This window comes from Ruegeria sp. BJ3, from assembly GCF_056535665.1.
On record NZ_JBQFIT010000002.1, the window covers coordinates 56,797 to 416,117 of the forward strand.

General features: G+C 61.6%; 302 protein-coding genes, 2 tRNA genes and 8 pseudogenes (1 of these 312 running past the window's edge). 145 read left to right on the top strand and 167 right to left on the bottom strand.

Annotated features, from left to right (window positions below; translation table 11 throughout):
- From ACR3EL_RS17710 to ACR3EL_RS17735, 6 genes are all read right to left on the bottom strand, one after another.
- Positions 1-397, bottom strand: the 5' portion of a protein-coding gene (locus ACR3EL_RS17710; RefSeq protein ID WP_480722491.1) for an SDR family NAD(P)-dependent oxidoreductase. 371 nt of this gene lie to the left of the window's left edge; only the first 397 of its 768 coding nucleotides appear in the window; it begins with the start codon at positions 395-397; its stop codon lies off the left edge, out of view.
- Positions 397-2,103: an IlvD/Edd family dehydratase gene (locus ACR3EL_RS17715; RefSeq protein ID WP_170341845.1), complete on the bottom strand. Its 1,707-nt coding sequence runs from the start codon at positions 2,101-2,103 to the stop codon at positions 397-399. Before ACR3EL_RS17715 ends, ACR3EL_RS17710 begins: the two co-directional genes overlap by 1 nt.
- A gap of 55 nt (positions 2,104-2,158) precedes the next feature.
- A complete protein-coding gene (gene melA / locus ACR3EL_RS17720) occupies positions 2,159-3,499 on the bottom strand; it encodes an alpha-glucosidase/alpha-galactosidase (protein WP_170341846.1) in 1,341 nt (446 codons plus the stop codon).
- 22 nt (positions 3,500-3,521) lie between these two features.
- Positions 3,522-4,370: a carbohydrate ABC transporter permease gene (locus ACR3EL_RS17725; RefSeq protein ID WP_093963150.1), complete on the bottom strand. Its 849-nt coding sequence runs from the start codon at positions 4,368-4,370 to the stop codon at positions 3,522-3,524.
- Between the two features lies 1 nt (position 4,371).
- Complete coding sequence (locus tag ACR3EL_RS17730; RefSeq protein ID WP_170341260.1) at positions 4,372-5,295, bottom strand: carbohydrate ABC transporter permease; 924 nt, start codon at positions 5,293-5,295, stop codon at positions 4,372-4,374.
- A gap of 91 nt (positions 5,296-5,386) precedes the next feature.
- Positions 5,387-6,646 (bottom strand): ABC transporter substrate-binding protein, encoded by a 1,260-nt coding sequence (locus ACR3EL_RS17735; protein WP_093963148.1) that lies wholly within the window; start codon positions 6,644-6,646, stop codon positions 5,387-5,389.
- 142 nt (positions 6,647-6,788) lie between these two features.
- Here ACR3EL_RS17735 and ACR3EL_RS17740 point away from each other — a divergent pair, with 142 nt between their 5' ends.
- From ACR3EL_RS17740 to ACR3EL_RS17765, 6 genes are all read left to right on the top strand, one after another.
- Entirely contained in the window at positions 6,789-7,583 is a 795-nt protein-coding gene (locus ACR3EL_RS17740; RefSeq protein ID WP_170341851.1) for an IclR family transcriptional regulator, read from the top strand.
- Complete coding sequence (locus ACR3EL_RS17745; protein WP_170341853.1) at positions 7,580-8,638, top strand: ABC transporter ATP-binding protein; 1,059 nt, start codon at positions 7,580-7,582, stop codon at positions 8,636-8,638. Before ACR3EL_RS17740 ends, ACR3EL_RS17745 begins: the two co-directional genes overlap by 4 nt.
- Positions 8,639-8,808: 170 nt before the next feature.
- Positions 8,809-9,768: a dihydrodipicolinate synthase family protein gene (locus ACR3EL_RS17750; RefSeq protein ID WP_480722492.1), complete on the top strand. Its 960-nt coding sequence runs from the start codon at positions 8,809-8,811 to the stop codon at positions 9,766-9,768.
- Positions 9,759-10,694: a 4-hydroxyproline epimerase gene (locus ACR3EL_RS17755; RefSeq protein WP_480722493.1), complete on the top strand. Its 936-nt coding sequence runs from the start codon at positions 9,759-9,761 to the stop codon at positions 10,692-10,694. The genes ACR3EL_RS17750 and ACR3EL_RS17755 overlap by 10 nt, the downstream gene beginning before the upstream one ends.
- Positions 10,691-11,929, top strand: coding sequence for an NAD(P)/FAD-dependent oxidoreductase (locus ACR3EL_RS17760; RefSeq protein WP_480722494.1), 1,239 nt, complete (start codon positions 10,691-10,693; stop codon positions 11,927-11,929). Before ACR3EL_RS17755 ends, ACR3EL_RS17760 begins: the two co-directional genes overlap by 4 nt.
- A gap of 7 nt (positions 11,930-11,936) precedes the next feature.
- Positions 11,937-12,962 (top strand): trans-3-hydroxy-L-proline dehydratase, encoded by a 1,026-nt coding sequence (locus ACR3EL_RS17765; RefSeq protein WP_170341861.1) that lies wholly within the window; start codon positions 11,937-11,939, stop codon positions 12,960-12,962.
- On the opposite strand, the gene ACR3EL_RS17770 is transcribed toward ACR3EL_RS17765, so the two are convergent.
- Positions 12,959-13,975 carry an Ldh family oxidoreductase gene (locus ACR3EL_RS17770; RefSeq protein ID WP_170369395.1) on the bottom strand — a complete coding sequence of 339 codons (1,017 nt, stop codon included), beginning with the start codon at positions 13,973-13,975 and terminating at the stop codon, positions 12,959-12,961. The two genes, ACR3EL_RS17765 and ACR3EL_RS17770, sit on opposite strands and share 4 nt — an antisense overlap.
- A gap of 132 nt (positions 13,976-14,107) precedes the next feature.
- On the opposite strand from ACR3EL_RS17770, the gene ACR3EL_RS17775 reads away from it, so the two are divergent.
- The 4 genes from ACR3EL_RS17775 (at position 14,108) to ACR3EL_RS17790 (ending at position 17,297) form a co-directional block, all read left to right on the top strand.
- Entirely contained in the window at positions 14,108-14,797 is a 690-nt protein-coding gene (locus tag ACR3EL_RS17775; RefSeq protein WP_170341865.1) for a GntR family transcriptional regulator, read from the top strand.
- 93 nt (positions 14,798-14,890) lie between these two features.
- The gene (locus ACR3EL_RS17780) at positions 14,891-15,433 is read left to right on the top strand and encodes an RNA polymerase sigma factor (protein WP_254920162.1); all 543 of its coding nucleotides are present in this window, start codon (positions 14,891-14,893) and stop codon (positions 15,431-15,433) included.
- Positions 15,430-16,161 carry a hypothetical protein gene (locus tag ACR3EL_RS17785; protein ID WP_170341867.1) on the top strand — a complete coding sequence of 244 codons (732 nt, stop codon included), beginning with the start codon at positions 15,430-15,432 and terminating at the stop codon, positions 16,159-16,161. Before ACR3EL_RS17780 ends, ACR3EL_RS17785 begins: the two co-directional genes overlap by 4 nt.
- Positions 16,162-16,217: 56 nt before the next feature.
- The gene (locus ACR3EL_RS17790) at positions 16,218-17,297 is read left to right on the top strand and encodes a helix-turn-helix domain-containing protein (RefSeq protein ID WP_170341869.1); all 1,080 of its coding nucleotides are present in this window, start codon (positions 16,218-16,220) and stop codon (positions 17,295-17,297) included.
- Here ACR3EL_RS17790 and ACR3EL_RS17795 read toward each other — a convergent pair.
- Entirely contained in the window at positions 17,270-18,160 is an 891-nt protein-coding gene (locus tag ACR3EL_RS17795; protein ID WP_170341871.1) for a LysR substrate-binding domain-containing protein, read from the bottom strand. The two genes, ACR3EL_RS17790 and ACR3EL_RS17795, sit on opposite strands and share 28 nt — an antisense overlap.
- A 106-nt stretch (positions 18,161-18,266) precedes the next feature.
- Here ACR3EL_RS17795 and ACR3EL_RS17800 point away from each other — a divergent pair, with 106 nt between their 5' ends.
- Entirely contained in the window at positions 18,267-19,145 is an 879-nt protein-coding gene (locus ACR3EL_RS17800; protein ID WP_170341873.1) for a phytanoyl-CoA dioxygenase family protein, read from the top strand.
- Between the two features lie 47 nt (positions 19,146-19,192).
- Here the strand turns inward: ACR3EL_RS17800 and ACR3EL_RS17805 are convergent, their stop codons facing one another.
- Complete coding sequence (locus tag ACR3EL_RS17805; protein ID WP_093963136.1) at positions 19,193-20,497, bottom strand: UDP-glucose dehydrogenase family protein; 1,305 nt, start codon at positions 20,495-20,497, stop codon at positions 19,193-19,195.
- A 161-nt stretch (positions 20,498-20,658) separates the two neighbouring features.
- Between ACR3EL_RS17805 and gmd the strand changes: the two genes are divergently transcribed.
- Together gmd and fcl are read left to right on the top strand one after the other, a co-directional pair.
- Positions 20,659-21,783, top strand: a complete 1,125-nt coding sequence (gene gmd / locus ACR3EL_RS17810) for a GDP-mannose 4,6-dehydratase (RefSeq protein WP_170341875.1) — start codon at positions 20,659-20,661, stop codon at positions 21,781-21,783.
- 10 nt (positions 21,784-21,793) lie between these two features.
- On the top strand, positions 21,794-22,771 hold the full coding sequence (gene fcl / locus ACR3EL_RS17815) for a GDP-L-fucose synthase (RefSeq protein WP_170341877.1): 978 nt from the start codon (positions 21,794-21,796) through the stop codon (positions 22,769-22,771).
- A 33-nt stretch (positions 22,772-22,804) separates the two neighbouring features.
- On the opposite strand, the gene ACR3EL_RS17820 is transcribed toward fcl, so the two are convergent.
- From ACR3EL_RS17820 to ACR3EL_RS17855, 8 genes are all read right to left on the bottom strand, one after another.
- On the bottom strand, positions 22,805-23,881 hold the full coding sequence (locus ACR3EL_RS17820) for a DUF2793 domain-containing protein (RefSeq protein ID WP_480722495.1): 1,077 nt from the start codon (positions 23,879-23,881) through the stop codon (positions 22,805-22,807).
- Positions 23,882-24,136: 255 nt separating this feature from the next.
- Positions 24,137-25,573 (bottom strand): mannose-1-phosphate guanylyltransferase/mannose-6-phosphate isomerase, encoded by a 1,437-nt coding sequence (locus ACR3EL_RS17825; RefSeq protein ID WP_170341881.1) that lies wholly within the window; start codon positions 25,571-25,573, stop codon positions 24,137-24,139.
- Positions 25,574-25,645: 72 nt separating this feature from the next.
- The gene (gene galU, locus ACR3EL_RS17830; RefSeq protein ID WP_093963131.1) at positions 25,646-26,539 is read right to left on the bottom strand and encodes a UTP--glucose-1-phosphate uridylyltransferase GalU; all 894 of its coding nucleotides are present in this window, start codon (positions 26,537-26,539) and stop codon (positions 25,646-25,648) included.
- Between the two features lie 218 nt (positions 26,540-26,757).
- The gene (locus ACR3EL_RS17835; RefSeq protein ID WP_170341883.1) at positions 26,758-28,563 is read right to left on the bottom strand and encodes an ABC transporter ATP-binding protein; all 1,806 of its coding nucleotides are present in this window, start codon (positions 28,561-28,563) and stop codon (positions 26,758-26,760) included.
- A 1-nt stretch (position 28,564) separates the two neighbouring features.
- Positions 28,565-29,494, bottom strand: coding sequence for an ABC transporter permease subunit (locus ACR3EL_RS17840; protein ID WP_170341885.1), 930 nt, complete (start codon positions 29,492-29,494; stop codon positions 28,565-28,567).
- A gap of 12 nt (positions 29,495-29,506) precedes the next feature.
- The gene (gene oppB / locus ACR3EL_RS17845) at positions 29,507-30,430 is read right to left on the bottom strand and encodes an oligopeptide ABC transporter permease OppB (protein WP_093963128.1); all 924 of its coding nucleotides are present in this window, start codon (positions 30,428-30,430) and stop codon (positions 29,507-29,509) included.
- Between the two features lie 68 nt (positions 30,431-30,498).
- A complete protein-coding gene (locus ACR3EL_RS17850; RefSeq protein ID WP_093963729.1) occupies positions 30,499-32,127 on the bottom strand; it encodes a peptide ABC transporter substrate-binding protein in 1,629 nt (542 codons plus the stop codon).
- A 418-nt stretch (positions 32,128-32,545) separates the two neighbouring features.
- Entirely contained in the window at positions 32,546-33,781 is a 1,236-nt protein-coding gene (locus ACR3EL_RS17855) for a lytic murein transglycosylase (protein ID WP_480722496.1), read from the bottom strand.
- 139 nt (positions 33,782-33,920) lie between these two features.
- On the opposite strand from ACR3EL_RS17855, the gene ACR3EL_RS17860 reads away from it, so the two are divergent.
- The 4 genes from ACR3EL_RS17860 to ACR3EL_RS17875 are packed head-to-tail and all read left to right on the top strand — an operon-like array spanning position 33,921 to position 37,918.
- On the top strand, positions 33,921-34,883 hold the full coding sequence (locus ACR3EL_RS17860; RefSeq protein ID WP_367646362.1) for a cytochrome ubiquinol oxidase subunit II: 963 nt from the start codon (positions 33,921-33,923) through the stop codon (positions 34,881-34,883).
- The gene (locus ACR3EL_RS17865; RefSeq protein ID WP_170369384.1) at positions 34,880-36,970 is read left to right on the top strand and encodes a cbb3-type cytochrome c oxidase subunit I; all 2,091 of its coding nucleotides are present in this window, start codon (positions 34,880-34,882) and stop codon (positions 36,968-36,970) included. Before ACR3EL_RS17860 ends, ACR3EL_RS17865 begins: the two co-directional genes overlap by 4 nt.
- Complete coding sequence (locus tag ACR3EL_RS17870) at positions 36,967-37,599, top strand: cytochrome c oxidase subunit 3 (RefSeq protein WP_170341891.1); 633 nt, start codon at positions 36,967-36,969, stop codon at positions 37,597-37,599. The genes ACR3EL_RS17865 and ACR3EL_RS17870 overlap by 4 nt, the downstream gene beginning before the upstream one ends.
- A complete protein-coding gene (locus ACR3EL_RS17875; protein WP_244952445.1) occupies positions 37,592-37,918 on the top strand; it encodes a cytochrome o ubiquinol oxidase subunit IV in 327 nt (108 codons plus the stop codon). Before ACR3EL_RS17870 ends, ACR3EL_RS17875 begins: the two co-directional genes overlap by 8 nt.
- Positions 37,919-37,925: 7 nt before the next feature.
- Here the strand turns inward: ACR3EL_RS17875 and ACR3EL_RS17880 are convergent, their stop codons facing one another.
- Entirely contained in the window at positions 37,926-38,288 is a 363-nt protein-coding gene (locus ACR3EL_RS17880) for a fluoride efflux transporter FluC (RefSeq protein ID WP_480722497.1), read from the bottom strand.
- Positions 38,285-38,656 (bottom strand): fluoride efflux transporter FluC, encoded by a 372-nt coding sequence (locus ACR3EL_RS17885; RefSeq protein WP_254429382.1) that lies wholly within the window; start codon positions 38,654-38,656, stop codon positions 38,285-38,287. The genes ACR3EL_RS17880 and ACR3EL_RS17885 overlap by 4 nt, the downstream gene beginning before the upstream one ends.
- Positions 38,657-38,880: 224 nt before the next feature.
- Between ACR3EL_RS17885 and ACR3EL_RS17890 the strand changes: the two genes are divergently transcribed.
- Genes ACR3EL_RS17890 through ACR3EL_RS17905 form a run of 4 tightly spaced genes read left to right on the top strand, consistent with a single transcriptional unit; the run spans position 38,881 to position 44,759 of the window.
- Positions 38,881-40,626, top strand: coding sequence for a thiamine pyrophosphate-dependent enzyme (locus tag ACR3EL_RS17890; RefSeq protein ID WP_170341895.1), 1,746 nt, complete (start codon positions 38,881-38,883; stop codon positions 40,624-40,626).
- A gap of 24 nt (positions 40,627-40,650) precedes the next feature.
- Positions 40,651-42,231, top strand: coding sequence for an FMN-binding glutamate synthase family protein (locus ACR3EL_RS17895; protein WP_480722498.1), 1,581 nt, complete (start codon positions 40,651-40,653; stop codon positions 42,229-42,231).
- 54 nt (positions 42,232-42,285) lie between these two features.
- Positions 42,286-42,831 (top strand): RNA polymerase sigma factor, encoded by a 546-nt coding sequence (locus tag ACR3EL_RS17900; protein WP_480722499.1) that lies wholly within the window; start codon positions 42,286-42,288, stop codon positions 42,829-42,831.
- Complete coding sequence (locus ACR3EL_RS17905) at positions 42,828-44,759, top strand: vWA domain-containing protein (protein ID WP_480722500.1); 1,932 nt, start codon at positions 42,828-42,830, stop codon at positions 44,757-44,759. The genes ACR3EL_RS17900 and ACR3EL_RS17905 overlap by 4 nt, the downstream gene beginning before the upstream one ends.
- A 17-nt stretch (positions 44,760-44,776) precedes the next feature.
- Here the strand turns inward: ACR3EL_RS17905 and ACR3EL_RS17910 are convergent, their stop codons facing one another.
- Genes ACR3EL_RS17910 through ACR3EL_RS17925 form a run of 4 tightly spaced genes read right to left on the bottom strand, consistent with a single transcriptional unit; the run spans position 44,777 to position 48,693 of the window.
- Positions 44,777-45,433 carry an ABC-type transport auxiliary lipoprotein family protein gene (locus tag ACR3EL_RS17910; RefSeq protein WP_170341903.1) on the bottom strand — a complete coding sequence of 219 codons (657 nt, stop codon included), beginning with the start codon at positions 45,431-45,433 and terminating at the stop codon, positions 44,777-44,779.
- Complete coding sequence (locus ACR3EL_RS17915) at positions 45,430-46,746, bottom strand: MlaD family protein (protein ID WP_170341905.1); 1,317 nt, start codon at positions 46,744-46,746, stop codon at positions 45,430-45,432. Before ACR3EL_RS17915 ends, ACR3EL_RS17910 begins: the two co-directional genes overlap by 4 nt.
- Before the next feature lie 5 nt (positions 46,747-46,751).
- Positions 46,752-47,567 (bottom strand): ABC transporter ATP-binding protein, encoded by an 816-nt coding sequence (locus ACR3EL_RS17920; protein WP_170341907.1) that lies wholly within the window; start codon positions 47,565-47,567, stop codon positions 46,752-46,754.
- 1 nt (position 47,568) lies between these two features.
- Positions 47,569-48,693 (bottom strand): ABC transporter permease, encoded by a 1,125-nt coding sequence (locus ACR3EL_RS17925; RefSeq protein WP_170341909.1) that lies wholly within the window; start codon positions 48,691-48,693, stop codon positions 47,569-47,571.
- Between the two features lie 197 nt (positions 48,694-48,890).
- Here ACR3EL_RS17925 and ACR3EL_RS17930 point away from each other — a divergent pair, with 197 nt between their 5' ends.
- The 12 genes from ACR3EL_RS17930 (at position 48,891) to ACR3EL_RS17985 (ending at position 64,116) form a co-directional block, all read left to right on the top strand.
- Complete coding sequence (locus ACR3EL_RS17930; RefSeq protein WP_170341911.1) at positions 48,891-50,426, top strand: sulfatase-like hydrolase/transferase; 1,536 nt, start codon at positions 48,891-48,893, stop codon at positions 50,424-50,426.
- 220 nt (positions 50,427-50,646) lie between these two features.
- Positions 50,647-52,332: an aspartate-alanine antiporter gene (aspT, locus tag ACR3EL_RS17935; RefSeq protein ID WP_170341912.1), complete on the top strand. Its 1,686-nt coding sequence runs from the start codon at positions 50,647-50,649 to the stop codon at positions 52,330-52,332.
- Positions 52,333-52,351: 19 nt separating this feature from the next.
- On the top strand, positions 52,352-53,968 hold the full coding sequence (locus tag ACR3EL_RS17940) for a bifunctional aspartate transaminase/aspartate 4-decarboxylase (protein WP_170341914.1): 1,617 nt from the start codon (positions 52,352-52,354) through the stop codon (positions 53,966-53,968).
- Positions 53,969-54,084: 116 nt separating this feature from the next.
- A complete protein-coding gene (gene bioB / locus ACR3EL_RS17945) occupies positions 54,085-55,065 on the top strand; it encodes a biotin synthase BioB (protein WP_170341916.1) in 981 nt (326 codons plus the stop codon).
- On the top strand, positions 55,062-56,192 hold the full coding sequence (locus ACR3EL_RS17950) for an 8-amino-7-oxononanoate synthase (protein WP_170369377.1): 1,131 nt from the start codon (positions 55,062-55,064) through the stop codon (positions 56,190-56,192). The genes bioB and ACR3EL_RS17950 overlap by 4 nt, the downstream gene beginning before the upstream one ends.
- Positions 56,189-56,809 carry a dethiobiotin synthase gene (gene bioD, locus ACR3EL_RS17955; RefSeq protein WP_170341920.1) on the top strand — a complete coding sequence of 207 codons (621 nt, stop codon included), beginning with the start codon at positions 56,189-56,191 and terminating at the stop codon, positions 56,807-56,809. The genes ACR3EL_RS17950 and bioD overlap by 4 nt, the downstream gene beginning before the upstream one ends.
- Positions 56,806-58,092, top strand: a complete 1,287-nt coding sequence (gene bioA, locus ACR3EL_RS17960; RefSeq protein WP_170341922.1) for an adenosylmethionine--8-amino-7-oxononanoate transaminase — start codon at positions 56,806-56,808, stop codon at positions 58,090-58,092. The genes bioD and bioA overlap by 4 nt, the downstream gene beginning before the upstream one ends.
- Positions 58,089-58,706, top strand: a complete 618-nt coding sequence (locus ACR3EL_RS17965) for a pimeloyl-ACP methyl esterase BioG family protein (protein WP_480722501.1) — start codon at positions 58,089-58,091, stop codon at positions 58,704-58,706. The genes bioA and ACR3EL_RS17965 overlap by 4 nt, the downstream gene beginning before the upstream one ends.
- Complete coding sequence (locus tag ACR3EL_RS17970) at positions 58,703-59,461, top strand: methyltransferase domain-containing protein (protein ID WP_170341927.1); 759 nt, start codon at positions 58,703-58,705, stop codon at positions 59,459-59,461. The genes ACR3EL_RS17965 and ACR3EL_RS17970 overlap by 4 nt, the downstream gene beginning before the upstream one ends.
- Before the next feature lie 77 nt (positions 59,462-59,538).
- Positions 59,539-61,437, top strand: a complete 1,899-nt coding sequence (locus ACR3EL_RS17975; protein ID WP_170341929.1) for a PAS-domain containing protein — start codon at positions 59,539-59,541, stop codon at positions 61,435-61,437.
- Positions 61,434-62,135, top strand: a complete 702-nt coding sequence (locus tag ACR3EL_RS17980; protein ID WP_170341931.1) for a response regulator transcription factor — start codon at positions 61,434-61,436, stop codon at positions 62,133-62,135. The genes ACR3EL_RS17975 and ACR3EL_RS17980 overlap by 4 nt, the downstream gene beginning before the upstream one ends.
- Positions 62,136-62,349: 214 nt before the next feature.
- Positions 62,350-64,116: an ABC transporter ATP-binding protein gene (locus tag ACR3EL_RS17985; RefSeq protein WP_170341933.1), complete on the top strand. Its 1,767-nt coding sequence runs from the start codon at positions 62,350-62,352 to the stop codon at positions 64,114-64,116.
- On the opposite strand, the gene ACR3EL_RS17990 is transcribed toward ACR3EL_RS17985, so the two are convergent.
- The 5 genes from ACR3EL_RS17990 to ACR3EL_RS18010 all read right to left on the bottom strand — a co-directional run bounded on the left by ACR3EL_RS17990 (position 64,117) and on the right by ACR3EL_RS18010 (position 73,597).
- Positions 64,117-65,427, bottom strand: a complete 1,311-nt coding sequence (locus ACR3EL_RS17990) for an HlyD family type I secretion periplasmic adaptor subunit (protein ID WP_170369376.1) — start codon at positions 65,425-65,427, stop codon at positions 64,117-64,119.
- Positions 65,411-67,558, bottom strand: coding sequence for a type I secretion system permease/ATPase (locus ACR3EL_RS17995; protein ID WP_480722502.1), 2,148 nt, complete (start codon positions 67,556-67,558; stop codon positions 65,411-65,413). Before ACR3EL_RS17995 ends, ACR3EL_RS17990 begins: the two co-directional genes overlap by 17 nt.
- Positions 67,555-68,937, bottom strand: a complete 1,383-nt coding sequence (locus ACR3EL_RS18000) for a TolC family protein (RefSeq protein WP_480722503.1) — start codon at positions 68,935-68,937, stop codon at positions 67,555-67,557. Before ACR3EL_RS18000 ends, ACR3EL_RS17995 begins: the two co-directional genes overlap by 4 nt.
- Positions 68,885-69,709 (bottom strand): SapC family protein, encoded by an 825-nt coding sequence (locus ACR3EL_RS18005; RefSeq protein WP_480722504.1) that lies wholly within the window; start codon positions 69,707-69,709, stop codon positions 68,885-68,887. Before ACR3EL_RS18005 ends, ACR3EL_RS18000 begins: the two co-directional genes overlap by 53 nt.
- Before the next feature lie 63 nt (positions 69,710-69,772).
- Positions 69,773-73,597, bottom strand: a complete 3,825-nt coding sequence (locus ACR3EL_RS18010) for an Ig-like domain-containing protein (RefSeq protein ID WP_170341941.1) — start codon at positions 73,595-73,597, stop codon at positions 69,773-69,775.
- 229 nt (positions 73,598-73,826) lie between these two features.
- Here ACR3EL_RS18010 and ACR3EL_RS18015 point away from each other — a divergent pair, with 229 nt between their 5' ends.
- Positions 73,827-75,866: a dockerin type I domain-containing protein gene (locus tag ACR3EL_RS18015; RefSeq protein ID WP_480722505.1), complete on the top strand. Its 2,040-nt coding sequence runs from the start codon at positions 73,827-73,829 to the stop codon at positions 75,864-75,866.
- A gap of 160 nt (positions 75,867-76,026) precedes the next feature.
- Here ACR3EL_RS18015 and ACR3EL_RS18020 read toward each other — a convergent pair whose 3' ends face one another.
- Positions 76,027-76,902, bottom strand: coding sequence for a MurR/RpiR family transcriptional regulator (locus tag ACR3EL_RS18020; RefSeq protein ID WP_093963099.1), 876 nt, complete (start codon positions 76,900-76,902; stop codon positions 76,027-76,029).
- 104 nt (positions 76,903-77,006) lie between these two features.
- Between ACR3EL_RS18020 and ACR3EL_RS18025 the strand changes: the two genes are divergently transcribed.
- The 7 genes from ACR3EL_RS18025 to ACR3EL_RS18055 all read left to right on the top strand — a co-directional run bounded on the left by ACR3EL_RS18025 (position 77,007) and on the right by ACR3EL_RS18055 (position 84,881).
- A complete protein-coding gene (locus ACR3EL_RS18025; RefSeq protein WP_170525855.1) occupies positions 77,007-77,792 on the top strand; it encodes an N-formylglutamate amidohydrolase in 786 nt (261 codons plus the stop codon).
- Positions 77,793-77,808: 16 nt separating this feature from the next.
- On the top strand, positions 77,809-78,327 hold the full coding sequence (locus tag ACR3EL_RS18030; protein ID WP_480722506.1) for a TRAP transporter small permease subunit: 519 nt from the start codon (positions 77,809-77,811) through the stop codon (positions 78,325-78,327).
- Positions 78,327-79,652, top strand: a complete 1,326-nt coding sequence (locus ACR3EL_RS18035; RefSeq protein WP_480722507.1) for a TRAP transporter large permease — start codon at positions 78,327-78,329, stop codon at positions 79,650-79,652. The genes ACR3EL_RS18030 and ACR3EL_RS18035 overlap by 1 nt, the downstream gene beginning before the upstream one ends.
- Positions 79,653-79,722: 70 nt before the next feature.
- Positions 79,723-80,754 (top strand): TRAP transporter substrate-binding protein, encoded by a 1,032-nt coding sequence (locus ACR3EL_RS18040; RefSeq protein WP_093963096.1) that lies wholly within the window; start codon positions 79,723-79,725, stop codon positions 80,752-80,754.
- Between the two features lie 85 nt (positions 80,755-80,839).
- Positions 80,840-82,192, top strand: a complete 1,353-nt coding sequence (locus tag ACR3EL_RS18045) for a glutamine synthetase family protein (protein WP_170341951.1) — start codon at positions 80,840-80,842, stop codon at positions 82,190-82,192.
- A 94-nt stretch (positions 82,193-82,286) separates the two neighbouring features.
- Entirely contained in the window at positions 82,287-83,669 is a 1,383-nt protein-coding gene (locus ACR3EL_RS18050; RefSeq protein WP_170341953.1) for an aldehyde dehydrogenase family protein, read from the top strand.
- Between the two features lie 66 nt (positions 83,670-83,735).
- Positions 83,736-84,881, top strand: coding sequence for an iron-containing alcohol dehydrogenase (locus tag ACR3EL_RS18055; protein ID WP_170341955.1), 1,146 nt, complete (start codon positions 83,736-83,738; stop codon positions 84,879-84,881).
- 43 nt (positions 84,882-84,924) lie between these two features.
- Here ACR3EL_RS18055 and ACR3EL_RS18060 read toward each other — a convergent pair whose 3' ends face one another.
- Both ACR3EL_RS18060 and ACR3EL_RS18065 read right to left on the bottom strand, forming a co-directional pair.
- Entirely contained in the window at positions 84,925-86,892 is a 1,968-nt protein-coding gene (locus ACR3EL_RS18060) for a RiPP maturation radical SAM C-methyltransferase (protein WP_480722508.1), read from the bottom strand.
- 6 nt (positions 86,893-86,898) lie between these two features.
- Positions 86,899-87,180 (bottom strand): Os1348 family NHLP clan protein, encoded by a 282-nt coding sequence (locus ACR3EL_RS18065; RefSeq protein ID WP_170341959.1) that lies wholly within the window; start codon positions 87,178-87,180, stop codon positions 86,899-86,901.
- Between the two features lie 151 nt (positions 87,181-87,331).
- On the opposite strand from ACR3EL_RS18065, the gene ACR3EL_RS18070 reads away from it, so the two are divergent.
- Positions 87,332-90,208, top strand: a complete 2,877-nt coding sequence (locus ACR3EL_RS18070; protein WP_170341961.1) for an ATP-binding protein — start codon at positions 87,332-87,334, stop codon at positions 90,206-90,208.
- A 51-nt stretch (positions 90,209-90,259) separates the two neighbouring features.
- On the opposite strand, the gene ACR3EL_RS18075 is transcribed toward ACR3EL_RS18070, so the two are convergent.
- The 14 genes from ACR3EL_RS18075 to ACR3EL_RS18140 all read right to left on the bottom strand — a co-directional run bounded on the left by ACR3EL_RS18075 (position 90,260) and on the right by ACR3EL_RS18140 (position 109,234).
- Complete coding sequence (locus ACR3EL_RS18075; RefSeq protein WP_170341963.1) at positions 90,260-91,018, bottom strand: maleate cis-trans isomerase family protein; 759 nt, start codon at positions 91,016-91,018, stop codon at positions 90,260-90,262.
- Positions 91,015-92,097 (bottom strand): pyridoxal phosphate-dependent aminotransferase, encoded by a 1,083-nt coding sequence (locus tag ACR3EL_RS18080; protein WP_480722509.1) that lies wholly within the window; start codon positions 92,095-92,097, stop codon positions 91,015-91,017. The genes ACR3EL_RS18075 and ACR3EL_RS18080 overlap by 4 nt, the downstream gene beginning before the upstream one ends.
- Positions 92,094-93,743 carry a hydantoinase B/oxoprolinase family protein gene (locus ACR3EL_RS18085; RefSeq protein WP_170341967.1) on the bottom strand — a complete coding sequence of 550 codons (1,650 nt, stop codon included), beginning with the start codon at positions 93,741-93,743 and terminating at the stop codon, positions 92,094-92,096. The genes ACR3EL_RS18080 and ACR3EL_RS18085 overlap by 4 nt, the downstream gene beginning before the upstream one ends.
- On the bottom strand, positions 93,740-95,839 hold the full coding sequence (locus ACR3EL_RS18090) for a hydantoinase/oxoprolinase family protein (RefSeq protein WP_480722510.1): 2,100 nt from the start codon (positions 95,837-95,839) through the stop codon (positions 93,740-93,742). The genes ACR3EL_RS18085 and ACR3EL_RS18090 overlap by 4 nt, the downstream gene beginning before the upstream one ends.
- A 226-nt stretch (positions 95,840-96,065) precedes the next feature.
- Positions 96,066-98,726 carry a molybdopterin-dependent oxidoreductase gene (locus ACR3EL_RS18095; RefSeq protein ID WP_480722511.1) on the bottom strand — a complete coding sequence of 887 codons (2,661 nt, stop codon included), beginning with the start codon at positions 98,724-98,726 and terminating at the stop codon, positions 96,066-96,068.
- Positions 98,726-99,058: a nitrite reductase small subunit NirD gene (nirD, locus tag ACR3EL_RS18100; protein ID WP_093963084.1), complete on the bottom strand. Its 333-nt coding sequence runs from the start codon at positions 99,056-99,058 to the stop codon at positions 98,726-98,728. The genes ACR3EL_RS18095 and nirD overlap by 1 nt, the downstream gene beginning before the upstream one ends.
- On the bottom strand, positions 99,055-101,490 hold the full coding sequence (gene nirB / locus ACR3EL_RS18105) for a nitrite reductase large subunit NirB (RefSeq protein WP_480722512.1): 2,436 nt from the start codon (positions 101,488-101,490) through the stop codon (positions 99,055-99,057). The genes nirD and nirB overlap by 4 nt, the downstream gene beginning before the upstream one ends.
- Positions 101,491-101,494: 4 nt before the next feature.
- Positions 101,495-103,174 (bottom strand): ABC transporter ATP-binding protein, encoded by a 1,680-nt coding sequence (locus ACR3EL_RS18110; RefSeq protein ID WP_170341974.1) that lies wholly within the window; start codon positions 103,172-103,174, stop codon positions 101,495-101,497.
- A 5-nt stretch (positions 103,175-103,179) separates the two neighbouring features.
- Positions 103,180-104,262, bottom strand: coding sequence for an ABC transporter permease (locus ACR3EL_RS18115; protein ID WP_170341976.1), 1,083 nt, complete (start codon positions 104,260-104,262; stop codon positions 103,180-103,182).
- A 72-nt stretch (positions 104,263-104,334) separates the two neighbouring features.
- Positions 104,335-105,702: a CmpA/NrtA family ABC transporter substrate-binding protein gene (locus ACR3EL_RS18120; RefSeq protein ID WP_170341978.1), complete on the bottom strand. Its 1,368-nt coding sequence runs from the start codon at positions 105,700-105,702 to the stop codon at positions 104,335-104,337.
- Positions 105,703-105,996: 294 nt separating this feature from the next.
- A complete protein-coding gene (locus ACR3EL_RS18125; protein ID WP_170341980.1) occupies positions 105,997-107,166 on the bottom strand; it encodes an ABC transporter substrate-binding protein in 1,170 nt (389 codons plus the stop codon).
- Positions 107,163-107,747 carry an ANTAR domain-containing response regulator gene (locus ACR3EL_RS18130; protein WP_170341425.1) on the bottom strand — a complete coding sequence of 195 codons (585 nt, stop codon included), beginning with the start codon at positions 107,745-107,747 and terminating at the stop codon, positions 107,163-107,165. Before ACR3EL_RS18130 ends, ACR3EL_RS18125 begins: the two co-directional genes overlap by 4 nt.
- A 192-nt stretch (positions 107,748-107,939) precedes the next feature.
- Positions 107,940-108,016 (bottom strand) — tRNA-Pro (locus tag ACR3EL_RS18135).
- 105 nt (positions 108,017-108,121) lie between these two features.
- A complete protein-coding gene (locus tag ACR3EL_RS18140; protein WP_170341473.1) occupies positions 108,122-109,234 on the bottom strand; it encodes a THUMP domain-containing class I SAM-dependent RNA methyltransferase in 1,113 nt (370 codons plus the stop codon).
- Between the two features lie 298 nt (positions 109,235-109,532).
- Between ACR3EL_RS18140 and ACR3EL_RS18145 the strand changes: the two genes are divergently transcribed.
- From ACR3EL_RS18145 to nqrF, 6 genes are read left to right on the top strand one after another with little or no spacing between them, the layout of a single operon-like run.
- A complete protein-coding gene (locus ACR3EL_RS18145; protein WP_480722513.1) occupies positions 109,533-110,876 on the top strand; it encodes a Na(+)-translocating NADH-quinone reductase subunit A in 1,344 nt (447 codons plus the stop codon).
- Positions 110,877-110,881: 5 nt separating this feature from the next.
- Positions 110,882-112,090: an NADH:ubiquinone reductase (Na(+)-transporting) subunit B gene (locus ACR3EL_RS18150; protein ID WP_480722514.1), complete on the top strand. Its 1,209-nt coding sequence runs from the start codon at positions 110,882-110,884 to the stop codon at positions 112,088-112,090.
- Positions 112,083-112,898, top strand: coding sequence for a Na(+)-translocating NADH-quinone reductase subunit C (locus ACR3EL_RS18155; RefSeq protein ID WP_170341479.1), 816 nt, complete (start codon positions 112,083-112,085; stop codon positions 112,896-112,898). The genes ACR3EL_RS18150 and ACR3EL_RS18155 overlap by 8 nt, the downstream gene beginning before the upstream one ends.
- Complete coding sequence (locus ACR3EL_RS18160; protein ID WP_170341481.1) at positions 112,898-113,551, top strand: NADH:ubiquinone reductase (Na(+)-transporting) subunit D; 654 nt, start codon at positions 112,898-112,900, stop codon at positions 113,549-113,551. Before ACR3EL_RS18155 ends, ACR3EL_RS18160 begins: the two co-directional genes overlap by 1 nt.
- The gene (gene nqrE, locus ACR3EL_RS18165; RefSeq protein ID WP_050603817.1) at positions 113,551-114,159 is read left to right on the top strand and encodes an NADH:ubiquinone reductase (Na(+)-transporting) subunit E; all 609 of its coding nucleotides are present in this window, start codon (positions 113,551-113,553) and stop codon (positions 114,157-114,159) included. Before ACR3EL_RS18160 ends, nqrE begins: the two co-directional genes overlap by 1 nt.
- Before the next feature lie 12 nt (positions 114,160-114,171).
- A complete protein-coding gene (gene nqrF / locus ACR3EL_RS18170; RefSeq protein WP_170341483.1) occupies positions 114,172-115,392 on the top strand; it encodes an NADH:ubiquinone reductase (Na(+)-transporting) subunit F in 1,221 nt (406 codons plus the stop codon).
- Between the two features lie 205 nt (positions 115,393-115,597).
- On the opposite strand, the gene ACR3EL_RS18175 is transcribed toward nqrF, so the two are convergent.
- The 6 genes from ACR3EL_RS18175 to ACR3EL_RS18200 form a co-directional block, all read right to left on the bottom strand.
- Positions 115,598-116,077, bottom strand: coding sequence for a polysaccharide biosynthesis protein (locus ACR3EL_RS18175; protein WP_170341484.1), 480 nt, complete (start codon positions 116,075-116,077; stop codon positions 115,598-115,600).
- 39 nt (positions 116,078-116,116) lie between these two features.
- Entirely contained in the window at positions 116,117-117,400 is a 1,284-nt protein-coding gene (gene tviB / locus ACR3EL_RS18180) for a Vi polysaccharide biosynthesis UDP-N-acetylglucosamine C-6 dehydrogenase TviB (RefSeq protein ID WP_170341486.1), read from the bottom strand.
- 22 nt (positions 117,401-117,422) lie between these two features.
- Entirely contained in the window at positions 117,423-118,436 is a 1,014-nt protein-coding gene (locus ACR3EL_RS18185; RefSeq protein WP_170341487.1) for a GDP-mannose 4,6-dehydratase, read from the bottom strand.
- Between the two features lie 113 nt (positions 118,437-118,549).
- Complete coding sequence (locus ACR3EL_RS18190; RefSeq protein WP_437342521.1) at positions 118,550-118,978, bottom strand: polysaccharide biosynthesis/export family protein; 429 nt, start codon at positions 118,976-118,978, stop codon at positions 118,550-118,552.
- A 194-nt stretch (positions 118,979-119,172) separates the two neighbouring features.
- On the bottom strand, positions 119,173-119,700 hold the full coding sequence (locus ACR3EL_RS18195) for a polysaccharide biosynthesis/export family protein (protein WP_170341491.1): 528 nt from the start codon (positions 119,698-119,700) through the stop codon (positions 119,173-119,175).
- Positions 119,660-119,935, bottom strand: coding sequence for a hypothetical protein (locus ACR3EL_RS18200; protein WP_480722515.1), 276 nt, complete (start codon positions 119,933-119,935; stop codon positions 119,660-119,662). The genes ACR3EL_RS18195 and ACR3EL_RS18200 overlap by 41 nt, the downstream gene beginning before the upstream one ends.
- A gap of 158 nt (positions 119,936-120,093) precedes the next feature.
- Between ACR3EL_RS18200 and ACR3EL_RS18205 the strand changes: the two genes are divergently transcribed.
- The 4 genes from ACR3EL_RS18205 to ACR3EL_RS18220 all read left to right on the top strand — a co-directional run bounded on the left by ACR3EL_RS18205 (position 120,094) and on the right by ACR3EL_RS18220 (position 123,615).
- Positions 120,094-120,894, top strand: a complete 801-nt coding sequence (locus tag ACR3EL_RS18205; RefSeq protein ID WP_480722516.1) for a metallophosphoesterase family protein — start codon at positions 120,094-120,096, stop codon at positions 120,892-120,894.
- A 116-nt stretch (positions 120,895-121,010) separates the two neighbouring features.
- Positions 121,011-121,532: a sugar transferase gene (locus ACR3EL_RS18210; protein ID WP_170341496.1), complete on the top strand. Its 522-nt coding sequence runs from the start codon at positions 121,011-121,013 to the stop codon at positions 121,530-121,532.
- A 330-nt stretch (positions 121,533-121,862) separates the two neighbouring features.
- Positions 121,863-123,293 (top strand): GumC family protein, encoded by a 1,431-nt coding sequence (locus tag ACR3EL_RS18215; RefSeq protein WP_480722517.1) that lies wholly within the window; start codon positions 121,863-121,865, stop codon positions 123,291-123,293.
- 40 nt (positions 123,294-123,333) lie between these two features.
- The gene (locus ACR3EL_RS18220) at positions 123,334-123,615 is read left to right on the top strand and encodes a tyrosine-protein kinase family protein (RefSeq protein ID WP_170341500.1); all 282 of its coding nucleotides are present in this window, start codon (positions 123,334-123,336) and stop codon (positions 123,613-123,615) included.
- 4 nt (positions 123,616-123,619) lie between these two features.
- Here the strand turns inward: ACR3EL_RS18220 and ACR3EL_RS18225 are convergent, their stop codons facing one another.
- Positions 123,620-124,144 carry a CBS domain-containing protein gene (locus ACR3EL_RS18225; protein WP_093963355.1) on the bottom strand — a complete coding sequence of 175 codons (525 nt, stop codon included), beginning with the start codon at positions 124,142-124,144 and terminating at the stop codon, positions 123,620-123,622.
- Positions 124,145-124,269: 125 nt separating this feature from the next.
- On the opposite strand from ACR3EL_RS18225, the gene ACR3EL_RS18230 reads away from it, so the two are divergent.
- The 7 genes from ACR3EL_RS18230 to ACR3EL_RS18260 all read left to right on the top strand — a co-directional run bounded on the left by ACR3EL_RS18230 (position 124,270) and on the right by ACR3EL_RS18260 (position 131,569).
- The gene (locus ACR3EL_RS18230; protein ID WP_093963354.1) at positions 124,270-124,455 is read left to right on the top strand and encodes a hypothetical protein; all 186 of its coding nucleotides are present in this window, start codon (positions 124,270-124,272) and stop codon (positions 124,453-124,455) included.
- A 66-nt stretch (positions 124,456-124,521) separates the two neighbouring features.
- Entirely contained in the window at positions 124,522-125,547 is a 1,026-nt protein-coding gene (locus ACR3EL_RS18235) for an FAD:protein FMN transferase (RefSeq protein WP_170341502.1), read from the top strand.
- Between the two features lie 15 nt (positions 125,548-125,562).
- Entirely contained in the window at positions 125,563-125,808 is a 246-nt protein-coding gene (gene nqrM / locus ACR3EL_RS18240) for a (Na+)-NQR maturation NqrM (protein WP_093963352.1), read from the top strand.
- Positions 125,809-127,476 carry a sulfatase-like hydrolase/transferase gene (locus tag ACR3EL_RS18245; RefSeq protein WP_170341503.1) on the top strand — a complete coding sequence of 556 codons (1,668 nt, stop codon included), beginning with the start codon at positions 125,809-125,811 and terminating at the stop codon, positions 127,474-127,476. It abuts the gene before it with no gap.
- Positions 127,477-127,568: 92 nt separating this feature from the next.
- Positions 127,569-129,086, top strand: a complete 1,518-nt coding sequence (gene gpmI, locus ACR3EL_RS18250) for a 2,3-bisphosphoglycerate-independent phosphoglycerate mutase (protein ID WP_480722518.1) — start codon at positions 127,569-127,571, stop codon at positions 129,084-129,086.
- Positions 129,083-130,216 carry a murein hydrolase activator EnvC family protein gene (locus tag ACR3EL_RS18255; RefSeq protein WP_170341506.1) on the top strand — a complete coding sequence of 378 codons (1,134 nt, stop codon included), beginning with the start codon at positions 129,083-129,085 and terminating at the stop codon, positions 130,214-130,216. The genes gpmI and ACR3EL_RS18255 overlap by 4 nt, the downstream gene beginning before the upstream one ends.
- A 6-nt stretch (positions 130,217-130,222) precedes the next feature.
- The gene (locus ACR3EL_RS18260; RefSeq protein WP_170525885.1) at positions 130,223-131,569 is read left to right on the top strand and encodes a S41 family peptidase; all 1,347 of its coding nucleotides are present in this window, start codon (positions 130,223-130,225) and stop codon (positions 131,567-131,569) included.
- A gap of 54 nt (positions 131,570-131,623) precedes the next feature.
- Here ACR3EL_RS18260 and ACR3EL_RS18265 read toward each other — a convergent pair whose 3' ends face one another.
- From ACR3EL_RS18265 to ACR3EL_RS18275, 3 genes are all read right to left on the bottom strand, one after another.
- On the bottom strand, positions 131,624-133,150 hold the full coding sequence (locus ACR3EL_RS18265; protein WP_480722519.1) for an MFS transporter: 1,527 nt from the start codon (positions 133,148-133,150) through the stop codon (positions 131,624-131,626).
- A gap of 110 nt (positions 133,151-133,260) precedes the next feature.
- On the bottom strand, positions 133,261-133,620 hold the full coding sequence (locus ACR3EL_RS18270) for a hypothetical protein (protein WP_170369316.1): 360 nt from the start codon (positions 133,618-133,620) through the stop codon (positions 133,261-133,263).
- Between the two features lie 11 nt (positions 133,621-133,631).
- Positions 133,632-134,393, bottom strand: a complete 762-nt coding sequence (locus ACR3EL_RS18275; RefSeq protein WP_170369314.1) for a DUF6478 family protein — start codon at positions 134,391-134,393, stop codon at positions 133,632-133,634.
- Positions 134,394-134,640: 247 nt separating this feature from the next.
- On the opposite strand from ACR3EL_RS18275, the gene ACR3EL_RS18280 reads away from it, so the two are divergent.
- Genes ACR3EL_RS18280 through ACR3EL_RS18295 form a run of 4 tightly spaced genes read left to right on the top strand, consistent with a single transcriptional unit; the run spans position 134,641 to position 140,896 of the window.
- Positions 134,641-137,721, top strand: coding sequence for an ABC transporter transmembrane domain-containing protein (locus ACR3EL_RS18280; protein ID WP_170341514.1), 3,081 nt, complete (start codon positions 134,641-134,643; stop codon positions 137,719-137,721).
- Position 137,722: 1 nt separating this feature from the next.
- Positions 137,723-138,622: a CPBP family intramembrane glutamic endopeptidase gene (locus tag ACR3EL_RS18285; protein ID WP_480722520.1), complete on the top strand. Its 900-nt coding sequence runs from the start codon at positions 137,723-137,725 to the stop codon at positions 138,620-138,622.
- 58 nt (positions 138,623-138,680) lie between these two features.
- Positions 138,681-139,625 carry an acetyl-CoA carboxylase, carboxyltransferase subunit beta gene (gene accD / locus ACR3EL_RS18290; RefSeq protein ID WP_170341517.1) on the top strand — a complete coding sequence of 315 codons (945 nt, stop codon included), beginning with the start codon at positions 138,681-138,683 and terminating at the stop codon, positions 139,623-139,625.
- Positions 139,622-140,896, top strand: coding sequence for a bifunctional folylpolyglutamate synthase/dihydrofolate synthase (locus ACR3EL_RS18295; RefSeq protein WP_170341518.1), 1,275 nt, complete (start codon positions 139,622-139,624; stop codon positions 140,894-140,896). Before accD ends, ACR3EL_RS18295 begins: the two co-directional genes overlap by 4 nt.
- A gap of 39 nt (positions 140,897-140,935) precedes the next feature.
- Here ACR3EL_RS18295 and zapE read toward each other — a convergent pair whose 3' ends face one another.
- Complete coding sequence (zapE, locus tag ACR3EL_RS18300; protein ID WP_170341982.1) at positions 140,936-141,994, bottom strand: cell division protein ZapE; 1,059 nt, start codon at positions 141,992-141,994, stop codon at positions 140,936-140,938.
- Between the two features lie 145 nt (positions 141,995-142,139).
- Between zapE and ACR3EL_RS18305 the strand changes: the two genes are divergently transcribed.
- Entirely contained in the window at positions 142,140-143,381 is a 1,242-nt protein-coding gene (locus ACR3EL_RS18305) for an MFS transporter (RefSeq protein ID WP_170341520.1), read from the top strand.
- A 2-nt stretch (positions 143,382-143,383) separates the two neighbouring features.
- Here the strand turns inward: ACR3EL_RS18305 and ACR3EL_RS18310 are convergent, their stop codons facing one another.
- The 6 genes from ACR3EL_RS18310 to mbfA form a co-directional block, all read right to left on the bottom strand.
- Positions 143,384-144,004, bottom strand: a complete 621-nt coding sequence (locus ACR3EL_RS18310) for an HAD family hydrolase (protein ID WP_170341522.1) — start codon at positions 144,002-144,004, stop codon at positions 143,384-143,386.
- Positions 144,005-144,077: 73 nt separating this feature from the next.
- Positions 144,078-144,533: a YaiI/YqxD family protein gene (locus ACR3EL_RS18315; protein WP_170341524.1), complete on the bottom strand. Its 456-nt coding sequence runs from the start codon at positions 144,531-144,533 to the stop codon at positions 144,078-144,080.
- Positions 144,530-145,999, bottom strand: coding sequence for a Si-specific NAD(P)(+) transhydrogenase (gene sthA / locus ACR3EL_RS18320; protein WP_093963338.1), 1,470 nt, complete (start codon positions 145,997-145,999; stop codon positions 144,530-144,532). Before sthA ends, ACR3EL_RS18315 begins: the two co-directional genes overlap by 4 nt.
- Before the next feature lie 3 nt (positions 146,000-146,002).
- On the bottom strand, positions 146,003-146,836 hold the full coding sequence (gene fghA, locus ACR3EL_RS18325) for an S-formylglutathione hydrolase (protein WP_170369306.1): 834 nt from the start codon (positions 146,834-146,836) through the stop codon (positions 146,003-146,005).
- A 101-nt stretch (positions 146,837-146,937) separates the two neighbouring features.
- Positions 146,938-147,867 carry an AEC family transporter gene (locus ACR3EL_RS18330; RefSeq protein WP_170341529.1) on the bottom strand — a complete coding sequence of 310 codons (930 nt, stop codon included), beginning with the start codon at positions 147,865-147,867 and terminating at the stop codon, positions 146,938-146,940.
- Positions 147,868-147,911: 44 nt separating this feature from the next.
- Entirely contained in the window at positions 147,912-148,886 is a 975-nt protein-coding gene (gene mbfA / locus ACR3EL_RS18335; protein WP_093963335.1) for an iron exporter MbfA, read from the bottom strand.
- Positions 148,887-149,013: 127 nt separating this feature from the next.
- Between mbfA and ACR3EL_RS18340 the strand changes: the two genes are divergently transcribed.
- The gene (locus ACR3EL_RS18340; protein WP_170341531.1) at positions 149,014-149,631 is read left to right on the top strand and encodes a TetR/AcrR family transcriptional regulator; all 618 of its coding nucleotides are present in this window, start codon (positions 149,014-149,016) and stop codon (positions 149,629-149,631) included.
- Between the two features lie 9 nt (positions 149,632-149,640).
- On the opposite strand, the gene ACR3EL_RS18345 is transcribed toward ACR3EL_RS18340, so the two are convergent.
- From ACR3EL_RS18345 to ACR3EL_RS18400, 12 genes are all read right to left on the bottom strand, one after another.
- Entirely contained in the window at positions 149,641-150,480 is an 840-nt protein-coding gene (locus tag ACR3EL_RS18345; RefSeq protein WP_170341533.1) for an EamA family transporter, read from the bottom strand.
- A gap of 175 nt (positions 150,481-150,655) precedes the next feature.
- Positions 150,656-151,291 (bottom strand): urease accessory protein UreG, encoded by a 636-nt coding sequence (gene ureG, locus ACR3EL_RS18350; protein ID WP_170341535.1) that lies wholly within the window; start codon positions 151,289-151,291, stop codon positions 150,656-150,658.
- On the bottom strand, positions 151,288-151,941 hold the full coding sequence (locus ACR3EL_RS18355) for an urease accessory protein UreF (protein WP_480722525.1): 654 nt from the start codon (positions 151,939-151,941) through the stop codon (positions 151,288-151,290). Before ACR3EL_RS18355 ends, ureG begins: the two co-directional genes overlap by 4 nt.
- Entirely contained in the window at positions 151,925-152,371 is a 447-nt protein-coding gene (locus tag ACR3EL_RS18360; protein ID WP_480722527.1) for an urease accessory protein UreE, read from the bottom strand. Before ACR3EL_RS18360 ends, ACR3EL_RS18355 begins: the two co-directional genes overlap by 17 nt.
- A 15-nt stretch (positions 152,372-152,386) precedes the next feature.
- A complete protein-coding gene (gene ureC / locus ACR3EL_RS18365; protein ID WP_480722529.1) occupies positions 152,387-154,096 on the bottom strand; it encodes an urease subunit alpha in 1,710 nt (569 codons plus the stop codon).
- Positions 154,096-154,401, bottom strand: coding sequence for an urease subunit beta (locus ACR3EL_RS18370; RefSeq protein ID WP_480722531.1), 306 nt, complete (start codon positions 154,399-154,401; stop codon positions 154,096-154,098). Before ACR3EL_RS18370 ends, ureC begins: the two co-directional genes overlap by 1 nt.
- Positions 154,398-154,556 (bottom strand): hypothetical protein, encoded by a 159-nt coding sequence (locus ACR3EL_RS18375; RefSeq protein WP_170341545.1) that lies wholly within the window; start codon positions 154,554-154,556, stop codon positions 154,398-154,400. Before ACR3EL_RS18375 ends, ACR3EL_RS18370 begins: the two co-directional genes overlap by 4 nt.
- Before the next feature lie 11 nt (positions 154,557-154,567).
- On the bottom strand, positions 154,568-154,870 hold the full coding sequence (locus ACR3EL_RS18380) for an urease subunit gamma (RefSeq protein ID WP_005976933.1): 303 nt from the start codon (positions 154,868-154,870) through the stop codon (positions 154,568-154,570).
- 1 nt (position 154,871) lies between these two features.
- Positions 154,872-155,639: an urease accessory protein UreD gene (locus ACR3EL_RS18385; protein WP_315901699.1), complete on the bottom strand. Its 768-nt coding sequence runs from the start codon at positions 155,637-155,639 to the stop codon at positions 154,872-154,874.
- Between the two features lie 311 nt (positions 155,640-155,950).
- Positions 155,951-157,930 carry a bifunctional 2',3'-cyclic-nucleotide 2'-phosphodiesterase/3'-nucleotidase gene (locus ACR3EL_RS18390; RefSeq protein ID WP_437342519.1) on the bottom strand — a complete coding sequence of 660 codons (1,980 nt, stop codon included), beginning with the start codon at positions 157,928-157,930 and terminating at the stop codon, positions 155,951-155,953.
- Between the two features lie 223 nt (positions 157,931-158,153).
- Complete coding sequence (locus tag ACR3EL_RS18395) at positions 158,154-158,873, bottom strand: glutathione S-transferase family protein (RefSeq protein ID WP_170341546.1); 720 nt, start codon at positions 158,871-158,873, stop codon at positions 158,154-158,156.
- Positions 158,860-159,468 (bottom strand): NAD(P)H-dependent oxidoreductase, encoded by a 609-nt coding sequence (locus tag ACR3EL_RS18400; protein WP_170341547.1) that lies wholly within the window; start codon positions 159,466-159,468, stop codon positions 158,860-158,862. The genes ACR3EL_RS18395 and ACR3EL_RS18400 overlap by 14 nt, the downstream gene beginning before the upstream one ends.
- A gap of 128 nt (positions 159,469-159,596) precedes the next feature.
- Here ACR3EL_RS18400 and ACR3EL_RS18405 point away from each other — a divergent pair, with 128 nt between their 5' ends.
- Positions 159,597-159,962, top strand: a complete 366-nt coding sequence (locus tag ACR3EL_RS18405) for a winged helix-turn-helix transcriptional regulator (protein WP_170341548.1) — start codon at positions 159,597-159,599, stop codon at positions 159,960-159,962.
- 4 nt (positions 159,963-159,966) lie between these two features.
- On the opposite strand, the gene ACR3EL_RS18410 is transcribed toward ACR3EL_RS18405, so the two are convergent.
- Positions 159,967-160,980 (bottom strand): LacI family DNA-binding transcriptional regulator, encoded by a 1,014-nt coding sequence (locus tag ACR3EL_RS18410; RefSeq protein WP_170341549.1) that lies wholly within the window; start codon positions 160,978-160,980, stop codon positions 159,967-159,969.
- A 246-nt stretch (positions 160,981-161,226) separates the two neighbouring features.
- Here ACR3EL_RS18410 and ACR3EL_RS18415 point away from each other — a divergent pair, with 246 nt between their 5' ends.
- From ACR3EL_RS18415 to ACR3EL_RS18440, 6 genes are all read left to right on the top strand, one after another.
- Positions 161,227-162,495 carry an ABC transporter substrate-binding protein gene (locus ACR3EL_RS18415; protein WP_480722538.1) on the top strand — a complete coding sequence of 423 codons (1,269 nt, stop codon included), beginning with the start codon at positions 161,227-161,229 and terminating at the stop codon, positions 162,493-162,495.
- Positions 162,496-162,596: 101 nt separating this feature from the next.
- Positions 162,597-163,442 (top strand): carbohydrate ABC transporter permease, encoded by an 846-nt coding sequence (locus ACR3EL_RS18420; RefSeq protein ID WP_480722541.1) that lies wholly within the window; start codon positions 162,597-162,599, stop codon positions 163,440-163,442.
- On the top strand, positions 163,439-164,278 hold the full coding sequence (locus ACR3EL_RS18425) for a carbohydrate ABC transporter permease (protein ID WP_170461371.1): 840 nt from the start codon (positions 163,439-163,441) through the stop codon (positions 164,276-164,278). Before ACR3EL_RS18420 ends, ACR3EL_RS18425 begins: the two co-directional genes overlap by 4 nt.
- Before the next feature lie 21 nt (positions 164,279-164,299).
- Positions 164,300-165,340, top strand: a complete 1,041-nt coding sequence (locus ACR3EL_RS18430; protein WP_170369287.1) for an ABC transporter ATP-binding protein — start codon at positions 164,300-164,302, stop codon at positions 165,338-165,340.
- 10 nt (positions 165,341-165,350) lie between these two features.
- Positions 165,351-166,628 carry an amylo-alpha-1,6-glucosidase gene (locus ACR3EL_RS18435; RefSeq protein ID WP_480722544.1) on the top strand — a complete coding sequence of 426 codons (1,278 nt, stop codon included), beginning with the start codon at positions 165,351-165,353 and terminating at the stop codon, positions 166,626-166,628.
- A gap of 44 nt (positions 166,629-166,672) precedes the next feature.
- Complete coding sequence (locus tag ACR3EL_RS18440) at positions 166,673-167,095, top strand: GNAT family N-acetyltransferase (protein ID WP_170341556.1); 423 nt, start codon at positions 166,673-166,675, stop codon at positions 167,093-167,095.
- A 17-nt stretch (positions 167,096-167,112) separates the two neighbouring features.
- Here the strand turns inward: ACR3EL_RS18440 and ACR3EL_RS18445 are convergent, their stop codons facing one another.
- The 4 genes from ACR3EL_RS18445 to ACR3EL_RS18460 are packed head-to-tail and all read right to left on the bottom strand — an operon-like array spanning position 167,113 to position 171,273.
- Positions 167,113-168,096, bottom strand: coding sequence for a glycosyltransferase family 4 protein (locus ACR3EL_RS18445; protein ID WP_170341558.1), 984 nt, complete (start codon positions 168,094-168,096; stop codon positions 167,113-167,115).
- 14 nt (positions 168,097-168,110) lie between these two features.
- The gene (locus tag ACR3EL_RS18450) at positions 168,111-169,097 is read right to left on the bottom strand and encodes a glycosyltransferase family 2 protein (protein WP_170341560.1); all 987 of its coding nucleotides are present in this window, start codon (positions 169,095-169,097) and stop codon (positions 168,111-168,113) included.
- Positions 169,098-169,117: 20 nt separating this feature from the next.
- On the bottom strand, positions 169,118-170,038 hold the full coding sequence (locus tag ACR3EL_RS18455; protein ID WP_170369283.1) for a glycosyltransferase family 2 protein: 921 nt from the start codon (positions 170,036-170,038) through the stop codon (positions 169,118-169,120).
- Positions 170,035-171,273: an oligosaccharide flippase family protein gene (locus ACR3EL_RS18460; protein WP_480722660.1), complete on the bottom strand. Its 1,239-nt coding sequence runs from the start codon at positions 171,271-171,273 to the stop codon at positions 170,035-170,037. The genes ACR3EL_RS18455 and ACR3EL_RS18460 overlap by 4 nt, the downstream gene beginning before the upstream one ends.
- A gap of 195 nt (positions 171,274-171,468) precedes the next feature.
- On the opposite strand from ACR3EL_RS18460, the gene ACR3EL_RS18465 reads away from it, so the two are divergent.
- Positions 171,469-172,698, top strand: coding sequence for a polysaccharide biosynthesis/export family protein (locus ACR3EL_RS18465; protein ID WP_480722548.1), 1,230 nt, complete (start codon positions 171,469-171,471; stop codon positions 172,696-172,698).
- Here ACR3EL_RS18465 and ACR3EL_RS18470 read toward each other — a convergent pair.
- From ACR3EL_RS18470 to ACR3EL_RS18485, 4 genes are all read right to left on the bottom strand, one after another.
- Positions 172,688-175,246: a hybrid sensor histidine kinase/response regulator gene (locus ACR3EL_RS18470; protein WP_170341567.1), complete on the bottom strand. Its 2,559-nt coding sequence runs from the start codon at positions 175,244-175,246 to the stop codon at positions 172,688-172,690. The genes ACR3EL_RS18465 and ACR3EL_RS18470 overlap by 11 nt on opposite strands.
- A 61-nt stretch (positions 175,247-175,307) precedes the next feature.
- Entirely contained in the window at positions 175,308-175,808 is a 501-nt protein-coding gene (locus ACR3EL_RS18475) for a putative pterin-binding protein (protein WP_254437822.1), read from the bottom strand.
- Positions 175,809-175,908: 100 nt separating this feature from the next.
- The gene (locus ACR3EL_RS18480) at positions 175,909-176,796 is read right to left on the bottom strand and encodes a UTP--glucose-1-phosphate uridylyltransferase (protein ID WP_170341569.1); all 888 of its coding nucleotides are present in this window, start codon (positions 176,794-176,796) and stop codon (positions 175,909-175,911) included.
- 21 nt (positions 176,797-176,817) lie between these two features.
- Complete coding sequence (locus ACR3EL_RS18485) at positions 176,818-178,191, bottom strand: WecB/TagA/CpsF family glycosyltransferase (RefSeq protein ID WP_170369275.1); 1,374 nt, start codon at positions 178,189-178,191, stop codon at positions 176,818-176,820.
- 253 nt (positions 178,192-178,444) lie between these two features.
- Here ACR3EL_RS18485 and ACR3EL_RS18490 point away from each other — a divergent pair, with 253 nt between their 5' ends.
- The 3 genes from ACR3EL_RS18490 to ACR3EL_RS18500 all read left to right on the top strand — a co-directional run bounded on the left by ACR3EL_RS18490 (position 178,445) and on the right by ACR3EL_RS18500 (position 181,936).
- Positions 178,445-179,059, top strand: coding sequence for a response regulator transcription factor (locus tag ACR3EL_RS18490; RefSeq protein ID WP_170341572.1), 615 nt, complete (start codon positions 178,445-178,447; stop codon positions 179,057-179,059).
- 115 nt (positions 179,060-179,174) lie between these two features.
- Positions 179,175-180,656 carry a GumC family protein gene (locus tag ACR3EL_RS18495; RefSeq protein WP_170369273.1) on the top strand — a complete coding sequence of 494 codons (1,482 nt, stop codon included), beginning with the start codon at positions 179,175-179,177 and terminating at the stop codon, positions 180,654-180,656.
- The gene (locus ACR3EL_RS18500; RefSeq protein WP_170341576.1) at positions 180,653-181,936 is read left to right on the top strand and encodes an O-antigen ligase domain-containing protein; all 1,284 of its coding nucleotides are present in this window, start codon (positions 180,653-180,655) and stop codon (positions 181,934-181,936) included. Before ACR3EL_RS18495 ends, ACR3EL_RS18500 begins: the two co-directional genes overlap by 4 nt.
- On the opposite strand, the gene phoB is transcribed toward ACR3EL_RS18500, so the two are convergent.
- From phoB to ACR3EL_RS18530, 6 genes are all read right to left on the bottom strand, one after another.
- Complete coding sequence (gene phoB / locus ACR3EL_RS18505; RefSeq protein ID WP_170341577.1) at positions 181,921-182,604, bottom strand: phosphate regulon transcriptional regulator PhoB; 684 nt, start codon at positions 182,602-182,604, stop codon at positions 181,921-181,923. The genes ACR3EL_RS18500 and phoB overlap by 16 nt on opposite strands.
- Positions 182,604-183,332 carry a phosphate signaling complex protein PhoU gene (gene phoU / locus ACR3EL_RS18510; protein ID WP_254432954.1) on the bottom strand — a complete coding sequence of 243 codons (729 nt, stop codon included), beginning with the start codon at positions 183,330-183,332 and terminating at the stop codon, positions 182,604-182,606. Before phoU ends, phoB begins: the two co-directional genes overlap by 1 nt.
- The gene (pstB, locus tag ACR3EL_RS18515) at positions 183,329-184,126 is read right to left on the bottom strand and encodes a phosphate ABC transporter ATP-binding protein PstB (RefSeq protein ID WP_093963750.1); all 798 of its coding nucleotides are present in this window, start codon (positions 184,124-184,126) and stop codon (positions 183,329-183,331) included. Before pstB ends, phoU begins: the two co-directional genes overlap by 4 nt.
- A gap of 19 nt (positions 184,127-184,145) precedes the next feature.
- Positions 184,146-185,450, bottom strand: a complete 1,305-nt coding sequence (gene pstA / locus ACR3EL_RS18520; RefSeq protein ID WP_170341579.1) for a phosphate ABC transporter permease PstA — start codon at positions 185,448-185,450, stop codon at positions 184,146-184,148.
- Between the two features lie 11 nt (positions 185,451-185,461).
- A complete protein-coding gene (gene pstC / locus ACR3EL_RS18525) occupies positions 185,462-186,838 on the bottom strand; it encodes a phosphate ABC transporter permease subunit PstC (RefSeq protein ID WP_254437823.1) in 1,377 nt (458 codons plus the stop codon).
- A 66-nt stretch (positions 186,839-186,904) separates the two neighbouring features.
- Complete coding sequence (locus tag ACR3EL_RS18530) at positions 186,905-187,942, bottom strand: substrate-binding domain-containing protein (protein ID WP_170341583.1); 1,038 nt, start codon at positions 187,940-187,942, stop codon at positions 186,905-186,907.
- Positions 187,943-188,245: 303 nt separating this feature from the next.
- Between ACR3EL_RS18530 and ACR3EL_RS18535 the strand changes: the two genes are divergently transcribed.
- Positions 188,246-188,908 carry a L,D-transpeptidase gene (locus ACR3EL_RS18535; RefSeq protein WP_093963303.1) on the top strand — a complete coding sequence of 221 codons (663 nt, stop codon included), beginning with the start codon at positions 188,246-188,248 and terminating at the stop codon, positions 188,906-188,908.
- 4 nt (positions 188,909-188,912) lie between these two features.
- Here ACR3EL_RS18535 and ACR3EL_RS18540 read toward each other — a convergent pair whose 3' ends face one another.
- Positions 188,913-189,185 carry a hypothetical protein gene (locus ACR3EL_RS18540; protein WP_170341585.1) on the bottom strand — a complete coding sequence of 91 codons (273 nt, stop codon included), beginning with the start codon at positions 189,183-189,185 and terminating at the stop codon, positions 188,913-188,915.
- Positions 189,186-189,433: 248 nt separating this feature from the next.
- Between ACR3EL_RS18540 and ACR3EL_RS18545 the strand changes: the two genes are divergently transcribed.
- The 17 genes from ACR3EL_RS18545 to ACR3EL_RS18625 all read left to right on the top strand — a co-directional run bounded on the left by ACR3EL_RS18545 (position 189,434) and on the right by ACR3EL_RS18625 (position 209,592).
- On the top strand, positions 189,434-191,944 hold the full coding sequence (locus ACR3EL_RS18545; protein WP_480722558.1) for a heavy metal translocating P-type ATPase: 2,511 nt from the start codon (positions 189,434-189,436) through the stop codon (positions 191,942-191,944).
- Positions 191,945-191,957: 13 nt separating this feature from the next.
- Complete coding sequence (cueR, locus tag ACR3EL_RS18550; protein ID WP_093963300.1) at positions 191,958-192,344, top strand: Cu(I)-responsive transcriptional regulator; 387 nt, start codon at positions 191,958-191,960, stop codon at positions 192,342-192,344.
- Positions 192,345-192,521: 177 nt separating this feature from the next.
- Positions 192,522-193,187 (top strand): Crp/Fnr family transcriptional regulator, encoded by a 666-nt coding sequence (locus tag ACR3EL_RS18555; protein ID WP_170441228.1) that lies wholly within the window; start codon positions 192,522-192,524, stop codon positions 193,185-193,187.
- A 96-nt stretch (positions 193,188-193,283) separates the two neighbouring features.
- Positions 193,284-193,499, top strand: a complete 216-nt coding sequence (locus ACR3EL_RS18560; protein WP_480722561.1) for a YgaP family membrane protein — start codon at positions 193,284-193,286, stop codon at positions 193,497-193,499.
- A gap of 1 nt (position 193,500) precedes the next feature.
- Positions 193,501-193,932, top strand: a complete 432-nt coding sequence (locus ACR3EL_RS18565) for a YeeE/YedE family protein (RefSeq protein WP_480722564.1) — start codon at positions 193,501-193,503, stop codon at positions 193,930-193,932.
- Positions 193,933-193,936: 4 nt separating this feature from the next.
- Positions 193,937-194,374 carry a DUF6691 family protein gene (locus ACR3EL_RS18570; protein WP_093963297.1) on the top strand — a complete coding sequence of 146 codons (438 nt, stop codon included), beginning with the start codon at positions 193,937-193,939 and terminating at the stop codon, positions 194,372-194,374.
- Positions 194,375-194,459: 85 nt separating this feature from the next.
- Positions 194,460-195,344 carry an MBL fold metallo-hydrolase gene (locus ACR3EL_RS18575; protein ID WP_170341794.1) on the top strand — a complete coding sequence of 295 codons (885 nt, stop codon included), beginning with the start codon at positions 194,460-194,462 and terminating at the stop codon, positions 195,342-195,344.
- A gap of 15 nt (positions 195,345-195,359) precedes the next feature.
- Complete coding sequence (locus ACR3EL_RS18580; RefSeq protein ID WP_170341596.1) at positions 195,360-197,042, top strand: bifunctional protein tyrosine phosphatase family protein/NAD(P)/FAD-dependent oxidoreductase; 1,683 nt, start codon at positions 195,360-195,362, stop codon at positions 197,040-197,042.
- 65 nt (positions 197,043-197,107) lie between these two features.
- The gene (locus ACR3EL_RS18585) at positions 197,108-198,844 is read left to right on the top strand and encodes a SulP family inorganic anion transporter (protein ID WP_170341597.1); all 1,737 of its coding nucleotides are present in this window, start codon (positions 197,108-197,110) and stop codon (positions 198,842-198,844) included.
- Positions 198,845-198,932: 88 nt separating this feature from the next.
- Complete coding sequence (locus tag ACR3EL_RS18590) at positions 198,933-202,493, top strand: AAA family ATPase (protein ID WP_170341599.1); 3,561 nt, start codon at positions 198,933-198,935, stop codon at positions 202,491-202,493.
- Positions 202,494-202,523: 30 nt separating this feature from the next.
- On the top strand, positions 202,524-202,781 hold the full coding sequence (locus ACR3EL_RS18595; protein WP_093963294.1) for a DUF4242 domain-containing protein: 258 nt from the start codon (positions 202,524-202,526) through the stop codon (positions 202,779-202,781).
- A gap of 105 nt (positions 202,782-202,886) precedes the next feature.
- The gene (locus tag ACR3EL_RS18600) at positions 202,887-204,302 is read left to right on the top strand and encodes an FAD-binding oxidoreductase (protein ID WP_170341600.1); all 1,416 of its coding nucleotides are present in this window, start codon (positions 202,887-202,889) and stop codon (positions 204,300-204,302) included.
- Positions 204,303-204,407: 105 nt separating this feature from the next.
- Positions 204,408-205,223 (top strand): ABC transporter substrate-binding protein, encoded by an 816-nt coding sequence (locus tag ACR3EL_RS18605; protein WP_170341601.1) that lies wholly within the window; start codon positions 204,408-204,410, stop codon positions 205,221-205,223.
- Position 205,224: 1 nt separating this feature from the next.
- Positions 205,225-206,058 carry an amino acid ABC transporter permease gene (locus ACR3EL_RS18610; protein ID WP_170341603.1) on the top strand — a complete coding sequence of 278 codons (834 nt, stop codon included), beginning with the start codon at positions 205,225-205,227 and terminating at the stop codon, positions 206,056-206,058.
- Entirely contained in the window at positions 206,058-206,789 is a 732-nt protein-coding gene (locus ACR3EL_RS18615) for an amino acid ABC transporter ATP-binding protein (protein ID WP_170341604.1), read from the top strand. The genes ACR3EL_RS18610 and ACR3EL_RS18615 overlap by 1 nt, the downstream gene beginning before the upstream one ends.
- Before the next feature lie 98 nt (positions 206,790-206,887).
- Complete coding sequence (locus ACR3EL_RS18620; RefSeq protein WP_170341605.1) at positions 206,888-208,732, top strand: amidohydrolase; 1,845 nt, start codon at positions 206,888-206,890, stop codon at positions 208,730-208,732.
- 41 nt (positions 208,733-208,773) lie between these two features.
- A complete protein-coding gene (locus ACR3EL_RS18625) occupies positions 208,774-209,592 on the top strand; it encodes a M90 family metallopeptidase (RefSeq protein WP_170341607.1) in 819 nt (272 codons plus the stop codon).
- Between the two features lie 7 nt (positions 209,593-209,599).
- On the opposite strand, the gene nadC is transcribed toward ACR3EL_RS18625, so the two are convergent.
- The 8 genes from nadC to ACR3EL_RS18665 form a co-directional block, all read right to left on the bottom strand.
- Positions 209,600-210,448: a carboxylating nicotinate-nucleotide diphosphorylase gene (nadC, locus tag ACR3EL_RS18630; protein WP_170341608.1), complete on the bottom strand. Its 849-nt coding sequence runs from the start codon at positions 210,446-210,448 to the stop codon at positions 209,600-209,602.
- Positions 210,421-212,013 carry an L-aspartate oxidase gene (locus ACR3EL_RS18635; RefSeq protein ID WP_170341610.1) on the bottom strand — a complete coding sequence of 531 codons (1,593 nt, stop codon included), beginning with the start codon at positions 212,011-212,013 and terminating at the stop codon, positions 210,421-210,423. The genes nadC and ACR3EL_RS18635 overlap by 28 nt, the downstream gene beginning before the upstream one ends.
- An 8-nt stretch (positions 212,014-212,021) precedes the next feature.
- Positions 212,022-213,074: a quinolinate synthase NadA gene (gene nadA, locus ACR3EL_RS18640; protein WP_480722571.1), complete on the bottom strand. Its 1,053-nt coding sequence runs from the start codon at positions 213,072-213,074 to the stop codon at positions 212,022-212,024.
- Between the two features lie 142 nt (positions 213,075-213,216).
- Positions 213,217-214,227, bottom strand: a complete 1,011-nt coding sequence (locus ACR3EL_RS18645; protein WP_170341992.1) for an endonuclease/exonuclease/phosphatase family protein — start codon at positions 214,225-214,227, stop codon at positions 213,217-213,219.
- Positions 214,227-215,267, bottom strand: a complete 1,041-nt coding sequence (locus tag ACR3EL_RS18650) for an ABC transporter ATP-binding protein (RefSeq protein ID WP_170341612.1) — start codon at positions 215,265-215,267, stop codon at positions 214,227-214,229. The genes ACR3EL_RS18645 and ACR3EL_RS18650 overlap by 1 nt, the downstream gene beginning before the upstream one ends.
- 10 nt (positions 215,268-215,277) lie before the next feature.
- On the bottom strand, positions 215,278-216,162 hold the full coding sequence (locus tag ACR3EL_RS18655) for an ABC transporter permease subunit (RefSeq protein WP_170341801.1): 885 nt from the start codon (positions 216,160-216,162) through the stop codon (positions 215,278-215,280).
- Positions 216,163-216,198: 36 nt separating this feature from the next.
- Complete coding sequence (locus ACR3EL_RS18660) at positions 216,199-217,080, bottom strand: ABC transporter permease subunit (RefSeq protein WP_093963282.1); 882 nt, start codon at positions 217,078-217,080, stop codon at positions 216,199-216,201.
- A gap of 63 nt (positions 217,081-217,143) precedes the next feature.
- Positions 217,144-218,451 (bottom strand): extracellular solute-binding protein, encoded by a 1,308-nt coding sequence (locus ACR3EL_RS18665; RefSeq protein WP_480722573.1) that lies wholly within the window; start codon positions 218,449-218,451, stop codon positions 217,144-217,146.
- Positions 218,452-218,670: 219 nt separating this feature from the next.
- Between ACR3EL_RS18665 and ACR3EL_RS18670 the strand changes: the two genes are divergently transcribed.
- Positions 218,671-219,684 (top strand): LacI family DNA-binding transcriptional regulator, encoded by a 1,014-nt coding sequence (locus tag ACR3EL_RS18670; RefSeq protein ID WP_093963281.1) that lies wholly within the window; start codon positions 218,671-218,673, stop codon positions 219,682-219,684.
- 22 nt (positions 219,685-219,706) lie between these two features.
- On the opposite strand, the gene ACR3EL_RS18675 is transcribed toward ACR3EL_RS18670, so the two are convergent.
- The 6 genes from ACR3EL_RS18675 to ACR3EL_RS18700 form a co-directional block, all read right to left on the bottom strand.
- Positions 219,707-220,480 (bottom strand): LamB/YcsF family protein, encoded by a 774-nt coding sequence (locus ACR3EL_RS18675; protein WP_170341614.1) that lies wholly within the window; start codon positions 220,478-220,480, stop codon positions 219,707-219,709.
- Positions 220,481-220,497: 17 nt separating this feature from the next.
- Positions 220,498-221,514: a 5-oxoprolinase subunit C family protein gene (locus ACR3EL_RS18680; RefSeq protein ID WP_170341615.1), complete on the bottom strand. Its 1,017-nt coding sequence runs from the start codon at positions 221,512-221,514 to the stop codon at positions 220,498-220,500.
- A complete protein-coding gene (locus ACR3EL_RS18685; protein WP_170341617.1) occupies positions 221,511-222,239 on the bottom strand; it encodes a 5-oxoprolinase subunit B family protein in 729 nt (242 codons plus the stop codon). The genes ACR3EL_RS18680 and ACR3EL_RS18685 overlap by 4 nt, the downstream gene beginning before the upstream one ends.
- Before the next feature lie 8 nt (positions 222,240-222,247).
- Positions 222,248-223,543: a TRAP transporter large permease gene (locus ACR3EL_RS18690; RefSeq protein WP_170341618.1), complete on the bottom strand. Its 1,296-nt coding sequence runs from the start codon at positions 223,541-223,543 to the stop codon at positions 222,248-222,250.
- A 9-nt stretch (positions 223,544-223,552) separates the two neighbouring features.
- Positions 223,553-224,104 (bottom strand): TRAP transporter small permease, encoded by a 552-nt coding sequence (locus tag ACR3EL_RS18695; RefSeq protein WP_306372397.1) that lies wholly within the window; start codon positions 224,102-224,104, stop codon positions 223,553-223,555.
- Positions 224,105-224,169: 65 nt separating this feature from the next.
- Entirely contained in the window at positions 224,170-225,141 is a 972-nt protein-coding gene (locus ACR3EL_RS18700; RefSeq protein WP_480722580.1) for a TRAP transporter substrate-binding protein, read from the bottom strand.
- Positions 225,142-225,323: 182 nt separating this feature from the next.
- On the opposite strand from ACR3EL_RS18700, the gene ACR3EL_RS18705 reads away from it, so the two are divergent.
- Complete coding sequence (locus ACR3EL_RS18705) at positions 225,324-225,845, top strand: winged helix DNA-binding protein (protein WP_480722582.1); 522 nt, start codon at positions 225,324-225,326, stop codon at positions 225,843-225,845.
- Between the two features lie 44 nt (positions 225,846-225,889).
- On the opposite strand, the gene ACR3EL_RS18710 is transcribed toward ACR3EL_RS18705, so the two are convergent.
- Positions 225,890-225,974 (bottom strand) — tRNA-Leu (locus ACR3EL_RS18710).
- 640 nt (positions 225,975-226,614) lie between these two features.
- Here ACR3EL_RS18710 and ACR3EL_RS18715 point away from each other — a divergent pair.
- The 12 genes from ACR3EL_RS18715 to ACR3EL_RS18770 all read left to right on the top strand — a co-directional run bounded on the left by ACR3EL_RS18715 (position 226,615) and on the right by ACR3EL_RS18770 (position 242,602).
- Positions 226,615-227,142: a hypothetical protein gene (locus ACR3EL_RS18715; RefSeq protein ID WP_254437824.1), complete on the top strand. Its 528-nt coding sequence runs from the start codon at positions 226,615-226,617 to the stop codon at positions 227,140-227,142.
- A gap of 2 nt (positions 227,143-227,144) precedes the next feature.
- Complete coding sequence (locus tag ACR3EL_RS18720) at positions 227,145-229,157, top strand: dynamin family protein (protein WP_170341625.1); 2,013 nt, start codon at positions 227,145-227,147, stop codon at positions 229,155-229,157.
- 7 nt (positions 229,158-229,164) lie between these two features.
- Positions 229,165-230,883 carry a dynamin family protein gene (locus tag ACR3EL_RS18725; protein WP_170341627.1) on the top strand — a complete coding sequence of 573 codons (1,719 nt, stop codon included), beginning with the start codon at positions 229,165-229,167 and terminating at the stop codon, positions 230,881-230,883.
- A gap of 126 nt (positions 230,884-231,009) precedes the next feature.
- Complete coding sequence (locus tag ACR3EL_RS18730; protein WP_170341629.1) at positions 231,010-231,411, top strand: hypothetical protein; 402 nt, start codon at positions 231,010-231,012, stop codon at positions 231,409-231,411.
- Positions 231,412-231,437: 26 nt separating this feature from the next.
- Positions 231,438-232,292 carry a hypothetical protein gene (locus tag ACR3EL_RS18735; RefSeq protein WP_480722585.1) on the top strand — a complete coding sequence of 285 codons (855 nt, stop codon included), beginning with the start codon at positions 231,438-231,440 and terminating at the stop codon, positions 232,290-232,292.
- A 71-nt stretch (positions 232,293-232,363) separates the two neighbouring features.
- Positions 232,364-234,406: a dynamin family protein gene (locus tag ACR3EL_RS18740; protein ID WP_170341633.1), complete on the top strand. Its 2,043-nt coding sequence runs from the start codon at positions 232,364-232,366 to the stop codon at positions 234,404-234,406.
- Positions 234,403-235,686 carry a dynamin family protein gene (locus tag ACR3EL_RS18745; RefSeq protein WP_170341635.1) on the top strand — a complete coding sequence of 428 codons (1,284 nt, stop codon included), beginning with the start codon at positions 234,403-234,405 and terminating at the stop codon, positions 235,684-235,686. The genes ACR3EL_RS18740 and ACR3EL_RS18745 overlap by 4 nt, the downstream gene beginning before the upstream one ends.
- 340 nt (positions 235,687-236,026) lie before the next feature.
- On the top strand, positions 236,027-238,168 hold the full coding sequence (locus ACR3EL_RS18750) for a serine/threonine-protein kinase (protein ID WP_170341638.1): 2,142 nt from the start codon (positions 236,027-236,029) through the stop codon (positions 238,166-238,168).
- A 207-nt stretch (positions 238,169-238,375) separates the two neighbouring features.
- Positions 238,376-239,386: an FHA domain-containing protein gene (locus tag ACR3EL_RS18755; RefSeq protein WP_170341639.1), complete on the top strand. Its 1,011-nt coding sequence runs from the start codon at positions 238,376-238,378 to the stop codon at positions 239,384-239,386.
- Between the two features lie 3 nt (positions 239,387-239,389).
- Positions 239,390-240,175, top strand: coding sequence for a PP2C family protein-serine/threonine phosphatase (locus ACR3EL_RS18760; protein WP_480722589.1), 786 nt, complete (start codon positions 239,390-239,392; stop codon positions 240,173-240,175).
- Between the two features lie 22 nt (positions 240,176-240,197).
- On the top strand, positions 240,198-241,448 hold the full coding sequence (locus tag ACR3EL_RS18765; RefSeq protein WP_170341643.1) for a transporter substrate-binding domain-containing protein: 1,251 nt from the start codon (positions 240,198-240,200) through the stop codon (positions 241,446-241,448).
- A 44-nt stretch (positions 241,449-241,492) separates the two neighbouring features.
- Positions 241,493-242,602, top strand: a complete 1,110-nt coding sequence (locus ACR3EL_RS18770; RefSeq protein WP_170341645.1) for a transporter substrate-binding domain-containing protein — start codon at positions 241,493-241,495, stop codon at positions 242,600-242,602.
- Positions 242,603-242,652: 50 nt separating this feature from the next.
- Here the strand turns inward: ACR3EL_RS18770 and ACR3EL_RS18775 are convergent, their stop codons facing one another.
- Positions 242,653-243,516 carry a polysaccharide deacetylase family protein gene (locus ACR3EL_RS18775; protein WP_170341646.1) on the bottom strand — a complete coding sequence of 288 codons (864 nt, stop codon included), beginning with the start codon at positions 243,514-243,516 and terminating at the stop codon, positions 242,653-242,655.
- Positions 243,513-245,288, bottom strand: a complete 1,776-nt coding sequence (locus ACR3EL_RS18780) for a carbamoyltransferase family protein (RefSeq protein ID WP_302476855.1) — start codon at positions 245,286-245,288, stop codon at positions 243,513-243,515. Before ACR3EL_RS18780 ends, ACR3EL_RS18775 begins: the two co-directional genes overlap by 4 nt.
- A 477-nt stretch (positions 245,289-245,765) precedes the next feature.
- On the opposite strand from ACR3EL_RS18780, the gene ACR3EL_RS18785 reads away from it, so the two are divergent.
- A complete protein-coding gene (locus tag ACR3EL_RS18785; protein WP_480722594.1) occupies positions 245,766-247,343 on the top strand; it encodes a carbamoyltransferase C-terminal domain-containing protein in 1,578 nt (525 codons plus the stop codon).
- Between the two features lie 12 nt (positions 247,344-247,355).
- Here ACR3EL_RS18785 and ACR3EL_RS18790 read toward each other — a convergent pair whose 3' ends face one another.
- Together ACR3EL_RS18790 and ACR3EL_RS18795 are read right to left on the bottom strand one after the other, a co-directional pair.
- Positions 247,356-248,516, bottom strand: coding sequence for a glycosyltransferase (locus tag ACR3EL_RS18790; RefSeq protein WP_480722596.1), 1,161 nt, complete (start codon positions 248,514-248,516; stop codon positions 247,356-247,358).
- 64 nt (positions 248,517-248,580) lie between these two features.
- Positions 248,581-249,897: a lipopolysaccharide biosynthesis protein gene (locus tag ACR3EL_RS18795; protein ID WP_480722598.1), complete on the bottom strand. Its 1,317-nt coding sequence runs from the start codon at positions 249,895-249,897 to the stop codon at positions 248,581-248,583.
- Positions 249,898-250,246: 349 nt separating this feature from the next.
- On the opposite strand from ACR3EL_RS18795, the gene ACR3EL_RS18800 reads away from it, so the two are divergent.
- Entirely contained in the window at positions 250,247-251,200 is a 954-nt protein-coding gene (locus tag ACR3EL_RS18800) for a sulfotransferase (protein WP_170341658.1), read from the top strand.
- A gap of 230 nt (positions 251,201-251,430) precedes the next feature.
- On the opposite strand, the gene ACR3EL_RS18805 is transcribed toward ACR3EL_RS18800, so the two are convergent.
- The 11 genes from ACR3EL_RS18805 to ACR3EL_RS18855 all read right to left on the bottom strand — a co-directional run bounded on the left by ACR3EL_RS18805 (position 251,431) and on the right by ACR3EL_RS18855 (position 265,794).
- Positions 251,431-252,624, bottom strand: coding sequence for a glycosyltransferase family 4 protein (locus tag ACR3EL_RS18805; RefSeq protein ID WP_217358650.1), 1,194 nt, complete (start codon positions 252,622-252,624; stop codon positions 251,431-251,433).
- 51 nt (positions 252,625-252,675) lie between these two features.
- Positions 252,676-253,809, bottom strand: a complete 1,134-nt coding sequence (locus tag ACR3EL_RS18810) for a glycosyltransferase family 4 protein (RefSeq protein WP_170341664.1) — start codon at positions 253,807-253,809, stop codon at positions 252,676-252,678.
- The gene (locus ACR3EL_RS18815; RefSeq protein ID WP_170369542.1) at positions 253,806-254,807 is read right to left on the bottom strand and encodes a glycosyltransferase family 2 protein; all 1,002 of its coding nucleotides are present in this window, start codon (positions 254,805-254,807) and stop codon (positions 253,806-253,808) included. The genes ACR3EL_RS18810 and ACR3EL_RS18815 overlap by 4 nt, the downstream gene beginning before the upstream one ends.
- Entirely contained in the window at positions 254,804-255,757 is a 954-nt protein-coding gene (locus ACR3EL_RS18820) for an NAD-dependent epimerase/dehydratase family protein (protein ID WP_170341668.1), read from the bottom strand. The genes ACR3EL_RS18815 and ACR3EL_RS18820 overlap by 4 nt, the downstream gene beginning before the upstream one ends.
- Before the next feature lie 215 nt (positions 255,758-255,972).
- Positions 255,973-257,187 carry a DegT/DnrJ/EryC1/StrS family aminotransferase gene (locus ACR3EL_RS18825; protein WP_480722603.1) on the bottom strand — a complete coding sequence of 405 codons (1,215 nt, stop codon included), beginning with the start codon at positions 257,185-257,187 and terminating at the stop codon, positions 255,973-255,975.
- A gap of 19 nt (positions 257,188-257,206) precedes the next feature.
- The gene (gene rfbG / locus ACR3EL_RS18830) at positions 257,207-258,334 is read right to left on the bottom strand and encodes a CDP-glucose 4,6-dehydratase (RefSeq protein WP_170341672.1); all 1,128 of its coding nucleotides are present in this window, start codon (positions 258,332-258,334) and stop codon (positions 257,207-257,209) included.
- Between the two features lie 7 nt (positions 258,335-258,341).
- On the bottom strand, positions 258,342-259,151 hold the full coding sequence (gene rfbF / locus ACR3EL_RS18835) for a glucose-1-phosphate cytidylyltransferase (RefSeq protein WP_480722606.1): 810 nt from the start codon (positions 259,149-259,151) through the stop codon (positions 258,342-258,344).
- Between the two features lie 106 nt (positions 259,152-259,257).
- Positions 259,258-260,880 carry a hypothetical protein gene (locus ACR3EL_RS18840; RefSeq protein WP_480722608.1) on the bottom strand — a complete coding sequence of 541 codons (1,623 nt, stop codon included), beginning with the start codon at positions 260,878-260,880 and terminating at the stop codon, positions 259,258-259,260.
- Positions 260,881-261,044: 164 nt separating this feature from the next.
- The gene (locus ACR3EL_RS18845) at positions 261,045-263,168 is read right to left on the bottom strand and encodes a polysaccharide biosynthesis protein (RefSeq protein ID WP_480722611.1); all 2,124 of its coding nucleotides are present in this window, start codon (positions 263,166-263,168) and stop codon (positions 261,045-261,047) included.
- Positions 263,169-263,642: 474 nt separating this feature from the next.
- On the bottom strand, positions 263,643-264,509 hold the full coding sequence (locus tag ACR3EL_RS18850) for a sulfotransferase family protein (RefSeq protein ID WP_170341678.1): 867 nt from the start codon (positions 264,507-264,509) through the stop codon (positions 263,643-263,645).
- A 64-nt stretch (positions 264,510-264,573) separates the two neighbouring features.
- Positions 264,574-265,794: a polysaccharide biosynthesis/export family protein gene (locus ACR3EL_RS18855; RefSeq protein WP_170341680.1), complete on the bottom strand. Its 1,221-nt coding sequence runs from the start codon at positions 265,792-265,794 to the stop codon at positions 264,574-264,576.
- A gap of 668 nt (positions 265,795-266,462) precedes the next feature.
- On the opposite strand from ACR3EL_RS18855, the gene ACR3EL_RS18860 reads away from it, so the two are divergent.
- From ACR3EL_RS18860 to ACR3EL_RS18925, 14 genes are all read left to right on the top strand, one after another.
- The gene (locus ACR3EL_RS18860) at positions 266,463-267,089 is read left to right on the top strand and encodes a sugar transferase (protein ID WP_217358651.1); all 627 of its coding nucleotides are present in this window, start codon (positions 266,463-266,465) and stop codon (positions 267,087-267,089) included.
- Positions 267,086-268,000, top strand: coding sequence for a methionyl-tRNA formyltransferase (locus ACR3EL_RS18865; RefSeq protein WP_170341682.1), 915 nt, complete (start codon positions 267,086-267,088; stop codon positions 267,998-268,000). The genes ACR3EL_RS18860 and ACR3EL_RS18865 overlap by 4 nt, the downstream gene beginning before the upstream one ends.
- Entirely contained in the window at positions 267,997-268,692 is a 696-nt protein-coding gene (locus ACR3EL_RS18870) for a PIG-L deacetylase family protein (RefSeq protein ID WP_170341684.1), read from the top strand. The genes ACR3EL_RS18865 and ACR3EL_RS18870 overlap by 4 nt, the downstream gene beginning before the upstream one ends.
- A 13-nt stretch (positions 268,693-268,705) precedes the next feature.
- On the top strand, positions 268,706-269,887 hold the full coding sequence (locus ACR3EL_RS18875; protein WP_170341686.1) for a DegT/DnrJ/EryC1/StrS family aminotransferase: 1,182 nt from the start codon (positions 268,706-268,708) through the stop codon (positions 269,885-269,887).
- A gap of 78 nt (positions 269,888-269,965) precedes the next feature.
- Positions 269,966-271,084: a glycosyltransferase gene (locus ACR3EL_RS18880; protein ID WP_170341688.1), complete on the top strand. Its 1,119-nt coding sequence runs from the start codon at positions 269,966-269,968 to the stop codon at positions 271,082-271,084.
- 12 nt (positions 271,085-271,096) lie between these two features.
- Entirely contained in the window at positions 271,097-273,043 is a 1,947-nt protein-coding gene (gene asnB / locus ACR3EL_RS18885; RefSeq protein ID WP_170341690.1) for an asparagine synthase (glutamine-hydrolyzing), read from the top strand.
- A gap of 129 nt (positions 273,044-273,172) precedes the next feature.
- Complete coding sequence (locus ACR3EL_RS18890) at positions 273,173-274,516, top strand: hypothetical protein (protein ID WP_480722618.1); 1,344 nt, start codon at positions 273,173-273,175, stop codon at positions 274,514-274,516.
- Positions 274,517-274,786: 270 nt separating this feature from the next.
- Positions 274,787-276,202 carry an ArnT family glycosyltransferase gene (locus ACR3EL_RS18895; protein ID WP_480722620.1) on the top strand — a complete coding sequence of 472 codons (1,416 nt, stop codon included), beginning with the start codon at positions 274,787-274,789 and terminating at the stop codon, positions 276,200-276,202.
- 106 nt (positions 276,203-276,308) lie between these two features.
- A complete protein-coding gene (locus ACR3EL_RS18900) occupies positions 276,309-276,749 on the top strand; it encodes a GtrA family protein (protein ID WP_093963237.1) in 441 nt (146 codons plus the stop codon).
- Positions 276,750-277,058: 309 nt separating this feature from the next.
- Positions 277,059-278,900, top strand: coding sequence for a GumC family protein (locus ACR3EL_RS18905; RefSeq protein WP_170341697.1), 1,842 nt, complete (start codon positions 277,059-277,061; stop codon positions 278,898-278,900).
- Between the two features lie 143 nt (positions 278,901-279,043).
- Positions 279,044-280,474, top strand: a complete 1,431-nt coding sequence (locus tag ACR3EL_RS18910) for a hypothetical protein (protein ID WP_170341699.1) — start codon at positions 279,044-279,046, stop codon at positions 280,472-280,474.
- A gap of 75 nt (positions 280,475-280,549) precedes the next feature.
- Complete coding sequence (locus ACR3EL_RS18915; protein WP_170341701.1) at positions 280,550-281,488, top strand: UbiA family prenyltransferase; 939 nt, start codon at positions 280,550-280,552, stop codon at positions 281,486-281,488.
- Positions 281,489-281,740: 252 nt separating this feature from the next.
- Positions 281,741-282,460 (top strand): class I SAM-dependent methyltransferase, encoded by a 720-nt coding sequence (locus tag ACR3EL_RS18920; RefSeq protein WP_170341703.1) that lies wholly within the window; start codon positions 281,741-281,743, stop codon positions 282,458-282,460.
- A gap of 42 nt (positions 282,461-282,502) precedes the next feature.
- On the top strand, positions 282,503-283,945 hold the full coding sequence (locus tag ACR3EL_RS18925) for a hypothetical protein (protein ID WP_217354954.1): 1,443 nt from the start codon (positions 282,503-282,505) through the stop codon (positions 283,943-283,945).
- 9 nt (positions 283,946-283,954) lie between these two features.
- On the opposite strand, the gene ACR3EL_RS18930 is transcribed toward ACR3EL_RS18925, so the two are convergent.
- The 5 genes from ACR3EL_RS18930 to ACR3EL_RS18950 form a co-directional block, all read right to left on the bottom strand.
- The gene (locus ACR3EL_RS18930) at positions 283,955-285,190 is read right to left on the bottom strand and encodes an O-antigen ligase family protein (RefSeq protein WP_170341705.1); all 1,236 of its coding nucleotides are present in this window, start codon (positions 285,188-285,190) and stop codon (positions 283,955-283,957) included.
- Between the two features lie 125 nt (positions 285,191-285,315).
- Entirely contained in the window at positions 285,316-286,203 is an 888-nt protein-coding gene (locus ACR3EL_RS18935; RefSeq protein WP_170341707.1) for an NAD-dependent epimerase/dehydratase family protein, read from the bottom strand.
- On the bottom strand, positions 286,200-287,234 hold the full coding sequence (locus ACR3EL_RS18940) for an ATP-grasp domain-containing protein (RefSeq protein WP_170341709.1): 1,035 nt from the start codon (positions 287,232-287,234) through the stop codon (positions 286,200-286,202). The genes ACR3EL_RS18935 and ACR3EL_RS18940 overlap by 4 nt, the downstream gene beginning before the upstream one ends.
- A 1-nt stretch (position 287,235) precedes the next feature.
- Positions 287,236-288,021, bottom strand: a complete 786-nt coding sequence (locus ACR3EL_RS18945) for a metallophosphoesterase family protein (RefSeq protein WP_170341711.1) — start codon at positions 288,019-288,021, stop codon at positions 287,236-287,238.
- 318 nt (positions 288,022-288,339) lie between these two features.
- Positions 288,340-290,553, bottom strand: a complete 2,214-nt coding sequence (locus ACR3EL_RS18950; protein ID WP_170341713.1) for an NADP-dependent isocitrate dehydrogenase — start codon at positions 290,551-290,553, stop codon at positions 288,340-288,342.
- 297 nt (positions 290,554-290,850) lie between these two features.
- Between ACR3EL_RS18950 and ACR3EL_RS18955 the strand changes: the two genes are divergently transcribed.
- Positions 290,851-293,157 carry a Tex family protein gene (locus tag ACR3EL_RS18955; protein ID WP_170341714.1) on the top strand — a complete coding sequence of 769 codons (2,307 nt, stop codon included), beginning with the start codon at positions 290,851-290,853 and terminating at the stop codon, positions 293,155-293,157.
- A 21-nt stretch (positions 293,158-293,178) separates the two neighbouring features.
- Here ACR3EL_RS18955 and ACR3EL_RS18960 read toward each other — a convergent pair whose 3' ends face one another.
- Entirely contained in the window at positions 293,179-294,453 is a 1,275-nt protein-coding gene (locus tag ACR3EL_RS18960; protein WP_170341716.1) for a replication initiation protein, read from the bottom strand.
- Between the two features lie 582 nt (positions 294,454-295,035).
- Here ACR3EL_RS18960 and ACR3EL_RS18965 point away from each other — a divergent pair.
- The 4 genes from ACR3EL_RS18965 to ACR3EL_RS18980 all read left to right on the top strand — a co-directional run bounded on the left by ACR3EL_RS18965 (position 295,036) and on the right by ACR3EL_RS18980 (position 302,213).
- Positions 295,036-296,421 carry an AAA family ATPase gene (locus ACR3EL_RS18965; protein WP_170341718.1) on the top strand — a complete coding sequence of 462 codons (1,386 nt, stop codon included), beginning with the start codon at positions 295,036-295,038 and terminating at the stop codon, positions 296,419-296,421.
- Positions 296,414-297,481 carry a ParB/RepB/Spo0J family partition protein gene (locus ACR3EL_RS18970; RefSeq protein WP_170369514.1) on the top strand — a complete coding sequence of 356 codons (1,068 nt, stop codon included), beginning with the start codon at positions 296,414-296,416 and terminating at the stop codon, positions 297,479-297,481. The genes ACR3EL_RS18965 and ACR3EL_RS18970 overlap by 8 nt, the downstream gene beginning before the upstream one ends.
- Before the next feature lie 509 nt (positions 297,482-297,990).
- The gene (locus ACR3EL_RS18975; RefSeq protein ID WP_480722627.1) at positions 297,991-301,137 is read left to right on the top strand and encodes an adenylate/guanylate cyclase domain-containing protein; all 3,147 of its coding nucleotides are present in this window, start codon (positions 297,991-297,993) and stop codon (positions 301,135-301,137) included.
- Between the two features lie 155 nt (positions 301,138-301,292).
- The gene (locus tag ACR3EL_RS18980) at positions 301,293-302,213 is read left to right on the top strand and encodes a hypothetical protein (protein ID WP_170341725.1); all 921 of its coding nucleotides are present in this window, start codon (positions 301,293-301,295) and stop codon (positions 302,211-302,213) included.
- 12 nt (positions 302,214-302,225) lie between these two features.
- Here ACR3EL_RS18980 and queF read toward each other — a convergent pair.
- The 6 genes and pseudogenes from queF to ACR3EL_RS19010 form a co-directional block, all read right to left on the bottom strand.
- Positions 302,226-302,533, bottom strand: a pseudogene (gene queF, locus ACR3EL_RS18985) (preQ(1) synthase); the annotation flags it as partial.
- A 168-nt stretch (positions 302,534-302,701) separates the two neighbouring features.
- Positions 302,702-304,165 carry an aldehyde dehydrogenase gene (locus ACR3EL_RS18990; RefSeq protein WP_170341727.1) on the bottom strand — a complete coding sequence of 488 codons (1,464 nt, stop codon included), beginning with the start codon at positions 304,163-304,165 and terminating at the stop codon, positions 302,702-302,704.
- 11 nt (positions 304,166-304,176) lie between these two features.
- Complete coding sequence (locus ACR3EL_RS18995; protein WP_170341728.1) at positions 304,177-305,214, bottom strand: LLM class flavin-dependent oxidoreductase; 1,038 nt, start codon at positions 305,212-305,214, stop codon at positions 304,177-304,179.
- 1 nt (position 305,215) lies between these two features.
- Complete coding sequence (locus ACR3EL_RS19000; protein WP_170341730.1) at positions 305,216-306,130, bottom strand: flavin reductase; 915 nt, start codon at positions 306,128-306,130, stop codon at positions 305,216-305,218.
- Positions 306,127-306,942 (bottom strand): alpha/beta fold hydrolase, encoded by an 816-nt coding sequence (locus ACR3EL_RS19005; RefSeq protein ID WP_170341731.1) that lies wholly within the window; start codon positions 306,940-306,942, stop codon positions 306,127-306,129. The genes ACR3EL_RS19000 and ACR3EL_RS19005 overlap by 4 nt, the downstream gene beginning before the upstream one ends.
- Positions 306,914-307,516: an amino acid synthesis family protein gene (locus tag ACR3EL_RS19010; RefSeq protein WP_170341733.1), complete on the bottom strand. Its 603-nt coding sequence runs from the start codon at positions 307,514-307,516 to the stop codon at positions 306,914-306,916. The genes ACR3EL_RS19005 and ACR3EL_RS19010 overlap by 29 nt, the downstream gene beginning before the upstream one ends.
- A gap of 102 nt (positions 307,517-307,618) precedes the next feature.
- Between ACR3EL_RS19010 and ACR3EL_RS19015 the strand changes: the two genes are divergently transcribed.
- On the top strand, positions 307,619-308,320 hold the full coding sequence (locus ACR3EL_RS19015) for a GntR family transcriptional regulator (protein ID WP_170341735.1): 702 nt from the start codon (positions 307,619-307,621) through the stop codon (positions 308,318-308,320).
- A 12-nt stretch (positions 308,321-308,332) separates the two neighbouring features.
- On the opposite strand, the gene ACR3EL_RS19020 is transcribed toward ACR3EL_RS19015, so the two are convergent.
- From ACR3EL_RS19020 to ACR3EL_RS19150, 27 genes are all read right to left on the bottom strand, one after another.
- Positions 308,333-309,835: a mannitol dehydrogenase family protein gene (locus tag ACR3EL_RS19020; protein WP_170341737.1), complete on the bottom strand. Its 1,503-nt coding sequence runs from the start codon at positions 309,833-309,835 to the stop codon at positions 308,333-308,335.
- Positions 309,835-310,608 (bottom strand): L-iditol 2-dehydrogenase, encoded by a 774-nt coding sequence (locus ACR3EL_RS19025; RefSeq protein WP_170341740.1) that lies wholly within the window; start codon positions 310,606-310,608, stop codon positions 309,835-309,837. Before ACR3EL_RS19025 ends, ACR3EL_RS19020 begins: the two co-directional genes overlap by 1 nt.
- Entirely contained in the window at positions 310,605-311,609 is a 1,005-nt protein-coding gene (locus ACR3EL_RS19030; protein WP_170341742.1) for an ABC transporter ATP-binding protein, read from the bottom strand. Before ACR3EL_RS19030 ends, ACR3EL_RS19025 begins: the two co-directional genes overlap by 4 nt.
- Before the next feature lie 10 nt (positions 311,610-311,619).
- Entirely contained in the window at positions 311,620-312,450 is an 831-nt protein-coding gene (locus tag ACR3EL_RS19035) for a carbohydrate ABC transporter permease (protein ID WP_093963212.1), read from the bottom strand.
- Between the two features lie 13 nt (positions 312,451-312,463).
- Complete coding sequence (locus ACR3EL_RS19040; RefSeq protein ID WP_093963211.1) at positions 312,464-313,330, bottom strand: carbohydrate ABC transporter permease; 867 nt, start codon at positions 313,328-313,330, stop codon at positions 312,464-312,466.
- A gap of 108 nt (positions 313,331-313,438) precedes the next feature.
- Positions 313,439-314,740: an ABC transporter substrate-binding protein gene (locus ACR3EL_RS19045; protein WP_170341744.1), complete on the bottom strand. Its 1,302-nt coding sequence runs from the start codon at positions 314,738-314,740 to the stop codon at positions 313,439-313,441.
- Positions 314,741-314,838: 98 nt separating this feature from the next.
- Positions 314,839-315,870, bottom strand: a complete 1,032-nt coding sequence (locus tag ACR3EL_RS19050) for a LacI family DNA-binding transcriptional regulator (RefSeq protein WP_093963209.1) — start codon at positions 315,868-315,870, stop codon at positions 314,839-314,841.
- Between the two features lie 112 nt (positions 315,871-315,982).
- Positions 315,983-316,882 carry an FAD:protein FMN transferase gene (locus ACR3EL_RS19055; protein WP_170341746.1) on the bottom strand — a complete coding sequence of 300 codons (900 nt, stop codon included), beginning with the start codon at positions 316,880-316,882 and terminating at the stop codon, positions 315,983-315,985.
- Entirely contained in the window at positions 316,879-317,397 is a 519-nt protein-coding gene (locus tag ACR3EL_RS19060; protein ID WP_170341748.1) for a nitrous oxide reductase accessory protein NosL, read from the bottom strand. Before ACR3EL_RS19060 ends, ACR3EL_RS19055 begins: the two co-directional genes overlap by 4 nt.
- The gene (locus tag ACR3EL_RS19065) at positions 317,394-318,215 is read right to left on the bottom strand and encodes an ABC transporter permease (protein ID WP_005977220.1); all 822 of its coding nucleotides are present in this window, start codon (positions 318,213-318,215) and stop codon (positions 317,394-317,396) included. The genes ACR3EL_RS19060 and ACR3EL_RS19065 overlap by 4 nt, the downstream gene beginning before the upstream one ends.
- Positions 318,212-319,105 carry an ABC transporter ATP-binding protein gene (locus ACR3EL_RS19070; protein WP_170341750.1) on the bottom strand — a complete coding sequence of 298 codons (894 nt, stop codon included), beginning with the start codon at positions 319,103-319,105 and terminating at the stop codon, positions 318,212-318,214. Before ACR3EL_RS19070 ends, ACR3EL_RS19065 begins: the two co-directional genes overlap by 4 nt.
- On the bottom strand, positions 319,095-320,351 hold the full coding sequence (locus ACR3EL_RS19075) for a nitrous oxide reductase family maturation protein NosD (RefSeq protein WP_170341751.1): 1,257 nt from the start codon (positions 320,349-320,351) through the stop codon (positions 319,095-319,097). The genes ACR3EL_RS19070 and ACR3EL_RS19075 overlap by 11 nt, the downstream gene beginning before the upstream one ends.
- Positions 320,352-320,354: 3 nt before the next feature.
- On the bottom strand, positions 320,355-322,262 hold the full coding sequence (gene nosZ / locus ACR3EL_RS19080; protein WP_170341753.1) for a TAT-dependent nitrous-oxide reductase: 1,908 nt from the start codon (positions 322,260-322,262) through the stop codon (positions 320,355-320,357).
- Between the two features lie 14 nt (positions 322,263-322,276).
- Positions 322,277-324,457 carry a 4Fe-4S binding protein gene (locus tag ACR3EL_RS19085; RefSeq protein ID WP_480722634.1) on the bottom strand — a complete coding sequence of 727 codons (2,181 nt, stop codon included), beginning with the start codon at positions 324,455-324,457 and terminating at the stop codon, positions 322,277-322,279.
- Positions 324,448-324,912, bottom strand: a complete 465-nt coding sequence (locus ACR3EL_RS19090) for a DUF2946 family protein (protein ID WP_254437826.1) — start codon at positions 324,910-324,912, stop codon at positions 324,448-324,450. The genes ACR3EL_RS19085 and ACR3EL_RS19090 overlap by 10 nt, the downstream gene beginning before the upstream one ends.
- Before the next feature lie 119 nt (positions 324,913-325,031).
- A complete protein-coding gene (locus tag ACR3EL_RS19095) occupies positions 325,032-325,295 on the bottom strand; it encodes a hypothetical protein (RefSeq protein ID WP_005977208.1) in 264 nt (87 codons plus the stop codon).
- Positions 325,252-326,787 carry a nitrite reductase gene (locus ACR3EL_RS19100; protein WP_170342003.1) on the bottom strand — a complete coding sequence of 512 codons (1,536 nt, stop codon included), beginning with the start codon at positions 326,785-326,787 and terminating at the stop codon, positions 325,252-325,254. Before ACR3EL_RS19100 ends, ACR3EL_RS19095 begins: the two co-directional genes overlap by 44 nt.
- A 43-nt stretch (positions 326,788-326,830) precedes the next feature.
- A complete protein-coding gene (nirJ, locus tag ACR3EL_RS19105) occupies positions 326,831-328,045 on the bottom strand; it encodes a heme d1 biosynthesis radical SAM protein NirJ (RefSeq protein ID WP_480722637.1) in 1,215 nt (404 codons plus the stop codon).
- Positions 328,046-328,050: 5 nt separating this feature from the next.
- On the bottom strand, positions 328,051-328,533 hold the full coding sequence (gene ahbB, locus ACR3EL_RS19110; protein ID WP_170341759.1) for a siroheme decarboxylase subunit beta: 483 nt from the start codon (positions 328,531-328,533) through the stop codon (positions 328,051-328,053).
- On the bottom strand, positions 328,530-328,982 hold the full coding sequence (locus tag ACR3EL_RS19115) for an Lrp/AsnC family transcriptional regulator (RefSeq protein ID WP_170359686.1): 453 nt from the start codon (positions 328,980-328,982) through the stop codon (positions 328,530-328,532). Before ACR3EL_RS19115 ends, ahbB (ACR3EL_RS19110) begins: the two co-directional genes overlap by 4 nt.
- Positions 328,979-329,968, bottom strand: coding sequence for a siroheme decarboxylase subunit beta (gene ahbB, locus ACR3EL_RS19120; protein WP_170359688.1), 990 nt, complete (start codon positions 329,966-329,968; stop codon positions 328,979-328,981). Before ahbB (ACR3EL_RS19120) ends, ACR3EL_RS19115 begins: the two co-directional genes overlap by 4 nt.
- A gap of 3 nt (positions 329,969-329,971) precedes the next feature.
- The gene (locus ACR3EL_RS19125) at positions 329,972-331,120 is read right to left on the bottom strand and encodes a cytochrome D1 domain-containing protein (RefSeq protein WP_170341766.1); all 1,149 of its coding nucleotides are present in this window, start codon (positions 331,118-331,120) and stop codon (positions 329,972-329,974) included.
- Complete coding sequence (locus ACR3EL_RS19130; protein WP_170369467.1) at positions 331,117-331,467, bottom strand: c-type cytochrome; 351 nt, start codon at positions 331,465-331,467, stop codon at positions 331,117-331,119. Before ACR3EL_RS19130 ends, ACR3EL_RS19125 begins: the two co-directional genes overlap by 4 nt.
- On the bottom strand, positions 331,407-332,219 hold the full coding sequence (gene cobA / locus ACR3EL_RS19135; RefSeq protein WP_480722642.1) for a uroporphyrinogen-III C-methyltransferase: 813 nt from the start codon (positions 332,217-332,219) through the stop codon (positions 331,407-331,409). The genes ACR3EL_RS19130 and cobA overlap by 61 nt, the downstream gene beginning before the upstream one ends.
- Positions 332,220-332,432: 213 nt before the next feature.
- Entirely contained in the window at positions 332,433-332,840 is a 408-nt protein-coding gene (locus ACR3EL_RS19140) for a cupredoxin domain-containing protein (protein ID WP_170369462.1), read from the bottom strand.
- Between the two features lie 54 nt (positions 332,841-332,894).
- Entirely contained in the window at positions 332,895-334,616 is a 1,722-nt protein-coding gene (locus ACR3EL_RS19145) for a NapC/NirT family cytochrome c (RefSeq protein ID WP_480722644.1), read from the bottom strand.
- 209 nt (positions 334,617-334,825) lie between these two features.
- Positions 334,826-336,502, bottom strand: coding sequence for a cytochrome D1 domain-containing protein (locus ACR3EL_RS19150; RefSeq protein WP_093963191.1), 1,677 nt, complete (start codon positions 336,500-336,502; stop codon positions 334,826-334,828).
- A 257-nt stretch (positions 336,503-336,759) separates the two neighbouring features.
- Between ACR3EL_RS19150 and ACR3EL_RS19155 the strand changes: the two are divergent.
- Positions 336,760-337,928: pseudogene (locus tag ACR3EL_RS19155) on the top strand (NnrS family protein).
- Positions 337,929-337,933: 5 nt separating this feature from the next.
- On the opposite strand, the gene ACR3EL_RS19160 reads toward ACR3EL_RS19155, so the two are convergent.
- Positions 337,934-339,040 carry a Hint domain-containing protein gene (locus ACR3EL_RS19160; protein ID WP_480722476.1) on the bottom strand — a complete coding sequence of 369 codons (1,107 nt, stop codon included), beginning with the start codon at positions 339,038-339,040 and terminating at the stop codon, positions 337,934-337,936.
- Between the two features lie 244 nt (positions 339,041-339,284).
- On the opposite strand from ACR3EL_RS19160, the gene ACR3EL_RS19165 reads away from it, so the two are divergent.
- The 6 genes and pseudogenes from ACR3EL_RS19165 (at position 339,285) to ACR3EL_RS19190 (ending at position 344,708) form a co-directional block, all read left to right on the top strand.
- The gene (locus tag ACR3EL_RS19165) at positions 339,285-339,734 is read left to right on the top strand and encodes a c-type cytochrome (protein ID WP_093963737.1); all 450 of its coding nucleotides are present in this window, start codon (positions 339,285-339,287) and stop codon (positions 339,732-339,734) included.
- A gap of 15 nt (positions 339,735-339,749) precedes the next feature.
- Positions 339,750-341,146: pseudogene (locus ACR3EL_RS19170) on the top strand (cbb3-type cytochrome c oxidase subunit I).
- Positions 341,143-341,957 (top strand): annotated as a pseudogene (locus tag ACR3EL_RS19175) (AAA family ATPase). Before ACR3EL_RS19170 ends, ACR3EL_RS19175 begins: the two co-directional pseudogenes overlap by 4 nt.
- Before the next feature lie 8 nt (positions 341,958-341,965).
- A pseudogene (locus ACR3EL_RS19180) lies at positions 341,966-343,884 on the top strand (nitric oxide reductase activation protein NorD).
- Positions 343,881-344,429, top strand: a complete 549-nt coding sequence (locus ACR3EL_RS19185) for a cytochrome c oxidase subunit 3 (protein WP_170341781.1) — start codon at positions 343,881-343,883, stop codon at positions 344,427-344,429. Before ACR3EL_RS19180 ends, ACR3EL_RS19185 begins: the two are co-directional and overlap by 4 nt.
- A gap of 153 nt (positions 344,430-344,582) precedes the next feature.
- Positions 344,583-344,708: a hypothetical protein gene (locus ACR3EL_RS19190; protein WP_480722646.1), complete on the top strand. Its 126-nt coding sequence runs from the start codon at positions 344,583-344,585 to the stop codon at positions 344,706-344,708.
- A gap of 58 nt (positions 344,709-344,766) precedes the next feature.
- Here the strand turns inward: ACR3EL_RS19190 and hemA are convergent, their stop codons facing one another.
- Positions 344,767-345,990: a 5-aminolevulinate synthase gene (gene hemA, locus ACR3EL_RS19195; protein WP_480722477.1), complete on the bottom strand. Its 1,224-nt coding sequence runs from the start codon at positions 345,988-345,990 to the stop codon at positions 344,767-344,769.
- A 175-nt stretch (positions 345,991-346,165) separates the two neighbouring features.
- Here hemA and ACR3EL_RS19200 point away from each other — a divergent pair, with 175 nt between their 5' ends.
- On the top strand, positions 346,166-346,867 hold the full coding sequence (locus ACR3EL_RS19200; RefSeq protein ID WP_093963736.1) for a Crp/Fnr family transcriptional regulator: 702 nt from the start codon (positions 346,166-346,168) through the stop codon (positions 346,865-346,867).
- A 10-nt stretch (positions 346,868-346,877) separates the two neighbouring features.
- Here the strand turns inward: ACR3EL_RS19200 and ACR3EL_RS19205 are convergent, their stop codons facing one another.
- From ACR3EL_RS19205 to ACR3EL_RS19230, 6 genes are all read right to left on the bottom strand, one after another.
- Positions 346,878-347,873 carry an ABC transporter ATP-binding protein gene (locus ACR3EL_RS19205; protein ID WP_480722478.1) on the bottom strand — a complete coding sequence of 332 codons (996 nt, stop codon included), beginning with the start codon at positions 347,871-347,873 and terminating at the stop codon, positions 346,878-346,880.
- Position 347,874: 1 nt separating this feature from the next.
- A complete protein-coding gene (locus ACR3EL_RS19210) occupies positions 347,875-348,903 on the bottom strand; it encodes a Gfo/Idh/MocA family protein (RefSeq protein ID WP_480722648.1) in 1,029 nt (342 codons plus the stop codon).
- Positions 348,900-349,739: a carbohydrate ABC transporter permease gene (locus ACR3EL_RS19215; RefSeq protein WP_170341791.1), complete on the bottom strand. Its 840-nt coding sequence runs from the start codon at positions 349,737-349,739 to the stop codon at positions 348,900-348,902. Before ACR3EL_RS19215 ends, ACR3EL_RS19210 begins: the two co-directional genes overlap by 4 nt.
- 14 nt (positions 349,740-349,753) lie before the next feature.
- Positions 349,754-350,668, bottom strand: a complete 915-nt coding sequence (locus ACR3EL_RS19220; RefSeq protein WP_170341793.1) for a carbohydrate ABC transporter permease — start codon at positions 350,666-350,668, stop codon at positions 349,754-349,756.
- A gap of 68 nt (positions 350,669-350,736) precedes the next feature.
- Positions 350,737-351,987, bottom strand: a complete 1,251-nt coding sequence (locus tag ACR3EL_RS19225) for an ABC transporter substrate-binding protein (RefSeq protein ID WP_170341178.1) — start codon at positions 351,985-351,987, stop codon at positions 350,737-350,739.
- Positions 351,988-352,019: 32 nt separating this feature from the next.
- Positions 352,020-352,913: an N-acetylmuramic acid 6-phosphate etherase gene (locus ACR3EL_RS19230; protein WP_254432959.1), complete on the bottom strand. Its 894-nt coding sequence runs from the start codon at positions 352,911-352,913 to the stop codon at positions 352,020-352,022.
- Between the two features lie 188 nt (positions 352,914-353,101).
- On the opposite strand from ACR3EL_RS19230, the gene ACR3EL_RS19235 reads away from it, so the two are divergent.
- From ACR3EL_RS19235 to ACR3EL_RS19265, 7 genes and pseudogenes are all read left to right on the top strand, one after another.
- The gene (locus tag ACR3EL_RS19235) at positions 353,102-353,947 is read left to right on the top strand and encodes a glucosamine kinase nucleotide-binding domain-containing protein (protein ID WP_480722651.1); all 846 of its coding nucleotides are present in this window, start codon (positions 353,102-353,104) and stop codon (positions 353,945-353,947) included.
- Entirely contained in the window at positions 353,944-354,708 is a 765-nt protein-coding gene (locus tag ACR3EL_RS19240) for a GntR family transcriptional regulator (protein ID WP_480722653.1), read from the top strand. Before ACR3EL_RS19235 ends, ACR3EL_RS19240 begins: the two co-directional genes overlap by 4 nt.
- Positions 354,709-354,716: 8 nt before the next feature.
- Positions 354,717-355,747 (top strand): annotated as a pseudogene (locus ACR3EL_RS19245) (SIS domain-containing protein).
- On the top strand, positions 355,744-356,100 hold the full coding sequence (locus ACR3EL_RS19250) for a hypothetical protein (RefSeq protein ID WP_480722655.1): 357 nt from the start codon (positions 355,744-355,746) through the stop codon (positions 356,098-356,100). The pseudogene ACR3EL_RS19245 and the gene ACR3EL_RS19250 overlap by 4 nt, the downstream one beginning before the upstream one ends.
- Entirely contained in the window at positions 356,097-356,894 is a 798-nt protein-coding gene (locus tag ACR3EL_RS19255; protein WP_480722657.1) for an N-acetylglucosamine-6-phosphate deacetylase, read from the top strand. The genes ACR3EL_RS19250 and ACR3EL_RS19255 overlap by 4 nt, the downstream gene beginning before the upstream one ends.
- A 150-nt stretch (positions 356,895-357,044) precedes the next feature.
- A pseudogene (locus ACR3EL_RS19260) lies at positions 357,045-357,959 on the top strand (dihydrodipicolinate synthase family protein).
- Positions 357,960-357,962: 3 nt separating this feature from the next.
- A pseudogene (locus tag ACR3EL_RS19265) lies at positions 357,963-359,321 on the top strand (aldehyde dehydrogenase family protein); the annotation flags it as partial.

Genomic DNA, 359,321 nt, shown 5'->3' on the forward strand with positions numbered 1-359,321 from the left:
GGCGCGCGGCCTGCTGGCAGGCAAAGTAATAGGCCTTGAGGTTGACCTCGATCATCCAGTCCCAGAACTCGGTCGTGGTTTCCTCGAGGCTGTGGCGCTTGTCATTGGCGGCATTGTTGACCAGTACGTTCAGCGGACCGTGGGCCTCGGCGGCCTTGGTCATGGTTTCGTGCAGCAGCGCAGTGTCGGTCATGTCGCCCTGCAGGAACAAAGGCGCGCGGCCGTGTTTGGCGCGCATCTCTTCGACGAACGCGCTGGCGTCCGACCGGCCGATAAAGGCGACATTGGCGCCCTGGGTCAGGAACCCGTCGGTCAGGGTCGCGCCCACGCCCGACCCGCCGCCGGTGATGAAGACGGATGCGCCGTTCAGGTCATGGAAGGTGGCTGGGTGGGTCATCAATGGCTCTCTCTGGTCACAAGGCGGGTGTCCTTGCCCACCAGGAAATCAAGGTCAGCGCCGCGGTCGGCCTGAAGGACATGGTCGATATACAGCTTGGCATAGCCGCGGGTGTAATGCGGGTCGTCGGGCCGCCAGGCCGCGCGGCGGGCAGCCAGCTCCTGTTCGTCGACCAGCAGTTCCAGCTCGCCCTTGCTGGCGGACACGCGGATGCGGTCGCCGGTTTTCACCAGCGCCAATGGGCCGCCCGCCTGCGCCTCGGGGCTGACATGCAGGATCACTGTGCCGAAGGCGGTGCCCGACATGCGTGCGTCGGAAATGCGGATCATGTCACGCACGCCCTGTTTCACCAGCTTGGCGGGGATCGGCATGTTGCCGACCTCGGGCATGCCCGGATAGCCCTTTGGCCCGCAGCCCTTGAGCACCAGGATGGTCTCGGGCGTCACCGGAAGGTCGTCGCGGTCGATATTGGCTTTCAGGTCCTCGATGCTGTCGAAGACATAGGCCTCACCTTCCGTTTCCAGCTGGCTGTCGGTGGCGGCCGAGGGTTTCACGATCGCCCCGTTCGGCGCCAGGTTGCCGCGCAGAACGCGCAGCCCGGCGGCCGGTTTCACCGGGTCGTCGAAGGAATGGATCACGTCGCGGTCAAAGCATTCCGCGCCCTCATAGTGGGCCGAGATGTCCTTGTTCAGAACGGTTCTGGCCGGGCGCAGATGCGATTTCAGCTCGGACAGGACCACCGGCATCCCGCCGGCATAGCAGAAATCCTCCATCAGGTACTTGCCCGAGGGCATGCAGTTGACCAGCAGCGGAATGTCCGAGCCGATCTCGAAATCCTGCAGGGTCAGGTCCACGCCCACCCGGCCGGCCAGCGCCAGCAGGTGCACCACGGCGTTGGTTGACCCACCCACTGCGGCATTGGCCAGGATGGCGTTCTCAAACGCCGCTTTGGTCAGGATGTCCGAGGGTTTGAGGTCCTCGTCCACCATCTCAACGATGCGCTTGCCGGTCATGTGCGCCAGCGCCATCCGGCGGGCATCGACGGCAGGCAGGGCGGCGTTGGTGGGCAGGCTCATGCCCATCGCCTCGACCAGCGATGCCATGGTCGAGGCCGTGCCCATAGTCATGCACACGCCCTTGGACCGGCTCATGCCGGATTCTGCGTTCATGAAATCCTGCAAGGTCATCTCGCCGGCGCGCACGGCTTCCGAGAACTTCCAGACATCGGTGCCCGAGCCGATATCCTGACCGCGATACTTGCCGTTCAGCATCGGCCCCGAGCTGACCACGATGGTGGGCAGATCGACCGAGGCCGCGCCCATCAGCTGGCCCGGCGTGGTCTTGTCGCAGCCACCCAGCAGCACCACACCGTCGATGCCATAGGCGCGGATCGATTCCTCGACATCCATGGCCAGCAGGTTGCGGAACAGCATGGCGGTGGGCTTCATCTGGGTTTCGCCCAGCGACATCACCGGGAATTCGACGGGAAAGCCTCCGGCCTCCCACACGCCGCGCTTGACGCCTTCGGCGAGGTCGCGCAGGCCCGAGTTGCACGGCGTCAGTTCCGACCATGTGTTGCAGATGCCGATGATCGGGCGTCCGTCGAACGCATGATCGGGAAAGCCCTGGTTCTTCATCCACGACCGATGGATGAACCCGTCCTTGTCGAGCTTGCCGTACCAGTGCTGTGAGCGGCGTTTCTTCATGTCTTTGTTTCTTTTTCGTATTGGGTCGTGGTTTTCTTGTGTGTTTGCCGGATGATCAGGCCGCGCGGGCCGGACGGCACCAATCCGGCAGCCAGTCGGCATGGGCGGTCAGCAGGTCACTTACCAGGCTGCGGATCTGGCGCAGGTCCAGTTCGGCAGCGGTGTGCGGGTCCATCATGGCGGCGTGGTAGATGTGTTCGGGGTTTTCCTCGACCAGGGCGCGCACGGTCAGTTCCTGCACGTTGATCTGGCTGCGCATCAGGGCGACCAGCTGCGGCGGGATGCCGGTCACGACCGAGGGCTGCACGCCGTTGCTGTCGACCAGGCAGGGCGTTTCGACCGCCGCGCCCAGCGGCAGCTGCGGGATCTGCCCGGTATTGGGCAGGTTGCCATAGGCGACATAGGGCGTGTCGGTGACGATTGCGTTCATAAGGTCGGCGGCGAATTCGTGGCTGCGGATCACTTCGATGTCGCGCCCGTCGGTCAAGGTCTTGGCCTGTTCCTTCCAGTTCGCGACCTGTTCCTCGCAGCGGGTGGGGTATTCGTCCAGCGGGATCTGGAACTGGTCGATCAAGTCCTGACGCCCGTCCTTGATGAACCACGGGACATACTCGGCCAGGTGTTCCGAGCTTTCGGTGCAGAAATAGCCCAGGTGATCCATCACCTCGTACCGCACCTTGTTCGGACAGCGCGGCATCAGCAGCGGCGCCTTGGGCAACTGGCCCGCGTGATAGCCAAGGCGCAGCGCCGGATACAGGTCGCGGCCCTGATGTTCCAGCCGCAGGAAAAACGCCACATGGTTCACGCCCGCAACGCGATAGCGGATTTCATCCTTGGGCAGGTCCAGGTCATGGGCCAGTTCCTCGACCGTGTTCTGGACCGAGTGGCACAGACCCACATGTTTCAGTGCCGGGAACCGTTCGGCCAGCGCCCAGGTGTTGATGGCCATCGGGTTGACGTATTGCAGCAGCGTGGCATCCGGGCACAGCTGCGCCATGTCGCGGGCCACATCCCACAGGACGGGCACGGTGCGCAGGCCGCGCATGATGCCGCCCACGCCCAGCGTGTCGGCGATGGTCTGGCGCAAGCCATATTGCTTGGGGATCTCGAAATCGGTGACGGTGCAGGGTTTGTAGCCGCCGATCTGGAAGGCGGTGATGACGAAATCGGCCCCGTCCAGCGCCGCGCGGCGGTCGGTATGGGTGGACACGGTCGCGCCGGTCCCGACCGAGCGGATCATCGCGCGCGCGACGGTTTCGCTTTCGGCCAGACGCTCGGGGTCGATGTCCATCAGGGCAAAATGGCTGTCGGCCAGCGACGGGGTCAGCAGGGCATCGCCCACGATGTTTTGCATGAAAATCGTGGAACCTGCACCGATGAAGGTGATCTTGGTCATGACTGTAAACCTTGACTAGGCGTTATTTTACGGCACCGAGGGTCAGACCCGCGATGAAGTGTTTCTGCATCAGAAAGAACATGGCCACCGGCGGCAGGGCCGCGACGATCGAGCCGGCACTCATCAAGTGATACGCTGCGCGGAACTGCGCGTTGAAGCTGGTGATCCCGGCGGTGACGGGTTGGCTCTCGGCCCCCTGGGTCAGCACGACGGCCCAGAAATAGTCGTTCCAGATGAAGGTGAAGATCAGCACGCTGAGCGCGGCGATCGCGGGCTTCATCAGCGGCAGGACGACGTACCAGAAGATGCGCCATTCGCTGATGCCCTCGACCCGGGCGGCCTCGATCAACTCAAAGGGCAGGGCGCGGATGAAGTTGCGCATGAACAGCGTGCAGAACCCCGTCTGGAACGCGATGTGGAACAGCACCAGGCCGGTTTTCGTGTTGTAGAGCCCCAAGTCCAGCGTCAGATCGCGCACCGGCACCATCAGGATCTGGAAGGGCACGAAGTTGCCCGCCACGAACATGAAGAAGATCCACAGGTTCGACTTGAACTTGTATATCCCCAGCGCAAATCCGGTCATGCAGCTGAGCGCCACCGCGCCGATTACCGTGGGCACCGTGATCAGGAACGAGTTCAGCAGATAGCGCGGCATGTCCGAGTTGAAGAACACCTGACCATAGTTCCTGGCGCCTTCAAAGCTGGAGGGCAGACCCCAGTAGTTGGCGTTGGTGAAATCCGCCTCGGGCTTGATGGAAAACAGGGCCACCGCCAGCAGCGGGCCGAGCCACAGCAGAAGGGCGACCGGCAGCATCGCCTGATAGGAAATCTGCGCCGCGCGGGGTTGTTTTTCGATCGGTTTGGGAAACATCTCAGTGCCCCTTTTCTTCGCGGTACATCGACCACAGGAAGTAGGCGATGAAGCACAGCATGATCAGGAACAGGATCACGGCGATGGCCGCGCCATAGCCCATGCGGAACCCGTATTCCGACAGGGCGACCTCGAACATGTAATAGGCTAGCACGCGGCTTGATCCGAACGGCCCGCCCTGCGTCATGATCGAGATCAGGTCGAACGAGCGCAGCGCGCCGATGATGGTCACCACGAAGGCGATGAAGGTTGCCGGGCGCAGTTGCGGCAGGATGATGTGCCACAGCATCCGTCCGCCCTTGGCGCCGTCCAGCCGGCCGGCCTCGATCTGTTCGGGGTCCACGGCGTTCAGGCCGGTCAGATACAGGATCATGCAATAGGCGGTCTGCGGCCAGAGGCCCGCGAAAATGATGCCGTAGGTTACGAACCGTTCGTCACCCAGGACGTTCACAGGGCCCAGCCCGACCAAGCCCAAAAGCTCGTTCAGCAGCCCGAATGTGGGGTCGTAGAACCAGGTGAAGACCAGCCCGACAACGACCTGGCTGATGACGAAGGGAAAGAAGAACAAGGATTTGTACAACCGGATTCCCCAGACAGTCTGGTTGAGGAACAGTGCGATGAACAGGCCTGCCGGGATCGCCAGCAGGTACATGATCAGCCAGATCAGATTGTTCTTCAGCGAGACATAGAAGGCGTCACGGTCGACCCATTCCCAATACAGGTCCTCATAGTTGCGCATACCGACATATTCGGCCGCGCCCAGCCCGTCCCATTCGTAAAGTGACAGGTTGAAGGACTGGAATACGGGGATGATCACGTAGACCATGAAGAACAGCACGCCCGGAGCCAGAAACAGCCAGGGTGCGATACGTTGCTGATTTCTGTGGAACCAGCTTTCGTGTTCGGTGACGTCGACAGCGGTCATGGTCAATCCCGGTTTGGAATGGGCAGGACGGGATCGTGCCCGTCCTGCGTTTGGCTACGGCGTGGCCGGGGTTGCCCCGGCCACCACCCGATCAGTTGTCGTAGATGCGTTGACGTGCGCGTTCCAGCTTGGCCAGGATGCTGTCCAGGTTGTCCGGCTTGACCATGAATTCCTGGAAGCCTTCCATCGACACTTTGGCCATTTCCGCCGGCGCGTCGCGGTCCCAGAACTGGGCGACGCCGCCAGGGCTGTTGGTCGACAGCATCTTGAAGCCTTCCTGCAGGAACTTGTCGTCATCCACCGAGGATTTGGCGTTGACGGGCAGTTGTCCGAGGTTCTTGCCGTTGTTGATTTCGGTCTGCTCGTCAGCCGAAACAACAAAACGCAGGAACTCGCGCGCGGCTTCTTTGTTCGACGCGTTCGCCGGGATGTGGAACGTGTCGGTTGGCGCATCCTCGGCCAGCTCGACATCGGGGTTGATCGCGACGAACTGGTAGAAGTCCAGCTGGTCGTCGGTCAGACCGGCCTCGCGCAGCGGCGCCACCGCGAAGTTGCCCATCAGATAAGCTGCTGCATCACCCTGAACCATGAAGGGCAGGGCCTCTTGCCAGCTGTAGGTCTGGTGGTTGTCGATGAAAGCGCCCATGTCGATCAGCTGCTTCCAGTTGGCGAAGGTCTGCTTGACCCGGTCGTCTTCCCAGCTGACTTCGCCATTGGCCAGTTGCTGGTGGAAGTCGAAGCCGTTGGTGCGCATGTTCAGGTAGTCGAACCAGCCGCCAGCCGTCCACAGGAACTTGGTGCCGATGGTATAGCAGGCGCGACCCGAGTCGACGATCTTCTGGCAGTTGGCCAGCTCTTCTTCCCAGGTGGTCGGCTCGGACAGGCCCAGCTCGTCAAAGATATCTTTGCGGTAGTAGACGCCCCACTGATAGTAGGTGTAGGGCACGCCCCACTGCTTGCCGTCGATGGTCATCGCGCCCTTGGTCGAGGCCAGGTTTTCGGCGATTTCCGGCTCGGCCCACAGGTCCGATACATCTTCGAACAGTCCGGCCTCGACATAAGGCTTCATGCGGTTGGCCGCGTACCAGGTCGCAACGTCGGGCGTATCCGCCGTCAGGAAGTTGCGGATCTGGGTCTTGTACGCCTCGCGGTCGATGACCGTGGTCTCGATTTCCAGACCCGGGTGCTGAGCCGCGAACCGCTCGATCATCGCTTCCATCGTCGCGCGCGGCGCCGGATTCGATGTGTCGAGGAAGATTCGCAGCTCGCCGGTCAGTTCTGCCGAAACGGGCGCTGCAAGTGCCACACTGGCCGCCAGAGCCGCCGCAGTGCGCTTGAACATGGAATGCATGGTTTCCTCCCTTAGCTTCCATTCAGTGGTTCCAAATAGTGAAACCAAGTTTTATATATTGAAAACTACACATCGAATCGGCTAGGCTTGTCAATACCCTCGCGGCCCGTCCGCAAGGGGAAGTGGAGGAGAAATCAGACCCGTGGCAGGTGACGGAACCATCGGCAAAGCATGTGACGTGCTGGAACAGGTCGCGGCGTTCGGCCGGCCTGTGCGGTTTGCCGAATTGCTGGAAAGCAGCAGCTTTCCCAAGGCGTCCCTGTACCGGTTTCTGCAGTCGCTGACCAATCAGGGCATGTTGTCTTACGACCCAGACCGGCAGACCTATTCGCCGGGGCTGCGGCTGGTGCGGCTGGCGCATTCGGCGTGGACGCAAAGCTCGCTCGCGCCGATCGCGCGGCCGATCCTGGATGGGCTGAGCCTGGAAACCGGCGAGACGGTGCACCTTGCGCAGCTTGATTCCAGTCAGGTTCTGTATGTGGACAAGCGCAATGCCAAAAACCCGGTCGAGATGTATTCCGAGGCCGGAAAAGTTGGCCCGGCTTATTGCACCGGTGTGGGAAAGGCGATGCTCGCCTTTCTGGATGATGACCGGCTGGACAAGGCGATCTCGCAGCAAAGCTTTCACCGCTTTACCGACAAGACGCTGACCTCGGAGGAGGTGCTGCGGGCGGATTTGGCCCGGATCCGCGAACGGGGGTTCGCCATGGATGATGAAGAGCACGAGCCCGGCATCATCTGCGTGGCCTGCCCGATCCTGACATCGGGCGGGCGGGTGCTGGGGGCGATCTCGATTACCGGATCGACCCAGCGCATGGATTTCGACCAGTTGAAGAAATGGGTCCCTCGGGTTCGGCGATCGGCCGACCAGATCGGGGCCGAAGCCGAAGCATGGCGGTTCCCCGAGGGCCGCAAGGACAGGATGCAAGCATCATGACAGGCGTTACCCTGAAGGGCGCAATCAAGCGTTATGGCCAGACCCAGGTCATTCACGGCATTGATCTGGAAATCGAGGACGGCGAGTTCTGCGTTTTCGTCGGGCCGTCGGGCTGTGGCAAATCCACCCTGTTGCGGATGATCGCCGGGCTGGAGGAAACCACCGAGGGCGAAATCCGTATCGGTCAGCGCGATGTGACCCACATGGACCCGGCCAAGCGCGGTGTCGCGATGGTGTTCCAGACCTATGCCTTGTATCCGCACATGTCCGTGGCCGAGAACATGGGCTTTGGTCTGCGCATGAACGGTGTGCCCAAGGCCGAGATCGACAAGAAGGTGGCCGAAGCGTCGGAAATCCTGAAACTGGACCCGTATCTCAAGCGCAAGCCCAAGGCTTTGTCGGGGGGTCAGCGTCAGCGGGTCGCCATCGGCCGGGCCATCGTGCGCGGCCCCGAGGTCTTTCTGTTTGACGAGCCGCTGTCGAACCTTGATGCCGAGTTGCGCGTGGAAATGCGGGTTGAGATCGCCCGTCTGCACCAGGAGATCGGCGCGACGATGATCTACGTCACCCACGACCAGGTCGAGGCGATGACCATGGCCGACAAGATCGTCGTGCTGCGCGATGGCCGGATCGAGCAGGTCGGCGCTCCGATGGATCTGTATCGCGACCCCGACAACCGGTTCGTGGCGGGGTTCATCGGCTCGCCCGCAATGAACTTTTTGGAATGCGATGTCGTCGATGGAACGGTGCGCCACCCCGCTCTGACGGACTCGATCCCCGTCACCAATGGCGTGCCGACCGATGCCAGGAAGGTGATCCTGGGGATCCGTCCGGAACATATTGCCGTGGATCGATCCGGCGACACCTGTACTGTCGATCTGACCGAGGCGCTTGGCGGCGTCTCCTACAGTTATTTGCTGACGCCCAACGGCGACAAGCTGATCGTCGAAGAGCGGGACGACCAGCGCAGCAAAACGGGAGAACGGATCGGAATCTCGGTCCGGCCTGAACGGGCCATGCTGTTCGACCCGGAAAGCGGGATGCGGTTGCGCTGAACCGCTGTTCAGTTGGAGAGTGTCAACGCGCCGGGCAATCTGCCTGGCGCGTTTTTCTTTTGTCAGACGAATCGGATGGATTTTGGATACAAAAACCGATACTGCGGGACTGAGACAGTAAATCTGACCGCCCGGCGAAGGACGCGGGCAACTTGGAAAGGATCGGCCACATGTCACCCGACGTCTTTACCGGCACCATGCCGGCGCTCATGACCCCTTGTACGCCCGACCGTCAGCCCGACTTTGACGCCTTGGTGCGAAAGGGTCGGCAGATGATCGAGGCGGGTATGTCCGCGGTCGTCTACTGCGGGTCGATGGGCGACTGGCCGCTGCTGACCGACGAACAGCGGATGGAAGGGGTCGAGCGGTTGATCGGCGCGGGCCTGCCCGTGGTGGTGGGCACCGGGGCGGTCAACACGCAATCCGCCGTGGCGCATGCAGCGCATGCGCAAAAGGTGGGTGCAGCTGGGCTGATGGTTATCCCGCGGGTCCTGTCGCGCGGCAGTTCGGTCACGGCGCAGCGCAACCATTTCAAGGCCATCCTGTCGGCGGCACCGGATATTCCGGCGGTCATCTACAACAGTCCGTATTATGGATTCGCCACACGCGCCGACCTCTTCTTTGCGCTGCGGGCCGAGCACTCCAATCTGATGGGCTTCAAGGAATTCGGTGGCAAGGACGATCTGCGCTATGCGGCTGAGAACATCACCAGCCGTGATGACCAGGTGACGCTGATGGTGGGGGTCGATACGGCGGTCTACCATGGCATCGTCAATTGCGGCGCAACCGGCGCGATCACTGGCATCGGTAATGTACTGCCCAAAGAGGTTCTGCTGCTTACTGCTTTGTCGAAAAAAGCGGCTTCTGGCAACGCCGAGGCCCGCCAGCGCGCACAGGAGTTGACAGAGGCCATCGACGTGCTGTCCAGTTTCGACGAAGGCCCCGATCTGGTTCTGTATTACAAGCACCTCCTGGTGCTGAACGGCGAGGATGAATACCGCTTGCACTTCAATGAAACCGACGCGCTGACGGATGCGCAGCGCCACTATTGCGAACAGCAGTACGGCTTGTTCCGCGCCTGGTTTGCAGACTGGTCAAGGCAAGGCGGGGTGATTGCCGCGTGCATGTGATCGACAGCCATACCGGCGGAGAGCCCACGCGCGTGATTCTGGACGGCGCGCCCGATCTGGGCAGCGGTCCTCTGTCCGAACGCGCAGGGCTTTTGGCGACCCAGCACCGCCCGTTCTGGCGCTCGGTCATGCTGGAGCCGCGCGGTCAGCCAGCGATGGTGGGGGCGCTGCTGGTGCCTTCGGTCGATCCGTCCTGCGTGACCGGGGTGATCTTCTTCGACGTGGATGCGGTGCTTGGCATGTGCGGGCATGGCACGATTGGGTTGACCGTGACGCTGGCCCATCTTGGGCGGATCGGTGTTGGCATCCACCGGATCGAAACCCCAGCGGGAGTGGTCACGGTGGAGCTGCACGATCCCAACACAGTGACAGTAACCAACATCGAAAGCCGGCGGGTGCATCAGGCCGTGACGATCGAGGTTCCGGATTTCGGGCCGGTTACAGGTGATGTGGCCTATGGCGGCAACTGGTTCTTTATTGTCGATCCCAGCCCGGTGCCGGTCGAGCCCGCGAACATCCGGCAACTGACCGATCTGGGCGTCGCCATTCGGCAGGCCTCGGTCGCGCAGGGCGTGGGCGGCGAAGCGGGCGAGCCGATCGATCATGTGATCTTTCAAGAGGCCGTGCCGGACCCTGACGTCCACAGCCGAAACTTCGTTCTGTGCCCCGACGACGCCTATGACCGCTCGCCCTGCGGCACAGGCAGTTCGGCGCGGTTGGCGTGTCTTGCGGCTGACGGGCGCTTGGCGCCGGGTGAAGAAATCGTACAGGCCAGCGTCATCGGCAGCCCCTATCGGCTATCCTATCAGCCGGGTCCGAACGGCGGGGTGATCCCCTCGATCACCGGTCAGGCTTTCGTGATGGCCGAAAGCCGCCTGATTTTTGATCCCGCCGATCCATTCCGTTCGGGTATAGAGATCACATGAAGAAAGATGTCATCATCATAGGTGCCGGCGTCGTCGGTATCAGCGCGGCACTGGAATTGCAGCGTCGCGGTTACACGGTTCAGGTACTGGACCGCGAAGGCGTGGCCGCAGGCAGTTCGGCGGGGAATGCCGGTGCGTTCGCCTTCCCCGAGGTCGAACCTCTGGCCACCCCCGGGATCATGAAGAAGGCCCCGAAATGGCTGCTCGATCCGTTGGGGCCGCTGTCGATCCCGCCCGCTTATGCCCGGCAGATCGCGCCATGGATGTGGCGGTTCTGGCGAGCCAGTCGCCCCAGCCGGTATCAAGCGCTGGTCGCCGCGCAGGCCAACCTGATGCGTCTGTGCCAGGCCGCGACCGAACGGCAGATCGCCGACACGGGTGGCGAGGCGATGATGCAGCGCGACGGGCAGATGCAGTTGTACGAAAGCGCGGCCGAGTTCCGCGCCGCCTTACCCACGTGGGAGTTGCGTCGCCAGCATGGCATCGCCTTCGATCTGCTGGAAAGCCCCGAAGCGATCGCCGAGATTCAACCCGGGCTCAGCCCGCGTTTTACCCATGCCGGGTTCACGCCGCATTGGTGGAATACCGTCGACCCCAAACGCTGGGTCGAGCACCTGGCGCAGGTGTTCCGCGACCGTGGCGGGGTGATCGAAACGCGCGCCGTGCGCGCGCTGGAGCTGTCGGACACGGGCGTCTGGGTGCGCTTCGACCAGGGTGCGGCGGATGCCAGCAAGGTGGTCGTGGCCGCCGGGGCGTGGTCGCACCACCTGACCCGCACGGTGGGCGACCGGATCCCGCTCGAGACCGAGCGGGGCTACAACACGACCCTGCCGCCGGGCGCGTTCGACCTGCGGCTGCACCTTGCCTTCTCGCGGCATGCTTTCGTGGCCACCAAGATCAACGGCGGTGTGCGCATCGGCGGCGCGGTCGAACTGGGCGGGCTTGACCTGCCACCCAATTTCAAACGCGCCGATACCTTGCTGAACAAGGCGCGCCAGTTCCTACCGGGGTTGAAGACCGAAGGCGGGACGCAGTGGATGGGGTTCCGCCCCTCGCTGCCCGACAGCATTCCGGTGATCGGACGGTCTTCGAAATCGCCGAACCTGATCTACGCCTTCGGGCACGGCCATCTGGGCCTGACCCAGTCGGCGGGGACCGCCGAACTGGTGGGCGCGCTGATCGACGGCACCGATCCGTCCATCCCGGTCGATCCCTTCGCCGCCACCCGGTTCTGAGCGGGGGATGCGCAGCAGCAAGACCATCCACGTGATCTCGGCCCATGCCGAGGGTGAAGTGGGGGATGTGATCGTCGGCGGTGTCGCCCCGCCGCCCGGCGACACGATCTGGGCGCAACGCAGCTTCATCGCCCGCGACCAGACCCTGCGCAACTTCATGCTGAACGAGCCGCGCGGCGGGGTGTTCCGCCATGTCAACCTGCTGGTGCCGCCCAAACACCCCGATGCCGACGCCGCCTTCATCATCATGGAGCCCGAGGACACACCGCCCATGTCCGGCTCGAACGCGATCTGCGTGGCGACGGTGCTGCTGGACGGGGGCATCCTGCCGATGACCGAGCCGGAGACCCACCTGACGCTCGAAGCGCCGGGCGGGCTGGTGCAGGTGCGGGCCGAATGCCGCAACGGTAAGGCCGAACGGATCTTCGTCCAGAACCTGCCCAGCTTTGCCGACCGCCTCGCCGCACCGCTCGAGGTCGAGGGGCTGGGGACCCTGACGGTGGACACCGCCTATGGCGGGGACAGTTTCGTGGTGGTCGACGCGGCGGCGCTGGGGCTGCGCATCACCGAGGACGAGGCCGCCGACATCGCCCGCCTGGGGGTGGCGATCACCGATGCCACCAACGCGCAGCTGGGCTTTGTCCATCCCGAGAACCCGGATTGGGATCACATCTCGTTCTGTGCCTTCTGCGGACCGTTGGCCGAAACCGAAACCGGCCTGACCGGCCAATCCGCGGTGGCGATCCAGCCCGGCAAGGTCGACCGCTCTCCCACCGGCACCGCCGTTTCGGCCCGCATGGCGCTGATGGCCGCGCGGGGGCAGATGCGGCCGGGCCAGAGCTTTGAGGCCGTCTCGATCATCGGTTCGCGGTTTACCGGCCGTATACTCGGCACAACCCATGTTGGCGACCGCCCCGCCATCCTGCCCGAGATCTCGGGCCGCGGATGGATCACCGGCATCCACCAGCACATGCTGGACCCCGACGACCCCTGGCCGCAAGGCTACCGCCTGCGCGACACCTGGGGGCGCTAGTCCAGAAGGGCCAGCAGGTCGTGATGCAGTTGCGCGGAAACCTCGGCATATCCCCGGGCGGTGTTGCGCGCGCGGGCGGCAAAGCGGCGCTGTGACGGCAGGCGCGCGCCCTGATCAAGGATATCGGCGAACAGGCGCTCGGCCCGCGCGTCGTTGGCCTGTCGCCGCCCGCCGCTGAACTGGTCGGGGTCGAAGGCGATGATGATGTCGCCGTGGTATGGTGCGCCGCCTGTTCCTTGGGCGAACTCCATGCTCTCGAGGCTGGTCAGGTCGTCGATCAGCGGGCCGGCCAGAAGCTCGATCATGATCGACAGGGCCGAGCCCTTGTAGCCGCCGAAGGTCAGCATCGCGCCGTCCAGCGCCGCTTGCGGGTCGGTCGTGGGGTTGCCGTCCTTGTCGATCGCCACGCCTTCGGGCAGGGGTTTGCCCGCGCGCTTGTACAGCTCGATCTCGCCGCGGGCGAAGGCGCTGGTGGCGAAATCGAAGGTGAACGGGTCCCGGCCCATGCGGGGCCAGCTGAAGGCCAGCGGGTTGGTGCCCAAGCTGCCGCGCGTGCCCCCCGCAGGGGCCACCCAGGAATGGCTGGGTACCATCGCCATGGCCGCAAGCCCCTCGACCGACAGGGCTTCGACCTCGGGCCACAGGGCGGAGAAATGAAAACAGCGGTTGATCGCCATGGCCGCGATCCCGTGGGTGCGGGTCTTCTCGATTAGATGCGGCAGGCCTTTCTGGAACGCCAGCAACGACATGCCGCCCTGCGCGTCGACACGGACGATGGCATTCTCCGAGGGGGCGACCTGGGGCTGCGCATGGCCGTCGATCTTGCCGGCCTGCATGGTCTGGGCGCACATGAACAGGCGAAACAGCCCGTGCGACTGGCAATCGTCCATTTGGCAAGTGGTCAAAAGTTCCGCGATCGCCTGAGCGTGGTCAGAGCCATAACCCACATGGGACAGAACCTTCAGGCTCAGGTCGGTCATTTCTTCGGGCGTCAGCCGTACCGTTTCGCTCATGGTCTGTCCCTCGGTTTGATCTCAGTTGCCAAATGGGTAGCGGGGAACCCTAGCCCTGTTCAACCCAATAGGCGGTTGGAAAAGCGGCACGGGGCGGATATTTGTATCCAAAATGCAAATGCGGACAGACCCTTGGCAGCAAAACGTGCAATCACCCGTCAAAGCCTTCCCGATGCAATCGCGTCCGACTTGCGTGAACGCATTCTCAGCGGTGACCTGGCGGAAGGCGAAACCATCCGTCAGGAGGCATTGGCCGAAGACTATGACGTGTCGCGCATGCCGGTGCGCGAGGCGCTGAAACAGCTTGATGCCGAAGGTCTGGTGCAGCTGACGAACAATCGCGGGGCACGGGTCACGCGCCATTCCCTGTCCGAAATCGGCGAGATCTTCGACCTGCGGTCGCTGTTGGAGACCGACCTCTTTCGCCGGGCAATTCCGCAGATGACCCAATCTGACTTCGCGCGCTGCGAACACTTGTTGGAGCAGATGGAGGCCTCGTACGACGCGAATGACGTCAGCCGGTGGGGCGCGCTGAACTATCAGTACCACTCGGCCCTCTACGCGGCCGCGAACCGAAGCCTGACCAACGAGCTGCTGCACCGCGTGAGCCTGCAGTCGGACCGGTACATCCGAATGCATCTCAGTGTGATGCAACAACGCGAACCGGCCCGCAAAGAGCATCGCGAATTGCTGCGCCTCGCCCGGGATGGGCAGGTCGAGCAGGCCTGCGCGCTTCTGTCCGCGCATATCGGACGAACCAAGGACCAACTGCTGGCGCTGGTGGCTGCCAAGCGAGCGTCCGAGGAGGCGGTCGGACGCTGAGGCCAAGCGACCGTAAAGAAAGCGTTTTCAATTCTTCTCTGTCTGTGCCAGTTCTGGCGTCGTGGGATGCGTGCCTTAACATGGATCGACCAAGTGCCCAGTGATGACCTCAACAGTTCGGAACAGGCCGTGCGTCAGGCGATTGGGGCGTATTCCAGACGCGTCTGGCGGTTTGCGCTCGCTCTGTCGGGGGCGCAGGATGTTGCCGACGACCTGACCCAGGCAACTTGCCTGCGCGCGTTGGAGCGAAGCCATCAGGTTACGCATACTGATCGGTTGGATTCGTGGTTGATGACGATCTGCCGGTCGATCTGGTTGAACGAGCTGCGGGCGCGGACCGTGCGCAAGTCCCAGGGGTTGGCCACAACGCCGGACGCCGAATTGATCGCGCCGGGTACCGACGCCGAAATGAATATTTTTGCGCGGGAAGTGTTTACACAGGTGATGCAACTGCCCGAGGCACAACGCGAAACGGTCATGCTGGTCTTTGTCGAGGGCTACAGCTATCGCGAGGCCGCCGCGTTGCTGGAGGTTCCGATTGGTACGATCATGAGCCGGCTTTCCAATGCCCGTAAGAAACTGCAAGCTGCGATGCCGCAGGATGCCGGTGCGTCCGACCGACGGAGGGACTCATGACCTTTTCCGACGATACGCTAAAGGCCTATCTGCAAGGCTCATTGGGGTCTGAGGAGAGCGATGCCATCGAGGCCGCTGTTGAGGATGATCCGGAACTGGAACAGCGCCTGATGGATCTGGATCCGATTGCGCCGGTGGTTGGCGAGGTGTTCCGTGACATTCCCGCCGCCGCGCCACAAGTTGAACTGCCGCCTAGGATTCCGGCTTCGGCGGGGCCCTGGCGCCTGTTGGGCGTCGCGGCTGCCGCGGCCGTGTTGGCCGTATCTCTGACATTTTGGCTGACCCGCCCACAACCGATGGGATGGGCAGAACAGGCGGCCTTGTATCAATCGCTTTACACGCCGGATTCGATTGCAACGCTCGAATACCCGCCGGCGGTCGTCGACGCCCAGATCTCATTGGCCGAAGAGAAACTGGGCCGCCCGTTGAACCGGGATTCGCTTGAAGGTTTGCCGGGGCTGGAACTGAAGGCCGCGCAGGTTTTGTCCTTCAAGGGCAAACCATTGGTTCAGATCGTTTTTGCCGACGCTGATGGCAATCCCTTTGCGCTGTGTGTGATCCGTCAGGGCGATGGCGCGCCGAATGCAGCGTTGAAACAGGAAGTCCTGAGCGGGCTTGCAACGGCCCGGTGGGCGAGGGACGGATACGGATACATGCTGTTGGGGAACCGGCCGGACAACGATTTGACCGTGCAGCTGGATTATCTGGCTCAGACATTCGCCGGCTGAGCCGCCTTGTGCGAAACCTCTTGTGAACCGGTGCGATTGGCCGAACAATGCATGGCATGACGACCAAGGCCACGAACCCGGACCCGGACGAGGACGATGTCCTGGACGGGCCGCGCAGTATCTATGACGTCGATCCGCCGGACGACGAAGACCTTTGGTTTCTTCCGCCCGAAGATGTAGTGGCGCCCGAGGACATGTTGCCGCCGGGTCCGCGTGCCGATCGGGGCGCTTTGTTCGACCCACGGGACTGGCGCGCCGCCCAAGCTGAAGTGGCGCAGGGATTGGCGGATCTGGCCTTGACCTTCGGGGCGCTGGACGAGCGGCTGCGCAGTGGTCCAAAGGGGTGGACCCACCGGCTGGCCCTGATGGACGTATCCGACCTGGGGTGGTGGACCGGTGACCGGATCAGTGTTGATCGGCTTGCCCTGTGGACCGGATTGCGCATCGGAGCCACCGGGGACGATGTGCAAGCATTGTTTCGGGCGGGTTGGGCGGTTCGGCGACTGACTTCGGGCGCAGGGCCGTCGGACGGCGGCTGGCAATCGGGACTGGCCGCCTTTCTGGACCGGATGGCTCAGGGGATAGACGAAGTTCCAGAAGCGGTCGCGGACTTGGCCGAAGTGATGGACAGCGCACAAGCCCTGCACCCTGTCACGCAGTCGGCCATTGCCTTTCACGCTTGGCGCGCGCTGTCGCAAGGAAATGGACAGGATACCGAAGCAGCGGTGATCGCTGCGCGGCACGCGGCCACGATGGGTCGGGGCGGGGCACTGTTCATGCCGCTGGCACTGTCGGGCCCCGGGGCGCTGCGCGGCATCGGCACGCCAGAGGAAAAACTCAACGCTTGGGTTCGGGGGGCAGGGCAGGCGGCCTTGGCCGCGCTGCTGCACCTGGATCGCGTCAGCGCGTGGGAGGCCCGGGCGCGCGAGGCCACCACGGATCTCAGCGGGCGGACGCCGCCGGTCCTGATCGATGTGCTGACCGCATGGCCCATGGTTTCCGCGCCATTGGCCGAGGAGTTGACGCAAGCCTCGCGTGCAGCCGTGCAACGCAATCTCGACAAGTTCACCGAACGTGGGTTGATCCGCGAAGTGACCGGGCAGGGCCGTTATCGGGTCTGGGCTGCCGCGCTATAGTCCAGCAACCACTCGCGGAACGCACGCGCGGGCGGCCGCAATGTGGCCCGTGATGGGTAGATCAGGTGGTAGGCATCCCGGCCCGGCACGGCCACCTCGGGCAGACACGGCACCAGGCCCGACATCCGCATGATCCGGTCAGACGCGGGCGCGCGGGCCAGGGCGATCCCGACCCCTTGCGCGGATAGCTCGGCCGCCATCACCGAGTTGTCCGCGAAGAAATACTGGGCCTGCCCGGCCGGCAGCCTGAGGGCTTCGAACACATGCGGCCAGCTGGCCCTGTGGGTCGAAACCTCGATCAGCGGAAACCGGGCCAGATCCAGTGGAGTGCGGATCTGTTCGGCAATGTCCGGTGGCGCCACGGGAAAAAGGGTCTCGGTCAACAGCATGTCACCCTCGGCCCCGAACAGCGTCGGGTTGCCGAACACGATCTGCAGGTCGGTAAAACGATTGGCGAAGTCGGTGATCCGGTTCCCGGTCGTCAGGGACAGGTTGATCTGAGGATGGGATTCTTGGAACTGGGTCAGACCGGCCGCAAGCACCCCTTGCGCGAACAACAACACGGATTGGACATACAGCCGTTGGTCCCGGGTCTGGCCGAACAGGCCAGTAGTGGCCGATTCCAGCATCACCAGCGATTGCTGCACGACCGGCAGATAGGCCCGCCCGGCCTCGGTCAAAGTGACGGCATGGGCATGTCGATGAAACAGCGGTGTCCCCAGACGAGTTTCCAGCGCCTTGACCTGCTGGCTTACAGCGGCGGCCGACATGTTCAACTGGGCGGCAGCACGGGCAAAGCTCTCGGTTCGGGCCGCGGCCTCGAAAACGCGCAGCCAGTTGAGAGAGGGGATGCGGGTCGACATGGCAACCAGGCTAAGCTGAACTTATCCTGACAGGCAAGGCTTTGCGTTCTCGTCGCAAGACCGGTTCGGCTAGGCTGTGCGTGAACCGATCCGAAAAGGTGCACCCATGCCCGACATCCAAGACCTGGCCCGGCACAAACTGACCCCATCGCAAGCAGCGCAATACTGGGAAGACGGCTTCCTGTTTCCGCTGGATATTCTGTCTGCTGACGAGGCCGCGCAGGTGCGCTCGGAACTCGAACAGATTGAACGCGACTGGATGGCCGCCGATCTGCCATTGCCGCTGAATACCTACAAGCGCGTGGATTCACACCTCGTCATGCCGCTGGCGGCGCGACTGGCTATGGATCCGCGTATACTGGATGCCGTCGAAGGCGTCTTGGGTCCGGACATCATGATCTGGTCGGCCGAGTTTTTCATCAAAGAGCCGCGCACCGTCCAGACGGTTGGCATGCATCAGGACCTGACCTATTGGGGGATGGGCGAGACCCCGGATCAGGTTACGGCCTGGCTGGCCCTGTCGCCGGCAACCGTGGAAAGCGGCTGCATGGATTTTGTCCGGGGCAGCCACAAGAACCCAATACTTCCGCACAATGACACCTATTCCGAAACCAACCTGTTGTCGCGCGGGCAAGAGATTGCGGTCGAAGTGGCCGAGGAAGACAAAACCCATATCGAACTGGCGCCCGGACAGATGTCACTTCACCACGGGCTGACCATTCATGGCTCGGGTCCGAACCGGTCGGACGATCGACGTATCGGGATGGCCATCCGCTATATCAGCCCGAATGCGAAGCAGTTGGTGGCGGACCGCGACTACGCGATGGTCGCGCGCGGAGAGGACCGGCAGGGAAACTTCATCCATGTCGATCCGCCCGTCACCCTGTTTTCTGACGAGTCGCTTGCCCTGTACGAACAGGTGCGGCGCGATCTGGGCAAGGCGCTGGCAGCTGGGGCCAAGGCCACCGTTCCGCTCTATGATTGATCCGGGTTCGAAACCCAAAAGCCAGGAGAGGCCAGGGGATTGGACGCTTAGCGTCCAACCCCGACGTAGGTTTCGAAACCGGATTTCTTGACCTTGTCGCGTGAATAGATGTTGCGCAGGTCGACCATGCGTGGAGATTTCATCTCAGCGGCCATCTGCATCAGGTTCAGCGCGCGGAACTCGTTCCATTCGGTCAACAGCACCACAGCGTCGGCGTCCTTGGCTGCGGCATACGGGTCTTCGACCCACTCTACACCCGGCAGCAGAGCCTCACCCTCGGACCGGCCCTGTGGGTCGACCACGCGAACTTTGGCGCCGCCACCGATCAGGGCGGGCACGATGGTCAGTGATGGAGCATCGCGCATGTCGTCGGTGTTGGGTTTGAACGTCACCCCGAGAACCGCCACAGTCTTGCCGTTGAAACTGTCGTCGCAGGCTTCGCGGATCTTTGCGATCATGCGTTTTTTGACCTCGTCATTCACGCGCATGACGGTTTCGGTGATTTGCATGGGGAAGGCATGTTCCTGTCCGATCCGCGCAAGCGCCGCGGTGTCCTTGGGAAAGCATGATCCGCCGTAGCCGGGGCCGGCATGCAGGAACTTGTTTCCAATACGCCCATCCAGGCCGATGCCGCGCGCCACTTCCTTGACGTCGCCACCGACCCGCTCGCACAGGCCTGCGATTTCGTTGATGAATGTGATCTTAGTGGCGAGAAAGGCGTTTGCCGCGTATTTGATCATTTCGGCGCTTTCCAGATCCGTCGTCAGGATCGGAAAATCACGCAGGTAAAGTGGGCGGTAGATTTCGGCCATCACCTCGGCGGCGCGGTCGTTCTCGACCCCTACAACGACGCGGTCCGGACGCATGAAATCGTCGATCGCAGCGCCTTCGCGCAGGAATTCCGGGTTCGAGGCGACATCAAAGTCTGCCTTGGGGTTGGCTGCTGCGACAACTTCCTGAACCTTACGGTTGGTCCCGACCGGAACCGTAGATTTGGTCACCACCACGGTGTAGCCATCCATCGCATGGGCGATTTCCTCGGCCGCTGCCATCACATAGGTCAGATCCGCATGGCCGTCGCCGCGGCGGGTTGGTGTCCCGACGGCGATAAAGACGGCATCCGCGCCCTTCACCGCATTCGCCAGATCGGTGGTAAAGCTCAGCCGGCCGGCGGCCACGTTCTTGGCCATCAGAACATCCAGCCCCGGTTCGTAGATCGGAACCTTTCCGGCCTGCAGCATCTGGATCTTAGCTTCGGCCTTGTCGACGCAAATGACGTCATGGCCGAAATCCGAGAAGCACACACCCGACACCAGACCCACATATCCGGTGCCGATCATCGCAATACGCATTATTCAAATTCCCTTGTTACCAATGCCACCTCGGGCGGCCACACATTCGGAGAAACTTCCGCCGGTTTCAATGCCTGACAGTGGCCTCGGGTTGCATTCCATGACATCTTGCTGTTTTTGGGGCGACAAATGGGCGTCCATGAAACTGGTGGAACAAACTGATGACCAAAAAAGCGCTGATCACCGGAATTACCGGACAGGACGGGTCTTACCTGGCCGAATTTCTGTTGGCAAAGGGCTATGAGGTTCACGGGATCAAGCGTCGGGCATCCTCGTTCAATACCCAGCGGATCGACCACATCTATCAGGACCCCCACGAGCCTGATCCGAAGCTGCGGCTGCACTACGGCGATTTGAGCGATACCTCGAACCTGACCCGCATCATCCAAGAGGTTCAGCCCGACGAAGTCTACAACCTGGGCGCCCAATCTCACGTGGCCGTCAGTTTCGAGTCTCCGGAATACACCGCGGATGTCGATGCCATCGGCACCCTGCGTCTGCTTGAGGCGATCCGGTTCCTGGGACTTGAGAACAAGACCCGGTTCTATCAGGCGTCAACTTCGGAACTTTATGGGCTGGTCCAGGAAACTCCGCAGCGCGAAACGACCCCGTTCTATCCCCGCTCGCCCTACGCGGTGGCCAAGCTGTATTCGTATTGGATCACGGTCAATTACCGTGAGGCGTACGGGATGTATGCCTGCAACGGAATCCTGTTCAATCACGAAAGCCCGCGCCGCGGCGAAACCTTTGTCACCCGTAAGATCACGCGTGGTCTGGCCAACATCGCCCAGGGCTTGGAGAAGTGTCTTTACATGGGAAATATCGACAGCCTGCGCGATTGGGGCCATGCCAAGGATTACGTGCGGATGCAGTGGATGATGCTGCAGCAGGACAAGCCCGAGGATTTCGTTATTGCCACCGGCAAGCAGTATTCCGTGCGCCAGTTCATCGAATGGTCGGCGGCCGAGCTTGGGCTCACCTTGGAGTTTTCGGGCAGCGGTGTCGACGAGGTCGCAACGGTGACGGCGATTGAAGGCGACAACGCCCCAGCGCTGAAACCCGGCGACGTGATCATGCGGATCGACCCGCAGTATTTCCGACCCGCCGAGGTGGACACTCTGCTGGGTGACCCGTCGAACGCCAAGGCCAAATTGGGATGGGAGCCGGAGCTGACCGTGCAGGAAATGTGCGCAGAGATGGTGCGGGAAGACCTCAAAACCGCCAAGCGCCACGCCTTGTTGAAAGAGCATGGGTTCGAATTGCCGGTCAGCCTGGAAAACGGCTGAGGAGGCAGAAATGCGCAAGATCTACATCGCCGGACATCGTGGCATGGTGGGTGGAGCAATCCTGCGTCAGCTCAAGGCGCGCCAGGCTGATGGTGAGGCGCTTGAACTGGTGACCCGAACCCATTCCGAATTGGATCTGACCGATCAGGCGGCCGTCCGCGCCTTCATGCAGGCCGAGCGACCAGACGTCGTGATCCTGGCCGCTGCCAAGGTGGGGGGGATTCACGCCAACAACACGTATCCTGCAGATTTCATTTACGAAAATCTGATGATCGAGTGCAACGTGATCCATCAGGCTTTTGCGGCCGGCGTACGGCGTCTTTTGCAGCTGGGCAGTTCCTGCATCTACCCGCGTGAAGCAGCGCAGCCGATGCGCGAAGACGCGTTGCTGACGGGTGTTTTGGAGCCGACGAACGAACCCTATGCGGTCGCCAAGATCGCCGGAATCAAGCTGTGCGAAAGCTACAACCGCCAGCACGGGGTCGACTACCGGTCGGTCATGCCGACCAACCTGTATGGGCCGGGCGACAATTTCCACCCTGAGAACAGCCATGTTCTGCCAGCACTGATCCGCCGCTTCCACGAAGCCAAACGCGACGGGTTGGGCGAAGTGGTGATCTGGGGAACTGGGAAGCCGCGGCGTGAATTCCTGCATGTCGATGACATGGCCGAGGCATCGCTGTTCGTAATGGATTTGCCGCAGGACGTGTATCAGGCCAATACGCAACCCATGCTGAGCCACATAAACGTGGGCTGCGGGCAGGACGTTTCGATTGCCGAACTGGCCGCACTGATCGCCAGAATTACCGGGTATTCCGGCCAGATCACGCAGGACACCACCAAGCCTGATGGTACGATGCGCAAGCTGATGGACGTTTCTCGGTTGGCCGAGATGGGCTGGAAAGCACGCATAGGTCTCGAAGATGGTATCCGCGAGACCTATGCTTGGTTCCTTGATCAATCGGCCGGCGACCTGCGGGCCAAATAGGCACCCGGCCCAAAGACCGGGTGCGTTCGGTGATCAGAACCAGCGGCCGATGGCTGCGACTGTCGGGCTTATCGCTGCCGGATCGGACACCGCCGCCAGAACTTGCCACGCTACCTGCGTTTCGGTCGGCAAATCGAAGCTGATGAACCGTCCCAGTGCATTACCGCTGCCGCTCAGGGTCGGAGTGCTGCCCGCAGCAAAAGGCGCGGGGAAAGCCCAAGTATTCTGAGGGCTTGCAAACAGTGGCCCCATGCCGGCGGTACAAGTCACCGCGCTCGCCGCGAGAGTGCAGATCTGAGTTCCGTCCGCGAAACGAACGAATTCGCCGTTCGCATTTGCGCCGCGCTCGATCACTGCGCCGGTAGGGGTCCCGCCAGACTGCGTCACCTGACCCAAGAGGTTGCCCGGGCCATATCCGTAGTCGGCTCGCATCAGCCGTCCGGGTGTTACATCTTCAGGGTTGGCTTGAATGGCCGCGCCACTGATCGTTCCCGATGTGGCATCTACGCGCACCGCCTCGGTCCAAGAGCCGCCGTCAGGTGAAACCTTGATCGAAAAATCGGTATTGCCCGCAAGGCCCATCTCGGCGTGACCGGTCCAGTTGGACTGAAACAGGAGTGAGGCGGTGTCAGTCGCGCTCGCCTTGTTGATCTTCAACTGATGGTCGCTTCCGTCATGGCTCAGCAATGTGGCTGGGCCCCGTACCGAAAGGCGGTTGGTCGAATCGTATCCGGTAGCGACCCCGACCCCGGCAAGGTTCGCTGTATTGACCGGAGGATCGATCCATCCCCCGTTTTCCCAGACCTTGAGCGCGGCGCTGGCTTGGTCCCAAACGCGCCATCCGTTTGCCGGAGTGACAAAGGCCCAAGCATTGTCCAACCATGCTGCGAGCTGCCCAGCGTTGCCCGCCCAGGCGCCTGTCGGGCTGGCCCCCAAGCCGTAGATGGCACCTTGATCTGGTGCCGCAGGCGGAATGGTTTCTTCCAGAGCCACAACACTCAGCTGCACGATCAGGTCCAGCTGCCGCAGCGCCTCGTTGTGGGTGACGTGTTTTTGCGCCTGTGAGGGTTGCAGAAACGGCAGATTCAAACGGGGGGTGTTTTGGGACACGGGCGGGAACCTCCTTGGGCCATCGATTTACGGAATTCGCTGCGCGCCACCCTGCCGCGGATGGGATGAATCCCCGCTTTCACGTGCGAACGGCACAAAAAGGATTTGGTTACTTATGGATTTCCAAAAAGGAAACAAAGCCGCCCTTTTGGGGCGGCTGTGTATGGTTTTACGATGGAGGTTGGCCAGCTGATTCTGTCCTGTTCGCCCAAAGCGTGAACAATTAGCGGCCAGAGCCGCGGTGTTCAGCCAGGATCAGCTGCGCGCATAAACATCCTCGTATCGGATAATATCGTCCTCTCCCAGGTAGGCGCCGGTCTGGACCTCGATCAGGACCATAGGCACCTTGCCGGGGTTTTCCATGCGGTGAACCGCGCCAAGGGGGATGTAGACAGACTGGTTTTCGCTGACCAGACGAACCTCGTCATCGACCGTGACCTTGGCGGTACCTTCCACGACGATCCAATGCTCGGACCTGTGGTGGTGGGATTGCAGGCTCAGGGCTGCGCCGGGGTTTACGTGGATCCGTTTGACCTGGAATCGTTCGCCCACGACCAGGCTCTCGAACCAGCCCCAGGGGCGATGGTCGACCGGCAGAGCTTCGGCTTGCGGTGCCCCTTTGGCCTTCAGGGCAGCCACGGCCTGTTTGACGTCCTGTGCCTTGTCCATGCTGGCCACCAGAACGGCATCCGGCATGGCCACAGCGATCATGTTCTCGAGCCCCATGGCCACGACTTCTTGGGAGGCTGACTCGGACCGGATCAACACGTTGTTGCAGTCGATCGTCGTCACCTCACCGGTGGTCGCAACGCCGTTTTCGTCGGGGCTGCTCAGCTCCTGGACGGCCGACCAGCTGCCGACATCCGACCAGCCGGCGGCATAGGGAACAACACTCAGGTTTTTGGCCCGTTCCATGACCGCGTAGTCGATCGAAATGTCTTCGACTTTCTCCCAGGCCAATGCGTCCAGTCGCAGAAAGCCAAGATCGGCCTTCGCGTCCTCGACTGCAGTCTGTACCGGCGGCAACAGGTTGGGTGCATGGTCCTGGAACGCAGCGATGATGTCGCGCACCGCAAACAGGAAAATGCCGGAATTCCACAGGTAACTGCCATCGGAAATCATGGCTTTAGCTCGATCCAGATCGGGCTTTTCAACGAAATGGTCCAATGCGACCGCAGCACCTGTCGCGTCGGGCGCAGCGCTTAGCTTCAGATATCCATATCCGGTTTCCGGCCGGTCCGGAGTGATCCCGAACGTCACCAGATTGCGGTCCCTCTCGATGGCGGTCACACCTTGCGAAACCGCCGCGTGGAACGCGGATTTTTCGGGAACGACGTGATCGGAAGGTGCCACCAGCATTAAAGCATCCGGGTCTACCTTCGACAGGTAAAGCGCGGCCGCTAAAACCGCCGGAGCCGTGTTGCGGCCCTCAGGTTCAATGAGGATCGGACCGGGGTCGACACCAATGGCGGTAAGCTGCTCGGTGACGATGAAGCGGAACGATTCATTGGTGAGTATCAGGGGCTTGGCGTACGGTGCGTCCTTGGGCCCTCGCATCCTGTCCGCACAGTTCTGCAACAGGCTGCTGCTTCCGACCAGAGGCACGAACTGCTTGGGATAGCTTTTTCGGGACAGCGGCCACAGGCGGGTTCCGGAGCCGCCGCACAGAATGACGGGATAGATGGTGGTCATGACGAATGGGCTTTTCGGCTGGTTTTCTGACGTTGTATCGCAGTCATCACAGGGTGGGTGAAGGACCGCCGCTTATTGGGCGGCCCGACCTGTGGCAACAATATCATTCAGATAGGCGCTCAGATCGTCGCGCAGGTCATTCCGGGCCAAGGCAAAAGCCACGGTGGCCTGCAGGAAGCCCGCCTTGGATCCGCAGTCGAACCGTTGACCATCGAAGCGGTATCCGAAAACCGGGACACCGTTGCCGATGTCTTCGGCGATGGCATCGGTCAGCTGGATCTCCCCGCCGCTGCCTTTCTTCATCTGATTGAGGTTGTACAGCACCGATGGCCCCAAAATGTATCGACCGATGACCGCCATGTTCGACGGAGCCTCGTCGGCCTTGGGCTTTTCGACCATGCCGCGGGCGCGGATCACCTTGCCGGAACTGTCGGCGGCGTCCAGTATCCCGTACGAGCTGGTTTTTTCGGGTGCGACCTCCATCGCGGCGACCATGTTGCCGCCGGTTTCCTCGTAAGCCTCGACCATCTGCTGCAGGCAGGGTTTGTCGGCTGCAATAACGTCGTCCGGCAGCATGACCGCGAAGGGTTCATCGCCGATCAGGCGGCGGGCGCACCATACGGCGTGTCCCAAGCCCAAAGCCTTGTGTTGGCGGATATAGGCGATAGCACCGCTTTCCATGTTGGTGTTCTCGAGAACCTCCAACAAATCATCCTTGCCTTTGGCCTTCAGTTCCTGCTCCAGCACGAGATTGTGGTCGAAATAGTCTTCGAGCGCCGATTTCCCGCGTGATGTGACGAATATGAACTCTGTAATACCCGCAGCGCGTGCTTCGTCGATGGCATATTGAACGAGGGGCCGGTCGACCAGCGTCATGATTTCCTTCGGAACGGATTTCGTTGCCGGAAGAAACCGGGTGCCCAATCCTGCGACAGGGAAAATCGCCTTGGTGACCTTGCGTGACATGTGACCTCTCAAATTCAAAAACTTAGCCGGCGGACGTGGTGCATCCGGGGCTTCCTCTTAGGCTGCGAAACCGGATCAATCAATGATGCCCGAAGAAACAGGCCGAAAACGACCGAAGGGTGCCATCTGGTCATGGCAAAGTCAAAATACCCATTTCCAATATCTCTGCCCTAACGGGCAAGCACCCCGAAGCCGGTTGCCCGGCTTCGGGGACTGGATCAAGCGCTCGCCATGATCGCTTCCAGCGGATCGTGTTCAGCCACGAAATGCCCGGGCGAAATCTCGCTGAGCGCGGGAACATAGTCGGTCTGACCCGCCGCCAGACGGCTGGGCAGGAACCGCAGCGCTGCCTTGGGATCCATCGGCGAGGGCAACTCGCCCGGCAATTTCAGCCGCTGGCGGCTGCGCTCGACATCCGGGTCCGGGATCGGAACCGCCGAGATCAGCGATTGCGTATAAGGATGAACCGGGTTCGCGCAGATCACCTCGCCATCGCCCAGTTCGACGATCCGACCTAGATATAGAACCATGATCCGGTTCGACACCGCGCGCACCACCGACAGGTCGTGGCTGATGAAGATCATCGACAGGCCGAACTCCTGCTGCAGTTCCTTCAGCAGCTGCACGATCTGCGCCTGGATCGACACGTCCAGCGCCGAGACCGCCTCGTCGCAGATGATCAGCTTGGGCTTGTTGATCATCGCCCGTGCGATGCCCACCCGCTGGTTCTGCCCGCCCGACAGCTCGTGCGGGTAGCGGTTGATCATGTTGGCGTTCAGGCCGACCCGTTCCATCATCTCGGCGACCATCTGCTTGCGTTCGCGCTCGGTCAGGTCGGGGCGATAGGTCTTCAGCGGTTCTGCGATCGAGGCGGAGATCGTCATCCGCGGGTCCAGGCTGGCCAGCGGGTCCTGGAACACGATCTGCAGATCCTTGCGGTACTTGTTCAGCTCGGCCCGTTTCAGCCCGACGATCGGATGGCCCAGCCAGCTGACATTTCCGGCGCTCGGCTCGATCAGCTGCAGCACGGCACGGGCGAGGGTGGACTTGCCGCAGCCCGATTCACCGACCACGCCCAGGGTTTCACCCTTGCGGATGTCAAAGCTGACGCCGTTCACCGCCTTCAACGGCACCTTGCGGCCGAAGATGCCGCCCGGAACGTGGATCGGGAAATGCACCTTGACGTCATCGACCTTCAGCAGCGGCGCCTCGTCGGTCTCTACCGCCTTGGGCGCGTCCCCCGCGTCGATGCGGGGCATGGCCTCGATTAGGGTGCGGGTATAGTCGTGCTTGGGCGCGTGAAAGATCTCTCGCGTGTCACCGGCCTCGACGAACTCACCCAATCGCATGACCTGCACCCGGTCACACATGCGGGCCACGACGCCCATGTCATGCGTGATCAGGGCGATGGCCGTGCCTTCGTCCTTTTGCAGACGTACCATCAGGTCCAGAATGTCGGCCTGAACGGTCACGTCCAGCGCGGTGGTCGGTTCGTCGGCGATCAGCAGCTTGGGATTGCACAGCATCGACATGGCGATCATCACCCGCTGGCGCATCCCGCCCGACAGCTCGTGCGGGAACTGGTCGAGACGGCGCGCGGCCTCGGGGATGCGCACGCGGTCCAGCCATTCCAGGCACCGTTGCCGCGCGGCCGAACCCTGCAGGCCTTCGTGCACCTGCAAGACTTCACGCATCTGCTGGCCGACCCGCAAATGCGGGGTCAGGGCGGTCAGCGGGTCCTGAAAAATCATGCCCACGTCATCTCCGCGGATCTGGTTCAGCTTGTTCACGGGCAGGTTCAGAATTTCCTGCCCGTTCAGCAGCACCGACCCGGTGGCCCGGCCCGCCGGCGGCAGCAGGCCCATCGCGGCCATGAAGGTCTGGCTTTTGCCCGACCCGCTTTCGCCGACGATGCCCAGGCATTCGCCCGGCGCGATGTCAAAGCTGATGTTCTTGACGGCCTCGACCACCCCGTCGGGCGTGTCGAACTGAACGCTCAGGTTCTTTACGGAAAGCAGGCTCATGTCAGCGGTCCTTCGGATCCAATGCGTCACGCAGGCCATCGCCGATGAAGAACATCGTGATGATGATGGTGACGTAAAATGCCAGGGGGTACATCAGTTGCCACAACGTGCCGTAACCCATGGTTCCGGCGCCCTCGGCGATCAGACGACCCAACGAGGTATAGGGCTCGGAAATCCCCAGCCCCAGGAACGAGATGAAGCTCTCCGTCAGGATCATCTCGGGCACCAGCAGCGAAGCATAGACGATCACAACGCCCAGCAGGTTGGGCAGGATGTGGCGGTACATGATGGTGAACTCGCTGACACCGGCGGCACGGGCGGCCTCGATGAACTCGCGGTTCTTCAGGGTCAGGGTCTGGCCGCGCACGATCCGCGCCATTGTCAGCCAGCCCACCGCACCCAGCGCGATGAACAGCATGAAGAACGACCGCCCCGCCACGACCAGCAGCAGGATGATGACCAGCGTGGCCGGAATGGCCAGCAGGATGTCGACGAAGCGCATCATCACGCCATCGACGCGCCCGCCGATGTAGCCGGCGGCGATGCCGTAGCAGGTGCCGACGATCAGCGCGGTGGCCGCCCCGATCAGGCCCACCAGCAACGAGGTGGTGGTGGCCTGGATGACCCGGCTGTACAGGTCGCGCCCCAGATCGTCGACGCCGAAATAGTGCCCTGTCTCGATGGATGGCATGCCCATGCCGGCCACGTCGCCCATGACGTTCCAGTCGATTTCCTCGTTGTTCCAGACGGCGAAGTAAGGCCCGATGATCGTGAACAGCACGATCAAGCCCAGGATGAACACGCTGGCCATGGCGGCCTTGTTGCGGACAAAACGCATCCGCGCGTCCTGCCACAGCGACCGGCCCTGAATGACCGTGTAATCGGTGATGTCTTCGGCCAGATGGGCGGCTTTCTGAGATTTTCCAAGCATTTGCCAGACCCCTCAGTAACGGATTTTCGGATCGAACCAGGCATAGGCCAGGTCGGTCAGCAGGTTCACCAGAACGGTCAGAACGCCATAGAGGATCGTGACCCCCAGCAACACCGCATAGTCGCGTGACAGGGCCGAACCCACATAGGCCTGCCCCAGCCCGCCGGTCGAGAAATAGATGTCAACGAAGACCGAACCGGTCAGCACATAGACGAAGACCGGGCCCAGATAGGACACTACCGGCAGCAGCGTGGGTTTCAGCGCGTGACGCCAGATCACGGTGCGGGTCGGCAGGCCCTTGGCCCGCGCGGTGCGGATGAAGTTCGAATTCAGAACCTCGAGCATCGACGACCGGGTGATCCGCGCGATCGAGCCCATGTACGATGTCGCAAGCGCGATGACGGGCATGATCAGGTATTGCCACTGACCCCCGTTCCAGCCGCCGCCCGGCAGCCAGCCCAGCCACAGGGTGAAGGTCAAAATCAGGATCGGGCCCATGATGAAGTTCGGCAGCGCCTGGGCGGCGATGCCCAGACCCACGGCGAAATAGTCGATCCAGCTGTTGTGGCGGATCGCAGCGGCGATGCCCAAGCTGACACCCACCAGCGTGGCCACGAGGAAGGACAGCATTCCGTAGGTCAGCGAAATCGGAAAGCCCTGCGCGATGATGTCGTTCACGTCGCGGTCCTTGAACTTGAAGGATGGGCCGAAATCGAAATGCACGACGATGTTGTACAGGTAATCCCACAGCTGTTTCCACAGCGGCTGATCCAGCCCGTAGCGCGCCTCGATATTGGCCAGAACCTGCGGCGGCAACGGCCGCTCCGAGGTGAAGGGCCCGCCGGGCGCGAAGTGCATCAGAAAGAAACTGGCGACGATCAGCAACAGGATCGTCGGAACGGCGATCAGCAGTCGCCGGATGACATAGGCAAGCATTTCATGCCCCCAATTATTGGCCCTGCCCCAGAGCATGTCCGGGGCAGGGCGCGATCAAAGGATGATGATTACTCGGCGATCTTGTAGAGGTTCTTCGAGTACCAGTTCTGCTCGACGTTGTTCACCGGCCAGTTCCCCACGTCGCTGTCCATCATGTAGACACCGGCATAGTGGTAGATCGGGATCACAGGGGTTTCCTGTGCGATGATCCGCTCAACCTCGGTGTACAACGGGGCCGGATCGTCCGAGGTTTTGGCCTGGGCCAGCAGCTCGTCGACCTTGGCATTGTTGTACTTACCGTCGTTATAGCCGGAATCCGACTGCAGCAGATCCAGGAAGGTCGAGGCTTCGTTGTAATCGCCGCACCATGCGCCGCGGGCCAGCTCGAAGTTCTGGTTGCCGCGCTCTTCCAGGAAGATCTTCCATTCCATGTTGGCCAGTTCCACCTGTGCGCCCAGCTTCTGCTTCCACATCTGGCTGAGAGCCACGGCGACCTTCTTGTGCGCCTCCGAGGTGTTGTAGACCATCGCGAAGCTCAGCGGGTTGTCGGGACCGTATCCGGCCTCGGCCAGCAGTTCCTTGGCCAGCTCGTCGCGCTCGGCCTGGGTCATCGACGCCATTTCGACGACCGGCGGGGTGAACCCAGCGGTTGCTTCGGGCACGAAGGTGTAGGCTTCGGGCTGACCGCCGGCCAGAATGTTCTCGGTGATGATCTTGCGGTCAACCGCCAGCGACAGGGCCTGACGCACGTTCGGGTCTTTGAAGGCCTCGGGGCCGCCGTCGGACAGGTTGAACGTGTAGTAGTAGTTGCACAGGCGCGGGAAGCTGATCGCCTCGTTCGGGTATTCCTTCTTCAGGCGCGGGAACTGGCCTGCGGGAACCTCGGTGCGGTCCAGCTCACCGGCCAGATAACGGGTCAGGGCCACATTCTCATCGTTGATGACCAGGGCCACGACCTTGTCGATGATGGTGTTGTCGTTGTCCCAGTACATCGGGTTGCGCTCGCGCACCGAGCGTTCGTTGGGCAGGTGCTCGGTCAGGACATAGGCGCCGTTCGAGACGATGTTGCCGGGCTTGGTCCATTCATCGCCGAACTGCTCGATGACCTTCTGCGGGGCCGGGAAGGTGGTCGAGTGCGTGGTCATCTGCGGGAAATAGGGCAGCGGCGCGCTCAGTTTCACTTCCAGCGTGTGGTCGTCGATCGCCTTGACGCCCAAGTCGTCGACCGGCTTGTCGCCTGCGATGATCTCGGCGGCGTTCTCGATCGACATCAGCTCCATGAACCAGGCATAGGGCGAGGACAGGGCCGGATCGACGGCACGCTTCCAGGCAAAAACGAAGTCATGTGCGGTGACCGGATCGCCGTTCGACCACTTGGCGTTGTCGCGCAGGGTGAAGGTGTAAACGTCCTTGGTCTCGTTGGTGGTATAGCCGGTGGCCACGCCCGGAACCAGGTTGCCGTCTTCGTCCTGGTTCATCAGACCTTCGAACAGGTCGCGGACAATCTCGGCGCCCGACACGTCCTCGACCACTTGCGGGTCGACCGAGCTGTGCTCATCCAGTACGCGGTAGACGAAGGTCTGGTCGTCGGCCAGCGGCTCGCCGGTGACTGGATGGGTGCCCGCGGCCAGCGCGGCACCGGTGATGAAGGTCGAGCACAGCAGGCCCGCCACCGAGTTTCGAAGGATGGTGTTCATGATCTTCTCCCAATTATTGTGGCGGCGGTCTGCGCATCCATATGGGATGGCGTCCGGCGGCCCTGGTTGCCCGACATCCGCTGGGACCCGGTTCTTTTCGATTTTGGGTTGTGCCAATTCGCAAGGAACACTGCGTCGCAGCTTTCTGGATTGCAGTCGGTGAAGTGGATGCAAGAGCTTCCTCTCGCTGGCCGAGACCGTGCCACTATTTTGGGCAGGGTTAAAGCCTTCCCATGAGTCCGGATCGCCTAAAGGTAGAAAGAAACTTCGTGACGCGTGGTCGCTGAAATTTTGTAACGATGGCGTGTATCGTTGCGATATTTTCGTGCCCAGGCCGCTAGGATTGCAGTCTGTGGCGCGGTCTGTTTCGGCAGAATTTCGCCGCCCGCTTTCGCCCAATCAGGCGAATCGCCAGCGGTCAGGGACGCAACCGCGATTTCATGTCGGCCTCTGGGAAACAGGTGGCGCGCTGGCCTGTTTCTTCCTGCCAGCGGCCGATCGACCGGCGGGTTTTGTATCCCGGAAGCCCGTCGGCACCACCCACGTCGTGCCCCATCGCGATCAACGCCTGCTGCATGGTCGCGATATCCGATCGGTACAGACCGCCCACCTTGCCCCAGCGCCCTTTGAAATCGCCCACGCCATACTGAATGCGATCGCCCACATGGCCTACGAACAAGGCGTAGAGATCGCTCATGTTGTAGTCTTTGAGAACGTAGAAATTGGGCGTTACGACAAAAGCCGGACCGTTCCGGCCAGCCGGCATCATCAGGTAGCCCTCGCCGCGCAGCTCGTGTTCGGGGAAGGGGCGGCCCGAGACGCGTGTGATGCCCATGGCAACCCAGTCGCGGATCGCCCGGCCCTGGTCGGGACCCTCAAGCGCGCAGGACACAGACGCCGGTACAGTCACCTCGAAGCCCCAATCGCGGCCGCGGACCCAACCGTGCCGCGCGAGGTAGTTTCCGATCGATGCAATCGTGTCGTCTGCGGACCCCCAAATGTCGGCCCGGCCGTCTGCATTGCCGTCGGCCGCGTGGTTCAAAAAGCTGGTCGGCATGAATTGCGGCTGGCCCAACGCGCCGGCCCAACTGCTTTTCATCGCGCGGCCATTCACGTGACCGCCCTCGACGATCTGCAGCGCGGCGATCAGTTCGCCGGTAAAATAATCCGCGCGCGTGCTCATGAAACCTTTGGTGGCCAGCACCTGGATCGCGTCATGCCGGATCGGAACCTGCCCATAGCCGCTTTCTCGGCCCCAGACCGCAAGGATGATCCGGGCGGGAACGCCGGTCTGTTCCTCGACCCGGCGCAGCGTTTCCGCATGACGCTTGGCCATACCCCGACCGCCGGTGGCGGCACCCTGAACCGAATTTGCGTTGAAATACCAGCCGGGGGACCCGAACTCGGCTTGCCTTTGCTTTTTGGGTGCCTGTGTAGGAGAGCCCGGCGGAACAAGATCAGGCAGCTCCCAATTCAGGCGAACCCCGTCGGTTGCGCTGTCAAACGTGCGGCGCGATACACCCTGTGCCCGGGCCAACGGCCACACCTGTTGCTGCAACCAGTTCTGAAACTGCCGCTCGACCACAGCTCGGTCCTGCGCGATCGCTGCGCCGGAAAACGCGATCAGTCCAATCAGAAAAAGCAGTAAACGCATGACACAATGACTGACCCGAGCCACTGGTCAAGTCAACTCGACGGTGACGTGGTTCCTGGCCGCCGGGGAAAAACCTTGTGAAATTTGCTGACTCTGCCGATAGTTGCACCAACCTGAGGTTTGATGAGGGCGATCCGGCGTGAGTGGAAACAGGACTATACCTGCGGTACTGACAGCGCTGATCGTGGTCGTATTGTGGTTGGGCACGGCGCAATCGGCTCTGGCCAGCGACAGTTTCATGGATCCTCAAGGTCCTATTGCGGCGGTCCAAAAAAAACACCTGGTGCGCGCAACCGCGTTGATCCTGATCGCGGTCATTCCGGTTTTGGTTTTGGTCCCCTTGATCGCTCTACGCTATCGGCGCGGCGCGCAAAGCCCGGCTGCCTATCGGCCCAAATGGGATTTCTCGCCCATGCTGGAAACCGCGATGTGGGGTGTGCCGGTGGTGATCGTGGCGCTGCTGTCCTTTTATCTTTGGAAAGCAACCCATCGGCTGGACCCTTACGCGGCCCCGTTCGGCGATGAACCGGCCCTGCGCGTGCAGGTGGTGGGGCTGGATTGGAAATGGCTGTTCATCTACCCCGACCTGGGCATCGCGACGGTGGGTGAGTTCGGGGTACCGACAAAACAACAGGTCGCCCTGACACTGACGACGGACACGGTGATGCAGTCGTTCATGGTTCCAGCCCTGGCCGGGCAGATCTATGCGATGCCGGGAATGACGACCCAATTGCATCTCGTGGCTGATGCCCCCGGACAAATGCAGGGCGAAAACACCCAGTACAACGGGCGCGGCTTCACCAAGCAGAAGTTCCAGACGGTCGCGATGCCGCCGCCGGATTTCGACTCATGGGTCGACCGTGTTCGGCAGAACGGTATCGTTCTGGACCCTTCAACCTACCGGACGTTGGCCATGCGGACGGACCGGGACGAAGTTCAGAACGCGCTTGGCACCGCGCAGATGCCGGACAATGCGCTGTATTTCCGTCTGGATGACGGCGACCTGTTCCACAGCATTCTGGGTCGGTATCACAACGGGCAACCTCTGCCACAGGATCAGCAACCGGGAACCGCTCAATACGGGCAGGAGGACAAGCAATGACATCTGCCGAGTCCGGTTTCTTCGGCCGTCTGAACTGGGATGCCTTCCCCATCGCCGGGCTGATCCAGGATCCCAATACGAATGAAATCGTGGCCAATGCCGCGGCGGGCGTCGTGATCGTCGGTGTGGTCGCGGTTCTGGGGCTGCTCACCTGGTTTCGCCTGTGGGGGCCGCTGTGGCGTGACTGGCTGACCAGCGCGGATCACAAGAAGATCGGCATCATGTATATCGTCTTTGCCATCGTCATGCTGGCGCGCGGCGTTCTGGAAGGCGTCGTGATGCGTGCCCAACAGGCGGCCGGGCCGGGCGAGGGGTTCCTCGAGGCCGAACACTTTGCCGAGCTGTTCAGCACCCACGGCACGATCATGATCTTCTTCGTTGCGGTGCCTTTCGTGTTCGGACTGGCGAATTTCCTTGTCCCGCTGATGATCGGCGCGCGCGACGTGGCCTTTCCGGTGATGAACCAGATCAGCCTCGGTCTGACGGTTTCGGCGGGGATGATGCTGATGGTCAGCCTGGTGGTGGGCGAGTTTTCCACCGGCGGCTGGACGGCCTATCCGCCCTATACCGGCGCGGCCTTCAATCCAGGCGTGGGGCCGGACTATTGGATCTGGGCGATCGTGGTGTCGGGCATTGGCACCACCCTGACGGGGATCAACTTTGCCGTCACGATCTACAAGCTGCGCGCGCCGGGGATGAAATTCATGCGGTTGCCGATGTATTGCTGGACGATCATCTGCAGCTCGATCCTGATCGTGTTCGCCATGCCGCCCCTGGGGGTGGCGGCACTGTTGCTGGCCGCCGACCGGTATCTTGATTTCCATTTCTTCACCAATGACCTGGGCGGCAACATGATGAACTATGCCAACCTGTTCTGGCTGTTCGGCCACCCCGAGGTCTATCTTCTGGTTCTGCCGGCCTATGGCATCTATTCCGAAGTCTTCGCGACTTTCTCGGCCAAGCGGCTCTATGGCTACAACTCGCTGGTGATCGCGACCATGTCGATCGCGGTACTGTCGTTCACCGTCTGGCTGCACCATTTCTTCACCATGGGCCAAAGCGCCCTGATCAATGCGGTGTTCGGCATCGCCACGATGCTGATCGCCATACCCACCGGCGTCAAGGTCTATGACTGGATGGCCACCCTGTATCGCGGCCGCATCCGGTTCTCGGTGCCGATGCTTTACGGGCTGGCCTTTCTGATGTTATTCGTGATCGGGGGGCTCAGCGGGGTGATCCTGGCCAACCCAACCGTTGACTATCAGGTGCACAATACGCTGTTCCTGGTCGCGCATTTCCACAACGTGTTGCTGCCAGGTGTCCTGTTCGGATTGCTTGCGGGCTACAACTACTGGTTTCCCAAGGCGTTCGGCTTCCGCCTGGACGAGGCTTGGGGGCGGATATCGGTCGTGCTGTGGACGGTAGGCTTCATGCTGACCTTCCTGCCGCTGTATTTCGTGGGCCTGATGGGTATGCCGCGCCGCTCCTACAGTTGGGAGGACCCGAGCTTTCACCCCTACATGATCACGGCCGTCATCGGCGCGCTGGTCATTCTGGCGGCCTTGCTGTCGGTCGTCGTGCAGCTGTGGGTCAGCATCCGCAACCGCGAACAGAGCCGCGTATCGGTTGGCGACCCTTGGGACGCCCGCACGCTGGAATGGTCGATCCCGGCCCCGCCGCCGCCTTACAATTTCGCGATCATCCCGCATGTCACGGACCGCGACGATTTTGCCGCCGCGAAAGAGCGTGGCGAGGCCTACCCGCACCCCGACCGGTACGAGGACATCACTATGCCACGCAACACCGGTATCGGTTTCGTGCTCTGCGTGCTCAGCGGTGCGTGGATGTTTGCGCTGGTCTGGTGGATCTGGTGGCTGGCGGCGCTGATGACCGTGATGATGATCCTGTCATTCATCCTGTGGACCTTTCAGACCGATACCGAAGAAGTGGTTTCAGCTGAAGACGTGCGCAGGCAGCACGAGGCCTGGCTGGACTTGGTTCGCAACGCGACCCCTGTGAACCGGGATCACGAAGGTGCGCCAGAAAACACCGGGCTTGCCCGACCGGATCTGGAGGCAGCGACATGAAGCCTGCACCAACCCACAGTTACCCAGGTCTGAACCTTGGGCGGCGTCATGCCAGCGCCCACAAGGCGACCGAAGTGGTGACCTTCGGTTTCTGGGTCTTTCTGATGAGCGACCTGGTCTATTTCGGGCTGATGTTCGGCGTCTACATCACCATGATCGACGCGCAGGCCGGTGGTCCTGGCCCGCACGACTTGTTCGATCTCTACAGCATCTTTGCCCAGACCCTGATCCTGCTGACCAGCAGCCTGACTGTTGGACTTGCCATGCTGGCGCTGAAATACAACCTGCCGCGCGGTCGGATCGTCCTGTGGTTCGGGGTTACGCTGCTGCTTGGGCTGAGTTTTCTGGTCCTCGAAATCCGCGATTTCATGTCGATGGCGGAAAAGGGTGGCATCCCGCAGCGCAGCGGTTTCCTGTCCGCCTTCTACGGGTTGGTGCCTCTGCACGGGCTGCATGTGGCGGCGGGCTGTGTGTGGCTGGTCGTTCTGGGCATTCAACTGCGGGTCATGGGGATGACCGACCTCGTGATTTCGCGCGTGGTGCGGCTGGCACTGTTCTGGCACTTCCTTGATCTGATCTGGATCGGCATCATCACCATCGTGTATTTCGGAGGGCTGACCTATGGATAAACGGTCCGAGATGCACAGGCGCGAGCGGCGCCGGTATGTGATCGGCTATGGCGGCTCGCTGTTGCTGACACTCACCGTGTTTGCGATCGCCTACTGGTTCGGCATCGAGACCAAGGGTGTCTACCTTGCAATTGGGCTGTTGGGTTTGGCGCAGCTAATCGTTCAACTGGTCTATTTCCTGCATATCGACCGTCGCCGCAGCAGCCGCGAAGATCTGGATTTGGTCCTGTTCTCGACGCTGGTTCTGCTGATCATCATTCTTGGAACGGTCTGGATCCTGGGCAATCTGGCCATGCGGATGCACATGCCGGGCATGTAGCGTCCGGCTAGCCCATCACCCACAGTCCCAGCCACAGGGCCAGCCAGCACAGTCCGAGGCTGAGCAGCATGTTTCCACCCGCAAGGACAATCGTCCGCTCGCGCTGCAGTTCAAGAGACTGGTAGGCAAAGCTGGAGAATGTCGTGAACCCTCCGCAAAAGCCGAAAACCAGGCGCTTTTCTTCTTCGGCCATCTCCACGGGCCCGCCCAGGTACCCGATCCAAAGCCCCAACAACAGGCTGCCCAATACGTTCACGACCAGTGTTGAGACCGGCAGGTCGTGGGTGATGGCCCGCGCGACCCAGTGGCGAAGGACTGCTCCCAGTCCGCCGCCCAGCCCAAACAACGCATGCAGATACAGATCGGTCATTCGGCCCGCCCTCCTGAGTGGCGGCGGCGTCCAATTGCCTCGCCCAGAATGGCCGCGCCCAAACCGCAGATGACTTCGGCCGCCAACGGCAAGATGACCGACCAGCCGTCGGTTTCGGCGATCCGTTCCAGTTCGGCGGCAAAGGACGAAAACGTCGACAATCCGCCGCAGAAACCAACGGCCCCGAGGTGCAGAACATGGGCATGCACCCGGCCCCGTATGGCGTAGAGCCATCCCAGAATGAAACAGGCCACGACATTGATGCCGAAGGTCGATGTCAGCAACGGCATCCCCGGGATTTCCAGCGCAAACAGTTCGCGCAGGATCGACCCAGCCGCCCCGCCGACAAAGACGGCGGCGTACATCATGGGCTTCCCCGAAACTGCCGCCTGAGTTTTGGCCAAGGACGCTTCTCCGCCTGTGGGGTTTGGATTTGGATAGCGGCTGTGCCGCCCGGGTTCAACCGCCGCAACTAAGCCACCGCAAATCCGCCCGATGCTTGGGGTGGCCGTACAAAGGCTTGCAATCAAAGGGCAACCTGCCCACGATCTATCGGGACAGGCCCGATGGGGTCGGAACCAGAGGGCAGGTCATGACGTCGAATTCCGTATGCAAGGTATTGCTGGATATTCTCTCGGATGCCGGAGGGCGCCAGATCTTTGGCGTGACGGGCGATGCGCTCAACCCCCTGCTCGAAGCCATGCGCGGGGATGGCCGGTTCGAATGGATTGGAGTCAGGCACGAGGAAAACGCAGCCTATGCAGCCTATGCCCAGGCGCATCTGACCGGCGGGATCGGGATTTGTGCCGGAACTGTCGGTCCCGGAGCGCTTCACCTGATCAATGGGCTGTACAATGCCCGGCGCGAGGGTGCAGGGGTCGTGGCGATCACAGGTCAGGTCGCCCATCGGGAACGCGGGACCGGGTACCACCAGGAAGTCAATCTTGAGAAAGTGTTCGAGGATGTCTGCGGCTATCAGGCCGTAATCAATTCGCCGGACCAGATGCCGCGACTGGCTCAGATCGCCGTGCAACGCGCCTTGATCAACCGCGAGGTCGTGCGGATCGAACTGCCCATCGACGTATCCGAACAGCAGGTGCCCAGCTTGCACCAACTGCACCCGATCCTGAAAACGCCATCAACGCTGATTCCGCCCGAATCCGAAATCGACCGTGCGGCCGAGATCATCAACGCGGACAAGAAAGTCGCCCTTTTCGCCGGCGTGGGATGTCGAGAAGCCAGGGAGAAGGTTCTGGCTCTGTCCCAGCGGCTAAATGCGCCGATCACGCATTCCCTCAAGGGCAAGGACATCTTTGACTATGATGATCCCAACGTGGTCGGGATGACTGGGTTGATCGGCAATCCCGGCGGGTATCATGCAGTGCGCGACTGCGATGTTCTGGTGATGCTGGGAACGGACTTCCCATACGAGTGGTTCCTGCCGGAAAAAGCAAAAATCATCCAGATCGATCGCAACGTAGAACATCTGGGACGCCGCGCGCCCATCGCATCGGGATTGCTGGGGGATGTGGGCGCGACGCTGGATCTGCTTTTGCCTAAGTTGGCAGCGAAGGATGACAGGTCGTTTGCCGATCACCAGGTCAAGCTGTGTACGAAATGGCTTGCGCAGCAAGACCGCGACTCCAGCCTCGAGCGCGACACCGAGCCACTCCACCCGCAGCTGTTCGCGCGGCAGGTCTCCGACCAGGCTGCCGATGACGCGATATTTGCAATGGACATCGGCGAATGCACGGTCTGGGTGGCGCGTCATACCCGGATGAAAGGCGGACGGCGCATGGTGGGGTCGTTCAACCATTCGTCACTGGGGTCCGGGTTGCCTTCGGCGTTGGGAGCCGCCGCACTGGATCCGCAGCGCGAGGTTTGGGCCTTTTGCGGGGACGGCGGCTTTGGCATGTCCATGCAGGATTTCGTGACTGCCGGGCGCTACGAGTGGCCCATCAAGGTGCTGGTCTTCAACAACCAGACGCTCGGCTTCGTGAAGATGGAGATGGAGGTGGCGGGCTATCCGCTGAATCCCGCTGCTACTGACCTGGTGAACCCGGACTTTGCGGAATACGCGAGGGTGTGCGGTGGGGATGGTGTCCGTGTGGAACATGCGGCTGACATCCCCGAGGCCGTCGCGCGGGCCAAAGCCAGCCGAAAGCCATTCATCATCGAAGCCATGGTCACGCCCGGCGAGTTGGTCATGCCTCCGCATATCGATACCAAGATGGCCTGGGGCTTCGGCATGTCGAAACTGAAAGAAGGCATCCTGCTGGCCAAGGGTGAACACGCGCAGTGGGACAACTGGGTCAAGGAACTCAAGGCCGACCTCTGACCGATTGGCCCAAGGGAGAGCAAGATGATCGTACGTCGAATCTATTATGTCGTGACCTATGTGGTTCTGCCTTTGACCGTGGTCTGGGGTTTGTACTGGCCGCCGGCATTCTGGCTGCTGATTTTGCTGGTCCCTTACGCGTTGGTCGGGCTGTACGACATGCTGACCACCAAACACAACGTGCTGAACAACTATCCGGTTCTGGGCCATTTCCGGTATATGCTGGAGTTCGTCAGCCCGGAAATCCGCCAGTATTTCGTGGAAACCAACGAAAGCGGGCGGCCCTTCAACAGGATCATTCGCGCGCTGGTGTATTCACGAGCAAAGGGACAGGTCGACACTCAGGCCTTCGGCACCCAGTACGATATCACCGAAGTCGGGTATCACCGGGCCAACCACTCGCTTGCGCCCAAGGATGTTCCGGAAAGCGAAGAGCGTGTGATGCTTGGCGGTCCTCAGTGTGAAAAGCCCTATCTCGCATCGCGGCTGAACGTCTCAGCGATGAGCTTCGGAGCACTCAGCGCCAACGCAATCCGAGCCCTGAACGGTGGGGCCAAGGATGGTGGTTTTGCACACAACACGGGCGAGGGCGGGCTGTCGCCGCACCATCTTGCCGAAGGCGGCGATATCATCTGGCAGATTGGCACCGGATACTTCGGTTGTCGAACGGCGGAGGGCGGCTTTGACAAGGACAAGTTCGCCCAGAATGCCCAGAAGGATGTCGTGAAGGCGATTGAGATCAAGCTGTCCCAAGGCGCGAAACCGTCCCATGGAGGTGTTCTGCCAGCGGCCAAGGTCGACGAAGAAATCGCGCTTATTCGCGGCGTACCGGTGCATCAAGATGTGATTTCGCCGCCAATTCACTCGGCCTTTGACGGGCCAACGGGATTGATGCATTTCGTGCAGCACCTGCGCGAAATGTCCGGGGGCAAACCCGTCGGTTTCAAGCTGTGCATCGGCAACCGGTCCGAGTTCATGGGGATCTGCAAGGCCATGCTGGAAACGGGCATTCTGCCCGATTTCATCACCGTTGACGGGGCCGAGGGAGGGACCGGCGCTGCGCCTGTGGAATTTACCAACCGTTTGGGCGTACCGTTGAACGAAGGGCTGATCTTCGTGAACAACTGCCTGCGCGGAGTAGGCTTGCGGGACAAGATCCGGGTGATCTGTTCAGGCAAAGTGGCAACCGGCTATGACATGATCGAGAAATTCGCGCTTGGGGCCGACATGTGCAATACGGCGCGGGCGATGATGTTCGCCGTGGGCTGTATTCAGGCCCTGCAATGCAATACGAACCGCTGCCCGTCGGGCGTGGCAACACAGGATCCCATTCGTGGCCGCGCGGTCAACGTGCCGCAGAAACGCAAACGGGTTCACCGCTTTCATGACGCCACCCTGGAAAGCTTTCGCGAAATACTGGGTGCCATGGGGAAAGAGCGCGTATCTGACCTTGGCCCATCCGATATCTACCGCCGAATTGCCAACGAGCGCGAGTGCTCATATGCGGAACTTTACACCTTAATCGAGCCAGGTGCCTTGTTGAAAGATACAGTGCCGCAGGAATTTGCGGCGGATTGGCAGAAGGCGTCGGCCAGCCATTTCTAGTTTTTTCTCGAATGGTCCAAGGATCCGCTCCTGTCCTGCGTCTGAATAGTCAGAATGAGCAAACTGACCTCGGATGAAGAATTAGCCCATGGGGCCGCCAACGGGGACGCGGAAGCGTTCGCGACGCTGCTTGGACGGCATTATGACCGCGTGTTCCGGCTGGCCTTTCGGCTGACCGGCAGCGCCGAGGTCGCCGAAGATCTGACGCAGGACATATGTGCAGCCTTGCCCGCAAAAATTGTCGGGTTTCGAGCGAATGCAAAGTTCACGACCTGGCTGTATCGGGTCGTCTGCAACGCGGCACACGATGCGCGGCGTCGAACGGCCAGCCGAAACCGGGCAGCAATCGGCTGGGGCGATGTGGAAAAGATGCGGCGCGCTGAAGCCGTCGAGGCGGCCGAGGCCCTGTCATGGCTGCAAAGGGCCATGCAGAGCTTGCCCGAAGATCTGCGTCAGACACTGGCGCTGACGCTGGATGAAGAAATGACCCATGCACAGGCCGCCGACGTGCTGGGCGTGTCCGAGGGCACGGTCTCATGGCGCCTGTCCGAAGCCCGAAAGCGCCTGCGCGCGATCAAACAAGAGGAGCTTGCCCGATGAGTGATGAGCTCGATGATCTGAAAACACTGATGGATGCCGCAACGCCTGCAGCGGATGAAAAGCGGCGGGCCGTCAATCTGGAACTGGCCAGAAAAAACTTTGCTGATCTCCAAGGATCCCGACCCGGTACGCGTCCCAATGTCAAGCGAGGCCCGTTGGCCCGCGTGACAGAAGGAACCAAAGCCATGTTGAATGCAATTTCGACCCGCGGCGCGCTGGCCGCCACAACAGCCATCGCTGCCGTGACGCTGATCATGATCGTGCCGCAGACACGGGACGGTGTGCTGTCCCCGAGTTTCGATACCGAGACCCGGGTAATCGGCCAGCCGCAGGCGGTTCGGCCATCCGGACAATCAGACGCTGAAACGGCTGAGATGGTTCTTGAGGAACCCGTTGTCGAAGCGCCGATAGTTGTGGAAGAAGCGCGGGAACCTCTAGCAAAACGCAGCCTTCTCTCGCAAGGCCACCTCGCTGACAGCACAGTGGCCCCTTCGGTTTCGAGTGACGCTTTTCGTCCGCCAGCGCGACCCGAGCAGTCGTCCGAAGAATTTGCAAACGCCGAAACCAACTCACTCAAGGTCACTGCGGAAGAACCGGTTTCGACGTTTTCGATTGATGTCGACACCGCATCTTACGCCATCGTCAGGTCCTCGCTTCTGGCTGGTCACTTGCCCCCGCGTAACGCGGTGCGGATTGAAGAAATGGTAAACTACTTTCCCTACACCTATCCGGCGCCGGACGGCGCGGTGCCGTTTCAGCCAAGCATCACGGTCATGCCCAGCCCATGGAATCCCGGTACTCGGCTGGTCCATATCGGCATTCAGGGAACGCTTCCGGTGATCGAAGAGCGCCCGGCGCTCAATCTTGTCTTTCTCATCGACACCTCAGGTTCGATGCAGGACGCCAACAAGTTGCCCTTGTTGAAACAGTCCCTGCGCCTGATGTTGCCCGAGTTGCGACCCGAGGATCAGGTATCGATCGTGACCTATGCAGGCAGTGCGGGCCAGGTTCTGGAGCCGACATCCGCAGCCGACCAGGCCAAGATCCTACGGGCGCTCGAACAATTGGACGCGGGCGGATCCACAGCGGGACAAGCCGGGCTTCAGCAAGCCTATCAGGTGGCTGAAAACATGGCCGCCGAGGGCGAGGTGACGCGGGTCATTCTGGCCACGGACGGGGATTTCAACGTCGGTCTGTCCGATCCTGAAGCTCTGAAGGAGTTTATCTCTGACAAGCGCGACAGCGGAACATATCTGAGCGTTTTGGGTTTCGGGCGCGGTAACCTTGATGACGCTACGATGCAGGCCCTGGCCCAGAACGGAAACGGACAGGCGGCTTACATCGACACGCTGAGCGAGGCCCGAAAAGTGCTGGTTGACCAACTGACCGGTGCGCTGTTTCCGATTGCCAACGACGTCAAGATTCAGGTCGAATTCAACCCTGCCCAAATCGCCGAGTACCGCCTGATCGGGTACGAAACTCGCGCTTTGCGCCGCGAGGACTTTTCGAATGACACTGTTGATGCGGGCGACATAGGTGCAGGCCACAGCGTGACCGCGATCTACGAAGTCACGCCGGTCGGCTCCAACGCAATTCGCAATGCACCGCTACGGTATGGAAACACCGCCCCTGCTTCGGGCAGTAATGAAATCGGCTATTTTAAGCTGCGGTACAAAACACCCGGCGACACGCGCAGCCAGTTGATCGAGCAACCGATCTTGGACGGGCAGGGCCGCCAGACGGATGACGTGAGGTTTTCGGTCGCGATTGCAGGTTTCGGCCAGCTGTTGCGCGGCGGCACTTACCTGTCCGACTGGAGCTATGATGATGCAATTGCGATGGGCAACACGGCCCGTGGGACCGATCCTTTCGGGTACCGGGCCGAAGCCGTGGCCCTGATGCGTTTGGCGCAATCCCTGTCAAAATAAAGGGCGGGCAATCCGCGTCAGTTCAACGACGGGCGCGGATTGTTGGCGGCGTGCGAATGGATCTTCCGCACGCTCCACTCAACCGCGTCGCGCATGGTTTTGCCCAAGGCGGTGTCAAAAGCGGCAACAAGATCCGGCGTTTCGTCGCTGGTCGAGACAACGGCTTCCTGAAACGAGCTTGAAGCGATGATCTTGTCTTCGAACTCGTCGATGATCTTGATGTTCATTCGCACTTCGATCTTTACGGTTTTCGAGTTTTCGGTTTCTCCGACGACAATCCCCTGGAACTCGCGCAGGTCCGGAACGATGACGTAGTCGGCGCGCAGGCCGACCGTCGAACGGCCCACGGCGGCGACGCGACCGCTGTTTTCAAAGCTTTCGACCATCAACGCCTGAACGATCAAAGGTGCTCGGTCCACCCAACGCGCGCGCGGCAGATACTGGACCTGCAGGGGCGTTGGCTGCACGGCAATCTGGTCGGTATTGACCGCAGCGGTTGCAGTGGGTTCCTGGATGACGATCTGTTTCTGCACCCGAGGCAAAGACTGCGAGAACGTACTCTTGGGGGTCAGCAGATACAGGTCGTTCGGTTTCGAGGCCTGTTTCAACGTGCCCAGACCGGCACATCCGCCCAGCGTCGTGATAGCAAGGGTCAGAAGAAGGGACCTGATCATTGACGGAACTCCGATGCTTGGGTGCCCAGAAGGAAACGCGCGGGGTCGCGCTCGACCTTGTCGACAAGACGGTCCAGACTGATGACAAGGCGTTGGGATTCTTCCACGAAACGAACGAATTGTGGCAGTCCGACCCGCAGGAAGTCCGAAACCTGCCGGCGGTTTTGTTGAACGATGCCGTCGATGGTTCCCAACAGGTCCGATGCCGATTGCGACGCGCTCAGAACGTCCGCTGAAATCTGGTCGATCTTGTCGGTCACGTTCGTTACCGTTTCGGCCACTTTGGTGGCGGCGTTTCGGATGTCGGCAACAACCTGTGCAACGTCTTCGTCTATCACGCGATTGGCCGAGTCGAACGCGCGTTCTGCGGATGCCAGAGTTCCTTTCGCCGTATCCATGGCCGAGGTCACCGAGTCGAGCGTTTGGTTGGCGTTGGCAAACGTGTTGTTTACGGTTGCCATGGTGACCGCGGCTTCATCCGACAACCCGATCAGGCGGTCCGCGAGTTGCGACCCGCGCTCGATGAAGGGGCGAACGTCGTCTTCGATGACCTTGTTGGCCGTGGCCAGCGTCTGGTTCGCGCTGTCCAGTGCGGTTTTGGCCGATTCCGAGGCCGTTTTGATGCTGTTCAGCGTATCAGTTCCGGTGGTCAGCGTGGTTTCTGCAGTATCGGCCAACTGATCCAGGCGTTTGGTGAAGGCCCCGATGTCCTTTGCCGCGCCGCCCAGATCGCTGGACAGGGATTCAAAATCGTTCAGGGTCTTGTCCAGCCGGCCCGAGGCCGAAGCCAGGTTGTCGAGGATGTCCGACACGGCCTTGCGATTGTTGTCATCCACCACCGCGTTCAGGTTTTCCAGCAAGGTCACCGCCTCGTCCAGGACCTTGGGTGCGCCTTCGAACAGGGATTGGATGGCGCTGCGCTTGCTTTTGATGACACTGTTCTGCGGCAGCCGTTCGGCATCGGGCGACCCGCCCGACAGCTCGACATAGCTGACGCCGGTCACCCCCAGCGACTGCAACTGCGCGATCGTGTCCGTGGTCACCGGAATGTCTGCATCAACCTCAAGCCGGACCCTTACTTTGGATGGGTCATCGTCATCCAGGTCCAGCGAAATGACCTGTCCCACGGGCAGGCCGTTATAGCTGACGCCACCGGCGGCTGACAGGCCCGACACGTTGTCGAACAGCACGTCATAGTACGCGTATTGGCGCGTGACTTCGAACTTGGCCAGCCACAGGAAGAAGCCGAACGCGCTCAGGATGCCCGCCAGTGTAAACGCGCCGATCAGGATATAGTTCGCCCGGGTTTCCATCGCCTTTACCTGTCCTGCCCCTTCTGTTGCGCCGCGCGGGCCCGGGGGCCTGTGAAGTACTCCTGCACCCAAGGGTGGTCGACCTTGGTCATGTCTTCAATCGGACCTTCCACCAGCACGCGCTTTTCTGCAAGAACCGCAACGCGGTCGCAGATGGCGTACAGGCTGTCCAGGTCATGTGTTACCATGAAAACGGTCAATCCCAAGGCCTGTTGCAATTCTCCGATCAATTCGTCGTAGGCCGCGGCACCGATGGGATCCAGTCCGGCGGTGGGCTCGTCCAGAAACACGATCTCGGGGTCCAATGCCAACGCTCGGGCCAGCGCGGCCCGCTTGCGCATCCCGCCTGACAGCTCTGACGGGAACTTGCCACAACTCAGCTGCGGCAAGCCGACCAGACCGATTTTCAGGCTGCCGAGCGCCCGCATCAAGCTCTCGCTCAGGCCGGTGTGTTCGCGCAACGGGGCCATGACGTTCTGAAGCACAGTCAGCGAGGAAAACAGTGCCCCGTCCTGAAAGGCCACGCCCCAGCGTTTCTCGATGCGGCGTCGGTCGGCCTCTGGGCCGTTCAGCACGTCGACGCCCAAAACTTCGATACTACCCGCAGCGGGTTTGTTCAGCCCGACAATGGTGCGCAGAAGGACGGACTTGCCGGTTCCGGACCCGCCGACAATGCCCAGCACTTCGCCGCGCCAGACATCCAGGTTCAGGTCGTCATGCACCACCTGTGGACCGAACTGGTTGCGCAGATTGCGCACACGGATCACCGCTTCGCGCTGCGCGTCCAGCTTGGCGGTCGATGTCTGAGCGGATCCATCCATGTCAGACACCGATCTCGGAGAAGAAAATGGAGAACAGCGCGTCAATGGCAATGACCATGAAGATCGACTGAACAACTGACGCTGTGGTGCGCTGGCCGACGCTTTGGGCGGAGCCCTTGACCTGCATTGCCTGCCAACAGGCGATTACCCCGATGACCATGGCAAAGAACGGCGCCTTGATCAGCCCAACCGCCAGATGCCAGACGCTGGTGTTTTCCTTCAGGCGCGTAATGAACATTCCGGGGCTTACGCCCAGGTCGATCCAGCTCATCAGGGCACCGCCAAAAAGGCCGGCGATATCGGCCACGAAGCCCAGGATCGGCAGCATGATCAGCAGTGCAAGAACCCGTGGAATGACGAGCACCTCGATCGGGTCTAGGCCCAGCGTGCGCATGGCGTCGATTTCTTCCTGCACTTTCATAGAACCGATCGAGGCCGTGAAGGCCGAACCGGACCGACCAGCCACGATGATCGCGGTCAGCAGGATGCCCAACTCGCGCAATACCGAGATCGAGATCAGCTCAACCACGAAAATTTCCGCGCCGAATTGTTTCAACTGGGTGGCCCCTTGAAAAGCCAGAACCACGCCGATCAGAAACCCCATCAGCGCCACGATGGGCAGGGCCTTGAACCCGGTTTCCTCCATCTGCGACACGACCGCGGCGCGGCGCAGGCGCCACGGCATGATCATCGTGCGGCCCAGCCGGTGCAGGGTCAGGCCCAGAAAGCCGAGGATCGACATGGTGTCGCGCCCGGCGCCCACTGTTGATTGGCCCAGGCTCTCAAGCCATGGCATGAAACCTTTTGGCGGGGCCTCGGCGGGAATGTCCTTGGGAATGTTCTCCGAGACGGTTTCCAGCAGCGCGGAATGTGCCGGTTTCAACCCGTCGAATGCCACGGTCGCCCCCATGGCAGCGCAGCGGTTTTTCAGGTCCGCGATCAGCCACGCGCCGCCGGTGTCCAGCGCATCGATGTCGGACATGTCGACCGTCACACGCGCCGCATCCGGACGGGTGGCGCGAAAGGCGTCTTCGACGGCGCTCAACGACTGTGTCAGCATTTCGCCAGACACAATCACGCGCGCTGTGCCGCCTTCCTGTTCGACTGCAATCGAGGGTTTCGTCATGCCGGTATCAGACGGGAAACCGTTCCGGGCCGCAATGGCTTTGTTCAACCGGGCGGCGATTTGGGTGCGGGGGTTACCGGTTTGCACGGCCCGGGTCGCCCTAGAGTCGAGAATTGGCGCAAAACCGGTTGCCTGCCCGAGGGAACCCCGACACAGTCCGCACCGTCGAACACCAGTTTTCCAATGGGAATCACGGCATGAGCCAAGCAGGAAATGTTCTTTTCATCATCATCGACCAATTGCGGGCCGATTGTCTGCGCGGTGCTCTGGCTGATCATGTCGACCTGCCCAATCTGCGCGCCTTCATGGACGAAGCCGTTTCGTTCGACCGGCATTTTTCCGTAACCAATCCCTGCGGGCCGTCCCGCGCCTCGATCCTGACCGGGCAATATGCGATGAACCATCGTTCGGTCCGCAATGGAACGCCGCTGCGCCATGACACGCCAAACATCGCCACCGAGATGCGAAAAGCCGGCTATCTGCCGATGCTGTTCGGCTATACGGACACCTCGGCCGATCCACGGGTTCATCATCCGAATGATCCCGCGGTGAAGACTTACGAAAACCCGATGCACGGGTTTCACGAAGTGCTCGAAATGCGACTTGAGGAGTCCTTTCCTTGGCGTTCCTACTTGATGCGCCAGGGATACGAGTTCGAAGACTACTGGGATCTCTACAAGCCGGTTTCGCCGGATGGGTCGGCCCCAAAACTGAACGACCCGGCCCCTTACAAGGCCGAGGACAGCGACACCGCATTTCTGACCAATAGGTTTCTGGACGGAATTGCCGCCTATCGGAACTCGGGATGGTTCGCGCATTTGACGTATATCCGTCCGCATCCGCCACTGGTGGCCCCCGCGCCCTACAACCGGATGTACGATCCCGACGCGTTGCCTTTGCCAAACCGTCTACCCAGCCCCGAGGACGAAAAGGCCGTGCACCCGTTCTTTGGACCCGCTCTGGACTCGAATACACCAAAAGACTGCGTGCAAGGTTTTTCCGAAGTTGGGCCGACGGATGAGAACACGCAGACCCTGCGGGCCGTCTATCTTGGATTGGCAACCGAGGTTGACCATCATATCGGCCGGGTCATCCGCTTTCTCAAGGACAGCGGCCAGTATGACGACACGCTGGTGGTGATCACTGCGGATCATGGCGAGATGCTGGGCGATCATTATTCCTGGGGCAAAATGTCAGTGTATGACGCGGCTTACCACACGCCGTTGATCATTCGCCTGCCCGGCAACGCTCAGATGGCCGGCCAGCGCGTCGAAGTGCCGACCGAGTCAATTGATGTCGCACCCACGATCCTGGACTGGGTTGGGCAAGAGGTCCCGAACTCGATGGATGGTCGATCCTTGCTGCCGCTGCTGCGTGGTGCCGTGCCAGAGGACTGGCGCCGGTATTCCTTCAGTGAGCTGGACTTTGCCGATCCACTGACGCCCACTCAGTTTCAGAGTGATCTTGGAACGGGTCACAGCAACTCGTGTCTGGGCATCCTGCGTAACGAGCGCTTTACCTTGGTCGAGTTCGCAGCTGACCTGCCGCCGTTGTTGTTCGACCACCACGGTCGGGGCGAAGCAGAGAATGTCGCCGCAAACCCTGACTACGCAGCTGATTTGGCGCGGCTTGGTCGTGAAATGCTGCGCCACCGTATGCGGAACATGGATCATTCCCTGTCCCTGCATTCCGTGACATCCCAGGGGCCGAAGTCGGTGCGCAGGTTCGATTGATCCAGGCGGTTGCCGACGATTTTTCACACCTGTGCCGCCGCTGGCGGACACAGTTCCGAGCGGCTCGGTAGCCAAACAAATCCAGATAACTCAATGGACAAACGGTCCTCGTGGGGTATCGTGACCTTGGAAATTCCTGCGCTGATCGCAATCGTCCGGGCCTCCGGACAGCTGACGTTCAGGGTGGACTGAGCGACGCAACAAACCCGAAAGGCGCAGTATGGTCGATTGGCTGGTGAATATCCTGCAAACCTATCCGGAACTGGCTGTCTTCCTCGCCATCGGCATCGGGTTTTTGGTCGGACCAATCAAGGTCATGGGGTTCAGTCTGGGTTCGGTAACGGGCACCCTGTTGGCGGCCGTCGTGATCGGGCAGGCACAGATCAGTATTGATTCAGCGGTGAAGTCCACCTTCTTCATCCTGTTCATCTTCGCAGTTGGTTACGGCGTTGGGCCGCAGTTCATTCGCGGTCTCAAGGTCGACGGCGCGCGCGAGGTGCTTTTTGCGCTGAGCGTCCTCGCCCTGTGTCTGATCGTGCCGGTCGTGTCGGCCAAGATCGCCGGGCTCGAGCTTGGCTACGCCGCGGGCCTTTATGCCGGCTCGCAAACGATTTCTGCGGCGATCGGAGTGGCGACGGACCAGATCAACCAGTTGGGTTTGTCGGCCGAGCAGGCCAAAACCTATTCCAACCAGATCCCGGTCGCCTATGCGGTGACATATATCTACGGCACGATCGGGTCGGCGATCATTCTGGCCAAGATCGGCCCGCGCCTGATCGGTGTTGACCTGGTGGCCGCCTGCAAGGAATACGAGGCCAAGCTGAGTGGCGGCGAAGATGTCGAGACCGGAGGCGGCATCGTTTCGGCCTATCGCGCGATCGAGGCGCGCGCCTTTGAGATTCCCGAAGGCAGCGAATTGCTCGGCCAGCCGGTCAAGGACCTTTTGCCCGGTGTTCGCGTCTATGCCGAACGCCTCAGCCGAGGTGGCAAGATCGTCGAGGTTGATGCGGACACGGTGCTGCAAGCGGGTGATGTCGTGATGTTCTCAGGCCGGCGCGGTGATCTTGTCGGAGCGCTCGAGCCCAGCCTCAAGGAAGCCGATGCGCCCGAGCTGCTGAGTATCCCATCGGAAAAACTGGACGTTTTGATCACAAGCAAGGACGTGCACGGCAAGACATTGGATGAGCTCAGCAAGATGCCTCAGGCCCGTGGCGTGTATGTGTCGAAGCTGACGCGGAACATGATTGATCTGCCGCTGCTGCCGGGCACGGTTCTGCATCGCGGTGACATTCTGACCATTCTGGGCAGCAAGCGCCATGTCGAGGCGGCCATCGCCGAAATCGGGTACGCCGACCGGCCCGTTGACACGACCGATCTGGCCTTTGTGGGCTGGGGCATTTTCATCGGGGGTGTCATCGGCACGCTTGCAATTACAATGGGCGGTTTTCCGATCAGCCTGTCTACCACTGGTGGCGCGTTGCTGGCCGGGCTGCTGCTGGGGTGGCTGCGCACCGTTCACCCGACCTTCGGTCGCATTCCCGCACCGTCGCTGTGGTTGATGAATACGCTGGGCCTGAATGTCTTCATTGCGGTCATCGGGATATCGGCCGGGCCCGGTTTCGTGGCCGGTTTGCAGCAGGCGGGTATCGCGCTGTTGTTATGGGGTATTGTGGCCACGTCTTTGCCGATGATTTTCTCGGTTTATGTCGGGCATTACATATTCAAGTTTCATCCCGCCATCCTGTTTGGCGCCTGCGCGGGCGCCCGGACCACGACGGCTGCGCTCGGCATGATCCAGGAGGCCGCGCAAAGCCGGATTCCGGCCTTGGGCTACGGCATGCCCTACGCGATCGGAAACACCCTGCTGACGATATTCGGGATGGTCGTCGTTTTGATCCTCAGTTGATTTGAAAAGGTCTTGAGTCATGGACAGATTAAAGCTGCACGATTACGAAGCCCTCAGCCCCTTTCAGATCAAGGACGAGCTGATCAAGCTGGCCTCGGTCGAGGCGCGCAAATCCAACAGCGCCTTTTTGAATGCCGGCCGGGGCAATCCCAATTGGGTCGCCACCCGCCCGCGTGAAGCGTTCTTTGCGCTTGGCCAGTTTGCCGTGACCGAGTCGCGCCGCGTCATGAATCATCCGGCGGGTCTGGGGGGGATGCCGGCAATGGCAGGTTGCCATGACCGTCTGTTGGAGTGGGGCAAGGCCAATTCCGAGATGCCGGGCGCCGACACGCTTTTGGATGTAGTCGACCACGCCATCCGGGCCTTTGGTTTCGACGCCGACGAATTCGTGCACGAGCTGACGGACTCGATCATCGGCGACAACTACCCTGTTCCCGACCGTATTCTGAAACACAACGCCGCCATCGCCCACGAATACCTGATGTGGGCCATGTGTGCCGGGCACCGTCCCGATGCGCAGTTCGACCTGTTTGCGGTGGAAGGCGGCACAGCGGCCATGTGCTATATCTTCAAATCGCTCAAGGCCAACCGGCTACTGAACCCGGGCGACACGATTGCCCTGTGCACGCCGATCTTCACGCCCTATCTCGAGATGCCCGAACTTGAGGATTACAGCCTCGCGTCCGTTCACGTTGAAACGGACGAGGAAGATGGGTTCCAACTGACCGATGCTGCAGTCGAAAAGCTGAAGGACCCCAAGGTCAAGGCCTTCTTTCTGGTCAATCCGGGCAACCCGTCGTCGGTGGCCCTCAGCGATGCTTCTCTGCGCAAACTCGCGGATCTGGTCGAGAACCACAGGCCGGACCTGATTGTCCTGACCGATGATGTGTACGGCACTTTCGTACATGATTTCACCTCGGTCATGGGCTACATGCCCCGCAACACTATCGGCGTTTATTCCTATTCAAAATATTTCGGCTGCACCGGTTGGCGGCTCGGCGTGATCGCCGTCGCCCAGGATAATATCTTCGACGAAAAGCTCGCCGCGCACCGGGCCGAGATCAAGCAGAAGCTCGACAAGCGTTACGGCACGCTCAGCCTGCACCCCAGCGAGATCAAATTCGTCGACCGGCTGGTGGCCGACAGCCGGGATGTGGCCCTGAACCACACCGCCGGATTATCCCTGCCGCAGCAAGTCATGATGACGTTGTTCTCGCTCTGCGAGTTGGTCGACACAAAGAAAGCCTATCAGGCCGCCTGTATCGAACTGGTGCATAGACGGTTCCACCTGCTGACCGAAGCCTTGGGGATCGAGGTCCAGCCGGGTGATCACTATGATGCCTACTACGGCATCATCGACTTCGAATTCTGGCTGCGAAAATACGTCGGCGAAGAGGTCGTGGACTGGATCAAGAAGAACGTCCACCCGTTGGACATCGCGTTCAAACTGGCCGAGGACTATGGGATCGTGCTGCTGAACGGCAGCGGTTTCGATGCGCCGAACTGGTCCGCGCGAGTATCTTTCGCCAATTTGCCGGATGAGGCATACACCCAGATCGGTCGCGCTGTCCGTTCGGTCGCGCGCGGTTATGTGCAGGCCTATCGGGCGGCGAACAACAAGCCACTTCACGGTTGAATCGCCGTTAGCGGTCACGGTCATTTTCTGCGCATGTGACATCGCGGATGTTGCGTTTTCCGGCTTTATTGATAAACCCGAGTAAATCTGAATCATCGGGAAAAATTATCTATAAAATGTCGGCTACATCGAACACTTGGACCCGCGAAACCGCTCAGGCCATCTATGACCTGCCGCTGATGGATCTTCTGTATCGGGCGCAGACCGTACATCGCGAGAATTTTGACCCCAACAAGGTGCAGATGTCGCGGCTTCTGTCGATCAAGACCGGCGGCTGCGCCGAGGATTGCGCCTATTGCTCGCAATCCGCGCGCAACGGCTCCAAGCTGAGCGCCTCGAAACTGATCGAGGTCGAACGTGTTCTGGCCGAGGCCCGCAAGGCGCGCGAGTCCGGCTCGACCCGGTTTTGCATGGGCGCCGCCTGGCGTGAGCCCAAGGCGCGTGACATGGATGCGCTGGTGGCGATGATTCAGGGCGTCAAGGCGATGGGCATGGAGACCTGCATGACGCTGGGCATGCTGGACGACACCCAGGTGGTGCAGCTGCGCGATGCCGGGCTGGATTATTACAACCACAACATCGACACGTCCGAGCGTTACTACCCCGAGGTCATCACCACCCGCACCTTCGCCGACCGGATCGACACGCTGAACCGCGTGCGCGAGGCGGGTATGAAGGTCTGCTCGGGCGGCATTCTGGGCATGGGCGAAAACGGCGAGGACCGGATCGACATGCTGGTGACGCTGGCCAACCTGCCCGAGGCGCCGGACTCGGTTCCGATCAACATGCTGATGCCGCAGGCTGATACCCCGTTGGCTGACGCCAAGCCGGTCGACCCGATCGATTTCGTGCGCATCATCGCGCTGGCGCGGATCATGATGCCGAAGTCCCACGTTCGTCTGTCCGCTGGCCGCAGCGACATGAGCGACGAGATGCAGGCCATGTGTTTCTTTGCCGGTGCCAACTCGATCTTTGCCGGCGACACGCTGCTGACCGCCGAAAACCCCGAGGAAAGCAAGGACGCGATCCTGTTCGCCAAGCTGGGCATCCAGCCGATGGAGGCGGAGTCCGAGGCCCGCGTGGACGCGGCCGAATGACAGCGACCGCAAGGCTGGGCAATGCGCTGAAGGTGCTGGAATCGCGCCATCGGCTGCGCAGGCTTGCGCCCCGCACGGGGCTTGATTTCGCGTCCAACGACTATCTGGGCCTGGCCGGGTCCGACGTTCTGAAACGCGCGGCGCAGGACGCGCTGGACCGCGGCGTTCCGCTGGGCTCGGGCGGGTCGCGCCTGCTGCGCGGCAACCACCCCGAGCACGAGGCGCTGGAAGCCGAGGCCGCCGCCTTTTTCGGCGCCGAGGCGGCGTTGTACATGGGCGGCGGGTTTCAGGCCAATCAAGCCATTTTTTCGACCCTGCCCGCAGCCGGGGATCTGATCCTGCATGACGAGTTGGTCCATGCCAGCGCGCATGAAGGCATGCGGCTGGGTCGGGCCGAGACCCGTGGCTTTGCGCATAACGACATTTCGGCGGCCCGCGCCGTGCTGGCCGACTGGCGCGCGCAAGGCGGTACGGGCCAGGTTTGGATCGCGGTCGAAAGCGTCTATTCGATGGAGGGCGATCTGGCCCCGTTGACCGCCCTGGCCGAACTGGCCCGAGCCGAGCAGGCGGTGCTGGTGGTGGACGAGGCCCACGCCACGGGCGTCTTCGGCTCGAACGGGCAGGGGCTGGCCCATGGGTTGGACGCCGAGGTGCTTACCCTGCACACCTGCGGCAAGGGGCTGGGCGCCAGTGGCGGGCTGATCTGCGGACCGCGTGAAATGATCGACACACTGATCAACCGGGCACGGCCGTTCATCTTTGCAACGGCCCCATCGCCGTTGGACGCCGCAATCGTGCGGGGCGCGCTGCGGGCCGTCGGACAGGACCCGGGCCTGACTTTGGCCGCGCGCGACCGGATGGCCCATGCCCATGCCGAGGCCGCGCGCCTGTGCGGGTTGACCGGATTTCACAGCCAGATCATGCCCGTCATTGTGAGCGAGGACGCGGCCACGATGGATCGCGCCGTGCGACTGCAACAGAGGGGCTTTGACGTGCGCGGCATCCGCCCACCCACGGTGCCGCGCGGCAGTTCGCGGCTGCGGGTGTCCATCACCGGCAACGTGGGCGCGCAGGACATCACGGCGGTGTTTCAGGCTATCGCCGAACAACAGGCAGGAACCGCATGACCACAGTGATCGTGACCGGAACCGACACCGGTGTCGGCAAGACCGTGTTTTCCGCCGGGCTGACCGCCGCCCTCGGCGCGCAGTACTGGAAGCCGGTGCAGTCGGGGCTTGAGGAGGAGACCGACAGCCAGATCGTGGCGCGCTTGTCCGGCCAACCAGTCCTGCCCGAGACCTATCTGCTGAACCTTCCCGCCTCGCCGCACCTGTCGGCCGAGGCCGAGGGCGTCGAGATCGACCTTGACCGGCTGACCCTGCCGCAGACCGATGGCCCGCTGGTGATCGAAGGCGCAGGGGGCGTCATGGTGCCGCTGACCCGGCAGGCCTATTACCTTGACCTGTTCGCCCGCTGGCAGGCACCCGTGATTCTGGTGGCCCGAACGGCCCTGGGCACGATCAACCACACGACCCTGTCGCTGATGGCGCTGCGCGGGGTCGGTTGCCCGGTGGTTGGCGTTGCCTTCATCGGCGACCCCGAACCCGAGGTCGAACAGACCATCATCCAGATGTCGAAGGTGCCCCACCTGGGACGCCTCGGCCAGATCGAGAGTCTGACACCCGACACCCTGCGCCATGCCTTCGAGGCGATCGACATGGACACGATCCGAGGTGCCCTGTGACCCCGCTGGAATTTGACGCCCGCCACCTGTGGCACCCCTACACGAACGTGGCCGATCCGGGTCCGATGCATCTGATCGACCGGGCCGAAGGCGTGTATCTGTACCGCGAGGATGGGGTGAAGATGATCGACGCCATGTCCTCGTGGTGGTGCGCCATCCATGGGCACCGTCACCCGGCGATCACTGCCGCCATGCAGCAGCAGCTGGACCAGATGCCCCATGTCATGTTCGGCGGTCTGACCCACCGGCCCGCCATTGATCTTGGCCGCAAGATGGTGGCCTTGCTGCCCGAGGGGCTGGACCGGATTTTCTATTGCGACAGCGGCTCGGTCTCGATCGAGGTGGCGATGAAGATGGCGGTGCAGTTCCAGATGGCCCATGGCCGCACCGACAAGGTCGAGTTCGCCACGATCCGCGGTGGCTATCACGGCGACACCTGGAAGGCGATGAGCGTCTGCGACCCCGTCAACGGCATGCACGGGCTGTTCCGCGGCGCGCTGTCGATCCAGCACTTCCTGCCGCGCCCGTCCGTCCGCCTGGGCGATGACTGGCCAGAGGACCCGGCGCAGAACGGGCTCGACGCCTTGGAACAGTTGCTGCGGGACAAGGCGCACAGGCTGGCTGCGCTGGTGCTTGAACCGGTCGTGCAGGGCGCGGGGGGCATGTATTTCTATCACCCCGAATGGTTGCGCCAGGCCAAGGCACTGTGTCAGGCCCACGACGTTCTGGTGATCTTCGATGAAATCGCTACCGGATTCGGCCGCACCGGAGAGCTGTTTGCCACCACCCATGCGGGGGTGACGCCGGACATCATCTGCCTGGGCAAGGCGCTGACGGGGGGGCATATCTCGTTCGCCGCGACCGTGACCACCGAACAGGTGGCCCATGGCATCGGCAACAGCGAGGCCGGCGTGTTCATGCACGGCCCAACCTACATGGCCAATCCACTGGCCTGTGCGGCTGGCATCGCCAGCCTGGGGCTGCTTGAAGACAGCGACTGGCAGTCCCGTGTACGGGCCATCGAGACGCAGATGAAGGCCGAACTGGAACCGGCGCGCAGCCTGCCCGGCGTCGCCGATGTGCGGGTGCTGGGCGCCATAGGCGTGATCGAGATGAAGGACACCGTCGATCCGCGCATCGCCCATCGGCGGGCGCCGGAAACCGGTGTCTGGCTGCGTCCCTTCGCGCGCAACATCTACTGCATGCCGCCCTATGTGATCTCGGGCGACGAGCTGAGCCGGGTGACGGCGGCCATGGTCGAACTGGCGCGAGGCGACGCATGAGGCGGCACTGGCTGACCCGTGACGGCGGAGCGCAGTTGACGCTGGTGTTCGGCGGTTGGGCGCTGGGGCCTGCGCCGTTTGCGCGCCTGACCGGGGCGGCGGATGTTCTGGTGGTGGACGACTATCGCAACCTCGATGACGCGTTGCCCGAAACCGGCGACTATGACACGGTCCGCTTGCTGGCCTATTCCTTCGGGGTCGCGTCGGCCGCGCATTGGCTGGCGGGTCGCGGGCTGATGTGCATCCGCAAGGTTGCGGTCAACGGCACGCTGTTTCCTGCAGATGCAGACCGGGGCATCGCGCCCGAGACGGTGGCGGCCACGGCCGATGGCCTGAGCGCGGCTAGCTTTGCCCGGTTCTGCCGCCGCGCCGGGCTGGAAGGCCCCGCGCCCGGGATCGATTTTGCCGCCGCGGCCGAGGAACTGCGGGCCATCGCGGCGCGCGGACCTGCGCCCGATCCCGGGTTCGACCGGGTCTGGATCTCCGCTTCGGACCGCATCGTTCCGACGGCTGCGCAGGAAATGGCCTGGGGCCAATCGGACACCGTGCGCCGCATCCCTGGCCCGCACCAGCCTTTCGCGGCGGGGCAGACCTGGGCGGAGTGGTTCGCATGAACGCCATGCCCACCGACCGCATCCGGCGCAGTTTCAGCCGCAGCTTCGGCAGCTATCACTGCGCCGCTGGCCCGCAGGCCCGGATCGCCCGCGCATTGGCGCAGCGGCTGGTCGATCTCGGGGCGCCCAGCCATTTTGGCACCCTGTTCGAAATCGGCTGCGGCACCGGCCATCTGACCGAGGCGCTGCACCAGCAGTTTTCGTTCACCCGGTCCACGCTCAACGACCTGATGGCCGAGGCCCAGGAAACTGCGCGGCGATGGGGCGCGGATTTCCTGCAAGGCGATATCCGAAATGTGACATGGCCCGCGCGGCCCGACCTGATCGCCTCGGCCTCGACGGTCCAATGGCTGGATGATCCGGCGGCCGTGGTCCGCCGCGCCATGCATCAGGTCGCACCCGGTGGCTGGGTGGCCATTTCGGGATTCGGCCCCGACCAGTACGCCGAGCTTTCCGCGCTGGGGTCGGCGGCCCGCGCGCCCGGCTTGCGCGCCCCCGATGATCTGGCCGCAGGCATCGGCCCCGATGTTGAAATCCTTGACCTGTGGCAGGACCGGCAACCGCTGTGGTTCGACACGCCTTTGGACGTGCTGCGCCACCTGCGTCAGACCGGGGTGAACGGCCGCGCGGCGCAGGTCTGGACCCGCGCCGATCTGACCGACTTCAGCACGCGCTATCGCGCCGCGTTTTCCGGCCCCGAAGGCGTGCGCCTGACCTATCACCCCGTCTGGATCATTGCCCGCAAACCCGCCTAGGGGCCAACCGGTCGCATCCGGCCCCTCTACACCTGCCCGAAAACTGGTGATAGGCCTGTGCCCAGGGGAGGATCGGCGTGGACATATCCGAACAGCGCATCAAAGAGATGACCACCGCAGGGCTGAACCTGATTGGTCAGGCCCTGTCGATCTATGACGACCAGTTGCGCCTTGTGGTCAGCAACAAGCGTTTTCAGGAAATGTTCGACCTGCCCGAACGCCTGGTGCAGCCGGGCGCGCTGTTCAGCGACACGATCCATTTTCTGGCCAGCCGGGGCGAATACGGTCACGACCAATCGGTCGAGGATCTGGTCAGTGTCCGGGTCGAACAGGCCTTGGCGTTCGAGCCGCACTACATGGAACGCGTGCGCCCCAACGGGCAGGTGATCTCGATCGAGGGCGCGCCGCTGCCCACCGGTGGCTGGGTCGCCGTCTATACCGACATCACCAGCACCAAACGGGTCGAAGAACTGCTGCGCAGCCGGTCCGAGGAGCTGTCGGACCAGTTGCTGAGCCATGCCGAAGAGCTTTCGGCCACCAACCGGCAACTGGCCGCCACGATCAGCGCGCTGGAAGAGGCCAAGCGCCAGCTGACCGAGATCGAAGCGCGCACCCGCATGACCACCGAGATGATGCCCGCACATATCGCCCATCTGGATGCCGAGGGGCGGTATGATTATTCCAACCGGCGGCTCAGTTCGGTCCTGCCGGGGCGGCCGTCGGACATCCTGGGTCTGCACATCTCGCAGGCCCTCGGCGCGCATGCTTACGAGCGGGTCCGGCCGCATCTGAAACAGGCCTATGACGGGCAGGCCTCGGTGTTCGAATTCACCGAGGATCAGGATTCGCGCCGTATCCGTGTCTCGTTCACGCCCGATGGCACGGGCGGCGTCTATATCATGTCGGTGGACATCACCGAGGAAACGCAGGCCCGCGTGGCCCTGCAGCAGACCCGACGCCGGGCGATGGCCGCGCAGATGACCAGTGGGCTGGCGCATGATTTCTCGAACCTGCTGACCATCATCCTGGGGATGCAGGCCAAGCTGGAAAAGATGGACCTGCCCGAAGACGCCGCCGAGCTTGTCGCGGCAACCCAGCAGACCGCGCGGCGCGGCGGGCAGCTGCTGAACCGCATCGCCGACATGACCGGTAACCGCACCCCGCAGCCGCAGGCCACCGACATGCGCGGCCTGCTCGAGGATCTGCGGGTGCTGGCTTCGCCTTCGCTCCCGCGTGGGGTGGGGCTGTCGGTGGTCAACACCCTGCCCGACGAGGCGCTGATGCTGGACCCGGGCATGGTTCAGGACGCGTTGCTGAATCTGGTGCTGAACGCCCGCGACGCCTGCGGCAGCAGCGGTCAGATCACCATCAGTGCCCACGCGATCGGCCGGATCTGGGTGGAAATCACCGTATCCGATACCGGTCCGGGGTTTTCGCCGGATGCGCTGGACAAGGCGCTGAACCCGTTTTTCACCACCAAGGGCAGCAAGGGGTCGGGGCTGGGCCTGCCGATGGTTTATGACACGGTGAAGCTTGCAGGCGGAGACCTGCAACTGCGCAACACGCCCTCGGGCGCATCCGTAATGCTGCGGCTGCCCTACCGGCCCGCGCCGCCCGTTCAGTCGGGCTTGGCGCTGCTAGTCGAGGACAGCGACGATCTGCGCCACCAGTTCCGCGACATGCTGGTCGATCTGGGGCTGTCGGTAATCGAGGCGACCTCGGCGGATGAGGCCCTGGTTCTGGCCAACAGCTTGGACGACATATCGGTGATCCTGTCGGACATCCGGCTGGAGGGCGCTGCCACCGGCATTGATCTGATCGAACGACTTGCTCTACCACTTCCGGTGATCCTGATGACCTCGTTGCCCTATGATGATCCGCTGCACCGTCAGGCTCTTGCCAAGGCGCCGGTCCTGCGCAAACCCTTCACCCGCGCGCAATTGTCCGCGCTGATCCGAACCGAGGCCGCTACATGACGCAACCCCTGGTGACCATTCTGGACGACGAACCCGAAATCCGCCGGATTCTGACTGAGGCGCTGGAGGATGCCGGGTTTAGAACGCAGAGCTTTGCCCGCGCCCGTGAATTCGAAGCGTCTCTCAAACGGGTCACGCCGGATGTCTGCCTTGTGGACCTGTCGCTGCCCGACACCGACGGGCTGGCGCTGGTGCATCGGCTGGCGCTCGAACAGGGGGCGGCGGTCATCATCATCTCGGGGCGGGCACAGGTGCAGGACCGGGTGACGGGGCTGGAATTGGGGGCTGATGACTACATCACCAAACCCTTTGACCCGGCTGAGGTGGTGGCCCGCATCCGGGCCCGTCTGCGCGCGCCCAAGGCGCAGCAACACCACTCGGACGTGGCCCGGTTCAACGGCTGGACTGCCTATTTTGATCGCTATGTGCTGGAGTCCGATACCGGCACTGAAACGCCGTTCAGCCATGCCGAAGGCGAAGTGTTGCGGTTGTTCCTGGAAAGTCCCAAACGCCTGATCAGCCGTGCGCAGATGCAGGAAACATTGGGTGGCGCGGCCGGTGAAAGCTTTGACAGGGCGATGGACGTGCGTATTTCCCGCCTGCGCACGAAGCTCGGCGAAGACCCAAAAAACCCGCGCCTTATCAAGACGATATACGGCGCGGGGTATATCTTTCTGGGGGATGTCGCATGGGATTGACCAATTCCGCGGGCTGGAATTGACCTACGCGACGCCGAACCAAACTACTGGTGAAGCGCTCCTGTTTCTTAGGCTGCCTCTGGAAATCCAGCTGAAGTGACCTTAACTTCTGCCGGCTGCACTTTTTCGGTGCAGTGTTGAAGCGCGTAGTTATGGCAGCTTGCAAACTCTGCGCTGACGCGCAAGAAAGCGTCAGCTTGATTTGGAGACCCTTATGATCAGGAAAACCTGGGCCAAGTGGCGATCCGGCCATATCGGTCGGCTGGTGGGCGACAGCTTGCGGGCGCAAGGCAAGAAATATGCGGTTGCCATGTTTGCCATGATGATCGTTGCCGCGACCACCGCAGGGACGGCTTGGATGATGGAAAACATCGTCGATGCCATGACTTCGCCTGACATGCGGTCTCAGGTTCATATCATCGCGTCAGCCGTAATCGTGCTGTTCTTGGTCAAGGCGCTGGCTTCTTACGTCCAGTCCGTGTTTCTGGCTCGCGCCGGCAACCGCATCATCGCCGAGCAACAGGAGAAGTTGTACAAAAAACTGCTTCGGCGTGGAGTGGATTTCTTTTCCAAAAGCGAGTCTTCGGACCTTCTGATGCGTGTGACCCGGGGCGCGGGTGCAGCGCGAACGCTGGTCGACGTGATCGTGACCACGTTCGTTCGGGATGCGCTGACACTCGTGGGCCTCATCTTTGTGATGGTCTATCAGCAGCCTGTGCTTTCGGCGTTGTTTTTCATCGTTGGGCCGGTTGCGCTGCTGAGTGTGCGCTATCTTTTGAAAAGCGTCCGCGCGATCATGCAATCCGAGTTGAGGTCTGTTTCCGAGATCATCCGCGTTCTGCAAGAAACATCCTCAGGGATTAAAATCATCAAGGTTTTCGCACTGGAAGACCGAATGACCGAGCGGATGACCGCAGCCGTGCGCAGCGTCGAAAAGCGATCGAACGAAATTGCCAAGCTGCAGTCCATTGCCAGCCCGATGATGGAATTCCTTGCCGGAGTTGCCGTTGCCGGCGTGTTGGTCGTCAGCACCATGGGAATTGCCGGGACTGAACCGCCGACCGCGGGTCAGCTGATGTCCTTTATCACGGCGCTTCTGATGGCCTATGAACCGGCCAAGCGGCTGTCCCGGATGCGGGTGACCATTGAGTCCACGTTGGTTCCGATCGAGATGATGTTCGAACTGCTGGATCAGGAAGACCCAATGCGCGAAAGTCCGCAACCGCAAGAGCTGCGGTCCGGTCCGGGCGAGGTACGCCTGCGGAACGTCACCTTTGGCTACAGCGGCGGCATGCCTGTGATCAATGGAATGAACCTGACCTTCGAGGCCGGAAAGACAACCGCTTTGGTGGGGCAGTCGGGTGGAGGCAAGTCGACCATCTTCGGGCTCATCATGCGGTTCTACGATCCTGACCAAGGCTACGTCGAGATCGACGGACAGAATTTGCAGGATGTCAGCTTTGCCTCATTGCGGCGCAAGATTTCTTATGTTGGCCAGGATACGTTTTTGTTCTCCGCGACGGTCATGGAAAACCTGCGATATGCCCGTCCCGATGCGACCGAGGACGAGATTCGCGATGCGGCCAAAGCCGCGCATGCGCATGATTTTATCATGTCGCTGCCCAAGGGATACGACACCGAAGTCGGTGAGAACGGTGCGTTTCTGTCTGGAGGACAGAAACAGCGTCTGGCAATTGCCCGCGCCATTCTTCGGAAGGCTGAAATTCTGCTGCTCGACGAAGCCACCAGCGCGTTGGATGCTGAGTCCGAGGCACTGGTGAAGCAGGCTTTGGATAAGCTGACGGAGAACGTGACCACGATCGTCATTGCTCACCGGCTGTCGACCGTGCTTGAGGCAGACAAGATCATGGTTGTCCAGGATGGTCAGGTGATCGAACAGGGCAAGTTGGATGAGTTGATGGAACAGAATGGTAGCTTCCGCCGCCTGTTCGATCAGCAATTCAAGACACCGGCTGCGTGATCAATCCCGTAAAGCCTGGTTTTTTACCTTGAGAACAGGCTGGATGAGATAGTCGAGAACGGTCTTCCTGCCGGCCAGAATGTCAACTTGTGCGATCATTCCCGGAATGATCTCTACCGCCAGTCCATCGGCGTCCAACAAGGTGCCGCTGGTTCGGATCTCGACCACGAAGACTTCCTCGTGCTGCCGCTCTGACCGTGTAATCGTATCCGCGCCGATGCGAACAATTTCGCCGTCCAGCGCGCCGTATCTGGCAAAATCGTAAGCGGTGATCTTGACCTTCACCTGCTGACCCGCACGCAGGAACGCGATGTCGTCAGGACGGACATAGGCTTCGACCAGAAGGTTGTCGTCCAACGGAACGATTTCGACCAGATCCTCGCCGCTGCGGGCCAAGCCGCCCAAGGTCGTGCGGTGGATTCGGTTGACGATGCCCCTGACTGGCGCACGAACCTGCGCGCGCGCCGCGCGGTTCTCCAACGCGGGCAGGGTGGGCTCAAGCGCCGCAAGCTGCGCAGTGGCAATGGCAAGATCGGTCAGTGCCGCGCTGCGAAACCGGCTTTTGGTGGCCGTGATGCGGTCATCGATTTCACTCAGCCCGGTTTCCAGACGGCTTGCAGCGGCCTCGGCCCTTACCTTGCGGCCCTTCCATTCCGCCTCGCTGCGTCGCAGGGCTAGCAGAGTTGTCGCAGGCTCCATCTTGCGGCGGACCAGCGGCTCCATCAAAGCGCGCTCTTCGGACAGGACCTTGAGTGTTTCTTCCGCAGTGACCCGGTCCACCAACCCCTCTTCCAATTCGCGCTGCTTCTGCTCACGTTGGCGTTCCAAAATGGCGATCTCGTCGGCCAATTCCGATTTTCGGCCGAGATACAGAGCCGTTTCCGAGCGAACGACGTCCGGTGCTTGTTGAACAAGCTCGGGCTCGAACCGCAAATCGGATCCGTCAATTTCGGCCTGCAACCGCTTAATACGCGCCCGTAGTCCCAATGCCCGTTGCCGCTCGGTGTCCAGCTCGCTGCCGATTTGCGTTGCGTCCAATTCCAGCAGCAAAGCGTTCTTGTCGACGATCTGACCCTCTTGAACATGAACAGCCTGAAGAACCCCAGGTTCGGTTGCTTCGATCACCTGAACGTCGCCTGACGGTACGACGCGACCGTCCGCGCGGACCACGTCGTCCAGTTCGGTGACGAAAGCCCATGCGCCGGCGGTCAACATGCAGCCCATTATGGCCAGCAGCAATACCGAGCCGCGAAACCCCGAGCCGCCGTTCATCTCGCGGGCCAATCTTGCAAGGTCAGGATGCCGCGACATTCATGTGCCTCCGCGCGTCTTTGGCTCGGTTGGTGAGAACTGACTTGACGGCGTCAACGCCCACTTTGCCGTTTTCGATCACGATGACCCGGTCGACCAGTTCCAGCAGACTTGCCCGATGGGTAACGATGACCATAGTCGTATCCGCAGCCGCTGCTTTCAGCCGCTGAATGATGTTCGCCTCGTTCGCGAGATCCATCGCGCTGGTGGGTTCGTCCAGCAACAGGACGGGCGGCTGCCCGATCAATGCCCGGGCTAGGGCGATCGTCTGACGTTGCCCGCCCGAGAGCCCCTCACCACGTTCGGCCAGCATCAAATCGTACCCGCTGGGATGCCGCGATACAAAGTCTTCAACGCCCGAAATACGTCCGGCCCGGATCAGATCTTCGTCGCGCGGGCGGACGGCGCCGGCCGCGATGTTTTCGCGGACCGAGCCCGAAAACAGCCAAACATCCTGTAGGACCGACCCAATGTTGCGCCGAAGGTCCCCCGGATCAATCTGGCGGATGTCAATCCCATCCAAAAGAACCGAACCGACACGGGGTTGATACAATCCCAGAAGCAGTCTTGCGATGGTGCTTTTTCCTGATCCGATCCGCCCGAGAATCGCAACTTTCTCCCCCGGTTTGATGTCGAAGGACACGCCTTTCAGTGTGTCCTCATCCTGGTCTGGGTAGGCGAAATACACGTTGTTGAACGTGATACGCCCTTTGAAGTTGGAGCGGCTGATCCAGGTGCGACCCGATGGCCGCTCGCTGTCGGCTTGCATCATTGCGTCAAGGTTCCGGTAAGCACTGCGCGCCTGGTTGAACCGAGTCAGCGTTTGAGACAGCTGGCCAAGAGGTGCCAAAGCCCTTCCGGTCAGCATCACTGAAGCGACCAAAGCGCCCATGCTGGTCAGGCCGTCCGCTATCAGAAAAACACCGTAAAATACGATTAGGACCTGGGCCGCCTGCTGCGTGAAACCGGTCAGGTTCAAGGCGAATTGACTGATGGCACGCGACCGAACACTGTTGCCGGATTGTCGTTCGATTGCCTCTTCCCAGCGTCGCCGCATCGTGCCGGCCGCAGTGGTCGTCTTGATCGTTTCCAGACCGGCCAGAGTTTCGATCAGCACGGATTGCTTTGACTGGCCATCAAAAAAACTGCGCTCCGCCAGGCGGGACAAGAGCGGCTGAATGGCGAGCCCGGCGATCAGCACGACTGGTACGGCGAGAGCTGGGATCAGAAACAGCGGTCCGCCAACCATGTAGATCGTAAGCAAAAACAGACCGATGAACGGCAAATCAACCACCATGACCAGCGTAGCCGACGTGAAGAACTCGCGGAGTGTTTCGAACTCACGCACCGTGTTCGCCATGGCGCCGGTTGAGCCGGTTCGGGACTTCATCTGGATATTCAGAAGTTGATCGAAAACACGCCGGCCCATCAACATGTCGGCATTCCGACCTGCCCTGTCGATGAAACTGGCGCGCAGGATCTTCAGCACAAAATCAAAAAACAGTGCGATGCCGACACCGATGGTCAGGGCGACCAGGGACTCGACGGCTTCATTTGGCAGAACCCGGTCATAGACGGTCATGATGAAAACCGAGGTTGAAAGCCCCAGGATATTCGTCAAAGCCGCGGCCAGAGCAACCTGCAAGTACGACCAACGATTGGCCACAAGCGCTGATCGGAACCAGTGACGGCTCGGCTGGCTTGGGTTGTTTTTGATTTCCTCGGAGTATGCTCGACGAAACAACATCGCATAGCCGGAATAGACGGCGTCGAGCTGGCATTCATCCATCTCACCAATGCTGTCTCCAAGCTCTGGGTCGTGGATCAACAGACGGCCAGACTTCGAACGGCCATGGTAAACCACGGCCCGATGGTCCTCGAGCAACAGTATCGCCGGTGCGAGGCTGGGATCAAACTCCGACAGCCGGCGCGGCCCGAAGCCCGCCTGCAATCCATGGTCATGGGCCAGTGCGATCGCGTCCTGCACCTTCAACCCACCAGAGACCGAGGATTGGGCTGCCAAAAGGCTGGCTTTGGTCAATGGCCGGTCAAGCTCTGCCGCCACATGCAGCAGACATGCCTCAAAGTTGGTGAGGGGCAGGGATGTAGGAGGCTGGCTGCGTTGGGTCATGGTCTGTTGCCCCATGTTCTGAGCTGGATGCCCAGCAGATCAATGATGTCGCCCGTAAGGCTGAGCGCGGCGTAGTTCGTTAGGAAGAAATTCTGCTCCGCCAGGATCAGGCGCTCCTGTGCGTTCACATAATCGCGCTGCGCGTCCAGGATTTCGACTAAGCTGCTGCGCCCGATGTGGAATTGCTCTTGAGTGGCGGCAACGCTGTCGGCATTTGCGGCAACTGCGATGCGGGCCTCGCGCAGACGCTGGGCGCCGGCCTTTTGGTCGGATCGAATGAAACCTAGCTCTCGCTGGATTTCCCGAACAAGAACCTCGCGGGCAAATTCTGCTTGTTTGACCCGCGCTTCGGCGGCGGCAATTGCCGCCCGCCGTTGACCGGTGCTGTCCAGCTCGTAGTTGACCGACAGGTCTACGCCGAAATTCGCGTCGCTGCTGTCGTCCTGGTTGGCAAAGGCCGAAACCCTCACGTCCGGCTGACGCCGCGCGATTGCGGCAGAGCGGTCTGCCTTTGCCGCCAGAACCGCCGCGTCTGCGCGTCGAACCTGCGGGCTGTCCATCACGATGACGGCGTCGCTTCTCGACAGGTTGGGCGCTGGGACAGGGGGATCCAGTTTGCCCGGCGGGGCCCCAAAAATTTCCTGGAATCGCGCATTGGCGCGATCAGCCTGAGCCCGGGAATCCGCCAACTTGGTCCTGGCATCCGCGACCCGAGAACGCGCCGTCAGGACATCGGCAGCGGAGCCGGCCCCTTGCGCGGCGCGGTCGGAGATCTGTTTCTCGATCTCCTCATGGCGGCGGACGTTTTCCCACGCGATTTCAACGATTTTCCGACGGTCGATGACCAACACATAGGATTCAATTGCGGCAAGGGCCGTCGCGGCTGCGGTTTGAAGCTGATCGCCGCGGCTTACGAGCACGCGGGCCCGTGCCGCTGCCAAGTCTCCGGCGGCAGCTCCCCCGTCGTATACAAGCTGTGATACCCGCAGATATGGCGATACATCCGCAATATCTGAATCCACCCGTTCCGATCGGGCATTTACGCCAAGTGACACCTGCGGAAGAAAGGCTCCTTCTGCCGCGTCCATATCTGCAAAGGCTGCGTCAACGCCGGTCTCGCTCTGCGCCAGGTTCGGGCTGGTTTCTACCGCGCGCCGTATTCTCTGGCCGAATGAACTGCGAGTCAGATGACCCGACGGCTTTGTCGCGCCGGCGCCCGTTGATCCTTCTAAAAAAGCCATCTCAATCGGGGCAAGATCCGGAACCGGCTCACAAGCCGCAGTGAGCACGGCCACCGAACCGACCAGTAGAGGCAAGATGAGTCGATCAAAGGCAGGCATATTTGGCCTCCGCGTCCGACAAGTCTCGTTCCGCGGCAATGGCATCCAAGAACCTCACAAGGTCGGAGTCCCTGCCGTTTGCGGGAGTGCTGATCACCTTGGGAGAATGCGTCTGGCAGTGGTGTATCCACAGAAGATGGTTGAGCGAGACTTGATGAGCGTAAATCAACTGCATCGCTCCGCTAGATTGCAGAACCGCTGTCTGCGCCGGCCCAAGTTGGTTGAAGCGTCGAAAGTCCACGCTCATCCAACCGTCGGGCAACTCCGCATCCTTAAAACGGGTCAATTCGACGAATAGGCCCAATTCCTTTATCAGCGCGCAGGCACGTCGGGTTGCGTTGCGATCGGCCAGAAAGCTCTTGAAGAAGCCCTTCAGGGCTTCCAGTTCAGAGGCGATCGAGCCGTCCTTTGCAAAGAACGGGCTGCCGGATTGGTCACAGGACACGAGTCCGGTGGTTTCATCTACAACAAGCTTGCCTGAGTTGGTGCGCGATCCTGCTTCGCCACCGACCATTTCGATTGAGAACGGATGGCATCTCAGCAAGGAAGGAACATAGGTGGCCCGCCAGCGTCCTTGGTCCGAAACAAATGGTGTTTCCGGAGAAGCTGCGGTCGCCAGAATAGCATGCGGCGATACCCCGCCCCCCGAGGATCGAAAAGCAATTGGAAAAGAGGCGGCTGCTTCTGAGACTTCCGCACTTACGATCTCGCACTCCAATCTGCAGCGCGCAAAATCGTAGGATGAAAATCTGTGCCACGAGCGATCGGAATGTCTGTCGAAAGTGACGGGTACTGGGCCGTTCTGTGCCATTGATGTCTCCGCTGGTCCGTTAGGAAGGGCCGGGGCGGCCCCACCTTTTCATGTTTGTCAGGATCAACTTGACGCGCCGGTCGGATCGGTATGCAGTATGTTGTCGCTGCTCAGACCGCTCAGATCACCCAGGCCGTCAAACTGCGCGACCGTGCTGACCGTGGCTGAGGTTGGGGCGGAATAGTCCACCTTGACCAGCACACTGTCAGTTCCATCGCTGGCCAGCAGATAGATCTCATCTCCGGCTTGAGCCCCGGTAAGCGTTTCTGCGGCGGCTTCCAGAGTATCGGTTGTCAGATCGGTGAGTGTGGTTGTCAGCCCTACAAAACCTGTGTCGGTCGCGATCATGTCGCCAATCGCGAGTGTTTCGACACTTGTTCCATCACCGCGAAGCGATGAGACATCCAACCCGCTGAACATAATGGCGTCGGCCATGTCGGCTGCAGGCCCCAGGGTGAAACCCGTTACGATATCGGTGCCGTTGGCCGTCGGGTCCGCTTCGAAAACGATAAGATCTCGGCCAGCGCCGGACAGATCGATCACATCGTCGCCGTCCCCACCGCGGATGACATTGTCGATACCCGTGGCCGCCAATGCGTCTGCGCCGTCTGTTCCCAATACCCAATGGGTCGGGCCACCGTCGGGCGTGTTGATCGTCAACTCGATCGGCTTCGTCGGGTCCAGCACCGTCATCGTGAACGTGACGACAGGCTGGGTCAGGTCGCTAAAGCTTGTCGCGGCCCCGCCAAAACTGATTTCCGCCGCCCCGTTCGGGTTTGCCAGAAACAGATCAAAACCGGTGTTTTCGACCTCGGATCCCATGTCATAGGTCACGACCGCGGGGTCAAAACCCAAGTTGGCCGTGAAAGCCAACCCACTGGATATGTCCCGGTCCGCTTCGGCATGTATTTCGAAAGTTATCGTCGACCCGCTCCGGCCTGCCTCGGAAATGAAATAGGCCGCTGGAACGTGAGCCGTCGCCTGTTCTGTCGCGGGTAGGGGGTTCGGTCCTCCGGCAACCGTCGCTGAAACCGAAAAATCCAAAAGGTCACCCGCCGTTGTGCCCGAAAACGCCGTGGCAGGTACGTTCAGGCTCCACGTGCCGTTGGCCGCGACCGTGGCTGTGCCGACAGAGACCGAGTTCAGCATCACCTCAACGGTTTGTCCCGCGCCGAGACCTATGGATGAACCGCTGACTGTCAGGCCGCTGGATTGCGCGTCACTCAGCGAAACCGCGTCGTTGGTTCCGACTTCATTCAAGGTCAGGATGGGTCGGTAGTCGGTGGTCACCGAGGCTGCCGCCTGAGAAGCGGGGTTGCCAGCGGTGTCCGAAACCGATGCGGTGATAGAATAGGTTGTTCCGTCAGAAAGCGCGTTCAGATCAGCTGTAGGTATGGTGGTCGACCAGACCCCACCCGAAGCGGTGGCTGTGTAGGTCTGCCCGTTCAGCCCTACAGTAATGGTTTGCCCATCTTCGGCTGTCGTTGTCCCCGATACTGTCAGGTCGCTGTCCTTCTCGGTGACGTCTAGAACCGATCCAGTTCCCAGGGGGGTCAGTGAGATGGTCGGGGCGCTGAAATCGGTGTTGAACCCAGTCGAAGTCGTCTGTGTATTTCCGGCTGCGTCGCTGACCGACGCGGAAATCGTGTAGGATTCGGCATCTTGCAGGCCGCTAAGGTCGAGGGGTGAAGCGGTGTAGGTCCACGCGCCACTCGTCACTGTAGCGGTGCCTGAGACATCCACAGTCCCGTCCGCTCGTTGAACTTGGATCGAGACGACCGTTCCATCAGGCGCGTCGGAAATGCCGGAGACCGTCATTCCGCCGGATTGCTCTGCCAGGTTCATGGTGCCCCCGGCCGATACCGTCGAGATTGACAGGGCGGGGGCCGTAAAGTCCGTGTCGAAGCTGCCAGTGGCCTGTGCGGCCGGGTTCCCAGCAAGGTCCGAAACATCGGCGGTCACGGTGACGGTGGCACCGTCGGAGAGGCCGACCAGATCGGCTGTGGGAATGCTGACACTCCAGTTGCCACCTGAAACGGTGGCGCCGTAGGTTTGACCGTTCATTCCAATGGTCACGACCTGGCCGTCTTCGGCGGTCGTCGTTCCGGATATGCTGAGGTCGGTTCCCTGTTCGACCGCGTTCATGACCGCGCCGTCCGAAAACGTGTCGATGCTTATCGTTGGGGCGGTCGCGTCTTTGGAAACTCCTGCACTCGCCTGTGGGGCCACGAGGCCATCGGCATCCGTCACGTCGGCGGTGATGGTGAAAGTTGCGCCGTCGGCCAGGGCAATCAAATCCGCGTTCGGCACGGTCACGCTCCACGTCCCTCCGGACACAGGGCCCGTGTAGGTCTGACCGTCCAAAGTTACCGTGACTGTCTGGCCATCGGTTACATTCCCGGTTGTGCCGCTGATCGTCAGATCTGCTCCGGCTTCGGCCGCGTTCAAGACCGCACCGACGGGCAGAGGCGAAATAGAGATAGACGGTCCGCTCAGGTCCACGGGCACCGAAACCGCAGCAGGCGTGGCCGGGTTTCCGGCGGCATCGCTGATCGTGGCACTGATGTTGATGGGGCTACCGGTGACCAGAACGCCGAGGTCGGCTGTGGGAACTGTCACACTCCAAACACCGCCTGAAGCGGTTCCGCTGTAGGTCTGGCCATTGAAAGTCAGCACAACCGGTTGGCCATCTTCGCCGGTCGTCGTGCCGGTAATCGTCAGGTCCGATCCGACGTCCACAAGGTCGATCTGGCCGCCTGCGACAGGGTCTATTGTTATGGCTGGGGCGAAAAAGTCAGTATCAAAGCTGTTGGTGGCTTGAGCCGCGGGATTGCCTGCGCGATCCACCACATCAGCGGTCACATTGACGGTCGCACCATCGGGCAGAGACGCCAGATCGGCGGCCGGAACCGTGACGCTCCAAGTGCCGCCGGACACCGTTGCGGTATAGATCTGACCGTTCAACCCCACAGTCACCATCTGACCATTTTCCGCATCGGTCGTACCACGGATTTCCAGATCTGACGCGCTCTCGGCCGCATTCATGACCGCCCCGTGGGAAAATCCTGTTATCGCGATGGCCGGAGCGATGGTGTCGATGTTGAACGTGGCTGTTTCGACAGCGATCTCACCTCCGGCTCCATCCAGGTGCCGGATCGTCACGGATGCGACCCCCTGAGGCAACCCTGCCGCCTCGATTTGGCTCAGCGAAACGCTCCAACTGCCGTCCGGCCCCGCTGATACGGTTTTGGTGACCGACCCGATGGTTACTTCGACCGAAACGGTGCCATCAGGTGCTGACGCCTTGGCGGTGGTGCTGTTCAGCGAATTTCCCTGCAACTGGGATAGGTTCAGGCTGGACGGGCTCGGCGACTCCGCGGGTGTCGCGGCATCTTCGCCGCCACCGCCGCCAGCGGCGGCCGCGCCGGCCAGACCCAAACCACCCAGCACCGCGCCTGCGGCTCCCATACCGCCACCACCAGCTGCCGCTGCTCCGGCGGCTTCAGCGGCCACTGCAAGCTGCGCGACTTCAACGGCCACGTCTTCGGCAATCATGATTGACCCGTTTTCCAGAACGTGCACGTTTTCCGCGGAAACCAGGACTGTGCGACCGTCCAATAGCTTCAGTTGAACGTCGCCGTTGAGCAGCAGTTTGACCGACTGGACACCGGGCAGGACATCGGCAAACTGAAATGTGCTCAACTCCTCCTCAGTGGCTTGGGCCAGCGCGGGCAAGGCCAGAAGGGCAGAGGCCAAACCACCGCCGACTCCCGATCCGGCCCATCGGCGCAGACGCGCTTTGACCCATTTGCGGACATGCTTCTCATGCCCTGCATCTGGTGAGTCCTTCTGGATGGAGACTTCGTGCGAAACAGGTTTCATCGTCATCATGTCCTCACAATCGGTGGCCGCGGATACCCGCGCGACAAGACCGAAGAAGCCAAGTTCTGTTCTTCTTTCCTGCTGCCGAGTTATTCATGCGGTCGGACCTTGAAAAATTGAGTTAATCTGGAGCCGAATTCCTCGTTTTCACCACAATTTCGTTCTCGTCTTTGCCTTGGCACCGCGTCACCCTCGAAAGGACTGCCAGCGATGGCATTGGGGGTGATCTGAGTTGATGCTTCAGTTCGAAAGAGTGGTTGCAACGGGGAGTCCGGCGCTCGATTCAGGTATCGGCGATACGGCTTTAAAAACGTTTAACGGTGTTACGTATCTGTACAGCACGACCCGGGCTGGCGGCGGCATCGTGGTCTGGCAGCTTGTGGATGGTGGGGCTCTGCAATTCCACGACGATCAATATTTCAGCGGCACCATATCGTTGCAGGTCGGCAGCCTTGGTGCTCTGGTCGCATTGGGCGCAAGCGATCTGTTGGCACTGGACGTCGATAACGCAACAGGCCTTGTCGGATACGAGTTGAATACGGATGGCACGATCGGGGCGCTGCAAGAAACGGCGGCGATTCCCGGAGGCGGTGATGTCACAGCATTGGTCCAATACTCGGTGGGTGCGGTCGACTACCTGACGGTGGCCCATCAGGACAGCGGGCTCATCGGCACCTACGTGGTGAACTCGAATGGTGCACTCAGTCATGTCGGCTCGGTCGCGGGCAATGCCGGGACGATGCAGACTGCGGCGGTGAGCAGCAACCAGTATGTCGTCACTGCCAATGCCACCGACAATGCGATCCGGGTGTTCAACGCCGATCAGGGAAGCGGGACGCTGATCGAAGTTGACAACACGACAACCCAAACGCTTGGGATCAGTTCTCCGACAGCGTTGGAAACCGTTGATGCGTATGGACACACGTGGGTTCTAGTAGCCGGGTCCAGCAGCAACTCCATCAGTGTGATGGAGCTGCGCGCAGACGGAACACTGGTTCCAAAGGATCATGCGTTGGACACGTTGGGTACCCGTTTTGGCGCAGTTCAGGACATGAAGGTCGTCGAGGTGGATGGACGCGTCTTTGCCATCGCCGGCGGCGGAGATGACGGGGTGACCCTGCTGACGATGACCCCTGATGGCAAGCTGATCTACCTGGACAGCTTTGCGGATACGCTGGATAGCGGTCTTCAGAATGTTGAGACCATCGAGGTGGCTCATGTTGGGGACGACCTTCAGATCTTTGTGGCATCGCAGCAGGATGCAGGGCTAACCCAGCTGACAGTGTCTTTGGACTCCTTGGGCAATGTCATCGAGGGGAATGGATTCGTAACCGGAACCGCTCAGGACGACATGCTGAGCGCCGGCGTTTTAGACACTGATTTGCAGGGCGGTGCCGGTGACGACATTCTGATTGCCGGTCGCAGTGAAACCACCATGCAGGGCGGTTCCGGCGCGGACATCTTCGTTATGCGGTTCGGCAGTGGATTGACGACGATCACGGATTTCGAGGCCGGAACCGATCGGTTGGATCTGTTTGACTACCCGATGTTGCGCAACCCCGGGCAGCTGACCGTGACGTCAACGGCACAAGGGGCTCGGATTGAGTTCATGGATGAAACCGTCGAGTTATTTTCGACCGACGGCGGCACACTCACCAGCGCCGAAATTTTCGGGTCCGGTTTCGAGGGGCCGGATCATATCCCTGTTGACTTTGGCGTGCTTGCGGGGCCCGAGGCCTCGGCCGGTGTGACGGGTCCAATCACGGTAGAGTCTTCCGGTTCGAACCCCGCGCTGAGCGATGCTGAGATCGTCTTCACGCCAGTTGGAAACAGCCCGATATCGGTACAGGCCGACGATCAGGGCCAATTCGATCTTGATTTGCCATCAGGTTCGTTGTCGGGTCACGTGGACATCATCAAATCGTATTCCCATGCCAGCGGAGAGATCACGGCCCTGGATGCGCTACAGGTTTTGCGGATAGCGGTCGGTTTGGGACCAACCTGGGGACCCGCAGCCCCCGAAAACCTGATCGCGGCCGATATCACCCGGGATGGCACCGTCAATGCACTGGATGCCATGGCGATCCTGCAGGTTGCCGTTGGGTTGCCCACCGCACACGAGCCGGAATGGGTTTATCTGGATCAGAACGCCGATCTTTCCTCAATCACGCCCACGAATGTCGACTATCAAACCGGCGCTGCGGTTACCGCCCTGGATGGGATGTTCAGTGTGGACATGACGTCGATCCTGCTTGGGAATCTCGAGGCGGTGTGAACTGGCTATTCGCGGAACGCAAAAGGTATCGTGCTTCCGCGCAGACGTAGGCTAATCTTAGCAGAACAGCCTAGCCCGGTTTTTTAGAGATTGCCCAATGGCTACCAAGCAGATGCGGCATTTCCAACCAAAATCCGGCGCACAGGCGATGGTTCGTTCGTCACGCCTCGTGGCTGCGGAAGATCCGTGTGGTCGAGAAATAGCGCTCCAACTCCTCGATACGCTCCTTGCTTTCTTCCCAGCGCGCCTCCTGAACCTCCGCAATCAAGGTTTCCGAAATGAGTTGAAGGGCGATCGTCGAATCCCAGCTTGATGGAGCTTCGACCAGAGCGTGAAAGGTATAGTTGGCCGATTTGCCGATGGGCGACCCCCATTGGTCGGTGAACAGCACGACGGTCACCCCGCGATCGGACGCAACTTGTGCCAGCTTTTCCAGATGCGCCTCGTAGCGGCGGATGTCGAAGATGACCAGAACCGAGCTTTCGTCCATGTCCAGCAGGTATTGCGGCCATACATTGGCCGAGTTGCCCAGCATGGTCACGTTGGGCCGGATGATCTGCATGTGGTTGAACAGATAGTCGGCGTTCGAGCGGGTGATGCGGCCGCCCACGACATACAAATGGCGCTCGGTATCGGCCAGCAACTGCGCCACCGCGTCGAACATCGACTTGTCCAGCCGCTCCAGCGTGTGGCGCATGTTGGTCCAGACGGCTTGGGCAAAACGCGTGATCGGATGTTCGGTTTCATCATCCACGATCCAGGCGTCGCGTTTCGAGATCGGCTTTTGGATTTGTGCCGCGACTTCTTCGCGTAGCGCCTCCTGCAGCGCAGGAAACCCATCGAAACCCAGTTTTCGCGCCATGCGAATGACCGTTGGGGTGGACACTTGCGCCGCCGCTGCCAGCTTGGTGATCGATTGCAGCCCACCCATCGGATAATCCTGCAACAGGACCGATCCCAGCTGCCGTTCCGAGCGGGTCAGGCCTTCAAGTTCGTCCTGAATGCGTTGTTTGACCGTTTTGGCGACAGAGGCCATCGGCGCCCTCATATTATTCAATTTGCTACAGGATATGAGTGATTGTAATTTTGTCTACAGAAATTTTCTTGACAGGCCCAAGGCCGCTGTAACAAATGCTACGCATGCAGTCCAAGACCGAGTCATCTCTGTTATCCCCTCTGGAAGTGCCCGCCGCACGTGTGTTGAACGCGCGTGGCGTGGCGCGCGCGGTTCTGGTGTGCGAACACGCAAGCCGGTTCATTCCTGCGGCTTTGGATGGGCTGGGGTTGGACGACGTGGCGGCCCGTTCACACGCGGCCTGGGATATCGGGGCACTGGAGGTTGCAGTTGAACTGGCCGGCGCCCTGGATGCGCCTCTCGTACACTCGCGGGTCAGTCGGCTGGTCTATGACTGCAATCGTCCGCCCGAACGGGAAGACTCGATGCCGCCGCGCAGCGAGGTGTTCGCGGTGCCAGGCAATCATGGTCTGACCGCGGAACAGCGCGCCCAGCGAGTTCGCGACATTTATAAACCGTTCCGGGGTCTCTTGTCGCAAACGCTGGACCGCCGCCCAGAACCGCCTGTTCTGATTACGATCCACAGTTTTACACCAATCTACAACGGCAAGACCCGGGCGGTCGAACTGGGGATTTTGCATGACTCTGATGACCGTGCGGCTCAGGTCATGCTGAACCATGCAGCGCATTGCGGGCTGAGAGTGGCGTTGAACGAACCCTATTCGCCAGAGGATGGTGTCACGCACACCCTGCGTGAGCACGGTATCGCGCGGGGCTTGCCCAACGTGATGATCGAGATCCGCAATGATCTGATCGACACGCCGACCGGGGTCAATCGGATCGTGGGGCTATTGACGCCAATTTTGGCCGCCACGGTCGAAACCTTTTCCGACGCAGGGCAGAACACATGAGGGCAGGGGTGCAGGTATGAGCTTCATGCGGGGATATATTGCGGTCATCGACCGCATGAACCGCTGGATCGGGCGGGTCGTGATGTACGGTATCTTCGTGATGATGGGCATCCTGCTGTGGTCGTCCATCTCAAAGACCTTTTTCCTTCCGTCGCTCTGGACGCTCGAAGTCGCGCAGTTCGCGATGGTCGCCTATTACATCCTAGGCGGGCCGTATTCGATCCAGATGGGTTCGAACGTGCGGATGGACCTTCTCTACAGCGAGTGGTCGCACCGGCGACGGGCCTGGACCGACGCGTTCACCGTTCTGTTCCTCATCTTCTACCTGGGCGTGATGATCTATGGCGGGTTCGACTCGCTCAGCTATTCCCTGCAATATGGCGAGCGCAGCCCGACCGCGTGGCGCCCCTATCTGTGGCCGATCAAGGTGATCATGGTCGTGGGGCTGATCCTGATGCTGCTGCAGGCCATTTCCGAGCTTTTCAAAGATATTCTGCGCCTCATGGGCGATGACATCCCGCGCGAGGTGATCTGATGTCGTATGAGTTGATCGCCATCCTGATGTTCTCGACCATGATGCTGATGCTGCTGACCGGTCAGCGCGTATTCGGCGCCATCGGTTTCGTGGCCGTGGTGGCTGCGCTTCTGCTGTGGGGCGACCGTGGCGGCTATGACATCGGGTTTTCGGCCGCGATGAAGCTGATGAAATGGTACCCGCTGCTGACGCTGCCGATGTTCATCTTTATGGGCTATGTTCTGGCCGAGTCCAAAATCGCCGACGACCTGTACAAGATGTTTCATATCTGGATGGGTGGACTAAATGGCGGGCTGGCCATTGGCACGATCGGGTTGATGGTGCTGATCTCGGCGATGAACGGGCTGAGCGTGGCAGGCATGGCGATCGGGGCCACGATTGCGCTGCCCGAACTGCTCAAACGGGGGTACGACAAGAAAATGGTCACAGGGGTGATCCAGGCCGGATCATCACTTGGGATACTTGTGCCACCCTCTGTTGTACTGGTTCTCTATGCGATGATCGCGCGTCAGCCGGTGGGGCAGCTGTGGTTGGCGGGCATCCTGCCGGGCCTGATGATGGCGGGCATGTTCATCCTGTACATCGTGATCCGCTGCCGGATAAACCCGGAACTCGGCCCGGCCCTGTCCAAAGAAGAGCGCGACGTGCCGATGGCGGAAAAACTGCGGCTGCTGCGCGCGGGACTGCTGCCGTTGGCGATCTTCGCGGCGATGATGGTGCCATTCGTTAATGGCTGGACCTCGCTGGTCGAAAGCTCGGCCATCGGTGCGCTGACGGCTTTTGCGGCCGCCGTGCTGAAAGGGCGGATGACGCGGCAGGTGTTCGAGGTTTCGGTGCGCTCGACCCTAGGCATCACCTGCATGTTCATGTGGATCATCCTGGCCGCGCTAGCCTTTGGTGCGGTATTCGACGGGCTGGGCGCCGTGCGCGCGATCGAGACCCTGTTCACCGAACGGCTGGGCCTGAACCCCTGGGTGATCCTGATCCTGATGCAGCTGAGCTTCATCGTCATGGGCACCTTTCTGGACGACACCGCGATGCTGGTGATCGTGGCGCCGCTGTACGTGCCGCTGGTGGGGGAACTGGGCTTCGACCTGATCTGGTACGGGGTGCTGTACACGATCACCACGCAGATCGCCTATATGACGCCGCCCTTCGGCTATAACCTGTTCCTGATGCGGGCCATGGCCCCGCCCGAGATTTCGCTGCGCGACATCTACGGTTCGATCCTGCCCTTCGTGATGGTGATGACGCTGGCGCTGGCCATCATCATGACCTTCCCGCAGATCGCGCTGTGGCTGCCCGACTACATCTACAACAAATGACCCCGGACATACCGGGGCACATGCGAGAGGATGGTCTCTCGCCCATCGAAACCGACAACGGAGAGAGAAGATGACGAACAGACGCACATTCCTGAAAGGGGCCGCCGCGGCCCCGGCAGCCGCGCTGGCCACCCCGGCGCTGGCGCAATCCACAATCCGCTGGCGCATGCAGACCTATGCCGGCCCCGCACTGGCCGAGCATGTGATCGACCCGGCCATCAAGATGTTCAACCAGATCGCCGGCGACCGGATGCAGATCGAGCTGTTCTATGCCGACCAGCTTGTGCCCACGGGCGAGCTGTTCCGCGCCATGCAGCGTGGCACGATCGACGCGGTGCAGTCGGATGACGACTCGATGGCTTCGCCCACCGAAGTAACCGTGTTCGGCGGCTATTTCCCCTTTGCCTCGCGCTACTCGCTGGACGTGCCGGTCCTGTTCAACCAATACGGTCTGAACGAGATCTGGGACGAAGAGTATTCCAAGGTGGGCGTCAAGCACATCTCGGCCGGCGCCTGGGATCCGTGCCATTTCGCCACCAAGGACCCGATCAACAGCCTGGCGGACCTTCAGGGCAAGCGGGTCTTCACCTTCCCGACGGCGGGCCGGTTCCTGTCGCAGTTCGGCGTGGTCCCGGTGACCCTGCCGTGGGAGGACATCGAGGTCGCCGTGCAGACCGGCGAGCTGGACGGCATCGCCTGGTCGGGCATCACCGAGGATTACACCGTCGGCTGGGCGGATGTGACCAACTACTTCCTGACCAACAACATCTCGGGCGCCTGGGCCGGGTCGTTCTTTGCCAACATGGACCGCTGGAACGAACTGCCCGAAGACCTGCAGACCCTGTTCCGCGTCTGCACCGACCAGTCGCATTACTACCGTCAGTGGTGGTATTGGGGCGGCGAGGCATCGCTTCGCGTGAATGGTGACAAGATGAAGCTGACCTCGATCCCGGATGAAGAATGGGCGCAGGTCGAAGCCGCCGCAGTGGCGTTCTGGGATGAGATTGCAGCCGAGTCCGAGACCAAGGCGAAGGTTGTCGAGATCATCAAGAAGTACAATGCCGACATGCAAAAGGCTGGCCGTCCCTACCGGTACGGCTAAGGTGAAACCGGCCTGCCCTCATACCGGGGCAGGCCGATGCAAACGTCAGTCCGGCAGGTGGCGCCGGCGCAGAAATAGGTGGCTCATGCTCAACTTCGACACGCTCAAGACCCAGGTTGCCGAAGGCTCGGTCGATACGGTTCTGGTCTGCATGGTGGACATGCAGGGCCGCTTGATGGGCAAACGATTCCACGCGGGCCATTTCGTGGCCGGGGCCTGGGAAGAAACCCATTGCTGCAATTACCTGCTGGCCACCGATCTCGAGATGGCGACGCCGGATGGCTATGCCTCGACCAGCTGGGAGCGCGGCTATGGCGACTATGTCATGAAGCCCGACCTCAGCACCCTGCGCCCGGTGCCGTGGCTGGAGGGCACGGTGATGGTGATGTGCGACGTGCTGGATCACCACACGCATGAAGAGGTTCCACACGCGCCTCGGTCTATTTTAAAGAAGCAGGTCAACCGGCTGAAGGCTATGGGCTATGACGCGATGTGCGCCACCGAGCTGGAGTTTTTCCTCTTTGAGAAGAGCTTTGACCAGATACGCAAAGAAGGTTTCCGCGATCTGGAACCGATCTCGGGCTACAACGAGGATTACCACATCCTGCAGACCACCAAAGAAGAGCATGTGATGCGGCCGATCCGCAATCACCTGTGGGATGCGGGCATTCCGATCGAGAATTCCAAGGGCGAGGCCGAGGCCGGGCAGGAAGAACTGAACATCAAATACGCCCCGGCCATGCAAACGGCCGAGTATCATTCGATCGCCAAGAACGCGGTCAAGGAGATCGCGTGGCAGCACGGCCATGCAGCGACCTTCCTGCCGAAATGGCATCATGACCGGGTCGGGAGTTCGTCGCATGTGCATCAGTCGTTGTGGGCGGACCGGCAACCGGCATTTTTTGACAAGGCCGATCCGCTGGGCATGTCGGACCTGATGAAAAACTACATGGCGGGCCTGCTGAAATACGCGCCCGACTATACCTGTTTCATGGCGCCGTACATCAACAGCTACAAGCGGTTCATGAAGGGCACCTTTGCGCCGACGCGCATCATCTGGTCGGTGGACAACCGCACCGCGGGGTTCCGGCTGTGCGGGGATGGCACCAAGGCGGTGCGGGTGGAGTGCCGGATTCCGGGTTCGGACATGAACCCCTATCTGGCCATCGCGGGCATGCTGGCCGCAGGGATCGCGGGCATCGAGGAGGGGCTCAAGCTGCAGCCGCCGACCAAGGGCGATGTCTATCAGGGGGATACGGGCATGATTCCGGGCAACCTGCGCGCGGCGCGGGATGCGTTGCATGGGTCGTCCATGCTGAGGGCGGCCATGGGCGATGACGTGGTGGATCACTATGTCCGCGCCGCCGAGGTCGAGATCGAGGAATTCGAGCGCGTGGTGACCGATTGGGAGATTGCCCGCGGGTTCGAGCGGGCGTAGAGGGCGGATGTGAGGGGCCAGCCCCTCACGCTCCCCGGAATATTTTTGGCCAGATGAAGCAGCGGGTCTGCTTTGCTTGAGGATGGAGTGACCAATGGGTCAGGTGTTGAAATGTATCTCGCCGATCGACGGATCGGTGTTTGCCGAGCGGAACACGCTGGATCGTGACGCGGCATTTGCCGCAGCGGGCCAGGCGCGGGCGGCGCAGGCGGATTGGGCAGCGCGGCCCCTGCAGGAGCGCATCGATCTGGTGATGGCCGGCGTTGCCGCCGTGGGTGCGATGAATGACGAGATCGTGCCGGAACTGGCCCGGATGATGGGGCGGCCGGTGCGTTATGGCGGCGAGTTCGGCGGTTTCAGCGAACGCGCGACCTATATGGCGGGCATTGCGCGCGATGCGCTGGCTGATATTGCCGTGGGCGAGGACGAGACGTTCAAGCGTTACATCAAACGCGTTCCGCATGGAGTGGTGTTCGTCGTGGCGCCCTGGAACTATCCGTACATGACGGCGATCAACACTGTGGCGCCGGCCTTGATCGCGGGCAATACGGTTGTGCTGAAACATGCCACGCAGACCCTGTTGGTGGGTGAGCGCATGGCGCGGGCCTTTCACTCGGCTGGCGTGCCCGAGGACGTGTTCCAGAACCTGTTCCTGAGCCACGACGTGACCAACGATCTGATTGCAGGCAAGGCGTTCGATTTCGTGAACTTCACCGGCTCGGTCGCCGGAGGGCAGGCGATGGAACGGGCCGCGGCCGGAACCTTTACCCCCGTCAGCACCGAGTTGGGGGGCAAGGACCCGGGCTATGTCATGGATGACGCCGATCTGGATGCGGCGGTCGAGACGCTGATCGACGGTGCCATGTTCAACTCGGGCCAGTGCTGCTGCGGGATCGAGCGGATCTATGTGCATGAGAGCCTGTATGACGATTTCGTCGCCAAGGCGGTCGAGATCGTCAAGGGTTACAAGCTCGGCAATCCGCTGGATCCGGAGACGACGCTGGGGCCGATGGCCAACGTGCGTTTTGCCGACGAGGTGCGCGCCCAGATCACCGAGGCCGTGGCCGCCGGTGCCGTGGCGCATATCGAGACCTTTGCCGAGGATGACGGCGGCGCCTATCTGACGCCGCAGATCCTGACCAACGTCACCCACGACATGCGCGTGATGCGCGACGAAAGCTTTGGCCCGGTCGTGGGGATCATGAAGGTGTCCTCGGATGACGAGGCCATTGCCTTGATGAATGACAGCGAGTTCGGCCTGACCGCCTCGCTGTGGACGCGCGATGTGGCGCGGGCCGAACGCATTGGCGACCGGATCGAGACCGGAACCGTGTTCATGAACCGGGCCGACTATCTGGACCCGGGTCTGTGCTGGACCGGCTGCAAGAATACCGGCCGTGGCGGCGGCCTTTCGATCATCGGATATCACAACCTGACACGTCCCAAATCCTACCACCTGAAAAAGGTGACGGGCTGAGGACGATTTGCCTGCCCCGGACCGACCCCCTCGCCGGGGCAGGCCTTAGACACAAGGAAAGCTGACATGAGTCTTGTTGGAAACTGGTCCTATCCGACCACGATCAAATTCGGCGCGGGCCGCATCAAGGAACTGCCCGAGGCCTGCGCGGCGGCGGGGATCAAGCGCCCGCTTCTGGTGACCGACCGCGGCCTGGCCGATCTGCCGATCACCGCCGCGACGCTGGACATTCTCGAGGCCGCCGGGCTGGGCCGGGGCCTGTTCAGCGAGGTCGACCCGAACCCGAACGAAAAGAACCTCGAAGCTGGCGTCGTCGCCTACAAGGCGGGTGGGCATGACGGTGTGATCGCATTCGGCGGCGGCTCGGGGCTGGATCTGGGTAAGATGGTTGCCTTCATGGCCGGTCAGACGCGGCCGGTCTGGGATTTCGAGGACATTGGCGATTGGTGGACCCGTGCGGACGCCGAGGCGATCGCGCCGATCATCGCGGTGCCGACGACGGCCGGCACCGGCTCGGAAGTGGGCCGCGCCAGCGTCATCACCAATTCGGAAACCCATGCCAAGAAGATCATCTTCCACCCCAAGGTTCTGCCGGCCGTGGTGATCTGCGACCCTGAACTGACCGTGGGCATGCCGAAATTCATTACCGCCGGGACCGGCCTGGATGCCTTTGCGCATTGTGTCGAGGCCTATTCCAGCCCGCACTATCACCCCATGAGCCAGGGCATTGCGCTGGAAGGGATGCGGTTGGTCAAGGACTTTCTGCCGCGCGCGTATGCGGACGGCACCGACATCGAGGCCCGCGCCCAAATGATGAGTGCGGCCGCCATGGGTGCGACGGCGTTCCAAAAGGGGCTGGGCGCGATCCACGCCATGAGCCACCCGATCGGCGCGGTGTTCAACACCCATCACGGCACCACCAACGCGGTCTGCATGCCACCGGTTCTGGAATTCAACGCGCCTGTGATCGCCGACCGGTTCGACGTGGCCGCAGCCTATCTGGGCATTTCGGGCGGGTTCGACGGGTTCCGGGCCTTTGTGCAGGAATTCAACGACTCGCTGGGCATTCCGCGCAAGCTGTCCGATCTGGGCGTGACCGAGGATGCAATCCCGGAGTTAGTCAAAGGTGCGATCATTGACCCCTCGTGCGGTGGCAACCCCATCGAGTTGACCGAGGAAAACCTGACCGGATTGTTCAGGGCCGCTCTTTGAGTGTCAGTCGGATCCGGGGCATCGAGAAGCTCCGGGTCCGATCTCATTCCGCCGGTTGCGGTCCCGGTACCTGTGCACTTGCGAATTCTGAGGGAAATTGAGCGGCGAAAGCACGTTCAGGCGCATTGCGGATCTCGGACCAGGTCGGCGCCCGCTGGAATCCTGGGGACCTGAGGGCGAGGGACAGTACGGATTTGTCCTCGACATAGATCAGCCCAAGCTTCTCAAGGCGGTCCATCGCGGCTTCAAACGCGTCCGCCCCGTACAAGTCGGACACCTGATCGCCAAGAAGCGCCCTGCCTATGATCACTGGGCTCAGGTCAAGGATGGCCCGAGCCGTCTCGTCCAATTGGTGAACAACTCTTTGTCCTGACGCCCGCAGGTCGATCACCGTGTCGCCCTCGACGTAGAGGGCTGACGTACCGGCCTCGTTTTGCCATGCGGCAAGCGCATCCAACGTCGACGCCGCGCGCTGCGCTGGCGGGCTTGGACCGTTGTCGACGATGTCGAAATGGTAGGCGAAATTCCAGACTTCTTCGGGCGGCAGGTCGAATATGAATGAATACGGCTTCGCTGGTTCGACCTCGACCCCAAATGCTTCGGGGTGTTCAAAATAAGGGCTGAACCGGTCCGCTCGCACCGGTCCTATCGAGCCGGGTGGTTGCAGGTGATGCAGCAGCGGAATGAGCTTTGCCATCCGTTCGAAGGCTGCTGCGCTTTCTCCGGGAAACCCGTAGAGGAAACACCATTCGACAAAAACCCCGGCCTCGGCACACAGCTTCAGCGTCTGGATGTTCTGAATTCCGCTGACCCCTTTTCTCATATGCGCAAGGGTCGGAGTATCGAAGGTCTCAATACCCGGCTGGATCTTTCGAACGCCGGCGTCGGCCAGACGGGCGATCACGGTCGGCGAAAGGTTCGATTTGACCTCGAAATGCATCAGGAATGGTCTGGTGTCCTGCGCAAGCTTCGGGATCAGGGTCTTGAGGTAGCGGTGATCCAGAATGTTGTCGACCACGACAAGATCCGGGCCATAGAGATCGGCAAGCGTGCAGAATTCGACATAAGCCCGCTCGGCGGACTTGCTCCGGTAGGTCATCGATTGGCCGTTCAGCCCGCAGAAAGTGCAATGGTGTTTCGCGCCCCACCAGCAGCCGCGCGATGTTTCGATCGTCGCAGATGGCACAAGGCGCTCTGATAGCCCCGGAGTGCTTTGAAATTGTTCAAAGAAAGCGTTGAAATCCGGGATGGGCAGCGTATTCAGATCCGTGGTCAGGCGCGGTCGAGACTCCTCCAGCGGGTTATCCAATTGGCTTTGGTTCAGAAACCCCTCGACCACGGGCAAGGGTCTGCTGGGCCCCAGGGCTTTCAGAAACTCGGGAAAAGCATGGTCGCCCTCGCCAATGCAAACCGCGTCCAGTTCAGGATGGGCCTGCAAAAGCGCGCGCCCGAGCGGCCCTTCGCAATTTGCGCCGCCCATGACGATGATCACGTCGGCTGACCGTCTCCGCACGGCCCGGGCCAGTGCGATCGAGGCCATGACCTGTTGGAACGAAGACGTAATCCCGATCACGGTCGGGTTTTGTTCCATCACCGCATCGGCGCAACGTTGGACGAATGCTCCGGCTTGCTTTCGGGCGGCAATGGCGTTTTGCATGAACGCCAGCCATTCGACACCCGACACATAGTCACCAAGAACCGTGGTCAGGTAGTCCATCGCGTCCAGATCGCTGCGCGGATAGATCAGATCGCTGAATATCCATTCACCCAGCAGCGCCTGATAGCAGCGGCCATCAGACAGCATGAAATACTCATCGAGGCCGATCGCCTCGGCATAGTCGAAGCTGAAGTACTTCTCGGTCGTCGCAAAGCCGTTGTCCCGTGCCAGCTGCGCAAGAAGAGACATCCCAAGCCCTGGATGTTGCAGGGAAGAAAACGGCATGGACACCAGACACAGCTGATGCAGGGCTGCGCCTTGGTCCTGACTGGAGACGGTCGCGCTTTCGCTCATGCGAAGTTACGCGCAGCGGGGCCGGATCACACCGTCGGACGTATCTTCATAGGCTTTCTTGATGTCTTGCATCGCCGACTTCAGGTCGGATTCACCGGAAAAGACGTTCCCAATCGCGGCCAACAGCTTGCGCGCCTCGCCATCCTGATCGAGCGAGATTCCCAAGCGGTTTACTACGCCTTCGGGGTTGTCGATGAATTCTTTTCGAAAGGCCTCGTCAAGGATGCCGCGGCCAATGATCTGCTGAACATCTTCCAGGGTCAAACCCCGAGTATGGTGGTCACTCATAATTGTTCCTTTCGCAATACAAGGCCAATTGTTAATAGTTTTTTTACTCAATATCAATGCCGTGGATGGTCCGCGCCACCCTTGCGTGGTGTCTGGAAAAAGGCCGGGATCAGCGACATACTGTACTCGGGCAGTCGGGGGGCGCTTGAACATGAGGAAACAGGTCCAGATCGAACCGACCGAGCGCAGAATGTGCACGGTTCTGTTCGCCGACATTGTTCGTTCGACCATGATGATCGGCAGTTTGGATCCCGAAGACGCCGTCAGCCATCTGGGCCCTGCCATCGAACTGATCATGTCGATCTGCGAAAATTTCGGCGCAACGACATTGTTCACCGGCGATGGAGCGCTCGCGGTTTTTGGATCACCGAACGCGGACGAGGATCACGCGGTCAAGGCAATAGCCAGCGCCCAGCGGATCATCGAACGCATCGGCAAGCTGGACGATCGGCAGTTGGATGTGCGGGTTGGCGTTCATTCCGGCGAATTGCTGGTGGGCCAGTTGCAACACACCCTCGGGGAAGAGCAGGCCTTTCTAGGACCGGTCATGAACATCGCCAGCAAGATCGAGGCCGCAGCCAGAAAGAACGTGGTCACGGTTTCCGGTCAGGTTTTGGAGAATGCCGGCGATCTGTTCGACCATACCCATGTGGGCGATCTCGAGCTGGACGGGGGTGCGGGTCCGATCAAACTGTTCGAAATCACCGGCCGCAAAGAACAGGTGTCGCGCTGGATGGCGCGGGCGCGCCGCGAACGTTCGCCATTTGTCGGACGCGAAAGGGAACTGGCCGAGCTTGTTGCGGCGTGGAACCAGGCGCGCGACGGCAAGGGCAACTCGGTTCTGTTGTTGGGGGCGGCTGGCGTTGGCAAATCTCGGCTGCTGCATGAGTTGGTCGAGAACTGGCCTCTGGGCGCGCACCAGGTTCTGGAGTTCAACTGCTTTTCGCTGGATCAGGAAGCTGCGTATCTGCCGATCACCCGCGTGATCAATGCCCGTTTGGGACTGTCGGACACCAAATCCGATGCAGAACTGGACCAAAAGCTGTCCGACGTTCTGGGCGGGACCAAGTTCCTGGATGCGCATACCCGATCGGCCCTGTATTCGCTGTTCAGCCGTTTCCAAATGGAACCGGCACTGTCGGCTGTAGACCCGTCTCGCCGACGGAGGCAATTGAACCAGATGCTGTCGCGGCTGGTTCTGTCGATGAAGCAGGACAAGCCCCTGCTTCTGTTGTTCGAGGATTTGCATTGGGCCGACCAGGGCACTCTGGACGTCATCGACAACCTGCTGGGTCAGGTGCGGGGAACGAATGTTCTGATCCTTCTGACCTCGCGCAACGCGAACCTGTTCACGAACGACCCGATGGGTTTGCTCAAGGTCGTTCCGGTCGCCCCGCTGGGCGAGGCGGCCTGCAAGGACCTGATCACGCGCTTGCTGGGCCAGAGCGACATCGATGGTCAGCTGGGCTCATACATCGAAGCCATGAGCGGCCGCACACCGCTTTTCGTTGAAGAATTTGCCCACCACATGCGGGACCGCATGTCGCAAGCCGGGTTCAAGGACGGAGCGATGGACAGCCTGGGCGACATTGAGATCCCCGCCCGGGTTCAACCGTTGATCGCATCCCGGATTGATGCACTGCAAAGCGAGGACCGCAAAGCTCTGCAGCTGGTTGCCGTCGGCGGGTTGCAGTGGACGTGGGGTGTTCTGGCCGACACGCTTCAACGGCTGGGCTTCGACGCCAAAACCCAGATTTCGACATTGGTAGAACGCGGTTTTCTTGAGCTGCCGGAATCTCAGGACGGTCAGCAGCTGCGGTTCAGCCATGCGTTGGTGCAGAAGGTTGGGTATCGCAGTATTCCCCGCCAGCGCCGCGCAAGGCTGCACCGTGCGATCTATGAAACTCTGCTGAGCCGCGGCACATCCGACGATCTGGACGTGGCACAGTCCATCGCCCGTCACGCGGACAAGGGCGAGTTATGGCTGGAGGCTGCCGAGGCCTATACGCGGTGCGGCGAGCTGTCGATCAAGCTGTTTTCGTTCGAGGCCGCCGTCTCATATTTCGAAAACGCCCTGCGGTGCATCGACCAAGTTCAAAAGCGGACCGGCACTCAGGTGGCTGTTGACCTCGGGCTACGCGCCCGGCGCGGTCTGCGCGTTTCGCTGGTGGCCAGCGGGAACTTCAACCGTATCCTGACCATCTCACGCGAGGCGGAAGCCTTGTCCGATGCGTTGGGGGACACATCCGCGCGCGTTGCGTTTCAGGTCGACCAGGCGATCATGCTGACGATCCTGGCGGATGTGCGGCAAGCTATGGAGGTGTCTGAGCGCGCGCTGCGGAGCGCAACCGACGCCGAAGATCCGCGCCTGCAGGCAAACGCGGCCTTTGCGCTGGCCCAGGCTGCGTGGTTTCACGGTAACTTCGCGGCCGCACGGTCGGCGATTGATCAACATGCGGACCTGTTCCAGACGGTGTTCCGTGTGGCCGAAGCGGGCACCACCGGGTCGATTTCGGTGCTTGGGCTTGCAACCCGTGCCAACGCCAACAGCATGATGCATCGGTTTGACGAAGCGGATGCCGGTATCCGCGAGGTCCTGTCGATCGCCGAAGAAACCGGCAAGGCCTATGACTTGAGTTTTGCGCTGATCGCGCGGGGGATCTGGTGCTGGCAGCGAAACGAACCGGCTGACGCCGCCATTGCGTTGCGTCGCGCCTTGCGCGTGTCGGACGATGCTGGAATCGATGTTCTGTGCTGTTTCGCAGCGGCTCCCCTCGCTCGGGTGCAGTCGGTTCTGGGTGAACTTCCGGATGCCCGGCTGGTCCTGAACCGAGGTCTCGAACTGGCGCGGGACATGGAGATGGAGGCCTTCGTCGCCTGGCTGCTGTCGGCCGAAGTGCAGGTTCTGGCGCAGGAAGGCAGAACGAAGGAGGCCAAGGAACTGCAATCCGATTTGAACGACCTGTGTGACCGCAACGGGTATTTCCAGCACGAGCAATCCAAGGCATTGAGGGCGTTTGAGACTTGAACACCCCGAAAAGTCTCGGCTGAAACGACTGCGCATTCTGGCGCTACGACTTCAGCGTTGCAGGTTCAGCATCAGCCGGCCAAATCCGGCCGGCGGCGTGGTGATCCCGGCCATTTCCATTGCCTGAAATGCCATCGCCTGATTTGAAGTGACAACGGGCTTGCCAACAGTTTTTTCAAGCCGGTCGATGATTTCCACGCTGCGCATGTCCGTACAGGACAAAACCAACACCTCGGCCTCGGGGCAGTCTGCAGCCAAACCCAGGTCAAACACTGCCTGTGGGGTCAGAGCACCTTGGCCGTAATTGTCCAGCTGGCCTGCTACTTCGGACCGCGACACGGTTGAAATGCCAGTCTCGGCCAGGAACCGGATTGCCGAGTCATTGATGTCTGCGACATAGGGAGAGGCAAAGCCGATGCGTGTCGCCCCCAGCGTACGCAGCGCATGCACCAGGGCGCCCGCGGCCGTAACGGTCTGCGCCCCGCTGCTGGTCCTGATACGATCGGCAAGTTCGCGATCGAAGGCCGGGCCATGGGTCAGCGTTGCCGAGGTACACCCGTAAAGAATGACATCCGGCCGGACACCGAGCAAAAGCCTGAGCGGCTCATCCAGATCGGCGGCGCCAAGACCGTGCATTTGGGCAGCATCGGGGATTTCTTCCTGATCATAGCCACCCATCCGGGCAAAGTGCAGTGAAACGCCCTCGGGCCGTAGCATCGTCATGTCGGGTTCGAGATTGGTGTTCGTGAACGGCACGAGAATGCCGAAACGGGACCGGCCTCTGGATGGGTGGAAATTTGGCTGTGTCATGGCTGAAGCTCCTCGGCCCAATGTTCCAGAACTGCGGCCATGAGTTCGAGGTCTGCAGTCTGACCGATGGTGGCACGTAGGCAATTGGCCAGTCCCGCGCTGGATTGCGGTCTCAGGAATATGCCTTTTTCCCGTAGGGCTTTGTCGGCTCTGGTCGCGGTGGATTGGTCCGCAAAGCGGATCAGCAGAAAGTTGGTATGGCTTTTGGGAACGTCGTACCCGGCGGACCGAAGGCGATTGGCAAACCGGTCGCGCAGCTCGGCAGTGAGGGCACATGTCTCGAGCATGTAGTCCTGATCGTTCAGAGCGGCCAAGGCGGCGGCCTGTCCGCACACCGACACATTGTTTGGGTTCATCACCTTGCGTATCTGGACCGCGATCTGCGGTGGGAACAGGCCCCAGCCCACGCGAAATCCGGCCAGCCCGTAGGCCTTGGACAGAGTTCGAAGAACGACAGTGTCCCCCCGCGCGACAAGGTCGAACATCGGCTCGTTCAGATCATCGGCGAACTCGCCATAGGCCTCGTCGATCACAAGCAGGGTGTTTTCACGCAACCCTTCACGAAGCCGCAGCAGATCGCGGCGGGAGGTACGGGTGCCTGTCGGGTTGCCGGGATTGGCCACAAATACCAACCTAGTATCCGGCTGCACGGCTGCCAGCAGCGCGTCGAAGGATACGCATCCGTCCACCTCGGCGGCGGTGTCGAAACGGGCGCGGGCCAACTGCGCCACGGTACGAAAAAACGGGTATGCGTTCGCAGGAGCAAGAACGGCGGCGTCTGGCCCGGCAAAGGCCTGCGCCAGACCCGCAATCAACTCCATCGACCCGTTCCCGCACAACAGACCTTGCTCGGGCAGATCATGAAGCTCGGCCAGTCGCGCACACAATGCCGTCCAGTCCGGGTCCGGGTAGAGGTGGCCGTTTGCGGCCGCCTCTGCGACGGCCTGTGCGATCAAGGGACTTGGCGGGCGCAGGCTTTCGTTTTGCGATAGCGAAACAAGGCGCTGTCCTGCCGGCGGATCCAGCTGGGCCAACGCGTAGGGCGACATGGCAGCGACATGGGAAACGGGCCGGATCATGGCTTTATCCCATAGACATGCTGCGCGGCCCGGGCGCTCACAAGCTCGTTCCGCACATCCTGTCGAACGGCCACGGGTGACCTTTCATTGGGTGGCCCAAATCCGCCGCCGCCCGGAGTTTGGAAGATCAGCGTTTCGCCGCCGCCAATCCGCACCTCACCTTTGCCCGGCAAGTCCGCACCGTCGGGGCCGAGACGGATGCGACCGGGCGCGCCCGCCAGTCCGCCGTGCCGTCCCTTGGCTGGGTTTGCGATGCGTTCGACCGAAAGGAACAGCATGAAATCCTCGCTGGTGGAGGAGCGTATTTCGATGTCCTGCCCCAATCCGCCGCGGAGGCGACCGGGGCCACCGCTGTCCTGGCGCAATTCGCGACGTGTGATCAGGACAGGCGCGACAGCCTCGGTTGTCTCGACCTGGCTGCCCCAAACACCCGAGGGGAAGGCCGTCGCCGACAGGCCATCCAGGCTTGGCCTGGCGCCGGTTCCGCCGCTGAACACCAGTTCCAGTGCAAACTGCGTGCCACCGCGGGAAACCGCCTCGGGTGCGTGGCGCAGAGGCAGGTCGTACATGCACGAGGCGCCTTCGGCCGGCACGGCGTCCGGCAGAGCCTGCGACAGGCAGCCATAGACCAGATCCGGGGTCATCTGTCCCAACGTATGGCGCATGGCCACCGGAGCGGGTGGCTGTGCATTCAGAATGCAATCCGGCGGGCCGGTCACGAGGAATGGCGCCAAAGAGCCTGCGTTGTTGGGGATGTCTGGGCCGATGAGGCATCGCAGGGCAAATACCGTGTAAGCCGTTGCATAGTTGAGTGGCACGTTGATGCCTTTGCGCGACAGGCCCGATGTGCCCGAAAAGTCGACCAGAACCCGGTCATCCTTAATGGTCAGGGCCGCGCGCAAGTCGATCTCACACTCGTACCCATCGACGGTCAGCACATTGTGCCAAGTACCCTTTGGCAGTGCCGAGATGGCCTCGATCGTGCCACGGCGCGAGGTTTCGATAATGTAATCGGCCAGACTGTCCAAAGTGTCGATGCCAAACTCGGCCATCATGTCGGCCAGACGCGCTGCGCCTGTTTCGCAGCACGCGATCAATGCGTAGATGTCGCCCTCATTGGCGATGGGCTCGCGCGAGTTGGCTTTGACGATATCCATCAGCAGCGCGTTCAACTGACCTTGGTCGACCAGTCTGCACGGCGGGATACGGAGCCCCTCATCAAAGATATCCGAGCCTTCGGGACCCATGCCCAAACCGCCAAGGTCGACCAGATGCGAGGTGCAGGCCGTAAACCCAACCACATTGCCACGATGAAAGACCGGCATCATCAGCAGGAAATCGTTCAAATGGCCGGATGCGATCCAAGGATCGTTGGTCAGAAAGATGTCGCCCGGCTTCATTTCGGAGCGGGAGTATCGCCCGCACAGGGTCTTCACCGCTTCGGCCATCGTGTTGATGTGGCCCGGCGTTCCAGTAACGGCTTGGGCCAGCATACGGCCGCGTACATCAAAAATGCCGGCGGATATGTCGCCGCATTCACGAACGATCGGAGAAAAGGCGGCGCGGATCAGCGCCTGGCCCTGTTCTTCGACCACCGCTAGCAGCCGGTTCCACATGACCTGCAGACGGGTATTCGTCGTGTTCATTCGGCGTCCTCCTGTATCCGGTTGAGCCAGAGATTGCCGCCGCCATCGACGCTGGCCTGAAAATCCGCGCTGACGAATGTGGTGGTTTGAGGCTCGGCAATCAGCGCCGGTCCGCGCAGCCAATCGCCGGGTTCAAGACCGGATCGATCGTAGATACTGGCGTCGCACCAATGCCCGCTGACATCACAAAGAATGCGTCGATGGTCGCACGGCCGCGCCGTGCGCTGTTGGGCTACGTCAGGAACCCGGCTGAGGGCAGGGGCGGGTGACGACACCTCGACGGACCAGTTGAGAATCTCGATCGCCATTCCCGGTACAGCGCGGCGGAACAACCGGCTGTACTCGGATTCGAAATCCCGGCGCAGGATTTCGATGTCTGCAGGCCCAAGTGCCCGATCCGGAAGCGCGATCTCGATCTCATGACCCTGGCCGTGGTACCGCATGAAGGCCTGTTTTCGGATCGACAACTCGGCTTCAGGTGCACCGGCGCGGACCACGGCCAGCGCCTCGGCTGTCATTTCGTCAAAAAAGGCGTTGAGGCCGTCGAGATCCGGCTGGTCCAGAGTGGCATAGCGCGACCGGACGATTTCGAAGGCGACCGGGGCATACAGAAATCCGACCGCTGACCCTACGCCCGGGTTCTTCGGGATCACGATTTGGTCGACCTGACACCGCCGGGCCACTCGCGTTGCGTGCAATGGCCCATTGCCGCCAAAGGCGATCATCACTCGGGTTGCCAACTCTTTTCCGGACTCGACCGCGTGCATCCGACCTGCGGCGGCCATGCTTTCGTCGACGATTTCGCTGAGACCACGTGCGGCCAGGTCCGGTGCCAGGTCCAGCGCGCTCCCGATTTCCACGGTGATGGCCTGTTCGGCGGCAGCTGTGTCAATCGTCAGTCGGCCTTCGGCAAACCGGCCGGGTTCGATCAGGCCCTGCACCACATCGGCGTCTGTCACGGTCGCCGCCCTGCCGCCATTGCCGAAGGCGGCAGGGCCTGGCTGTGCGCCGGCACTTTCGGGGCCAACCTGCAGGCGGCCCAGCCGATCGACCCTGGCAATCGAGCCGCCGCCTGCGCCGATTTCGATCATCTCGATCACGGGGACGCGCACCGGCATGCCTGAGCCTTTGATGAAGCGCGCGGCCCTTGCGATTTCGAACCTGCGCGCGGTCTGCGGGCGGAAAGTATCAATCAGGCACAGCTTGGCCGTCGTCCCCCCCATGTCAAAGCTGGTTACGGCGCGCGCACCGGTTTCAGCCGCGATCCGTGCGGCAAGGATGGCCCCACCGGCCGGGCCGGATTCGACCAACCGGATCGGCAGGCGGGCGGCCGTTTCCAATGTTGTCATACCGCCGCCGGCCGTCATCATGAGAATGGGACAGGTCAGCCCCTCTGCGGCGAAGCGGGATTGGAACTCGGCCAGATACCCGGCCATCTGGGGCTGGATATAGGCGTTGGCGATGGTGGTGCACAGGCGGTCAAATTCGCGCGCCTCGGGGCTGACTTCGTGCGAGAGCGAGATGGTCAGGTCGGGGAGCGCCCTGAGCAACTGGTCCCGTAGAGCCACCTCGTGCCTTGGGTTGGCATAAGAATGCATCAGGCATACCGCTACGGCCTGGGCGTCGCTATCCGCAATCTGGCGCACCAGATCGTCCATTCCGGCGACATCCAGCGGTGTCAGTTCGTCACCACGTGCATCCATTCGCCCGCCGATCGTGAAGGCACGGGCGCGCGGGACCAGCAGGTCGGGCTTGACTAGATTGATGTCATACTGGCTGTAGCGACGTTCATACCCAATCTCGAGTATGTCCCGAAACCCGTCGGTGGTTATTGTCGCAACCGGGGCACCCCGCCGCTCGATCAGGGCATTGGTGGCCAGAGTGGTGCCGTGAATGAACCCGGAAACCTGCGGGAAACCGGCATTGGCGTCATCCAGAACGCGCTTTGCACCAATCAAGGCGCCGACGGTTGGGTTGTCCGGTGTCGTCGGAGTTTTCGTCGTTGCGAGGATATTGGATTGCCCGTCCATCAGAACGGTATCGGTAAATGTGCCGCCAATATCGACGGCCAGCCGAAGCCCAGCGTGATTAAGCATAAAATGAAGCCATGGGCAGAAGTTTTAGATCGTTTCGGGCTGCTGGTTCAGCATCCGAAGACTGCGAAAAAACCCGTCCCTCGTCAGACGACGAGGTTGCAACCGGTTGCCCGGCGGCCTTGGGTATCTTTGGCGCAGTCAATCACGGCTTGATCACTCTGATTGTCGATCCGATAGAAAAATGCTGCCCATCGCGGGATCACCTGTCAACAGAAATGCGACCGGGCTAGGCGACGTCTCCCTGCAATTGTCGGCTCAGGTTGTCGGCGGCATCCGGGGAATACCGGTCGATCAGGGCACCCAATTCAGGCCGGCAAGACCCGCAATTTGTTCCGGCGCTCAACGCCGCGCCGATAGCGTCGACACTGATCGCTTTCCCGCACGAGATCGCGTCAACGATCGTCTTCAACCCGACGCCAAAACAGGCGCAGATGATCGGTCCGGTGTCCTTGGCATCTGCGGGTGCGCGGCCGGTCAGAAACTGTGCGGGTGGTATGTCCGGCATCGACGCAAGATAGTCCCGCATCAGGGGCAGCGGGCGCGGCGACACGAACAGTGCCGCTTGCAGGCATCCGTCTTGCGACAACGCAATGCGGAAAGACCCTCGGGCCGGATCACCTGCCGTGACCGCGTCCGCATCGGCCAGCGCAAACCATTCGCGGGCGGTTTGTTCCCAATCCTGTATCCGGGCATGATCAGCCAGCTCTGTCCTGTAACCGTTGTCCGTTCGGACCGTCGCGCGGTAGGCGACCGAGGGGGTCAGGGGTTTCCTGGAGACGGCAAAGGCGTACCACGCCGCCTGCATGACACAGATCGAAACGGGTGTGGCCTTGCTTTCAGGTTGTCCGGAAATCGGATCAGTGGTGCCGGGAACCAGCATGTCCACCCGGCCCGAAGGGGCCGTTTCCGCAGTCCAATGGATGGGGGCAAAGACGTGACCGATGCGAACATCTTGGGTGATGCGCGCGCGAAAAATACCACGCCCAGAGGGACTGGTGACTTCGACAAGGTCTGCGCTGGATATCCCCTCGCGGGCGGCGTCCTGGGGGTGAATGTCCACAAACGGCTCGGCCAGATGCGCGGACAGGCGGGCTGAAAGACCGGTCCGGGTCATGGTGTGCCATTGATCCCGTGTGCGTCCGGTGTTCATCACAAAGGGATATTGCTGTCCGGGCAAGGCTGCCGGAGGTCGATGGGCAACGGGAACGATCCGGGCCTTCCCGTCGGAATGAAAGAAGTGTCCGTCACCGAAAAATCTTCCACCTGCGCGCCTGCGATCCAATGGCCAGCGGGTGGGCTCCAATTCGGCATAGCCCGCCTCGTCAATGTCGGAGAAGCCCGAAATGTCGAAGTCTTTCCCGAACCGCGCGGTGATTTGGGACATGGCGGCGTATTCCCGGAATATTTCGGCCGGTGAAGCGTAGTCGAACGCGGTTTTCCATCCCATGCGGCGGCCAACTTCGGCCAAGATGTCCCAATCCGGGCGCGCTTGGCCCGGTGGCTGCAAAACGGCGCGTTGCCGGCTGATGGTTCGGTCCGAATTCGTGACTGTTCCGTTCTTTTCGGCCCACCCGGCGGCCGGCAGCACGACGTCGGCCAGACGCGCCGTGTCGGAGTGCAACGTCAGATCACTGACGACCGTGAACGGGCAGGCGGCGATTGCGTGGCTGACCCTGTCAGCTTCGGGCATGGTTGCCGCCGGGTTGGTGTGGATGATCCAAAGGGCCTTGATCTGCCCATCTTCGACCGCGCGGAACATGTCCACGGCCTTCAGCCCCGGAGACTGCGGTATTGAAGGGGATTGCCAAAACGCCTGAACCGCGGCGCGATGATCGGCGTTTTCGATGTCCAGATGGCAAGCCAGCGTGTTGGCCAGACCACCCACTTCGCGCCCACCCATCGCGTTGGGTTGGCCGGTGACCGAGAACGGGCCCATTCCCGGCCGCCCGATCCGACCGGTGGCCAGATGGCAGTTCAGAATGGCGTTTACCTTGTCGGTCCCGCTGGAGGATTGGTTCACTCCCTGGCTGAAGATCGTCACGACGCGCGGGGTATTGATCCATAGATCGAAAAAGGCGGCGAGTTTTTCGGCGGGCAGGCCGGTTTCCGAGATCTGGTCGTTTCCGGCCGTTTCCAGAGCGGCTTCCAGACCCGAGGTTTGCTTGACGAAGTCCGGGTCCACGGCCCCGCGCCGATGAATCTCGGTCAGCAGCCCGTTGAACAGCGCCACGTCGCTGCCCGGATTCAGCGCCAGATGCAGATCGGCCTGATCGCAGCTGGCGGTGCGCCGTGGGTCGATCACCACGATCCGGGTCCCGCGCGCCTGCCGGGCCGCCAGAACCCGCTGATAAAGAACCGGGTGGCACCACGCCAGGTTCGACCCTACCAGCACCACCAGATCGGCCTGGTCCAGATCCTCGTAGGTGCCCGGCACGGTGTCGGTGCCAAAGGCCCGCTTGTGCCCGGCCACGGTCGAGGCCATGCACAGCCGCGAATTGGTGTCGATATTGGCCGATCCGATGAAGCCCTTCATCAGCTTGTTGGCCACGTAGTAATCCTCGGTCAGCAACTGCCCCGAGACATAGAAGGCCACGCTGTCGGGACCATGCGCCGCGATCGTTTCGCGGAACCGGTCGGCCATCAGTTGCAGCGCCTCGTCCCAGCCCACGTCCCGGCCAAAGGCGCACGGGGTCAGCAGGCGGTGCTCCAGCCCGACCGTTTCTCCCAAAGCTGTGCCCTTGGAACACAACCGTCCGAAATTCGCCGGGTGGTCCGGGTCGCCCCGCACGGTCAGACCTCCCGCCCCGTCCGGGCGCAGCAGCACGCCGCAGCCCACGCCGCAATAGGCGCAGGTGGATCGCACCTCGGGCAGGTTCGAGCCGTCCATCACGCGGCGCTCCGCTCGGTGACGGCGCGGGCGTCCAGCAGGATGCGCCCGCCCTCCAGCCGAACCGGATAGGTGGTGATCCGGCCTTCATCCGCGCCTTGGGCCTCGCCCGTATTCAGGTCAAACACCCAGTTGTGCAGCGGGCAGGTCACCGACTGGCCATGCACGATGCCTTCGGACAGCGGGCCGCCCTTGTGGGGGCAGGCATTGCTGGCCGCGAACAGTTCGGCCTCGGCCGTGCGGAAGATGGCGATGCAGCCAAGACGGGTTTTCACCAGACGCGCGCCACGCAGCGGCACGTCGTCGATATGTCCGATGTCGATCCAGCTCATTCCGCGGCCTCCAGGGTGAAATCTGCAATCGGGGCATAGCTCGGCGCCTTGTCACGCACATGCTCGGCCCAGGGGTCCTTGCGATAGATGCTTTGCGACAGTTCGAACCGCGCGACCAATGCCCGCCTGTTTTCGAGGTCGTCGACCACATTGGCCCTGACCCAGTCCATGCCGACCTTGGCCAGCCATTTGTACAGCCGGTCCAGATACTTGCCGCCCTCGCGATAGGCCTGGGTGACGGCCATCACCACCTCGATCGCCTCGTCCTCGGTCGGGACCTGGCACAGCAGTTCGGTTTCCTTGACGTCCATACCGGCCGCCCCGCCGATGCCGATCTGATAGCCCGAGTCCACGCAGACCACGCCGATATCTTTGCAGGTCGCCTCGGCACAGTTGCGGGGGCAGCCCGAGACCGCGAGCTTGAGCTTGTGCGGTGTCCACGAGCCCCACAGGATCTGTTCCAGCTTGATGCCAAGGCCGGTGCTGTCCTGGGTTCCGAAGCGGCAGTGATCGGTGCCGACACAGGTTTTGACCGTGCGCAGACCCTTGGAATAGGCGTGCCCCGAGACCAGGCCGGCCCGGTTCAGATCGGCCCAGATGGCGGGCAGGTCCTCGCCCTTGACGCCCAGCAGGTCGATGCGCTGACCGCCGGTGACCTTGACGGTGGGCACGTCGTATTTCTCGGCCGCGTCGGCGATCGCGCGCAGCTCGGCCGGGTTGGTGATGCCGCCCCACATGCGGGGCACGACGCTGAAGGTGCCGTCCTTCTGGATGTTGGCGTGTTTGCGTTCGTTGACGAACCGGCTTTGCGGGTCATCACGGTATTCCAGCGGCCAGTCGGCCAGCAGATAATAGTTGATCGCCGGCCGGCAGACATGGCAGCCATTGGGCGTTTTCCAGCCCAACTCCTGCCAGACGGCGGCCTGGCTTTTCAACTCTTGCGCCTTGATCAGGCGGCGCACGTCCTCGTGGGTCAGATCGGTGCACCCGCAGATCGGTTGCGCCGCCGGCATCTGGAACTCATCGCCAAGCGTGACCTGCAGGACCTGTTCGACCAGACCCGTGCACGTTCCGCAGGATGCGCTGGCCTTGGTGCTGGCGCGCACGGCGGCCAGATCGGTGGCCCCGGCGGCGATCGCCTCGACGATGGTGCCCTTGCATACGCCGTTGCAGCCGCAGATCTCCGCCTCAGGCGGCAATGCTGCAACGGCTGAGAGAGGGTCCGCGGTGTCGCCTCCCTGATAGGCCGGGCCGAAGATCAGCGTGTCGCGCATCTCGTCGATGTCGGTGCCGTCCTTGATCAGGCCGAAGAACCAGCTGCCATCGGCGGTGTCGCCATACATGACCGCGCCGATCAGGCGGTCGTCTTCGATCACCAGCCGCTTGTAGACCCCGCGCGCCGGGTCGCGGAACACGATGTCATCGCGTCCCTCGCCCTCGGCGAAGTCTCCGGCGCTGAACAGGTCGCAGCCGGTGACCTTCAGCTTGGTGGCCAGTTCCTTGACCACGAAAGCATCCGGCTGGCCCAGCAGGGTATTGGCCACGACCTTGGCCTGATCGAAAAGCGGCGCCACCAGGCCGAACAGGTGGCCGTCGAATTCGACGCATTCGCCCACGGCCATCACATCCGGGTCCGAGCTTTGCATCTGCGCGTTCACCTCGATCCCGCGGGCAACGTCCAGCCCGGCATCGGTGGCCAGCCGGGTTTCGGGGCGGATGCCGACGGCCATCACCACCAGGTCGGCGGGCAGCGTCTCGCCGCTTTCCAGCAGCACCGCCTCGGCGCGACCCTCGCCCAGAATGGCCTTGGTCGAGGCCTGGGTTCGCACGGTGATCCCCCGCCTTTCCAGATCCTTGCGCAGCAGGTATCCGGCGGCCTCATCCAGCTGCCGTTCCATCAGATGGCCCATCAGGTGCACCACGGTGACGGTCATGCCGCGCTCGGCCAGCCCCGCCGCGGCCTCGAGCCCCAGAAGCCCGCCGCCGATCACCACCGCGTTGCCACCCTTGGCGGCCGCGTCGATCATCGCGTTGGTGTCGTCCAGATCGCGATAGGTGATGACGCCGGGCAGGTCCTTGCCCGGAACCGGAATGATGAACGGGGCCGAGCCGGTGGCGATCAGCAGCTTGTCATAGGGCACATGACCGTTTTCGCCCTCGACCACCTTCATCTCGCGGTCGATCTTCACCACATGCTCGCCAAAGCGGCAGGCGATGCCCCGCTGCGCGTACCAGTCGCCGTCATGGGTGACGATGTCCTCATAGGTCTTATCGCCCGAAAGAACCGGGCTGAGCATAATGCGGTTGTAGTTTCCGCGCGGTTCGGCGTTGAACAGGGTGATGTCGAACGCATCCGGCGCGGTCCCGGTCAGATGTTCAAGCACGCGGCCCGACGCCATCCCGGCACCGATCACGACAAGTTTCTGTTTCATGGGGTCACTCCGCTGCAATGGCCTTGGGGGCGGGCGATTTTGGCTTGGCGCCGTGTTCGTATTCTTCGAGGAAATCCAGCACTTCCTGCCGGTAGGCGTAATAGTCGGGATGTTCGAGCAACGCCTTGCGGGTGCGCGGGCGGGGCAGGTCGACGCGGGTGATCTTGCCGATCGTGGCCTGCGGGCCATTGGTCATCATCACCACCCGGTCGGCCAGCAGGATCGCCTCGTCCACGTCATGGGTGACGCAGATCGCGGTGACCTTGGTGCGCGACCAGACCTCCATCAGAACCTCCTGCAGCTCCCAGCGGGTCAGGCTGTCGAGCATCCCGAAAGGCTCATCCAGCAACAGCAGCTTGGGCGACAGGGCAAAGGCCCGGGCGATGCCGACGCGCTGTCTCATGCCGTTCGACAGGTCGCTGGCCTGCTTGTCCATCGCATCGGCCAGACCGACGCGTTCCAAGTAATACTCCACCACGTCCTGCCGTTCGGCCTGGCTGGCGTTCGGATAGACCTTGTCGACACCGATCGCCACGTTCTCTTTCGCGGACAGCCACGGGAACAGGTTGGGCGACTGGAACACCACCGCGCGTTCAGGGTCGGCACCTTCGACGTGGCGGCCATCCAGCTTGATCGCGCCTTTGGAAATCTCGTTCAGCCCCGCCGCCATGGTCAGCACCGTGGATTTGCCACAGCCCGAATGACCGATCAGCGAGATGAACTCGCCCTTGTCGATCTTCAGGTCGAAATCCTCGACCACGGTCAGCGGCCCCTTGGGCGTGGGATAGACCTTGTGCAGTTGCGAGAAATCCAGGAACCGGCTGTCGATCATGCCCTTCTGCGCCTCGGTCACGGCGGCGGGCACACCGTGGATCGGCGTGACCTCGGGCAGGATGCGGGTGCCTTCGACCTTGGCCTCGATCCCCACATCCATCAGGTATTTGGTGACCTCGGCGCGCAGGCGCTTGAAGGTTTCATCGGTGTTCATCGCCGCCCGGTCGCGCGGGCGCGGGATCGAGACGCGGAACTCCTGCCCCAGCGTGCCGTCGGGGTTCAGGGCGATGATCCGGTCGGCCAGGATGATTGCCTCGTCCACGTCATTGGTGATCAGCACGCAGGTCTTGCGGTCAGCTTCCCAGATGCGCTCGATCTCGTCGGCCAGGTTGGCGCGGGTCAGCGCGTCCAGCGCCGACAACGGCTCGTCCAGTAACAAGACCTCGGGGTTCATGGCCAGCGCCCGGGCCACGTTGACCCGCTGGCGCATCCCCCCCGACAATTCGGCCGGACGGCGCGACGCCGCGTGGCTGAGGCCGACCATCTTGACGTAATGGGCCACTTTCGCGGCCTTCTCGGCCTTGGGCAGGCCCGGAAAGACCGTATCGACCGCCAGCCCGACATTGCCGCTGACCGTCAGCCACGGCATCAGCGAGTAGTTCTGAAAGATCACGCCGCGTTCCGGCCCCGGCCCCTTGATCGGCGCGCCCTTGAAGGTGACCTGACCGCGGCTGGGCATGTCTAGCCCGGCCAACAGGTTGATCAGCGTGGTCTTGCCGGTGCCGGAAAAGCCCAGGATCACCAGGAACTCGCCCTCCTGCACCTGCAGGTCGATGCCGTTCAGAACATCGGTGTGCCCGGTGCCTTCGCCGAAGGATTTCGAGACGTTTTCGAAGCTGAGAATGCTCATTACGCTCACCGGTTGTTGGTAAAGGTAAACAGGGACTGCAGCGCGTACATCACTCGGTCCAGCAGGAAACCGATGATGCCGATGGTAAAGACCGCCACCATGATCCGGGCCAGCGAGCTGGACGAGCCGTTCTGGAACTCGTCCCAGACGAATTTGCCCAGGCCCGGGTTCTGCGCCAGCATCTCGGCCGCGATCAGAACCATCCAGCCCACGCCCAGCGACAGGCGCAGGCCGGTGAAGATCAGCGGCAGCGCCGAGGGCAGCACCAGCTTGGTGATCTTGGTCCAGGTGTTCATCTTCAGAACCTTGGACACGTTCACCAGATCCTTGTCGATCGACGCCACGCCCAACGAGGTGTTGATCAGCGTGGGCCACAGCGAACACAGCGTCACAGTGATGGCCGAAATCAGGAAGGATTTCGCGAACCAGCCATCATTGGTGACATAGATTGCCGAGACGATCATCGTCACGATCGGCAGCCAGGCCAGCGGCGAGACCGGCTTGAACACCTGGATCAACGGGTTCAGCGCCGCGTTTGCGGTGGGCGACAGACCCGCCGCGATGCCCAGCGGCACCGCCACGACCGTGGCGATCAGGAATCCGAAGAACACGGTTTTGATCGAGGTCCAGATCTGCTGGTAGTAGGACGGCGCGCCGGTATAGGCGACCTGCTTGACCTCGTCCGCGCGGCCGGCCTCGATCAGCTTCTGGTTCCGCTTTTCGACCATCGCCTCGAACTTGGCGCGTTTGGCGGCCTTGGCCTGAGCGTCCTGATTCAGGTTGACCAATTCCTCCCAGACCTGCGCCGGGCCAGGCACCGCCCCAAGCGAGGTCTGCACCTTGGGCGCCAGCGTAGCCCATAGCAGCAAAAAGGCGCAGATCGACAGGATCGGCACGATCAGCAGCCGCCAGATCTCGGCCATCTGGGCGCGGGGATTGTCGCCGGCGGCGGCCTTCAGAACCGGCGTGGCCCAGCTGAGGCCCAACACCTGGAACCATTTGTCGGCGGCGTTGATGCGGGTGAAAAGACGGGCGCGGCGCGCGTCCCGTGCGGCGTCTGCGTTGAATTCCGGATCGACCGTTGTCATCTGATGCGTCCTTGCGATGGCGGGGCGTTTCAGGGGCCCTGCCCGACCGCAGCCGGGCAGGGCGGTTCGGGGTCAGCCTTGGACTTCGGTCCCGACGACCTTCTGGTCGCCCTTCAGGCCGATCGGTAGGCTTTCGAGATAGGCGTTCGGCGCGCGGCCATCGAAGGGAATGCCGTCGATGATGTCCTCGGCCGGAGTGGGTGCCTTGTAGCCGTCGCTGTCCCAGGGAAAGTCGGCCTCGTCCGCCAGGCCTTCTTCGACCAGAAGGCGCGCGGCCTGCAGATAGATCTCGGGCTTGTAGACCGACTTGGCGACCTCGTCATACCAGTTGTCTGCCTTGGCTTCGGGGATCTGCCCCCAGCGGCGCATCTGGGTCAGGTACCAGACCGCGTCGGAATAGAACGGATAGGTCGCGTTGTAGCGGAAGAATACGTTGAAATCGGGCACCTCGCGCTTGTCGCCCTTTTCGTATTCGAACGTGCCGGTCATCGAGTTGGCGATCACCTCGTAATCGGCCCCGACATATTCCGGGCGGCTGAGGATCTCGACCGCCTCGGGGCGGTTGGCATTGTCGTTCTCGTCCAGCCACATCGCCGCGCGGATCAGCGCCTTGGTTACGGCCAAGGTGGTGTTCGGGTATTCCTCGGCGAATTCGGCGGTGATGCCGAATACCTTTTCAGGGTTGTTCTTCCACAGCTCGTAGTCGGTGATGACCGGAACGCCGATGCCCTTGAACACCGCCTGCTGGTTCCACGGCTCGCCCACGCAATAGCCATGGATCGTGCCAGCCTCGAGCGTGGCCGGCATCTGCGGCGGCGGGGTGACCGACAGGAACACGTCCGCGCCGATCTGGCCGGTCACGTTTTCGGGGCTGTAATAGCCCGGGTTCAGACCCCCGGCGGCCAGCCAGTAGCGCAGCTCGTAATTGTGGGTCGAAACCGGAAACACCATGCCCATGTTGAAGGGCTTGCCCTCGGCCCTGTACTTCTCGACCACCGGAGCCAGCGCCTCGGCGCTGATCGGGTGCTGCGGGCGGCCGTCGTCCATCACCGGGATGTTGGGTTTCATCTCCGCCCAGACCTCGTTCGATACCGTGATGCCGTTGCCGTTCAGGTCCATCGAGAAGGGCGTGATGATATGCGCCTCGGTTCCATAACCAATGGTCGCCGCCAGCGGTTGACCGGCCAGCATATGCGCACCGTCCAACTGGCCGCCGATCACGCCGTCCAGCAGAACCTTCCAGTTGGCCTGCGCCTCGAGCGTCACGAACAGGCCTTCGTCCAGGAAATACCCCTGCTCATAGGCCACGGCCAGCGGCGCCATGTCGGTCAGCTTGATGAAGCCGAAGGTCAGTTCGTCCTTTTCCAGCTCCAGCATTTCTGCGGTGGCCGGCGCAACAAGGGCTGTCGTCGCAACAAGACTCAGAATGAGTTTTTTCATCTTTGTTCCTTTCGGTCCGGCCCAAACCGGGCTGGGTGGCGACCCGAGCAACGTTCGGGCCAAAAAAAAGCCGCCGACACACACCGCCGGAAGGAGAAGGCGGTTGGTCGAGCGGCTTTGCTCAGAAGTTTTGCCCAAGACATCGGGCGAATTCCTACGGTGGGCGACGTTGCCTGCCGTTGTCCTGATAAACGCACCGGTGAGCAGATGAGTCATCCAAAATTGACGGCCATCAGGCGAAAATTCTGCAACGCAGCATTATTTGACGCTGCAGTGCAAAAAAATTAGGCGCACTTACTGGGAAGGCTCAAAAATCCGACTGTCGAAAAAGACATTTCGCGGCAACATCAGCTTTCCGCCCGGCCCGGCCATTAGCGTCGGGTCGTCGCCGGCACCCTCGGGCTTTTCAGATTCGATGGGCATGACAACACCGATTCCCTGCAGCTCGCGCCGATACAGGTCACTTTGGAACACATCGGCCGCCGTACGCTCGGCATTTGACGGATCAAGACCATATCTTCGCGCCATGTGATGCGCGATCCATTTGGCTTGACTGCGCCAAGGAAAGCCCGTTGCTCCTTCATGAAAAGTGACAAACCGGTCGACCTGACGCTGATCACCGCGCGCTGAAATCGCAAATTGACCGGTCAATGCCCGGTCGACCAGGTCCGCCGGAACATCCAGGTATAGCCTCTGCGCCAGCATCTCCGACGCCGTAGTCAGGCTATCGGGATTTGAAAGCCACCGGCCCGCCCGCCAGATCGCCCGCAGCAATGCGCCTGTCAGATGTGGTTCCGTCTGTGCCCAATCCGTTCGCACGGCCAGGACCTTTTCCGGGGCACAGGACCAGATCGCGTTTCCCGGCAGCAGGAGCGCACCCACCCGGTCATCGACGGAAAACGACCCCCAGGGCTCACCCACGCAGAAAGCATCGATCTCACCGGCGGCCAGGGCCTGGGCCATCAGCGGTGGGGGAACGGTGCGGATCTCAACCTGGGTCGAGGCGAGTTCCGTGCCGCTGACCCAATATCGCAGCAGTTCCACATGCATGGAAAACGGAAACGGAACCCCGAAGGTCAGCGTTCCACCGGCCGCTTTTGCCAATGCCGCTCCGGCCGCAGTGGCGTTGCTGAAATCGAAGGCATAGCCATTTTCGCGCAGCCGCGCCTCCAGTTGGCGGCCAACGCCGATCACGTTTCCATTGACCGACAGGACCGATACGGCCGAAAGGGGCGTGACGATCCCCCCAAGCCCCAGCGCCATGGCCACCGGGACAGGGGACAGCAGATGTGCCGCATCAACATGTCCGAAGGCCAGCATGTCCCGCAACGAGGACCAGGACGGGGCGGGGCGCAGGTCCAAGGAGATGCCCTCGGCCTGATCATATCCCATCTCGTGCGCCACGATCAGGGGGGCCGCATCGACCAACGGCATATAGGCCGCTCGGAGCGAGACCGCCCTCATGACAGCAGCCCCGAAGCGGTCACCAAAGCCTCGGCAACATCGGCCACCCGACGATTCTGATTCATGGCGGTTTTGCGCAGCAGGGCATATGCTTCATCTTCCTGAATGCCCTTTGCTTTCATCAACAGCCCTTTCGCGCGGTCGATCACCTTGCGCTCTTCCAATGCGCGTCGGGTTTCCGCCAACTCGGTCCGCATCTGGCGCAGTACTTGGAAACGGGCGATGGCGGTGTCGATGATGGGCTTGACCCTTTCGGGATGCAGACCGTCGACGACATAGGCCGAGACACCTGCTTCGACCGCAGCTTTGGACAGGCCGCCTGCAGCCCCGGATACGAACATGGCAACCGGCCGCTCCATCGGGCCGGAGGCGGTTGTCAGTTCTTCAAGCATGTCCCGAGATGGATTGTCGATGTCGATCAGAACGACATCGGGATTGTGGACAGCAATCTTGCGCGGCAATTCAGACACGCCATCGATCACGTGCGCCTCGACGCTCCCCGCCGCTTTCAGGGCCTCGAGGATCGCATCGGCGCGGTCCGGGTTCTGTTCGACTACAACAACGGTCAACGTTTGGTTCATAACATCGAACTGACCAAGCCGGCAGAGCGAGGCAATGCCACCCTCGGAGCGCTGCGCTCAATTCTCTGGAAAGCGCCTATCCAGATGGCAGATCGTGCGCAGATGCCGAATAATTGAGCACGTTGCTGCCCCGGACATATTTGGAGATACGACCAACCAACAAAAAAGGCGCCGCAGGGCGCCTTGTTTTATTGGTCGGAGTGAGAGGATTCGAACCTCCGACCCCTGCCTCCCGAAGACAGTGCTCTACCAGGCTGAGCTACACTCCGACCGTGGCGCGTGATCTATACCCAGTGGATTTGATGCGCAAGAGGGATTCTGTGTGCTTTTTGTCCGAACTGACTCTGCCGCTTGGACCCGCAGGAATTGGCCGGTCAGGGCAGGGCCTCGGTTTGATAGAGGCGGATCTTCGTGCCGCCATGATCGACGATCGGACCCGGAGGCAGCAACGGCAGGCGGGTGGCGCGCGCCAGGGACTGGTTGCTGGTGACGACCCCGACACGCCAGCCTGAAAACTTGGACAACATCACTTTGCCAAAGCTGCCATACAGCGACCGCAGGCGTTTTTCGTCGCCGATGCGTGCCCCATACGGTGGGTTGACGATTACCAGGCCCGGCCCGCCCATGGGCGGTTTCAGGTCAGCGACTGCGCGTTTTTGGAATCGCGTCCCGCCGTCCACCCCGGCGCGGCTGGCATTGGCCTGCGCGGCCGCAATCGCCCCGTCATTACGGTCCGAGCCATGGAACACGGTATCTGTCTGCGTCGCGACCCAGTCGGTGCGGAGTTCTGCCCAAGCCTTGGGGTCGAATCCGGCAAAGTCCTGAAAGGCAAAGGCTCTGTCGCGGCCGGGCGGCAGGCCCATCGCGATCTGCGCGGCTTCGATCACGAAAGTGCCCGAGCCGCACATCGGGTCCAGCACCGGCTCGGATCCGTCAAAGCCGCAATTGCGCAGAAACATCGCCGCCATCGTTTCGCGCATGGGGGCCTTGGCCACCGCTTCCTTGTGCCCGCGCTTGTGCAGCGCCTCTCCGGAACTGTCGAGGGAAAATGTGCAGATGTCTTTCTCGATTCGCAGCAGAACACGGACCGTCGCCTCGGACGAGATCGGGGCCCCCAACGTGTCAGAGATTGCGCCTTCAATCCGTTGCCGTGCTGCGCCGGCATGATAGATGCGGGATTTTCGGCTGGTGGCCTCAACCCGAACCGGGACGTCGGGTTTCAGAAAATCTCCCCACGGAAACTTTCGTGCCCGCTTGTCCAGCTGAGCCAGATGCACAGCCGGGAACGAACCCACCCGAACCAATACCTTGTTGGCACCGCGCAACTGGAGATTGGCACGCCAGACCTCGCGCAGGTTGCCACGAACCGTGACACCTCCGGGGGCGAGCCGGGCCTCTACGAATCCGGCCTCCTGCGCTTCGGCGAGGAGGGGAGCCTCCAGACCGGGTGTCGCGACCAGAAAAATCTCAAGATCGGTATTCTCCATTCCGGCTGCTTATATCAGCAGGGCCATCCGTGCGACACGAAATTTCCTACCAAGTTTTTGGTACTCCACCCGAGGTTTCGGTTAAAAATAGCTACACGGCACGCGATTTGGGCGGTAACAGGTTTGCGTTTGGCCGCTTCGCCGCGTAAAGGGGCCGTAATCAGAGAGACGCCCGCGGATTTCGGCCGGTCCTCGTCGTTTTTACGACGGGCTTTACGAAACTCCGCGCTATGCAGTGCCCAAAACAAAGGGCGCTGTATGACGGGCGCAAGAAAAAGGCTTGGAAGAACGTAGCGACATGCAAACTTTCAAACTGAAAAAGGGACTGGACCTTCCGATCGAGGGATCGCCTGAACAGGTCATTCAGCCAGGGCCAGCATATTCTTCGGTTGGCGTGCTGGGTGGAGACTATATCGGGCTCAAACCACGGATGCTGGTGCAGGAAGGGGACACTGTCCAGCGCGGCACGCCGCTGTTCTGCCACAAGGACGCGCCCGAGGCGATGATGGTGGCGCCGCTGACCGGCAAGGTCGTGGCCATCAACCGCGGCGCGCGGCGCGTGCTACAGAGCGTCGTGATCGAGGTTTCGGACCCCAACGACCCCGGTGTCGATTTCTCGGGCGTGGGCGATGCCGAGACCGCGCAGGGCCTCACCGCCAAGCTGTGCGCCGCCGGCCTGTGGACCGCGTTCCGCACGCGGCCCTATTCCAAGATGCCGCAGCCGGGCACCGCGCCCGCCGCGATTTTCGTCACCGCCATGGACAGCGAGCCGCTGGCCGCCGATGCCGCGCTGATCATCAATGACGCGAGCGAGGCCTTTGCCGCCGGTCTGGCCGCCGTGGCCAAGCTGACCGAAGGCAAGACCTATCTGTGCCAGAAGGATTGCGACACGATCCCCGGCGTCGATCTGCCGGGCGTCGAGGCCGCGGCTTTCAGCGGCCCCCATCCGGCGGGCCTGGCCGGGACGCATATCCACTTCCTCGAACCCGTGACCGCCGAGAAAACCGTCTGGACCATCGGCTATCAGGACGTGATCGCCATCGGGCGGCTGCTGCAGTCGGGGCATCTGGACCCGAACGTGGTGGTCGCTCTGACCGGTCCCGGCGCGCGTCAACCGCGTCTGGTCCGCACCGTCATGGGCGCCTCGACCGAGGATCTGACCCGTGACGAGATCAATGTTGATGGCGAAGCACGGGTCATTTCGGGTTCGGTCCTTTCGGGTCGTCACGCCACCGGGCCGTTCGCCTATCTGGGACGCTTCGCGCGCCAGATCTGCATCATCCGCGAGGATCACGACCAGATCCCGATGGGTTGGATCCGTCCGATGCCGTCGAAATACGCGGTGCAGCCGGTTCTGGGTTCGGCCTTTGCCAAAAAGCTGTTCGCCTTCACGTCAAACCTGAACGGCGGTCGCCGCGCCATGGTGCCCACCGGCACCTTCGAAGAGCTCATGCCGCAGGATTTCCTGCCGACGCAACTGTTGCGGGCGCTGTTGGTGATGGATACCGACACGGCGCAGGCCCTGGGCGCGCTGGAGCTTGACGAAGAAGATTTGGGCCTTGTGGGCTTTGCCTGTCCGGCCAAGTATGAATACGGGCTGGCGCTGCGCGACTGCCTGACCAAGATTGAAAAGGAGGGCTGATCCACATGGGTTTGCGCAGCTTCTTTGACCGGATCGAGCCGAACTTCACCAAGGGCGGCAAGTACGAGAAGTTTTTCCCCATCTACGAGATGGTGGAAAGCTTTATCTACACTCCGAAAACCGTAACATCCGTGGCGCCGCACGCGCGGTCCTACGTGGATATGAAACGGATCATGACCTATGTCGTGATCGCCACCATCCCCTGCATCCTGTGGGGCATGTACAATACCGGCTTCCAGGCCAACTCGGCCATCGTGACGCTGGGCCCGGAGTCGGCGACCGGGTGGCGCATCGCCATCCTGCAGGCCCTGGGCATTTCTCTGGATCCCTCCAGCATCTTTGCCAACGTGATGCACGGGCTAATGTATTTCCTGCCGATCTATATCGTGACACTGGTCGCGGGCGGCACCTTCGAGGTTATCTTTGCCACCGTGCGCGGGCATGAAGTGAACGAGGGCTTTCTCGTCACCTCGATGCTGTACACGCTGATCATGCCGGCCACCGCGCCGTTGTGGCAGGTGGCGCTGGGGATCATCTTTGGTGTGGTCATCGGCAAGGAAGTGTTCGGGGGCACCGGTAAGAACTTCCTCAACCCCGCGCTGGTGGGGCGCGCCTTCCTGTATTTCGCCTATCCCGCATCCATGTCGGGCGACGCGGTCTGGACCCCGGTCGACGGTTTTTCCGGCGCGACCGCGCTGGCCGTTTCAGCCGCCGACGGCTACCAGGCGCTGGCGGCCGAGGGCGTCACATGGTGGAACGCCTTCTTCGGCTCGATCCAGGGCAGCTTTGGTGAGACATCGACCCTGGCCTGCATGGTCGGGCTGGCCTTCCTGCTGATGACCAAGATTGCCAACTACCGCCTGATCGTGGGCTGTCTGGCAGGGACCATCGGCTTTACCCTGCTGCTGAACCTGATCGGATCGGACACCAACCCGATGTTCGCGATGCCGTGGTACTGGCACGTCGTGCTGGGCGGTTATGCGTTCGGTCTGGCCTTCATGGTGACCGAGCCGGTCTCGGCCAGCCACACCAACATGGGCCGCTATATCTATGGCGCGCTGATCGGGGTCATGGTCGTGATGATCCGGGTGGTGAACCCGGCCTTCCCCGAAGGCATGATGCTGGCCATCCTGTTCGGCAACGTCTTTGCGCCGCTGATCGACCATTTCGTCGTTCAGGCAAACATCAAACGGAGGGCGCGTCGCCATGTCTGATACGCAATCCCCTGAACCCAAAGGCGCCATCGCCCGGTTCCTGGCGGCCTCGCCGGACTCGGTTGGCAAGACAATTTTCATCGCGGTCGCCGTGTGCCTGGTTGCTTCGATGATCGTGTCGGCAGCGGCCGTCAGCCTGCGCCCGGTGCAAGAGGCCAACAAGCTCAAGGACAAGCAGATCAACGTTCTGCAGGTCGCGGGCGTTTATGAGCCGGGCATCGACGTGGCCGAGGCTTTTGCCGCTTTCGAACCGCATGTGCTGGAACTGGCGACGGGTGAGTTCGTCGACGACCAGTTCGACCCGGCCACGTTCGACGACATTGCCGCCGCCAGTGACCCCGAGTTGAGCGAGCCGCTTGCCGACGACCCTGCCGGCATCGGCCGCAAGGCGAAATACCGCGTGATCTACCTGCTGCGCGACGAAAACGGCGCGCTGGACAAGGTGATCCTACCGGTCCACGGCTATGGGCTGTGGTCTACGCTCTATGGCTTCATCGCGCTCGAAGCGAATGGCAACGACATCTTCGGGCTGCAATTCTATCAGCACGGGGAAACGCCGGGCCTGGGGGCCGAGGTGGACAACCCGCGTTGGAAAGCCCTCTGGAGCGGCAAGAAGCTGCGCGACGATACGGGTGATCTGCAGATCACGGTCGCCAAAACCATGCCCGCCGCAGGGCCTGACTTCTATATCGATGCGCTGGCCGGCGCGACCCTGACTACGGTCGGCGTCGACAACCTGGTGAAATTCTGGATGGGGGACGCGGGCTATGCTCCGTTCCTGGCCAAGCTGCAAGCAGGAGAGATCTGATGTCACAGACCAAGAAAGATCTGCTGGTCGACCCGCTTGTCGACAACAACCCGATCACGCTGCAGGTGTTGGGTATCTGCTCGGCGCTGGCGGTAACTTCGTCGCTGCAAGTGGCCTTCGTGATGTCGCTGGCCGTGATGTTCGTGACGGCGTTTTCGTCCTTCTTCATCTCATGCCTGCGCAACCAGATCCCCGGCTCGATCCGGATCATCGTGCAGATGGTCATCATCGCGTCGCTGGTGATCCTGGTCGACCAGATCCTCAAGGCCTATGCCTTCGAGATATCGAAAACGCTGTCGGTCTTCGTGGGCCTGATCATCACCAACTGCATCGTGATGGGCCGGGCCGAAGCCTTTGCCATGAAGAACCCGCCCGTGGCGTCCTTCATCGACGGCTTGGGCAACGGCATGGGTTATGGCCTGATCCTTATGCTGGTCGGCGTCATCCGCGAGCTGTTCGGCTCGGGCTCTCTGTTTGGGGTGACCATCCTGGAAACCGTGAACAACGGTGGCTGGTACGTCCCCAACGGCTTGCTGCTGCTGCCGCCGTCGGCCTTTTTCATCATCGGCCTGATCATCTGGGCCTTCCGTACGTGGAAGCCGAACCAGGTCGAGGAACGTGAATACAAGATCCAGCAGGTAGAGGCGCACTGATGGAAGGTCTCATCTCACTGGCCGTGAAGGCCATCTTCGTCGAAAACCTCGCGCTCAGTTTTTTCCTGGGCATGTGTACCTTCATCGCCGTGTCGAAAAAAATCTCGACGGCGCTGGGGCTTGGGATCTCGGTCATGGTCGTGCAGGCCATCACCGTTCCGGCCAACAACCTGTTGCTGAACTACCTGCTCAAGCCCGGTGCGCTGGCGTGGGCCGGGTTCCCGGATGTTGACCTGACCTTTCTCGGCCTGATTTCATATATCGGCGTGATCGCGGCGATGGTGCAGATCCTCGAGATGGTCTTGGACAAGTATTTCCCGCCGCTCTACAACGCGCTGGGGATCTTCCTGCCGCTGATCACGGTGAACTGCGCCATCCTGGGCGGCTCGCTGTTCATGGTCGAGCGCGACTACAACTTTGCCGAGGCCGCAACCTATGGCCTGTCCTCGGGCTTTGGTTGGGCGCTGGCGATCACCGCCATGGCTGGCGTGCGCGAAAAACTGAAATATTCCGACATTCCGGACGGGCTGCAGGGCCTCGGCATCACCTTCATCACCGCAGGTCTGATGGCGATGGCCTTCATGTCCTTCTCGGGCGTCAAACTGTAAAGGGGCAGGGGCATGGAAACTTTCTCGCTCGGCGTTGTCCTTTTCACCCTGATCGTTCTGGCCTTGGTCGCGCTGATCATGGCGGCCCGGTCTCGGCTGGTTTCATCGGGCAACGTCAACATCACCATCAACGGTGAGAAAACCATCTCGGTTCCTGCCGGCGGCAAGCTGCTGCAGACGCTGGCAGCCGAAAAGCTGTTCGTTCCGTCGGCCTGCGGCGGCGGCGGTACCTGCGCGCAATGCCGGGTGCGTGTACTGGAGGGCGGCGGGTCGATCCTGCCGACCGAAGAAAGCCACATCACCAAGCGCGAGGCCACTTGTGGAGACCGCCTGTCGTGCCAGGTGGCCGTCAAGCAGGACATGAAGATCGAAGTTCCCGAAGAGGTCTTTGGCGTCAAGAAATGGGAATGCACCGTCCGGTCGAACGACAACGTGGCGACCTTCATCAAGGAACTGGTGCTGGAACTTCCCGAGGGCGAGGATGTGAATTTCCGCGCTGGCGGATACATCCAGATCGCCGCCCCGGCGCACAAGGTCGACTACAGCGATTTCGACGTCGCCGAGGAATACCGTGAGGATTGGGACAAGTTCAATCTGTGGCAGTACAAATCCACGGTTACCGAACCGATCGAGCGGGCCTATTCGATGGCCAACTACCCCAACGAAAAAGGCATCATCATGCTCAACGTGCGGATCGCCTCGCCCCCGCCGGGGTCCGAAGGCATTCCGCCCGGGCAGATGTCGTCCTACATCTTCAACCTGAAGCCGGGTGACAAAGTCACGATCTCGGGTCCGTTTGGGGAATTCTTCGCACGCGAGACCGACAAAGAGATGGTGTTCGTTGGTGGCGGCGCGGGCATGGCCCCGATGCGCAGCCACATCTTCGACCAGCTCAAGCGTCTGAACACCAAACGCAAGATCACTTTCTGGTACGGTGCCCGGTCACGCCGCGAGATGTTCTATGTTGAAGATTTCGACCAGCTGGCAGCCGAGAACGAAAACTTCGAGTGGCACGTTGCTTTGTCCGACCCGCAACCGGGCGACGATTGGGATGGCTACACAGGGTTCATCCACAACGTGCTGTTCGAGGAATACCTCAAGAACCACCCGGCGCCCGAAGACTGCGAATTCTACATGTGCGGTCCGCCGATCATGAACCAGTCGGTCATCAACATGCTACTGGATCTGGGTGTTGATCGCGAAGACATCATGCTGGACGACTTTGGTGGCTAAGAAAAAACCGGCGCAATCTTGCGCCGGTTTCATTTTGTAACATCAAGACCCAGAGCGCTGCGTATTGCCGTCGGTGGGTCAACGCGGTTGTCCCGCATGTAGCGTGCTACCAACGCCAACGTCCGGTCGACTCGACGACGATACCAAAGACCCTGCAGCCGGTGAAACCGCCGCCCTTGACGGCTGTCCAAAAATCCCAGCCAGATCACGTATCGCAACAGGAAATAGGCCCAGGCCCTGAGCCCACCGGACGACAACGTGCTGCATTCCCCATCGCAATCAGCGCGCTGAGCGCGCCGTTCAACAACGAATACGGCAACACGGAAAGAACTAGCAGCGCAGTGGTGGCGGCGCCAGTCAGCGCTGACACAAAAGCAAGGACGCATAGCACCGCGGAACACGCACCGGCGGCCTGCAGGTACTTTTTGCAGACGCAGCTTCGATAGGCCGCCAACGCCCGCCGCTGCTCGGCCAGTGCGTACAATCGTGTTATGGCTTGGTTCAGACCACCGAAACCGGCCACCTGCCCAAAGCTGAAGACCGTCAAGGCCAAAGCCAAGTGCGCATAAACCGACGGCTCCAACAGGCCGGTCTGCACCCGGACCAGCGCCAGCCCGCCGGTCAGAAGGCTGAAATGGCCGGCGGCAACCCACAGGGCCTCGGACCTTGCGGACAGAGGTTTCACAGTCAGAGAGTGTCTCTCATGTCAGTGTGCTGGCGCGGGTCAGAGCCTCAGATCACTGGCGCTGCGCGGCAGGCAGGATTTGACGTCGAACAGGACATTCCGGGCCTTTCCGAACGCTCGGATTTCGGCCGGATCCATCGCAAGATATGCGTCATGGGCAACCGCAAGGACGATACCGTCATAGGTGCCGGGCTTGGGGTGCTCCAGCAGGTCGATCCCATATTCGTCACGTGCGGCTTGCGGGTCGGCATGGGGATCGTGCACGTCTACGATCACGCCGTAGCTCTGCAACTCGTGAACGATGTCCACGACCCGGGTGTTTCGCAGATCAGGGCAGTTTTCCTTGAAGGTCAGCCCCATGACCAGGACCCGGGCGTCCGTCATCTCGATCCGCTCGCGGATCATCCGCTTGACCAACTGGGCCACGACATATGCGCCCATTCCATCATTCAGGCGCCGCCCTGCCAGAATGACCTGGGGATGATGGCCAACGGCCTCGGCCTTGTGGGTCAGGTAGTAGGGGTCGACCCCGATGCAATGCCCACCGACAAGGCCGGGGCGGAAGGGCAGGAAATTCCATTTGGTGCCCGCCGCGCGCAGCACGGCATCGGTGTCGATGCCGAGGCGGCCAAAGATCATGGCGAGTTCGTTCACCAAGGCGATATTCAGATCGCGCTGTGTGTTCTCGATCACCTTCGCAGCCTCGGCCACGCGGATGCTTTCGGCCTTGTGCGTTCCCGCCCTGATGATCCGCGCATAGAGCGCGTCCACCAGATCGGCGGCCTTAGGCGTCGATCCGGACGTCACCTTGCAGATATCGGCGATGCGATGCGCCTTGTCGCCGGGATTGATCCTCTCAGGACTGTACCCGGCAAAGAAATCCACGTTGAAACGCAAGCCGGATTCCCGCTCGAGGATCGGGACGCAGTCTTCCTCGGTCGCGCCGGGGTAGACGGTTGATTCATAGATGACCAGATCACCAGGCTTCAACACCCGTCCAACCGTTTCAGAGGCGCGCATCAATGGTGCGAGGTCTGGCTGTTTTTGTGCTGTGATCGGTGTCGGCACCGTCACGATATACGTGTCACAGCCCGTCAGATCGGCGGGGTCGGTGGTAAATCTTAACCCCCCGGCGGCGGACAGCTCGTCTTCGCTGACCTCATGCGTGGCGTCCTTGCCTTGGCGCAACGCGTCGATGCGCGTGGGATTGATGTCAAAGCCCAGAACCGGTCCAATCTTTCCAAAGGCAGCGGCCAGCGGCAGGCCGACATAGCCCAGACCGATCACGGCGATCCGACGGGAATTGGGGTTCGTTTCAAGCATACGTCAGGTCCGGGTCACTAGATCATTTGCCGTGGTATTCGCGGAACCATTCGACGAACTGAGCGATTCCATCCTTGAAATCGGTCTGCGGACGATACCCGGTCAGGCGTTGGAGCAGGTCGGTATTGGCCCAAGTCGCCGGAACATCACCCATCTGCATGGGCATGTAATTCCGGATCGCCTTCTTGCCCACGGCTTCCTCGATTGCTTCGACGAAATCCATCAGACGCACCTTGTCACCATTCCCGATGTTGACCACACGATAAGGCGCGACCGGCGATAGGCTGTCACCCTCCTCGATATCCTCGGGGCTGTCCGGACGGACGGGGACCGCATCGATCAACAACCGGATTCCGCGCACCAGGTCGTTCACATTGGTGAAGTCGCGATACATTTCGCCGTGATTGTAAATGTCGATCGGGCGCCCATCCAGAATTGCATCGACAAACTTGTACAGAGCCAGGTCCGGACGGCCCCAGGTGCCGTATACGGTGAAGAACCGGAACATGGTCGTGGGCAGATCCCAGAGATGGGCATAGGAATGGCCCATCGCTTCGTTCGCCTTCTTGGTGGCAGAATAGATCGTCAATTGGGTGTCGGCCTTTTCCACCTCGGTAAAGGGCATGTCTTCGTTTGCCCCGTAAACCGAAGAGGTAGAGGCCATGAGCAGGTGCCCGACCTTGTGCTGACGGGCCACCTCCATCACGTTGAACGTACCCACAACGTTTGAATCGATATAGCTGCGCGGGTGTTCAAGGCTGTAACGCACACCCGCCTGAGCGGCGAGGTGAACGATAACCTCGGGCTGGAATTCGTCTGCAACCTGCATGAGGCGTTCGTGGTTTTCCAACAGATCCTCGGTTGCCGAGAAGCCGGGCGTCTGCAACAGCATCTGATGGCGGCGCTGTTTGAGAGTGACGTCGTAGTAATCCGTCATCCCGTCATAGCCATGGACCTGAAACCCTTCGGACAACAGCAGCTTGGCCAGGTGGAACCCGATGAAGCCCGCAGTGCCCGTAATCAATACCCGTTGCATAAAACCCTCGAACGCAAATCAACAATCCCGACCATCAGGGACCCTTTCGACCCGCCAAGGTCAAGGGGATTATCGGTCGGTGGGACCTCATATCCGATGCAGGGCAGGGCGCGTCAACCATTTGCCGCGTCCAGACCCGCATTGACCAGCGAGGGCAGGAATTGATCCAGCGCCCGACCCCAGGTCGTGATCGGCTGTTCCTGGATGAAAACAATATCGTTGGGACGCAGTTCCATACGGGCCGCGATCGACAATGCCGCGGGATTGCGCGCATCGAGGTGCCAGGCAGTGAACGCACCGATTTCCTCAGGTTTGGGAGAGGCACGCAGTACATAGATTTGCGACGCGTCTGCCGTTCTGGTGCTGTAACCGCCTTCGCCGAACAAAGCGTCGGCCAGGCTCAGGTGCTGGCCGTAGGGCAGGGGAACACGAGCATTCTTGCGGAACTCTCCCCCTAGATAGACATTTTCGCGCTGTTCGGAACCCAGTTGGCTGCGAACCGTGAAATTGTCACGTAACTCCGTCAGTTCGGCGCTGCGCAGATCGACCTCCTGCTAAAGTTCGGCCAAGGCGACCCCCCGAGCCTGCCGGTTCAGGCTGATGACGTCGATCTGATCGCGATAAATCGCAAGAGCCGGTCCAGGTCATAGCTGGTATCGGCAAACACGGCGTCCCCGTTCAAAAGGACCAGTTGCCGGAAGTCCGGTCGGGCCAGGTAGTTTCGCAACGGAATCTTTTACAAATCCCCACTACGGTAGATGCGGATCGTGCCCAGCTCTCGATCCCGGGTCGTCAGGCCTCCGGCCGCGGCAATCGCCTGACCGAGTGTCAAGGGAGTGACGGTCAGCGGCACCACGACCGGCGTTGCAACCAGCCCGCCTACTGCGACGTGTTTCGAGTTGTACGCCACCACCTCCAGCGACACGGTTGTTTCCGCCTCACTTATCGTTCGGCCGGGGACTTGCACCCGACCGGCGTCGGGGATCGAGATCGTGCCGTCATCGCGGACGGTGAAGGTATTCCGCTGAGCGCCCGCGCCAGCAAGTTCGGCAACCCGTGCGGGGCGTATGATCGCCACCATATCACCCGGTCCCAGGTGGTAGGGTGGAGCCTTCACTCGCGGAGGCGCGCGCAACTCAAGCGGCTCTGGGGTGAAATCCGGAACGGCAGGACCATCCGGCAGCGCAGCCAACCGAGAGTGGGCCGGTCCGGTGCTTGCGGTTTCATAGAAGGACTGCGGCAGACTGCGTGGCCGATAGGGCATCGTCACCGACCAGCCATAGGCGCTCGCCTGCTCTGATCTGCGTCGCAAAAGACCGCACCGGTTGAACCGTGTGACCCAAAGCCGCTTCCAATTCAGGGATGGCATCGTCGGTGGCGATTTCAAACCGGATCGATGCACCACCCACGTTTCTGAGAAGAATATCTTGGTCCGCGGCCGCATCGTGGCGGTTTTCGACAGACCACTGCGCGGCCGGTTTGTAAGTCATCGAATGCATCGAAAGCTCCTGTTGTTTTTCGGCGGCCACTCTAGTGCCGAGGACCCTTGCGTTGCGCGCCCGCCTCAATAACCTGTTGTTCACAACTACGGCAGTCGCGTCAGCCGGCCGTGTCCGCCATTGCTGCCTGGGCCACAGCGCGATAGGGAACAGGTCTGATGATAGGATCGTGGATCAAAAAACTCAGGCGAGGCACGAACGAGCCTGAGCAGGAATCGCTGCGGGAGACCCTGGCACCCGATCGGCGGTTCTATGTCGTTGGTGACATTCACGGACGGCTGGACCTGTTGCAGCAACTGCTGACCCGTCTCGATCCGGACATTCCTCTGGTATTTGTTGGGGACTATGTCGACCGTGGAGATTACAGTGCTCAGGTTTTGCATCACCTGCGGCATCTTTCGGAAAACGGCGAGCGTGAAGTGATTTGTCTGCTGGGCAATCATGAAGAGATGCTGCTTCGATTTATCGAGGAACCCAAGCGGACCAGTCGCTTGTGGCTGGGAAACGGTGGGCTTCAGACACTCGCGTCGTTCGGCCTGACGGGAATAACCGAAACGACATTGGGCGAAGATGCCGTCCAAATCTCGCATCATATGCGGTCTGTGATCGGCGACCCGGTTCTGACTTGGCTCGAAAACCGGCCACTGACCTGGTCAAGCGGGAATGTCTCGATCGTCCACGCGGCCCTAGATCCCGCCTTGCCAATCGATGTCCAACCGCGCCATGTCTGTTTGTGGGGGCACCCCAATTTCCCGTCCACCGCTCGAACGGATGGCCAATGGGTCGTGCACGGGCATACCATAGTCCCAGATCCAAAGGTCAGTGGCCGGGTGATTTCGATCGACACCGGCGCGTTTGCAACCGGTCGGCTCACGGCGGCAGACATCAGCCCGGGCACCGTCAATTTCGTATCAACAAGCCCCGAGAATGAAGCCTCGGACACCGCCAGTCGAGCATGACGGCTATAGTCAAAAGATGATCTCGTAATACTCCATTAACGCTAACTCGGCATTTACCATTCCGCAGCGAAACTCCCGCTGAGCCTACGCGGCATCAGACGCTCAAAAGGGGATGGATGAGTATCGATTTTGTTGGTTCCCAGACCACTTTTTCCGGTATTGCCGCGCCGCGCGTAAGTCTGACATTCAGTGTCGCCAAACGCTTCATGGATGTTGCTGTTTCTCTGGCCCTGTTGCCACTTGTGGCGGTTTGTGCAGTTCTGTTGCTGGTCATGAACCCCATTCCAAACCGAGGGCGCTTGTTTTTCCGCCAGATCCGTATGGGCAGAGGAGGAAGAGCGTTCGTCGCCTACAAATTCCGTTCAATTAAGCCCGGGCACGGTGAGATCAGTGGACCCTATGGCCCGGTCGAAACGTCGTGTATCACGCCCCTGGGTCGCGCATTGCGCCGATCCCGGATTGATGAGCTTCCGCAAGTCATCAACGTGCTGCTTGGTAACATGAGCTTGATCGGTCCCCGCCCAGATTGCATCCACCACGCGCGGTTTTATCTGCGAGATGTGCCCGATTACCGCGCCCGGCTTGGCGTCCGCCCCGAAATCAGCGGCTATGCCCAGACCGAAGTCGGTTACGCATAAAACCCAAAAGATATTCGGAAAAAAGTTTGGGCAGACCATTACTACATCAATAATCCGAGCCTTGCTTTCGAATTTTGGATTGTTCGGCGGACGCAGCAGGCGGTTGCCGGATTCAAGGACAATCGACGCTGAGAGACGTTGTCAGATCGCAAGCACTTGCAAAGGCCTAACAAAACTGACGAAAAACCTCATGGCGCGAACAGGCGCGAGGAAACCGTGGGCGGTTTGAACCTTCTGGCCTTTGTCCGGCTGTGTTGGGCGCACTGATACACAATCGCCGCCTGCGCGGGTCGCGGCCTTTTGCAGGGATTTGGGATCTCGACCTTTGCGATGAAACCCCGCTTCCGGTCCGAAACGACGCTGGTTCTGACACGCCCTGCGGGCTATTCCGACGTGCCGTCGCAGGCCATGACGGGGCTAGGCGGAGACATCTCCGGCATCAATACTCAAGTCGAAATCCTTGGCTCTGCTCGTATGATGCACAATCTAGATTTGGAGTTGGCCCTCCAGAATGATCCCGAGTTCAATCCAGCCATCCTCGCATCGCGTTGGACCGTACCTTGGCATAAACCGGCGGACCGGCCGGACAGCGAAGACCTGGGCATTGTCGCGGAAAACGTCACACAGGCGATATCTATCAAGAACGTCCGGAATTCAGATGTTATCCGGAGCAGCACAACAACCAATGACCCTCAGAAGTCGGCTGAGATTGCGGATACCTTGGCCCAGCTTTTTTGTTCGGGATCAGATCAACGGAAAAGCCGAAGGACTGACCGAAACTGTTTCATGGTTGTCGGACCGGGTGGCCGGGCTGGAGCAGGAAATCGCCCGGCAGGAGGACGCCATCAAGATCCTGCGGCCGCCAACCCCGATGCACTGGCCGCGCAGCTTTCGGAAACCCGAACAACGTTGGCCAATCTGCAGAGCCGTCTTCAAGAGCTTGACCAACTGGACCAGACACTTGTTGACTTGGACCCCGAACACTTCAGAGGCGAGGTTCCTGAAATCATTCATGATCGCATTCTCAGCAGCCTTTCAAGGCAGGTCGCCACGGGAGGCGCAGCCGCTAGGATAGCTCTCGCCGAACGTGTTTCAGAATTGATCGCCCAGAATGCCCGCGAACGCGCCGAACTCGATCACCAGTCCCGAACCCTGTCTCAACTGCTCACGACACTTGAGTTGGAATATGAAAAGAATGCCGGTGTGACGGCCGAATTACGCCAGTTCGAACGCGACGCCCGCGCAACCCAGTTGCTGCACGAAACCTTTCTTTCCAGGCTGAAGGAAGCCGCCGTCCAACAGGGCGCACAAACGCCGGACTGCCGCATAATTTCGACAGCCACTCCGGGCAAACAAGTTGCACCGCGTTCTGGTCTGACCATGTTTCTTGGGGTGATCGCCGGGGCGGCATTGGGGCTGGGCATCGTTCTTGTCCGACAAATCCGGCAAGCCGCGGTTCCGACGGGGTCCGATCTGGAGCTGACTACCAGCGTACCGGTTCTGGGCCATTTGCCATTGGCGACGATCCGCCAGCGCAGTCAGTTGGCCGGGTACGTGTCCACAAATCCGACGTCACCGCTCTCGGAGGCGGCCAGAAACCTGCGAACGTCTCTGCTGTCGCCAAATTCGGACGCTCCACCGCAGGTCATTCTGTGCACCTCGTCGGCACCGGATGAGGGTAAGACCACGATGTCGATTGCCTTCGCGCAAAGCCTGGCGGGGCTCGGTCGATGTTCTGATGGGCGAGCGCAGCACACATAGCGCTGCAGATACTTTTTCGTCTTCGCGCTTTCATGACCTCATGACGGGGTTGCGGGCAGACTACGAAAATATTCTGATCGACAGCCCACCGGTACTGGCCGTTCCTGACGCCCGGGTAATCGGGCAGGCCTGTGACGCGATCCTTCTGTCGGTTGCGCCGGCCATCACGTCCCGTGCCCAGTTGGAACAGGCGCTGCGCGAGTTTTCCAGCGTGAACTTGCAGGTCACGGGGCTGGTCATGTCGGACCTGAGGTCTGCCCGAAAACAGACCAAGGCAGGCGGGCAGGCCTATACGGCCTATGCCCGTTGCTACAACGTGTGACTATCTAGCCGACGATCATCTGCTTCATGCGCAGGGCTTCGTATTCCAGCTCTTTCAGCCGGAAATGCACGACATCTCCGATGGTGATCATGCCGCAGAGCTTGCCGTCGCGAAGAACCGGCATGTGCCGGAAACGCCCCTCGGTCATTGTCTTCAGCACGTCCATCAGCAGGTCGTCCGGCGTGCAGGTCCGGACATCGCGTGTCATCAGCGCCTCGACCGATTGTGGCAGCGTCTGACCCGGAGTATCCGCCATGCGGCGAACGATATCCCGCTCGGACAGGATCCCCTGCAGTGCGCCGTTCTGATCGGTGACGACAACCGCCCCGATGCGTTTCTCCTTTAGAATTTCGACCACCGAATGGATGGTGTCATTCGGCCGAACCGAAAACACCGCATCACCTTTTCCTTCCAGCAATTTGGCGACAGTGGTCTGAGTATGTGACAAATTCGACTCGGCGGATTGGCTGTAAGTGCTTGACCCGGCCTTGTCGCCACGTGTCGGGGGCTGGTAAGAGCTTGGGGCCATGGGCGGTCTCCTCCTTCAACGCTACAGGCTGTCCTCACCACCTTATCGCAGCAGAGAAACCTGTATAGGGTGCAAATTCAAAAACCGGCGCAACCGCGCCGGGTCGCAAGGAAAAACCGGACCCCGTGACCCAACTCCATCTGTCTCCTGCGGTTGCCGCCCTGATCTTCCTTCTGGTCGTGATCTGCGGACATAATTTTCGCAAACTGTGGAAAGAACAGCCCCCTGGTTGGCAGAAACGCGCGTGGCTGTTTGGTGTGCCCGCTGCGGCCGGGCTGCTGGTCCTGGGCTTCCTGCCGCTGGTGCCCTGACGCAGGTTTGACTCTGGGTGGGGCCGCTGGCATATGCCGGGCAACACTTTTCCAGGAGATCGCCCCATGCGCCGACTGCTTGCTCTGGCCCTGCCGCTTGTTGTTTCTGGCTGTCTGTTCGACGAGGAGCCCGAGATCGTCCGTCTGTCCGGCGAAACCATGGGCACGACCTATCACATCACCGCAATCGGCGAGGATCTGGACGAGGCGGCCCTGTCCACCTCCGTGGAGGAAACGCTGGCGCAGGTGAATGCCAAGATGTCCAACTGGGACCCGAATTCCGAAGTCTCGGTCTTTTCCGCCTCGGCCAGCACCGACCCGATGCCGGTGTCACAGGAATTCGCCTATGTGATCGCGGCGGCCAACCAGGTGCACGACCAAAGCGGCGGCGTGTTCGACGTGACGCTTGGCCCGCTGATCGAGCTGTGGGGCTTCGGCCCGCGCAAGCCCGAAGACCCGGTACCGTCGGATGCCGAGATCGCGGCAGCGCTGGAACAAGTGGGGCAGGCGCGCCTGCTGACGCTGGATGAACAGGCCGGGACGCTGGCCAAGGCGCAACCGGGCGTGGGGATCAACCTTTCGGCCATCGCCAAGGGCTACGGGATCGACGCCGTGGCCGAGACGCTGCGAGAGGCCGGCATCGAGAACTACATGGTTGAGATCGGCGGCGACCTGGTGGCCCGCGGTCAGAACGACAAGGGCGAGGCCTGGCGCATCGGCATCGAAAAGCCCGAAGCCGGGTCGCAGACCGTGCAATTCATCGTGCCGCTGGACAACCGTGGCATGGCGACCTCGGGCGACTACAAGAACTTCTTCGAACAGGACGGGGTGCGGTATTCGCACATCATCGACCCGATCACCGGACGCCCGATCACGCATCGGACGACCTCGGTCACGGTTCTGGCCGAAAATGCGATGATGGCCGATGCCTGGGCCACTGCGATGCTGGCGCTGGGGCAGGAGCGGGGGCTGAAACTGGCCGATCAGCTGGGTTTGGCGGTGTTTTTCATCTCGCGGGATGTGACAGGCGGCGAAGATGCCTATATCACGGTACAAAGCAGCGCGTTCAAGGATGCGCTGGGATCGAACTGAAGGGCGGGCCGGCTGATGAGCACCTTTATTCTCGCGTTTGTTCTGCTGCTGATCATCATGGTCGGCATGTCGCTGGGCGTGATGCTGATGGGCAAGACCATCAAGGGCAGTTGCGGCGGGCTGAACGCGATCTCGGGGGCCGACAAATGCGTGGTGTGCCAAAAAGACGTGGACCCCAACAGCCCTCTGCGTGACAAGCTGCAATGCAAGCGCGCCCGCCGGATGGTGGAACAGATGGAAAGCCAGGGCGCGCAGCACTGAATGGCCAAGGCCCGCAACATCCTGTTCATCATGTTCGACCAGCTTCGCTGGGATTACCTGAGCTGTTACGGCCATCCACATCTGCACACGCCCAATATCGACCGGCTGGCCGCGCGCGGCGTGCGGTTCACGCGGGCCTATATCCAGTCGCCGATCTGCGGCAGTTCGCGCATGTCCACCTATACCGGGCGCTATGTGCAGTCACATGGCGCCTCGTGGAACGGCATTCCGTTGAAGGTGGGCGAACAGACCATAGGCGACCATCTGCGCAAGGCGGGGATGGACTGCTGGCTGGTCGGCAAGACCCATATGCGCGCCGACGCCGAGGGCATGGCGCGGCTGGGCTTGGAACCCGACAGCCTGATCGGCGCGCGCGTGGCCGAATGCGGTTTCGACGTGTTCGAGCGCGACGACGGGATGCGCCCCGAAGGCCCTGACGGGTTCTATGACCCCGACGGGGCCCGCGCCTACAACGCGTGGCTGGCCGACAAGGGCTATGACGGCGACAACCCCTGGCACGACTTTGCCAATTCCGGGCTGGACGAGGACGGCAACGTGCTGTCGGGCTGGTTTCTGAAAAACGCGCCGCAGGCCGCGAACATCGCCGAAGAAGATAGCGAGACCCCCTATCTGACCACGCGCGGCATCGAATTCATGGAAACCCATGACGGCCCGTGGTGCTGCCACCTGAGCTACATCAAACCGCACTGGCCCTATATCGTCCCCGAGCCCTATGCCTCGATGTACGGGCCCGAGCATGTTCTGCCCCCCAACCGGTCGGAGGCTGAACGGGCCGACGCGCATCCCGTGCTGAGCGCCTTCATGCATACCAAGATCGGTCAGACCTTCTGGCGGCAGGATGTGCGCGAGGCCGTGATCCCCTCCTATATGGGCCTGATCAAGCAGGCCGATGACCAGATCGGGCGGTTGCTGGACTGGATGGACCAGACCGGCCGCATGGACGACACGATGATCGTGCTGACCTCGGACCATGGCGATTTTCTGGGCGATCACTGGATGGGCGAAAAGACGTTCTTCCACGACGCTTCGACCAAGGTGCCGCTGATCATCTACGACCCGTCCGAACAGGCCGATGCCACGCGCGGCACCGCCTGCGACGCGCTGGTCGAGTCGATCGACCTGGCCCCCACTTTCGTCGAGGTCGCGGGCGGTGCGGTGCCTGATCATATCCTAGAAGGCCACTCGCTGCTGCCAATCCTGCACGGGCAGGCGGACGAGACCCCGCGCAAATTCGTGATCTGCGAATACGACTATTCGGCCTCGCCCATCGCGGAAACGCTGGGCGTGTCGGTGCGTGATGCGGCGATGTTCATGGTGGCCACGAAAAAATGGAAGCTGATCCATTGCGAAGGCGGGTTCCGCCCGATCCTGTTCGATCTGGAAAACGACCCCGACGAACTGACCGATCTGGGCGACAGTGCGGCCTATGCGGATGTGATCGCGCAAATGTACGACCACCTGTTCGACTGGGCCCGGCGTCCGTCGCAGCGCACCACCCGCTCGGCGGCCGAGCTGGTCGAGATGCGCACCAAAAGTCGCGGCAAGGGCGTGATCCTGGGCGCTTATGACGAACGCGACGCCCCGCCCGAACTGACGGTCAAGTATCGCGGCCGCAAGGCCCGGCCCTGGCATCAGATCAGGAAATAGCCCGACGCGGGTCGTATCGCCGCAAAAGGCGGTTCACGATGCGGCGGGCAGGGGATAGAAGAACGGACAAGAGCAGTTATCGGAGACCCGACATGAGCGCACCCAAACCCGTCGTCCTGTGCATCCTCGATGGCTGGGGCCTGTCCGACGACACGCAGGCCAATGCGCCCTATCTGGCCCACACGCCCACATTCGACGCGATCATGACCAAGGGTCCGCACGCGCGGCTGATCACCCATGGCCCTGATGTGGGCCTGCCCAGCGGCCAGATGGGTAATTCCGAGGTCGGCCATACCAATATCGGGGCCGGGCGGGTCGTGGCCATGGATCTGGGCCAGATCGATCTTGCAATCGAAGACGGCTCGTTCTTCGAAAACGCTGCGCTGCAGGACTTTGTCGCCAAGGTGAAGGCGGCGGGTGGGACCGCGCATCTGATGGGGCTGGTCTCGGATGGCGGGGTGCATGGGCACCTGAACCATATCGTCGCCGCCGCAAAGGCAATCACCGATGCAGGCGTTCCGGTGGCTCTGCACGCCATCACCGACGGGCGAGACGTGGCCCCGAAATCGGCGCTGGACTTCCTGGCCGAGCTGGAGCGCCGCCTGCCTGCGAACGCGCGCGTCGTCACCGTCTCGGGGCGGTACTATGCCATGGACCGCGACAACCGGTGGGAACGGGTCGGCCGCGCCTATGATGCCATCATCAAAGGTGAAGGCGCGCCGGCTGATACCGCAAGCGCCGCGATTCAGGCCGCCTACGACCGGGGCGAGACGGACGAGTTCATCGCGCCCACGGTACTACCCGGCTACGACGGCGTCCGCGACGGCGACGGCTTCTTCTGTCTCAACTTCCGCGCCGACCGCGCCCGCGAAATCCTGCGCGCCATTGCCGAACCCGGATTTGACGAATTCGACACCGGACCACGCCCGCAGCTGTCGGCGCTGCTGGGCATGGTGGAATATTCCGACGGTCACAACGCCTACATGACCACGGTGTTCCCCAAGCGCGAGATCGTCAACACGCTGGGCGAATGGGTCGCCAAGCAGGGCCTGCGCCAGTTCCGTCTGGCCGAAACCGAGAAATACCCCCATGTCACGTTCTTCCTGAACGGCGGCAAGGAAACCCCCGAGCCCGGCGAGGATCGCTATATGGCCCCGTCGCCCAAGGTGGCGACCTATGATCTGCAGCCCGAGATGTCGGCCGGAGAGGTGACGGACAATTTCGTCGAGGCGATCGAGGGCGGCTATGACCTGATCGTCACCAACTATGCCAACCCCGACATGGTGGGCCATACCGGTGACCTGCAGGCCGCGATCAAGGCCTGCGAGGCCGTTGACCAAGGCCTGTCCCGCGTGGTCGCCGCGCTTGAAAAGGCAGGCGGTGCCATGATCGTGACGGCCGATCACGGCAACTGCGAAACCATGATCGACCCCGAAACAGGCGGGCCGCATACCGCTCACACCCTGAACCCGGTACCCGTGGCGCTGGTAGGCGGACCCGAGGGCGCAACCCTGCGCGAAGGTCGCCTGTCCGATCTGGCGCCTACGGTGCTGAACCTGATGGGCCTGCCCAAGCCTCCGGAAATGACGGGTCAGAGCCTGCTGTCATGAGGCTGCGCGCGCTTCTTCTGGCGGCCCTGATGGCGGGGCAGGCGGCCCGGGCCGCGCCGGACCCCGCGCAGGCGGCACTGGAGGCGGCGCAGATGCTGGAACAGGCCTCGATCGCCCTGACCGAGGCCGAAACCGCCCGCGACCGCGTGCTCGCCCTGACCGAGACGATCCAGGCCTACGAGGCCGGGCTGGCCGCCATGCGCGACGGGCTGCGCCGGGCGGCTTTGCGCGAAAGCCAGCTGACCGCCGAGTTGAACGCGCGCGAACGCGAAATCCGCCAGTTGCTGGGCGTGCTGCAAACCATCGAAACCACGGCGCCACCGGTTCTGATGCTGCACCCGGCCGGGCCACTGGGGGCGGCGCGCACCGGGATGATGCTGTCCGAAGTCACGCCTGGCCTGAACACCAGGGCCCAGGCGCTGGCTCGGGATCTGGACGAGGTGCAGACCCTGCGCCGATTGCAACAAAGCGCTGCGGACACTCTGACCGAAGGGTTGGAAGGCGTGCAGAATGCCAGGACGAAGCTGAGCGAGGCCATAGCGAACCGTACCGACCTGCCGCGCCGCTTCATCGAAGACCCAGTACGGACAGCCATCCTGATCTCATCGACGGAGACTCTGGATGGGTTCGCCAGCGGTCTGTCTGAAATATCGGATGGAGAAATCATAACCTCGAACGCGGATGTGTCCCAACTGAAAGGACAGATTCCGCTGCCGACCCAAGGCGTCATACTCCATCGTTCCGGCGAAACGGACGCCGCCGGGGTCACGCGTCCGGGGCTTGTACTGGGAACCAGACCACGTGCATTGGTGCTGTCGCCGACAGCGGCCACGATCCGATACAGAGGGCCGCTTCTGGACCTTGGAAACCTTGTGATCCTGGAACCGCAGCCGGGTTTGCTTTTTGTCTTCTCCGGCCTTCAAGAGGTGTATGGGGACCCCGGTCAGGTGATCCCCGAAGGAACGCCAGTGGGCCTGATGCCCGGTCAAACACCAGAAATCGGCGCGATTTTGTCAACAAGCGGTGATGGCACTGGAACTGATCGTCCAGACACGCTCTATATAGAGGTAAGAGAGAACAATAGCCCCGTGGATCCGGAATCATGGTTCCGGACAGACAAGGATGGATAGACGAGTATGAAGAGATTTGTGATGGCCGGTCTGGCCGGCACCGTGGCAGGGATTATTGCGACTACCCAGATCGCCGGGCCACTGCTGGCGCAAGAGGCCGAAAACAAGGCCGGGGTCTATGAACAACTTGACCTGTTCGGAGATATCTTCGAACGGATCCGCGCCCAGTATGTTGAGGAAGTCGCCCCCGAAGAACTGATCGAGGCTGCGATCGACGGCATGTTAACGTCGCTGGATCCGCATTCAAGCTATCTTTCCCCGGATGACGCCGAGCAGATGCGCGTGCAGACGCGCGGTGAATTCGGTGGGCTGGGCATCGAGGTCACCCAAGAGGATGGCTTCGTCAAAGTCGTATCGCCAATTGACGGAACGCCTGCGGACGAAGCGGGCATCGAGGCCGGCGATTTCATTACTCATGTGGACGGCGAGAGCATCCTGGGCCTGACGCTGGACAAAGCAGTCGACCTGATGCGTGGCCCGGTCGGTTCGGAAATCGTGATCACCGTCGTGCGGGAAGGCGAACCCGACCCATTCGATGTGACCATCATCCGCGACACGATCAAACTGACCGCCGTTCGCGCCCGCACCGAAGGCGCCAGCGTGGTGCTTCGTGTGACCACCTTCAACGATCAGACCTTCCCGAACCTGAAAGAGGGCTTGGAAAAGCAGATCGCCGAAGCTGGCGGCATCGACAAGGTGAACGGCTTTGTTCTGGACCTGCGCAACAACCCCGGCGGGCTGTTGACCCAAGCCATCAAGGTATCGGACGCATTCCTGAACGAGGGCGAGATCGTCTCGACCCGTGGGCGCAATCCCGAAGATGGTGAACGCTTCAACGCAACCCCGGGTGATCTTGCCCAGGGCAAGCCGATCGTAGTGCTGATCAACGGCGGATCGGCTTCGGCATCCGAGATTGTTGCAGGTGCATTGAAGGATCACCACCGCGCGATCGTCGTCGGCACCAAAAGCTTCGGCAAAGGATCGGTTCAAACCGTGATGCCGCTGCGTGGCGACGGGGCGATGCGTCTGACCACCTCGCGCTACTACACCCCGTCGGGTCGGTCGATCCAGGCTTTGGGTGTCAGCCCCGACATCATCGTGGAACAGCCCCGCGTCCGTCCCGAGGCTGAGGAAGAGGAAGAAAGCAACGCCCGCACCCGGTCCGAGGCCGACCTGCGGGGCAGCCTGAACAATGACAGCTTGACCGAGGATGAAATCCGCCAGATCGAGGAAGACCGCACCAAAGCGGAAGAAACCGCCGAACTGCGCAACGAAGACTACCAGTTGGCCTATGCGATCGACATTCTCAAAGGCCTGTCCGCCTTCAATCCGACAGAGCGGGCATCGCAGTAAGCTGCGCAAGCAATGACCGAAGGGCCGCGGTTTTCCGCGGCCTTTTCTTTTGGCTCAGCTCTCGATTTTGTGCAGTTTCTTTTCGTCCAGCATCAGCGCCAAAACCAGGCCGATCGACACCGACAGCGTTGAAAAGACAAAAGCCATGTCCATCCCGCTGTCAAAGGCCATCGACAACGCGGATTTGATCTTTTCGGCCTCGGGCGCGCTGAATTTCTGCATGACAGCCTGCGCGGTCTTGGTCGTCAAAGTACCGCCATTGATGGCTTTTTGATCGGCTAGGGACATGTCGATGCCAGCTTTGGCAAGGTGCTCGCGGAAGCTGGACAGGCTGACCATGTACATGATGGCCGTCGCGCAGGCGACCGAAATGGCGCCATAGACCAAGTGCACCATGAAGCTCAGACCGCCAACCAGGCCGGCGCGTTCGGGCTTGACGGCGCAAACGGCGGCGGTGCCCGACGGGCCAACCGTCAGTGTCGCTCCCAACCCGATCAGAGCCATCCCCGGAAGAATATGGAAATACCCCAGCCCGGCCGGCATCACGACGACACTGGCCGCGCCTATCGTAGCGCAGAGATACCCCCAGAACAGCAGGCGCTTGGGTCCGAAATCATTGTACAAGGTGCCAGAGACGATCGACCCGACCGCCAAAAGAACGGTCAGCGGCGCAAGGCCCAGAGCGGATTCAAACACTGACCAACCAAGAACCTTTTGCATATATTGCGGAAAATACAGCAATCCCACAAAGGCCGCCGAGACGTTGAACATGTTCAGCCCCAAGGTGATGCGAAATTGCGGATTTTGCATCATCTGCGGCAGCAATAGCGGTTCTTTCACCCGTTTTTCCACGCGTGGGAACAACAGAAACAGCGACGCGCTGAGGAAAAACAGAAACATCAGCGGAACCGACAGCCAGCCCCAGTCCGACCCGACATCAAGCGCGTACAGCAGCAGCAGGACAGCAAAAGAAAGGACACCCATTCCGGTAAAGTCAATGTGCTCACCTGTCTTGTGGCTCTTGTCCGGCTGCATCAGCACGAATGCCGTGGCCATCGAGATGCACGAGAAGACGACATTTGCCAGAAAGAACAGGCGCCAATCCCCAAGGTTGACGACAAACCCGCTGATCATCGGACCAAATACATTGCCGGTCGTGACACCGGCAAGGATCAAACCCATCACCATGGCACGGTGTTCCTCACGGGATACCCTTGTGGCCCCGAAAGCCAGCGTGCACGGCCACACGCATCCCGCGCCGATACCCTGAAGCGCGCGTGCGCCGATCAGGAAATCAAGACTGGGAGATACGAAACACATGACCGAGGCGAATAGAAACAGCGACAATCCGATGATCATGATCTTGCGATGACCGTACATGTCGCCCAGCCGGCCACCTGCAACCATCGTCATGGCGAAGAACAGCGCATAGATGTTCAATACCCACTGAGTACTGGTGATATTGGCATCAAACGAGTTTTCGATCGCGGGAACCAGCATCAGCGCACCGGTAAAGTCTATGCCGATGCCAAACGCCGTTACCATCAGCGCTATGACCTTGATAATGCTGTCACGTTCCATCCGGCCCCCAGAGTTTCCTTGGTGGCTCAATCATGCATGAATTCAGCGAAAAAGATAGGAATGCGTCCAAGCAGGCTTCGGCTACGTAGAACCTGCAGGCTTTTGGCCGATCAACCCTGATCAGCGCTCAACCGACGCACCACGCGCTTCAGAAGGTCAAGTTCGGCGCGCAGCAGGTCCATCTCGGCGCGGATATCGCCCACGGCCGGTGCACCCGCGATTACGGTGATGTCACCCACTTTTTCCTGTGAAGCGCTGTCGAGAATAATCACACTATGCACACCATCGGACAACAGGACCGTTGGTACGGGAACCCGAACATGCCAGCCACCTTCGGCCTCAGAAACCTCGATATCTTGCAGGATCTGATCCCGGTACCGGGCTTCAAGTTGGGGTGCGATACTTCCTGAATAGTGGCCTTCCCATAAGCCGTCTTCGAACCGGATCGGGACGAGTTTTGTTTCCGCCATGGCCTTTCCCTTCACAAGTCAGCGCGATGATGGCGGCACAGGGTCAGATCCCGCAGCACCACACGGTTCATACCAGGATCCTGGATGATAAGGTCCAGCCACATCTTCTTGATGCGACGTTCGTTCAAGGACAGATGCGCAAGATCAAAATCGATGTCGGATGTCGCATGTTGCGGTTCCAGCTTTCGCAGCACCTGCTCGGTATTCGGTCCATTCTGGATGTTAAGCCTCGCAAAGACCTCGGCCGGGCGCTCACTGTCGACCGTCACATGAGCCCGGACGAGGTGTTGCCGCGTCAGACCCTCGGCGGCGCTGCCCGGAAGTTCGACAGACACGGAGAGGAACGAGCCTTGAAAGCTGAATACGTCGATCGCCAGGCTGAAAGGCGCCAGGTCCTTTTCCCCGCTGTTGCGGATTTGCCGGACTGCAATCTCGGCCAGCGGACAGTCATGGAAAAGCGCCACGCTGTCATCAAGCTGCGCCTTGCGAGACAATGATACCAGGCCCGTAACGGGCAGGGGGCTGCCCCACAAATCCGGGCGCCAGGCCCAATCCGTGCCAAGCGGCCTCGGAAAATTCTGGGTGCCGATATGCGGGCGGGTCAGGCGCCCGTCCGCAATCTGGATCAGACGATCAAGTTGGGCGCGAAGAACACGCGCCTGCTCACGCTGCTGGCGAAGCAGAGGCAGGTCCTCGTGCGGCGCGTTCTGCGCCGTCCGTTTCCAGTGCCCAACTGCCTTGCGGCTGAAATACCGATCCAGAAGTCTGCTCATGTGCCCAGTGCCTGAAACTGCACCTCTTTAGTCGGAATCCGCGGGCGGAATAAACCCGCCTTCGACAGATAGCACTGCAAAATTCCCGAATTGTGAAGAACGTCAGTCCTGCCGGCCGGTCTTTTTTGCAAGATCACGCAGGGGCACGTTCTTGAAATAGCACGGGGCAGAGCTTACCGTCAGTCACCCGGTCGCCGTGGATCCTCCGCAACGGGCCGCAGTCCAAAAAACAAGACGAGGCCGGGGCATGGAACCCACCCTATTCGCGTTCATCTGGAAACATTCCAAGAAACAGCAGTTCATTCTGCTGCTGTTGACCGTACTTTCGTTTCCGTTTCTCTATGCCTCGCTTGAACTGCCCAAGCAGATCATCAACGACGCCATCGGCGCGACCGGAAACACGGTAACGCTGTTCGGTACGAAGGTGACCCAGGTCCAATACTTGTTGATCCTGTGTTTTGCGTTCTTGGGAACCGTCCTGGCTGGCGGCCTCATGAAGATGCGCATCAACACCATGAAGGGGATCCTGGCCGAACGCATGTTGCGTCGGCTCAGGTTCACCCTGATCAGCCGGATGCTGCGCTTCCCCAAGCCGTATTTCTCGACCACAAGCCAGGGCGAGCTGGTGTCGATGATATCGTCTGAAGCGGAACCGATGGGCGGACTGATGGGCGACGCGATCGCCCAGCCGGTTTTCCAGTTCGGTCAGATGATGACGATTGTCACATTCCTGTTCATGCAGAGCGTCTGGTTCGGGCTGGCCTCGATCGCGCTGATCCCGCTGCAAGCCTGGCTGATCCCGCGCCTGCAGCGCCAGATCAACCTTTTGAACAAGGACCGTATTCAGGAGATCCGCCACCTGAGCACCGAGATCGGTGAAACCGCCGCCGGTATCAGCGACCTGCGCGCGAACGGTGGTTGGCGCTATCGGCTGGCGCAGTTCAGTCATCGTCTGGGAACCTTGTTCGATATCCGGGTCCGGATCTACAACAAGAAATTCTTCATGAAGTTCCTCAACAACCTGATCACGCAGATGACGCCGTTTCTGTTCTATTCGGTCGGCGGCTATCTCGCGATCACGGGCGAAGTGACAGTCGGTGCGCTGGTTGCGGCGCTGGGGGCGTACAAGGACCTCAGCGGCCCTTGGCGCGATCTGCTGACTTATTACAATCAGGTTCAGGACATGTCGTTGCGCTGGCAGGTCGTCACCGAACGGTTTGCACCCGAGAACATGATCCCCGAAGAACTGTTCTATGGCGAACCGGAGAGCATCCCGCACCTGCAGGGCGACATCGAATTGCGCAATGTCACGGTGCGCGACGAAGACGGCAAGTTGATACTTGAAGACATCGACCTGACGATCCCAAAGGGCGCTCGGGTCGCCATCAAGGCCTCGCACGACTCGGAAAGACAGGCGCTGGCCCAGTTGCTGATCCGCGAGATCCTGCCGGTTCAGGGCGAGGTCCTTCTGTCTGGGCACAACCTTCGCGAACTCCATCAGGCGGTGATCGCCGCCCGTGTCGGCTATGCCCACTCGCGACCCTACTTGTTCAACGGCACGCTTGGGGACAACCTGCTGATGCCTTTGCGTCCCCATCCCCAGCACGAGGCCGAAGCTCTGAAGGCCCCATCACGTTATCAGGTCGAAGCCGTGCGCGCCGGCAACTCCCCGGACCTGCTGGAGGACGAATGGGTCGACCCTCGCCTTGCAGGGCTGCAGAACATCGACGAGATCCGGGATTGGTGGTTCGAACTGGTCGAGGCGATGGGCATCGACGAATTCATGTTCCGGCGGACGTTGCGTTCGCAATTCGATCCCGAACTGCACCCCCATCTGGCCAAGGCGATCGTGGATGCGCGCGACAAGGTTGCAGCGCGTCTCAAGGAAAAGGGCTTGGACAAATACGTTTACCGGTTCGATCCGGACCGGTTCAACCCGGCCGTACCTTTGGGGGGCAACCTTTTGTTTGCCTCACCGTCGCGCAACATTTCACCGGACATCCTCGCCGGGGACGCTCGATTTCTTGCCATGCTGAGGGCCCATGATCTGGACAAGGACGCCCTGAGCATCGCGACGGCGGTTCTCAGCACGCTGCGCAAAACATTCGGCCGCGAAGGGACGGATCACCCGCTGTTCCTGCGCTTGGGCATGTCCAAGGACATGTACCACCGACTGCTCGACATCGACGAACGCCGCATGTCGAAAGGTGAGGCAACCCTGTCCGAACGTGAAATGGCGCTGTTGCTGACGGTGCCGTTCATGCTGACCGCCGAACAGATCGGCCCCAGTTTCCCCGAGGAATACAAGGAAAAGATCCTGTCGATCCGGCGCACGCAGGCCCAAAACCTGCACGCATCTTTCGACGGGCTGTTCATTCCTGTGGCCCCCGAAACCTATGTTCCGCGCCTGACCGTCATGGAAAATGCCCTGTATGGCCGCGTGTCGCTGATGGCCGGGGCACATGCCGAAGAGATCGAGGATGCCGTAGCCGAAGTCCTGATCGAGGCCGGCCTCACCCGTCGCCTGGCGGCCATCATCTACGATCTGCCGACCGGTCTTGGCGGGGCCAACCTGCCCACGGTTTTCCAGGAACGTGCCGCGTTTTCACGGGCAGCGATCAAGCGGCCCGACATCCTGATCTTGGACAAGGTTCTTGCCAGCCACGATTCGGAAAGCCGTCTGCGCACGCGCCTCAAGCTGCGTGAGTTGCTTCCCGACTCGGTCATGATCTTCATGGAAGATCATTTTGGCCATCCCGAAGCCTATGACATGTACGTGGAAATCAAGGACGGCCGAATCGACGGTGTATCGCGTTCCAAGGCCGAGGCGGATGACGAACAACCCGAAGACTTCAGCCGAAAACTCAAGATCATTTCGGCGACGGAACTGTTTTCGAGGCTTGACGGAAAACATCAGCGTCTGCTGGCCTTTTCGGCACAATGGTACGACGCGGCGGCGGGGCAGACCATATTCTCGCGCGGCCAAACGCCCGACGCGGCCTATCTGTGCATCTCCGGGCAGGCGAGCCTGGAATGGACGATGCCGGACGGTGAAAAGCGCAACATCTCCGTCGTCGAGCCAGGCCGCCTGATCGGCGACCTGTCGATAATCACCGGAGCGCCTCGGCAACTTGACCTCGTCGCAATGACCGACTGTTCGTTCCTGCGGATCGGCGCGGAAGAGCTGCGCGCCGTGGTAGAGGGTGACGCGGCTGTTTCGATGCGCCTTCTCGAAACGGTGGCCGGGTATCTGACAACCGTCTCGGAACGACTGTTGCTGTCTAATACCCCGTTGACACCCGAAGCCGAGACCGGGGCGGGCGGTTAGGATGCGCGACCCGCAGCCACACCCGGCCTATGCCCCGCACGAAATCCTGGTGGCGCCGGCCAGGGCTTATCCCGAACTCTGGCGGATGCTGCTCGGGTTCGCCATCATCACGGTCGTCGTTCTGGCACTCAACTTGGTTCTCCTTGCCGCTATAACCTCGTTTGGTTCGGCCGAACTGGTGTCCGGTTTCGAAGACGGGTCCTCGGCCATGGCGCTGCTGGTCATCCTTTCCAGTTTCGCCTTCGCCACGCTGGGCGTCGGATTGGCCGTGCGACAGTTGCAGCACCGGAAACTGATCTCGGTGGTCGGGCCACCGATTCTGACTGCTCGACAATTCTGGCGGGTTCTGCGGGCGCTGGTCGTGCTGGGCGCTCTGCTTTTTGTTCTGCCCCCATACGATATGGGACCGCCGTTGGAGCCAAACCTGCCGGTTTTCAGGTGGCTGCTGCTGTTGCCGCTGGCGCTGGTGGCTGTCCTTATTCAGGTCAGCGCCGAAGAGATTCTGTTCCGCGGGTTCCTGCAACAATCGCTGGCCGCCCGGTTCAGGGCCCCGTGGATTTGGATGGGCGTACCCTCCCTTATTTTTGCCGCCGGGCACTACGCACCTCTTGCCGCCGGTGACAATGCGATCCTGATCGCAGGTTGGGCCTTTGTCTTTGGCCTGCTTAGTGCCGACATCACCGCCAGAGCAGGGACGCTGGGACCCGCAATCGCCATGCATTTTGCCAACAATGTAACAGCTCTGCTGATTGTATCGTTGCCTGACGGTCTGGGTGGGTTGGCCCTCTATCATCTTCCGTTCGAAACATCGGACACCGGTATCCTGCGCCAGTGGCTTGTCGTGGATTTCGCGGTGATGATCGTCAGCTGGCTTGTTGCGCGACTTGCACTCAGGCGCTGATTGCATTTCCTTCCGTAGCGTCTTATTTGACTGCAACCCGCATCAGCAAGGTTCCGACATGAACTGGATCACAAACTACGTCCGCCCCCGGATCAACTCGATCTTCTCCCGCCGTGAGGTGCCCGAGAATCTCTGGCACAAATGCGACGAGTGCGGAACGATGCTGTTCCACCGTGAACTGGCGGACAACCAGAATGTCTGTACCCAGTGCGGACACCACATGCTGATCACCCCGCGCGAACGGTTCAAGCACCTGTTCGACGGTGGTATTTTCACCGAAGTCGCAGTGCCCGCGCCCAAGGAAGACCCGCTGCAGTTCCGCGATCAGAAGAAATACCCCGACCGCATGAAGGCAGCGCAGAAAAAGACCGGCGAGAAAGAAGCGATGCTGGTTGCCACCGGCGAGATCGGCCGCACGCCGATCGTGGCCGCGGCGCAGGATTTCTCGTTCATGGGCGGTTCGATGGGTATGTATGTGGGCAACGCCATCATCGCCGCCGCACAAGAGGCGGTAAAGCTCAAGCGCCCGCTGATCCTGTTTTCCGCCGCCGGCGGTGCCCGGATGCAGGAGGGCATCCTCAGCCTGATGCAGATGCCGCGCACTACGGTCGCGGTGGAGATGCTGAAAGAGGCGGGCCTGCCCTATATCGTCGTTCTGACCCATCCCACTACCGGCGGTGTGACGGCGTCCTACGCGATGCTCGGCGACGTGCATATTGCCGAGCCGAACGCGTTGATCTGTTTCGCTGGCCCCCGCGTGATCGAGCAGACGATCCGTGAGAAACTGCCCGACGGCTTCCAGCGCGCCGAATACCTGCTGGATCACGGCATGCTGGACCGCGTCACCAAACGGACCGAGTTGCGGGACGAGCTGATCACCATCACCCGGATGCTGATGGGTCTGCCCCCGGCGGTCAAAGGCGATCTGCCCGCCCCGAAAGGGGGCGAAGCCGAACAGCCTGACGCTCAGAGCAAGCCTGCCGAAGACCAGCCCAAGAAATGACCGCGCCCACATCCGACGTCATCCTCGACCGGATGATGGCGCTGCACCCCAAGATCATCGACCTGACCTTGGACCGTGTCTGGCGTCTGCTCGAAGCTTTGGGCAACCCGCAGGACAAGCTGCCCCCGGTGATCCATATCGCTGGCACCAACGGCAAGGGCTCGACCCAGGCGATGATCCGCGCCGGGCTGGAAGGGGCAAGGCTGACGGCCCATGCCTACACCTCGCCGCATCTGGCACGCTTCCACGAGCGCATCCGCCTGGCGGGCGAGCTGATCTCGGAACCCGACCTGACCGCCGTTCTGGATGAGTGTTACACCGCCAATGGCGACGCGAACATCACCTATTTCGAGATTACCACCTGCGCGGCCCTGCTGGCCTTTTCCCGCGTGCCCGCCGACTACACGCTGCTCGAAGTGGGGCTTGGCGGGCGGCTCGACGCTACCAACGTGATCGCAAAGCCCGCGGTCACGGTCATCACCCCGATCTCGATCGACCATGAACAGTTCCTCGGCAACACGCTGGCCAAGATCGCCGCCGAAAAGGCCGGCATCATCAAGCGCGGCGTGCCCTGCATCGTCGGCCCGCAGCCGGACGAAGCGATGGAGGTCATCGAGGCCACCGCCGCCCGCCTCGGCGCACCGCTGCTGGCTTACGGACAGCACTGGCACGTCTACGAGGAACATGGCCGCCTGATCTATCAGGACGAAACCGGCCTGCGCGACCTGCCGCTGCCAAACCTGTTGGGCGCCCACCAGATCCAGAACGCCGGCGCCGCGCTGGCGGTGCTGCGCCACCTCGATCTGGGCGATGAGGCCTACGAGGCAGCGGTCACACGCGCCGAATGGCCCGCCCGGATGCAGCGACTGAAGACCGGCCCGCTGGTCGAACAGGCGCCTCAGGCCGAACTCTGGCTCGACGGCGGCCACAACGCCGCCGCCGGCGTCGCGCTGGCGGACGTCTTGGCCAAGCTGCCCCCGCGACCCACACACCTGATCTGCGGCATGCTCAACACCAAGGACGTGACCGGCTACCTCTCCCCGCTGGCCCAGCAAGCCGCCAGCCTGACCGCCGTTTCCATCCCGGGCGAGACCAACACGCTGAGCGCCGACGAAACCGCCGCCGCCGCCAAATCGGTGAACCTGCCCGCGACGACCGCCAGCAGCGTGTCCCAAGCCCTCGACACCATCATCAAAGCCGACCCTCAGGTGCGCGTGCTGATCTGCGGCTCGCTCTACCTCGCGGGCAACATCCTACGCGAAAACGGCTGACCATTCATTGAGCCACAGCTACGGCAGAGGCAACGCTCGCTATTGTCCCCAGTCCTGTGCCTGCATCTCCCGCAGGCGCGAGGCTGTGCGCTCGAACTCAAAAACACCTTCCCCCTCGACATACAGCATCTCGGGCTCGGCGGCCGCTGAACAGATCAACCTCACCTTCGCCTCATACAGCGCATCGATCAACGTGACGAACCGCTTCGCCTCGTTGAAGTTGTTGCGCGACAGGCGCGGTATGTCCTCGAGCACCAATACTTTTACCGCATCAGCAATGGCAAGATAGTCCCCCGGCCCCAGCATCCGGCCGCACAGATCGTAGAACGAGGCCCGTGCCACTCCATTGCGAAACGCGGGCAAAACCACCTCGCGCCCCTTGACATGGAGGGTCAATGGTTCGGCCGGCCCACCGGACAGGTCGGCCCAAACGGCCCGGATCTTCTCTCGCGCCTCGGGTCCGATGGGTGTGAAATAGACCGGCGAGCCCTCGAGCCGGTTCTGCCGGTAATCCGTGGGCGACGTCAGTTCCCACACTTCGAGCTGCTGCTTGATGTGGTGGATGAAGGGCAGGAACAGCTGCCGGTTCAGGCCATCCTTGTACAGATCGTCGGGATGCCGGTTCGAGGTGGTCACAACGACGACGCCTCCCGCGTGCAGCAGGTCGAACAGCCGCCCGACGATCATCGCGTCAGTGATGTCGGTGATCTGCATCTCGTCAAAGGCCAGCAGGCGCACGGAATTCACGACCGAGGCCGCCACCGGCGCCAGTGCATCCTGCACGCCGGTTTCGCGCGCCTCATGCATGCCCGCGTGGATTTCCTGCATGAAGGCATGGAAATGGACGCGCCGGGCCGGAATATGCCCCAGTGTTTCGACGAACATGTCCATCAACATGGACTTGCCGCGCCCCACGCCGCCCCACAGGTACAAGCCTTTGGGCGGCGGCAGTGCCTTGCGGAACAGCCCGCGTTTCACCGGCGCGGCCAGAGCCGCCCGGATACGCTCGAACTGGGGCAGAACGGCCTCTTGCGCGTCGTCGCGGTTCAGGGTGCCATCGGCAACGCGGGCCTCGTACAACGAGATCATGTCGGTCATGGCCCGAGCCATAGCGCCCACCCGCGCCATTGAAAAGAAGGCATCCCCCGACATGCATCAATTTTGGTTAATCGTGACCGCAAAACTCCTGAATTGACGAGCGAGCCCAAGTGGATACTGTCGGCGGGCTGAAACCGGAGGCCCCATGACCCCAACCGCCCGTCTGCTCAACCCGGTGCTGATCGTCGGATGCGTGATCATTACGGTCAGCTTCGCCGTGCGCGCCTCGTTCGGCGTGTTTCAGATTCCGATCGCCGAGGAGTTCGGCTGGCTGCGCACCGATTTCTCGCTGGCCATCGCGATCCAGAACCTGGCCTGGGGCATCGGCCAGCCGATCTTTGCCGCCATCGCCGAAAAGATGGGCGATCGGCGGGCGATCATTCTGGGCGCGTTGACCTATGCGGCAGGGATGGTTCTGTCGGCCTGGTCCGTCACGCCCTTCGGGCACCAACTCTATGCCTGGTTGGTCGGCTTCGGTATCGCGGGCACGGGCTTCGGCGTGGTGCTAGCGGTGGTCGGGCGGGCCGCGACGGATCAGAACCGCTCGATGTCACTGGCGATCGTGACGGCAGCGGGCAGCTTCGGGCAGGTGATCGGCGCGCCCACGGCCGAATGGCTGCTGACATTCCTGCCTTGGCAGCAGGTGTTCATCATCTTCGCCATTGCCATTTTGGCCCTTGTGCTGACGCTGCCTTTCATGCGCGCACCCGCGCAGGTCAGCAAGGCCGAATTGGAAGAAAGCATGGGCCAGATCCTGGGCCGCGCCTTCCGCGACCCGTCCTATGCGCTGATATTCCTGGGTTTTTTCAGCTGCGGCTATCAACTCGGTTTCATCACCGCGCACTTCCCGGCCTTCGTGACCGAGATGTGCGGGCCGATACAACCCGGCGGTGTCCTGCATGCGATGGGCATCACAACAACGTCTGCTTTGGGTGCGCTGGCGATCTCGCTGATCGGGCTCGCCAATATCGGAGGCACCCTGCTGGCCGGGTGGGCGGGCAATCACTTCCCCAAGAAATACCTTCTGGCGGCGGTTTATACCGGGCGCACGATCGCGGCCGCAGCGTTCATCCTGTTTCCTATCACGCCTCTGACCGTGATCCTGTTCTCGCTGGTCATGGGGTCACTATGGCTGGCGACGATCCCGTTGACCTCGGGCCTCGTCGCGCATCTTTACGGCTTGCGCTACATGGGCACGCTGTATGGCATCATATTCTTCAGCCATCAGGTCGGCAGTTTCCTGGGCATCTGGCTGGGCGGCCGCATGTATGACCTTTATGGCGACTATACCGTGGTCTGGTGGATCGGCGTGGCCATCGGCGCCTTCAGCGCGATCGTGCACCTGCCGATCCGCGAAAACCGCCCGGCGCAGCCCGCTGCCGCCTAGGATCAGGCGGCCTCGTCCAAGGAGAGCAGACCTTCGGCCACCAGCCTTTCGGCCCAGCCCTTCGGGCCGTCGAAATGGTGGGTCTGCCATCCACGGCCACGGGCGGTTTCGATATTGTCGATCCGGTCGTCGGTGAACAGCAGCGTCTCGGGCGGCAGGCCGCAATCCTGTTCGACCATCTGGTAGATCGGGGCATGCGGTTTCACCATCTTCATCCGCCCCGAGACATAGTGCCGGTCGAACTCTTTCAGGAACGGATAGACGGTGGTGGCATAGTCGAAATTCTGCACCCCGAAATTGGTCAGCGCAAAGACTGGCACGCCCTTGGCCCGCAGCGCGCGCTGCAGCCGGACCGAATGCGGGATCTCGGGCGCGGCCAGTTCGATCCAGTTGTCGTGCCACATGCGGATCTCATTGCGCCAATCGGGGTATTTCTCGGCCCAGGCATAGATCGTGTCGGTGAAGTGATGCCCCTGATCGACCAGGTCGTTCATGCCGTGCAGATCGACGGCCGAGAACATGGCGCGGCGCCTGTCCTCGCCGATCACACGGTCATAATACCGCTCGGGCTGCCATTCGATCAGAACGTTGCCGATGTCAAAAACAACCGCTTCTACGGGCATGGGGGTTCCTGTTCGCTTGTGTTGCGTTTGGGGCTGACTGAACCAACCCGCCGAGCGGGATGCAAGGCCAAACTCAGCCGCGCAGGGCGGCGCGCATCTCACGCTCGAGCGCGTCCAGAAACCGCGATCGGTCGGCCTTGGAAAACGGTTTGCCACCGCCCCCGGCGCCCAGCGGATTGGCGGCGCGCAGATCCGCCATCAGATCGCGCATCGCCAGTTGCTGACCGATATTGGCAGCGGTGAAGGCCTCGCCATTGGGGCGCAGCACCCGCGCGCCGGCCTGGACGCATTTGGCGGCTAACGGGATGTCCGAGGTGATGACGATGTCGCCCGCGTCGCACCGCTCGGCGATCCACTTGTCGGCTTCGTCAGCGCCTTGCGCCACGGTCACGATCTGAACCAGCGGGTTGGCCGACGGGCGCAGCCCGCCATTCGCCACCACCACCATCGGCACCTTGTGCCGCGTGGCGACGCGTTCGGCCTCGGCCTTCACCGGGCAGGCGTCGCCATCGACATACAGGGTCGTCACGCCTGCTTGGCCTTCTTGGGCGCCAACTTTGCTGGCTCGGGGGCATCGGATTTGCGCACCTTGAACTCGTCCGGGATCGGCATCCGGTTGAAGGCGTCGAGCCCGGCAATCTTGTAGGCCTCGGCCAGGGTCGGATAGTTGAAGGTGTTCTGCACGAAATAGTCCACCGTGCCCTTCAGGTTCAGCACCGCCTGGGCGATGTGGATCAACTCGGTCGCGCCTTCGCCGACGATCTGCACGCCCAGCACCCGGCGGGTTTTCAGCGAGAACAGCATCTTCAGCATCCCGTGCTCGAGCCCCATGATATGCCCGCGCGAGGTCTCGCGGAACCGGGCCACGCCCACCTCATAGGGAATGCCGCGTTCCTGCAGCTCTTCCTCGGACATGCCGCAGGTCGAGATCTCGGGCACCGAATAGATGCCATAGGGAAACCAAGGGCTTTCTGGCAGGGTAGGGGTCTCAAGCGCGTGGCAGGCCGCAACGCGTCCCTGCTGCATCGAGGTCGAGGCCAGCGACGGATGCCCGATCACGTCCCCGGTGGCATAGATATGCGGCACCGAGGTCTGATAGGTCTTGCGGTCCACCGAAATGCGGTTGCGGTGGTCGGTTTCGATCCCAACCGCACCCAGATTCAGCGCCGAGGTGTTGCCCATGCGGCCCGCCGCGAACAGCAGCATCTCGGCCCGGACATGGCGGCCGTTTGACATGGTGATCTCGACATGCTTGCCGGCATCCTCGATCTTTTCCACGGCCGAGCCCAGGCGCAGGTCCACTCCGTTTTCGCGGATCTGGTGGGTGAATTCCTGGATCAGGGTCTTGTCGATGAAATCCAGAAAGGTCTCGCGCGGCTCAATCAGCGTCACCCGCACATCCAGCGCCGAGAACATCGTGGCATACTCGACCCCGATCACACCCGCGCCGATCACGCAGAGCGAGCGCGGGATCTCGGCCATTTCCAGGAACTCGTCCCCGTCGACGATGGTCTTGCCGTTGAAGGGCACGTAATCGGGGCGATAGGTTTTGGTCCCGGTCGAGATCAGGAATTTCGCGGCCGTCAGGCGGGTGGTGTCGCCCGCATCGGCTGTGACCTCGATCTCGTGCGGGCCGACAAAGCGGGCTACGCCGTCCATGGTTTCAACGTGGTTACGGTTGAACTGGTGTTCCAGAACGTCAACCTCGTAATCCAGCGTCATGTGCAGCCGGGCCTTGAGGTCCTCGGCGCGGATCTGATCCTTGACCCGGTACGAACGGCCGTAAAAGCTGCGCTCGCGCCAGCCCGACAGGTTCAGCACCGTTTCGCGGAGTGTCTTCGACGGGATCGTGCCCGTGTGCACCGATACGCCGCCCAACCGGTCACGGCGGTCAACCACCAGAACCTTGCGTTTCAGCTTGCCCGCCTGAATCGCCGCCGCGCGGCCCGATGGGCCCGAGCCGATGATGATCAGGTCATAGTCGTATTTGCTCATCCCTCAGTCTCCGTACAGGGCTTCGGCGTGGAAGGTGACGTGGTCCTCCATGAAGGTGGACACGAAGAAGTAGGAATGGTCATAGCCGGGCTGCAACCGGTTCGTGGCCTGCTGGCGGCGTTCGGCGATGGCCTGGGCCAGAGCCTCGGGGCGCAGCAGGTCGATGAACTGGTCGTTGGTGCCGGTGTCGATCAGGATCGGGCCGTCAAAGCCCTTTTCCTTCATCATCAGCGTCGCATCATGTTTGGCCCAGGCGGCCGGGTCGTCGCCCAGGTAGGCGCCCAGTTGCTTGCGGCCCCAGTCGCTGGCCGTGGGGTTCGAGATCGGCGCAAAGGCCGAGACCGAACGGAACCTGCCCGGCAGGTTCATCGCCAGCGTCAGCGCGCCGTGGCCGCCCATCGAATGGCCGGTGATGGCCTGCCGGTCGCCGTCGATGGCGAAGTTTTCGACCAGCAGCGCGGGTAGTTCGTCAGCCACATAGTCCCACATGTTGAAATGCGGCGCCCACGGTGATTGCGTGGCGTTGACGTAGAACCCGGCGCCCTGGCCCAGGTCGTAATCCTCATGATCGGCGACCCCTTCGCCACGCGGCGAGGTGTCAGGAAACACCAGCGCGATGCCCTGTTCGGCGGCCCAGCCCTGCGCGCCCGCCTTGACCATCGCGTTTTCATGGGTGCAGGTCAGGCCCGACAGATACCACAGGACCGGAACCGGGCCGTCCTTGGCCTCGGCCGGCAGGAACAGGCCAAAGGTCATGTCGCACTGGCACGCCGCCGAGGCGTGGCGGTACACGCCCTGCACGCCACCGAAACAGGCGTTTTCGGAAAGGGTTTCCATCTGGCATCATCCTTACGTTGGGTTCGTGCCATGGCTAACGGGCGAAGGCCCCGGCGTAAAGTCCGGGCACCAATGTTCGCACGCATTTTGAAGTCGCCGCGTCAGAATGCGGCAACCCACGCGATGACCACCGGCACGGTCAGAATGCTGACAATGGTCGACAGTAGAATGGCGGCAGATGCCCGGTGCGGCGCCACGCCATAGTGGGCCGCCAGCATGTAGACATTGCCGGCCACAGGCAGGGCGGCGGCGGAGATAGCCACCGCCGCGGCAAAAGGATCAGTCTGCAGCAGCCACAGCAGCACCACAGCCACACAGGCCGGATGCACGGCAAGTTTGCAAAAGCTGAGCCAGAGCGCGATCTGAACCCGCTCGGCCGATTTGCTGGCCAGCGAGGCGCCGATGGCGAACAGCGCCCCCGGCGTGGCGGCGCCGCCCAGAATGGTCAGAAAATCGTTCAACGGGTCAGGCACCGGCATCTGCAGGGCCGACCAGATCAACCCAGCCGATATCGAGACGATCATCGGGTTCTTCAGCAAACCAAGGCCGATCAGGCGCAAAGTTCCGGCACTCAGCCGACCATCCCGCCCGCCGTTGATCAGGATCACGATCAGAGAGGAAAACACCACCAGATCGACCGTCAGAACCAGCATGACCGGCCCGATGGCGGATTCGGAAAACAGCAGGGCCAACATCGGCAGACCCAGAAAGCCCACATTTCCGATAGCGGCGCATTGCGCCTCGACCGCCGCGGTGGGGATGTCGAGCCCGCGCAGATAGGCGACCAACGTGGCCAGCGCGTATACGCCGGCGGTGCCGATCAGATAGCCCAGCATCAGCCGCGCGTTGAAGATCTCGGCAAAGGGCAGCGTGGCGGCAAAGCGGAACAGCATCGCCGACAACGCGAAATAGAACACGAACTTGGTCAGATAGGCCGTGGCGTCTTCGGTGAAGAACCGGCTGCGCCCGGCCCAGTATCCCAGGCCGATGATCGCAAAGAAGGGCAGGGTGCGCAGAAAGATATCGACCATGCGCAGATTGGTAACATAGAATTACCACATCGCAAGCAGGGTCATCACCCGCTGCCGATCAAAATCCCGGCTGCCAGCACCAGCGATCCGCCCAGAACGACCTGAAAAGCCGCACGGAAGAACGGAGTTTCCATATAGCGGTTCTGAATCCACGCGATCGCCCACAATTCGAAAAACACCACGATGAAGGCAATGATCGTGGCCGTCCAGAATTCCGGGATCAGATAGGGTAGGGCGTGGCCCAATCCGCCGACCGTGGTCATCACCCCGGACGCCAAACCCCGCTTGACCGGTGATCCACGGCCCGACAGCTCGCCATCGTCCGATGCCGCTTCGGTGAAGCCCATGGAAATGCCCGCGCCCACTGACGCTGCAAGGCCCACAAGAAAGGTCGTCCAAGGGTCGTGCGTGGCAAAGGCCGTCGCGAAGATCGGCGCCAAGGTCGACACTGACCCGTCCATCAGCCCGGCCAATCCCGGCTGGACCCAGGTCAAGATGAATTGCCGGTGCGAAATCACCTTTTCAGCTTCTTTTTCATCGTGATCCAGGTGAGCTTCTTCCAATTCGGCGGCCGCGGCTTGATGTCCCGCTTCGGCCGCAGCCAGGTCGCCCAGAAGTTTGCGTGTTGCTGCATCGGTCGTACGACCAGCAGCCGCCAGATAGAAGCGTTCCGCGTCGCGCTCCATCATCTCGGCTTCTTCGCGGATTCGCTCGATTCCGAGATTCTCGACCAGCCAGATCGGACGGCGGGCGTAGTAACCGGCGACATGCTCGCGCCGGATCAGAGGGATCACCGGGCCGAACCGATCCTCGTGCAGACCGATCAGGCGACGGCGGTGCTCGTCTTCCTCGGCAGCCATGCCATCGAAGATTTTGGCTGTCGCCGGATAGTCGGGGCGCAGCATTTCGGCATATGACCTATAGATCCGCGCGTCGTCTTCCTCGGACGAAATCGCTAGCGCAATAACTTCCTGCTCGGTCAGATCTCTGAAGTGTTTGCGCTGAGTGAAAAACCGCATTGCCACCCTCGTTTTAGAATTATTCTAATCTACGCTGCGTAACGGAACTTTCAAGCCGAATTGAAAACCGTTGAAACTGAACTGACTGGTTTATAGATTTGTCGCAGCACCCAGCCAAGGAGACACCATGACCCAAGCCGCCACCATCGTGCGTACTGGACGGAAATTCGACCAGGTTCTGAACGGCGCCCGAGAGGTTTTCATGGCGGATGGGTTCGAAGGCGCAAGCGTCGATGATATCGCGCGCGCGGCGGGTGTGTCGAAGGCGACGCTCTACAGCTATTTCCCGGACAAACGACTTCTGTTTTCCGAGGTGGCGCAGACCGAGTGTTGCCGCATGGCTGAAAACGTGCTGGCCATGATCGACGAAACCAAACCGGTACGCGAGGCGTTGATGATCACCGCCACGCATTTGACTCGGTTTCTGGTATCGGATTTTGCGCAGCAGGTGTTCCGCATCTGCGTAGCCGAGCGTGACAGGTTCCCGGAACTGGGCAAGGCGTTCTACGAGGCCGGCCCCGCCAACGGTCAGCGCCAGATGGCCGAGTATCTGGAAAAAGCCGTGGCCAAAGGTGAACTGGCGATTGACGACGTGCATTTTGCCGCCGAGCAGTTCTCGGAATTGTGCAAGGTGCGCCTGTGGACACTCGCGGCTTTGGGGATCCAAACCCGGTTCTCGGACGAGGAAATCGAGGAAGTGGCCACCAACGCCGTTGACATGTTCATGGCGCGCTACGGCACCTGACGGATCGGCTCAGCCCGACAGTCCAACCAGCGCCACGCCCCCCGCCATCAGGATGGCGGCCCCCAGCCTGCGCACCCAATAGCCTTCGTGCAGGAAGACGAACCCGATCAGGGCCGCAAAAATCACTGAGGTTTCCCGCAACGCCGAGACCGCCCCCAGCGGCGCGAAATTCTTGGCATACAGCACCAGCCCATAAGCCAGCATCGACACGAAGCCGCCCAGGATGCCGATCGCCCAGGTGCGGGCCGGGAGTTGTGTCAGAACCTGCCGCCGTCGAAGACCCACAAAGCCGGCGATGAACAGGTGCAGAAACGCCCCCCAAGCCCAGTAGCTGAGCGTGTTTCCAGACAGCCGCACTCCGATGCCGTCCACAACCGAATAGACCGAGATGCAAAGTCCGGTACCCACCGCAAACCCCAGCGCTGCGCCGCCGACGCCTTGCCGGAGCGAGCTCCAACTGCTGAGCTGGATGCCGACCGCAATCAGACCGATGCCGATCCAGGCTTGCAGGGGCAGAACCTCATCCAGCAAAAGATAGGCCCAAAGCGCCACTAGCGCCGGAACGATGCCCCGGGCGATCGGGTAGACGACGCTGAGGTCGCCATGCTGATAGGCTTTGCCCAGCATGAAGTAATAACCGAAATGCACGACGGTGGACAAAAGGATGTAGACAAAGCTGTCGCTGCCCGGAAAGGGCAGCACAAGGATCATGACGCTGGCTGGGATCACATGCCCGAAGGCCACAAGCCCCAGCGTCGTCGTCCGGTCGCCCGCGGTTTTGACGATGGCGTTCCAGACGGCGTGCAGGATGGCAGCCGACAGAATGATCGCGACGACGAATGAGCTCACCGGCGGTCCTCAGGTGATGGGGCGGCCCCTAGAAGGATCGGCCCGGCTGCAACTTTCTCGCACCGGGCTATCGCTAGGACAGCTTCGGTGGTCGAATCCGGTTACATCGAATTGCCTTGCAGGCGCAAGGTTCCAAATTCTGGAACCGGAAACGCCCATAGTCGTGTTGAGGGTCTTACGCCGTTACACGTCGTCCGGCGCCGATGCCGGCGATCTTGTCCAACAGGTCGATGATTTCACTCGTTCCGCTGCCGCTCCGCAGGTTGGTGAATACGAATGGTCGATCGCCGCGCATCCGGGCCGCATCGCGCTGCATCACCGACAGGTCCGCTCCGACATGCGGAGCAAGGTCGATCTTGTTGATGATCAGGATTTCTGAACGGGTGATCGCGGGGCCACCCTTGCGGGGGATCTCTTCGCCCGCGGCCACGTCGATCACATAGATCGTCACATCCGCCAGTTCCGGGCTGAAGGTGGCCGACAGGTTGTCACCGCCAGATTCGATCAGAACGATCTCGACCTCGGGGTGACGGCGCACCATCTCGGCCACCGCGGCCAGATTGATCGAGGCATCCTCGCGGATCGCCGTATGCGGGCAACCTCCGGTTTCCACGCCGATCACCCGGTCCTGCGGCAGGATCTGCATGCGCATCAGCGCCTCGGCGTCTTCCTGCGTGTAGATGTCATTGGTGATCACCCCGATCGAGTGGGTGTCGCGCAGCGCGCGGGCGAGGGCGGCGGTCAGGCTGGTCTTGCCCGCACCGACCGGGCCGCCGATGCCCACCCGCAGAGGGCCGTTCATGCTGCTCATGTGCGGAATATCCTTGGTTGTTGAGTTTCATGTTGCATGGCCGCGATCTCGGCCAGAAAGGCGGTGCCGGACAGGGCGGACAGATCGGCCTCCACCGCCGCGTGCGCCTGATGTGCGCACAAGGGCGCCATGTCTCGGACCACCCCTTGCGCAGCGGTCTGGCCCAGGGGCATCAGCCGCTGCGCGGCCGAAACAAGATTGCTGATGAACGCATGCAAATACAGCCGCGCGGTCGGTTCCACCGGCAAACCGGCGTGGCGCGCGGCGCAGCCGACGGCGACGGGATAAGTCAGATCCGCCAGCTTGATGTCCCAGACCGCTGCCGTCACACCGCAGAAGGCAGCGCCCTGTTGCGCGGTCTCGAACCTGCGCTCGAAGGGGCCGGAGAAGGCGCGGGCCATATCGTCAAGTTCGGCCACGGCGAGCTCGGATTTCGCGCGCCAAGCGGCGGTCAGAAACAGGGCATCCGACCATCCCGCACCGTGTTCCAGCACGTCGTGCAGCCAATCCCGCAGGCTGGCCGCATCGTGCACCGCGCCCGATCGAACCAAGCGTTCCAGCCCGTGCGAATAGGCAAAAGCCCCGACCGGGTAGGCGGGTGACAGCCATTGCGTCAGCGTCAGAAGATCAAGGTCAGTGGCTGTGGCCATGCGTCCGTCCGTGCCCATAGGCACCGCCTTCGGGGCTGAAGGGCGCGCGGATGTCCAGGACCGTCGCGCCAAGCTTCAACAGCATGTCGCGGATCACGTGGTCGCGGCGGATCACCAGCCGGTCGGGCTCGATCTGGCAGGGGGTGTGACGGTTGCCAATATGCCAGGCCAGCCGGGTCAGATCGGGGCCGGTGACGGCGAACAGGTCCTCTTCTGCGGCGACCACCTCGATCAGGCGACCATCGGCCAGCTCGAACGCGTCCCCCCCGTCCAGCGAGGTCGTCTGCGACAGATCCACCAAGAATTCTTCGTTCTGGGCGGTGCGCAGCATTCGGCGGCGCAGAAAGCGGTCTTCGTAGTTCAACATCACGGTGCCATGGGTTTCGTCCCACTGACCGTTGCGGCGGATTTTCTGTGATGTGGCAAGCATCGGAGGCATCCCTTTTCAGAACAGGAAATAGCGTTGCGCCATGGGCAGGGTTTCGGCGGGTTGGCAGGTGAGCAATTCGCCGTCGGCGCGCACCTCGTAGGTTTCGGGGTTCACCTCGATCTCGGGCAGCGCATCGTTCAGCCGCAGGTCGCGTTTGCCGATCGCGCGGGTGTTGCGCACGGCGACGGTCTGCTTGGCAAGGCCCAGACGCGCAGCGATGCCGTCCTCTTGGGCGGCTTCCGACACGAAGGTGACCGCGCCCCGTTCGACCGAGCGGCCATAGGCCCCCCACATCGGCCGCGAATAGACCGGCTGAGGCGTGGGGATCGAAGCGTTCGGGTCGCCCATCTGCGCACAGGCGATGGTGCCGCCCAGCAGCACCATCTCGGGCTTCACGCCGAAAAAGGCGGGATTCCACAGCACCAGATCAGCGCGTTTGCCCTCCTCGATGCTGCCGATATGGGTGCCAAGCCCGTGCGCGATGGCCGGATTGATCGTGTATTTCGCTATATAACGGCGCACGCGGAAGTTGTCGTTTTCGCCCGTCTCCTCAAGCAGGCGCCCACGTTGTTTCTTCATCTTGTCGGCGGTCTGCCAGGTGCGGATCAGCACCTCGCCCACGCGGCCCATCGCCTGGCTGTCGGACGCGATGATGCTGAACGCGCCCATGTCGTGCAGAATGTCCTCGGCCGCAATGGTCTCGCGCCGGATGCGGCTTTCAGCAAAGGCCACGTCCTCGGGGATGGATTTGTCGAGGTGATGGCAGACCATCAGCATGTCCAGATGCTCTTCGACCGTGTTCACGGTAAAGGGCCGGGTCGGGTTGGTCGACGATGGCAGCACATGCCCTTCGCCGCAGATCTTGATGATGTCGGGAGCGTGGCCGCCGCCCGCGCCTTCGGTGTGGAAAGCGTGGATCGTGCGGCCTTTCATGGCGGCCACGGTGTTTTCGACGAACCCGCTTTCGTTCAGCGTATCGGTGTGGATCATCACCTGCACGTCCATCTCGTCGGCCACCGACAGGCAGCAATCGATGGCCGCCGGGGTGGTGCCCCAGTCCTCGTGCAGTTTCAGGGCGCAGGCCCCGGCCAGGACCTGTTCGCGCAGAGCGGCCGGCTGCGAGGCGTTGCCCTTGCCCGCAAAGGCCAAGTTCATCGGAAAGGCATCGGCCGCCTGCAGCATGCGCCCGATATGCCAAGGGCCGGGCGTGCAGGTAGTGGCCAGCGTGCCATGCGCCGGGCCGGTGCCGCCACCCAGCATGGTGGTCAGGCCGGAATGCAGCGCATCCTCGATCTGTTGCGGGCAAATGAAATGGATGTGACTGTCGAACCCGCCGGCGGTCAGGATGCGGCCCTCGCCGGCGATGGCCTCGGTGCCGGGACCGACGATGATATCCACGCCGGGCTGCGTGTCGGGGTTGCCCGCCTTGCCGATCCGGGCGATGCGCCCATCCTTGAGGCCCACATCCGCCTTGTAGATGCCCGTCCAGTCAACGATCAGCGCATTGGTGATGACGGTGTCCACCGCCCCTTCGGCGCGGGTAGCCTGAGACTGACCCATGCCGTCGCGGATCACCTTGCCGCCGCCGAACTTGACCTCTTCGCCATAGGTGGTCAGGTCGCGCTCGACCTCGACGATCAGGTCGGTATCCGCCAGCCGCACCTTGTCGCCCGTGGTAGGGCCGTACATGGCGGCATAGTCGGAACGTTCAATCCGGGCTGGCATCAGAGGTCTCCCATGACTGCGCCGTTGAACCCGAAGACGCGCCGCGCGCCGCTGATCGGGATCAGCTGCACCTCGCGCCTTTGCCCGGGTTCAAACCGCACGGCGGTTCCGGCGGCGATGTCCAGCCGCATGCCGTGGACGGCGGCCCGGTCGAAATCCAGCGCCGGATTGGTTTCGGCGAAATGATAGTGCGAGCCCACCTGCACGGGCCGGTCGCCGGTATTGGCCACCATCAGGGTGATCGCCGTCGCGCCCGCGTTCAGCTCGATCTCGCCGGGGGCGGTGATGACCTCTCCGGGGATCATTTGCGTGCCTTCAGCCAGAATGCGACGCCGCCGATCGCCAGCAGCAGGACCAGCACCAGCCAGGTGCCTGAGTCATGCGGGTGCAGGTGCGGCCCGTCATGCGCCAGCGCGGGCGCGGCCATCAGGGCGAAGGGCAGGGAAGCCAGGTTTCTCATCGTCATCTCCTTCAGCGGATGGGGTTGTGAACGGTGACCAGCTTGGTGCCGTCGGGGAACGTCGCCTCAACCTGCACCTCGTGGATCATCTCGGGGATGCCGTCCATGCACTGATCGCGGGTGATGACCTGCGCGCCGGCCTCCATCATGTCGGCGACCGAGCGGCCGTCGCGGGCACCCTCGACCACGGCATCGGTGATCAGCGCGATGGCCTCGGGGTAGTTCAGGCGCACGCCTCGGGCCAGGCGCTTGCGCGCCACCTCTGCGGCCATGGCAATCAGCAGTTTGTCTTTTTCACGCGGCGAGAGTTGCATGTCAGATCATCCAGGGTCTTGGCAGGGAATTGCGGGTCAGCCGGTTCAGTAACGGCACAAGGGTCTGGCGCAGCGTGAAACCGTCGGGCGCCAGCAGGCGCATCAACAGCATGTCGTCACCCACAAGGCTGACGCCGCCGGTGTCAGGCAAGGCCGCGCGGATCGGGTCCAGATGCGCGGCGGCATCCGGGCGGATCAGTATCAGGCTGCTGAGCGCGCCTGCGCCGTCGCCAACGCCCGGCCGGGCCACTTCCGCCGCCAGATCACCGGTCAGACGCAGCGCGTCCAGATGGGCCAACCGGCCCGCGCGCCAGATTTCGATGCGGTCTTGGAAGTGGGCCGCAGTAATCCGCTCGCCCATCGCGGCGCGTCCGAAGATCAGCGATTCCACCAGCAGCACGCCGGCATCGGGGGCCAGATCGACACGCAGGCGGCGGTCGATCGCGCAACCATCGAACAGGATCGTTTCCTGCGGTAGCCAGTTCAACTGGCCGCCTGCCGCAACGGTCAGATCTGTCCGAATCCGGCCCGGAGTTGCTCCGGACGCGCGGTAGGCGCGCTCGGCGGCCTGCGTGGTCAGGGTCAGATGTGCATTTCCTTGAGCGGTGGCGGAAAGGTCAAAATTGTCTCCGCCGGTGACGCCGCCGGCGGTATTGACCAGAACGGCCTGCATGTCAGCGCCATCGCGCCGAGGAAACAGCAGCTTCAGCGACCCCTGCTGGCGCAGGTCCTGCAACTCGGTCCGGCCCGCGCGGCCAATCACGGACACAACACCCCGCCCGACGGCTCGGGGGGGCGCGGCGATCGCTTGCGCGGGAGTTATTGCGGACAAAGAGGTTATTGGAAGCTCCGGGCGAGAGGACTGTCGGATGCGAAAGCACCACAGCCTTTTCCTCGAGTCAGCGCAGCCCGGCAGAGGCAATTGAGTCAGAATACTTGTCCGCCCGCTTTATGGGCATTATTACCCCCATCGCCCGAAAAATAGGCATCACACCAATGCGTGTGATGATCCGGCTCTCGGCTCCAAACCAAAAGAAAAGGGCGGCCAGTTTGGCCGCCCGATCCGATGTCTGTCGCCGGTCAGAGCGTGATGCGGAAGGCCGCGAAGCCGTCGGCCCCGTCGCCTGCATCTTCCAGCGCCAACCCTTTGACGTCGCTGATGTAATCACGCGCCTTGGGGCCGGTTTCGAATAGAACGGTGGTGTCGCCCAGCGGTGCGAAGGACCAGTTGCCGTCGGCCTTGGGGTCGATCGTGCCCTGTTCGACGATATAGCGCACGATCACGTCGCGGTTGGTGTCGGGGGCCTCGAAAACGATGGTGTCGCCCATCGCGCCCGGGAACGATCCGCCGCCCGAAGCGCGGTAGTTGTTGGTGGCGATGATGAACTCCATGTCGTCGGTCACCGGGGCACCGTTGAACTGCAGGTTCACGATGCGCGCCGCGTCTGGGTTGACCTCTTCGCCTTTCGGGCCAAAGCGCGAGGGCTGAGACAGGTCGATCTGATAGGTCACACCGTCGATCACGTCGAAATTGTAGGAGGGGAATTCGGGGTTCAGCAGCAGCGCATCCTTGGCGCCCGGCTCGATCTGGTTGAACATCCCGGCCGAACGCTCCAGCCAGCCGCGCAATTGCGCGCCGTTCACGCGAACCGCGCGCACGGTGTTGGGATAGAGATACAGATCGGCCACGTTCTTGATCGCCACATCGCCCACCGGCACGTCGGTATAGTATTCCGGGCCACCCCGGCCACCGGCCTTGAACGGCGCGGCCGCCGACAGGATCGGCAGGCCTTCATGCTCGGTGCCTTTCAGCATCTCTTGGACATACCATTTCTGCGCGATCGACACGATCTGGACCGACGGATCATCGGCCACCAGCGCGAAATAGCTGTGCAGCGGGGCCGAGGTCTTGCCCACCGCGCGGCGCACATAGGCCAGTGTTTCTTCGTGATCCTGCGCGACCGAGGCCAGCACTTTGGGGTCGTCCTCGACCAGCGCGGTGATCGAGCGGTCTTCGTTGCGCTTCGAAATCGGCCGCGCCTCGGAGGTGGTAGTGACCACGCGCCATTCGTTGCCGTCGCGTTCCAGCAGCAGGTCGAGCACGCCCAGATGCGACCCCCAGAACCCGCCCATGACGGCCGGCTTGCCCATCAGCGTGCCTTTGTCCACGTCAACGCCCGCACGGTCGGCGAAGGTGGGCGAGGGGAAGACCAGGTGGTTGTGCCCGGTCACCAGCGCGTCGATGCCATCGACCCCGCCCAGCGGAACCGAGGCGTTCTCCATCCCGTCCGCGTGATCGGCCGCGCCGATGCCCGAGTGCGACAGGGCCAGGATCAGATCGCAGCCTTGCTCTTTCATCTCGGGCACATAGGCCTTGGCGGTCTCGACGATGTCGCGGGCCTGCACGTTGCCTTCCAGGTGGCGGCGGTCCCAGTTCATGATCTGCGGCGGGGTGAAGCCGATGACGCCGATGCGGATCGGCTGCTTGCTGCCATCGCCCAACTCGATCTCGCGGTCGAGAATGACATAGGGCTGCACCAGCGTCTTGTCCGCGCGCGGGTTGGCGCCCTGTTCCTTGGCGATATTGGCCAGCACGATCGGGAACTGCGCCCCGGCCAGCGATTTTTCCAGAAAGCTCAGGCCATAGTTGAACTCGTGGTTACCCAGCGTCGCGGCATCATAGCCCAACGTGTTGAACGCATTGATGATCGGGTGGGTGTCGCCATCGTTCATGCCACGCTCGTAAGCGATGTAGTCGCCCATCGGGTTGCCCTGAAGAAAGTCGCCATTGTCGACCAGCATCGAGTTGGTGGCCTCGGCCCGGATCTGGTTGATGATCGAGGCCGCGCGCGACAGCCCCACCGTATCGCGCGGCTTGTCGGCGTAGTAGTCGTAGGGAAAGACGTGAACGTGAATGTCGGTCGTTTCCATGATCCGCAGATGCGCCTGATTGCTTGCGGCGGCGGCGGAGAACGGGTGCAGGGAAACCATGGCGACGCCGGCCGTGGTGGTGGCCAGGAATTGACGCCGCGACATCGCGAATTTGCTGGATAGGGTCATGAGGCACCTCTCGAAATAAATTGGTCGACGCATCATCTGAACGTTTATGACGACAATGATGTGACAGCGCGATCCGAGGGGATCACCCGGCGCACCGATGGTTCAGACTGACCGCTTTTGACACCCGAGTAAAGCGTCCACCCGGCCATCGACCCGCGCTTGGGCCGTGCGGCGCCCAAGGTGCTGTTGTGCGGGCCCGGGCTGGGGAGCCCGGGCCGCGGCCTCAGTCCTTTTTCACGTCACCGGCAAACCGCGCGGCGTTTTCCCGCGCAAAGGCGCTGGCATCAGCCGAAGCATCCCAGAACTGGGGATTGGCCTTGGGAATGGTCAGCGCCTTCTGCACTGCGGGCCGGGCATCAATGCGGTCGAACCATGCGTTCAGATGCGGAAGGTCATCGACCTGAACCCGCGCCCAGACATAGGCCCGCGCCCACGGGTACAGCATCATGTCCGCGATCGTGTATTCGCCCGCCGCGATCCAGTCGCGCCCATTCAGGCGATCATTCATCACCTCCATCAGGCGGCGGCTTTCGTTCACGTAGCGGCGGATCGAGAACGGCTCGGTATGGCCATTGGGTGCAGCAATATGCTGGAAATACATGGCCTGGCCCATCATCGGACCCACATGCCCAACCTGGAACAGCATCCACTGCATCACCTCGGACTGTTGCACGGGGTCTGAGGGCAGAAACTGACCGTATTTCTGCGCGAGGTGCCACAGGATCGCGCCGCTTTCGAAAATCGCACGACCTTCGGCCCGGTCCTCGATCACCGGGATCTTGCCGTTGGGGTTCAGCGACAAGAACGCCGGCGTCTTTTGTTCCTGCTTGGAAAAGTCGATGGGGGTCAGGTCGTAGGCCACGCCTGCCTCTTCCAGAAAGATCACCGGCTTGTAGCCATTCATTGTGGCCGCGGTGTAGAGGTGAATGTCAGGCCGCGACATGCGCGATTTCCTCGAAATGCTGCTTCAGATGCGCGTCGAACCGCTGGAAATCCTGCTCGATCCGGGGGTTCTTCATCACGTCGAAAGCCGCGAAGGTGGGCAGGGGCTGCATCGCCAGAAACTTGGCGTTCAGGTGCATGGGCCACAGCAGGTCATCGACGCTGGCCCCTGCAAAGAACGGCTCGGCGGTGTTGTCGAACGCCTCGCTCGGGGCGTTGAAGGTCACCGACAGCATGTATTTCGTTCCGTGCAGCAGGCCACCGGTGCCGTAGTTGGCCTTGGGCGCCTCGGCGGTCCGGCCGTCGCCGGCCAGCAACCGGCCGTCCATGCCCGCGGTATAGACCTCGTCGATGTATTTATTGAACACCCACGGTACACCCATCCAGTTCACCGGAAACTGCATGATGACCACATCCGCCCAGACATGGGCGTCGATCTCGGCATTGATGTCGTACCCTTCGGCAACCGTGGTCACGCGCACCTCGTGGCCCATACCGGCCAGTGCGTCCTGCGCCCGTTGCACCAGCGACGCATTCAGGCGGCCAGGTGCGAATTCATAAGGCTGCGTACCGTTCACGATCAGGATCTTGTTCATGTCCATATCCTTGGTTTTGAAACTGCTTGCCCCTTGACTTCGGTTGGGGTGAAACCGAACTTGAGAACGGTAGTGATGAAATGCAACCAGTTTACTTTTTGTAACCTGAAACTGGACTGGAGTAGGCGATGCGTGCCCGTATCGAACAGGACGACCAAGGCAAGCGGCAAGCGGTGGACGCGTGCCGCGAACCATGCCCCATCGAGCGCGGCATGCGGATCATCGGTGGCAAGTGGACCGGGTCGATCCTATGGCACCTCAAAGACGAGCCAGTGCGCTTCAATGACCTGTCGCGGATGATCGGCGGCGCCAGCAAAAAAATGATTGCCGAACGCCTGCGCCAATTGGAGCAACAGGGCCTGGTACTCCGCCAAGTGCTCGAAACCTCACCGGTTTCAGTGCAGTACTCCGTGACCGAACGTGGACGCACCGCGCTGGGTTTTCTGGACGAGCTGCGGAAGTGGAGCGAGACCTTGCCGGATACGCGCGCCTGATCCGTCAGCGGTCCTTCTGCAGCGGCCCCGTGGTTTCCCGTGCGATGAACCGGGCTGAAACTTCGGACACGATTACCGGCATATCAGGGTCTTTTATCCTGTCCAGCAGAGTGCGCGCGAGCTTGCGGCCCAACCGCTTTGGCGAAACCGCCATGGTACTGAGCGCGGGAATTGCGACCGAGGCATCCTCGGTATCGTCAAATCCAACAATCGAAACATCCCGCCCCGGCTGCAACCCAGCCCGCATCAAACCGAAACACGCCCCCAAAGCGACCATGTCCCCATTGCAGACCACCGCCGTGACCTCTGGATGGGCGTCATGCAATTTCAGCATCTCCTGCATACCCGCACGCTTGGTGTCAGGTGAGGGCCAGATGATCGGCGGACCCAAAGACAAGTCCTGCAGCGTACGCTGGTACCCGGATATGCGCTGCTTTCGAACGGGGTTCATGCCAATACCGCCGAAAAATGCTATGTGTCGATGCCCAAGATCTGCCAAGTGATTTGTCGCGGTCGCGGTCGCCTCGGCATTTCTGATGCCCACATGATCAAAATCGGGGCTGACATGGCGCAGAAAGGTCACCGTCGGCAAACCATGCGTGCGCAAAAGTTGAAGGGTTTCTGCCGTGGTCTCCAGCGCAGGCACCCACAGCAGGCCGCCGCGCCCATTGCGGATGAAATCCCGCAATTGCTTGCCCTGCCGGTCCGCGTCGTCGCGCGTGTCCAGGATCGAAACCAGATACCCCTCGGCCTCCAACAGTTCGACCGCTCCGCTGACGACTTCGGCGTTGAACGGGTTTGCGAACTGGTTCAGAACGAACCCGATTTCCCTGTTCTCGCCCGATCGCATCGACGCCGCGCGCGAGTCAGTGACATAGTGCAGGTCCTCGGCCGCCTGCAGCACTTTCTTGCGGGTCTGCTCGGAAATCCGCCCGGTGCCGCGCATCACCTGACTGACCGTCGGGATCGAGACTCCGGCGGCTTTGGCGACACTGGCGAGGGTGGGTTTGGCGGGCATTTCTCGGACTTCTGATATATCGTTGCATCATCAAAATGCCCAACCCACATGGGTATTGCAACGAGCAATTCCTACGAACTTCAAAACTTTGGGCCAACCGATTGGAAAAAATTCGTTGACGCAAGATATATCGTTATATCATGCTAACGGCATCGCCTGGGGTGAGTCGCCGCACGACACGCACAGCAAACCGACCCCGCCGGGCAGAACGGGCAAAAGGCCCAATCGAAACTCTGGGAGGAGTCCATGTCAATTCAATCCAAGCTGGTCGGTGCCGCATCCGGCCTTGTTCTGGCCCTGGTCACAAACGTGGCGCAGGCGGAGGTTCTGTTCTGGTCGACGCAGGCCAAGCCGGTCGAAGAGGCGCAGGCCATGCGCGAGCAGGTTCTTTCAGCCTTCGAGGGTGGCGTGGACTACCAGCCCAATGACGGCGGCCCCTGGCTGACGCGTCTGCAGGCCGAATTGCAGGCCGGTTCGGGCACGATCGGCGTTCTGGGCGCGCTGCATGGCGACTTCTCGGCCATGAACCCCGATGATCTGGTCGACCTGAATGATCTGGGCATCGCCTCGGCCTCGGACACGTTCAACGAACTGGCGACCCTGGGAGCAGGCAGCCTGCAATACATCCCCTGGATGCAAGCCAGCTATATCATGGCGGCCAACAAAGAGGCGCTGCAGTACCTGCCCGAAGGCGCAGACATCAATGCGCTGACCTATGACCAGCTGATCGAATGGGCCGCCAACGCGCATGAGGCTGCCGGCGAGCCGAAATTCGGCTTCCCGGCCGGGCCCAAGGGCCTGAAGCACCGCTTCTTCCAGGGCTATCTGTACCCGTCCTATACGAACGGCGTGGTGCGGACCTTTGCGAGCGACGATGCCGTGACCGCGTGGGAAAAATTCCGCGAGCTGTGGACGCATACCAACCCGGCCTCGACCAACTTCTCGTTCATGCAGGAACAGCTGTTGTCGGGCGATGCCTGGATCGTGTTCGACCACACCTCGCGTCTGGCGCAGGCCTTCAACGAGCGGCCTGATGACTTCGTGGCCTTCCCGGCCCCGGCGGGCCCGACCGGGCGCGGCTTCATGCCGGTACTGGCTGGGGTTGCGATCCCCCGGACGGCCCCCGACATGGAAGCCTCGAAGGCTCTGGTCGCCTATATGATGAAGCCGGAAACCCAGATCGCCACACTGCGCGCGACGAACTTCTTCCCGGTCGTCGCGGTTGACCTGCCCGCCGACCTGCCGCCGGCCGTCAAGGCCGCGGGCGACGCGGTCGCCAAGATGAGTGGCTCGGCTGATGCCAACCCTGGTCTGCTACCCGCGGGACTGGGCGACAAGGGCGGTGACTTCAACCGTGTTTATACCGACGCGTTCGAGCGGATCGTGCTGGGCGGTCAGGACATCCGCACCGTGCTGGACGATCAGAAAGGCGCATTGGAGGCGATCATGCAGGAGACCGGCGCGCCCTGCTGGGCTCCGGATGCGCCTTCGGACGGTCCATGCCCCGTCGAATAAGGGTCTGACCTGATCCCGACACCGGGCTTGACGCAGGCCCGGTGTCCCCCGACCTCTCTGCCCGAAACCACCGGAACTTCCGCAAGGAAAGGAGCGATCTGATGAACGCTCGTGTGTTGCCCTATGTGCTGATCCTGCCCGTGACGGCGTTTTTGTGCCTGTTCTTTCTGTATCCTTTTGTCCTTGTCGCCAAGCAGGCTTTCAACACCGGCGACGGATTTACGCTGGACAATTTCCGGCAGGTGGTCGGGTATTGGAAATTCCCGATCTCGCTGCAGAACACGCTGCTGCTGGCGGCGGCGGTAGTTCCGGTGCAGTTGGCGCTGGCGCTGCTGATGGCCACGATGGTCAACAGGATGCAGCGCGGGCGCGACCTGGTGCTGTATGTCTGGACCATCCCGCTGGGGATCTCGGATCTGGCCGCGGGCATCATCTGGCTGGCGATCTTCGAACAGTCGGGCTTCCTGAACTCCATGCTTTCTGGGCTGGGCGTGATGGACCGGCCGGTAAATTTCCTCAGCTATCAGCACCCCGGCGTGGTGTTCCTAGCCATCGCCCTGGCCGAGATCTGGCGCGCCACGGCGATCATGCTGGTGATCCTGGTGGCCGGGATCGGCCTGATCCCCAAGGAATACTACGAGGCGGCCGAGGTCTTTGGCGCGTCACCCTGGAAACGATTCACCCGCATCACGCTGCCGCTGCTGCGCCCGTCGCTGCAGACGGCACTGGTGCTGCGCGTGATCCTGGCCTTCGAGGTCTTCGCCGTGGTGCTGGCCCTGGGGGGAACCCTGTTCCCCGTCCTCATGAGCGAAACCTACGCCTATCAATTCGACCTGCTTGACAGCGGCGCAGCGGCAGCGATGGCGCTGATCATCCTCGCCGTCTCGATCGGGTTCACCCTGATCATCCTGCGCGCCCTGCGTGTCCCGAAAGGAGCCACGATATGACGACCGTCACGACCGATGTCGCCGCGCCCGATACGCGCCGGGCCGGCCGCTATGTCTACATCGCCGCGGTGGTGCTGCTGTGCGCCTGGGTGCTGGTGCCGCTGTATTTCCTGCTGATCAACACGCTGTCCTCGCCGGAAACGGTGAACAGCTTTCCCAAGCCGTTCATCCCCGAATTCGACCTGGGCAGCCTGGGGTTCTTTGCGGGCTTTGCGGGCATCCTGACCGCACTCAAGAACTCGATCCTGGTGGCGGGGCTGACGATGATCATGTCGATCCTGATCGGTGCACCGGCGGGCTATGCCCTGTCCCGGTTCGACTTTCGCGGGAAAGAGTTGTTCCGCCTGCTGATCCTGCTGACCCGTGCCTTTCCGCTGCCGCTGCTGGCGCTGCCCTTGGCGGTGATGTTCATCCAGACCGGGCTGGATGACACGGTATTCGGCCTGTCGCTGGTGCATACCACGCTGGCGCTGCCATTTGCGGTGTTGATCACCTTTTCGCTGTTTTCCGGCATCCCGCTGGAACTGGAAGAGGCCGCCTGGACGCTGGGCTGCACCCGGCTGACCGCCTTCACCAAGGTGGTGCTGCCGTTGATCCTGCCGGGGATCACGGCCTCGGCCATCTTCGCCTTCGTGATCTCGTGGAACGAGGTGTTCGCCGCCGCCGTTCTGACGATCGAGAACCGGACCCTGACGGCCTTTTTGCTGCAGAACCTCGACACGTCGCCGCTGCATCTGAAATTCGCAGGCGGTTTCATCCTGGTCGTGCCGGCGCTGATCTTCATCTTCGCCGTGCGCAAATACCTGTTCGCCATGTGGGGCATCGCCAACCGCTGACAGCCCCAAGGAGTTGGAATAATGGCAGAAATTCAAATCAAGAATGTCGCGAAACGCTTTGGCAGCTATCAGGCGCTGCACGACATCAACCTGACCATCCAGGACCAGGAATTCATGGTTCTGCTGGGGGCCTCGGGCTGCGGCAAGACCACGCTGCTGCGGATCATCGCCGGGCTGGAGACCGCAACCGAGGGCGAGGTCTGGATCGGCGGACGCCGGGTGGATCACCTGCCGCCCAAGGATCGGGGTATCGCCATGGTGTTCCAGAACTATGCCGTGTTCCCGCATCTGACCGTGTTCGAAAACATCGGGTTCGGCCTGCGGATGCAGAAACTGCCCAATGACGAGGTCAAGCGCCGGGTCGAGCGCACGGCGGGTCTGATGCATATCGACCAGCTGCTGGGGCGCTATTCGGGCGAGCTGTCCGGCGGTCAGCGCCAGCGCGTCGCCGTAGCCCGCGCCCTGGCGATGGAGCCCGACGTGATCCTGATGGACGAGCCCCTGTCGAACCTGGACGCGCTGCTGCGGATGGAGATGCGGGCCGAGCTCAAAGGCGTTCTGGCCGAAAGCAACACCACCGCCATCTATGTCACCCACGACCAGGTCGAAGCCATGAGCATGGCCGACCGGATCAGCGTGATGCATCAGGGCAAGATCGTTCAGGCGGCCTCGCCAATCGAGGTCTACCGCAACCCGTCGGCCGAGTTTGTGGCCGGATTCATCGGCAATCCTCCGATGAACTTCCTGCCCGCCACCCCGTCCGGAGACGGCAAATGGACCGTCGCGGGCCAGATCCTCGACGGGCCGTCCCGAACCACGCCGTTGCATTTCGCGATCCGCCCCGAGGATCTGCGCCCGGCCGATACGGGCCTTGCCGCCACAGTCAAGGTGGTCGAGCCCCTGGGCGCGCATCTGCTTGTCACCTGCAGCGTGAACGGCGCCCTGTTCCGCGCGGTTCTGGACAGTGATCTGACCGTCCGCCGCGGCGACACCCTGACCCTGGCCCCGCAGCCCGACCGGGTGCGCTGGTTCGACCCCGAAACAACCCTGGCCGTAGCCTGAGGAGCGCGCAATGAAACAGGATCTTATCGAACAGGCCCGCGCCGTTCTGGTCCGAAACGACCGGGGCGACTATACGGTGCCCACCCACGGCCTCTATCCGTTCCAGTGGAACTGGGACAGCGCGCTCAGCGCCCTTGGGTTCTCGCATTTCGACGAGGCCCGCGCCTGGCGCGAGATCGAGACCTTGTTCCGGCATCAGTGGGATGACGGGATGGTGCCGCATATCATCTTTCACGAGATGAATGACGGCTATTTCCCGGGGCCGGATGTCTGGGCCACTGGCCGCGCGGTTCCAACCTCGGGCATCACGCAGCCTGCGGTGGCCGGGTTTGCCGTACGGCGAACCCATGCGCGGGCGAAGAACCGGGCGCTGGCCGATGCGCAGGCCCGTGCCCTGCTGCCCAAGATCCATGCTTGGCACCAATGGTTCTATACGAACCGTGACCCGCAGGGCACCGGACTGGTCGCCATCATCCACCCGTGGGAATCGGGGCGTGACAACTCGGTAGATTGGGACGCGGCGCTGGCCCGGGTCCCGACCGAGGGCGTGGCCCCGTTCCAGCGTCGCGACGTGGCCCACGCCAACCCGGCGCACAGGCCGACCGATGAAGAATACCGCCGCTATATCTGGCTGGTGCAACATTTCCGCGGCCTTGGCTGGGATAATTCCAGGCTGCATGACGCCTCGCCGTTCCGGGTCGTAGACCCCGGATTCAACGCGATCCTGATCCGCTCGTGCCTCGACCTTGCCGCGCTGGCCGACGACCTGGGCGAGGCCGAGATCGCAAGCGCCTCGCGCGCCTTTGCGCAAGCGGGCATCGCGGCGATGGACGCCCTGTGGAGCGAGACCCGTGGGCAATATCTGTGCTTTGATCGGGTCACCGGGGAGTTGATCGACAGCCCCTCGATCGGCGGGTTGCTGGCGGCGTTCTGTCCCATCCCCGAGCACCGCGCGCAAGCCATTGCCCAGCGGTTGGAAGCCATCGGTGCCACGGTCCCGTATCTGGTGCCCAGCCACGACCCGGCGGCCCCCGAATTCGACGGGCTAAGGTACTGGCGCGGGCCGGTCTGGCTGATCGTGAACTACATGATCGCAGATGGTCTGCAACGCGCCGGGCAAACCCGGATCGTGCAGCGGATCGTCGACGACAGCCTGCGCCTGATCGAGCAAAGCGGCTTTGCCGAATATTACGACCCGGTCACCGCCGAACCCTGCGGCGGCAGCAGCTTCACCTGGACGGCAGCGATGGTGATCGAGATCCTGAACGCGGAAACTTCCCCGGCATGAGCGGTGCCGCACCGATCCCCACTCAACGGGCATGGGCCTGACCGATGACGGGCCCGTCCATTGTTTCCGCCCCCGGGCAGGAGGACTGGGTCGAGCAAGCCCTTCTTGCGGAACTGCGGGCCACCGCGCCGCAAGGGGTCAATGACAGCATCACGCTGATTGCGCAGGACGGCGCCAACCGGGTGGGCGGCCTGCATGGCGCAACCTCCTATGGGTGGCTGCTGATCAAGACCTTATGGATCGACCCGGCCCATCGACGCTGCGGTTTGGGCCGGCAGTTGCTGGACCACGCCTTTGCCGAGGCGCGCCGGCGCGGGTGTCATTCTGCGTGGCTGGACACATCCAACCCGTCCGCCGCGCGGTTCTATGAGGCTTTGGGATTCGAGCCCTTTGGTCGCCTGGCCAACACGCCCACGCAAAACCCGCCCGGACATTGCCGCTGGTTCTTGCGGCGCGCCTTGCCGTAGCCGTCACCACGCCGCCCTCACAACCGTTTGGCCGGATCGAACACCTGCTGCCACCGCTGTGCATAGCGGGATCTATCAGCCTTGGGTGCCAGGGCGGGAACCACCGGAGGCGTGCCCGCCAGAACTGCCTCGATCGATTTGCGCCACGCCTTGGGATCGGACCCGCACGGGATCACGCCGCTTGCCCCGATCCGGTCACGCAGACCGTCGACCATGCTGACGATGACCGGACGCCGCGCCGCGCGCGCCTCATCCGCCACCAGCCCGTAGGCCTCCCACCGCGAGGGCATCGCCACCACGTCCACGGCCCGGTAGGCCTCGGCCGGGTCGTCGGCGTGGCCCCGAAACTCGATCCGCCGGTCGCCTGCGGCCAAGGCTGCAAGGCGGTCGCGCTGGCTGCCTTCGCCAAAGATCACAAGCCGTGCATCGGGGTTGGGGCACATGCGAAACCCTTCGATCAGCAGATCGAAACCTTTCTGCGGCTCGAGCCGTCCGATCGCACCGATGACCCGGGCCGCCTCGACCGGCCCGGCTGCGCGGGCAACCGCGCTCAGGTCGACCTGGGGCGAGATCACGCTCAGCTTGGATGCGGGGGTCAACCGCCGGTCGGCCATCCAGCCGGCCTGCGCCTTGCTGACGGCGATGACCTGATCGAACAACGAATAGGTCACGCGCAGCATCGCAAAGAACCGCCGCTTGTGCGGCACGTTCAAGGCGGTGAAAGACCGGGTATAGCTGTGTTCGACATGAACCAACCGCGTGGTGGGATGCATCGCCCGCAAGGCCGAGAAGGCCGGCAGGCAGCGCCAGCCGGGGGCAATGTGGCACACGATGACATCGGCTTGGAAACTGCCCCAGCTGAAGGCGGTCCGCTTGACCGGGCGAACCTCTTGGTGGACTTCGTCGGCCAGTTCGGGCAGCTGCGCAAGATGGTCGAGCATACGCATGACCCCACCGGTCGTGGTGTCATCAACAAGGTGAAGAACGGTGATCTTGGACATTTGGAAACCTCGGTTCAGATGGAAGTCTGGCGGCGCATGAGGCGACCGGCTTGAACAACAGGCGCCGGCCCGACCGCGCGCAGGGCTGCGGCTGCGATGATGGTGGTCAACGTTTTTGCGGGTTCTTCGATCAGGGGCCGGGCGCTGGTTGAAATCGACCGCTGCGCAAGCTCCCAAGCCTTGTGCGCATCCAGATTGCTGACCGCGCGGCGCGCAAGATAGCGCAGCTGATAGGCGCGCGCCGCCGCCTCGTGCCGGGCAAAGAATTCAGGGTTCAGTGGACGCAGCTTGTCGACCATCCGCTCCCACGCCTGCAACTGACGGTCCAAGGCCGCCGACAGGCCGGTCGCATGGATCCGGTAGCGGGTCAGCAGCCCCGGCACGCCTGCGATCTGCCAATCCGTCGTCAGCATCAGCCGCAGCCAGCATTCGATGTCCTCGGACTGGCGAAAGGTTTCGTCAAAGACCCAGTCGCGCTTGGTCTCGAACGCTGGGCGGTAGGCCAGATCCAGCAAGGCCGATTTGCGCGCTACCGCTGCCGACCCATTGCCGATCGGGTTGCGTTTCAGGACATGTGCCGCCGTCACGTCCCGCAGGCGCGGCGACTGGCGGACGCGCATCAGCCGACCACCCTCGTCGATCATGGCACTGCCGGAATAGCTGATCGCAAGGTCGGGTTCGGCCTGCAGGTGACGCACATGGGTGGCCAGCTTTTCCGGCAGCCACAAGTCGTCGGCGTCGCAGAAGCCGACGAACTCTCCCCGCGCGGCCGCGATGCCAGTATTGCGCGCCCCGGCGAGGCCGCGGTTTTCCTGCCGGATCACCCGCACTTTGGGGTCGGTCGCATGGGCGCGGGCAATGGCGGGGGTTTCGTCCTGCGAGCCGTCATCCACGATGATGATTTCGAAATCATCATGGGTCTGCGACAGAAGCGAGGCCAGAGTCTCGGTCATGGTCGCGGCGGTGTTGTAGGCGGGAACGATGATGGATGCCTCGGGCATTTTTGGTCTCCTGGTTGGAATCAGCGGGCAAACAGCGCCTGACGGATCGGGCGGGGCAGGGCAGGGGCCAGTGCCGCGCCAAGTGCAGTGGGCACACCGCGGCGGATTGGGTTGAGAAAGCTGCGCGCGCTCAGCGCCAGACCGGCGCGGGCATAAGCGCGGGCCATCGACGGTTCCGCGCCCAGACGAAGTGCGCGCCGGGCCAGATACCGCATGTAGATCGCCTCGGATGCGCGCGACGGTGCAACGCCGTAGCGGGCCGCCGTTGCAACCGCCCGAGCGCGCCCGGCCCGCATCGCCTCGAGGTCCGAAGACAGGCCGCTGCCGCTGGTCCGGTACCAGACCTGCAGGCGGTCAACCCCGATGATCACGTGGCCTTCGCCCGCCAAGCGGATCAACAGCTCAAGATCTTCGTTGTGGACCGCAGCCGGGTTCAGCCCGCCGACAGCAGCGAACACCTGGCGGCGCACTGCAAGGTTCGACATCGTGCACACCGCGTTTTCCGCCAGCAGGTCTGGAATGGTCAGGGGATCGGTGGGAACCGTTGAGCGCGTCGGACAATCACCGGGGGTTTCGGAAAAGAACCCGATCTGACCAAAGGCCGCATCAATGCTGGTATCTGCAAACAACCGGTCCAGTTGGGCCAGCTTGTCCGTGACCCACAGGTCATCCGCGTCGCAGAACGCGAGTATGTCGCCGGTGGCCACAGTTGCACCATGGTTGCGCGCAGAGCTGGGGCCGCGATTGGGGTTGGCCTCAACCCGCACCCGGGCGTCGCGCGCGCAAAATTGCCGGACAACTTCGGTCGTCTGGCGCGAGGGCTTGTCGCCCACGCAGATGAGTTCGAAATCCGCAAAGCTCTGCCCCAGCAGGCTATTCAGGGTGGCGGCAATGGTTGCCGCGTCATTGTGGAAGGGAACGATGATGGAAAACCGGGTCATTGGGCGCGCGCCTCCTGAGTGATTGCAGAACCCCGCGGCAGCAGCGCCCAGGATGCGGCCAGCATGATGGCGCTGCAGGTGCAGACATACCCGACGGCGACGGGCATCAGGCCCAGCGGCGCCATCAGGGCGGTATTCGCGATCAGGCTCGCGGCCAGAACCGTGCTGACCCGCAATTCCGTGACGGGGCGGTTTTCCGACCGCAGCCACCCGGCGACCGCCGACCAGATCACCGTCGGCAGGGCCGCAAGGCACAGAACCGATACCACCGGGGCGATCTCGGCCCAGCCCTGTCCCAGCAGCAGCGGCACATAGACCGGGGCCAAAGCCGCCTGCAGCAGAACCAGCGGCGTCAGGATCAGCAGCGACAGGCCCAGCCCGTGGCGCAGCGCCCCATGCTTGTCCTCGGCCGCGCACAGATGCGGGAACAGAACGACCGAGAAGGCTTGCGTGAACGAAGTGGCCAGCCCAAGGCCCGCATTGAAGGCCATGAAATAAATGCCAAGCGCCTCGGCGCCCATCATGGCCCCCACCACCAGCTTGTCGGCCTGCAGGCGCAGAACCTTGACCAGCTCGACGCCCAGAACGGCCCAGCCGTAGACCACGAAAGGTTTCAAGGCTGCAAACCCGGCCCGACGATCAGGCGACCACCGACGCAGGCGGCGCATCAGCACCAGCCAAACAGGTGCAGTCAGCAGCCGCGGAAGGACCAGCGCCAGAGGCGAGGCCCAGGCCACCGCCAGCAGCGCCGTCAGAGCATTGGCCCCTACGACTTGCCCGCCGGCGATCGCGGCGGTCTGCTGCAGCTTGCCCTCGCGCATTGCCAGTGCGGCCTGAACCAGGCCCGCCGGCATGAACAGGTATTCCCCGGCCAGCACCGCCAGCAGCATCGCCAGCATTGCGTGCCCCATGACGAACAGCGCCGCCGCGACCGCCAGTTGCAGCAGGCACAGCCCCGAGCACCAGCCCCAGAAGATGCGGTGCGCCGTGTTGCACCGCTGCGCCAGGTCCTCGGACGGGGCCTGAATGATACGCTGGTTCACTCCGTTCTCGGTCAGCGCCTTGAGGATGTCGCCCGCCGCCAGAGCCGCTGCGGCCAGACCGATCGCTTCGGGGCTGAGGGTGCGGGCAACGGCGACCACGACGACCAGGCGCGACGCCTTGGCCGCCACTTCGGAGGCGGTATAGGCCAACAGGTGCCGCAGGAAACCGGATTGTGCAAAGCTGTGCGTCATGAAGCCGTGATCCCGAAAAACAGTTGTTGGTTCCGTTGTACGGGTGGCCATGGCCTGTGTCCCGGACGCGGTCGGACGGGGCAGGGGACCGTTCGGAGAGGGACCTATCCGAATGGGACAAGCCTCCATCCCGATGCCGGGCTGACGCAGGCCGCGCGGCGCGGTTTATCTTCTGTGAAAGATCAGGAGATGAAAATGACCATGAATTTCAAGACCTTCCTTATTACGGCCGTCAGCGCCTCGACCCTGCTGGGGTGCAGCAGCATGCAGACCCCGCGCAACATCGAAGCCGTATCGCGCGGCGAAAGTTATCAGGCGCAATACCGCGAACCCGGACGTCGGCGGGGCAACACGCCATTGCTGCAGGCTGCGGCGATGAACGGCCAGACCTGCATGCCGCAGGCCGGCGATCAGGGCGCGAATGCCTATGCGAAATGGTCTCAACCCGCACTCAGCCCCTTGTTGGGCGAGAAACTGTCGCGCAACGACATGGTCCAGATCACCATCGAAGGGGACGATCTGCTGAGCGACGCTTATGTCGTTTCGCGTGACGGAGACCTGAAGCTGCCCTACCTGCCGCCCGTGCGCGCCCAGGGCCGCACCACCGAGCAGGTCGAACAAGAGGTGGCCCGCGTTCTGGTTGCAGCCCAGTTCTATGACGCCGAACCCCGCGTGACCGTGCGGGTCAGCGATTTCGCCTCGGTAACAGTGGGTGTGCGCGGCGCGGTGTTCGAGCCGCACTCGGTCGAGATCGGCGGTGTTCCGGGCGATTCCCTCGACCGTCGGCGCCAAGGCGCGCTGGGGGCCTCGACCGAGGGGCGCAACCTGTCGGTGGCGCTGCGGGCCGCGGGCGGGGTGCGGCCGGATGCCGATCTGTCAGCGGTCGAGCTGCACCGCCAGGGGCGCATCTATCGCATGGATCTGCGCGGCGTGTTCGAAGGATCGGACCCGACCGACATCATGCTGCTGACCGGCGACCAGATCGTGGTCAACAGCCGCGGCTGCTTCCAGGACGCGCTGATGCGCCCCAGCCCGATCAGCCCGCCCGGCGTGACGCTATACATGTCGAACCTGACCCAACCGGCCGCGGGCAATGCAGAATCCGCCATCGGGCGCGACGTGCGTGAAGTGCCTTATGGCACCCGTTTCCTGCAGGCCGTGGTCGACAGCAACTGCGTCGGCGGGTCGAAGACGACAAACGCCAACCGCAGCGCAGTGTTGTTCACGCGCAACCCAGTGACCGGGTCCTCGGTCGTGATCGAGCGCAATATCGAAAAGCTGCTGCGGCGCGGAGACCGTGACGACTTCGACCCCTATGTTCTGCCGGGTGATGCCGTGGCCTGTTACGACAGCAAGGTCACCGGAGTGACCGAAATCGCCCGGTCGCTGGGCATCGTCGGGGCCGCCGCGCTGCTCATCCCTTGATCGCACCGGGGGCGGGCAACACAGCCTTTGCCCGCTCCCAAACCTCGGGCAGACCGTTCAACAGAAGGGCGACCTGCTGACGTTCTGCTGATTTTGCGGCCATCTCGATCGCAATCAGCGCATCGCGGAACCCCATCGCACCAAAGGTCGCCGCACTTCCCGCCAGCCTGTGACACTCCTGCGCGACCTGGTCCAGATCGGCTTCACCGGCCTCCAACTGGGCAAGCTGAGCGACGACGGCATCCCCTTCGGACAGGTACTTGCCAAGCAACCGGTCAAAGACGTCGGCGCCGAGGCTGACGCGCAGATCTCCGATATGATCCGTTTCGTCCTCGGACCGGGTCGAAGCTCCGAGGTTGGTGACCACCGACAAGGCCTTGCGCAAGGCATCCAGGGCAATCGGCTTGCCGACAAAGGCGGTCATACCGGCGGCGCGGAACGCGTCGACCGCATCAGGCAGCACGTTGGCCGAAACGGCAATGATCGGTATCTCTGCCGAAGGCCCGCCCCCGCTGCGGATGTGGCGCGTGGCCGTCGGACCGTCCATGACCGGCATGCTGATATCCATCAGGATCACGTCGAACCGATGCGCAGCCGCCGCGTCCACGCCCAGTTGGCCGTTCTCGGCAACCGTCACCCGGTGACCGTCCAGTTTCAGCATGTTGCAGATCACCTCGCGGTTGATCTCGTTGTCTTCGACCACCAGCACGTCCAACGGCTGTGCGTGCTGAACCTCTGGCTGGTCGCTGTCAACGTTGGCGTCCAATTCGGCGTCCTGCAGCGGCAGACGAACCCAGAATACACTGCCCTCGCCGGGTGTGCTTTCAACGCCGATCTCGCCGCCCATGGCCCGAGCAAACCGACGTGCGATGCCCAGGCCCAGACCGGTGCCGCCGGCGGCCCGACCGATGCTTGGATCGCTGGTGTGAAAATCGTCAAAGATGACGTCGACCTCATCAGGGCCGATACCGATACCCGTGTCGATGATGCGGAATTCAAAGATGTTGACGCCGGCCGTTGGGCCAGGCTCGGTTACTTCGACCTCGATCGAGATCCGGCCGTTTTCGGTGAACTTGATGGCATTGCCCACAAGGTTCAGAAGAATCTGCCGCAACCTTTGGGCATCGGCGGCAACACAGGGGCGCGCCTCGCCCACCCATTGCCACGAGATGGAGTTCCCACGCGAGGCAGCGTTGCCGCTTTGACCGTCCACAATCTCTTGCAGGATGTCGTTCAGGTTCGAGGGCTGCAACGGCACCGACAGTTTCCCGGCCTCAAACCGGGCGATGTCCAGAACGGTGTCGACGTGGCTCAGGAGGATCTGGCCCGAGATTTCCATGTTCTCGACGAACCGCGCCTGTTCGCGGGTGGTGCGGGTGTTTTTCAGCAGCGTGAGGTTGCCCAGCAACCCGTTCAGCGGCGTGCGGATTTCGTGGCTCATCACGGTCAGGAAATCGGCCTTGGCCTTCTCGCCGGCCAAGGCGCGGTCACGAGTGCTGATCAATTCCTGCTGGGCGGCAACCCGCTGCGAGATGTCACGGACAAAGCCGATGACGATTTCCTGATCGCCTGCCCGGGCCGATTGCAGCGCAAGTTCGACCGGGAACTGCTCGCCATCCGCGCGCATCGCCTCCAACTGGACACGGCCTTTGCCGACGACATGACGTTCTCCGCCAGACTGCATGCGCACCATGCCGGCGCTATGTGCCTCACGCAGATGCGGCGGCACGATCAGGTCACCGATCGCGCGACCCCGGGCCTGATCCGCCGTATAGCCGAATATTGCCTCGGCAGCTGGGTTGAACTCGATCACGTCGCCCTTGGCATCGACCACGATCACTCCGTCCAACGAGGTTGAGAGGATCGTGTTCATCCGTTCATTCGCCTGCCGCAGCGCCCGGCCGCGGCGCGTGGCGCGCCGGTTGACAACCAGAAGATAGGCGCTGACGGCGCCCAGGGTCAGAAGCAAGGCCCCCGACAGAATCGCCAATCGCAGCAAGTTTGCCGCCGTCTGGATGCGCTGCTGGTCCGACTCGGTGGCAAAATACGAGATGCCCGAAACAGCCAACGTGCGGACATGCGGGCCGATCTCAAGGGCGGCGCGTTTCAGATCGTCCAGTTCTTCGGACAGCTCCCCATCCGGCGCGTCGATCAAGGGGATCGCGGCGTTCAGGTGCCGGGTCACCCGCTCCAACGGCAGGCGGAACCGGTCATCCTGGCGCAAAGGCTGGAACACGCGGGATTGGGCCAGCGTATCGACACGGCTGTAAAACAGATCGAACCGCCGGCGCACCAGATCCAACGTGCCATTTTCCGCGTCCTGTGCCGCCGACGCGGTTTCCAGAGCATTCAGGTAGGACAGATAGTCGACCTCAACCTGCGACAGCGTCCATTGGACATTGTCCGAAGGTGCCGCTCGCCGGTCGTTGAAATCGGTAAACACCTGCGCCGACAGCCACGCCACCGTGACCAGACCCAACAAAACGCCGAAGCCGATGAGTCCGAAGACCCATCGGCGGCGCAAAACCTGCGTATCGGTATCGCTCAATCCGAGCCTCATCGATTGTTCACTGCGCTTTACTCATTACTTCACTCATTCCGGTTGCAAGCTATTTAACGACCTCGAGACGATCGAGTTGCCAGATGCTGCGCGAATAGGTCACCTCGGTCTGGTATTTCGGGTCGCTGTCATAGGGGTAGACGATCCACAGCGGGCCCTTCTGCCGGCGTGACATCTCGGCACCGTTCATTTCATAGGCCACGATCGGGTCGCTTTCGGTGACCGAGTCCATCGGGATTTCAACCGCATAGTCGTTGATCGCCGTGGCGCGGATAATGCTGCCATCTGCACCGACTGCCTCCAGCACCACCGACAAGGGCACGCCGACAAAGGTGTTTTCACCTTCGGTCCAGATCGTCGAGGTCGCAAATGTCCGTGCGGGCAAGGCTTTCAACATGTCCATGTCGAACCGCGCTCCACCTTCGGCTCCGGGCTGGGTCAGGTTGCCGGTGATCGTCAGAACCACCTCTCCGGTGGGTTCGGCCAGATCCTGGGCCTGTGCCTGGCCCAAGGTCAGAACCATTGCCAAGGCTGCAAGTAAAATCCGCATGTCATTCTCCTCGTGTCCAATTGCACAAGATCAGAAAGCGTGACCGGGCAACAGACGGGCATCAGGATAAGCACCTATCCGAACGGATAGGTGCCCGCCGTTACGCGGCCGGGCGCAGGTGGCCCATGCGCTGTGCCATGATCCGCTCAAACCCTTCGCGCAGCTCTGACCGCTGCAGGGCAAAAACCGCGGTGGCCTCAAGGTACCCGGCGACTGAGCCGCAGTCGAAGCGTTCACCCGCGAAGGCGTAGCCCGAGCAGCCAGCGGTTTCGATATCCGCAGCGATGGCGTCGGTCAGCTGGATTTCATTTCCCGCACCCGGTGCCTGGCCGGCCAGACGATCAAAGATCGATGGCTGCAGGATATACCGCCCGACGATGCCGTAGTTCGATGGCGCCTGCTCGGGGCTGGGCTTTTCGACCAGGCCGCGCAGCTTTTGCACACGCCCGGCCTGCAGGGCGATATCGACCACCCCGTAGGACTCGATCCTGTCGGACGGCACGGATTGGGTCGCAACCATGTGGCCGCTTTGGTCACAATAGCTTTGGACCATCTGTGACAGAGCCGGGCGTCGGGCGCTGATGACGTCATCGGGCAGGATCACCGCAAACGGCTCATTGCCCACGCACTCGCGCGCCAGCGACACGGCATGGCCCAATCCACGGGGCGCATCCTGCCGGACAAAGCAGTATTTGCCATCCTCCAGATCGGCGCAGCGCAGGTTGTTCAAGAGCTCGGTCTTGCCACCATCCTTCAACTTGCGTTCAAGCGCCGTATTCCGCCCGAAATAGGCCTCAAGCGCGGTTTTCTCGGGTGACGTGATGAAGATGAATTCTTCGATCCCGGCCGCGCGCGCCTCGTCGACGGCATATTGGATCAGAGGGCGGTCGATCAGGGGCAGCATTTCCTTGGCCACGGTCTTGGTTGCGGGCAGAAACCTTGTGCCCAGTCCGGCGACGGGAAAGACGGCTTTGCGAATCTTGGTCATAACAATTCTCCTTGGGTTTTCTCAGTAGGCGCCGCGGCCGGACACGACGGCCCGCACGGTCATGGCAATCAGCATCAGATCCAGAAGGGCCGAACGGGACCGCACATATGCCGTGTCCAGGTCGATCATCCGGTCAAAGTCGATGGCGGCCCGGCCCGACACCTGCCACAGGCCGGTGATCCCGGGGCGGACGGCCATGCGTTCAAGCGCGCGGGGCGGGTATTTGGCGACCTCCTCGGGCAGGGCAGGGCGCGGTCCGACGATCGACATATCGCCCTTCAACACGTTGAGGATCTGCGGCAGCTCATCCAGCGAAAAGCGGCGCAGAACCTTGCCCACCCGCGTGACACGCGGATCGTGGCGTGCCTTGAAGCACACGCCTGCGCGGTCGGACTGCGCCAGCAGGCTGGCCCTTTGCGCTTCGGCGTCGGTGGTCATCGAGCGGAACTTGTAGACGGTGAAAGGCACCCCGTTCCTGCCCACCCGTGTCTGCCGGAACAGGGCCGGGCCGCGGCTGTCCAGCCGGACAAGGGCGGCAATGGCCAGCATCGGCAGGGCCAGAACCGTCATGGCCGCCAGCGCGAAGGTCAGGTCAAGACTACGGCTGGGCGTCAGCCCGCCAAGAGCCTGGGCGACGCACCGTCCCAGAAATTCGAAATTTCCGATCAGATAGCGGCGGGCCATGCGGCGCGGCTCCATCGCCAACCGCCACGCCCATTCCATCCGGACCCGCCGCACGATCCCGGGTGCCCGCCGGACGTTGCCCGCCAGAAAGTCGAACAACGCGCCGACACCCAGAACCAGATTCGGGTTCAGCCGGGCACGGTGCCGCGTAATCCACAGTTCTTGCAGCGGAACGCCCATGGCCACCAGCAGGATATCTGCGCCGGATTGGTTGATCTCGTCCAGGGCTTCGTCCGTGCGTTCGATGCCACCAAACCCGTCGCGTGAACCGGCAATCCTCAGGCCGGGTGCCATGTCTTGCAGGCGCGCTGCTGCGGCCTGTGCGGTGCCGGGCGTTCCGCCCAGCAGATAGACCGACTGGCCCAGCTTGGCCGCGCGCCGGACCAGGCGCGGGACAAAGTCGGTTCCGTTCAGGTTCTCGGTCAGGTGTTCGCCCTGCATCGCGGCGGCAAGCTCGACCCCGATCCCGTCGGGCAGGACGAAGTCGGCTTGCGTCAGGGCTGCTCGATATTGGTCATTCTTTGCCCGGACATTTGCGCAATGTGCGTTCAGGAAAAAGACGGTCCGGCGGTGACCATCCAAAAGCGTGGTGATGACCGGACCGGATTCTGCATTCACCACCGGCTGCCCGAGGATTTCGGTGATTGGCAGCGCGGTGCCGGGCGTGGTGTGTGCGCCGTCGAATAGGGCGTGTGCGGCTTGAAAGTGCATGGAACTCTCCGAACATGAACTGAACTCTTGCCCTGAACCTGCCCGCTGTGCCGGCGCCGCAACAGACGAGCATCGGGAGAGCGCGCGGAGAAATAGGCTGACTGACGCGGCCTGGATGCGGCACCGCAAGGAAATCCGGCCAGTTGCTCCTATCCGATCGGGTATCTGCCTGTCCGTTCGGTAGTCTTCACCGCCGATCATCAATGGTTTACTAACCTTTTCAGGTCTGGGTGGAGGCACATGGAGTTCATTGATGAAAGTTCTTATCGCCGACGATCACGAACTGGTTCTGGACACGCTCGTCGCCTTCATCGAGGCCGCAGGCGGGATCGAACCCACCACCGCGCCGGATTTTGCAACCGCAAGGGCCAAGATCGAATCCGACGGTCCGTTTGATCTGGTTCTGCTGGACCTCAACATGCCAGGCATGAACGGGCTGAGCGGGTTGGAAACCTGCATTGGCATGGATCGCGCGCGGCATGTGGCGCTGTTCACCGGCGATGCCTCGCGCGATCTGGCTGAACGTGCGCTCGAGCTGGGGGCAGCCGGGTTCGTGCCCAAGACCCTGCCGGCCAAGTCTCTGGTGAACGCCATCCGTTTCATGGCCATGGGCGAGCAATATCTGCCCGTCGGATTCATGAGCGCCGAGCAGCCGAACGACACCCACCCGATGGCCAAAAAACTGACCGAGCGCGAGCGCCAGGTCCTCAAGGGTCTGACCGAGGGCAAGTCGAACAAGGAGATCGCCCGCGATCTGGACCTGTCCGAGCCCACGATCAAGCTGCATGTGAAAACGCTGTACCGCAAAGTGGGTGTCAGCAACCGTACCCAGGCCGCGATGGCCGCGCGCGAGGCGGGCCTGTTCTGACCAGCGCCCATCCTTTCGGATAGGGGGCCTGTCCCAACCCGCCCCGGCCTAACCCCTTGCGCAGCGGACAGCCCAAGCCGCCCCGGTATATCATTCCTGTAAGAGAGGATTTGATATGCCGAACCAGATTTCCGACAACCAACAAACGCTTGCGCCAAACCGCCCCTGGGACTGGGCGCGCATCAGCCGCACTGACATCCGGTCGCTGGGCTGGCGGCGCGTTCTCAAGGGCGGGCGGCTGACCGATGCGGGACGGCTGCCGCGATACGTTGCGTTGTTTCTTTTGGGGTCCAGCTGCATTTGGGCTCCGATCAGCGGGTATCTGGCAACCGCGCCGGTCAAATACGCATCCCACGCCTCGTTGATCCTGCCGGGATCGGGCGCGTCGGCCACGGTCAATCTGGCCAATATCGGGCAGGCCTCGTCCTACGCCAATTCGGCCTTTGCCAACGGGTCGATCAGCCCCACCGAAACCTACAAACGGCTGTTGTCGGCCGATCGCATTCTGGATGCGGCCGCACGCGCCGTCGAGGCCGAGCGCGATGCGTTCGGCAAGCCGCGCATCCGCCTGGTGGACCAGACCAGCCTTATCCATATCGAAATGGAGGCCACCAGCCCGGGGGATGCGCAACGCCACGGCGATGCCCTTGTCGCTGCATTCTTTGCCGAGATCGACGCCCTGCGCGCGGACGAGATCGCCACGCGCGAAGCCAGCAACAGCGGCGCAATCGACGAGTATCAGCGCTCGGTTCGTGAAACCCGCGCTGCGATCGAGCAATTGCAGCGGCAGAGTGGGCTGCTCTCGGCCGCCCAATACCGTGAGCAGGTGGCCGCCAATGACCGCGCGCGCCAGACGCTGCGGGCCGAAGAAAGCACGCTGGCCCGCCAGGCCGAGCGGGTCGCGGCTCTTGAGGTCGCGCTGGATCTGCCGCCGGATGCCGCCGCGGTGACGCTAAAGCTGTACGCCGACGCGCAATACATGTCGCTGCTCAAGGATGTCTCGGCCGGCGCGGCCAAGCTGGCGCAGGCCGATGCTAATTTCGGGCCGCGCCATCCGGTCTACCGCACAGCGCGGGATGAATATGAAGGCGCACGACAGGTTGCCGTCCAACGCGCGGCCGAGGTGACCGGCCTGTCGGTCGATCAGCTCTCGGGTCTGGACCGCGCCCCCGAGGGAGAGCGCGCGCAGTTGCTCAGCGAGCTTGTCCGCGAAAACGCCCTGCGCGCGGGGCAGGAGAAGCATGTAAAAACCCTTGCCGCACAGGTCGCGGCCGAAACTGCGCGCCTGTCCGCGCTGGCGCCGGTGGCCGCCGAACTCGAAGACCGTCAAAGGGATTTTGCCGTGGCCGAAGCCGTCTTTGCTTCGGCCATCGCCCGGTCGGAATCGAAAAAGACCGATGTCTATGCCTCGTACCCGCTGATCCAGGTGCTGGAAAATCCGTCGCTGCCGGAACGGCCGTCTTCACCCAACAAGAAGCTATCGATCGCGGCCGGGATTGCCGCCACATTGATGCTTTTGATCGGGCTGACGCTGGCATGGGTCCGCAACCCGCTGATCTCGCGGCTGCTGAAAGACACAGGCGAGAACAAGGCATGACCCAGGCCGAGCCGCAGAACCCGGCCGAGCGGCTTGTCTGGCGCGCGCTGGTCTGGACATGGCCGTTCTATGCCATCGGCGCGCTCTATGTCGTCGGGCCGGTACTGGGATGGTCCCTGGCGGGGTTGGCGGCGCTGGCCTTGTATCTGGGGCCGACGATCCGTCCGGACCTGCGGGCCACCGGGCCGGTTCCGGCGCTGGTTTGGCTATGGATGGCCGGCATGCTGTTGATGCTGTTTGCACTGTGGGCCGGCCATCTGGATTGGGGGCTGGGGCTGGGTAAAACCATCAAGTCTTCGATCGGCTGGGCCAAGGGCTGGGCGCTTATTCCATTGTTCATTCTGGCCGGGGCCGTGCTGCCGATCCGGCGCGAGGTTCTGGTGCGGGGCCAGTGCAGACTGGGGCTGTGGACCCTGTGCCTTGCGCCCCCGCTGTTGGCGGCACCTTATCTGGGCCTGCCCAGCCAGATCTTCACCTCACCGCTCAAGGCGGTAGGTGGGCCGGGGCCCGAGTATTTCTCAGTCTATCTCTACACGATCGATCCGGCCAGTTGGACGCCCCGGTGGCAGTTCTTCGCGCCCTGGTCGCCATTTGCCGCCCTGCTGGGGGTATGCATGGTCCTGTTCGCGCTCGAAGAGCGGCACCGGGGATGGATGGCCGTCGGTCTGAGCGCAGGCATTGTGATGATCCTGGCGTCGAAATCCCGCATGGGGCTGGTCGGGTTGGTGGCCTGCACGCTGGGGCCGCGCCTTTTGCCGTTGGTGGCGCGCAGCATCGGATGGTTTCTGGTGTCGGCCGTGGCAACGGCGTCCGCGGCGTGGGGAGCCGCCGCGATCGACCTGGTCAACCAGGCGCTGCAGAATTTCAAATCGGCCCGCGCCGACAGCACCCGTGTGCGCGAAACCCTGCAACGCATTGCCTATGAACGCTGGCAGTCCGACGCGATGCTTTTTGGTCACGGAACGGTTCAGCCCGGTGCGCATTTGGTCGAGTATATGCCCATCGGAAGCCACCATACCTGGTACGGCCTTCTGTTCGTCAAGGGCATCACCGGCTTCGTGGCGTTTCTTGTCCCCTTCGCCGTGCATTTCGGCGTGGTGATCACCGACGCGGTCCGCTCGGCGCGCGGCCGACTGCCGCTGGGCCTGCTGATGACCCTGCTGCTGCTGACCTTCGGCGAAAACATCGAGATCGAGGCCTATCTGCTCTGGCCCGCGCAGCTGATGCTGGGATGTCACCTGCGCGAAATGGCAGAGGCCAGGGCTCAGCCGAGCGCGTAACCGGCCCCGCGCACGGTGCGGATCGGGTCAACCCCTCCACGCACGGTCAGAGCTTTTCGCAAACGCCCGATATGCACATCGACGGTCCGGGTGTCCACGTAGATGTCGCGCCCCCAGACCCGGTCGAGCAATTGTTCGCGACTCCAGACCCGGCCCGGCTTTTCCATGAAGGTCGACAGCAGCCGGAACTCTGTCGGGCCCAGCTTGATGTCCTCGTCCGCGCGGGTCACGCGGTGCGTCTCGGCATCCAGGACGATGTCATCGTATTCCAACCGCTCGCCTACGGCTGCGGGGCGGGTCCGCCGGAACTGGGATTTGACTCGGGCCATCAGCTCGATCACCGAATAGGGCTTGGTGACATAGTCGTCGGCACCGGTTTCCAGCCCGCGCACCTTGTCGACCTCTTCGGATTTTGCCGAGAGCATGATCACCGGAATGGCACGGGTCGCGGCTGTCATCTTCAGCTGGCGGCAAATCTCGATCCCGGAAACGCCGGGCAGCATCCAGTCCAGCAGGATCAGATCGGGCGGAACTTCCTTGATCTGCAACAGCGCCTCGTCACCGGTTTCGGCCTGGCGCACGTCAAAGCCTTCGGCCTCGAGGTTGTAGCAGATGATCTCGCGCTGTGCGGGTTCATCTTCGACGACAAGGATCGATGGCGTTGGCATCACAGGACCTCGGTGGTTTCCGTCGGTGTCTTGTCGAGGCGCGGGCGGTCATCATCAGGCAACTGCCCACTGACAAGATAGATGGTCTGCTCGGCGATCCCGGTGGCATGATCACCGATCCGCTCGAGGTTCTTGGCCACGAAATGCAGATGCATGCCCGGGGTGATATTGCCTGGGTTCTCCATCATATGGGTCAGCAGAGCGCGAAACACGTTATTGTACATCGCATCCACATCGGCGTCACGTTCACGGATGGCCTGGGCCCTGTCCGCGTCCCGCTGGATGAAGCAATCCAGGGCATCCGCAATCATGCTCTGCACCAGCTGGGCCTGACGCGCGATGGCCGATTTGACTTCGTCCAAACTCGCGGAGTCCGCCAGGGTCACGGCCCGCTTGGCGATGTTTTTGGCATGGTCCCCACTGCGCTCGAGCTGGTTGGCGATGGTGAAGGTCGCCAGGACCACGCGCAGGTCGATGGCCGTAGGAGCGCGCCGTGCGATGATGTTGGCGCTGTCGTTCTTGACCATCTCTTCCAACTCGTCGATGGCGCGATCGGCCTTGACGGTGCGCGCGGCGAGTTCGACATCCTTGTCGCACAGTGCCCGGATCGCGTCCGACAGGCAGCTCTCGACCAAACCACCCATGCGCATCAGATGCGCCTGAACGGATTCGAGTTCCTGATCAAAAGATCGGACGATGTGCTTGTCCTTCATGGCGTCCTGGGTCATCCGATTCTCCCGGTGATGTAGGATTCCGTGCGCGGGTCTTCGGGATTGGTGAAGATGTGCCCCGTGTCCCCGTATTCCACCAAGCTGCCGAGGTGGAAGAACGCGGTTTTCTGGCTGACTCGAGCCGCCTGCTGCATCGAGTGCGTGACGATCACCACCGAGAAATTCAGCTTCAACTCGTCAATCAGTTCCTCGACCTGGGCGGTCGCGATCGGATCCAAAGCCGAGCACGGCTCGTCCATCAACAGGACCTCGGGCTCAGTGGCCACCGCGCGCGCGATGCAAAGGCGCTGCTGCTGACCACCGGACAAGCCGGTGCCGGGCTCGTGCAGGCGATCCTTCACCTCATCCCAGATGGCGCCACGGCGCAGGGATTTCTCAACGATCTCATCCAGATCGGCTTTTGTTCTGGCCAGTCCGTGGATCCGGGGACCATAGGCTACGTTGTCGTAGATCGACTTGGGGAACGGGTTCGGCTTTTGGAACACCATACCCACCTTGGCACGCAGCTGCACCGGGTCGATCCGTTTGTCGTAGATGTCTTCGTTGTCGATCCGGATGTCGCCTTCGACCCGGCAGACGTCAATCGTGTCGTTCATCCGGTTCAGGCAGCGCAGGAACGTGGACTTGCCGCATCCGGACGGGCCGATGAAAGCGGTTACCGTTTTGTCGAGAATGTCGACCGATACGTCCTTGATTGCCTGGTTGTCGCCATAAAAGACCTGGACGCCCTTCGCCTGAATTTTGATGGCGTCGACGGCGGTACTCGGCTCGATCTTGCTCATGTCGTTCATCATGATGACCCCTTTGCGCTTACCAGCTGCGCTCGAATTTGTTGCGAAGATAGATCGCGATTGCATTCATCGTGACCAGGAACCCCAGCAGCACCAGGATCGCGGCCGAGGTCCGGCTGACGAAGCCGCGCTCGGGGCTGTCAGCCCAGATGAAGATCTGCGTGGGTAGGGCGGTGGCACTGTCGAACGGGCCAGCCGGGGCCGAGGTGATGAACGCGTTCATCCCGATCAGCAGCAACGGAGCAGTTTCCCCCAAGGCCTGCGCCAGCCCGATGATCGTACCGGTCAGGATGCCGGGCATCGCCAGCGGCAGCACATGACCGAACACCACCTGGTGCTTGGACGCACCGATGCCCAGGGCCGCCTCGCGGATCGAGGGCGGCACGGCCTTCAGCGCCGCGCGGGTGGCGATGATGATCGTCGGCATGGTCATCAGCGCCAGCGTCATGCCACCCACGAACGGGGCCGAGCGCGGTAGCCCGAACCAGCCGATGAACACCGCCAGCGCCAACAGGCCGAAAACGACCGACGGCACCGCGGCCAGGTTGTTGATGTTGACCTCGATGAAGTCACTGACCTTGTTCTTGGGCGCGAATTCCTCAAGGTAGATCGCCGCGCCGATGCCCAGCGGGAAGGAAATCACGAAACACACGAACAGCGCCCAGAACGACCCGATCAGCGCACCCTTCAGGCCCGCCAATTCGGGGAACCGGCTGTCGGCATTGGTGACCAGGCCGGTGTTCAGCGGCTTGCTGATCACGCCTTCGGCCTTGAGCTGATCGAACCACGCAATCTCGGCATCGTTCAAGCGGCGGTTCTGTTCGGGCGTGTCGCGGTCGATGGTGCCCTTGTTCAGCTGGTCATACGGGTCAGATACCGGCACGGTCATCGTGATGGTCTGACCAATCAGCGCAGGGTCGGCCACCACCCGGTCGCGCAGATCAAACTGCGCTCCGTTGGACAGAATGCCTGACAGGGCCTTTCGGGTAGCCCGATCGCTGGTGTCCACCTCGGGCAGCAACTCGGACAGCGAGGCTTGCAACACGTCCTTGAAACCGCCCCGCGGCAGCTTTTCGGGCTCGATCTCCTCGGGGTCGACATAGACCTCGAGCGTGATCTTGGTCTGGGTGAACGCCTGGTATCCGGATGACACCAGCGAGGCCACCAGGATGAACAGCATCAGAAATGCAAACCCAATCGCGCCCAGGCCAAGGCCCTGCAGTATCTTCTGCTTGCGGTTGCGGCGGGCTAGGCCGGCGCGCACGGCGTCGGCGGTGTCTCCGCCTTTGGGCGAGTTGTTTTGTCCTGCAGTCAGGTCAGCCATGATTCTTGGCCTCAGTCATAGGCTTCGCGGTACTTGCGCACGATGCGCAGCGCGAAGACGTTGATGATCAGGGTGACGACGAACAGCATCATGCCCAAGGCAAAGGCTGCCAGCGTCTTGGGGTTGTCGAACGAGGTGTCGCCGATCAGAAGCGTGACGATCTGCACGGTCACCGTGGTCACGCTGTCCAGCGGGTTGATGGTCAGCGAGGCGATCAGGCCCGCCGCCATCACAACGATCATGGTTTCCCCGATCGCGCGGCTGACGGCCAACAGGATGCCACCGACGATGCCGGGAATGGCGGCGGGGAACAGCACGTTCAGAACCGTCTCGGCCCGTGTCGCACCCAGCGCCAGTGCTCCGTCACGCAGAGATTTCGGCACGGCTGACAGGGCGTCGTCGGTAAAGGACGAGATAAACGGGATCAGCATGATGCCCATCACGCTGCCTGCGGCCAGCGCCGTGTTGGGCGAAACCGGAATGCCCAGTGAGGCTCCGAAACTGCGCATGGCCGGGGCCACGACCAGGATCGCGAAAAAGCCATAGACCACGGTCGGCACGCCGGCCAGAATCTCCAGCACTGGCTTGGCCACCGCCCGCAAGCGGTCGGGCGCGAATTCGTTCAGGTAGATGGCCGACAGCAGGCCCACCGGCACCGCCAGGAACAACGCGACCACGGTAATGACGATCGTGCCGAGGATGACCGGAAGCCAGCCAAAGGCACCTTCGGCCGCAATCTGGTCCTCGCGCAGAGGAATCTGCGGTTCCCAGTTCAGCCCGAAGAAGAACTCGGTGATTGGCACCATCTCGAAAAAGCGGATGGATTCGAACAGCAGCGCGGCAATGATGCCGACGGTCGTAAAGATGGCGACGGTCGAGCAGAAAATCATTAGGCCGGAAACGATGCGTTCCACACTGTGGCGGGCGCGGAATTCGACGCCGACACGCGACCGGGCAAATGCCACGATGGCCAGTGACAGAATGACAACGATCGACAGCAGAACCCATCCCGACATCTGATGCAGTTCAAGATACCGCTGGGCTGCGTCCGTCTTCCACTGTTCCGGCTCGCCGAAAATCTGACCGCGCGAGATCGACTTGATCTCGGCCAGCACCAGCTGGCGCCCGCCAGTTTCCAATCCGTCAAGGCTGCCGGCAGGCAGGCCCGACATGACCACATGGTCGATCACCGGCCCCTGCAAGATCAGCCAAAGTACGATCAGCACAAAGACTGGAACCAGCGTGGACAGAAAAGAAAACAGCCCGTGATAGCCGGGCAGGGAGTGCAGGGACGTCCCATCTGCGCGCAGACCGGCCGCAGCCCGTCTGTTCAGCAAATATCCAAGGATACTGACGCCCAACAGCGCCGCAAACACGAAAGTAGTCATCTGCCCCCCAGGCACAAAAATGGGCTGCCCGGTTTCGCGGCCGGACAGCCCTGTGAATTGCAAATCTTACGACTTGGGTTCCATGTTCTGGCCGTCCAGAATTGCGTCCTGCAGCTCTTCACGGCGCTCGTCGGACAGGCCAACCAGACCACGTTCGGCCAGGTAGCCGTCGGATGCCAAAGCATCATCCGACATGTATTCTGCCAGGAACTCGTCCAGGTTCGGGATCACGCCGCGATGCGCATTCTTTACATAGAAGTACAGCGGGCGGGACACCGGATAGGATTTGTCGGCGATGGTGTCGGCATTCGGCTCGACGCCTTCGATCGTGACCGGCTTCAGCTTGTCCAGGTTCTCGTACAGGAACGAGTAGCCGAAGATGCCCACGGCGTTCGGGTCCGCCTCAAGGCGCTGAACGATCAGGTTGTCATTCTCGCCCGCTTCGACGAAGGGTCCGTCGGTACGCATGCGCGAGCAGTTTTCCTTGACCCATTTCTTGTCGAAGTCACCGCTCTTGACGAAGTCCAGCTCTTTGCAGCCTTCATGCATGGCCAGCTCGACGAACGCGTCGCGGGTGCCCGAGGTCGGCGGCGGGCCATAGGCCAGGATTTCCACGGCCGGCAGGTCGGGGTTGATTTCGTTCCAGGTCTTGTACGGGTTGTCCTTCCACTCGCCATCAACCGGCACCTGGGCGCCGAGAGCCATGTAGATGTCGGCCAGCGACAGGTCCCAATCCTGTTCATTGCTGCGCGAGATGGCGATCGACAGGCCGTCGAAACCGATCAGGGCTTCCGAGATGTCTGTGACGCCGTTCTTTTGGCACAGCTCGTATTCCGAAGCCTTCATGGCACGCGATGCGCCGGTGATGTCGGCGGTGTTTTCACCGATGCCTTCGCAGAAGATTTTCATGCCGCCGCCGGTACCGGTCGATTCGACGATGGGCGAAGCTGCGCCCGTGTTGTTGGCGAACTGCTCGGCCACGGCTTGGGTGTACGGGAATACGGTCGACGATCCGACGATACGGATGGCGTCGCGCGCCGAGGCAGCGGACGCGGCGATCGCGGTGATTGCCAGAACCGAAGCGGTCAGTTTGATGGTGGTCATGGTCACTCCTGAGAATCAGCTTTGGCCGCCCCCTGCGGCCTTGATGAGTGCAGTAGTCCGGGCGTGCGAAGCTTATGTAACGCTTCCGTAACAGTTTTATGACAACCCACCCGAGGCGGCTCAGAAATTCGTCTTATCCAGATGCGTGGCTTTCGGCAGCCGTTTGTGCACGACCTCAAAACACCAGTTGCGACAAGGTTTTGCATCAAACGAACAAGTGAATGGACTCGGGGTCTGTTTCAGGGAATCGTTTAGTCCGATCTTTTTTCTTGCTGCCACGGCAAGGCGACTGGAGGTGCAGACATGCTGACCAGAAGACATTTTGTTGCGACTTCGCTTGCTGTTTTCTCGCAACCGATTCTCGGCGCGACATCGGCCGAAGCGTCGACCGCATCTCAATGGGCGGCTTGGGACAGGCAGGTGACGCCGGCCAACTATGACCCGGCCACCTCGAACCCTTGGGGGTTGAATCCCCGGTTTCTGCCGCAACGGGTCGAAACCAATCGGTCGCTGGTGCCCGGTGACATTCACGTGGATGCGGTCGCGCGCTACCTGTATTTCATCGAAGAGGGCGGAACCGCGATGCGATACGGCGTGGCGATCGCCCGTGGCAATCTCTACGAACCCGGGACCTATACCATCCGGCGCAAGGCCAAATGGCCGCGTTGGACCCCAACCGCGGACATGATCAAACGTGATCCGCAAGACTATGCGCAGTTTGCCGACGGAATGCCCGGCGGACCCAACAACCCCTTGGGCGCACGCGCTTTCTACCTGTTTCAGGGCAATCGCGACACATATCTGCGCATCCACGGAACACCCTATTCCCGGTCTATCGGCGGGCGGGCAAGCTCAGGGTGTGTGCGCATGGTCATGGCCCATATCATAGGCCTGTATGACCGGGTGCAGCCGGGTGCGACGGCTCATCTATACCCACCCGAAAGATTTGCGACTGCCAGCAGCTGATCCGTCACGCCCGGGCACAGATCGGGCGGCCATCGGCGGTTCTCAGCGGTAGGTATGTCGTTTCGACCGGACCCACGTAACGGTACCAGTAACAACCGTCTTCGGGCATGATCCGAACGGCGGTCAGGTCCTGCCCCGGAGCAGCGATTTCGACCACGCCCTCGGGCACTTTGGCAAGATCACCGGGGGCTTTGTCGCCGGACATCGACGTGGTCTCGGTGCAGGCGGCAATCAGGGACAGCGCGCATAGCCCAATCAATGCTTTCCTCGTTGTCATGCCGCACCTTTCCGATTCCCAAGTGATTCTCTTTGCGTGATACCCTCGCATCCAAGCGATTCCGCTTCAATTCACCAAGGATCCGTCGCCATCCATCGTTGCCCTGTTGCCGACGGAGCACAGCCGCAACTGCTCTTGCCCTGACGGGATGGTTTGCTTGGTGTGCAGGGATATTCCGCAGAGGGCCTTGACCTTCCACTTGCTGGAACCCTTATGTACAGGGTCGACCGGATAATCGTGGTGACGACATGGCCAATATTTCAAATGCCAAATTTCAGGTTCAGGGGATGAGTTGCGCGTCTTGCGTGGCCCGGGTTGAGCGTGCGCTCAGCGCGGTTCCGGGCGTCGACTTGGCTGCAGTAAACCTGGCGAATGAGAGCGTCCAGGTGGATTTCCATGCTCCGGCTGATGTCAAATCCATCGCACAGGCGATGGAGGCGGCGGGCTATCCAGCCGTAACCGAGACCGTCACGCTCAACATCCAGGGCATGAGCTGTGCTTCATGCGTCGGCCGGGTCGAGAAGGCTTTGCTTGCCGGGCAGGGGGTGCTGGCGACGTCGGTCAACCTCGCCTCGGAAAGCGCGACCGTCCAGTTTGCAGCGGGCGCCACGACACCCGAAGCGATTGCTGCATTGGCCAACGCGGCCGGGTACCCGGCGACGCCGCGCAACTCGGCTCAGGCAGCGGCGCAGGATCGCAAAGCTGACGAAATCCGCAAACTGGCACTGCGAACGGGGTTTGCGGCAATCCTGGCTTTGCCGGTTTTCATCCTTGAAATGGGCGCGCACGTCATTCCCGGCATGCATCACCTGATTGCAAGCACCATCGGCCTGCAAGCCAGCCACTACATTCAGTTCGTCTTGACGACACTGGTCCTGTTCGGGCCCGGTCTTCAATTCTACACCAAGGGCTTTCCAGCACTTGCCAAGGGTGCGCCAGACATGAATTCGCTGGTCGCTTTGGGCACGTCGGCGGCCTATGGGTTCTCGCTGATCTCGACCTTTGCGCCCGAAATCCTTCCGACCGGCACGGCCAATGTCTATTACGAGGCGGCCGCGGTCATCGTGGTTCTGATCCTGCTGGGCCGCTTTCTTGAAGCACGCGCCAAAGGCCGAACCGGCGAGGCGATCCGCAAGCTGGTCGGCCTGCAGGCCAAAACCGCGCGGGTCGAACGGGAGAACCGCATCGTCGAACTGCCCATCGATCAGATCGCAGTGGGCGATCTGGTTCATGTGCGTCCCGGTGAAAAGATCCCGGTCGATGGTTCAGTGCTGAGCGGCAGTTCGTATGTCGACGAAAGCATGATCACGGGTGAGCCCGTTCCGGTCGAAAAATCCTCTGACGCAACCGTCGTAGGCGGCACCGTGAACGGTACCGGAGCGTTGACCGTCCGCGCCGAAAAGATCGGAGCGGATACGATGCTGGCGCAGATCATTCAGATGGTCGAACAGGCTCAGGGCGCGAAACTGCCCATTCAGGGCATGGTTGACCGCATCACCCTTTGGTTTGTGCCCGCGGTGATTGCGGTTGCGATCGTGACGGTCCTTGTTTGGTTGCTGTTCGGACCGGACCCGGCGCTCAGCATGGCTCTGGTTGCCGGGGTCGCGGTGCTGATCATTGCCTGCCCATGCGCAATGGGTCTGGCTACGCCGACATCGATCATGGTGGGCACGGGGCGCGCTGCGGAGATGGGCGTTCTGTTCCGCAAGGGCGACGCGCTGCAGATGTTGCAGGAAACCACTGTTGTAGCGGTGGACAAGACCGGCACCCTGACCGAAGGCCGCCCGGAACTGACTGATCTTGTGGTCGCCCAAGGGCTGGATGAGGACACCGTCCTGCGTCTGGTCGCAGCCGTCGAAGCCACTTCGGAACATCCAATCGCCACCGCCATCGTACGCGCGGCCGAGACACGCGGCCTGGATCTACCGAAACCCGAGGATTTCAAGTCGATTACCGGCTATGGGGTTCAAGCGGCTGTCGAAGGGCACAGCATTCTCATCGGTGCCGATCGTCTGATGGAGCGCGAAGGCATCGACATCAGCGCGCTTTCAGATCACGGCGCGTCGTTGGCCGCCAAAGGCAGAACACCGCTCTACGCCGCAATCGACGGAACCGCTGCCGCCGCAATCGCGGTGGCCGACCCGATCAAGCCCAGCACACCGGAGGCCATCGAAGCCTTGCACGCGCTGGGGCTCAAAGTGGCGATGATCACGGGCGACAACAGGGCGACGGCCGATGCCATCGCGGCACAGCTTGGGATCGACACCGTGGTCGCCGAAGTCCTGCCCGAAGGCAAAGTCGCTGCACTGGATAACCTGCGGGTGAACGGCGGCAAATTGGCCTTTGTCGGTGATGGGATCAACGATGCTCCGGCGCTGGCGGCCGCGGATGTCGGAATTGCCATCGGCACCGGGACCGACGTCGCGATCGAGGCCGCAGACGTGGTGCTGATGTCGGGCGATCTGATCGGCGTGGTCAACGCCTTCGACATCAGCCAGCGCACCATGCGCAATATCCGGCAGAACCTGTTCTGGGCCTTTGGCTACAACACGCTGCTGATCCCGGTGGCCGCGGGAGTTCTCTATCCCTTTGGCGGACCCTTGCTGTCCCCGGTTTTGGCGGCTGGCGCCATGGCGCTGTCCAGCGTGTTTGTCTTGTCAAACGCATTGCGGCTGCGTTGGGTCAAGGCGGCCCAGCCGCCGAGCGGATCCGACCGCAAACCGCAGACCATTGCACACGCACCCACACCCGCCGAATAGGAAAGGAGCCGCCATGAACATCGGGGACGTCGCCGAACGCTCGGGTTTGCCGGCCAAGACCATCCGGTATTATGAGGATATCGGTTTCATCAAACCCAGACGCTCGACCAATGGATACCGCCATTTCGACGAGAAAGAACTGCACAAGCTGGCGTTCATCGGTCGCGCGCGGTCGCTGGGGTTCACCATCGAAGACTGCCGCTCGCTTCTGGCGCTGTACGAGGACAAGCACCGCGCCAGCGCGGACGTCAAGCGGATCGCCAAACAGAACCTCGAAGAGATCGATGCCAAGATCGAAGGTTTGAAAGCCATGCGCGAAACACTGTCGCACCTGATCCAGGAATGCGCCGGAGATGACCGCCCGGATTGTCCGATCCTCAAGGATCTGGGTCGCGACTGACAGGATAGACCCGAGGCACCTTCGGGCGCTTTCCCTTGATCGCGACCACGGTTCTGTCCTAGGCCATGCGGCAGGTGCACAGGACGCGTTGTTACGAACGTATCGTCTAGGCCGGGCGAAAGACGGCAGAACCGTAATGATCTACGAGGGCTTTGGGCCACCCATGCAAGCAGCCACATGACAATCACTGACTGGACCCAGCGGTTCCACGGAACCAGCCACCTGCCCGATGCGGTACGCGCCCGGTTGCGCGCGGCCGCGCGGATCGTGAAGTTCCCGAACGGGGCCCAGGTGTTCGGGCCCGACAATGTGCCGGACAGCCTCATGTTTCTGTACGAAGGCCGGATCCGCGTTTCACAAAGCTCGGATACGGGGCGCGAAATCGTCTTGTATCGGGTCGAAGCCGGCGAAAGCTGCGTGCTGACCACGGCATGTATGCTGGCCGAAGAGGCCTATAACGCCGAAGGCATTGCTGAAACAGATGTCACCGCGATCGTCCTGCCCAAGCCCGCCTTCGACCGCCTTGCCGCGGAAGAGGACGCGTTTCGCGATTTCGTGTTCCAGGCCTATTCCCGCCGATTGATCGACCTTCTGCGTGTGGTCGATGACGTCGCCTTCGGCCGGATCGATGTCCGGCTGGCGGAACGTCTGCTTGCATTGGCCGATGCCGCGAACGAGGTGCAGGCCACACATCAACAACTGGCCAGCGAACTGGGAACCGCGCGTGAAGTTGTCTCGCGGGTGCTCCACGACTTCCAGAAACGCGAGTTGGTTTCGCAATCCCGGGGCAAGATAACGCTCACCGACACAACGGCTTTGCAGGCTTTGGCCCACAGCACCTGATTTTTCGGGAATCTTCTCGGCTTTCGTGACATTGTCACTGAAGAGACGCTCCTGGCGTCATATATGCCATTCAGAAACCTGAATATGGAGGGCGATATGACCAACAACGTCGGAACGATCGACCGCACGCTGCGCGCAGCTCTTGGGTTGGTCCTGCTGTACCTGGCACTCTTCAGCGGGCCGGCCCTGTTCGCCGCACCCCTTTTCAAATATGGCGCTGTGATCGTCGGCATCATCATGCTGTTGACCGCGACCATGAAATTCTGCCCAGTGTACACGCTTTTGGGCATCAAAACCTGCAGGACCAGATAATATGGAAACCGTATTCACGCCTTTTGCATCCTTTGGCGGCGGCCTGCTGATAGGCTTGGGCGCAGTGTTGTTGATGTTGGGCCTCGGCCGCATCATGGGTGCCACCGGGATCATGTCCGGTCTGGTCTTTCCTGACAGCGGGTCCGAGTTTTCCTGGCGTCTGGCGCTTGTTGCCGGAATGATCGTTGCGCCGGGTCTGATCTACGTGCTGACCGGCTCCACGCCGGCCATCGAGGTACCGATCAGCCCGCTGATGATCGTGGTCGGCGGAGTCATCGTCGGCCTGGGCGCCAGCCTCGGCTCGGGGTGCACCTCGGGTCACGGCGTATGCGGCCTGTCGCGGTTGTCGACCCGGTCCCTGGTTGCCGTTCCGACCTTCATGGTAACTGCCGCCATCACGGTTTTCGTGATCCGCCACGTATTCGGAGGGTGAGGCAATGAAACTGTTCCATACGTTCCTGACCGGCCTTGTCTTCGGCACAGGCATCGCGATCTCGGGCATGATGAACCCGGCCAAGGTGTTGAACTTCTTCGATCTGGCCGGAACCTGGGACCCCAGCCTCGCCTTCGTTATGGGCGGTGCGCTGGTGGTGACATTCATCGGCTATCGCCTGGTATGGCGACGCGCCGCGCCGCTTTATGCGGACCGGTTCCAGATTCCGGGCGCAAAGCACATCGACATGAAGCTTGTCGGCGGCTCAGCCTTGTTTGGCGTGGGCTGGGGCATCGCAGGATTCTGCCCGGGCGCGGCAATTCCGGCCCTGGGCACCGGACGGTGGGAGGTTCTGCTGTTTCTGGGCGCGGTCGCCGCCGGGCTGGCGTTGGCGCGCATTCTGCAAGGGCAACCATTGATTACACGTTCGGCCAAGGCCTGAGCGTCAGAGAGGAGGCACGATCATGACCGACCAAAAGGCAATCGACACCCACAACCAGAAAATGGCTGACGCAATCGCGACACCGATTTCCGCGTATCCGGTGGATCTGAGCGTCAAACCCAAGGTTCAGGGCTTCTACGACGAGGCCACGGCGACGATCAGCTATATCGTTTCGGACCCGACATCCAACGCTTGCGCGATCATCGACAGCGTGATGGACATCGACTATGCCGCTGGCCGGATCACATTCGAACATGCCGACCTGCTGATCGCCGAGATCGAAAAGCAGGGCCTGAAACTGGAGTGGATCATCGAGACCCACGCCCATGCCGATCACCTGTCGGCGGCGCCCTACATCCAGCAGAAGCTGGGCGGCAAGATCGGCATTGGCGAGAACATCAAGATCGTGCAGGAGGTCTTCGGCAAGATCTTCAACGAAGGCACCGAGTTCCAGCGTGACGGCAGCCAGTTCGATGCACTGTTCACCGATGGCATGACCTACAAGATCGGCAACATGACCGCCTTCACCATGCACACACCGGGCCATACACCGGCCTGCATGGTGCATGTGATGGGCGATGCGGCGTTTGTGGGTGACACGCTGTTCATGCCCGATGGTGGTTCGGCCCGAGCCGACTTTCCGGGCGGAGATGCGGGAACGCTTTATGACTCGATCCAGAAGGTGCTGAGCCTGCCGGACGAAACCCGCCTGTTCATGTGCCACGATTACGGCCCCAACGGCCGCGACATTCGCTGGGAAACCACGGTGGCCGAGGAAAAGGCGCACAACATTCACGTGGGCGGCGGCAAGTCGCGGGACGAGTTCATCAAGATGCGCACCGAGCGTGACGCGACGCTGGCGATGCCGACCCTGATCATCCCGTCGATCCAGGTCAATATCCGGGCGGGTGACATCCCGACCGACAAGGACGGCAACCAGATGCTCAAGGTTCCGGTCAACAAGATCTGACCGCAGGAGACAACAATGGAAATCCGAAAGATTTCGGGCGCACTCTCGGTGTCGCCACAGGTAACGCTTGCCGATATCCCGGCGATCAAGGCCGCGGGCTTCCGCGCCATCATCTGCAATCGCCCCGACGGTGAAGGGTCCGACCAACCGACATTCGGGGAAATCGAGGCCGCTGCAGAAAAGCTTGGCATCGAAGCCCGGTACGTTCCCGTCCAGACTGGCCTGGTTCGGGATGAGGACGCGCAGGCCTTCGGTCAAGCCCTGACCGAACTGCCAGGTCCGATCCTGGCCTATTGCCGGACGGGCACGCGCTCGGCCACGCTTTGGTCGCTGCACGAGGCCGCGCAGGGCCGAGCCTTGCCTGACATCCTGACCTCAACCAAGGCTGCCGGATATGACATGAGCGGCGTGGCCCGCCGCATCGCCAATGGCGGCAAAACGCCCACCGACACCGGCGACGCGTCCTTTGACGTGGTGATTGTGGGCGGCGGGGCAGGGGGCATCGCCACCGCTGCCAGCCTGCATGCGCGCAAATCCGACCTGTCGATCGCCATCATCGACCCGTCGGACGTGCACTATTATCAACCCGGCTGGACCCTAGTGGGCGGCGGCGTGTTCACCCCGGAACAGACGGCCAAGACCATGGGCGCGCTGATCCCGCGCGGGGTCAAATGGATCAAGGCCGCCGTGGCCGCGTTCGAGCCACAGAACAACGCTGTCATTCTGGATGGTTGCCGGGTGGTCAAATACGACCGTCTGGTGGTGACCCCTGGGCTCAAGCTGGACTGGGGCGCGGTCGAAGGGCTCGAGGAAACTCTGGGCCGCAACGGGGTGACCTCGAACTATCGCTATGATCTGGCGCCTTATACTTGGCAGCTGGTCGAGGGTCTGAAAGCGGGCCGGGCGCTGTTCACCCAGCCGCCGATGCCGATCAAATGTGCCGGCGCGCCGCAAAAGGCGATGTACCTGTCGGGCGATGCGTGGGTCCGGCGCGGAGTTCTCCAGGACATCGACATCCAGTTCATGAACGCGGGCGGGGTGCTGTTCGGGGTCAAGGACTATGTCCCGGCGCTGATGGACTACGTCAAGAAATACGACGCCGCGCTGAATTTCTTCCACAATCTGGTGGCGGTGGACGGAACGGCGAAGACCGCCACGTTCAAGGTGGCCAAGCCCGACGAGCAGCCCGAGCAGGTGACGGTCGAGTTCGACATGATGCATGTCTGCCCGCCGCAGGTGGCGCCAGACTTCATCCGGGTGTCGCCGCTGGCGGATGCGGCAGGTTGGGTCGATGTGGATCAGACGACGCTGCGCCACAAGAGCTTCGACAACATCTGGTCGCTGGGCGACGTGATGAACGCGCCGAACGCGAAAACCGCGGCGGCGGCGCGTAAGCAGGCGCCAGTGGTGGCCGACAACATCGTGGCCGATATCCAAGGCCGCGCCCCGGTGGCGGCCTATGACGGCTATGGCTCGTGCCCGTTGACGGTAGAGCGCGGCAAGATCGTGCTGGCCGAGTTCGGCTATGGCGGCGTCCTGAAGCCCAGCTTCCCGAAACTCCTGATCGACGGGACCAAACCCAGCCGCGCGGCCTGGTTCCTGAAGGAAAAGCTGCTACCGCCGGTCTATTGGTCAGCGATGCTGAAGGGCAAGGAATGGATGGCCAAGCCCGAGCCGCTGAAGGTGGCGGCCGAATAGGTCGCTAGGGCTTCTTGCCCTGCGCCATCCAACACCCGCCCTGCGCCCTCTTGAACGTGGAACCGATGCACAACCTGTTGCGATACTTGCCAATTCTGGATTGGGGCCGCCGGTACGACCGGGAGGCGCTGTCGAACGACCTGATCGCGGCGGTGATCGTGACGATCATGCTGATCCCGCAATCGCTGGCTTATGCGCTGCTGGCGGGGCTGCCGCCCGAGGCGGGGATCTATGCCTCGATCGTGCCGATCATCCTCTATGCGATCTTCGGCACCAGCCGGGCGCTGGCGGTGGGTCCGGTGGCGGTGGTGTCGCTGCTGACGGCAAGCGCGGTGGGGCAGGTGGCTGAACAGGGCACCGCCGGATATGCGGTGGCGGCGCTGACACTGGCCTTTCTGTCGGGCGGGTTCCTGGTGTTGCTGGGTGTGTTCCGGCTGGGCTTTCTGGCCAACTTCCTGTCTCATCCGGTGATCGCGGGTTTCATCACCGCCTCGGGCATTCTGATCGCCACCAGCCAGTTGAAACACATCCTGGGGGTCAGCGCGCATGGCCATACCCTGCCCGAGATGCTGGGCTCTATCTTGGCGCATCTGGACCAGACCAGCGGGATTACGGTGGTGATCGGCGCACTGGCCACGGCCTTCCTGTTCTGGGTGCGCAAGAACCTCAAACCCGCGCTGCGGCGCATGGGCGTACCGCCGCTTTTGGCCGATTTGCTGACCAAGGCCGGGCCTGTGGTGGCGGTAGTGGCAACCACGATGGCGGTCTGGGCCTTCGGGCTGGACGCGCGCGGCGTCAAGATCGTGGGCGAGGTGCCCCAAAGCCTGCCTCCGCTGACCCTGCCGGGGCTGTCCTCGGACCTGATCGGCGCGCTGCTGGTGCCCGCCATCCTGATCTCGATCATCGGCTTCGTCGAAAGCATCTCGGTCGCGCAGACGCTGGCGGCCAAGAAACGTCAGCGCGTCGATCCCGACCAGGAACTGATCGGCCTGGGCGCGGCCAATCTGGGCGCCGCCTTCACCGGGGGCTTTCCGGTCACCGGCGGATTCTCGCGCTCGGTGGTGAACTTCGACGCGGGCGCCGAGACCCCGGCGGCCGGTGCCTTCACCGCCGTTGGGCTGGCGGTTGCCGCACTCTTCCTGACCCCGCTTGTCTATTTCTTGCCCAAGGCGACGCTGGCCGCGACGATCATCGTGGCGGTGCTTAGCCTGGTGGATTTTTCAATCCTCAAAAAGACCTGGGGCTATTCACGGGCCGATTTCACCGCCGTCGCCGCTACAATCGTCCTGACCCTGATGGCCGGCGTCGAAGCGGGTGTTGCCAGCGGCGTGGCAATCTCGATCCTTCTGCATCTTTACAAGACTTCACGTCCACATGTGGCCGAACTGGGGCTGGTGCCGGGCACTCAACACTTCCGCAACATCCTGCGCCACAAGGTCCAGACCGACCCCACGCTGGTCACGCTGCGGGTGGATGAAAGCCTGTACTTCGTGAATGCCCGCTTCCTCGAGGACCTGATCCAGTCGCGCGTGACCGAGGGCTGCGAGATCCGCAACGTGGTGCTGATGTTCTCGGCGGTGAACGAGGTCGACTTCTCGGCGCTCGAAAGCCTTGAGGCGATCAACCACCGCCTGCGCGACATGGGTGTCGGGCTGCACCTGAGCGAGGTCAAAGGCCCGGTCATGGACCGTCTGAAGCAGTCGCATTTCCTCGACGAACTGAACGGGCAGGTGTTCCTGTCGCAATATGACGCTTGGCAAAGACTGACCGCGCCTGACCGGATCACGTGGGCCGCGGAATGAGTTCTGATCCCTGAGCCGCGTAATCATGATTATGTAAATTTTACTCCTCACGCTTGATTGACGAATTGCAACCACGCATGATCCGTCAATGGGGTTCACGGTCAAAACATGGCTGAACGATCTTGGTCTGGGCCAATACGCAGAGACCTTTGCGGAGAATGACGTTGATGCACGCGTATTGCCTCTGCTGACCAATGACGATCTCCGAGAGCTTGGAGTCAGCCTCGGGCATCGCAAGGTCATTCTGGCTGCCGCCCGCGTCCTGTCTGATGAACACGCGCCCGAGCAACCCACATCTGACATCGCAGCGGCCGCAGCCGAAATACGGCCCGACACGGATGGGCAACCGTCGCGCGCTCCGGCCGAGCGGCGCCATCTGACGGTCTTTTTTGCCGACCTCGTCGGCTCGACCGAATTGACCAACCGGATCGACCCCGAAGACATGCGGATCCTGTTGCAGAGATACCAGGATTCCGTCGCAGGTGCTGTCAGCCGGTATGGAGGATATGTCGCAAAATACCTTGGCGACGGGCTGCTGGTCTTTTTCGGGTGGCCCCGCGCCTATGAGGATCACGCCATTCGGGCCGTCAAAGCCGGTCTCGAAGCCGTGCGAAGGGTCCGGCAGATGACGACGCCCGACGGAACCCCGCTCGCCGTCCGCATCGGCATCGCCAGCGGTGACGTGGTTGTCGGTGACGCGATCGGTGAAAACTCGTTCGAAGAAGGCGCCATGACCGGGCCGGTGTTGAACTTGGCCGCCAGGTTGCAGGAAAAAGCCCCGGCAAACGCCGTCGTCATGCCCCATGCAGACCTGACAGGGTCGTTGGATGGCGTGTTCGAGGTTTCATCCTTGGGCCGCGTGCCTCTGAAAGGCTTCGATGCCGCGCACGACCTGGTTCAGGTCATGGCTGAACGCAACGCCGAAAGCCGGTTCCACGCGGTTCGCGGGGATGGTGCCCACGGATTCCTGATCGGCCGTAGTTTTGAAAAGGGCATCCTTCTGCAATCCTGGAAACACGCGCAGGACGGCAAAGGCGAGGTGGTCCTGCTGTCAGGTGAAGCGGGAATCGGCAAGTCGCGCCTGATCGAGGAGTTTCTGCAGGACGAAAGCGTGGTCCATCAGGCCGACATCATCAGACTGAACTGCTCACCCTACCTGACCAGCAGTCCGTTTCACCCGGTTGCCGAACGGATCTCGCAGGATGCGGGCGTCGACCCGGATTTTGACGACGACAGGGTGCAGGAGAGTGTTCACGACATGCTGGCCCAACGGCAGGGACTGGATCTGGACCTAGTTCTTCCTGCCTTCGCCGCCTTGGTCGCCCCGCGAAGCACCTTGGCCCAGCAGGTCCTGCAACTGTCGCCCCAGGAACAGCGAGACCTGACGATCCAAGCGCTGATCACCACGGTAAAGGCCCGGGCCGTCCAACGTCCGGTCATCCTGTTTGTCGAGGACGCCCATTGGATCGACGCCTCGACCCACGCGCTGCTGGACCGTTTCAAAGCGTTGTGCGTCGACCTTCCCCTTCTGATCGTGATCACGCATCGCCCCGGCTGGGAAATGCAGAAGACCGAAGGGGACAGCCATGTCCAAACCCTGCATCTGGGGCGGCTTGATGCCGAGCAGGTCGCCCATCTGGTGCAACGTGTCTCGGGCCGCGATCCGGATCCGGAATTGGTCGACCTGATTGTCGACAAAACCGACGGCGTGCCCCTTTTTGTCGAGGAACTGACCCGCGCGATACACGAAACCGGCGGGGTAGGTGTGAACGTGCCCTCGTCCCTCAGCGGAGCATTGATGGCCCGGTTGGACGCCGTATCGCCCGACGCCAAGCAAACGGCTCTTGCCGCGTCCGTTATCGGTCGCGAGTTCGAACCGGCTCTGCTTGCCGCGTCGATGCCGGAAGCCCCGGCAGAGCTCGACACTTGTCTGGCTGAGCTATGTCGTGCTGGTCTGGTCTTTGAAAGCGGACACCACAAAGGGCACTATGTATTCCGCCATGCGTTGATAAGGGACACCGCCTATCAGTCCATGCTCAGTAGCACGCGCAAGGCCCAACACGCCAATGTCGCCCGCGCGCTGATGCAGTTGCGGTCGGCCGAGATTGAACGGCGCCCCGAGTTGGCCGCCCGGCACCTGACCGAGGCCGAAGACTGGGCTGCCGCCTATGACCGATGGCGCGCTGCGACGGAAATGGCCCTGTCACGGTCGGCCAGCCAGGAGGCCCTGGCCAATGCGACGGAAACCCTGAAAGCCGCGCAAAAACTCGGCGACGAAAAAAGCCCTCAGACGATCGTTGGAAACCTGCTGCTTGGGCGCAGCTATGACAGCGCAGGCAGGTTGCCGGAAGGAATCGCCAAACTGAAGGAAGCTTCGGACGCGGCCCGGCACTCAGGCCGGACGGACCTTGCTGCCGACGCGGCACATCACTTCGCCGATTCATGCATGATGGCCGGTCAACGGCACGGCCAGGCGATCAGCCTTTGCCTTGAGGCATTAGACAACCTGCCGCCAACAGATGAAGTTCGGCGGTGTCGTCTGATGGCCCAGATCGCCCGCGCCTACATGTTCATCGGCGACTTTTCCGAGGGCGCCAAATATGGCCAGCTATGCATGGAACTGGCCGCCCGGCTGGGGGATCACAAATCCCAGTTCGCCGTCATGATGACCCGCTTCGGCGCTCCCTTCGTGGCGCGACAGGGCGAAGATCGGCGGAACTGGCGCAAGAACCTCGAATCCATGCACGAAGTTGCGGAAAAGCTTGGAAACATCGATCAGGGTCGCGACCGTACCCTGAGCCTGTTTGTCGGTGCCGAAATGGCGGACCGCCAGTTGGTCGACACCTCGTTGAAACTGCTGACCGAGATTTCGGACAAGGACAACCACCGACAGCTGTATTGGGTCCAGATCCACGCCCGTGCAATGGTGGCCATCCTGAATGGTGATTTCGAACGCGCCGAGACCTATGCAGACGAAGCGGTCAAAATTGGGCGTCAGACACACGGCGCCCATGTCGAGGGTGTCTACGGCGTTCAGATGTTCACCATCCGGCGCGAGCAGGCCCGGCTGCATGAGGTGGCCCCTGTGATCAAACGGCTCATGTCCGACAGCCCCGGCGAAACCAGCTGGAAACCCGGATTCGGCCTGATAGCCGCCGAACTGGGGTTTCGCGAGCCCGCCGAGCGAATTCTCAATGAGATCGCGGACACCGGTTTTGACCTGCCTCAGGACGCGATGTACTCGACCACCCTGTCCTATCTGGCGGATATCTGCGTGGCAGTCGAGAACACGCACCATGCCCAAACGCTGATCGACAAGCTGCTGCCCTATAGGGACCTGACGATCACGGCCGGCGCGACAACCGTCTGCACCGGATCCGCGGCCCGGCGGCTGGGAGCTCTGTCCGCCGTGTTGGGTGATTGGGACACCGCCGACGAGCTGTTCGAAACCGCGATCCAAGTGGACACAGCGATGGCCGCTCCGCCGTGGATCGCCCACAGCCAAGCCGCGCGCGCCTGGGCTCTTCGCCGTCGCGGTCGCGCTCAGGATCTGCGCTCGGCCCTGTCGCTTGAGGCCGAAGCGTTGGCAACTGCCCGGGAATTGGGTATGGTTTCCCTTAGGTCAAAACTTGAAGGATCCGCGTCTTAGACTCCGAGCACATGCGCAGGGGGGTGCATAATGCCAAGGTACATCATCGAACGGAACTTCGCCGAACAGCTTGAGCTTGGCGACGATGACAAGGTAAAGATCAAGGAAATCAACGACGAAGAAGGGATCGAGTGGATTTTCTCGTTCCTGAGCGCGGACAAGCGAAAAACCTATTGCCTGTACGAGGCGCCGGACGCGGAAAGCCTGCGCAAGGCGGCCAAGCGTCTGAACATTCCGGCTGACGTCATCACACCAGTTGATCGGATCGATCCCGGCATCTTCGCCTGAAACGACCCAATTTGCATTGAGCGCCCTTCGCTCGAATGGGGCGCGCGACCCATTGCCCGAGGCAGCACCGCAGGAAACCTGTCCACCTGATCTGGAGGACTGATCATGTTTGACCTGATAACACTGAACGGCAGCACCAAAACCGTGGACCAAGACGGGCTGGACGCTTTGGACGCGTCGCTGCGTGGATCCGTCTTTCTTCCCGGCAGCCCGGAATACGATGAAGCCCGGACGACCTGGAACAGCATCGTCGACCGCAAACCCGGCTTTGTGATACGGGCGTTAGGGGCCAGCGATGTGCAGAAGGCCGTCAATTTCGTGCGCGAGGCGGGGCTGATCATGTCCGTCCGCTCAGGCGGGCACCAGATTGCAGGGCATGCGGTGGCCGATGATGCGGTGATGCTGGACCTGTCGCAGATGAAATCGGTGCATGTCGACCCGAAGGCCCGCACCGCGCGTGTCGCGCCGGGCGCGGTACTGGGTGACGTGGACCGCGAAACGCAGGCGCACGGGTTGGTGGTTCCGACGGGCATCAACTCGACCACCGGGATCGCCGGGCTGACACTGGGTGGCGGCTTTGGCTGGACGACGCGCAAGTTCGGTATGACCATCGACAACCTGATCTCGGCCGAGGTGGTGCTGGCCGATGGTTCAATCGTGACCGCATCGGAAAACAGCCACCCGGACCTGTTCTGGGCCATTCGCGGCGGTGGCGGCAATTTCGGCGTGGTTACCTCGTTCGAGTTCCGCCTGCATCCGCTGGGGCCGCAGGTGCTGTCCGGCCTTGTGGTGCATCCGATCGAGCAGGGCCCCGCCCTGCTGCCCGAATACGCACGGATCGCTGACACTGCGCCTGACGAGCTGACGGTCTGGACGGTGATGCGCAAGGCCCCTCCCCTGCCCTTCCTTCCCGAGAAATGGCACGGGCGCGAGGTGCTGATCTTTGCCGCCTGCTATGCAGGTCCCATCGAAAACGGCGAAGCCGCGATGGAGCCGCTGCGCGCCCTCGGAGACCCGATCGTGGACGTGATCTCGCCGCACGCGTTCGTCGACTGGCAGGCCGCTTTTGACCCGCTGCTGACCCCCGGCGCGCGGAACTATTGGAAAAGTCACGATTTTGATGCCCTGCCCACGGATGCAATCGCAGGGCTTCTGGACAGTATCTCGACCCTTCCGGACCCGTCCTGCGAAGTGTTCATTGCCCATGTCGGCGGTGCGATGGCCCGGGTCGAGGCTGCGGCTACGGCCTATCCCCAACGCTCGGCCCATTTCATCATGAACGTGCACACCCGTTGGGAAGATCCGGCCAAGGATGACACCTGCATCGCCTGGGCGCGTGCGCTCTATGACCGCATGTCGCCGCATGCAACCGGCAGCGCTTATGTCAATTTCATGCCAGCGGACGAGGCCACCGCCCTGTCATCGGCCTATGGTGCGAACGCGGCCCAATTGTCCCGGATCAAAGGCCGGTACGATCCCGGCAACCTGTTCCGAGTGAACCACAACATTCCACCCGCGTGACGACTTGAACTTCTTGCGGTGTCTGGCATAGACCGCGACCAACTGGACAGGGTCGGCGGGCAACACTACCGTGGGCCCGACATTCCCAACAGGAGACCCAGACTCATGTCCAAGATGCTTTCGATCGCGGCCGCAACCCTTGCGTTCACCGCAACTTCGGCCCTTGCGGACGGGCATTGCGCCGCGGGCAAGACCCTGACAGAGGGCAAGTTCACCGTGGCCACCGGAAACCCGGCCTATTACCCGTGGGTGATGGACGACGCGCCCGAATCCGGCCAGGGCTTCGAAGCCGCCGTCGCCTATGCCGTGGCCGAAGAGATGGGCTTTGCCGCGGATGACGTGGTCTGGGCCCGATCATCCTTTGACGAGGCGATCCAGCCCGGCGCCAAGAATTTCGACGTGAACATCCAGCAATACTCGATCACGCCCGAGCGCGATCAGGTCGTCGATTTTTCGGCCCCCTACTACACCGCGCCGATGGCCGTTCTGGTCAGCGCAAACGCCGTTGACACCCCGCCCACGCTCGAGGCGCTGAAGGGCCTGCAATGGGGCGCGGTCGGGTCGACCACCGCCGTGCCGAAACTGGCCAGCGTGATCCAGCCGGATGCCGATCCGCTGCTCTATGGCGACAATGCCGACGTAAATGCCGCAATGACCGCCAACCAGATCGACGCCGCGCTGTTCGACCTGCCCACCGCCCTGTTCCTGAGCGCGGTGATGATCGAAGGGTCCAAGGTGATCGGCCAGTTCCCTGCCGATCAAGGCGACAACCCCGATCAGTTCGGCATGCTGATGGAGGAAGGCAACCCGCTGAAATCCTGCGTGGATGCCGCCATCGCCGCGCTGACCGAAAGCGGCAAGCTGGCCGAGATCGAAGCTAAATGGCTGCAGGACACGACGGGCGTTCCGCTGATCAAGTGACATGACACAGAACAGAACGGCGGGCCCGACCCGCCGCGAACTTTTTGAGGCGCAGCAGCGGTGGCGGTCGATCCGGATCGCCGCGACCAGCACCGTTCTGGTCGTCGTGGCGCTGATCGTGCTGGTGCCGCTGGCGCCGGGCTGGGCCAAGGTCCAGCAGAGCTTTTTCAACGGCGAGGTTCTGGTCAAGACCTTCCCGAAGCTGCTTGAAGCCTTCAAGATCAACGTGATGATCTTTGCCTGGTCGGCGCCCGCGATCGCGGTGCTGGGGCTGCTGATCGCGCTGGCCCGCGACACAAAATCACCCGCGCTGTTCCCGTTGCGCATCTTCGGCGCGGCCTTCACCGACATCTTCCGTGGCGTGCCTGTGATCCTGACCGTCTATCTGATCGGTTTCGGCATTCCCGGGCTGGGCCTGACCCGGCCATGGAACTCGCCCTATATCTGGGGATCGCTGGCGCTGATCCTGACCTATTCGGCCTATGTGGCCGAGATTTTCCGCTCGGGCATCGACAGCGTCCATCACAGCCAGCGCGCCGCCGCCCTGTCGCTGGGCCTGACCGAAGGCCAGGTGATGCGCGACGTGGTGCTGCCGCAGGCCGTCCGCAACGTCGTGCCCTCGCAGATGAACATGCTGATCGCGCTGCAAAAGGACGTGTCGCTTCTCAGTTTCATCGGCCCGGTCGAGATCTTCCGCCAGGCCGGCGTGTTCAAATCGCTGCTGGCCAATTTCACGCCCTATGTGGGCGCGGCGATCATCTTCCTGATCGTGACCATCCCGGCGACGCGCTATGCCGACCACCTGATGGCCCGACAAATGCGAGAGCGGCGCTGATGGCGAAACTGAACCTGCGCAACGTCATCAAACGCTTTGGCGACCGCACCGTCTGCGACGGCATCGACCTGACCGTGGACGAGGGGCAGATGGTCTGCCTGATCGGCGCTTCGGGGGCGGGAAAATCCACCGTTCTGCGCTGCATCAACCTGCTCGAGCCGATCGAGGATGGTGAGATCCTGCTGGACGGGGTCGACATCTCGGTGCCGGGTCTGGATCCGCAATCGGTGCGCGCGCGCATCGGCATCGTGTTCCAGAGCTTCAACCTGTTCCCGCACATGACCGCGCTGGACAACGTGATGCTGGCGCCGCGCCGCGTGCGCGGCCGCACGCGCGCTGAACTGCTGCCCCAGATCGAAGAGATGTTCGAACGCTTCGGGCTGGCCGACCGGATGCACAACTATCCCGACCAGCTGTCAGGCGGACAGCAGCAGCGCGTCGCCATCGCGCGGGCATTGGCCATGCAGCCCGAGGTGATGCTGTTCGACGAGATCACCTCGGCCCTGGACCCGCAACTGGTGGGCGAGGTTCTGGACGTTCTGCTGATGCTCAAGCAGCAGGGCATGACGATGGTGATGGCCACGCACGAAATGGGCTTTGCCCGGCAGGCCGCAGACAAGGTGTGTTTCCTGCAGAACGGCCGCATCGTCGAGGAAGGCCCGCCCGAGCAGCTGTTCGACCACCCGCAGCAGGACGCCACACGGCAATTCCTCGCGCGCGCGCTCAAGTAAACGCCGGCGCGCCGGTTCGACAACTGAATATTGCACGGGCCAGACGCGGACTTCGTGCTAGACTCCATCGCATTGCCATATGCTGCTGGAGGTTCGGAATGCGTCTTTCATCCCTGTCTGCCGTGAGCGTTGCTGCCGGTCTGACCTTCGGCAACATGGCTTTTGCCCAACAGGTCGCGGACACGATCTATACCGGTGGTCCGATTCTGACGATCGATGACGCCCGGCCCACGGTACAGGCGGTCGCGGTCAGGGATGGGCGGATCATCGCAATAGGTGAACTGGCCGAGATGCGCAGTCATCAGGGCGACGATACGACGATCTTTGACCTGGACGGGCGCGCAATGCTGCCCGGCTTTGTCGACAGCCACGGCCACGTGGTCATGGGCGGTTTGCAAGCCCTGTCGGCGAACCTGCTGGCCCCACCGGATGGCAAGGTCACCGACATTGCCAGCCTGCAGGCGGCGTTGTCCGCGTGGGCCGAGGCCAATAGCGACACGGTCGAAACGATGGGGATGATGATCGGCTTTGGCTATGACAACGCGCAACTGGCCGAGCTGCGCCACCCCACCCGTTCCGAACTGGACGCGGTATCGCGCGACGTTCCGATCATGATCATCCACCAATCGGGCCATCTGGGGGTGGGCAATTCCAAGGCGCTTGAACTGGCCGGGATCACCGCAGAAACCGAGAACCCGCCCGGAGGCGTGATCCGAAGAGACGAAGCTGGCGAGCCGAACGGCGTGCTGGAGGAATACGCATTCTTCGGCGCCTTGGTGCCTCTGCTTGGCAATGTCGGCGAAGACGGGCTGCAGACTTTCGCGCGCGCCGGCAGCCGGATGTGGGCGCGCTTTGGCTACACCACCGCGCAAGAGGGGCGCTCCTCGGGCGCGGTGGTTCAGGCCCTGCGCCGGGTGGCCGCAGACGGCGACCTTCCGATCGACGTCGTGGCCTTTCCCGACGTTCTGGAATCGCGCGATTTCATCGCGTCGGACGCCTCGCGCACCTATGCCGACCGGGTGCGAGTCGGCGGGTGCAAGCTGACAATCGACGGTTCGCCGCAAGGATTTACTGCGCTGCGGGATCGGCCCTACTACGATCCGGTCGGGGATTACCCGCCCGGCTATGCCGGATACGCCGCCATCACGCGCGAACAGTTGCAGGATGCGGTGAACTGGTGTTTCGAGAACGATCTCCAGATCCTGACCCATTCCAATGGCGAGGGGGCCACGGATATGTTGATCGCCGCCATCGACGAGGCGCGTTTGACCTATGGCGATCCGGGCAACCGGCCGGTTCTGGTGCACGGTCAGTTCCTGCGCGAGGATCAGGTGGCCAGCCTCAAACGATTGGGCGTGTTCCCGTCGCTGTTTCCGATGCACACCTTCTACTGGGGCGATTGGCACCGCGACCACACGGTCGGGCCGGTCAATGCCGACAACATCTCGCCAACCGGCTGGGTGACCGAACGCGGCATGATGTTCGGCACCCACCACGACGCGCCCGTGGCGTTTCCCGACAGCATGCGGGTTCTGGCCGCAACGGTCACCCGGCGCACCCGGTCGGGCGACATCCTTGGCCCGCACCAGCGGGTCGACGTGATGACGGCGCTCAAGGCCATGACGATCTGGCCGGCATGGCAGCATTTCGAGGAAGATCAGAAGGGCTCGATCGAGGTGGGCAAGCTGGCCGATTTCGTGATCCTCTCGGATGACCCGACCGCGGTCGACCCCGAAACGCTGGCCCAGCTGCGGGTGCTGACCACCATCAAAGAGGATGCGGTGATCTTCGACGCCGATACGGCGGTCAAGGAGGGGCGACTAGACCGACGCCCCCTTGCTCCGGACCCGGTGACGGCACATCTGCTGCTGCATGCGCTGTATCAGGGCATGGATGTCGAACGGCCTTGGCTGGCGAACTTCACGCGACCCTCGACCGAATGAATCGACTTTCCGAGGTGGGGCAATAGAGATACCGTCGCCACATGGTGCTGTTTCTGAGCCTTTTTGCGGCAATCGCCGGTCTGGTGGTCTGGTATTTCTGGTCGAAGTCCAGGGCCAAGGCCGCGCTGCTGCTAACACCGCTGAGCGATGAGGAGCGGCGAACCATCCATGCGATGGTGCCGATCCTCGAGCGGTTGCCTGCCAAGTTGCGCGCCACTTTGGAAGGCAAGATCAACCTGTTCCTGAATCAGGTCGGTTTCATCGGCTGCGACGGGCTGGAGGTCACGGACGAGATGCGTCTGTCGATCGCCGCACAAGCTTGCCTTTTGGTCGTCAACTCGGACCAATGGTACGACAATCTGACGACGGTACTGATCTATCCCAATGCCTTCAAGTCCCGCCAACAGCGGCACAGCGGCTATGTCGTGACCGAACAGGAGATCATCCGTACCGGCGAAAGCTGGGATCGGGGGCCGGTGATCCTGTCTTGGGCGCACAGCCAACAGGGCGCGGCAAACGATCATGACGGGCACAACGTCGTGTTTCATGAATTCGCGCATCAGCTGGATGATCTGTCCGGCGGCACCAACGGCGTGCCAGTTCTGGCCAGAGATCAAAGCTATGCCGAGTGGGAACGTGTTTTTCTGGCCGCGTATGACGCGCATCTGCACGCGGTCGAGACAGGCCGGCGCACGGTGATCGACCCCTATGGCGCCACCGGACACGAAGAGTTCTTTGCCGTCACGGTCGAGCTGTTCTTCGAACGCCCCGAGGCCCTCAGGGATACCGCGCCCGAATTCTACGGGCAGCTGTCCAAATACTTCCGGCTGGATCCAATCAAATGGCCGAAACCATCGTGATTCGTGATCAGAAATCCAGACCCAGATCGACTGTGCGATAGGAATGGGTCAGAGCCCCGGACGAGATATAATCGACCCCGGTGGCCGCGATCGCTGCGACCGTCCCCACGGTGACATTGCCTGACGCCTCGGTCACAAGACGTCCGTCCACCATCGCCACGGCCTCGGCCAGCATGTCGGGCGTCATGTTGTCCAGCAACACGACATCGGCGCCGCCGGTTTCCAGAACCTCGGCCAGCTGGTCCAGCCGGTCCACTTCGATCTCAACCTTGGTCATGTGCGACGCACGCGCCTTGACCGCCCTCAGCGCCGCGCGCACTCCGCCGGCGGCGGCGATGTGGTTGTCCTTGATCAGGATCGCATCCGACAGCGAATGGCGGTGATTGAACCCGCCGCCATGCAGTACGGCCAGTTTCTCGACGATGCGCAGGCCCGGGGTGGTCTTGCGGGTGCAGGTGATGCGCGCCGTGGTCCCGGCGGTCTGCGCCACCAGTTTGGCGGTCAGGGTCGCCACCCCGGTCAGACGACCGGCAAAGTTAAGCGCCACGCGTTCCCCCGACAGGATCGAAGCCGCGCTGCCGGTGATCTCCATCAGGGTCTGGCCCTTGGTGCAACGGTCCCCGTCGGCCACAAGCGGCTTGATCTTCAACGTCGGGTCCACCAGCCGGAACGCCAAGGCCGCCACCTGCATGCCCGACACCACCGCATCCTCACGCGCGTTCAGCCGCGCGGCATAGGTCACGCCCGCCGGGATTACGGTGCGGGTGGTGATGTCGCCGCAGGTGCCCAGATCCTCGGTCAGCGCGGCGCGGACCATCGGCTCGAGGATCAGGTCGGGGACAGTGGCATGATGCATGTTGCCGTTTCCTTTAAGATTTTCGACCGCAGCGCCACGGCCTCGTCCAGTGTCAGATCAGACCGCCGCCCCGGCCCCGTGGCCGTATCAGGACAATCGGATCGGTAGTGCGCACCGCGGCTTTCGGTGCGCATCAGCGCAGCCGCCGCGATCAGCGTGGCGGTTGCGGTCATGTTACGGAATAGGTGCGACTGGCCGTGCAGCGACTCCAACACGGCAATCCGACCCAAGGCGCGGCGCAGCCCGTCCGCGTCGCGCACCACGCCCACACCATCGGTCATGACCTGACGCAGTTCGGCCACGGCTAGGGGGTCGGGCTCGGTGCCGCCCGATGGCAGGCCCAGCCGCACCTCGGGCGCGTCGACCACCGTCAGAGTACCGGCAATGTCACGGGCGCAGGCGCGGGCAAAGACCAGCGCCTCGAGCAGACCGTTCGAGGCCAGCCGGTTCGCCCCGTGCAACCCGGTCGAGGCCGCCTCGCCACAGGCCCAGAGCTCGGTCAGAGAGCTGCGGCCGTTCAGGTCGGTGGCCACGCCGCCCATGTGGTAATGCGCCGCCGCGGTCACCGGGATCGGTTGGGTCACGGGGTCGACACCGTTGCGCAGGCAGGCCTCGGTCACCGCCGGAAACTGACTGCGGATCGCCGCGCCGATCGCCGCGCGGGTATCCAGCGCGGGCCGGTTGCCGGCCTTGGTTTCCAGATAGACGGCGCGCGCCACGACATCGCGCGGGGCCAGCTCGGCATCGGGGTGGATGCCTTGCATGAACCGTTCGCCATGGCGGTTGATCAGTATTGCGCCCTCGCCACGCAAAGCCTCGGTAGCCAGAGGCATCGGGTCCTCGCCCACGTCGATCGCGGTGGGGTGAAACTGGATGAACTCGGCATCGGCGATCCGGGCCCCAGCCCGTGCGGCCATGCCGATCCCCTGCCCGCGGATCCGTGCCGGGTTGGTGGTGCGAGCATAGAGCCCTGCCGACCCGCCCGTGGCCAGTACATGCGCCGCCCCACGCAGTAGCACCGGTTCGGCCCCTGGCGCATCGGTCGGCGCCAGGTACACGCCCGAGACCTTGGCCCCGTCGCTTTCCAGCCCCACCGCCAGCGCCCCTTCGATCACCTGGACCGAAGCACGCCGCCTTAGCTCGGCTATCAGGGCGCGCATGATCTCGGCACCGGCTTGGTCGCCCTTGACGCGCACCACACGGGCCACCGAATGGGCCGCTTCCTGCGATTGGATGAACCCGCCATCGGCGTCCCGGTCGAACCCGGTGCCCAGATCAGACAGGTCCAGAATGTGATCCCGCGCCGCGCGGGTGACGAACTCGGCCACCTCCTGCAGGACGGACCCTGCACCGGCGCGCATCGTGTCGCGGGCATGGGCTTCGGGGCTGTCGGACGGGTCCATCGCCGCCGCCACCCCTCCCTGCGCCCAGGCCGAACTGGCACCCGAGCCCAGCGGCTCGGGCGAGATCATCACCATCGGGTGCGGGTCGAGCTTGAGCGCGGTATAGACCGCCGCCAGCCCACCGCCGATGATGACCACCCGAGGGGTCGAGACCGTCTGCATCGCCCCGATCAAATTCCCTTCTTGCGCGACAGGTCGATCATCCGCTGCACGGAAAGGCGCGCTTTTTCCGCCACGTCGGGGTCAACCTCGACCTGCCCGGTCATGGTGTCCAGCGCGTACAACACCTTTTCCAGCGTGATCTTTTTCATGTAGGGGCACATGTTGCAGGGGCCGACGAAATCGACCTGCGGCAGCGCATCTGCGATGTTCGACGCCATCGAACACTCGGTGATCAGCATCGCCTTTTCGGGCTGTTCGTCGGTGACATATTTGATGATGCCGCTGGTCGAACCCGAGAAATCGGCCTCGGCCACAACATCGGGCGGGCATTCGGGATGCGCAATCAGGCGGGTGCCCGGGTTCCATTCGCGGAACTCACGCAGGTCCTGCGCCGTGTATTGTTCGTGCACGATGCACGAGCCTTCCCACCAGACCACGTTCTTCTGCGGCACGTCGCGGGCCACGTTCTGCGCCAGGTACTGGTCGGGGGTCATGATGACCGTGTCGCTGTCCATCGCCGCCACGATCTGCGCCGCGTTGGACGAGGTGCAGCAGATGTCGGATGCCGCCTTCACCTCGGCCGTGGTGTTCACATAGGACACGACCGGCGCGCCGGGATAGCGGCGGCGCATCTCGGCGATGCCCTCGGCGGTGATCGACTCGGCCAGCGAACAGCCAGCCTCCATGTCAGGCATCAGAACCGTCTTTTTGGGGCTGAGGATCTTTGAGGTCTCGGCCATGAAATGCACGCCGCATTGCACGATCACCTCGGCCTCGACCTCGGTCGCCTTGATGGCCAGCTGCAGGCTGTCGCCGACGAAATCGGAAATGCCGTGATAGATCTCGGGCGTCATGTAGTTGTGGCCCAGGATCACCGCGTTGCGTTCGGCTTTCAGATCGTTGATCGCCTTGACATAGGGCGCGTAGATCGCCCAATCCGCTGGCGTGACGACACGCGACATGCGGTCGTAGATATCGCTCATGCTGGCGGCCAGCTCGGGCGACGGGGTCAGGTCGAATTTCTCGGAAAGATGCGCGCGCTGCGCGGGGAGGTCAAACACTGGACTGGTTTTCCGCCTGTTGAATAGGTGGCCTCGTTCTTATGGGGTTTCCAAACCGTTTTCCACAGTCGAACCGCGAAAAAACGCCCCGAAATTCATCGGGACGTTGGCCACGTGACCAAATATCGCGGACAGGCCGGAGTCACCCGGCGTCAGGCACTTCAACCGCGCACCAGACACAGTCATGATCCGAGAGCGGCTTGGCGTCAGCGGTCAGCGACGAAAGCAGACCCCGGTCGCGGCAGATCAGCCCCTTGCCGGCGAACCAGTCCAGCTTCATCACCCGGTCCGGGTGCGGCGTGATCAGGCTGGGCCGGGTGGTGTGGCCTTCGGTCGTGAACTCCCAGGAAAAGCCGCGCTGCTCCGCCAAAGCAAACAGGGTTTCCCGGCGCCAGTCGAAATCCGGTGGCAGGTGGTTGCCGGTATTCAGATCGCCACCGATCAGCACCGGCACCCCGGGCGCAAACTCATCGAGCGCATCCAGCAGAAGCTGAAACTGCGCATGGCGATGCGCGGCCGCGGCGTTGCTTTCCAGATGGGTGGAGACCACGCATACAGGCCCGTTCTCGGTCGCGACTTCTGCTGCAATCGCCATTCGGCCACCCAGCCGCGGTTGTTGCGGATCCGACGCCCCGGACTCGGCCGCAAACCAGTGGCCATGGTCGTCAAGACGGATCATGGCCACGCGTTTGAACGGAACCGAGGACAGAATCGCGTTCCCATGCCACCCGAGGGTGTTGAAATCATCCTTGCAAAAGGCGCGCTCGGTCGGACCGCCCAGATCCAGTTCGTGGAACTCGACCCCAAAAGCGTAGGCCATACCCAGCTTGTCGGCCATTTCTGCCGTCGTGTGACGTTGACCGGTACGGGACATACCATGGTCCACCTCGGACAGCAGAACGATGTCCGGGGTCACAGCCGCCAAGTGGGCTGCACTTTCTTCGGGGAACAGGCAGCGTTCCACATTCCAAGCTGCAGCCGAGAAACGCGCGCCCAAAACGTCCCGGGTTGCGTTTCCGCCCAGTTGCACCGCGTTCATCGCCGGTGTCTGCGCCATCAGGGCGCGGTGCGCCTTTGCCGTTCGCGGCGCCGCCAATATGCGGTTTCGGACATCATCCGAGACCGGCGGCAAAGACGACACGATCTCCGTGATCACAGGGCTTTTCCGGTTTCCGGATGGAACAGGCTTATCGCGTCAGGCTTGAGTGAGATCCGCGTTTCTCCGGGCGCAGCTTCGACATCCTTGCCCACGTGGATCGTGAACTCCTGATCGGCCAGACGCCCGTGCAGCAGGCGGTGCGCGCCAAGCTCTTCGATGATTTCGACGTGAAAGGCGATCGAGCCCTCCGCCCCGATCAGAACATCTTCGGGCCGCACACCTACAGTCACCGCGCCAGACCCTTCGGCCGTGGCAAGCACCGTATCGCCGTTGATCATCACGCGGCCGCCCTCCAGACGTGCGCCGATCAGGTTCATCGGCGGAGCGCCCATGAAGCTGGCCACGAAGGTCGAGGCCGGGCGGTGATAGATCTCGGCCGGGGTGCCGATCTGTTCGATCCGGCCCGCGTTCATCACGATGATGCGGTCAGCCATGGTCATCGCCTCGACCTGGTCATGGGTGACGTAGATCGAGGTCACGCCCAGACGCCTCTGCAACGCCTTGATCTCGATGCGCATCTGGTTGCGCAGCTTGGCATCGAGGTTCGAAAGCGGCTCGTCGAACAGGAACAGCGCCGGATCGCGCACGATGGCCCGCCCCATGGCGACCCGCTGGCGCTGACCGCCCGACAGCTGCGAGGGCTTCCGATCCAGAAACTCGTTCAGGTTCAGCATCGAAGCGGCTTCGGCCACCTTGCGGTCGATTTCGTCCTTGGGCGTCTTTCGATTTTTCAGACCATAGGCGATGTTCTTGCGCACGGTCATATGCGGGTACAGCGCATAGTTCTGGAACACCATGGCGATGTCGCGATCGGCCGGGTCAACGTCATTCATGACGCGGCCATTGATCGTCAATTCGCCTTCGGTGATTTCTTCCAACCCGGCCACCATGCGCAGCAGTGTGGACTTGCCGCAGCCCGACGGGCCGACAAGAACCACGAATTCGCCGTCACCGATGTCGAAACTGGACGGGGTCAGCGCCTCGGCGCCGTTGGGATAGATTTTTCGGATGTTCTTCAGGGATACCTGAGCCATTGATTCTGCCTTACTTGTCGGATTCCGTCAGGCCCTTGACGAACCAGCTTTGGAAAAAGATGACGACCATGACCGGGGGGATGATGGCGATGATCGCCAGCAAGTTGGCCCGGCCGTATTCGGGAATGCGGTTGCCCTCCAGCACCTGCGTGATCTGCTTGATCCCGCGCACCAGGGTGAACATGTCCTCTTCGGTGGTGATCATGGTGGGCCACAGATACTGGTTCCACCCGAACACGAACATGATGATGAACATCGCCGCAATCATCGTACGCGACAGCGGCACCAGGATGTCGATGAAGAATTTCACCGGGCCGGCGCCATCGATACGCGCGGCCTCGACCAGTTCTTCGGGGACCGAGCGGAAGAATTGCCGGAAGAAGAACGTGGCCGTGGCCGAGGCGATCAGCGGGATGATGAGGCCCTGATAGGTGTTCAGCATCCCCAGTTTCTGCACCACTTCGTACGAGGGCAGAATGCGCACCTCCAGCGGCAGCAACAACGTGGTGAAGATCACCCAGAAAGCCAGCGTGGCGAAGCGCAGCCGGAAATAGACGATCGCATAGGCCGCCATCATGCCGATGATGATCTTGCCGAGGGCAAAACCGATGCCCAGGATGAACGAGTTTTTGAGCATGTTCATGCCCGTGTTCTGGCCGGAAAAGCCCGAGGCCTCGAACATTGCCTTCTGGAAGTTGGGGCCAAGTTCGTCCCCGATCGTCAGGCTGGGTCCGGTCTTGATGACCTCGACATCCGGAACGGTCGTCATCTGGAAGATCATCAGCAGCGGCAGCATCATGAACAACGATCCGACGATCAGGATCGTGTGATCAAGGATCGTGGACAGCCGGATGCCGCGCTTTCGTGTTTGGGTGGGTGAAGTGGCGGACGCCATCGCAGGGGTATGTGCTTCGGTCATTGTCTGCCCTCCTTACGTGTAGTGGATGCGGCGCTCGACCAGCCGGAACTGGAACACCGTCAGGGCCAGAACCAGAACCATCAGAACGACCGACTGCGCCGAGCTGCCACCCAGGTCGTTGCCGCGGAAGCCGTCCACATAGACCTTGTAGACCAACGTCATCGGGTTGTTGCCCGGCTCACCCTTCACCATCGTGTCGATCACACCGAAAGTATCAAACAATGCGTAGGTGATATTGATGATCAGCAGGAAAAACCCGGTCGGCGCCAGCAGGGGGAAAGTCACGTCCCAGAACCGACCCGTGGATGAGCGGTTGTCGATCAAAGCCGCCTCACGCACCGATCGCGGGATCGATTGCAGGCCAGACAGAAAGAAGATGAAGTTCACCGGAACCTGTTTCCAGACCGAAACGATAACCATCGCGGTGGCGGTGTCATTGAAATTCACGCCCAGTTTGAAATCCCACCCGATCGAACGCGCCAGTTCGGTCAATGGCCCCCAGCTCTGGTTGAACAGGATCAGGCCGATGAAACCCGCCACCGGCGGCGCCACGGCGTAAACCCACATCAGCAGCGTGCGATAGGTCTTGGCGCCGCGCAGCACATTGTCGGCCTTCACGGCCAGCAACAACGCGATCGACAGCGAAAAGAACGTGACCAAAACGGTGAAGATCACCGTGAACCAGGCAATGCTGAGATACTCGGAATTCCCGGCAAGGTCGCTGTAGTTGTCCAGCCCGACGAAGGTCGACCCAAACCCGAACGGATCCTGAAGGAAGAACGAAGACTGCACCGCGTGAGCGGCAGGCCAGTAGAAAAAGACCGCGATGATCAACAGCTGCGGCAACAGCAGAAGAACCGGCAGCCAGCGAGTGGAAAAACCAGCGCGTTTCATGAAAACTCCGAAAAAGGGAGGACGGTCGCACTTCTGCGACCGCCCGTTTCTTGGCGAGTGGGATCAGCTCTGGGTTTTTGCGAAACGCTCGAGCAGACCGTTGGCTTCGTCCTCGATTGCCTTGAAGGCGTCCTCGACCGAGGTTTCACCGGTCAGGATCCGGCCATATTCGCGGTTCATCACGTCGCGGATCTGGACGTAAAAGCCCATGCGATAACCCTTGGTGTTCTCACCCGCAGGCAGCGACAGCTGCTTGATGCCGACCTCGGCCGCCGGAGCACGGTCATAGTGACCATCGCCCTTCGCCATTTCATAGGCGGCGGTGGTGATCGGAACATAGCCGGTCTCGCGGTGCCACATGTACTGGGTTTCGGGCTTGGTCAGGAACTCGAAGAACGCCGCGGTCGCTTTGTTTTCCTCGTCGCTCTTGCCGGCCATCGCGAACAGGGCCGCGCCACCGATGAAGGTCTGCTTGGGTTCTTTGGTCACAGCTTCCCAATAGGGCAGGAAGGTGGCCGAAAACTCAAACGGCAGGTCCTTCTTGGACAGGCCGCCGAACGAACCGGACGAACCCAGCCAGATGGCAACCTTGCCTTCTTCGAACGGGGTCTGGTTGTCGCTCCAGCCGGTGCCGTACCATTCGAAGAACCCGTTGTCTTTCCAGTCTTTGACGGCGCTGAAATGTGCCTTGATCGCGTCGTTGTTGACAAGAATCTTGGTGCCGTCAGCGCCTTCATAGCCGTTGTCGTTGGTGGCAAACGGCAGGTCGTGGCGCGAATGGAAGTTCTCGGTGAAGATCCAGGGCAGATGCGACTGCGACAGGCCGATATAGCCGGCCTCTTTCAGCGCCGGGGCCGTCACGGTCTGGAACTCTTCCCAGGTTTTCGGCGGCGTCACACCCGCTTTTTCCAGCGCATCGACGTTGTAATACATGATGGGCGAGGACGAGTTGAACGGCATCCCGATCATCTTGCCGTCGCTGTCGGCATAGAAGTAGCGAACGCCCGAGATATAGTCCTCGATGTCGAACGCAACGCCGTTCTGTTCCAGCAGGTCCTGAACCGGAACAGTCGCGCCCTTGGCGCCAATCACGGTGGCGGCGCCGGCGTCGAATACCTGCAGGACGTTGGGCTGTTCACCCGCACGGAATGCGGCGATGCCGGCAGTCAGAGTCTCTTCATACGTACCCTTGAAAACCGGCGTGATCTTGTAGTCGTCCTGGGACGCGTTGAAATCCTCGGCAATCTGGTTGACGGTGTCACCCAGGGCTCCTCCCATGGCGTGCCACCACGTAATCTCGACTTCGGCCGAGACCGTATTCGCCATCATCGCGAACGCGGCAGCAGCAGCACATGTTTTGACGTTTATCATGTAGTTCCTCCGATTCATGTTGCGCCCCTACGGGCGGGCCAAAGCCCTGGAAACTATGGGGTATTTTCCCCGATGACATATTTCACATCCAGAAAAAGGCTGACACCTTTCGCAAAATGTGCACACGTGTTCACTAGCTTCCAACCGTGACAGTTTGATGAAAGATTCGATTCATTGCAAGAATGTTGAAACCCTCTGAAAAGGCGAAACGCCAACCGCATGTGTAGCGATAGAAACAAGGACGCAAAACGCCCCCGGCGCGCAACGGCCCAGACCGTTGCGGACCTTGCGGGCGTCTCGCGTTCAGCTGTTTCGCGCGCTTTCACGCCCGGAGCCTACGTCGATTCCGAGAAGCGTCGACGTATCCTGAAGATCGCGGCCGATACAGGGTATCAACCGAATGCACTGGCGGCTGGCCTCAAGGCCGGGCAATCAAATTTGGTCGCCGTCTTCGTCGGCAACATGCGCAGCCCCTACGACTCGGCCTTTGTCGGTGAACTGGCCCAAGCCCTGAGCGGGTTGAAGAAATGGCCCATTCTGATCGACCGAACCGGCGCCAACACGGATCAGGCGCTGCGAGAGCTGCTGCGCTATCCGTTGGACGCATTGATTCTGCGCGGCGGCAGCATGTCCGAAGAAATCGTGGACAGATGTGCGCGCTTCGGCATCCCGATGATCTCGTCAGGCCGTCCTGTTCAAGGGCCCCGTGTCGACAATGTCTGCTGCCGCAATGCCGATGGCATGACCATGATCACCGACTTGCTGATCAGCCGGGGACGGCGCCGGTTCGGGTTTCTCAGCGGGCCCGAGGAGTTCTACTCGTCTTCGCGGCGGCGCGCCGGGGTCCTCCAGGCGCTGGATCGGGCGGGGCTTGACCTCGTGGCCGAACACCCGACTGATTACTCGGTCGACAGCGGATACGGCGCCGCGCGCAGCCTGCTGTCCCGCGCCTCTCTGGATGCGCTTGTCTGCGCCAATGACGCCACGGCGATCGGGGCGCTATCGGCTGCGCGCGATCTGTCTCTGAACGTTCCCGGCGATTTGGCGATTGTTGGTTTCGACGACATCGCCATGGCGAAATGGCCGACATTCCGCCTGACGACAGTCCGGAACCCCATCGACGCAGCCGTTGACGCGATCATTGCTTTGCTGGAGCGTAGGCTGGTCGATCCCGGCCGTCCCGAAGAGAGTATCTTTTTGGACCCCAGCGTCATCGAACGCGAGACACATTGAACAGCCGCGTCAATCGAGAAGCCTAGGCAGGGCCACCGGCGAACTGCTTGAGCTCCACTCCGCTCTCCTGCAGGGCACGGCGGACACCGGCCGCAATCGAGACCGCCGTCGGCGTGTCTCCGTGCAGGCAGATCGTGTCGATGCGGGTCGGGATATGCTTGCCGCTTTCGGTGATGATCGCCCCGGCCTTGACCATCTCGACCATGCGCGCGGCGGCCCGGTCAGGGTCGTGGATCACCGCGCCGGGCAGGCTGCGGTCGACCAGCGTGGCGTCATCGTTGTAGGCGCGATCGGCAAAGATCTCGCAGGCCACCGGACAGCCCAGGTCGCGCGCAGCGCGTTGCTGGGCGGTTCCGGCCAGAACCATGATGATCAGATTCGGAGCCACCGACAGCGCAGCCTCGTAGCAGGCCCGCGCCATCGCCTGATCTTCGGACGCCATGTTGGCCAGCGCACCGTGCAATTTCAGATGACGCACCTGTCCGCCGGCCGCCCGTGCCATCGCCTGCGCCGCGCCGACCTGATAGCGGATCAGGTTCTGCAGCGACGGCAGAGGATAGTGCATCCGCTGACGCCCAAAGCCGTGCAGATCGGCAAAGCCGGGATGCGCACCGATGCCCACGCCGTTTTCGACCGCCTGCGCCATCGTCGTGGCCATCACGTCCCAGTCGCCCGCATGAAACCCGCAGGCCACGTTGGCCGACGTAACGATCTTCAGCAGCGCCGCGTCATCGCCCATTTTCCAGGGGCCAAAGCTTTCGCCCATATCGGCATTCAGATCGACATGATGTGCCATGGCACAGGCTCCTTTTTCTACAAAACGTCCTCTTCGCGGGCGATGGCGCCGCTGATCAGTTGATAGGATAGCAGGTCGGACATGCTGCGCGGATCGCGGATCAGTGGGCGCGGCGCCCGGGGCAGCGCGGCGCGAGCCTCGGCGGCGGCGCGCTCGGCCGCCACCGCTTCGTCCAGCGACACGAAGCGGAACCGCAGGTCGGCCCCGGCCGGGGCCTGCGCCACCTTGGGCAGGTCGCAGGGCAGAACGGTGCCGATGCGGGGATAGCCGCCGGTGGTCTGGCACTCGGCCAACAGCACGAAGGGCGTGCCGTCCCCGGTGACCTGGATGTCACCCGGCACGATGGTTTCCGACAGCACGCTGCGCCCGCCCGAGACATGAAAGCCCGGTCCGTCGCTTTCCAGCCGCACGCCCATGCGGTTGGCGCGCGCGTCCCGACGGAACGCGGTGGCTTGCAGCCGCTCCAGAACGTCTGGGGCGAACAGGTCGGTCTGGAAACTGGCCACGATGCGGATTTCTCCGCCCGAGAACCGGTCGTCAGGGTCGAAGGTCATGCCGGTTGCACCGCCCGCGTCCGGGCCGATCGCCAGCCGGTCCCCCGCCTTCAGCACGGCTCCGATCCCCGCCGTCAGATGCGCCGAACAGGCGGCAAGAACCGGATCGCCCAGCACCCCGCCGCCGATGCTGAGATAACCATAGCTGCCCGCAACTGCCGGCCCGATGCTGAGCCGGGCACCCGCAGGCAGCAGGTGCGAGGCGTTCCAGACCGCGGTCGCGCCATCGATCTGCGCCCGCATCCGGGCGCCTGTCAGAGCGATGCGCAGGTCCTGATCAGCCTGGAACTCGCCGCCCATGCCGGCCATTTCCACGGCGGCAAGACTGTCGGGCTGCCCCAGCAACGCCGCGCCTTCGGCCAGGGCAAGGCGGTCTACTGCGCCACCGCGCGACAGGCCCATGTCCAGATATCCGAGCCGCCCCATGTCCTGCACCGTCAGGCCCGGACCGGCGCGCAGAATGGTCAGGCGCCCACTCATGTCAGCGCCTCGCAAGTTGCGCCGCCGCGCGGATCGCTGCGCATCCGCGCCAGCGTTTCCGGATCGGTGGGCGTGAACTGCACCTCGTCACCCGGGCGCAATAGGAAGGGCTCGGGCGCATGGGGCTGGAACAGACGGATGGCGGTCTGGCCCACATGCTGCCAGCCGGTCGGCGTGGTGACCGAGAACAGCACAAGCTGCCGCAGCGCCACCACCAGCGCGCCTTCGGGCACGCGCGGGGTCAATTCCTTTTGCCTGGGGATGTCCCAGGCGGGCGGCAATTCACCCAGATATGGCTGGCCGGGGGCAAAGCCGATGGTCTGCACCCGCACCCGCGCTTCGGACAGCGACCGGATCGCCTCGGCCTTGGACAAGCCCGCCGCCTGCGCCGCCTGCCCCAGCTGCGGCGCCAGATCCGTACCGAAGACGGTGGGCACCCGCCAGAACCTGCGCCCGCCGGGCAAGTCGGCCGCGTACCAGTCGCGCTGGTCCAGCAGCGCCTGCACCTGCTGGTGCAACGCGGCATGCGACATGTGCAGCGGATCGAACCGGACGAAGGCCGAGACCAGCGAGGACGAGGTTTCCTCGACCCCTGCCCAGCTTTCCGCCTCGAGCGCGGCGCGAAAGGCCAGCGCAGCCCGGTTGGCCGGTTCGCTGAGTGCGGCGGCAAAGCTGATCAGCAGCCCGTCCACCCCGGCGGTTCGTATGATCGGAAAATCCTGCATCGCCCCCGTCACATCTGGTTCGGCAGATAGGTCACGATGCCGGGGAAAACCACGATGATCACCAGAGCCACGATCATCAGGAAGAAGAACGGCAGCGCCGCATGGGCCACCCGCAGGATGTCGCGCCCGGTCAGTGATTGCAGCACGAACAGGTTGAAGCCCACGGGCGGGGTGATCTGCGACATCTCGACCACGATCACCAGGAAGATGCCGAACCACAGCGGGTCGATCCCCGCCTGCATCACCATCGGCATGATGACCGACGCCGTCAGCACCACAACCGAGATGCCGTCAAGGAAGCATCCCATGATCACGAAGAACACGGTCAGCGCCGCCAGCAGCGTGAAGGTGGACAGGCCCAGCGACCCGATCCATTCCGCCAGCACGCGCGGGATGCCGGTAAAGCCCATCGCCACGGTCAGGAACGAGGCCCCTGCAAGAATGAAGGCGATCATGCACGAGGTCACGGTGGCCCCCATCAGCCCGTCGACGAAGCTTGCGCGGGTCAATGTGCCCTCGCGCCAGGACAGCAGCAGCGCCAGCACCACGCCCACGGCGGCCGCATCGGTGGGCGAGGCAATCCCGGCATAGATCGAGCCGATCACACCGACGATCAGCAGGATCACCGGCACCAGTCGGCGCGAGCGGCGCAGCTTTTCCGCAAAACTCGCGCGGATGTCCTCGGTGGGCAAGTTGGCGCGGTTGATCAGCGCCCAGATTGCGACATAGCCCACGAACAGCCCCACCAGCAGCAGTCCCGGCAGAACTCCGGCCACGAACAGGCGGGCGATGGATTGCTCGGTCGCCACGCCATAGACGATCAGGATGATCGACGGCGGGATCAGTAGGCCCAGCGTGGCCGAGCCAGCCAGCGTACCAATGATCATTTTCTCGGGATAACCGCGGCGCGAGAGTTCCGGGATCGACAGTTTGCCGATGGTGGCTGCGGTGGCCGCCGAAGACCCCGACACAGCCGCGAAGATCCCGCAGGCAAAGACGTTCACATGCAGTAACTGTCCCGGCAGCCGGTTCATCCAGGGCGACAGGCCTGTAAACATGTCTTCGGACAGGCGCGAGCGGAACAGGATCTCACCCATCCAGATGAACAACGGCAGCGCAGCCAACGCCCAGGAATTGCTGTGCCCCCACAAGGTGGTCGCCATGACCAGCCCCAGCGGCGCATCGGAGAACAGCGCCATCGCCGCGATCCCGACCCCCAGCAGCGAAAACGCCACCCACAGGCCCGACCCCAGAAAGGCGAACAGCAGAACAAGAAGAATGATGGAAAGCGTGGCAATCGACATCTGCTGGCCCTATTCGCTCAGAAGGTTTTCGCCCTTGCCGTCCCAGCTGGGCGCGCGGCCCGCCAGCAGACCGACAAGTTCGTCGATCAGGGCAAGTGTCAGGATGGCCAGCCCCAGCAGGACCGGCATCTGCACGATCCACAACGGCACCGACACCATGCCGGGGCTGCGGTCGCTATATTCCAGCGACTCAAGCACCAGCAGACCCAGATACCAGGTGGCATACGCGCTCATGGCGAGGGCAATCGTCACCACGCAAATCTCGGTCAGGCGGCGCGGCCCATTGGGCATCCGCCCGATCAGCAGCGTCACCCGGATATGCCCGCCGGCGCGCAGCGCATAGGCCAGCGCCAGAAAGCTGGATGCGGCCAGAAAGAACCCGGTGAAATCGGCATAGGACGGGATGGTCAGGCCCACGCCCTGCCCGGTCAACGCGGCCCAGATCTTGTCGGCCAGGTTCAGCCCGACCTGCGCAAAGACCAGCACGACGATGGCCAGAATGAACAGCGCCGCCAATCCGCCGGCCGCACGATAGATGAAATCAAGACTGCGCCGCAGCATCGCCATCCCCTCCCCTTGTTGTCGAACCCCGGCCGGACGTGTCGCGCCCGGCCGGGTCGGATCGTTTACTGCTGATAGGCCTGCAGCAACGCAGCGCCCGAGTCGCCGGCCTCGGCGGTCCAGTTCTCGAGCATCTGCGCACCGATCGCGCGCAGGCCAGCCATCAGTTCTTCGGACGGCTGCACCACGGTGATGCCGTTTTCCTGCAGAACCGCGGTCTGCTTGGCGGTCTCGGCCTGGCTCATCTCCCAGCCGCGGGCTTCGGCGGCGGCGGCGGCCTCCAACACGGCGGCCTGAGTCGCGTCATCCAGACGGCGGAAGGCGCGCTTGTTCACCACGACCACGTTCTTGGGAATCCAGGCCTGGATGTCGGTGTAATGGGTCAGGAAGTCCCACGCCTTCGAGTTCACCCCGGTCGAGGGCGAGGTGATCATCGCTTCGACCCGGCCGGTGCTGAAGGCCTGCGGAATGTCCGGAACCTCGACCTGCGTGGGTGCGGCCCCCGCAAGGTTGGCGAATTCTTCCAGCGTAGCGTTGTAGGTTCGGAACTTCAGGCCCGCCAAGTCATCCACGCTGTTGATTTCCTTGGTCGTGTACAAGCCCTGCGGTGGCCACGGCACGGCGTACAGCACCATCATGCCCTGCTCGTCCAGCAGACCGTTTATCACGTCTTTCTGTGCCGCCCAAAGCTTTTCGGCGTCGTCATAGTTGGTGGCCAGGAATGGCAGCGAATCCGCGCCGAAGGCCGGGTTGTCATTGGCCAGAAGCGACAGGAAGAACTCTCCGACAGGCACCTGGCCGCTGCGGACTGCCTTGCTGATCTCTGGGTGCTTGAACAGCGACCCTGCGGAGTGGACCTTGATTTCCAGGGCGCCGTCGGTGGCCGCGGCTACGTCCTTGGCGAAGTCGTGGATGTTCACGGTATGGAAGGTGGCATCCGGATAGGGCGTCGGCATGTCCCAGGTCTCGGCCTGCACCTGCATGGCCAACCCGGCCAGCGCGGCAACCGCGCCACCGGCAATCTTCATCAGTTTCATTTTGGCTCTCCCTGCTTGAGTACTGGCGCAGAAGCTGACTCAACGTTTGCGATTTGTCAACGTTTTGTTATCGTTTTGACCTAAACGCTGCAGGGTCCAAAGGTCAGCACGTTGAAAACACACGCACTCCATGCCAAAACACTGATAATTTCTCAGCGTTTTGCAGATCAAAAGGCCGCAACATGACCGATTCTCCCCCCGACACGCGCCGCATCGTTTCCTCTCGCCACCTCGCCGAGGGCGAAGGCTGGGAACTGTCCGAACTCGAATTCGGCCTGATCATTGTCTACAACGCGTTCTCCCGCTGGATGACCCGCTGCATGGCCGCGGCCGGGCAGGCCGATCTGGGACCGCTCGACATCCTGATCCTGCACAATGTCAATCACCGCGGCCGCGACAAGCGCCTGACGGACATCTGCTTTCTTCTGAACATCGAGGACAGCCACACCGTGAACTACGCCCTGCGGAAACTACTCAAGGCCGGGCTGCTTACTTCGGAAAAGCGCGGGAAAGAGGTGTTCTACCGCACTTCGCCCGAGGGCGTGGAGCTATGCGACGCCTACCGGAAAGTTCGCCAGCAGTGCCTGCTGGAAGGGCTGTCAGCCACCGACCTGTCGGGCCCGGATCTGAGGGACCTGGCCCGCGACCTGCGCGCCCTATCCGGCCATTATGATCAATCCAGCCGCGCGGCGGCGTCACTGTAGCGCCTCAGCATCCGCCCACGCAGCATGATCGGGAAAAAAGATAATGGTGCGGGTGGAGGGACTTGAACCCCCACGCCTTGCGGCGCCAGAACCTAAATCTGGTGCGTCTACCAATTTCGCCACACCCGCAACACGGCGCCGACGCGCCGAATGGAAGGGCTGATAACAAACCTTTTGGACAAGCGCGAGAGGGAATCTTGCCGTCTGCGGCGGAATATTGACCCCCATTGGGAAACAATGGAAATTACCAAGGCGAGGGGAAGATCGACCCGCGCAACGGCGCAAGAATGTGTGGCATCCGGCTTCCCGGTTTATTTTTATCGCCAAATGGAATTCATAACGCTGAGACCCGTCGTTTTTGGAACGAAACAAAACGCCATAATTGTTCTGTTTTTGGACACATTCCCAAATTTTCGAAAATTACAAAATTCTCGCTGACGTTGTGGATCGCATGGGGACGTCTCGACCACCCTCATCAACCCCACACTGAACCCATAGCAATGCGGTCCCTCCGCCTTCTGCCGTGGCGTGCACTCAACCTCTGATCTGGTTTTCCATTTTTCACCTATTTTACAGAACAATAACCATCAGTCGAATTCATCACGACTAACCCAATCGCACGCCGAAACACACCCCGGTTTCAAACCCGGCGGTCCTGCCTATTTTGACTAATACATCCTGAAGTTGCGGCATTGTCATGCAACGGTCACCATAATTGCGCCACATTTCAAACGCCAAAATATCTCAATCACGTCAAAATAACACCGTGATGAAGGTAATTCTGTCTACCAAGGAGTTAATGAGTCTTTTTCGCCTTCTCGGCACCGTACGAGTTTTTTTGCTCAACTCCAGTACAAGGGTCTCAGTCGTGACCGAACAGATCAACTCCGCTGCCACCGAGCAAGACGTCGTCTTTCTTGCAAGAGAAAGCTTTGTCGGCGAGCTCAAAAACCTCAACCAGCAATTCCCGAACACGGGTTTCGGCATCGCCCTGAAGACACATGAGGGCAACGAATACCTGTTGGCTAATGCGCGAATGCCCCTTCCATCGGCCAAATCCAATGGGTTCCCGACCGGACGTCGGGTCGCGCGCCTGGACAATGGAACCCGCTTCAGCTCGATCGAAGTGCTGGCCGATTCGCGTGCCTTCGATACCATCTCGCCCGGAACCGAGGCCGAGATGCTGGGCAACGCTCTCGAACTGATCGCCCGGATCGACAGCTTTTCAGGCATTGCGCCTGCCAGTTTGACGGAATCCGGGCATACCCAAATCGCTGCAACCGGAACCGGAGGCTGAACATGGCCCGCAACGACCACCTTTTGTCCGTAGGAAACGAGGCATTGGCGCCGATGTCGGAAGCCATGTCCGCACTGACGACACAGATCGACCAACTGACAGAGGTGGCGGATGCGCGCTCGACTGCGCGGCTGGCCACGCTCAAGACCCGTATGGAAAACTTCACCGCCAGCGTCACTTTCGTCGGGCAGGTGAAGGCGGGCAAATCTTCGATCGTCAACATTCTGGCCGGTCGGCCTGGTTTGCTGCCGTCGGATGTGAACCCGTGGACCTCCGTTGTGACCACGCTGAACATCAACACCCGCCTGCCCGGTGAATACAGATCCAAGTTCACCTTCTTCGAGCAGGAAGAATGGGACAACCTGATGGTCGGCGGTGGCCGTTTGGGCGAACTGGCCAATCGCGCAGGCGCCGACGACGAAATGGAAGACATCCGTCGTCAGATCGCGCAGATGAAGGCCAAGTCCGAAGAACGCCTTGGCAAGCACTTCGACCTGATCCTGGGCCAAAGCCACCAGTATGACTATTTCGACGAAGAGCTGATCCAGCGCTATGTCTGCCTGGGTGACGAAGACGATCCGGACATCAATCCGAAAACGGGCCGGTTCGCCGACGTGACCAAAGCCGCGGAATTGTATATGGACATTCCGCAGTACCCGATTGCGCTGAAACTGTGCGACACGCCGGGCGTCAACGACACGTTCATGGTGCGCGAACAGATCACTCTGCGCAGCCTGCGCGGATCGGAAGTCTGCGTCGTGGTCTTGGCGGCAAGTCAGGCGCTGACCACGATGGACATGGCGCTGATGCGGATTATCGCGCAGTTCGAGAACCGGCAGATCGTCCTGTTCGTCAACCGGATCGACGAACTGACCGACCCGGTCAAGCAAGTCCCCGAAATTCGCGACCGCATTCAGGACACGCTCAAGCAAAATGGCATCGACACAAGCACCAGTGTCGTTTTCGGAAGTGCGTTGTGGGCCGAGGCCGCGCTGACCGGCAACCCCGATATTCTCACCGACGATTCCCGCCAGGCCCTCAACACGTTCTATCTGGCCGCCGGTTTTGGTGATCAGGCCGCATCGCTGGACAAGATCTGGGCCCTTTCTGGTCTGCCTGACCTGCTGTTGGCCATGAACGAACGGATCGCCCAAGGCGCAGGCACGCGTCTTCTGGATCGGGTCCGTCACCGCGCCCGCAACATCGCAAGTCAGATTCGCGCCACCTCGGTCGCCAAGAGCCTGTCTGGCGGAGGCGGTGTTGTTCGCGATCTGGACGGCGTGTCACCCGAAGATGCGATCGCCACTGTCGCGGCCGAATATGACAAGAAAGCTGCTGCCCTGACGACATCCCTGCGCGACAAGGTGTTGGAACGTCTGGCATCGGCCGAGGCAAACTTCGTCAAACGTGCTACCGACTCGTTGATCGCGCATCTCGAGCAGAACGGCGAACAGGGCACCTGGCAATACGATCCGGCCGGGCTTCGTACCCTGCAGAAGGCCGCCTATTTCAGCTTTGCCCGCGCAATGCGCAAGGACGCCGGCGCGCTGTATTCCGCAGCCGCCGCGGATGTCGAGGCCCTGTATCAGAAGCTTCTGGGCAACCACTTGGGCGAATTCAGCATCGAGGCACCCATTGTGCCGCGCGTACCGCCTCCATTGGGCATTGGCCGAACGATCGCCCTGGACCTTCAAAGCACATGGTGGCGACGCTGGTGGCAACGCCGCAAAGGGTTTGAAGCCTATGCGGCGGACTACACCCGCCTTATCGCATCAGAAGCCAATTCGATCACCAAGGACCTTGAAGAAACGCAGATCGCAGCCGTTCTGGAAAATGTTCGGGCCGTCCTGTCGGATTTCATGCGCGAGCAGCAGGAAACCCTTCTGAGCATCTCGCAATCGGCCGAGAAGGCACCGGGCACCTCCCCGGACCTGATGGCCGGGCTCGAGCCGAAGAAATCTCGTGACGAAATCCTCGGCGACATCCTCAAAGACCTCAGCAACGAAGCAGCGTAAGAAAGCCATGGCAAAAGATTCACAAATCCGCTTCGTCTCTCCTCGGGCATGGGAACGCATCGAGCAGTGGTCCCGCCGCAAACCAGTTTTTGCGCTGATGGGAGAGTTCAGCGCAGGCAAGTCCACGCTCATGAACTTCCTGCTGCGCAAGCAGGCCCTACCGACGCAGGTGACGGCCACCCAGCTGCCGCCGGTCTGGTTCAGTTGGGGCAACAAACCCGCTTACGTCCAGCGCCATGACGGGACCACTTCTCCGATTGGTTTGGACGAATTGGACAAGGTGGGCGTCAACGACGCGCAGTTCATCCGCATCTATCTTGAAGCGGACATTCTCGAGGCTGTCGACCTGATCGACACGCCCGGCATTTCAGACCCCAAAATCCAGGCCGATGTCTGGCGCCGTGCGGTGGGTCAGGCCAACGGGGTGCTGTGGTGTACCCACTCGACCCAAGCCTGGCGCGAGACCGAACGCGCCACGTGGGTTTCGTTGCCGGAACGGCTTCAGCACAACTCGCTTCTGTTGGTCACGCGCGCGGACGCATTGGATCTGAAAGACCGCCAGAAAGTGCTGCGCCGCATCAACCGCGAAGCGGGGCACCTGTTCAATCGGACAATCCTGTTTTCCGCCCGTGACGCGATCATCGCGCGTGACAAAACGGGCGACGCCGAGCTGTGGTCGCGCAGCGGCGGCGGCAAGATGATTGACAGCTTTCTCGAGATCACCGAGCAGATCATGGACAGCCGTGCGGAAAAGCTCGCCCGCTACCAGATCGACAAGAGCCTCGCCGGCACGCCCCCGGTCCAACCGGTGCGGCCCGAGCGGTCCGATCGCCAGACCGCGACCGAGGAACCCGCACCTTTCAAGCTGACCAACCCGCTGGATCAGGATGATGGATTCGAAGCAGTCCGGAACTCGGACGATGTGATCGCAACCTTCCCGGTTCGACCGGCCCGGGTGGAGCGCCGCGGCGAGTCGACCGAACGTGAGCGGATCAACCCGGATGACGCCGACCGTTTGCGCGCCGAAATGTCGCCGGTGCCCGATGACGATTTGCGGGCCTTGTTCCGAGACGAAATTGAGGATCGGCTCAGCGTCGCGGCAACTTCGACAGCGGTGTCTCAGCTGGACGACGAAGACTTTGACGAGATCGATGACGATACGCTCGATGTCGAGGACGACGAAATGCTGATCGCAGACAGCGATGACCAGACCACCGATCAAGGCGCGCAGGACAAAGACCTGCTGGCCACGCTGTCCGAACGTTTGGTTGGCGAGACCCCCGCGCCGGTAACGGACGAACAGGACGAGACCCCGGGACCCAGTGTCGAGGACTCGGTCTCGTCCATCGCTTCGCTGTTGTCCCAGCAACAGGGTGACGATGCCACGACCTATGAACCTGAGCCGGAATCGAACGGCCTGGTCGCGGCACAAACCCCTGAAGACCAGGAAGCCGAAGCGCCCTGTGAGCAGGTCGGTGAAGGCGAAACCTCGCTGGAACACCTTTTGAGCGTGCCGGCAGGAGCTCCGCTCAGCGCGGCGGCGATGTGGCGGGAAATCGCGGCCAGTGAAGATATTCCCCAAGACGTGGACGGGCTGCACGCCGTGTTCCAGGCCTTTCTTGAGGAGTTCGACAAGATCGCTCACGAGCACACCGGGCGCGACGAACAGGATACGATTCAACCCGTGCCAAATCCGAAAGACAGGGCGGAGTGGCATGTGTTGTAACCGGGCCTCAAGGGACACTTGGGAAACGATAGACCGTTTCCCGTCCCGAACGGCAATGCTACTCAGCGGCGCGACGGTTTCGAACCGCTGCGCCTTTGGGCTTAATAAGGGATAATAGAGCTTTAGATGACGATTGACGCCGCATTGACCACCGCCATGGAGACCATTCCCGACTGCATCGCAGCGGGATATGTCGACATGGAAACGGGCATGCTTCTGGGCATGTCGGCAACCGAGACCGAGGATGGCACAGCCTTGGAAACCCTCGCCGTTGCAGTGGCAAACCTGTTTCAGGGCCGAGGCGTTCAAGCATTCGAAGCGCTGTTGGCCTCGGCCGGACTACAGGATCCGGAGAACCCGGGATTTGGGGAAATCTCGGTGTTTTCGAACGACCGGCTGCACATCTTCATGCGGACCCGGGCCTATCCGGAACACGTGGTCTGCTACATCTGCCGCGACAGCGCGAATATCGGGCTGACGCTTACGAAATCACATCTCAGCCTGGGGCCGGTAGCGGCCGCAGTTTAGACGGGACCAGAGGGGGTCACGGCATGATGGCGACAGACATAATCGACATGCTCGAAAACATCGGGCGGTCTGCGACGCCCCGTTTGTCGCCGGCCGTTCGGTTGACCGGGGACACGGCCGAGGCCCGTCGGGCCAGCATACTGAACCTGATCCGGGGAACGGTTCTTCCAAGACGCTTGGAGTTCAACGCCCAGAACGGAACGATCCTGGCGATCGAGGTGAACAGCTCACGGATCACGGATGTTTATTCGGCAAGCACCGGCGCCCTTCCGGATTTCGAAACCGAACCGCGCGAAGCGCTGATCGAAAAGCTGGCGCGGCTCGTGTCCGACTTGGCCGCGACCGCACCTCCGATCGAAGTGGTGTCTTTGAAACCGGACGGGCCGCTGGAGGCGGATGACGTCGGCATCACGTTCAGCGAAATGCAGAAAGCCTGTGCCGAGATCGTTCTACCGTCCGAGCCACGGGTTTCGGTTGTCCCGGATCCCGTCGAGGATACGAAAGAGCAGGACAGCGCTGAAGGCACAGAACTCAGTGTAGCCGCGGTTTTCTTCGACGGCGCCGAGCGGTTCGCCATGGGACGCCTGCTGACAAGTGCGGAGGGTGCGACCCAACAGTTCGATGGCCTGTGCGCCGATGGACAGCCTCTTCACCCTTCGGACGATCTGCTGACCCGGTTCGCACAGGATCTGGCGGGATGGGATGCCGACAATGCCGGGCTGCTCGAACAGCCGCAACTGATCGTCATGCGGCCGTCAGGTGGCAAGGGCGCGGGTGTCGCTCTGGTCCGGGATGGTCGCAATACAGCCGCCGCCGTACATGACGCGCGCAAGCTGGGTGCCGTCGTCAACCTGTGGAAATCTCTGCGGGAGTCGGTCTGATGGCACCGATTTCGCAACAGTTGAAGTTAAGTTGGAAGCAAATCTTGGGTACCAGTTTTTAGGGTAGTGTTATGAGTGAAACCAACCGCCGGGAATTGATCCGGATCGCCAGCGAAATGAAAGAGGTGAGCAATGACGAGACCTGTCAGTTCATCTCTCGCATCGTTGACGATCTCAGCGGCCTAAAACCGTCGATTGCATTCGTCGGGCAGATCAAGGCCGGGAAGTCCCGTCTGATCAACGGCTTTACGGGACAGGCAGAATTTCTGCCGTCGGACGTGAACCCGTGGACGACCGTGATCACCGACATGCATTTCGGTCATCCCTCCGGGCGCACATCGGGGGCCGAATTCCATTTCTTCGACAACCGCCAATGGCAGGCGCTGATCGCCGAAGGCGAAGAACTGCGCAACATGTTCCCCGACGATGAGGACAGCTATAAGCGCGAGATGATCGAGGAGCAGGTCGAGGCGATGAAAAACCGCGCTCGTCTGCGCCTGGGTGACAGTTTCGAACAGCTGATGGGCCAGCATCACGACCTCGAAGAACTGACGTCTGATGACCTTGCCCGCTATGTCTGTGCCGGGGATGATCCGACCGACGAAGCCGAACATGATCCGGGATCGGACCGGGGTTTGTACAGCGACATCACCCGCAAGGCCGAGGTGTATTTTGATCTTGGACACTTCCCGTTCCCGCTGACCGTGACCGACACGCCCGGCGTCAATGATCCGCTGTTGATCCGCGAAGAGATCTCGCGCCAGTACCTCAAGGAATCCGACTTTTTCGTCGTGGTTCTGTCCGCGCACCAGGCCCTGTCGCGCGCCGATTTGAAACTGTTCCGGCTGATGCAGGCGCTTGAGCTGGGTCAGATCGTGGTTTTCATCAACCGGGTCGACGAATTGGGCGGCGGTGCGGAAGACGCGGCGAAAGTACGCGCCGACGTTTTGGACGGGTTGGAAAAGGCGCTGGGGAAGTCCAGCATCGACGTTCTGATGGGCAGTGCTCAGTGGGCGCATTACGCGCTGACCGGGGACGAAACCGGCGTCAATCACGATCACATCCTCGCCTGGCTACGGGCGCATCCCGAACAGATGAAGCAGTACCTTGCGGGCGTCGAAGAGATCAAACGCGGTCCTGGCCCGATCAGCCGCGAGGCGGTTCTGCGGTATGCTGCGATGATCGCCTCGGGCTTGCCTGACCTGCGCCGGCATGTCACCACCGCGCTGACTGACGGCCCGCGCAACGAACAACTGCGTATGGCATGGCAACATCTGAACGGCTTTGCCCAGGGCGAGCTGGAGCGCAACAAGGCCCGCCTCCGCGCGCTGGAAGAAGATGGCCAACCTTCGGACGATACGGCTGGCGAGAATGACAAGACCCTCGCCGAGTTGCGCAAGCTGGTATCGGACAAAACCGCAGAAATCACCCGGGACATGGATGATGTTCTGGCAAACCTGCGCGGTGTGATGGACGACACCGTGGCCGAAGCCGTCGTATCGGTTGTGCGCGGACCCGACGGGCAATCCCCGTTGCTTGCCAAAGGTGGTGCAACCGAACTGAACTTTACGCCGTTGCGCGAACGCATGCGCGAACTGGTCCAGGGTGCGACTCAGGTCATTCGCCAGCGGATGCTCAGCGAACTCTATGCCATCGATATGCAGGCCAACGCGTCCCTGCAGTCCTTGCCGGGCTGGCAGGAGCCGACCGACAGCCGTATGAACACCAGTGCCGTGCGTTGGTTCCGTCCGGACACCACCGCTCTGACCCGGGGGATTACGGTCGAGTTGCGTGTGAACTGGTTGTCGCGTCTGATTTCGCGGAAATCCGTCGTCTCTCGCGCCGAACGTATGATCGTGCAGGAATTTGAGATGATCGGAGATGATCTGATCGATACCGCACGTGAGAACCTGCTGGAGCGCTTGAACACCGCTCTGGACCATTTCCTGGCCCTGCTCGCCGGGCATCTTGAGAACCGTACCGCGACGGGCGAGACATGCGAGCGCACCCAGGCGCAGGTCGATTTCGACCGCGCACGCCGGATCGCGGACGAATTGCAATCGACCTTTGGCGCTGAACACAGCGACGAACGACAAGCGGAGGCCGCCGAGTGATTGAATTTCCCGGAACCGAGACGGAAGTGCGTCAGCTTGATCGCTTTCTGACCGCAACCGAACGCCTTTCGTCCACGCCCGAGTTGGACGACATGCGCGCGCGGGCACAGTCCCACGCCGAGCGGTTGTCAAACGCAGTCTCAATCGGTTTTGCCGGAGAATTCGGCGCCGGGAAGTCCAGTCTTGCCAACATGCTCGCCGGAGCTGACATCCTGCCCACGGGTCCGCAGCATCTGAAATTGCCTTTGGTGATTGTCACCTATGCGGACACGCCTGAAACGACCGTTGGGTGGTGGGACCGCGAGCCAAAGGTTTATTCCGGCATCGCGCTGCAAAAGGCCGCGGCCGACAATCCTGATTTTATCTCGGTGGGGCTGAACACCCCTGCCCTGCGCGAAATCTCGTTGTTCGACCTGCCCGGCTCGGGTGCGCTGGATGACACTTACAAGCAAACGCTCGATCTGTTGAAATTCGTCGATTGCGCCATCTGGTGCACGAACGGAACCAACGCTTGGCGTGAAACCGAGCGCCATTTGTGGGCACAAGTCCCACAAAACCTGCGCGACAACAGCTTGCTGGCCGTCACTCACACCGATCTGCCGCCTGTCCGCGACGCCCTCGATCGCGTTCTGTCGCGGTTGGAGAAGGAGAAGTCGGGCATGTTCCGCGCGATCGTGCCGATCGGGACACCGGTTGCCGTTCGCGCCATGGCGCAAGAGCCGGAACCGGACTTCGCCTTGTGGGAAACCTGCGGCGGTCAGAACCTTGCGGAGAAGGTGCTTGAAATTGCGTCGCATCGCCGCCGGACGGATCTGGAGGCCGCGCGGCAGGACCTTGCCGCGGACTTCCTGCCGTTCTTGGAGACCTTGACCGGCGCGGGCGAAGCCGCAGCCTCGGACACCAGAACGGTACAGCCCAGTCTGGAATCTGCGCTGCCGCCGCTGGACAACCCGATCCTCGAAGACTGGCTGGCGGCGATCGCCAGCATTTACGAAGACCTGCGCGACAGTTCGGACATCGAACCGGCCGCCTTCCTGCAAAGCTGTCAGGAAATTGTCGAGGATTTTGCTGAACGGCTGGAAAACGGGTCCGAGATCGATCCCGAAGCCGACTGGATTCCGGGCGAGTTCGAAAAGGCCACCGACCTGCTTCTGCTGCTTCAATTCGAGAGCGGCGAAGGGCCACTCAAGGATGCGATCAGCATACTGGCGCAGCTCAGCGACAACCTGGCGTGGGCCGGCAGCACGGTCGCTTCGGCCCCTCCGAAGACCGGAACCTGAGTCATTCCCGCAAAGATTGAGCCGCGGCGCGGCGAATCGTTAACACTGGAATCATGATTCCATTGTTTCGAATCCGTGGACCATGGGTCATCTGGCGCCCGGACTGAATCCTATTTGTTCGCCGGTCGACACTACATATATTCGCTTTATCAGCTCTTACATCAATATATTGATCTGTGTCCGAAGTCGTTCTCAGTGAAGCCACGAGGCGGCCCCATTAAAGTCAAATTTGAAACGTCTAACCGTTCTCAAGTGTCCTGCGGTTGTGTTGGTTGTGTGTTCGCGGGCTGATTGCCCGGTTATTTTGGCCGCAAGTTTTTGGAATGATGGGCGGGAAGAAATGAACCACAACCAGGCTGTCGGTGCATCGCACGACGAACCTCAAATTCAAGGTCTGCAACCGGGCGCGAAACTGCTGCGCGGCCAGTACGAAATTCTTCGCTTCCTCAGCAATGGCGGGTTCGGCATCACGTATTTGGCGCGTGACAGCCTGGAACGCGATGTGGTCATCAAGGAATGCTATCCGGGTGCCTTGTGCCGCCGCAACGGTGACCTGGTCGAACCCAATGACCCGGCCTTCAAGGACGACCTGCGCGCGATCATCGACCTGTTCATTCAGGAAGCCCGCAACCATGCCCGCCTGGTCCACCCCAATATCGTCGACGTGCACCAGGTCTTCGAAGACAACGATACTGCGTATATCGCAATGGACCTGATCCGTGGATGCGATCTGCTGGATTACATCGAGGACCCCAAGACCGAAACCGGCCCGGACTTTATCGTCCAAGTCACCGAAAAGATGCTGTCCGCGGTTTCATTCATCCACCAAAGCGGGATGCTGCATCGGGACATTTCGCCCGACAACATCCTGATCGACGAAAACGGCGAACCGATCCTGATCGATTTCGGCGCCGCGCGCGAACAGGCTGCCAACCAATCGGCGGCCCTGTTGACGCTTCGGGTGATCAAAGACGGGTACTCGCCGCACGAGTTCTACGTGCGCGGCTCGGAGCAGGGTCCCAGCAGCGACTTGTATGTGTTGGCGGCAACGCTCTACCACGCGATCAGCGGCGAGCGCCCGATCGACGGCCAATCGCGCCTGAATGCCTTCAACAACGGCCAGAAAGACCCCTATCAGCCGCTGACCAGTCGCTTCCAGGGTTACCCGGATGGCTTCCTTGAGGCGATCGACAAGGCCATGGAGGTCCACGCGACCGACCGCCTTCAATCCGCACTGGACTGGTTGCGGATGTTCCGCGGCCCCGGTGTCGAATTCGACAGCTTTGCCTATCGTCCCGTTTCGGTAATCGTGGCCTTGGACCGCAAGGACGAAGAGGCCGAAAAGGCCCGCATCAAGGCCGAAAGCGAAAACGCCGAAGCGGTGGTAACAGCCCTGCTGGCCGGCAATTCCGATCTGGCTCTTGGGCATGGCGAAAAAAACGACGACGGACCGGCAAGTTTTGCCCAGAAGGACGAGCCCGCAGCGGCGGTGGATACGGTCGTCCAAAAAGGATCGGGCGGCAACGGCAAGTTGATCGCGGGTGTCGCCGCAATCGCGATTCTGGCCGCTGGTGGCTTCTTCCTGATGTCCGGCGGCTCGACCGAGACGAACCCAACACCGATCCAGACCGCAACGCCAACCGAGACGGCCGAACCTGCCGAAACGCAGACAGCCGATTCAGTGATCGCGCCCGAAGCAACCAAAGCAGAAGAAACCGCAGCAGCAACCGAAACAGAACAGCAGGTGGCAGAAGACCAGCCTGTCGAGCAGACCGCTGCGGCTGTCTCACCGCCGGCGGTGGAAACACAGGAAGAAGCGGCTCAGCCCGAAGAACCCGTCGAAGTGGCGGCGGTTGCACCGAGCGCTCCGGTCAATCTGGCCGAGACCCAAGTCAGCTATGCCCATTGGGATGTCAAAATCCCGTTCTCGACTTCGCAGCGGCGCGCCTCGACCGGAAACATCATCGCCATCACCGGTGTGGATGCCGACCAGGACATGTCCACGATCGGTGAATGGGTTCAGCGAGGCGCAGCGATCTATACCCTGAACGGCAGCCCTGTGCGCGCCGGAACGACGCTTGCCGCACAGGTTCTGGACAACCTTCAGGTTGACCCGGACGGCTATATCCGTGTCGCGGCGCGGTATCGCCCCATCGGACAGACCCGCGCGCAGAACGGCCTGCTGGCCCTGCCCGCAATCCGCGAGTTCGGGCTGGCCAACGGTTACTCGTTCGAAGCCCGCGGCGCCGATTTGCCCGAATGGCAGACGGTTGTTGCCGGAGCACCGGCCGCAACGGCAGGTGGCCTGCAGACCGGCGACATTCTTGTCCGCGAGACTGTCTCGGGAACTGAGGTGATTGCTGCCGACAGTCTGGATACCGCGCTGAACGCGTTGGTTTCCGAAAACAAGCCCGAAGCACGGTTGGTTGTGCTTCGAAACGGGGCGGAAACAACCGCCGTGATGCCTTTGGCGCGGGAGTGATCAGGCCGGTACGTATGTGATCCGCCAGTTTGTGTTTGCTGAGGAGGATGCCGCGTTTTGGCCCTCCTGGTGAGGACCGGCCCGCCGCGGAAGATAAGAGTGTTTCAGGTTTCCAACTTCATAAGTGCCGCTGCGCCATGCGCAGAGGTTCGTAGCAGCCCCACGGGTCACCTAAGCCCGTGCAAGTAGTCAAAAGGTGTCGACACCATGTTCAAATACAAAAGCCCACTCAGCCGGCTTCTCGAGGGTGCCGGCAAAACCAAAGAAGCCGAAGGGTCGGAACCCGAAGTCGAAACGACCGACAAGGCCGAGCCGATTGCGGACTTCAATGCACTGCGCCAGGCTCTGGCTGGTGGAAACCTGAGCACGGACAGCTACGAGGAAACCGACGAGCTGATTCCGGAAGAGAAGATGCCCGATTTCGCCGAGACCGACCCGGCGGTGGAAGAGACAACAGAGAGCGAAGAAACAGCCGAAGCCGCGCCTGAAGCGCCGGAAGAAGCCGAACAGGTCGTGACGCTGCACGTCGCGGCAACCGAAGAAGAAGAAGAGACCATTCAGTCGGTCATGGCCGAAACTGCCGAACCCGATCTGGAGGAAGTCCAAGAGGAAGAGGCCTCGGCACCGACCCCGTTCGAGCTGCCGGAACCGATTGCAGTCGAAACCGCCCCGGACAAAGCAGCGGCAGATGCCGAACCTGTGGCCAGCGAGCCCGAAGAAGCCGAAGCCTCTCCGGATGCAACCGAAGCGCCGGCCTCGGATCGTCGGTCGCGCGTCAAGACCACCTTCCTCGGGTTCGAGCGCCCGGACACACATGTGCAGGAACTGATCGAAACCACCGAGCCGGTGGCCAAAACCGAGACCGCAGGCGCGACATTCCCGGTCGGTTGGCTGGCAGTGACCAGTGGCCCCGGCCGGGGGTCCAGCATAACACTGACCGAAGGGCTGATGCAGATTGGCCGCAACGATGACCAGGCGATCCAATTGGATTTTGGCGACACGGGGATTTCACGGTCGAACCACGCCGTCATTGCCTATGACCCCGAAGATCGCAAATGCTATCTGGGTCATGGCGGCAAGGCCAACCTTGTGCGCCTGAACGGCAAACCCGTCCTCAGCACCGTGCCGCTGTCCAGCGGCGACCTGATCCGCATCAGCGAAACGTCGCTGCGGTTCGTGGCCTTCTGTGACGAAAACTTCGACTGGCGGGACGCGTAACGGATGCTGGCTACTCCGGCATATGACATTGCACTGATCCTGGATCAGGGTCAGCGCGACACGCAGGAAGACGCGGTTGCCTCGCGGGTCTTTGACGCCGCCAACGCCGGTTATGTCGTGGTGGCCGACGGCATGGGCGGTCACGCCGCGGGCGAAGTGGCCTCGGATCTGGTGGTCAAGTCCTGGTGCGAAGTGCTCGACGCAGTTCTGGAGACTCCGGAATTGACCGAGAATACGCTGCTGGATGCGCTGCCCATGGCCGCAATGCAGGCCAACGCGGCCGTGGCGGGGTATGGCGACGACCAGCAACAAGGCTTCAACATGGGCTCGACCCTGCTGGGAGTTCTGCTGCTGGGCAACAAAGTGTTCTGGATCTCGATCGGCGACAGCCCTTTGTACCTGTTCCGCAACGGCGTTCTGTCCCAGATCAACGAAGATCACTCGATGGCACCGGTCATCGACGCACAGGTATCCCGAGGGGAGCTGTCCGAAGCCGAAGCGCAAGTTCATCCCGACCGCAACCAACTGACCTCGGTCATCATGGGCGCGGCGATCCCCAAGGTCGACTGCCCCGAAGACGCGCTGGAACTGACGACCGATGACATCCTCATCCTCGGCAGTGACGGGCTGCAATATCTGGGCAACCACGACATCCAGTCCATCCTTCAGGACAACGCTTCGGCCCTCTCCCAGGACATCGCCGACAGCCTCCTCAAGGCGCTGATCGCCAAGGGTGATCCGGATCAGGACAACATTTCAATCGCCGTCATCAAAACGGCCCGACAATAACAAAAGCAAAGCAACAGGACCCATGAGAACACACCTGATCATATCCAGCATTGCCCTGGCGGCAGCAACGGGGGCAGCCTCGGCGCAAGAGGCATGCTCGACCTACGAGATCCAGCGCGGCGACAGCCTGCGTGAACTGGCCATCAAGGTCTATGCGACCGAAGACTACCGGATCATCTACGACGCCAACCGCGACACGATCGGGTCCAACCCCAACATCATCCGCGTCGGCGACGTTCTGACCTTCCCCTGCCTCGAGGATGTCGGCCGCGCCGCACCTGAACCGGAAACCGAGGCCGAGCGCATGGCCGCCGAGATGGCAGCCGAACTGGTCAAGGCCGCGGAAGAGCGTGCCGCCAAGGCCATCGCCGACGCCGAAGCCCGCGTTGCGGAGGCCCAGCAGGCCAGCGACGAGGCTGTCATCGAAGCCAAGGCAGCCGCGAAGAAGGAAATCGAGGCCGCCCGCGCGGAAGGTGCCGCGTTGATCCGCAACGCCGGTGACGGCACCCGCCCCGAGATCCGCGACCGCCAGTTGCTGTTGATCACCGGGGGCAACTACGCGCCGTTTACCGACGAAGCCCTGCCCAATCGCGGTCTGTACACGAACCTTGTCGAAACCGCGATGCTGCGGGCGGCGCCGGAACAGGCCTACAAGATCCAGTTCGTTAACGACTGGTCGTCGCATCTGGACCTGCTGATGCCCACCCTGGCCTTCGATGCCACGTTCCCTTGGTCGCGCCCCAACTGCGAAGAAGCCGAGACACTTTCGGAGAGTGACCGGAACCGGTGCGAGACCTACAACTTCTCGAACCCGTTCTATGAAGTGGTCGATACGTTCTTCGCGAAGGATGGCTCAGGCTACGAAACCTCGCTCAGCTACGCGGAATTCGTCGGCACCACGATCTGCCGCCCCGAGGGTTGGTCAACCTCGCACATGGACGCTGTGGGTCTTTACGAGCCTGCGATCACCATCTTGCGCCCCGTCGATCCGGACGAGTGTTTCCACGCAGTCATGGACGGGCGGGCTGACCTGGTCGCCATCGAAGCGCATCTGGCCGTCGAGGCCATCGGTCGGCTGGGCTATGAACACAAGATCATCGAAAACCCCAACCTGGCGGCGATCAAGTCGCTCAACGTCATGACCCACAAGGACAATCCGGATGGGGAAGCGATCCTCGAGACGCTCAATCAGGGTCTGGCGATCATGCAGCAATCGGGCGAATGGCGCGACATCGTCTCGACCGCCCTGCGGTACCAAATGGAAAACGGATAAGGGCCGGAAAGGTCTGACAAAACAAAAGTCTGGAGGAAGTGGACATGTTTGAAATCAATCTGAAGAAACTGGTGGCGGCAGCCACCGCAGTAACCGCCCTCAGCGCCGGCGCCGCCGCCGCTCAGGAGGCCTGTACCAACTATACGGTTCAGGACGGTGACACGATGGCAACCATCGCCATCGCGGCCTACGGCACATCGAACTACCAGCCGATCTTCAACGCAAACCGCAACGTCATCACCAACCCGAACTCGCTTGAGCCGGGCATCGTTCTGGCCCTGCCCTGTGAAGACGGCAGCCTGCCGAACGGCCGCAGCGCGCAGGAAATCATCGCCGCGGAAGAGCAACGCGCTGCAAGCGTGAAACGCTCGAGCGTCTATGAGCCGCCGATCAAACTGGTCACCGGTAACGGCTGGGCGCCCTTCGCAGATGAATCGCTGAATGGCGGTGGTATCATCCCGCGTCTGGCAACCACCTCGTTGCAGCGGGGCGGCAACGCCCGCGACTATTCAGTCAGCTTTGTTGACGACTGGAACTCGCACCTGGAAACCCTGCTGCCGCTGGGCGCGTTCGACGTGTCGATGGCATGGAACATGCCGGACTGCACCAACCGCAGCTACGAATGGTCCTGGGAAACCGAGGTGCGCTGCACGCAGTTCGACTCGTCGGTCCCGGTCTATGACATCGTGGTCGGTTTCTACACCCTGCCCGAAAGCCAGTTTGCCAATGCGACCACTTTTGACGAGCTAAAAGGGTCGACCATCTGCCGCATGGACGGCTGGTTCATCCACGATCTGGAACAGCAAGGTCTGATCAATGGCGACACTATCACCTTGATGCAGCCGATCACCGCGCGGGAGTGTCTGGATGCCGTGTTGACCGGCACTGCAGATGTTGCAACCTTCGAGGTTCAGCTGTTCTCGGACACCATGGTTGAAATGGGTCTGAACCAGAACGACCTGATCGAGAACCCCTTCGTGACCTCGCTGTCGTCGCTGCGTTTCATTGCGCACCGTTCGAACCCGTTCGGCAAGCAGTACCTGGCCATGCTGAACAAGGGCCTGAACGAAATGCGTGAATCCGGCGAATGGTACGCGATCGTTTCGGACTCGCTGCGCGAGCACAACGACAAACTGATGGCCGCGTCGAACTGATCCCTCGGTTCCGCGAATGACTGGGGCTGGTCGACTGACCGGCCCCTTTTTTATTCTCCGATCAACTGATCCAGCCGACCCGCAAGGCCGCCTGCGGGTATCAAACCCTCCACCTTTCGCAGCAGTCGCGCGCCACCAAAGTTCAGCCACTGAGACTGCCGCAACGCCCAGTAAGCGGCTTTGGCAGATCCCAAGGCCGCGAGCTCGTCCCTTGAAACCATGAATGACTGAGGTTCCAAGATCTCGTAGGGATGCAGATAGACTTGCGGCGCGATACCCGCCTGTTCAGACCGTTCGATCAGTTTCCCCGCCAGATCCGAAGTCATGAACTTCAGATAGCTGCCTCCCAGACGCACCATCGGCCCCTTGCCCGCCAATGGCGTCATGAACAACGGCAAGATCCGGAGCGTGGTCAGCCCCATTTCCCGGGAAAACCGATCACATTCCTGCGCCGAAGCGAAGAATGACGAACAGTCGTAGTCGAAATGGCGTTCAATCAGTCGGTACTGTTCAGGCGTTGCGCGGTTCAATCGAAAGCGCGGGGCGCGAAACCCTCGAACAGGGGTGTTCCCGGCCTCTTCCAAAGCTTGCCGCGCCTGACCCAGCATACGGTCTATGGTCTCCGCAGACTGCAGGTCCATGCTGTCATGAAAATAGTAGTGGCAGGCAACCTCGTGGCCCCGCTTTGCGATTTCGGCCACCAGATCAGGCGCGTCGCGTGCCACGACCCCCGTGCAGAAGAACGTTGCGGCGCAACCCGTCGATCCGCCATGTGAGCGAAGGAAGTCATCAATGGTTTCAAAGCTTTGCCACAGCTCTTCAACTCTGAGGGGTCCGGTTTCCCAGACCCCCAGAAGGCGTTTCAGATCATGCGCAAAGTCTTCAAAATCGACGCTGAGAAACAGCCGGGTCACGCGACAGCTTGGGCCCGGGCGCTGTCATCCTTCAGCGCTTCGCGCAGCACGACGTAGTCACCGATCACCAGCGCATCTACTCCGGATGCCGCAAATGTCGCGCAAGCATCCAAAGGCGAATAGACGATGGGCTCCTGGATATTGAACGAGGTGTTCAACAACACGGGCACTCCGGTCTTTTCGCCGAACCGGGTCAACAGGGCGTGGTACAGCGGGTTCGCCGACTGCGACACCGTATGTACGCGTGCCGTCTGGTCAGTATGGGTGATTGCCGGGATGTCTGCCGCCCGATCGCCACGCACACGTGCAACGATGTTCATGTAGGGGCTGGTCTGATCGATCTCGAAAAAGGTCGAGGCCGCCTCCTCCGCAACGCTGGGCGCAAAGGGCCGGAAATGCTCGCGTTTCTTGATCTTGACGTTCAGATCGTCGCGAATGCTGTCCTTGCGTGGGTCTGCAAGGAAGGATCGGGCACCCAGGGCACGCGGGCCAAACTCTGCCCGCCCCTGGAACCAGGCGATGATCTTGCCCTCGGCCAGCAAGTCGGACACACGGTCCAGGAACTGATCGACAGGCAGGGCCTGCTGCGGTTCCGCACAAAACTGATCCAAGGCAGCGGTGATGTCGGCATCCGCCCAATCGGCACCCTGATAAGGGCTGCGGACCGAGGACAGATCGACCTGCTCGCTCGGAATGCAGGCCAGCGCTGCGCCAACTGCACAGCCAGCATCATGTGGGGCCGGTGGAATGATGACCTCGTCAAACGTGCCGTCCGCGATCAGCGTTCCATTCGCCGTGACATTCAACGCGCAGCCGCCGGAAATTACCAATTTGCGCAGGTCCGGATTGGCTTTGCGGACCGGCTCCAGAATATGGTGCAGGGCTGCCTCGAACGCGGCTTGCACGGATGCCGCCAGGTCCACGTGGCGTTCGTTCGGCGCGGTGCCGGGCTCGCGCCGGGTGCCGAACAGTTCTTCCATACGTGGATGGAACTCGCCGCGCAGGGCTGAGTGATAGTCGCACAGCGCGGTGTTCACGCGGTAACCGCCGTCATCGTCCAAGATCAGAATTTCGCGCAAGATGGCGTCGCGGTAGATGGGTTTGCCGTACGGCGCCAAACCCATCATCTTGTATTCACCTTCCAGCATCTTAAAGCCAAGAAAACCGGTGAAGGTCGAGTAGAAATGACCCAGCGAGTTGGGCCAGCGATGATCCGCCAGACCTTCCCGCTTGCCGTTCCGCACAACTGACACGATGGTCGAGCTTTCCTCGCCGCCACCGTCATAGGACAGCGAAACGAAGCTGCCCCAGTCACGCATCGCTTCGGCGTACAATTGATGGGTCAGATGGTGGTTGATGTAGTGCAACTTGAAATCGGCCGGACCATGCTCGGCCGTCAGGATCTTGCGGATGCGGAACAGGTCCATCCAGCCGCTGTCCTGTGACTCTTCCGACGAGGCATCTGACACGAACAGTGCCCCGATCCGCGCCGTTACGCTTTTGGCGGCCGAGGGTCGCTGCAAAATCTTGCGCATCGTGCCCATTCCGCGGCCGACCATACGCCAGGGCTGCCAATAGACCGCAACCTCGTCGATGTCCGAGAACTTCAGCCCGGCGATGCGCAGAACTTCGGCAATCGCCTGATGGGGAAATGCCCCGTCATTCTTGACCCGCGTCAGCCGCTCTTCTTCGATTGCGGCAACCAGCTTGCCGTCCTTGAACAGCGCGGCAGCGCTGTTGCTCATTGTAGCCAAACCCAAAATTACTGACATAACCTAAAACACCCTTGGCCAAAAAAACTTGCCTGATAACGCGGCTACGTTAACGCTCAGAGGCTGGTAGGTGCAACCCGGATGAAGGTGCCGCTCGATCAAATTTCAGCCTTTCCCGGCCAACCGGAAGCCATGCAAGTGTGATTCACCGGACTTGTCAGCCTGTTGCACCGGTCTAGTGCCGGGCACTGCGTGGGATACGCAATGCCCACCCAGTGAACAATCGCGCCAAAAGTGCTCTTTCGTTCACGAATAGCCACTGCGTTTAGCCCGACGGCAGCCGGTTGCGAACTTGGGTTCCCCGAAACACCGAGCTTCTGCTAGGCTTAATCGTGGCATTTGTTTTGGTATTCGTGGAATGGATTTGCGGTCAATTCGATCCGTCAACGCCCCGGCATTTTTGACCCGTCGGACTGTCACATCTGTTTGCGAGGCACGTGGTCTTCAGACCGTGACTTGTCGAGGGAAGGGCTATTCATGAAAATCCTGTCTTTCAAATCCGGACATGACGGCACAGTTGCGGGTGTCGACAGCACCGACGGGCGTCTGCTGTTTTCCTACGAGGCGGAAAAGAACAGTTTCCCAAGGTATACGCCCGTTACGCCCGACACGTTCATTGACGCGGGTCTATGGTTCAAGGATTTGCCGGACGTCCTGGCCCTCAGCGGGTGGTCAAGCAACGGGGCCGACCACGTTACAACTTCGGGGGCCGGATACTTCGGCATCGGCGCGGGGTCCGAAACAGTTGGCAAACGAACCTTTTTTGGAAAGTCGGTCGATTATTACTCATCAACTCACGAACGGGCGCATATCTGGTGCAGCTATGCCATGTCCCCCTTTCGTCAGGGCGAACCCTGTTCTGTGCTTCTGTGGGAAGGCGCATTGGGAGATTTCTACGAGATCGACAGCGACCTGACAATTTATCACCGAGGGCAGGTGATGACGGCACCGGGCTCGCGCTTTGCGTTTCTCAATTCCCTCGCCGACCCCGACTTTCCGGTCACGGGCAAATCACCCCGGCCACAGGATCCCGGCCGCCTGATGGCAGCCTGCGCATTTGGCGAAGACGGTCCACCAGATGCGGACGAGACGGAACTGATCAACCGGTTGCTTTCCTCGGACCAGGGCGGCGACGCACTTCGCAAAAGCGATTTTGTAACCTCACCTTTCTTCAACATTGGAACGGATAGCCAAAAGTTGAAGAACATGGCCACCAAGCTGTCCAAAGCGATATTCCAGAAGTTTCGCGATTATGCGGAACAGAACCTGCCTGAAAAGCATCCGCTGCTGATCGCCGGCGGGTGTGGCCTGAATGGACACTGGAACACCGCGTGGAAGCAAAGCGGGCTGTTCCGCGAGGTCTTCGTTCCGCCGACGACCGGCGACTCGGGATGTGCTATCGGAACCGCCGTGGACGCGATGCGCCACTATACCGGCCAAGCCAAACTGGAATGGTCGGTCTATTCCGGCCAGTCCTTCTGCGACGACCGCATCGACACGCTGGGCATGACCGCAACCGAACTGAACCTCAACACGATCGCCAAAGACCTACTGGACGGAAAGATCATTGGCTGGACCCGCGGCAATTGCGAGATTGGGCCGCGCGCTTTGGGAAACCGGTCAATCCTGGCCGCGCCGTTTTCCCCGGAGACACGTACGCGACTGAATCGGATCAAGGGACGGGCCAACAAAAGTCCAGTGGCGCCGTCTTGCCTGGAAGAGGATGCAGCACTGCACTTCGACATCAGCGCACCCTCACCATACATGATGGACTTTCACCGCGTTACCAATCCGGACCTGGCCGCGGTAACCCATGTCGACGGATCGGCGCGGGTACAGACGGTCAACCGCAATCAGAACCCCTATTTTTACGACCTTCTGGCCGCGTTCAAGGCGGTGTCGGGGGTGGGCGTGCTCTGCAACACCTCGCTCAATTTCAAGAACTCCGGCTTCATTAATACAACCCGGGATCTGGCACATTATGCCCGCCAGGTCGGGTTGGATGGATTCGTCGCGGGCAATACTTATTACGCATTCGACAACCCGCGTCGTTGACCGAACAAGCTATCAAGCGAGCAACCGATCATAGATCTCGCAAACCCCGTTCACATGAATATCCAAGCCGAAATTTGTACGGGCATAGTTCTTTGACGCTTGTGAAATCTTCTCGAACAACGCTCTGTCCTGATGCAACTTGCGCACGGGTTCCACGAATGCCTGAGGGTCGTCGGGGTCGACCAGCACACCGGTTTCCCAGTCCGTGATCGCTTCGATGTTGCCGCCGTGACGGGTCGCGATGACTGGAGTTCCCAAATACATCGCTTCGATCAACGTACGGCCAAACGGTTCGTCCAGAGCGGTCACCAGATTGGCATCCATTGCGGCCATGTACCCTTCGATCGGCTGACGGAACCCCATCATATGGATATGCTCGCTGATCCCCGCCTCTTCTGCGATGCGAAGGCAGGTCTGGCGCAACGGTTCGTCCCGCTCGGCCGCGCTGCCGAACAGAAGACCATGCACCGGAGTGTCGGGCATCGCGTTTTGCACAGCCGCGATGACCCTTACAAAATGGTCGGGACGCTTGCGCGTGACGAAGTTTCCGAAATACCCGAGAAGCAGCGCGTCATCGGGCAATCCCATCTCGGCGATTACGGCTGCTCGGGCTTCGGACCTATCCGGTGGGTCAGGGTTGAAATCAAATGGACTGCGGATCACGGTAAACTTCTTGTCGACTGACCGCACCGGGTTGCTGGGCTTCGAAAAATGCGAAACGCTGATGATGTGGTCGGAAAATAGCGGCGCCAGTTTGTTGATCCCGAACGCGGTCGGATCCTGCCGGTGGTGCCAGATGTGTTTCCTGCCCGCCAGACGGGCCGGCAGCACCCAGTTGGCATGCATCCGACCTTCGTTTGTGTGAACGATGTCGGCATCGATGCGCTTTAGGACACTTGCCAGCCTCCATGCGCTGGAAGTCAGGTATCGCCCCGGGCCACAATCGCGCGGATAGCTGAGCCCGCCCGGAGACATCAGGCTGGGATCGTGCAGGATTTCGACGTCCAATCCCAGCGATCGGGCATACCCCGCCGCCGGGCCGGCCTCGTAGTGGACCAGGATATGGGGCACATACTTCGACCGGTCCAACGCCGCCGCAAGTTTCAAGGCTGACACGTGACTGCCGCCAATAACGGTGTCACCTTCGAAGGGAAATAGAATACGTCTTGGCATGGATGGTCTCAAAATACTCGTGACTCAAGGAATTTAGGGACAGGGCCGGAAGATCACCAACCCATCATGTTTCGTGTTTTCTGGCCAGATAAGACCGGATGGCGAATATGCAGCCCACCGTCCAGACCAGATTGAACAACAAATGGGCCAGGGCAATCCCCTCGATCCCCATCCAATACAGCAACGGCAGAAATGAGGCCGTAAAGATCACCGTCGCAACAATCGTCGTGCGCACAAGCGCGCTGTCCAACCCCATGCTCAGCAAGGCGGGGTTCAACACCAAGCCCCCCAGATACACGATCGCGGCATACATCAAGATCGTCATGACGGGCGCTGCGCCACGGAACTCTGGCCCGAACAGCAGAACGGCCAACTCTGGCATCTTCAGCGCCAACGGAATGGAGACCAGGATCGACACCCCGCAAACCGAGAGCGAAACCAGCCGTACAAGACGCCAGAACCGGCCGAAATCGCCGACGGCCCATAGGCGGGTCATCTCGGGGTACAGGACTTGCCTGACGGGGCCGCCAATCCGAACAACATTGGCCATGATGCGCTTGCCCACCTGATAGAAGCCCACCGATGTCACGTCCAGCAGGGCGCCGACGACAAGTATGTCCAGCCGCTGAGTCGATTGTCGCAGGATTACGTTGAAATTCGAATTCCAAAGGAACCGCAGATACCCGGGGTTATGGGCAAAAGCCCGCCGCAGCGGCTGGGACAAAAACCTGTGCAAGTTGCGTTTTTTCAATTCGGCCAGTGCCAGAAAGAACGCAACCAGCCCGGTCAGGATCTGATGCATCAGCAACAGAGCCACAAATGCCCAGATCCCCAGATCCAGCAGAAAGGCGATGATGACTCCGACAAGCCGAAGGCCGGCGATTACCATGTCCGAGATCGCCAGCACGTCGAACCGGTCGAAAATTCGAAGAACTCCAATGCCGGTTGGTCGGAGCGATAGAAACAACCCAAAGGCAACAAGCGTGATATAGGACGCGCCTTCAGGTTCAGACAGCCCGATGAACGGAGCAAGCTTTGGCGCCAGCATTATCGCCACCGAACCAGCCAGCAGCCCGCCAAGGCAATCGGTCACCACAGACATCTTGATCAATTGTCGGAATCTGTTCTGATCCTCTTCGATCAGAGCCTCGCTGCCGTACTTGATGGTTGCCTGCCATGGCTCGAGCCGGAACAACCTGTCCATCACCTGAATGTACGCGTCCACCAGCGCCAGAATCCCAACCGCAGCCGGCCCGATTGCGCGAGCCGTAAAGATGAGGCTGGCCAAACCGAACAGACCAACCAAGATCTGCGACAAGAACATCCATGACATGTTCTTGGCCAGCCGCTTCAGCAGCGGCTTCGAGCTTGGCTCACTCATCGGTTCACGCGAAACCACGCGGCGCTATCCACGCGGTGTTCAGGAAGCGGGTCATCAATTCACCCATGCACTCGGTACAATTCAATACGTTTCCAAAATTTGTGGCGGGTTAGGTCATGTTTCCGGTTGTTTCCGTTCCTATCATTTAGTTGTCTTGGATTATATCGTTTTACGAAAGCGCAGTTTGCCGATTGAATCCAGTACTGATTGTTGAAAGGGCTTTTGAAGTTGCGACAGAAACCAATTCTTGTTCGGAGCACCTGTCGGGGTGCCAACCGGTGCGGCTCGGATGCCGACCGCGCCCGAAGCCAGACTGAAAATACCCGGTCCGAAGGCTGAATATCCCGTCATGACCCGTGCACCCGTTCTTGTCCATATCGGCTATCACAAAACCGCTACGTCGTCCCTGCAACAGCAGCTGTTCTCGGCGCCGGACGCACCGTTCGCCACTCCGCATGGCGATCGCAAATACATTCTTTCGAACCGGATCGTGCTGCCGCAGCCGATGACCTATGATCCCGGAGAAACTCGCAAGATGTACGAGAGTTTCCTTAGAAAATCGCAGGATAACGGGCAGGTTCCGGTATTCTCTCACGAGAGATTCTCGGGTTACCCGGCCAGCGGCGGGTTCGACAGCACCATCATTGCCGACCGTCTGCAACGCACTTTTCCCGACGCCTACATCCTGGTCGTATTCCGCGAGCAGCTGTCGTCGATCCTGTCGATGTACAGCCAGTACATTACCGATGGCGGCCACGGATCGCTGAAGACATATCTGTCCGAACCTGAACCGAATCTGCGGCGCGCGCCGATGTTCTCGGAGGAGTTCTACCGGTACCACCGCTTGTTCAAATTTTACCAGGACAAGTTTGGCAAGGATCGTGTGCTTGGATTGGCCTACGAACAGTTCATTTCCGAGCCGGATTCCTTTGTGGAAACCCTGTGCAATTTCGTCGGCGTCGAGCACAAGAAGCGCGAATTTGAAGTCACGAACGAGAAGAGATCGGAGTGTTTTCAGATTCTGCAGCGATTTGTTAATTTCACGCTCAGCGACAACCAGCTGAGCAAAGGCGCATTGTTGCCGTTTCCGAACGCAACGCGCAGATTCGGAAAATTGAGCCGGCCGATCGGACGCATCTTTCCCGGCAAGTTGGATCAGATGCTCAAAGACCGGCTGGTCGGCAGAATTCAGTCCCGATTTGACGGTGCCTTTGCTGAGTCAAACGCCGAACTCCAATCCTTGACTGGCCTCGATCTAGGTCAGTTCGGGTATCAGCTGCCTTCGACCACAACCACAGACTGAACTGTGCTTTTCTGTCCCCCCAAAAAACAAAATGACCAGCACCCCATATGCTGGCCATTTGTCGAGTGAGTGGTCGGGCCAACGGCCCCACCGGTCGAATTTCGTTGTTGATATAAGGTTAGCCAGTCTCAGGCGGCCAGGGAATTAGGGGTTTCCCGTAGTTTCCGCGAATTCTTTCAAATATTCCCATTTATCATTAAATAACAAGTGTTTGGAAGAGCCGCCACCCCTCAAATTGCCTCATCCTCTCGGGTATTGGTCGAAAATCCCATTTTGCCGAGAAGGATCGCATTGATCCGACGGACGTCGAACGCATCCTCGGCACGCTTCCGCGATGCCAGACCCATTCGGGCCACCAGATCAGGACTCTCGACGAACGAGGCCATGGCGCGGCTCAGCGCCTCAGGGTTCCGGACCGGCACGACGTAGCCAGTCTCGCCGTTGATAACCGGATCTGCGCAACCCGGCGCATCCGACGTGATGACAGCCCGCCCCGACGACATCGCCTCGAGGATCGTGCGCGGTATCCCTTCGCGGTAGGCCGACGGCAGCACAAAGACCGAACACACTGCTAGATAGGGCCGGACGTCCGAAGTTTCTCCCAAGTATTCGATCACGCCCTCGCGCGTCCATTCGTCGATCTCGCGTTGGCCGATGGAATCCGGGTTGGCGTCCATCGGACCAAGCAATTGGCATCTTGCTTGGGGGTGCGTTTCTTTCAGTAAACGGGCAGCCTGAACGAAATCAAACACGCCCTTCTCGCGCAGCAGGCGCGAGATCATCAGAAAAACGGGCGGCCCAGCTGGCGGATCGGTATATCCGTAGCGATCCAGATTTACGCCAGACCCGGGCACGATGCTGAGCTTTGCATCTGGTGCAACAAGGCGCCTTTCTCGGAACTCTTCGGCATCTGCGTGGTTGTAGACGAGCACTTCGTCCACGCCTCTCAGCGCAATACGATAAAGAACCGATGACACGGCACGAACCGCCCGCCTCCGAAAAGTCAGGCCATGGGTGCTGTAGACATAGCCCAACCCGGTGTTCATGGCATAGATCCGGTCCACTCCCGCCCATTTTGCGGCCAGGCAACCATAGATGATTGGCTTCATGGTGTAGGCAAAGACACTGTCGGGTTTGAATTCCTTGAAAACGCGCACAAGAGCACGCAGCGTGCGCATGTCCTCAACCGGGTTCATCCCAGCACGTGATAGCGGAAACTGCACGAACTTCACACGGATTTTTGCAAGCGCAGTTTCCGTCGCCTCGTGGCGCTCGGGACCGCAGGCGACGACCTCAGCCCGCTCTGACAGCTCCTTCAGCAGGTCATAGCGAAAATTCAGCAAAGACGCAGTCAGATTGGCGACAACCACGATCCGTGGTCGCGCCCGTGCGGGGAGGGAGACCTGCGGTTTCAACTTTTGCAACAATGCCAACTCCTGATGGCAGAGCAGGCGCTGCGGCCCGCCTGGTTTGGTTCAACTCTCCGGGCGGCAGGTGCTATGGCCATGTTCGACCCCCGCTCCAACCCTGCGATGAGCAGCATCGGCAATGATCCGGTCCCATTTCTCAAGAATACTGTCTGGGGCCAGCCAGTCCCTGTTGTGTTGGTATCCCTGACGCATCTTGTCCAGCAATTCAGGATCGTCGCTCAGCTGCAGCACTGCGCGGGCCAGTTCCGCCGTGTCTTCGGGCGCAACAAGCAATCCATTCTCACCGTGTCGGATCAACTCTTTCGGTCCGTAGGGGCAATCAAAAGACACAACCGGCAAGCCTGCGACGGTCGCCTCTGCCACCACATTGGGAAACCCCTCGAAGCGGGAGGAAAACACCAGTATGTCCGCGCCCTTCATCCACGCTCCGGGTGTGTCGCTCGCGCCGGGCAAGGAGATGACGCCCTGCAGACCCAGCCGGTCCCGCTGAGCCTCGAGCGCGGCACGTTCCGGGCCTTCCCCGAAAATCGTCAGGCGCGCGTCCGGGTTTTTCTGGATGATTTCCGACATTGCATCGATCAACAGATCGAACCCCTTTTGCGGATCCAGCCGCCCCACCGCGACCAGCCGATTGCCACACGAACCAAGGAGCTGGGCTGCACCTTCGATTGGCGCACAGGGGTTTGGAATGACCTGCGCCTTGCTCCGCAATGACGGCGGCAGGTCCTGGCGTACCCGCTCAGTCTGCATGACCACGGTGCTGGCTCGATGTCCAAGGATGTTTTGAGCGTGGCGCCAGACAGGGTTGGCGTTTTGCACAATCGGGTTGTTCCGTTCTGAAACGATCACCGGAACATCCCGCCTCAGAGCTGCAGCGAGCGTCAGGACATTGATTTTAGTCAGAAAGGATACCACCACGTCGGGGTTCTCGTCCTGGATGAAGCGACGAATCCGGCGCAGGCGGGCCAGCTGTTTCAGCCTCCTGAACCCGTCGTTTCCGCCTTCGGCCACCAGCAGGCTGACGCCGTCAGGGAAAGAAAAATACGACCCGTCCTCGGGCATGGTCATGCCCGCAACCGAGACCTGATCGCCAAGCCCGATCCGATGGGCTGCAAGAACCGAGACGATCTTTTCGGCACCGCCAGCTCCGAACCCACCCTGAACGATCAGTATCTTCACTGCGCCCGCTCCACCATTTGCGCGCTGTCGGCGCGGTTCTGTTTCCCAGACGTGTTCAGTTGTTCCACCGGGCCATTCAGCTCGGCTTCAACCACGGGCTGGTTGAGGTTTTTGGCCTGCAGAAAGATCCGGCCGACGTATTCCCCAAGGATGCCAAGGAACATCGCATTCAGGGTCATCGACAAGAGCAGCAGGATGGTCGTGGTTGCAAAACCTGCGGGCCAATCCTGGCCAAAGAACAGCTTGCCGATGAGGTAGCCGATCATCAACAGGAACATCGACAGCCCTACTGTCAGGCTGATCAGCGAAGCCAGGCGCAGCGGGAGCAGAGAATGGTTGATCAACCCGTCCACAGCCAGCGCCACCATCGCCCGGACCGGAAACTTGGATTCCCCCGCTGTCCGGGCCGCGCGATCATACTCGAACCCGACCTGCGAAAACCCCATGCCGCTGATCAATCCACGAACATAGGGCGAGCGGTCATCGACCCGGCGCAATTCGTCCAATATCCGTCTGTCAGTCAGACGAAACTCACCCGCGTTGCGCGGAAGATTATCGTTGCTGATCATGTCGATCAGTGCATAGAACCCCCGCCGTGCAGCGGCAACAACAGGGCCATCGGGCAGGCTGCGGCGAATACCATAGACGACATGATTCCCCTGCCGCCACAGGTCCAACATCTGAGGGATCAACTCGGGCGGGTCCTGCATATCGCAATCGAGTTGCACCGCGCAGGCACCGGTCGCTGACCTGTATGCTGTCAGAACCGAAGCCTGGTACCCCATGTTCCGCGCAAAGCGGATCACTCGGACCCGAGGGTCCTTCCCCGCGATTTCAGACAGGATTTCAAACGTCCGATCCTCGGAATGATTGTCGGTGAAGATGATTTCAGGCTCGTACCCATCCAGTTTGTCGAACACCGCCAGCACGCGCTCATAGGCCGTACGGACGTTGTCTTCCTCGTTGTAGGCGGGGATCAGAATGGAAATGACCGTCATGCGTTTTGTCCTGCCATGTTCTTCTGCGCATCCGAAGAGGTGGCCCAATCGACTGTATCCCGCAGGCCGTCCTCCACCCCGACCCGCGCGGTCCAGGGATAAAGGGAATGGATAAGTCCGGGATTGTTGACCAGGTGCATCGGCTTACCTGACGGGTCGGCATAGTCGAGCTTCCCGGGTCCGGAACCGGTCAGCTCAGCCAGAATCGCGGCCGCATCACGGACTCGAGTAGCCACTCCGGTACTGACATTCACCACCGGAACGTCATCCCGCGCTGCATCCGCCAACATCAAAAGGGCGCGCACGGCATCGCCGACATGCAGAAAATCCCGGCTATCATCGGGGCGTCCGATGCGTGCGGCCTCCCCGTTCAGCAAAGTGCGGATCAGATACGGGACCAACTGAGGCCCGGTCTGACCCGGACCATAAGTCAGTGAAAGCCGGGCCGTCATTGCCGTGAATGGCAGGCGCGGCCGCAGCATGGTCAAGTACTTGGTCCCTGCCAGCATAGATGCCCCATAGCTGTCGCGCGGCATTTCGCATTGGGTTTCAGTGTAAGGTGAAGGAACCTCACCGTATTCGGCAATGGTTCCAAGGCGGATGAACGCATCCGGAGGTGCGTCGCAGGTCGCAGCGGCACCCAACACGGTCATCAACGGCACAAGATTGTCGCCCACGCTGGCTTCGGCATCTTTGAGGTCAGGCCGCGTTACAGCCCGGGTGTTTGCCGCCGCATGAAATACAACCTCTGGCTGGGACGCGTCAAACACGCGGCGCAAAGCATCCTTGTCGCCCAGGTCGACACGCTGCAATTCGACATCTGGTATTCCATCAGAGAGGAATCCGGGTCGGACCAAGGCCACGACCTGATCCCCCCTGTCCATACAGGCTCGGAGCAGATGCTGTCCGATGAACCCTCCGGCCCCGGTGATCAGAACGCGCCTCGTCATGACAACCCGCCGCCGGCCATGTTCTGGGCCAGATTGGTGAAACCCGCGCTTTGCGGGTTACCTGTATCATGATCAGTTGCCATCAGTTTCATTCCTGCGCCCTGGCCGGTCCCTTCGATACTATGGAATTTGGACCCCTTGGGATAGTTTCGCCAACACCGATCATTCCGCACCCACCAACCGCAGACGGAAAGCGACCGCTGGAAGACCTCGGATCAAGATGCTTTGCGCGGCATCCCGGTCATATGTGGCTTGAGGAATTCCTGCGTCTTTTCATGCATATAGTCGATATGAGCCTGAGTCAGCCCGTGATGGCATGCCAACAGAATACCGCCGCGCATCACGGCATCAGACACAGGATAACCTGCGGTTTCCGCGCGATACTCAACATCTTTCATGGCCGGCTGGCGCAAAATGTTGCCGGTAAAGACCGGCCGGGTCTGGATGTCGGCCTTCTCCAGGAAAATCTGCATCTCGCGACGGGTAAACGGAGCGCCTTCTCGCAGAGTCAGCGGGAACGCCAGCCAACCGGTGCGTGCGCCCGGCAGCTGTTCAGGCAGAATGAACCATTCCTCATACTGCGCGAAAAACGCGCGATGGGCAGCAAAGGCTTCCTCGCGGACCCGAATGTTGTTCTCAAGCTTGCCCAGTTGCACCAGGCCGAAAGCGGCGCTGATCTCGGAGGGTTCAAGATTGTAGCCGAGCGCCTCAAACAGGAACTTGGCATCGTATTCGATCCCATCCAGCTGAACGTTGAAGCGGTTCTCGATGGCCTCGGATTCGACGAACAGCGACGAGCTGCGCCCCCACGACCGCATCAGCAATGCCTTGCGTGCCAACTCGTCATCATTGACGCACAGCATTCCGCCATTTCCTGCGCCGTTGATGACATGGCTGCCGTAGAAGCTGGTGGTCGAAACATCCGACCAGACGCCCGTGCTGGTGCCGTCGATCGTGGCACCCAATGTGTCGGCACTGTCTTCGATCACCTTCAGGCCATGAGCATCGGCCAGTTCCCGGATCCGACGCCAGTCCGGGAGGTTGCCTATCAACGAGGGGATCATCATCGCCGAGGTCTTGGGCGAAATCATCCGCTCGATCTGTTCGACATCTATGTTGTAGGTTCCCTCGGCCGCATCAACGAATGCAGGCACAAGCCCTTGCCGCACCAGCGGAGCGACCGTGGTGGCAAACGTCAAAGCCGGGGTGATCACCTCGGATCCCTTGGGAAGATCCAGGATTTCGACGGCCAGATAGTTCGCCGAGGACCCGGAATTGACCATGATCCCATGTGCCTTCGAAAACAGTGCAGCGACTTTCTGCTGCATCTCCCGGACTTTGGGTCCCATTTGGGTGGATGTTTTCAGAACCTCGACGACGGCGTTGATCTCTTCCTGGCCGTGGACTGTCTGTCCGTAATTCACTCTCATCAAAAAATCTCCTGAAAATCTACTGTGCGGCCAGCCCGGTTTGGTCGCAACCCGTGCCGGACATGAGGTCTTGGTACGCGGTGATCTGCGATTGGGTGACCTTGCCCATGTCGTCGCCCGCAGCGTGGGCCTTGTACCAGTCGGTTGTAAGTTCAACGGCTTGAGACAGTTCAAGCCGAGGCCGCCAGCCCAAACGGGTCTGCGCCTTGGTGCTGTCCAACCGAAGTATGCCAGCTTCGTGGGGCGCCGTTGCGGACTCATCCGGGAAACGGAACCCGGGCGCGCCTGCCCCCCAGGCGCGCCACATCATATCCGCCAGATCCCGGACATTGACGGTGCCCGATACGTCTGGCCCGAAATTCCATGCCCCGGCAAAACGCTGTCCGTCGCTCAGAATCTTCTGGGCCAGCAGCAAATACCCTGCGACAGGCTCCAGCACATGCTGCCATGGCCGAATGCTATCCGGGTTTCTGATGGTTACCGGCTGGCCATCATGCCAGGCTCGAATGATGTCCGGTATCAACCGGTCTTCACCCCAGTCTCCTCCGCCGAAGACATTGCCCGCCCGAACCGTCGAAAGCTGAGGGCCACTCGTGTCAGAAAAGAAAGTATGCGCATACGACTGGGCCACAAGCTCGGTTGCCGCCTTGGAGGCACTGTACGGATCCTTGCCGCCCAAAGGGTCGTTTTCGCGATAACCCCACAGCCATTCCCGATTATCATAACATTTGTCGCTGGTAATCACGACCACGGCCTTCAGCGATGGCATTCGTCGCACGGCCTCCAGAACGTTGACCGTACCTTGGACATTGGTCGCAAATGTCTCGGCCGGTTCGCGATAGGATTTGCGCACCAGAGGTTGCGCAGCCATGTGAAACACCACTTCGGCATCCAGACCCTCGGTCGCCCGTGCCAAGGCCGCCGGATCGCGAATATCGGCAAAACGGCTGTCCATTGTCCGATCAAGTCCGCACGCCTGATAGAAGGAAGGCCCGGGCTCGGGCGGCAAGGCAATGCCTGTGACCTGCGCGCCCAGCCGGTTCAGCCAGGTCGAAATCCATCCGCCCTTGAACCCGCTATGCCCTGTCACAAGCACCCGACGGTCGGTGAATTGACCGCCGAAAATCTGATCGGACTGACCAGTCATTGGTTCCTCAGATCGCTATGGCGGGGTAATCAGACGAGGGCTTGGCATCAAATTGCAGCCAAGGCGGCGTATCATCCTCGCAGAGGGCCTCCAACGCGTTGCGGTCGCGGATGGTATCCATCGGATGCCAGAAACCCTCATGGCGATAGGCCATCAGCTCACCGTCGCGGGCCATCTGAGACAGCGGTGACTGTTCCAGCGGTTCCATATCGTCGACCATGTAATCCATGACCCCCGGCTCGAATACGAAATACCCACCGTTGATCCAGGTCTCGCGGCGACGCACCTTTTCGGTGAACGCGTCCACGCGGTCGCCCTTCAACTCGATGTTGCCGAAACGCGCGGGCGGCTGAACCGCCGTGACCGTCGCCAGCTTGCCGTGCGACTTGTGAAAATCGATCAACGCGTTGATGTCGATGTTCCCCAAGCCATCAGAATAGGTGCACATGAAGGTCTCTCCCGGATCCAGCCATTCCTTGAGACGCCGAATGCGCCCGCTTGTCATGGTATGAGCCCCGGTATCGACGACCGACACGTTCCAACCGCCGGGCGCCGAAGGCACCAGCTTGAGCTCTCCCGTATCCAGAGCGACCGAGATATTGTTGGCGATGAGGTGGTAATTCGCGAAGAACTGCTTGAGCAAAAGCGCCTTGTATCCGGCGGCTACGACGAAATCGCGATGCCCGAAATGGCTGTAGATATCCATGACGCGCGCGATGATCGGCCGGCCGCCGATTTCGACCATCGGCTTGGGGATCAAGACTGTTTCCTCGGCCAGCCGAGACCCCAGACCGCCAGCAAGCAGTATCGTTTTCATTCGTGCCACTCCCTCAAATACTTGTTACTAAAATCTGCATGTCTGCGTGGGCCTCACACCGGCCGCTTGACGAACCGGCCACCAGAGACCGCGGATCGGGTTGGGCTCATTCCGTTGCTCCCGATGGCTTCAAGTATACCACACCTTGCCCGTAGCGGTTGCCCAATCCCGAAATTTCCACGGGCTGGTAGCCGTTTGTTTCCGCATAGCGCAACAATGGCTGCTCAAGAGCCGGATCATATCCCAGCAGGAAAGCGGAGGGAGGGTTGGAATCAAACACTGCCTGCAACCCGGCCGCATCCGCCATCACGTATTTCGCGGCCAAGTCAGGTTCCATATAAGGCGCGATCCGATAGGCAAAAGGGCCAGTAGACAGTTCCGGATAGACCGGCAGTTGCGCTTCAAGCGGGTAGATCGGCATGATCGTCGCCACGGGTCCGTCTGGATGGGCACTCGATTCAAGCGCGGCCTTCAACGCTTCGCCACCCTGCGCCACTCGGGTAGTCGTAAAGCCGCTGCGATCGCTCAGCGCTGCCAGACCGGGAACGAGGCGCGGCGCACCCAGCACTGCCAGCAGAACGAAACCGGCGGCAACGACCGGGGTAACCTGCGAACGCTGCTCTGGCCCGACCTTTCGGAAAACCAACGCGCCCAGTAGGGGGATCATGACCAAGGGCTGAATGTAGTACTGCGGAAACCCGGGCGACGGTACAAAGCTGAACGCGGCTGTCACGGCGATCAGAACCAAAACCAACAGAACCGCGCCGAGCTCGGAGAGCAGCATGCCGCCCGATCTGGCCAAAACTGTCAGATAGGCAACGACGAACAGGCAAACCAGCGCCGCTCCACCCAACCAGACCGAATAGGCCAACTGAACTTTGCCCCCAAGGCCCAGAGCCAGATCGGGTTCAGAGGCGGCGTTGGCCTGCCAGTAGGCCACGTGCGGACCCGTATGGAACTTGAGGACATGCGCGATGAAAACCGCGGGATCAACGGCCATGTACCAGAACAGCGGCAAGGCCCCCAGCAGCCCACCCGCCAGCATCGGCAGGGTCACCCGTCGAACTCGTTCTGCAAACGCCATATGCCCCGGCATCAGAAAAGTGGCAATCGCGACGGGCGGAATGAAAACCACCGCGCTGACTTTCATCCCCGCGGCGATCGACAGGCAGACTCCAATCAGTACAAAAACAACTGGCCGCGGATGGTCGCGCTGGGTTTCAAGCAGAAAACCCCCGACACCCCATACGACGAAGGGTAACGGCAGCAGGTTGTTGCTTGCGGCCATTCCGGCCTGGGCCAGAAGTGTTCCGTCAACCATCAAGACCGTGATGAAGAATGCCGCAAGCAGAGCCGATCCGGACAGGCGCCAGGTCACCCAACCGGTACCGCCGATCAACGCAATCCAGCCAAGAAACACACCAAGGCGCGCTGAGCCCAGCAGACCCTCCTGACCTGTGATCAAATAGAGACCGCGGAAATACCACGCCGAATCCGGAACGTGATTGTAGAAGAAGTCCTGGTACAGGCGCCATTGGCCCAACAATTCTGCCGGTGCCACGAACATCAGTTCGTCCCGACGCAAACCAAACGACATGATCCGGCCGAACAGAGCCGCCAACATCACGGCCAGCAGCCCCCCAAACAAGAGCCACAGCACCGCGCGACGACGACCAGACCCGGCCTGAGAAACGGCCCGGTCACGCATATGTTCGGCCTCAGCCGTCATATCGTTCTCGCTTTGCCCGTTCGGACGGGCCCGCCAAAATCTGCAGGTTGCCGTGAACCGCCAGGGTCGCAAATAATCATCAACAATATGCTCCGAAGAGCCCTTCTGAAATCGTAACCCGCGGCCGAAAATGCCGCTCACTTAAATGTACTTTTGACAAAATTTTAGCGACCGGCGTTAATCGTCTCCAGGTTTTTCTGCAGTGCGAAGTTTGCAATCCGCTTGGGCGTCGGCACAGGTTTGATCTGCGACTTGCCGGTACGCGCGGCCAGCTCTTTGCCATCGATCGGGCGCAGACCGTTTGCACCGTAACCCGGCACCAGATCCTTGAGCAGCTTTTTGACCCCAAGATCATTGCCGTCCTGAGCAGCCTGTTCCAGCTTGAGGATCAGCGCCCGCAAACGCGCGGCAGAGACGCCTTCGGGAATTGCCGAGGAAACGCCAGGAATACCGCTTTCGCGACGCTCTTCGGTCACGTCGAACAGCTCTTCGTACAGCTTTTCACCCTGACGGATACCGATGAATTTGATGTCGATGTCCTGATAGGGCTCGAGGCCGGCCAGACGGATCATGCGCTCGGCCAGGTCCACGATCTTGACCGGCCGACCCATATCCAGAACGAAAATCTCGCCGTGGCTGTCTTCAAGGTTCAGACCCCGCGCGGCGGCAACCAGCGTCAGCTGCACGGCTTCACGGATGGTCATGAAGTACCGCTCCATTTTCGGATCAGTCACCGTCAGCGGGCCACCTTCCGAGATCTGGCGCTGGAACAGCGGGATCAGCGAACCGGACGACCCCAGCACGTTACCGAACCGAACCGAGAAGAAGCGGGTCTTCTCATCGGTTTCGTTTGTCACACGGTCCTGCGCCTGAACGTAGAACTCGGCCACGCGCTTGGTGGCGCCCATGACGCTGGTGCTGTTCACGGCCTTGTCCGTCGAGACTTGCACCATGGCGATTGCACCCACATTGCGGGCCGCGTCCGCAACATTCCGGGTTCCGATCACGTTGGTCAGAACGCCTTCGCAAGGGTTCAGCTCAACCATCGGCACATGCTTCAGCGCAGCAGCATTGAAGACCAACTCGGGGCGGTGACGTTCAAAGATCGCGTTCACGCGGGACGCATTGCGAATGTCGGCCACGTAGATCCGGCGTGCGACATCCGGGAAGTTTTGACCCAGATCCATGTCGATGGAATAGGCGTTGTATTCCGTGTTCTCGATCATCACCAGCTCGGCCGGCTCGAACGAGGCGATCTGGCGTGTCAGCTCGCTACCGATCGACCCTCCGGCGCCGGTGATCAGGACGCGGCGGCCCTTGAACATCTCGCGCAGCATCGAACGTTCGACCGCTTTCTGCGGACGGTCCAGGATGTCTTCAGGATTGACGGTCCGGATGCCGTTGCTCTCGGTGCCAAGTTCTTCGAGTCCCGCCAGACGCGATACCGGAATGCTGTTGGCCTCAGCCCAACGGGTCAGCTTGCGAATACCATCACTTTCAAAATGGGTTACGGGCTCGGTCAACAGAACGCGCTGCGGCAGTTGGTCATAATACTTCAGGCGTTCGATGACGGCGTCTGCATCCAACAGCGACCCGATGATCTTCACATCGTGGAAATACAGGCCTTGTGTGTTCCGCGCATCGTCGATGATGCCGACAGGTTCATACTTGGATTCCTGATTGTGCAGAGACCGCACGAACAGGTCGCAGCTGGCGCCGGTTCCGACCAGAATAACCGGGATTTTCCCGTTAGACGCATCCGGGCAACGGCGCGCCGGATCGCTCGTCAGCTCGGTGCTGCGCGCCAGGACGCGCAGAGTACCAAAGGCGGGAACCAGCAGCAGGAACTGAATGACATAGACCGCCAGCGGCACCTGTGCGGTAACGGGAAGGGCAGCGCCCAGCAATGCCAACAAAACAACCGACAGCCCCGCAGCACGCACGATCAGCGTCACATCGCGCAGCGAAGTCGACCGTGTGTGCCGTTTGTAGATGCCGGAAAGCGGCAAAACCGCCAGCGCCACCAGGCAAGTCATCACCACCAACGGCAACAGAACGGACCCGAACTGTTCAGGAACGATGCCACCATTAGCCAGAACGACGGCCGCGGCCACAGCTCCGGCGGATGCGAATACATCTCCGATCAGCAGGCGCCGGTTGGCGCTCAATTCGGTCAGCTTCTGTCGCAGCTTCGACTGGATGTCTCCGAAGGCGCGATCCTGTTCGATCGTGCTATCTGCATCCGGTCCACTTTTGAGCTTAACCAACTCTTGCTCGTATATACTCATAAGAACCCCCGGCAAAAATTGCCACTTACCACTCGACTGAAATGAGACGGGCCAAACACACCCGCTCCACCACTAAAAAGCCTCAATTCCCGATCGACACCACATGGCGCCGGCCGGCAAACACATTGCTTCGCTAAAAGTCCCCCACGTGAATCCGGGCGCCTAGAAACCTCCGCCCTGAACCAAACCCCCTTTTAAATCGTCAACTCGTTACACTACACGTGGTCTGGCCCATCACACGGTCCCGACCACGAACCCACGATTTCAACGCTACCACACCAACATTGGTATCAAAATCCCCTTTCCACCATTTGGACACCATAAAATCACAGAAATGCCATTTTTTGCAGCACGCGACCGCCGTCGCAGTATCAATTGTTGTATCCTCAGGGCCCGATAGTCCCGGTTCATCGTGCACGCACAGAGCCCTAAGGCGCTTTTGTTTCCTGAATGGAAACCAAATTATGGCTTCGATCATGACATGGCCTGCGATTCGCTTCTGTGAACTGCATCCGAAACCGTCCAATTCTGGCAGAGACCCGGATTGCGGCGGGCAAGCCATTCTACGTCGGCCGCATAGAACTCGGTCATCTTCGCCTCCAACTCGGGCGACAGGGCCGGGTAGGTCACCTTTCGAGCGACGGCGTTTCGGATGGACCGTACAGGCCAGGTGTGACGTACAGGGTCCAGAACAGCTCGAACCGGCTTCAGAACACGACGCAGCGACAGTGGCACCATGGGTGTATTCTTATCTTTGACTTTCTGCTGCACCGGCGGTTCCAGCTGTCCGTCATATCCAATATGGCCGGCCACCTTCTTCAGGTTCCCATGAGGGTTCACACGTACATCCTCATAGGCCAGCAGCAGGATCTGGTCCTCTGGGAACAAGTCGTAGAACCGCTTCAGATGGTGGCCGTATCGCCCATCGGACAGAAACCGCTGGTCGGCCGCGACCGCCGGATCCAGATAGTCTTCGATCCTCCCCGAGACCTCGCCGCGGCGGAACAGCATGCAATAGTCGGAATAGGCGCGCTGAACCGGGTCCCGCATCTGCAGGATCAACCGAGTTTCAGGGAAATGCTCCCGAATGCGTTGCGCAGCCAGGGGTTCAGTCAGGTACGAATTCGATTTTTCACCGATCAGATCTGCGCCATCGCAGTCTCCGAACTGGTCACGATACCAGTCCAGTCCGCTTGCATAATACCGAGAAAAGAAATGCAACTCGGGACCCGGCATATGAATGGCCGGCGTCTGCATCAGCGACTTTTGCAACCAGGTGGTTGCACATTTCGCGGCACCGAAAATCAGAAAGTCGACCGGACGACCGTCAGGGAGAGACATTGGAATACTCGTGACCTTGCGAACAGATTAAAAAACAAACCCGGCAAACCTCGCGCCGGAGAACTCAATTCGACGTAACAATGGTTCTTCGTACGACTTCTATGGTGTCCCCGGGCTGAACCGCCTCGGTCCCGTCGATCTTGCGTGGCGCCGTGCCACCCGCCCGTGTGACGATGTATTCAATCACAACTTCACTTGCGATGTCATCTTCGCTGAGCAAACCGGCGGCGGCCAGTTCTCCGTGCAGGCTCGCCGCGGTATCCAGGCGCGTCCGAAGCGCGGCCAACTCGCGTTCGACCGCGTTCAACTGGACCAGAGCATCAGAGCGCGCCTTGTCATCCAGTTCCAGCTCGTCGCGCTCGGCGCGGTTCAGCTCCTGACGGGCCAGCATCAGCGCAACCTCCTGATCCAGACGCTTGGATTCCAGATCGTTCAGAAGATTGGTCATAGTCGTCACCCGGTTCGATACGGTCAGACCTTTTTCCTTGAGCTGGTTCAGGTTTTCCAACTCCCGGCTGACATTCTCGATCTGCGTTTTGCGAAGTTCCAACTGGATGGTCAGGCTCGAGATCTGCTCTTTGAGCATCTCCTGCAGATCCCGAATTCGTTCACCCAAACCCTCGCGGGCGTTCATTGTCGCCTCGAGGATTTCCCCCTCGAGCCCTCCGGGAGCGTCAGGCGCCGCGTCGGTGCCGGTCTCAATCCCTTCTTCCTGCAGGCTCGCAAGGTCAGCTTTCAGCCGCTGCCTCTCATCTTCCAACTCATCGATCTGAGTGGATAGGAGCCGCATTTCGCCGCCCATCCGCATGATCTGGAAATCATTGTTTGCCCCAAACTGGATCGGAGGACGGATCGGGCCACCTGCAAGGGCCAGAACCTGCTGGGCGGTCATCCCGGGATGGTAGGCGTAAGCGCCCGGCGAATTGACGTCTCCAAGAACAAAGACCGGAAGGTGGCTGATCACTTCCAGCGCGACCTTTGGCGGCTCGGCCATGCCGGTCTGGCTGCTGAGCTCAAGCTCCAACATCTGCGACAGTTCCAGCGTGGTCAGCCCGGCCGCCTCAACCTGCCCCACCAGCGGAAACATCAGCGTTCCGTCACCGGCCAGAGCGAACTCGCCGGACACGCCATCCCAAATCATGTAACTTGCGGACAGTGGGTCCCAACGCATGGCACGAACCGACAGGCGGTCCTGCGGCAGCAGGCGATAGCTTTCGGCCAGGGCCGGCACAGCGGCCAGCACAAACAACAGCGTCGCCAGAATTACTCGAAAGAAGCTGCGCAAAACCTTGCCTCCCAACTCTTAAACACCAACAAGCCGGGCGTGGGTGCCGGGCACGATACTCAAATCTCGAAAACACAAACCGCACCCACAGCGCAAGTCGGTCGTCAAAAGCAATTTCGGTCATCGGCGGGACAGAAACGATCCCGCTCGGCAAATCATAGGCGCTTGGCCTCAGGCTGACAAGCAAAGCCAATGGCGCGTCGCCTTTGGCGCTGGCTTTCCTGTCGACACAGACCTGTCAGCGCCTGGGCCACCGCGTCGGCCGCGGTCGCAACCCCCTGTGAATGCAGCCCGAAGGCTGGTTGTTTTGGGCGAAACACCCGATCAGAACACCCCGCCTAGTTTCGCGGCAATCACACCGCGGCTCTGGCTCCTGCTTTTCCTGACTGGCAACAGTTCACAGCTTTGGCTCGAATCGTTGACGCAATACAGAAGCCAAATCAGCGTCAGCGTCTAGTCAGCCCAGCATTCTCAGCCCCCGCATCCCGCGGCGGCATCGACGGCTTGCAAACAGAATCCGTTTCGACCAATCTTGCTGCATCGCCGCTTGTCGACCCGGGTTGTCGGTATTTCAGTCGCGGTTGCTCGGGTGGCGTGTCGCGTCCCTTTGTATTGGTTGATTTTTTGTGTGTCGCGGGACCCCGCGTGTTGCGAGTTGGATTTGATTTGTGAACCGGTTGCTTGAAATCCTGATCTGCCTGCTTCTGGGCCTGCTCGCGCTTCCCTTGTTTGTCATTGCGTGCGTCGTGGTGCTCTTTTCCATCGGCCGTCCATTGATGTTTTCGCAGATCCGAGCCGGACGACAGGGTCGCAATTTCCGGCTCTACAAACTGCGCAGCATGAAAGAGACGCGCGCGGCGGATGGTTCGTTGCACCCCGATACGGATCGCCAGACACGCGCCACCGCAATGATCCGACGCCTGCGCCTCGACGAGATCCCGCAAATCGTTCTGATCCTGCAGAACAAAATGGCCCTGGTTGGGCCTCGCCCCTTGCTGCCTGAAACGATCGAAGACTTCGGACCCGCCGGACAATACCGATGTTCCGTTCGGCCGGGGCTGACCGGGTGGGCGCAGGTCAGCGGCAACACCAATCTCAGCAACAGTGAAAAACTGAGCCTTGATCTATGGTATGTGGCGCATCGGTCACTGGCGCTGGACCTGCAGATTCTGGGCGAAACGGTCGGAGCGGCCCTGCACAACGAACCCCGCCGCGACGACCGGATCGAGGCGGCCCGGAAATGGATAGACTCGAATGGCCCGTTGGCCCAGGACATGCAGGAGATGAACGCGTGAATATCGTACTTGTCGGCGCCGTCGAGACCACGCTTGCAGCCCTGATGTCGATGTGCGGTGCCGGGCATGTGCCGGCCCTTCTGGTAACCCTGTCGCCACGCCTGTCCGCGCGGCATTCGGATTTCGTCGACCTGTCGCCGGCGGCCGCGAAGTATGGCGTCCCGGTTCTGCATATCGAGAAATCCAACGACCCCGCGACTCTCGAACAGATTGCCAAGGTCAAACCCGACCTGATCCTGGTGCTCGGTTGGTCACAGATCTGCGGCCCCGAGTTCCGGGCGTTGGCGCGGATTGGCTGCATCGGATTTCATCCGTCGGCCCTGCCCCGCTTGCGGGGGCGCGGTGTCATCCCCTGGACGATCCTGTTGCAGGAACGAAACGTCGGGTCCTCGCTTTTCTGGTTGGGCGAAGGTGCCGATGACGGCCCTATTGCCGCTCAGGCCATCTATGCGGTCGATCCCGAAACCGTCACTGCACGCGAGTTGTACAATCGGGCTTTGCGTGCCGTCTCAGGACTGCTGCCGCCTTTGTTGAACCAGATTTCCAACGGCGATATCCCGGCCGAACCGCAACGCACCGACGGGATCAGCCTGTGCGCCCGCCGCCGCCCCGAGGACGGTCTGATTGACTGGACCAATCCTGCTGCGGACATCCACCGCCTGATCCGTGCCTCGGGTCCGCCCTACCCCGGCGCCTACACCTATGGCCCCGATGGCGTGAAACTGGTTCTGACAGGAGTCAGGTATACCGAGCCGGAGGGCTACTTCATCGGCTTGCCCGGCCAGATCCAAGCCATCGGCAACGGCGGCTTTACGGTGGCCTGCGGCGACGGGCGCTGTCTGGACATAACTGAATGGTCAGGGGCCGACACACCCCCTGCCCTTCACGCGAAACTGAGGACACATCCATGATCGCTTCCGACCTGACCACTGGCCACGCCGGCCCCGCGCTGATCGTCGCTCCGCATCCCGATGATGAGGTTCTGGGCGCCGGCGGCACGATGGCCCGCATGGCCGATGCTGGGCGCGAAGTGCATGTGGTTGTCGTCACTCGTGGCAAACCCCCGAAGTTTACCGATGAACAGGTCGCAACCACACGGCGCGAGGCACTCAATGCGCATGATCTGCTGGGCGTCACCGAAACACATTGGATGGACTTCAATGCGGCGGAGTTGTCAGAACATGCCCATTCGGACCTGAACGGTGCGCTGGGAAAGCTGGTCCGCGACATCGCCCCCAGCCTGATCCTGGCTCCGCATCCAGGCGACATCCATATGGATCACCAGCTGAGTTTTCTGTCCACGCTGGTGGCAAGCCGCCCGCATCAACATGACTATCCGGCCAATATTCTGGCCTACGAAACCCTTTCCGAAACAAATTGGAACGCCCCCTATCTGACCCCGGCCTTCGTGCCAAACGTGTTTGTCGACATCTCGGACACGATCGAACGGAAGCTTCAGGCGTTCGGCAAGTTCGAAAGCCAGGTCAAGCAGGCGCCGCACGAACGCTCGGTCGACAGCTTGCGCGCCTTGGCCACCCTGCGTGGCGCGACGGTGCACCGGTCGGCGGCGGAAGGCTTTGTTCTGGTCCGATCGGTGATTTGACAGGAGGTGCGAAATGCAGATATGGCCCATCTATGACCAGGAACAGATCGACGCGGTAGCGCAAGTTCTGGCCTCTGGCAAAGTCAACGCTTGGACCGGCACTGATGTTCGCGCATTCGAGGCCGAATACTGCGCATATACCGGAGCCAAACATGCGATCGCCATGGCCAACGGGACAGTGACGCTGGACGCCGCGATGCTCGGGCTAGACCTGCAACCGGGTGACGAGGTCATCGTAACCCCGCGCAGCTTCATCGCCTCGGCCAGCTCGGTGATGCTGGCGGGCGGTGTTCCGGTCTTTGTCGATGTCGATCCTGACACCCAGAATATCACGCCCGACACCATCGCCCAGGCGATTACGCCGCGCACCCGGGGGATCATACCCGTGCATCTGGGCGGTTGGCCCTGTGACATGGACGGCATCATGGATCTGGCCCGCGCCCACGACCTTTGGGTCATCGAAGACTGCGCCCAGGCCCACGGCGCGATGATTGGCGACCGCCATGTCGGAACCATCGGGACCTTGGGATCGTTTTCCTTCTGCCAGGACAAGATCATGACCACAGGCGGCGAAGGCGGTCTGCTGGTGACCAACGACTCTGATCTCTGGGGTCGCATCTGGAGCTACAAGGATCACGGCAAAGGTTATGACACCGTGTTCAACACGGAACACCCACCCGGCTTTCGCTGGCTGCACGACTCAGGACCCGGCACCAATCTGCGGATGAACGGCCCTTCGGCGGCACTTGGTCGAATACAGCTGAAACGCTTGGACGCATGGCGCGCGCACCGGACGGCAAATGCGGATATCCTGCACAATGCCCTTGCGACCTGCCCGGCCTTTCGCGTGCCAATGCCACCCGACGGCGTTACCCACGCATTTTATAGGTTCTACGCATTTGTGCGGCCGGAAACACTTGCGCCCGGCTGGAGCCGGGACCGCATCATCGCCGAGATCGCCGAGGCCGGCTTTCCCGCCTTTTCTGGCAGCTGCTCTGAGATTTACCTCGAGAAAACCTTCACCAGCCGAGGCCTGGGACCCAAGGAACCGTTGCCCGTGGCGCGCGAGCTGGGCGAAACCAGCCTTGCCTTCCTGGTCGACCCGGCCTGGTCCGCCGAGAACGTCGCTCGTCTGGCGCAGGTCATCGTTGATGTGGGCCAAAAGGCGACGGCCCGCCACATGGCACAGGGCTGAGCGCGAATTGGTGATGTGTGGCCGATCAACATACAGCTTGTGTCGAACGCCCACCGGTGAGCTGCGGAGGGTGACCCGATGATCTTGCATGTCACCACTGATTTCTCGGGCCAAGGTGGCGCACAAGCCATGTTGGCCCGACTTTTGGCCCATTCGGGCGAACGGGCCTGCGTCGTCGCCCTGACCGAGGTTTCGGACCGCTGCCGCGCAATGGCGGCGAATGACAAGGTCGAATACGTTTCGCTGCGTGCCAGATCGCCGTTGGCCCTGTTTCGCGCGGTTTGGCAGATCCGACGTTTGATCCGGACCCATCAGCCGGATGTGGTTCTGTGCTGGATGTACCATGCAATGGTCCTGGGCCTGATCGCCGGCAAACTTGCCGGGCGGCGCGTTCCAGTCGTTTGGACCGTGCGGCAAGCGCTGGACGACCCGGCTGCCTTCACCCGCAGCACCCGCGCTGCGGTGGCGCTGTCGAAGGTGCTTTCCAGATTCTGTCAGGGGATCCTCTACAACTCGACCCGCGCTCAAACTCAGCACGAGAAATACGGCTTTGCCGGGGACCATTCCACGGTGATTCCAAACGGGTTTATCCTTCCGCCCAATCCAACGTCGCGGCCGGGGCCCGCCCGCGTGCTTGGAGTGGCGGCAAGGTTTCACCCGCAGAAAGACTTCGAAACCTTCTTCCGCGCCTTCTCGATTGCGCGCCAGTCCGTCCCGGACCTGCATGCCCGTCTGGCCGGAGACGGCGTAACGCTGGAGAACCCTGAGATCCGCGCGATGCTGGCCGACAACGATCTGCCCGAAGACAGCGTGACGTTGTGCGGCGACCTGCACGATATGTCCGAGTTCTACGCGAGCATTGACCTGCTGGTTTTGGCCTCGCGCACCGAAGGCTTTCCGAATGTGATCGCCGAAGCCATGAGCCACGGCCGCCCGGTCGTGACGACTCATGTCGGCGACAGCGCCAGAGTGGTGGACTCGTGCGGCTATGTCGTGCCGCCACGTGATCCGCAGGCATTGGCAGAGGCACTGGTCCAAGCTGCCAACTGGCCGCCCGAAACCTACAAGGCCCATAGCAATGCTGCCCGCGACCGCATCGCCACACACTACTCCCTCGACGCGATTGCCCGCGCCTATGATCAGGCCCTGAACCAAGCTGCCAACCCGGCGCCACCCACAGCGCCTCAAGTCGAATAAAGGACCTGACCCATGTGCGGTATCGCCGGATTTCTGACTTTTCAGCCCATGGGCGCCGACTCGGGCCGCACCACGCTGCAGGCCATGTGCGACGCTATTCAGCACCGGGGTCCCGATGCCGACGGATTGTTTGTCGATCCAGACGCCGGTGTAGCTCTGGGCCATCGCCGCCTTTCGATCGTCGACCTGTCGGAGACCGGGGCGCAGCCAATGACCTCGCCCAGCGGCCGGTTCACCATCGTCTACAATGGGGAAATCTACGGCTTTCTGGCCCTGCGGCAAACGTTGCTGGACAAGGGCGTCACGTTTCGCGGCACATCAGATACCGAGGTGCTACTGGCGGCTATGGACCTCTGGGGCATCCGCAAGACATTGGAACAGGCGCACGGCATGTTCGCCTTCGCGGTCTTGGATCGCAAGCTGAACCGGGTGGTTTTTGCGCGCGATCGGTTGGGCAAGAAACCCCTGTATCTAGGCCTCAAATCCGGCCAGCTTTTGTTTGGTTCCGAACTCAAGGCGCTGCGCGCGAACCCCGCATTTGGCTCGCCGGAAGCCGACCGGCGGGCCCAGGCGCAATACGCCCGCTACGGATATGTGCCGGCACCACTCTCGATCTATCGCGAAGTTATGAAGTTGCCCGCCGGATCAATGGTCGAAGTCCGCCTGGACCAGCCGCCCGCGACGGCTCAGGACCTGGTAGATGCCATCCGGACGTTCTGGGACCTTCGCGACTGCGCGAAACGGGGACTTGCCGCACCGATCCACGACGAAGAACGGGCGCTGGCTCGTATTGAAGAGGAACTGCAGCGTGCCGTGCAGGAGCGCATGGTCGCGGACGTCTCGGTGGGGTCCTTCCTGTCCGGCGGGATAGATTCAACCCTGATCACTGCCATGATGCAGGAACAAACCAACGGCAAGGTAACAAGCTTTACAGTCCGTTTCGAGGAAGAAGGCCTGAACGAAGCAGACCATGCCGCCGCAATCGCTGCACATCTGGGCACGGACCATCACGAGGTCACTGCAACACCATCCATGGCGTTCGAATTGCTCGATGACCTACCACACGTTTATGACGAACCTTTTGCCGACCCGTCCGGCGTTCCAACCCTGCTGGTTTCCAAACTGGCCCGCGACCAACTGACCGTCGTGCTGTCGGGTGATGGCGGCGACGAGTCCTTTGGCGGGTACGAACGCTATGCCCGAATGATGGCGATGGAACGCCTGGGCCGAAAGCTTCCTCGGCCGGCTGCGTCGATTTTGGCAGCATCGCCTGATGCCCTGCGTGCAGCCGTTGCGCCGATCCTGCGTAAATTCGTTTCAGGCACTATGCGCGACCAGATCACAGCCGACAGGATCTCCAAAGTCGCCTCGGTCATCGCGCAGCCTGATTTTAGAAGCCGATACAATACCCTGTTCAGTCTTTGGGACCCGGCAGCAGCGCTGAAGGACGTGAATGACGGCGGGGTCTATCAAACACTCGGATTGCCCAACGGCCTCGATGAAGTTGACACGATGCTGCTGCTGGATTCCTGCCTGTATTTGCCCGAAGGCATTCTTGTGAAAGTCGATCGAGCGTCGATGGCCGTCGGTCTTGAGGCGCGCGCGCCCTTGTTGGATGACCGCGTTGTCGCCGCCGCTTGGCAGGCGCCCCGATCCCTGCGTTTCGACGGTAAACAGGGCAAGGTGGCCCTAAGGCGCCTAGTGGACAAGCGCGTACCAAAGGCCTTGTATGATCGCCCGAAACAAGGGTTCGGAATTCCCGTCAACGACTGGCTGCGTGGCCCGCTGAAGCCTGTGGCAAACGAGGTATTTTCAACAGGACAGGGGGTCGAGGACGTATTCGACACAGCCACCTTGGCGCGACGATGGCGCGAGCATCTCAGCGGGCGTCGCAATTGGGGGCCCCATCTGTGGACGGTTCTGATGTATCATTTCTGGCAGAAAAAATGGCTGGCCTGATCCTCAAACCGCGGACTTCTGTTCACCAAATTCGCACAAAAGCACGCAATTCAGCCGATTGTCATGTGAAACAGAGGTGCACGCCCGTATCGTTTGTCACGCGCCGTACCGGCGTGCCTAAGTCTGTTCATGACTGAACTGATTGCATCCTGCTCGGGCCTTTGGCGCGATATCCGGTCCGAATTTCGGTCTCCACACCCTCCTGCAACGAGACGGCAGGCAGGCCTCGCGCTACTGCTTCTGTTTGGCGTGGTCTTTGCTTTTTTCTATTTCCGGCTGGAATTCGCGCGGCAGTTTCTGGACATGCCCGCACCGCCGGGAAAACCGTTCTACAACGACGACTGCATCCTTGCCTCGGACCCTGGCCGTTACTCACATGGCTTGTTTCAGGGGCACTACCTGGCTTTCCACCTTGCGCGCCACCCGCTGGTGGTGATGCTGAACGCCGCCATCGCCGAGCCGCTGACCTGGCTGGGCATCCGGCAGCCTGTCGCGATTTCGATCAGCCTCGCATTCTGGGCGGCCATGTCGTCTGTCACGATCGCGCTATTCCTGCTGCGCCAACGCCTGTCGCTCTCCGTTTCCATTCTGGCGACGCTTGCTGTTCTTCTGACCTTCGGAACCGTCACCACGCTCAGCGTTGTCGAGACCTACAGCGTCTCACTCTGGGCGATCGCCATGTCATTGTTGATCATGGCCGAGATGGCCAGACACTGCGCCAAGTACCCGGCCCTTACCAGCGTGATCGCTGGCCTGGCTTGCGGTGTGCTGGCCGGATGGTCCCATTTGCCGGCGGCTGCATTCTCTCTGGTTTATGCTGGATTTGCATGGGCTTCTCTCAGCGGAGGTGTCGGGCGGAAATTGACGTTCGGACTGGTGGTTCCGTCGGTGATTGCCGTAATCTGCATGATGGCTCCGGTCGTTTTTCTTGGCATCGTTCTGGACGGTGATCCTTTCATGGAACCGACCGAGATGGTTGGCCGGTACGCGGACGCTGCGAACTTCACCAACCCGGAAATCATCAAAGACTATGCCGCCGGCTTCTTCCTGTTTTCCTGGGTCGCGCCGGCCGAAACCGTTCAGTGCCGCTTTTTGCTGGATCGGCTATGGGAGATTCTCCGCGATCCAAGCCGTTTGACCCTGACAATTCTGGCGACAATCCTGATCGGATGGGCAATTGTTTCCGGCACCAGAACACCTGGCCGCGCCCCGCTCGTGCTGGCAGTGTGGACGTTGGTGGGCACGTTCTTTGTGTTCTACCTGTTTTTCAACCCACTCGAAGTGTTGCTTTACAGCTCTCACTGGACCACGGCCATAATCCTGGGTTCGGTCATTCTGCTGAGGGAAAAGCCGGGTCTTGGCTTGCTGTTGAGTGGAATTGTGGCGCTCAGCCTGTATGTGAATGTATCGCCTCTTGCGGATCCAGCTTCATTCGATCCGGCGCAATGCTGTCCGCACGGAGGTCGAAACTAGGCCGGTCCGAGCGGCGGATGTGGGTAAACTTGACAACAAAAGTGACCCTACTTAGCGTTCTGGGTCATCGTCTCCGCCGGTGAAAAATTATGGATACGCCGAATTCGAAAACGGTTACTTGCGACATTCGGCAATGTTTCACGCTGTTGGTTGTAAAAGTGTTTTTGGGTTGAATTCATGCGGCAGTCCACCGAACTGAAGGTATTTTTCTTTTTCCTCGTTGCCTGTGCAGCCGGGCTTTTTGCCGCCGGCACCTGGCACGGAATCGGAATGCGTCCGGATTCTATGGCCTATCTGGGGCTGTCCCCTGACCGGTTTCAACAGGCGCCAACCTATACCGCGCTGATTGATCTGCTGGCCGGAATGGGTGTCCAGCCCGTGCTTGCGGCCACCGTACTGAATATCCTCAGCCTGATCCTGAACATCGCTTTGATGTTCTTGATCCTGAACGACTGCAAGGTTCGGCCACGGATGATCTTTCTGGCAGCACTGATCATGACCCTGAGTCCCCAGTTCATGTACGCGCATGTCACGATCCTGTCGGAACCGCTCACGACAAACTGCTTGCTGGGCACCTATTTCTTCATGTCCCGTTACCTGCGCGGCGACAGCCTGTCCGCCTTTGTGTTGGCAAGCTGTCTGGCCGCCCTCTGCGTGCTGACCCGGTTCGCATTGGTCCCACTGATCGCGGCCTGCTCGCTGACAATCCTTGTTTATGGGCACGGTGATCTGCGCCGTCGACTGGTTTCGGCGATTGTGTTCGGCCTGATCGCATCCGCAATCATCATCGGGTGGTACCTGTACAATCAAACCTCCGGCGGGACCGGCATCGGGCGTCAAGCAGCGTTCCTTGGGGATCCCGACACCGAGACCTTCCGCGCTGCACTGACCACGCTTTCAGCCTACGTGCTGCCAAGCTCCCTGCCGCCGATCATCACGTTGACCGCTTTGGTGGTGGTTTTGGGGTTCGTCGTTGCTCTGATCGCCACGGCTTTGAAGGTTCAGACCAACCCTGATGACCTTCCCGGTCTGCCAGTTGCGCGTCCGATCTCGTTCTTTTTGTTGGTCTACGTTCCTTTCCTGGTTCTGGCCCTGTTTATCGAGGCGAATCTGACCATCCATGCCCGATACCTGTTGCCAGTGTTCATTTCGACTCTGGTTCTGGGGTTTGCTCTGGTTGGTGGTCAGCCAGGAACGGATATGATGAACCGGCTGCGTCCCGTAGCCCTCATACTTGCGCTGGCGTTGACCGGAACCTATGCCGTACGCACGGCAGCGATGACCCGCACCCACATGACTGAGGGGAATTTCTATGCCTCACCGGTCTGGAAGAACTCTCCGACCTTGGCGCATCTGGACAATTTGCGGGATGGTGTCGTGGTCTATTCCAACGGTTATGATGTCATTCGGCTGGTCAAGGGCGTGGATGCGCTCAAGTCCCCTGAGTTGTTCGAACGCAGAACCGGCAGGCCGGACCCTGGTACGTCGCCAGAAAAAGAAATTCAGGAGGTCCGCAAACGCGTGGCAAACCAAAACGCGGTTGTCGCCATCCTGAACGAGGTCGACTGGCGGTTCTATCTGGTCAATGAGGAACGGCTGATCCGCGAAGCCGATCTGACGCTGCTCTATGAGGAGGCCGACGGGCGGATCTATGGATCTCCCGCCAGTTTCAAACCGATCGAATGAAGGATCGTTTATCATGAAGCTTGTTCCAACACTCGCGGCCGAACAATGATAGGATCGATGATATTCAATCGGGTGGCTCTGCATTCACGCCCTGAAGGATTGCTTGATGAAGTTTGAAGACCTCAAACACGTCTCGGTTCTGGTCGGTCGCTATTTCGTGACCGGGTGCACGGCCGTCATCATCCATTTCTCGGCGATGGCGTTCTCGGTCGAAGTCTTGGGCATCTACGAAACGATCGCTTCGGCAATCGGATTTCTGATGGGGGCCACATTCAATTACTGCATCCAAAGACTATGGGTGTTTCGGTCCAGCGTTCCACATCGCAGTGCCCTGCAGAGGTTCATTCTGGTCACGGCGACGACGTCGGCGATAAACGTGGCGCTGTTCTCTCTTCTCTTTGCGTTGTTGCCTTTCCACTACTTGATCATTCAGGCGTTCGTGACCGGGTGCATATTCCTTCTGAATTTTACCCTGAACTGGAAAATCACATTTCGCGAGCCTGCTGCTGAACCACCGGAAGCCCAGGCACAGGACGCCGGAAGGTAGGTATGCCGGACCAAACCCACTGTGTCGGCTTTGGAAACAACGCCAACAACCAACCGCTTTGTTCACGATTTTAAGACTTCGAAAAGGCAGCTCTTCGCCCGACGCCAGAATGGCTAAAAACTCTCTGCTCTCGGATTTGCATCGCTTTTTTTGCCCGCCAAACGCACAGGGACGGCCTTTTGGCCTGATATGGCTAGATAAATCTATCGAGCCGATCAAAGTACAGGTAAAACAATATGATAAATAACAGTTCGATTCTGACGCCGATTTTAAGCCGTATTCACGGTCCGAAAAAAATGGAGAACACTCGTGCAATCCGGTGACGACGCAATTGCCAGCCAGCATGAAACCAACGATTTCATCAATATCTGGTTGCTGCTGCGCCGGAACCTGCTGGTCATCTTTCTGTTGGTCGTCGGTGCGGTCTCGGCAACAGCCTTCTACATGTCGACCATCCCCGACCAGTATCGGTCGGACGCGCAGATGGTTCTGGCTCTCACGGAAACACGATTCAGCGAGTCGACCGGACAGCTGGAAACCTATGAACTGAACCGGTCGAGCGTGGAAACCGAGTTGGCCCGACTGCGGTCTCGCGACTTTGCCGAGCAGGTGGCAGACCGCTTGGGTCTGTTCGACGACCCCAGCTTTGTGCGCCGTGCCCCCGGCGCGGACAGCGAGGCGGATGAAGAGATTCACCGCGCCGCGGTCACTGACAAAGTACTGGCCTCTTATTCCGTCTCCCGCGCGGGAGAAAGCCTCGCCATCAGCATCGAAGGCCGATCCACATCGCCGGTGCTGGCTGCAGCCCTGCCCAATACCGTCATTGCCGTCTATATCGCGAACGAGCGCGACGCACGCGTCAATCGCTTGATGACATCGATCGACAATCTCAAACGCCGGGTCGGTATCCTTGGCGAAGAATTGACTCAAGCGGAATCGAATTTGGCCGAGTTCATACGTGAGGACAATCTGGACGACGAACAGTTCGTGACCCGGCTGCGCGCCGAGGTTGAGCGGCGCAAGGCCCAGCTGCGCATCGGCATCGAACGCAACCTACCGGAAGACGAAATTCTGGCCCTCCAGGAGCAGCTGATCACATCCGAGCAGGAGCTGGAGGCCCGCACCCGTCTGGAGCTGTCGTTGCTGCGCCGGGAACGCGAGGTCGAACTACTGCGAACCCGCTATCAAACCACGATCGACAACCTGACCTTGCTGGAAACCCGCATCGGCCAGCTTGAGGACGGCACAGTTCAGGTTTCCAAAGCGCGAATTCCGGTTGAACCCTATGCCCCCAGCAGGTCGTTGATCACGGTACTGGCCGGCCTGTTCGCAATGATCGTTGGCTTCATCATCGCACTGGTGCGCGAGGGCCTGGACAGAACGGTGCGCAGCGAAAACCAGATCTTCCGAATGACCGGCCTCAGCAATCTGGGATATATCGCCCGTCAGCGACGCAGCAAAATGTTCGCCGGTGAGAACAAGGCGATCGAAAACCTGTTGCAGAGCCAGAAATCGCCCCTGGCCGAAGCCGCCCGGGGCATCTTGACCAATTGTATCAAGTTCCAGCATTCCAAGGTGATCCTGATCACCTCAGGCTTGCCGAACGAGGGCAAATCCTTCGTCAGCAGCGTTCTGGCGACCTCGGCGGCCGTTGACGGACTGAACGCTCTGCTGATTGATCTGGACACGCACCGTCGCGGCGCGACGAAGACGTTCATTCCAGACATGGATGAGGTGCAACTTTCGGAAATCTATTCTGACAGTGTAACCCTGCAACATGCTCTGACCACCGAAACCAAAGGGTCACTGGATCTGATCACCGCAGCCTCGCCTACGCACGAGCTGTCTGATGCCGCGTCAAACAAGCTCAAGCAACTCAAAGAAACGCTGCTGGATCAATACGATATCATTATCGTGGACACACCCCCGGCACTGGTGATGGATGAAGTGTACCGCAACGACATCCTCGCCGACGCCGTTCTGCTGGTCGCGCGCTGGGGAAAAACGCCACAGCATGCGTTGCAAGCCGCGGCAAAACGGCTTCAGTCATCCGGCTTCAATGTACTGGGTACGATTCTGAATGACGTCGACCCCAAGAAATACCGCTGGACCACCTACGAAGGGTATTACGGTACTTACGACGACTACTAGAAAATCCGGCGACCGCGCCGTTCCGGCCACCGGGGATGTCTGGTGGCCGAGTCTGTGCTACCATGCGAGTACCGGATGCTGCGCGCGGGTACTGATCGACGTGCGGCGCGGTCGGAAATACCGGACTTTGCTTGGAGTGGGTTTTGGGGAAAGCTTCTTCAAGGGCAGATGAAAACGGGGGGCTCATAATCATCGCGCTGGCACTGGTCCTGGCGGTGATTCAGACGGCTTTTCCCTTGGTTGACGTAAACTTCTCCAGTGACTCGGCAGACTACGTTCAGGCCGCCGCCTATCGCGGCTTTGCATATCCTTTTTTTCTGGACCTTTTCGACGGGTTCCCGGACCCGCTGCGCGCCGCTGTTGTGGGCCAGATCTGGGTATTCTCGGCTGCTGCATGTCTATTGTCGGTCACACTGGCTCGGGCCACTGGCCATCCCCGTGCCGGTCTGGTCCTGCTTGGAATTCTGATCATCAACCCGATGACGTTCTACTTTAACTACAGCATCCTGTCCGAGTCTCTGTTCCAAAGCGCGACATGCGTCTATCTTGCCTGTCTGGTGCAAGCGATCCACGGCCCCAAGCCCTGGCACTTTGCAGCCCTGGGCATGACAGTCGGCGCTTTGATCGCGATCCGTCCAGTTGGTTTTGCTCTTCTGCCCATCCTTATCGTGGCGGTTCTTTGCGCGAGCTATATCAATGGCAGGCGCCCGTGGGCTGGATTGGCTCTGGCGGTTCTGGGCGTCGCCTTCGTGCTGCTTGCAGACCGCGCCGCTTACGACCTTCGCCACGATGAACCTCGCGAAAGCGTGCTGGGGAACGTCTTATTCGCAAAAAGCGCCATGTTCGCTGCAGGCCCAAACCCCTATGCCCCCGATGACCCACGAACCGAAGTCTGGATTATTCTTGAAGAACAGGGCCCGGCTGACGCACGAGAGGCGATTTCCCGGGCGCCATTTGGACCGGTCTCCTTCTTTCTGATGCACAGCTACGAAGCCAGCTTGATTTTTCTGTACGAGAAGGACCGGTTGCAGTCCATTGCCGACCGAATTGGCATTCCAAAGACCGAACTCATGGCCGAAATCGGTTCAAGACGAATTCTGGCGAACCCGACGGGGTTTTTGCGGTTGCCGCTACAGCACTATGTCGCCCTCTGGCAGCCCTTCTACCATGCCGTGACCGCGAACGACATCACCGCCTACATCGCGCAGAATGGGCCGTTCCCGATGGACAATGCGCTCGGCTATATCACCCGCGATGTTTTTGATCCGCCGTATGCACGTCTTATCCATTCCGCGCTTGCGATAGGTTGGCTGGCTTCGATCTTGATCCTGGCGGCCTCAATCCTTTGGCTGCGCCAAAACTGGGCCGGACGTCAAATACTGACTCTGGCCGGGTTGGGGGTGCTGAGCCTGCACGCGCTATTGTTTCTGTCTGCAACACTATCCATCGCGTCGGTTAGGTATCTTGCAGCACTTTGGCCTATCGTCGCGGTGGTCATATGTGCTAGTTTTCTTGTGGTTTTGAAGCTTTATGATCGCCGGAAGAAGCACGCAAGGCGCAGTCTGGAAATCTGACATGCCGCCCGTAGTGTTCTGTTTCTCGCCTTTTCGGGCCCGGCAAATGTTGTTGTGTCGGTGAAAGTGGTTGCAATGGTAAGAGCCGGATTCAAAGACTATTTGTCCATTGCGCGCATCGACCATTGGTTCAAGAACATCTTCATTCTGCCGGGTGCCGTTCTTGCGGTCATCATGGGTGCCGAGTTCACCAGTCGGTCGGCAATCGACCTCGCCGTCGGGATATTTTCGATCTGTCTGGTCGCGTCGGCCAACTATACTATAAATGAGTGGTTGGACCGCGAATTCGACCGGCACCACCCGAAGAAGAAAGAGCGTGCCTCAGTCGTGACCGAGATCGACGGCCGGATCGTCTGGTTGCAATGGCTGGGTCTGGCGATCGTCGGTCTCGGACTCGCGCTACTGATCAATACGCCGTTCTTCCTGACGGCGCTGTCCCTGCTGATCATGGGGATCATCTACAACGTCAAACCAATCCGGTCCAAGGACCGCGCCTATTTGGACGTTCTGAGCGAGGCCATCAACAACCCCATTCGGTTCTTTGCGGGCTGGTTCATTATGGTTCCGCCGATCGTGGCACCGTCCAGCGTGTTGATCTCGTACTGGTTCGGCGGCGCGTATCTGATGGCGATCAAGCGCTTTGCCGAATATCGTACCATTGACGACCCGGCACTTGCCGCGCGGTACCGCGCATCTTTCAAAGACTATGACGAGTCGAAGCTATTGGTGTCGGCGCTGGTCTACGCAATCTTGTCCACCGCTTTCCTGGGCGTTTTCCTGACAAAGTACAAGGTCGAGCTTCTGCTGTCTCTGCCCTTCGTGGCGATGTTGTTCGGGCGCTATCTTGCCGTCGGGCTGGCCCGGGACTCGATCGCACAGGCCCCCGAAAATCTGTACAAACAACGCGGCCTTGTTTTTCAGGTTATTCTGCTGGTGGTGGTCATGTTCGTTCTGCTCGAGATCAAGCTTCCGTTCTTTGAACAGTTGCTTGAAATCCGGCCAGTCGGGTCATAGGTGCCGGGCAACGGACCGGCTTGCTGCCAGACTGGAGGTGATGCGCGCATGGTGAACCAGCCTTCAGATGATGTTGTATCCGCACCGATCCGGCGATGCTGGCTGTGCGGCACCGGCGGCCTCAGGAGGATAAAGGAAAGCACCCTGCGCGGGGATCCGACGTCGCGGAACTTTGAAATTTCGAATGCCGACTACGGTACAACCGCCGCGATCGACCAATGCGTCCGCTGCGGTTTTTGCCAATGCACGGATATGGTCGATGTCCTTAAATTCTACGAAGACCTCGAAGACCCGGCCTATGAGATGACGCGCCCCCAAAGGGCGCGGCAGAAACGGGTGCTGCTAAACAGGCTGCCAAGACCCACTGCCGGCGCGAACCGGCTGCTGGATGTGGGGGCCGGAACCGGTATCCTGGTCGAGGAGGCCATCGCCTGTGGTTACGACGCGATCGGGGTTGAGCCGTCGCGACGGTTTTGCGCCCGGGCAAAACATCATGGCCTGCCGGTGGTCCAAGGCGTTCTTCCACATCCCGATCTGACCGGCCCCTACGATGTAGTCACTCTGGTAGACGTGGTCGAACATGTTTCGGATCCGCTGGACCTGATCACCCGGGCTGCACGGTTGTTGGCCGATGGCGGAGTACTGGTCGTCGTTACGCCCGACCGCTCGTCCCTGCTGGCGCGTATCATGGGAGACCAATGGTGGCACTATCGTGTTGCGCATATCGGCTATTTCGACCCTGAAACACTGCGCTTTGCCTTGGCCAAAGCTGGCTTGCAGCAAACCGAATTTCATCGTCCAACTTGGTATTTTCCGTTAGGATATCTGGTTGAAAGAGTGCATCGTTATCTACCCAGATGGGCGCGCTTCAAGGTTCCGGCACGGCTGGCTGACCTAGTGATCCCAGTGCACCTGCGGGATTCAATGATGGTCTGCGCGACCAAAGCCCAAACCCGGGACACCGCGCCCTAGACCAAAGGCAGAAGAATTTTGACAACAGCCAAGGTTTTTAGAATGCCCATTGCAAAAAGGCCAAGACTGCTCGCCGTATTCCAAGTATCGCTTTTTGCGACTGTTCTGGCGATTGGCTGCAGCCCTGGCACGCTGCTGGCCGAGAACGCGAACCGGTCCTTTTCGGCACAACTGCCGGATGGCTCCCAAAGAGCATTTCCCAGCGCTGAAGGGCATGGCGCCGCCGCCAAAGGTGGGCGCGGCGGGCGCGCGATTTATGTCACGAACACCGAAGAATACGGGCCCGGCTCCTTACGTGCATGCATCGACGCCAAAGGCCCTCGAACCTGCATTTTTCGGGTCAGCGGAACGATTACACTGGAAAAGGCGTCTCTGATCGCAAACAGTCCTTTTCTGACCATCGCCGGAGAAACCGCTCCGGGCGGTGGGATTGCGATCCGAAACGGCCCACGTCAATTGCGCCCATCACTGGAAATCCGAACGCACGATGTCATCGTGCGCCATGTTCGGTTCCGGCCCGGACCGCACGACGTAGAATCCTGCTGTTCAGGGGCCATTGGCGTCTACACCAAAGCCGCGCGTGACGTGATCTTCGACCACATTTCGACCAGTTGGGGCAGCGACGAGACGATTGACTCAGAAAACGCCGAACGGCTGACCTTTCAGTGGAGCATCATCAGCGAGCCCCTCTTGCATGGCGGACCAGGCAAAAGCAACCGGGCCCGCAACATGCTGCTGACAAAGGGCGGCAACTTCAGCATCCATCACAACCTGTTCTCTCATGGGATGTTCAGAAACCCGCAAATCGCGCCCCAGACCCCGGGGACCACGACCGAAATCGTAAACAACCTGATGTACTCACCGATCTGGCAATATGTCGTTTCGCTGGACAATCGCTGGACCGAGCTGGACGCCAATATCATTGGCAACCTGAAGCTGTCCGGTGAAAGCATCGATTCCAATCTATTGGTGCACCTGTTCGACGGCTTCAAGAACGGCTACCGATTGTACCTTCGGGACAATCTTGATGAAGACAACCGCAACAGCCTGGACCTTCCCGAGGAACTGGTCCTTGCCCCAGAACATCGTGTCTATGTCGTTGATGAGCCGGTCACCCCGCCTTTGGTCCAGGCCGATCCGGTCTCGACAGTGTTCGAAACGGTCCTGCAAAACGCTGGAGCGACACGCCCATCTCGCGACGCGGTGGATCAGAGGGTTGTTCAGGAGGTCCGTGACCGATCCGGCAAAATCCTAAAGAAGAACCCTGAAAAGGTCGGCGGTTGGCCCGAGCTTGAAAGCGCCCTGCCCTATGCAGACAGCGATGTTGACGGGATGTCTGATGAATGGGAAACGCAATGGGACCTGAATCCCACGGACCCGATGGACGCAACCGCGGATTCGGACGAAGATGGCTGGACCAACCTCGAGGAGTTCCTGCACGAATTGGCTGGCGACGGGACCGGGATGGGACAAAGCAACCCGTGACGTGAAAAGCTAGCGGCGCCGGTACCGATCGGACGCAGCCAACAGCCCCAATGCCACGATCCACGGGATCAGCATACCGCGCTGGTAAACATGGGTGTAGTTCATGGACAGCGCCGCAAAGGTCAGCGTGACCGTCACCACGGTCGCGCGCCCGTACACCCTGTTCGGCACATTATGCCGGGCCATTACGGCGTAGACGATGGCGGACCCCAAAACGAAGCACAATCCCAGCAAGGCTAGAATACCCCCTTCGTTGGCCAGCAACAGGTACAGGTTGTGAACGGGAATGCCTTGACTGCTCAGTTCGCGATACTGTCCCGCGCCCATACCGACCAGAAAGTAATCCGGCAGAAACTGCCAGGCCTCGATCATGAGATCCGCGCGGTCCTCGAATGTACCCGCGTGACTCAGGTCCCCCTCGAGCAGAGGTGACAATACCCGGTTGCGGAACGTCGGCGGAAAGATGAACTCAGCCCATTGGATACTGATCCAAGCCATCGTCGTCACAGCTGTTCCCCAGATCATCAGCACGCGCTGATTTCCAACCAGCAGCAGGAACAAAGCACCGCAGATGACCGCACCAGCAAGGCTGGAATTCGAACTTGCGTAGATCAAAGTGATGGCAAGCAGCCCGAAGAGGGCCAAGAATGGCAGTTTTCTTAGCGCACCCGTCAGCCCAAGATACCACAATACCGGGAACCAAAGCACGATCAGTCCAGCCAACCCGTTTGGATTATCCACCAGTCCCGCCACGCGGTAATTGCCGCTGACCAGCATGAAATACCGGGATTCGCCACCGGAATAGCCCACGCCATAGGCGATCATCCCGACAAGACAGTTCAAGGCAATCGAGATCACGCCGACCTTTGCAAGAGTAACAGCCTCTTCATATGGGCGACCCAGGATCGCCAGAGGCAGAAGAACAAACGAAAAGAAATACTGCACGATGACCACGAAGGCCGACACCGGATCGCCGTGCGCGATAGAGCCGATCGACAGTCCCGCCACCATCATCAGCATGCCGATGAACCAGACCGAAGACGCGGATTGCAACGGAAACAGCGGCAGGCTGCGGTTGCACCGCAGGATCACGGCAACCGTCAAAAACATGTCGCTGGCCGTGAACAGAACCGCCGGATGGCGAAAGGCAGTGAACGTGCTGAACAGCAACGCAGTCATCAGACACGCGAATTCGATCTGCTCCAAAATCGGCTTAGGCCGGCTGATACTGTTGACTGGCGCCATATTCTACAATCCAAACGGCGGTGGGTTACCTGGCCCGCAGACTGGTACCCGGAATACAAGGGTAACACCCAAGATACCTTCAAAAAACATGTTTCCGGCTCCCATCGCCCGGCTGCCGGACCGGGTCATGCCGCTCCCGGCAGCAATTGGCCCCTCAACGTCATTTCCAGACCCGTTGCAATGTCCACGACCGGCGCATAGCCGAATGCAGCCCGGGCTGCGTTCGAGGACAGATCGAACCTCGTGAATGGCGGACTGTCTCCGGATCGGGTTTCGATCATACCCTGGCCACCTGCGACGGACATGACCTCCTGCGCCAAATCCGCCAAGGAAACCGGATCTCCGCCGGAGATATTGAATACACCGCAAGCTGCGGCCTGGGCCGATTGCAAAATCGCCCGGCTCAGGTCATGCGCATGCACGAAATCAATGCTGTTCTTTGGACCGGTTACTGTGATGTTTTGCCCCGCGGCCGCATCATTCAGCATCCGCACAAGAAACTTGTCATCAGGCAGCCCATGACCATAGAGCGCCGAAGGTCTGAGCACGGTCACTCGCGCTCCAGAAGTCTGGGCAAGCTCAGCCAGCCCCGCTTCGGCCAGACGCTTGGTTGTAGCGTAATCACCGCCAAGCGGCCCCGGGGCGGTTTCCGCACTTTCGTCGATTCCGCGGGCATGAGGATCGCGATATACCGACCCGCTGGACACAAAGATGAAGTGCACGTCACGATCTGCCGCCCAACGCGCCGCATTCAACGTGGCTCGGACATTGCTGTCAAACAGCACCTGCCAAGCCGAGCCGTCACCCGCAGGCCCGGCAAGATCAATCCGGGCCGCGCAGTGCACGAATACATCCGCACCTTGCACCAGTTGATCCAGCCTGTCATGGGCGATCGCGTCCTGCAGATCCCAGTCCGACCGGTCGATCCGCGCAACAGGAATGTCACGTCGGCTTAGCCAGGCCACAAGATGGCGACCCAGCAAGCCGGTCGCCCCTGTCAGGGCAACTTTCATGACGTCCCGCCATAGAGGCTGAACTGGGCCGGGATCTGAGGTTCCGACTGTCCGGCCTGATCCAATGTATCTGTCATTGAACGCGGAACGACCAGCTCACTCCAATACCGCAGAACCATGCTGTCCCAAGCGATTTCTGGCTCATAGGCAAGGCCGCGGTCGGTCTTGAGGTAAAATTCGACCGGGTTGAAACCCAGTTGAGCACAGAACGGTGTAGTACCAGAGAACCGGGCATTGATTTCGAACACCTTGGGTACTCCGTCGTCGCCAAGGCGCAGCTGAAAATTGCAGGCCCCTTCGACGTCCAGCTTGCGCGCGATAGCTGTGACATAGTCTTCGATCACCGGATTCCGCTCGGGAATGGCCCGATATGTATCGCCCGACCGAAGCACTCGACGCAGTGCCAGAACCGGCGACAGACTCCCCTTCGCCCCGACGATCGTGCACGTGAACTCGCGCGCGTCATCGCCGATCAGCTCCTGTACGATGGTTGCCGCCGGATCACCGGGGTAGTTGGCCAGCTCGTCCCGAGAATTCACCCGTTCGACCCCGATGGACCGAAACCCGACCGCCGGTTTGGCAATGACCGGGTAGATCAGATCATCCATTTCCAAGGCCTCGGCCATGGGCCACGTGCGCGGATAGGGCAGCCCGTTATTCGCCAAAAAAGCCGAGGTCAGTCCCTTGTCATCGGCAATACGCACCGTCTCTGGACTGTTGACCACGACCTTTGTCCCGAACTGTTCCGCGATGCGATCCCGGTTTTCGGCACACAATGCCAGTTCGATATCCGTACCGGGGAAATAGTAATCCACGGACTCTGCCTGAAATATCCGTGCCAGTGAGTCGAGGTATCCCGGCGAGCGGCACCCTTCGACCAGAAAGGCTTTGTCGCAGGCATAAAGGCCGGCGGATAGGGCAGACATGTCGGCTCCAAGAATACGCAGCGGCGGATCAGAAATCAGCCTGAGCGACTTGATGATGCCCTGGCCCACTCCGCCACCCGCACCTGTAACCAAAACCGTGATCAATTCATTTCTCCATGAATGAAATAAGCCGTTCCTTTGTCCCCTGACTGAGGTCAGTGGCCTGAATATCCGCGCGGATCTGTTCCAGATCAAAGCTGATCGACGGGATGTCGATTCTCACCCGGTCGCCATCCAGCTCAAGGGTCAGATAAGACAGGCCCGTGCCCCGCCCCTGCCCGACCGCTCCGGGGTTCAGCAGCAGCACTGACCCTTTCGGAATCCTTATCCATTTGCGTTGATCCGCAGGTGTTGGTCTTCCGGCTTCGTCGATCATGACGGCAAAGGCCCGGTGCGAATGCCCAAAGACCCCGACCGTTTTTCCCATTTGTCGCAAGACCGCTGCGGCTGGTGCCCATTGATCCGGTTTCGAGACATAGGACCAGTCCCCATAATCGTAAGGGTTGGCATGTGAGAACAGGATCGGCCCCATGCTATGGCGGTCGGCCCAGGGGTATCGGTCGGCCAACGGTGGGTCGCCCCGGACCTCACCATGCGTCCACTCGACGGACTCCAACACAAATCCTGCAATGTTGTCGTAGAGAGACGGGTTACCTTTATCCAGATCGAAATAGAACTGATCGTGGTTGCCGCGAATGAACACGCAGTTTTGGCGAGCCATCAGTTGGTCGGTCAGTTCCAACACCTGCCGAGGGCGCACACCATATGTCAACAGATCGCCCAACATTACGACGACATCCGGCGCAAAAGCTTCGGCCTTTTGGATCGCGGTCGCATACGCCGTGGCGTTTCCATGTATGTCGGACAGTACCGCGATCTTCAGCGTACTCATGACCACTCTCCGCCGACCATGTCCGGCAATCCAAATCAAGCGCCGGCCCTGGTTCCAACCACTGCGAACACAGGCGCTCTGAAACACCCTTTAACAAATCAACTGCACAGCCCGGCCGAACCGTTCGACGGTGCAAACTTTCTGGGATGATACCGGCTGAGAACCGTGCCGCAACTCCCTTTGTCCAACCCAGGTCGCGCTGGAACAGTTCGGGTCCGGCCAATCAAGCCAAAGCAAACAATAGCTCAGGGAAATACTAACTGTCGCCTGATCGGACGAAATAAGAAAGGCCGGGCTCATTCGCCCGGCCTTCTGTGGTCAGCCAATGATCGCGTTCAGTGTCGCACTGGGACGCATCACAGCGGCAGTTTTGGCGCGATCGCCATGGTAATAGCCGCCCAAATCAGCAGGCTTGCCTTGAGCGGCCAGCAGTTCGGACAGGATCTGCTCTTCCTTTTCCGCCAGTTCTTTGGCGATCGGTGCAAAATGCGCCGCCAGTTCAGCATCATCCGACTGCGCGGCCAGTGCCTCAGCCCAGTAGCGGGCGAACCAATAGTGGCTGTCGCGGTTGTCCGGCTCGCCAACCTTGCGGCTGGGCGAGCGGTCGTGGTCCAGGATGCCCTGCGTTGCGGCCTCGGCCGCAGCGCCCAGAACGGCGGCCTTGGCGTTTCCGCGGCTGTCGGCCAGGAAATTCAGCGATTCACCCAACGCGCAGAATTCGCCCATCGAGTCCCAACGCAGGTGGTTTTCCTCGACCAGCTGCTGAACGTGCTTGGGCGCCGAGCCACCTGCACCGGTTTCGAACAGGCCGCCGCCATTCATCAGCTTGACGATCGACAGCATCTTGGCCGAGGTGCCCAGCTCGAGGATCGGGAACAGGTCGGTCAGATAGTCGCGCAGCACGTTGCCGGTGATGGCGATGCTGTCCTTGCCGGCGGTGATGGTTTCCAGCGACTTGCGGGTCGCCTCACGCGGCGCCAGGATCAGGAACTTGTCGGCTACGCCCGCTGCCTCAAGCGCCGGCTTGACGTATTTGATCAGCTCGGCGTCATGGGCGCGGTTCGCATCCAGCCAGAAGATCGCCTCGGAGCCGGTCAGACGCTGACGGTCCATCGCCAGTTGGATCCAGTTTTCAATCGGGGCTTTTTTGGCGGTGCAGGCACGCCAGATGTCACCCTTTTCGACCTCATGCGAATGCAGGACCTCGCCATTGGCCAGAACGACGCGGATCGTGCCGTCGGCGGGCGCCTCAAATGTGGTCGGGTGGCTGCCGTATTCCTCGGCCTTCTGGGCCATCAGGCCCACGTTGGCCACCGAACCGGCGGTCGCCGGGTTCAGCGCACCGTTGGCTTTGAAGAAATTGATGGTCTCGTCATAGACCGGCGCATAGCAGCGGTCGGGGATCACGCAGTTGGTGTCGCCCTTCTTGCCGCTCTCGTCCCAGCCCTTGCCGCCCGCGCGGATCACGGCCGGCATCGAGGCGTCGATGATCACGTCCGACGGCACATGCAGGTTGGTGATGCCCTTGTCGCTGTCGACCATGTACATCGAGGGACGGTCTGCCTTGACCGCTTCGATCGCGGCCATGATCTCGGCATCTTCCTTGACGCGGTTCAGCAGATCGCCCAAGCCGGAGTTCGGGTTGACGCCCAGCTGTGCCATGCGGTCGCCGAATTTTTCGAACACCGGCGCCAGCCACGACTTTACGGCGTAGCCGAAAATGATCGGGTCACTGACCTTCATCATCGTCGCCTTCATGTGCAGCGAGAACATCGTGCCGTCTTTCTTGGTGTCCTCGATCGCGGCATCCAGAAACTCCGACAGCGCCTTGATTGACATGAAGGTAGCGTCCGCAACGGTGCCCTCTTCCAGCGTCCAGCCGTCTTTCAGGACGGTAGCACCACCATCCTTGCCCACGAATTCGATCCGCGCATCACCGGCCTGATCCGCAGTGATGGTGGCCGATTTCTCGTTGGCATAAAAATCATTGCCCGGCATCGACGACACCTTGGTCTTGCTGTCGGCCGACCATTCGCCCATCGAATGCGGGTGCTGCTGGGCATAGCGCTTGACCGCCTTGGCGGCGCGGCGGTCGCTGTTGCCCTCGCGCAGAACCGGGTTCACGGCCGAGCCCTTGATCGCGTCATAGCGGGCGCGGATCTCTTTTTCGGCGTCGGTCTTGGGGTCCTCGGGATAGTTGGGGATGTCGTAGCCCTGCCCCTGCAGTTCCTTGATGGCAGCGACCAGCTGCGGCACCGAGGCCGAGATGTTGGGCAGCTTGATCACGTTGGCCTCGGGGGTCTTCACCAACTCGCCCAAGGCGGCCAGATCGTCGGGCTGACGTTGCTCTTCGGTCAGGTTTTCGGGGAAGGCCGCGATGATGCGCCCGGCCAGCGAAATGTCTTTGGTACCAACGCTGACGCCCGCGGCCGCGGCGAATTTGCGGATGATGGGCAGGAACGAGGCACTGGCCAGCTCCGGCGCTTCGTCTACGATGGTATACAATATGTCGAAGTTCGATTTTTCTGCCATGTTCCCTTACCTTTTTTAAGCCTTTCAGGGGCGTGCGAGCCGAGAGTTGTGCCGCGTGCAGCGCGGCGTGCGAGGAGCATGAATGCTGTTCCGCTCCGGGGTGACTCTGATTTGACAGGGCCTCCCTTAAATCACCCGAGGCCCGGGATCAATCGCATCTGAACGCGCATTTTGACCCAGTTTGCGCAAAACCGCGCATATGCCCGTATTTTCAGCCCGCCGACGATACGCGACGCCTTTCCCTTGGCGCGGGCGCTGGCTAAGACGGTCCTCCAACCCGAGATCAAGGAGGCCCCGTTGGACCGCATCGCCCGCACCATCGCCACGGAAATCAATGCCCGCCCCGAACAGGTGGACGCGGCGGTCAAACTGCTGGACGAAGGCGCCACCGTGCCCTTCGTGGCGCGCTACCGCAAAGAGGTGACGGGCGGGCTGGACGACAGCCAGCTGCGAACCCTGTCCGACCGGCTGGCCTATCTGCGCGAGCTTGAGGCACGGCGCGAGACGATCCTGAACTCGATCAAGGATCAAGGGAAGCTGACCGACGATCTGGCCAGATCCATTGCCCGCGCCGAAACCAAGGCGCAGCTGGAAGACATCTACTTGCCCTACAAACCCAAGCGTCGCACCAAGGCGATGATCGCGCGGGAAAACGGGCTGGAGCCGCTGGCCGACGCGATCCTGGCCGACCGCAGCGCCGACCCCGAGGGTCTGGCCCAGGCCTATGTGACCGAGGCCGTGCCCACCACCAAGGACGCGCTGAATGGCGCGCGCGACATCATCACCGAGCGTCTGACCGAAAACGCCGCCCTTCTGGGCGAGCTGCGCAGCTTTATGCAGGCCGAGGCGCTGCTGACCTCGAAGGTGATCGAGGGCAAGGAACAGGAAGGCGCCAAGTTCAGCGACTATTTCGACCATGCCGAGACCTGGGCCAAGGTGCCATCGCACCGGGCGCTGGCGATGCTGCGCGCGTCGAAAGAGGGGATCGTGACGCTGGACATTGCCCCCGACCCCGAAACCGGCGCCGCCCGGGCCGAGGCGATCGTGGCGGCGCATCTGCAGACGCGTGGCGACGGCCCGGGAGACGCCTGGCTGCGCAAGGTCGCGGGCTGGACTTGGCGGGTAAAGCTGTCGCTGTCGATGATGGTCGAGCTGATGGCCGATCTGCGTAGCCGCGCGCAGGAGGAGGCCATTCTGGTTTTTGCACGCAATCTCAAGGACTTGCTGTTTTCCGCCCCGGCGGGCCCCCGCCCCACCCTGGGGTTGGACCCGGGCATCCGCACCGGCGTCAAGGCCGCGGTGGTGGACGCGACGGGCAAGCTGGTGGCGACCGCCACGCTGTATCCGTTCCAACCTAAGAACGATCTGCGCGGCGCACAGGCCACCATTCTGAACCTCATCGCCACCCACAAGGTCGAACTGATCGCCATCGGCAACGGCACCGCCAGCCGCGAGACCGAGCGGCTGGTGGCCGACACGCTGAAACTGCTGCCCAAGGGGGTGCAGGCGCCCACCAAGGTCGTGGTGTCCGAGGCCGGGGCCTCGGTTTATTCGGCCTCGGAACTGGCCGCGCGCGAGTTTCCCGATCTGGATGTCTCGCTACGTGGCGCGGTGTCGATCGCCCGCCGCCTGCAGGACCCGCTGGCCGAGCTGGTCAAGATCGAACCCAAGAGCATTGGCGTCGGCCAATATCAGCATGACGTCGATCAACACCGGCTGAGCCAGTCTCTGGAAGCGGTGATCGAAGACGTGGTGAACGCCGTTGGCGTCGATCTGAACACCGCCTCGGCGCCGCTGCTGGCCCATGTCTCGGGCCTGGGTCCCGGTCTGGCCGAAGCCATCGTGACGCATCGCGACCTCAATGGCGCGTTCCGATCGCGGCAGGATCTGCTGAAGGTTGCGCGCCTCGGCCCCCGCGCCTTTGAACAATGCGCGGGCTTTTTGCGCATCCGCGACGGGGATGAGCCCTTGGACGCCTCGGCTGTCCACCCCGAGGCCTATGACGTGGCCCGCCGCATCGTGCAGGCCTGCGGCCGCGACATCCGTCAGATCATGGGAAATGACGGTGCGCTGCGTGGTCTGCGCGCCGAACAGTTCGTGGATGACCGGTTCGGTCTGCCGACGGTGCGCGACATCTTTGCCGAGTTGGAAAAACCCGGCCGCGACCCGCGCCCCAGCTTCGTGACCGCCAGCTTCAAGGAGGGCGTCGAAGAGATCACCGACCTCAAACCCGGCATGGTGCTGGAAGGCACCGTGACCAACGTCGCTGCCTTTGGCGCCTTTGTCGATATCGGCGTGCATCAGGACGGTCTGGTGCATGTTAGCCAGTTGGCCGATCGGTTCGTGAAAGACCCGCACGAGGTGGTCAAGGCCGGACAGGTTGTTCGAGTTCGTGTGGTTGAAGTCGACGTGCCGCGCAAGCGGATCGGGCTGAGCATGCGCAAGGATGGCGCTGCCTCCGACCGGCGAGATCGCGACGTCAAAGGCCAGAGCGCGCGCGGAAAGAATACAGGCACACCGAAATCACAACGCGCTAAATATCCCCATAATGCGCAGCACAGTGCGATTGGGGATGCGCTGCGAAATGCATTGAAAAATCAATAAGCCCCCTGCCCCGCCTGAACTTCAGGCGGGGGTTTCCGTCTGGAACGCATCGGGCTCCAACTCCTCCCAAAAGGCAAAAATGGCATTGGCGTTCAAACCTGATCGCCATCCGTGTTGCCGGAAGTTCTCTCGGTCTAGCTCGTCCGACAGAGTCGACATGAACAAGCGTTTGTCGGCATCCCGTTGAGTGGGGTTTCGCCGCGAAACCAGGTCTTCGACTATGGCCAGCTTGCGGGCACGCTCGGCGCGCTCCGCCACGCGCGCGGCATAAGCTTGATCTTCGCGCGCTTTCTCTTCCTCCCGCTGCTTGGCTGCGGCCAGCGCCTCGGGACTAGGCGGCTTCACGGTCTCTGCCGCGGGAGCCTTGTAGTCATCGCGCAGGGCGACCGAAAGATATCCCAGCGTTGATTTCACGTCCCCCTGCCCGGCTACATAGTCCAGCTTCTGCTGAACGTAATCCTCACCATGCTCAGAGATCCACTGCCGCGCCAGCCGATCGGACACCCCTTGTTTGCGCAAGGTTTTGTAGACCGCCAGGTTGCGCACCCCATCGCCGTCGTCGATCTCGAACATTGCCTTCTGCGGGTTCGCCTTGATCAGGAACCGAATGTCGGTGACGCTTCGGCCCTTCTTGCGGAACTCGGGCTCGATCAGAATATCCGAGCTTTTGTTCACCTCGGCCACAGCGGGTTTGATGATCTTGGCATTCAGGTGTTTGAAGCTCGTGTAATAGTCACTGCCGTCCACACCCATCAACTTGCGGAACACCTCGAGCGCCCACCACCCGGTCGACCCGGTACGGACGAAACGATAACAATTTTCATACAAGGCCAGCCCGTGCCCCGAGCTGAAATTGCGCTGGATATGCACATTGATCAACGCATAGATCTTCGGATCGTACAGCTTCTGCGCCAAGGCCGGGGAATAGGCGTATTCGCAGATCCCGCCTTTGAGCTTGGCGAAACTCAGCAACGACGACACGCCCCACTCTTGCCGACCTTTTTCATCGAGCATGTCCCATTCGGCCACTGTCTCGGCAAGAGCTCTCAGGCTGGCGCGCAGTGTGTCGAAGTCGTTCGAGTTGTAGCCTACCATCATCGCCAGGGTGCGAGCATCGATCGTATGGGTCTGCGCGGTGGTCAGAGAGTCGTAGGCATTGAGAAGCAACACATTGGACAGCTTGCGCTGCAACAGCGTCAGCTTGCCGCTGATATGGATCGCGGCCACATTCTTTTTCACCGTTTCCCGACGCAAAGCGCCTGAGAGGTGATCCATGTCCAGTTGTGTATCCGGCATGATTCTGCCCGGCTGCTCGTTTCCCAAGTTTGTGACACAAAAGGTACCCGTGGATCAACTGAATTTGGGTCCCCATATGCAGGACGGAGTGAATCCCGTAGACAGGTACCTATCCGAATCGGCGACCCGGTTATCCACAGAAGTGGGGGGCAATTGGTTCCAACTTGGAGTCGTGTCCCGCGTGGGCGGCGGTCATCGCAATCGGATTAGACCCTAAATAGTCCTCGATAGAGCCCAACCGCGAATCGGTGCCCTTATCCCCGGATTCGGGAACCTTTGATCCTGTACGCAGGTGCCTTTGATCCCGAAGCCAGGAACCCTAAGTCCTGTATTCAGGTGCCGAAGCTTACGTAACTATATGTTTTATATAAGTTTTCTGTATGCAAAGAATCTAAATTCCTTAAAGAAAATAAACTTTTTGGTGTGCACCTCTTCATGAATTAATGCAGGTTTCGTCGCGAAACCGAGCTCTTAGGCATTCTTCTGTGGAAAACTGCTCTTTCGAGGATAGCGCAGAAAGAAAATGTTCGGTACATTTCCAGATATACGCCGGAAAGGCGAACATTATTCGAGGCATCGACAGTGACAAAATCTAAACAACCTGCTCTACCGCCGTATTTCAATCTGGATCCGGCCAAGGCTGCATCAAAGTTACCCGATCCTATCGGGACATCACGATTCGCAAAAGCTGCAACCTTCTGTGCCAAAGGGCGCGAAGATCTGGCGCGCCGCGGGTATGCGCCCGATGGCGAAAAGCGCCTCCGCCGGTTTTCGATATGGGAGATTACCAAGTATCTGATCCCAGTGGCTCCGGCCCACCTTCGCCGTGTCCTCAAGGCGAATCCTGACCTTCCGCAAGGCGAAGGCGAAGCGGGATCGAAATGGTTCACGCTCGAAGAAGTTCTGACCTTGAGGCACCATTTCGCTGCTGAAGGTGTAAGCACCAAGGAATACCTGCCTTACCGACCGGAAAACTTGCCGGCAAAAGTTGTTGCCGTTGCCAATTTCAAAGGTGGAGTGGGCAAGACGTCGACTGCTGCTCATCTGGCAATGTCAGCTGCGTTGGACGGTTATAAAGTGCTGGTGATTGATCTTGATAGCCAGGGATCCATGACGTCCATCCTGGGTGGTCGCGTCGCGGATGAATGGCAGACGGTCTTCCCCTTGATCGCAAAAGACTATGCGCGCGCGGTCCAGGAAGAGAACAGGGTCCGCGCCGCTGCCGGTCAACCCGAAATTCCGTTGGACGAAACTCTGCAAGAGGCATTGAGGACCCAACCGCAGGATGCCATTCAGAAGACCCACTGGCCCAACATTGATCTCATTGGCGCTCAACTGAACCTCTATTGGGCCGAATTTCAGATCCCGGTCTGGCGGATGGGCCTTCGCAGCTGGCCGCTGTGGGACGGGCTCACCAACTTCTTGCAGGACGAGGCCGTATTGAATGATTACGACATCGTGTTCCTCGATACTCCTCCTGCACTTGGGTACCTAACGATCAATGCGCTGGCCGCAGCGGACATTTTGCTGGTGCCGCTCGGAGCCTCATTCCTCGAGTTTGACTCCACCGGGCGCTTCTTCGACATGCTCTACACCACGTTCGCCAGCATCGAGGATGGCGAGAACGCGGCACAAAGGGCGGCTGGGTTGCCCGAACTGAAGTTCGAGTGGGATGTCGTGCGCGCGATCATCACCCGGTTCGACGCCAGCCAGCAGACGGACATGGCCAACGTGATACAGGCGTATTTCGGTGACTTCATGAACGCCTATCGGCAGGATTACACCGCCTTGGTCGGTCAGGCCGGAGAACAGGTGAACGGAATCTATGAAGCGGACTACCGTGACTTTAACCGCGACACCTATGTCCGAGGGCGAGAGACCTTCGATCGGACCTACGCGGAATTCAAAGAAGTACTGATCGGGTGTTGGTGGCGCGACGCCCAGATGGGAGGACAGGCAGATGGCTAAACGCAGAAGACTGACGGCGCCGGATGCGGCGGAACTTGAACAACTCGAGGCTGGTTTCGCCGCGAAACCCTCGATCAGCCCGTTCGAGGCCAACCCGACAACTCCGCCAATCGCGCAGGTCGCGGCCGAGGCCGCAACGCTGAATGGCATGGCAGCAGTGACCGACCGCGCAACCCTTGCAAAAGACCAAGGCGACGCTGCGCGTTGGCGGGATGCCCAAGACGCCGGTCTGGTTGCAGAGATGTTACCCATCGACCAGATCGACGCCGATTTCTTGCGGCGCGACCGCATGGTCGATGACGAAGAGGCAATGTCCGAGCTGCTGGAATCTCTGCGCTCCAATGGGCTGCGGACGCCGATCGAGGTGACCAAAACCGAGGATGGCTATGGCCTGATTTCGGGCTATCGCCGGTTGGACGCCTTCCGCCGCTTGGCTGGCGGTGACCCGAAATTCGCCCAAATTCCTGCGTTCGTGCGCCAGGCTGGCGCAGGGCAGGGCGCCTATGTTTCGATGGTCGAGGAGAACGAACTTCGATCAAACCTCAGCCCGTATGAACGTGGGCGCATCGCAGTCCTCGCCGTGGGGCAGGGTGTCTTCCCGTCAACCGAAGCCGCCGTGGATGTTCTGTTCGCCGCAGCCTCCAAGGCCAAAAGGTCCAAGGTCCGCAGCTTTGCGGTGGTTCACGAAGCCTTGGGCGACTTACTGCAGTACCCGGTTGCGTTGTCGGAAAAGGCGGGTCTCAGGATTGCCGCGGCTATTCGGGATGGCGCGCAGACCAAGCTGAGGGAGGCCTTGTCTCGGGGTGAGGCGACGGACCCGAAATCGGAATTGGCCGTGATAGAGGCTGCGTTGAAGGAAGCGCCCGCACCGACTCAGGAAAAGCCGCGTGGGGGCCGCCCGAAACAGATTCAACGGCTGCCAATTCAGACGCTGCCCGGAGGCGGAGAGTTGCGAGCAGAGGTATCGGCGGGCGAATTGCGGATTCATCTTCGCGGTCGGACTCTGAGCGTTGACGAAGCCGCGCTGTTGTTGGACCGGCTGGCCGAGCATTTGGGCTGAGGATTATTAACCATTGGTTTGGCCTGTGCTTCCACCGGCCAAACCTTCCTGTAAACAGGTACCTTTCCGCTACTTTCCTTGTAGTGTGCAAAAGGGCATAATTATGATCATTATGACGGGCGCTAGTTTTGTTTCCAATAAGCCGGCGTTAAGCCCTTTTGACGCCAAACTGCCTCCGCTATGAATAGCGGAAAGGCAGACTGAAACTCGGATAGTGTGAACGTCGGCTGGGCCAACTCCGGCTGGATGTGTTCTTGATTGAATCCCGTTTGGCCCGCAGGTGCATTTCGCCAGCCAGTAGACGCAAATTCCGACTTGGGATAGGTTCTTGTTGGGGCAACAATGCGGGCGTTCTGCTTTGCATTGGCAATTAATACGCAACGCGCTGACTATAAGGGCCGGCATACGGTCGGACATATTTTAGCTTCGTCAGAAACCAGGTCCCTCTGACCGACGCCGATTGAACAAAAGGCAAAACACATTGAAGTAATTTCGACCGAGGACTGAAGATGGTTGACATCAGGGCGTGGTTGGAGAGGTATTCCCTTGAGAAATACCATGATGTGTTCGCCTCGAACGCGATCGAATTGGATGTTCTTGCCACCCTCACTGAAAATGACCTGGTCGAGCTTGGACTGAACCTCGGGGATCGGAAACGTATGATGCGGGCGATCGAGGCGCTTCGCTCGGATCAAGGTGGCGTATCACATGCCGAGAATGCTCTCACGTCATCGAAAACTGGGCCTCACGCGCCTCAACCCACAGCATTGGAAGGTGTTCCCGAGCGCCGGTATCTGACTTTGGTCTTTGTCGATCTCGTTGGATCGACTGAATTGTCCAGTCATCTGGATCTTGAGGAGTACCGCTCCGTTCTGCACGACTATCAAGCCCTTTGTTTTGATGTCGTGACCCGACACCAGGGGCACATTGCCCAATTCATCGGAGATGGAGTGGTTGCTTATTTCGGTTACCCGACAGTCGAAGAGAACGATGCGGAAAGGGCCGTTGCCGCCGGACTGGAAATCTGTGGCTCCATTGGTCGTATCAAACACGGCAAGGGTGAGGTCATCGGGGTTCGGGTCGGGATTTCTTCCGGGGAAGCCGTGGTCGACAATCACTCGACTTTGGGAGGTCTGGTGGTCGGTGAGGTTCCGAATTTGGCGGCCCGTATCCAGGAACTGGCTGACCCTGGGACGGTCGCCATCAGCGAGCACACCAAACTGCTGATCGGCAGTAACTTTCGTTGCGAGTGGAAGGGGAAACAAAGCCTCAAGGGGTTTGAGAACCCGATCGGCATCTGGAAAGTTCTGAGTGCGGAAGAGCCGATGCTGCGGTTTCAGGCGCGTCCCGGGGTTCAAAGCTCGCCCTTCGTCAACCGGGTTGATGAGATCGCGACGATCAAGACGCATTGGAAGGCCGCACTGAACGGGGCAGGGCAGGCGGTTATGGTTTCCGGTGAGGCCGGCATCGGAAAATCGCGTCTTGTCGAAGAAGCGACCCGCGGATTCGAAGAGAAACAATATCTGCGGCTTGGGTTCCAATGCTCTCCCAACCACGAGCGAAGTGCCCATTTCCCGGTGCTCAGCTGGATCAGCCACATGGCCGATTTCCGCAGAACTGACTCCGACCAGCGGAAGCTACGCAAACTCAGGCAACTGTTTCAGGAGTGGTCGGAGGTTCCGGAAGACTACCTTCCTCTGTTTGCCTATGCCATGTCCTTGCCGGTGGAGGCCGAGGAAGACCTGCTGAAACTGCCCTTTGACCGGCTCAAGCAACAGTTTCAGGATGCCATGGTGCAGACCGTTGCTGCGCTGGCGCGGCATCGACCGGTTCTGTTGCTGTTTGAAGACCTGCATTGGATCGATCCCTCGACTGAGGAAATCATCGCTTTGTTGATCGAGCGCTTCAGGTCCATGCCCGTCATGATCATGTGCACGTTCCGCCCGTCCTACCATCCACCGTGGGAAGGCCTGGATGGAGTGGTCCCACTGACTATTTCCCGCCTTGACCGGGACCACGTCCACCAGATGCTGGATGCGCTTTTGCAGTCCAAACAAGTGACACAGACCATGAAGGACCGGATCGCGAACAGGACGGATGGCGTCCCTCTGTTTGCGGAAGAGATGGCACGAATGATCCAGGACGGGTTCTTTGACCAGACCGACGCGTCAGCAATGCAGATGCAACAGGCACTGCCATCAACGCTCAAGGAACTCTTCTGGGCCATGTTTGACCGGCTGAGCACAGCGCGCGATATCGTGCCGGTCTGCGCCGCGATTGATCGCAACATCCTGCCTGCGATGGTCAGTTCGGTCAGCGGTCATTCGTGCGAGGCAACTCTGCGCATGTTGGACGAGTTGGTCGAGGCGCAAATATTGGTGCGCCGCGGGGTGAATATGGGAGGCGCCTATGCGTTCCGCCACGCTTTGATACGGGACGCGGCCTATGACCTGATGTTGCCCAGTCGGGCGCGGGCGGTGCACAGCCGGATTGCCGAGGTCCTCGACACTTCGTTCAGTGACCTGGTGGGTCAGAACCCGGAATTGCTGGCGCAGCATTATGCCCGCGCGGACATGCCCAAACAGGCCCGGGACGCGTGGCGCCGGGCGGCAGTCATCTCGGGCGAGCGATTTGCCAACGAAGAGACCATCCACCATCTTGATGAAGCCTTGACGGAGAACGACAAAATCGCCCCAAGCCCCGAACGGGATCGAGAAGAGATTTCGCTGCGCAAGATGCTGAACGTGGCCCTCAGTACCAGGGCGTTCGGGTCGAAAGAGGTTTTGGCCAATCTGGATCGGTTCCGCCACCTGCTTGACCGTTCTTCCGCCAGTGTGACGGATGCGTTTCTGGCCGTGCATGTGCAGTTCGGTGCTCAGTTGACCCTGGGCGACCCGATGGGCGCGTTGGCTTTGTGTGATTACCTGGAGGAGGTCGCACGGCGCGCGGAAAACCCGACGATGGAGGCGCTCGCGGCGCACAATATCGGCATGAGCAACTTCATGCTTGGGCGTCTCGAGGTCGCAATCTCTGCTTTCGATCGTGCGATTGTGTTGCGCGGGGCAACCGGCCCGGACGATCTGCTGAATTATCACGAGGCAGACATATACTTGGTTGATCAGGCGATGCGGTGCTGGGCAATGGCGCTGCAAAGCGGAGACGGCGGAACGTTTCGCGCCGAGCTGGCGGAACTGGCTGGGCGGATCGGTCGTGAACCACACGATTTCACCCGGTGCTACGGGCTGAACATCCTGGCGACCATCTATCAGATTTTGGGCGACACGGGTGCATTGCTGGATATGGTCAACCAGGCTCTCGAAATCAGTGGGCAACGGGAGTTCCACTACTGGGATGCCTGGGGCCGCATCCTGCACGGCTGGGCGCAGGCATCAGAAGGCCACCATGCCGAGGGGATCGCCGAGATCGCGGCCGGGATCGACGCCTATGTTGAAACAGGTTCAACTCAGATCGTTCTCTACGCTCAGACATTGCTCGCAGACGCGCACTTGATGGCTGGAGAGATTGCCGAGGGCTTGAAGGTGATCGAACTTGTGCGAGCGGGTGAGAAATCCTGGAGTGTCCGGTATCAGCTCCCGTTCACCGACCGGGTCGAGGCGGCCTTGCGCAATGCGCAGTCCGAAGTCGCAATGAAGTGAACCACCCGGTTCGACGCAGTTTTTACACCAGGTTTTTGGTCTGGACATAACTTCAGCCGAACTGCCGAAAGGTGCGATTATTGAAACATATACGAAAATTTGATAGTGTTTGATGGCATTGTTTCGATTTTTAGATCAAAAAACTGGGGATAATCATGTTCAGACTTAAGGCTTTAGGCGTTTCAATTCTTGGCGCAGCGATGGCGCTTGCAATCCACGGACCAGCAAAGGCACAGGAGATTTTGTCCGAAGACGGAACCGTAAAATTTGAAGATGGGATACCGCAGTACTCCGGCGGCACCGAGTTGTTTACCTTTCAGTATCATCAAATCGTCGATGAAAATGATCCTGAGAACCTGCTGTTTTCAGCTGACCGTCAGTTGGTTTCCTTGGATCCCGTTGAACTTTTCCGCGAATACGGAGATTCCACGCGGGTTTTGGAGGCCCCCGGAATGTCGGCGCTTATGGCGCAGTCCCTGGAGGGTGGTTTTGCGTCGTCCTTTTCGGACATGGTTCTGACGGAACTTGCGGTGCTGCAGAAAAATTGTGTCGTCAACGGTGCTCCGATCCAAAGTGCCACCATCAAGCCGGTTTACAGCGTTCTAAGGCTTCACACGAACCCGATTAGAACAAACGCCGTGCTGAACATTTTTTCGTACAAGTTGCTGGAATGCAGTGAAGACGGAGTTGATATTTCCATCCCGCTCAAGCGCCGGTGGGTCATCTCGATTGGTTCCGGGTTGGAACAGGGGCCGATCGACAAGACAATCGGTGGGGTCCAGATGACCTACAAGATGTTCGCGCAGGGTAAATCGATCAAGCTGATGGCTTATTACTCCAATCTGACACTGCATGGCGAAAGATGGGGACCGAATATGCGTCTAATCTCCGGGTTTGACCAACTCGGCAATGTCGACCCCAGAAACAAGTACTACACTCCGAAGGCCGCAAGTTGCCTTGATATCGACTTCAAGAACAAGCCGCCGAATGACGTTGACGTTTGGTCCGTTGCGCCCAGTGACATGAGGTTCTGCGCCCGTGGGTGCATCCCCGGAGATGTCAGCGCCACCAAGTAAGGCTGCTTCTGTTCAGGTTTGACCAAACGCAGACCCCGCGCCTGTTTGCCAAGACAGGTCGATCGGGATGCCGCCACGTGGATACCAGTGCCTTCCAATCCGCAACCACCGCTGCGTCGGAAACCTGACCCGGCGCCGGGCAATGGAAACGGTGCAGTTCTCTTGGAAGGAGCCGTGGTTTCGGAACGATCCCAGAAACAGTTTCAGCGACTTCGACCTGACAAGCCAGCCCTCCGAATTCAATCGATCACCAGATGACCAAAGTCAGCCTGTCCCTTCATCGGGCAGAGCGAAGTGAATTCGGGCGCGGTGAACCTCACGCACTATTCGAAATCGGCTTGTGGAATCTGAACCCTTGTTTTGCAACTCGTTTACGCTGCAACCGGGATGCGCAGTGTTTAACGGTGGGCAAGCTACTGCCAAGCCGATCTGTTTCGTGGTCTCTGAGTTTCCTGCCGAGTTTTACGCATTTCGGGGTGGCCGGCGGGTCAGCGCATGACAAAAGGATCAGGAATAGGGTCGTCGCTGGTGCGCAACCAAACGGACTTGATTTTGGTGTAGTCCAATGCAGCCTGCAGCCCGCCCTCGCGCCCATGCCCCGACAATCCATGCCCCCCAAACGGAGCGATCGGACTGACTGCGCGGTAGGTGTTGACCCAGACAATGCCGGCTCGGATTGACCGAACCACCCGATGGGCCCGCGTGAGGTTTTGCGTGAACACGCCCGAGGCCAGGCCAAACCGGGTATCGTTTGCGATCGCGATGGCCTCATCTTCTGTTTCGAAGGAAACGACCGACAGGACAGGGCCGAAGAATTCGTGCGTCATGCAATCAGCATCGCGCGCCCGACTGCAATCCAGAATGGTCGGTGGAAAGTAGAATCCCGCGCGATCAAGTGGCTGGCCGCCAGTGATCAATTGCGCGCCTTGGGCCTGCGACCGGGTGACAAGTTCAGCGGCCCATTTCTGCTGTCGCTGCGTGCACAGGGGCCCGACTTCGGTCGCCATATCATCCGGTGCGCCAATCACCACCGCTTCGGCCTTTTGCCGCAGACGGTCCAGAACCGCGTTCTTGATCGATGCCTGAACCACAAGCCGCGAACCGGCAACGCAGCTTTGACCCGACGCCGCAAAAATCCCGGAGACCTGAGCGTTGACCGCACTGTCCAGATCCGCATCCTCGAACACGATGAACGGCGACTTTCCACCCAACTCCAAAGAGGTCGACGCCAGGTTCTCTGCCGAGTTTCGCACGATATGCCGAGCCGTTTCCGGCCCGCCGGTAAAGGCGACATGGGCAACTCTTTCGTGCCGGGTCAAGGCAGCGCCGACATCGGGCCCGCCCGTCAGGACATTCAGAACGCCTTCGGGAAACCCGGCCTTGTGAAAAATCCGCGCGAATTCCAGCATTGGGGCAGGGGCCTCTTCCGAGGCCTTCAGCACCACTGTGCAACCGGCCGCTAGGGCCGGGCCGATCTTGACCGCCGACAGGAACAATTGTGAGTTCCAGGGCACGATCGCCGCGACAACCCCCACGGGTTCTCGCCGCAGCCAAACTTCCATATCTGGCTTGTCGATGGGCAAATGGGCGCCTTCGATCTTGTCCGCGAGGCCCGCGTAGTAACGATAGTAATCCGCGACATAGGCAATCTGCGCCGAGGTTTCGCGGATGATTTTTCCAGTGTCGCGGGTTTCCAGCTCGGCCAGTCTCGGTGCGTTTTCAGCAATCAGATCTGCCAACCGGTATAGCAGCTTGCCCCGCGCGGTTGCGGTCAGTGACGCCCATTCCGGGGATCTGAAAGCCTGGTCCGCTGCCATCACGGCCTGGTCCACATCAGCTGGGCTGGCGGCGGGCATCTGCGCCCAAGCCTCACCTGTGGATGGGTCGACACTTTCGAACCAGGTGTCGCCATCGCGGAAAGTGCCGCCGATATAGTTCTGAAACCGTTGCATCCCGAATTCCCCTATTGAAAGGCCGGCATCACATCCTTGATGAAACGCTCCAACGAGGCCTTTTTGCGTTCAAACGGCATGCTGGAGTCGATCCAGAATGAATACTCGTCATACCCCAGTTCCTCGCTTCTCCGAAGCCGGTCGATCACGGTATCGGCTGTTCCGATGACAAGGTCGCGCTCCATGTTCTGGGGCGAATAGAACGGATGCTCGGCGATATCGGCATCACTCAGCGGGGCAATCAGCCCCTGGGTAACGTCACGCTTGTTCATGAACCATGCGCCGAAATAGCAGTAGAACCGGTTCAACTCGATGGCGGCCTGTTTTACGTCGTTCTGATCTTCGGCCACGTAAGTGTGGCGCAGCAACATGATCTTGGGGCGCGGCATGTCAGGAAACTTTGCGCAGGCGGCATTGAACTTGGCCATCAGGTCGATGACCTCGTCGTCGCCGTTCCACAATGGCGTGACCTGTACGTTGCACCCTGAGCTTACGGCGAATTCGTGGCTGTTGGGGTCGCGTGCGGCCACCCAGATGGGCGGCCCACCAGGTTGCAGGGGCAGGGGCGACGAGGTGGTCTTGGGAAATTGGTGGAATTCGCCGTCATGGGCGTAATCTCCCTGCCAGAGCTGTTTCACGGCAGGGATGAGTTCGCGCATGCGCTGCCCGGCTTCCCACGCATCCATGCCAGGCATCATGCGTTCGTATTCGTAACTGTAGGCACCGCGGGCAATGCCCAGATCCAGCCGTCCGTCGGCTATGATGTCCGTCATCGCGGCCTCACCGGCCAAACGGATCGGATGCCAGAACGGCGCGATCACGGTGCCGGTGCCCAGCCGGACATTCCGGGTGTGCCGAGCCACGTCAATCAGGCTGAGAAACGGGTTGGGTGCGATTGTAAAATTCATCCCGTGGTGTTCGCCCGTCCAGACGGCATGCATCCCGCCGTCGTCGGCGATTTTGCACAGTTGGATGAACTCGTCATACAACTGCTTCTGGTCCTGCTCTGGCGAAATCCGCTCCATATGCGCAAACAGCGAGAACTTCATTTCAACTCCCCCGAACCAACGGTTTGACCCGTCCGCTGGTTTCATCTCCGTAGTATATGCCGAAATTGCCCATGCGGCTTTCCCGGGCGAAACGTTCCAGCATCGTACAGATCGCCGGGTCCGCGACATCCATCAGCGTCGACTCGACGATCTGCGTAAAAGCCCCGTTGGCTGGGGTGCCGTCCTCGGCTTGGCAAAGGAACGAGATATGCTGTCGTCGCGACTTGTCCTGGTAGACCGAATAGATAAAGCCCGGTTCTGCCTTGATCCCACATTCCGCGATCAACTGGGCTAATGCAGTATCGGCGCCGTTCTCCATGTCCTCGGTTGCCGGAATGGACAGCCCGCCGTTGCCATCGTCCAGCAGAAGGATCTGGCCGTCCCGCTCGATCAACGCGGAAACCACGACGCCCGCGCGACGGTTGAGCGCCAGGGCTTCGGCGGCAGGCGTCACATAGGCGCCGCGGGCATAGCCCAGGCCAGGTGCGATCGAGTGGTCGAAGGCCTCGACCCGACCGATCAGGATCAGGTGGTCGCCGGCTTCGACTGTCTTGAAAACCGAGCAGTCAAACCAGGCTGAAACCCCGTCAAGGATTGGTGCGCCGTTGGGTCCTGGCTTCCAATCGACACCGGCAAACCGGTCCTGCGAAGGGCGTGCGAAGGTGTTCGAAACGCTGATCTGATCCTCCGACAGGATGTTGACGGCGAAACCGGCGGCTTCAGAGAATGTGTTGAAATTGCTGGAAGTATTGGCAAGACAAACCGAGACCAGCGGAGGGTCCAGCGAAACCGAGGAAAAGGAATTGGCGGTAAAGCCGATCGGTCGGCCGGATTCGTCATGGGTCGTGACCACCGTGACACCGGTGAGAAAGGTTCCGAACGCGCTGCGCAGGGCGCGAGGGTCGAAATCGGTCATGCGGGCGACCTTTCGGGCGTTGGGGTCTTCAGCCATTGAACAAGGGCCGCGTTGACAGTCTTTGGATCAGTGAGGTTCACCATGTGCCGATGACCCTCGACGACAACCGCCTGCCCCTTGGCGGCCGCGGCGATGGCGCGGGTCATGTCGGGTGTGGAATTCGGATCCTCAGCACCCGTCAACGCCAGCAAGGGGCAAGAGATCTGAGGGTAGCGATCAGCGTAGACCATGTCGCCCCGGGCAAAGGCATCGTAGGCCGTCGCATAGCCGTCTATGTCGACCGCGGCCAACCATGCGGCGACTCTGTCCCGAGCGGCGCGGTCGGCCGGACCGATTGCGAACCAGCGTTGCAGTGGGGTTTCCAGATCAAACCTTCCGGCGCTGATCAAGCCGGCGCGCGCCAGCACAGAGTCCCGGGCCTGATCGTCCCGACGAAACACTCCGTTCAGCAAGGCGACGCGCCGGACCCGATCGGGATGTTCGACCGCAAACCCGCCGGCAATCAGTGCGCCCATCGAATGACCGGCAAGGTTCACGCAATCCAGGTTCAAAGCGTCCAGCGCCGCCCGCAGCCACTCCACAAATGCTGGTAACTGCGCCCCCGCAGCGATCGGGCCGGACTGGCCATGCCCTGGCAGATCCAGTGCGTAGACCGCGTGCAAGTCGGACAAGGCATCGATCTGCGGTACCCAGGCCTCCGACTGCATACCGACCCCGTGCAACAGGACCAAAGGTTCGCCATCGGGGGGGCCGGCGAAGCGCAAGCCTAGGCGCCCGAATGGTTCAGACAGCTGCCGGATTGTCGACGTCATGTCCCAAATCCTTCAGATCCTGATAACGATCTCCGATACGGTGATGCGGGCGCCCTCCGATCGAAGCACCCAAAGCGATCATGATCTCATCCGGGGCCGGAGCGTCGGCGACCTGCAGGTGGATGGTCAGATAGTGGCTGCGCCGCCCACCATCATTCTTGTCCATCAGGGGAATTTGCATGGCCGCATTCGCCGGTCCGCGCGTGTTGGTGAAGGCAAGGTAGGATTTTGCGCCGACCGCCTCGCGATAGGCATTTCCAAACCTCAGGGTATGGATCAGGGCCGACCCGTGCTCGACCTCGCCATTCACTCCGACAACGGCGGCTTTGCCATAGGCTTCAACCCGGTCACCGCCGCCGGATGCCTCGAGAATCATCTCGGTCAGCATGTGGCCCAGCCCCGGAGCGCAATCGTGTATCTCTGGACGCAGATCTTCGACAAAGCCGCGGCCGGCCCAGGGGTTGGTCACAACGGCGACCGCCGCGATCAAGGTCAGAGGGCGCTCGGCGGTTTTGCCACCTTCGATCAGCGTGTTTTCGACATGCAGCAGTGTTTTACGAATGGTGGCGGGCATCGCAAAGGTCCTGTGATTCCGTTTCCGGCATGATGGTATACCATAAGACAGGATGTCAATCATACCTTGCTGAGGCAACGCGCGACCGATAGATTCCCGTCCATGACATCGCCAAGACTGACCAAGATCGATCATCCACGGGCAACCCTGCGCGACATGGTGCAGGAGCGCATGCGCGAGGCCATCATCGAAGGTGTCTTCCAGCCCGGCGAACGGCTGGTGGAACGTCCGCTATGTGATCAGCTTGGTGTCAGCAGGACAGTCATCCGGGAAACGATCCGCTACCTCGAGGCCGAAGGCCTGGTCGAAATTCTGCCCGGGCGCGGGCCGATCGTGGCTTCGATCACACGGGATGAGGCACGGCAGATCTACGATATCCGCCGCATGCTGGAAACCGCGGCCGCCGAGAACTGCGCGCGCAACATCACATCAGACAGGGCCAGTAGCCTGCATGGGGCGCTGGTGCGGCTCAAGCAGGGCTTCGTGGACAAGACGCCGGGCTCGATCTTCCGCGCCACTTCCGATTTCTACTCAGAGATTTTTGAGGGGGCAGGGCATAATGTGGCCTGGGATGTGGTCCAGCGCCTGAACGGTCGGATCAGCCGGTTGCGGATGATGACCTTGACGGCAACAGAACGCGACCGCCCCGGGATCGAGCATATGGAGGCCATCTGTTCCGCGATTCAGTCAGGCGACCCTTCCGCCGCGCGCCGAGCCGTCGAACGGCATCTGGACGATGCGGCGTCGGTTGCCGAATCCCTGTTCGATGCAGAAGAGGGCCTGGGCAAAGCCGCAAACAGCTAGATCATGCACCGGTCAGAGTTGGGCGCCCAGATACGTCGTCAGGGCCTGACGCGCTCCCTGATCCCAGATCACCCTGAGCCAACGGTCAAACGCATCGCGAAACGCGCCGGATTGTGACAGGTCCTGATAGTACTGGGTCTGCTCAAGCCAGGTGGTCGGGTTGTCGCGGGCCGCGTTGGCCGAGGTGACCAGATCGGACCAGTTGGGATCGTTGGGTTCGATGACACTTCCATCCTCGCGGGTGCCGGCGCACATGCGGGCCCACAGCGCCTCGACCAGGGCCAGCCCATTGACCGGCGCGCTGGCAGCCAACGCATCATAGACGGTGGGAAGTACAAAACCCACATGCCGGGATGATCCGTCAAAAGCAACGCGCCGCGTGGTGTCGACAATGGCTGGGTTGCGGAACCGCTCCTCAATCAAGGTGATGTAGTCCGCCACCGACAGATTGGGCACCGGACGCACAAAAGGCGCGATTTCTTCGACCAAAACCTTTCGGAAGAATGCTGAAACCAGCGGATCGGCCATGCAGTCTGCGATCGTATTCAGGCCCAAGACTTCGCCGACATTGGCCAGAACCTGGTGGCCCGCGTTCAGAATGCGCAGTTTCATGACCTCATAGTCATGAACGCGGTCGGTAAAGGTGGCACCGACCTTGTCCCAATCCGGGCGACCGGCGCAAAAGGCGTCTTCGATCACCCATTGGCGAAAGCTTTCATGGGTGACCGGCGCGGCGTCGTCGATCCCCAGCGCGCGCACCAACTCCAGCTCGGTCGGGCCGGTGGCGGGCACGATGCAATCGACCATCGAGTTGGGAAAGGTGCATTGCGTGTCGATCCAGTCGGCCAAATCGGGGTCCGACAGGCGCGCCAGCCCCACCACCGCCTGACGCAGAACCTGCCCGTTGCCGATCAGGTTGTCGCAGCTCAGCCCGGTCAGCGGACCGACGCCCGCATCGCGCCGCCGTCGCAGGCCCGCGACGATTGCGCCGAAGGCGGTGCGCGGACGGTCGGGATTGGCGGCATCGTGGCGGATGTCGGGGTGGTCGGTGTCCAGCCGCTTGGTAACGGGGTGCACGAAATAGCCGCCCTCAGTCACGGTCAGCGAGACGATGCGGATCGCCGGATCGGCCAGCTGCGCGATCAGCGGACCGTTGTCCTCTCGCGGGGGCAGGTAGTCGATCATCGCGCCGGTCACCTCGGCGCGGCGTTGGCCTTCGGTCAGCTCGACCAGCGTGGTCAGACAGTTCTGAGCCAGCAGCTTGCGCCGCATCTCGGCGTCATAGGCGCGCACGCCGGCGCCGATGATGCCCCAATCCTGCGCCGCGCCCTGCTGCATCAGCCGGTGCAGGTACCAGGCCTGATGCGCGCGATGAAAATTGCCCACTCCGATATGCACGATCCCCGGCGTCAGCGCCGCGCGATCGTATTCCGGGCGCAGAACACCTGTGGGCAACGCGCCCAGATTGGCCTGACACAACCGGACCGGTCGGGTATCCGCGGGGCGCTCCACCATCAGCTCATCCAATTTCCACCATCCACGTTGTATGTCTGGGCCACGATGTAATCGGCCTCGGACGAGGCCAGAAAGACCGCCATTCCGGTCAGGTCCTCGGCCCGGCCCATCCGGCCGAAGGGCACCGCTTCGCCCACTTCCTTCTTTTTCTGACCCGGCGCCTTGCCCTCGAATTTGGCAAAGAAGGCATCGACGCCGTCCCAGTGCTCGCCATCCACCACGCCGGGGGCGATGGCATTCACGTTGATCCCGTGTTTGATCAGGTTCAGCCCCGCCGATTGGGTCAGGCTGATCACCGCCGCTTTGCTGGCGCAATAGACCGCCACGAGTGGCTCGCCGCGGCGGCCCGCCTGGCTGGCCATGTTGATGATCTTGCCGCCAGTGCCCTGCTCGATCATGTGTCGCGCGACCGCCTGCAGGGTGAACAGGGCGCCGGCGACGTTGATGTCGAACACGCGCTGGTAATCCGCGCGGGTGATTTCCACGATCGGGGCGGCGGTGAAGATCGCGGCGTTGTTGATCAGGATGTCGATCCCGCCCATCCGCGCCACGGCGTCGGCCACGCCCGCCTCGATGCTATCCTGCTGCGAGACGTCCATTTCGACCGCAATCGCCTGCGGCCCGATCTCGCGCGCGGCTTTGCGCGCCTGCTGCACGTCGATGTCGGCCAGGGCCACCTGCGCGCCCTCGGCGGCATAGGCCTGGGCAAAGGCCAGCCCGATGCCCCGCGCCGCCCCGGTGATCAGGGCCCGTTTGCCGACCAGCCGGTTCATGCGATCCGCAGCCCCGCCGCGTCGAACCGGTGGATCTTGTCCTCCTCCGGCGTCAGATGGATCGTGTCGCCATGGCGCAGGCCGACCTCGCCGCCGGCGCGCACGGTCATCGGCTCGGCGAAGCCGTCCACATGGACGTGAAAGAACGTGTCCGAGCCCAGATGTTCGGACACCCCGACCGTGCCTTTCCACAGACCCTCGCTGGGTGAGGCGGCAATGTGCTCGGGACGTACGCCGATCGTGTGGGCGCAGTGTTTTTCGGCCTCGGGCCCTTCGATGAAATTCATCTTGGGCGAGCCGATGAAGCCGGCCACAAACTTGTTGCGCGGCGCGCGGTACAGCTCGAGCGGCGATCCCACCTGTTCGATGACCCCCGCCTGCAGGACCACGATCTTGTCGGCCATGGTCATGGCCTCGACCTGGTCATGGGTGACGTAGATCATCGTGGTTTCCAGTCGGTTGTGCAGCTCGGATATCTCCAGCCGCATGCCCACGCGCAGCGCTGCGTCCAGGTTCGACAGCGGTTCGTCGAACAGGAAGGCCGCCGGTTCGCGCACGATGGCGCGGCCGATGGCGACCCGCTGGCGCTGGCCGCCCGACAGCTGGCCGGGGCGGCGGTCCAGATAGTCGGTCAGGTTCAGAACCTCGGCCGCCTGTTCCACGCGGCGGTCCTGCTCGGCCTTGTCCAGCCCGGCCATGCGCAGTGGAAAGGCGATGTTCTTGCGCACGGTCATGTGCGGATACAGCGCGTAGGACTGGAACACCATGGCCAGACCCCGCTTGGCCGGCGGCACCGCGGTGGCGTCCTGACCGTCGATCAGGATGCGGCCGCCGCTGACGTCCTCCAGCCCCGCGATCAGGCGCAGCAGGGTGGATTTCCCGCAGCCCGAGGGGCCCACGAACACCACGAATTCGCCGTCGTTGATTTCGAGATTCAGCGGGGGAATGACTTCCACGTCGCCAAAGCTCTTGCTGACTTTCTCAAGTACGATGCGTCCCATGTGTCTTTCCTTACTTCACGGCGCCGAAGGTCAGGCCGCGGACCAGTTGTTTCTGACTGAACCACCCAAGGATCAGGATCGGGGCGATGGCCATGGTCGATGCCGCGCTGAGCTTGGCGAAGAACAGGCCCTCGGGGCTGGAATAGCTGGCGATGAACGCGGTCAGCGGGGCCGCGTCGACGGCGGTCAGGTTCAGGGTCCAGAACGCCTCGTTCCAGGCCAGGATGAAATTCAGCAGCACGGTCGAGGCGATGCCCGGGACCGCCATCGGCGTCAGGATGTAGAGGATTTCCTCTTTCAGCGTGGCGCCGTCCATGCGCGCGGCTTCCAGAATGTCGCCGGGGATTTCGCGGAAATAGGTGTACAGCATCCAGACGATGATCGGCAGGTTGATCAGCATCAGCACCACCACCAGCCCGGCGCGGCTGTCCAGCAGGCCCAGCTGGATGAACAGCAGGTAGATCGGGTACAGAACCCCCACCGCTGGCAGCATCTTGGTGGACAGCATCCACAGCAGGATGTCTTTGGTGCGCGCCGAGGGCACGAAGGCCATGGCCCAGGCGGCGGGCACCGCGACGATCACGCCCAGCAGGGTGGACCCGCCCGCGATGATGATCGAGTTCCACAGAAACCGCGTGTAGTTCGACCGTTCCTGAACCACCGCATAGTTTTCCAGCGTCCAGTCGAAGTTCAGAAAGATCGGCGGGCTGGCGATGGCCTGGGCCTCGGTCTTGAAGCTGGTCAGGATCGTCCAGAGGATCGGAAAGAAGATCAGCAGGCCGACAGCCCAAGCAAAGGCGGTATTGATCAGCTTGCGTTGTGTGGTGACGGTGCGGGCCATGATGTCGTCCTCCTCACGCGTCCAGGTTTTTGCCGACGATGCGCATCAGGAAGATGGCGACGATATTGGCAAGGATGATGGCATAGACCCCGCCGGCCGAGCCCAGCCCGACATTCTGGCTTTCCAGCACGCGCTGGTAGATCAGGTAGGTCAGGGTGCGGGTGCCGAAGGCGCCGCCTGTGGTCACGAAGATCTCGGCGAAGATCGACAGCAGGAAGATCGTCTGGATCAGGATGACGATCGTGACCGCGCGGCTCAGATGCGGCAGGATGATGAAAAAGAAGCGTTTCAGCGGCGGCGCGCCATCCATTTCGGCGGCCTCCAGCTGTTCGCTGTCCAGCGACTGGATCGCGGTCAGCAGGATCAGGGTGGCAAAGGGCAGCCATTGCCAGGACACGATCATCACGATCGACGGCATCGACGCCTCGGACAGCCACGAGATCGGCTCGGCCCCGAAGAACCGCCACAGATGGGCGAACAGGCCGTTGACAGGATCCATGAACATGTTCTTCCAGACCAGCGCCGAAACGGTGGGCATCACGAAGAACGGGGCGATCACCAGAATGCGCACGACGCCCTGGCCCCACATCGGCTGATCCAGCAGAAGCGCCAGCAGGATGCCCAGCACCACGGTGATGGCCAGCACACCGCCCACGATCACCAGCGTCGCCTGAACGGCGGGCCAGAAGGAACTTGAGGTTACGAACCGGACGTAGTTGTCGAATCCGACCCAACCCAGATCACCGCCGCGCAGCGGCAGGTATTTCTTGAAGGAAAAATACAGGGTCATCGTCAGCGGAACCAGCATCCAGCCCAGCAACAGGACCACGGCGGGGGCCATCATCAGGCGTGCGACGGATCGGGAGTGTTGAGTTGCCATGACGCAAGACCTCTCTGTTCAGGCGGCTTGTTGCCTGCGAGACTAACACGGGTTGTGGAAGGGGGGAGAGCGGGGGACAGAAACCTGCCCACCCGCCGGGAGGAGGCCTCAGTACCCTGCGGCTTCCATTTCTTCGGCCGTGAAGGCCTGTGCCTTGGCCAGAGCTTCGTCAACCGACTGCTGTCCGGCATAGACCGCCGAGAATTCCTGGCTCACCTGGGTGGCGATGCCCGCGAATTCGGGGATGGCGACGAACTGGATCCCGGTATACGGCGTCGGCTTGACGCAGCAGTTTTCCGGATCGGCTGCAAGGATCGACTTCAGCGTCATCTGCGCGAAGGGGATGTCCTTGTAGTCGGGGTTCTCGTACAGCGAGGTGCGCGCACCCGGCGGAACGTTGGCCCAGCCCTCGTTCTCGGCGACCAGTTCGATGTATTCCTTCGAAGTGGCCCATTCGATGAACTGCTTGGCGGCGTCCTCTTTCTGGGTGCCGGCGGGGATGGCCAGGGCCCAGGCCCACAGCCAGTTGGCGCGCTTGTCAACGCCTTCCGAGTTCGGCGCCAGAGCAAATCCAACCTGATCGGCGACAGTCGAGTCGTCGGGGTTGGTCACGAAAGACGCGGCAACGGTGGCGTCGATCCACATGCCGCATTTGCCCTGCTGGAACAGCGACAGGTTCTCGTTGAAGCCGTTGGTGGCATACCCGGCGGGGCCGGATTCGTTCATCATGTCTACGAAGAAGGTCAGCGCCTCTTTCCACTCGGGCTGATCGAACTGGGGTTTCCAGTCTTCGTCGAACCAGCGCGCGCCGAACGAGTTCGCGGTCACGGTGATGAAGGCGCCGCCCTCACCCCAACCGGCCTTGCCGCGCAGGCAGATGCCGTTGATGTCGTTGTCGCGGTCCGTCATCGCAGCCGCCGCTTCGCGGATAAACTGCCAGGTCGGTGCCTCGGGCATCTCCAGACCGGCCTTCTCCATCAGGTCGGTGCGGTACATGATCATCGAGCTTTCGCCATAGAACGGTGCCGCATACAGCGTGCCGTCGTGGCTGAGGCCGCCCCGCATCGCGGGCAGGATGTCGTCCACGTCATATTCCGCGGACATACCGTCCAGCGGCACAAGCCAGCCGTTCGCGCCCCAGATCGGCGTTTCGTACATGCCGATGGTCATGATGTCGAACTGGCCGCCCTTGGTCGAGATGTCGGTGGTCACACGCTGGCGCAATACGTTCTCTTCCAGAGTGACCCATTCCACCTCGTGGCCGGTCGCTTCGGTGAACTTGTCGGTGTATTTCTGCATCCGGATCATGTCGCCGTTGTTTACGGTGGCGATCGTGATCGTCTCTGCAGTTGCGGCGCCGGCGGTCAAAGCCGCTGCGCTTGCCGCCCATAGAACGGATTTCAGGTACATTCTTTCCTCCCTGGTGTCGAATTACCTGGAGGAAAGCATCACGAATTATTTGGCGCGCGTCAACTAAAATTTTACGCGCGTAAAAAAGGTGTCGAAAATCAGGCCGAACTCCGCAGTATCAGACGCGCGGGAAACAGGGTTTCGGTGCGCGCGCTCAGCCGCCCGCCGGATTCGACCAGTTGCGTCAGCGTCTCGACGGAGCGATTCGACACCGCGTTGTAGTCATGCGCCGCGGTGGTTAGCGACGGGCAGGTGAACTTGGAAAACGGATGGTCGTCATGCGAGGCGACGCGCAGGTCGCAGTCGTCGCCCAACCCGACCCGCAGGCCCTTTTCATAGCAGGCCGACAGGAACCCGATGGCCAGCCGGTCGTTGCTGCACAGAATGGTGCGCGAGGGCAGCCTGGGCTGCTCCAACAGCTTGAATGCGCCCTCGCGGCCGATTTCCTCGAATCCCCAGCCGCGCCCGTCGACCTTGATCACCTGCGGCTCAAAGCCCAGGCTCTCCATCTTCTTGACATAGGCGATTCGACGTTTGTTGGCGTTGGGGTTGGCGGGGTGGCGCATCTCGAAGAACGCGGGCGGCTCGCCGCTGCGGCACAGGTAATCGACGGTCTGTTCGATGAAGCTGGCATTGTCCGACCCGACAAAGGCCGCGCCCATACCCTCCAGGTTGCTGTCGAACAGGATGGTGGGAATGTCCTTGCAGAATTTCTCGATGAACGACCGGTCGGAATCGCGCCCCAGCGGCGCCAGCAGCACGCCGGCCGGTTTCAGCGCGCGCAGGCTGTCGAGGATCTCGGCCTCCTGCGCGGGGTCGCCATAGGCGCTGTAGAGCGTCGGGCGGAACCCGGCCTCGATGCATTTTTCCTCGATGTTGCGGGCGATCTCGGCAAAGAACGGGTCGGCCAGATAGGGCACTACGATGCCGACATTCTTGGTCAGCTTGCGGTTCTGGTTCATGGCAAAGATGTTGGGGCGATAGTCGAACCGCTCCAGCGCCTGCTCGATCCGTTCGCGGGTCGACCGACGGACGCTGTCGGGATCGTTGAAGTATTTCGAGACCGTCGGGCGCGAAATCCCGCTGACGGCGGCGAACTCCTCCATGTTCCGGATTTTTCTGGGTGCCATGCCTTGCCTCTGGCGCGGGACACGGCCCGCGCCACTCTGAATTTGTCGGTGTTTTACCTTTTCTTATCGCGCGACAAATTTCAACGGCAGAGTTCCGGGACGGCCATTCCGGTCAGATCAGCATCTCTAGCCGGGCCTCAGGGAAGCGTTGCAGAACCGGCGCGATCCGGTCGGCGGGCAGCAGGCACAGCGCGGTCGACAACCCGTCGGCCAGCGCCGCGTCAGGGGCCGAGACCGAAACCGCCCGATGTCGGACCGGCTGACCCTGCGGGCCCAGAATGTGGCCATGACGCCCGGCCAGTTGTGTCGCATCGGGGGCCGAGGTTGCCACCGCCCGGTCGCGCAGTTCGATGCGCCGTGTCACGCCTTCGGGGCCGGCCAGGCCGACGCGCCAGTCCGACCCGTCGTCGCGGCTGCCGATGGCGGCGATCTCGCCCATGTCGACCAGCACATCGGTCAGCCCCTGCGCCCGCAACAGCGCCGCGATGCGGTCGGTCACAGCACCCTGAGCGATGCCATTCAGCGTCAGCGCCGCGCGGCTAGGATGGGGCAGGCGGATCGCTTCGGTCGAAACCGAAACCCCCTGCCACCCGACCAGCGCCCGCGACCGTTCCACTTCGGCATCCGGCGCGTCGTTGGCCAGCGCCATCCACAGCGGTTGAACGGTCGGGTCGAAGGCACCGCCGGTCGCGTCATGCAAGGCGGCGCTTTGGGTCAGCACCTGCAGCAGTTCCGGCGCCGGGGCGGGCAGGGTGCCGTCACGGTTCAGGCGGCTCAGCTGCGAGTCCGGGCGGTACAGGCTGAAGATGTTCTCCAGCCGGTCCAGTTCGGCCTCGAGCGCGGCGATGATCGGCGCGGCCTGCGCGTCACTCAGCCCGACCAGCTGCAGGCTGGCGGGTGCCCCCAGCGCGGTGCCGCGCCAGCGGGCAACCGGGGCGGCGCGCGCCACGGTCGGCAAGGCGGCGCAGGCGGCCGAGATGGCCAGGAAACGGCGGCGGGACAGGGGGGTCATGCGGGTGTCTCCAGGGATTGCGTCAGATCGACGGGCCCAAGCGCCGCGTCGTCGGGAATGTCGGTCAGGGGCAGGGCGGTGCCGCCGTAGGTTTCGATGAACCGCGCGGCGGCGTCCAGCGTGGCAAAGGGCACGATCTCGGGCGCGCCCATGCCGCCGGCCACGCCGGCGCCCACCACGAAGGTGGCCTGATCGGCGGCGATCCAGTTCGATATGCCCGGCTCGTGCCAGCTGGGGGCCGCGCCCATGTCGCTGACATAGACCGCGGTGATCTCGGCATCCCGCTCGGGGCTTTTGAGATAGGCCACCATGTCGCGCACCTGCGCAAAGAACAGTGGCGCGGGATAGCCTTCCAGATGGATCTGCCCCTTGGGACCGCCGTGTTCGGCCACGTTCATCTGGCAGAAATAGCTGAGCGCGGTATCGGTCAGATCGACCGGATCCGGCGGGGCGGCTGCCTGTTCATCCTTGCAGGCCGCCAGCGCGATCAGCGCGATCAGAGCAAGGCGGGTCATGGCTCGACCCTCCGGAAGGCCAGCCGTGCAAGGGCAAAGCCCAGAATCGGCCAGACCAGCAGCGAGGCGGGCGCCGCCCAGGCGGGCAGGGCCTGCGCCGCGCCGGTCATGCCGGACGCCATGGCCACGCCCTCGGTCGCGGCGATGTTCCACAGACGGAACGCGTCGGCCGGGTTGGCCACCATCACCCAGGGAAAGACGGATTGGGTGAAGACGCCGCCTTTGTCCATGACGACGGCTCCCAACAGCCCAAGATCATAGAGGACGACGAAGACCAGCCAGAGCCCGGCCGACAGACCTGCCGCCGCCGTTGCGCCCCTCGCCAGGGCGGACAGCAGGTATCCCAGCGCCAGAAACACGGCGCCCAGCAGGATCGAGGTGACGATCAGGCGGCCAAGCGCGAACAGGCTGTCCGCGCCCGCGCCGCCGAACCACGCAGCGACCGCCCCGGCGGTGCCGAAACCGACCGTCATGGCGAAGGCCAGCGCCGCCAGGTGGGCGGTGAATTTGCCCAGCAGAATTTCCCCGCGCCCCGCCGGGTAGGACAGAAGCAGCGACAGGCTGCCCCGGTCCACGTCACCGGCGATGGCGTCAAAGGAAATCATCAGCGCCAGCAACGGCGCAAGATATACCGAAAGCGTGGTCATCGAGGCGACCGACACCGTCAGCATGTCGACCCCCAGCGTGCCGGTGGGCGCGCTTCCGGCAAAGGTCAGGGCCAGCGCGAACAGAACCATGATCAGCGTCGCCACCAGCAGCCAGCGGTTACGGCGCAGGATCAGCATCTCGGTACGGGTGATGGCAAGGAAACGGGTCATTGCAGCGCCTCCTGAGCATAGTGGCGATAGAGGTCTTCCAGCTTGGGCGGGGTCATCTCGAGGTCGGCCACGGCATCGCCCAGCCCGGCGATGCGGCGCAGCGCCTGCATCTTGTCGGCGGGCGAACACAGCAGCTCGACCGAGGCGCCGTTGATCCGGTTGCCGCCCAGTTCGGCGGCCAGCGCGTCGGCATTGGCGCGGGCGCGGACCCGCAGCCGGATCGGCAACCCTGCCAGCGCCGACAGGTTGGCCAGCGTGTCATCGGCCACCATCCGCCCCTTGCGCATGATGGCGATGCGGTCGGTGCGGGCCTCGACCTCGGTCAGGGCGTGGCTGGCGATCAGCACGGCGGTGCCCTGCGCGGCCAGCTCGTCGATGATGGCGTACAGGTCCTGGCGGGAGATTGGGTCCAATCCCGAGGTGGGTTCGTCCAGCAGCGCCAGTTTCGGCTGGCCCAGCAGCACCTGCGCAAGGCCCAGCCGCTGCCGCATCCCCTTGGAATAGGCGCCGATCCGGCGGTCCATCGCGTCGCCCAGCCCGACACGATCCAGCAGGGCGGGCACGTCGGCGCGGGTGCCTGACAGCTTGGCAAACAGGGTCAGTTGCTCGCGCCCGGTCAGGGCCGGGTGGAACGAGACCGCCTCGGGCAGATAGGCCGTGTCGCGACGCGCCTGCGCGCTGCCAGGGGCGGCGGTGCCGATGCGGATCGTGCCGGCCTGGATGGGTGTCAGGCCCAGGATCGACTTGATCAGGGTGGATTTTCCGGCGCCGTTGTGGCCCAGCAGCGCCACGCGCTGTCCGGGCTCGAGCGTCAGGGAGATATCGCTCAGAACGCGGGTCTTGCCGCGATCCTTGCAGACCGTTTCGATGGACAGGGCCTTATCCGTCATGAGGCACCTTTTTCATGGCTGGGGGTTGAGGGGCTTGCATCAAGGGGTGGCTGTCGATCACGCCACCCGGCAGCAGCGCCGGGAAGGCCGATTGCGACCAGCGCACCAGCTGCACGGCGGGCGAGCCGAGCAGCAGCTTGGCTGCGGGTTGGGTCCACAGCACATGGTCCATGCTATCGTTGGGGCGATAGGGGGCATCGGCGATGCCGTCGCCGTTCACGTCATACGCGGCAAAATCGGACCAGTAGTTGCCGCGGCCGTCTTCCGACCACTCGACCCATTTGGTCGAGACGTATTTCACCTGTGTCCGGTTGCCGACAAAGGCGTTGCCGACGATACGGTTGCGTTCGCTGCCGGCGGTGAAATGAATCCCGATGCCGCAGCCTTCGAACCAGTTGTCGGTGAATTCGTTCTTGTTGGAATTGTACAGAAAGGTGCACTTCTCCTTGGCGCCTTTCACCACGTTGCCCGAGATCACGCTGTCATTGGCATAGTTCAGCATGACCCCGTGTTCGCGGTCGCCGACCGAGACGTTGTTGATCACCTGCACGTTCGAGGTGAACATCACCGCATAGCCCAGATCGTTGCCGATCGAGACATTGTCGCTGACGATGGAATCGTCGGCATACATGTAGTGCACGGCAAACCGCAGGTCGCGGAAAGTGTTGCCGGTGAAGGTATTTTTCTTCGACGAGTTCACGAAGATCCCGTCGCGGCCAAAGCGGATGTCATTGCCTTCGACCACCGCGCCCGGCGCGTTCCAGACATAAACACCGTTGCCGCGGTCGTTCATCCGGCGGTCCTGCCGGCCCTCGATGCGGTTGCCGCGCACGATGCTGTCATCGGCACCGTGGATGTCGATGCCATAGAGATTGCCCAGCAGCACGTTGTTTTCCACCACGGCGGCGCGGGCCGTCTTGGTCAGTTGGATGCCGCTGTCGATCTCACCATGGTCCGACCCCGACCCGATCACGGTCAGGCCGCGCAGGTTGATGTCGGGTCCGGTCACGGTGATGACGCTGCCGGTGCCTTGTCCGTCGATGGTGGCCTGGCCCTGCCCGTCGATGGTGACGGGCCGGTCCAGAACCAAGCGTTCGGCATAGACGCCGGGGCTCAGGCGGAGGGTGTCGCCATCCGCCGCCTGCGCCAGTGTCTCAGTGATGGCCCCCGCCCGGTTGGGCACGTCCCAGTCCGCCGCCCAAAGCGGCGAGCCGAGCAGAAGCGGGATGAGCAGGGGCCAGCGCATGGGTCAGGCTCCCTGCGGTTCGACCAGCATCCGGCCGCGCATTTCCATGTGCAGCGCGTGGCAGAACCACTGGCAATAGAACCAGTGCACGCCCGGACGGTCGGCAGTGAAGGTGATCGAGGCGGTGGCCTGTGGCGCGACCTCGAAGGCGATGCCGTAGTTGCCCAGGCAGAAGCCGTGGGTCACATCGTCCACGTCATCCAGGTTGGTGACGTAGATCGTGACCTCGTCGCCCTGTTTGACGGTGAACTTCTCGAGGCTGAAGGTCGGCGCCTGCGAGACCATGTAGACCCGCACCTTGTTGCCGTCGCGGATCGGCTCTTCGGCGCCTTCCTCCAGATCGACGCCATCGGCCTCGGCCTGTTTGCGCGCATCTTCCCAGGTCGGGTCGTTGCGGTCCCAGACGTTGACCGGGTTGACGATGTCGCGGCGCACGATGATCGAGTCATGCGGCTCGGCAAAGGTCGGGCCGTCATGCACCACCTTCATCTCGTCGGTCGAGATGTCGATCACCTGCTCGTTCTCGGGCTTGAGCGGGCCGGTGTTCAGGAACCGGTCCTTCGAGAACTTGTTCATCGAGATCAGCCACTTGCCGTCGGCCTCTTTGGTTTCACCCATCGAGGTCGAGTTGTGGCCCGGCTGGTAGTGCACATCCACCTTCGAGATGATCGGGTCGACGTCCTCGCCGTTGTAGGCGCGGATGGCCTTGTCGAGGTTCCATTTGACGATCTGGCTGTCCAGGAACAGCGTGGTGAAGGCGTTGCCCTGACCGTCATAGGCGGTGTGAAGCGGGCCAAGGCCCAGCTGCGGCTCGCCCACGATGCACGACCGCGGATCGGCGTCGCTTTCGAACAGGGCATCGAGCTTGGTCACGTCCATGATCGACACGGTCGGCGACAGCTTGCCGTTGATGCAGACGTGCTTGCCGTCGGGTGCGGTGTTGATGCCGTGCGGCGAGTTCGGGATCGGGATGTAGCGGGTATACTTCTTGTTCGACCCCTTGCGCCCGTCCAGAACCTTGACGCCCTTGATCTCCTGATAGTCGCCCGCGGCGATGCCGGCCTCGATTTCCTTGAGGTTGAAGACGACGACGTGGTCCATCTCGCTCTCGGTCATCTCGGCCAGGTTCATGCCCATTTCCGAGTTGTACGAGGTCGAGTAGGCGTATTTGCCCTGATAGTCGCAATCGGTGTTGTCGAGGTTGCCCGACACCATCACCTGCCAGGCGATCTCCATCGTGTCACCGTCGATGGCGGTGAAGATGTTGACGTATTGCGACGGATCGTCCAGCACGCTGCCGTCGTTGATCAGCGGGGTTTCGTCCTCGCCATTGGCAAAGACATAGCCGGTGCGCGGGAATTTCTGCGGGCGCAGACCGTGGATCGCCTTGGCGTTGGGGATCTCGATGATCTTGTCGCATTTCATCACGTCGCAGCGCACGCGGGCCACGCGTGTGTTGGCCTTGTCGTTCATGAAAAGATAACGGCCGTCATAGGTGCCGTCGGTGAACGACATGTGCGGGTGGTGCAGGTCGCCGTTGTCATAGGTTTTCATGCCGCGCTTGGCCAGGAACTCCTTGGTTTCCAGCAGAAGGCCTTCGGTCATGATCTTCAGCGACTCGTTGGTCTGGCCCCATCCGGTGGCCGAGCAGCGGTTGAACACCGGCACCCGCATCAGTTCGCGCATGGAGGGGAAGCCCATGATGCGCAGCTCGCCAGTCTGGCCCGAAGACCAGAAGCCGTAATATTCGTCCAACTCGCCTGGCGCCAGTTCGACCTTGGCCGCGGCGCTGGCCTGTTTGGCGGTCATCATCGTGGACCCAAGGCCGGTTCCGGCCAGCACGGCCCCGGTGGCCGTGGCCCCCAGCATCCCGCGGCGGGTGATGTTCAGTTTGGTGTCGTGGTCCGACATGGTCGTTCCTCCTTTTAGGAAACGGTTTGCGGTTTGGCGTTCGGATGGTTCGCCGGTGGTTGTCCGAGGGGGGTCTTGATCTTGACCGACCCGGTCTTGGCCCGCCGTTTCAGTTGGCGGATGACGACGGGACATTTGCTCTCGGACTGATAGAGCACCTGACAATGCAGGCAGGTGACGCACTCGTTCGGGTTGATCTCGCCGGAGGGGTGGATGGCCTGAACGGGGCATTCGTTGGCGCAGGTCTGACAGGGGTTGCCGCAATCCTTGTAGCGGCGCAGCCAGTCGAACATGCGGATGCGGGCGGGTATCGCCAGCGCCGCGCCCAGAGGGCACAGATAGCGGCAATAGAACCGTTCGATGAACAGACCTATTACCAGCAGACCCACCGCAAAGACCACGAAGGGCCAATCGCGCATGAATTTCAGGATGATCGCGGTCTTGAACGGTTCGACCTCGGCATATTTCTCGGCCAGCGGGATCGACACCATGCTCAGGCCGAACAGCGCCAGGAAAATCATGTACTTGATCGGCCACAGGCGCTCGTTCAGGCCCCAGGGCAGGGTCCATTGCGGCACTTTCAGCGCGCGGGCGATCTTGTTGGTCAGCTCTTGCAGGGCACCGAAGGGGCAGAGCCAGCCGCAATAGGCCCCGCGCCCCCAGAACAGCAGCGCGGCGGCCACGGCAAACCATTGGATGAACACCAGCGGGTCCAGCAGAAAGGCATCCCAGGTGAAGCCGCCGCGCAGGCTGCCGGCCAGCGCCATGATGTTCACCACGCTCAGCTGCGCATTCGCGTACCAGCCGATGAAGAACAGTGTCATCGTCAGGAACCCGATGCGGAACCAGTAGAAGACCCGCGCGTTCATCGTGGCGTGGAACTGGAAGAAGAAAGTGATCGTCAGCACCAGCAGCATGGCGCCCAAGACGGCGATCTCGACCTGGCGGTCCTTCCAGATGCGCTGCCACAGGGCCGACTTGGCGACGGCCTCGCCTGTGGCATCGTTCACGACCTTGGGCGCCGCCGCGACCGGCAACAGGTATTGTTCGGGCAGATTGTAACCCAGATCAAAGGTCAGGAAGGTCTTTTCCACCGCGCCGATGGCCCGCTGCACCAGCAGTTGCAGGCGGAACGGTTCGGTCGGGTCGAACTCGGCATCGGCGGGGATCTTGAAGATGTCCAGCTCGGTAAAGCTGGGCGCATCCTCGGCGGCCACCGTGCCCAGGCGACGGTGCTGACGGTCGAAGAACCGTACCGAATTGTCGCCCTGGATCAGCTGGATCCGGTCGAAGATCCCGCCGCGCACATAGCCCGAGCCCTTGAAGCTGTACTTGCCGCGGCCCAGCACCAAGATCGCGTGTTCGCCCTCGTCCAGCCAGTTGACCAGGTTCTGGTACTCGGCCTCGCCCAGCAGCGACTTGCCGATCGAAGGCACCGAGACCAGCGCCACATGCATGTCGATGAAGGTGTCCTCGGGGTTGCCCTTCTCGGGGCGCTTGATCGCGCGCTGGTCGCCGGTGGCCTCGAAGGCGGCGTTGACCTGACCCACGTCCAGCGTCAGCCGCCGGGTCGAGCCGTCGCCCGAGAGCGTTGACCAGTCATGGGTATCGGCCTTGGTCAAATCGACTTCGCGCTGGGGGCCGTCAGCCTGCACTTCGGACAGACCGCCCAGACCCAAGGCGCGGGCCACCTTGATGCCGCCGCGCACAAGGCTGTCATCGATCACCATGATCGTCACGGTCGCACCCGAGATGATGTCCAGATCATGTCCCTCGCCGCCTGTCTCGACCTCGCGTTTGAGGTCCAGACCGGCATAGCCTTCGGTCAGCTCGACCATGCGCGCGTTGGGAATGCCGATCAGAACGATGGGTTCGGAGTGTTTGACCAGCTTGACGCCGGTCAGCACCGCATCACCGTCGATGGCGGCGACGACGTGAATGGGCTTGCCGGAATAGCCGGTGGTGCCCACGAAATCGGATGTGAGAAAGGCCCAGGCGATGGTTTCGCCGCCTTTCAGCACCGGGGCCACCGGCACGTCATCACGCACCGGACCAATGGCATCGGCACCGGGCGACAGTTCGGCGGGTTCGATCTCGGGCAGGAAACTGGCCAGGCTGTCGGCCCGCGCGCCAAGCGCCAGCAGGCAGGACAGGACAAGGGCAACAAGGAAATGGGCTGCGCGGGTCACGACCACGGCGCACCTCCTTCGGTTCGGGTTGACGCCGTGGACGCGCGCGACGCGCGATCGGTTCTGATTTCGGGCGCGGCCGGGGGGCCGCGGGTTTCGGGCCACAGCCGTTCGAAGTTGTACAGATCCAACAGATCAGTGAACGCACACCGTGGGATTTGTACAAACCCGGGCTGTTGCACCTGCGGCAGGTCCGGGGCCGGTGCCGCCGCCGTAATCGCGCACAGGGCGCAATCGGCGCATTTCGGGCAGGGCGCGGTCGGGTCGCCGGTGTCGTCTTCCAGGTCCACCTGGACCCAGACCGCTCCTGCCTCCGAGCAGATCTCCATCCAGGTGCCCTGGCCGGGACTCGCCAGCGCTGGCCCAAGCACCTGCAACATCAAAAGAAAGATGCCCGCCAGCCCAGCTGCCACGCGTGTCGCGCGGACCGGGAGGCTGTGGTTTTGGCGGGCGGCGGGCATGGAGACTCCGACTCGAATTTGATGTTGCCCGAGTCGTAAGGGATTGGCAGGCGGCACGACTTGACTTCGATCAGGTGGTCAAAAAAATGGCACTTCGGCCCTGGGCAGTTCGCTCGGGATCAGCCGTCGGCCTCATCCATCAGCCGCCGCACCCAGCGCCCCGCCAGCCAGCTGGCCGGAACCCCAAGGGGCACACACCAGATCAGCGCGGCCACCGGTGTAACTGCGCCGAACCCCAGCGCATGGGCGATCAACCCGGCCAGAAACAGGTTGATGGCGACGGTCAGCGCCGTCGCCGGATACAACAGAATGGCCAGTTTCCAGACCGGCCAGCGCCTGTCAGTGGCTGGTGCCTTCCGAGAAGGTGATCTTGTTCCAGACATTGTATTTCCCCGAAGGTTTGCGCATTGGCAGGCGTTTGATTTCCTCGAGCGTCTGCGCGTCATAGACGATCACCGCGCCGTCATCCTCCCAGATCGACACCAGCGCATGGGCGCCGTCGCGGGTGAATTCCACATGCGCCACGGTCTTGCCCGGCGCGGGCCGCAGGGTTTTGACGATCGCGAGGCTCTGCTTGTCGATTACATGCATCGCGTCCTTGTTGGGGCCGAAAAACACGTCGGCCCAGACATAGAGCGAGTTCTTGTGGCTGCGCATAAAAAAGCCCGGGCCTTCGGTCTCGATCCGCTTGATCGTTTCCCATGTGCCCATGTCGATGACCGAGATGGTGCCTTCGGTCAGGTGCGGCGTTGCCATCACCGTGGTGCCACCCCGCTGCCAGGTGATGCCCGAGCCCAGATGCGGCATGCCGGGCAGGTCCAGATCCGCCACTTTCTGCCCGATCACGAGGTCGATCACCTGACCGCCCTTGCCATCGCGCGACGCGCCCATGACGTATTCATAGCTCTGGTCGAAAAAGAAATCGTCCAGATAGTCGGGCGTGGTGATCTTGCGGACGGGGAAGGGGTCGGGGTTCTTGAACTGCCCCTCGATCCGGAAATCATGGCCCAGCCCGAATTGCGGCGGGTTGTCGCCATAGAACACTTCCCAGATCTCGGGCACGTCCTTGAGCGCCAGCACGAAGCTTTCGCGCGGCGGGGCCTGGTACACAGCCGAGACCCGGCTGGGCTTGCCCTGCTTGCCCTTGACCTCGACCACCTTGGCCACCGACAGATCCTCGGTCGACAGCAGGGTCAGGCTGTTGGGCAGATAGTTCGCCACGGCCAGCCACTTGCCGTCGCCCGACATGGCGATGTTGCGGCTGTTCAGGCCGGCGCGGATACGGCCCACCTGTTTCAGCGCCCAAATGTCGTATTTCTGCACCCAGCCATCGCGCGACATGATGAACACATAGCGCCCATCGGGGCTGAACTTGGGGCCGCCATGCACGGCAAAGGGGGTTTCGAACCGGTCCAGAACCTCGAACGTGTCGCCGTCCAGAACGCTGACATGGTGATCGCCGGTTTCCACCACCAGCGTGATGTTCATCGGGTCGCTGTCCCAAACCGGCGCATCGACCGGTGCGTAATCGGCATCCAGCGTGCGGCTGGCCATGATCTGTTCGGCATCCCATTCGGGGTCGACCTCCAGCGGAGATTTCAGCCAGCCCGCCAGTTCCTCGATCTGAAGTGAGTCCAGCTCGTGCGCGAAGGCAGGCATCTGGGTCGCGGGGCGCCCTTCGGCGATGACGGCGGCCACGCGGGGGCCGCGCATGCGTTTGAGAGTTTCGGGGATCAGCGCCGGGCCGACGCCGCCCAGCCGCGCCTCGCCATGGCAGCTGGCGCAATGCTCGGCGTAATCCGCCGCCGGGTCGGCCAATGCCAATCCGCCCGCCAGAACCGAGCACATCGCGGCGACCGTCGTGGCGCGGGTCATGCGTCCGCGCGCGGCATTGTTCGATGCGTCAGGGCAGCGGTCGTCAGAAGAACTGATGCGCCGGATCATGGCTTTTCCCCCGGAAAGGCGTGACCTGCAGGCGCTCGCCCGCGCTGTCCACGCCGATTTCGTCATTGGTCAGGTAGCAGGCCGGATCTTCGGCCCACGGGTCGCCGGTCAGCTGCAGGGCCCGGATGCGGGTGTTGCCGCCGCAGACATCCTGCAACCGGCAGGCGCCGCACCGCCCCTTCAACGGGCGCGGCCGTGTGCGCAGCAGGGCCAGCATCGGGTCATCCCCGGACCACAACTCGGAAAACGGAGTGAGTTTGACGTTGCCCACCGTGTAGTCCGACCAGTAGGTGTCGGGATGGACGCGGCCCAGATTGTCGATATTGGCTACGCCCAGACCGCTGGAATTGCCGCCCCAATGGGCCAGGTGCTCGCGCACATGCGCGACGGCGTCGGCGTCGAACCGGGCGGCGGCCCAGTTCAGGAAATACCCGGCATCCGCGTCGTTGTTGCCGGTCACGATGTCCAGCGGGCGTCCGCCCGAGGCGGCCTCCCATGCGCGGTTCAGCAACAGGTCGAGCCCCTGCCGGGTGCGCTGATGTTCCGCGTCCTCGCCCCGGTTCTTGTCGCCGCGCCCGGCATAGACCAGATGCGAGAGATAGAACTTGTCCACCCCCTCGTCGTCGCACAGTTTCAGCAGGTCGGGCAGGTGGTGCTGGGTGCCTTCGGTCAGGCAGAACCGCAGGCCCACCTTGATGCCGCGCTTCTTGCATTCGCGCACGCCGCGCAGGGCGTCATCAAAGGCGCCCTCGACCCCGCGGAACCAGTCATTCGTGGCCCCGATCCCGTCGAGCGAGATGCCGACATAGTTGAAGCCCACATCGGCGATCATGTCGGCCGTTTCGTCGTGGATCCGCGTCCCGTTGGTCGACAGGGCCAGCATCGGCACCAGCTGACGCGCGCGTCGGGCGATGTCGAAGAAATCGAACCGGTCCAATGGCTCCCCGCCCGAGAGGATCAGGGCCGGGACGCGAAACTGGCCCAGATCCTCAAGGGTGACCATGGCTTGCTCGTGGCTGAGCTCGCCCGGGAAGGCCACATCCGCAGACACGGTGTAGCAATGGCGGCATTTCAGGTTGCAGCGCCGGGTCAGGTTCCAGATCACCACCGGCTTCACCGGTCCGGGGCGGCGTTTGCGCACCGGCGTCGGGTTGACAAGCTGCTGCATGTATTCGGTCAGGCGGAACATTGGTCTCAGCCTTTCGCTTTCAGGCGCAGCCCGGTTTTCTTCAGGATGCGCGTGGAATAGAGGATGTCGCTGCCCCGGCAGGCCGATCCAAGGATTGCGGCGATCTGGCCGCGTTTCTGTTCGACCTCATCGGGCGAGCTGCCGTGAACCATGGCGAACAGGTTGTAGGGCCAGTCGGGCAGAGCGCGGGGCCGTTCGTAGCAATGGGTGACAAAGGGTAGCGCTCCGATTTGCGCGCCGAGTTCGCCGATCAGGTCGTCCTGCACGTCCCAGACCGTCATGCCGTTCGATGTCATGCCCAGCTTGTAGTGGTTGGGGGCCGCGGCGATCCGCCGGATCACCCCGCGCGCCTTCAACGTGGCCAGCCGATCCAGCAGGGCGGCTTCCTCGATCCCCAGATCGTCGGCGACCTGCGCATAGGGCGCGGGCACCAGGGGCAGCCCGCCTTGGAGAGCCTCGATGATCCGTCTGTCGGTTGCGTCGATCATGCTGCCACCCGGAAGCCGATGAAAAATTCCTGCAGTTTCGGGAACCGGTGAACCGTGAGTCCCGTCTTGCGTTCGATCGCGTCGGCCGTGGCGGTGATCGCCTCGGGCGTTTCGGTCGCCAGAACGAACCACATGTTCAGCCGGTGCGTGCGTTCATAATTATGCGCCACCTCGGGGTGCGCATTGATTTTGGTCAGGACGGTTTCAAACTCGGCCTCGGGCACAGCCATGGCGCACAGGCAGAAATCCCCTCCCATGGCGGCGGCGTCGAAGAACGGGCCGAACCGGGTGATGACCCGGTCGGCCTTCATCCGCGCCAGCCGGTCCAGTAGGTCCTGTTCGGTGATCCCCAGCTCGGCCGCCACATCGGCATAGGGGCGGGGGGTCAGCGGCAGGTCCTCCTGCAGGCGGTTCAGCAGGCGGCGGTCGGTGTCGTCCAGCGGGGTCATGCGGCGGCCTCTTTCGGTTTGATCAATGCGCCGGTCTGTTTGAAGCACCGGGTCGAGAACAGAACCTTGTGCGCGGCGCCCGCCAGTTCGGGCAGGGCGGCGGCGCCGGCCAGGATACCCCGCGCCTCGGAGCGCGACCGGGCGTGGATCATGGAGTAGAGCCGATAGGGCCATACGCCCTCGACCGGCTGGCGTTCATAGCACAGGGTCACGCCGGGATGCGCGGCCAGTGCGGGGCCCGCGTGGTCGATCCGGTCGGCGGGCAGGTCCCACACGACCATGGCGTTGGCCGACCACCCCAACGCCCGATGCCGCACGATGACCCCAAGGCGTGAGATGACGCCTGCTTTGTGCAACCCCCGGATACGGTCCATCACGTCTTCGGGGGCCCGGTTCAGGGATTGGGCCAGCGCCGCGTAGGGGTCGGCCATCAGCGGCAGCCCCGCGCTGAGCGCCTGCAGGATGTCGCGGTCGCCTTGCCGCAGAACGCTCCGGTCGACCGTACGCGGCCGAGGCACGCGGCGCGAACAATCGGACATGCGAAAACCCAGATCGACGTTGAACGGGCGGACCAGACGCAGATCCAGCACGCGCAGCCCGGTGCGGTCGCTGATCCGGGCCAGTGTGGCATCCACATGCGCCCGGTCGGGGCCGGTGGCCACGAACCACAGGTTCCAGTCATCCTCGCGCTGGTAATTGTGGTTCACGCCCGGTTCGGCGTCGATCAGGGCGGCGATCTGTTCCACCTTCTCCTCGGGCGCGGCGACGGCGGCCAGGGTGCTGGCCGAGGCCACGCCGGGCGCGACCGTCGCGCCGACGCGGGTGATGCGCCCGGCGGCGCGCATGCGGTCCAGGCGGTCGATCACTTCGGCCTCATCCAGCCCCAGCGCCGCGGCCAGCACTTGGAACGGCCGGTCGGTGACGGGAAAATCGCGCTGCCAGTCATCCAGCAGCCTTCGGTCGATCGGGTCGGTGATATGGCACATCGCTTACAGCCCCGTTCTGTGCGCACGCGCGGTGAAGAAGATGCCCGAGGGGCTGTCGGCCGGGATTTCCCGCAGCTTTTCAAAGCTGTGGGTGTCATAGACCATGATCTTGTTGGCATCGCGCACGCTGATCCAGACCTCGTGCCCACGCGGGGTGAACTCCATGTGCAGCACCGCCGGGCCGGGTTTGAACTCGTGGATGACCTGTTTGCTGACCGTGTCGATCACCTGGATCGTGTCGTTCAGCGGGTGGGCGAAGTTCACCCAGACCTGCCGGCCGTCGGGCCGCGCCATGGCAAAGACGGGCTGGCCATACGTCTGGGTGCGCCCGGTTTCCGTGAGTGTGTCGGCATCGACCCAGAGCACTTGGTGATGGCCGACGGCCGGCAATACGAATTCGGCGCCCGTATGCGCCCAGCCTTCCAGATGGGGCATCTTGTAGACGGGCATCTCTTGTTGGCCGCGCCCATAACCGGGCAGCACCCGGATCGGTTCGGGCGTGTCGTCCCACAAATCCAGAGCGGTCAGCCCGTCCTGCCCGAACAGGCCGGTGATGTAGGTGCGGCCATTGGCGGTGATCAGTGCGTCATAAGGATTTTTACCCATGTCGGTGATCTTGGTGATCTGAGGGTCGGTGCCGCGGGCGAAATCGGCGATCCAGGTCTCGCCCGTATCCCACATGGTGAACACGAAACGGCGGCCGGGTGCATCGACAAGGCCGATGGTCTTGCTGCCGGTAGGGATGTCGGCCACCAGATCCAGCGTGTCGGCGTCAAAGACGCGCACCCCGCCGGGTTCATAATTCGACACCGCCACCAGCTTGCCATCGTCAGAGATCGCCCCACCGATGGCGTTGCCGGCCTGTACGACGCGCTTGGCGATCTGACGGGTCACGATATCGACTTTGGTCAGCCCGCCGTCGCGCCCGAACACATAGGCAAAACGTTCATCCGGCGAATAGACCAGCGAGGCATGGGACAGATCGCCCAGCCCCTCGATCCGTGCCAGCGCGGCGCGGTCGGACTGATCGACCAGCAGGACCGAACCGGCGGCCCGCTCGATCACCAGCCCCAGGTCTCCGGTGGCGGTGGGTTCGGCATGGGCTGCGGTCATCAGCAGCGATGCCGCGAGGCCAAGGACAAACTGTTTCATTGCGCCTCCGGTTTCAGCAGATAACGGGTGATCCATTCGGCCTCTTCCTCGGTGATAAGGGGCCGCCAGGGCGGCATGGCCGTGTCGGGGATGCCGTCCAGGATTACGCCGGTCAGGATTTCGGGGTCATAGTGCTGCAGGTTTCCCGCACGCAGATCGGGGCCCAGCCCGCCTTTCAGGGTCAGTCCGTGGCAGGACCCGCAATCCTGATGCACCAAACGTTTCAACGCGTTGGGATCCAGCGTGTCGGCGGCAAAGGCCGAGGTGGCAACCAGCACGGCGGCGGTCAATACCGCGCGCCCGGACCAGTCCCGACGGGCCGGTTCAATGGGCAGAGTCCTAGCCATGAGCGTGCTCCAGCAACTCTGCAACGGGCCGTTCGGCATACAGCGACACGACCTTGCCGATAATGAACAGGGTGGGGGCGGCCAGACCGGCCGCGCGCGTCGGCGGCGACACGGTCCAGACGCGAGACAAGGCGGCGCTCGTCCGGGGTGGTCGCCTTGCCGACGGCCAGGACGGGGGTCGATCCCGGCAGATTCTCGGTCATCAGGCCCATGGCGATCTGGCCGATATTGGCGACGCCCATGTAGATGACCAGGGTGGTGTCAGGGTCCGCCAGGCGCTTCCAGTCGAGGTCCAACACCTTGTCGGCCTGACGATGGCCGGTGACATATTGCACCGATGTGGCCAACCCGCGATGGGTCAGCGGCACGCCGGTCGAACAGCTTGCCCCCTGCGCCGCGGTGATGCCGGGCGCGTATTCCACGGCGATGCCATGGTCCGTCAGAAACGCCGCCTCTTCCGAACCGCGGCCAAAGATCATCGGATCGCCCCCCTTGAGGCGGGCAACTATGTGGCCCGCGCGGGCCTGTTCCAGCAGGATCTGGTTGATCCGGTCCTGGGGCACGGTATGGCATTTGGGCGCCTTGCCCACGGGGATAAGCCGCGCGCCGGGGGCGTGCATGGCCAGGATCTCGTCCGAGACCAGGCGGTCGTAGACCACCACATCCGCCTCGCGCAGCATCCGCAGGGCGCGCAGGGTCATCAACTCGGGGTCTCCGGGTCCGGCGCCGATCAGAAAAACCTTACCGCTCATGGTGCAATCTCGCTTGGTCTGAATGTCATCGGGACCCGGGTGTTCCGGTCGGTTCCGAGCGCGGACAGAGCGGCGGATCGGGACGTTGCTGGGGTGGCCGGGCGTGTCATGGCCGCAGACTGGCGCATTCGCAAAGGGGCCTCCTTGACATAAGTTAAGGAGCGCGGGATTTGCGCCCGCGCTCCTGTTGTTTGCCTGTATGTCTGCCTGCGTTCAGGGTTCGACGGTGACCATACCGACCATGTTCTGGGTTTCCCAATGAGGGCCGCACAGATAGTCCTGCGGGCCGGGCTCAAGGAACGTCATATCGATCGTTTCCTCGGGGAAGATGCGGTCGGATTCGGGCTGACTGCCATCTTTAAGCAGCACCGAATGGCTGGTGCGCTTGTCCACGTTGACCCAGCGAACCGTGGTGCCGGGCTTGACCGTGATCCGGGCCGGGCAGAAGTTGTACTTGTACATCAGCACCACCTCGGCATCCTGCGCTGCGTCAGAGGGTTCGCCGAAGAGTTCGACATAGCGCTCCTCGGCCTCGGCGCAGATCTGGTCGGTTTCATCGGCCAGGGCCGGCAGGGCCGCAACAAGGGCCAGGACTGCGGTCAGAAGGGGCTTGGTCGTCATGGTCGCATGTCTCCTCGGCTGTGGAAAAGGGGCCGGATCGCCGGCCCCTTTTCGTTACTGTTTGACCACGTTGATGTCGGCGCTGTCGTCATCCAGCGCGAGGCTGGTGTTCAGCGTGACGTGGTGGAACCGCGCCGCCGTATGGTCATCGTGGATGGCAAAGCCCACCGTGTAGGTCTTGCCCGGCTCCAGCGGGACGTCGCCCGGCGCGCCCGAGTTCAGCGGACGTGAGAACACCACCGTCCACATGCCGCCCGACAGGCTGGCCGAGGCCGAGATCTCGCCATCATTGACCACGCGCTGTTCCAGCAGATAGCCGTTGGTGGCGCTGCCGTCGGCATAGACGCGCATCAGGTCAAGGAAAGTGCCGTCCTGCAGGTACTGCGCGATCTGCTCTTCGGCCTGCAGCTTGTCCCAGCCGCCCAGCGGCTTGCCGCGCCGGCCTTTGACTTCGACCTCGGTGCGGCTTTCGCTGATGTACTTGGTGACGGTGTCCTTGGCCGTCAGGCGTCCAGCCACGTCCGGGTTGGCGGCGATGGTTTCGACATCGGGCGCAAAGGGCATATAGGTGTTGTCGGCGTGGCACGAGGCCCAGCACCCCACCTGTTCGCCCAGCTCGATCCCGGTACCGGTGATCATCATGGCGACCTTGATCGGGTTGTCCGGGTCCATCTTGCCGCCGTCGACGAAGGGCACGGGATTGTGACCCGCATCCGCCCATTGCAACCGGATATACAGGTTTTCGTCGTCATGCGCGGCCTGAACCGTGGCGTCGATCACCCCGCGCTTGCCGGGGATCGGGGTCGGTTCGAGATCACCGCCGGCGACAATCTTGTTGCCGATCGCGTCCAGTTCCTTGGCGTGGCAGGTCGAGCACTGGTCGCCACCCTTGGTCAGCGGGCGTGCGCCGCCGTGGGTCTTGCCGTTCTGTACCCATTCGAACGAAGCCTGTCCCGGATAGAACAGTTTCAGATCGGTGCTGGCCACGGCGTTCCAGTCGATGTTGCCGCCCACGTCGCTACCGCCCGCGGCCGCGGCGTCGGTTGCGGTGCCATCGGCCTTGGCGCGCTCCTCGGCCACAGCCGCGTCGACCGCGGCGGCGATCTGTGCCTGCACAGCCTCCTGCTGGGCCTTGCGGGCGGCTTTCTCGGCCTCGGCTTCGGCGGCCTCCTTGGCTTCGATCCGTTCCAGGCTGGCCAGGTATTCCGGCGGGATCGGACGGGCGAAGGCCGGGTTCGGGGCTTCGAGCTCTTCCAGGAAATCTTCGGGTGCGCGGTCACGGATGTTCGAGTGTGCGATACCCTTGTGGCAGTCGATGCAGGTCTGGCCGACCTCCATCGCGTTCAGGTGCTGCTGCCGGGCGCGGGGCTTCTGGAACTCGGGCATCATCGACTCGAAATCGTGGCAGTTGCGGCACTCGCGCGAGTCGGTCTTTTTCATCCGCTGCCATTCGTTCATGGCCAGATGGATGCGCTTGGCCTCAAACTTCTCGGGCGTGCTGATCGAGCCGACCATCTTGCCGTACAGCTCTCTCGACGCTTTGATCTTGCGGATGATCTTGTGGGTCCAGTCCTTGGGCACGTGGCAGTCCGAACAGACCGCGCCCACGCCCGAGCGGTTCACGTCATGGATCGTGCCCTTGTACTCGGTATAGATGTAGTCGCGCATCTCATGGCACGAGACACAGAATTTCTCGGTGTTGGTGGCTTCCATGGCGGTGTTGAACCCGCCCCAGAAGATGATGCCGGCGACAAAGGCGGCGGCGATGCCGGCCACGGGCATTCCCACAGGAAATACCGGCGCCAGATCGGTTTTTCTTTTCCGGTTCGGACTGGGTCATGTCCAGGCTCCGTTTTGGCTGTCTTGTCTGGCCTTGGGTGTCAGGCCGGTGAAATTGGCTGAGGTTTCACCGGGCCAGAGCGGCCCCGCGAACGTGGAAAGGGCGGGCGAGGGGCCCGCCCTTTCCTGTGTTTGGTCCGAACCCGTCAGGTGACGTGGTTCGAGCGGTTGTAGACGTTGAACTTGCCGGTCGGCGCATAGAGCCCGTCGATGCGGCCGATCTCTTCCAGCGTCTTGGCGTCGAAGATCACGATCTGACCGTTGGGCTCCTTGGAGTCCGACAGGTTCCACTTGGAGACCCAGACCTCGGTGCCGTCGGCATTGAATTCAAAGTGAACGGCGGCACTGCCTTCGTCTTCGGTGATCTGGATGGTTTTCACGATCTCGCCGGTCTCTTTCGAGATGACCTGCACCGACTGCTGGATTTCCGGCTCGGGGTGTTTGGTCTGGTCAGCCCAGATGTAGTCCGAGTTCGGGTGGGTGCGGACAAACAGGCCGGGGCCGTCCGTCTCCACTTCGTAGCAGACCTTCCAAGCCTGATCCGGGTGGCCTTCGGGGTCGTTGCCCCAAACGGTCACGGTACCCACACCCAGGTGGGTCGTACCGGCGACGGGTCCACAGTTCGGATCGACCCAGTTTGCGCCCGGTCCGGGGTGCGGCAAGGCAGCGGTGTCGATCATCGCTTCCAGCTTGTGGGTTTCGGTATCGACGACCACCATTTTGTTCGACGCGTTCGCGGCGATCTGGAAATAGCGGCCTGTCGGGTCAAAGAACCCGTCATGCAGGAACTTGGCGCTGTCGATCTTATCGATGCGCAGGTTGTCGAGGTCTGTGTAATCGACCTGCCACAACTGGCCCAGTTCTTTCACGGCGACGATCCAAGTGGGTTCGTTCGGTGTCGTGTAGATCGCGGCCACGCGGCTCTCTTCGACATAGTCGCCGTCCACGTTCACGCCGCGGGTCGAAACGACCTTGAGCGGTTCCATGGTTTTGGCGTCAACGATCGCGAAGTGCGGCGGCCAGTAACCACCACCGATGACGTATTTGCCATCGCCGGAAACTGCGACGTCGCGGGCGTCATAGGCGATCTTGACCTCCGAGACCAACATCTTGTCCGGCGTCTGCCAGAGGTCGATTTTGGTCATCTTGCCGTCGCGACCCATGGTGTACCAGAAACGGCCCGGGTGTTCCGGTTCGGTCAGGCTGTGGTGTTCGGACGCTTTCAGAACGTGCACGGCATAGCCGGTGGGGATGTGGGTCAGCACCTCTTTGGTGTCGCCGTCGATTACGGCAACCTTGCCCACGTCACGTTCGATGACGACGAAGAAGTTCTCCCAGTTGCGACCGTGCAGCGGCTCGGTCGGATAGTCTGCCTCTTCGACATAGACCTTGCGGGTCGCCTTCATCTGTTCCAGCGACATTTCCGGCGGCTTGGGCGCGTCCATCATGATGTAGGTCGCCATGTCGCGAATCTGCTCCTCGGTCATGATGTCCGAGAAGTTGTTCATGCCGCCTTCGGTGCCCCACGCGATGATCTTTTCAAGGCGCTCCTGGCCCAGTTGCAGGGTGCCGCCTTCGGTCACGGTGCCGTCGGCTGCGGTTTTCTTCCAGTGCGGCTCGAGGTTCTTGCCGGTGGCGCCCTTGCGCAGCACGCCGTGGCAACCGGCACATTGTTCGAAGTAGAGCTGTTTCGAAGCCTCGAAGGCCTCGTCGCTCAGGGTTGGCTCTTCGGCGAATGTCGGAGCAGCGACGCTGCCCAACAACATGGCCAGACCGACCCTGAAGGCGCGGCCGGTGGTGTAATGGCTGATTCCAAGTGACATGATCACTCTCCGTTTGCTGGTGAGGCAGGCCGGACACTGCGCCGGGACGGGCGTCTTCTCCTTGACGAAAGTCAACGGAGGGGGTGTTCAGACGGAAATGGGGCCGAAAAAAGCCATGAAAATAAGTGCTTTTTGGGGTCATGTTTTCGCCGACGCTTGATTTTGGTTAAGGGGGGCGGGCCCGGCGGTTGCTAGTGCTTGGCCATCGAACAGTTTGGCCAAGGAGAGCAGGCATGCCATCGGCAATCACGCGCGTTATGGGTGAGGGGTTCCGGGTCTTTTTTCTGTTTGCAGGTCTTTACGGCGTGTTTGCCGGTTTGGCCTGGGGAGGGTGGCTGGCAACGCTGGCCGGGGTCGAAATGTGGACCGAGGCGCCCTATGCCATGAGCCCGCCGATGTGGCACGCGCACGAGATGGTTTTCGGCTATGCCAGTGCCGCACTGGGCGGGTTCTTTCTGACCGCCGTCCCCAACTGGACCGGCGCCCCGAGGCGCGGCGCTTGTTTATTGCCGCTGCAGCGGCGCTGTGGTTGGTCGGGCGCGTGGCACTGTGGTTCTCGGGTGCGATCGACCCGGTGATTGTCGCGGTGCTCGACCTCGCCTTCGTGCCGGTTCTTGCCGCCAAGATCGCCACCCAGTTGATCCGGCGACCAAAACCGCAGAATATGATCTTTCTTCTGTTGCTGGCCTACATCTGGGTCTCAAACCTGTTGACCCATCTGGACTGGATCGGTGTGACAGCCGGAACCCTGGATGTCGGTCTGCGCACAGGTTTGCTGGCCTTGTGTTCCATGATCGCCATTCTGGGTGGTCGGATCACTCCGGCCTTTACGCGCAACGCAATGAAGCGCGCAGGCGTGCCCGAAGCTGAGTGGCCTGTCAGTCGCGATTGGATGGAAAAAAGCAATATGGTCTTGGCCCTGCTGCTGCCCGCTGCGATGCTGATCTTCGGGGCCGGGTACGCAGTCGCGATAATGGCACTGGTCCTCGGAGTGATACAGGGCTTGCGCCTGTCAGGTTGGCGGGGGGCTTGGGCGCTCCGGCAGCCGATCCTGTTTGCGCTGCATCTGGCCCTGGGGATGCTGGGCCTTGGCTTGGTTCTGTGGGGAATGAGCCTGTTGGGCCTCGGCAGCGAACTCGGTGCGCTGCATGTGTTGGGCATCGGCTGTGTGGGCGGGATGACCCTGGCGGTCATGAGCCGCGCTGCGCTTGGCCATAGCGGCAGGGCGCTGGTCGCCCCCGCTCCGGTGGTCGTCGCCTACGGAGCGATGGCTTTGGCTGCGATCTTGCGCTGGATTGGGTCCGGGTTGGACGCGCAATTTCTGACCACCATGCTGGTCGCCGACGGGCTGTGGATCAGCGCGATGGCGCTGTATGTGGTGGCGATGTGGCCGGCCTTGGTGGGTCCGCGTGCAGTACCGTCCTGAGAGGCTCAGGCCCGGTCGATCAATGGTCGCGCGTTTTTGACATGCCGATGGATCATGTGCCGCGCACGCTTGCCGGTTTCGGGAATGGGCCGAGCGGCGATCGGGACATGATCCGGGTCGTCAAGTTCGGGGAATATCTCGAAGATCTCGTCTCGGGCATCGCAGCCAATGCTTTTGAGAGCCTCGGGCCCGGTGTACAGGCTTTCCGACGGAGCCCCCTCGGCGGTCACGATTTCATGGCGGTCGAACAGAATGTGGTAGTACGTCACGCTGCTGGCAGTTTCATCGACATGAACGCCGGGAACGCCGACCAGCTTATGGGCGGGGATCAGCACTTCTTGGGCGTCGAACATGCGCACGGCAATCGCCGAGCGGACCAGCATCCGGTGCTGCGGAGAGACCCGCAGATCGCGCCGCGGTAGACCCGCCCCCAGCGCACCCGCAGACACGCAGACCGGCCGCAGCCGTGGCTTGGCTCGCAGCTCGGCCGACGTCAAGGTGCGCGAGCCGATCCAGCGAATCGGTTGCGGGCCGTGATCGAGCGTCAGAACCAGGTCGCCTTCCGCCAGATCTTCTATCGCCTTGGCGCCGGTGGGCGTATCGATCAGCGTACCGGCGGTAAAGCAGGGCACGTCGACGATCGCTGTAGGATCGGTGGTGTCCGGCGCGTTCGACGGGGTCACATTCGAACGAATGAAGGAATAGGCGGTACCGGGTACCAAAGGTTCGGACGTGATGTATCCTACAAGACTTCCTTCAACCTCGACCCGAAAAACATCGATCGTACCGCCGCCCGGTTTGGTCAGGGCGTAGGATTCTTCCAGATAGATAGCGCCGGAATCAAAGGTGGTTGATCCGTCAAGACTGGTGACAATGCCTGTCTGTGTCAGGTCATCGCCGACTTCGTTGTTGAAACGGTCGCCGTTAAAATCAGTTCCATTGTCCGGGTCCCCGTTCACGAGCGTTCCACCGGCCGCATCGGTTACGTCAAATACCCGGCGATCGGTGTTCGGATCGTAGCCTGAACTCAGAGTGATGGTCCCGGAGTTAAACCCGGTAAAACTAAGTGAAATCACCCCCGGCGCGTAGCCGATATAGGAATAGTTCGCCATCTTTTACTCGTTCACTCACTCATTCAAAGACACTGGAACCGCACAACACAGACCCGGCAACTCCATCTGACTTGGCACCCTGATAGACGCGGTTCAAGGCGATTTCGGGGCATTTCACGCTTATTTTAAGGGAATGTAGCCTATTGGCCGCGTGCCAGGGCAGAGTCTTGACTTTCGTTAAGGCGGCAAACCGCCCATCCCGCCATTGTCCCACTACCAGCAAAGCGGCGCAAAGGAGAGCGCAATGCGAGAAGTCATGACCAAGAGCATGGCCCGCAACATATTCTATGGCGGGTCACTGTTCTTCATCTTAATCTTTCTGGCCCTGTCGGCCCACTCACACCTCTACATCGTCAATTCGCCGAACTCGGCGAAGCTGGATGAAAGCGTGATCCGGGGCAAGCATGTCTGGGAAAAACACGCCTGCATCAACTGCCACTCGATCATGGGTGAGGGTGCCTATTTCGCCCCCGAGGTCGCCAACGTGATGACCCGCTGGGGCGTTCTGGACGACCCGGAATCGGCCTTTGAATCCCTCAAGGGCTGGATGGAGGCGCAACCCACCGGCATTCCCGGTCGCCGGCAGATGCCCCAATTCAACCTCAGCGACGAAGAGATCCGTGATCTGGCCAACTTCCTGATCTGGACGGACAATATCGACGCTCAGGACTGGCCCCCGAATGACGCGGGCTGAGAAGGGAACGGAGCAATGAAATACGAATCCCAAAAAGTGGCCTATGCCTATTTCGCATTCGCAATGGCCCTGTTCGCGATCCAGGTGATCGGCGGTCTGCTGGCCGGCTGGATCTATGTAGCCCCCAACTTTCTGAGCGAGCTTCTGCCGTTCAACATCGTGCGGATGCTGCACACCAACGCGCTGATCGTATGGCTGATCACCGGCTTTTTCGGCGCGGCCTATTTCCTGATCCCCGAAGAGGCCGAGCGCGAGATCCACTCGACCAAGCTGGCCTATATCCAGCTGGCGATCCTGATTCTGGGCACGCTGGGTGTGGTGCTGACCTATGTCTTCAACCTGTTCGAAGGCAACTGGCTGCTGGGCAAAGAGGGGCGCGAGTTCCTTGAGCAACCCAAATGGGTCAAGGCCGGCATCGTCGTGGCGGCGCTGATCTTCCTCTACAACGTGTCGTTGACCGTTCTTAAGGGCAAGAAGACCGCCATCACAAACATCCTGCTGCTGGGCCTGTGGGGTCTGGCTCTGCTGTTCCTGTTCGCCTTCTACAACCCGGGCAACCTGTCGCTGGACAAGCAGTACTGGTGGTATGTCGTCCACCTGTGGGTCGAAGGCGTGTGGGAGCTGATCATGGCCTCGATCCTGGCCTACCTGATGCTCAAGCTGACCGGTGTTGACCGCGAAGTGGTCGAGAAATGGCTTTATGTCATCGTCGCCGCCGCGCTGTTCTCGGGCATTCTGGGTACCGGGCACCACTATTACTGGATCGGTACGCCGGGCTACTGGCAGTGGATCGGGTCGATCTTCTCGAGCCTCGAGGTAATCCCGTTCTTCGCGATGATGGCCTTTGCCTTCGTCATGGTCTGGAAAGGCCGTCGGGACCATCCCAACAAGGCCGCACTGCTGTGGTCGCTGGGCTGTGCCACGCTGGCCTTTTTCGGCGCCGGTGTCTGGGGCTTCCTGCACACGTTGCACGGGGTGAACTATTACACCCACGGCACGCAGATCACCGCGGCTCACGGGCACGGCCTTCTACGGCGCCTATGTCTGCCTCAACCTGGCGATCTTCACCTATGCGATGCCGATCCTGAAAACCGGGATCCGTACAACCGGTGCTGAACATGGCCTCGTTCTGGCTGATGACCAGCGGCATGGTCTTCATGACCTTCGTGCTGACCTTCGCCGGTACCGTCCAGACGCACATGCAGCGCGTGGTGGGTGACTACTACATGGATGTGCAGGATCAGATCGCGATCTTCTACTGGATGCGCTTCGGCTCCGGTCTGGTCGCGGTCATCGGTGCGCTGCTGTTCATCTACTCGATCTGGGTTCCGCGCAAAGAGATCGTCGAACCAGGACCGGTCGAACGCGAGCGTCTGGAAAGCGATCCTGACCATGTGGCAGCGGAGTCATGAACATGGATGGATCGATGCAACTGGGAAAGGGGGCGGCAGACGCCCCCTTCTACCTGCCCCAAGGCGATGAATGCGACGTGTTCGCCGCCGCCTATACCAACAAGCTGCCGGTCCTGCTGAAAGGGCCGACAGGTTGCGGCAAGACCCGCTTCGTGGCCCATATGGCCGCCAGCCTTGGCCGGCCGCTCTATACCGTGGCCTGCCACGACGACCTGGCCGCCGCCGACCTGATCGGGCGTTACCTGCTGAAGGGCGGCGAGACGGTCTGGGTCGATGGTCCCTTGACCCGCGCGGTGCGGGAAGGCGCGATCTGTTACCTTGACGAGGTGGTCGAGGCGCGCAAGGACGTGACCGTGGTGTTGCACCCGCTGACCGACGATCGTCGCATCCTGCCGATCGACCGCACCGGAGAAGAGCTTGAGGCCGCGCCCGGCTTCATGCTGGTGGCGTCCTACAACCCCGGCTATCAGAACATTCTGAAAACCCTCAAACCCTCGACCCGGCAGCGGTTCATCTCGCTGGAATTCGACTTTCCTCGCCTCAGATGGAGGCCGAGGTGGTCGCGCAGGAAAGCGGACTGCCGCTGGAACGCTGTAAGCCGCTGGTGCGGCTGGCGGGAAAACTGCGCGGGCTCAAGGGTCAGGACCTCGAGGAAGGCGTATCCACCCGCCTGGTCGTCTATGCCGCGACGCTGATCGCGCAGGGCATGTCCACCGACCGCGCCATCCTTGCCGCCATGATCGAACCTCTGACCGATGATGAGGATATCAAACGCGGGCTCCTCGATCTTGTCACCGCCGTCTTTGGGTGAGGCCGGCGATGGTCAGGATCGACTTTGAGCCATGGGAACCCGAAGAAACGATCGGGAAACTGTGGCACACCCTTGCCAGCCGCCTTGATGCACCAGAGGTGCACGAAGGAGCCGCGGTCGACCTGTCGCAGGTCGCGGGGCGGCTGGCCGTTCTTTTCCGGGGGCTGGGCGGCAGTCCGGGCGTCGAGCTGCGTCCGGTTTCGCCTGAGCTCTCGCGCCACCGGCTGAGCTGGCGGCGCAAGCTGGCCACCGAGGCCGAGCTGATCCCGCGCGCCAGTTTCGACGGCGAGGTCCTGCGCCTGCCCGATCGGCTGGCCGTATTTCCCGCGCGCGAAGCCAATGGCGCGCTTTATGTCTGGCTGGCGGCGGTGGCCGCCCATGCCGGAACCCGCATCGACGAGGACGATCCCCTGCGCGCCGATCTGCGCGCCCTGCAGGCCGGCGCGATGGTCGCCGCAACGCTCGAAGACGCGCCGGGCCTGCGCCCGCTTTACGCCGAGCTGTGCAAGGGCTTGCTGTATCAGCGCGACCTGCCCGGCCTGCCCCCGGCCGAGGCCGCCGTCGAAGACCTGATCCGCCGGATGCTGGGCGACCCAGCGCCCCTGTCCGCCCGCGCCCAGGCCTACGACGCCCTGGGCGATGACGTGGCCGCCCCGCGCGGGTACCAGCCGTTCCGCCCGGTGCCCCTGTGGCCCGAGCTGCGCGCGGTCGCCTTTTCCGAACACACCGAGGTCGAAAGCCGCGACACCGACGGCCCACCCGAGGAATCGGGCGAAAAGACCCACCGCGCCCGTCGCCGCAAATCCGACCAGGCCGAGCGGCAGGACAGCCTGATCCTGCACAAGTTCGAGGCGATCCTCAGCTGGGCCGAGTTCCTCAACCTCAACCGCCGGGTCGACGATGACGATCCCGACAACGCCAAGAAGGCCGCCGACGACCAGGATGAGATCGGGTTGGGCCAGATCTCGAAGGCCCCGCCGACCCGGCTGAAACTGCATCTGGATCTCGCGCCCGAGGACGTGAACCGCGAGCGCCTGTCGGGGCGTGTGCTGTACCCGGAATGGGATGTGCGCACGGGGCAGTATCTGCCCGATCACGTCAACGTTCTGACCTCGGAAGCCGAGATCCGCGAGGATGCCGCCGAGTTCGGCAAGGACCCGGCCACCGCTCGCCGGATCCGCGCCGTCAAGCGCCAGTTCGAGGCGCTGCGTCCGGGCCGGGTGATGACCCGCGGCCATCTGGACGGCGACCAGCTGGATATCGAGGCCGCCGTGCGCAGCGCCGTGGACCGCCACGCCAATGGCGAGGGCAACGAGCGCGTCTGGATGCAATCCCGCCCCGAGGCGCGCGACCGGCGGTGTCGATCCTGCTGGATGTCAGCCGCTCGACCGAAAGCGCGGTCGCGGGGCGTGCGGTGATTGACATCGAACGCGAGGCGCTGGCGGCGCTGGCCTGGGGTCTGAACGCCTGCGGCGACGATTTCGCCATCCACGCCTTCAGTTCACTGAAACGCCAGCGGGTCTATGTGCAGCGCTGCAAAAAGTTTAATGAGCCCATGACCGCCACCGTGGAACAGCGTATCGCGTCGCTGCGGCCGGGCCATTACACGCGGCTGGGGGCGGCGATCCGTCATGTCTCGGCCGATCTGGCGGCGCAGGCGCGCAAGCGCCGGCTGCTGCTGGTGATCACCGATGGCAAGCCCAATGATCTGGACCACTACGAGGGCCGCCACGGCATCGAAGACACCTGCATGGCCGTGCGCGAGGCGCGCCGGGCGGGGCAGTCGGTCTTTGGCGTCACCATCGACAAGACCGGCAAAAGCTGGTTCCCGCGCATGTTCGGGCAGGGCGGGTTCGCGGTGATCCCCGACCCCAACCGCCTGACCATGGCGCTGCCGCAGATCTATCGCCAACTGGTCGGCGCATGAGCGATGCGTCCCTGATCGACGAGCTGCCCGGCGAATTGCTGATGTGGGTTCTGATCGTTTCGGAACTGTTGGTGTTCGGGGCCGGGCTGACCGCCTTCATGGGCGTCCGCCTGACCGACCCGGCAGGCTTTGCCGAGGCGCAAGCCCATCTCTACCGCACCGGGGCCGCGCTCAATACGGGGGTTCTGGTCACCTCGGGCTTTCTGGTGGCGCGGGCCCTGCGCTGGCGACAGGCGGCACGCCGCGGCGCCGCAAGGCTGGCCCTGATCGGCGCGGCCCTGCTGGGTGTGGTATTCCTGATCATCAAGGGCGCGGAATATGGCGGCAAGGCCGCGCAGGGCATCAGCTACGAGACCCACCCGTTTTTCCTGTTCTACTACCTTCTCACCGGGTTTCACGCCGCGCATGTGCTGGCCGGGGTCGCCATTCTGCTGCTGGTCGCCTGGCGCGACGATCCCCGCAATATCGAGGCCGGCGGCCAGTTCTGGCACATGGTCGATCTGGTCTGGATCCTGCTGTTTCCGGTGATCTACCTGCTGGGGTGACGCGATGCCGAGTTTTTCCTTTGTCCGAGACACCCATGCGGATCGCCTGACCCGCGCCTGGGCCGGCCTGATCGCGCTCAGCCTGGTCTCGGCCCTGCTGACCCTCGTGCCCGTTGGGCCCCGGCTGGTCGGGGCGGCATCCTGCTGCTGGCCTTGTTCAAGGCCCGCATCATCCTGGCGCGGTATCTCGACCTTGAATGCAGCCCGGCCTGGCTGCGGGGCTTCACGCTGGTGCTGAGCACCTTTGCGGCACTGATCTTCGCGCTCTATCTGGTCTGAGGCAAAAAGAACCGCCGCGCACAGGGGCACGGCGGCTTGCCAGTTCAGGGACAGAAATCTATTGCGCGGCCATCGGCATCCGGGCGATCTGGCACCGCTGCCACAGCGCCGAGAGCGCGCCGACCAGATGGTCGATATCGGCATCGGTATGCACGGGCGAAGGCGTGATGCGCAGCCGCTCGGTGCCCTTGGGGACGGTGGGATAGTTGATTGGCTGGATGTAGATGCCGAACTCTTCCAACAGCGTGTCCGAGATGAACTTGCACTTGACCGGGTCGCCCACCATCACCGGGATGATGTGGCTGGGGTTGGGCAGATGCGGGATGCCCTCGGCGTCGAGCCAGGCGCGAACCTGGGCCACGCGTTCCTTCTGCAGGTCGCGTTCCGCATTTGATTGTTTCAGATGCCGGATCGAGGCCGCAGCCCCGGCGGCGATCGCCGGCGGCAGGGCGGTGGTGAAGATGAAGCCGCTGGCAAAGCTGCGGACGAAATCGCACAGCGCGGCCGAAGCGGCGATATAGCCGCCCACAACACCGAACGCCTTGCCCAGCGTGCCCTCGATCACGGTCAGGCGGTCCATCAGACCCTCGCGTTCGGCGATGCCGCCGCCGCGCGGGCCGTAGAGGCCGACGGCATGGACCTCGTCCAGATAGGTCATGGCGCCGAATTCATCGGCCAGGTCGCAGATTTCCTTGATCGGCGCGATGTCGCCATCCATCGAATAGACCGATTCAAAGGCGATCATCTTGGGCGCCTCGGGGTCGGCGGCGGCCAGCTTGGCGCGCAGGTCGTCCAGATCGTTGTGCTTCCAGATCACCTTCTGCGCCCGCGAATGGCGGATGCCCTCGATCATCGAGGCATGGTTCAGCGCGTCCGAGAACACGATCAGGCCGGGGATCTTCGCCGCCAGCGTCCCCAGCGCGGCCCAGTTCGAGACGTAGCCGGAGGTGAACAGCAGCGCCGCCTCTTTCCCGTGCAGGTCGGCCAGTTCCTGCTCCAGCAGGACGTGGTCATGAGTGGTGCCGGAAATGTTGCGGGTACCGCCCGCACCGGCGCCGCAACGGTCCAGCGCGTCATGCATCGCCGCCAGCACCGAGGGGTGCTGGCCCATGCCCAGATAGTCGTTCGAACACCAGATGCGGACGTCCCGTGCCGCCGCGCCATCAGTCTGGCGGGCATTGGGAAAGGCGCCGCATTTGCGCTGCAGGTCGATGAAGACACGATAGTTGCCCTCGGCCTTCAGGTCGCTGAGGCTCTGGCTGAAGAAACGCTCGTAATCCATGTCTCGATCTCCCCGGAAAACTGGCTGCTGGACCGAAAACTAGGGTGCGCGCGTCGGGAACATGACAATAGTCAAGCGACGCCGGGAAAGGGTGGTGCGCGGCGCGCGGGTTTGGCATAGGCTGGCGCAGGGATGAATGGGCCGGTTATTCGGCCGGACAAAAGGGGATGCCTTCGTGGCGCATGAAGCACAAAAAGCCATTGCGCGGCAGTCGCTGCTGCTCAAAAGCCTGCCGGATCAGCATGTCGAAACCCTGCTGAGCCACGCGATCTGGCGTCAGTATGACCGTGGCGAGACGATCTTTGTTCAGGAAGAAAGCGCTCAGGCTGTGCATGTGGTGCTGGCCGGATGGGTCAAGCTGTTCCGCATGTCGCCCACCGGGGCTGAGGCCGTGGTCAGCGTCTTTACCCGCGGCGAAAGCTTTGGTGAGGCGGTGGCGCTGCGCAACGTGCCCTATCCGGTTTCGGCCGAGGCTGTCTCGGCCTGCGAGATCATGCACATTCCCAGCCCGGTGCTGATTTCCTTGATGAAGACCGATCCCGAAATCGGGATCTCGATCCTGGCTTCGACCTTCACCCATCTGCATTCGCTGGTGTCCCAGCTGGAACAGCTCAAGGCCCAGACCGGGGCGCAGCGGGTGGCCGAGTTCCTGCTGAACCTGTGTGACTGCGACGAAGGCGCCTGCGAAGTCGAGCTGCCTTATGACAAGATGCTGATCGCCGGGCGTTTGGGCATGAAACCCGAAAGCCTGAGCCGTGCGTTTTCGCGGCTCAAGGCGGTGGGGGTGAAGATCAACCGCAACCACGCGGAAATCTCGGATATTCCGCAGCTACGCGACTATGCCGACAGCGACCCGGCCGACAATTGGGGGCGCTGAACGCGCCCGATCAAAGCCGCAACCCGTCCTCTCCGAACGTCAGTGCATTGGCCGGATCATAGTCGATGCCGACCTGTGTCCCCGGGGACACCTGATGCTGACCAAAGGCCCGAACGGTAAAAGGCTTTTCGGTACCGATATCGACCAACACGTTGGTATCTGCGCCAAGGTTTTCCACGTGAACGACTGTGCCCGAAAGCGGACCCGACTGCCCAAGGCGAGCGTATTCAGGGCGAATGCCGATGAGTTGCCGGCCAGATCCACCGACCCGATCGGCGGGCACGAAATTCATCGCCGGAGACCCGATGAACTCGGCCACGAACCGGTTGGCGGGGTTGTTGTACAGCTCCATCGGGCTGCCGATCTGTTCGACTCGGCCGTCCCGCAACACGACGATCTTGTCCGCCAAAGTCATCGCCTCGGTCTGGTCGTGGGTCACGTAGATCATGCTGGCGTCGATCTGGCGGTGCAGGTTTGCGATTTCGACCCGGGTGTTCAGGCGCAACGCGGCATCCAGATTGGACAATGGCTCGTCAAAAAGGAAAAGCTTCGGGTTCCGCACGATCGCGCGGCCGATCGCGACGCGCTGGCGTTGACCGCCGGACAACTCTGCCGGGCGACGTTCAAGATAGGGATCCAGTGACAACATGCGGCTGGCTTCGGTGATGCGGCGCGCGATTTCGTCCTTGGGATGACCGGCCTGCTTCAAGCCCAGTTCCATGTTCCCCCGAACAGTCAGATGCGGATACAGCGCATAAGACTGGAACACCATTGCGATGCCGCGCTTGGCCGGTGGGACCTCGTTGACGGTCTGGCCATCGATTTCCACCGTTCCCGAGGTCGCCTCTTCAAGCCCCGCGATCACGCGCAACAGGGTGGACTTGCCGCAACCCGAGGGGCCAACAAAGACCACGAATTCGTTTTCCTCGACGGTCAGGTCGATGTTTTTCAGCACGTTTACCTGTCCGAAGGACTTGCACACATTGGTCAGTTTCAGGGCGGTCACGTCACGTCTCCTTCAGGTCGACCGGCTGGCCGGATCGAATGCTTTGGTCGGCGGCAAGGCAGATCCGCAGGGATTGCACCGCGTCATTCATGTGGCGGGTCAGGTCGATGTCCTGCGCGATGGCTCGCAGCATGTAGGCTTGTTCGGCGTCGCACAGTTCCTGGTGGCCGGGTTCGCCATCCATCTCGATCAGGGTGTCGCCGCTGGCTTTGTGCACAAGAATGCCGCCCACCTTCGTGTGGCCGTCCACATCATCGGATGCGCCCTTGTTGCCTTCGGTAATGGAAACCGCGCCATTGGGTGAAACGATGTCCTTCACGAAGAACGCCGTTTCGGACATCATAGGACCCCAACCGGCCTCGTACCAACCAACCGAGCCATCTTCGAACACCACTTGGAACTGGCCGTAATTGTACATGTCGGGTGCGATTTCGTCCGACAGTCGCAGGCCCATGCCGTTGACCCGAACCGGCCGGGCATCGGTAATCTGGCACATGACGTCGACGTAATGCACACCGCAGTCCACGATGGGTGAGGTGGTTTGCATCAGCGCCTTGTGCGTCTCCCATGTCGGGCCGTCGGACTGCTGGTTCAGGTTCAGGCGAAAGACATAGGGGCCGCCCAGGTCACGCGCCTCGGATATCAACCGCATCCACGAGGGGTGATGCCGAAGGATGTAACCAACCACCAGCTTTCGGTTGGCGTCAGTGGCCTTCTCGACGACACGGCGTGCGTCTGCGACCGTGGTGGCCAGGGGTTTCTCGACAAATACATGCGCACCGGCGTCCATTGCGGCACAGGCATAGTCGGCATGGCTGTCGGAATAGGTGGCAATCACGGCCAGATCAGGGTTGGTGTCTGCAAGCGCCGTATGGAAATCGGTGAAGACCGGATACCCCTGCAAATCCGGGTGATCCACTGTCCCGGATCGGTTCACCAGACCCACGATCTGGGCGTCGGGATGGTGATGATGCGCCAGCGCATGGCTGAGGCCCATGTTGCCCAAACCTGCGATCAGAACCCGGATCATTTGACCGCCCCCGAAGTGATCCCGCGGATCAGTTGCCGCGAGAAGATGACATACAGAACCATGACCGGCAGGATCGCCATGCTGAGTGCCGAAAGCACCGCGTTCCAGTCGGTGACGAACTGACCGATGAAGACCTGGCTACCGAGGGTCAGGGTCTTGGTCTCTTCGGCCGGGGCCAGGATCAGCGGGAACCACAGGTCGTTCCAGATCGGGATCATGTTGAACACCGCCACGGTCGCCATCGCCGGACGCACCAGCGGCAGAACAAGGCGGAAGAAGATGGTGTATTCGCTCAGCCCGTCGATGCGGCCTGCATTCTTGAGGTCGTCGCTGACTTGGCGCATGAACTCGGACAGGATGAATACGGCCAGCGGCAGGCCCTGTGCGGTGTAGACGAGGATCAGCGCCATCAGCGTGTTGACCAGCCCGGTCGCCACCATCATGTCCAGGATCGCAACCGTGCCGATGCGGATCGGAATCATGATACCCAATGCAAGGTACAGGCCCATCAGCGTGTTGCCCTTGAACCGGTATTCGCTGAGCGCAAAAGCCGCCATTGCGCCGAACAGCAGGATCAGGAACAGCGACACGACGGTGACAATCATCGAATTCTGGAAATACAGGAAGAAGTCGCCCTGTTTCATCACCGTCTGGTATCCGATCATCGAGAACGAGTCGGCATCGGGCAGGGCCAGCGGTTCACGGAAGATCGCCTTGCGCGACTTGAAGCTGTTGATCACGATCACGAAGACCGGAAACAGGGCGATCAGCGTATAGAGGATCAGCGCGCCATGCATGGCAGCGATGTTGAAGGGGTTTCTGCGGGCTTTGTTCATGCTCTTCGGGCCCCTCAGAACTGATACCGGCGGATGCGGGTCTGGATCAGGAACAGATAGATGCAGACCCCTGTCAGGATGATGGCGAACATGCCCGTTGCGATGGCCGATCCCATGTGCGGATCACCGAGTTGCAATTGGAACCCGAAGAAGGTCCGGTACATGAACGTGCCAAGGATGTCGGTCGAGAAATCCGGCCCCGCCAGAGCGCCCTGGGATGCGTAGATCAGATCGAACGCATTGAAATTGCCGACAAATGTCAGGATCGAGATGATGCCGATAGAAGGCAGGATCAGCGGCAGCTTGATCTTCCAGAAGGCGGACATGCCGGTGACGCCTTCGACTTCGGCAGCCTCGAGGATCTCTTCGGGGATCGACAGCAGGGCGGCATAGATCAACATCATCGGAATGCCCACGAACTGCCAGACCGAAATCAGGGCCAGCGTGGTCAGCGCGTATTCTTCTTTGCCGAGCCAAGGCGCGAACAGAGATTTGAGTCCCACCGCGGCCAGCATATCGGGGGCGATGCCCCAGATCGGCGACAGGATCAGCTTCCAGGCGAAGCCAACGATCACGAAGGACAGGATCGTCGGGATGAAGATGGCCGATCGATAAAACGCAGCAAAGCGCAGGCGTGGGTGGCTGAGGATTGCCGCCAGTGCGATCCCGATCGGATTCTGCACCAGCATGTGAATGAAGAAGAACCAGAAATTGTTGCCCAGTGCGTTCCAGAACGCATCCGACCAAATCGGGTCGCCGAACAGGGTGCGGAAGTTGTCCAGGCCTACGAAAACACGGGCCTGATCGACCTCGGTGTACAGTGCCAGCCGCAGCGTGTTGAACAGCGGAAAGACCATGACGGCCGAGTAGACCAGCACTGCGGGTGCCAGAAACACCACGATGTGCCATTTGATCCGGCGATTGCCCATGTTGTTCCTCGAAAGCTCAGGGTGGCTCTGGCCGCCTGGCCAGAGCCGATTGTGTCACGATAGACGGGTTACTGGTGCGGGGCGTACCAGCTGGCCAACCCGTCCTGCAGGCGCTTGCCGGCGTCCTCTGGCGATTCCTCACCCTTGATCACCTGAGCCGATGCGTTCCAGGTCTCGTTCTCAAGGTTGGGCGTTCCACGCGACAGGATCTGATAGGTGGACCGGATGGTCGAGTTGCACTCGTTCCGCCAGCTGACGAATTCCTGTGCCAATGGGTCCTCCATCGCCACATCGAAGCTGGAGAGAGAGAAGAAGCCGGGCAGGGCGTTTGCATAGATCTGCGCGAATTCCTCGGACCCGACCCAGTTCAGGAAGGTGCGTGCCGCATCGGCGTTGGGCGACGCCGCGTTCAGACCAATGGCGATGTCGGTGTGATCCGAGATATAGCACTCGTCCCCGGCATTCTGGACTGGCGGCTTGAAAGCGCCCATCTCGAAATCGGCCAGGTTGTTGAAGCCGCTGATCTCCCAGCTGCCGGCCGGATAGATGGCGGCGCGGCCCAGCGTGAACAGGTTCTGGCTGTCGGGATAGGTCTGCGCTTCGAACCCGTCGCCCAGATAGGCACCCCATTTGGCCAGCTGGCGGTAGGGGGCGACCCACGGCTCGTCCGTCAGTTTCTGAGAACCTTCGATCAGGGCGAGGCGACCTTCTTCGCCCTTCCAATAGTTCGGCCCGATGTTGTTGTAACCCATGGTGGCCGCTTCCCACTGGTCATTGGTGCCCATGGCCATGGGGATATAGGTGCCGTCTTCCTTGATCTTGTCCAGAACAGCAAAGAACTCGGCTTCGGTTTCCGGAACCGACAGGCCCAACTCGTCGAACGCGTCCTTGTTGTAGATGAACCCATGGATCACCGAGGCCATCGGCACGCAGAAGGTGGCCGAGCCGTCATCGGTCTGCCACGCCGATTTGGCGACGTCCGAGAAGTTCGCCATGCCTTCAAGGTCCGAAAGATCGGCCAGCTTGCCCGCCTCGTACAGGCCAAGTGAGGTGTCGAAGGGGCGGCAGGTGATCAGGTCTCCGGCCGAACCGGCATCCAGCTTGGCGTTCAGGGCGGCATTGTACTCCGCCGGGGCCGATGGGGTGAACTTGATCTTGATGTCGGGATGCTTGGCCTCAAAGGCCGGGATGATCTTTTCCTGCCACAGGGCCAGGTCGTCGTTGCGCCAGCTTTCGATGGTCAGCGTGGTTTCGGCCATTGCCGCACCGGCCAGGGCCGATGACGCCAGCAGCACGGCGGTCAGTGTGGTTGTTCTCATGATGTATTCTCCCTTTTGGTCTTCTTCTTGGTTCAAATCTGGTCCAACGCAGGGCGCAGATGGCCGCCCGATGCCGTCAGCAGTTCACTGGCCTGCGCCGGTGTTGCGGCACCGGCGGCCAAAAGTACGGCAAGCTTCAGGTTGCCTTCGGCACGATCCAGGGCATCAGCGGCGTGCTGAGGCGTGGCGCCGGTTATGTTCCGGATGATTCCTTCTGCGCGCTGACGCAGCTTGGCATTGTCGGCCACCACGTTGACCATCATGCCGTCATGCACATGGCCCAACCTGACACCCATGAGGGTCGAGAGCATGTTGAGCGCCGCCTTTTGCGCGGTTGCGGCGCCCAGTCGGGTCGATCCGGCAATGACTTCGGGCGGGGTGTTCAGGCAAATTGCGCAATCGGCGTGCTCGAACAGCAAAGCGTCGGCGTTGTTGGCAATGCAGATGGTTTTGGCGCCGCGGGACCTTGCAATTCCGGCAAAGGTCAACGGGTAAGGCGTGGTGCCGCTGGCGGATATCGCGATCACCGTGTCCGTGGGGAGGAGGTCGGCGGCTGCGATTTCGGCAGTTCGGGTGTCATCTTCGGTGTGACCCGGCATCTCTGCCCCGGTCGGTATGCCGCCGGCCATGCAGATGGCGATCGACTCTGGAGACAGGCCGAATGTCCCCGGTATCTCCGCCCCATCGGCCAAGCCCATCAGCCCGGACGACCCGGCGGCGGCATAATAGAGCCGCCCCCCGGTGCGGATGGTTTCTGCCATCAATGCCGCACCTCTTGAGATATCCTGAAGGCATGCATCCAGCCCGTTCAGTGCGGCTTTCTGCGCATCCAGCAGCAGGCGCAGAACTTCGGCGTCCGGGCGCAGGTCCAGTCCCTCGGATTCGTCGCGCAGCATTTCGGTTTGCGGCAGCATGTGCGGCGTCATGTGATTCCCCTTTGGCATCGAAGATAATACCTATATAATACCTTTTACCATTCGTTTTAAATCGCGAAATATCGACCGATAAGCATGAAAAATCACGATCTCGGCACACAAGAGGTCTTTTTTCAGACAAAGGTATCGTAAAGGTATCTATATGGATGAGTCCCTCCAATATCTCATAGCAATTGACGGTGGCGGTACGCTGCCGGTTTGCCATGGTCGGCCCCACCGGGCGGCATGATCTGATTCTGGGAAGCGCCAATGTCTATTCCGATCGTGCGGCGGCTATCTCAACGCTGAATGCCGGGCTGCGGGCTCTGGCCGAGCGTGCTGCGATGCCCGAAGCGGCTTTGACCGGGATTCCGATCTACGCAGGGCTGGCTGGCGTGACCGACGCGGACACCGGTGCTGAAATCGCACGGCACCTGCCATCGCGCATTGTGCAAGTCGAGGATGACCGTCGCTCGGCCGTGGTTGGGGCGTTGGGTCCGGTCGATGGATGTTTGATCGGGATCGGCACAGGATCGTTCCTGGCCCGGCAAAGTGATGGCGAAATCCGGTTGCTTGGCGGTTACGGGGCGCTCATCGGTGATGATGCGTCCGGATATTGGCTGGGAAAGCAGTTGCTGCGGCGGGTGTTGCTTGCAGCGGACGGAATAATCCCCGACAGCGCGCTGACGCGGTCCATACGCAGACGTTTTGACGATGACCCGATGCAGATCGTGCGATTTGCGGGGCAGGCGCGGCCGGCCGAAATCGCAGACTTCGCGCCCGAAATCATTGCGGCGGCTCAAAAAGGCGATGTGGTGGCCGTGGCCCTGATGCGCGAGGGCGCCGACTATGTCGCTGCAGGGCTTCAGGCCCTTGGTCGCGATGATGCCGAGCCGGTCTGTGCAGTGGGCGGTGTGGCATCGCATTACATCGCCTATCTTTCCGCCGAGGTGCAGAGCGCGGTGATCGAACCGGCGGGCACCGCCCTTGACGGGGCGCTGCTCGCCGCACAGCTGGCCGAGCGCGCCAGATTGGGGGCAGCATGACCGCCGAAACGATCGAAACCTTCCTCAGGACCGGTGACTGGATGCAGCAGGCCGTGGGGCCTCGGTACGTTCGGCTGCGCAAGCGGATCGAAGAGGGCATCGAGAATGGTCTGCTGGCGGAAAGTGCACCGCTCCCGGCCGAACGCGAGATCGCAAACCTTACGGGCCTTTCCCGCGTCACCGTGCGCCGGGCGATGCAGGATCTGGTAGATCGGGGAATCGTCATTCAGCGCCAGGGCTCGGGCAGTTTTGTGGCCGACGGAACGCCTCGGGTCGAGCAATCCCTGTCACGGCTGACCTCGTTCACCGAGGACATGAACCGACGCGGTCTTGAATCCACAAGCGAGTGGCTTGAGCGCGGTGTTCACACTCCGTCGCCCGAGGTGATGGCGCTGGCCCTGTCCTCGGGCGAAGCGGTCGCGCGCATCTCGCGCCTGCGTATGGCCAACGATCGGCCCATGGCGATCGAACGGGCCTCGCTGCCAATCGACATTCTGCCGCGCCCGCAGGAGGTCGAAGCCTCGTTGTACGAAGTCTTGGAGCGGGATGGAAACCGGCCCGTACGGGCGCTGCAGCGGATATCGGCGATCAATCTGGACAGCGCCGACGCAGGCTTGCTGGGGGTCGAACCCGGTGCGGCCGGGCTGCGCATCGTTCGAACATCATACCTGTCCAACCGGCGGGTCGTTGAATTCACTCGGTCGATCTATCGCGGCGACGCCTATGATTTTGTCGCCGAGTTGCGGTTGGCCAACAGCTAGGACACATCATGCAACAGCAGATCACCCGGATGCGCCGGGAAATGATGAAATCCCCGTGGCCGTAGAGCGGCTTCTGAGCCGGGGTCAGGCAGATATTGAGGCGGTCGCCTCGGTTGCCCGCGAACTGGACCCGACATTTGTCGTGACGGTCGCACGCGGGTCTTCCGATCACGTCTGCACCTATCTCAAATACGCCTCGGAAATCCTGTTGGGTGTGCCGGTGGCCTCGGTCGGGCCGTCGATCGGATCGATCTACGACTCGGTTCTGCGCATGCGCCAGGCGATGTGCCTGTCGGTGTCGCAATCCGGCAAAAGCCCCGACATCGTGGCCATGGCCCGCAATGCCCGACGCGACGGCGCATTGACAGTAGCGTTGACCAACGACGCGGCTTCACCGTTGGCCGAAGTCAGCGATCACGCCATAGACATACAGGCGGGCCCCGAACTGAGTGTTGCGGCAACCAAGACCTTCGTCACATCGGCGGTGGCCGGCTTGTGGCTGTTGGCAGAGTGGGGGCAGGATGCGGCGCTGCTGGCGGCGTTGCGCGACCTGCCCGAGCAGCTGGATCAGGCGGCCCGGATCGATTGGCCCGAAGTGCGTGACGCTATCGGTGCTCACCCGTCGCTGTTCACGCTTGGCCGAGGTCAGGCACTGGCCGTATCGAACGAAGCTGCGCTGAAATTCAAGGAGACCTGCCAGCTGCACGCTGAAAGCTATTCCTCGGCCGAGGTTCTGCACGGGCCGGTGTCCATCGTCGAGGACGGTTTTCCGGTACTCAGCTTTGCAGCGGCAGATGCGGCGGAGCCTGCGTTGGCGGAGGTGGCCGACGCAATCAGCGCCAAGGGTGCCCGTGTCTTTGCAACCACGGACAGGGTTACTGCCGCGACGCGCATTCCGCATGTCCGCACGGGGCATGCTCTGACCGACCCGCTGAGCCTGATCGTCTCCTTCTACGCGATGGTCGAGGCCTTTGCCGCTTCGCGCGGGATCGACCCGGACGCACCGCGGCATCTGAACAAGGTGACGGAAACCGTATGACCAGCGAACTGCAGGCTCTGGCGGGCGCGGACATTCTGACCCCTGCAGGTATCCTGCAGGATCATGCCCTTCTGTTCGCGGAAGGGCGTATCGAGGGCGTGACGCTTGTCTCGGATATTCCTGGCACAGCGAGGGTGTCGCGGCTGGACGGTGGCCTGCTGGTTCCGGGCTTCGTCGATCTGCAGGTGAATGGCGGCGGCGGGGCAATGCTGAACAACGCCCCCGATCTGGAAACGCTCCGCACCATGTCGCGGGCACATGCGCGTATCGGAGCAACGTCGATCTTGCCAACGCTGATCACGGATACGCCTGGGTCACGCGGCGGGCCATCGCGGCCACGATTGCCGCGGTGAACGAAGGTATTGCCGGCATTGTCGGGCTTCATCTGGAAGGCCCGCACCTGTCCCAAGCCCGCAAGGGCGCACATGATGCTGCCCTGATCCGACCGATGGCGCAGGCTGATCTGGATTTGTTGCTGGATACAGTCGCGCGGTTGCCGATTCTCAAGGTTACGGTGGCGCCGGAAAGCGTGACGGATGATCAGATACACGCCATGACCCAAGCGGGGATCGTCGTCTCGCTGGGCCATACGGATGCGAGTTTTGAAACCTGTCAGAAAGCGGCTCAGGCCGGGGCGCGTTGCGTCACACATTTGTTCAATGCTCAGAGCCAGATGGGTAACCGAGAGCCCGGCGTCGTAGGCGCGGCGCTGGCGCTTGGCGAGCTGTCTGCGGGCCTGATCGCTGATGGAATTCACGTCCACCCGGTTTCAGTGCGCAATGCCATCCGGGCAAAAAATGGGCCGGGTAGTGTCTTCCTTGTCAGCGACGCGATGGCGACCGCCGGATCGGATATCGACAGCTTCCTGCTGAACGGACGGCAGATCTTGCGCGACGGCAACCGGTTGACCCTCGCCGATGGAACGCTCGCCGGTGCGCATCTCGAGCTGTTGGACGCGGTTCGCAACGTGGTTGCATTTGCGCAACTGCCTTTGCAAGCTGCTTTCGACATGGCGACCCGGTTGCCTGCGGACTTGATCGGTAGATCGGATCTTGGCCGTTTGGCGGCCGGTGCCCGCGCCAATGTGCTGCATGTCTCCGATCATGGGCTTCTCCGGGTCTGGCAGGAAGGTCAGGCACTGGACTGACGGTGTCCACGGCGACCCATGGTCGTCTGATTTTCCTCGACATGTCGGACCCTGGGCCGTTCATGTCGGGAATCTACATTGTGCACATCTTGTATTTTTCTTAGCCTTGGTGTCGGGCGCAAGCTTCGCGCGCCCGGCAAGAGGATTGAGATGACGCCCGTGTTCAGATTTCAGGGGATCTATACCCCGGTGGTGACGCCCTATGCGGATGATTATAGCGTCGATTGGGATGCCTTGGCCGAGGTGATCGAATACCTGGTCGAGAATGGCGTGCACGGTCTGATCTCGGGCGGATCCACCGGCGAAAACTATGCCCAGACCGTCGATGAAAGGCTGGAACTGGCGCGTTTTACCCACCAACGACTGAAGGGTCGGCTGCCTTTGGTGGTCGGGACCGGCGCGATGTTGACGCCGGATTCGATCGCGTTGGCCCAAGGCGCGCGCCAGATCGGGGCCGATGCCATCCTGCTGGCCAGCCCGCCCTATTCGGTGCCGACCGACCGGGAAAACGCCCTTAATGCGCTGGCCATCGACAAGGCGGCCGATCTGCCGGTGATGCTGTACAATTATCCGCACCGCACCGGCACGATGATGGGGGCTGAGTTCCTCGACCGTGTGGGACGCAGCCGCAATTTCTGCGGCATCAAGGAAAGCTCGGGCGACATCAACCGTGTACACATGCTGGCGCGGGACTATCCGCATATCCAGCTGGGCTGCGGCATGGACGATCAGGCGCTGGAATTCTTCGCCTGGGGCGCGCCGTTCTGGGTCTGTGGCGGGTCGAATTTTCTGCCGCGCGAGCATGTGGCGCTGTATGAGACCTGCGTGCTGAAGGGCGATTTCGCCAAGGGCCGCCGGATCATGTCGGCGCTGATGCCGTTGATGCGGGTGCTCGAACAGGGCGGCAAGTTCATCCAGACCATCAAGCATGGGGTCACGATGAACGGCATCCCGGCGGCGCGGTGCGGCCGCCTCTGAAGAGGCTGAACAAGGATGACACGCGCGCTGGAACAGGTGACCCGCGTGCTGAAACGCAAGATCGCAGACATCATGGCGGAGGGCTGAGGCATGGGCTTGCTGACACGGGACGAATACGCATCCATCGCCGCCGGGCTGGACCTGCCCACCGGCGCCTTCATCGACGGCGGCTATCGCCCGGCGATATCGGGCGCGGTGTTTCCCACCGTGAACCCGGCCACCGGCGCGGAGCTGACCGAGGTCGCGGCCTGCGCCGCCGCCGATGTGGACCTGGCCGTGGAAAAGGCGCGCGAGTCCTTCGATGACGGCCGCTGGTCGCGCCTGCACCCGTCGGCGCGCAAGGATGTGTTGATCCGGCTGGCCAAGCTGATGACCCGCAATGCCCGCGAACTGGCGGTGATGGAGAGCGTCGACAGCGGCAAGACGATCCATGACTGCGAAACCGTCGATGTGCCCGAGGCGATCCACTGCCTGAAATGGCATGCCGAGGCGATCGACAAGATCTATGACCAGGTCGCGCCCGCCAGCGACCACCACATCGCGATGATCCTGCGAGAACCGATCGGGGTGGTGGGGTTGGTGCTGCCGTGGAACTTCCCCCTGCTGATGCTGGCCTGGAAGATCGGCCCGGCGCTGGCGGCCGGGTGCTCGGTTGTTGTGAAGCCGGCGACGGAAACCCCGCTGACCGCCCTGCGTCTGGCCGAACTGGCGGCCGAGGCCGGGCTGCCGCGCGGGTTCTGAACGTGGTTCCGGGTGGCGGCGCCGGGTGGGCGAACCCATCGGGCGGCATATGGATGTCGACATGGTGTCCTTCACCGGCTCGACCGTAACGGGCAAGAAATTCCTGTCCTATGCCGCCGAAAGCAACGCCAAGGAGGTGGTGCTGGAGATGGGCGGCAAGAACCCGGCCATCGTGCTGGAGGATGCCGAGAACCTCGACCGGGTTGCCGCCCATGTGGTGAACGGGGCGTTCTGGAACATGGGCGAGAATTGCTCGGCCACGTCGCGCCTGATCGTGCACCGCGCGGTCAAGGCTGACCTGCTGGAGCGCATCGCCCACCACGCCCGCCAGTGGACTGTGGGCGACCCGCTGGACCCTGCAACCCGTCTGGGCGCGCTGGTCAGCAAAGACCATTTCAACAAGGTCTGCGGTTATCTGGACAAGGCGCCGTCAGTCCTTCTGGGCGGCAAGGCCGAAAACGGGTTCGTCGAAGCAACCGTGGTCGAGCTGCCCGACAATGACGCGCCGCTGGCGCGTGAGGAAATCTTTGGGCCCGTTCTGTCGGTGATCGAGGTCGCGGGGTTCGACGAGGCCATCGCGATGGCCAATGACACGGCATATGGGCTGTGCGCATCGCTGTTCACCGCCAACGCCAAGCGCGCTCTGCGCGGCGCCCGCGCGATCCGGGCCGGGACCGTGACGGTGAACAGCTTTGGCGAGGGCGACAT

Coding starts and splice junctions, on each gene's coding strand:
- ACR3EL_RS17715 (WP_170341845.1), bottom strand. CDS start 2,103: ATGAAGAAACGCCGCTCACAGCACTGGTACGGCAAGCTCGACAAGGAC.
- melA (WP_170341846.1), bottom strand. CDS start 3,499: ATGACCAAGATCACCTTCATCGGTGCAGGTTCCACGATTTTCATGCAA.
- ACR3EL_RS17725 (WP_093963150.1), bottom strand. CDS start 4,370: ATGTTTCCCAAACCGATCGAAAAACAACCCCGCGCGGCGCAGATTTCC.
- ACR3EL_RS17730 (WP_170341260.1), bottom strand. CDS start 5,295: ATGACCGCTGTCGACGTCACCGAACACGAAAGCTGGTTCCACAGAAAT.
- ACR3EL_RS17735 (WP_093963148.1), bottom strand. CDS start 6,646: ATGCATTCCATGTTCAAGCGCACTGCGGCGGCTCTGGCGGCCAGTGTG.
- ACR3EL_RS17745 (WP_170341853.1), top strand. CDS start 7,580: ATGACAGGCGTTACCCTGAAGGGCGCAATCAAGCGTTATGGCCAGACC.
- ACR3EL_RS17750 (WP_480722492.1), top strand. CDS start 8,809: ATGTCACCCGACGTCTTTACCGGCACCATGCCGGCGCTCATGACCCCT.
- ACR3EL_RS17760 (WP_480722494.1), top strand. CDS start 10,691: ATGAAGAAAGATGTCATCATCATAGGTGCCGGCGTCGTCGGTATCAGC.
- ACR3EL_RS17765 (WP_170341861.1), top strand. CDS start 11,937: ATGCGCAGCAGCAAGACCATCCACGTGATCTCGGCCCATGCCGAGGGT.
- ACR3EL_RS17770 (WP_170369395.1), bottom strand. CDS start 13,975: ATGAGCGAAACGGTACGGCTGACGCCCGAAGAAATGACCGACCTGAGC.
- ACR3EL_RS17785 (WP_170341867.1), top strand. CDS start 15,430: ATGACCTTTTCCGACGATACGCTAAAGGCCTATCTGCAAGGCTCATTG.
- ACR3EL_RS17790 (WP_170341869.1), top strand. CDS start 16,218: ATGACGACCAAGGCCACGAACCCGGACCCGGACGAGGACGATGTCCTG.
- ACR3EL_RS17795 (WP_170341871.1), bottom strand. CDS start 18,160: ATGTCGACCCGCATCCCCTCTCTCAACTGGCTGCGCGTTTTCGAGGCC.
- ACR3EL_RS17800 (WP_170341873.1), top strand. CDS start 18,267: ATGCCCGACATCCAAGACCTGGCCCGGCACAAACTGACCCCATCGCAA.
- ACR3EL_RS17805 (WP_093963136.1), bottom strand. CDS start 20,497: ATGCGTATTGCGATGATCGGCACCGGATATGTGGGTCTGGTGTCGGGT.
- gmd (WP_170341875.1), top strand. CDS start 20,659: ATGACCAAAAAAGCGCTGATCACCGGAATTACCGGACAGGACGGGTCT.
- fcl (WP_170341877.1), top strand. CDS start 21,794: ATGCGCAAGATCTACATCGCCGGACATCGTGGCATGGTGGGTGGAGCA.
- ACR3EL_RS17825 (WP_170341881.1), bottom strand. CDS start 25,573: ATGACCACCATCTATCCCGTCATTCTGTGCGGCGGCTCCGGAACCCGC.
- galU (WP_093963131.1), bottom strand. CDS start 26,539: ATGTCACGCAAGGTCACCAAGGCGATTTTCCCTGTCGCAGGATTGGGC.
- ACR3EL_RS17835 (WP_170341883.1), bottom strand. CDS start 28,563: ATGAGCCTGCTTTCCGTAAAGAACCTGAGCGTTCAGTTCGACACGCCC.
- ACR3EL_RS17840 (WP_170341885.1), bottom strand. CDS start 29,494: ATGCTTGGAAAATCTCAGAAAGCCGCCCATCTGGCCGAAGACATCACC.
- oppB (WP_093963128.1), bottom strand. CDS start 30,430: ATGCTTGCCTATGTCATCCGGCGACTGCTGATCGCCGTTCCGACGATC.
- ACR3EL_RS17850 (WP_093963729.1), bottom strand. CDS start 32,127: ATGAACACCATCCTTCGAAACTCGGTGGCGGGCCTGCTGTGCTCGACC.
- ACR3EL_RS17855 (WP_480722496.1), bottom strand. CDS start 33,781: ATGCGTTTACTGCTTTTTCTGATTGGACTGATCGCGTTTTCCGGCGCA.
- ACR3EL_RS17865 (WP_170369384.1), top strand. CDS start 34,880: ATGACATCTGCCGAGTCCGGTTTCTTCGGCCGTCTGAACTGGGATGCC.
- ACR3EL_RS17870 (WP_170341891.1), top strand. CDS start 36,967: ATGAAGCCTGCACCAACCCACAGTTACCCAGGTCTGAACCTTGGGCGG.
- ACR3EL_RS17875 (WP_244952445.1), top strand. CDS start 37,592: ATGGATAAACGGTCCGAGATGCACAGGCGCGAGCGGCGCCGGTATGTG.
- ACR3EL_RS17880 (WP_480722497.1), bottom strand. CDS start 38,288: ATGACCGATCTGTATCTGCATGCGTTGTTTGGGCTGGGCGGCGGACTG.
- ACR3EL_RS17885 (WP_254429382.1), bottom strand. CDS start 38,656: ATGATGTACGCCGCCGTCTTTGTCGGCGGGGCGGCTGGGTCGATCCTG.
- ACR3EL_RS17890 (WP_170341895.1), top strand. CDS start 38,881: ATGACGTCGAATTCCGTATGCAAGGTATTGCTGGATATTCTCTCGGAT.
- ACR3EL_RS17895 (WP_480722498.1), top strand. CDS start 40,651: ATGATCGTACGTCGAATCTATTATGTCGTGACCTATGTGGTTCTGCCT.
- ACR3EL_RS17900 (WP_480722499.1), top strand. CDS start 42,286: ATGAGCAAACTGACCTCGGATGAAGAATTAGCCCATGGGGCCGCCAAC.
- ACR3EL_RS17905 (WP_480722500.1), top strand. CDS start 42,828: ATGAGTGATGAGCTCGATGATCTGAAAACACTGATGGATGCCGCAACG.
- ACR3EL_RS17910 (WP_170341903.1), bottom strand. CDS start 45,433: ATGATCAGGTCCCTTCTTCTGACCCTTGCTATCACGACGCTGGGCGGA.
- ACR3EL_RS17915 (WP_170341905.1), bottom strand. CDS start 46,746: ATGGAAACCCGGGCGAACTATATCCTGATCGGCGCGTTTACACTGGCG.
- ACR3EL_RS17920 (WP_170341907.1), bottom strand. CDS start 47,567: ATGGATGGATCCGCTCAGACATCGACCGCCAAGCTGGACGCGCAGCGC.
- ACR3EL_RS17925 (WP_170341909.1), bottom strand. CDS start 48,693: ATGACGAAACCCTCGATTGCAGTCGAACAGGAAGGCGGCACAGCGCGC.
- ACR3EL_RS17930 (WP_170341911.1), top strand. CDS start 48,891: ATGAGCCAAGCAGGAAATGTTCTTTTCATCATCATCGACCAATTGCGG.
- aspT (WP_170341912.1), top strand. CDS start 50,647: ATGGTCGATTGGCTGGTGAATATCCTGCAAACCTATCCGGAACTGGCT.
- ACR3EL_RS17940 (WP_170341914.1), top strand. CDS start 52,352: ATGGACAGATTAAAGCTGCACGATTACGAAGCCCTCAGCCCCTTTCAG.
- bioB (WP_170341916.1), top strand. CDS start 54,085: ATGTCGGCTACATCGAACACTTGGACCCGCGAAACCGCTCAGGCCATC.
- ACR3EL_RS17950 (WP_170369377.1), top strand. CDS start 55,062: ATGACAGCGACCGCAAGGCTGGGCAATGCGCTGAAGGTGCTGGAATCG.
- bioD (WP_170341920.1), top strand. CDS start 56,189: ATGACCACAGTGATCGTGACCGGAACCGACACCGGTGTCGGCAAGACC.
- ACR3EL_RS17965 (WP_480722501.1), top strand. CDS start 58,089: ATGAGGCGGCACTGGCTGACCCGTGACGGCGGAGCGCAGTTGACGCTG.
- ACR3EL_RS17970 (WP_170341927.1), top strand. CDS start 58,703: ATGAACGCCATGCCCACCGACCGCATCCGGCGCAGTTTCAGCCGCAGC.
- ACR3EL_RS17980 (WP_170341931.1), top strand. CDS start 61,434: ATGACGCAACCCCTGGTGACCATTCTGGACGACGAACCCGAAATCCGC.
- ACR3EL_RS17985 (WP_170341933.1), top strand. CDS start 62,350: ATGATCAGGAAAACCTGGGCCAAGTGGCGATCCGGCCATATCGGTCGG.
- ACR3EL_RS17990 (WP_170369376.1), bottom strand. CDS start 65,427: ATGTCGCGGCATCCTGACCTTGCAAGATTGGCCCGCGAGATGAACGGC.
- ACR3EL_RS17995 (WP_480722502.1), bottom strand. CDS start 67,558: ATGACCCAACGCAGCCAGCCTCCTACATCCCTGCCCCTCACCAACTTT.
- ACR3EL_RS18005 (WP_480722504.1), bottom strand. CDS start 69,709: ATGGCACAGAACGGCCCAGTACCCGTCACTTTCGACAGACATTCCGAT.
- ACR3EL_RS18010 (WP_170341941.1), bottom strand. CDS start 73,597: ATGACGATGAAACCTGTTTCGCACGAAGTCTCCATCCAGAAGGACTCA.
- ACR3EL_RS18015 (WP_480722505.1), top strand. CDS start 73,827: ATGCTTCAGTTCGAAAGAGTGGTTGCAACGGGGAGTCCGGCGCTCGAT.
- ACR3EL_RS18020 (WP_093963099.1), bottom strand. CDS start 76,902: ATGGCCTCTGTCGCCAAAACGGTCAAACAACGCATTCAGGACGAACTT.
- ACR3EL_RS18025 (WP_170525855.1), top strand. CDS start 77,007: ATGCAGTCCAAGACCGAGTCATCTCTGTTATCCCCTCTGGAAGTGCCC.
- ACR3EL_RS18030 (WP_480722506.1), top strand. CDS start 77,809: ATGAGCTTCATGCGGGGATATATTGCGGTCATCGACCGCATGAACCGC.
- ACR3EL_RS18035 (WP_480722507.1), top strand. CDS start 78,327: ATGTCGTATGAGTTGATCGCCATCCTGATGTTCTCGACCATGATGCTG.
- ACR3EL_RS18040 (WP_093963096.1), top strand. CDS start 79,723: ATGACGAACAGACGCACATTCCTGAAAGGGGCCGCCGCGGCCCCGGCA.
- ACR3EL_RS18045 (WP_170341951.1), top strand. CDS start 80,840: ATGCTCAACTTCGACACGCTCAAGACCCAGGTTGCCGAAGGCTCGGTC.
- ACR3EL_RS18050 (WP_170341953.1), top strand. CDS start 82,287: ATGGGTCAGGTGTTGAAATGTATCTCGCCGATCGACGGATCGGTGTTT.
- ACR3EL_RS18055 (WP_170341955.1), top strand. CDS start 83,736: ATGAGTCTTGTTGGAAACTGGTCCTATCCGACCACGATCAAATTCGGC.
- ACR3EL_RS18060 (WP_480722508.1), bottom strand. CDS start 86,892: ATGAGCGAAAGCGCGACCGTCTCCAGTCAGGACCAAGGCGCAGCCCTG.
- ACR3EL_RS18065 (WP_170341959.1), bottom strand. CDS start 87,180: ATGAGTGACCACCATACTCGGGGTTTGACCCTGGAAGATGTTCAGCAG.
- ACR3EL_RS18070 (WP_170341961.1), top strand. CDS start 87,332: ATGAGGAAACAGGTCCAGATCGAACCGACCGAGCGCAGAATGTGCACG.
- ACR3EL_RS18075 (WP_170341963.1), bottom strand. CDS start 91,018: ATGACACAGCCAAATTTCCACCCATCCAGAGGCCGGTCCCGTTTCGGC.
- ACR3EL_RS18080 (WP_480722509.1), bottom strand. CDS start 92,097: ATGATCCGGCCCGTTTCCCATGTCGCTGCCATGTCGCCCTACGCGTTG.
- ACR3EL_RS18085 (WP_170341967.1), bottom strand. CDS start 93,743: ATGAACACGACGAATACCCGTCTGCAGGTCATGTGGAACCGGCTGCTA.
- ACR3EL_RS18090 (WP_480722510.1), bottom strand. CDS start 95,839: ATGCTTAATCACGCTGGGCTTCGGCTGGCCGTCGATATTGGCGGCACA.
- ACR3EL_RS18095 (WP_480722511.1), bottom strand. CDS start 98,726: ATGGACGGCTCGAACCTGCCCGAGGTGCGATCCACCTGCGCCTATTGC.
- nirD (WP_093963084.1), bottom strand. CDS start 99,058: ATGAGCTGGATCGACATCGGACATATCGACGACGTGCCGCTGCGTGGC.
- nirB (WP_480722512.1), bottom strand. CDS start 101,490: ATGAAACAGAAACTTGTCGTGATCGGTGCCGGGATGGCGTCGGGCCGC.
- ACR3EL_RS18110 (WP_170341974.1), bottom strand. CDS start 103,174: ATGAGCATTCTCAGCTTCGAAAACGTCTCGAAATCCTTCGGCGAAGGC.
- ACR3EL_RS18115 (WP_170341976.1), bottom strand. CDS start 104,262: ATGACAACGGTCGATCCGGAATTCAACGCAGACGCCGCACGGGACGCG.
- ACR3EL_RS18120 (WP_170341978.1), bottom strand. CDS start 105,702: ATGAAAAAACTCATTCTGAGTCTTGTTGCGACGACAGCCCTTGTTGCG.
- ACR3EL_RS18125 (WP_170341980.1), bottom strand. CDS start 107,166: ATGAGGGCGGTCTCGCTCCGAGCGGCCTATATGCCGTTGGTCGATGCG.
- ACR3EL_RS18130 (WP_170341425.1), bottom strand. CDS start 107,747: ATGAACCAAACGTTGACCGTTGTTGTAGTCGAACAGAACCCGGACCGC.
- ACR3EL_RS18140 (WP_170341473.1), bottom strand. CDS start 109,234: ATGGAGAATACCGATCTTGAGATTTTTCTGGTCGCGACACCCGGTCTG.
- ACR3EL_RS18145 (WP_480722513.1), top strand. CDS start 109,533: ATGCAAACTTTCAAACTGAAAAAGGGACTGGACCTTCCGATCGAGGGA.
- ACR3EL_RS18150 (WP_480722514.1), top strand. CDS start 110,882: ATGGGTTTGCGCAGCTTCTTTGACCGGATCGAGCCGAACTTCACCAAG.
- ACR3EL_RS18155 (WP_170341479.1), top strand. CDS start 112,083: ATGTCTGATACGCAATCCCCTGAACCCAAAGGCGCCATCGCCCGGTTC.
- ACR3EL_RS18160 (WP_170341481.1), top strand. CDS start 112,898: ATGTCACAGACCAAGAAAGATCTGCTGGTCGACCCGCTTGTCGACAAC.
- nqrE (WP_050603817.1), top strand. CDS start 113,551: ATGGAAGGTCTCATCTCACTGGCCGTGAAGGCCATCTTCGTCGAAAAC.
- nqrF (WP_170341483.1), top strand. CDS start 114,172: ATGGAAACTTTCTCGCTCGGCGTTGTCCTTTTCACCCTGATCGTTCTG.
- tviB (WP_170341486.1), bottom strand. CDS start 117,400: ATGCTTGAAACGAACCCCAATTCCCGTCGGATCGCCGTGATCGGTCTG.
- ACR3EL_RS18185 (WP_170341487.1), bottom strand. CDS start 118,436: ATGCAACGGGTATTGATTACGGGCACTGCGGGCTTCATCGGGTTCCAC.
- ACR3EL_RS18195 (WP_170341491.1), bottom strand. CDS start 119,700: ATGCCCTATCGGCCACGCAGTCTGCCGCAGTCCTTCTATGAAACCGCA.
- ACR3EL_RS18200 (WP_480722515.1), bottom strand. CDS start 119,935: ATGCATTCGATGACTTACAAACCGGCCGCGCAGTGGTCTGTCGAAAAC.
- ACR3EL_RS18205 (WP_480722516.1), top strand. CDS start 120,094: ATGATAGGATCGTGGATCAAAAAACTCAGGCGAGGCACGAACGAGCCT.
- ACR3EL_RS18210 (WP_170341496.1), top strand. CDS start 121,011: ATGAGTATCGATTTTGTTGGTTCCCAGACCACTTTTTCCGGTATTGCC.
- ACR3EL_RS18215 (WP_480722517.1), top strand. CDS start 121,863: ATGAAACCCCGCTTCCGGTCCGAAACGACGCTGGTTCTGACACGCCCT.
- ACR3EL_RS18220 (WP_170341500.1), top strand. CDS start 123,334: ATGACGGGGTTGCGGGCAGACTACGAAAATATTCTGATCGACAGCCCA.
- ACR3EL_RS18225 (WP_093963355.1), bottom strand. CDS start 124,144: ATGGCCCCAAGCTCTTACCAGCCCCCGACACGTGGCGACAAGGCCGGG.
- ACR3EL_RS18235 (WP_170341502.1), top strand. CDS start 124,522: ATGCGCCGACTGCTTGCTCTGGCCCTGCCGCTTGTTGTTTCTGGCTGT.
- nqrM (WP_093963352.1), top strand. CDS start 125,563: ATGAGCACCTTTATTCTCGCGTTTGTTCTGCTGCTGATCATCATGGTC.
- ACR3EL_RS18245 (WP_170341503.1), top strand. CDS start 125,809: ATGGCCAAGGCCCGCAACATCCTGTTCATCATGTTCGACCAGCTTCGC.
- gpmI (WP_480722518.1), top strand. CDS start 127,569: ATGAGCGCACCCAAACCCGTCGTCCTGTGCATCCTCGATGGCTGGGGC.
- ACR3EL_RS18255 (WP_170341506.1), top strand. CDS start 129,083: ATGAGGCTGCGCGCGCTTCTTCTGGCGGCCCTGATGGCGGGGCAGGCG.
- ACR3EL_RS18260 (WP_170525885.1), top strand. CDS start 130,223: ATGAAGAGATTTGTGATGGCCGGTCTGGCCGGCACCGTGGCAGGGATT.
- ACR3EL_RS18265 (WP_480722519.1), bottom strand. CDS start 133,150: ATGGAACGTGACAGCATTATCAAGGTCATAGCGCTGATGGTAACGGCG.
- ACR3EL_RS18270 (WP_170369316.1), bottom strand. CDS start 133,620: ATGGCGGAAACAAAACTCGTCCCGATCCGGTTCGAAGACGGCTTATGG.
- ACR3EL_RS18275 (WP_170369314.1), bottom strand. CDS start 134,393: ATGAGCAGACTTCTGGATCGGTATTTCAGCCGCAAGGCAGTTGGGCAC.
- ACR3EL_RS18280 (WP_170341514.1), top strand. CDS start 134,641: ATGGAACCCACCCTATTCGCGTTCATCTGGAAACATTCCAAGAAACAG.
- ACR3EL_RS18285 (WP_480722520.1), top strand. CDS start 137,723: ATGCGCGACCCGCAGCCACACCCGGCCTATGCCCCGCACGAAATCCTG.
- accD (WP_170341517.1), top strand. CDS start 138,681: ATGAACTGGATCACAAACTACGTCCGCCCCCGGATCAACTCGATCTTC.
- ACR3EL_RS18295 (WP_170341518.1), top strand. CDS start 139,622: ATGACCGCGCCCACATCCGACGTCATCCTCGACCGGATGATGGCGCTG.
- zapE (WP_170341982.1), bottom strand. CDS start 141,994: ATGACCGACATGATCTCGTTGTACGAGGCCCGCGTTGCCGATGGCACC.
- ACR3EL_RS18305 (WP_170341520.1), top strand. CDS start 142,140: ATGACCCCAACCGCCCGTCTGCTCAACCCGGTGCTGATCGTCGGATGC.
- ACR3EL_RS18310 (WP_170341522.1), bottom strand. CDS start 144,004: ATGCCCGTAGAAGCGGTTGTTTTTGACATCGGCAACGTTCTGATCGAA.
- sthA (WP_093963338.1), bottom strand. CDS start 145,999: ATGAGCAAATACGACTATGACCTGATCATCATCGGCTCGGGCCCATCG.
- fghA (WP_170369306.1), bottom strand. CDS start 146,836: ATGGAAACCCTTTCCGAAAACGCCTGTTTCGGTGGCGTGCAGGGCGTG.
- ACR3EL_RS18330 (WP_170341529.1), bottom strand. CDS start 147,867: ATGGTCGATATCTTTCTGCGCACCCTGCCCTTCTTTGCGATCATCGGC.
- mbfA (WP_093963335.1), bottom strand. CDS start 148,886: ATGCGGTTTTTCACTCAGCGCAAACACTTCAGAGATCTGACCGAGCAG.
- ACR3EL_RS18340 (WP_170341531.1), top strand. CDS start 149,014: ATGACCCAAGCCGCCACCATCGTGCGTACTGGACGGAAATTCGACCAG.
- ureG (WP_170341535.1), bottom strand. CDS start 151,291: ATGAGCAGCATGAACGGCCCTCTGCGGGTGGGCATCGGCGGCCCGGTC.
- ACR3EL_RS18355 (WP_480722525.1), bottom strand. CDS start 151,941: ATGGCCACAGCCACTGACCTTGATCTTCTGACGCTGACGCAATGGCTG.
- ACR3EL_RS18360 (WP_480722527.1), bottom strand. CDS start 152,371: ATGCTTGCCACATCACAGAAAATCCGCCGCAACGGTCAGTGGGACGAA.
- ureC (WP_480722529.1), bottom strand. CDS start 154,096: ATGCCAGCCCGGATTGAACGTTCCGACTATGCCGCCATGTACGGCCCT.
- ACR3EL_RS18370 (WP_480722531.1), bottom strand. CDS start 154,401: ATGATCCCCGGAGAGGTCATCACCGCCCCCGGCGAGATCGAGCTGAAC.
- ACR3EL_RS18375 (WP_170341545.1), bottom strand. CDS start 154,556: ATGAGAAACCTGGCTTCCCTGCCCTTCGCCCTGATGGCCGCGCCCGCG.
- ACR3EL_RS18380 (WP_005976933.1), bottom strand. CDS start 154,870: ATGCAACTCTCGCCGCGTGAAAAAGACAAACTGCTGATTGCCATGGCC.
- ACR3EL_RS18390 (WP_437342519.1), bottom strand. CDS start 157,930: ATGACCCTATCCAGCAAATTCGCGATGTCGCGGCGTCAATTCCTGGCC.
- ACR3EL_RS18395 (WP_170341546.1), bottom strand. CDS start 158,873: ATGTCGCGGCCTGACATTCACCTCTACACCGCGGCCACAATGAATGGC.
- ACR3EL_RS18400 (WP_170341547.1), bottom strand. CDS start 159,468: ATGAACAAGATCCTGATCGTGAACGGTACGCAGCCTTATGAATTCGCA.
- ACR3EL_RS18405 (WP_170341548.1), top strand. CDS start 159,597: ATGCGTGCCCGTATCGAACAGGACGACCAAGGCAAGCGGCAAGCGGTG.
- ACR3EL_RS18410 (WP_170341549.1), bottom strand. CDS start 160,980: ATGCCCGCCAAACCCACCCTCGCCAGTGTCGCCAAAGCCGCCGGAGTC.
- ACR3EL_RS18415 (WP_480722538.1), top strand. CDS start 161,227: ATGTCAATTCAATCCAAGCTGGTCGGTGCCGCATCCGGCCTTGTTCTG.
- ACR3EL_RS18420 (WP_480722541.1), top strand. CDS start 162,597: ATGAACGCTCGTGTGTTGCCCTATGTGCTGATCCTGCCCGTGACGGCG.
- ACR3EL_RS18425 (WP_170461371.1), top strand. CDS start 163,439: ATGACGACCGTCACGACCGATGTCGCCGCGCCCGATACGCGCCGGGCC.
- ACR3EL_RS18430 (WP_170369287.1), top strand. CDS start 164,300: ATGGCAGAAATTCAAATCAAGAATGTCGCGAAACGCTTTGGCAGCTAT.
- ACR3EL_RS18435 (WP_480722544.1), top strand. CDS start 165,351: ATGAAACAGGATCTTATCGAACAGGCCCGCGCCGTTCTGGTCCGAAAC.
- ACR3EL_RS18440 (WP_170341556.1), top strand. CDS start 166,673: ATGACGGGCCCGTCCATTGTTTCCGCCCCCGGGCAGGAGGACTGGGTC.
- ACR3EL_RS18445 (WP_170341558.1), bottom strand. CDS start 168,096: ATGTCCAAGATCACCGTTCTTCACCTTGTTGATGACACCACGACCGGT.
- ACR3EL_RS18450 (WP_170341560.1), bottom strand. CDS start 169,097: ATGCCCGAGGCATCCATCATCGTTCCCGCCTACAACACCGCCGCGACC.
- ACR3EL_RS18455 (WP_170369283.1), bottom strand. CDS start 170,038: ATGACCCGGTTTTCCATCATCGTTCCCTTCCACAATGACGCGGCAACC.
- ACR3EL_RS18460 (WP_480722660.1), bottom strand. CDS start 171,273: ATGACGCACAGCTTTGCACAATCCGGTTTCCTGCGGCACCTGTTGGCC.
- ACR3EL_RS18465 (WP_480722548.1), top strand. CDS start 171,469: ATGACCATGAATTTCAAGACCTTCCTTATTACGGCCGTCAGCGCCTCG.
- ACR3EL_RS18475 (WP_254437822.1), bottom strand. CDS start 175,808: ATGCGGATTTTACTTGCAGCCTTGGCAATGGTTCTGACCTTGGGCCAG.
- ACR3EL_RS18480 (WP_170341569.1), bottom strand. CDS start 176,796: ATGACCAAGATTCGCAAAGCCGTCTTTCCCGTCGCCGGACTGGGCACA.
- ACR3EL_RS18485 (WP_170369275.1), bottom strand. CDS start 178,191: ATGCACTTTCAAGCCGCACACGCCCTATTCGACGGCGCACACACCACG.
- ACR3EL_RS18490 (WP_170341572.1), top strand. CDS start 178,445: ATGAAAGTTCTTATCGCCGACGATCACGAACTGGTTCTGGACACGCTC.
- ACR3EL_RS18495 (WP_170369273.1), top strand. CDS start 179,175: ATGCCGAACCAGATTTCCGACAACCAACAAACGCTTGCGCCAAACCGC.
- ACR3EL_RS18500 (WP_170341576.1), top strand. CDS start 180,653: ATGACCCAGGCCGAGCCGCAGAACCCGGCCGAGCGGCTTGTCTGGCGC.
- phoB (WP_170341577.1), bottom strand. CDS start 182,604: ATGCCAACGCCATCGATCCTTGTCGTCGAAGATGAACCCGCACAGCGC.
- phoU (WP_254432954.1), bottom strand. CDS start 183,332: ATGACCCAGGACGCCATGAAGGACAAGCACATCGTCCGATCTTTTGAT.
- pstB (WP_093963750.1), bottom strand. CDS start 184,126: ATGAACGACATGAGCAAGATCGAGCCGAGTACCGCCGTCGACGCCATC.
- pstA (WP_170341579.1), bottom strand. CDS start 185,450: ATGGCTGACCTGACTGCAGGACAAAACAACTCGCCCAAAGGCGGAGAC.
- pstC (WP_254437823.1), bottom strand. CDS start 186,838: ATGACTACTTTCGTGTTTGCGGCGCTGTTGGGCGTCAGTATCCTTGGA.
- ACR3EL_RS18530 (WP_170341583.1), bottom strand. CDS start 187,942: ATGACCACCATCAAACTGACCGCTTCGGTTCTGGCAATCACCGCGATC.
- ACR3EL_RS18535 (WP_093963303.1), top strand. CDS start 188,246: ATGCTGACCAGAAGACATTTTGTTGCGACTTCGCTTGCTGTTTTCTCG.
- ACR3EL_RS18540 (WP_170341585.1), bottom strand. CDS start 189,185: ATGACAACGAGGAAAGCATTGATTGGGCTATGCGCGCTGTCCCTGATT.
- ACR3EL_RS18545 (WP_480722558.1), top strand. CDS start 189,434: ATGGCCAATATTTCAAATGCCAAATTTCAGGTTCAGGGGATGAGTTGC.
- cueR (WP_093963300.1), top strand. CDS start 191,958: ATGAACATCGGGGACGTCGCCGAACGCTCGGGTTTGCCGGCCAAGACC.
- ACR3EL_RS18555 (WP_170441228.1), top strand. CDS start 192,522: ATGACAATCACTGACTGGACCCAGCGGTTCCACGGAACCAGCCACCTG.
- ACR3EL_RS18560 (WP_480722561.1), top strand. CDS start 193,284: ATGACCAACAACGTCGGAACGATCGACCGCACGCTGCGCGCAGCTCTT.
- ACR3EL_RS18565 (WP_480722564.1), top strand. CDS start 193,501: ATGGAAACCGTATTCACGCCTTTTGCATCCTTTGGCGGCGGCCTGCTG.
- ACR3EL_RS18570 (WP_093963297.1), top strand. CDS start 193,937: ATGAAACTGTTCCATACGTTCCTGACCGGCCTTGTCTTCGGCACAGGC.
- ACR3EL_RS18580 (WP_170341596.1), top strand. CDS start 195,360: ATGGAAATCCGAAAGATTTCGGGCGCACTCTCGGTGTCGCCACAGGTA.
- ACR3EL_RS18585 (WP_170341597.1), top strand. CDS start 197,108: ATGCACAACCTGTTGCGATACTTGCCAATTCTGGATTGGGGCCGCCGG.
- ACR3EL_RS18590 (WP_170341599.1), top strand. CDS start 198,933: ATGGGGTTCACGGTCAAAACATGGCTGAACGATCTTGGTCTGGGCCAA.
- ACR3EL_RS18595 (WP_093963294.1), top strand. CDS start 202,524: ATGCCAAGGTACATCATCGAACGGAACTTCGCCGAACAGCTTGAGCTT.
- ACR3EL_RS18600 (WP_170341600.1), top strand. CDS start 202,887: ATGTTTGACCTGATAACACTGAACGGCAGCACCAAAACCGTGGACCAA.
- ACR3EL_RS18605 (WP_170341601.1), top strand. CDS start 204,408: ATGTCCAAGATGCTTTCGATCGCGGCCGCAACCCTTGCGTTCACCGCA.
- ACR3EL_RS18610 (WP_170341603.1), top strand. CDS start 205,225: ATGACACAGAACAGAACGGCGGGCCCGACCCGCCGCGAACTTTTTGAG.
- ACR3EL_RS18615 (WP_170341604.1), top strand. CDS start 206,058: ATGGCGAAACTGAACCTGCGCAACGTCATCAAACGCTTTGGCGACCGC.
- ACR3EL_RS18620 (WP_170341605.1), top strand. CDS start 206,888: ATGCGTCTTTCATCCCTGTCTGCCGTGAGCGTTGCTGCCGGTCTGACC.
- ACR3EL_RS18625 (WP_170341607.1), top strand. CDS start 208,774: ATGGTGCTGTTTCTGAGCCTTTTTGCGGCAATCGCCGGTCTGGTGGTC.
- nadC (WP_170341608.1), bottom strand. CDS start 210,448: ATGCATCATGCCACTGTCCCCGACCTGATCCTCGAGCCGATGGTCCGC.
- ACR3EL_RS18635 (WP_170341610.1), bottom strand. CDS start 212,013: ATGCAGACGGTCTCGACCCCTCGGGTGGTCATCATCGGCGGTGGGCTG.
- ACR3EL_RS18650 (WP_170341612.1), bottom strand. CDS start 215,267: ATGGCTCAGGTATCCCTGAAGAACATCCGAAAAATCTATCCCAACGGC.
- ACR3EL_RS18655 (WP_170341801.1), bottom strand. CDS start 216,162: ATGGCGTCCGCCACTTCACCCACCCAAACACGAAAGCGCGGCATCCGG.
- ACR3EL_RS18660 (WP_093963282.1), bottom strand. CDS start 217,080: ATGAAACGCGCTGGTTTTTCCACTCGCTGGCTGCCGGTTCTTCTGCTG.
- ACR3EL_RS18665 (WP_480722573.1), bottom strand. CDS start 218,451: ATGATAAACGTCAAAACATGTGCTGCTGCTGCCGCGTTCGCGATGATG.
- ACR3EL_RS18670 (WP_093963281.1), top strand. CDS start 218,671: ATGTGTAGCGATAGAAACAAGGACGCAAAACGCCCCCGGCGCGCAACG.
- ACR3EL_RS18675 (WP_170341614.1), bottom strand. CDS start 220,480: ATGGCACATCATGTCGATCTGAATGCCGATATGGGCGAAAGCTTTGGC.
- ACR3EL_RS18680 (WP_170341615.1), bottom strand. CDS start 221,514: ATGAGTGGGCGCCTGACCATTCTGCGCGCCGGTCCGGGCCTGACGGTG.
- ACR3EL_RS18685 (WP_170341617.1), bottom strand. CDS start 222,239: ATGCAGGATTTTCCGATCATACGAACCGCCGGGGTGGACGGGCTGCTG.
- ACR3EL_RS18690 (WP_170341618.1), bottom strand. CDS start 223,543: ATGTCGATTGCCACGCTTTCCATCATTCTTCTTGTTCTGCTGTTCGCC.
- ACR3EL_RS18695 (WP_306372397.1), bottom strand. CDS start 224,104: ATGCTGCGGCGCAGTCTTGATTTCATCTATCGTGCGGCCGGCGGATTG.
- ACR3EL_RS18700 (WP_480722580.1), bottom strand. CDS start 225,141: ATGAAACTGATGAAGATTGCCGGTGGCGCGGTTGCCGCGCTGGCCGGG.
- ACR3EL_RS18705 (WP_480722582.1), top strand. CDS start 225,324: ATGACCGATTCTCCCCCCGACACGCGCCGCATCGTTTCCTCTCGCCAC.
- ACR3EL_RS18715 (WP_254437824.1), top strand. CDS start 226,615: ATGAAGGTAATTCTGTCTACCAAGGAGTTAATGAGTCTTTTTCGCCTT.
- ACR3EL_RS18720 (WP_170341625.1), top strand. CDS start 227,145: ATGGCCCGCAACGACCACCTTTTGTCCGTAGGAAACGAGGCATTGGCG.
- ACR3EL_RS18725 (WP_170341627.1), top strand. CDS start 229,165: ATGGCAAAAGATTCACAAATCCGCTTCGTCTCTCCTCGGGCATGGGAA.
- ACR3EL_RS18730 (WP_170341629.1), top strand. CDS start 231,010: ATGACGATTGACGCCGCATTGACCACCGCCATGGAGACCATTCCCGAC.
- ACR3EL_RS18735 (WP_480722585.1), top strand. CDS start 231,438: ATGGCGACAGACATAATCGACATGCTCGAAAACATCGGGCGGTCTGCG.
- ACR3EL_RS18740 (WP_170341633.1), top strand. CDS start 232,364: ATGAGTGAAACCAACCGCCGGGAATTGATCCGGATCGCCAGCGAAATG.
- ACR3EL_RS18750 (WP_170341638.1), top strand. CDS start 236,027: ATGAACCACAACCAGGCTGTCGGTGCATCGCACGACGAACCTCAAATT.
- ACR3EL_RS18755 (WP_170341639.1), top strand. CDS start 238,376: ATGTTCAAATACAAAAGCCCACTCAGCCGGCTTCTCGAGGGTGCCGGC.
- ACR3EL_RS18760 (WP_480722589.1), top strand. CDS start 239,390: ATGCTGGCTACTCCGGCATATGACATTGCACTGATCCTGGATCAGGGT.
- ACR3EL_RS18765 (WP_170341643.1), top strand. CDS start 240,198: ATGAGAACACACCTGATCATATCCAGCATTGCCCTGGCGGCAGCAACG.
- ACR3EL_RS18770 (WP_170341645.1), top strand. CDS start 241,493: ATGTTTGAAATCAATCTGAAGAAACTGGTGGCGGCAGCCACCGCAGTA.
- ACR3EL_RS18780 (WP_302476855.1), bottom strand. CDS start 245,288: ATGTCAGTAATTTTGGGTTTGGCTACAATGAGCAACAGCGCTGCCGCG.
- ACR3EL_RS18785 (WP_480722594.1), top strand. CDS start 245,766: ATGAAAATCCTGTCTTTCAAATCCGGACATGACGGCACAGTTGCGGGT.
- ACR3EL_RS18790 (WP_480722596.1), bottom strand. CDS start 248,516: ATGCCAAGACGTATTCTATTTCCCTTCGAAGGTGACACCGTTATTGGC.
- ACR3EL_RS18795 (WP_480722598.1), bottom strand. CDS start 249,897: ATGAGTGAGCCAAGCTCGAAGCCGCTGCTGAAGCGGCTGGCCAAGAAC.
- ACR3EL_RS18800 (WP_170341658.1), top strand. CDS start 250,247: ATGACCCGTGCACCCGTTCTTGTCCATATCGGCTATCACAAAACCGCT.
- ACR3EL_RS18815 (WP_170369542.1), bottom strand. CDS start 254,807: ATGACGGTCATTTCCATTCTGATCCCCGCCTACAACGAGGAAGACAAC.
- ACR3EL_RS18820 (WP_170341668.1), bottom strand. CDS start 255,757: ATGACGAGGCGCGTTCTGATCACCGGGGCCGGAGGGTTCATCGGACAG.
- ACR3EL_RS18825 (WP_480722603.1), bottom strand. CDS start 257,187: ATGAGAGTGAATTACGGACAGACAGTCCACGGCCAGGAAGAGATCAAC.
- rfbG (WP_170341672.1), bottom strand. CDS start 258,334: ATGACTGGTCAGTCCGATCAGATTTTCGGCGGTCAATTCACCGACCGT.
- rfbF (WP_480722606.1), bottom strand. CDS start 259,151: ATGAAAACGATACTGCTTGCTGGCGGTCTGGGGTCTCGGCTGGCCGAG.
- ACR3EL_RS18840 (WP_480722608.1), bottom strand. CDS start 260,880: ATGACGGCTGAGGCCGAACATATGCGTGACCGGGCCGTTTCTCAGGCC.
- ACR3EL_RS18845 (WP_480722611.1), bottom strand. CDS start 263,168: ATGAGTATATACGAGCAAGAGTTGGTTAAGCTCAAAAGTGGACCGGAT.
- ACR3EL_RS18850 (WP_170341678.1), bottom strand. CDS start 264,509: ATGTCTCTCCCTGACGGTCGTCCGGTCGACTTTCTGATTTTCGGTGCC.
- ACR3EL_RS18870 (WP_170341684.1), top strand. CDS start 267,997: ATGATCGCTTCCGACCTGACCACTGGCCACGCCGGCCCCGCGCTGATC.
- ACR3EL_RS18875 (WP_170341686.1), top strand. CDS start 268,706: ATGCAGATATGGCCCATCTATGACCAGGAACAGATCGACGCGGTAGCG.
- ACR3EL_RS18880 (WP_170341688.1), top strand. CDS start 269,966: ATGATCTTGCATGTCACCACTGATTTCTCGGGCCAAGGTGGCGCACAA.
- asnB (WP_170341690.1), top strand. CDS start 271,097: ATGTGCGGTATCGCCGGATTTCTGACTTTTCAGCCCATGGGCGCCGAC.
- ACR3EL_RS18890 (WP_480722618.1), top strand. CDS start 273,173: ATGACTGAACTGATTGCATCCTGCTCGGGCCTTTGGCGCGATATCCGG.
- ACR3EL_RS18895 (WP_480722620.1), top strand. CDS start 274,787: ATGCGTCCGGATTCTATGGCCTATCTGGGGCTGTCCCCTGACCGGTTT.
- ACR3EL_RS18900 (WP_093963237.1), top strand. CDS start 276,309: ATGAAGTTTGAAGACCTCAAACACGTCTCGGTTCTGGTCGGTCGCTAT.
- ACR3EL_RS18915 (WP_170341701.1), top strand. CDS start 280,550: ATGGTAAGAGCCGGATTCAAAGACTATTTGTCCATTGCGCGCATCGAC.
- ACR3EL_RS18920 (WP_170341703.1), top strand. CDS start 281,741: ATGGTCGATGTCCTTAAATTCTACGAAGACCTCGAAGACCCGGCCTAT.
- ACR3EL_RS18925 (WP_217354954.1), top strand. CDS start 282,503: ATGCCCATTGCAAAAAGGCCAAGACTGCTCGCCGTATTCCAAGTATCG.
- ACR3EL_RS18930 (WP_170341705.1), bottom strand. CDS start 285,190: ATGGCGCCAGTCAACAGTATCAGCCGGCCTAAGCCGATTTTGGAGCAG.
- ACR3EL_RS18935 (WP_170341707.1), bottom strand. CDS start 286,203: ATGAAAGTTGCCCTGACAGGGGCGACCGGCTTGCTGGGTCGCCATCTT.
- ACR3EL_RS18945 (WP_170341711.1), bottom strand. CDS start 288,021: ATGAGTACGCTGAAGATCGCGGTACTGTCCGACATACATGGAAACGCC.
- ACR3EL_RS18950 (WP_170341713.1), bottom strand. CDS start 290,553: ATGGCAGAAAAATCGAACTTCGACATATTGTATACCATCGTAGACGAA.
- ACR3EL_RS18960 (WP_170341716.1), bottom strand. CDS start 294,453: ATGCCGGATACACAACTGGACATGGATCACCTCTCAGGCGCTTTGCGT.
- ACR3EL_RS18970 (WP_170369514.1), top strand. CDS start 296,414: ATGGCTAAACGCAGAAGACTGACGGCGCCGGATGCGGCGGAACTTGAA.
- ACR3EL_RS18975 (WP_480722627.1), top strand. CDS start 297,991: ATGGTTGACATCAGGGCGTGGTTGGAGAGGTATTCCCTTGAGAAATAC.
- ACR3EL_RS18980 (WP_170341725.1), top strand. CDS start 301,293: ATGTTCAGACTTAAGGCTTTAGGCGTTTCAATTCTTGGCGCAGCGATG.
- ACR3EL_RS18990 (WP_170341727.1), bottom strand. CDS start 304,165: ATGCAACGGTTTCAGAACTATATCGGCGGCACTTTCCGCGATGGCGAC.
- ACR3EL_RS18995 (WP_170341728.1), bottom strand. CDS start 305,214: ATGAAGTTCTCGCTGTTTGCGCATATGGAGCGGATTTCGCCAGAGCAG.
- ACR3EL_RS19000 (WP_170341730.1), bottom strand. CDS start 306,130: ATGACCGATTTCGACCCTCGCGCCCTGCGCAGCGCGTTCGGAACCTTT.
- ACR3EL_RS19005 (WP_170341731.1), bottom strand. CDS start 306,942: ATGACGTCGACAATCCGGCAGCTGTCTGAACCATTCGGGCGCCTAGGC.
- ACR3EL_RS19010 (WP_170341733.1), bottom strand. CDS start 307,516: ATGCCCGCCACCATTCGTAAAACACTGCTGCATGTCGAAAACACGCTG.
- ACR3EL_RS19015 (WP_170341735.1), top strand. CDS start 307,619: ATGACATCGCCAAGACTGACCAAGATCGATCATCCACGGGCAACCCTG.
- ACR3EL_RS19020 (WP_170341737.1), bottom strand. CDS start 309,835: ATGGTGGAGCGCCCCGCGGATACCCGACCGGTCCGGTTGTGTCAGGCC.
- ACR3EL_RS19025 (WP_170341740.1), bottom strand. CDS start 310,608: ATGAACCGGCTGGTCGGCAAACGGGCCCTGATCACCGGGGCGGCGCGG.
- ACR3EL_RS19030 (WP_170341742.1), bottom strand. CDS start 311,609: ATGGGACGCATCGTACTTGAGAAAGTCAGCAAGAGCTTTGGCGACGTG.
- ACR3EL_RS19035 (WP_093963212.1), bottom strand. CDS start 312,450: ATGGCCCGCACCGTCACCACACAACGCAAGCTGATCAATACCGCCTTT.
- ACR3EL_RS19040 (WP_093963211.1), bottom strand. CDS start 313,330: ATGGCAACTCAACACTCCCGATCCGTCGCACGCCTGATGATGGCCCCC.
- ACR3EL_RS19045 (WP_170341744.1), bottom strand. CDS start 314,740: ATGTACCTGAAATCCGTTCTATGGGCGGCAAGCGCAGCGGCTTTGACC.
- ACR3EL_RS19050 (WP_093963209.1), bottom strand. CDS start 315,870: ATGGCACCCAGAAAAATCCGGAACATGGAGGAGTTCGCCGCCGTCAGC.
- ACR3EL_RS19055 (WP_170341746.1), bottom strand. CDS start 316,882: ATGACCCCCCTGTCCCGCCGCCGTTTCCTGGCCATCTCGGCCGCCTGC.
- ACR3EL_RS19060 (WP_170341748.1), bottom strand. CDS start 317,397: ATGACCCGCCTTGCTCTGATCGCGCTGATCGCGCTGGCGGCCTGCAAG.
- ACR3EL_RS19065 (WP_005977220.1), bottom strand. CDS start 318,215: ATGACCCGTTTCCTTGCCATCACCCGTACCGAGATGCTGATCCTGCGC.
- ACR3EL_RS19070 (WP_170341750.1), bottom strand. CDS start 319,105: ATGACGGATAAGGCCCTGTCCATCGAAACGGTCTGCAAGGATCGCGGC.
- ACR3EL_RS19075 (WP_170341751.1), bottom strand. CDS start 320,351: ATGCGCTGGCCCCTGCTCATCCCGCTTCTGCTCGGCTCGCCGCTTTGG.
- nosZ (WP_170341753.1), bottom strand. CDS start 322,262: ATGTCGGACCACGACACCAAACTGAACATCACCCGCCGCGGGATGCTG.
- ACR3EL_RS19090 (WP_254437826.1), bottom strand. CDS start 324,912: ATGCCCGCCGCCCGCCAAAACCACAGCCTCCCGGTCCGCGCGACACGC.
- ACR3EL_RS19095 (WP_005977208.1), bottom strand. CDS start 325,295: ATGTCTGGAACAAGATCACCTTCTCGGAAGGCACCAGCCACTGACAGG.
- ACR3EL_RS19100 (WP_170342003.1), bottom strand. CDS start 326,787: ATGACCCGCGCCACGACGGTCGCCGCGATGTGCTCGGTTCTGGCGGGC.
- nirJ (WP_480722637.1), bottom strand. CDS start 328,045: ATGTTCCGCCTGACCGAATACATGCAGCAGCTTGTCAACCCGACGCCG.
- ahbB (WP_170341759.1), bottom strand. CDS start 328,533: ATGATCGACGCAACCGACAGACGGATCATCGAGGCTCTCCAAGGCGGG.
- ACR3EL_RS19115 (WP_170359686.1), bottom strand. CDS start 328,982: ATGACCCCGCTGGACGACACCGACCGCCGCCTGCTGAACCGCCTGCAG.
- ahbB (WP_170359688.1), bottom strand. CDS start 329,968: ATGTGCCATATCACCGACCCGATCGACCGAAGGCTGCTGGATGACTGG.
- ACR3EL_RS19125 (WP_170341766.1), bottom strand. CDS start 331,120: ATGAAACAGTTTGTCCTTGGCCTCGCGGCATCGCTGCTGATGACCGCA.
- ACR3EL_RS19130 (WP_170369467.1), bottom strand. CDS start 331,467: ATGGCTAGGACTCTGCCCATTGAACCGGCCCGTCGGGACTGGTCCGGG.
- cobA (WP_480722642.1), bottom strand. CDS start 332,219: ATGAGCGGTAAGGTTTTTCTGATCGGCGCCGGACCCGGAGACCCCGAG.
- ACR3EL_RS19140 (WP_170369462.1), bottom strand. CDS start 332,840: ATGACGACCAAGCCCCTTCTGACCGCAGTCCTGGCCCTTGTTGCGGCC.
- ACR3EL_RS19150 (WP_093963191.1), bottom strand. CDS start 336,502: ATGTCACTTGGAATCAGCCATTACACCACCGGCCGCGCCTTCAGGGTC.
- ACR3EL_RS19160 (WP_480722476.1), bottom strand. CDS start 339,040: ATGGCGAACTATTCCTATATCGGCTACGCGCCGGGGGTGATTTCACTT.
- ACR3EL_RS19165 (WP_093963737.1), top strand. CDS start 339,285: ATGCGAGAAGTCATGACCAAGAGCATGGCCCGCAACATATTCTATGGC.
- ACR3EL_RS19185 (WP_170341781.1), top strand. CDS start 343,881: ATGAGCGATGCGTCCCTGATCGACGAGCTGCCCGGCGAATTGCTGATG.
- hemA (WP_480722477.1), bottom strand. CDS start 345,990: ATGGATTACGAGCGTTTCTTCAGCCAGAGCCTCAGCGACCTGAAGGCC.
- ACR3EL_RS19210 (WP_480722648.1), bottom strand. CDS start 348,903: ATGATCCGGGTTCTGATCGCAGGTTTGGGCAACATGGGCCTCAGCCAT.
- ACR3EL_RS19215 (WP_170341791.1), bottom strand. CDS start 349,739: ATGAACAAAGCCCGCAGAAACCCCTTCAACATCGCTGCCATGCATGGC.
- ACR3EL_RS19220 (WP_170341793.1), bottom strand. CDS start 350,668: ATGGGCAATCGCCGGATCAAATGGCACATCGTGGTGTTTCTGGCACCC.
- ACR3EL_RS19225 (WP_170341178.1), bottom strand. CDS start 351,987: ATGAGAACAACCACACTGACCGCCGTGCTGCTGGCGTCATCGGCCCTG.
- ACR3EL_RS19230 (WP_254432959.1), bottom strand. CDS start 352,913: ATGACGCCGCACATGCTGCCGCAAACCGAAATGCTGCGCGACGAATCC.
- ACR3EL_RS19240 (WP_480722653.1), top strand. CDS start 353,944: ATGACCGCCGAAACGATCGAAACCTTCCTCAGGACCGGTGACTGGATG.
- ACR3EL_RS19250 (WP_480722655.1), top strand. CDS start 355,744: ATGACCAGCGAACTGCAGGCTCTGGCGGGCGCGGACATTCTGACCCCT.